The sequence below is a fragment of the Brevibacillus sp. IT-7CA2 genome (assembly GCF_949767855.1).
In the GTDB taxonomy this organism is placed as follows: Bacteria; Bacillota; Bacilli; order Brevibacillales; family Brevibacillaceae; genus Brevibacillus.
In genome coordinates this window covers 114,817-576,189 of sequence record NZ_CATKQT010000022.1, presented here as the reverse complement: position 1 = coordinate 576,189, position 461,373 = coordinate 114,817, and the positions used below count along the sequence as shown (strand labels likewise).

The following is a 461,373-nucleotide window of genomic DNA, read 5'->3' as shown; positions in this document are numbered from 1 at the left end:
TCAAGAAGTGGCCGCTGCCCGCTTCCCCAGCGTACAAATATCCGTTTTCGACGTTAATGTCGCGAATCATCGGCTCGATATGAGTGAATGCTTCCCGATCGCCACCAATCATCATACATGCTCCGTGGCGCGCTCCCTCCATGCCTCCGCTCGTACCTGCATCCATGAAGTGAATGCCCTTTTCCTTTAAGCGAGCATAGCGATCTAACGATTGCTTGTAATGAGAGTTGCCACCGTCAATGACGATATCTCCGGCAGCTAGCAAGGTAGAGAGTTGATCAACCAATTGATCCACAATCTCGCCTGCCGGTACCATCAGCCATATTACGCGAGGTGTCGGCAGCTTCGCCACAGCGTCTTCCACCGAAAATGCTGGAATCGCACCTTCATGACTCAACTCTTCTGCACGCGTAGAATCTACATCATAGGCTACGACCTCATGCTGATGCGAGAGCAAATTAAGCGTGAGATTGTACCCCATTTTTCCTAATCCGAGGATCGCAAGTTTCATATCGTGTACCTCACTCCTTTTTGGATCATATCTTGTTACCACGTATTATAAGACAAAAATTTTCATCTTTCATCAAAAATGAAGAAAATTTTTTCGAACCTATGAAAAGGAGTCTGATTTTCCTTATACTATCAGTACAGATTCACAATGGAACGTTAGGAGGTACCTATTGATGAACGCTTCCACCCCGCATGCTCCTCGAGTGCTCACACAATTACGCGCCATCTATACGCAACTAAGCGGGAAAGAACAACAGATCGCCGACTATATTTTGGAGCATGCCAGTGAAATTATTCACTACTCTATCACAGAGCTAGCCGACCAATGCCAGTGTGCAGATGCTACCGTATTTCGTCTGTGTCGCAGGCTTGGATTTCGTGGCTACCAAGCATTCAAGATCGCCTTGGCGAGTGAAGTCACGAATCCGAAGCAAACGATTCACCAAGAAATCAATCTCGACGACGATGACGTCAGTGCGATTGCTGAAAAAATTTTCACAGCGAATATCGAGACGATTCGGGACACACAGCAGATTATCAATAAAGATGAGTTAATGAAAATCGTCTCCTGTTTGGAAAATGCTAGCCGGATCGAGTTTTATGGCTCGGGAGGCTCAGCCGTCATCGCGCAGGATGCGTACCACAAATTTATGCGGACAGGTATCCCTTGTCTCTATCATTCTGATGCTCACTATCAAGTGATGTCCGCCTCTCTGCTTACTAAAGGCGCTGTCGTCGTAGGCATCTCCCACTCTGGCTCCAATAAAGATATTTTGGCAGCCCTACAGGTTGCCAAGGAAGCCGGAGCAAAAACAATCGGAATCACAAGCTATGGGAAATCTCCTCTCGTGCGTCTGGCAGACATGTGCTTATACACGACTTCACGTGAAACGGTATTTCGTACAGAAGCCCTGTCCTCCAGGCTTGCTCAGCTCAGCTTAATTGATCTGCTCTATGTAGCCGTATCCTTACGGCGGCAGGATGATACGATCGCCAATATCCAGCACATCCGCGAAGCCATCTCACTCAAACGCCTGTAAATCAGGCGTTTTTTCTTTTGCTTGCGTCCTCTTGCAACTTGCAGGAGAAAAATGCAAATCATACAAGCATCATGTGAAGTGTTCAATTGTAAAATATTTTTTTCTTAATGCTTAACAAATGAAAAAAATTTCGATATAATCGCGTTATCTCCATGACAACACGTTGAAAGCGCATTCAATTAGGGGTGACTACTATGACACAAACCTACTTTATCGGGCTTGATATCGGGACAACCAGTACCAAAGCAATCGTTTTCACTCCTTCCGGCGCCATCCGCGGTACGGGAAATATCGATTATCAGCTACTCGTTCCCCAGCCGTCTTGGGCTGAGCAAGAGCCGGAGACGATTTTTGCTGCTGTCATCCAGGCATTGAAACAAGCACTGGAGCATGCAGGCATTGCCAAAAGCGAGATCGGTGGTATTGGCTTCTCTACTGCCATGCACAGTCTGATCGCTGTCGACCCGAGTGGCAATCCCCTGACGAACAGCATCATCTGGGCTGACAATCGGAGCGTGGTACAAGCAGATCGACTAAAAGCAGACGGTGTCGGTCATCAGATTTACTTAGCGACAGGCACACCCATCCATCCCATGTCGCCACTGCCCAAAATCATGTGGTTACGGGAAAACTTGCCAGATACGTTTCGGCGGGCAGCCAAGTTTATTTCGATCAAGGAGTATGTCATTTATCGGCTTTTTGGTGAGTATATCGTCGATTACTCTATTGCTTCCGCTACGGGGCTGTTCAATCTGAGAAAGCTCGACTGGGATGAGGAGGCGCTGCAAGTCGCAGGCATTTCCAAGCAACATCTCAGTGAACCTGTACCGACTACTCATATCCTGCGAGGAATGAAGATTCGTTATGCGGAAGAGATCGGGATCGATCCAGATACGCCTTTCGTCGTCGGTGCCAGCGATGGCGTTTTGGCAAACCTCGGCATCGGAGCCATTGATCACGGACAAGTAGCCATCACGATTGGCACGAGTGGCGCTGTAAGAACAGTTGTTCCAGAGCCGATCACCGATCCAAAAGGACGGACTTTCTGCTATGTGCTAACGGAAGATCATTGGGTGATTGGCGGACCCTCGAACAACGGTGGGATCATGCTTCGCTGGTTCCGAGACGAATTCAGCTGGCCAGAAGTGGAAAAAGCCAAACAGCTCGGCGTTGATCCCTATGAAGTCATGATCCAAGCTGCTGAGCATGTTCGAGCTGGTGCAGACGGGTTGCTCTTTCTCCCCTTCCTATCCGGCGAACGAGCTCCGTACTGGAACGCCCAAGCAAGAGGCTCCTTCTTCGGTATCGGCCTCCATCATAAGCGCGAGCATTTTATTCGAGCGGTTCTCGAAGGAATCTTGTTTAGCGTCTACAGCATCGGTATCGCCTTGCGCGATCTGGCAGGTGGAGCCAAGGAAATCCGTGCATCGGGTGGATTCGCTCGCTCGCGGGAATGGCGCCAGATTATGTCCGACATGTTCGGGTATGAAGTGCTGATTCCGGAGAGTCATGAAAGCTCGAGCTTTGGTGCCGCTCTCTTGGCGATGCATGCATTGGGGGCGATGGATCATTTGCAAGATGTGAAAAAGATGATTCATATTTCGCATCGCCATGAGCCAGATTTGGAACGATCCAGTGTTTATTTGGAGCTTTTCTATATATACGAGCGTGTTTATTACAACCTGCTGGAAGAGTACAAGCTGATAGCCGAATTCCAAAAGCGGTTGAACAACTAGAGACAACAACTAGGGAGGGTTCATCATGCCACTCGTCATTACACTGCTGTCCATCGTCTTCCTGCTCGTTCTCATTACTCGCTTCAAACTGAACCCATTTATCGCACTGTTATTGGCCGCTGGATTTGTGGGAATCGCATCCGGCATGCCGCTTGTAAAAGTTGTGGATTCAATTAAGGATGGGATGGGTGGCACTCTCGGCTTTATCGCGATCGTGCTTGCCTTGGGAACCATGCTTGGCAAAATGATGGCAGAATCTGGCGGTGCCGAGCGCATTGCCCGTACTCTCATCAATCGCTTCGGTGAGAAGAACGTACACTGGGCCATGATGTTCGTCGCGTTTATCGTAGGGATTCCGGTATTTTTCCAGGTTGGTTTTGTTCTCTTGATTCCACTCGTGTTTACGATTGCCAGACAAACAGGTGTCTCCCTTGTCAAAATCGGTATTCCGCTCGTAGCCGGCCTTTCTATCGTTCACGGGATCGTGCCACCGCACCCTGCTGCTATGGCCGCTGTCGATCTGTTTCAGGCGGATGTTGGTAAAACGATTTTGCTCTCGATCATTGTCGCGCTGCCTTCCGCGATTATTGCTGGACCACTCTACGGCAGTTGGATTAGCAAACGAGTCAAGACCAGCATCTCTCCAGAGCTCACATCCCATTTGGCGGAGCCAAAATCCGAGCGTGATTTGCCTAGCTTTGGGATTACCGTCTTCACCGTCCTGCTCCCTGTGCTGTTGATGTTGTCTGCAACGGTTGCAGATGTGACTCTGACAAAAGAACATACGATTTGCCAATGGGCTGATTTTATCGGAAGCCCGATTACGTCTCTGTTGATTGCCGTGATTGTTTCCTTCTGGACGCTCGGATTCAATCGTGGTTTTACCAAAGACGATATTCTCAAATTCACAAATGATTGCTTGGCTCCAACCGCGACAATCTTGCTCGTCATCGGCGCAGGTGGCGCATTTAACAAAGTACTGCTGAACAGCGGTGTGGGTGACTATATTGCTGAGCTCGCTACTGCGTCTGCGATCTCCCCTATTTTCCTAGGCTGGCTGATCGCGGCCTTGATCCGTGTGGCAACGGGCTCTGCAACCGTCTCCATGATGACGGCAGCAGGTATCGTAGGTCCGATCGCGCTACAAATCCCTGGAACAAGCCCAGAGCTTTTGGTACTGGCAACAGGTTCTGGCTCCCTGATCCTGTCTCACGTAAATGATTCCGGATTTTGGCTGATCAAGGAATACTTCAATATGTCTGTGCAAGATACGCTTAAAACATGGACAGTGATGGAGACCATTCTTTCTGTTGTGGCAATCATTTTGATCATGGGACTGTCCTATATCGTGTAACACGAAATGAAAAACAGGTCTTTCCATCCACATCGCTGGAGGTAAGACCTGTTTTTTGGCTGGCTGGGTAACTCGCTACTTCATTCGTTTGGCAATCGGATGATCTTCATTCAGCTCTAGCAAATCCCACAGGTTGCCATATAAATCCTGAAAGACCGCCACCATACCATACGGCTGTTCTTTTGGCTCTCTCACAAATTGGATTCCTCTTGCTACCATCTCATGATAATCTCGCCAAAAGTCATCTGTGTTTAAAAAGAGAAAAACTCTCCCACCAGCCTGATTCCCGATAAATAGCTCTTGCTCAGGTTTGGATGCTTTTGCAAGCAAGATCGTAGTGCCAACAGAACCAGGTGGAGATACGACAACCCACCGCTTGTCCTGTTCTGGCTGATACGTATCTTCCACTAAAGTAAAATGAAGCTTCTTGGTATAAAACTCAATGGCTTCATCATAATCTTTGACCACTAGCGCGATATGGACGATAGATTGAATCATGCTCTCGGTTCCTCCAGCTTCAAGTTTTTTTGGAATGAAATGATAGGTTTGGGGCACCCTATGCTTTGGGGCTGCACGTTTGATATAGCAGAACTTCCCAACACTAATCGAGGGAGTGACAATCTTGGCTACTAACAACGAACGCAATCACAACGATGCTGTTGACAACGTTGACAACAACGAAGCGAACATGACAGGCAGTGGAGCTGGTGAAGCTGTAGGAACAGTTGGCGGTGCTGCAGTAGGTGCTGCTGTAGGTTCTATTTTAGGTCCGCTTGGTACCATTGCAGGTGCCGTTGCCGGGGGTGCACTTGGCAACAAAATGGGAGAAAATGTGGCGGCTGACGGCAATGACACGTGGGATGTTGCGAATAATAATGCCGATAGAGACCGAACAGAATAAAGCAAGCTTCTTCTATGTTTAACAAAACGGGGTGCAGGGGCGAAACTTGCACCTCGTTCCCATTACTTACCGCACATACCCATTGCTTTACTCCTCATTACTTCTTATTTAAATAATCTTCTACTGATTTTCGCAAAAACTTGCCTGTCGCTTCTTCGATCATCTTTTTATTTTCTTGTTGTTGTTCCTTATCATTTTTTCTTTTTTTGCGCTTATCTTCCCTAGCCTCCAGTGTTCTTTTCCCATTCCTATTCGTTTTGTTTTTACTATCTGATTTTTTGCCACCATTATAATATTCGATGTCAGAATCATACCCAGTTATCGATCGTAATACTTGTAAGCTACGCCATATTTTCTCTTTATATTGTGGATAGATCTCTTTTACTGTTTCCTTGTATAAATTCCTTCCTATTCGATGGTTTTTTATCCGTGTCAGAGTTAGGGTCTGTGCCTCTAGTATTTTGCTATACTGGGCCATTTTTTGCTGAATACTTTCAATCTCATCCTCTTTCTTATTATCTAATTCTTCCATACATGTAGCAAACTCATTTGCTATGCTATCGAAGTTCTCTTTTTCTTTCTCAAACCTTTCCTCTTCTTCTTGTTGTACATCAAAAAATGGGTAGTAATCCGCCTCTATTTTCTTAAGAGTCATGTATTCGTTTCGAATTTTGTTTTTATCTAATTGATAAATAAATACACATTTTTTATCGTCACGTTCATCTAACTGGGAAATCCCTTCTGGAATAAACCTCATTTTTTCTGGCTTTTCTACATCACCAATTTCTTCAATCTCATCGATAAGAATTTTGTTTCGTTTCAGTTTGGCTGGCATGATTTCAAAAGTATTGGTGGACGAAGCTTGCCCCTTTTTAACCTCACCAAAATGAGCAACTGCATTCGCTTCTTCTCCCGTCCATTCTACCGGTTTTTGATTTTTCAAAAAGTCTGTAGGTAAGGATTGATGCATGGAGTAGCGAATCCCTTTTACTTTCTTAGCATCGAAATTATCGGAATCAATGTCATAGAGCTCCTCATTTCCGTCCTTATCGGAAAATGCGAGATTGAATCTTGCTGTGTGGCTTTTTCTCGTAAAATCCAAATTACCTTCATCCATTGTTTGAGAAAACTGTTCGAAAGAAGATTCACCCTCTGTTGGACTGGCAAATTTCCATTTCTTTTCATCTGTCTTGGTCATATCCGCCTTTGCATCCCATTTAAACGGAATCCTGACTGGTAGCTGAATTTCCCATGGCTTCGTTGAATCGACCTGTTTCAAAGCACCCAGCTTTACCAATTGTTCTTGATCCACACTAAAGTTCCATTGATCGTATTTCACCTCAACAGAGTACGTATACTCCGTACCTTTTCCCGCTCCCCGTAGCATTTTTTCAATCGTATTATTATAAGAATGCTCGTTGTTTTTCACATCCTGCGGGGCTATATTCCACGCTTGGTTCGCTTCGATTCCTCGTACAATCTGATAACCGACCAAGTGCCCCCCATCGTATGCGGTTTTGGCTGCATCATTTTTTCCATCCCGTATCAATCGCTCTTCTGTACCCAAATTGCCGATCGCACTTACAACAGAATCGCCTTTACGATCCTTTCTCGATGTGCCTTTTTTTACGATAGCAGTAACGGAATGAGGACGATCACATGTATCTCCTAATGCATCTGTCTTGGAAAAAAAGTGTTTATTTACGTTGTTCTCACCATATGTATCTTTCAACACGCCAAAAAAGGTAGGGAGGTCTTTATCTGCTCGCACAGCTGTAAATTGACCTTCATTATCCGGATTGTTATCATACTCATTTGTTGTGTAATCGGTTGGTTCAATACCCTTGAATTTACCTTGTATGACTGGTTGGTTATTTCTTTGCTTTTGGAGTAAATGGGTCATGGCTTTGTTTCCGATTTTTTTGGCGAGCTGCAAGACATGTGGCGTTGAGTTTTTAGCGCTTGGGGAATTTGAAGAATTTTCAGGGGTTTGACGATAACTTGCTTGCGAATCCTGATTTTGGAAAAACATCACATCACCTACCAGTACGATCATTTATCAAATCTTTTCTTATCATATCAAATTCTGTCTTCTTTCCCAATCCGATTGAAAGAAAATGGAACTCTATGACGTCATGGACAAGTGATTGGTTACCAAAAGAAAAAGCCGATGACTCACAAAATAAGTCATCGGCTATCCTCCTTATTTGCCCACAGAGACAAAAGGTTGCTCGGGCGCTTTCTTTTTCGGTGCTTTGGCATCGCCTTTCTTCTGACTCAATTCAAAAGCGGCCAAAATTGCCTCTTGGCGCTTCATACCGGATTTCTCCAACTCCTCCATCGTGGAGACGATTTGCTTGTAATCTTTTGGAATGACTTTGACAAACTGTTGGACGGTACGTTCCCACTCATCGAGAAGAGCTTGTGCATGACGGCTGCCTGTGTGGCTTACGTGGTTTTCCAGCAAGCGTTTGACTCGAGCGATCTCCCGTTGATCTTCCAGTGTCTCCAGGAGTACCATCTCCTGATTGCACATCGCAGCAAACTTCTCTTTATCCTCAGCCAGAACGTACGCTGTACCGCCTGACATGCCTGCTGCAAAGTTTTTGCCGACGGGGCCAAGAACGACGACGCGGCCTCCAGTCATATACTCGCAGCCATGATCGCCTACTCCTTCAACGACTGCCGTCACTCCGCTGTTGCGAACGCAGAATCGCTCACCAGCCATCCCGTTGATATACGCCTCACCAGACGTAGCTCCGTAGAACGCAACGTTTCCGATAATCATGTTGTGCTCGGGAGCGAATTTGCTGTTTTTCGATGGTGCGACCGCAATTTTGCCTCCAGACAAACCTTTTCCTACGTAGTCGTTCGCATCTCCCTCGAGATGCAGCGTGATCCCTCGTGGAACAAATGCCCCAAAGCTTTGACCTGCCGAGCCAGTAAAATGCAGGCGGATTGTATCCTCCGGCAGACCGTGCTCGCCAAAGCGTTTGGTTACCTCGCTGCCCAGGATCGTCCCGACCACGCGATTCGTATTGGTGATGGCGAGCTTTGCCTCTACCTGCTGCTGTTTATTCAATGCTGGCTTGCACAGCTTGAGCAGTTTTTGTCGATCCAGCGTTTCTTCCAGCTTGTGATCTTGGCTGCGTTGATGATAGCGGCCCACTTCCTCGGAGACATCCGGTTGGAACAAGAGCGCGGACAAATCAACATGCTTGGCTTTCCAGTGTTCTTTTGCCTTGTCGCTCATCTTCAGCACATGGCTCTGACCGACCATCGACTCGATGGAGTGATAGCCCAACTCCGCCATGATCTCACGAACTTCACGGGCAACGAGACGCATGAAATTCACAGCGTGCTGCGGATCGCCCTTAAACCGTTTGCGCAGCTCGGGATTTTGTGTCGCCACACCCACTGGGCATGTATCGAGGTGGCATACGCGAGCCATGACACACCCTATGGAAACAAGTGGTGCCGTAGCGAAGCCGAATTCCTCCGCACCGAGTAGAGCTGCAATGACGACATCGCGTCCCGTCATCAGTTTGCCGTCCGTTTCCAGAACCACACGGTCACGCAATTGGTTCAACAACAGCGTCTGATGTGTCTCAGCAAGTCCGAGCTCCCATGGCAGTCCTGCGTGCTTGATGCTTGATTTTGGGGAAGCGCCTGTGCCGCCATCGTGTCCACTGACGACAATGACATCTGCAAGACCTTTCGCGACACCAGCCGCAATCGTTCCGACTCCAGCTTTGGATACGAGCTTCACGCTGATTCGTGCACGTGGATTCGCATTTTTTAAGTCAAAAATCAGCTGTGCCAAATCCTCGATCGAATAAATATCGTGATGAGGCGGCGGCGAAATGAGTCCAACTCCTGGTGTCGATCCGCGTACTTCGGCAATCCATGGGTAGACTTTGCTTCCTGGCAATTGACCGCCTTCGCCCGGCTTTGCTCCTTGTGCCATCTTAATTTGGATCTCAGAGGCATTGACCAAGTAATGACTGGATACTCCAAAGCGTCCTGATGCGACCTGCTTAATGGCACTGCGTCGCAAATCTCCGTTTTCATCCATGATGTAACGTGCCGAATCTTCGCCACCTTCCCCGCTGTTGCTTTTCGCACCCAAACGGTTCATAGCGATTGCTAGCGTCTCATGCGCTTCCTTGCTGAGAGAACCGTATGACATTGCCCCTGTTTTAAAACGATGAACAATGGAGTCAACAGATTCTACTTCGTTCAGCGGGATCGGCTGTCGATTGGACTTGAAATCGAGCAAATGCCGCAGGGCTACGAATTGCTGTGCTGTCGCTTGCTCTGCATAGATTTTGTACTGCTCATAGCTACCTTCCCGACAAGCTTTTTGTAGGGCATGAACCGTCTTCGGATTGAACAGGTGGAACTCACCGTCACGGCGGAACTGAAAATCACTACCCGCCTCCAGTGCTTCCTCGGAATGCTCTGGCAAAAATGCTTTCGCATGGCGAAGCAAAGTCTCTTGCGCAATCACATCCAGTCCGATCCCCGAAATCTGCGAAGGCGTACGGCTAAAATAGCGATCGATGACGGCAGAATGGATGCCCACCGCTTCAAAAATTTGTGCGCCGCGGTAGCTCTGAATGGTCGAAATGCCCATCTTGGACATGACTTTTACGACACCTTCTACGGCTGTTTGCAGGTACACTTCGACTGCTTCGTCGCTAGTGAGATCCTTCAGCTTAGCCGATACAACCAATTGGTTTACACTTGAGATGGCGACGTATGGGTTGATCGCGTCGGCACCGTAACCAATCAGCATAGCGAACTGGTGTACATCACGTGGTTCACCGGATTCGATGATGATGCTCGCTTTGGTACGTGTCCCTGCGCGGACGAGATGATGGTGAAGTCCACTTCCAGCTAGCAAGGCAGGGATCGCAGCCAAATCATGATTCATACCGCGATCTGATAAAATCAGCAAGGAGTAACCAGCAGCAATCGCTTCATCCGCCGCAGCGAATAATTGATCAAGTGCCAGCTCTAGCCCCTTTTCTCCCCCTTGCGCCGCGAAGAGTATCGACAATGTTTTCGCCTTGAACTCTTGGTATGGGTTCGCGCGAAGCTTCGCCAGCTCTTGATTGGAGAGCAAAGGATTGGTCAAACGAATTCTGCGGCAATTGCTCGCATCCGGTGCAAGCAGATTTCCTTCCGCGCCAAGCACAGTATGAGTCGATGTTACGCAGGCCTCCCGTAGCGCATCAATCGGAGGATTCGTGACTTGTGCGAAGGACTGTTTGAAATAGTGGTACAAGAGCTGAGCGCGATCAGACAATACCGCGAGTGGTGTGTCTACCCCCATCGAACCAATGGGGTCTTTCTGCTCAGCCACCATCGGGGCAAGTACTTTGTCGACTTCCTCCTGTGTATAGCCAAATGCTTTTTGGTGCGCAAGCAGGCTATCTCCTTGCAGCTCCTCCGTGCGACCTACTGTCGGCAAATCCTCGATGGCATGCAGGTTATTTTTCACCCACTCCCGATATGGCTGTTCGCTTGCGATTTTTTGCTTGATTTCTTCGTCTGATACAATTCTGCCTTCTTCGAGGTCGACCAGCAGCATCCGTCCAGGGCTAAGCCGTCCTTTCTGGACAATCGTTTCATCTGGTACTTCGAGAACTCCAACCTCCGATGAGAAAATGATGGTATCATCTGATGTCACATAGTATCTCGCTGGTCGCAATCCGTTTCGGTCGAGAATTGCGCCGATGTGTCTGCCATCCGTGAAAGAAATAGCTGTTGGACCATCCCACGGCTCCATGAGGCAGCTATGATACTCGTAAAAAGCTTTCTTATTTTCGTCGATTCGCTCATCCTGATCCCACGGTTCAGGAATCATCATCATCGCGACATGCGGCAAGGAGCGACCTGCCAGCGAGAAAAACTCCACGCAGTTATCCAAAATCGCAGAATCACTGCCGGCCATATCAATGACTGGCACCACTTTTGCCAAATCAGCACCAAACGCCTCAGACTGGAACATTTTTTCACGAGCCATCATCCAGTTAATGTTTCCTTGCAAGGTGTTGATTTCCCCGTTGTGAATCAAATAACGATTCGGGTGTGCCCTCTCCCATGTAGGGAATGTGTTCGTGCTGAAACGCGAGTGAACGACTGAGAAGACAGAAGTATAAGAATTATCTTGCAAATCAAGGTAAAAAGCATCCAGCTGTCCTGGTGTGAGCAATCCTTTATAGACAATCGTACGCGAAGACATAGAAGCGGCGTAAAAATCAGCACCTGCTGCCCGTTCCACCTGCTTGCGAATGACGTACAGCTTCCGTTCAAATGCCATTTGGTCCGGTATATTCGAGCTGGCTCCGATGAATACTTGTCGGACATAAGGCTGACTCGCTACAGCGGTTTTGCCGATTTTCGTCGAATCGACTGGAACTGTTCTCCAGCCGAGCAGCTTTTGTCCCTCAGCTGCGACAATCGCCTCCAGCTGATCTTCATACTTTTGCCGCTTCTCCTCATCCATCGGAAGAAACAGCATACCTACACCGTATTTGCCTGGCGCTGGCAGCGTGATATTCAGCTCTTTACAGGTCTTTTTGAAAAAGGCGTGTGGAATTTGCGTTAAGATCCCTGCACCGTCTCCCGTTTCCGGATCACTGCCTTGACCGCCGCGGTGTTCCAGCTGGCACAGAATTTTCAGACCCTTTCGGACCATATCATGCGTCGATTTCGATTTCAAATTTGCAATAAAACCAATTCCGCAAGCGTCATGTTCGAAAATCGGATCGTACAGACCTTGCTTAGCAGGCATTCCTTGTATCGTCATGTATCTCCACTCTCCTTGCTCTCTCTGGTATGTACATTTTAGATTGAGTGAAACGATACAAACAATATATAATTTATGCAAAATCTATCTCAAATCGAGATCAATGGGTAAGGTGGGGGTATTCATGGAGCTACGACAGATTCAATACTTCATCGAGGTTGCCAAACGAGAGCACTTCACCGAAGCCTCACATCATTTACACGTCGCCCAATCTGCCCTCAGTCGGCAAATTGCCAATCTGGAGGAAGAGCTCGGTGTGTCGCTGTTCCTCCGTGAAGGTCGCAATATCAAGCTGACGGCAGTTGGAAAAATCTTTTTGCAGCACGTCGAAATGGCGATGAACGAAATCGAGAAGGCAAAGGAGAAGATTGAGGAGTTCCTCGACCCGTCACGCGGTACGATTCGGGTAGGCTTTACGAGCAGTCTTGCCGCCAATCCCCTGCCGACCGTCATCTCCGGTTTTCGCGCGCGGTATCCGGACATCGGCTTTCAATTAAAGCAAGGCTCTTATCAGGGGCTGATCGACTCGGTCATCAACGGTGAAATCGACTTGGCTTTTCTTGGGCCTGTTCCCACTCAGGAAAAAAATGTGCGCAGCTACATCTTCTTCGCTGAAAACATCGTGGCACTGCTGCCCGCCAAGCACCCGCTGTCCAAGCAGCCGAGCTTGCGTCTCAGTCAATTGCAGGAAGATACTTTTGTGTTGTTTCCACCCGGTTTCGTCCTCCGCAATATCGCAGTCAATGCTTGCTCGCAAATGGGCTTTTCTCCTCAAGTTGCTTTTGAAGGGGAAGATATCGATGCGATTAAAGGATTGGTGGCGGCAGGCTTGGGCGTCACATTATTGCCAGAGCTTACGTTAACGGATAACGTTCCTCGTGAGACAGTGAAAATCCCGATAAGTGAGCCATTGGTGACGCGAACAGTGGGCATTATCATCCCTAACAACCGTGAGCTTCCCCCTTCTGAAAAGCTTTTTTATCATTTTCTGAAAGAGTTTTTTGATGTGCTGAGTAAGTACAGTTAAGGGGAAAGAATCTCAAACTACTGACAGACAGTTGTCAGTAGTGGGTCCTTATAATCGGAAGTACCATCCATTAGAAGGAGGGACTTCGATGATGAGTCACAACCAAACCTTGCGGGGCTTTGCTACGATTAGTTATTGGGCGGATGATGTGCAGGCGGCTAAAAAGTGGTACACGGAACTGCTGGGCATTGCGCCGTACTTCGAGCGGTCTGGACCGGATGGACAGCTCGCCTACGTCGAGTTTCGCATTGGAGACTACAAGCACGAACTAGGCCTTATTGACTGCCGTTTCGCACCTGCTGCGGCGCTACCTAGTCCGGGTGGCGCTGTGATGTACTGGCACGTCGACGATATCGAATCCGTACTGGATAAGTTGTTATCCATGGGAGCAAGAGAGTACGAACCCCTGATCCAGCGTGGTGACGGATTCATAACGGCTTCTGTCCTTGATCCGTTTGGGAATGTCCTCGGCATCATGTACAATGCTCACTACCTGGAGATTCTCGGTTCGTTCCAAAAAGAGTAAGCGAAAGAAAAAGTCCTGATGAACAGATGCATCAGGACTTTTGTGTATCTTCATTACAGTCGTAGCCAGTAGCTTTTCACAAGTGTCTCCCCGTTTGAAAAGCTTTTCCTATCCTTCCCTTTTATCCCAATCCTCTAGCGTCATCATTTTGAAGGCTTCCTCAAAATCAATTCGTAAGGGTGTGATGAATTCCAGTAAGTTGCCATCAGGATCTTCGAAGTAAATAGCAGCGTGAGCTTGGGGGTTATTCGGTAATACAAGCGGCTGTTTTTCTGGTGGGAAACCGAAGCTCGTTGTTACCTCTATCCCCTTCTGTTCCAACCACTTCTTCGCTTCATCCATATCTTTGCGATCAATTTGAAAGGCAACATGACGTAACGAAACGTGATAAGGAGTATCTACCCGGTCTGTTTCCCATAATCCTAACCAGCTGCGCCCTTTTTCAATCCAAAAGAAAGCAATTGTAGGAGTCTGGTGGGCGAGTTCCAAATCCAACTGTTTGTAAAACTCAATGGATCTCAAGAGATTTTTGACAGGTAAATGTGCTTCGTATAATCCTTTAATCATACTGGACATCCTCCCTTGTCTTTTTCAACATTATCGTATCATATGTATGATAATATTGGCAATTCTGCTCGCAAATATGGAATTCATGTTAAAAAATAGTTGGAACCATGCCCCCGTCCATACGGATTGGTGAACCTTTAAATGCGGTTGCATAAGGGCTAGATACGAATGCTACCAGCCTACCTATTTCAAAAGGCTTGATAAACCGCTGTAATTCGGATTGGGGCAGGTTTGCAGCCATAAATTGATTCTCTTTTTCCGAAAATGCCATATCATCAGGAAACAGACTATCAATGATTTGATATACATTTTCGGAAAGCGTTGGTCCTGGCATGATTGTATTGGATGTGACTTCTGTTCCTATCGTTAGCTTTGATAGACTTTTTGACAGTGATAATAGCATAGATTTCGTCATGCAATACTGAGGCATTTGCCCTGAAGGCATGATCGCTTCTTCACTTGCTATAAAGATGATTCGTCCATCATTGTTCTTTAACATGTTCGATAAGTAAAATTTAGATAATCCATTAGCGGCAAGGACGTTTGTTCGGAAGTATTTTTCCCATACTTCATCGTCAACGTGTTCATAGGACATGATCTCATAAATACCCATATTGTTAACGAGAATATCCACATGGGGATATTTCTCAAATAATGCTTCTCTTTGCTTCTTATCTACAATATCAGCCGTAGCATTCTGAGGAGAAGTATCCGGGAATTCCGACTTCAATTCATTTACGATTCGTTCTACCTCTTCATCATTCCGTCCATTTACGAGGACATGGACGCCTTCTCTGGCAAGCTCAATGGCAATTGCTTTCCCGATACCTTTCGTCGATCCAGTAACTAAAGCAGTTTTGTCCCTTAATCCCATATCCATAACCCTTGTCTCCTTTGTAGTCATTCATGGCGAGCTGACTAGAAGTTCATCTTGGAACATCCTTGTGCTCCGGATAGAGATTATCGTACTTTTTCTGGATCGTTCGGTAACTAGCGTACAACGCCAAATTTCTTGCTGAACCCGCCAAATATGGAAACCGGGAAAATGGTAGCCCTGCTTGGAACCGGTTAGCTTGGGAATTCTTTGACGGCGGGATTGACCCGAAAGTATTCGGAACGCCAATGGGAAGGTGTATCGCCTTCCCAAAGCCGAAAGGCCCGGTAGAATGAGTTCTGATCTTCATATCCAAGTAAGAAAGCCACTTCTTTTATATCGAGCTTGGGATCGGCTAAGTATTCGCGCGCCTGTTCATGTCGAGCCTGTGTTAACAGTTGCTTGAACGTTGTGCATTCATCCGTAAGACGACGCTGCAAGGTACGATCGCTCATGCCCAGCTCGCTCGCAACAGCTCGAATATCAAGGCGGCCTCCGGTAAGACTTCGCTTCAAGATCCACTTGACCATCTCAGCAATTGAATGACTGCACTCTTCATCCAATGATCGGTCCAATACAGGTGTCAATATCTCCAACAATTCTTTGTTATACGAAAGAAAGAGACGGTCCAGATCGCATCGATAGAGTGTTAATCGGTTAACGGTGGCACCAATCCGTATAGGACAACCGAAATAAACCTCAAGGGCAGTTACATCCCCCATCGAGTGAGAAAATTCCACGGACTGTGCAGTTAAACGTTTGCCCGTGCCCCGTCGCCCAAGTTCTAGAAGAAAGGCTAACGTGGTTCCAACCAGGACTGGTGGTCCGGGCTGCTCGCTGTGCATCCACTCCAATTCGATTGTACAGTGCTCGCCCTCCTCTGTTATGCGCAACCTTTCCGGAGGGCACAGTTGTTTGTAACGGGCCATTCGATTAAGCGCGTCGCGATAGTCACGAGCATGATAGGTCGCTAAAACAGTCGAAGGGTATTGTGCCGTTTCAAAGTTGGTTGAAAGCTTGATGATACCGATAGCAGTGTCACCAATTAGATCTGCGTACGCTTGCCAGATTCTGAAATATTGGGCAGTGGTGACTACAGCTGGTTCTGTAAGAACGGTGAGCGGCAGGCGCGCTTTGCGAACTAGATAGTGGGGGGCAATCCCTATTCGTTGTAATCCCGCCCAAAATCCTGCCGGGAACTTTATACGGTCTGATTTCATTACGTATGGATCTCCTTTAGTTGCTTACCGATTCGTTCCGCTTATACTTAAGTATACATGAAGGTGATCGTACGCGTTATTATTGCTTGCCTGGCAGCAACGGGTGCTGTGCTCCGTAATCGGTAAAATGTATAGTCGGATGCAACAACTTCCATATCATACCGGGGAAGAAACCGACGAACATACCCCTCACCCCTCTCTGGATAAGGGGCAAATTATAGCGGATTGAGGAAAATTTTACTATGATAATGGGAATAGTGGCTCATTTCAGCAAGAGAGGTGATGTTCTTATGCTAGATTTAGCAAGTCCTATATGGGGTAAGCTACAAGGTCCTTATGGTTTTTCCGATCGCGTCCCTGCGCTCATCCAGCATATTCAGCACGACTATTTTTCCGAAGAAAAAGAAGAGTTGTATTGGGAGCTTCTGTATCATCAAAATACGATTTATCCATGTACATATGCTGCAGTCCCCTATATAGTAGAGATCGCTTTAAAAACAGAGAACCCTGATATTCTGTTGGACATCTTCATAACCTGCGGCATTTTCGAAGCCAGTAGCGAAAATGTGCCTCATATGGATGTGCCATCGGAGTTTTTACGAGATCAGACACCATTATTGGATCAAGAGATCATCAGAGAGATCTATCGTGAATACCGACGTGCCATTCTATCACTGACAGAGCTGACAGAATCAATCCTTCACCTAGCACGGATGGGAGAGCATGATGCAGACAAGCGCTACATACTAGCTGCGGACGCTGCGTTTCGTGGGGACAAAGACATTGCCAACATGCTTCTCACCTTTTCGGAGGGAGACGAATATGTAACGGTGTGTCCGACGTGCGATCAGTCTATCTACTTATGGCCAGATGAGGAAAAGGAGATTTTGTTCGCTTACGAAGACGATCCCGTTTCTCACGGTACAGCGGAACAATTTTTAATTATCGCCAAAAGACCGGACATGACAAATGACAGCGGACTTCAAGGATTATACCAACGTGCGCTTGCGATTGGGGATGAAAAGCTGCTTACCCACCTTCCTTATCTTGCTGGTGAATTGAACTGCTGCTCATGCGACACCCCTATTCAAGTTTGGAAGGGACTTTTTCCCTAAACACCAAAAGGCCACAGCTAATGCCGTGGCCTTTTTGCTTTAGATTGCAGATACATCTGCCAAGGAGCCTTTCGTTGCTTGTAACAAGCCCTCTACTGCCATCTCGATCTGGACGCCAATGTTTCCGCCACTGACGATGATCGTCTCTAACGATTGTGCTCGTTTATCGATCACAGTAGGAAACAATTTCTTCATCCCGATTGGCGAACAGCCGCCGCGGATATAGCCGGATACTTTGGTGATCTCCTTCACGGGAATCATCTCGATCTTCTTCTCGCCGACTGCTTTCGCCGCTTTTTTGAGATCAAGCTCGGCTTCAACGGGAATGACAAACACATAATACGATTTGCTCGTCCCTTGCGAAACCAAGGTTTTATAGACAACGTTCTCTTCGCGACCGATCTTTTGGGCGACAGCGATTCCGTCGATTTTCCCATCATCCGTTGCATAAGTCAGCATGGTGTATGCGATTTTTTCTTTATCCAATATCCGCATCGCATTCGTTTTTCCTTGCTTCACGCCATTCCACCTCCGCTACACGCTGGTCAACAAAATATAATCTATCTTAGGGGATGGCGTTCTACTTTACAACCAAAAAACGCCACTGACATAATCAAGTCAGCAGCGTGCTATTCGTTACTCTTATTGAATCGCTACTTCGTCAATCTCGATATGGCCAGCAGGGCTAATCCATACACCCTGTACATTCTTTTGAATCGCCGCCAAGTTCTCGGAGAAGCGGAACGGAATAAGCGGAGATTCGTTCATTTCGATTTGTTGTGCTTTTTCATAGAGTTGCTTCCGTTTTTCTGCGTCTGTTTCTTTGCGTCCTTCGTCAATCAGCTTGTCTACTTCCGGATTGTTGTAGAAGGAATGATTACCAGGTGCGCCATGTGCTTTCGAATGATATAGGTTCGCTTGGTTGTAGTCGGCATCGCCCGTAGCATTTCCCCATCCGCTCATGAACAGGTCAGTCTCCCCTTTGGATGCTGCCTCAATATACGCACCGAATTCCATGACATCCAGTTGCAGGTCAATTCCGATTGGCTTCAGCTGTTGCTGCAAAACCTCTGCTACGCTAATCCGTGCTTTGTTATCATTCAACGCAATTTTTGCTTTGAAGCCGTTTGGATATCCAGCCTCGGCGAGCAATTGCTTCGCTTTCTCGACGTCATACGGTATGTCTTTTACATTCGGGCTGTACCCAACCATCGCTGGTGTAATCGAGGAGTGAGCTGGTGTTCCCACACTGTTGTAAACGCCTTCAATAATGGTTTTCTTGTCGATTGCGTGGGCAATGGCTTGGCGGACACGCACGTCATCAAAAGGCTTTTTCTTTGTATTCAATCCGATGTGATCGACAGAGAACCCAGGGTATCGCCCCAATTGCATCGATGGAGAATTCTGCACGCGATCGATGTCCGTCACAGGCAAGTTTTCTGCCACTTGAACTTCTCCTGTCTCAACCATGGCAAGGCGAGTCGTGTCTTCCGGTACGGTTTTGAAAACGACTTTATCCAAATTTGGTGTACCGCCATAGTAGCTATCGTTTCTCACGAGAACCACTTCTTGGCCCGGCGTCCATTTTTCGAATTTGTACGGGCCCGTACCGGTTGGATGCTTGCTCAAATCTTTTCCATATTGTTCAATGGCTTTCGGGCTGATGATGCTTCCTTCTGCACTCGCCAAAACAGACAAGAGCGGCGCGTACGGGTAATTCAGAAGAAACTGTACCGTGTACTCATCTACTACTTTCACTTCTTTGATTGCTTCAAACATATTAATCCGGCTGGAGCCAACGGCAGGGTCCTGAACGCGAGCGATCGTTGCCTTTACCGCTTCCGCATTGAAAGGTGCGCCATCATGGAACGTCACGCCTTGACGCAGCTTGAACTCCCACGTCAAATCATCGAGCTGCTTCCACTCACTTGCCAGGGATGGGACGTATTTGCTTTCTTTATCCATGCGGACAAGCCCTTCGTATACTTTGTGATGAACAATTGCTGCTGAAGGGATTTGGGACAGGAAATGCGGATCGAGGTTGTTCGCATCGGACAAACGAGCGATGACGAGCGTTCCTCCTGTTTTGCCTGCTTCCGCTGTACCCCCTGCTTGTCCAGCGCTAGTGGACGCGTCCTGCCCCGATGAACACCCAGCCAAAGCCGCAGATACCGCGATTGTCATGGCAATCAACGTGTGATAAAAGCTCTTCTTTTTCATCTGTGTTCCCCCAATTCTTGTTGCAAATGTTTTAGCATTCAAACATATTTTATTTTAGATAATATTCAGTCATTATATTTTCACTTTGTTTACCTTTATTTTCAGTTTCTTTACAACTTTGTATATAAACAAAAAACTCTCCCCTTTGTCAGCGAGAGAGTGATTCAAATATTATCTGACAAATTCACTTTTTAACAGCCCATATATGTATTCATCAAAATGTCACACCCTCTGCGATGATAGTCGCGGAAAATGGCCACTCCATTTTGAAAATTTCCATTCCGGGGATCGCAGTGATTCTAGTTATACGTACCGACCATAGAAAAAAGAGAGACTCTTCAAGAATCTCTCCCCCTTCGCTACACCTTATTACGATCATCGAGTCAAAGGCTTTTTCATCATATTGACGTACTGCACCACATACAAATACTGCTGCGTTAACAAATCCGCATCCGCTTTTACTTCCTGCAAATAGCGATTGCCCTCCACATGTAGGTCTTCTATCAATGAGCCGAGGAAGCTCATATCGTGTTCGGTCGCGAGCTCTTGCAGCTTTTTCAGCTCCTGCAAATCTTGCTTGTCAAGTTTATGGATTCCTTTGAGTAACAAGCGTTCCTGCCAATCAGTCAGCTTTTCGGTAAAGGAATATAACTCCTCCATGATTGTACGTCCACTCCCTCACCGTTATAGATCTAACTTAAAGCTCGTCAGCGATTTACCCTGCATGATGCTGATCGGATAAAGTCCATCTCCTATTTTTTGCACAAGCAAATACACATCGCGCAGCTCTAGTAGCCGCTTATTTTGTTCGAGATGACGTATATTGCGGGCGAATTCCCCCTGATAGGAGATGCTCAATTGGAGAGATTGACATTGCTCGTCTTCGATCGTAAGAATCAACTGCTGCGTCTTCTGATCGAAATCGACTTGGTTGAACTTGTTCGCTTTCAATAGAAAAACCGAGTCCAAGGCAGTCTCAAACATATCGCCTGCCGCGTCCTTCCAACCACTTGACCAGTCGCGAACGAACACCTTGCCGAGATCCAGCTCTTCGATATTGTCCCTGGGAACGATGGTTAGCCGTGTCTCTTCGCTGGATGACAAGCGTTGCTCCCGATTCGTCTTCGCCTGTGTCAGGATGACCTGTGAATGAGAGAGCTCCTCCATCGAGATCAACCCGCCCCAGGGTACCTTGCCTTTATAGCTGTCCTTAAAGGAAAAGGATATGCCTTCATAATACACAGGGCGCGCTTCTGTATACGTGTAGATGCGTTGATCAGAAAGCGAATAAAAGTAATACGTAATCCCCTTGTACCCCGACCGCGTCTCCCATGGATTTGCTCCCAAAGCATACAGACTTAACTCTGGAACCATATGGTACTTACTCTTAAAGCTGCCGAGTAGCTGCTTTTTCGCTTCGGTGTGATCGGTCTTCTCTAGAGCAAGCAAACTAAGATACACCCGGGAAAGTCGGTCGAGCAGCGCTTCCGTTGAAAACTTGACATGACGCTGAAAAAATAAGTTCAGCTCCCCATGAATGCCGCGAATGTCCTTTTCTACGCGGGGAAGATTGCCGTTATGCGCAGCAATAGCAAGCAGCTCCAGCCGTGTACAAATCGTCTGGGATAGCTTCGCCAAGCCGATGCCAAGAATCTCTGCGATCAGCGCTTTGGCTTCCGCTACGACATCGGTTTCGTAGCTGACATCGGTTACGGATGCTTGTAACTGCTCACGATCCTGTAGCTCATGCATGGCCCGATAGCGCAAAATGACCTCTAGCTTGTGCAAGCAATTGCCCTTCGCCTTGCAGGTGCACATACTCTTCCCGATCTCCGATTCACTGTCAAAAGATACGGATATATCTTGAGTACGCAATGTCATGGTTAAAAAGGATGTTTCAACGACCTCCAGCTCCTCGAAATAGTCGAGGCGAAACAGCACTTCTTCCAGCTGCGCTGGGGTAAAAGCCTTACTGATGTGAGACGGCTGCAATTGCAACAGCCAGCTAAAGTCAGGCTTGTAGGTCTCCAGCTCTTCCTCGTTCTCTGCTCCTGCTTGCAAATGGTTTTGAGCATAGTTGACGATGGCGATGATGACATGCTTGCATATCTTGTCAGATGGACATGAGCAGGAAAAGCGATTAATATCTGCATGAAGTCGGCATACGCTGTCATCTGACAGCGCACACTCGACGTAATCATTCCCGAACTCGTAGGAAACGGTCATTCCTTTTTCCATTTCCTTGATAGAACGATTGTAAATTCCTTTGTTCGCGTATTTGATCAGATACTCTTCGTTGCACAGCGCGATAAACCGATGAAATTCCGATGTGAAATCCGCCATCGTTATTTTCCTGCTGCACGCATGACATCGTAGACGGTTTCGCTGAAAATGCGTGTTGGAATATCGGTTAGCTTCAGCCGATCCACTGGTTTGAAGTAAAAATGCTTGTACTCGGCATCTTTATTCGGATAGAAAGCCAACGCTTCCAGCTTCACATCCTCCATGCCCTCCCAATACGAAATGCTCGCCCCGCTGATTTTCAGCTCAGCCACCATTCCGTCATACAGTTTGTAAAACTCATAATAATAACCGGCATCGAGCGGCGTTCCTTTGACCCAGCCGAATTTCTCCATCATTTTCGCAAAAGCGGTAGGTGAATACGATTCAACAGGCAGTCGGAGCAATTCATTGGCTTTCATTTCTTCTTCCGTTGGCAGGAACGCTTCACGATTCAACTGCTCGAATGGTTGGGTAATTTCGTAATCTTCTAGCTGAGTACGCCAGCCGTTCAACGATTCTTCGTCCAGCTCCAGTGGGTGAATCAAACCAATGAGCTGCTCATCTGCCAACTCATACTCATCCTCGTCCACGGTGTTAAATGTCCCATCGTCCATATAGCGGAACGTATCTACGAGCTTTCCGTCCTCGTATACACCCCAGATCAGTCCAATTGCGAATTTTTGCATCAACACGTTCTCCACAAAGAGACGTTTCCATGCTGCCGTTGACCAATAACGCGATTTGGACAGGGACTCCTCCAGACGAAGAGATTGTACTTTCACCATATTTTTCAGGTCTTTTTTCAATTGAGCAAAAGTCACTCGCGCTTGTTCTGCCTTCTCCTGATCGTCTTTCGCGGACGGTGCAGGCAGGTTTTTTACCGCTTTTCCTGTACTGTCGTTCGTGACTTCCAGCTCCAGCTCATTGCTGACTTTGACCGTGAAGGTGCGGTCGCCGTAGTCAAACACTTGCTTGCCTGACGCATCGAAGCCAAGCGTGGTGACCAGTCGGTCTTCCAGTTCCATCGCGGAAATGTTCTGATTCGCAGCCGCCATGGAGAGCGCCTCTTCTGCTGCTGATTTGACTTGCCTGTTTTTGATCGTACGCTTGATCTGGTCAATTAGGCGCAGCGCAGTCAAATCATTCGAGAACGACAGGGCACGCACGCCATCCGCAGCCAAAGCTCCGCGAGAGTGATCTGTCCACTCCTTAATCCAATGACCAATCGTATCGACTATACGTCGATCTCCAAAAGCGACGCAGAGCGGCATGACCCATTTTTCTTTGGCGACTGCCCCATTATCGAGCCATGAGCGCAAAACTTCTGCGGTAAAGTCAGCAACAGATGCCGCTTGCAGAGACGGTTTCAAGTCAAGTACCAACTGGTTTGGCGCTGTCGGAAAATCGATCGAAGCGGTGAGCATGTACTCCATTACTTCCTGCCCCAGCTCGTTGCCGTCTTGGTCGCGAAGGGTTGGCATGCGCTCCAGTGGCATCCATTTAATTCGTGTGAGCTTGCGCCTGTCGGTCAGGTTGCCCAAATGGGTCAGGCTCGCATCTGGCCCTTGCTCTTCGGCGTCGATAAATGTTTGCAGCAACGTTTTCAATTTGCTGTTCTTTTCTGTAGTCAGCAGCTCTTGGAAAATCTCCTTGTTATTGTCCAGGGAGCGAATCGCATCCAACGCCATTTCCTTGACCTTTGCTTTTTTCTCGGTTTGATAGACGTGCAAATAAAGCTCCTTGTCTTTGGCCTGAAGAAACGCTGCACCAGCGAGGCCGCTCACTTTCTTCGAGCTGTCAGCCAACCCGAACAGAATCGCTTGGTTGCGCAATTCATCTGACAGCGTCTCCTTTTCTGTTAATAGCGTTTGTATCACAAACACGCGAAGCGGCGTATCCAGGTTGTCAAATTGAGCCAGACTCATTTCCGGATTCGCTACGACCAACGAACGATACACCTCTTCATTGACGTCTGTGTAATAATAGTGCGTCTCCTTGATCGACAAAATCTGATAAAAAAGTGTCTGAATATCTACAGCTTCGTCATTCCGGTAATGATCGATGAAGGCGGTCAATTGATCCTGGAACGCATGAGCGAAGCACATATGGCCTACTCTGCGGTTTGACTTGTCTTTGTATTGGCACATGAACGGAATCAGACGCGCAATAAACGGATGGTCCACAGGCAAGAAGCTCAGCAGGATCATCTGCTGTCTTACGAGTTGTAAGTCCTCCAGATGCACATGCTCGAGCACATCCTCTAGGGCAGCTTTATCATCCAAATAGTTCGCCAGCTTTGTCGAGCCCTTCGCACGTCGCAGCGCGTCTTGAATAATCCCTTCCAAAGAAGGCTGGAAATCGGAGAGGTCCACGCCTTCTGCCGCCAACGTTTTGTGTAAAAATCCTTTGACCATCGGGATCGAAGCAATCTCAAGTGCTCGTCTCGATTTCGTTACGTCTTCCAGCGCTAGTTGCTTCACCTGCTCCCAATTTGTCGGCGGGGATAGCAAATGCTCGCGCATGCCCAACAGTAGATCGTAAGGCTCATCCATGTGCACGAGGTCAGCCAGTCTCTTATCTTCGGACAAGATATCAAGCGGGAACATGTCAAACAAGATTTGCAAGGTGTCGTGCAGCTCCCGATCCATCTCCTCTTCCTTCTTCAGGAATGCACTTATCCCGCCTTTGACGTGAATGCGGAAATACAGCAAGCTGATGACCAGCTCCATATATCGCTTCAAATGTTTCTGGTTCAAAAGGGAGCCTTCCTTGACCTGCTCTCCTGGATAATGCTTTTCTCGCAGCGCAGCCTTTTTCTCTTTGACGTATAAAGGGTACAACGACTCGTTGGTCAGTAAATTGTTGCTCGAAAACTGCATAGTCACGACTTCTTTTGCAATGGTATGCAGCTCTTTTATATATTCGCGTGTATCACCTGTAAGCAGGTAATAGTAGATCGGCATCAGCTTTTCTTTTGCTTCCTCCAAAATGCTCGGGGAAATCGTGTATGCATACGAAATGAAGAGCAAAAAATTGGCTCGATCAAATGTTGAGGAGTAATCACGGCTGATACTTACGCGATAATCCTCCGCGGCTTTTAACAAAAATTCGCCAAACAATGCAGGCCCAAAATGCTCGGCCGTTTTTCTCACGGCCTCCAATGCTTTCTGATCTCTTTCATGGATATCAGCATCACTGATTTCCTTCATACTTTGCAGTTCGATCTGATCCAGGAAGCACTCATCCATCACATTTTTCTTATCGTAAAAACGATTGCTTGCCTTATAGATCAGTACAGCTGCTCGATAGAAGGACTGCTCCTCGCCGCGTTTTTTCAGCTTGTCAAATTCGGATCGAACCGTATAGCTGTAAAACCGCGGGTCCTCTGCGATTGCCGGGCATTCGTCTGTGTCACCTGCAACGTAATCAGCGATTTGATCGTACAAATGCTTGTTTCGATCACTTGCACTGATAAACTCCTCCACAAATTTCTTCGTAACTGGATTCAGATCTGTCTTTCGTAAAACCATTCCTTACTCCTCCTTCTCTCTATTTGATAACCTTTCCAATCCATTGCGTGAGCTCATCAGGCGTGATCGCGGCGACATTTGCTCCCATATCGCTCAATACCCTTGCAGCATGCTGGTTGTATGTAGCGTTACCATTGAAATCCAAAGCCGTCAGCACTAAAAACTTGCAGCCCGCGTCGATAATTTCCTTGCTTTGGCGATACATTTCCTTGATCGGATAGCCCTCCTCCAAATCGCTGACGAGGATAAATATCGTCTTCGATGGATTTTCGAGCAGTGTTCTTCCGTATTTGAGCGCTTGGGCAATATGAGTCCCCCCACCAAGCTGCACACTCATCAGCACATCGACCGGATCATCCAGTCTATCGCTCAAATCAACGACCTTTGTATCAAAAATAACCAAATGCGTCTTCAAGGCAGCGAGCTTGTAAAAAATACTTGCCATAACGGAGCTGTAAATCACAGAGTCCATCATACTGCCGCTCTCGTCCACGACAATGACAATGTTCCATTTGTTGTGATGCTGGATATTGCTGTGGAAATACAGCTCATCGATGATAAAACGGCTTTTTTTGCGATCATAGTTTTTCAAATTTTTACGAATCGTTTTATGGACATCCAGATTTTTCATCGACTTCGTATAACCGCGTTTGTGGCGATTGCGTTTGCCGACAATGCTGGTCTGCACTTCATTTTCAAGCTGACGTCGCAGATCGTCTACGACCTTGCGTACAATTTCCTTTGCACTTTTCACGACCTCTCCTTTCATCCTGCCTTTAAATTGGAGGATGTTTTTCAAGAGGGTCATGTTGGGCTCCATGCTTTCCAACACTTTTTTGTCTGTCAACAACTCTGTCATGTTATAGCGGTCCAGAGCTTGCCGCTCAAGGACTTCTACCGTTTTTTTGGGGAACAGTTTGCGGATTTTGTTCAGCCAGACGGGAACCGTCAATGCCGAATCTCCTCGGCCACCCTCTTTTCGATAGCCTTGCTCTTCTCCGTATTCACGGTTGTATAAAAATTCAAGAATCGAGTCTAGTTCCTGATAGGAAAACTCGGATGATTGATAGCCCCCACTGCCTTCCAATGATTCCTCGGCATGAGAGCCCAATAACAACCGCCAGCGATTCAAGGCTTCGCGGCTCAAATCAGGTTCCATTTGGCAAACTCCTCCTTGATCGCTTGATCGAGCATGCGGGCATCACGCAAGGTACGCTCATCGATGACTGGATTCGTGACTTGTTCCACCGTCGTTTGGAAGAGAGCTGCCACTTTTTCCGAGAGCATACTAATTTCCATTGGGCTAAAATATGTAAACGCCAATCGCAGTTCAGGGACTACTTGTAAAAAATCATCGTAGGCCAAGGATGTAATCATCTGATGCAGATCGCGCAGGATTTCTTCTTGATGAAACAGGTAATCACGAGCCACGATAAAAACGCCATGTAAATACGCGGCGGTATGCAGCATTTGCTCAGGCGAGCCGAACATATAGGCACGTGCACGTCTGGAAATTTCTGCCCGTTCGATCACTTCGAGATTGCACAAGATCGCAACCACTACCCCCTCCAGTTTCGCGGGGAGCTTGTCGTTACGCAGCAATTCCAGCAGTTGATCACTGAAAATCTCTCGGGAATCATCCGCCTGTCTTTTCTCACTCAGCATGTAGAGGAATTTGAGCTGATCGGCCAACTCATCCAGTTCGTTGGGGTTCGGGTTTCCCTGCTCAACGATTTTGGTCACAGCCTGGTAATATACTTCTTCCACCAAGCTCTCCAGCCGTTCTGTCTCGATAAGACCGAACAACCGTTTTTGCTCCAAAAGAATCGTGAGTGTCTTCAACGTTTTGCAAAGAGAGAGAAAATGTCCATCCTGCCTAACGGACTCTTCTACAGATTCAAAGAGCCTTTCCGACAGCTCTTCCAATCCCATAACGACCGCCATCATCAGCCATTTTGCCAACTCATGGCTTTGATGCTGCGGCAGTTCTTTTACCATATCGGCTAGCTTTTGCGCAGCTGCCTCCTTCACCGTCCCACCGTAGACCGAGCTCTCGATCAGACGGGCTTCGACGAAGGAGGAATAGCTGTAGCGCCATGTTTCTCGGACAAGATTGACATTTCGGTTGTTCATCCAGTCTGGTCCGGCTTCTTTCGCGCAAAATTCTGTACCCAAGAACTGCATGCAGTGAAAAAACTGACTGGCTTCGCGATGCGACTTCTTGGCATACAGCTCTAGCACCTTCTGATTGCGCCCTGTTGTCGTAATCGCGAGCTTTAGCGATTTACATCTGTCTTTGCAATCGCGAACGATGGGCACATCCAGTGAATTTGGAGCAACCTCACCGATTCCGTCTCCTGTCAACAGCTCTCGCAATGTCTCGATTGGCTGTGAAGTTGCAATCGAGCGCTCGCCTTTTGTAAAAGCAGAGAGAACGGAATCGATCAACTCATAGGCACCGCCCTCGGCCTTTTCTCGCATGACTGCCAAGCCGTTCATGAGGCTGTACGCTTCGATCGCATCCGCAGTTGACGTCGTTTCTCCCTTGTCACGCAGCTTTTTGAGCAGTTGCGGGAGGTACACCAAGGCGCTTTTCGAGAAAGGAGCACGCTCCTTCTTCTCCAGTGCCTTCCACACACTCTCGTAGTAGTGAACGTACGGCATCCCGCTTGCGTATCCATTCAACTGATCTGCTTCCTGGTACGTGTACACCATCGGATATATTTTTTCTTCCTGCACCTTTTGTATCTTGTAGGAAGTCTTTCGTTCCTCGATGAGTCCGTATGTATGAAATCCCCCAGTCACCACGAGAATTCTCGCGTGCTTTTGCTTGGCCTCTGCAATTTTTTGACGCATGTGCGCCTCACGGATCAAATCGCCTTCCGCTTCCAAAGCCGCGTCATCATAGCATTTTCGAGACAGGTAGCAATAGGCAAAGACATCCTTGACGAAATCCTGCGTCTGTTTGCGGATACCATCAATCTCAAAAACCTTTTCCCACAGCTCATCGAAGTTCCGGCATTTCATCGTCTGGCACAATCGTTGAATAAACTGCGAGCCTGCCAGCATGCGCTCATCGTGATAGGACAGCTTTTCATTCTTCTTTTTCAAATCATGGCCGTCTTCCAAGCTTTCGAGGCGACTTCCGTAGCTTAGATCAATAAAAGCAGCAGGTATCTGCCGACGTTTTGCTTCGACCAGGGCTACATATTCCGGCGAATACAGAAGAAACGGAAAGTAACAGACGTATTTTTGCTCTCCTGAGGCGTACGCGTAATAAATGCTCACAGGAGGCTTCGTCCGTTCATCCGTCAAGATCGGAATGATATGATTGCTGTGGTCCGGGCCTTCAATCAGAATGATTTCCGGTTGATACTCTTCGATCGTTTTTTTCAAATGAAATGCGCAGGCAGGACTATGATGACGAACTGGGAAATAGACGACCTGTTTGCTGAGGTTGTAGACCTCTTCTTCGACGAAAGATTTTATGAAGCGGTCTTGACCGTTTATTTGATCCATTTCTTCTCGTTGTAATAAGTTCCCCATAGACCCTCTTCCTTTGCCCGTTCTTTGACCACTTTGGTAAAGTAGGTTTTCAGGATATTTGCGTCCTTTTGGTTTTCCTTGACGACCGCTCCCAGCATGTTCTGTACCAGTCGATCCATGGAAATTGGCCTGCCATCATAGTAATGGGACGTCATTGCACTTTGGACATAGACGGATACGGCTTCGGCTGTACTCATCACGGATTGAGGGGAATCGATTTTGAATCCTTCTTTAGTCTCGCCCATGCGCAACTCCATGAAGGTCGTCGCCAATATCTCAACCACATCCCGATCGATTTCGATGTTTACGCCACTTTGCTCCAGAATCACTTTTGCTTGGGATTCGATAATTTGCGCTTCCATTTTCACATGATTAATTGGCGCGATTGTCTCGAAGTTAAAACGTCGTTTGAGCGCGCTGCTCATTTCATTGACGCCCTTGTCCCGCAAGTTCGCTGTTGCAATGATATTAAAACCGGGCTTTGCAAACACGATTCCGTCTGACAGCTCGGGAATGTTCATCACCTTGTCGCTCAAAATACTAATCAACACGTCTTGAACCTCAAACGGACAACGGGTAATCTCTTCAAAACGGGTAATGATTCCCTTGCTCATCCCGGTGTATAACGGGGAAGGAACCAGCGCTTGCAGAGAAGGACCTTTGTCCAGCAGCATCGCGTAGTTCCAGGAGTATTTGATCATATCCTCTGTCGTTCCCGCGGTGCCTTGGATTGTATTCGTGCTCGTACCGGAGATAGCTGCAGACAGCAGCTCAGACAGCATCGTCTTTGCCGTTCCAGGTTCACCGACGAGCATCAAGCCACGATTGCCTGCCAATGTGACGATTGCACGCTCAATAAGCACATCGTCTCCATAGAACTTCTTCGTAATCGGTATACTTTCGCCCTCATAAGAGAGGGGGTCATCCGTTCCTAAAATAAAGTCGCGCACAGCTCTTGGCGACATCAGCCAATTGGGAGGTTTTGTCCCTGTATCATGGGATCGCAGTGCATTCAGCTGTTTAGCATATAACACTTCCATAGGTGGCTTCATTGTTTCCATCCAAATGCCCACTCCATTTCTGGTTGTACTTGAAAAATAAGGTATACTATAAAAAATGAAAACATATGTTTGTCAGGAAAAGAAGGGTATTTGTACCCAATATTAGGAAGGATATGTGAAAAGATGTGAAATGAGTACTACATGCTAAAAAGCGCCTTGGGTCCCCAAGACGCTTTTCTCGCTTTTTTTGAAGAGTTTTTTTACAACAGCGTCCGCAAGCTCCAAAGCTCCGGGAAAAAACGGTGATCGAGCGCTCTGCGTAAGTACATGACGCCTGATGACCCACCTGTTCCCGGCTTTTGTCCTATGATGCGTTCGACTGTCGTCATATGGTTAAAACGCCATTGTTGTTGCTGGCTGGCGATATCCACCAGCTTTTCTGCCAACTCGTACAGATCCCAATACTGGTTCACATTTCGATACACGGTCAGCCAGGCTTGCTCTACACTCTGATTTGGTTGATATGGCTGTGACCAATCGCGATTCAAACATTCCGGATCAATCGGCAAGCCACGAGTAGCCATCTCCCTGATCGCCGCATCGTAAATGCTGGGCTGCTGCAAGGCCGCACTCATTTGGGCGTGCAGCTCTGGTTGATGCGCATACACCGCTAGGACATGCTGGTTCTTATATCCTAGCGTAAATTCGATGAATCGGTTTTGATAGGATTGAAAACCGGACGAATGACCCAGCTTGTCACGGAACTGGAGGTAGTCAGCTGGCGTCAATGTAGAAAGGACATCCCAAGATTTAATCAATTGCTGCTGGATACGCGAGACTCGCGCGAACATTTTGAAAGCAGGCTCCAGATCGTGGTTACAGATGCACTCATTTGCTGCTGACAGTTCGTGCAAAATTTGTTTCATCCATAGCTCACTCACCTGATGAATGATAATAAACAGCATTTCATCATGATGGGTAGATTGACATTGTTGACTCGACAAGATTTGATCGAGCTGTAAGTAATCGCCGTAACTCATTTCTTTTTGGAAATCAGTATGAACCTGTGTCTCTAATGAAGTGTCGTTCGGTTGATTACTTCCTTGTTCATGTGGTCTCATCGCGGCATGACCTCCTTTCCCATCTAATTCCTTTCCACCCCTCGTTCCTCCTGCTGAACCTCCCTCCTTCTCACCCGATTTTATTTCGCTGCTTCTAAATATTTCAAATCGATTAAGCCATCGATTTTATTACTGGAAATATAACCGGCTTCCTGGCTGATATCTGCCATTTCCTGAATGACTTTTTCATTGACCTCCGTTGTTACTTCCAAACGGGAAAAGGCTGCCTGCACTTCTTTTTTGCTCAACTCTTTGCCAGTCAGATTTTTCAAATGCTTGATGATCAGATCTTGGCTTTCTTCGGGATTTTCCTGAATGAATTTGACGGCCTTTTTATGTGCTTGCAGGTAGGCGGTTGCCAATCCTTCTCGTTTCAAAAATTCATCGCTGGCTGCTACCACGGTATTGGTTGATTCTTTCCCCCAAGCGAATTGATCCCAGTCCAGAAGCAATTTTCCTTCTGCCTGATTCTCAAGTACATATCCCCACGGCTCCTGCGTTGCTGCACCATCAACGGATTTTTGCACGAATAATGCTGCCGTATCTGCTGGGGCCGCCGCATACAGTTCCACATCTCCACCATTCGTCGTCGGTTTGAGGCCAACCTCCTTCAGTGCTTTTCTGAGCATGACATCCTGTGTGCTGCCAATTACCGGAATCGCGATTTTTTTGCCTTTTAACTCTTTTAGTTCACTAATATTGGTTGAACCATTCACGACGAGCACAGCCCCGCCATTGACCGCACCTGAAATCAAACGATACCCGGGATGCTTGACATAAAAGTTCAAAAGAGGCCCTGGCCCCACCGTCCCTACGTCAATCGCCTTCGTTGCCATTGCCTCCATAAACAATCCGCCATTGGCGACCGTTTTTGTTTGAATCTTCATATCAGCACCGAAGGCTTCCTTAAAATAGCCTTTTTCCAGCGCGATGATCGTTGCGCTATGGGTCAGGTTTGGGAAATATCCAATCCTTACTTCCTTCTCAGAGGATTCTGCTCCGCCAGTAGAGCACCCGCTCACAATCCCCATCAATAATAGGGATGCAACAACGGTATTAAACACTTTTTTAAGCATGTGACGACACTCTCCTTAGCCATTTTTCTTTTATGAATGGACTCCCCACTTCATCTGAATGTTGCGTTCGATGCGTGAAAAGACAACGTTATCGACGATGGTACCGATGATCGCAATAATGATCATGACAGATATCACCAAATCCATTTGTCCAAGTGAACGTCCCATCTCGAGCAATTGACCGAGACCACCGCCACCCCCGAGTAATTCACCAGCCATGAGTGCCCGCCAGGAAAATGCCCATGCGATTCGAAGTCCGGAGATGATCTGCGGTACGGATGCAGGAAGAATGACTGTTCGTACAAAGTGAAAGCCAGTCGAACCGTAAGTCTTGGCTACCCGCTGATATAACGGTGGGACATTTTTAAAACCGCTGGTCGCGTTGACCGTCATCGTCCAGGTCGCCCCGATCGTCACGATGAACAAAATAGAGAAGTCATTTAAGCCAAACCAGATAATCGCTAGCGGGAACCAGACAATGCTCGGGATAGACTGAAGCGCTGTCACCACAAAGCCAAGCGTATCTTCTACGAGTTTGTACCTCCAAATGAAGTAACCCAATATCAGTCCGAGAATAATGGCAATGAGAAAGCCCAACAGGATTCGTCCCAAACTTTTTCCAATCGCGGCGGTAATTTGCCCGCTTATCAATCCATTTACGAGTGTTTCGAAAACCTGGGTCAAGCTGGGAAACATGAACGATGGCAACCCAGATAATCTAGATGTGACTTCCCATATCGCCGCTATCATAGCGATGAAGATGACCCGCCTTAAAGCTGTAGTCATTGCCCATTTCCTCCTTCAGCACCTTTTCTATCTCTTCTTGCAGGATCGACAGCACCTTCTGCTCCGTGTTTAATGTCACACTGTCCGGCATGACTCCATCGCGCATGGCAGGAACCGCAATGATCTCCTTGATTTTTCCGGGGCGTGTGGCAAAAACGACGATCCTCTCCGCAAGCAAAACGGCCTCCCGGATATTATGGGTGACGAAAAAAATCGTGACCTTGGTCGTTCGCCAAATCTCAAGCAACTCCTTATGAAGAACCATCCGCGTCTGTTCATCCAACGCCGAGAACGGTTCATCCATCAGCAAAATGTCGGGTTCCATGACAAGTGCCCGAGCTATGGCTACACGTTGCTTCATCCCACCTGAGAGCTGATGGGGATATGAATGAACATACTTACTTAAATGGACCATTTTGAGCACATCCAGCGCCTTCTCGTTGGCTTTCGCAGCAGACATTTTTTTCAACTTGAGCCCGTATGTAACATTTTCCAAAACCGTTAGCCATGGAAATAATCCCGCTTCTTGAAAAACCACGACTCTGTCGGGACCGGGCTTATTCACTTTGTTGCCAGCAACGTGTATGTCACCGCTGTCCGGTTGATCCAATCCGGCTATTAAGTAGAGCAGCGTCGACTTTCCACAGCCAGAGGGGCCGACAATGGAAACGAAGCTGCCCTTTTCCACTTCAAGATTGATATCATCCAGCACCTTTACTTTTTGTTTCTGCTCATTCACGAAATGTTTCGTAACATTATCAATAGTCAGATACATGACTGCACCTCTTTTTATTCCAACTTAGTCGATGGGGATTATGAATAAATAATGATTAATCCTATCGTTTTTGTCAACTATAATCCAATAAAAAAGGGAAGGCGGCGGGCACCTTCTCCTATTCAATGCGGTATCAAAGTTTTATGTGCAGCATTACACGTCGTCTTCTTTAACTACTTACCTACAACTTCGTCGGGTCAAATCTTCTCTCATCCAAATAAGCTCGTGCATGCCCCCAGAAATACTTGCTTGGCTGCATGTAGATTTCCAGACCTGCCCGCTCGATTGTGCGATTCGCCTCTTCATTGGCTTCTTTGAGGATTTGTTTTTCATCCACAGTCAAAACACGGCGCTCGTCCATAATCAGCTCACCGTCAACGATGACATGGTTCACATCTCCACCGACTGCCTGATAGACGACACGATGGACATGCATGTTCTCTGGATTCAAGTGGGCCTGATGCATATTTACAGTAATGACGTCCGCTTTTTTACCAGCCTCAAGCGAGCCCAGCTCGTCATCCCAGCCGACACAGCGTGCCGCATCAATCGTTACCATTTCCAGCAGCTTGCCCGGCGGGAGGTAATAATAATCGCGCAGCGCCGCTTGTTGCAGCAGCTGCATTCTGCGCATGGCCTGGAACATGTCAAAAGGAGTCATCGGCGAGGTGCCATCTGTCGTGATTGCAACAGTCGCTCCCATCTCCAGCAATTCTGTAATGGGGGTGCGTGCATTGATTTGACCAAAACCAGGAGAAGCACTCACATTCGTTCCTGTCTCGGCCAAAATTTTCGCCTCGTCAAAAGAAATTCCCCGACAATGCTGCAAGTGTACGTCAGGACCGAGCAGCGCGTACTCTTTGTCTTGAATCGCGAGGTGAATCATGCCTCCAAAAGCATCGGAATGGATGCGCGTGTCGTACTTTTTCGCAATCTCCCTGATTTTCCGCGCTTGGTAACGGTCGAAATCGGTTAAGCCAAACAATTGGTCGGCTGGTGTCGGATAAGACGGATTGACAGAGGTCACGATGACAAATGGAGTTATGTATGCTCTGGTTTTATCGTTATTCGCGTGATTCAGGGCTTCGATCACTGCTTCTGCCCCAGCGAGAACCTGTTCATAGGTGACTTCCTTCGTTACTTTTTGTCCATCGATCCAGCGGCTGAAGGGATGCGGCCACGGTGGATTGCATGGACCTGTCGCTACGATTTCGCGAACGCCAACCTCGTTGTACGCTTTGGCGTGATTCAAGGCAAAGATCGGATCATCTGAGCGCGGCATCGAGCCCAGGACGCTAACACCTGTTGTAATCCCAGCTTTAAGCCGCTCCAGTGCGGACAGCTTTCCCTCGTAGTACCAGAAATCGTCTGTCACGTAGTGCTTGTAAGTGTTGGTCATGATTGGCATCCAGTCGTTGATATTGTCAGTCGCAATCGTTTTGAACAACGAATGTCCGCCATGACCATGTGCGTCAACGAAGCCTGGCAGTATACAATGATGCGCGCAGTCAACTACCTTTTGCGCGGGATACTTGTCTTTTAGAAGTTGGGTGTCGCCTACCTCCAAAATTCTTCCTTTATCAATAGCGACTGCCCCGTCCTGTAATACCCGGCGGTCTTTGTCCATAGTAATGACTACACCGTTTACGAGTAACAAATCGATCAAGTTGCATCTCCCCCAGCTTCAAGAATAAGGGTGGTGCCCATGTCACCTACTCCCCCTCCCTACACCTTACCGCAATTTCGACACCTTGTATTTGCAAGAAAATTACAACTTTTTATAATATGTTTACCTGTTGGTTCCAAATGGAAAAACCACCTTCCCTTGAAGGAAAGATGGTTTGAAGGTTTTAGGCATCCGCTTTTCGTTTGCGGAGGAAAAAAATGAGAAACGCTATCCCCGCAAATGCGAGTACAGCATAAACGACATTGGAATAGAGATCGAAATAGTACAGAATGTCTTCCCACGATTCCCCCAATAAGTGACCAGCCATCACTAGGACGATGTTCCAAATAAGCGTACCGAGTGTTGTAAATAGCAAAAACAGCGGGAAATTCATTTTGGTCATACCAGCTGGAATGGAAATCAGGCTTCTGATTAATGGGATCATGCGGCAAAAAAAGATCGTCCAGTACCCGTAACGGTCGAACCATTCATTCGCTTTATAGATATCTGCCGTTTTAATGCGCAGAAGATGCCCCCATCTCTCTACGATCTTCTCTATTTTTTTGACGTCTAGGTAATAACCGATTCCATAGAGCATGATTGCCCCGATCACCGAACCGATTGTAGCTGACAAGATTACGCCAAAAACCGTTAAGGATGATTGCGTCGTCATAAATCCACCGAAGGTCAAGATCACCTCAGAAGGTATGGGTGGAAAGATGTTTTCCAGTGCCATCATCAGTAAGATACCGAAGTAACTATATTGTTCAATAATTTGGGTCATCCAGTTCTGCATGCTATCCCTCACAATTATCTACCAATGCTTATCTCTCCAGTATAGAGACACGCGTTGCATAGTTCAATGAAAAGCGATAATCTTTTCCTTTATTTCAATACGAAAGAAGGAAGTCTTGGGTTACCCTTCCTTTGAAAATTTTCATTTAGAATATTCCTGAACAAAAAATATTGCCTCCATGCACATTTTTCAAAAACGAATCGTGAGGAGGTGAACTGTGTGTTTCGCAAAATTGTCCATTCACTCGTATGTCTTTTACTGGTTATGACTGCTGGCGCCGTGAATGTAAACGCGGCCGAAGCAAAAGCAACCGGCATGTTTTTCATTGAGAAACTATTCAAGAAAGAAGGACTTCGCTTTCAAGTGACCGTTACCGAAATCGACAATCCAAAATACGACTCACCAGTGTACCACGTAAATACGATTGTCACCAATATTTCGCGGAAACCAATCACATACACAACTGGTCATTGCTATGGTGTAACAAATCGACTAGAAGCACATGCCTCTGGAGACTCTTGGGAGCTTCCTTACCCAGAAACCGAACCTGCATGTCCCCCTGTCATCCAGGAGAAAATCTTGAAGCCCGGGAGAACTATCGAGCAAGATGAATACTTCCGAACAGACGAACTGCCGGATGATCTTACGCCAGACTATTTTCAATTGAATTCTTCCGTACGCATCCTCGTTGGACTCGAAGATAAGGAACGTAAAGAGGAATTCGTAAAGATGCAGACGCAATTTCTCGCAGGGCTGGCTCTCCATCCAGATGAGATTGAGCTCCAGGCTGAATCAAGTGAGCTCCCTAAATCGTATTACGAACTCAAAGTGACAGGGAAAGCCTCCAATAACGATATCAAACGCGTAACGATTCAGGTCTTCAATACGGTCATTACGTTGCGACTCGACTCGAAGTCAGGAGAGTTTTCCACGAAGAAAAAAGTAAAAGCAAAAGGCCCGTCCCTTCAATCAGGTGTACTCGAGGTCACGTACAAAGATGGCACGAAACATATCTACAACATTCCCATAGGAAATTCCAGCAACTGATGTTCTCCATGAAAAAAAGGACGGCCATGTGTCCGTCCTTTTTTTCGTATTTCACTCTGTTTCTGTTCTGTCGTGCTATTCCCTACTGCTTAGACCAGTAAATCAGTGTGTCGTCCCTCTTCATTTCTGCAAAGCCCATTTTGACTAATATTTTCGCGGAATCTATGTTATCTAGCAAGCACTTCGCTGTAATCTTTTTCACATCTGGCTGCAACAACGCCCAATTCGCTAGGCCTTCTGCCGCCTCATTCGCGTAGCCTTTTTTTCGTTCGGCTTCAATAATACCATAGCCGATGTCCACTTCTCCCTCCGCATTCGGTACTCCCTTGAACCCTGCATCCCCGATGATCATCATGCCATCTTTTGTAATGATCATCCACGATTCAAATCCTGTCGGTTCCCCTGTGAGTTCGAGTGCTTTGATGATTTTCGGTATCGTTTCCATCGCATCCTCATCAGGCCAGCCTTTTCCTAATGTAAGCCCCATATCCAATAACTCTTCGTAATTTTCTTGCAAAACATTCGTCGCTATTCTATGTGTAAATGGAATCAATATGAGCCGTTGTGTGTGAATGCTTTTTTCATTCATGGACAGGTACCCCTTCCTTTTCCTTCATTGCCGGTGACGATATTTACGGTAAATTTACACTCCATATGTTTTTTCAGAAAGGGTCTATTCCTACACCTCAGCTACTTTTTCATTACTCCGATAGGAAGAATCACTCGGGCACTACCATTATAGCATGATTTTCCATCCCTTTTTTCTAAGAACGAATTGAAGATTGATTAATTGGAATCTTTTCCGAATAATGAGAGTTAACGAATGATGATGGACACCACGGAAATCCAGTTGGTAAGGAGTGAGAACATGTCCACAACGCTAAACACTGAGCTTGTCCGCATTCTGCCCTGGGCGGATCACGATCTTCCCTTGCTGCGTCTTTTGAATGCGCCTGCCATGATGGAGCATCTTGGAGGCCCGGAGACGGAGAAGCAGCTCCTCGCTCGGCACAAACGATACGTCAATAAGGACGGACAGCTAACGAGCAAGATGTTCAGCATCGTACTGCTTCCAGATCACACCCCTGTCGGAAGCATCGGCTATTGGGACCGCATCTGGCAAGGGGAAAACGTATACGAAGTAGGCTGGAGCGTCCTGCCCCCCTTTCAAGGGAAAGGAATTGCCTCTGTGGCTTTAGCCTCACTCATCACACGCATCAACCAAGAACGAAGGCACAAGTTTATTCATGCCTATCCCTCCGTGGACAACCCTGCCTCCAATGCCATTTGCCGTAAGCTCGGTTTCACTTTGCAATCAGAATGCGTCTTTGAATACCCTCCAGGAAATTTTATGCGCTCCAATGATTGGCGATTAGAAGTTGCATCAGGACATTTCCCCATTGAAAAAGTCCGGGAGCAATTCCCCGCGCTACAACGAACTTACAAAGGCAAGCCAGTTGTTTATCTGGATGGCCCAGGCGGCTCGCAAGTCGTAAAATCCTCCATGGACGCGATCTATCGCTATATGGCGGACGGTGGAGCGAATTTACATGGCTCCTTTCCAACGAGCAAGGAGACAGAAGCCATCCTTGCAGATGCCAAGCAAGCAGTAGCAGACCTCTTCCACGTGAAGCCGCTGGAGGTAGCCTTCGGTGCGAATATGACCACCCTGACCTTTGCGATTGCGCGTGCATTAGGTCGACATTGGAAAGAAGGGGATGAAATCATCGTCTCCGAGATGGATCACCGCGCCAATGTAGACCCGTGGCTGACTGTTGCCGCTGATCGCGGAATAACCGTTCGGTGGTTAAAAGTGAATAAAGAGACACTTACGTTACAACTAGATGAGCTCGATACCCTACTTACCTCCAGGACCAGACTTGTGGCAGTCGGGCTTGCTTCCAATGCTGTCGGAACGATCCATGATCTCGCTGCCATTTCCCAAAAAGCACGTGCTAAAGGAGTTATTGTTGCTGTCGACGCCGTGCATGCGGTACCTCACTTCTCTATCCATCGAGACGAGATTGGAGCCGATATCCTGCTCTGTTCCGCTTACAAGTTTTTTGGCCCTCATGTGGGAATCGCTATTATTCGCAAAGAAATTTTTGAAGCACTCGATGTTTACAAACTGGTTCCTGCCCCCTCTTCTTATCCAGATAAACTGGAGACCGGAACACAAAATCATGAAGGAATCGCTGGAATCAGACCCGCTATCGAATTTGTTGCGTCGCTTGGTTTCGGTGATACCTTCGCTGAAAAAATCCGGTCTGGTTACGAGGTGATCGAAGCCTATGAAAATCAGTTGGCTGAAAAGCTGCGAAAAGAACTAGGCGCAATGAATGGTGTCACCATCTATCAAGCGTGTGAAGATGTACCGAAAACACCAACGATCGCTTTTCGGATCGAAGGGTTTACTCCCCAAGAAATATGTGAGCGAATGTGTGAGGAGCATAGCATATTCCTTGCGGACGGGGACTTCTATGCGACAACACTCGCCAATTGTTTGGGAATCAGTGAAAGTGGCGGCTGGATACGAGCGGGGCTGGCACCGTACAATACCCACGAGGAAATAGACCGTTTCATTCAAGGGATGGAAGCCATTATAAGGGCATAAAACAAGACCCGGGTCAACGCGACTCGGGTCTTCCACGTTTTTATCCATGAAGCCCGCCCTGAAATCTGGCACGGGGGCGATAGTGCCCGACTGGAATTTGAATCAAGCAGGTTTTCTCTTCTGTCTCTAGGTTGTAAAGATCGTCGCAATTTTCCACGTCAAATCCGAGTAACGGATGACCGCCCATTCCACACGTGAACGCTGCCAAAAGCAAGTGATGCACGACGATTCCCGCCTCCAAATGCTGGATGCGATACCCTCTAAACCCTAGCTGATTGATCAAATGATCGCGTTTACCCGCCACATGAAAGCAGAGCGGCACTTGATACAAATTCACGTTGTCCAGCGTCATTCCGTCTTGAAGGCGTGCTCGTAAATCTCCATAGACAATCGGATAAAGAGCGTGTTCCAGTGGTTCGTAAGCGTATGCCCCATCTCGTATCCCTTCTACCTGATGAATGCTTACAAAGAGAGAAAGCCTACTCCACGCTACTTCTTGATTTTTTCCCAAATCATTGCCATACGATAGAGCACTCATCGTCATTTCCACGATACGCGCTACCTGATCCTGGTCTGTTTTCCTCCTGATAAAGTCCATTTCCGGCGAAAAACGCTCCCGGCAATATTGCGCCAGATCATAGTTTGGTTTCTGCAAACGCGGGAGAAGAATTCGCTCATCGGAACGACGAGGCCACTTGCTTTCCAACTGATCCGAATAACGTGTAATTGAATGGGTAGATTCCTGCATGGCAGCTTGATTCATTTGCAGGAGCGTAGGATATTTTCTCATTCTTTTTGAGCGCATCACCTGCACATGCTTTTGCTCAGGCAGTTCTCGGATTAACTCGCTTGCCGTCTCCTCTTCTCGCTCTGCCCAATGTGTGGTTGAGTGCGAATGCCTCTCCCCTTCTGTTTGAAGCGATAAGGGAACTACCGCGTATACACTCTCTTGATCGGCAGACAATCCTAGCAGTGTATTTATCGCTCTATCTAGGAACTGGTAATGTACCGCAGTCGTTACACCGAACTGGTTTGCCATTTCCTGCAATTGTCCAAGCAGTACTCCAGCATCGAGGCCCTGCAATCGATAGGAAAACTCATCATACTTAAAAAAGTTCTTCCAAAAATAGGTGGATACGAACGCAACTCCAAAGCAAGCATGTACCGGGCAACTGCCGCCAAGTGCTCGGCTTAGGAAGTGATCAAAATTCCCTTCGCGCAATTGTACGAGTCTGTGATGGGCCACATCGTAGTGGTATAGACCAGAAGGAATACTAGATAGCTTCAAATACACGTACAGCTCACTCGGATAGAGCGCCCCTCCAGACGGAACTGGTCTTCGATTCGTTACAAGTGGCACAAACGACTCAGATCCTACATCTGTCGGCGCTGTGGTTAACAACGATTGGCTGATTTGGATGAGGCCATAGCTATACCATAACCAAGCGCCCAATTGAGGAAGAGACATCACTTGTGAAACCGTATGATCTGCGAGCGATAGAGGGACGTCTTCTGGAAGCGGAATAACAGGTAGCCCCCTGTACAGCTTGTATGTCAGTGGCGCATCCCCCCAATCCACTTCGAGATCACTTGGCCTGGCGTTTTCCGTATCAAAATGAAGGCGGTACAAGAAATTTTCGAGACTCATCCGGCTCACTCCCAGATGCATGTTATGGAAACGGATGCGGAAAAGGATTCAACTCGTCTACACGCAGTGGTTGTTTCGTGTAACCCAGCTTCACAGGGACCTCCCATACTCTTTTCAATCCTGTTACTCGCGTGAGATGCTGGCCAAAAGTCATCGGGAGCATGCCAGGAATCAATACGCGTACGCAAGATAAGCCGTGGCGCGCTACCTCTGGTGTCGTTTGATCTACCACAATGACATCGAGATCTAACTTTTGGAACACACCGAGCAACTCCCGCAAATCGTCTGTTAGATCACGATGCTGGTTTCTTCTAGGAAATTGTTCAGCGAAAGAGACCATCGGGCGTGAATTATTCATAAGAAAGGCTAAGCGCTCCGCTGCTTCCGGCAAGCTGTAAAGCATCGCATGATCGTCCATCTTTTTCACTAGGGACGAATCATGGAGCATGCGCAAATATTTGTCTCGGTTCGCTTCGTACTTGTCTGTCAAAGTCATGAGCATGGCAGCCGTTTCGTAAATCGAGCTTTTTACAGCGCGGATGGGGTCTGGATGCGCTCCTGCTGCACAAACGAGGTGCAAGCCTTCTTCTCCGCGGTTTTTCGCAATCGTCCATACAGCGGGAATTCCATTTTCCATTGTCGCATCGAACAAGTACAAATCGTAATTGGTAACGGTCTGCATCCGATCAATTAGAAGAAGCAATTCCCGATCATTGACCGTAGCGGGATCGAGACGCGGTAATGGCAATTGGGCATACCAGGTCAACAGGAAAGCATCTCGCTCCACCACTTCGAGGATGCCGTAAAAGATCGCCTCCTCCAAACTACCGCCTAACGCACAGCCATTGGAGGTCTCAAATACAACTCCCTCCCCGAATCCCATACTGTAGTAGGCCATGAGCTCAGGCACAAGAATGGGTCGCTCTTCTTTAAAGGAATAACCCCATACCCAGTTCATCTCTCGCTTGGGATCAAACGGCTGAAAAGGAAAATCTGGCAGGGCATACTGCTCTTCTGAATGGGTCCCCGCCGTTGTCGGATCAAGGGCATGCGGCGCAAGGTTTGCATAGCAGTCACGCACCATCGTCTTCTTGCCACGCGGCATCAGCCCGCAATATCTTTCCATTCCTTCCAAAATCGCCGTTATCTCACTATCCGCGTATGAAACAGACCTGCCAGCCGTCCCCTCGTCATGTGAAAATAACGGCAAATTGACACTTACATCTGCGAACACAGAGACAAGATCACGCACTTTCCCATTCAAAAACCCGGTTCGGGAATCCAAATATTCGTTGGTGAGAGCTTGCTTCAAAGCGGCTATGGATTTTGTCCGGTAGCTGTCCGGACTTTGCTTTACGATAGGCTTCAAGCATATTCTTGCCTGCTCTTCAGAATCCTCGGGCAGCTGACTGCATACCGAACATAATGGATTGGGCAAAAAGAAGTGACGCGTGCTGGTCAATGTTTGCAAATCAATAAACTGGATATGCTCGGATAACTGGGCTTGCCTGCCCTCTACTATACGTTCAACCTCCGCACTGACATGGTATGCCACTTGTAACAACCCTGAGCGAGATGACCATGGATCACGGGGTATGCCGCCTTTCTCCCTCAGCATATGTTGTATCTTCCACATCTCTTTGCGATCGCGTCCCGCCATCAATCGCCGCATATCTGCACACTGGGAGCACCCTGTTTGATCTGGACGAACCAACGGACCTACGATTGCCTCCCCGAACGAAACGAAACCGCGCAACCATGGAATATTCGCTTTTCGGAAATGCTTTTCTGCCTGCAAATGCAAAGCAGGATCGTACGCATCGTGCAACAGGAGCGCCAAATCTGCTCCACTTGTCGCAGACTCCATGTTTTCACTGTGCCACACGCGATAGTCCTTGCTCAGATGTTCTGAAACCAGCTCCGCCAGTACTCCGTCTCCAACTACAAGAATGTCAACGCTCATTGAAGCACCTCCTGTGAGAGCAGCAAGGCGAATACACCGCCAAGGTCTTCTTCTAGGAAAGGCTCTATCGCGGCATTCATGACTCGAGGAGAAAGGTGTTGAAGCGCCAGTACCTCAACCGCTTGTTTCCAGACCTCTTTTTCCGATTCTTCCTGAACGCTACTGAGTGCAAGTTCGATGGCTTCACCCGTCAAGCCGACAGATTGCGCTGTCAGTACATACTTGGACACTTGATTTGTTGGCGTCTGAATCTGATGCAAGGCATACATCAGCGCTTTTCGCAATGCTACTCGCTCTAGCAAGCCAATACTCCCATACCATCCCGTGGGCGTTTCCACCCAAAACACCGGAAATCCGTACACCTCATGACCTTTTGCAATCGTCAGTTTCTCACCTAATGTAGCGAAAGACCGTACATAAAACCGGGACTGTTCATCCACAATCGAGTCAACATGCACAGGCCTAGCCGTTGGTTGTCGTCCTTGCATTTCTGATACATACGTGAGTGTCAAACAATGCTGTAATGCCCGACATAAACCTTCTGCTGCCGTTTCCCCTGCTCCAATTCCGATGTTGCGGTGGTTCACCATTCTTCCCACATACATCTCTGCCCCAAGCAATCCTGCTTCTCTACGCGCCTCGTCATGGGTATATCCTGCGCATACAACTGTTGGCAATAGCTCTGCGGGACCATCTGCCACAGGATCGACTGCTGTCACCCTACACTGTGTCAGTGGTAGCTGCGTAAGCTCTCCCTCATCCCAGCTGTGAAAAATTCCGTTATCAGGGGAGGTCCATGACGGAAACAAAGACAATAGACTTTCTTTCTGTTCTGCCTCTTTGGATATCCGCAATTCAAGCTCCCTCTCATCCAATACCTCCATGCTCATGTCTTCTTTTCGCATTGGGTGAGGCATGTATGACTGCCAGCTTCCTTCCAATGTCTCCAGATTTAACAAATAAATTTTGTTCGGGTCCTCTGCTTCATTGACACCTGAAACGTATTTGAACCATTCAAAAACAGCGATGTTCGCCAGCATGGCTGCTACGGTCATTGAATATGGATGTTGCTCGGGGTCCGCACACAAAGCCTGTCGATGTAAACGACGCCAAGCCGATTCAAAGCAAGCCTCTGACTGTGGATGAATCAGCGGCCCTACCATACCTTTTTGCTGGACAAATAACGCCGGAACAAACACCTTCTCCCGCTCTCTGCACGCGAGCTGGATCACACTTATTTCGCCCTCGTTTACGTTTGCTGACGTGTACAAAATACCAGCGAAAGGCTCGATCGTCGCTGACCAGTCGGCACCCTCCCACGACGTCGGCTTGAGTTCATCCAGCTTCACGTGTGGGTCTTTCCTACGCGAATGTTCTATAATCGCCTCTAGCCGCTCACGATTGGTCGAAGTCTCATTCGTGATGGCGTAATGGAATTGAACGCATCCCGATTCCAGCAATGCATGGATGACAGAAAGGAGAAAGGTACCTGCCCCGATCACCAATACTTTTTCCGTTCGATATTTTTGAAACCGATACCCTCCTGATCCACCTAACTGATCCAAATATTCAATCTGCGCTGCATACCTCGACATGACCTCTGGTGATAATTCATGTGGTTTCTCCCGGCTCACATCTTGAAGGAATCCATTTTCTAAAAGTGTACCGGCCACTTGGAAAATTTGTTGCTGGTATTCTTCCGGCAAATCGTCGGTCAATTGCTCCAACGTATGCACACCATTAAACATGGGAAATAACTGATCTACCCATCGATCGATCATGTCACCCTTCAAACGGAAAGTTCCGATGTTATTGCGAAAATACACACTTCCGTCTGAATCGGGTACATACACTGTATCCCGCTTCACTTTTATGCGCATCGAAGGATTCAGCTTATCCATTCTCCTCCCCCTGACGTTGTGAAATAAACCAATTTGCGACAAGACATGTCACAGCTATTTTATGTATCACTCTTTGTCTCACATTCCAGTTGGAAAAACAAAGCCCCTGCCAAAAACCAATTTGGGGCAGGAGCTTCATTTACGTGATTAGAAATCGTCAAACACGATAAAGCATGGGAAGAAGCAAGAGCAACTGCAAGTGCAGGAGCAGGAGCAGGAACAGCTACATGAGCAGGAGCAGGAGCAAGAGCAACGACTGCAACGACCACAACTACATCTGTGGCAACCACCGCATCTGCCACATCCACCACATCTACTTCGAACTAGCGTCGCTTCATTCATTTTTTCTTTGTCCCAACGCTGCACTCGATCCGCTTTTATTTCAGAAGACTTCAATTTTTTTAGCTCTTTTTTGAACTCATCCATTCATTTTCACCTCCGCCACTTCATGGAACTACTCTAGATTTATGTAGTAACGTTGGGTATTCGTGCACAGATCATGCGCCCATTTTTGGTGGAACATGAGAAAAACCCGCTATGTTGCAAGGTTCCCTGACAAAAAAAGAAGCCGCCCTCAAAGTGAAGGCAGCTTGGATGATCACTGTTACAGTTTGAAGATAATGCCCATGAGTGAGTAAATAATCACCGTCGAGAACAGCACCGTCATATGAATCAGCGAATAAATAAACATCGTTTTCGACCATTTCTGTGAATCCATTTTCCGGTATCCAAAAACACTCAGAACCAGCCATAAAATATTCAGGAGCAGGGCCATAAACGTAAGACCAGCGCTTAATGACCAAAATAGAAAACTGCTAGCAATTAATATAACCAAATAAACATTTGTTTGAATGTAGGTACGTCTTGCACCTTTGACCACGGGTAACATAGGAACCCCAGCCGCCTTGTACTCATCATGCTTGCGAATCGCAATCGCATAGAAGTGAGGCATTTGCCAAATGACCATGATGATAAAGAGACCAAGGATAGCAGGATGCGTGATATCTGGGTGAATAGCAGCCCAACCGATGAGCGGCGGCATTGCGCCAGAAATACTTCCTACCTCCGTATTGTAAACTGTTCTTCTTTTGGTCCACATCGTATAAGGCACGACATAAAAAAACAGTCCGAGAAAACCCATAATAGCAGCCAACGGTGATGCCAAGACGAGAGCCACCAAGCCAAAAATCGTCATCAGGGATGCTAGCCATAAAACTTTCTTCGTTGATATTTCTCCTGTCACCGTAGGTCTGTTCTTCGTCCTCTCCATGACAGAATCGATATCGCGATCATACACGTTATTAAAAGCACCCGCTGCGCCCATGATTAAAATAGAGCCGATTGTAGCAAATAAGATTTCTGGCAGCTTATCTAATAGACTGAAGTGATACGTATATAAAGCCAATGTTAATCCGGCAAACATCGGAATCAGATTCGATTTGATAATTCCCGTCTTAACCGTTTGCGCCAAAATATTGGACATAGGCCGATTCCGCGTTGCAACGCTTTCTTCCCTCTGCATTCGTACACTGTCCCCTCTTACTAGATGATCTATATCTATCGTACTCCAAAATAGCATGACATAGTAGACGGTTAAATCCTACAAAACTGCCATTTGTATCTTACATACCGATAAGGATTTAAATACTATATGGAATGTTAATTCTATATGGTATGATTGTCAAGAGAAGGAGGCGGACGAATGAACAGACGCAGATTAACCCAAGCAGAGCGTAAACAGGAAACACGGCAATTGCTCATTGACGCAGCCATTGAGACCTTTGCTCAGTTAGGCTTCCACGGGGCTTCCGTTGATAAAATCGCAGACCATGCTGGATTTACCAAAGGTGCTGTTTATGCTCATTTTCAGTCCAAAGAAGATCTCTTTCTCGCTATCTTGGAAAGTCAGATGCAATTACATGTGTCTAATATCCATCACGTAATTGATCGCCAGCCATCATTATCGCATTTTATAGAAGCCATGGACGCCTATTTTATGTCCGTTCAGCAACAAAATCGCACGTGGAACATGCTGAACCTGGAATTTTTGCTTTATGCCATGCGCGAAGAGTCTGTTCGAAAGCGATGGTCGAACATGATCATAGAGTCGGTACAGCATCTTTCCAAGGCCATACAGACCTTGATGCCAAAAGAAAGTGACTCTACTCTATCCGCTGATGAAATGGCATGGACGATTCTTGCTTTAGAGAATGGCATGAGCATCTTTTATTACATTAGTGGCGACCAGGTGCCCCAGTCTTTATACGGAAAAGCTTTGCAAAACATGATATTGTCAAAATAGCGATTGCCTTATACTAGATCGTTTCTGACTGGGCAGCCCGTTGCTTCATGATTCGATTGACTCTCTCCGAACCATATAGCATGAACGCAATGTAGAAGGCTGTAAAAAACGGTAAAATAGAAACGGTCGTCTGTGCAGCAAGCCACCCCAGCAACGGAGGCAAAAGTGTGGCACCAGTGTACGCAACCGCCATCTGATAGCCCATCAGCTTTTGTGTTTGCTCTTTCCCAAAGCGTTCAGGGGTATCATGCAGCATACAGGGATAGATCGGAGCGAAGCCTAACCCGAGCAACAGAAAACCGATTAGCGAACTGAAAGTCGGTAATGGCAACATCAACAGCGCTGCCCCAGCGAATGATACGAGAAGTCCACTGCGAATCAGGACGCGGTTGCTCACTTTGAAGGTAACAAAGCCCGTGATAAATCGCCCCACGGTAATGCCACCGTAATACATGGCTACCCACACCGCCGCTACAGCCGCAGGTAGCTCCTTCACATTTACCAAAAAACTGCTCCCCCATAATCCCACCGATGCTTCAGCTCCACAATAGAAGAGAAAGGTTAGCAAAGTCAGCTTGACGCCTTTTGTCCGTAACGGTTGTTCGCTCTGCCCACGAGACGGCTGAACCAGTGACTCTTTGACAGCATGACTCTGCATGTTCTCCATTCGTTTCCATAAAGGAAGTGTAAACGCTAGAAGTACGACTAATGCAAATTGAATGAGAGAAATGGTCAAGTATCCATTCCGCCATAAATCATGATCGCGCATAAAGCCAGACATAATAATGGGGCCAAGTGTAGCACCCACTCCCCAGAAGCAATGCAGCCAGCTCATATGATGGGCTTGATAATGCGTGGCGACATAATGATTCAGAGCAGCATCCACAGAGCCAGCTCCTAGTCCCAGCGGCAATGCCAAAACCATCAACCATATAATCGAAGGAGCAAAAGAAAATCCGAGCAAGGCCGCCGCCGTCATCAAACAGCTGATCAGCGTGATCTGTCCTGTCCCCAATCGTTTTATTAATGCACCACTCATCAAGCTAGATACGATCGTTCCAGACGCAATCACAATGTTGATCACACCTGCCATACCAAATGCCGCACCATACTCTGCTTGCATGACCGGCCAAGCTGCCCCCAGTAACGAATCAGGAAGGCCCAAACTGATAAACGACAAGTAAATCATGATCAAAAAGAATGTTGCCACTATCCCCCGCCCCCTGCTCGCTTTTACATTCTTACTGTGAGTCTATTCAGCAATTTCTCTCCCTCTGTTTTGAACCGCTTGTTCTTTTCGAGAAATTCGTCCACTTCATTTAATTGGGCTGGCCGGTAGCCTGGGCCACCACAACCACAGGAATGATAGGTAAACCCATGCTGATAGAGGATTTCAACCTTTTTCCACTGCTTCACATCCGTTTGTTTCGGAGCCTTGAAATCATGCCCCATATCCTTCATTCCCTCACTACATTGCGGACAGCTATGCTTGATCTTGTTCCATTCTTCCTCCGTCAACTCATATTTGGAGGTTTGCTTGAACACTTTTCGGCAAGGAAAACAGGCGTATATTTGTTTATACGGACCATACATCCCATATCGACACATGATGATCAACCCTCTCCGGTATTGCTATGTATCCCCTTTTTTGACGAGCGTACTACCGATGAAATCAAAGCTCAAAGGCGCCCCCTTTTTGTCAGGCTGCCACCCCAGCTTGATCGCCTCTTCAATGATAGCCGCGACGTCAGCTGGCTTTATCACTCTCATATCCAAATGCTGCACAAGTGGAAACTCCGCCCAAAAGTCATTCACATCTGATTTTACATACACGCGAATCAATTGCCCTAAACCTTCATTGTGCTGAATCGTCAACGCGAGCAGCCCCTTCGCTGCTGGGCTAATGACCCATCGATATCGCTGCTCTCCGACCGTTATCCCCCGTGTGCCTTTTTTGGGTAATGCCATAGCTACCTCCTCATTGCGAGTAAATGTTTATCAGTTCTGTCAAATATGTTTTTATGCCGTCCACTATTTCGGGTGAATGCTGCACAGTCACTTCTTTCCCCAAGCCAAGCAAGAACTTTGCAAAAAATAAGATGTCACTTCTCGCTACATTTCCTTCCAACCAACCACTTCCATCCTGCCGCACATGCAGCATGGATGCAAGCCAAAGTTCAGCCTCACAAGCCTGCACACCTTCAGTGGTCAGCTCTGCAAATAAGTAGACCGTCTCCTGATCCTCAACTGTTGTGATGTGTCGATTTTCCAAATGAATGTCTCGAAGATCCAACGGCTTCGATGCCGATTGTTCGATGGAATGGATACGGTCACAACGAAACACACGAATATCTTGATGTTGATAACAATAAGCCGGGCTGTACCATAAACCGTTTTTTGTATATATTCCAATCGGCTGCATCTCACGCTTGGATTGTTGTCCGCGCGTTTCATAAGTGATAAGGAGTACTTTTTGTTGGATGGCAGCATCCAGCAATATGGATAAATACGGAGAGCTGGCTTGCCGCTTCGGTGTCACGAAATCGACACGGCGCTTCATCTGATCAATGCGATCTCGAATATCCGGTGGCATGAACTGATAAAATTTGTTCAGCGCCGAAGAGGATTCTGTCTCAAATGGCAGTGAGGTATGGTGTCGAAGAGCATGGATCGCGAAAAAGATTGCGACCGCTTCCTCCTCTGAGAATGCAATAGGCGGCAAAATCCTTTCCTTCAAAACATGATATCCGCCATGCGGTCCCACCTCAGAGTACAAAGGTACCCCTAACTCACTCAGCTCTTGCAGGTCCCTTAGGATCGTTCGCCCTGAAACGCCAAATTCGTCTGCAAGCTCACTCACAGTAAACTTACGCTTCCGGTTGACAGTCATCATCATTTCTAGCAGTCTTTTTGATTTTGGCATGGCATAACTCTCCAAAAGTTTTTATTATGACAATTCCTGTCACTATTATCTGTTATTGTGAAGGTGAAGTCGAGTTAGACATGATGCTGATTATCAATAAGGAGGGATTGCTTTATGCTTCAGCCACAAGAAAAAGGGACAATAACGAGGAAATTTTTCCAATCAGGTAACGTAAAACTATCTTACCTCGATTTTGGCGGGGATAGTCAAAGAGTCTTACTCCTGCTGCATGGTCATATGAATGATGCACGAACATTTACAGCGTTTGCTTCCAGATTCACAGATTGGCGCGTGATTGGATTGGATCAACGAGGTCACGGCTGGAGTGAACATGCCCCAGATACGGATTACTCACGTGAAGGCTACCTCAACGACATTCTCGCCTTTGTTAAGACCGTTTTTGCTGTAGCTCCTGTTACGATCGTCGGGCATTCTTTAGGAGGCGTCAACGCTTATCAATTTGCCGCTCGTTATCCTGAGCTTGTGAACGCGGTCATTGTGGAAGATATCGGGGTAGAAATTAAGGCCGACTTATCCTTTGCAGAAAAACTCCCACATCGCTCCCCTTCTTTACACGATCTAAGGAAATCACTCGAAGAAGTCGGCGTTCGAGCGGTCGATTATTTTTCGGAAAGCGTGTTTGAGGATGAACAAGGCTGGGGATTCCGTTCTGATTTAAAAGGCATGCCGATTTCTCAACGACACATTACCGGGGAATGGTGGAACGATTGGTTAGCGTCTTCTTGCCCGATCTTGCTGATCCATGGCAAAAAAAGCTTTGTATTGGATGAAAATCAAGCGGAACGCATGGTGACCCAAAGACCAAACACAAAGCTTGCAAGTTTTGCTGAGTGTGGGCATGATATCCATTCTACGAACCCTGACGGATACTATCAGGCTGTAAGAAGCTTTCTTGACGAGTTGAAATAATAGCCAATGCACGCACAAAAGGGGGAAGAGATATTGGAAAGTCTCTGTTCCCCCTCTTTTTTTAAAGCATGTACTTGTTTAACCTTGATAACTAATTTTCCCTGTTTCCACTAACTCTTTTAGGCCCATGAACATGAGATTCCAGCCATGTTCCGAGCCATCATGGTATTCTCTCAACGCTTTTTCAATATCCGTCTGCGTCCAATTTTCTTCATGCGGAACGACGATGTTTTGCGTAAAAGTCATTTCACAGCCTTGCTGTGTATCTTTTAGCTCCACGATTAAGGTATCGGTAGAATCGCTAAACTGCGGCATCTGAAAAGTAAAGACGATTTTCTTTGGACGATTAATTTCAATGTACTCTCCTATCGCGCGATAATCTTTCCCGTCTCGGTGATCAACAATTTCCCATGTTCCCCCTACCTGTGGGTTATTTTGTGCCACTTTATTGGTTCGCTCCAATGTAAAAAACCATTTCTTTATCATCTCTTGATTCAGCCATGCATCAAACACTTTTTCAGGTGGGACATCAAAATTTCTGGTCATGTTTAGTGCAATCGTTGAATACTCACTCATTTACATAGCTCCTTTTTGCGGTTTTCCTCGTTTTATTATAATGAAAAACAAGCCACGATAACCCCGCAGCTTGTTCCGTCTATTCTTTCTTTACAATTCCAACGTATGTTTCTCCAAGAAGTTCGTAGCGAAATTCCCTGCCACAAAGTCAGGGTGCTCCAGCAGTTTCTCATGGAAGGGAACCGTCGTATGCACGCCCTCGATGACAAACTCACCTAGCGCCCGTTTCATACGAGCCAATGCTTCGTTGCGATCTGTTCCCCAAACGATCAGCTTGGCGACCATCGAGTCATAGAAAGGAGAGATTTCGTAGCCGGGATAAACCGCACTGTCCACGCGCACACCGTAACCGCCAGGCGGCAAGTAATTGATGACCTTGCCTGGTGATGGCATAAAGTTTTTCGCTGGATTCTCCGCGTTGATTCGGCACTCGATTGCCCATCCGTTGATTTTCACATCTTCTTGTGAAAAGGATAACGGATTGCCTGCTGCAACAGATATTTGTTCTTTGATCAAGTCGATCCCTGTGATCATCTCTGTCACGGGATGCTCTACCTGAATCCGTGTATTCATTTCCATGAAGTAAAATTGACCGTGCTTGTCTAGCAAAAATTCAACGGTACCCGCTCCGTGGTACGAAACCGCTTTGGCTGCCGCCACCGCAGCTTGCCCCATTTGCTCGCGCAGCGCTTGATCCAGCGCCGGAGATGGCGCTTCCTCTACCAGCTTTTGATGACGACGTTGGATGGAGCAATCCCGCTCTCCCAAGTACACAGCGCTGCCGTGCTTGTCGCCCATGATTTGAATCTCCACATGCCGTGGCTCTTCCACGTATTTTTCCAAGTACACGCCGGCGTTGCCGAATGCCGTCTCCGCTTCTTTCTGGGCTTGCCGAATCGCCTTGGACAACTCATCGGCGTCAGAAGCGACCCGCATTCCTCTGCCGCCGCCTCCAGCCGTTGCTTTTACGATGACGGGATAGCCGATTTTCTCCGCTACCTGCAATGCCTCATCGATGTCATCAATCAAGCCGTCTGTGCCCGGAACTAATGGAACATTCGCTTGACTCATCGTTGCTTTTGCTACGGATTTGTCACCCATTTTGGTGATCGCTTCGGGATCGGGGCCGATAAAGGTAATCGAGCAATCTTGGCAAAGCTGGGCGAACGAAGCATTTTCCGCCAAGAAACCATAGCCCGGATGGATAGCGTCTGCCTTTGTGTGAAGAGCGACCGTCATAATCCGTGCCATGTTCAAATAACTGTCCTTGGACGCCGTAGGTCCGATGCAATACGCTTCATCCGCCAATTCTACGTGCAATGCTTCCCGATCCGCTTCAGAAAAGACAGCGACTGTACCTATCCCTAGTTCCTGACAAGCTCGGATAATGCGGACAGCGATTTCGCCGCGATTGGCAATTAATACTTTCGTAAACATAGGCGCACTCCTTCCTACTGAGTTTTGACAACGAGCAATGCTTTTCCATAATCGACAAACTGACCATCCACGACGAGAATTTCCGTGACGATCCCGCTAACAGGGGATGTAATGTCGGCAGAAAGCTGAAGAGCATCCGTCGTGCATCGTCCAACTTTTTCGCCAGCTTTAACAGTCTGCCCTACTGTCACTTCCGCATAGAACAGTCCTACTCCTAAAGACATGACTTGCTGTGTCACTTCCTTGGGTACCTCAGCAACGACATCGACGGACTCAGCTGTGGCGGCTGCCTCCTGATAGCCATGCTCTACTTCGCCCACTTGTACAGGCGCATTGACAGCCACGACTTCGACTGGTGCGCTTTTTTTGATCACGATGCGGGTCTTGCCCTTCTCCCATTCCAGCTCCTCAATGGAAGACTGATTCACCAGCTTGATCAATTCACGCAGTTCATGCAGCTTCATAGTACGATCAGAGCTCCTTTTTTATAGTGGGATATTCCCGTGCTTTTTGTACGGACGATCTTCCTGTTTGTTTCTGAGCATTTCCAAGGCTTGCGCCACCTTTTGGCGGGTTTCACGCGGATCGATGACGTCATCCACCATCCCGAGACTTGCCGCGACATATGGATTGGCGAACTTTTCTCGATAGAGGGCAATTTTCTCTGCGCGAGTCGCAGCCGGGTCCTCACTTTGTTCAATTTCTTTTGCAAAAATGACGTTGGCTGCCCCCTCGGGACCCATGACGGCAATCTCTGCATTCGGCCATGCATATACGACATCTGCTCCAATGGACTTGGAGTTGAGCGCCACATAAGCCCCTCCGTATGCTTTGCGCAGAATCACGGTGATTTTGGGAACCGTTGCTTCTGAGTATGCATACAAGATTTTCGCCCCATGACGGATAATCCCTCCGTGCTCCTGATTGATTCCCGGGAAAAAGCCAGAGACATCTTCAAAGGTTAGCAGCGGAATGTTGAAGCAGTCGCAAAAACGGATGAACCGTGCCAGCTTATCCGATGAATGAATGTCCAGTCCGCCTGCCATGACCTTCGGCTGGTTGGCGATGATGCCGACACTGTGTCCATCGATACGCGCCAGACCGATAACGATATTGCGGGCAAAGTTCGGCTGTACTTCCATGAAATCACCGTGATCCACGATTTTTTCGATAACCTTGCGCACATCGTATACTTTGGTGCTTTCAGCAGGTACGAGCTCTAGAAGCTCCTCTTGCCATCCATTATTCTCCTCTGCTTTTATCACAGGTGCGCGATCGCGATTGTTTTGTGGTAGGAAGCTGAGTAGCCTGCGCACTCCTTCCAATACTTCCTGTTCGGTTTCTGCCGTAAAATGAGCATTGCCGCTCACCGTCGAATGGACTTTGGCTCCGCCTAGATCCTCCGCAGATATTTTTTCACCTGTAACGGTTTCGATCACTTTTGGACCTGTGATGAACATTTGACTCGTCTTCTCTACCATGAACACGAAATCCGTAATCGCTGGAGAGTAAACGGCTCCTCCCGCACACGGACCGAGGATGACAGAGATTTGCGGAATCACACCGGAGTAAATGGCATTGCGGTAAAAAATCGTGCCATAGCCATCCAGCGAGCTTACCCCTTCTTGAATGCGTGCGCCGCCAGAGTCGTTCAGACCGATAAAAGGAGCGCCGTTTTTCGCTGCCAGGTCCATCACCTTGGCGATTTTCATCGCGTGCATCTCACCCAGAGCACCGCCAAATACCGTGAAATCCTGCGCGAACAAATAGACGGGACGACCGTTGATTTTTCCGTAGCCTGTCACGACGCCTTCGCCCGGTGCCTCCATCTGGTCGAGACCAAAATGCGTAGCGCGATGCTCAACAAACGGGTTCAGCTCCATAAAGGTGTCTGGGTCAAGCAGAAGCTCGATCCGCTCGCGTGCAGTCAACTTGCCACGGTTATGCTGAGCATCGATACGAGCATCTCCGCCACCAAGCTGGATTTTATATTTACGTTCCATCAATTCATCAATTTTTTCGTACATATTGTTGCTCATAAGGGCCACCATCTCTCTATTCCTTTTTCATGATCGCATTCTCATAGATCGCCACTAATTGCTGTACGGCGCTCGTCGGTGAAATCTCGCCACTCGCAACGGCTCCCTCAATGGTGGGAAGCAGCTCGGCTACTTGCTGATTGCCGAAAAAGGTCGCGCGCAAGTAGTCCTGAGCCATACTGTGCATCCAATCGAGTAGCTGCGCTTTGCGCCTTGCCTCGAAGCTGCCTGATTGGACGGTGGTTTCACGAAATTGACCGATGACCTCCCAAATACCTTCAATGCCTTCCCCTGTCAGCGAAGAACACATGTATGCCTTCGTCTCCCAGCCAGTGGTTGCTGGCTGCAAGTAATGCAGAACACGATTGTATTCACCTTTGGCGATCAAGGCACGCGTGCGGTTTTCCCCATCGGCTTTGTTGATCAGAAGCGCATCCGCAATTTCCATGATGCCTTTTTTGATTCCTTGCAGTTCATCGCCCGCGCCTGTCAGCATCAGCAGTAAAAAGAAATCGACCATAGACCTGACTGTCGTCTCACTCTGTCCGACCCCGACTGTCTCGACCAAAATCACATCATAGCCTGCTGCCTCGCAGATCAGCATCGTTTCCCGCGTCTTCCGATTGACTCCGCCTAGCGTGCCGCCCGTGGCAGACGGTCGGATGAACGCCTGTGGATTGCGTGACAAGAGCTCCATCCGCGTCTTGTCGCCGAGAATGCTCCCGCGAGTAACCGTACTGCTCGGATCAACGGCCAAGACAGCGACACGATGACCTTTTTCGCAAAGCATACTCCCGAATGCTTCAATGAACGTGCTCTTGCCCGCACCTGGCACACCGGATATCCCTATGCGTATGGATTGACCTGTATGAGGAAGAAGCTGTTTGATCACCTCTTGGGCCATATCCATATGAGCGGGAGCGTTGCTCTCGACCAGCGTGATTGCCTGTGCCAAAACCGTTCGGCTGTTTTCCCGTACGCCTGTGACATATTGATCCACCGATAAGCGTGGGAGGCGCGCCTTGGAGGAAACGTTCAAGAAATTCTTGTCAGCCTTGCCCCCGGTCATTGTCCAGCAGCCTCCAGGCGATACACGATCTCTTGCAGAACGTGCTGGGCTGCTACAGGAATGACTGTTCCTGGCCCAAAGATAGCTGCGGCACCATGCTCTCGCAAAAAGGCGTAATCCTGCGCCGGTATAACACCACCTATGACGACGACAATATCCTCGCGTCCCAGCTTCTTGAGCTCTTCCACCAGTTGTGGCAGCAATGTTTTATGTCCTGCCGCAAGCGAGCTGAAGCCGATCACGTGCACGTCATTTTCTATCGCTTGCTTCGCAGTTTCCTCAGGTGTCTGGAACAACGGACCGATGTCGACGTCAAAGCCCAAATCGGCAAAAGCGGTGGCAATCACTTTCGCTCCCCTGTCATGTCCGTCTTGACCCATTTTCGCGATCATAATACGGGGACGTCTGCCTTCCCATTGCTCGAATTCGTCTGCCATCTTGCGCACAGCCGCTACTTCATCGGCATCTGCGTATTCGGAACTGTAGACGCCGCTAATAGAGCGAATGACCGCCTTGTGCCTACCCACAACCTTTTCATATGCATCCGATATTTCTCCCAAAGAAGCTCTTGCTCTCGCCGCTTCAATGGCCAGCTCCAACAGATTGCCTTCGCCCGTTTTTGCACATTCTGTAATGGCTTGAAGAGTTGCTTGCACTCTTGCCTCATCGCGGTTATTGCGCAGCTCCTGCAAACGTCTGATTTGCGCTTCCCGGACAGCTGTATTGTCGACTTCGAGAATTTCCAGTGGATCTTCTTTGTCCAGACGGTATTTGTTCACGCCAATAATGACTTCCTTCGCTGAATCGATATGTGCCTGACGGCGTGCAGCCGCTTCCTCGATCTTCATTTTCGGCAATCCCGTCTCAATTGCTTTTGCCATACCGCCAAGCGCTTCGATTTCTTCGATGTGCGCCCACGCTTTTTCCACGAGCTGCGCAGTTAAGGACTCTACGTAATAAGAACCTGCCCACGGATCGACGACCTTGGTTATCTCAGTTTCGTCCTGCAAAAACAACTGCGTATTTCGCGCGATTCTGGCAGAAAAATCTGTCGGCAACGCAATCGCTTCATCCAGTGCGTTCGTATGCAGAGATTGGGTATGCCCCAGAGCCGCGGCCATGGCCTCGATGCACGTCCGCACCACGTTGTTATATGGGTCCTGCTCCGTCAAGCTCCATCCGGACGTTTGCGAATGTGTCCGCAGTGCCATCGACTTTTCGTTTTTTGGATGGAACTGTTTGATCAGATTGGCCCAAATCAAACGGCCTGCACGCATTTTCGCCACTTCCATGAAGTAGTTCATGCCAATCGCCCAGAAAAATGACAGTCGTGGCGCAAACGCATCGATGTCGATGCCTGCTGCAAGACCAGTACGAACGTATTCCAAGCCATCTGCCAACGTGTAGGCCAATTCAATATCCGCGGTCGCACCCGCTTCTTGCAGGTGGTAGCCCGAAATACTGATGCTGTTGAATTTGGGCATGTGCTTGGAGGTGTAGGCAAAAATATCGGAAATGATCTTCATCGACGCTTCTGGCGGATAAATGTAAGTATTCCGAACCATGTATTCCTTCAAAATGTCATTTTGGATCGTTCCGGTAAGCTCCGCCTGCGATACTCCTTGCTCTTCTGCTGCCACGATATAGAACGCCATAATAGGCAAAACGGCTCCGTTCATCGTCATGGAGACGGACATTTGATCGAGGGGGATGCCGTCGAACAAGATTTTCATATCGAGAATGGAGTCAACTGCCACGCCTGCTTTCCCGACATCCCCAACTACCCGAGGATGATCAGAGTCATAGCCGCGATGTGTCGCAAGGTCGAAGGCAATCGACAGCCCTTTTTGTCCCGCAGCCAAATTCCGTCGGTAAAAAGCGTTACTCTCTTCCGCCGTAGAAAATCCGGCATATTGGCGAACCGTCCATGGCTGAGTCACGTACATCGTCGGATACGGTCCGCGCGTATACGGTGGCAAACCAGGCATGTAGCCGAGGTGATCCATGCCCTCCACATCTTCCATTGTGTAAAGAGGTTTTACAGGGATCTGCTCCAGTGTCTGCCACATTTGCTCCTTTCTTTGTGGGTTTGCACCCAGTTTGGGAAACAAATCAGACACATCTCGTTTGGACTGATAAGCCATATTTGAAAAATCAGGTCGCTTCATTATGAGCTCACTCCTATCCGCTCCTGGAGTTCTCGCAGCATCTCGTAGCAATTGGAACGCATGTGGATGCAATCATCTACTCCGGCAGCCTTATAAGTAGCCAACTGCTCCGCGTCAGGCAAGCCAGCCAACAGAACCGTCATCTGAGGTACACGTTGCTTGATTGCTTGTGCCAATGGCGGTACCTGCTCCGGATAACTCGCATCGTCCGAGCAAATGACCGTGATCATCGCACCCGATGCCACCGCAGCTTCTGCCGCCTCTACAGGGGTAGAGAATGCTTGCTTGCGCCATACGTCAAAGCCGCCAACCGCAAAAAACTCTGATGCGAAATCTGCCCGTGCCTTATGCTTTGCCACCGGACCCATCGTCGCCAAGAATACGGTCGGTCTTTTGCCTGTTGTTATCAAGAAATCATCTGCCTGTATCCGCAAGGCTTCAAAGCGCTCGGATGCCCGGTGAATGTGGAGTGGCTGGATGATAGTCTCCACTGAATCTTCACGTCTCATGGCTTTAGCGATATCTCCCAAAGTCGCTCCATGAAGGACTGCTTTTACTGCATGTGCCACGAGCTCGTCCGTATGTTTTGCCAACTCATCGAGCGCTGCGGGGACGAGAGTCGCGTCCTGTTTCAGCCGAAGGGATCGTGCTTCCGCTGCTCGCTCTTCGTGAATGCTCGGAAGACTCTCGGCCTTCAGTGGCTGCTCAGCCGTATTGGCATACATATTGGTTCCAACCAAACGCTTTTTACGCGTATCGATGCTCGTTGCTTTTTGATCCGCGATCTGGGCAATCAAGCCTTGTGGGAAGCCTGCTTCTAATGCGCTCAGCATGCCGCCGTGCTCTTCTACCTGCTGGAACAGCTCCCATGCTTTTTTCGCTAATGCATCTGTGAGCCATTCAACGTACCAAGAACCTCCCGCAGGATCGATCACTTTTGCCAAATGCGCTTCTTCTTGCAAAATAATTTGCGTATTTCTGGCAATTCTTCTTGAAAACTCATTGGCAGGGCGGATCGCTTCGTCAAATGCGGATACATGCAGACTGTCTGCACCACCAATAACGGCTGAGAACGCTTCTGTCGTGGAACGCAGCATGTTGACATACGGATCGTAAATCGTCTTCGTCCAGGCCGAAGTTCTGGCGTGAATCGTCATCTTTTGAGTTTCCGTTGATCCGCCGTAGGCCGCCACGATGTTTGACCAGAGCATTCTTGCAGCACGCAGCTTCGCGATTTCCATGAAGACGTCTGAACCGATCGAATACGAGAACTGCATACGTGGTGCGATATCCTCTATGGACAGCCCCCGCTCAAGCATCGCTTGCAAATAGTCGACCCCTGTGGCCAGTGAAAAAGCTAGTTCCGTTACTGCGTTTCCGCCGCCATCCTGATAAGGATTGCTTTGAACCAGAATCGTTTTCAGCGCTGGCGCATGATCTTTTGCCCATTTCGTCATGCTTGCCATGGTGTTATAAGCTGTCTGCAAGGAACAAGGGAGCTTGCCCTCTATGAGTAGAACCGCTACAGGGTCTTGCCCGATGCATCCGCGAAGCTCGGAGACTTGTTGGCCTGTCGATTCAACATGTGCCAAAAGGAGTGAAAGAATAGGCAAGCCAAGTGCTCCTGTGTTCACGTAAAGAGGGACCTCTGAAAGCTTCACCCCTTGAAATGCCTGCTCTACATCCTCTCGGCAAAAAACAGATACGCCTTTGTGACCAATCGTATCTGGCAATGCTTCGTCAGGATCAAGTCCAGCCAATGTCGCATGATCCACCATCAGATGCAGCATCGTTTGCCCGCGCCCTAAATCGTCTACGGCTGCCTGATTGAACGCACCGGCACTCGTTGCGATGATTTCCTGACAGACCTGCCATTTGTGTTCCTTTTGCTCGCCAGACTGCTGATTCCCTCTATGAAAAGGCGCCTCTCCTGGTAGCGCTTCCAGATGCGGCAATGTTTTGACATCTTCGTACCTATAGATTGGCTGGCGAACAATCCCCTCGTACGAATGCGTCAGTAGCTTGGCATCAAAAGATGCACCCTTTAGCGATTTTTCTGCCGCTTCCCGCCATTGCTCGTACGTGGGAACGGAAAATTCCTTGAACCATGTATGTTTGCTCACTCTTCCAGTCCTCCCCTTAAAAGCTGCTCCATTACGCTTGCTTCACCAGGAATAACGGCTGTCCATGCTCGACCAACTGACCGTTTTCCACCAAGATTTGGACAATCTCTCCTTTTACTTCTGCTTCAATCTCGTTAAACAGCTTCATGGCCTCGACAATACAGACAATCGTAGTTGGCTCTACCCGATCATTTACGGATACGTATGGTGCTGCGTCAACTGCAGGTGTTGCATAGAAGGTTCCGACCATGGGAGAAGTGATTTTGTACAAGTTTTCCGTCACTTCCTCCGATTTCTGAGGGGCTTCCACAGGGACTTTTTCGACTGGACGCTCAATCGCTTCTTTTTTAGGCAAAGAGACAACGGGTACCGCGGTCACGATTGGTGCACTTTTGATTTGTACGGGGGTTTGATGTACGGCTGTGACTTGATTCCCATTTCTTCGTTTGATACGCAAAGAAGAATCTTCATCGTTTACCTCAAAAGATTCTATGTCCGTCTGCTCCAATAGCTTCACAAGTTCTCGTAATTCGTAAATGGTAAGCACGACTATTCCTCCCCTATTCCCGAATCTGACTGGCACAATCTCACGAACCGACTAGTTGGACTGTTGCGATTACACAAGACCGACCAGTTGGTCTTTTCGATATTATAACAAATGTCAGAATACTAGTACAGACCAACTAGTTGGTCTGATTGAGTTATTTTATAAGGGACCATCAAGCGACTATGCCCCTGTCTCCTATCGAAAAGCTTGAGTGTAGCCGCATGATCCTTGTTAGCACCCCTACAATCGCTTGAAGGGATTTTCTTGTGATTGCAGGAAAAAACGTTGAAATGCCGGGTTTTCCATCGATTCTGATTTCAAAACGGAATGAAGAACCATATCAGCATAAATATCCGCGATTTGCTCGATCGAGTACGTCCCTGACTTTTGATACCATTTGTAAATCCAGTTCACCATGCCAAAGATAGCCATGGACACAATCGGCACAGGCAGCTCCGGGCGGAACTCACCCGATTCGATCCCGTCCGAAATGACGGTGAACATGATTTTTTTATAGCGATCCCTTTTCGTTTCAATATCCGTGTAGTACTCCGGAGCTAAAAACAAGCTTTCCTGATAAAAGATCGTAACCTGCGAGCGGTACAGATCAATCATCATAACGAAGGATTTTACGATGGCTTGCAGACGTTCTGTCGGGGTATCCCACTTCTCGTAAGCTTCCTCTGCTTTCTCCAACACATACGTAATAAATTGATCATGAATGATGTAGAGGAGTTCATCTTTTGATTTGAAGTTGTGATAAAATCCTCCCTTCGATGTGCCGCTTTCTTTCACAATTTGATCCACAGTCACTTTGTGGTAGCCATTTGCTTCAAACAAGCGCATGGATGTTTCAATAATACGTTCTCTGATTGATTTTTCGACCATTATCTTCACCCGTGAACATTATAGCATAACTACATAGCAAAAACGCCGATTCTCTTCGGTGAGAAATCGGCGTTTCTTCCTTAATTCGTTGGTGTAGAAACAGGTACGGCACCTGAATATTCTTCGAGCGTAATCCCTTTTTCTCCGATTTCTTGTGCGATCTCGGCCCCTACATAACGCAAATGCCACGGCTCATAAATATAGCCAGTAATCGAGTCTTTTCCCTCTGGGTAGCGAATGATAAACCCAAATTTCTCGACGTTTTCATCCAGCCACTTCGCTTCTTTGGTTCCGGCAAAGCAGCTCGTTGCTGCGCATTTGCCTTCCTTACCGGAGACGTCAATCGCTAGTCCCGTCTCATGCTCACTCGTCCCAGGAACGGCGCTGTAAGTCCGTGCCTTCTCTACGCCGTCTTTTTTTACATAGCGATTAAACAGCGCTTTCTGGTAGGCGTGGGAGCGATAGGCAGATACGCCAGCCAACTGGACACCGTCAGCCTGGGCTGCCGCAAATAACTGCTCAAGTGCACCAGCAGCTTCTTTGCGCATTTTGCGTTTCTCGCTCTTTTCCGGGAGCAAGTAAGGAACGTTTGGAAACACTAAATCATTTGGCTGATAGTTCTCTGGAAGCTTGCGTTGTTTGTTCACCAGTACAGCAACACTCTCAGGCTCACCCACGACCTCGATGTCCGGGAACGACAGCTCAGGTGGCTGACCCGCTGGTGGCTTTTCTGCCGGCTTCGTTTCCGTTGGTTTCGCTTTCTGGTGTTGCTCCGATTGTTCTTGCTTTGGTGTTTCAGCCGGTGGAGGCGTGGTCTCCTCCTTTGGCTTCGCTTCTTCTTTCTTTGGAGGAGTTGGCGTCTCCACGGATGATGGTGTCTGTGGTTCTTGTGGAGCAGCTGTACTGTTACATCCTGACAACACAAATGCCATTGCCGTTACGAGTACGAGCGGATGCAAAAGTCGGTGTCGAAAACTTCTCATTGTAACGTTCCTTTCGTTTTGGAGCTGATCCAATTATGTAGGTAATAAAAGTACGTACCTATTATGACATAATTGACCGGCGTTTCGTTACATGATTTATCGAGAAATCACGACCTGATCGATATTTAAGTAACCCGCTGGACTGATGGAGAAGCCCTGAATATGGTTGCTAATCACAGCCAAATTCTCCAGATTGCGAATCGGAACAACCAAAGCATCTTGCAGCTCCACTTCTTGTGCTTTTGCGTAGATGGCAAGTCTTTTGGCAGGATCTGTTTCGCTACGACCAGCCTCGATGAGATGATCCAGCTCGGGATTGCTGTATTGAAAACTGTTGCCAGCCCCGCCACCCGATGTATGAAACAAATTGTACTGATTGTAGTCGGCATCCCCGGTTGCATTTGCCCAGCCACTGACAAAAATCTCATGATCCTTCGTTTGCTCAATGGTTCGGACAAACTCATCGTAGCTAACAACTTTTAGCTCCGCGTCGATGCCGATCCCTTTTAATTGCGAGCGTATCACTTGGGCAACCAAGATTCGATCCCGTCTGTTGTAGGTAATCATATGAATAGGAAAACCATCTGGATAGCCCGCCTCTGCGAGCAACCGACGCGCTTGATTGATGTCGTACGGGTAGCTTTTCACAGTCGGACTGTAACCGAACACATGCGGTCCAATCGGTGAGTTCGCCTTTGTTCCCACATTGTTATACACCCCTTTAATGATCGCTCCCGTCTCGATCGCCATACTGATGGCTTTCCTCACACGGATATCATTCAGTGGTGGACGTGCTACATTAAACCCGATAAACTCCGTCCCGAGCGCATCACTACGGTACACACGCATCTGGTTGGAGGCTTGAATTCGATCTAGCTCCATGACAGGGATGGACTCTGCAATATGTGCTTCTCCATTCTCGACCATCGCAATGCGAGCCGCATCATCCGGAACAACCTTGAAGACGACTTGATCAAGCGTAGCAACCTCGCCCCAATAGGACTGGTTTTTGCTCAACGTAATTTGACTGCCAGGCTCCCATGATTGGAACTGATAAGGGCCAGTACCAACCGGGTGACGCGATAATTCCCGCCCGTATTTATCGATCGCAGTGGGGCTGATGATGCTCCCCTCGTGGCTGGCCAAAATAGAAAGCAAAGGCGCAAATGGCTTATGAAGAATGAATTGGACTCTGTACGGATCGATGACCCTTACCTGTTTTACTTTTTCGAACATGGCTGCCCGTGGAGAAGCCACCGCTGGATCTAATACACGATCAAATGTTTTCTTGACCGCCTGTGCAGTAAAGGGAGTCCCATCGTGAAAAACAACGCCTTGTCGGAGAGTAAACTCCCAAGTAAGATCGTCGATTTGTTCCCATGCCGTTGCCAACTGTGGCTGAATGTTCATGTTCCGATCTCGTTTGACGAGCCCTTCATACACTTTTCCTTGGACGACACTCGCCTCATTAATCGTCAAAATAAAATGGGGATCGAGATTTGCGGCATCCGACATACGCGCAATGATGAACGTCCCACCCTCAGCAACGTTTTGGGGTGTCGGTACGATTTGATTGTTATGAGGCGGCTCCTGACCGAAAGAACAGGCTGATATGGCGATGGTTGCTGCGAGTAACAGTCCAATTAGTCTGTGAATGGATGTCTGCGTGTACATTGGACCCTCCCTGCATGCTCTTCTGTTTACCTAGTTGTATGTTTAGCAAAAAGACCGCCCTTCTCCCATGTTTCCCGGAGAGTAGCGGTCCACACTCTATTCTTTTTCAAATAATCGTTTATACTCCCCGAAGCCTTCTTCCTCCAAACGATTCTTCGGAATGAAGCGCAATGCGGCTGAATTGATGCAGTAGCGCAATCCATTTTCTCCAGGACCGTCCTCGAAAACGTGGCCGAGATGAGAATCTGCATCTTTGCTGCGAACCTCTGTACGAATCATATTATGTGTCAAATCCACATGCTCAGTTACGGTTTCCTCTTGCAGTGGCTTGGTAAAGGATGGCCACCCGCAGCCGGAATCGAACTTGTCCAAGGAACTGAACAAAGGCTCGTTGGAGACGATGTCTACGTAGATGCCCTCTTCCTTGTGATCCCAGAATTCGTTCGTAAATGGACGTTCTGTCCCGTTATTTTGCGTCACCTCGTACTGGAGCGGAGTCAAGATTTTTTTCAATTCTTCTTGCTTCGCACGGTCGCGCCATGCTTCCTTGGTGAATTTCGCTCTGCCAGATGCCGCGCGGTAGTATTGGTAGCGAACCGGATTTTTCTTATAGTAGTCCTGATGGTATTCCTCTGCCGGATAGAATGGCTTGGCTGGCAAAATCAGCGTTGCAATGGGCCTTTGGAAACGACCGCTCGCATCCAGCTCTTGCTTGGATTTTTGCGCAAGCCTTTCTTGCTCTTCATTATGATAGAAGATCGCTGGCGCATACGATTGACCTCGATCACCGAATTGACCACCTGCGTCAGTCGGGTCGATTTGTCTCCAGAACATTTGCAGCAATTCCTCGTATGAGATGTTCGACGGATCATATGTGATTTGGATGGCTTCATAGTGTCCCGTCGTATCAGAGCATACCTGTTCATAGGTTGGGTTCTCGACATGACCGCCTGTATAGCCGGAGACGACTTTTTCAATGCCTGGCATCTTGTCAAACGGACTGACCATGCACCAGAAGCATCCGCCTGCAAAGGTTGCGATTTCGAATGGATGTGTATCGCTGTTCACGCATTTCGCCTCCTGTAAAAGTATGTACACTATCATTTACGATTGTACATGGTTTGTAAAAGCAAAGTCCACTCTGGAAGTACTGCGAGAGGGTTCCAAATAGGAAAGGAGACCTTTTTACACGAAAGGTCTCCTTTTCACTATCGGAATGCATGATCCTTCATTCGTATGTTGCTACTCTGACAGCGCTTTGGCAAATCCAGAGAGCATGACAACCATATGCGCAATTCCTTCTTCGAAGTCTTTCAAACGGATGGATTCGTTCGGCGCATGTACTTTGCAGCCAACCCAGCCTACCCCTGTACTGACAACAGGAAGCTTTAGCTGTTCACCGAAAATATACATCGGACCCGTGCCTGCCGCGTTTGGAGAAAGCACTGGTTCATGATCGTATATGAAGCGAGCCGTATCCAGTACGTGAGCAACAAATGGATGGTGGAAATCGGAGCGATACGCTTTTTGTCCGTTGATCATGGTGACGGTAATATCCGTAAAACCATGCTTCTCTAAATGATTCTCGATGCAATTCATGACGTGCTGTGGATCTTGTCCTGGGACAAGGCGGCAATCCAACTTGGCCTTCGCGCTTTTCGGCAGTACCGTTTTCGCGCCCTCTCCAGTATAGCCGCTATCCAGACCGCAAATGGTCATGGTCGGGTGAAAAACCATGGCTTCTCGTGGGTCCACATTATTTGCCGCGGTAATCAATGGGCGTTTCAAACCGTATAGCGCTGCTGTCGCCTCTTCACTGAACGGCAATTCGGAAACGACTTTCTTTTCATCCGTTGTCGGTTCCTCGATCCCATCGAAGAAGCCTTCGACCAAAATCTCGTTTTGCTGATTTTTCATCGTCGCCAATGCCTGTACCAAGCGCCACGCTGCATTGTCTACATACGCACCGACAGAGGAGTGCATGTCGATATCTGCCCCAACGCATGTCAGCTCTAGGTACGCCATTCCTTTGATCCCGGCAACCATGCTGATTCGCTCATTTTCGTCCTTTCCACCGAATTCCCAAATGCAGGCATCCGCTTGGAAAAGATCCTTGTACTCTCGAAGATATGGCTCCAGATTCGGGCTGCCGATCTCTTCTTCTCCTTCGATCAGGAACTTGATGTTGCAAGGCAAACCGCCTGCTTGCTGCTGCAAAATGTGAATCGCCGTCAGACGCGCAACGAGGTCACCTTTATTGTCGGCAGCACCACGCGCATACAGCTTTCCATCGATTATCGTCGGGTCAAACGGCTCCGTGTTCCACTCATGAAACGGCTCAGGTGGTTGAACATCGTAGTGATCGTAAAACAGGATCGTTTTGCTGGCGTCTCCTCCACTACCTGCTGCAAAAAACGCATACACGACTGGATTGCCGCCAAGATTGTCGAGTACCTTTGTCTCTCCACCAACCTCATGAATCATCTTGACCACGTATTCAACCGTCTCTGGGATGGCCTTATGCTGTGCGGATACGGTAGGAAAACGCAAATATTGCTTCAGCTTCTCGATTGCATGCGGCAAATTTTCTTGCACGATACCTATCACTTGTTCTTTGTTCACGATCGGGCACCTCCTTTTAGCATTTACCTGCTTATTCGACTTTCTCTTTTTGGTGTGCAACTAAATAGCTGTCAAACCAATCCGTTGTATATTGCAGTCTCAACACGCGTTGCTCAGGATCACCACTGCGGGATAGTTCATGACTGGCACCCGGGAAACGGACAAATGACACCGGGGCCTTGCCTTGATGCTTCAATGTTACATAAAGCTGCTCGGCCTGTTCGATCGGGCAACGGTAGTCATGTTCTCCATGCATGATCAGCAAAGGCGTCTCGATGTTCTCTACCAAGCGAATTGGTGAATGCTGCCACATTTTTTCCGGATTCGTGAATGGATTTGCCTGAATCTCTTCGGCAGTGAAGAAGTAACCGATATCACTCACACCGTAAAAGCTTACCCAGTTGCAAATACTCCGATCTGTTACACCCGCTTTGAATCGATTGGTTTTACCGACGATCCAGTTCGTCATGAAGCCACCGTAGCTGCCGCCTGCGACACCCAAGCGATCTTCATCGACAAAATCGAAATGATCGCATGCATATTGCACGGCCGTCATCAAATCGCTATAATCGTTCCCTCCATAGTCACCGCAGCAAGCCTGAACAAAACGCTCTCCGTAGCCAAAGCTCCCTCTCGGATTCGTATAGAGTACGGCGTAGCCTTTTGCAGAGAGCAGCTGGAACTCGTGGAAAAACGTATTTCCGTACATAGAGTGAGGCCCGCCATGAATTTGCAGAACCATCGGATATTTTTTTCCTTCTTCAAAACCGACAGGCTTGAGCATCCAACCGTGCAGCTTCCAGCCATCCTTCGCAACAAACTCCATTTCTTCTGGAACAGGGAGCTCAATGCCCGCAAATAGTTCTTCGTTCAGCGCTGTTAGACGTTTTTCTTCTCCGTCTTTCAGGCATACTTGATACAAGTCGCCCGGCGTAAACGGGTCACTGATGGCCGCAACCACCTTTTGTTCGTTTTCATGCAGCGAAAAGCCGTAAATATTCCGGTTGCCCGCTACAACATTCGTGACTTGTCCGTCTAGCGTTACGTGATAAATGCCGGAATTTCCTCGTTCGCTTGCGATAAAATACATGCCTTTTCCGTCCGCTGTCCATACAGCGCCTGGATTCGGGTGACCTGGCGATCGCATGTCTCCGATGGTGGAATCGCCAACCTGTACGTCCCAATCCGCTGTGATGCAAGTATAGTCGCCCTTTTCAAAATCATATACCCAGATGCGCTTCTGTGCTGCGTACAAATGCGTGTCCAATTCACTTCCGATATACGCTAGCTTTTTACCGTCGTGTGACCAGGTTGGATAGGCAAAAATCCCTTTGCTGTTGGTCAGCTTTTTCCATTCTCCCCCTTCAGAAGAGATGAGAAAAACGTCAACACTATGCTGAAAGTCAGGGTCTTCTGCTCGGTTCGCAGTAACAGCGATCCACTTTCCGTCCGGCGACCAGGACCCAATCGTATGATTGTACGGGCCATCGCTGAGTGGAGTAATCTCGCCAGTTTCTACATGAACAATGGCCAGCTGCTTGTTTTTCTCGTAAATGAACCCGAGATCATCGGATTTGTACTTCATTCTTCCGACATGAATGGCTTTGGCATTTTCTTTCTCCTCGGTTCCCTCGAGGTCTGCGAATGTTTCACCCTCATCCAAGATCGACGAGAAGACAATGTATTGGCCGTCAGGTGACCAAGTCGGATTGCTGACGCCGTTTTTGCAACGTGTGAGCTGCCTTGCTTCGCCTCCGTGTGCATCGATCAGCCAAATCTGTGGTTTTCCAGATCGATTCGAAACATAGCTAATCTTTGAACCATCCGGTGACCAGCGCGGAAAGGTGTCGCGGGAGCCAGACGTCAATGGCTGTGGATCATCCGCATCCAATCTGCGTAAAAATAAGTGATTTTGGTATGCGTGGGACTCATCGATTTGATTTTCCACATAGGCAAGCGTTTTTCCGTCTGGTGATAGCTGCGGATCGCTCGCGTACCGCATTTGATACAAATCTTCAGCCGTTATGCCTCTTTTTGCTTGCGTCATCCTAATCACTCCTCGATTTTATTGGTGGATGCAAGTTGCTCCAAAAAGAACTGGGAAATCTTTTGATTCAACGTGATGTGATTGTCCAGCTTTTCGGTAAAGTGACCTTCATCCTCAAAAATGTGCAAATCGACTTCTTGTCCCCTGCCTCGCATGTCCGCTACGAGCTGTTCTGCTTCGCTGACAGGAACACGCGTATCATTGCGCCCGTGGAATACGAGAAGCGGAGCCGTGATCTTATGGGAATGATTCAAAGGAGCAATTTCTTCAAAAAAGTCATCGTCTTCGCCGAGGAACCCATACTCCACCTCACGCAATCTCCGTCTCCATGCCCCAGTGTTCTCCAGAAAGGTTTTGAAGTGGGAAATCCCCACAATATCAACACCTGCGGTCCACAGGTCAGGGTACTGCGTAAGCGCAGCCAATGTCATGAATCCTCCGTAGCTGCGGCCCATGATACCGATCGCATTCGGGTCAACGCTTGGACGTTTGCCTAAATCTTTGACCAGCCAAGCCAAATCTGCTACAGAATCCATACGCTTGCGTCGATCATCGAGCTGGACATATTCCCGACCGTAACCCATGCTGCCGCGAACATTCGGTGCTACCACCGTAAAGCCTTCGTTCGCCAAAAATTGAAAAACAGGATGATACTCCGGTCGAATTTGGCTCTCTGGCCCGCCATGGACGTAAACGACGACTGGTTTTTTCTCGGCATTCTCGGATATATCTTTGGCATAGAGGAAATACGGCACTTCCAAGCCATCAAAAGAGTGAAAGGTGCACAATTTTGGCTCGATGAGTTTATCTTCCAGAGCATCGGATTGACCAATGTTCGTCACACGTCGGCTGGTTTGCTCCGAAATGGTATACGTCCAGATGTCTCCTGGAAGTGTAGGGCTTTTCAGCGTAAAAGCGAGCTGATCATCACTCACCCAGGCCAAGGAAGAGATCACTCCACGTGGTGCTTCCTCCACCCGCTCCCAGCGTTGCTCTGTCAAGGAATAGAGAGCAAGAACGGAGTAGCCTCCTTCATTGATCGTGAAGGCAAGAAGCGTCTCGTCGGGAGATAATTTGGCCTCCTCGATGTCCCATTTCGGGTCGTGCACCAGTTTGTCCAGCTCTCCTGTACGCAGTGAAAAGCGGCACAACGCTTTCGTGTTTTCATCGCGGTCGGTTACGAGATATCCCGTTTGGCCGTCTTTAGACAGTAGCAAGGAATGGTAGCGCGCATGTTTGCTGCAAATGGCGAGCTTTTGTGCTTCCTTCGTTTGCAGATTCAACAAATACAAGCAATTGTCAATGTTGGTCTCCTGCACGCTGAAAATGAGTCCTGTCCCGTCTGGCAGCCAGCCGATTGGATCGGTGCGCCCATCATAGCGGAAGACTTCTTCATACGCACCACTCTCGACATCCTGTATAAAAATATCAAAGCTGCGCGGATTGCGACGATTGCTGGACCACGCGATCTTTTGCCCACACGAAGACCAGCCTCCCAAATAGTGAAAATAATCAGGAGCATCTGTCAGCGGCTTCACAACTGCACCATTTTCCGTTAGCAAAAAGAACTGCTGCCGCTCGTCTCCCTTGTTGTCCATACCGACAATCGTTTTCGTTCCGCACGGGGAATGGTCAACTGCTACCACACGATCAGGCAAAAAGCTCACTTGCTCCGAGCGGTTGGACTCTTCATTCCAGCGCCACAACTGCGCGATACCTGTCAGCTTCGTTAAAAAGGTAATCTCTCTACGCTGCGGTACCACCTTCAATTGATACGCGGATTTCACTTGCAGATAGTCCAAAATCACGAGAAGTCATCCTTTCCTGTTTTGCTAGATGTTCCTTGGAGTATGTAAAGAGAAAAAAGAGGAGAAGCTCCTCTTTTTTTCTATTTTTTGGTTGACCAGCGAGCGCTTGGGAACGCGTTGACTGGGAAAGTGAGACCTTCCAGATTCGGTTTCACCAAATAGTTTTGCTGGTAGTGGTAGACTGGAATGAACGGCATTTCATCCATCAAAATGGCTTCTGCCTGGTGAAGCAGTTCCATACGCTTGTTCGGGTCTTGCTCAACTTTTGCCGCCATATTCAACTGATCATACTCTTTGTTCACCCAACCAGTACGGTTGTTCGGGCTTTCACCCAAATAGTAGTCCAGGTTAAATGCAGGGTCGTTGATTTGACCTACCCAGCCCATACGGCCCATTTGATAGTTCTTTTGTTTCGTTGTATCCAGATACACTTTCCACTCTTGGTTTGTCATTTTCACTTCTACGCCCAAGTTTTTCTTGAGCATTTCTTGGATCGCTTGTGCAATTTTCTTGTGGCTTTCATCGGTGTTGTACATGAGTGTAACGTCTGGCAGTGTGGACCAGCCTTCTTCTTGCATACCTTCAGCCAGCAACTTCTTCGCTGCTTCGTAATCTTCTTTGAAGTAGTCTCCGCCCTCTTCACGGAAGTCTTTTCCGTTTGGTTGTACCGCTCCGCGAGGTACCATGGAGTAGGCTGGCGTCTCTCCACCTTGGCTTACCATTTCGGACAGCGCTTTACGATCGAGCGACATTGCGAAAGCTTTACGGACTTTTTTATTCGTAAACGGTTCTTTCGTTACGTTAAACATGTACATGTACGTACCATAGTAAGGAACGGATTTGAAATCTGGGCTCGATTTTTCTTGCGCGAGGATGTCAGACGGCATCTCTTTGTTGAAGTCGAGCTCGCCACTCTTGTACATCTGATAGGCAGTCGTGGCGTCATTCACCATTTTCCAGGTGATCTTATCCATTTTTACGTCAGCTTTGTTCCAATAATGCTCGTTTTTTTTAATTACGAGCTCGGAGTCATGCTTCCAGGAAACGAGCTTGTAAGCGCCGTTGGAGATGTAGCTGTCCGCATCTGCTGCCCATTTTGGATTCGCTTCTGCCTGCTTCTTGTTGATTGGGTGCCAGTAACGGGTAGCCAGCATTTTGTCAAAGTACGAGGTAGGTGCGACCAGCTCGATTTCGAGCGTTTTTGCATCGACTGCCTTGATGCCTACATCTTCTGCTTTTCCAGTACCCTTATTGTACGCTTCTCCACCCTTGATGTAGTAGAGCAGATAAGCAGAGGTCGAAGCTGTTGCCGGATCGAGATGCTTCATATACGTGTAGGCAAAATCCTCGGCGGTAACCGGCTCACCATTGGTCCACTTCGCATCATCGCGCAAAATGAACGTATACTTCAGCTTGTCATCCGATAGCTTCACTTCCTTCGCTACTCCCAAGATTGGATTGCCATCCTTGTCCTTGGTGTACAGACCTTCCCCCAAGTGATCCATGATCCAGAAGGACGTCGTATCCGTTGACGTGAGTGGGTTCAAATCTGGTGGCTCGGACTTGGCATTGAACACAATTTCTTGTTTGGCAGCAGCGCCTGGGGTAGTGGTACCTCCAGTCGATGTTGACTCGCCACTACCGCCGCAACCAGCTAGAGCCGGAATGACGAGCGAGAGCGACAGGGCAAAGGCAGCTAATTTCTTCACGTTGTTTCCCCCTATATTTTAAGATAGAAAATCGAACTACTGATAGAGATGACAAGCGACCCAATGGTTCGGTGCGGCTTCCTGCCATTCAGGAATCTGTGCCGCGCATTGCTCCATGGCCTTTGGGCATCTTGTTCGGAAAACACAACCGCTTGGAGCGTTGGCAGGACTCGGCAAATCGCCCTGCAAAATGATGCGCTCTCGCTTGATTGTCGGATCAGGAATCGGAATTGAGGACAGTAACGCTTGTGTATATGGATGAAGTGGCTTTGCGTACAGCTCGAAGCTGTTTGCCATTTCTACCATTTTGCCGAGGTACATCACTCCGATTCGCGTGGAAATGTGCTTCACCATGGACAGATCGTGGGCGATAAACAAGTAAGTCAGCCCCCTGTCCTGCTGCAAGTCTTCCAATAGATTCACAACCTGCGCTTGAATCGACACATCAAGCGCTGAAATCGGTTCATCTGCGATGATAAATTCCGGTTCGACCGCAAGTGCTCGGGCAATCCCGATCCGCTGCCTTTGGCCTCCACTGAATTCATGAGGGAATCGGTTCGCATGTTCCTTAGACAAACCAACGAGCTCCAGCAATTCTTTGACCCGATCCGCTCTTGCACCACGAGACAAGCCGTGAATATCCAAGCCCTCCGCAATAATGTCCATGACGGTCATGCGCGGATTCAGACTTGCTTGCGGGTCTTGAAAAATCATTTGGACGTCGCGGTGGAACTGCTCTGCATCTTTCCCTTTTAAGCGGTGTGCATTTTTTCCCTTGAACAAAACTTCTCCATCTGTATTTTCATAGAGGCGAATCATCGTTCTGCCCAACGTCGACTTTCCGCAGCCGCTCTCGCCTACTAGTCCGAGCGTCTCGCCGCGATTAATCGTGAAGGTCACGCCATCGACTGCCTTTAGCGTAATCCCATTACCGATCTCAAAATGCTTTTTTAGATTTTTGACTTCAACCAACGCTTGGCTCATCTACGTCTGCCTCCCTGCTGCCACCAATTCTCCCAGCTTCGGTGCCCGTGGATCATGTAGCCAGCATGCCGCTTGGTGACCCTCGGTGAATGTGGAAGCGTCCGGCATTTGCTGCTCGCATATTTCCATCGCAAACTGACAACGCGGAGCGAACGGACAACCTTTTGGCGGGTGGAATAAATCTGGCGGCGTTCCCTCAATCGGTACCAGGCGTTCCTTTTCCACACCATCGATCCGCGGTAGAGAGCGCATCAAGCCCCATGTGTACGGATGCTTCGGATTTGCGAAAATATCCTCTACCTTGCCTGTTTCCACCACAATTCCTGCATACATAACCACGGCCCGGTGCGCGATTTCTGCTACGACACCCAAGTCATGTGTAATCATCACGATGGAGAGCTGCTGCTTTTCCTGTAATTCTCGGAGCAAGTCCAAGATTTGTGCTTGAATCGTTACGTCCAATGCTGTCGTCGGTTCATCCGCAATGACGAGCTTTGGATTATTGGCGAGTGCAATCGCGATGACGACACGTTGCCGCATTCCTCCGGAAAACTCATGCGGGTATTGATCGACCCGTTTTTCCGGATCGGGGATACCGACCAGTCGAAGCATCTCCATCGCTTTTTTACGCGCCTCTTCTTTGCTGACCTGATGGGTACGAACAAATCCCTCGACGATCTGGGCGCCGACCTTCATCGTCGGGTTCAGTGCCGTCATCGGGTCCTGGAAGACCATTCCGATCTCAGCTCCACGAACCGAAAGCAATTCCTTCTTGCTCATCCCCGTGATAACTTTTCCGTCAAAACGAATTTGACCATCCACGATTCTTCCCGGCGGATTCGGGATCAAGCCCATGATCGCTTGGGCGGTTACACTCTTCCCACAGCCGCTCTCGCCTACTACCGCAAGCGTCTCGCCACGATCAACATGAAAGGTAACTCCCCGTACAGCCTGTACCTCTCCACCGTATGTTTTGAAATGTACGCGGAGGTTTTCTACTTGTAGCAAATGATCCGCCATGTCTGATCCTCCTATCTTCGTGGCGAGGTTACTCGCGAATTCTTGGGTCCAATGCGTCCTGCAAGCCATCACCGAAGACGTTGAAGGCAAACATCGTCAAAGAAATCATCAAGGCCGGGAAGAAAAGTCTCCACCAATCCCCTGTCAAAATGACGCCGAGTGCATCGTTAGTCATCGTGCCCCAGCTAGCGATTGGCGCTTGCACACCCAGCCCCAAGAAACTAAGGAAAGATTCTGCAAATATCGCCGACGGAATGGTAAACGTCAAGTTCACGATGATGACTCCGATTGTGTTCGGAATCAGGTGGCGTAACAAAATGCGAGGGAATTTGGCACCCAGCACTTGCGCAGCCATGATGAACTCCTGGTTTTTCAATTGCAGGATTTGTCCCCGAACGAGGCGAGCCATCCCTACCCAACCGGTTGCGGACAACGCGATGATGATGGTAACAATTCCAGGCTCCATGACAACCATCAGCATGATCACCACGAGCAGGTACGGCAGTCCGTACAAGACCTCGATCAATCGCATGATGATGGTATCGATTCGGTCTCCCTTTTTGCCTCGACCGGCCATGTATCCGGCAATACCGCCGACGGTCACTCCGATGACCAAGTCAATCAACGCTGCCGATATTCCGATAATGAGTGAAATCCGCGCTCCGTACCATGTCCGTGAAAACATATCTCGACCCAGCTCATCTGTTCCGAACCAATGCACGCTCGAAATTTCCTGATTCGCATTCAAGAGACTCTGATCGGAATAGCTGTACGAAACGAGATGTGGACCAATTATCGCCATGGCCATCAGCAAAACAATCAGGGTCAAACCCACCATAGCCAGCTTGTTTCTGACGAGCTTTCTAGTTACTTGTTGAAAATGAGTCAGGCTCGGTCGCATCTGAGCGATCTGTCCATCTGCTTTTTGAGCTCGAGGTCGAAACAACTCATTTACTGATTGATCTACCGCCATTGGCTACCTCCCCCTGCTCGATAGTTTGATTCGTGGATCGATGAACATATAGGCCAGATCAATCAAGAAGATAATGAGCACCAAGATGGCACTGTAGAAAACTGTCGTTCCCAAAATAACGGGATAATCTCGATTGAAAATGCCATCAACGAAGTACTTGCCGATCCCTGGTACCGCAAAAATCTTTTCGACGACGAACGTTCCGGTTAACAACCCCGCGATAAGCGGTCCCATAAACGTGACGATCGGCAAAATAGCGTTACGGATTCCATGCTTGATCACTATCAGAAAAGTCGGAATTCCTTTTGCCTCAGCAGTCCGTATGTAATTCTGGTTCATCACGTCGATCATGCTCGTACGCATATAGCGTGTAATGATGGCTAATGGTCCAAAAGCAAGTGCGAGTGAAGGCAGAACCGAGTGTTTCCAGCTGGTAAGCGTCGCTACTGGGAATAACGGCAATTTGATTGCCAAGTAATTAATGAGCAATGGTGCCATGATGAAGCTGGGTACAGCAATTCCTAATACGGCCAGGACCATTGCCGCATAATCAATCCAGGTATTTCGGTTTAATGCCGCAATTGTTCCGAATAAAAGTCCGAAAAAAAGGGCAAACGCTATCGCTTGCAAACCGATCAGTGCAGATGCTCCGAAGCCATCTTTGATCATATCATTGACACCGCGTGTCTCCGACTTAATAGAAGGTCCTAAATCGAGCATGACCAAACTTTTTAGATAAAGTAAATACTGCATCGGCAGCGGTTCATCTAGATTGTATTTGGCACGCAGATTCAGCAAAATTTGCTCGGGCAACTGATCTGACTCTGACGCGAATGGATCACCAGGGATCATATGCATCAGGCTAAAGGTCAACGTTACAATGATCCACAAGGTGAGTACCATCATCAGAATTCTTTTAAGTAAATAACGTGACATCTTATAAGAGCCCCCTAGTCCAGACTTGCAAAAAGATTAAGAAAATTCAACGTACCCTCCTTTTAAGAAACCTTTAACGGAAATTGACCTAAAACATTCCTTAATTCAACAATATAGTGCCGTAATTATTTAATGTCAATTCTGATTTTTTTATTTTTTAAATCGATTCATAAAGGAATTTGCTGAAAGTTGTCAAATATACAACTATTAATACGGAAATTTTCCCTAAACCATCCCTATTTAAAACTTCGTGGTCGCTACAGCTCCCATGCCCAACTGATGGGTTATATTCTATCTATATAAGAAAGACTGGCATACTAGAATGCCGAAAAAGGATGGATCTCCTTCCTGACGAATTGTTTATCCCGTAGTTTAACTTTTTTGGAGGACATTTTGATGATAAAAGTTAGCATAGTCGGTCCAAAAGATTCAGTAGATGCAATGGTAGCTGTAGGACGTGAGTTTTCCGATCACATCCTGCTCACCTCCTTTATTTATCAAGGAGTGGAACAAGTACCTGTCTATGTAGCCGAAAATGATATGGAAACAGACATCTGGTTCTTCTCTGGAGTCGCCCCCTACTCGATGGCAAAAGCGCATATTGGCAAGAAAAAAGCCTTTTATCCGCAAGTCAATTCAAGTGTCCTGACCAAAGCATTACTCGAATTGGTATACCGCGATGGTTTTTCTTTAGATCGCGTGAGCTTCGATACCATTTCGGAAGCGCATTTTCGTGAGACTTTAGAGGAATTGGGCCTGCACTGTGAGAATCCATACCTAAAGCCGTATAAAGAATTCAGAAAGAGATCTGAATTGGTAGCCTATCACACCCGCCTTATCCAGGAAGGCAAGGTAGATGCTTGTGTCACGGGAACGCTTTTCGTCACCGAAGAATTAAAGCGACAAGGAATCAGAGTATACCGAATGGGCTTCACCCGCTTTATATTTCGAGAGATTTTCAAGCAAATTCTGCAAGAGGGTGAAACGCTCCACTTCAAACGCTCCCAAATTGCTGTTCAATTGATTGAGGTATCCGACATGGAAAAGCTCGTAAATGAACCTGCAAACGCGTACGAGCTACGGCGCCTCGACTTGAAGCTGCAAGAGCTCGTACTCGATTACACAGAGTCGATTTCCGGTAGCTTCGTCGCGGTAGGCAATTCCAAGTTCATTATTTTTTCCACCCGCGGATCGTATGAAGACAATCCAGAATTTCACCCCACGATCCTTTTGGAAAAAATCAAGCTGCTCACCCATTCGCATGCGAATATGGGAATCGGTTTTGGTGTCACAGCATTGTCTGCAGAGCGCAATGCACAGCTCGCTCTCGGTCACGCCAAAAACCATAAGGATGCCGTGATCCTCGTTGACCATGACGGTTCCATTGAAGGACCGCTGCGTCAGTCGAACAGTATCAGCTACGAATATTGGACACAGGACAAAGAAATTAGCGAAAATCTGAAAAAAGCCGGTGTCAGCATTACGACGTTTAACAAAATCCTCTCTGTCCAAAAAGCGCTGGGGCAAAAATATATCAGCGCTTCGATGATCGCAGAATGGATGGGCATGACCCCTCGCAATGCGCGAAGAATCTTAAGTGACTTGGCAGAGCACAACATTATCGAACTCATTGGGGAAGAGACGCCAACGAACCGGGGGCGCCCACGGAAGATTTATCGTATACTCCCCTCCCCACAAACTACTTAATTGTTTCTCCATGAGAAAGGTGTAAGCTTGTGATTTCCATACGAATAGGAGGTCATACACATGCCCGTTCATCCACAGATTCAACAAATATTAGACGTCTTCAACCGCTCACGCCATGATGTTGATTTCAACCAATTGACACCACAGATTATGCGAATGGCGACTGATCAAAATCGAGATTCAGGCGTGGTACGTGAACAGGTAAAAAAGGTAGAGGATTTATCGCTTCCCTTAGAAGGTCGTTCTATTCCGATTCGCATATACACACCAGAAGGACAGGCACCCTTCCCTGCACTCGTGTACTATCATGGAGGCGGATTCGTGATCGGCAATCTCGAAACGGTAGACTCGGTATGTCGCAACTTCGCAAATAACGCAAAATGCGTGGTCATTTCTGTCGATTATCGGCTCGCTCCTGAACATCCTTTTCCTGCAGGATTGGAAGATGCCTATGATTCTCTCCTATTTATTTCTGACCATGCTGATCAGTTTGGGATTGACCGATCGCGGATAGCGGTAGGCGGAGATAGCGCCGGAGGAAATTTTGCCACAGTCGTGAGTCTCATGGCTAAAGAGCGACAGGGCCCGCCTATCGTTTTTCAATTATTAATCTATCCAGCCGTAGGAATTGTAGATACCGCTCCTTATCCATCCATGCAGGAAAATGCGAGTGGCTATTTGATGGATGTGGAATTGCTGAATTGGTTCCTCTCTCATTATCTACCACCTGCCGATCTCCAAAATCCATATCTTGATCCGATCAACGGAGCCGATCTCACTGGTCTGCCTCCTGCCATGGTGATTACAGCCGAATACGACCCTTTGCGAGATGGCGGAAAAACGTATGCAGACAAGCTACGCGATAGCAGTGTCGATGTCCTCTATCGAAATGAACAAGGCTTGATCCATTCCTTTATCGGATTCCATACCTCTATCAAGCAAGCGCAAGAATCGTTGGATGAGATGTCGGCACAATTACGAAAAGCATTCAAAATGTAGGCCATCTTGGATAAACAAAGCGTAAGCCTGCGAACAGAGGATGTTCCTCTCCTTTCTCGACTGCTTGCGCTTCCTTTTTTCCAGAGCGCCATGTTCCAAGGAAAGAAGGGGATTTTCTTTGGAAAGGGGAAATTGTTAAACATCAACATGATGGGAAGGGTGAAATCATTGACTAGACATACAGACGACAAAGTGACCATTCGCTTCGTTCGTATCGAGGATGCGGCAGCCATTTTATCTTTGCAGCGTGATGTGGTTTATGAAGGTGAATATTTTATTGCTGTTTCCGAAGAATTCGACAAAACCATGGAGCAGCAGCTTGAGTGGATACAAAACATCATCGACAATGACAGGGGAACCATGTTCGTAGCGGAAATAAACGGTGAATTGGCTGGCATGGTCGTGTTCGTTTCTCCGGCTCGCCAACGTTTGACTCATACAAGTTCGATCACGATGATGATCCAGAAAGCTCACAGAAATAAGGGCATCGGCAAGGTTTTATTGAAGGAATTGTTAGCTTGGGCTGAGCAACATCCGCTCATTGAAAAAGTGAGCTTAGGGGTGTTCTCCAACAATCTGAGAGCGATTGCTTTATACAAAAGCCTTGGATTTGAGGAAGAAGGACGAAAAGTGAAAGAATTCAAGCTGGCTGAGAATGAATACGCAGATGATGTCCTGATGTACAAATTCGTATAGCGTCCATTCGTATTCCTTCCATGCAAAAAAGGACCTTCGCATCAGGTCCTTTTCTTATGAGCAAGTAAGCTCTATACCGATTTAGATGGCTGAACAGATTGTTTCTTTTGAACACTGGCAACAATCACACCCACGACGATCAACAAAGAGCCTCCGATTTGAATCGACGTCACCTGCGAACCAAGTAGTAAAAACCCGACCAGCATCGCTACAAAGGGCTGCAAGTTAAGAAAAATAGCTGCTTTGCCCGTCCCTACCACTTTTAATTGTTGATTCCATACGATTCCACATATTCCTTGCATAAGGATCGCGGTCAAAATGAGCATCGCCCATGCCCACACTTCGTGACTAATCTGCGCCCCTGGCTCGATCGTCAACAGTGCCGCAGGAGTCAAAAACAAAGTACCAACCGTCGTCGAGTACACGGTGGCAATAAACGGCTGCACGGTTTGCGTCAGTTTGCGAATGATGATCATGGAAGACGAGAATGTGACCATCGCAATCGCAATGAGAAAGACACCTTTGGAAATGGAGAGTCCTGCCCCAATACCGACTACGAAGAATGTTCCCAGGAGAGCCAAGCCAGACCCAATCTTCATACGCAAGGTAAACTGTTCCTTCAAAAACAAAGAGGCCAGCACTGCGGTGACGATCGGCGACAAGGAAAGAATCAACGATGCCGTTGTCGCGTCTGTCGTCAAGAGCCCGTTGAAATAGGCCGTTTGATTCGCCAGCGTCCCGATCAATCCGAGCAATACAAGAAGTCCTAGCTCACGAGCGGTGATTTTCACGAATTTTTTGGTCAGCCACGCGTAAATGATTAGAAACATAGATGTGAAAAGCAAGCGTACATCTGCCAAAAACAGCGGAGGAAACTCTTTGACCAACATGCTTCCAAAAACAAAATTACTGCCCCACAGCGTCACACAAAAAAGCAACAGCAAGTACGACCGAATCATGAATGTTCCTTCTTTCACCCGATGCATTATTCTTTCGTTAGCTATCGTACAGGAGAGTGCGAAAAAAGTCCATGAGCTAATCTGCTATAGTTTGATGGAAATTATGTTTGGTTGTACAGTCCGAACATAATAAAGACCAGCGAACGACTTGGTTCACTGGTCTTCCCTTGTTTTATTGTACCATTTCTTCCAAAGGGGTTTCCTCAGTTGCCTCCAGTGCCCCTTCCATCTGCCCTGCCTCTTCTACTGCCGTCTCTGCCGCTTTCTCTTCCTCTTTCACTTCCGGCTTCTTCTCTGGCTCCGTCGGAGCGATTACACTCGCCACGAGTGCCGCGTATTTTTGCGAGCCTTCCTTATTCGGGTGAACAGCGTCTTTGTAAAAGTAAGAACTTTGCCCTTCACTTGCCGCATACCAATCCACAAGAACGACATGTGGATGGGCTGCAGCCGTTTCCGCCAGCATCTTATTCACGACGCTTTCCCACGGTTTAGGTACGCGAGAGTTGACGAGAATGATTTGCTCGACGCCATCGAGTGATTGCAGCAGCTTATCGAGCTGCCCTTTACTAAAGGCGCCGTTCGAGCCCAATTCAATCACGACGCGGTTTCCCAATTGCCCTTTTGCCTTGAGCTGGGCAATCACCTCAGGAGCTTGCGCCATTTGCCTTCCGATTTTGGCATCCACAACGATTCCTGGCAAAAGCTTCTCCAGGTAAGGAGCCACATCGAGCATGACCGAGTCACCAATGACAGTGATTCCTTTACCAGAGCCAATCGCTTTGATCGGTTCCTGCTTTTGGTCAGGCTGTTTGGAAGCATTCGAATCTTTCTGCTTCTCCACAGGCTTCTGCTTTTGTCCGTTGTTATTTGTCTTCTGCTCGTTTTTCGGTTTTGTTGGTGGAGTAGCTGGTTTTTGAACCGTTTCCGGTTTCTTCTCTACGATTGGCACCTCAGGACCATGTGGCTTGTCGGGGACCTTAGTCTCGGTGACCGTCTGCGTTGGCTGCGGCTGCGTCACATTTCCAGCGGTCGCATCTGATGTGAGCGAAGCGATCCCATAATACGTGACACAAAGAGCAATCGCGCAACCAGTGGCCAATACACGGTTTACCCGTTTTGTTTTCTGTCCGGCCTTATTGGAACGATGCCAGATCCTGCCTAATGCACCGTAACGAATAGGCTCTTCGAGATATTTCCATGACAATGATGCCAGAAAAATACTTGCGAGGAGCTGCAAAACCGCTCCAGGTACCGCCATCCACTCCCTTTCCGCTAAAAACGGAGTCGTCCAAACGATAACAGGGTAGTGCCACAAATAAATCCCGTAAGATCGAACGCCGATCCAGCGCAATGGCTTGCAGCCCATCCATTTCGCCAAGCTGCTTGCAGGATGTGCGAGTACTGCGACCAGCACGGCACTGACTACAGACAAAAGGACTAGACCGCCCTCGTACAAATAATCATCGTATTGATTCGTGTTCCAAATGCTGTACAAAAGAATCCCTAAGCTCAAGAGACCGCTTAGATCAAGCGTAATTCGCGCTTTTTGTGAAATGTTCGTCGTAAGCAAGCGACTCGGCCACATCATGGCGAGTGCGGCACCGATCAATAACCCGAATACCCGTGTGTCCGTTCCGTAATAAACACGACTCGGATCAAGACCTGGCTCATACAAAACGGCCATAAAGATGGCGGATAGTGCAGCCAGCGCCAAAGTAATGATCATGATTGGCCCCCTGCGCTTCAGGAAGCCTAGTCCCAGAGCGAGTACCAGCGGCCAAATGACATAAAACTGTTCTTCTACTGCCAATGACCACAGATGGCCAAGTGGTGAAGGCGGACCGAATTTTTCAAAATAAGATACGTCATGAAAAACAAGCCACCAGTTACTCACGTACAGAACGGCTGCTCCAACATCTCCGCGGATGGTATCCAACTGGTCTGGCGAAAAGATAGCCACCCCTACCACCACCACAAACAGCATGAAGAAAAGCGCTGGGAGCAGTCTTCTGGCACGGCGCAACCAAAAGTCTTTCATGTCGAGTCTGCCATTGCGATTCCATTCTGCAATTAATAAGTCTGTAATTAAATATCCCGATAAAACGAAGAAAATACCGACACCCAGCAATCCCCCGGGTGCCCAGTCGTAATTCAAGTGATAAATAATGACTGCGAGTACCGCCAGCGCACGAAGCCCGTCGATCCCAGCCATGTATCGGCTGCTGGAGCCTTTGATCGGTTCAGGCATGCTGGTGGCCTCCTATCGTTGCATGTTGGCGAGTGATTAATTCGTTCTGATTATTGATTCTTTTCGTACCCATCGTCCTTTTTGTTTTTTTATGGTGATTCTTCGTGCTCGCCATGCAAAACATCTGCATTCTCCCCTTTTACTTCCGTTCTGTTTTCATCATTTGTTGTTGGGGGCAGTCATTACACATCGGGAATTGCGTGCTCTATGAATGCAAAAACCCCTGTTTTTTGGAATCGTGCGAAAACGGGGGTTGGTCTCGTTCATTATCTTTATGGAAAATGAATTCTTCCCATCATCGTTGCCCGTATTCAGGATGTGATGAACTACTCACTATCTCGTTGTTTTTGGTTATCTTACTCCCTTATATATGCACCACACCTTCCTTATAGTGGATGGTATCACAAGGAAATTACCCGGTCCTTGTCTTACGTTAGACTCTTGCTGAATAGTTGTTTGTAACCTGATTATATGACGGTTTCGGGGGATAACTCGTTACAAACTGTTTACATTCTGGCCATGTTTTTTCCCGGTAAAAACGCGGAACAAAAAAAGAAGCTGCTGGTATACGTTCCCCCATCAGCTTCACGATTGTAGATCATCGCAGACCACCACTGTCAGATGCAAAATGCAACGTGTTTACTTGTCACAAAAGATTTACGGATCAACAGCCTGCATCGGTTCGTAATTTTTTGCGAGTTGTATTGACATTCCTGATTGTCATTTGTTGATAAACCTTTGAGCCAATAAGTTTCTGCTTGATGCAATGCCAAATCCAAAAGCTTGTATGTAACGTCTCTTCCAATATGGGAGGAATGGTTGCTTTGGAATCGGTATCCCCCGAAGTAAAGCACATCAACCACGGTCATTCCCCTATCACTACCATTTTCGCCAATCGAAACGGGAAACACAAGACAAAAATAAAATCCCCATCGATTACCAGCACCGACGAGGATTTTCGCTTGATTATCCCAATTTAAATATGATGAGTAAACAAATAATTCAAGAAAAAACCACCGCTGACAACCGCAATCACCATGCATACGATGCCACTTTTTACCCGTTCGGAAAGCAATCGCATAAATCCAAGACAGAAAAAGACTCCTGTGACCAAAAAGTAAGCGACTCCAACCCAAAAAACATTCCAAGGCAAGCTCGCAAAATCTACATTACCCAAACGTGAACACCATCCCTGTCCGATTCTACTGATTACTTGTATGTACGATACTCCATTATAGCATTTGTTCACGCTTACTTTCCCATTTTGCACAATGCGTAACAGAAGTGTCATACATCCCGTCTTCATGTTTTCTACACAATCGTTTGGTACGCTTTCTCCAACAGCTCAAAGGAGGAAAAGTGCACATGAACAAACGGAAAATGCGCCCATGGGCTTATCCCTTGGTTCTAGGTGGCGTTTTGCTGTTATCCGCATGCTCCACTGCCACTGATAATACTACGATGGATCATAATGGACACGACATGAGTTCTTCACCACAAACAACAGCAGAAACGCAACCACAACAAATGTCTGCATCCAGCGACTCGTCGATAGAGGTGCTTACAGGCAATACGTTTACCCTCACAGCAAAAGAAAATATGCTCCACCTCGATGACAAGACCATGAAAAACGCATGGACGTACAATGGAACCGTTCCAGGTCCACAGCTTCGTGTCAAACAAGGGGAAACCATTAGTGTGACGTTGAAAAACGAATTGCCCGAGCCGGTCACCATTCATTGGCATGGCTTACCCGTCCCGAATAACATGGACGGAATCCCTGGCGTGACACAAAATGCCGTAAAACCAAACGAAAGCTTCACCTACAAATTCAAGGTGGATGTTGCCGGCACATACTGGTACCATTCGCACCAAAACAGCGCCAAGCAGGTAGACAAAGGCTTGTATGGTTCCCTTGTGGTAGAACCGGCTACACCAGAGCCATCTGATAAGGACTTTACCCTCGTTCTGGATGAATGGATGCAGGACGATAGCATGGCGGAAATGCACGGAAGTGGTATGAGCCACGGCATGAGTACCCCTTCTTCCGATAGCTCGTCCTCTGGTGGTCACAACATGGCCGGTATGGAAATGCCCATGAGTGACGCTGAGATGATGCCGTTGATGTATACGATCTTTTCAGTGAACGGAAAAACAGGCCCGGCAATCCAGCCGCTATCTGTTAAAGAAGGAGAGAAGGTCAGAATCCGCCTGATCAATGCCGGATACTTGAACCACAAGCTGAACCTGCAAGGTCATGAATTTAAAATCGTAGCAACAGACGGGCAACCTATCAATAATCCGCCCCTCGTAGGAGGCCAACTCCTCAATATCGGGCCAGGAGAACGATATGATCTCGAATTTGTCGCAAACAATCCTGGCAAATGGTTATTAGAGGAGCGCAGCACAAATCCAGGCGCCAAATCCCTTGTCGTACCCATCGTCTACGAAGGCTCGGAAACAAAAACAGCCAAATCAGAAGCTGGTGACATGCCAACGATAGACATTACCAAATACGGCGAGGCGGCAAAAAGCAGCTTTACACTAGATCAAAAGTATGACATCACGTATCAAATGGATTTGAACACGGAGACGGCAGATGGAAAAATGGCCTTTACCATCAATGGAAAAACGTTCCCGGATGTCCCTCCGCTCAACGTCAAAAAAGGAAATCTGGTCAAAGTCACGATGGTGAACAAATCACCAAAAGATATCCACCCGATGCATTTGCACGGACATTTCTTCCAAGTATTAAGCAAAAACGGACAGCCTATCACAGGCTCCCCTCTGGTCAAGGATACACTGAACATTTTGCCGGGTGAATCTTATGTAGTCGCCTTTGAAGCTGACAATCCAGGAGATTGGATGTTCCACTGCCACGATTTGGGCCATGCTGCGCAAGGAATGGTATCCGAAGTAAAATATGAAGGCTTCAAGCCAGATTTCGTCGTCGACCCTACTGTCGGCAACATGCCTGAATAACCATAGAAAAAAGCAGGAAGCCACCCGGGCTCCTGCTTTTTTATTACGCCAATACACCGTCCAAAGACGTTTTCCACTCTACGTCAGTCGGAAAAACATCCTGTACTTGCTGTCTCAGCTGGTCATTTTGGCTCAATTGCGGACTCAAGATTGATACCAGACCGCTATCCTCTCTTGAACGGATCAAACGCCCGATGCCTTGACGCAGTCTCAGCAGCATGTAAGGCATATCTACCTCGTCGAAAGGATTCGCTGCACTTTTTCGTTTTGCTGTAAATACTGGATCATTCGGTGGGAATGGCAGTGACCAAATGATCACATTGGACAGCGAAGGCCCCGGAACATCTAGCCCTTCCCACAGGCTCACCGCACAGAGGCTACTTTTCTCGTCGTTTTGGAACTGAGAGATCAGATGGCTGATTTCCGCATCTCCTTCAAATAAGAATCGCAGAACCGTACAGGAAGGCTCGTTTTTGATTGCCGCCTTGAATTGCTGTAATTCCTCCATGGAGGAAAACAACAGCAGTGCACTACCCGCTGATTTTTGTAGCAATTGGGTAGCCTGTCTCATTTTTTCCGCAAAGGAGTCGGTCGCAGAGAGTGTCGGTACGTAAACCTCCATTTGCTTGTCGTACTCGTACGGAGAAGCCACCGAGAAAGACAGGTATTGCTCAATGCCCAAGCTGTCCGCTACATACTTAAACGTTCCATCAACAGATAGAGTCGCTGACGAAAAGACTATCGGCATCTTTTGTGAGAATACACGCTCTTCCAGTACTTCCTGCACCTTTTTTGGCATGACGACCAAGGTTGGCCCTGTAATCTCTTCACTCATCCAGGAAATGACGTGATCGGGGTCTTGGAATAATCCCAGTGCTAGCTGCATCATTTCCAGATGCTCTTCGACAATTCGCAGCTGGAACTCGTCCAATGTATATAGACCACCCTCTAACGCCAGCTCTTCTTCAATCCAACTGACGAGATTTGTAAAACGGTGGATGGTTGCAATGAGTTCCGGATGAAAGTGGATTTCTTTACGGTTGGAGCCCATCACAGCCTTGCTCTCTTCGTTCAATAGGGAGAACATCTCCTCGCTCTGAGCAATGGCTTCTTCAATGGCAATGGCGAGCTCTTCCCTGATCTCACCCTTCAAGACACGCGTAATCGTTTCTTCGAACACGGAGTGATTCAGCTTGTACGTCAATGCTTTTTGGGCAGCAGGCTCCAGCAGATGACCCTCGTCAAAAATGACCGAGCTATGCGGTGGCAGCAATGGTAGCTGACCTCCGCGCTTGCGGATCTCATAAGTCCACACATGCTCCATATAAAAGTCATGGGAGCAAATGATCAAATCAGCTGATTGACGGTAATGATTTCTGGAAAGGGTCTGCCCACAGCGGTGCTGTCTGTCGCACACAAAACAATCCTGAAAAGTATCCCAGTTCATCTGCGCCCATTCTTGGTCATCCAGGTCAGGATATGTGCTGCGATCCCCGTATGGATAAAACGACTGCAAGGCCTCATGTGTATGAACAAACGAAGGCAGCTCTTGATAAATATGCTGGAAAGCTTCCCCTGTCTCAGGCTGGAATCTCGCCTCATCCAGCTTGCGCAAACAGACATATTGGTCCGGAGATTTTCCGAGTCTCGCGTCAATCGTCAGGTTGAGATGGCGAGCCAGTTTGGCAATATCGCCTTCCGGTTTTACGAGCTGCTCAATCAGCGACTCATTCGCACAGGCAATGATGGCGGGCTTTCTCGTATATCGTGCATAGCAGATGGCGTACAGCAAGTAAGCCAATGTTTTTCCCGTACCTACTCCCGCCTCTGCAAAAATCGTTTGCTTTTCTATAAAAGCCCGTTCAAGCTGAAAGGCCATGTAGATTTGCTCATCACGCACCTCGAATCCAGCCTCAGGCAATACTTCATAAAAAACGTCCGCTACCCAATCACTCACCTGAGAGATGAACGGCTGGGACGGATCGTAGGCAAAAGGATAACGTTCCAATTGTGACCGGCCTCCAATAATGAAAAGAATCGTCAAGCATAGATGCCAACATGTTATGATGACATGTCTTGACGATAAACACAATACAGATGAGAGAAAAAACCATTCCTTTTCGTGGTAAGATAAGGATGGTAGAAAAGTAGAATGAAACAGGAGTGAACAAGCCAATGGAAAAAGTAATGTTTATTGAAATAGGAATGGGTATCGACATGCATGGACAAAACGTCACCAAAGCCGCAGTCCGCGCTGTTCAAAATGCCATCCATCATAATTCGATGCCTGGACTGCGTTCTGTCCTGCCAGGAAACGATATCCATAACATGAAAGTAAATGTGAGACTGGCCGTTCCTGCTGACAAGGACAAGCTCGACTTGGAAACGGTTCGTAAAGCACTGCCTTACGGGGAAGTCTCCTTCGAAATCGTCGATGGCGGCATGCTGACGAGCAGTGGCGTCGTGATCGCTGAAAAAGAAGACAAGAACGACCTTGCCTATATCGTCATTGCTTCGGTAGAGGTAGGATACTAGAATACCGGCTCATCCACTACATGTGGGTGAAACTGATAACGCTCCATCTCTATTTCTCCTGCTGCTGACACGACTATCCCTTCGCTTTCCAACGCCATTTTTTGCAGCGTGGACGAATCCAAATCTTGCAATCCGATCTTTCCTTGGGCGTTGATGACCCGATGCCAAGGAAGCTTGTGCTTTTTGGACATGGAATGAAGGATGCGAACGATTTGTCTGGCAGCTCTCGGACTCCCGGCCAACGCAGCAATTTGCCCGTACGTCATGACATGGCCCGCTGGAATCCCGGCAATGATTTTTAGTGCGCGCTGCGTAAATTCGGTCATGATGACTACTCCTTCTTGCTTGATCAAATCAAAAGGCTTGTGATTCCTTGTAATCACAAGCCTTTTCTTCTTTTATCAGGTTAAAACAGTCTTTCCAGCTCGTCAACCAGACTGCCTACGTATGCGACAGCCTCGCGGATTGGCTGCGGATCTGACATATCCACGCCAGCTTTTTTCATTAGCTCCAGCGGCGTTAGTGTTCCCCCGGCTTTGAGCACCTCGATCCAACGATCAACGGCAGGCTGTCCCTCTTGTTTGATGCTCGCTGCCATTGCTGTAGAAGCGGTCAAACCAGCTGCGTAAGTGTACGGATACAGCCCCATGTAATAGTGCGGTTGGCGCATCCATGTAAGACTCGCGGCAGCGTCCAGATCAACGGCATCACCCCAGAAGTCTGCGAGCACTTGCCCTTTCCATTCGGAGAGCTGTTTGGCAGTCAATGGTACGTCTTTTTGCGCTGCTTCGTACACTTTTCGTTGCATTCTCGCTTCTAGCAGATGCGTGACAAAGTTGTGGTAGTACGTATTCATCAATTGCAAAATGACCCAACGCTTCAGACGAGGATCGTCGGATTGCTCGACGATGTTCTGCGCTAGCAAGAGCTCATTGAGTGTAGAAGGCGCTTCGATAAAGTACAGCGATGGACGAGAGTTCGTAAAGCTTTGCTCTCTTGTCGCCAGCATAAAATGTCCGCAATGCCCCAGCTCATGAGCCAGCGTGAAAGCACTGCGCATATTACCCGACCACGTGATGAGAATGTACGAGTGCTTGCTGTATGTCGTTGAGCAGAAAGCACCTGTCGATTTGCCCACGTTGTCTACGTAGTCGATCCAGCGTTCATTCAGTGCTTTTTCCATAATCGCTGTGTACTCTGGTCCCATCACTTGCAAGGATGCCAATATCTTTTGTCCAGCTTCTTCAATCGTAACAGGGGGGCTGAATTCTGGATCAAGCGGTGCCTTCAAATCACAAAAGGCAAGTTTTTCGAGGCCGAGCTCTTTTGCTTTGAGCTTCGCATAGCGTCGCATGTGCGGAGCAAGTTCATTCCCGATGATATCCAGGATGTTGTGGTACATATCCAGTGTAACTTGCTGTGGCTTAAGCAGCATGTCCGTTACGGTCTCATAGCCACGCAGACGAGACATGACGGTTTGTTTTTTCACCTCTGTCGCGTATACCGCAGCGAAGGAGTTTTGGTATGAAGCGAGTGTCTTCGAGAAAGATTCGTACGAAGCACGGCGCAGCGTTGTATCGGACGACATTTCATAATCTGTCTCAAATAGCGCGAAGGATACTGGACGTTCATTTCCCTCGCCATCATTGACGGGTGCAAATGACATGTCCGAAAGCTTTCCGCGTGCATATATGTTGTATGGTGCAGAGAAAACCTCGCCCATCGCCGCAAACGCTTCTTCGGTCTCGGCAGACAGTCGGTACGGCTTTGTTTCCAGCAAATCATTCAAGCTTTTGCGGAAAATTTCGAGTCCTGATTCTTCCTTCAAGAAGCTCTCGATTTTTCCTTCAGGCAAAGCCAAAATCTCGGAAGGTATAAAAGAAAGCGCAGCGTTCAGCTGGGACAATACATCCCCTACCCGTGCAGAGTTTGCTTGGTTTTGTGGATTCGTCCCGTCTTCAGACGACCGCAGTCTGGCATACGTTGCTGCGATATTCGCCCGAACATTGATCGCCTCGTTTGCCTCCAAGCATGCCAACAACGCCTCTCCACTCGTATGCAGCTGACCTTTGAATGCAGTGACGACAGGCAGATGCTGTACAATTTCTGCTAATTCTTGCTCCCACGCTTCCTGGTTCTCAAACAGATCGTTCAGGTTCCACGTATACTCGACAGCGACTTGATCACGTGTCTGTCTTGTCTTCACTCTGACTGCCTCCTTTAGTTCGGCCAATAAAATATTTTTTATGTAATAAAATTGCCTTTTCATTTGAATTTTCCTACAATTAACCAAAATAAACAAGTGGATAACTTGCTCGAATTAGGCCGTAATCTGTCTTTTTCTGCGCTTTCCTAGGAAATTCTTTCAAATCATAAGCAGGTGATTTCGGAGGGGAAGGTAAAATAGATAGAGTGCAAGTAAGCCTTTTGTTCTTAAAAGGAGGAAATAAGCCATGTCTTTTGAAATCTTGTTTGACCGTTACGCTGATCTGGCTGTGAAAGTCGGCGTGAACGTACAGCCTATGCAAACGTTAGTAGTAACAGCTCCGCTATCTACTGCTCCATTTGTGAGAAAGGTAGCCAAAAAAGCGTATGAAGCGGGTGCCAAGCACGTACATATTGAGTGGACCGACGATGAACTCACACGGATGAAATATGATTTGGCTCCTGATGAAGCGTTTCGTGAATACCCGCAATGGAAGGTACAGGGATTAGAGGAAATGGCGGAAAATGGCGCGGCGTTTCTCTACATTTCTGCAGCGAATCCCGATTTGCTGAAAGGGGTAAGTCTTGACCGCATTTCTACTGCCAACAAAACAGCTGGTCAAGCTCTCCATAAATTCCGCAGCTATACCATGTCCGATAAAGTGAGCTGGTGCGTGCTTGCAGTTCCATCACCTGCATGGGCCGCTATGGTTTTCCCTCATTTGCCACAAGAGGAACAGGAGCTTGCTCTGTGGGATGCGATCTTCCGCGCCACTCGCGCAGATATGGATGACCCTGTCCAAGCTTGGCATGACCATCATGCGACACTGAACAGCAAGGTAGATCAGCTAAATGCCAAACAGTACCGCTACCTTCATTACGAAGCTCCTGGTACCAACCTGACGATTGAGCTGCCTGCCAACCACATTTGGATTGGCGGCGGGAGCGTAAATAAAGATGGTGCCTCCTTCATGGCCAATATGCCGACAGAAGAAGTATTCACCGCGCCATTAAAAGAAGGCGTCAACGGAACCGTTCGCAGCACCAAGCCTTTGAGCTATCATGGGAATTTGATCGAGAACTTTACGCTGACTTTTGAAAAAGGAAGAATTGTCTCGGTAACTGCTGAAAAGGGAGAAGAATCCCTAAAGCAATTAATTGAAACAGATGAAGGCTCGCATTATTTGGGGGAAGTGGCCTTGGTTCCTCATCTGTCCCCTATCTCGCAATCAGATATCATTTTCTATAACACGCTCTTTGATGAGAATGCGTCCAACCACTTGGCGATCGGGAACGCCTACAGTGTGAATATTGAAGGTGGCGCTGACATGAGCAATGACGAACTGGCTAGCCGCGGTATCAATATCAGCCTCACTCACGTCGATTTCATGATCGGCTCCGCCGAGATGAACATTGATGGGGAAACAGCTGACGGCAAGCGTGAACCACTCTTCCGCAACGGAAATTGGGCTTGAATCTAACCTGAGAATGGCATAGCGAGAGGCTGGATTTGTGTCATCACCATGACAAATCCAGCCTCGTTCTTTTCTCGGTTACAACAGCTTTTCGCGTAGCTCTTTCAAGAAGGGGAAATAATCGGATACAAGTGTCCCTGCATGGCAAAGGACGCTTTCCCCGTTTCCTCGGAAACAACAATGATCAGTGCATCGCTTTTTTCACTCAACCCCAAAGCAGCACGATGTCTGGTTCCCAGCTTTTTTTCCCCTACCACAACCTGGGATAATGGCAACACATTGGCCGCTGAAATGATATGATTTTCCCGAATCAGGACGGCCCCATCATGCAAAGGGCTGCCCGGATAAAAGATTGACTCCAGCAAGGAATGGCTCATCGTTGCCCCAATCGGTATGCCTGCTTGCAGCAGCAGATCAAGCGGGTCCTCACGTTCAACGACAATCAATGCTCCTTGGCGCCTTTTGGCCAAGTGCTGCACGGCCTTAGATAAATCCAGATATTTTTCCGTATAGGGTGAGAGATAGCACTGTAAATAAAAGGAGGCTGCTACTGTTTCGAGTCGGCTAAACTTCGTCCGTATTTGATCAAACGTCCCGAGCACACATTCGTTTTCATTTTTTAACGCATGTATGCTCTCATCTAACGTAACGGATATTCCCCTCAGCTCTTGCAGCAATTCAGCCTTCAACGATGATGTATCACAGTTAACTTCCAGCATATGAACCCCTCAATTTCAATTTCTCTTCACGCTTCGTTCTTTGTTTGATTGTTCCCCTCCCCATAGGAAATCATTCTATTTCCTAGATGATAATTCCACTACAAACCGGACATAGTAAAACACAAATGATCAACAGCTTATGGAGCGAAACCGACATGATAACGAAATGGAATGAGTTTCTATCCATTGCACAAGAATCGAATGATTTTAAGCATTACCCCCTGCTGAACGAGGAAAGTCCTTTTTTTATTTCGTACTATCAAACCTTAATAAAAACAGAGCTACTGCAAAAAAATCTCTTGCGCCCCATTCAAGAGCGTATGGAAGCAAATGAATCGATCACGGACCTGCGCCACTTTTCCCGCTTTATCTATGTGGAGGATATTATTTATACAGACGACATACAGACAGTCGTCTCCAAAATCATGACAGGCTATGCTGCCATCCAATCGAAAGACAATCTACAGTTCTTCGCCCTCATCAATCTATCCAATCCGACTGAAGGCCTGCGAACTGACAACGACACGGAAAACGAGTTTAGTGTCGTTGGACCAAAGGTTGGCTTTGTTGAAAACATCGATATCAACCTGCATCTTATCCGTCAACAAATCAGCACACCCAAATTAATCATTCGAGAGTTAACCTTAGGGACGCTCTCTCATACGCGCATCGCCGTTGTCTATTTGTCTGGTATTACGAATCCTCAGCACATTGAAACCGTTGAACAAAGACTACAGACGATCGACTTCGATATTATTTTTGATTCATCACAGCTCGATCAAATCATGAGTGATAATTCGAATACTCCTTTCCCACTGTTTCTGTCTACAGAAAGGATTGACCGGGTCATTTATGCGTTAACTCTCGGGCAGATCGTGATTATTTCCGATGCATCTCCGTATGTCATTACCGGTCCAACCACGATTTTTGATTTCTTCATTTCTCCCGAGGATTATTATTTACCGTGGATCTTATCGTCCTTGTTTCGGTTGATTCGTATTTTTGGTGTGCTTTTTTCTATTTTGATGACTCCTGCCTATACGGCGGTTCTCACTTTTCATTTGGAAATGATTCCGCAAGACATGCTGGCTCCGATTATTTTATCGAGGAAGTACGTCCCGTTTCCCCCCGTTTTAGAGGTGCTCTTCTTGGAGCTGACGATCGAGTTCTTGCGAGAAGCAGGTGCAAGGCTCCCGACAAAGGTCGGACAGACTCTTGGAATCGTTGGTGGAATCGTCATTGGTCAAGCATCAGTAGAAGCTGCCTTGACCAGTAATATATTGCTGATCATCGTAGCCCTGTCGGCGCTTGCCTCTTTTACCACCCCCATCTACAAAATGTCAAATACGATCCGTTTCCTGCGCTTTCCGCTCATTATTTTGTCTGGAATTTGGGGAGGGCTTGGGATTGCCATCGGTCTCATGTTCATGCTGACTCATCTTCTTCAGCTTAAATCGTTAGGAACGCCTTACCTGGCTCCGCTTTACCCTTTTCGCAGACGCAGCTTCGCGGACAGCTTCATTCGCTCTTCCTACAGCAGAACAGCCAGAAGGTCTGCTGTTATGCGCGTCATCTCGCAGTGGAGATACGATCCTGACAAGGCCACTCAGAAAAGAGACATTGATGAATAGATGAAGGAGCCATCGAGGAAACCATGATTGCAAAGAGGAAATGGATACTAATGCTATTGATATGGATCATGGCTGGCTGCTCTTCAACTCGAATTGTCAGCGAAGTACAACTGATTCATTCACTGGGTCTCGATCTCGAAGACCAAAAAATAAAAGGGGCAGCCATCACTCACATATACGGAAAGGAAAAGACTCATGTAGAGCTGTTGGAAACAAAAAGCTCGAATTTATTTACGATCCTCCCTGATTTTAACGCCCTCACACCTTCTCAAGTGGAGCTAGGGCAATTGCGCTCCGTCGTTGTCGGGCGGAATTATGCCAGAAACGGAGTGGAAACGCTGGTACATACGCTTTGCCGCGATCCCGCTATCGGTTTTCGCCTTCAACTCGCTGTTGCGGAACCAAAAGCATTGACGATTTTGAAAGGCATGCGCCAAATGCAAGTTCCTTTTTTCATCTCCGATAGTGTCGCTCAAAATATCAAAACGCTGAATTTGCCCAAGACCAACCTGCATATTTTCTTGTTCAATTTATACGGCGAGGGCCGTGATCCTTACCTTCCCTATTTCGTGATGCATAATGACAGAGTGAAGCTGGATGGTCTCGCGCTTTTTCGAGATGACAAATTCGTGCATCGCATCAATTCGAAAGAGAGCTTTTTGTTAAAAATCATGGTCGAAAAAGCCAAGAGTGGTCAAATTCCATTTGAAGTGACGATAAACAATCGAAAAGAATCCGGACTGTTGAAAAATCTTCATTCCCATGCCGCATTCGCTATCAATACGGCAGAGCCTGTCCCCAGCATTATGGTAAAGCTCACGGTAAATGGGCAAATCAAAGATTATTCGAAGTGGCTGCAATTATCCAATCCACAAGTCCTACATGAAATGGAAAAAGAACTTTCCTCGTACCTGCAAAAGGAGGCGGCGAGCTTTGTGAAGCATTTACAGAAGCTTGGAGTTGATCCGGTTGGATTTGGTGATTTGGTTCGTAGTCGAAGCGCTTCGTGGAACTACTCGCACTTCAAAAAGATTTATCCAGAGATGAAAATCGCCGTGACGGCCTCAATCAAGCTGGAGCAGACGGGGGAGTAATGAATAACCAGGAGGGATCAGGTGAGTACTTCCATTCGGGAAAGCGCTATGGTTTCACCTTTTTTTGTATTCTTTCTCGTGCATGCCAATATCGTGGGGGTCGGGATATTAGGGTTTCAACGGACAATCGTAGCCCATGCTGGATACGATGCCTGGATCTCCCTTCTACTTGCAGGGGCAAGCATCCATCTCATTGTTTGGATGCTCTATTCCATGTTAAATGCGGGCAGCCATGATTTGTTCTCCCTTCACGAGCTCTGCTTTGGAAAATGGCTAGGCAAGTTGATGAGCTTAGTCGTATTGATCTACGTCTGGATGGCTGCTTTTCTCATCTTGCGTTCTTACGTCAGTATTGTGAAGCAATTTATTTTCCCTCTCATGCATACCTGGAGCACGACGCTGATTATCTTGCTCCTCATTCTGTACATTGTCGCTGGTGGTTTTCGCACGGTAACGGGCGTCTGCTTTTTCGGTGTTGTGATTCCGGCGATTTTGATGCTTCCTTTGTTTCTATTCCCATTCGAGTACGCTCACCCGAATAACTTGTTCCCGATGTTTTCGCATAACCTCCCCTCCTTATTCGCGTCTGCCAAAGACGCTGTCATCAATTATATGGGCTTTGAATTACTGTTCTTCTACTACCCATTTATCAAACGAGCAGCTCACTCGCAAAAATGGGCCCACGCTGGCGTTCTTTTCAGCACGCTCCTGTATGTAGCCGTCGCTATCGTAACATTCCTCATGTTTAGCCATGGTGAACTGGATAAGATTATTTGGCCGACCTTGACCATGCTCAAAATCGTCGAAATTCCGATATTGCAGCGATTGGAATTCATTGTGATATCTCTATGGCTCTTCGTGATTTTGCCAAACATTTGTCTCAATCTATGGGGGGTTACCCGCGGAATGAAACAGATATTTGGCATCAGTCAAATCCGAGCCCTTTTGCTTCTCCTAGTCTCTTTGGCAATGGGTTCCTATCTGCTCGAAGGTACGACTCCTTTGCTCTTGGCACTCGATTTTTACGGGAAAGTTAGCATCGTTTTCATTTATGGCTATATCCCGCTGTTGTTCTTGCTCTTCCTCCTCTGGGGAAAAAAGCGAAGTACCACAGGATACCAGACTCCCGGGGCGGAAACAGAAAAAGCCCGATAGATGTCTATCGAGCAAATCGTGCTGCGATTGTAATGCCTGCTCCTGCCAAAGCTTCTCGGATGCTCTGCGCGAATTCCAACGCATGGGCACCGTCGCCGTGAATACAAATGGAATCGGCCTGAATCGGGATATCCACGCCTTGCTGGGTCAGGACGAGTCCCTCCTTCACCATACGAATGACTTGTTGAAGGGATTGCTGTTGGTCCGTAATCATCGCATTCGGCTGACTGCGCGGTGTCAGTGTGCCATCCTGCTGATACGTACGGTCGGCAAACACTTCGTGCACTGTAGCAAGACCGATTTTTTCCCCTGCACGCGTCAACTCGCTTCCGGCCAAGCCATACAACACCAGTTCCGGGTTTACTTTGTAGATGGCCAACGCGATAGACTCGGCCAGAGCGGGTCTTGTGGCTGCCATATTGTACAAGGCTCCATGAGGCTTCACATGATGCATGAAGCCCCCTTCTGCCCGTACAAACGCTTGCAGGGCACCGATTTGGTACACGACTAAATCGTACGCCTCTTCAGGGGAAATCTCCATGTTGCGGCGACCGAAGCCGACCAGATCAGCAAAGCCCGGATGCGCACCGATTGCCACACCTGCCTCCAAAGCCATTCTTACTGTTTTTCTCATCGTCGCAGGATCACCAGCATGGAAACCACATGCCACATTTGCAGAGGTGATATAGGACAAAATTTCTTGATCGTTGCCCAACTGATAGGCGCCAAAGCTCTCTCCCATATCACAGTTTAGATCTACTATTTTCATCTTTTTACCTCCATCCCACGGTTACTTCTATACCAAGCTTGATCGCCTTCATCAATGACTCCCTCTCGATAAGCGCCTTTTGAGCATCACGCAGAGAAATTTCTTGAAAGTGAATCTTTTCGCCTGGCCGCAACTGGGCGACGATCGGCAAATCTATCGTTGGCACATAGCCTATCTTCGGATAACCGCCAATGGTTTGTCTGTCTGCCATCAGGATAATAGGTTGACCGTTTGGCGGAACCTGTATCGTACCAATGGTGACCGCAGCCGAGATCAGTTCCATTGACTGCGTAAGTTCGAGCGCCGGTCCTGTTAAACGATACCCCATCCTGTCTGATTGAGTAGACACTTGAAAGGTTTGTTCGAAAAAGCTTTGACGACTCTCTTCCGAAAAATCTGCGAATTGCTCGCCTTTTATCACCCGTACAACCGCTTCCCCATTTTTTACAAGCGTACTTGAAGGAATAAACCAATTCGCTTGGTAGAAGGGAGCTGCTCCTGCCTTTATTTCCAATTGGTTAGCGAGAAATTGGCTGAATGAACCTGGAGAGCTTTGAACTAGCCTATCTCCTGCCACAAGCATTCTACCCGCAAAGCCTCCGAAGCTTCCACGGAGATTCGTACTACGACTTCCCATCACAAGTGGCACATCCCATCCGCCTGCGACTGCGAGATAGGCGCGACAGCCTTCCTTGGCCAGGCCAAACTTCAAGATGCTTCCACTCCTGATCCAGACTGCTCGATTGGGCAAGACGGATCTATCATTGATCGTGACCTTGAAGTCACCACCACAAATGGCTATTAGCATGTCCTTATGAAACAATAAGCTTGGACCTCTCATCGTCAGCTCCAGAACCGCATCCGTTTGTTGATTGCCAACTAACATGTTCGCAGTCTGTACAGCTTGCTTGTCCATCACCCCACTGACACTGACCCCATACTGCTGAAAGCCAAATCTACCTGTATCTTGAACGGTCGTGCAAAGTCCTGGCGTAATCACCTCTATACTCACTTAGTACACCTTCTCCCCGGTTTCGTATTCCCGCTCGGAGATAGGACGGAAGCGAACTTTATCACCAGCGCACAAGAGACTTGGAGAACTTTCACCTGCCTGAAATAAGCTCAGTGGTGTTCTTCCGATAATTTGCCACCCACCTGGGCTCTCTATCGAATAAATACCTGTTTGCAATCCTCCGATTCCTACACTCCCCATCGGAATAGATAGTCGTGGCGAGGAACGTCGCGGCGTGGCCAGTCGCTCATCCATTCCACCGAGATACGGAAAGCCAGGAGCAAATCCGATCATGTACACCAGGTACTCTGTTGTTGAATGGATCGAAATCACTTCCTCTATACTAAGACCATTTTGTTTGGCAACTACTTCCATATCTGGCCCGAAGCTCCCACCATAACAAACTGGGATTTCTACAAGTCTGTACTCTTTAGAGTGAGTGTTGGAGATTTGCTGCGACATTCGCTCAAGAATAGCAACGGCACGATCGTATGGCAAAATATCATCAAGTGGATCGAAAAGAGTAATCGGATCGTAATAGACTGTAACAGTCGTAAAGCCAGGTACAGACTCGATCATCCCGGGGAAAGGATGCTCCTGTAGGTATTCAGAGAATAGGATGACCTTCTCATGGGTCTGTTGATCGATAACCTCTCCTAGTTTGACCATGACACCCGAGTCCCCAAGAGGAGAGAATTCATATCTAGGCAACGTTTTTCCCTCCATTTTCGAATATCGGCACTGCCACATGAATGGAAGGGAGGAGGGTTTCTCCTCCTGCTCAGCTAATTTGTCCGCCTTCCATGACAATATCCCGATCATTAGATATGGTCGTCTCGATTGCCAATCGCAAGCCTTTTACAATTGTTTCTAACGCCATGCTTGGCTGCCCTGCTTGCCTTACTGCCTGTTCAGGCAAATAAGGGATATGGATGAACCCTCCGCGTACGGAAGCTTTTTTCTCAGCAAGGTAATGCATCAATCCATAAAAAAGATGGTTGCACACATATGTACCCGCCGTCTGCGATATGGAAGCCGGAATTCCTTGTTTTTTTAACTCATGTACAATCGCTTTGATTGGCAATGTTGACCAGTAGCCAGTAGGACCGTTTTCCCTAATCGGTGTATCAATCGGCTGATTTCCTTCATTATCCGGGATTCGAGCATCATTGACGTTAATCGCTACACGCTCAACCGCAATATCTCCTCGTCCACCTGCTTGACCGATACATAACACGATGTCCGGATTCGTTTCTTCTATCGCTGCGTACAGATGTTCAATAGATTTTTCAAAAACTGTAGGAATTTGGCGTAGCTCTACTTTATACCAATCAGACTCGATTTTTCCCAGCTCTTTTACCGATTCCCAAGCAGGGTTAACCGTTTCTCCACCAAAAGGATCAAACCCTGTTACTAAAATGGTCTTCATGATTGTCTCCTCCGATCCGCATCGGTCTCATTCGTGAGAGTCGAATATGGGCTTGTCCATACTGTCGCGAAACACGCCGTGGGCTGGATGCCACACACTTCATGACAGCACGATTAAAAACCTTATGTGTTTCTATGCAATCTCGCAATGCTCCTCCCGCGACCGTCTCATCAGCCGCTTCCGTTATTAAATCAAGCGTCACCCATTCAGGAAAACGAGAGAGTAAGGAAGGAGAGGTTCTGTTCGGCTTTGTAGGCCAACGATAAAACAAGAAATCTTGATCAGTAGGCAATGGGAAAATGGCGGGCTCCCAGTTATGTCCATACCGAATGTAGCGCTCAATAAAGCGTTTATTTTTGTTCCACAGACGTGGATGATGTCTCAGCCCTTCCTCGGCTGCCTTTTGAATCGTATCAAGAGCGACAGCATGATGAGGATAGTCAGATCGCTCCATCTCGCGGCCAATTCCGTAAAAGAGTGAGATCGGCATCCAATAAGATACAGGGAATCTCGGCGGGCTATTATACCCGGCGAATGGTTGTGTCCATTCATGCGAAGGGATTCCATGATCATCAATGATCACATCCGGCAACCAGCGATAAAACAGTTGGGGAACTACCCGCGATTCGCCAAAAACACTCGGCTGAAAACGATGATTGGTATATTCTAATCCAACGGCATTATAACGGGCAGCATGATGCTTCCAAAATGGATTATCTTTGACGAGCTCTTGATGAAGTGCGACCCCATCCGGATTGGCAAATGGAATCACGACCAGATTGAAACGAGTAAGCCAATCCATTTTTTCGGTTATGAGCTCTGCCACCAGCTCACGTGCAGCAGGCATACTGGAAACCTCGTTTGGATGATGTCCGGTTTCGAGCAAAATGGTTGGTTTATACAGAGATAGCTTGTGAGTTGATACGTAAGTGGAAATCTGGGGTGCTGTTACCTCTACTGCAAAAATCGGCCGTCCTTCAAACGATTTCTCTACTTCCCAGATATGCACAGACGGATGTGTAGCCAGCTCTGCCCATTCGCCCATATCAGGATGATGGTTTTGGTGTAGATAAGGAAGCTTCCGTTCTTCGATGCTGCTACTCTTTTCGTTCGTTCTCAGGATGCGTGCTTTTACAGGAGCAGATTGCTCTGCCTCGAAGTATAAATGAGTCGTTTTGATAGAGAAAGCTTGTTCTTCTTTATATTCTTTTACGCGAATGGTTGCCACTGGAGAGCTTGCTGGTTTGACCTTTACAAATGGTCGTACCGCCCCAGGAGAACTCCACGCCACTCCCGTTTTTCTTTCACCCAAATACGCATAGTAGTCCAGCGTATAAAAATAAATATCTTCATGCAACGCTTCTAACGAGGATATTGTTTCTTCGTCTATGTCTAGCCGTTCTTCCTGTTCACTCATAGTGACGGTTACCTCTATCGAATGAAAGAGCGGAATGTTTCCTTGATACGGTTCATTTTGTCTACATAACAATTCTTCCGTCAACTCAGGTAAAAATTGCTGCGTATAGAATTGCCAAAACTTCTCTCGATCCGTAGGAACCAAGAATTGTTCTTTTGTTGTTCCATAGGAGAAGAAGAGTCCTGACGTAGTTGGATAAGCTCGACTTTGCTCGTCGGCATACGGCACTGTGGATACAGGTACATCCAAATACCATGTACCTAAGTGCGCAAGCCCGACTCCCCAAGCCTCGACTTGGTAAGTAGTCGGTAGGTTCTCATCCATCACGAATGATACTTGCGACAAGGACAAGCCCAATTCTTTTTCCAACAACTGATCAACCGGGTATAATTCCTGAAGCCATCGATGAGAAAGCTCCATCCCGCCTTCTCTTTCTTCTCGTTGGAAAGAGATCAACATTCGTTCTACTCGTTCCCCTGTACGTACAAGAGACGGCAAAATCGTTTCTTTTATCCAGCACAAACCTGGTTTAAAAGCAGAGTGAATATGTACCGTACTATCGTTATCCGGAAGCAGCTCCGTGATTGCGCTCTTCCAGCATCGCTCCAGCGCACGTCGAATCTCTTTTGGTTCTGACAAAAACGCGGTGACCGCAAGCGGAGAAGATAAGCACCCGGCCGTCTCCATTTGACTAACAATCGCGATCAACTGCTCATGAAACAACTGTTCTATCTCATTTCGTTCGCCCTGGTCTTTCCAAGTTTTCTCTATAAATAAGGGGAATTCCTTCTCTTTTGGCTCGTCTGATTCTTCCCATGCACCAAAAGTCCCCCCGAGTCGGTGCGAAGTGGCAGTCCCGAAATAATCAAGCGCCGCAACAATCGCTTGTCCTCCCCCTGAAAGCTGGATGACTCTTGTTGTCTTTTCTTTAGGGTCTGGGATTACCTCGACCACTCCACTTGCTAGAGGTGCTTCACAATTCATGTGTAAGGAAAAAGTGAGCTCCGCAATCCGATTTGCTTCTCCTGTGAGCGGGAAATGTATCCCGGTCGAGGCTAGACCAATCCGAGCTGCAAAGCGTGCGGCAGACATAACCGCCTCTGCAGTATGGATCCCTGTAAAAAATACATCTGTCCGACTCGTTAAATCCGTACGCCCCGCCTGATAGAACCCTGCCGTTGTCCAAAGCTCTGTCAGACTATCAAGTGGAGTTGGTCTCTCTACGATAGGACTTCCCTCATGCGAGCTCATCAGCGCATACTGGGGTATCGCAATTTGACAGACAGGTGAAGCATCCGCACAAACATATAGTTGAACTTCATGTAAAGAACAACGAATCCTTTCAATGTCGCCGAGTGAAGTCGTTGCCGGTGCTGCATCTGTCCAATATGCCGCCATCCAGCGCAGTAATCGGCTAAGACTCTCCTCGCTTCCACCAGCGAAAGCAATTCGATTGTTCCCTCGATCGAGAGTGCATGACGCATCATCCACGTCGCTGGATGGCTCGATACATACTGTGCAAAACCACTCACCGCTTTTCGTGCTGCTAGCTACCATCGGTGAATCTTCCATACGAATGAAAGGCAGATCCAGCTCACTTGTTTCAAGGCCTAATCGGGCACAAAAATCAATGAATCCTTCTACGACGATTCCCGTTTGAAAACAGAAGGCAACAGACAATGAATCAGCTACACCGTCATTGTTTCGGTCCGCAACTAACCCTTTCGTTGTAAAAATATCACCTAGCCCTCTCATTGGTTAGCCCCCTTACACGCGCAGATTTGGATCTAGCTCATCACGCAGCCAATCGCCCAGCAGGTTAATTCCAAACACCGTAATCATAATGGCGATGCCAGGGAAAGTAGCAACCCACCATGCCGTCTCCAGATAGTTGCGACCGTCTGCCAGCATGCCGCCCCATGTAGGAATCGAAGGGTCTACACCCAATCCAATAAACGTCAACGATGCTTCCAACAAAATGTTGGTGGCTACATTTAACGTTGCCAATACGATAATCGAAGAAGAAACGTTTGGCAGGACATGTTTTCTGATGATCCGCAAATTCGTAGCCCCGATTGCTTTGGCAGCCTGGACGTATTCCATTTCTTTTACACTCATGACCTGGCCTCGAACCAGTCGCGCAAAGCCTACCCAGTTACTGATCCCCAGAACAAGTATGAGCTTCCATAGACCTGCCCCAAAGACCGTCATGACGATAATCGCAAACAAAATGAAAGGGAATGCCAGCTGCACATCTGCCAAGCGCATTAACAGATCATCTACCCAGCGCCCGTAAAAGCCTGCTATGAGGCCCAGAATCACCCCGATAACTAAGGAAATCAGTACGGATACGACACCAACCAATAACGATATTCGCGCTCCGTAAATGATTCGGCTCAGTAAGTCACGTCCTACCTGATCCGTACCTAGCAAATACTCGGATTTCCCCGTATCGTCCATCCACGAGGGAGCAACCAACCGTGCACGCAAATCAGCTTTATCAGGAGTGGATGGCGCAATTACCGGTGCAAAAAGTGCGGATACGACGGTAAGCATAAGCAAGAACATCCCCGTCATTGCCCACGGATTTCGAACGAATCTTCTGCCCATCTTGCTCCATTTTCCACGTTTTTTGATTGGTGGATTGGTCTGATTGTTTGTAACTGTCGCTGTCGTCATTCGCTTTTTCCTCCTCCCTGCCTAATACGTGGATCAATAAAGCCATAACTGATATCAACCAACAGGTTCACGAAGATCATCAAAAAAGACAAGATAATCACAGAGCCTTGAATCACTGGAAAGTCACGTTGCGATATCGCATCAATCAGCATACGCCCGATACCTGGCCATGAAAAAACTTGCTCAATAATCACGGTACCGCCCAACAACGTTCCAAATTGCAATCCAATAAAGGTTACCGTTGGGATTAATGCGTTTCGTAAGCCATGCTTGATGATGACAAGCCATTCCTTGATTCCTTTGGAACGGGCCGTATTGATATATTGCTGATTCATTACCTCCAGCATGGAAGAGCGAACTAATCGAGCCAAAATTCCTGACAAGATGAGTCCGAGTGCAACGGAAGGCAGAACCAAATACTCCAGTCCTTCATAACCAGAAGCAGGAAACCAACCCAGCTTAACGGCAAATATGATGATTAACATAATCCCTAACCAAAAGTTAGGAAAAGAGATTCCTAGCAATGAAAAAATACGTCCGAAAAAGTCAGCTACGCTGCCTCTGTAAACAGCGGAAATGATACCTACTGGAATCGCAATCAACAGGGCGACAAACATTCCCCCGAAGGCAAGCAGCAAAGTTGCTCCCATCTTCTCCTTCATCATGTCGACCACGCTCTCACCCGTACGGAAAGAGGTGCCAAAGTTACCGGTAAACATATCTTTTAAATAAAGCCCGAACTGTACATAAACGGGCTCGTCCAGACCGAGATTTTTCCGAAGCTCAGTAATTGCCTCTTTGGTAGGCTCACCTGCTTGAAACATGATCGATACTGGGTCACCAGTCATTCGCACCAGGACAAAAATGACAAGAGTAATAGCAAGAACGACAAAAACACTATGTAGTAGACGTCTAATTAAAAAGGCTGCCATCCCGCTCCTCCTTTATCAAAAATGAAGGGAATAGAAGAGACATCTTCTACTCCCCTGTTCAAAACATACTTTATTCAACCGATGCTTCGCGCAAATCGATACGTTCATCTGTCGGAGGTTGGAAGCCTTTTACTCGCTTGTTTACAGCCCACAGGTTGATCGATTGATAGAGCGGTACATCTGGGACTAGCTCATACAGACGTTGATTCAGCTCTTTAAATGCTGTCAGACGCTTTTCTTGGTCAAACGTGGAGCGTTCTGCTTTCAGGAGCTCCTCTACTTTTTCGTCATAGAAATCAGGGTTCCAGAACTCGCCTTTGTGATACATCAGATAGGCAGTATTATCAAAGTCGAGCGTCCATCCACCCCAGCCATTCCGGTACATATGTCCTGCTTTTCCGTTCGGAATGAGGTCAGAAGTAAATGTGGAGGCGTCCACCAGATTCAGCTTCACCTTGAGACCGACTTGGCCTAATTGCATTTCGATCGCTTGCGCTACCTCTTTAAACGTAGCATCTGTACCAGGGAGGAAGAGATCAAGCTCAGTTCCTTCCTTCACACCTGCTTCTGCGAGCAGTTGTTTTGCTTTTTCTGGATCATAATTACGTAATGGCAGGTTAGGATCATAGCCGAAAGACATATCGCTTTGGAATGAATTGACACGCTTACCATATCCGCCGAGCAGCGTTTCGATAATCAAGTCTGCATCAATCGCGTAAGCAATCGCTTCACGGACTTTTACATTGTCGACTGGCTTCATCGATGTATTGAAACGAATCGAATAAACGGTTGGCGACCCGACTTGCATCAGTTCAAGATCAGACATGCCCTTGATGGATTCTGTTTGGCTAATCTCGACTTTTTTCATAATGTCGATGGCACCTGTTTGCATTTCAGCTAGACGTGTAGTCGCTTCTGGAATAAAACGGAACGTTACTTTTTCCAGCTTCGGTTGACCTTGCTTCCAATAGTTTTCATTTTTCACCAGGACAACCTTGTTATCTTTTTCATAGCTATCCATTTTAAAAGGACCCGTACCTACTGGATGCGTGTTAAAGTACTCGTCCCCTTTTTCCTTGTAATACTTAGGCGGAACGATCACAGCGCCATAACCTGCCAGCTTTGTAATGAGTACAGGATCTTTTTCCTTGAGAATCATGTTGATTGTAAACTCGTCTACCACTTCTACACGGTCAATCGAAGCATAGTTCGCTTGCTGTGGTCCTTTTTTCCCTTCTTCACCAAGCAGGCGATCAAATGTAAATTTCACTGCTTCCGCGTTGAATGGCTCGCCGTTGTGGAAGGTAACTCCATGACGAAGTTTAAATTGAAGTGTCTTGTCATCCTTGAACTCCCACGATTCAGCGAGTCCTGGCTGGATTTTCAAGTCAGTGGTACGCTCGACTAAGCCTTCAAATACAGATGTTGCTACAGTACTCCAATCAAGCAAAAACGTATCAATCGGATCCCAAGAGTGCGGGTCTCCATTCACACCAAGTGTAAGTTCATTTTTTGCAGGAGCTTTCGCTTCTGTCTTAGATTGCGGATTTGCCTGTGTGCTAGTGTCAGCCGGCTTACTCGAACATCCGCCCAAAGCAGCAGCTAGCACGAGTAATGCGGAGCAAGCGGTAATACCTACCTTCTTTTTCAAAACAAGTCCCCCTTTTCTTTTCGTTCTGGAATTCATGTTGAAAAAATATGATAGCCGTCATTTGTTCCTATTGGTTATACAAATGACAGGCAACATACCGGCCATCGCCCATCGATTGAAATTCGGGCTTGTCCGTTTTGCAAATTTCCATACAATCCGGACAACGCGTATGAAACGTGCAGCCACTCGGAGGATTCGCAGGACTCGGTACATCTCCAGTCAAGATGATGCGCTCACGCTTCGTTTTTGGCTTGGCAATCGGAACTGCGGACAGTAATGAGCGCGTATAAGGATGCAGCGGCTCTTCATATAGCGCATTTTTGGGTGCCAGCTCAACCATCCGTCCCAAATACATCACGCCGATCCTGTCGCAAAAATGCTTCACGACGCTCAAGTTGTGAGAGATGAATATGTAAGTGAGTCCGTATTGCTTTTGCAAATCTCTCATCAGGTTCAATACCTGGGATTGAATCGATACATCGAGCGCAGATACTGGCTCATCTGCCACAATCAGCTTGGGATTAAGCGCTAGCGCACGTGCAATGCCGATCCGCTGTCGCTGACCACCACTAAACTCATGAGGGAAACGTTCCGAATTTTCCGATTTCAGACCGACCACCCGCATCAATTCCGCTACTTTTTCCTTGCGTTCTTTTGACGTTTCATACAGTTCGAATATGATCATCGGCTCTTCAATGATCTCCCCAACTGTCATTCGCGGATTGAGGGATGCGAACGGGTCTTGGAAAATGATTTGCAAATCCTTTCGCTTCATCCTCATCTCATTTGGGGAAAGTGCCGCTAAATTCTCTCCTTGAAAAATCACTTCGCCACCCGTAGGCTCGAGCAATCGTAGAATGGCTCTGCCTGTGGTTGATTTCCCGCAACCGGATTCACCTACAATTCCGAGCGTCTCCCCCGTTGCAACGGTAAAAGAGAGATCGTCAACAGCTTTGACGTGATTCGTTACCTTTTTCAATAATCCACTGCGAATCGGAAAGTATTTTTTTAACCCTCTCACCTCAAGCAAGGGATTACATTCTGATTTTTCCAAAAGATTCACGTCCTTTCCGCTTACTCATACAGCCAGCATCTGCTTTTTGTACCATCATTCAGATCGAACAACGGTGGAGCTTGCTCGTAGCATTTGTCAATAGCCTTCTGGCATCGTTCAGCAAAACGGCATCCTGCGGGCATCTGACCTGGACTCGGAACGGTCCCGCCAATCGTAAACAAGTACTCCTGTTCTGTGTCCATATCCGGGATCGAGCCCAACAAACCAACCGTGTACGGATGCTTTGGAGTAGCAAATAGCTTCTCTACCTCGGCTTCCTCGACGACTTGCCCTGCATACATGACGACCACCCGATCACACATCTCTGCTACCACACCAAGATCGTGCGTGATCAGCATGATGGTCATCTCGCTCTTCTGCTGTAGCTCTCTCATCAGGTCAAGAATCTGCGCCTGAATGGTCACGTCTAGTGCGGTCGTAGGCTCATCTGCAACCAATAGAGATGGACTACAGGACATCGCCATCGCGATCATCACACGCTGCCTCATCCCGCCAGATAGCTGATGCGGATACTCATCAACGATTTCTTCCGCTCTCGGAATCCCGACCAGCTTCAGCATTTGGATCGCATGCTCTTTGGCTTGTTTTTTGTTCATACTTGTATGATTCAAGACGAGCTCCATGATCTGCGCCCCGATTGTATAAACCGGATTCAGTGAGGTCATCGGTTCTTGAAAAATCATCGCGATCTCTTTTCCTCGTACCTTCCTCATCTGATTTTTGGAAAAGGCAACCAGATTTTCACCGTTGTACAGGATCTCTCCTCCGGTAATTCGCGCGGTTCTCGGCAGAAGCCCCATGATGGATAGAGAGGTGACACTTTTCCCACACCCCGACTCCCCTACTACTCCAATCGTCTCACCTTTGTTGATTTGAAAACTAACTCCATCTAAAACGGTAATTTCTCCATTATCGGTTCGGAATCTCGTCTGAAGATTTTTGATTTCCAGCATCAAAGTCCCGCCTTTGCATCTGAATAGCCCAGCTTGCTCATGATTTCATTCGCTACTGCTTTTGTCTCCTGTACCAAATACCCCAATCGATCGAGCTGAAAGCGTGATGTAGCTCCAGCCAAGCTCAAGCCAGCAATTACTTGTCCCGTAAAATCTCGAATAGGTACAGCAATTGCTGCGGAATCTGGCTCCAATTCACCGTAGCTTACTGTATAGCCGTTTTCACGTGCATCGTGAATCCATTGCCATAGTAGATCTTTGTCTATATTTGTGTCTGGTGAGATTTTCTTCATGTCTACCCGGTTCAACAATTCTTCGATCTCATGATCCGGCAGAAATGAAAGTAAAATGCGCGGGCATGCCCCTGCGTACAACGGTGATTTTCTACCAACCTGCGTATATACACGAACATACTGACGGGTATCGACTTTTTCGATGTAAACCCCTACGTCTTGATCACGAATAATCAAGTTGACTGCCTCATCCACCGTATCCCGTAGCTGCTGCATATACGGGAGCGCAATTTTCCTGATCTCCAGCCGTTGGGCAACAATGTTCCCAAACTCCAGCAGCTTCAATCCCAATTGGTATTTAGGCGGATTATGAGTGGTCGTTTTGGAGACAAAGCCGCGCATTTCGAGCGTCTGAAGAATTCGAAACACCGTACTCTTCGGCATATCTGACAACTCGACAAGCTCAGCCAGGCTTAATTCACTGTTTTGGATAAAATATTCTAGAAACTCTAGCGTTTTTAACACACTTCGGTTTGCCGTTTTTTCTGTTTTGTCCATTTTCATCACCATTCAATTGTCCCAAAATACGGAACGTTATTTTGTATTTTGGCATGACACAATATTAAATGAATTCAGTTATTTTCGTCAATACATTTTTACCCCTTAGCAATTAGGTTGTTTTACCTACTGGCTCAGGGGTAATTTGTACATAAGGTTTTAGTGAATATTCTTTTTCTTAAACCGTCCACCAGAAACATTGTGAATATGACCGATTGCTAAAAATGCAGCGGAATCGATTTCCTCCACGATGGATTTTAGCTTCGCTTCTTCCAATCGGGTGATGACACAGAAGATGACTTTTTTGACATCTCCGGAGTAGCCACCTTCTCCATTCAAATAGGTTATTCCCCGCCCCAGTCTCGCGGTTAACGCATCGCCAATTTCGACTGGATAATCACTGATGATCCATACTGATCTGGATTGTTCGAGCCCGACCATGGTAATATCGATCATTTTATAAGCAATGTAGTAAGCAATTAACGAGTACATGGCCCGGTCCCACCCAAAAATGAAACCGGCACTGCCTAAAATAAAAATGTTAAAAAACATGACCATTTCGCCGACCGAAAACGGACTTTTCCTCGTCATCAGGATCGCAACAATTTCCGTTCCATCCAAGGAGCCGCCCGCGCGAATGACGAGTCCCACACCGATTCCGATGATAATCCCACCAAAAACAGCCGAGAGAAGCAAATCGTCCGTCAAGCTAGGGACATGATGAAGGTAGCTCGTTCCCAATGACATCACGACGACACCGAACAGCGTAGAGATGGCAAATGTCTTGCCAATTTGCTTGTAGCCAATAAGTAAAAAGGGCAGGTTCAGCAGGAATAAAAATAATCCGAGTGGGCCTCCTGTCAGCTTTGAGGCCATAATGGAAACACCGGTTACACCACCGTCAATGATGTTGTTTGGGACCAGAAAGATTTCCAGTCCGACTGCCACCAACAAAGCTCCAATGATGATTACGAGAGCTCTTATTGCGATCCTTCTTTTTTTCGTCCGCTTATGAGTGATCGGAGCAATTGCTTTTGCATCCATTTTGATCATCCTTAGCCGTTTTTTTCTTACCACTTCATCTTTCCCTGGTAGCAAAAAAAATAGCCAGCCAGGATTTCTCCCAACCGACTCTTTATCATCCTTTAGCCCCAAACGGCAATGGAAATAATGCCAATCGTGATCATCAAAGACATGGACAAACGCCAAACGCGTTGGCGCTCCTTTAGTAAAAAAACCCCAAGCAGCGTACCAAAAACCGTACTTACCTCACGAATGGGCGCAATAGCTGCCAGTGGTGCCAATGTCATGGCAAACAAAAACAACAAATACGAACCTGGTGAAAGGACTGCACCGAGTACAATCGTTCGCCAGTTTTTTTGCCACTCACTGCGGATGAGTCCCTTCTTCCAAACGAAGCCCCCAGCGACAATCAGACAGGCAAAGTTCGTTATTTCCAATAAAGCGAATGGAGATAATTGTTGTACGATTTGCTTGTCGGTTAACGTGTACCCTGTAATGCATAGTCCAACAGCAAAAGCGTATCGCAGGGCGAGCGGATTCACTGGTTGAGCCTGACGATCTGTGCCAATCACCCCACTAATGGCGAAGACTCCGATCACGATGCAAATGACCCCCAGCCATCCCGGTACAGATAAATACTCTTGAAAGAAAATGGCGCTAAAAAACGGAATGAGAAGTGTCCCCGTCCCCCTCATGATAGGGTAAACCTGTGAGATATCCCCGTATGTATACGCCTTTGAAACCAATAAGGTATAGCATCCTTGAAAGAAAAAGGACATAAACAGAAAAAGAACCAAAGACCATGTCAGTTGTACGTGCATTAATTCCCAAATGAGAATAGGCAAGAGGATCACGGTTGTTGGCAATGTAATCAACCAAAGAAACGCCATTTTGTTCTCACTTTTTTTCGTGAACAGGTTCCAGACTGCGTGCGCAAGACCTGACGATAATACGAGCAGAATCGAAATCGATAGCATGTGTGCCCCTTCTTTCTCTTGTTGTACAAAAACAACCAAAGGCAATAAAACACATTGCGTTTAGTTGCTTTTCATTCGACGTGTACAGTATACACCCAGTCCTCGCAAAAATTAAGCATTGTTTCTGCTTATGGCCCTGACCATTTTATTGATGCTGCGAACACACGCATCTTTTTCCATTCTCCGCATTTTGGGTTATAATGGAGGGATGACACTTCGTTCGGAGGATCTGACTACATGTTGCAAAGAGAGTTGACTCGGGAACAAGCGATACAGGTAGGCGAGCAAATCCTAATTGCCGTCGAAGGACACATCATTGAACGGGGCTATACGTACTTTTCTGATGGCGTCGTCTTCAATACACGCGTAGAACAAGGCCAATATTTAACGAGTGATGTTCAAGGTTCCGAGGTGTATCGTGTTCGCCTCGATATGGAAACGGTTCAAAATAGTACCTGTACCTGCCCTTATTCGCGCATTTGCAAGCATATTGCGGCTACTTTTTTTCAGATGTACAGTGTGTTCGAGAATCCTCGTACATTTTTGACCCGCTCCCAACAACCAAGACGAGCTACTTTTTCTCCTCATCTGCTGATTCCTGCTTATAAATACAGTCATACCGCTCCTGCTCAGCAGGATACAGCGTCTGTTTCCTCTCCGCTTACCGCGAACAGCTCCGTCAAAGAATGGTGGGCATTTTTTGAGAGCTGGACACGTAACCTGTTTGCGGCCATGGAATCGTATCGAGCTTCCTCTGAGTTATTATCGAGCTATCAAAATGTGCTAAGTGTTGCTGCCTCGTGGCCGAAGGATCGGGCACAACTCTTTGTCATTCATGCCAATCTGTTTCATCTCATGAAGCTTACACAATACGTCAAAACGTACCGACAATCATACTGGTTTCTGGATTTGGTTCAGACAGCCGAGCGGCTATTGGATCAATTAGAAGGGACGTTGTACTTCGCGGATATCCCAGCTCTCTTGACTGACCACCAGGATGCCATCGTAGATACACTTCAACTGACAAAGCAATTGAAAGAAAACGAAGCCACTTCCCTCTACTGGATTTTCGCCTATCAAATGTTATGGTGGATGCTATTGAAGAAGCCGGAGTGGATGCAAGAGGAGATCCATGTACTGGATCAGCTTATCAACGATGAAAACAGTTCTGCCGCCGAAAAGGAAAAAGGGCTACTGCTCCGTGCCCACTTTCATGTGATGGAAAAGGAGGACGAAGCTGCTCTACAAATCTGGAAAAGAATGAGCCGTTTGAACCTCTCCTTCTACTTGTCCTATATGAAATCATTCGCTCGCAATGGAGAATGGCAGCGATTTCTGGATTGGACTGCTTCGTTGACGTCCTTAATCGGTCAAGCCGAGACACAACAATACCGACTCGTTATCGCCATTTGGCAGGAAGCGATGGAGCAAGTGGGACGATCAGCCGAGTGCGGCGCCAAGCTAAAGCAGTTCTTACCGAGCAGTTATCACGAATATGCCGCCTATTTATATGAAGAACGACAGTTTCAGCAATGGATTGATTTGCAAATGTCGTTTCAAGTGCCCATGGTAGATATTTCGATCGTGCAGGTGAAAGAAATCGAGGAAGCCGAGCCAACTCTGCTCTTCCCTTTTTATTTGCGTGAGGTGAACAGACTTATTTCGGAACGTAATCGAACGGCCTACAAAGAAGCGATCAAGCTCATGAAAAAGGTAAGGACCATTTACAACAGAGCAAACCAAGATACGCGCTGGGAACGATACGTGGAACAATTATCTGTCAAACATAATCGATTACGTGCTTTTCAAGAAGAGCTAAGGAGAGGAAATTTCAACTTATGAATACCGTCACTACATTGGTTCTAGACGGAGAGCTTTTGGCAGACGGACAATTCTTGATTACTGGCAAAGACACGCAAGGAGCAGTGGTCGATCCAGAAGAATTGGCAGGAACACTGTTTGCGTGGGATGAGTCATCCTATTACGGAACCTTCCTGGACAAAAACGAGCAAGGCGTACTGCTCAGTCCTGCAAAGGCCCTCTCCTTTTTCGTCTCCCCCCAGTGGCTTTTGCATCGGACCTATTCATCCAGCACGCCATTTGAACAATTTACGCATGTAGCGAAAATGATCCGGAATACGCTCGCACAAGCCTCCATTGCCCCTGATTTTTCTTCCTGGAAAAAAGGACAAATAGGCTGGAGAGCCCTGCATACTCCTGGCGATTTTCCGGAGTACGGACACAAGTGGCTTTCGCTCGTCGTGGAGGAATCCTCGCAAGGCGCTGGTGAGATTGGACGAAAGTGGGAGCAGCTATTGACGCAATTCCCGGCTCTGTACGTCATGGGCGCCGATCTTTCTCCACACCTTCAGGAACAGGAATGGTTGCAATCGATAGGCTGGCTGCCAGATACGACACCGTTTCGCACATGCTTGCAAATCGTCGAGGCCGAGGAGCATCCCAATGACTGGCAACTCCAAGTGTATTTGCAGAATCGTGAAGAGCCAGATCAGATATTTCTCATTGAGCCACACCAGTTGACGGCTGAGGGAGCAGCCACCGCTCGCATCCCCGCTGACTGGCGTGAGCACTGGAATCGTTTTCTCACGGACCTTGCCAAATGCAAAGAGATTCTCCCGTGGCAAAAAGACACTCGGGAGAATCAAAGCCGTTTTCTCACCCGACTGACGAACGAGCAAGCATGGATCTTTTTAACGTCGAGCAGTTTGCAGTTGGTGCAAGCCGGTATTCACGTCTTTCTGCCAGCATGGTGGGAACAAGTACGCCGGGTAAAACCGAAGCTAAAAGCCAAGATTACAACCTCTGTCGGGGCTAGCAGACAGTCCTTCCTAGGTGTCTCCCAGCTCATGGATTTTGAATGGAAGCTCGCCTTGGGACCTGTGGAGCTCAGCGAAGAGGAATTTGAGGAACTCATTAAACAAAAGCAACGCCTGCTGAAAATTCGCGGGCATTGGGTACAATTGACGCCCGATCTATTCTTGCAGCTGCAGGAAGCGCTCAAGAAAAACCAAGCGAAAAACGGCTTGTCCCTACGTGACGTCATGAGAATGCACCTCGCCCCTACTGTGGAGCTTGAGGAGCTACCCGATGATGAGTTCGATTTCGACACTTCTCTAACGGTTGAAGTTCAGCTAAACCAGCATTTGCGAGAACTGTTGAATCAATTGCAAGAAACGAAGCGCATCCCGATTATGGAGCAGCCATCTACTTTTCACGGGACGTTGCGAAATTATCAGCTGGAGGGCAGTTCGTGGTTGTTCTTTTTACGCCGCTTTGGGTTGGGAGCTTGTCTGGCCGATGACATGGGATTGGGGAAAACGGTTCAATTTATTACGTACCTGCTTCATGTCAAACAACATGGCCCAGCCAGTACTCCTTCTCTCTTAATCTGTCCGACCTCCGTCATAGGCAACTGGCAAAAAGAGCTGAAGCGCTTCGCCCCCTCTCTTCAAGTAATGATTCACTATGGCAATGATCGTCAAAAGAAGGAGGCGTTCTTGCCAGCGATCAAGGGAGCGGATCTAGTCATTACCTCCTACGCCCTGTCCCATTTAGATGAGCAAGAGCTAGGAATGGTTACTTGGGATACGATTTGTCTCGACGAGGCGCAAAATATTAAAAACGCCTATACAAAGCAAGCATCTGCTGTGCGCGATTTGAAAGCATGGCACCGGATCGCTCTCACAGGCACTCCGATCGAAAATCGTCTGAGTGAGCTCTGGTCCATTTTTGATTTCTTGAATCCTGGCTACTTGGGAAGTCTCGGGGAATTTACCCAGCGTTTTGTCCACCCCATCGAACGCGACCAAGACCAACACCTCATCAATCAGGTGCAACGACTCATTCAGCCTTTCCTGCTCCGTCGTGTGAAAACCGATCCGAACATTCAGCTCGACTTGCCAGACAAGAATGAGAGTAAGGAATATGTACCGCTGACTACCGAGCAAGGCGCACTTTATGAGACAGCGATTCAAGATATGTTTGATCGTATGGAAAAAGCCTCTCCCATGGAGCGGCGCGGTCTGATTCTGACGACACTGACACGTCTCAAACAATTGTGTGACCACCCTGCCCTCATTTTGAATGAAATCTCAACAACAGATGAAGCCAGTCGCTCGCACAAATTGGAAAGACTGCTGGAATTGTTGGAGGATATTCGCCAAAAGAAAGAGCGTTGTCTGATTTTTACCCAATATATCGAAATGGGCAATTTGCTCCAACGGGTGCTGACGCGAGAAGGCTATGGACCTGTCTACTTCCTAAATGGGTCCACGAAGAAAGAAAAACGCGATGAGATGATCGCTCGTTTTCAAGACTCGACACTTCCGGACGATGAACGCGGGGCTGTCTTCATTCTTTCCTTGCGTGCGGGTGGAACCGGCTTGAACTTGACGGAAGCCAACCACGTCATTCACGTAGATCGCTGGTGGAATCCTGCGGTAGAAAATCAGGCCACTGACCGTGCTCATCGCATAGGACAGCAGCGCAATGTTCACGTCTATAAATTCATCTCGCTCGGGACAATTGAAGAACGAATTGATGAAATGATGGAGAGAAAGCTATCGTTGAGCCAGCAAATTGTCGGGGCGGGCGAAAGCTGGATCACGGAGCTATCAACGGAAGAGCTGCGGGACTTGTTCACCCTGCGCCATGATTGGCTAGACACGAAAGGATAGATGGAGAATGGAGCCAGTGCAACAAAACGACAGCAATTCCACTATGCGCCGCCCTACAGAAGAACCCAAGCTGCCCGAGGCATGGCTGCGTTTTTTGGAAGCTGTTCAAGAACAATTTTCCGATAACCAAACAAAGAAAGAGTAAGTATGAAAACCCAAGGCCTGATCACGTTATGGATCGAGCCTTGGGTTTGATTTTTCTAGTGGAAAGGAAACCTCCACTGTCGTACCTTTATGCGGGGTACTCGAAAAATGGATATACCCGTCGTGTGCTTGAATGATTTTATAACAAATCATGAGTCCTAGCCCGGTCCCTTTTTCCTTTGTGCTATAAAAAGGCTCCCCTAGTCGTTTCAGCCGTTCTTCCGCCATACCGCAGCCTTGATCAATGATTCTAATCATCACTTGCTCGTTTTCTTTACGCCAAGCCACGATCTGAATCGTCCCACCATCTGGCATCGAGTCAACGGCGTTTGACAGAAGATTCATAAAAAGCTGCTGAATTTGATTCTGATCGCACAAAATCGTGGTTCCTTCCACTTCCTTGACATCTAGCACCAGATGATGACGCTCTAGCTTTACTTGCATCAATCGTGTAACCTCTCGCAGCAAATTCACTAGATTTTTTGGTTCGTACGGTTCTGTGCATTCTCTTGATAAAAAGACGTATTCTCGCAGGACACTCTCTAATTGGTGAAATTCAGCCTGCATAATATCAAAGTATTCCCTCTTCCATTGGTCTCGACGGAGCAATTGGACGAAGCCTTTGATGGAAGTTACCGGGTTTCGTATTTCGTGTGCAACCCCGGCAGCCATTTGCCCAATGACGGATAGCTTGTCTATCTTTTGTAAAAACTCTTCTGTTTGCACGTGCTTCGTGTGATTTCGAATGATAAATATGACTTGGTTCGGCTCATGTTCTTCATGAATCACCGGGGTGCCTTTTGCCTCTAGCGTGATTTTTTTGCCATTCCGGTCCGGGCAAGTAAATGTAATGAGACGAGGCTGCTTCTCCACCGTGATCTGACGAATCGTTTGCATAACAAGCCTACCCGTTTCCAGTGGCAGTACAGCTAGCAGGTGGCGATTCACTACTTCATCAGGAGCGATCTCCAGAACGGATTGAACGGATGGTGAAATATACGTAATGATCCCCTGACTATTGATGATCACGATAATATCAGACAAGTTTTCTGCAATCAATCGATAGGGCGATTCGCTCACACGTTCTGCTTCTTGTGCTTTTTTTAGCTCAGTAATGTCGACACAAGAAGCAATGACTTCCTTCACACGACCATCGGAAAAGATCGGACGAAAAGCAGCCAGATAGCGAATCCCATTGACACTGCCTTCGTAATACACGTTTTGCTCCCCGCTCCACGCTCGCTCATACGATTCCATTTTGCGTGGAATCTCTTCAGCCGGGATCATATTCAGCAAATCTTGTCCAATCACTTGTTCCGGTGTCAACCCCATGCGAAAAAGCATCTCTCCTTCGCACAGCGTATGAACGAATGCATCTCCCTGTTTCCGAAAAGCAAATGTCATTCCTTGTTGCTTGCGAAGAACGTCTCCTCGCTCACTCTGATCCACTTCGTATGTATCAAAAGCTCGGTGCTGTCCACCATTGAGTAGTAGAAATGCACTGTTCCTAAACCTTTCCTCACGCTTCAAAACACGAGCCAAGTCTTCGGCAGGCATGGGCTCACTAAACCAAAATCCTTGAGCAGAATCACAACCAAGCTGCCAAAGAAAATCCAGTTGCTCTTGCGTCTCAACACCTTCTGCCGTTACTTGCACGCCCAGACTTCGTGCCATCGCCATGACGGTTTTGATAACGGTCGCCTGTGTGACATCGCTCATGCATTCACTTACACAGGATTGATCGATTTTTAGTTTGTTCATGGCAAAGCGGGATAGATGTTGAATGCTGCTATAGCCCTTCCCAAAATCATCCAAGCTGATTTTTACCCCGATCCTTTTTAATTCTGCTAAAATCTCGATGGTACGCTCCCCATCTCTGGCAGAATCCTCGGTAAATTCCAGCTCCAAATAGTGAGGCTGCATGTTCGTCTCGTCTAAGATCGCTTGAATCCTGCTACCCAACTGGTCCGATTCAAAGGTATAGGATGACAGATTCACACATGTCACAAGAGGTGGTAGTCCAGCGTCCTGCCAAGCTTTGTTCTGCTTGCAAGCCGTTCTGATCACCCATTCCTCTACCAAAAGAATCAAACCGCTTTTTTCCGCTAATAAAAATATCCAATCCGGGGGCAGTAGCCCTCTTTGATGATGGTTCCATCTTACCAGAGCTTCTGCTCCGATTATTTTGCCTGTTCTCAGGTCGTAGAGTGGTTGATAATAAAGGCTAAGCTGCTGATTGACAACCGCTTGATGAAAATCTCGAACGTAGCGATCCAGTTCCTTTTGGTTCATTGTCTGTATACGAACCACGCCTTCCTGGAAATCATTCTGATTTTTCCAACTTTACCCCTAACTCTACTTTATAGGAAGAGGCTAGCACATGTCCATACGTCTACGGTGTATAGAAAAAACCCTCCACAATGGGAGGGGTCAACTACGCGCGAATTCTCATCAGAGCGCGTTCTTCTTCTTTTATCCGCGGACAGGTATAGCAATACTTTTGCTCCCCCGTCTTATAGTACAAACAGCATTGATTCTTGATGCGAACTTTCGCTTGAGGATCACGCATATCTTCGATCCAGCGCACACCCACGCGAAATGGATTTTTTTGCAATCCAAAGCTCTCGCCTTCCAGCTGATTACAGAGGACATCGTAATCAGCCTTCACTTGTTGCTTGATTCTATCCTGTTCTACCAACGCTACAAAAGCATCCGTATAGTAATTGAACTTGGTCGGGAACTGTCCCCAGAGCATCGCTTCGGGGTTTCCCGTTACCTTTGCAAGAGTCGTGAGCAACGGGTGCAAGAAGTCTTGGAAATACGCACGATAGCATTCCTTCAGCCAGATTGCGCGCTCTGCATCGCTGGTAGGTGCTTCTACGATCTCATACACCGGGATCACAAAGACGAATTGCGGATAATCATCCTCGTAAAACAATTCAATCGTCATATTATCCAGAGTCATGGTAAGTGCACGGTTCCAAACAGAGATCATGTACAAAAGACCGAGTGAAGGGCTCGTGAGCCAACTGCTGATGTAAGTACCAGCAGCAGTCAGCTCATGTGCCTTGATTAGCGGAGCATAAATTTGTACGAGCTCATTCATATGTGTTGGGTCTACTAAATCTCTAGCCTTCATGGAAAATAAGGCATTGGGTCTCGGTTTTGAAGAAATATCAAACCGTTGTGCGATAAAATCGTCATCCCATTCTTGCATCACGATCTCACCTCTCTATTCAATATCAAGAAAAAACGCTGTTTGACTGGTCGAGGTACGTGCCGAACTGTGCTTTATACAATCTGCTATAGATGCCTTCACGAGCCAAGAGCTGATCATGACTGCCTTGCTCCGTAATGCCTTGTTCCGTTACAACGATGATTCGGTCTGCATTTTTAATGGTAGCCAATCTGTGGGCGATCACCAATGTCGTACGGCCTTTGGACAATTCCTGCAAGGACTGCTGGATCGCCGCCTCCGTTTCGGTATCGAGTGCAGAAGTAGCTTCATCCAAAATCAGGATCGGTGGGTTTTTCAAGAACATGCGCGCAATCGCCAGTCTTTGTTTTTGACCACCAGACAATTTGACTCCGCGTTCACCAATGACCGTCTCCAGACCAGCAGGCTGAGAACGGATAAACTCTTCTAGTTTAGCCAGACGCGCTGCCTCCCAGATCTCTTCCTCAGAAGCGTTTAGTTTTCCGTACACGATATTTTCGCGAATCGTCCCTGAAAAGAGGAACACATCTTGCTGAACGATCCCGATTTGGCTGCGCAATGACGCTAACGTGATTTCGCGAATATCCATTCCATCAATGGTGATGCTGCCCCCGTCGATCTCATAAAATCTCGGCAAGAGGCTGCACAACGTGGTTTTTCCTGCTCCAGAAGGGCCTACAAACGCAATTGTCTCGCCCGCCCGGATGTTCAAATCAATGTTTTGCAAAACAGAAGACTCTTGGTCGTAGCTAAACGAAACATTCTTGTACGAGATATCGCCCTTCAACGACTCTACCTGGATCGCATCTGGAGCATCCGCAATATCCGGTGCTGTGTCCATGATTTCGATGTAGCGCTTGAAGCCGGCAATCCCTTTTGGATAGCTCTCAATAATCGCATTAATTTTCTCCAATGGACGGAAAAATACATTCGTTAACAGCAAGAAAGCGACAAATTCACCGTAAGTCAGTGCACCTTGAATAACAAACCAGCTGCCGCAAATCAGGACAAACAAATTGACTAAACGCATTAGCACGTAACTGACGGAAATATTTTGGGCCATGATTTTGTAGGACAACAGCTTGGTAATCCGAAAACGCTGGTTGTTCTCTGCGAATCTTTTGTTTTCAAATTGCTCGTTGGAAAAAGCTTGTACGACACGCATTCCGCCTACGTTGTCCTCAACACGTGCGTTGAAATCCGCCATGTCGCCGTACAAACGATGGAACGCTCTCGTCATTTTACCGTTGAAGTGAACGACGAAGAATATCAAGAGCGGAATCACCAAAAACGTAAGTAGCGCCATTTCTTCATTAATATTGAACATCAGGAGAAAAGCACCGATCAGCGTCATCACGGCGATAAACAAATCTTCCGGACCGTGGTGAGCGACCTCCCCGATCTCCATCAAGTCATTCGTTAGGCGAGATAGCAGATGCCCCGTCTTGGTATTATCGAAAAAGCGGAAAGAGAGCTTTTGAATATGGTCGTACAGCTTCTTCCGCATATCCGTCTCGATATTAATTCCAAGCATATGTCCCCAGTACGTAACGACATAGTTCATCCCGGAGTTAAGACCATACAAAGCCAAAAGTCCAATGCACGCCCACACAATCATGTTCCAATCCTTGCTTGGAAGTAGTTGATCGACAACCATATTCACTGCAAGCGGAAATCCCAACTCCAACAAGGCAACGAATACTGCACACGCGAAGTCGAGGATGAATAATCCACGATAAGGCCGATAGTAAGAAAAAAATCTGCGAAGCATTGAAGCACCAACTCCTCTCTCTCAAGAACAACATCAATCAAGTGTTTGATTTTGAAAATCATTTTCATTATATATGGATTTGCCTTTTATATCGATGATTTATTGGAATTTTTTTCTTCACGGAGCACATTGCAGAAAAAAAACGGTTCGAACCTCCTTATCCATAAAGGAATGAGAGGCTCAAACCGGAATTTCACTCAGCGTAAATCTTGATAAGCAGGCACCCCACCCGCCCCTTTGGCAGAAAGGATCGCATTGATGACCGCTTCCGCCAGCACTTCTACACTTAGTGTCCCAACGAGATTGACTGAAGCATCCACGCCCCCTGTGGCGATGGCAAAAATCGTGTCTCCATCACTCATCGTGTGAACCGGATGAATCGTCTTTGCGAGTCCATTATGGGCCATTTGCGCGACTTTATTCGCCTGTACTTTATTCAAATTCGCGTTGCTCGCAACCACTGCGATGGTAGTGTTCGTCCCTGCTGGAACCGGGGGAGTTGCCGCATCGATCATCCAGGATAAGCTATCGCGGATATTGCCATCCTCTCCCCTCGCTCCTGCCAAAATTTCTCCTGTGGAGGGTAACCGCACTTCTCCTACGGCATTCACCGCTACGATTGCACCTACGACGAGACCATTTGGCAGGCGGCGAGAAGCTGTCCCAAGCCCACCTAAATCTTTGATGCTGAGATTGTGTGCTGTAAATAGATCAACATCTTTTACACAATTCATGATGTTTTGAACCCATTCTTTACAGTTGCTTACCTCTTCTTTTGCTTCATCTTGTTCAAATCGTTATAAGCACGCACCTTTGAATTGGACGTCAAACAAACGTTCCCCATTAAGCCGAACTATAAAATTACTCTCCATCACGCATGTATCACCTCGTTCTGTATTCATAATTTAACATCACCCAAGCAAATAATGGTTTTATCATTTTTTATATTATATTCTTATAAAATGACACTTTTATGAGAATCTTATCACCTCCTTTCTTTAGATGCAGTAGGGTATAAATTTTAAAGCTCTTTTACTTCTCCTGTTTGTGCATTGATTTGTAGAATAGTATCTGCTTTATGATCATAGTCGGTTGCTTTTATGAGCCAATGATCTTTCTGTCCACTTGCACTTTTAATAATGATTCCATCATTATGTGTGCTCTTTAAGTAATTGATTGCGTGTTGAATCGCACTTTTTTCATCCATTTGATTAATAGGATTTTTACTTTCTTCATTAATTACAAGTTTACTGAGTTCTGCGCCACTGGGATAAGACTGCGCTGATGGTGTTGTTGACCATGTAGATACTGTGTGACCAAGTTCGATTTCATCATACGAGATGCTATTCCCCTTGCTATCGAGGAATACGGCTTCTTCTTTTGGGAAATACCACTCTGCTGCATAGAAATTCTCATCGCTTGTCTTGGTTTCATCATTTTCTATAACTAAGAGACCTTTTTTCTCAAAATCTTTTTCAGTTACGTATCCTGTTAATGCTTGCTTTTCAACCTTCTCATGAGTAGTTGCACATCCAGTTATGAGTAATGCTGCAATGATTAATGTCAAAGCCTTTTTCAATGTGCTCATTTCCTTTCTTATTCCCCATTAGAAAACCATCTCTCATGGGGAACTTTATTTCAACTAGTTACCAGTAAAAATTGAATCAATGTTAAAATAATCTTCTATTTCGCTGATATGTGTGTAAACTCCAGTATCCGCGCTATGAACTCCTATTGCCGTTCCACCATAAAATATAGGCCCTCCGCTATCCCCTTGTACTTCTGAATAACTAGCTTGTCTCATGTTAGTAAAGTATTGTGTGTCTCCATTTGGGCTTTCTATATTCCCCCTCCAATTAGTTGATTTCAACGTTCCACACTTCACTTTTTTCATTTGACTTCCTGAAATGCAAACTGTATCTCCAATGGTTTCATCCCTTGTTCTCTGAACCTCTGTAATAGTATTGTATTCTGATTTATAATTTCCAAAAACATAGTAAGTAGCATCGTCAGATCCCTTTGTTAGTTCGATGAGTGCTACATCCACACTACCACCGAAATTAAAATCTGCGGTTTTACCAAACCTTGCTCCTCCTTGCTCAAATCTATCCCCAACATTTTCTGTGCAGTGTCCAGCAGTTAAAACATAAAAATCGTTATCCTTTTGCACTGAAAACGCAGAAGTGCAACTTCGGTCTTCTGTAGTATTTTTTATTCTTAAGCCAGCTTGAATTGGTCTAAATTTGTCACTTGGCTGAGCCTGAGCTTTGCGTGCTTCTTCTTCCTTTATATTGAAAATATCAACATTCAAGCCCATTTCAGCTAATACATTCTCTTCATCTACTTCTGCCAAAAGAAGCTTTGCTGCCGTTTTTGCAGATGATTTTTCTTTTACTCCAATGTTAATTTTTTGAGTTGGCAAGTCAACATTAACAGAAACTATATCTAACCCTTTTTCTATAAGGTTTGATCTATTTTGAAAGACATTATCAGCTATTTTGTTCAGCTCATCCTCTGAGTATTCTGTAAAGTAAATGTTTAACTTGTCTTCTTCGTACAACTCTCGCAATTCATCAAGATGTTTTTCTACATTAGTTTTAGCATTGACTTTAAATCCAATATTAACTACTCCGCCTGATTCTTGATCAATATATATCCCAGCAAACTCCTCTTTAAGATTTTTTTCAATAAATGCTTTTATTGATGGAATACTTTCTTTTTGCTGATTTATTCTTTCATCAAGGTCTTGTTCTTCTTCTATAGTTAAATAAGCTCCGAACTTAGAGAGTTTATATTCGTCATTCTCTAAGTCCTTTTTTGATAATTCATCTAGACCCATTTCCTTTCGGAATCTGTTAGTGTCATCAATTTCTACTGCGGTTTCATTTTCATATGCATTGATTGGACTTATGTTTGTTAACAACAAAGAAGTACCCAAAGCAGTTGCAGTAATAATAGTTCTAATTCTATTCACGTCTCCCTCTCCTTTTCAATATTATTTTACATATTATACAGTATTTGGATGATGGTCAAACTGGTTATATTTTTTAAAATGGATTCTTTTATTCAAATGGTATAACGATTTCTATCTCTTTTATTGAAAACGCCACATAACCTTCTGGCACTTAAGCCTGTTCTGTTAATATATGTGTAATATCTGTTTCGTCGCCCCATCTTTGACTACCGAGAGATAGGCACATTGACCATTTCTATTGATCTATTTTCGTTCGCTTCTAAAACAAAACAGCCTGTCATTAAGACAGACTGTCCGCTCCATATAATTGATGAATCATATCCATATTTACGAATTGTTTGATTGGAAACCAATTATACGTTTCATAACCATTATTATTAATTTTGTTAATTCTAAATTTTTTACAAATCTCAAAATACTGTTCCCTATCTTCAAATTTTCCATCTCGATAAAGGATTTGTTTTGCCATATAAACCATTCCACTGCATTGAATGTTTTTTACAGTAAAGTTTGGAATGTTTAAGGAGTCTTCATCACTAATTCCAGAAAGACGAGTATAAATTATATGTGTATTAACTTGCTCTACATGGACAACTTTAGTTTTTGCAGGTTTAATAACGTATCCAGTGCCTCATAATATTCGCCCATTCCCTTTTGTGCTTGGCACCGCCGATCGATAAATCAAAAATAACCGCAGCTGGAATGGGGAGGACGACGCCCACCCCGACATTGTAGCCTTGGCCCTGTTCTTCCATATAACGCATGACTCCACTTGCTGCATCCAATCCATAGGCACTGCCCCCTGTTAAAGCGATAGCATTGACCTCCTGGACAGAATTGATCGGATTCAACAAATCTGTTTCTCGTTTCCCAGGTCCCCTCTGCACTTTTGGTAGGAAAGTCGTGTATCTTTTTGCCTTTTTACCGTTTCCGTTAAAAAAGGATGGCGAGGATGACTCCTTTTTACTATAATGAAAAACTGTGAAAAACGGCCCCGACTTTTCTGAAAGGGGAAAGTCACGATACGAAACAGAAATGAGGAACATATTTGAACCTTCAACAACTAAAAATGGAATGGTTTTCCAACGTACGTGCTGACATGCTGGCAGGTATTACGGTTGCACTTGCCTTGATTCCGGAAGCCATCGCTTTTTCTATTATTGCCGGTGTCGATCCAATGGTTGGATTGTACGCTTCCTTTTGCATCGCAGTCATCATTGCGTTTGTCGGAGGAAGACCAGGCATGATTTCCGCAGCTACTGGTGCTATGGCGTTATTAATGATTACCCTGGTCAAGGAGCATGGCATCGAGTATTTATTTGCGGCGACTGTTCTGACCGGTATTTTGCAACTGGTACTGGGGGCCTGTAAAATCGGCAGGCTGATGACCTTTGTCCCTCATACCGTCGTGATTGGTTTCGTCAATGCGTTGGCTATTCTCATCTTTATGGCTCAGCTTCCCCATTTCATTGGGGCATCCTGGGTTATGTACGTCATGCTGGCTGGAACGCTCGCGATCATTTATTTGTTGCCGCGTCTCACCAAAGCAGTCCCTTCTGCTCTCGTAGCAATCATCGTCATGACTGTCATTTCCATCTGGGCAGGTCTTGATTTACGGACCGTTGGAGACATGGGTGAAATCACACGTCAATTACCGATGTTCCACCTTCCTAGTGTCCCGTTGAACTGGGAAACACTCATGATCATACTGCCTTACTCCTTTCCACTTGCATTGGTCGGGATTCTGGAATCATTGATGACTGCTGCCATTCTTGATGAAATGACAGATACACGAAGTAACAAAAACACGGAAGTGAAAGGCCAAGGGATCGCCAACATCATCACCGGATTCTTTGGCGGAATGGCTGGTTGTGCTATGATCGGACAGTCCGTCATCAATGTGAAATCAGGTGGGCGTGGTCGTCTGTCCACCTTGGTTGCAGGGATTTTTCTCTTGTTCCTGATACTGGTCCTTGGAGACGTCGTCAAACAAATCCCAATGGCTGCCCTCGTCGGTGTCATGGTCATGGTATCGATTGGGACGTTTAACTGGCAGTCCATACGGGATCTGCGGAAAATTCCTTTTGGGGATGCCGTTGTCATGATTACGACGGTGATCGTCGTCGTCGCTACTCACGATTTGGCAAAAGGGGTCATTTCTGGTGTGATCCTAAGTGCCGTCATTTTCGGCTGGAGAATGGCTCGCTTGCATGCCACCTCCTACGAGAGCGATACTGGCGAAAAAGTGTACGCCGTCACGGGTCAACTGTTCTTTGGTACGATGACACACTTCGTCGATCAGTTTTCCTTTCAGGATGATCCCGATCAGATTATCATTGACTTTTCTCGTTCCCACGTCTGGGATTTGTCAGCTGTAACGGCTATTTCGAAAGTCGTAGAGAAATACAGACAGCTGGACAAATTCGTCGTCATCACCGGACTTAATGATGAAAGCAAGCGACTGATTGATCGTGTGGGTATAAGTACTCCTGCCGGACATTAACCTGCCGTTTACATGGAAATCCCCTAACGGATACAAGATCTTCATCTCTTGTCGTTAGGGGATTTCCCTTTGTCCGAATGAAGTCAAGGTTTCCTCTTATTTCATTTTTGCAATAGTCCGATCATATTTCCGAATTGGTCAGCAGTAAAATGCAGTGCTAGAATGATCAGTAACAATATTCCTGCTTTTTAACTGCAAAGGTTGTGACAGAAAGATGGAATTTTCATGGAAACGTAATTTGATTGTGTTATGGATTGGAGTATTTTTCTGTAGCACCGCCTACTCCATCTCCATCCCTTTCCTGCCCATCTTCCTCCATACTTCACTGGGGGTCAATGAGCATCTGGAAGCCTGGTCCGGCATTTCGTTTGGCATCACGTTTTTAGCAAGTGCACTCATCTCGCCATTTTGGGGCTCTCTTGCGGACAAATATGGACGAAAGCCTATGTTGATTCGCTCTGGATTTAGCCTCGCTTTGTTGTACTTTTTGACTTATTTGATTACAGACCCTTATTTGTTTCTTGTGTTACGGATCTTCCAGGGCTTGCTAGCCGGCTACGTACCTGCCGCCATTGCGCTGGTAGCGACGAATACACCAGAAAAAAACGTCGGGTACGCACTGGGGATTATGGCGACCTCGGGTGCAACAGGAGGAATCATCGGTCCGTTGGTTGGCGGTGTCGTCAGTCATGTATGGGGAAACGCGGAAGCTTTCATTTTTTCAGGATTTGTCGTGCTTGTAGCAGCGCTGATCGCAACTTTCTTCGTAAAGGAAACGAATTTGAACCGCTCCGGCAGCCGCTCGAGTGTACGAGAAGATTTCCGCGCTGCGATAGCAAACCGCCCGTTGATGTCCATACTGGGTATGAGCCTGATGGTCACGATTTCCGTTATGCTTCTTGAACCTTTATTAACTGTGTATGTCATGCAATTGGGCGCTTCGCAGCAAGACGCTTCCCTCAGCTCCGGCATCATTTTTGCGGCAGTAGGAATCGCGACGGTCATTGCTGCTCCACAGTGGGGAAAGCTCGGTACAAAGGTCGGCTATTCAAAAATCTTGTTCATCGGCTTAATGGGTGGAGCGATCGGAAATTTACTGCAATTCTTCTTCACCAATCTGTATGGATTTGGCATTTTGCGATTCGCGTACGGACTGTTTTTTGCCGCTGTTTATCCGTCGATCAACGCCATGATTGTAAAAGTCACGGAACCAGAATTTCGCGGCAGAGCGTTTAGCTTGAACCAATCCTCGACGCAGCTCGCGACGATGATGGGGCCAATCATTGGCGGCTTTCTCGGAGGACTCATCCCGATTCGCTTCGTATTTATCATCAATGGCATTGCGCTGTTGATTACTGCCATCGTGATTCGATCCAAACGATCACAATTGTCCGGACAGCCGTTGAAGCAGCAGACAACGGACCGTCAGCTAGCGACGAAGTAACGAGTGTAGCACGATCACAAAGCAAAAACTCCCTCTCATGCGTACAGGTGAACACCTGGCGATGACAGATGGGAGTTTTTTCACGTTATCCCGCCTTTTCTTCCACGATTGTATTCGCTACAATAGTACGTATCCAAAGGATGAACAGAAGATTCTGACAACCACGAAGTCAAATTACATACGCCATGGAACGACCCGATAATTCGATTTGACGAGACCACTCATTTTGTTTGGGGAAAGGGGAACACGTACATGTCGGGGAAAACGGTGATCTTGCTTGTTCTGATCATTATTGGGCTGATCTGTGTCAATCTGTTTGTTTCCAACGGTTTCATTCGCCTGCTTGCTATCGTAGGAATCTTAGGGATTACCTTTGTTCTGCAGGGGGCCGTGATTCGCAAGAGGTGAAGCTGGCGGTTACCAGCGAAGGTGATTTACACCGTCACGCTGGCTTTTTCATGAAAACAGCAGCGGGCTCGATTGAAAAATCCAATCCTAGCCCGCCGATGTTACATTCGCGCAACTTACTCGTGCTATGTCTCCCCCTCATGAATGGACGAGCACAATCTTGCCACGCACTCTACCTGTTTGACTAAAGAGATGCGCATCTCGAACCCCTTCAATGGTCAATGGATATATCTCTGTCAAGAAAGGCTTTACGTGTTTGGCTTCCACTAGCTCACGGATATGATTCATGTTTGCCCCATCTGGACGCGTAAACACAAAAGTAACATCCAGCTCTCGTTCTTTCTCAACCGCATCAGCGAACGAAGGTTTTTTGGCATCACGCTCGCTGATAATGGCTGCCACTCTTCCTTGCTGTTTCATAAATTTTATAGCTTCTCCGTATGCTGCTCCACCCAGCGTGTCCAGCATGAATGTAAATTCTGTAGGGGTGTGAAGTGATCCCTGATCATATACGATGACTTCATCTGCTCCCAGCTCACGGACATAATCGCTGTTTTTGGAGTTGGTTGTCGTCGCCACATAGGCACCTAGCGCTTTTGCTAGCTGGATCGCCATAGAACCAATCCCGCCGCTTCCCCCCAACACCAGGACTTTTTCTCCCGCTTGTACCTTCCCTACCTCCACCAATGCTTGCCAAACCGTTAGTCCGACCAGCGGAAACGAAGCCGCTTCAGCATACGACAACCCACGTGGCATCGGGGCTACGATATTCGCCGGAACGACAATTTCATCTGCGTATGTCCCTTCTCTTTCCAGTTCTGGACGAAAGAAGACATCATCCCCGATTTGAAAATCCTGCACATTCGTACCGACAGCTGTTATCGTGCCCGCTGCATCCCACCCTAAAATAAGTGGCAGTTCAAAAGGAAAATCTGCTTGCAACAGTCCTTCCCGCACCTTCCAATCCACGGGATTTACCCCGCTCGCTTTTATCGATATGAGCAAATCGTCCGGCCCGATTGGTTTTGTTGGCAGTTCAATTTCTGTTAACTGTTGGATGCCACCGTATTGCTTAATGCCAATTCCTCTCATCGAACTTCCCCTTTTCATTCGACTATTTTTCGCAATTGGTTTTCGATGTGACTCTCTCCCCATTCACACATGACATCCAGGACCTTCGACAGTGTCTTGCCGTACTCAGTCAAGTCATACTCGACGCGTGGGGGAACCTGCTGATAAACATTGCGGGTGATGATGTTGTCCGCTTCCAATTCGCGCAGTTGCTGCGTTAACATTTTTTGCGTGATGGCAGGCATTGATCGTTTCAGTTCGCTTGTCCGCTTCGTCCCTTTTGCTAACAAGCAGAGGATCACCACTTTCCATTTCCCTCCAATGACCTCCAATGTTGCCTCTACAGGGATATTGTATTTTTCCATGTCCTCCCCTCCTCATATGAAGCTGTTGTCAAACTCGCTCCGGTGAATCGATATGGGCCGGAAAATAAGGCAATACTTCTTCTTGGAACATTCGCTGAAAACCATAATGACCGTCGAATTTGCTTATCGATGCTTTCTCCTCACGTGATGTATTTGGAAACCAACGGCGGACACACGCTTTCATCCATCCGCCGTCTTTGTACGATTAATGACGAGCTTTTTCCAGCTTGCTGCTGATCACCGTGAGTAATGCTGCACCTAACACCATCACTCCGCCGACCCATGGTGTATGAATCAGTCCAATGGTATCGACGATGATTCCTCCCACGAAGGCTCCAATCGCAATGCCGAGATTAAATGCCGCAATGTTAATGGCAGAAGCTACATCAACAGCACTTGGCACGTATTTTTCAGCCAACTGCACGACATATACCTGTAAGCCCGGTACGTTCATAAAAGCCAAGAGTCCCATCAGCATAATCGTGAGGGTTCCCACCCATTTGAAAGGAGCAGTAAATGTCAAGAGGATCAGAATGATCGCCTGAATGATAAACATCCAGCGCAGCGCTTTTAACGGATTCTTGTCAGCCGCTTTTCCTCCGACCGTATTTCCAATCGCTACCGCAATCCCATAGACGAGAAGAATCAGACTGACGGCACTTGCCTTATAACCTGTGATTTCTTCCAGAATCGGACCTAAGAACGTAAAGGTTACGAAGGTACCGCCGTAGCCAAGTGCCGTAATCGCAAAGACAAGCAACAGTGGCAAATTTGTGATTATTTTCACTTGGTCTTTAATGGAAGCAGGCTTGGCTTTTTTCAAATTGCTTGGTACCAGAATCGCTGTCGAAATAAGTGCAATCACTCCAAGAATGGCAACTCCCCAAAAAGTCGCTCTCCAACCAAACATTTGTCCAATAAACGTTCCCAAAGGTACGCCTGTAACGGTTGCAACAGTCAGGCCCGTAAACATAGTCGCAATCGCGCTGGCACGCTTGTTTTCTGGCACCAGATCGGCTGCAATCGTCGAACCGATGGAGAAAAATACCCCATGAGAAAACGCAGTAAAGAAACGGGCAATGATTAAAAGTGTAAAACTACTCGACAAGGCTGCCGCACTGTTTCCGACAACAAAGACAATCATCAAAAGCATGAGTAGCATTTTGCGAGGAATTCGACTTGTAAGTGCTGTAATGATCGGTGCTCCAATAGCTACCCCTAATGCATATCCAGAAATAAGAAGTCCTGCCAAGGTGATGGTTACTTTCAAATCCTGTGCGACTGTAGACAACAAACCGACGATAACAAATTCAGTAGTCCCGATACCAAATGCGCTGATTGCGAGAGCAAGTAAAGCAAGAGTGGAGTTTTTCGCACCAGTTGCTTGCTGCTTCACTTTGGATGTAATCGTGCTCATCTGAGTTGTATCCTCCCTTTATTTTTCTTGCCATTCACAAAGCAGGGCCCTTACTTATCATGATTGGCGAATATGTTGGTTCTGAATGCTATTATGTCTCATGCCTCACTTGATAGGAAGTACGTACTTTCAAGTATCATAGGCACTAAAAAGTACCTTACATCAGAAACCAAGCAATAAAAAAAGCCGGGAAGACTGTCTCCCCGACTCATTACCTTATCTCTCTTGCAGTGCTACTTTTAATCCTAATAAAATGTAAACAGAACCTACGATCTTGCCACTCCAGCGGCCCAGCCAGGAAATTCGTTTCACCAGATGCCCCAATGGTCTGATACTGATCGCAATCAACGCGGTGTAAAAGAACCCCAGAATGGCGAAAATCAGTCCTAAGACAAGGAATTGGAAGATGGCTCCCCCACGCTCCGGATGTACGAATTGCGGCAGAAACGCCAGAAAGAACAACGCCGTCTTCGGATTCAGAACTTCTGCGAGGATGGCTTGCCCATACGATTGCAGCGGTGGCAACGGTGTTACTTTTGGCAGCTCTGGGTCAACCGGTTTTTCAAGCATGGCCCGAACCCCTAAATAGACCAAGTAAGCGGCTCCCACAAATTTTACGAGATTGAATGCCCATGCAGATGTCATCAAAATCGCGGATAAGCCGACCGCAGCAAAAATCGTATGAATGAAGTCGCCTGTAGCAATGCCCAGCCCTGCCATAATCCCAGCTTTACGGCCTCCCTGTACGGTACGCGTCGCAGTTAACAGGACAGCGGGTCCCGGAATTAAAAAGAGGCCGATCACAACAGCCAAAAATGCTCCCATGGTAGTCCAATCAAACATGTGCTCTCCCTCTTTGTATCGAATATTCAAATTCTCTTAATATCATAAACGATGTGCAGCGAGAACGATATGGTTTAGGCTTTCTTTTCGCCTTCATGAGCTTGTGGCGGAAACAAAATCGTGATGGTCGTTCCCTCCCCTACTCTGCTATCCAACGAGATGATTCCCTTGTGTGCCTCCACAATCCCTTTTACAATCGTCAACCCTAATCCTGCTCCGCCACGTTCCCTTGCTCGCGAGCGATCTCCCCGATAAAAACGCTCAAAGACGTACGGGAGGTCCTTTTGATCGATGCCCGTGCCGCTGTCCTTCACTTGCAAACGGATCATCGTACTCGGTTTGTCTACCGTGACTACGACTTCTCCTCCGGCTGGTGTATGCTTGCAGGCATTCGTCAACAGATTGGCCACGATTTGCGCCAGTCTCTGCCTGTCCCCTATGATCCAGGCAGCGTGATCTCCTTTGAAGTGAAAATTCACTTGCGCACGGGCAAACGTAGCACTCATTGACTCTGTGACTTCTTTGACAACCTCACGCAGTTCCACCTCTTCACTGCGCATTTGCAAGGAACCCGACTCCACCTGAATCACCTGATCTAAATCGCGAACGAGACGACTCAAACGCAGTACCTCTGACCTTGTGCTTTCGAGATTTTTGGGAGTTGCTTCCCATATGCCGTCGATCATTCCCTCTACTTGCGCCAGCAAGGTGTTCAGCGGTGTCCGCAATTCATGGGCAATATCGGAGGTCAGTCGCTTGCGCAGCTCCTCCTGATGCTCAAGACCTTGGACCAGGTTGTTAAAAGCAGTGACCAATGACGTAACTTCATCCTTGCCACGAGGCTCCGGTACGCGTATGGACAGATTACCCCGTGCGACTCGTTGCGCTGCGGTGCTCACTTGTACGACTGGACGCACCATGGTCCGGGCGAGCGGTATGCTGATGATAATGACCAGGAAGAGCAGCACAGCCATCGTCCACAAGGTCGTGTTTTTATGCGCCCATTGGAAATGACTTTCCAAGGTCATATACGCACTCCGGTCATCGTGACTAATCACCAATTGCCCGATCATGACCCCCTTACTGACAAGGGGAATCTTGTCTACACTGTAATTGCTCGTATGGACTGGCCGCTTACCCCACTCGTTTTTCACTTGTTGCTGTTGATCGAGGAGTGTGATATGCAATCCCAAGACCTCGGAAACTGCTTCAAGCTTATGATCGGCTTCCGCTCCCCAGCCTTGATTGTCCTGATACGCCTGGAGTGCGACACGCGATATTTCTTGGTTATGCTGATTTCTCACTTCATTGGCATACATGGAAAAATGAACATCCATTTCCTTTACGGACAACAACGAGGAAAAAAGAACAGCGCATGCACCGACAGTCATGATCACAAAGGCGAGCTTTACCCAAATATGCTTCATCGTGGCCTCACTTCTTCATGGGATCGTCAAAGCGATAGCCCAATCCATACACCGTCTTGATATACTCCGGTTGCTTCGGGTCTGCCTCTATCTTTTGGCGAAGATTTTTGATATGCGTATCTATGGTTCGGTCGTATCCTTCGAAATCAAAGCCCATGACCTCACGCACGAGCTCCTCCCTGCCCCACGTTCTCCCCGGGTAACGGACAAGCGTTGTGAGCAAGCGATATTCATTTGGCGTAACCTCCAAAGCGACTCCATTTTTCGTGACTCTCTTCTCATTCATCGATATGGTCAAGTCTCCCACCTCGATGAAATCGGAGAGTGTTGAATAATCGCCCGCACGACGCATGACGGCTCGAACACGTGCTACGAGTTCTCTCGGGCTAAAGGGCTTGATCAAATAATCATCAGCGCCAATCGTGAGCCCACGAATCCGATCCGCCTCTCCACTTTTCGCCGTTAGCATCAAAATCGGGACACGAGACTCTTTGCGAATTTGGACGCAGACTTCTTCCCCGCTCAGATCAGGTAGCATCAGGTCCAAAATGATACAGGTCAATGAAATTGTCGTGGCCATTTCCACCGCTTCCTTGCCTGTTTGGGCGGTCAGAACATGATAGCCTTCCTTTTGCAGATAGGAGGACAATATTTCTAAGATTTGCGGCTCATCATCGACTAGCAAAATGGTAGACATGTGAATCCTCCCTACTCCTCTTGTGTTTGATCCTTTCCTTTTTTCCAGAAAAGTAAAAAGACGAGAGCACCTGCCAGCAAGGCAAAGAGCAAGCGAAACTTGTTTTCACTAAAAGTAATCAGATCATGACCGACGAATGTTTCAAAAACCATCGACGGCACTTTTCCAATCAAGGTCGCTACTAAAAATTGCACAAAGGTGATATTCGTCAAAGCCGCCCCTAAATTAATCACACCGGAAGGCATCATCGGATTCAACCGGAGTAAAACGATGGCAAGACATTTGCGAAAACTCGTCGTTCCATTGATGGCATGTACCCATTTGAACGATTTCAGCTTTTCGCGCCGATCTGCTTTATGGATCGTGTAGCGGTAAAGGAAGAAGGCAATGCAAGCACCAACCACCTCTCCCGTCAAAGAAATCAAGAACCCTCCGTACAAGCCAAACACGACCGCATTCGCACCCGATAAAAAAATGGACGGCAATACACCTGCCACACTGATTACGATGTTCAATAAAATACTACCGATAATCCCCAGCATTCCCAAAGAGCGAATCCACTCTGCCAGGGCTTCTATATTCGTTATCCAATCCATCCGTCTGTATGACTCCCCTCTGCCACTCTCTCTCTAGAGTAAACGAAACTTGTGAAGAAATCATGGAAAAAAGCAAAACAGCCGTAGCCTGATCGACTACGACTGCTTGTATGATTTGCTGCATCATTATTCTTCTGAAATCGCGATGTATAAATCCACTTGCGCGTTGTTGGGATCAGCGCAGCGCACTCCGTCATATCGCTCGAAATCTCCGGTAAAAGTCCGCTTGTTCCCCGGTTGATGGGACCACTCCCACACCTTCGCCCATGCTTCCATCACAACCTCTACCATCGGGCCTACGCGAGTCGTAAATACGGCATAGGTAGAAGCTGGCAGAGTCTTGACCGTGAGTTCAGCAGGAAGCTCACCGTTCTTTTCTACAACGGTTCCTACTAACAAGGAGTACTCGCCTGTCTCGTCACTGTCGTAATCGGAATACACACCCAGAACAACACCCGGCTCTTTTTGATGGGGAGTTTTGAAGGGACGCTCTTCTTGATAATAGCGCTGCCACAGTTCCCCAATTTTCGCATTCGGTCCGCATTCCGCCTCATTGGTTGTCCGAATTTGCAAGCCTGCTACACGCATTTCATCGAGTTTGACAATCGTTGGGTTCATCATTAACCACGCTCCTGTAAGAGTTTGTTTACATGACTTAGTATAACGACCATACCCTGACAACTATCTGTCAACGTTCCAACGTTTATTCATAAAGTTTCGCCATTCTTTTTACCGTATCCCCAATTCTCTGCCTCACATGCGCAGGCTCGTGTACACACAAGGCATCGCCAAAGCTAAGCAGCATACCAGTTAACCATTCATCGTTTGTCATCTTCGTTCGTACCAGTAACGAGCCATCCTGCATGGTCTCTATTGCTTCTGGCGCAAACATATCCCGTACCCTTACATGTACACGCGGCGCAAATTCGAGGACAAGAGAAATGCGCTCTGCTGTATCCCATTCTTCGAGCCATTCCAGTTTATCTACATGATACGGGCGAGGCGAAAATTCCTCTGTCAGCATAGACATGTCTGCAATCCGTGACAAGCGAAACAGACGATCCTCCTGGCGCTGTAAACAATAGCCATACACGTACCACACATAGCCTTTGATAATCAGTGTTACAGGCTCAATGGTGCGCTCTGTCGCATCGCCTTGTATTTTCGTATAGGTGATCCGCACACGAAGTCTTTTCTCGATGGCTTCCCGCAGCTTGTTTACTTTTTCGGCGATTGCCGGTGTACTGCCCCACGGATTAAAGTCGTAAACAACGGGATGTGCACTTCCTTGCAGAGAGGATGGTGCAGTAGTGAGCAACGCTTTTATTTTTTCCAGAAGCTGTCCGATTTGCTTATCGTCTGTGGAGGAATGAACCCCTTTTAGCGCAGCAATAACCGCTACCAGCTCGTCCAAGGATAAGTATTGCCGATCGATCGTAAAATTCTCCATGATCTCGTATCCGCCGCTTGCCCCAGGGTACGCTACGATCGGAATTCCGGCTGCGTTAATCGTTTCCAAATCCCGATAGACCGTACGCAAGGATACTTCGAAGTGGTCGGATAGTTCACGAGCGCTCACACGGCGCTTATTCAACAGCATGATAACAATAGCGAGTAGCCGTTCTACCTTCATGATCGCCCTCACTTTTCTTTTGAGTCAACATAGTGGTGGAGAAGAAAAAGCACAGTTCTCTTCGACTCTGACACGCCCGCAAGGGGGGATTGACTGTCCGTCTCCACTTCAAAAAGGGGACCGTCGAGCCAAAGCCACCCTATGGGCGGAAGTTTCTCAAGGAAGAAGTGTTCGACAAGCGGGTCCCCTTTTTGAAGTTACGACTGGGTAGGAGTTGTCAAGGTCTACGAGCCCTATGCTTTTTCTTCTCACCAGCTTTGTTGGTTTATCGATACATTTTAAAACTTAAGAGATCATCCGCATAAATGATCATACAAAAAAGGAATCTGCAGCCTAAACTTGCTGCACATTCCCTTTTTGCCTTGCTCATTCGAAACTATACGCCCATACGTCTGCGTTGATTGTTTGGTTTTTTGGTGAGCTGGCTTTTCATGCTCTGATTTTGCGCCTTTTGATTCAACGGATTATTGGCTTGCGCTTGCGCTTGTTTTTTCTCCGCCATTTTGCGCTTCATCGCCTCTTGCAGGCTGATCTTCCCAGGCTTTTGCTCAGTGGTTTCTTTTTCGTTTTGGTTTGGCTCCGTCATGCGTAGCAACTCCTCATAGAAATTGGTTATCTTCTATGTATTCTAGTGCAAGACAGGAGGAAGCGCCAGTGGGAATCTACCCGTTATTCGCCCGAAGCTGTGATAATTTTACACCGCTCGCCTGGAACTTCAAAATTTCCTCCAAAAGCTCTGCAAGGTACGCACCTGCCTCAATCGGTAGCGTGCCACCCTTATGAATATTAGAAATAACCGTACGATCTGATTCTACCGTATTCGCATCCGGTTTGTAAATCATGTAAGCACTGAGACTTTCTGCCGTTGCCAGCCCAGGTCTTTCCCCGATCAAGGAAATGACGACCTTGCATTTTACGATGGACGCGACCTGATCTTGAATCCAGACGCGACCTTTGTTAATGAACACTGGCTTTCCTACACTGATGTTTCTCATGGAAAGACCTTGGATTAACGCAGGCAGCAAGTCTGGAATCGTCGCCTCACACGCCGAGGTGCTGAGTCCGTCCGAGATGACGATTTGAACGTCTTTTCCTTTATCTCCATTCTGCTCCAGCCAACGGGCGGATTCATCCGATAACATCCGGCCCGAGTCGAGGTTCATTAAATACTCCTCCATGCTCGTCGCTCTTGAATGGAGAACAGGAAGCTGCAAGCTCTCGATCAGTTCCGGACTGATTGTTTTCATGACCGCATCGCGAGCCGCTGCCTGATCTATGCGAAATTGCAGATAGCTACCCGTCTTCATTCGGGTACCCGCCCGACCGATTCCGATACGAGCCGGCGTTCGCTTCATCGCTTGCTCCAATGCTTCTGGATTGTTGGGGTTCTTTACCCCGCATTGCTTTTGCTCAGGAAAATCAATCACGCCCTGCCCTATTTTGGACAGCTCATCCATTACGCGCTGGACCAAATCGTCCATATTGATCTGTTTCATCTTGCTTCCCTCCCCACTCGTTAGTCAAAAATGGTTAAATCGCCTGCACGCTCTGTCAAACGACCATTTTCCATAATGCCCATTTTTTCCAACCATTTCTCGAATTCCCGGAGAGGTCGCAGTCCCAAGAGCTCGCGGTAGCTGGCGTCATCGTGGTAGCTCGTGTCTTGGTAACTGAGCATGACGTCGTCCCCACCTGGTACGCCCATATAAAAATTCGCCCCTGCCAAAGTCGTCAACATCCCTGCAATTTCCTGGTCATTCTGATCCGCATACATGTGATTCGTATAAGTCGGAGCGATTCCCATCGGCAAACCATGCAGTTTGCCCATGAACAAGTCCTCCAGATCGGCACGAATCATCTGTCTGCCATCATAAAGGGTTTCTGGTCCGATAAACCCAGAGACGTTATTGACCATGAACGGCTTCCAGTGACGGCAAAAACCGTACGTACGCGCTTCCAGCGTCTGCATATCGACGCCTTCATGAGAGTCCAGCGACACTTCGGAGCCTTGCCCTGTCTCAAAATACATGACGTTTGGTCCCGACGCTGTGCCTTTTCGAAGCATCAAATCCATTGCCTCATCCAAAATCTCCTTGTTCACGCCAAACGCATCATTCGCTCGTTGTGAGCCTGCCAGACTTTGGAACATCAGGGAAATGGGCGCTCCGCCACGAAGAGCCTGCATTTGTGTCGTGATATGGGCCAGTACGCAGTTTTGCGTAGGGATTTCCCACTTTCGCATGAAATCATGTGTCATTTTCAAGAGCTTGGTAACGCTTTCAACGGAGTCGTTATTGGGGTTAATTCCAATGACAGCGTCGCCTGATCCATATGACAAGCCTTCCTTCATCGAAGCCAAAATACCATCGGGATCATCGATGGGGTGATTCGGCTGGCAACGGAACGCCAGTCTTCCCGGCTCGCCAATCAGTGTGTTGCAGTAGGCTTGATGCTTCATTTTTTGTGAAGCCATGACTAGGTCAATGCTGGACATCAGCTTGGCCGTAGCGGAAATCATCTCGCTGGTCAGCCCACGGCTAATTCGTGTCAACTCAGGCATTCCTGTGGAAAACGACAAGATGTACTCCCGTAGCTCCCCTACTGTCCAATTTTTAATCTCATCGTAAATGGAGAGATTGATATCATCATAAATGATCCGTGTCACTTCGTCTTTTTCGTACGGAATGACTGGATTTTCATATATATCACGAAGTTGCATTTCGCTTAATACGACTTTGGCCGCCATCCGCTCCAGTGCGGAATTGGCTGCTAGTTTACTCATGTAATCGCCAGACTTTTCTTCACTCGCTTTAGCCAATACATCACGTACGGAAGTAAACTGGTAATGCTGTTTACGTACAACGCAAGCCAATTTCATCTCTAGCTTCACTCACTTTCTTTTCAACTTTCCGTAAACTCTATCTCATGGAACGTAAAAAAGCGCTTCGAAACATAAGACGAAATGCTCGCCTTGGTCCAAGCGCCGTTGCTCTTCATACGATTCACTTTTTTGCGTTCATTGTTTGCCCGTAAGCACGAACTCCACTGCCGGTAGCAGTTCTTCTTCCATGACGGGTTTGACCAGATAGGCACATATCCCTTTCGCTTTGGCTTGCATGACCATGTCCTTTTGACTGTAAGCAGTCAAGAGAAGGATAGCCGCGTCCGAATGCTCTCGGATAATCCCAGTCGCTGTCAAACCGTCCATAATTGGCATTTTAACATCCATAATAATGAGATGCGGGTTCCACATTTGCGTCAATCGAACGGCCTCTTTGCCGTTTTTTCCTTCAGCTACGACATTATATCCCTGCTCTTGCAACATCTCGACCAGGTCCATACGCGTTATGGGGTCGTCGTCTATGATGATGACTCGATAATGCAGACGCAATACTCCACCTCCCGATCACCAGTGAACGGACGTGCCAACTACTTATCATTTCCATACGCAACCGACGCCGTTGTCGGTTTATCGCATATTTCTGAATACGTTTATTATATCTATATTTTCAGGCTAATTCCAGCTTAAATCCAGTCCAAGACCCTTACCTGTATTTTTATTAGGTGGATGTGACTTTTATCTCTCCTGTTTCATTCACTGCTACCGCTTGACACTTCCACGTACCGATCGCCTGACCAATAAATCCCATGATCATCATGCCATGAGCGATGACACCTCCGAAAAAAATCAATGTACGATTTTCGGCTGCAGCCATTTTTGGTGAGCGATAAAATGAAAACATAAAAATGGAGGGGGAAACGAATGATAACGGCCGAGATGAAGTCCGAGTATTATCAGGCGTTACTGGATAAAAATTCGGAATACGAAGGTGTCTTTTTTGTTGGAGTCAGGACAACCGGCGTATTCTGTCGCCCGACATGTCCAGCAAGAAAGCCTAAGTTTGTTAATTGTGAGTTTTTTGACCATGCCAAACAAGCACTTCTGGCCTCATTCCGGCCCTGCCAGCGCTGCCGTCCGCTTTCACATCCCAATCATGTTTCAGAACTTGTGCGTCTGCTAGTAAATGCTGTAGAAGAAAACCCGGAGCAGCGCTGGACGGAAAAAGACTTTCAAAGATTATCCGTGGACGCTGCAACAGCGCGACGCCAATTCAAAAAGCGTTTTGGCATGACGTTCGTCGAATATGCAAGGGCGCGACGGATGGGGATTGCGCTAAAAGAAATCAGAGAAGGAAAAGCAATCATCGATGCCCAACTATCCACCGGGTACGAGTCCAGCAGTGGTTTTCGAGACGCATTTTCACGAATTATGGGGGCAGCCCCTACTCTTCTTGGAGATCATCATGTCTTAAAGGCATCGTGGCTGGATACGCGACTCGGTCCCATGATAGCTATCGCAGATGAAGAAGCGCTATATCTACTTGAATTCATTGATCGCCGCGGCTTGGAACGAGAAGTTGAACGTCTTAGACAAAGAACGAAGTCAGCGATTATCCCTGGTTCCACAGCGCCAATCCGTTCAATTGAACGTGAGTTAGAGGAGTATTTTGACGGAAAGTTAACAGAATTTGCAACGCCTCTGTTTTTGTGCGGATCGCCTTTTCAAAGAATGGTCTGGGAGCATTTACAAACGATCCCCCCCGGTCAAACTTCATCCTATTCCGATGTTGCAGCAGCTATTGGGAAACCAAGCTCCTTTCGTGCTGTCGCTCAAGCAAATGGTGCGAATCAGTTAGCGATTGTCATTCCTTGTCACCGTGTCATCAACTCCAATGGTGATTTGGGTGGGTACGGAGGAGGACTTTCACGCAAACGCTGGCTGCTTCATCATGAAAAGGAAACACCCGCCCCATGACTCTGATTCGTGAAATATCTGGAAAATGGATGCGGGCACTCCTTCCTCGAAAAAATGCCCTCGCTTACGCAAGGGCATTTTTGTTCTTACTGCGCTTTTTCGGTTATTTTTTGGCGTAGGTTATCTACGAGCTCGGACATTTTCACTCCGCCCAGAATCTCCTCCATGGCATGCTGCGCACGAGTCAAAATCAACTCCAGCACAAACTGTATATTCGCTCCCACTGGACAATCGGGATTCGGTTGCTCATGGATGTGAAAAAGTTGCCCTTCTTCCACCACATCGACTGCACGGTAAATCTCTAGAAGCGTGATTTGATCCAGTTCCTTGGCGAGAGAAGCGCCGCCAGCTCCGGCACGTACCTTCACGAGCCCAGCCTTCTTCAACAGCCCCAGCACACGTCGGATCACAACCGGATTCGTATTCACACTACCTGCGATCCATTCGGAAGTGCAATGCGAATTAGAATCAATGGAGAGCAGTGATAAGATGTGGACCGCAATGGAGAAACGGCTGCTGATTTTCATACGTTGTCACCCTTTCGTTGTAATGATTATAGTTACACCTCATGCGAGAAGTCAAGTTAACCATACCGTCACATTTCGTCACGTCGAACTTTTATTCATTCTACTATAATGACTGTGTCAAGTGTTCCCGTAATCTGGAAGGAGTGTTGACAAAAATGATGCTTCCACAAATTGAAGTTACGCCTGCTACAGCCTTGATAGATGTTCCCGTCCATATTACTCTCAGCGGGTTTGTCCCGAATCAATTAATCACCCTTCATGCCACTCTAAAAAATGGGTTGCCTGGAGGAGATTTGACTGCATCATCACATGCCATCTTTCAAGCGGACGTAAATGGCTCAGTGGATTTGGTTTCTCAAGCCCCCTTGTTTGGTACTTATGAAGGAATTGATCCGATGGGGCTGTTCTGGTCTATGAATGTACAGACCATGCGTTTTTATCATGCTTATTCTCTGGACGACTTTCAGTTCACCCCACGCTCCACCGAGATAGAATTAACGGCAGAAGTCTACGATAAGCCCGTAGCGAAAGCAGTCGTGAAACGTATTTTTGTCTCCCGAGACGTATCGATACAGAAAGTGACAGACCAAGGTCTAGTCGGTCTGTATTTTTCAAAACCCCACACAGAGCAAAGACCCGCCATTGTCGTACTAGGTGGAAGCGAAGGCGGAATTGGTTCCTGCTCACAATTCGCTGCTTTGTTCGCCTCTCACGGCTATCCGGCTCTAGCACTCGCTTACTTCCAATGCAACGATCTTCCTGACGATATTCGCCAGATCCCGATCGAATATGTTCAACGCGCCATTCATTGGTTACAGCAGCAGCCCTCCGTACATCCTGATAAAATTACGTTATTCGGACGTTCCAAAGGAGCAGAATTGGCATTAGTCACAGCATCGATCGATCAACACGTTCATGCTGTCATTGCTTCGAGTCCCAGCTCTACTGTTACTATCGGGACGGATAAGGCATTTGCTGGTTCAGACACGTTCTCCCCGCAATCCTCTTGGTCGTTTCAAGGAGAGCCACTTCCTTTCGTGCCATGGACGGAGGAGCAGACAAAAGTCTCACAGGAGCGGCTCGACGCAGGTCAACGGATTGATCACATCCATGCCGAAGCCTGGGCTGCTTGTGAGTGGTTAGAAGATGCCGAAATACCGGTGGAAAATATCAATGGCCCGATCCTCTTCCTCTCCTCGGATGACGATCACTGGTGGCCAGCAGCAGAGCATTGCGAGCAAATGGTACAGCGGTTGAAGGATTATCAGTTTGCTCATTCAGTGGTACATTTGCGTTACGCGGATACAGGACATGGGATCCGTTTTCCATACATACCGACTACCCGCACACAGCTCAATGGTGGTACGCCCAAAAATAACGCCTACGCTTCCGAGCACTCTTGGCGTGAGGTTCTTCAGTTTTTGGAACAGACTTTTCCAGAGTAAAAAACAGGGAAAGCCTACTCGCATGACGAAGTAGGCTTTATCTATCATTTTAGAAAGGATGTATAGCCATGGACTGCCTATTTTGCAAAATTGTAAACGGAGACATTCCGTCTAAAAAAGTATATGAGGACGAGCATGTATTGGCTTTTCACGACATTAACCCTGTTGCCCCTGTACACGTCCTGATGATTCCAAAAAAGCATATTCAATCCGTTCTGGCTATCGAGCCTGAGGACAAGGAGCTGATCGGGCACCTTCATCTGTCACTGCAAAAAGTAGCAGAGACAATGGGCGTGAACGAGGATGGCTTCCGTATCGTGACCAACATTGGCAAACACGGACAACAAACCGTCTTCCATCTGCACTACCACCTCATCGGAGGCAGACAATTGGAGTGGCAGTTCTAATCACTAGCAGCTACTGCTCCCTTTGAGTGGCAATGTGGCGGGCGATACCTTCACCGTGAAACCTTCCATTTTCAATAAAAATGGCGTTTGCGTGATGGCCCGCCGCAATAACTCCTGCTATATAGAGACCTGGAATGTTCGTCGCCATCGTCTCAGGATGATGCGCAGGGATTCCCGTTTCCTCTTCAATCATAACCCCTAACGAATGAAGGAATGTACGATCCGGACGGTATCCAATCAAAGAAAACACATGGTCATTGGCAAGCGTAATGACCTCCTCCCCTGTATTCACCCTGATGGAACGCTCCTCAATGCTCTCGACTGTTGCACCGAAAAGCATGTGGATGCGTCCTTTTTTGATCAGGCTCTCAAAAACAGGCCTTGTCCATGCCTTGACCTTGTCAGATAGCTCTGTTCGGCGGCAAATCACCGTTACTTCTGCTCCAGCCCGCTCCAGTTCCATCGCCGCGTCTACGGCAGAGTTGTTTCCCCCTATTACCGCTACTTTTAGCCCTGTATAAGGATGTGCTTCCTTATAGAAGGATGAAACCTTCGGCAACTCCTCGCCCGGTACATGCAGTCGATTCGGATTATCAAAGTAACCTGTGGCAATCACCATGTTTTTCGCTTCGTACGTATGTTTATTGGCGAATCGGTCCGTTGTCATGACTTGAAAGCCAGTTGGCGTCTTCTTCGCTTCCGTCACCGTTTCATATACGTTCACGCGCAATTTTTCTCGCGCTGCTACCAGTCGATAGTAATTGAGTGCCTCCTGTCTGGTCGGCTTGTCGTTCGCCGTTGCAAAAGGGACGCCCCCGATCTCCAGTAAATCAGGTGTGCTATGAAAAATCATATAGGTCGGGTAGCGATAAATCGAATGGACAAGTGACCCTTTTTCAATAATGATGGGATCAAGTCCAGCTCGCTTGCAGGCAATTGCCGCTGCCAGTCCACAAGGCCCACCGCCTACAATCAGTACGTCTTCCATTTCTCTCCGCCTCGCTTCATTCTCTCTATTCTTATTCCTCCATCATATCATACCGCATTCCCAGAAAAAGAGTTCGGGCACGCCTGCAAGGTTTCTACCAATATCTGACCAATGAAAGAATGGTTCTCTCTCCTTATACTGGATGTATGATGAAAAAACAAAACATACATATCTGGTTAGTCTCCTTTGCTTTTTTGGTGTACGGTCTCTCTTTTGCCATAGGAGTCCCTGCATCTACAGCATCGACGAAAAATTTAAAAGATATCGCAAACAGCTATGCGAAAGAGCAAATCCGTTCGCTACAAGCGGCAGGTGTCATCGCTGGGGATGAAAACGGGTATTTTCACCCAACTCGCCCGGTGACGCGTGCTGAGTTTGTCGCGATGCTCACAAGAACGCTCGGTATTAAACCGGTGGTCAGCAACGTCGCAGCCTATTCGGATGTCCCGAAAAACTCTTGGGCATACGGGTACGTACAAGCTGCTGCTGGACTTAACATCGCGAATGGCATCGGTCCTACTACTTTTGCTCCGAAGCGGACGATCTCACGCGAAGAGGCCGCTGCGTTTCTCGTACGCGCACTGGAACAGAGCATTTCGTCTTCTTACCAGTTGCCCGTGAAGGATGCCAATGCGATTTCGAGCTGGGCACGTGCCTCCGTCAGCCACGCCATGCAGAAAAAATGGTTGGTTGGCTACAATGGCTACTTCCGCCCGACTCAAGCACTATCGAAAGAAGAAACGGCTGTTATTTTGCATCGAATTCAGGAGAATCTGAAGAAGCAAAACGTTACAGCAAAGCCTCTGGTCTCTCTCGGATGGCAATACCAATCCACGACAGAGGAGTTCATTGCACAAGTCAAGAAAAGTGGAGTCAACACGCTGTCGCCGCGCTGGTACTTCCTGCAAAAAGACGGAACGATCAGCGACTCTACGGATACTTCACTTGTCCATTGGGCACATGCGAATGGCAAGCAAGTGTGGCCGCTATTCGGGAATAAATTCGATCCCGATGCTACCCACACCATGCTGTCCGATCCCAATAAACGAAAAGCAGCCGTGCAAAAGCTTTCTTCGTTCATTGATAAGTACCAGCTAGATGGGATTAACATCGATTTTGAAGGGTTCTCCCCTGCGGATCGCAACAACTTCACCTTGTTTATACAGGAGCTCGCGACTGCTCTTCACGCAAAAGGTGCTGTCCTGTCAGTAGATATTCCGCCTGATGGTGATTCAGATTGGAGCGATCCTTTTGATTTTGCTAAATTAGCAAAGCATGCGGATTATTTGGTAGTAATGGCCTATGAAGAGCATTGGGTAGGCGGGTCAAAAGCAGGCTCCGTGGCATCTTTGCCATGGTTTACGAAAGTCATTACCGACCTGCTTGACGAGGTTCCGACCCAAAAGCTGATCGCCGGAATGCCTCTTTACACACGCGACTGGTACCAATCGAGTGGGTCATTGAAATCGACAGATATCAGCATCCCTCAGTCTTACCAGTTGCTCTCGCAATACAGAGCAAAAACAGTCTGGGACGATAAAGTTGGACAATACCGTTCGACGTATCAAAAGCAAGGCGTCACGCACACGATTTGGCTGGAAGAAAGCCGTTCGATTGGGCTGAAAGCTCAGGCTAGTCTGCAATGGCAAATAGGTGGACTGGCGTACTGGTACGTTGGCTCTGAATCAACTGATATGTGGACAGCCATTGCCAATTCGATAACCCTTAAACATGCACGTGAAAAACTGTAAGAATCATGAAAAGAAGCGCCCTCGTCCGGCTATAGCCGTGGCAGAGGCGCTTCTTTTTACGTTGTGTTAGGCAATTCTCAATAAGTCCCGGATGAGCCTGCGCCACCAGGATGTTTGGGCGCCAAGAGCAAAAAGTTCCGTATATTGAAACGCTACCCACCTATTCAACATGGCACAGTTGCTCGTTGAAAATAAAGTTCTAGACAGTCGTAGATCCGCAGCGTCCGTCGCAATAAATTGAGTTTCCGACATCGATTATTTGGAGCGGTATAGCTGACCGCATGCCGCGTTAATGTCCGATCCGAATTGAGTTCGAACCGTAATGCTGATACCCTTTGACTTCAAGATCCGAACAAACGCTTTAATCCGATTAGGATCAGATTGCTGATAGCTGTCTGGCGTAACTTCGGTCGAATTGAATGGAATCAGGTTAACGTGATAGAGATGTTCGCCAGGTCCCCTTCCCTTTAACAACTCGGCAACCGCTTCCGCATGCGCCGTCGAATCGTTGACTCCTCGAAGAAGAATATACGCAATATACACCTTTCTCCCGGTATGCCGGATATGACGATCCAATTCATTCAGCACGTCGCGGACTGGGAATCGGTCGTTGATCGGCATCAGCTCGCTTCTCTGATCATCAAACGGCGAATGCAGCGAGAAGGTTAGATTGACCTGTGGAAACTCCCGTGTCAGCTTGTCAATCCCCGGCAACAGGCCGATGGTGGAAATCGTAATTCGTCGATGTCCTAAACCAAAGAGATGCGGGTCGGTCAGAATCGTCATTGCATCAAATATATGCGGGTTGGCAAGCGCCTCCCCCATGCCCATGAATGAGACGCTGTCCAAGGCGTGGCCGTTCAAGCGAAAGTGCAGCAATTGGTCGGTAATTTCGTCGGCGGTCAGATTTCGTTTCAAGCCAATGGTACCGGTGGCGCAAAACCTGCACCCGAATCCGCAGCCGCACTGTGTGGAAATACAATACGATTTCCACCCCCGCTCATAAGTAAGTCGTACGGCCTCCACGCGTTCGTCGCCCGCAATGGCAAACAGCACCTTGCTGACCTGTTTCGACGTGAATTCCTTTACCGGAACGATGCTGCAAACGTTCGGTCCAAGTATCCGGGTCAACTCATCGCGCAAAAATTTGGGCAGTATGGTCATCCGTCCGTATTCGCCGATGTTTTGCTTGAAAATCGCGTCCATAATCTGAGCATACCGATACTCGGGCTGCTTGAAGTCGGACAATATTCGCCGAATCGTTTCATATTTCGAGGATAGTCTCATGTCTTCTCCTTACCGCCGGAGAAAACGTAAAAAAGCAACCGTCAGTTGGTACTTTGACACGTCGTTAACCAACTATACAGAAAAAGCGCATACGTTTGCAGACGGGTCGCTACGTGCACCTATCGATAGATTGGTAAACCTCCGGCAACCGATTTGTTTTTTTGTGAACCGCTTCACCTAACAGGAATCGGTTCACACAATCATCTACAACCTCAATCTCCATCGCTTTCATCCTCCTAGAAATGGTTTATCTCTTTTTAGTTCCACAATCTTTGTCGCGAAATTGGCTCCCTCTTCGAAACGGGCCACAATAAGAAATTTCCTCGCCGTAAATCAGTTTGAGCAAGCTGGATTTGCCTGAACCGTTCAGACCGGAGTGCGCAATGCGGTCCCCTTGCTCCACAGTAAAGCCGACGTCGCAGCAGCCTTCTTCTCGCTGTAATGAATCGAAACGTGAGAAACGCTCGGATTTGAAAGCTTACATTCTCAAAGATGTTGTCGTAACTGCCGTCATAGGCAAACGTTAGGTTCGTTACCTTGATCAATGACATGTTGGTAATCTCCTTTGTCAAAATAAAAAAGAGCTACAAGAAAGTTACCTTCCTTGTAGCTCAAAAAAATACGGCAAATCCACCCCGGTTCAGGGAATGAAACGGTATATTTTTTGAGTGAAAAGAATAAGGTAACTTTCTTGCCAATGAAGAACAAAACAAACTTTGCTTTATTCTTCAAAAAGTGGCAAAAAACATTACATTATCCTCTTCAACTCCAATCGTTTTAAGTGTCAGAACGATCTTAACATACCCCCTTATACATTGCAACATACTAAAATGACACCCCAATAAATCTAACTGCCTAGCCAATAACTGAACAGGTTTGCGGGAGAATAGGGCGTTATAACCCATTCATGCAATTAAAAATCGTAACATAATTGCTCATAATTGCCCGTTATCGTAATGAACCTGCGAGTCTAAAACATTATTTTCTCGGAACGGAGGAAAGGAGCTTGCGGGAAAGTATTCATTCATTACGACTTGATCGGAAATCGGGATGTGTTCATCAACACCACCGTAATTTTCGATGACCCAAAACTTCATGACCCTACTCTGCATCCGCTAGTCTACGCAGTGGTAGATGAGACCGTTAATCGTTTGGTGGGCTATGCAAATACGTTGCTTTTGGTACATGCAGGCTTCAATTCGTACTCAGCTGAATACGTGAGTTAGCACCACTTTGCAAAATGTCCGACCCATCCTTTTATAAAAATAAATCGTTGACAGATCAAGGACTCGCCATTACACACGAACAAGTCAGCGACAATTCATGGAAGGTAAAAACGACGGAAAAATCGATAGAAATGCTGGGCACAAGAATATCGAAATACCACGCACTGGCTACGAAAACATGTTTTAAAGCCCGGTTGATATCTCCGGCTAATCTTTCTCCATTTATACCCAGAATATCCATTGATTCTATACAAACACTATCAAAGGTTGACAGTAACCCAATTCGATTACAGGAGGCCATTATGCAACGATTTGCTGCCCATGAATTTTTGGAAACACAAGAAGCACTCCGCTCCAAACACGCCGCAATAGAAATGCATGGATTACTTGCCGAGATGGCGCAAGACCCTCAATTAACAAGCATCATTAACCGGCATCAGCAAATGATCATGACTGCATACCAGCAAGGGATTAGCCTATTGCAAGGAAAAGGATTCAACATAGCGCCAGCCCCTATTCAATTGCGGGTAGCCCAACCGACTGCAGTTGGTCTAAATAACCCACAGATGGCTGCGCCCAACCCGAATCCAACCCGCTTGTCTGATATGACGATCGCTACCTTGATGTTGAACTGGCATAAAGCGGGCTCCGCTATCGGAATGCTGTGGGCTGCAGAGTGTGTGGACCCAGGTATCCGACAATATCATGTAAATGGCGCGAATGCATGCCAGCAAATGGCGTATGAAACTTGGCAATACTTGAATGCAAGAGGCTACTACCAAGCTCCGCAGCTCGCCGATCACACCATGAACACGATGATTAACGCCTATCAGCCTCAACAACAAATGCTCCTGTAAGCCACAAAAACCGTCCTTGTTTGGACGGTTTTCAATTTGTGCGAAGCATATAGCAACCGGGAACGAGAAAAACCTCCCCGATTCTGGAAGGTTTTTTTGTTACCATGTGTCAGCGATCTCGAACGGTCTCTGTATTATTTGACCAGCCCCAGCTTTCTATTGGTCGTTCCTCATTACTACTGCCTTTAGTGTCTTGTATATTTGGGATGACTTGTCCTTCTTCGTCGTGCTTCGAATGGTTGTCCTGCAAGTTTTTTGGTAAATCCATGGTTTTCCCCCTCTCTTTTCGTAATGTGCCCATAGAACGGGAAAGGCATTCAAAAGTCTTGCACAGTGCATGTGATTGGACAAACAAAAAAACTGCCATCTCTCTCGTATCACGTACAAGAAGAAATGGCAGTTTTCTTTTTTCACTCTTCGTTTATCCGACTTGCTGGAGCAACTTCCCCCGCAGTTTTGCGAGCATGTCCTCAGTCATTTTGTCCAGGTCATACTCTGCTTTGAAGCCCCACTCTTGCAGGGCAGCCGTAGCATCAATAGAGTTCGGCCAGCTGTCGGCAATCGCCTGACGCACAGGGTCGACTTCATAAGAGAGCGTAAACTCAGGAATATGTTTACGGATCGCTGCTGCTACATCTTCTGGCTCAAAACTCATCGCAGTCACGTTGAACGCATTGCGGTGAATGAGCTTGGAAGCATCTGCTTCCATCAGGGAAACAATCGCATTCAGCGCATCAGGCATATACATCATATCCATGTACGTGCCTTTGCCGATGTAGGACGTATACGCTCCATGCTGGATCGCCTTGTAGTAAATGTCTACTGCGTAGTCAGTCGTACCACCACCTGGAGGCGCTACATACGAGATCAGACCTGGGAAGCGTACGCCACGCGTATCTACCCCAAATTTTTGATAATAGTAGTCGCAGAGCAACTCACCAGATACTTTATTTACACCATACATGGTCGTAGGGCGTTGAATCGTGTCCTGCGGCGTGTTGTCCTTCGGTGTAGTTGGACCAAAAGCACCAATCGAGCTCGGTGTGAAGAACTGGCAGTTCAACTCACGTGCTGCTTCCAGAGCGTTTACCAGCCCGCCCATGTTCAGGTTCCATGCCAAGAGAGGCTTTGCTTCAGCTGTTGCAGACAACAGGGCAGCCAAATGCATAATGGTATCCACGCCATGTTTCTTCGCCAGCTCAAACATCCGGTTCCCGTCAGTGACATCAAGAACTTCGAATGGACCCGATTGCACGACAGGATCGTCTTCGTTTTTCCGGATATCTGTGGCGATGACTTGATCCGCTCCGTAAATATCGCGTAATTTCATGATGAGTTCGGAACCAATTTGTCCTAACGCCCCGGTTACCAGAATTTTTTTCATTTCAGGATCCCCATTTCTTTCCCAACTTTTTCGTAGATGCTAAGGGCACGATCCAACATTTCTTTGCTATGTGCCGCTGTTGGCATATTCCGTACACGGCCGGTTCCTTTTGGTACAGTCGGGAACACGATCGCTTTCGCGTACACGCCCTCTTCATACAGTCGCTTGCTGAACTCTTGAGTCTGCTGCTCGTCTCCGATAATGCAAGGAGTGATAGGCGTTTCGCTCTCCCCGATATTGAAGCCGAGTTCTTTCAAGCCTTTTTTGAGGTAATGTCCGTTATCCCACAGCTTGTCGTGCAGCTCGGTGCTGTTCATCAAAATATCGATAGCCGCAATGGAAGCAGCCACATCCGCTGGAGTCAGCGAAGTCGAGAACAGGAACGGTCTACTGCGTACTTTGAGCCAGTCGATCAGATCCTGGCGTCCCGCTACATAACCGCCGACTACCCCAATTGCTTTGGAAAGTGTTCCGATTTGGAAGTCGATTTTATCAGACAGGCCAAAATGCTTAACCGTTCCTGCCCCTTTACCGAGAACACCAGAGCCGTGGGCATCGTCTACATACGTAATCAAGTCATATTGTTCGGCTACCTCTACGATTTCCGGCAGCTTGGCAACATCGCCATCCATCGAAAATACGCCGTCAGTAATGACCATCAGCTTTTTATATTTGCCAGATTCTTTCGCTTCCTTCGCTTTTGCACGCAAGTCATCGATATCGGAGTGATTCACACGGATAATTTGTGCACGAGACAGGCGGCATCCATCAATAATGGAGGCGTGGTTCAACTCGTCAGAAAGAATCGCATCGTCCTTGTCCATGACAGCGGAGATCGCAGCCATGTTGCAATTAAAACCAGATTGGTAAGCAATAGCGGCTTCCGTGTGCTTGAAGGCAGCGAGCTTTTCTTCCAGCTTCACATGCAAGTCCAAGGTACCATTAATTGTACGAACAGCCCCTGCCCCTACGCCGTATTTGCTTGCTGCTGCAATCGCAGCGTCCACAAGGCGTTGATCAGTAGCCAAGCCCAGATAGTTATTGGAGGAGAGGTTGATCAGTTCTTTTCCTGCAATCGTAATAACAGGACCGTTCGCGCTTTGCAATGGGTCAATGACGTTGTACAGTCCCTTGCTCTTCAAATCTGCCAGATTTTCATGTAAAAAATGTTCAAGTGTTTTGCTCGCCAACGAGAATCCCTCCATTATTCAGCCATCGATTAGTAAGTTCCACAAAAACAATTGTTCACGCTGTATGGACACATCAATTTGATAAAATTCGCATAAAATCAACTTAATCTACAGACATTTTACCACCATTTACTTAAAACGTCCACATCACAAAGACATATTGTTAACGCTTTCAATCATTTTCCTTTCGATAATGTCATCTCTCCTACTTTCTCCTTTTGTTTTAATTCGTAGACTCCCGAAAATGAAAAAACCACTCTCTTGCTTCATGTGAGCAGATCGTGGCATTTTCCTCATTTTTTTGCCTTTTGTGATTTTAAGATACCAGGCTTGGTGTCTATCGTACGCACAAAACCGTTCGTTTCGAAGCGATGCGTCATCAAGGCCTCTACTGGTCTGCCGTTTTGAAAATGCTCTTCCACCAACAGCTGTGCATCTTCTGGCGTCACGTTTTCATACCAGATTCCCTCGGGGTACACGATCATCACGCATGCGTCCTCACATCGCCCGTTGCAACGCGTGCGGGTTGTATGTACATAGTCATCCAAACCTGCGTTGGTAATCGCTTCACGTATCGCTACCGTAACCTCTTCGCCACCCTTGCGCATACAGCTTCCACCATTACAGATCAGCACATGATGCTTTGTCTGAGATAAGTCCCATGTTGCCACTACAAATCCTCTCCGTTCTTGTCCAACATCCATCCACTCTCCCCATCATGACGGTTTCTTGTTCAATTTGCAATTCCCAGAACGTTTGGTTTTTGATAGAATATATGTTCGTATACGATTTACAAAAAGAGTTGGTGGTGAAAGCATGTCCGTTACCAAACAGCGCGATGCCTTGCAGCTTTTGCAAACAGTGGGCTCCTACCCATGGTATGTCGAAAAGTTTATTGAGCATAAAAAAGCAAAAAAGAATTCACCCTCTACCTTGCTTGGATACCTCCGCGATTTCTCTTTTTTCTTTCGCTGGATGATGACAGAAGGATTGAGTACCGCGACGGATATGAAGGACATTCCGTTAAGCGATTTGAATGACTTGAAGAAGGAAACGGTAGAAAGCTATATTTTATACTTGCAGGAGTCGCATCTATATGAGCGATCCGTTTTGCTCTCGAACCCTACCAAAAGCGCGAAGAAAGAGTATAGCGACCGCACCATCAGCAGAAAAATATCGAGTCTGAAATCGCTTTTTCATTACTTGTCTGCCCTCGCTGAGGATGAGAATGGGGAATCGTATTTGACGCGGAATGTACTCGCCAAAATCGAGCTGGAGATCACGGAGCTGACTCCCCTCGCACGCGCCCACGCCATTCGGGCAAAAATCCTGATTGACGACGAAATCTATCAGTTCGTCGATTTTGTCTACAACGGATATCTGGCCCATTGTGATACGGAAAAAAAGAAGCAGTATCACATGCAAAACCGCGACCGGGATACGGCCTTGATCGCGATGATTCTCTCCGGTGGCTTCCGTGTGTCAGAGATCGTTAGTCTCGATCTATCCGACATTATTATGGAAAAAAACCAGTTGAAATTGATCCGCAAAGGAAAGAAAGAGGACGCTCCTTTTTTCAGTGACTGGGGCAAGGAGTACTTAGCCAAATACTTGCAGCTACGTGACAAATACAATCCCGAACCGCAAGAGGACGCTGTTTTTCTCGCAGTTTCCCCTACCAATCCGAATGGGCATCGCATTGAAGTGCGGTCTGTCCAAAAGCTGGTCAAAAAGTACGCCAAAGCATTTGGCATCCCCGATTTGTCTGTCCATAAGCTTCGTCACAGCTTTGCTACACAGTTTCTCCGCTTGAATCCTGACCCCCATCAGCTACAAGCACAACTGGGGCACTCCAAAATTGAAACGACCATGCAGTATGCCCATGTACTAGAAGATGCTTTGGGCAAGGCTGTGAACCGAACTACTTAAGCAATACGTCAACAAAAACAAGTGACCAAATCTGCAAGCACACATGTGCCACTGCCGACTGGTCACTTTTTTACGATCATTTTCCCCTTCACTCTACATCCCCGCTGACCTTTGCAAGCGTTCCGCTATTTTCATAAAGTCTTCCCGCGATACACCTGGCGCAAATTCTTCTGGCAGTTCATCTAAGTCCGGAACAGGGCCGCCATCCGGGACGCCTTGAATGACTTCCGCTGTTCCACCATCAGGCAACGGGCCGCGCCAAATCATGGCAATATCCTGATAGTCCTGATAGCTGAACGTAAACAGCTTGCGATTCAATCCCATCGCGATATACGGATGAGTCGCATCAAATTGTGCGTTATCCAGATTGGGAACAGGCAGCATTTTCGTCATATCCACACCCGTAGCGATCTCCAAGGCTTTGGCGTACGCTACGATATGGACGCCCCCTCTAACGAGCAAGTAACCGATCATGGCCCGAGCTGTGGGATGGTCCGTCATTTCGTACACCCTCATTTTGTGAGTACGTGCGCCACATTCCAGAAAAAAGTTGTGCAAAAGATCAAGCACCAGATTCCCGCTCGAAAATACGTAATCACCTGTCCATGATTTTCCCATGGAGTCTCCTGGTATCGCGGTTTGTGCGGTCGCAATAAAATGGTACGTATTGCGCTTATTCAATCCGTTATTCAGTGGAGTTGTATCAGGGTCCCCCGGACGCGTAATGCCTTTCATGCACAAATTGATTGCATTGGAGACCAGCTCCACATGCCCGACTTCTTCCGCCGTAATGCTGGCGACTAAGTCATAAAACGGCTTCAGTTTGCTCTTGCCGCGAAAGTTGAAGGATTGGAACAAATAATTGTTTAGCGTTGACATCTCACCAAAACGACCGCCCAATAGCTCCTGGACGGCCGCAGCGGCGTTGGCATCTCCGTAAGCCGGTTCTGGCAGCTCAATTGCCAACCTGTTGATACGAGTAAACACCCTGCTTCCCTCCCCCGTTTTGCACCTACCTGTACTGTTTTATGTGGGCGAAGGGTTGTTTCATACCAGTTTAAAACGGCATGACCCAGACGATCTGTTGTATGCGTACAAAAAACGTAGAACCACCCGTCTGCAGTACCACATGATCAGGTAGCACATCGACAACGTTTCCACGGACATTTCCTTGGGTTGTTTGAATGGCAACTTCACGCCGTATGACACTCTGCAACGTCTGGTACAAATAAGGGTCAATGAAGGAATTCATAGAGGGGGTACTCGATGCTGGTTGTGCTTGTGTCTGAAAAGGATACGAACTCATGACGTTTTTGGACTCCTTCCTGTAGTTCCTCCCTGTATTTTATGCCCAAGGGTTGGGATGGGTGAGTGCACAGGAAGTTCCTTACCATTCTGCATGCTTGATCTGTTCCATAGCAAAAATCCCCTGCCATCCAGACAGGGGATTCTACCACATTCGATTAGTTAGCTGCGCGTTTGGCAGTAGGAACAACGGATATCTGCTCGTTCTTTGCCAATGTACTTTCGCTTTGATCGATCACTTCCAATTCGTTCATCCGATTCAGCACAACCGCTTGCCGTTCTTTGGCTCGGTCCCAGTTCTTTACCGGTGAGTAACGCTCTGGTCCTTTCGGTAAAGAAGCCAGCATTGCCGCTTCTCCCAGTGTTACCGCTCGATCCCCTGTTTCTGTTGCTTTTTTTCCGAAGTAAAAGGGAACAGCCTCGCCAATCCCGTATTTTCCGTGCCCGAAATAAATGACGTTGAGGTACATTTCGAGCAGTTCTTTTTTGCTGTATCGCTGTTCCAATTGCAAAGCGATCGCGATTTCCTTCACTTTTCTGGTCATCGTTTTGTCGTTCGTCAGAAACAGGTTCCGCGCCAACTGCATGGTGATTGTACTTCCGCCTTGCACGTAGGCACCTTCCTTGATATCCACCCAGATCGCTCGGCTCAATCCAATCGGATCCACTCCTGGATGCTGCATAAACCGATGATCTTCTATCGCAACGAACGCCTTCCACACATGATCAGGCATTTCGTCCAGCTTTGCATAGCTGCTGGATTGCTGTACAGCAGCCAGTTTCTTTTCATCTATCCATATATTCCCCGTCCACGCAAGCACGATCGGCGCCAGAATGGCTGCCATCATGATCACGAGAAAACTGATACGCAGTCGTTTTTTCCAACGAACACCGAGTTTTTTGATGCTTTTAGGCATGCTCGCCGCTTCATACAAGTCGGTGTTTCTTCCTAATGGGATTGGAAGGTGGTTCATGCTGCATTCCCCCTTGCCTTGCTTCTACTCACATTGTAGGGGATGCGCGCATTTCGTCCCATCGAATCCACTTACAGCAATCTTACAATTTCGTAAGACAAACAATTACCTACGAATGCTGATTTTGCTGTGCCTCCTGCTGCCGCAGCTCGATCCTTCTGATTTTACCGGAGGTCGTCTTCGGCAGCTCCTGTACAAATTCAATTTTGCGCGGGTATTTATACGGAGCGGTTAATTGCTTGACATGATTTTGCAATTCCACGATCAACTCTTCGGATGGCTCATTCCCTTTTTTCAGGATGACAAAGGCTTTTACTACATTCCCACGCTCTGGATCAGGACTGGCAACCGCTGCACATTCCGCTACTGCCGCGTGCTTCACCAACGCATCCTCGACCTCAAACGGACCAATCGTATATCCACCCGAGATGATAATGTCGTCCGAACGTCCTTCGAACCAAATGTAGCCATCTTCGTCCATGCGACCTTGGTCACCCGTCACGTACCAGTCGCCGCGAAACGCTCTGGCAGTGCGCTCGGGATCATCCAGATAGCCTTTGAACAGCGCTACCATATGGCGATCAATGGCAATATCGCCCACTTTGCCTACTGGCAGCTCCGCTCCTTCTTCGTCAATAATGGCGATCCTCACAACTGGCGATGGCTTGCCCATTGAACCTGGCCTTGGCTCCATGCCTACAAAGGTACCCACCAGCAAAGTGTTCTCTGTCTGTCCGTATCCATCTCGCACGGTCAACTGGAATACGCGGCGGAATGTGTCGATCACTTCCCGATTGAGTGGTTCACCGGCGGAACATGCGGAGCGCAAGGCGGACAGCTTGTATTGTTCCAAATCCGTTACTTTTGCCATGATTCTGTACTCGGTTGGCGTTGCACACAAGACAGAAACCGGATAATTTTGCAGAATCGTCAAATAATTATCCGCAGAAAACTTTCCTTTATAAACAAACGCGGTCGCTCCCAGCCCTAACGTAGAGACAAACGGGCTCCAGATCCACTTGGCCCAACCAGGCCCAGCCGTTGCCCAAACCACGTCACCTTCGCGAACGTCCAGCCACTGCGTAGCGGCCACAGCCAAATGCGCAAACGGCCAACCATGAACGTGCATAACCCCTTTTGGTCCCCCAGTCGTACCTGATGTATAAGACAGGAAGGCCAGCTCATCCGACTTCGTGTTTACTACTTCAAATTCAGTGTCCTGCCCATGGAGCAAGCCCTCAAGCGAAATCCACCCTTCTTTCTCTTCGCCCGTCGTGATGTAGTGTTGCAGGGTAGTACAGTTGCCTCTCGTCAGGTCAACCTCACTCATTGCTCCCCCGAAACTGATCACAGCCTTGACTTTTGCATGATTGATCCGGTACTCGATATCTTTGGAACGCAGCATCTCAGACCCTGGCAATATCACTGCCCCCAGCTTCAGCAGTGCCAAATAGAGACCATAAGCCAATGTTCCTCGGGAAACCAGGACGAGTACCCGATCCCCATGCTCGATTCCGATGGACCCTAAACCATTCGCAATTTTGTTTGAATATTGGCGCAAATCCTCGTACGTAAGGATATGTTCCTGACTTTGTTCATCTAACTCCCAAACCGCTCGTCTCTCCGGATGTTTTTTCGCCCATTCGTCCACCTGGGCAGCGAAGTTATAGTTCACTGGCATGTTTAGTTCCATAGGCACATCTCCACCTTTTCTAAGATTGATGAATAATAATTCGACATCACTATAATTCTCACCTTTTTCTTTCGACAAAAATGGGACAAAAAAAGGCCAACCTTTTGCATGGGTTGACCTCCCTTCTTTCGTTCCTATCACTCTACTTGATCCGTGATCGTTGCAGCCTGAACGGAACGCTGTTTTCTTTTTTCCCTCCACTCTTGAAAGCTACCGACAATTCCGCTCGGAAAGCAGAGCACGACCAAAATATAGAGCAAACCGAGGAAGATGACCCATCTCTCGAATATGGGGTGAAGCTTCGCCAACTCAGTCAGCCCGTGATGCGCCAGCTCCACGATTCCCGACCCCAAAATGGAGCCAAATAACGTTCCCAGCCCACCTATCATGCTCATCAAGAGTGCATCTAGCGTCGTCTCAATCGAAAACACTTGGGTGTTCACGAATCGCAACATGACCGCGTACAAGCCTCCACTAATCGCAGCAACTACTCCAGCGACAATGCTGACGATTACCTTATAATGAAGAATTTGATAGCCTAACGCTTCCGCACGTTGTTCATTTTGACCGATGGCTTTCAGTACCTTGCCGAGTGGAGAGTGCGTAAACGCCCGCAAGATGACGAACAGCATGACCAATAGGATCAGGCATACATAGTAAAAGGACAAACGATCACGAAATAGCTCAGGCACAGGGAAAGTGAAGCCATCCCCACCCATCGTCAACGATCGCCATTTTTCTGCCAATACGAATAGCAGCTGGGAAATCGCCAAGGTCAGCATCGCATAAAAATGACTTTTCAATCGCAAGGACAGCATCCCGATCAAATAGCTGAGAATACCGGAGAGCACGATGGCAACGAGTACGCCAAGCAAGAAATAACTGATCGTCGCGTCAAAGTTTTTCAGGAATAAAGACACGGAGTACGCACCTATTCCGAAAAACATACAGTGCCCGAACGAGACGATCCCCGTATAGCCAAGCAACAAATCAAAGCTCATCGCAAAAATCGCAAAGATAAAAATTTGGGTGAACAAGATGTACATGCTTCGCGAGTCTGAAAGAAACGGCAAAACTGCCAAGGATAGAAAGACAAACACAATAAATCGATGGTTCAACAATCCAGATGTAGTCAACGCATGATCACCCCTTCGCTCCAAACAGGCCGGATGGTTTGATAAGCAGCACTGCCAGCATCAGCAGCATGTTCACTGCCAGTGAAAGCTCTGGAACGAAGTAAGCCATGAACGAGCCAAGCACCCCTACTAAAACCGCCGCAATCATAGAGCCTTGAACGCTTCCCATCCCACCGACAATGACGACGATGAATGCCAGAATCGCATACTGCATACCCATTTCCGCAAAAATAACCCCAGAATACGGTGCCAGCAGACTTCCTCCGAGCGCAGCCATGCCTGCCCCCAGCAAAAAGACGAAGGTAAACACTTGTTTAATATTGATGCCGAGTGCCTGCACCATTTCCTTATCGATCACACCCGCTCGGACGATCAAGCCTAGTCTGGTTCTGGTTAACAACAGGTGCAACCCGACGTATACAACTATTCCCACTACGATGACAAACAAGCGATATGTGATCAGTATGATGTCGCCAAGCTCGATGCTCCCTTGCAAATAATCCGGTAATACTGCCCGAATGGGATTGGGGCTCCAAAATACCTTGAGCAATTCACTTATCACGAGCATCCCGCCCAATGTCACGAGCAGTTGCTGAATATGATCACCGTACACGGGGCGGATCAGCACGCGCTCTAACACGAAACCGAGCAGCATCCCGATGACGACAGCACCTACGATGGCCAGAAAAAAGCTATCCGTTAATCCGAAAAGCCATACACCAGCAAAGGCTCCCCAGGCAAACAATCCACCATGGGCAAAGTTCAACACACTCATTAAGCCAAAGATCAACGTGAGCCCGGAAGCGAGCAAGAAAATGAGTATGCCTGTCGCCAGTCCATTTACAAGCAAATTAATCGCGACATCCATTTCATCCTCCCCCTCCCTGTTATACGCTCAGGCAATGCCCAAATATTTTTGTCGCGTATCTGCATCATCCTTCAACTCCTGCATCGCGCCACCGCGGACAATTTTCCCTTCATCCATCAAGTAGTACTGCTCGCCGATCATGCTCGCCATCATAAAGTTTTGCTCGACTAAAAGCACGGTCGTTTTCTGCTTCATCGATTCGATGTGGAACATGAGCTTTTCAACCATGATCGGCGCCAGTCCCTTGCTCGGCTCGTCAATTAACAAGAGTCCGTTGCTGTTCACATAAGCTCGAGCAATGGCCAGCATTTGCTTTTGACCTCCGCTTAAGTGCCCACTTTTCTTTTTCCAGTAGTGACGTAGGTCAGGGAATAGATCCAGCATCCACGCGAGCTTTTCTTTTTGTTCGTCGTCATTTTTTTGCATGGCGAGCCGGAACGTCTCTTCTACCGTAAAATCATGAAAAATCCCTTGATTCTCGGGGACATAGCCAATCCCCTTACGCGCGATGGAATAGGTCGGCAGATGTCCGATTTCTTCTCCTAGATAGCGAATTTGGCCATGACGGATCGGGGCAAGCCCCATGATGGAACGAAGCGTCGTAGTTTTGCCAGCGCCGTTTCGTCCAAACAACACGGTAATACTGCCGGCTTGCACGGATAGCGAGACACCCTGCAAGATGTGAAACTGGTCGAGGTATGTTTCAATCAGATCAAGTTGCAACATCATGCTTATACAACCCTCCCAAGTAGGCAGATTGCACCTGTTCATTTCGCATCATGTCAGTCGGTGTCCCCTCAGCCAATAGCTCTCCATGAAACAGAACGACCATGTGATCGGAGAGTGATTTGACCATGTCCATCTTGTGTTCGATGAGGATGATCGTGCACGAATTGCTTTCCTTAATCGATTCGATCACCTTCAATACAGCTGGGACTTCCTCCAACGATATCCCCGCCGTCGGTTCGTCGAGTAAAAGAACATCTGGACGCAGTCCAAGGAGCATCGCTAGCTCCAGCTTTCGTTTCTCCCCGTGCGCCAGTAGGCTCGCTAACACATTCGCCTTTTTCTCGAGCAATACCAGATGCAGCAATCGCTCAACTTCCTCTGCCTGTCGCATCTGATCTGCCTGGGAAATCCATAAACGAAACCGAACTCCCTGTGCCGCTTGCACGGCCAATCGAATATTTTCCCGCACCGTTAGCTTGGGAAATAAGTTTGTCAATTGAAACGATCGACCAATACCCAATCTCGTTCGTGCTGCTGGGGGTAAGTGTGTAATCTCTTGCCCCTTGTACTTGATCGTTCCTTGCGATGGAGTAAGCTGCCCGCTCAACAAGTTAAACAGCGTCGTCTTTCCGGCTCCATTCGGTCCAATGATCGAAGTAAATCGCTGCTTCGGTATGCGTAGCGATACCTTGTTTATAACTGTTTGCTTCCCGAATGCTACGCTGAGGTCAACCGTTTCCAACAAGTAACTCATCACACACCTCCTCTACTTCTAGTTCCTGACAGGTGGTGCTGTCTCTTCCATCGTCATCTCCCGGACGAGTACAGGCACAGGATGATCGACTCCGACTTTTTTCTCCAGCTTGATCGCGTACAACGTTTGCAGTGCCTGATGGTCCTCCGCCCGGAACTGCATCTGACCCTTCGGCGTATCAAAGGTCATGCCTTCCATCGCAGCAATCAACTTCTCCGAATCTGTATCGGCATTCGTCTTTTTCAATGCTTCCACAATCGCTACGGCTGCCGTCATCCCGCCTGCCGTAAATAAATCTGGAATCTCGCCATTAAAACGCTTCTTGTGCTCATCGATGAGCCAGTCGTTCATTTTCGTTTTCGGGAGCGAATGGTAATACACCGAGAAACCTTCCATTCCGATCATTGCCTCCATCGTTTTCAAGGCAGCGATATCAGGTGCTCCCGTGGATACTTTGATGCCTTTTTGCTGAACCTGCATATCTTGAAGCTGTTTCCACGGGGAGTTTGAGCCTGCCCACGTGATGAACACATATTCGGGTTTGGCGCTAATAATTTTTTGGATGTTGGCTGTAAAATCAGTCGTGTTCGTGTCCACGTATTGTTCTTCGATAATGACTGCCCCTAATTTTTCAGCCGCGGTCTTAAAGGCTTCGATCCCTTCTCGACCGTATGCGCTGTCTTGAGCCATCGTCGCGATCTTCGTTCCTTTGGAAGCAATCGCCGCTGCGCCAGCAACTGCATCCTGCGAAGAATTACGACCCGTGCGGAAAATGTACTTGTTCCAGTTTTTTCCGGTGATACTATCTGCTACAGCAGGTTCTACGACCATGATTTTTTTGTACTCTTCTGCCAAGGGAAGGACAGCCAGCGTATCGCCTGAACTCGAAGAGCCTACGAGAAAATCTACCTTGTCGGTCTCCAGGAGCTTCGTCGCTTTTTGGACGGCAACATCCGGCTTCGTCTCCGTATCCTCCACGACGAACTCGATCTTTTTTCCAGCGATCTCTCGCTTGCCCTCTGTTGCATAATCGAGTCCGAGCTCAAAACCTCGCGCCGTCTGCTTTCCGTAGCTCTCCAATGGCCCCGTGAGCGAGGCGAGTACGCCGACCTTAATCGTATTACCACCACCAGATGAAGCGCTTTCATTTTGGCTGCAACCAACAACAAGCACGACAGACATCGCTAGCGGGAGCAACATTTTCCATCCTCTTTTTTTCACACCCGTTCCTCCTCAAGAGTCAAAATGTTCATTGCGATTCGGCTAACCATTCCAGTACAGTTGCAGCCCACGTATATCCTGTTCCAGCACTGACAGCTACGACAATATCCCCTGGGGCAAGACGTCCCTCTTGCTGTGCGACATGAAGTCCAATACACGGATCGAGTGCAGACAAATGCCCGTAATGATCGAGATAGACGGCCTGCTCCTCGCTAAGTTGCAATCGTTCCAACAACTCCAAGAACATTGAACGCTTTGTGTGCAAAGGTAGCAGCAGCTTCAAATCCCGCAAGGAACGATTGCTTTTTGTTAATGCCTGCTCTACCACATGGACAAAGTTCGGTATCGAGATGGGATCAAGTCGTTCTTTCATATCGCTCGGATTCGGCACATCGATGTAGTGGAGTCTGTTTTCCACCGTTTCATGACTAGGTTGTTGCTTAGAGCCGCCTGCGGGAACCCTTATATCATCGTGAAAAGAACCATCGGTAATAACACAGCTGTGGAGAATTCTACTCTTTGTAGCACCACGCTTTACGAGAGCCGCTGTGCCCCCATCTGCAAAATTAAACATGAAGCGCGAGCGAGGATTGTCGTAATCGACGATTTGTGATTCTTTACAGCCAGCAACCAGCAAGATGTTTTCAATGGATGCATCTGCCGTCAGCATATCTTTGGCAACCTTCAAGGCGATTGGAAAGCACGAGCTGACGTTCATCATCTCGAAACCATATGCGTTTGTCGCTTTTAGTTCGTATGTAATCTTCGGTGCGCTGGACCATACATAGTAATCTTTGTGCGGACTGCCGAAGTAAATAATCACGTCAATTTCAGATGGATCGATCACCGAGTCGGTCAGCTGTTGGGCAGCGAGCACAGCGAGGTCTGATGCATGAAGGGTGTCATCTGCGACATGCTTTTGATATAGACCGAATTTTTCGATAATGACTCGCGTGGGGATTCCGGTCTTTTCAGCCAATCGCTCAGCTGTTTCTACTCCCTCCGGAAAAAATACGGACGTCGCTTCCACTCCGATGGTCTGCTCGTGGATCGTATTCGCTTCAAGATGATTCATACTTTCGCTCCTTCCCTCGGTACGAGCATCGTCGCTGTTCCAGTTAGAACTACTTTTCCATGCTGATTCGTGCATTCCGTAAGCAATCGGATGATGCCCCGCTCTTCCTGATATTCCAGCACAGTGGCGGTCGCAGTGATCGTATCTCCGATCAATACCGGAGCCGTAAACTGAATGGTCTGGTCTTTATAAATGGAACCGATGCCAGGCAGCTGCATCCCGAGCAATCTGGACAACATGCTCGCCGTCAACAGTCCATGTGAGATACGCTGGCCGAATCGCGTGTCTTTTGCGTATTGTTGGTCGATGTGCACCGGATTGTAATCCCCACTCATTCCCGCAAATAGAACGATATCTGTTTCCGTAATCGTTCTGCTAAAAGATGCTTGCTCCCCAATTGCAAATCTCGCCATGCGAATCACCTCATTGCGTAATAGAATTGCTCTTCAATCTGGTCAATGCTTGTTTGATGATTTTCCCTGTTGCATTGCGTGGCAGTTCGGTTAAAAACACGAATGACTTTGGGATTTTATACTTCGCCAGTCTTTGCTCACAGTGCGATTTGATGTGTGCTTCTGTGATGACGACACCTGATTTGGGCACGATAAACGCCTTCGCGACCTCTCCCCATTTTTCATCGGGTACACCGACGACTGCGGCTTCCTGAACGCCATCCAGCTCGCCGATGACCTGTTCCAGCTCCAGCGGATAAATGTTCTCCCCGCCTGAGATAATCATGTCTTTGCGCCTGCCTACGATATAGGCGAACCCTTCTTCATCAAAACGTGCCAAATCCCCTGTGTATAGCCACCCATCCCGGATGGTCTTGGCTGTTTCTTCTGGTCTGTTCCAGTATTCCTTCATCACATTCGGACCTTTGACGAGCAGTTCTCCGATTTCGCCCTGATCCACGTCTTTTCCGTCATCCGAGATCAAGCGGACTTCACAAAACATAACGGGCTTGCCAATTGAGCCAGCTTTTCTTTTTGCATCTTCCTTCGCAATCATAAACACGGTGGGGGATGTTTCTGTCAGGCCGTATCCTTGTCCAAAAGGGAGGCCTCGCTCCTGAAAATGCTGGATGAGTTCCATGGGGCATGGAGCGCCGCCGTTGTAAAACCAACGGACGGAATCGAATGATGTGGTAGCAAATAAGGGACTTTGACGAATGGCTTCATGGATGGCGGGCACACCCATCACGATGGTGACGCGGTGTGTTTCAAATAATTGAATCGCTTTATCAGGGTCGAACTTCCCGGCGACAACGACGCGTCCGCCAGCAAGCCAAGTAGGGAAGGCAAACAGTCCGATTCCCCCGATATGAAAGAGTGGCAATAAGACAATCGAGCAGTCTTCTGAGGTGAGATCAAGCGCGGCTACATTGTGTACGGCGTTCCAAAACATATTTTCTTGGGTGAGCACTGCTCCCTTAGGCTTTCCTGTCGTTCCTGATGTATAACAAATGATGTATGGATCATCTCCACTGCCGTCATCTGCCTCGGGCCTACTGTGCTGGGATGACTCGCTCGGGCCATCCTGGCTCCAGGGGAGTTCTCCCGGTTCCAGCCATATCATGTGCGCAACACTGACTTTTGCCTTGATCAGCTCAATGGTGGCAGCGAACTGGGGCTGAGCACATAACACGCGGATACCACTATCCTCAAACTGATAGTCTAATTCGGCAGGGGTCAAGCGGATATTAAAGGGGACAGCAATCGCACCGAGTTTGGCGATGGCAAACAGCAGAAGCACATACTCCAAACTATTTTGGGACAAAATGCCGATCCTGTCCCCCTTTATGACCTGTAGCTCATGTCGTAAATAGTTGGCAAGACGTTGGATCTGCTCATTCATTTGCTGATACGTAAGTGCTTGATCGTTGGCAATCACTGCGATCCGCGTCGGAGTGATTCGGGCTCGCTTTTCAATCCAATAAGCAATTCCGTGCATGAACTCTACTCCTTTGCCTATAAAATGGATCGGTTACGGCTTGGCAGCAATCCCTTTCATAATCATCGACATGGCTGTTTCTAACACCTCTTCCGGTACGTCTTCATTTTCCCAGTAAACCCAACGCATCCCGATGAATTGTCCGATCGACATGAGACAATAAGCCAGCGTCTCATGATCCATCTCTCGAAACGCACCTTCGTTCATGGCGTTCTTCAGACTTCGTACGTACCCCGCTGCCAGTTTGGCGTAATACCAGCGATACAGCTCCTGGTCGACGAGCGCAGCCTGTTGAATAATGCTGTACATGTTGCGATGATGTTTGATCCAACGAAAAAAGGCCAGAAATCCCAGGCGCAAATTCTCTTCTTGCGTGGTTGCTCCCATGATCGCTTCTTTGATCGTCGAACGAAGCTCCCTGCTCAGCTGCCTGATCAATTCATCATAGATCGCTTTCTTCGACTCGAAATAATTGTAAAACGTTCCTTGAGATACCTGTGCATGCTGTGTGATTAAGACGATAGACGCATCATAATAGCCCAGCTCGCCAAACACATGCTCTGCGGCATCCAGTATTTTTTTGCGGGTTTCCTGTCCTTTCTTGGTCAAAACAGGGGTAGGTAGACTATTTTCTGACACCTGAATCACCTCTCAGTTTTTATTATATGTATAATTCTAAATATTACAACACATTTATCGTTGTTCATTTTCAGCAAACGGAAAACGGTATGATTCCCTTTGCCCTATTGGCAGAAATTGACGCGAAACGATCTGTGAGAACAAGCGTCATATATAGTACAAAAGCTCCCATGCGAATGCACGAGAGCTGAAATGGATTTGATGCTTAAATGACGCGCTTGATTTTAACTGTGCGCTTTTCCCAGTTCGTTCCATCGTACTTGGAATAAGTCACACCAGGACTACCGTACGTGTGCAGAATTTTCCCATCCCCTGCATAAATAGCTACGTGTGTAATCCGATCAGAAGAACTGGTTACCGATGCCTTCATGAAGATCAGATCACCTTTTTGCAGATTGCTCTTGGAAACAGATTTCCCCACAGCAGATTGCTGGCGGGAATCGCGCGGCAATGTAATGCCCGCTTCTTTAAACACGCGCTGTGTAAAGGAAGAGCAGTCGAATGTATTGGTCGTACTGCTGCTTGAGCCGTATTTGTATTTTGTGCCCATATACTTTTCACCATTTTTAATCACTTGGTCGGCAATATTAGTTGCCGGCTTTTCTGGCTTGCTAGGCGTATTCTCTGAGGAATCAATAACACGACGAGCCCCTACAAATTTGTCACTGTACTCCGAATATTTTTTTACAACTACCTCGTCTTCCCCTTTCGAAGAATAAACGAATTGATCACTGCCTATGTATATTCCCATAAAAGTTGGGCTGCCGCTTCCGCTAGAGGCGAAGAACACCAAATCTCCTGGCGCCACGCTTTTTTCGGATACTTTAGTCCCAGTCTTGTACAGGCTAGAGATTGTGCTCCCGATGGAAATCCCTACTTGTTTGTACGCATACGTAGCCAGCTCCGCTGATCCGAATTGCTTCGGTCCCTTTGCTTTGTACTCGTAATCCTTCCCGATCAAAGAAGTAGCAATATTTGCAACCTCTGACTGTTTTGAATCTGGTGTCTTAGCGGCCACTACTCCAACTTGACCACCCATTAACAGGGACGTACTCAGCATGACTGCTACTGTTGACTTCATTACCCAATCTCGTTTCGTCACTTTCTTTTCCTCCTTGTCATGTTGTGGCACCCGTCTTGGGTACATGGACAGAATAGCGCAGGAGGAAACAGGAGGATAAGACCGTAAAATTTTCCAATGATGGAATTGGTAGCATGGGACTAGTCTGAAAACAAGGTGTAACGTAGGCAGTTGCTACCTCTTAGTTCCATGGAACCATAAAAGTTACAAAACGGTATCAAAGGTGATTTTCGTCGCATAAAACGGCTATTTTGCTGGCCCGAACCCCAAACAAAAACCATCTTCTGCATGTTTCTGTCAGAAGATGGTTCTCCATTCGTACCTATTTCATTTTCGCCGTAAACTGCCCCCAGGTCTCTTCTCCCCACTTGAGAGTGAGGACATCTCCATCCGTAACAGGTCCTACCCCCGCTGGCGTACCCGTGTAAATAATATCCCCTTGATCCAGGCCTAGATGTTCGGAAATATAGGCAATAATGGTTTCCAAATCAAAAATCACATCACGGAGATTGCCGCGTTGCACTTGCTCTCCATTTTTCAGCAAGGAGAAATCGGTTTGGTGCAGCTCATGGATACCAGGAAAAGGATGAAAAGACGTCAAAATGGCTGAATTTTTAAACCCTTTTGCCAACAACCATGGATGCCCTGCTTTCTTCAGCTCGCTCTGAACATCCCGCAAAGTAAAGTCGATCCCGAGTGCTATTTTGTCAATCATATCGTCAAGTATAGCTCCAGCCTCATACGGTCTCGCGATGTGAATCACAAGCTCCGTCTCATAATGGAGCTCTCCACGAGATGCCGGAAGCTCAATGGCCTCGCCATTTGCTATTGCAAGCGCATGTGTTGGCTTATCAAAGATCATTGGCCTGGTTGGCACGTCGTTCCCCAACTCCGCAGCATGCAATCGATAATTGCGACCGATACAGTAAATATTTTTGACTGACTCCATTTTGTCCTCTCCTTTGGTAGCTGTCTCTTTTTTCACTATATCATGGCTGCACGGCGTATTACAGCTTGTCTTGTTCGCCCTCTTCCATGCAGTTACGATAGCCAGGCCAAAGACGGGCATTCCCTCTTGCTTCTACTTCAATCATGGTATCACAAATGGATTCCAACGCACTCTCCAGGTCCATCTCTTGCTCAGAGCTCCAGGAAAATTCGTAATGGAAAATCACTCGCTGCTCTGTCGCTTCGGAGAGGACAAACGCAAACTGCTGTTGTTGTTCCACGACATGCTTTCTGGCTTCAACCGTCGCTTCTACCGAGAACAAACCATCCCATTCAGCAACCATATATGTAGAAGTAACATCAATCCACAGGGAGGGAGTATCATTCGTCCGCCGAAAAATAACAGAGTCCTCCCGATAAAACCCGTAGCCAGAGGGCAGCGCACCTGAGAGCTTGAATGGGATTCCTACCGGCAAATCATGTGGCTTCAATGCGTGGACAAGTCTCCCAGGCAAAAGATAGTAACCATCCTCCTGGCGATCTAACCGTTCTCCCATGACGAGAACCTCTTGATTGTGTGAATCACCTGTCACCTGAACGAACATCACGGCACCTCCCTCTAAAAACAGTATGGTCAGGAATGCATGACTCAAAACTAAATGACCATCCATTTTTTTCCTGACGAAATACCGAAAAAAACAGGGTTCATCCATAGGATGCCCCCTTTATTCCTTCTAAGCTACGCACGTATAATCGCAATCACAACATGTTCGTCATCGTATGATTTTGCTTTGATTTTCACAGGGAAATCATACAGGTTGGTAAATTTAAAATCCTTATAGCCATACGCCACTGTAGCATCTTGACCCACTGGCACGTATCCCACTGATTTGCTGTGGTTATGCCGTTCCACCATGATCATCCCCGCTTCAGCAGCTGCATTGAAAAGCGTGCTGGAAACCTGACAAATCCCGCCTCCATAGTCATCGACGAGCTGGCCGTTCTGAATAACCCCGGCCTTTTGCCAACCATCCTCCGACAAATTCGAATTTCCCACTATTTCATTGAAAGAAAACACCTGTTGCGGCTTGATTTTTTCATTATGAAGCTTGCTCAATGCTTGCTTGATGTTATGTTTACGCGCATCTGTGCTGTCTTTCATCGATGAGTAATAAAAGCCGAGAACCTCCTCTTCCTTGAGGTCCATCTTCTCCACATACTTTTCCTGTAACTCAATAGCAGGAGATAACGGATCCACTTGTAACGCCATTGCACGCTCAGGCGCGTAGTTCATACCGAGCGAGAACACGAGGACCACTGTCGCCATACTGATCGGCCAATGCCGAACTTTTTTCATTTCTACTTCCTCTCCCACATTTGTTGATCGGTTTACTGACGCGAAGTTCCCTATTTATATAGACTGTCATTGTTATTACACCTTGCCTCTACCAATGTAACGTATGGGAAAAGCGACAATCAACCTGCAAATGTTGGGCTTTTTGTCCTACTTCAGGTTCTACTCGTCATCCTCATCGATAACCCCGAGTGCTTTGTTCTTTTCTTTAAAGCGCTGGTTATGGGAAGAAACATAGGCCATCCGATCTGCTACCGGGTCTATGTGTAATTTGGCACTGTTTACGGCCACAGCAGCATCGGTGAATGCTCCCGCGATCAGCGTAATCTTGCTATCAAAGCTCGCAAAATCTCCTGCCGCAAAAATGCCTGGTAGATTCGTTGCCAGACGAGGACTGACAAACACGTTCCACTCATCCATATCCAAGCCCCACTCTTTAATCCCTGTGAAATCGGCCTTCAATCCGTGATTGACGATGACGGCCTCTACATCGATTTGCTCCGTCTCGTCCGTCTCCAGATGACGTATCGTCACTTTATCGATCGTTTCTTTGTCTGAGCTTTGCAATTGTGTGACCGCATACGGGGTGCGAACGATCGCAGATGACTCTTTCATCCGCTTCACATTCCGCTCATGTCCACCAAATACATCACGGCGATGCACGACAGTTACAGACGCTGCGATTTGCACCAGTTCGTTTGCCCAATCGACCGCGGAGTCCCCGCCCCCTGAGATGAGGACGTGCTTACCACGGAATGGCTCCAGTTCCTGCACCGTATAATGAAGATTTGTCACCTCGTAGCGCTCGGCTCCTTCGATCTCCAGCTTCGCCATTTTCAAAATACCTCGGCCCAAAGCCAATATGATCGTGCGGGTCCAATGCCGTCTCCCCGATTTTGCAACGAGTATGTACGTGCCGTCATTTTGTGGCTCCAGTCCAATGATCGCCTCGCCCAGCACGATGGTGGGATCAAATGTCTTCGCTTGCTCCACCAGATTGGCAACCAACTTTTCACATAGTTGTGGTGGTACACCGCCTACATCCCAGATCATTTTTTCTGGATAGATCAACATTCGTCCACCGAGCTCTTCTTTCGCTTCAATGAGTTTCGTCTTCATATCGCGCATTCCGCTATAAAAGGCAGCGTACATCCCCGCAGGGCCACCGCCAATAATGGTTACATCAAACAGCTCCAACTGTTCTTCCACAACTACCCCTCCACTATCTTTCTTGTTTGTTTATGAATCATCAAAAGCAATAATGAAAATGAGATTCATTATCACAATGTGATTGTAATGGAAAATGGAGGAGGATTCAACATTCCAGAAAAAATAAAAAGGCTCGTAATTAGCTTCATCAGCCAATTTACGAACCTGTTGTTTGTCATATGGTGCGGTCGAGAGGACTTGAACCTCCACGGTGTTGCCACCACTAGAACCTGAATCTAGCGCGTCTGCCAATTCCGCCACGACCGCATAAAAATGGTGCCGGCAATAGGACTTGAACCCACAACCCCCTGATTACAAGTCAGGTGCTCTACCAATTGAGCTATACCGGCACATTACGAGAAACTATGTAATTCGCACATTCTAAAGATAGAATGGCGGAGCTGACGGGACTCGAACCCGCGACCTCCGGTGTGACAGACCGGCGTGAACTCCAACTTCACCACAGCTCCATTTGGTTTTCGTCTCCATCTTGCGGCGACTTTTGTAATATAGCACGATTCTATCTCCTAAAGCAATAGTTTTTAAAAAATAGTGAAAGATTATTTTTTTCATAGATTTACCAACGAAAATCCGATAGAATTTTAGATAGATATGCAGATTTTAGTAGATTGGTGGAGACGATGACATGAAAAAGACTTCGAGGCTACTCACCTTCCTCGCCCTCTTCACTCTGCTGCCTACTGCTGCCCATGCATCCTCATCGGCATATGTGGTATCAGCAGGTGATACGCTGAGCAAGATCGCTCGCGAGCATCAAGTATCGGTGGATCAAATCATTCAATGGAACCAACTGAATGATGATAGATTGTCAATTGGACAAACTTTGTCTATTCATGGTGCAAACACTTCTGGCTCCATTGCGACTGACATTCCTTCCGATGTAGCTGTCAATCAGAATGATAACGCTACCACTGAGTCTAAAGAACTAACCGCCGGTGAAAAGGCCCGCGTCACTGGTGACGTGCTGAATGTGCGTAAAAAGCCTTCGACTGACGCAAAAGTGTTAGGCAAGCTAAGAGTCGGTTCCATTGTAGAAGTCGTAGAAACGGGTAGTGAATGGACGAAAATCGAATTCGAAGATCGTGAAGCATATGTTGCTACAGAGTTCCTAAGTCCAAATCTCACTTCTACCGTTTCGCTGCCTGCCGAGGTAAATGCAGAAGATCTGGGTCGTATGAAGGAAATTTTTGAGCCATTGCTCAATACACCATACGTCTTAGGCGGAACTACTCCGAATGGCTTTGATTGTAGTGGCTTTACTTCATACGTTTTTGAGCAGCTTGGGGTTACACTTCCGCGCACTTCTGAAGATCAATTCAGTGGCGGCCAAGAAGTATCACTGGATCAAGCACAGCCTGGTGACCTCTTGTTCTACGATGCGCTTGGAAAAGGACGCGTGTCCCACGTAGCGATTTATCTGGGTAATGGGGCAATCGTTCATGCGAATGGCGAAGATGTTCGCTATGGCAAAGTCGAATACATGCATAAGCTCTACCCGTTTTACGGAGTGAAGCGTTACGCTAATTTCCAGTAGGCTTTCCTACACATAAAAGCAAACAAACAGCCCTATCTGCCTTTGCAGCAGTTCGAGGGCTGTTTGTTTTTCTGTGTTTAGTGTATTTCGGTATTATGGACCTGCTGTTGTTGTTGTTGCCCTCCGATTTCGATTTTGCCCAACGCTTGCTTCATTTTGTCGAGCTGAAGCTGATAATCACGAACGACTACGGTAAGAACACTGACAGACTCCTTGAAATCCGGCTCGCTGCTTACTCTGTCGATGGCTCTATGTAAATGCAGCATCTTGTTCTCCGTTTCCCGCAATAGGTCGAGTAACTGCAATCCGTTTACCACGTAATCACCTCATCTGTTTTTTCTTACTTTCTCCTTCCCTTCTCTTCCCTATGCGCACAAAAACGCTTTGCATTATGAATAAAAAACGTCCGCTAATGACATAGCGGACGTTCTTCCTATTTAGTTCAGACGTGCAGATGCGAGCTCAACGAATTTGTCGATATCTTTTGCAACCAAAGAGAGTGAATTCCGCCAGAAATCGACTGAGCGTACATCAACATCCATGATGGCTGCTACATCTGCAACGCTCATTTTGCCCGTTACAGATAAGAGCTTGTCGTACTGCTCAACAAAAGCTTCCCCGCGCTTGAGATACTCTGCGTACAAGCCTTTCGCGAACAGGAGCCCAAAAGCATACGGGAAGTTGTAGAAATTGTAATCCGCGCTATAATAGTGCGGTTTGCATACCCACATGTACGGGTGTAGGGCTGCCGGATCCAAACCATCTCCGTAAGCGTCCTTTTGCGCTTGCAGCATCAGTTCGTTTAGAGTGGAAACAGACAAGGCACCTTCTGTTCTGCGCTCAAATACAGCAGTCTCGAACAAGTAACGGCTATAAATATCGACGATCACCTGACTTGCTCCGCTAATATCATTTTCCAAAATCGCAAATGCTTCCTCGGAGGTCGCTTGTTCAAGCGCTGCATTGGCAATGATGGTTTCACACAAAATGGACGCGGTTTCGGCGATTGGCATTGGATATTCGCTATTCAAGAAGGCTTCGTTTACGAGACATTCTCCGTGATAGCCATGTCCCAATTCATGTGCCATTGTGCTCACATCGCTGTAGCTGCCTGTGTAGTTGGACATAATTCTGCTCTCCCCTACGATGTGCAGGTTGTAGCAGAATGCCCCTCCACGCTTGCCTTCACGAATCTCAGCATCAATCCACTGATCGTCATAAGCTCGTGCTGCATAGTTGGCGAGTTTTTCGCTAAAGCTACCAAAATGCTTCACGATGAAGTCGCGGGATTCCTCATACGAGAACCGCATGTCTGCCTCACCCACTGGCGCAAACAAATCATAAAACGGCAATTGAGCGCTCTCATGACCGAGTAGCTTCGCCTTTGTACGGAAGTATTGATGGAAGGATGGCAGGCTCTCACGCATCGCCTGAAGCATCGCTTCGAGCGTCTCGCGGTCCATGCGGGAGTCTTGCAACGTCTTATCCAGCGGCGATTCATAGCCTCTGAGCTTCGCTACGGTAATAACCTCGCCCTTAATTCCATTCAAGCTGGCAGCAGCAGCTTGATCGATTTTTTTGTAAGCGGCAAGTTCTGCCTCGTATGCCGTTTTGCGAAGCTGCGGATCTTTTTCATTCGCCATGTTCCGCACCACAGGCAATGGAAGCTGTTTGTGCTCCCCATCGACTGTAATGTCTACCAGCAAGGTGGAAGTCAGCATTTCATGGAGCTTTGTCCATGCATTTGACCCTGTATTTTTCATTTTTGCCAGGACGATTTCTTCTTTTTCGCTCAGCATGTATTTGCTCTTGTCTGACATTTCTGTCAACATAAAGCGATGTGTCTCTAACAGATCCGATTGGCTAATCAACTCGTCTAGATTGCTCAGCGTTCCTAGCCACTTTTGGAACTGCACGCCTGGTTCAACCAACTCAACTGCCTGATTCTGTACTTTTTCAATCGCGAGCAATGCTGCTTCATTCTTGGCATCGACGCTTGCAGTCAGCTCTCCGTAGGCGTACAAACGGAACTGCGTTTGCAGAACGGAGGTCATCATCGTTATGTATGTCTCCATCTTCGCTACTGCATCTTCTGAAGATTGCAAGTTTTGAACTGCCCAGCCTTTGATCTCTTCCATTTCACCTACTAACTTCTCCCAATCTTGTTTCCATTCGGGCGCGTCAAACGAGGAATACAAGACGTTCAAGTTCCAGCGCATATTCATGGGCACGTGCCTCCTTTTCGCTTATGTAACAAACCTATTGTAAAAAATTTTAGATGGATTCTGCAAGTTTTTACTAAGAAAACTTCTTTTGTGAGAAGAAAAAGACTCTGCCGCTAGCGTAAGCAGAGTTCTTTTGTAGGTGATCAAGCTCGTACAGGCTGCGTCAAAAACGTCAATGCAGATAAGGCAAAAAGCTGGGTGGATTCCACCAATTGGTCAATCGCTACGTACTCATCTGCATGATGAGGGATGTGGCGATCGCCTGCGCCTGTCGTCAAAATCGGAATGCCGGCTTTGTGCAGGAAGGTTCCATCTGTCGCACCTGGAACACCATTATATACGGGTTCTTTTTTCGTGATTTCCCGATAGGCGCTCGCGACAGAAGTCACGACTTCTTCCTTCATGCCAGTCAACGTCCAAGGACGCTCTTCGATGAGTTCCAAGGTGGCTTTGAACTTGTCATCCTCTTTGCTTAATCCTTCTAATATGGCACTGATTTCTTTGTACAGCTCTTGGTGGTCCTGCCCGGGTACCGTGCGAATATCAAGTGTAGTCATGCATTGATCGGGTACGACATTGATTTGGGCATCTCCTTTGACCGGCGCCTGCAAAATCGTCGGAGTGATACTCGGCCACCCCAACATCGGATGCTCGCCCAGACGAGCCATTTCCTTGCGTTCCAGCTCCTCTAACGCCACGATGGCGCGTGCCATCCTTGTGTTCGGATTGATTCCCGTCAGTGGCATGGCACCATGCGCCATCTTGCCAAATGTACGAAGAATGGCTCGCATGGCTCCTTTTTGCGTGATGCAGAGCTGATTTTCTTCTGGTTCGCAGATGATCGCCGCATCGACGTTGTTGGCCCAACCGCGACGGATGAAATCTTTGATCCCGATCATCATGCTCTCCTCATCGCAAGGGATGCACAGGAGGATTTTGCCTGTAAAAGACTGTTTGGATCGTTGGATAGCTTTGACGGCGCATATCGCGGCAGCCAGATTTCCTTTTGTGTCACAGGAGCCACGCCCGTAGATACGTCCACCAGATATTGTCCCGCCAAAAGGGTCGTAGCTCCAAGCATCCCGATCCCCTTCTGTTACGACATCCGTATGGGCTTCGAACAATAGCGTTTTGCCAGGCCTGCCCGAATCGTAAAAAGCGATGACATTCGGTCTGCCTGGAACAACCTCTTCATAGAAGACCTGCAAACCCATATTGCGAAGATAATCGGCGACAAATAGCGCGACCCGCTCTTCATTCGCTCCTGCCTGATCTGGGCGAAACACACTCGGAATTCTAACTAGCTCCTGCGTTAGGCGCACAACTTCCTGCTCGTCAACAAAGGATATCACCTGATTCATCCGCCAATCCTCTCCTCTGCATCCAATTATGTTACACCTATTCCTGGAAGTAACTGCGATAAGATGGCAGTCCCCCTGCTTCCTCTGCGTGCTTAACCGCTTGGATGACGGCTTCTGCCAGCACATCTGCGGACAACGCGCCCACCAAGTCTACACTTGTCTCTACTTCGCCTGTTGCTACTGCAAAGATCGTATCGCCATCGTACATGGTGTGAATCGGCCGAATCGTACGGGCAAGTCCGTCGTGAGCCATTTGCGCTACTTTGTTTGCTTCGGCTTTGGACAAGCGGGCATTGCTCGCGACTACGGCAATCGTCGTGTTCGTACCTGGAGGGATCGGAGCAAAAGCTTGCTGGCGCATTATCTCCATGCTATCCCGAATGGTTCCCTGTTCATCTCTCGGTCCGGCTATGATCGTCCCTGACTGCGGATCTACGACATGACCGACCGCATTTACAGCGACGATTGCGCCTATGACGAGTCCATTGGGTAAAATCACAGAAGCTGTGCCCAACCCGCTCTTCATCGCGTTCCCAAATCCATTCAGCTTTCCTACTGAAGCACCTGTACCAGCACCGACGTTTCCTTGTTCTACTGTCTCACGGCTTGCAGCCTGTGCTGCCTCATAGCCCATTTGACGATCCGGTCGAACCCGATAGTCGCCTACAGCCAGGTCGAACAAGACTGCTGCTGGAACGATCGGAACGACGCCATAGCCAACATCCAGTCCGATGCCTTGTTCCTCCAAATACTGCATGACACCTGTTGCAGCATCCAAACCGTATGCACTGCCACCCGAAAGGCAAATTGCATGGACGACACTCACCAGATTGACAGGGTCCAAGAGGTCCGTCTCGCGGGTGCCCGGGGCAGAACCCCGGACATCCACGCCGCAAACAGATGGCTTTTCCAGCATAATCACACTGCATCCCGTTAATGTTTCTTTGTTTTGTGCATGCCCGACGAGAACGCCGGGTACATCAACAATCGTTCCGGTCATTATAAGTCTCCTGAAATTTTTGATTTTTGCCTGCCCGCTGAGCCCAATTTCTTCCAAGCTGCAACGACAGCCAATGTAACAATGACCGAAACAATTGCTTCTGGCAAGCCGTTCGTGATTGCGACTGTGGTCGCTACGCCGAGGGTCATGTATCCTCGAACAACGGCCATGCCCAGTACCAGGATCGTATTTGTCATCGCCCCAATAAAGCCAGCGGCACCAATCGCCAAGTACTGATTGACGTTTTTCAAACCAACGTAGGTCAAGTAAGCAGTCACACCGATGAACAGACGCGGCAGGATGGCTATAAGAGGGTCTTTAAAAAGCGGAACGGTGGCATTTAAGAAAGAAGAGACTCCAAATATAAGGCCAATGATCATACCAACGCCCCAGCCCTCCATTATGCCTCCGATAACAGCCGGGATGTGCATAATAGTGGCATTGCCCGCTGCTGTCGGAACCGGAATGTAGCCAAGACGTGTCACCCCGAGCAAAATCGCTATCGCGCCCAGAACGCCTGCAATGACAATCTTACGAACGGTCAAGCCTTTTTCCATGCATACTCCTCCTTTTACGAGTTTTATGTGGAATGCCCTTACTCGGGCGAGTTCCCCTAGTCTCCCTTACCAAGGTATGGCGAGCATGACGGCAGAAATGACTATGCTCACGATTAGCGCGATGTAATCTTTGCCTACCGCCCTGTATTGGGTGTATCTGGTCCGTGCGGCACCTGGTGTGTAGCATCTGGCTTCCATTGCTAATATCAAATCTTCTGCTCTGGCGAGCGCCACATTAAACAACGGGATGATGATGGGAAACATATCTTTTGTTCTCTGGATGATCCGCCACCATTCTCCTGTACCGAAATCTGCACCACGGGATGCTTGTGCTTTCATCATTTTTTCCATTTCCATCGCGAAGGTAGGTACAAAGCGCACAGCAATCGTGATGATCAATGCAAACGCATGAACCGGAAACTTTACTTTTTCCAAAGGCCCCAGCAGTCGCTCCATTCCGTGTGTGAGTTCCGTCGTTGAAGTGCTGAGCGTGAGGACACTTGATAAGAAGATCACTTCTACAAAGCGCATGGCAGACACAATGACGAGGCGTACACTCTCACTCGTGATCGTGATAAAGCCGTATTTCAAATAAACGGTTCCGCCATTGACAACCTCCCCGTAAAAAAGCAACTGCATGATCGCCAAAATAATGATAAAGGGGATAGCGGGCTTGATCCCGGATATGCCGTAATGAAGCGGGATTTTCGAGATTTGAAACATCCAGATACAAATGGCTAAAGCAAACAGGTTACCCACGTATGTATCGCAGATGGCAATCGCTAAGATGAGGATGACGAAAGCACCTAGCTTGAAACGAGGATCGAGACGATGAACGACCGAAGCAGTGGGTAAATATTGACCGATGGTAATATTGCGCGTCAATTCAAATTCCGCTGACATGTGGACCCCCTCCTTAGCGGTTCATCAGTTTCAAAATTTCCATCGCTGTCTCTTCGGGTAAAAAAGCGCTAGGATCAATGCTGTAGCCCTGTTCACGGAGTCTGTATAAAATATCAACCGATTCCGGTGTGCCGATATGATGCTGCCGCAACAATTCCTGATTGCCAAAAATTTGTCGTGGTGTCCCATCGCAGACTGATTTGCCGTTTGCCATAACGTAGACACGATCAGCAAGCTTGGCGACCTCTTCCATATTGTGTGACACGAAAATAACCGTTAGCTTTTCTTCCCGATTGAGACGGCGGATGCGCTCCAATAGCTCATGACGAGAGCGCGGGTCCAGCCCTGCTGTTGGCTCGTCAAGCACGAGAACCTTGGGTTGCAAGGAAAGGACACCAGCCAATGCCACCTTGCGCTTCTGTCCGCCACTTAAGGCAAAAGTCGGACGGTCTTTCATCTCCTGAAACGAGAGGCCGACCAAGTCCATCGCCCATTGAACGCGTCGCCGCACTTCCTCTAAAGGCAGCCCCATCCGAAAAGGGCCGTAGGCTACATCATCACCGACCAGTTTTTCGAACAGCTGATCCTCCGGGTTCTGAAAAACGAGCCCTACTTGTCTGCGCAACGTACGAATATCAATCTTGGGTGAAGATACGTCCATTCCATTGATGATGACTGTACCGGATTGCGGGCGAATCAGGCCGTTAAAATGCTGGATTAACGTCGATTTTCCCGATCCTGTATGACCGATAATGGCCAAGCATTCGCCCTCTTCCACCTGTATGGTTACCTGGTCGAGAGCCCGATGTTCGAGAGGCGTTCCTTGCATGTAGACATGAGATAGATTTTCCACGTTTACGATCGGTTGCGTCATGAACCACTCGCCTCCGCTTGTCTGACGTATAGACGATTAACCTCCGCGACAACTTCCTCATTGTGGATGAGATCTCGTGTAAATTCGCTATATTCGGAGTGAACGAGATGAGCAATTCGACTCGCGTCTGGAACATCCAGATGCAACTCGCGAAGTCTTTCCTGATGGGAAAATACTTCACGCGGAGTACCCTCCAATACGATCTTGCCGCTCTCCATCACGATGACGCGATCTGCTTCTGCTACCTCTGACATGTGATGGGTCACTGTGACAATCGTCATTCCTTCGCGATGCAGCTTGCGAACGACTGCCAGTATATCCTGTCTACCGTAGCTGTCCAGCATACTCGTCGCTTCATCCATGACGAGGCATTGTGGCCTCATTGCCAATATCCCCGCAATGGCGATCCGTTGCTTTTGTCCGCCAGACAAATGATGAGGCGGTCGATGGCGAAAGGCACTCATTCCTACTGCCTCTAGGGCAAAATCCACTCGTGTTTTCATCTCTTCTGCAGATGTCCCTATGTTCTCCAATCCAAAAGCCACATCGTCCTCTACAATCGTCGCGACAATCTGATTGTCCGGATGCTGAAAAACCATCCCGACACGGCTCCTCACTTCATGAATTCGCTGTTTTTCACGCGTGTTGATTCCGTTAACGATGACATCGCCATCGTTTGGAGTCAAAATTCCATTGAGATGCTTAGACAGCGTTGACTTACCGGACCCATTATGACCGATGATGGCGACATACTCTCCTGGAAACACTTCTAGGGAGACATTTTGCAGGACAGGAATTTGTTGATCTTGGTTAACCTGATAGGCAAACGAGACATTTTCTACACGAATAATCGGTTGTGGTGTCATGCTCTCCCCTCGCCTCTTCGTAAAAGTCGTATGTGCTGTGTCCTCCATAAATAAGCAACTACCATGCCAAATGAATATGTTTTAAATTTTCTGCAAATTAAACAATTAAAGGAGCCACCCTGTTGCAAACATGCATCGCTGATGTTGCAGTTGCATCAATTTCTACAACCTTTCGTAGCGCTTCATTTTTCTCCACAGCGTGGATCGATCCATTCCCAAAATTTTCGCCGCCTCTCCCTTGTTTCCCTTCGTTTCCGCCAAAACCTTTCGGATGACTTCTGCTTCTCTCTCTTCTTGATCACGGGAAGATTGTCGCTGATACAGCTTCTTCGCAAAAAAAGCAGTGTCCTCCTTGCCTAGCGCGTCATTCTTACAGAGCAAGACCATTCTTTCCACCACATTACGCAGCTCTCGTACATTTCCTGGCCAGTCGTATTGCTTGAAAACGTGGAAAACGGCCTCTTCGACTTTCAGATGCCTTTTGTTTTCCCGTTCCTTGATTTCTCCAATGATCGATGCCACCAATAGCGGGATATCTTCAATTCGCTCTCGCAAAGCAGGCAGCTCAAGCGTCAACACATTCAAGCGGAAGTACAGGTCTGAGCGAAACTGCTTTTCCTCTACCAGTTGTTCCAAATCCCGATTCGTTGCCGCGATAATTCTCACATCGACAGGTACGATGCGCTCCCCGCTGATTCTGCGCACTTTTTTCTCCTGCAAGATACGCAAGAGCAACGCTTGGATCGGGATCGACATCTCTCCGATTTCATCGAGAAATAGAGTGCCTCCGTGGGCCAATTCAAATAGCCCTGGCTTTCCGCCTTTTCGCGCGCCAGTAAAAGCGCCCTCCTCGTATCCAAACAATTCGCTCTCCAATAAATTGCCGGGGAGAGCCGCACAGTTAACCGGGATGAACGGCCCGGTTGCACGCTGGCTGCTCAAATGAATCCCTTGGGCAAACAACTCCTTGCCGGTCCCACTCTCCCCCTGGATGAGAACCGTCGCATCTGTCCTTGCAAAAGTTTCCGCCCATTCCTTCGCTTCACGGATCGCAGACGATTCTCCAACGATATCCTCCAGGCGGAATTTGGCTTCCAAGCCGCTCTCCATGCTCTGCTTGCGAATGCGCATCTCCATTTTTTGAATGTCGGTGATCTCTTTAAAAGTGGAAACCGCACCCACGATTTCACCCGCTACGACAATCGGCAAACGGTTGATGATAATTTGTCGGTTCAGGACCGTCGCGATGTCCCCTATCTCTTTTTTTCCCGTTGCCAAAATTCTCAACATATCTGAATTGGGAATATATCGGGTAATTTTTTGTCCAACAATATTGCCTGGCAGACCGAGTATTTCCATCGCGTTTTTATTGACCCCGATAATAATGGAATCCCGATCGACCGCAATGATCCCGTCGTGAGAAGCGTCCAGAATCGCCTGCATGTGGATGTCGTGAATCATTTGCCTGGCTCCCCTTCCTCGGCATGCTCAAGCATGACTGCTACTTCCGGTGCAGGCCTTCTTGCCCGACGCTTTTTTCGTTTCTTTTTCCGTAATATGAAAATGGCCAGGAGCATTAGCGCGAGGATGGCGAGTTCGATTAGTTGTGCCAGCTTTGCAGAAGTCCAGCCACTCATGCCCAGCAAGTGAAAGATGACGGCTATGTAAAGGAAGATCGATGCTAGATTTTGAGCTTTCACCTGTTTCACCTCTGTTTTTTCTGGTTAGAGAAAGAATGCGGCAATCACTTTATCGTTGATCCCACTCTTGGAGTAATAATGAATCGGCTTTCCTTGTTCTTTTGCATACGCAATTTCCTTGCCTGTACTGTTTCCGATATAGCCCTCTACATCGATGACAAAAATCTCGTCGGACAAATCGATTTTTCGAAAGTGAATGTCTGTGAGTAGATCAGCTTGCTCTTGTGATATCTCAAAGCCCTCGCTCTGTTCGAAAAAGGCTACACTCATCACGAGGTTTCCTTGGAGCGTCAAATACGTATTCGCCTGCTCAAATTCCTTTTTGAATTTTGTAGACCCGCATAGGGTGATGATTTTCATTTTGAATCCCTCTTCATATGGCTTATATTTTTCGTAATAATCTGACTATCCTACTACGAAAAACTCCCATGGAGCCGTGAACATAGCTCCACAGGAGAGTTGGTTCTTGTTGTCTTGCGATTAGATAGGAAGCAGCTCCACCGTTTCTTTGCTCTCCAAGGCTTTCACCATGTCAAGCCATGCCTGCGGCTTTTGTGGAAGCACAGCGTAATAACGCTTCAAGAACGTGACGATCAGATCCGCTTCGAGCGTCTTTTGCTCTTCGTTTGTTGGCATGAAGCCCAGATCGAGCCCGGATACTGCTTCGCCGTCATTTTGCCAGGACGGATGTACGTACGTAAAGTTTGTACGTTTGTAGCCCAAATGAGAGAGCACTTCACGGCGTACAAATGGGTCCATTGGCTTGATTCCGCCAAAGTTGTGTTCTTCCACACGGTACGGGTCGTAGATTTCTGCAAACATCCCGTATAGCTCCTTGCCGTTTTCAGCAGCCAGAGCGAGTAGGTCCTTTTGACGCTCTCTGGCGAGGAATCGTCCCACTCCGAGTCCTTCTCTACCAATAATCGTGAAGTCTGTCATGGCTACGTTCATGTCCGTGTAATAACGGTATTCGGTAGCGCCCACAACTTCTCCTTCGTGTACAGCTACAAATACACGAATGCCCGGATCTTCTAGCGGTTCTTTCCACAGATCGTACTCCAATACTTCCTCAGGCGGGAAAACTTCTTGCATCAAACGGTGCATCTTCGCAAACAGCGGATTGTCAATATGTTGAATACGTACGAATTCCATCAGTCAAATCCCCTCTCGATCGATTATGTCGAATAAATGCCCTACCGATGCTGCTGAAATGGATTTTTCCATTCCATGAGTGTCGCGTAGTTGCGAGATTCCTCATCTACCAAATAATTCGCCACGACCTGAACAGGCGTGCGACCACATCGCATGAGAAATGTAATCACTGGGTCTCTTACTTCCCCTGTCAGAACACGCTCCAAATACTGCTCAGGTGTCCATTGGTCTGCATAACGCCCATATCCTGGCATGCGACCTCCGCCGAGCAATCTGCGCAGTCCTTTTTGTACCACCAGCTCATACATCGCTTGCATCATCTGTTGACCCAATCCCAGCTTGCGGAAGCTCGGACGAATGCATATGTCTACGATGTACAGCGTGTCCCCCTCAGGATCATGATTACGGATATAACCGCTATCCGTGACATCCTCCCACTTATGCTCAGGGTGAGCCGGATCAAACTTCACGAGCAGTCCTGTCATCGAACCTGCCAAAACGCCGTCCACTTCTACACAAATGGCCCCTTCCGGGAACAGCGTAATATGGTTCGTCAACTGCTCCTGGTTCCACCATAGCTCAGACGGAAACGGCGGGGGAAAGCTCTCCGCCTGTATTTGGATCAATTCGAAGAAGTCTGATCGATTGTAGTTGCGTATGACGGCTTTGCGTGGCTTGTTCCCTTCAAATACATACAGCTCTTTTCTGTACATATTCATCCTCCTGCTGTCCAGATCACGATGGATTGCTTACTTCCAGTCTGTATATAAATCGGTGCGACGGTCGCGCCACGTTGTGACGGAGCCTTTTTCCCGCACGTCGTATAGCAATTGGATATCGAGGTCAGCGGTTACCATCATGTCGTGGTTGATTTCCCCTTCAGCAAGAATGCCTCGTGGAGGGAACGGAACATCGTTTGGTGTCAAGATCGCCGCTTGTCCAAAGTTCGCTCGCATGAAATCAACTGTCGGTAGCGAACCAACTGTTCCAGTCAGCACGACATACACCTGGTTTTCAATCGTCCGGGCATGACTGGTATAACGTACTCGATGGAACGCGTGGCGATCATCCGTGCAGGAAGGGCAGAAAATGACGTCTGCGCCCCTTGCTTTGGCGATGCGCACCCACTCAGGGAACTCGATGTCGTAGCAAATAATCATCGCGACCTTCCCTTTGTCGGTCTCAAAGATTTGCAACGAGTCGCCAGCCCCCATGTTCCAGCCTTTTACTTCCCATGGCGTGATATGGATTTTTTTCTGCTGGCCTACACGTCCATCCGGGTAAAACAGAAAAGCCGTATTGTAAAGCTTGCCGTTTTCCTCTATGATGTGCGTTCCACCAATCAGATACATCTCATATTTGGCAGCGAGAGAACGAAATAGCTCGACATATCGGTCCGTGAATGACGGCAATGCCGTAATCGGCAGCGCATTTCCCTGCTCGTCTCCGATCGACATGAGTTGAGTCGTAAACAGCTCCGGGAAAAGGAGAAATTCTGTGTCGTACTCTTGCGCGTTTTTCACGTAGTGCTCAACTTGATTGGCGTAGTCTTCAAAGCTATGTATGGTATGCAGATGATACTGCACAGCGGAAACACGCATTTTCATGCCATTCTTCCTTCCTCAAACGTGATAAGAACCTCTCAGACTAAAATATATCAAAAACAGTCTGTAAAGTCTCGTCATTGACTGTATGAAAAAAGTCGCCTATCCACTTAGACGGGCGACTCTCTCTCTTATTGGTTGGTACTCATCCGCAATACAGTTTTGTAGAGCAGCTCTGTTCCCAGTGCCACGTCTTCATAGGCTGCGTATTCTTGCGGATTATGGCTGATACCGTCCTTACAGCGGACAAAAATCATCCCGTAATCACAAACGTAGGAGAGCGCCAAAGCGTCATGGAAAGGACCACTCATCAGCTCGCGCACAGTGGCACCGAGCTTGCTGCTCTCTTCATGCATAATTGCCTTAATCCAGTCGGCACAGTAACGCGGGTCACTATTTGTATCTTCCGTAATGGTATATTGCAATCCACCTTCTACAGCGGCTAGCTCAATCGCCTCGCGCAACGCTTGTTCTCGCTCATCGCGACGCCTCAAATCGATATCCCGCAAATCAATCGAAAAACGCACACGCTCGGGAATGATGTTGCGCGAATCTGGGAAAACCTCCAAGTGACCGACTGTACCGACTGTTGGCGCTTTTGGATCTAGCTTTGCCAGCTCGTTCACTGCCAAAATTACTTTTGCCGCTCCCACTAGTGCATCCTTTCTCATCGGCATCGGTACGGAACCAGCGTGTCCGGCAAAGCCAGTCAGCTCGACCGTCCACCACAAAGGCCCTGATATCGCCGACACGATTCCAATCGCTTCTCTCGCATCATCGAGAATCGGCCCCTGCTCAATATGCAGCTCCAGATAAGCACCGATGCTGCCTTTTGGATAAATAGACGCTTGTAGGCGATCAGGGTCGCATCCAAAATCAACGAGTGCCTGCCTGCGTGTGATCCCGTTTTTGTCCGTCCGCTCCAAGTCCGTCGGGTCTAGCATGCCGAGAATACCTTTGGAACCAAACAGTCCTTTTTGAAACCGGCATCCTTCTTCATCACAAAACGCAATGACTTCAATCGACTGTGCAGGCATGAACCCTTGTTCATTCAACGTCTGGACGACTTCTAGTCCCCCCAATACCCCGATCACACCATCGTACTGACCACCGTATGGCTGCGAATCGATATGCGAGCCAATCATCAAGATCTGGGCTTGCTCATCCTTCCCCGCCATCCGACCAATCAAATTGCCGAAGTCATCGATCCGCGTCTGAAGACCGGCTTCTTCCATCCAGCTACGCACCAGCTCTACGCCTGCCCGGTCTTCAGCAGACAAAGCGAGTCGACATACACCCGTTTCGCCTATTTTCCCGATTTGCGCTAATTGCTCGATTCGTTTTTGCAGTCGTTCTTCATTGATCGCAAGCTTTCTCGCTTTTACGTTCATCTTGTAGAACCTCCTCATCTTGGCGTTGATAGACGAACTCTCCATCGATCATCGTTTTGTCTACGCGCAGTTCTTTCATACGATCTGCCCGCGTTGCCAAAATATCGCCGTCCAGCACAACGAGATCCGCCAGCTTCCCGACTTCAATACTCCCTTTGATCCCCTCCTCAAAACTGGCGTACGCTCCGTTCCAAGTAAACATGCGAATCGCCTCCATGATGCTGACCCTTTGATTGATCCCCACATCCTGACCTGTTTTACTCAACCGATTAACAGCAGCATGAATCCCAATCAGCGGGTTGAAATCAGTCACGGGACTATCCGACGCTCCTGCCATAATGATCCCCGCGTCGAACTGATCCCTCGCCGGAAACATATGCCCGACACGCTCTCCGATGTTGTTCACATATGAATCGCCGTAATCGTAGATAAAAGCTGGATTCGGGATGGGTACGACGCCTAACCGAGCCATTCTGTCCAACAGATCAGGCGCAGATACACCCGCATGTTCAATCCGATGTCGGTGATTCTCACGCGGATGTGCTTCTAGTGCCGTTTCAAAGCATGTCAGCAGCATGTCAATCGCTCGATCTCCCTGGGCATGAGCGGTAATTTGAAAACCTCTTGCATGTGCCTCTCCCAAAATGGTATTCAACTCGTCCTGTTCATAGTAGAGAATTCCGTAATCATCTGGTCGGCTGGTGAATGGTTCACGCATGGCCATTGTGGGCGCAATGCTTGCTCCATCGGTAAAAACTTTCGCGGGTCCGATACGGAAGCGAGCATTCCCCGTACCCGTTACCATCCCGGCATCGATCATCTTTCGAACAAAATCATCGGATTGATTCAGCGCACAAACCATTGCGTAGATGCGAACTTTCACGTCACCTTCCTGTACCGCTTTTTGCATCGCCCGATAGTTCTCTGGACCGTATCCTCCCGCATCGTGGACACTCGTAATACCCGCAGCAACAAAGTCTTCCGAAGCCAATCGCAGGCCTTCGATGTACTCGGGTTCGGTAAAAGCAGCTTTTTCAAACATGTTCATATGTGCCGTTTCGATGAGGAATCCGGTTAGCTCGCCAGCTTCATCACGATCAATCCGTCCACCTTGGGGATCGGCTGTGTCTCTATCGTAACCCGCTATGGCAAGCGCTCTGCTGTTTACGACAGAGTGGTGAGCGCACGTCCTCATGACAAAAACAGGATGCGCTGTCGTTACTTCATCCAGCTCGGCGAGTGTCGGATAGCGCTGCTCGATCATGAGATTTTCATCGAAACCACATGCCCTCACCCATTCCCCTGCTGGTGTTTTTTCTGCTTGTTCTTTCAGTGCAGTGAGCAGCTCATCAATCGACCTGATCCCTCTCGCTTTGCAATCGACCCCCAGCTTGTTCGTACCGTAAATCGTAATATGCAGGTGGGCATCGATGAAGCCAGGCAATAGGCTCTTCCCTTGCAAATCAATGACGTTTGTATGTGATTGAATCAACTGCTTCACATCTTCACTAGACCCAACAGCAAGAACGCGATTCCCTCTGACTGCCACTGCCTCTGCCACCCGATTCTCATGATCTACCGTGATCACCTGTCCATTGAGAAAAACAGTATCCGCCATATAACTGCCTCCTTTAGGAAATTAGTATTAAAGAGTTGGTGTCCCTTCCGTATTTGCTGCATGACGATTGAGAGCAAAAAGATTCTTCGTCACAAGCGTCACAGTAAACATCACGACGAGATTGACTAGCAACGCCACGACACCAATGTTCAAGTCTTTGACAACGGCTGGCCAATTCGGAAACATGGTCGCAATCGTCACTTGGAAAATCGTCACATACGCAACAGTTGACACCCCACATAAAATCCCGGCAAACGCGCCGTATTTATTTACCCACGGCTTGGTAGGGAGACTGAAAAGCAATGCCGGGAATAACTGTGTGACCAAGCTGTAGCCCATTAATAACAGGGTAACGAGCGTATCTCCCCCACTCAGTGAAAAATACAGCGAGATCAATGAGATGACAGGCACCAACCATTTGGCAATCCGGGCGATTTGTGCATCAGATGTGTTCGGAGCCATGACTTTGTACACGTTTTTCGCCAAGAGCGTCGCCCCTGTCATCAATAGCATCGAGCCTGGTACGAGCGCAGTTAGCAAGCCTGCTGCTCCAATGATCCCGACTACCCACGGATCGAATGTTTGCAACGACAGACGGAGCAAGGACAAATCACCGTCCGCCCCTTTTAAACCGGGTACTTGCAGAATTGCCGTAAAGCCGACAAAGAACACAAACAAAAGCATCAAGGTATAGAGAGGCAGCATGATCGTATTTTTGCGGAACACATTTGCATTTTTCGCTGAAAACACAGAGCCGAACGTATGCGGCCACATATAAAATCCGAACACCGTGACCAGCACCGTTGAAATGTACCAGGAAATGCTTAATCCCTCCTCAGGGAACGTCAAGAAACCAGGATTGGAGGCTTGTACGGCTTCAAACATTGGCTGGATGCCCCCGTAGTAATGAAACGGAAGGTAAAACCCGAGGAAAACGACGACAAAGAAAATCATGATGTCCTTGATCGCAGCCGTCCAAGCCGAACCGTGAATTCCTGAGATCATGACATAAATGGTCACAGCAATGACCCCGATCCATATCGCAGCAGCAGGCGAAATCGAGCCATAGGATGCTTCCGATACGATGATCCCCAAGCCTTTGAATTGGAGGACGAGATACGGAATAATCGCAATGACTCCGACCGTAGCAACCAAAATGCCGAGTATCGGACTCTTGTATTTGCTCACAAAAAAATCGGATTGGGAGACGAGCTTGTGCTCTTTGGCATACCGCCAAATTGGCGGCAAGAGCCAGTAGGAAATGACATAGGCCAGCGAAATGTAAGAGAGAACGTAATAAGAAGGTGCCCCTTTGGAGTACGCCCAACCACTGCCCCCCAAAAAGGTGAATGTCGTATAAATCTCGCCTGCTACCAGCAAGAAAATAAAGATCGAACCAAATCCTCTGCCGCCAACGGTCCATTGTTCCATATTCATGTCTTTCCCTCGCTGTGCACGAATACCGGAGTAGAAGGACAGCAATAAAAAGGCAAAAATAATGATCAAGGCAATATTCATTGGCCGTCCTCCTTCGTAGCAGGGTCGATTTTGTTGAGGAATGCCATGATGACGGAGGTTAAGACAACCCAGAGAACGATCCAAAACAGGACAAACGGCATGCCTAATACGTAAGGCTCAACCCGATTCACAAACGGAATTCCTCCCAGCATCCCTATGAACGGCAGTACCCCTAGCCAATCTCTCGCTTTCATACGACTCCCCCCAGTTTCCTCGATTTGTCCCATTGCCTGTACACATCCTGGACATGTACATTAGTATTATCGAAAAATTCAAATATCTCCTTTGTTCACATGGCTAGAAAACCGAACAGGCTTTTGTGCGAGTAGCTAAAAGATGAAGAAGGCATGGTGAGCGTAATGATTACTGTCCGTGAGCTCATACAAGTTGGTGGCTTTGATGAATCGTCAGTGCTTGCAGGCGCGGACTCTTTAGAAAATGAACTGTTGAATGTTACTTCCTTTGATTCTCCCGATGGCCACAGGTGGCTGCGTGCTGGTGAATTCGTTCTGACGACAGGCTTTCCATTTCTCTCTCAGCAAAAAACATGTACGAAACGGCTGATTACGCTCATCGATGAGCTAGTCGCCATCGGCACCCCCGGGCTTGCCATCAAATTAGGCCGATACATCGAGGACCTTCCTGAAGCCGTTCTCTCCCACGCTACGAATAAGGCATTTCCCATCCTGTCCTTTCCGATGAATAAAGCTTGGTCGGATGTCATCGTGCCAGTCGTTCAATACATCAATGACAAACAGCGCATCGAGCTGGACAGAACCCATGCCATTTATGAACGGTTTCATCACTATTTGACGGGAGGAGCTCCGATTTTTACATTGACAGATTTACTGTCCGATATCCTTGATGCTCCTGTCTCCATCCATGTCCCCCAGCATAAATGGAAATGGGATTCCTCGCTTCGTCCGTTCCCCCTCGATGATTCATTGGACAAGCTATATGGTCAACGCGCCCCGATCCGACTAACGCAAGAGCCTCTTAGCAGACAAAAAGAGGGCATCCATGTCCGGTGGCTTCTCCACGACCAAATCGTGCAAGGAACCATCATCATTGGACAGCGGGAGCGTGATCTATACGCGTGGGAAAAAGTCGCCATCGAGCAAAGTGCTGCCCTCTTGTCACTTGAAATGCAGCGACAACGAGCCATCCAGGAAACATTCCAGCGTTTTCGCAATGATTTCTTGCAACAACTCATCAGTGGCCAGATCGTCTCACATGAAATGCTCATACGAAAGGCGGATGAAGTCGGCTGGGAGTTGTCCGATCACTATATCGCGACGCTCCTAAGCACCTCCCCCCATGACAAAACCGGCATGGAACTTTGGAAAGAAAACCATCATCTTCTGAACGCGTTACACAGCTTTCTTTCCACAAATGAATCGATTCTGTATGGTTTGGATCAGGAAAATCGTGTCCTCTTGCTCGTGCCTATGTCTATTCATGCCCCCACTGAATCGCTCTCGCAATGGCTGCAGGAACAGTGCTTGAGGACGATCACCAAGCAACTGGATCAGCCCGTCTTTGCAGGAATTGGGCGATATCATCCTGTGCGAGAAGGCATCGCTCGTAGTTATCGGGAAGCGCTGATCAGCTTGCGAACCGCTCTACATTCTGCAAGCCCAGCCAACGTCGCTTCTCTTCGCGTCAAAAGCTACCATGACTTAGGACTCGAGCGAATCATGTACGCAGACGATCCAGCGACAGAAGCCCAAGCGTTTGCAGAAGAATGTCTGGGCAAAATCCAAACCTATGATCGAGAAAAGAACGGACAGCTCTTGCAAACCTTGCAAGTGTTTTTGCAAGTGGATGGTAATTATGCAGAAGCCGCGCGTCGTTTGTATGTCCATAAAAACACAATCAAATACCGCATCCAGCTCATACGTGAGTGGACCGGATTGAATGCGGAAAACGGGCACGATCAAATGCTGCTGCGCATCGCCATAACTGCACATGTCATTGGGCATCGTCATTAATCTTGGTATAATGAATGGGAAAGCCAGGTAGGAGGAACAACAGATGAACGAATGGTTGAATAAACCCGTGAAGACGATACAGAGACCAAAGAAACGAGGCACGGTAGAATACATAGATGACCAGTACATCGTGGTGTTCTTTACTTCCCCGCGAAAAGAGCGCGTTATTTTCTCGAGCAAGGAAGCGTTCCTTAACAAAATCGAGTTCGTGGAAGACCCCGTAACATGAGAAAAAGCCCCTGACTTCAGCACGATTTGTGCGAAGCCAAGGGCTTTTTATATGTGCGTAGGCAGCTTACGCGTAATGCTCGTCACGCAGGCGTTTGATTTCATCGCTCTCCAGGTATTCGTCATACGTGATCATTTTATCAATAACACCCTTCGGCGTGAACTCAATGACCCGGTTCGCAATGGTTTGAACGAACTGGTGGTCATGAGATACGAACAGAAGTGTACCGTCGAACTCAATCAAGCCGTTGTTCAATGCAGTAATGGATTCCAAATCCAAGTGGTTCGTCGGTTCGTCCATGATTAATACGTTGGCACTCGCCAGCATCATCTTGGACAGCATGCAACGAACTTTTTCTCCCCCGGACAATACGTTTGACTTTTTCAGCGCTTCATCTCCAGAGAACAGCATGCGACCGAGGAATCCACGAATGAATGTCTCGTCTTGATCTTTGGAGTATTGGCGCAGCCAGTCAACCAGGCTCAAATCGGAGCTAAAGTACTCCGCATTGTCTTTTGGGAAGTACGCTTGGGAAGTCGTAACGCCCCATTCGAAAGAACCGCTATCAGGCTGAACTTCACCCATCAAAATTTGGAAGAAGGTTGTTTTCGCCAGCTCATTCGGTCCGACAAACGCAACTTTGTCCCCTTTGTTGATGGTGAGGTGAAGGTTTTCAAACAGTTTTTCGCCTTCAATCGTCTTGCTCAAGCCTTCGATGGCTACGAGGTTTTTACCCGCTTCACGCTCTGGCTTGAAGTTGATGAACGGATACTTACGGCTGGAAGGACGAATGTCATCCAACGTAATTTTCTCCAACAGCTTTTTACGCGAAGTCGCCTGCTTGGACTTGGAAGCATTCGCAGAGAAACGCGCAATAAACTCTTGCAGTTCCTTCATTTTTTCTTCTTTCTTCTTATTCTGATCACGAACCATTTTCAGTGCCAATTGGCTAGATTCGTACCAGAAGTCGTAGTTACCCACGTACATTTGGATTTTGCCAAAGTCAATATCCGCAATGTGCGTACACACCTTGTTCAGGAAGTGACGGTCATGGGATACAACGATGACGGTGTTTTCATAATCCGCCAGGAAGTTTTCCAACCAACGAATCGACTCGATGTCCAAGTGGTTCGTCGGCTCATCCAAGAGCAGGATGTGTGGATTACCGAACAGGGCTTGCGCCAACAGAACACGTACCTTCTCCGTACTAGAGAGGTCCTTCATCTGCTTGTCGTGCAAGTCTGTCGGGATACCGAGGCCGATCAGCAAGCTAGCTGCATCTGCTTCGGCCATCCAGCCGTTCAGCTCTTCGAATTCTCCCTCCAATTGGGACGCGCGATTGCCGTCTTCCTCAGAGAAATCTTCTTTCATGTAAAGAGCGGTCTTCTCTTCCATGATCTCGAACAGGCGCTTGTGGCCCATAATTACCGTTTTTAACACTTCGTACTCGTCGAATTCAAAGTGGTTCTGCTTTAATACAGCGATACGCTCGCCCGGTGTCACCGAAACGTGACCGCTCGTCGGATCGATCTCTCCGGAGAGGATCTTCACGAAGGTAGACTTCCCTGCACCGTTCGCACCGATGAGGCCGTAACAGTTACCTGGGGTAAACTTAATGGATACATCTTCAAACAGTGCGCGCTTACCGTAGCGCAGCGTCACGTTCTGAGTGCTTATCATCGTCGCAATACCTGCCTTTTTTGAATCGTTCAAACACTTATCTTACCAGAGATGACCTCATTTTGCAAAAGGTAAACGATTTCGCGCACAGCAAAAAACACTTGATTCATGAAATTCATTTTCACAGGGAAAACTACCATGGCAATTCCAATGGGAAGGAGGCAGAGAAATGTCCAAGCACAATGGTGTCAAAAATGAGATGGGAAAGAAAGAAAACCCTTCGCAAACCCGTAGATCGAACACAATTAGCAAAGAACAGACACGCTCCAAGCAACGTGGCGAGTAGAGAGTGCCTCCATTAAAAACCGGCCTGCGGCAAATGCAGACCGGTTTATTTACAATCAATTGGATCAAACACTTGCCTGCAACGGTACGAGGGCAGGGCGATGCGTCTGTAAAGGCTGTGAATCCACATAGATCGATACATTGTGCAACGTCACATACACAACGCTCTGCTCTTCTACGTTCAACTCCATAAAACGTTGCCTGCTCATCTCTGCCTCAAACACCTCATCCGTGTCCAAACGCTTCAGATCAAGGCGAACGATCGGACCCAAGAGCGAAATATGGTTAATCTCGGCCTGAACAGATCTGGCAGACTTCCCCTCAGGTGGACGCAACGAAATCTCTACATCATGTGGCCGCATGTATCCGACAGCGGGAGCCTCCACCGCTTTATCCTTCCAATCTGTCTCGAACTCTGCCTCACCCAGCTTGATTTTGCCATTTTGGATTCGTCCGTGAAACAGATTGACCCGCCCCAGAAAGCTGTACACGAACGGATTCGCCGGATGATGATAAATTTCTTCGGGCGATCCTACCTGTTCCACTCGCCCCTCATTCATCACAACTACCTGATCCGCCAATTCCATCGCTTCCTCCTGATCGTGCGTGACGAACAGAATCGTCAGCCCGAGCTTTCCGTGCAGATGACGGAGCCAGCGACGCAGCTCCTGTCTCACTTTCGTATCCAAAGCGCCAAACGGTTCATCCAGCAGTAAAAATTTTGGTTCCACTGCCAACGCCCTCGCCAATGCGACACGCTGGCGTTGTCCGCCCGATAACTGCGATGGATAGCGATGCGCGAGACCTTCTAGCTGAACGAGCTTTAACAGTGAATGAACCTTTTCACTGATTTCTTCCTTGCTCGGTCGTGTTTTGCGGGAGCGCACTGACAATCCAAACGCAATGTTGTCAAAGATGTTCATATGCCGAAACAAGGCGTAATGCTGAAAAACAAACCCAACCTGCCGCTCGCGCACGTCGCGGTTCGTATTATCCTCTCCGTGGAAGAGGATGCTCCCCTCCTGCGGTTGCTCCAGTCCAGCGATGAGACGCAAAAGGGTCGTCTTTCCCGATCCGGAGGGCCCGAGAAGCGCTACGAGTTCGCCTTCCGGGATATGCAGATTCACATTTTTCAGCGCCGTAAAGCTTTTATATGACTTCGTAATGTTCACTACCTCGATACTCATCCGGCTCTCTCTCCTGTCACGTCGTAGTGTTGTTCCTCATCCAGCTTTGCCTGCCGCTCGGTTTTCCACTCGATCAAGCTTTTCAGAATAAGCGTCACCAGGGCTAAGGCAGCAAGCAAGGTGGCTACCGCAAAGGCAGCAGCGAATTGATATTCGTTGTAGAGAATCTCCACATGCAACGGGAGCGTATTGGTCATGCCGCGGATATGACCGGAAACGACGGATACTGCCCCGAATTCACCCATGGCGCGGGCATTGCACAAAATGACCCCGTACAGGAGTCCCCATTTTACATTTGGCAGCGTGACGCGTAAAAATGTTTTCCAGCCGCTTGCTCCGAGTGAGACTGCTGCTTCCTCTTCGTCTCTTCCCTGTGCTTCCATGACCGGAATCAGTTCACGAGCGACGAACGGGAAGGTAACAAAGGTCGTCGCGAGCGCGATACCTGGTACCGCGAAAATGATTTTGAAGTCCCACGCCGCAAGCAAGGGCGCCGCCACACCTTGACTCCCAAACAGGAGGACAAAGATAAGGCCCGCAATGACTGGAGACACGGCAAATGGCAAGTCTATCAACGTAAGCAACACATTTTTACCCGGGAACGAAAACTTGGCTATTGCCCATGCAGCAGCGATTCCGAACGTCACATTCAGCGGTACGCTAATGGCTGCGACAAGCAAGGTAAGCTTGACAGCGGATAACGTTTCCTCCTCTGTAATGGACGCCACGAATACCTCCGCTCCTTGCCGAAACGCTTCTGTAAAAACGGCTACTAGCGGCAGGATCAAAAACAAGCTGAGAAAGAGCAAGGCCACGATAATCAGTGTCCATCGGATATAGGCTGGCTCCGTCAAATGCTTCATACGTGATACCTCCTAACGGGCCGCATCGAATTTATTGATTTTCCATTGCAAGTAGTTGATGATCAAAAGCATGATAAAGGAAATCACTAGCATGACCGTTGCAATTGCCGTAGCGCCTGCATAGTCAAACTGTTCCAGCTTGGTCATAATCAAGAGAGGCACAATCTCTGTTTTCAATGGCATGTTCCCGGAGATGAACACGACGGAGCCATACTCACCCAGTGCTCTGGCAAAGGCGAGCGCAAATCCCGTAATGATCGCCGGTAACAGATGCGGCAAAACCACCCGCCAAAATGTATTCCATCGAGTAGCGCCCAACGTAGCCGCCGCTTCCTCCATTTGCAAATCCCAATCCTGTAACACAGGCTGGACGGTTCTGACGACAAAAGGAAGACCGATGAATGTTAGTGCAACCCAAATACCGATGGGGGTGTACGCTACCTTGATCCCCCACTCCGCCAGGTACTGCCCGATCCAGCCATTTTCAGCGTAAATAGAAGTCAAGGCAATCCCGCCTACAGCGGTAGGTAAAGCAAATGGCAGATCAACTATGCCGTCAATGATCCGCTTCCCCGCAAACTGATAGCGTACCAACACCCATGCCACCAAGACACCGAACACTGCATTGAGACAAGCCGCGAAAAAAGAAGTCATAATACTCACACGAATGGAGGCAAGGACCCTCGTATCCATAATCGTCCCTATGAATTGCTCCCAACTCATCGCCGAAGCTTTTAAAAACAAGACAGACAGAGGGATCAGCACCAGAAGACTCAGGTAGATAATGGTATAGCCCATGGTCATGCCAAAGCCTGGCAAAAACCCTCTGTTGCGGAATGATTTTCTCATGAAGGTAACTCCTCTGAGGAAAGTGTAAGTCTATGGTTTATAAAGCTGATCGAAGACACCTTGATCTGCAAAATGAGTCTTTTGTGCTTTCGTCCAGCCACCAAACCACTCATCGATGGTAAACAATTGGATGTCAGGAAATGCGGGTTTATGTGCTTTGAGTACTTCCTGTGAACGAGGACGGTAATAGTGCTTGGCTGCGAGTTCTTGGCCTTTTTTGGAATACAGGAACTGGAGGTATGCTTCTGCTACTTCTTTTGTCTTGTGCTTGTCAGCGTATTTGTCAACGATGGTGACAGGTGGTTCAGCCAAAATGCTCACGGACGGATTCACAATCTCAAACTTGTCTTTCCCTAGTTCATTGACCGCGAGATACGCTTCGTTTTCCCATGCAATCAGCACATCCCCAATGCCACGCTCGACAAAAGTAGTGGTCGAACCACGCGCCCCAGAGTCGAGGACGGGTACATTTTTAAACAATTGTGCCACGAATTCTTGTGCCTTCACTTCATCTCCTCCATTTGTCTTCAAGGCATAACCCCAAGCAGCCAAGTAATTCCATCTGGCTCCCCCAGACGTTTTCGGGTTCGGTGTGATCACGGAAATACCAGGCTTGATCAAATCATCCCAATCTTTGATTTGCTTCGGATTGCCTTTTCGCACGAGAAACACAATCGTGGAGGTGTAAGGCGAGCTGTTGTCCGAGAGCTTCTTTTGCCAATCGGCAGGAATCAGACCGCGTTCGGCAATCGCGTCAATATCATAGGCGAGGGCTAGGGTGACTACATCTGCTTCCAAACCATCAATGACGGAGCGGGATTGCTTGCCTGACCCGCCATGTGATTGCTTAATCGTCACTGTTTGACCTGTCTTTTGTTGCCACTCTGAGGCAAACTCCTTGTTGATATCTTGGTAAAACTCTCGCGTCGGATCGTAGGAAACATTGAGCAGCTCTACCGTAGAGTTGCTGCCCGCCGCTCCATTACCTGTTTCTGATGGTGCGGCAGCCGAGCAGCCTGCCATAGCAGCCGCCATAGCAACGATTCCTACGCGTTGCAGGATCGTCTGGACCTTGCCTTTCGTGGTTTTCATACAGCTCACCTTCACTCCTCTTTTAATCTATAGTATTTTACTCGGAATACTCTGTTATTGAAGATTATACCTGCCTTTTCATTCCTGTCAACGATATTTCCATCTACCCTATGCTAGGCAGGTAGGCCACGTTCAAATGATACTTGCCCATCCAGCAAATTTGGGCCCGCCCGTTTTGACATTTTCAAAAAAATAAGCCTTCCCGTTGAATGGGAAAGCTTTTTCGATCAGACTGTGACACTGGCATATTTCATCCGGTCAAAAGCAAAAAGATCGGCGTCCGAATGACTTCCTTTTGTAATCAGATCACTGATGATTTGCGCGCCGATGGTCGAATAGACGGTTCCGTTCCCACCGTAACCTAGCGTGAACAAGCAGTGCGGATAGCCCTCCTGCTCCCCAAACAGCGGGAGTCCGTCATGGGTTTCGACAAAAGTCGCTCCCCAATAATATTCGGCTCGCATTGGAATCTGTGGAAATAACTCTTGAATCTTTGCGAGCAATTTATCCCGCTTCTTAAGGCTAGAAGCATCCCTCTTTTGCAAGTCGTTCAAAGGCTCATCAAGTCCTCCGACAATGATTCTCCCTTCTGGACAAGTACGGATATACAAATAGGGGCGGGCTGTTTCCCAGATTAAACATGCATGCGGCCAACCCGTAAGCGCTTCGACTTGATTGGTCACGATAGAAAACGAGCTGGCAATCACAGCGTTGGCATTACGCTTCATGGTTTGTGCTTCGTAGCCAGTGGCAAACACGGCACGCCTGCACTTGATTGTGTGACCACTTTTGGTATAAACCAAAAGCCCTCCGTCCTGCACTTTTTGATGCACGACTTCCGTGTTTTCGTATACGCGCATCCCTTTTTTCACAGAGTGGGCGATTACACCGTTGGCAAATTTGTATGGATTGAACTCCGCATCTCCCTTGGAATAAATTGCCCCTGCCTTCGAAAAGGAGAATCGCTTCTCTATATCCGGTCGATCGAAATACGTGACTGGAAAGCCGTACTTCTTCAATAATTGGTACTCTGTCCGCAAGCTCTCCGCATCGGCTGGTTCACTGGCATAGTACAGGCTGTCACGCCTTATGTAATCTGGAGATTGGTCTAGCTGCCCAGAGATTTTTTCCAATTCATCAACAGCCTGCCGCGTCAGTTCGTAAAAACGAACTCCTTTTTGCTCACCGAAAGAATGGATACAGGCTGTCAACGTTTTATCGTTGCATATTTGCAGCAAACCCGTGTTAGCGCTGCTGCTGCCTTCACTCACCCGCCGTTTATCCACGAGGATAACATCCACATCATGCTGCTTCAAATAATAGGAAACGAGTGCTCCTGCCTCTCCGCCACCAATGATCAGGACATCACACTTCACATCCTCGGTCAGAGCGGGATATAGAGGTGGTGCTGGCAATGTTTCTGGCCAATACAGTTTTCCGGTCACGAATATCATCAGCATGTCCCCTCAGGCTGAAAGTATCAATACGGACGTTACTTCAATTCTCAACCATTAGGATAACCAACACGCCAACAGGCATCCGCTCCCCTATCGCACAATTCATTGGTGATACGTTATGATGGATGTCAGAAGGAGTGATTGTGCTTGACTACGGTATACGTAAAGCTTCCCCATGAAAATGCAGTTGTTCGAGAAATCGCTGGGACGGATGAACTACAGGAGCTGGTGGATGGTGACTATGAGGTAGTGGAAGATGACCATCTGGAGGGAATCTCCCTCGTTGTGAATGAAGATGCTCGCGGGGTACAAGCGAACAATTTCCCCATCACATCAGACGGTTTTTTAGACTGGGTCTATGGACCTTGCGTATTCGTCAAAGCAGATGGACGTTCGCTGACGGCTGACGATCTTTCGAGAATTGACCAGTTTTTATCCGCCAAAGGATGAGGATTTGATCAAAACAATGACCCCTGACGTATCAGCTCAAGTCCATTTACACGGCCGATGATCAGGGGTCTTGTATTTTTAACTCGATTGAATTAGCTCTTGATTCCGCTGCTGCCGAAGCCGCCCGCTCCTCTTTCTGTCTCATCCAGCTCATCGACTACTTCGAACTGCGCGACTGGAACGATTGCAATGACTCCCTGTGCAATCCTGTCCCCTTTTTTGATCAAGTAGCTATGTGCATCTACTTCTTGTTCAACGGTTACTTCGTTTTCGCTAGCGCCCAGACATACCTGGCCACTTTTTCCGGATGCGATTCGAATGTTATCCATCAGGACGCATACTTCACCGCGATAGCCTGCATCAACAGTCCCAGGTGCATTGGACAAGCGCAGCTTTGTTTTTGCACTGATCCCGGAGCGAGGGCGCACTTGCAATTCAAATCCTTCTGGAAGCGCGAACGCTAAGCCAGTTGGAACCTTTGCAGATTGGCCAGGGGCAATCAATGTATCCTCTACCGCGACCAGATCAAAGCCCGCGTCCATTGCTCTCGCGTACGCTGGGATCACGGCGTCTTGGTGAAGCTTTTTAATTTTCACCTGTGTAACCAGGCGCTCATTTGTCATGTTCATGTAATGTCTCTCCTCTATAGCCTGTCAGCTGAATACCATTCATAGTGTACAGGATGCGTCCACTTCCAGCAAGAAGCACCGTTTTTCATAAAAACCTCACAAATCCCTTTCTTTTTCAGCGCTTTTAACAATGGAATGTGATATAATCACCGTTGCATCTAAAATCACAATTGAAAAAAGAAAGGTGGAATTGTACCTTGCAAGTACAAAAACCATATCGCATTTTGTTGTATTACAAGTATACTCCTATTGAAAATTATGAGGAGTACGCAGCCGAGCACTTGCAATTTTGTAAGGATAACGGGCTGAAAGGGCGGATTATCGTAGCTCCGGAAGGAATTAATGGAACCGTATCCGGAACGATTGAGCAAACCGACGCCTACATGGAATATGTGCGAAAAGATCCACGTTTTAGTGATATGTGGTTTAAAATAGATGAGTCGGAAGAACATGCGTTCAAAAAAATGTTTGTGCGTCCGAAACAAGAGCTTGTAACCTGGCGTTTGGAGGAAGATGTTGATCCGAATAAACTAGTCGGCACCTATCTGAATCCAAAAGAATGGCACGAAATGATGCAGGAAGAAGACGTCGTGATCCTTGACGGTCGCAACTACTACGAATACGATTTGGGACATTTCCGTGGTGCGATTCGCCCTGAAGTGGATTCATCCCGTGAGTTCCCTGAGTGGATTCGTGAAAACATGAGCCAGTTCAAGGATAAAAAAGTCCTCACCTACTGCACAGGAGGTATTCGTTGCGAAAAACTGACAGGTGTATTGCTGCAACAAGGTTTTGAAAATGTTTACCATCTTGAGGGCGGAATTGTCACGTATGGAAAAGATCCAGAAGTCCAAGGGCGCCTGTGGGATGGAAAATGCTACGTGTTTGACGAGCGCATCTCCATACCGATCAACCATACAGAAGAAGACGTTGTAATTGGCCGTTGCCATTACTGCGGTACTGTGGAAGACCGCTATCTCAACTGCGCCAACCCATTCTGCAACAAACAGCACTTCTGCTGCACAAAATGTGAGACAAAATTCAAGCGTTCTTGCTCCGATGAATGCCGCGAGCACCCTCGCAACCGTTATGTAGAAGCGGAAGAAAAAGCGAAGCTGCAAGCTGCTGGATCAAACGCATAATTTTATCCAAACACAAACAAGCTGATTCTCTTGTAGAGTCAGCTTGTTTTTTTATAGACAAAAGGCTCACACTCCCCTCTCTTTCCCTTTACCTGAATTTGGTACTATAATAAAAATCAAATCATTCATAAAAGGGGATACATTATGTCAGTGATTCATGAAACGAGCATTCTCGAATGGCAAGCTGCAATGACAGCTGGAACCACGACTTCCCGGGAATTGACTCTCGCCTTTTTACAGCGGATTGCCACCTACAACAAACAAGGCATCCAAATCAATGCCATTTGTGAGCTAAATCCAGATGCACTGGCGATCGCAGAGTCACTGGATCGGGAACGAGCGGTGTCAGGCAGTCGCGGGCCGCTTCACGGAATCCCTGTATTGATCAAGGATAACATTGCGACATCTGACAAGATGCACACGACGGCTGGAGCGCTAGCTTTAGCTGATTCGTTTGCCTCTGCGGATGCATTCGTCGTAACCAAGCTCCGAGAAGCGGGCGCTGTTATTTTAGGGAAAACCAATCTGACGGAATGGGCTAACTTTATCTCCTATGACATGCCAGATGGCTACAGCTCGCGCGGTGGACAAGTGTTGAACCCATACGGTCCAGGTGTACTCGATGTCGGCGGGTCTAGCTCGGGGTCGGCTGCTGGGATTGCCGCAGGTTTTGCCGTTGTGGCAGTCGGTACGGAGACTTCCGGATCGATTCTCCATCCAGCAGAACAAAATTCGCTCGTGGGAATCAAACCTACTGTTGGCTTAATCAGCCGTTCGGGTATCATCCCGATTTCCCATAGCCAAGACACAGCCGGACCGTTGGCGAGAACCGTGACAGATGCAGCTATTTTGCTAGGCGCGCTTACTGGCGTAGATGAAAATGATCCGGTGACTGGAAAAAGCGAGGGTCTCGCGCAGACCGATTACCTCCCCTTCCTCGATGCAGATGGGTTGCGGGGTGCACGCATCGGCATTGTACGCTCCAGATTTTTGGCTGAGTGTGAAGCCGAAGAAATCGCCTTGTATGAAGCAGCAATTGAAAAGCTCAAAGAGGCTGGCGCAACTATCATAGATGCGGTCACCATTCCGACAGAAAATGCCGAATGGGATATACATGTTCTCGTGCATGAATTCAAGGTTGGTGTAAATGCGTACTTAAAAACGTTACCAGCCTCCTACCCGATCCGCTCCTTACAGGATGTCATTGCTTTTAATCGGGCGCATGAGGAACAAGCCCTGCTTTATGGGCAAGAGTTGTTGGAGGAATCCGAGCAAACCAGTGGCACACTGACTGAGCCGGAGTATCTGGCAAATCGCCTGTTCGATTTGGAAATGTCACAAAAACAAGGCCTTGATGCTGTCATGAAGGAGCACGAACTCGATGCCCTCTTGTACCCCGGCAGTACGGGTTATGCTATCCCAGCCAAAGCTGGATACCCTTCGATTACGGTTCCAGCTGGCTATACTTCTGCAGGCAAGCCATTTGGTATCACGCTGACTGGATTGGCATTCCAGGAACCTACTCTTCTTCGCCTGGCCTACGCTTATGAGCAAGCAACTCAACTGCGTGTAGCTCCGAATATGACGAAAGCGTAAAGGAAGCACAGAATGAACCGATATTACGGACTTTTTCTTGGTACAGCAATCCCTTTCAAGCATCTAAAGAAAATCATTCGCAAATTCAACTATGATTACTATGACAAAGCCAGTCCTGAACAACAGCAGGACTTTATCGAAATTATTCCAGAATTTCACATCAATCATTCTCATGATCCACACCATTGGCTAGAGTGTATCATGGTGGAACCGGCGTTTTTGAACAGATTTTTGGAAATCATAAACAACCTAAATTTCACTTTCATCCTTTGCCACTATACTCACGGTCATTTTCAAACGACGATGAATGGAATCGAGTATAGCGTTACGAACTTTCGCTCCTTGGAAGATGTCGTATATCTGCTATTGGAAGATGAAGATGATATCGAGGGGAGATTCTCTAAAAAACTACGCACGCTCCCACTCGAAAAACAAGTTGCCTCAGCCCCCGGAATCAAAACGAGCGAAGAATATCAGCATCTGCTAGATACATGGGTAAAGGAAGTACTCGCCTATCCAGCAAAAAACGCATGAGACCTTTTTGGCCCCATGCGTTTTTCCCTTTCTACATCGTCTTGCTTTCTTGCTCCGCTTTACCTAGTCGATCCTGGAACAGCTTGCTCAATTGACCGATATTTACTTCCCATTCCTCATCCTTGTAATAAACAGTCGCTTTGGATTCGCCTTTTTTGCCTACGATACGAATATTCGTTGTCTTCACTTCATAGGTTCCGTCTTCCTTGAAGGAAATATCGGCATCCTTTAGCTCTTTGTCCAAGACTGGTGTAATCGTCTTATCGACGACTTCCTGTGTAGCTACGGCTGCTTGACGTCCCATTTGGATCACTTCTTCAGGACTGAATTGGAAAAACAACACGAGCACAACACCAATAATAGCAGCAAGCGAAATAATTCGAATGATACTTCGTACCACCCATTGGGCAGCCATGATAATGATTATGACAGCTAGCGCAATCGGCCAGTAATCTTTGATCAGTTGAAGTATTTGGTCCATGTTTATCCCTCCTTCGATTTCAGTCTCGCCAAAAAATACCGAAACCAAATCTTCTAACAGAAAAAAACCGTCACAGCAAAGCGGACGGAATCGCAAAAATGGGTTGTCTTTCACTTATTCTCGTAAAAAAAGCAAACTCCTGCTCTCATTTTCAATCGTTTTAAACGAATAATTGACACCATGATCATCTTTTATCCATAATAGGAATCCGAGAAAAAATGGAAACGGGTGATATGGGATGAAACAAAATCTGTATGATCAACTGGATTTTTATCAGGACTATCAAAAGCTCCGTCTGTCGGGTGAATCGGAGAATGATATTATCGAACAGCCTGCTTTTCGCGGTTGTCTCCCCTCCCTAAAAGGATTGCGTGTACTCGACCTCGGTTGTGGTGGCGGACAGTTTGCCATGTACTGTGTGGAGCAAGGAGCAAGTGAAGTAATCGGTGTTGATCTCTCTCACAACATGCTGGAGTTTGCCCGGAAGAATAACAGTCATGAAAACATTCAATATCTACATGGCTCCCTGGAGGACATTGAGCTTGCCAATCATGACTACGATCTCATTACGAGCTCTCTCGTCATGGACTATGTTCGTGACTATGAGCACGTGATCAACAAAGTAAGCCACGCCTTGCGCAACGGAGGCCATTTCGTTTACTCTACACTCCATCCGCATATTACCGCTCGCAAAAAGGTCGAGGGCTGGGTACGCGACGAAGAAGGCCATAAGAATTTCTGGCCCTTGGACAACTACTTGGAAGATGGAGAACGAGAAATGCACATGATGAACGGCAGAAAGGCCCTTTTTTACCACCGCTCCATGTCTACTGCCATCAATACGTTAATCCAAGCGGGGCTTACCCTCCAAGAGATCATCGAGCCAACCTGCACGCCAGAAGGACTCCTCTTGCAGCCGCATCAGATTTCAGAAGTAAGAAGACCGACGTTTATTATTTTCAAGACACAGAAGACTTCGAAATGAATGAACAAAAGCCCGGAGGAGTGATCCGGGCTTTCCTTCAAGGACTTTTTGTCTTCGAACTCAAATTGTTTACATAACAATTATTATGTATCTGTATCGATTTTGGCTTTCAGACCCTTCGCATAGTACTCGTCCTGGATTTTCTCCGGCACCATACTCCCACCTGTCGCCCATACGATATGGGTCGCCTTTTTCATTTTTTCCGTTAGACCTTGCTTCGCCAAATAGTGACGCCCTGTCTCTTGTTGAAACAATCTAGCAGGTCCTGGCATGCCAGCCAATGCAGACGGCTCCAATCGAATGGATTCGTGATCGCGCAAGGCACGCAACAAAGCGTATAGCTCTTCGTCGTCCACTGTAAACACGCCACTCAGCAAGTCCTCCATCATTTTTCCTACAAATCGGGAAGGCCGACCAACTGCCAGACCATCCGCCTCTGTCTTGTTGTCTATCCCAAAATCTTGAACGGAGACTTTGTCATGGAGGCCTGTCATTAAACCAAGCAGCATGCAGGGAGAATGAGTTGGTTCCGCAAAAAAGCAATGAACATTGTCCCCATAAATAAGCTTTAACCCGTACGCTACACCACCAGGTCCCCCACCAACCCCACACGGAAGATAGACGAACAGCGGGTGATCACAATCTACTTTTATTTGTTGTTCCTCTAGCTGCCTTTTCAGTCGTTTTGCTGCTACTGCATAGCCGAGGAATAATCGCTTGGAGTTCTCATCATCGATGAAATAGCAGTTCGGATCGGCTTCTGCCTGTTTCCTGCCCTCTTCCACCGCTTTTCCGTAATCCGATGCGTACTCCACAACCTGGACCCCTTTTGCCCGCAGCAATTCTTTTTTCCATGCTTTGGCGTCCGCTGACATGTGTACAGTGACTTGAAAACCGAGCTTCGCGCTAATGATCCCGATGCTCAAACCGAGATTTCCTGTCGAGCCTACCGCAATGGAATAACGGGAAAACAGTTCCCGGAACGCATCCGAAGCCAAAATAGCATAGTCCTTGTCCGGTTGCAGCATCTGATGCTTTTTGGCCAATTCTTCTGCATGTGCCAGCACCTCGTAGATGCCGCCACGGGCCTTGATGGAACCGGCAATAGGCAAATGGCTGTCGCATTTTAACCAGAGATTCCCCTGTATATCCGACGCAAAGCGAGACTCTAGGTGCTTTTGCATCTCTTTTATCGGAACGAGTGGGGACTCGATCAGTCCACCAGCTTCTCTTGTCTCGGGAAAAGCCACTTGAATGAACGAGCCAAAACGCCGCAAGCGTTCTTCTGCATCCTGGACTTCCTCTGGCGTAACGGAGAGAGTTGCTTTTGCGATCTCAACATAGCTAGGGTTCGTCCAGAAAACTTCATCCGTCTCCATCATGTTAGGAAGAAGCGGATATTTCGTTTTCCACTCCTCCATTGTTAGCCCTTCCACCTTTTCATTGTTTCCCATCTTGAACGAGCCCCCTATTCTTCCTTCCATCTTCTTTGTTATTATAACGAAATATTACGAAACTTCTTTCGAAAAACCAAATAAAAATTACAGATGAATCCACTCATTTGATACAATGGTCGTGTTAACGAAGTCGACTGTAACAAAAAGGAAAGTGATAACATGTATCGCTATACCATATGCTTTCTCAAGCATAGAAATGGAATACTCATGCTGAATCGCAACAAATCACCGTTGATGGGGCTATGGAATGGCGTAGGCGGTAAGCTAGAGCACGGAGAGACTCCACTGGAGAGTGTTCTTCGCGAGGTTCGGGAAGAGACAGGCATTTTGCTAGAAACCGCTTGCTACAAAGGAATTGTCTCTTGGCTAGTCGATGGAATAGAAACGGGCGGTATGTATGCATTTCTCGCTCATCTTCCAGAAGACTACGAGCGCTCTCAAACCCCACAGGTAGTGGAAGAAGGCATACTTGACTGGAAAGAGCTAGCGTGGATCTTGGACCCTGACAATGCTGGCGTCCCAGAAAACCTTCCCAAGTTTTTACCATACATGTTGGAAGAGACTGATCCATGTCAGCATTTCTTTACGTACGAAAATAACCAGGTTGTCAACTATGAAACAGCTCCATTGCCAAAGCCGGTTACAACTTGAATCGGAGGAGAAACACAGATGGAAATTCGCAAGCTTGCAGCACAAGAACAACCACCAATGGATTTACTCTTATTGGCTGACCCCTCTGTCAGATTGGTACAAGATTATTTACAAAGAGGTCAATGCTATGTCGCTGTTCTGGAAGATAGCATCGTAGGCGTCTACGTCTTGATTCCAACCAGACCGGATACGATTGAACTCGTGAATGTTGCCGTCGATGAAGCCCATCAAGGGAAGGGCATTGGCAAAAAGCTCGTTCTTCATTCGATTGAAGTAGCCAAATCGCTCAGTTATAAGACGATCGAGGTCGGCACAGGGAATTCTAGCGTGGGTCAGCTCGCCCTTTATCAAAAGTGTGGATTTCGGATGAATTGGATCGATCGGGACTTTTTCTTGCGGCATTATGAGGAAGAGATTTACGAAAACGGGATTCAGGTGGTAGATATGGTTCGCCTCTCTCAAGATATTTGAGAAGATTGTCTAGAAACAGTGTGAACCAAATGAGTATACATAATTTATATTATGTTATCTTTTTATAGGAAAAGGTGATGCCAGGTGATCACGCATTTTTCTAAGTTAACCTTACAAACTGTTTCCATCCAAGGGGTACACCAGGTTTACGCAGACCGTCTCGGCTTTCCGATTTCATCTCAAACAGACAAACAGATTACGTTTCAAGTCACACCCGATTTTCGTTTAACCTTTGAAGAAGTGTATAATCCGATTTCCCCCGCCCATATTGCTTTTCAAGTGCCTTATTCCCTGTTTCATGAATCAGCGAAAAAGATCAAAGAATCTGGTCTTTTGCTTGTTCGATGGGAGGATGGACATGACATTGATCTGGAAAAAGGGCGGATGAACCTGTATTTCCGCGATGGAGACGGGAATCTTCTTGAGATTATTGCCCACGAGTATGTGTCAGAAGAGGTCGTCGAGCCATCCACTCCCCTGCACATTCTGTATTTACGAGAAGTGGGCTGTCCCGTGGAAAGTGTGCCTGTTTTTACGCAATGGCTAAAATCGAATATTAGCATGAAAACATACGAGGATGGCGAAATTTTTAACTTCGTCATCGGGGGAACGGCACATATTGTAGCCACATGGAAAAACAGGCCTTGGATTCCCATTGCGATGAAAGCGTTACCACCAAAAATGCACGTCACTTTTGGAACACCTGACCAAACGTTCCTGCAAAAAGTGCGGAGACGCTTTGAAAAAAGTAATGTCCTCTTCCATTCGGATGCCCATGAGCTTACGTTCGTCCGGGAAGGATACTCTTTTTCTGTTATCCATACACCCGATTACGCCCCTGACATCCCGAGCAAATTGCAATTACCACTTTCTATCTCCACCTAGCAAATACAGCGGCAGACGAGGACTTCAGACGTGTCCCTGACTGCCGCTGTTCTGCTTTCACGCTATCCTCTGGCGACCTTTCTCTTCAAAAGTGGCTCGCGACCTTCGCGTCCTTGTGTTTTTGCAAGGTAGATGGCGTATTCAAGCGGTCGAGTAATGGCATTCTTGTACTGCCCCGTTGCCCCCATCTCCCGGAAAATTTCCCGAGCTGGTTTGGGATTCACTTCGATCAGCCAAGCGCGACCATCTACATCGATGCCAATATCCAGTCCAAATTCAACCATCCGTCCAAAATGATCCTCGAGTGTTTCCGCTGTTTGAAAAGCGAGCTGTTCGCAATCACGCACGATCTGCGCAGTGCGCTCCTCCCCAAACCTCGGTCGGAGAAATACCGAAACTGGGATAGCTTCTCCACCTCCATGCAGATTAGAGGTGGCACTGCGTTCTGGACCCACGCGAATTCCATGACCTGTAATGCTCCATTCACCCTGCCCATTCTTTTGAATCAAGAGGCGCATGTCTACTGCACGCGAAGGAACCAGCTGCAAACGAAGACCTTGTTGAACGATGTATTTCTCCTGTCTCGTCCAACGATCTACCCATCTCTGGGCAGCAGCTTTGTCTCTTACTACTGTGGATACTTTCGCCCTTTGCTTATTTCGGCCGAGCAGTCGAAGTTCGTCGCCACGCTTTTCAATGGACAAGATGTTTCTTCCCCCTGTTCCATTGAGTGGCTTTACGTAGAGTAATGGATGCTTCCCTAGCATGTTGACCAGGCTTTGGCGGTTATAGAGGTGGGTCTCCGGAAGCCAGCGATGCATTCTGGGGTCCCGATGCAGCACCTCATGTACACGCCATTTGTTTGCCAAGCGATTGTTTGCATACAAAAAATTACTCGTCCGCCGAAAGGCCACATAGTTCTTAAACGCTTGTGTCGGTGTATAGCGGTATCGGTCAAATACAGCGTCTGGACGGTCAAATATCCTTGCTTGCCAGCCACCATTGCTCCCCTGGACATACCCTCTCACCTGCCTGCCAGCTCCAAGAACATCATTTGGTGAAAACAAGAAAACGGTACAGCCTAGTTCTTGTCCAGCCTTTAGTAGTCGCCGAAAATAGGTTGGCTCTGCAAAGCGTTTGCCTTCCCGCCAAGTCAAGATGCCGATTATGGGTCGTTTCAAAAGACCACCCTCTCTCGTTTCCTCCTTGGCAGTTTATTCAGTCCGTAGTCAAATGGCGATTATCTCAGCTTCTTTTCCAAGTGAAACAGATCGAGTGGCAACGGAGCCGTGACTTCGATGACTTCTCCCCCGAATGGATGCACAAATTTGAGAACTGCTGCGTGCAGCGCTTGTCGCTTAATGAGTTCACGCTTGCCACCATACAGTTCATCCCCTAAAAGCGGGTGCCCAATATGACTGAAGTGAACGCGAATTTGATGGGTTCTCCCCGTCTCCAATTGACATTCTACTTTCGTAGCTGTTTGAAAACGTTCTATGACCAGGTAATGGGTAATCGCTGAATCGCCGTTAGGTGTGACCCTTCTGCGCGTCCCATGATTCCGATCTTTTCCAATGGGCTCATTGATTTTCCCGCGCTCTTTGGGCATTTGTCCCGAAACATACGCGACATATGTACGTTTGATTGTGCGCTCACGCAGCATTTCATCTAACAGTGCAGAAGCCCACGCATGCTTCGCGTACAGAACGACGCCTGACGTATCCTGATCCAGCCGATGGACATGGCGGACTTTTGCTTCCAAACCTGTACGGAAAAAGTGCCCCGACACGAGATGATCCAACGTCACATGATGATATCGTTCGGTCGGATGTAACAGAAGACCAACCGGCTTATTCACGATGAGCAAATGATCATCCTCGTACAAGATCTCTGGAGCTTCACTAGCCGGATCAAGCCCCAATGGCTCAGGCTTGCACATCCGCAGGCGAACTTCCTGCCCTACTTTTCCAACAACATGCTGAGCAACAGGTGCGCCATCCAGTAGTACTTCTTTGTGTTGGAATAAAAGATGGACCTGCTTGCGAGGCAGCTTCCACTCTTCGCGCAGCAGGTTCCCAATCGGAATGGCATCATCTTCGTCTCGTAAGTGAGCAACGAGCCATTCTCCTTCTTTTTTCATGAATAACATTTCTGTCTATCTCCCTGTTCTATGTTCATGCAATTACGCTTGCTCGAGTCCTTTACTGACTTGAATCGCACGGTCCAGGAAATGCTCGATCTCCTCACGATTCTTTCCGAGCTTGCTAACAAAGCGAACCAGTTCTTTTCCTTTATGGAACGCAATAAAGCTCGGAATCCCGAAGACATCGTACTTTTGGGACAAGTCCGGGAGAGTATCACGGTTGACTTCAATCATGTCCAGCTGTTCTTTGTATTTTTCTTCCACGGCAGGCATGAATGGATCAATACGATGGCAATCTGGGCACCAATCCGTGAAGAATTTGACAATGACTGGCTTGGTTGCTGCGATTACTTGCTCGAACTCAGCTTCTGTCTTAATTTCTCTCATGTTATCTTCCTCCCAGAATGATTTGGAAATAGTGTACCACAGCCGCGAGCTGTTTGGGACGTTTAGGAGAAACAATTGCCATCACTAACAAAACAACAATCGGAAATCCTATTGGTTGTAAGCCAATAATTCTGAAGGTAGGTGCTCCTCATGAAGAAATTCGCTGCTTTGTTGATGGTTGCATGCTTGGTAACTACTGCAATTCCTGTATCTGCTGCGACACATGACGGTCACAAAAAACACCACAAGGTACAAACAAAAGCGCATCATATGAAGACCAAAGCTCACCATATGAAAACCAAAGCACACAAAGGCAAAGTGCATATCAAGGCTATGCCGAAAACTGGTATGGGTGGGGCAAGCAATTAAAGGGGGCTCTTCCCCCTTTTCTTTGCGATCTATGAAAAAACTGCTGGGTTTCCTTCTATTCATTAGTTTGGTTACAATTGGTTGCGGTCATACAGCTAAACAACCGGTCGAAGCGCCAAAAATCACGAATACCATGCCAAAACCAGCAGGGCCCATCCTTATCAAACGAACGGTTACCGTTTATGGTCCTTCGCTGCCACCTCAACCGACGTTTTTTCCTGCCCCTCCTCTTCCAGACGGAATCATGCCATCACTTCTACATATTCCAAAACTGAACCTGCAAGCTCGTGTAGAACCGGTCGGCGTTTTACCGAATGGGCAAATGGACGTCCCAAAGGATTTTGATCGCGTGGGTATTTTGGCGCCATGGACGAAGCCCGGGATGAAGGGGAATGCAGTGATCGCCGGTCATTTCGATCATTATACGGGTCCAGCTGTTTTTTACCATCTGAAAAAACTAAAGTCCGGTGACAAAATCACGGTACGTGAAGCAAAAGGAAGAACGCTTACCTTCCAGGTTCGCAGAGTAGAAAGCTTCCAGACTGCCGAAGCCCCCATCGATCAGATTTTTGGGAATGCAGAGCGCTCCCAGCTGAATTTGATTACCTGCTCCGGCAAATTTAACAAGAAAACACAGGAGCATGCTCGAAGGCTAGTCGTCTTTTCCGAACTTGTTCAAGATACAGAGTCGCAAGATAAAAAACCCAGTGTGCGCAAATGATTGCGGCGACTGGGTTTCTTGTTTGCCTTTATATTTTTCCACCCTGCTCGATGAGACACTGCACAAACGCTTCAGCCGGGCGTGACAGCGGTTTGTCCTTTCGATACGCCACAACGAGTGTGCGAGAAGGTTTTGTTTTTATCCGCACATAAATTGGCGGCTCGATCGTTCCGGGTGCGAGCGTAATCATTTTCGGCGCAAACGACAACCCCATGCCTGCTGCAACAAGTGACTGAGCCGTCTGGATGTTCGAGCTCTCAAACACGATTCGCGGTCGGAATCCCGCCTGCTCACAGAGCCGGAGCGAAATCGTACGGAAGCCTTGTCCTTCTTTTAACAGGATAAAAGGCTGATCGGCTACCTCTGCGAGATCGACTTCTTTCCGTTTCGCGAGCGGATGATTGGCTGGTACGGCCAAAAAGATTTCTTCATTGATCGCGGGGATGATTTCCAGAGACGGATCACTGATGGGCATGGTTAGCAGGCTTACATCAATTTTACCCCGCACGAGTAGCTGCTCCAAATGACTCGACGTTTCCTCCATCAATTGCAGCTCGACACCGGGAAATTGCTTTGTAAACGTAGGCAACACCCTTGGCAGCACGTACGCCCCTGTGATCGGTAAGCTTCCTACTAGCAATTTGCCGCTTTCTCCTATGGCATAAGCTCGCATTTCCCTCTCTAGCCCCTCCGACATGTCGACGAGCGTTTGCGCCACTTGTATGAAGCGCTGTCCCGCATCAGTCAGTTCTACGTGCTGCGGCAAGCGATGGAACAAGCTGACACCGAGTATTTTTTCCAGCTTCGCAATTTGTTGGCTCAACGACGGTTGGGCCAAATGTAATCGATTGGCTGCCCGAGAGAAACTGCGTTCTTCCGCAACAGCAAGTACATAACGAATTTGTCGTAACTCCATATAGACCTCCCGATAGGCAAAAACTATCCTTCTTATAATTATTATATCTTTGAACTATTCTCTTTGCCATGTTACAACCTTGTTAAGAGTTTTTGAACGAAGGAGGAAACATAATGACAGCCCGTACGATGTTTGAAAAGATTTGGGACAATCACATTATTCACGAAGAGGCAGGCAAACCGAGCCTTTTGTATATCGACCTGCACCTGGTTCACGAGGTGACTTCGCCGCAAGCTTTCGAAGGACTCCGCTTGGCTGGCCGCCAAGTACGCCGTCCAGAGCTTACCTTCGCAACCATGGACCACAACGTACCGACAGCTGACCGTTTTAATGTCAAAGATCCGATTTCTCGTCAACAAATGGAAACCTTGACGGCGAACTGTGAGGAATTCGGGATAACACTCGCGGATCTGAACAGCCCAGATCAAGGGATCGTCCACGTCATTGGTCCTGAGCTCGGGCTCACACATCCAGGCAAAACAATCGTCTGCGGTGACAGCCACACCTCCACTCATGGAGCATTCGGTGCCCTCGCCTTCGGTATTGGTACCAGCGAAGTGGAGCATGTACTCGCAACGCAATGCTTGCAGCAATCCAAACCAAAAACGATGGAAGTACGCGTAAACGGCGACCTGCCATTCGGTGTCAGTGCAAAAGATTTAATTCTGGCGATTATCGCAAAATACGGAACTGATTTTGCAACTGGCTACGTCGTAGAATACACAGGCGCTGCGATCCGCAACCTGACCATGGAAGAGCGCATGACTGTGTGCAACATGACAATTGAAGGTGGCGCTCGTGCCGGCCTAATCGCTCCTGACCAGACTACTTTTGACTACTTGAAAGGCAAGCGCTTCGTTCCGCAAGGGGAAGATTTCCTAGTAGCTGTCGAGGCTTGGAAAGAGCTGTGCACAGACGAAGGCGCTGCGTTTGATTCCTGTGTAGAAATCGAGGCAGCCGAGATCGCACCGCAAGTTACGTGGGGAACGAGCCCTGGTATGGGTACGAACATTACGAGCACAGTTCCAAACCCTGAATCATTCGAGACAACCGCACAGCGCAAAGCGGCACAAGATGCTCTGGCATACATGGACCTTGCACCTGGCACCCCTATGAGCGATATCAAAATCGATCGCGTGTTTATCGGCTCCTGTACGAACGGTCGGATCGAGGACTTGCGTAAAGCAGCCGAAGTAGCAAAAGGACGCAAGGTCTCCCCTTCCGTACACGCGATGGTCGTTCCTGGCTCTCAAGCAGTTAAGCAGCTCGCTGAGCAAGAGGGCTTGCACCTTATTTTCCAAGAAGCTGGCTTTGACTGGCGCGAATCTGGTTGCTCCATGTGTCTGGCGATGAACCCGGATATCCTGTCCGAGGGTGAGCGTTGTGCTTCTACCTCCAACCGGAACTTCGAAGGACGTCAAGGACGCGGCGGAAGGACGCATCTGGTTAGCCCGGAAATGGCAGCAGCAGCAGCTATCGCAGGTCACTTCGTCGATGTACGTGAATGGAAAAGCGAGAACGCTAGCAAGGAGGTATTCCAATGAATCCATTTGTCATCCACACCGGAGTGGTAGCCCCACTCGATCGTGTAAACGTAGATACGGACGCTATTATTCCTAAGCAGTTCTTGAAGCGCATTGAGCGCAGCGGTTTTGGTCAATTCCTGTTCTACGAATGGCGCTTTACTGTCGATGGTGCGCCAATCGATACGTTCATTCTGAATACACCTGGGTACAAGGACTCTACTGTCCTTCTTGCCCGCAACAATTTTGGCTGCGGCTCCTCTCGTGAGCATGCGCCATGGGCTCTCCTTGATTATGGCTTCCGCTGTGTGATTGCTCCATCCTTTGCGGACATTTTTTACAACAACTGCTTCAAAAACGGCATCCTGCCGATCAAATTGAGTGAAGAGCAAGTCGATGAGCTGTTCAATCGTACCCAAAACAAGCCGAACTACCAGCTGACCATCGATCTGCAAGAACAAGTCATTCGTGACAGTGAAGGTCTCTCCTACCCGTTCGAGGTAGACTCCTATCGTCGTTATTGCCTACTGAATGGTCTCGACGATATTGGAATTACGTTGCAGTATGAAGATAAGATCACTGCATACGAAGCAAGTCGTTAATTTTCCATTCATAGCGTCGCGCATAGAAAAAGCGAAGGCATCCACTATTGAGTGCCTTCGCTTTTTTCATGTTTGTCCTATAGAAGAATATACATGTGGCTCTCATCAAAGTATTGATCGCCGATTTTCAGTGCACGCTTCTCTAAAGCGTATGGAATAAAGCCCATTTTTTCATAAAGACGAATGGCAGCCGGATTGGTTGTGACGACAGCGAGCTGTATCGTATCGATATCTCCTCGCTCCTTTAAGTAGGCTAGCTCTGCCTGCATGAGCGCTTGTGCGACACCCGTCCCGCGATACGCTTCACGCACGTACATGGAGACGATAGAAGCTTTATGTCTTGCTTTCATCCCTCGGTGGCGGAAAAAACCGATGATGCCAGCCAGATTTCCTTCCACAAAAGCTCCAAAATAGCCGCTATCCCCCGCCTCTCCTTGCGAAAGTCTTCTCAGCCACTCTTCCCTCGGCATTTGGATTTCCTCTTCATATGTAGAGCCGAATGCATCTGGATCTGTTTGCAGCCCTTCTAGTCTAATTTTGATAAGCTCATCTGCATCGTCTGGTCCCAAAAAGCGAACTTCCATTCTAAGCTGCACCTCTCCCATTTTTAATTTCCACTTATCTTAGTCAAGAGTTGCTTGAAAGTAAAGAACTATCTAAAAAAACGCCAGGAGCATATCCCTGGCGCATTTCCTCTTCCTATGCAGTTCCCGTCTGATTGGGGTTGCTTTGCCCAAACAGCGCAAGCGCTTTCTCCCGCAGCTTGAACTTTTGAATTTTGCCGGAAGCGGTCATCGGATATTCATCTACAAACTGTATGTAGCGAGGGATTTTGTAATGAGCTATCTTCCCTTCGCAATAGTCCCGTACCTCATCTTCCGACAACGTTTCGTGAGGCTTTACCCGAATGCACGCTAATACCTGCTCGCCGTATTTAGCATCAGGTATACCTACAATCTGGACGTCCAACACTTTTGGATGCGTATAGAGGAATTCTTCCACTTCACGTGGATAAATATTTTCCCCTCCGCGGATGATCATATCTTTAAGCCTGCCAGTAATCCGATAGTAGCCTTCCTCATCGACGGTTGCCAAGTCTCCGGTATGTAGCCAGCCTTCATGATCAATCGCCTTCACTGTCTCCTCTGGCATGTTGTAATAGCCTTTCATGACCAAATATCCTCGGGTGCACAGCTCGCCTTGTACACCTGGCGGCAAAATGTCACCTGTCGCCGGATCGATGATTTTTGCTTCTACCTCTGCATGCAGACGACCGACAGTGGATACTTTTCGCTCGAGGAAATCCTCTGGTACGGTCTGTGTAATGACGGGAGAAGCTTCGGTTTGTCCGTACGCAATCGTAATGTCACGGATTCCCATTTGATCGACGACCTTCTTCATAACCTCAATCGGGCATAAAGAACCAGCCATGATGCCTGTTCGCAGCGAGCTCAGGTTACGCTTGGCAAACGTCGGATGGTTCAGCTCGGCAATAAACATGGTGGGTACACCGTACAGTGCTGTGCAGCGTTCGGCCTCCACAACTGCAAGTACAACGCCAGGATCAAAGGCGATGACAGGAACCATCGTCGCACCTGTCGCCACACATGCCAAGGTCCCCATCACACAACCAAAGCAGTGGAAAAACGGAACCGGAATACACACCTTATCCTCTAACCCGAGCCGCTGACATTCCGCTACCTTGATGGCATTGTTGACGATATTGACATGTGACAGCATGACTCCCTTTGGAAAACCAGTCGTCCCGGATGTGTACTGCATATTGATGACATCATCAGGTGAGAGCGTCGCCTGACGCGCGCTCCGCTCTTCTTCCGTGACCCATGCAGCTCGTTCGAGCAAATCACTCCACAGAAACATTCCGGGTTGTCGCTCATTCCCTAAATAGATCACATTTTTTAAATGCGGAAGCCTTTTGGATTGTAGCGCTCCAGGTTCACATGTCTGTAACTCCGGGCAAATCTCTTGAATCATCGCAAAATAATTCGCATCGCGATAGGAATCAATTAAAAGAAGCGTCGTCGACTCTGATTGACGCAGCAAATATTCTAGTTCATGTACCCGGTAGCTCGTATTGACCGTTACCAGTACACCGCCCATTTTCGCTGTGGCAAATTGCGAAATTACCCATTCTGGCACATTCGTTGCCCAAATCGCGATATTTTCCCCTTTTTGAATGCCAAGCGACATAAATCCCCGCGCTGCCTGATTGCATATCGCTTGAAATTCCCCAAACGTATAGCGAAGCCCTTGTTCGTGATAAACCAACGCTTCCTTTTCCTGATACTTACTGGCCGTGTCGTCTAACATGTTGCCGATTGTGGTCATATGAATCATACAAGCACCCCCAAAACATTCAGACTATTCTGTAGGATTCTTCTTTTACGCCACAATCCCTTCTTTTTCCGTTATCGTCCTATATCCATTCGTTCTTATGTTCCTTGATAAATGCGATGTCTTCTTGATAGTGAAGAATATGACCTTCTTCGATCATCTTTTGAAAAGCAGTATCGCCTTCACTAGCTTTTCTGGCAATGGTTTTGCATAGTCCTTCTAACCGAAGCAAGACCATTTCTAGCGTACCTTCGTTCATTTCCATCCCGTACGATTCAAAAAACAAGGCCACTCGCTGTTTTCGCTGTTTGGCATGCAGCAGTGGTTGGTAATGAATTTTTTCTCCGGATTCAGTTAAAGAAAATCTACTCAAAGGCACGCAGGTATAGAGCGTATAAGCGATGTCCCAAAGTCTTGGACCCGGAGCCGCTAAATCAAAATCGATAATGCCAATGGGTAATTGTCGATGGAAAATGATATTGTACATGGCAAAATCGTTATGACAGATGACTTCACGCGGGCCAGGAGTGTGATCCAACGACTGCCACTGGTCATCGAATGGAAAATCACTCACAGAATCATGATAAAGCCGAAACATTTTCGCAATTTCTTGTAACGCTTCGTCTGCATGCATATATTCCTTCCAAGGATAATGACCAGCCTCTCCTTCAATAAAGGACAGGATTTCTCTCCCCTTTTCATCCATACCTAAAAATTTCGGCGCGTACGGATAGCCTGTTCTTTCCAAGTGCTTCAATAATTCATGGATGTTCTTGCTTCCTGGCTTTACTTCCCTTCTGACTGTATTGCCAGAACGGTAAACGTTCGTTACGTTTCCGCCCGCTAACAATTCTTCGCTCGACGATGACGATTTTGACATATCAGGAACGCCCCTTTCTTTTGACGAAAAAAGAAAGCGTCCCTGTTGTGGAACGCCATCTACTTTACTGCACGACGATTTTTTTCGTAGCCTCTACCTTGTATGGCAGGTGGTTGCTGTAGTTGAGCTCTACGCGAATTTCATGCTCTCCCTTGGGCAACTTTTTCAGTAAAAACTCTGGCTGATAAATCATTCCTTTTGGTTCGCCATTCAGGTATAAATGTGCGTGTCCTTCTCCAAAGACTGGGGCCTCGGCCAATTCGCCATTTTCCTGAACAAACGTGAAGTTCTCTGTAAGCAAGGCTACTTCTGCCGTCGTCCCATCCATCTTGACCTCCATATTCAGCGCCGGCTTTTCTGACCCTGCTGGCTGGTTCATGGGTGCCGTCGCTGTAACAGAAGTAGTTGGATCTGACGGACGATAAGAGTCAGAGACGCTCAGAGGGTCTTTGACCAGAAGTACGATGCCCGCCACAAGTACTACAAGAAAAACAATTCCGCCCAAAATGAGATTGCGCATACTGATAATAAAGACCTTCATGTCTCTACTCTCCCTTTCGCAAGTGCTTGTCACTTATTTGTACATGCATATGCGAGAGTGAAGAGAGTTAGAAGCAAAAACTTTTCTAGTAATTAGCGGTAGTTAATAAATTGTACTTCCAACGGCAGATCAGCCTTGCGAATCGCGTTGATGATTTGCTGTAATTCATCTTTGCTTTTTCCCGTCACGCGAATTTGATCGTCTTGATTCTGTGTTTTCACTTTGAGTCCTGTATCTTTGATGATGCTGTTGATCTTTTTCGCATTGTCTTTGTCGATCCCCTGCACCAGCTTGACACGCTGACGAACAGTACCTCCCGCTGCTGGTTCAATCTTTCCGTAGTCGAGGTTTTTTATTGGGACATCCCGTTTGACGAGCTTGCCAAGCAAAATATCTTTTACCTGACTGAGCTTGAAGTCGTCATCGGAGACGAGGACGAGCTCTTCTTTATCCAAGGAGATGCTGCTCTTGCTCCCTTTGAAGTCAAAGCGATTTTCTATTTCTTTTAATGCGGTCTGAATCGCATTGTTCACTTCGGACAACTCTACTTTGGACACGATATCAAATGAGCTCTCTTTACTCAAAGGAATTCCCCTCTCTTTATTAGATCGCTCGGATCAAGCCACCATCGACGAGGAAGGATTGACCTGTCACGTAGCTGTTTGCTGGCGAAGCCAAGAACGTCACCATGCGAGCAAACTCGTCAGGCTGACCGTATCTGCCCAATGGGATTTGCTTCTCCCAATTTTCCCTTACTTCCTCTGTACTGATGCTCTTCGCCTCTGCGGTAAGCCCATCCAGTTGTGCCACCCGATCTGTCGCTATTCTGCCAGGCCCGATGGTGTTAATCAGAATCCCATCTGGTCCTAGTTCTGAAGAAAGCGTCTTGGAGAGGCCCAATACCCCAGTACGAAACGTATTGGACAGAAGCAAATTCTCAATTGGCTGCTTAAAGGACGAGGAAGCGAAATTGATGATTCTTCCAAATTGGTTCGCTCGCATATGAGGCAAAACAGCACGAATAGCACGTACATAGCTGAGCAAATTTAGCTGGAAGGCTTGCATCCACTGTTCGTCGGTGAGCTGATCGAATCTGCCTATCGCAGGCCCACCTGAATTGTTGATTAAAATATCGACGCTGCCAAAATACTTGACCGTTTCTTCGACAACTCGCTTTATGTCTTCTTCCTTCGTGACATCCACTGTTACGGCAAGAGGTGACTTTCCAGTAGCCTGTTCGATCTCAGCACGAACGATTTCCAGAGCAGCTTCATCTCTACCGCATATCGTAACATTCGCTCCTTCTTGGGCGAGGCACTGCGCTGTTGCCTTCCCCAATCCTTTTGATGAGGCGAGTACTAGAGCCGTTTTTCCTTGCAAAAATAGATCCATGTGCATGCTCCTTTCATGGTTCACTCATGTATGTATCTTGATCTCTTTATTCTACAGAACTTTCAGACGAAGGAAAAGCAAAAGAGAAGGGGTTCAGCACATACTCCCCTTCTCTTGCAAATCACTATACCTCTGTCGGAGGTACGTTCTTATCTTTGTTTTGTTTTGCTTCTCGTTTCGCCTGGCGAGCCGCTTTACGCGCCAGTCTTCTTTCCTTCGCCCCCTCAAACAGGGAGTACAGGACTGGTACAAGCACCAGTGTCACGATCGTGTGGAAAATCAAGCCGGAGATAACGGCTGTTGCGAGTGGCGCTTCCAAATCTGAGCCTTCTGCCATTGCAAGACCCATCGGTAGCATCCCGAGAATCGCCGTCAGCTTCGTCATGATAACGGGACGAATACGTTCCTTCGTTCCTTGGATAATCGCCTCTGCGGTTTCCATTCCACGTTTGCGCAGCAGGTTGATCCTGTCGATCAAGAGGATCGCATTGGATACGACGATGCCGACAAGCATGATAATCCCGATCATCGCCATTTCACCGAATGTCCGCTGCGTAAGGACGAATCCAAGTACAACACCGACCAAGGCCATTGGAATCGTCAGCATGATGATAAACGGTTGGGACATCCGCCCGAACTGGGCAACCATGATGACGTAAATCAGAGCCAGAACCCCCAGGAATACGAAGATCCCCTGGCTCATATTCGTGCTTTGCTCTTTTAGCTTACCGGCGATTTCTACTTTATATCCTGCTGGTACAGGTACGGTTGGTAATTTCTCATCTAGCTCACGGCCTACTGCCCCTAATTCACTTCCCAGCATCTCGGCAGAAACCGTAACGATGCGTTCGCCTTCTTTACGCTCAATCGTGATCGGAGACTTACTGTACTCGATATCTACCAGATCTGCCAAAGGCACTGCTGCTCCGTCTTTCGATGTCACCATAATCGTTTTGAGCTGATCCGGGTGCTTCAGCCAGTTATCCGGCATCTTGGCAACGACGTCTACTTCGATTCCATCTTGTGTGATGGACGTAATTGGTTGGCTGCCAATTAACACGCTCAGTTGTTGCAAAAGGGAACGGTGATCTACATTCAGTCTGGTAAGCGCTTCTTGTTTTGGCAGCAACGTAACTTTTTCTTTTCCTTCTTTAAAATCGTTGCGAATGTTGGTGAGCCCGTTGATCGTGCCAAGCATCGCTTCCAGATCGGTTGCGACCTTCTGCATGACTTCCATGTCATCCCCGTAAACTTCCAGTTGGATCGGGCCGCTTCCGCCTTGTTGTCCGAAAGACATGGAGACCGATTCGATTCCTGGGGTCGCATTCAGGCGCTTGTTAATATCCTCGTTCAAAGCGTCCTTTTCACGTGTTCTGTCCGTTTTCGGAATTAAGGAAATGAACAATGTTGCTTCTTCCTTGGAAGTAAAGAAGAATACATCCTTGATTTCCGGGATCTCCCGCATAGATGTTTCTGCGGTGACGGCTGCTTTTTGAGCTGTTTCCAACGTAGTACCGATTGGCATTTTCATAGTAACAAAGACGATATTTTCATTGGGGTTAATTCCTTGACCCATTTTCATAAAAGGTGTGAGGAAAGCGGAACCAACCAGCAATGCTATTGCGAGTAAAACCGTTTTTATCCGATGTCTAATCGCTACATGTAAAATGCCGCTGAATACGCGAATGATAAAGTGTTCCTTGCCTTCTCCTTCTAGCGAAACGTGCTTATCCTTCTGCAAGAAGCGATTGGAAAACACGGGAACGAAGAAGTAAGCAGCGATTGTAGATGCAATAATGGCAGCGGATACCGTAAAGGCGATTGTAGCCAAAACCGGTTTCAGCCAATCTTCGAAATCAGCAAAGACAAGTGGCAAAAAGACGATGATGATCGTGAGCTGCGAGGTGAACACAGGTGTCAAAACTTCTCTCGTTCCTTTAATAATAGCCTGCTTCAGCTCTTCGCCCTTTTCCCGGTAGTGATAGATACTTTCTAATACGACGATGGCGGCATCGACGATCAAGCCGACTGACAAGCTAAGCGACAGCAAGCTGATCATATCAATGTTGTAGCCTGCGAGTTTCATCGCGATGAACGTCATGAACGCAGAGAGTGGCAACGTCGTAGCAATGACGAGTGTGACCCTCCAGTTGCGAAGGAAGACGAACAAGATGATGATCGCAAGCGCCCCACCAATCATGACATCCCGGCTGAGGTTGCTCACGGCATGCTCAACAAAGGAAGCTCCTTCGAACATGACTTTGATGTTGTATTTGCCGTTTGCTTCTGTGTTAATTTTGCGAACGACTTCTTCTACTTTCTTTTGTGTCGTGATCAAGTCATAGCCGTCTGCCCTCGTCACGCTGAGTTGAATAAACACGGAACCGTTTGTCAGGGCGACGAAGTCTTTTACTTTTCCACGCAAATCTTCAATTTGTGCCAGTTGATTCAGAGAAACGGTTCCTCTCGGTGTATCAATTGGCAGTGCCTCTATTTCCTGCGGGGTCTGATAAGTATTGTCAATCATGACAACCGTATCAAATCCCGTGTTCTCCAGTGTACCAATCCCTTGCTTCCAGTTTGTATCCTGAAGTTGTGAAATGATAGCCGCTGGCGTTGTTTGATAGGCATTCAATCGCTGTGGCAAAAAGGATATGGTAATTTTATTCTCGAAGCTCTTCTCTTCTACGATTACTTCCTTGACGCCCTCGACTTCTTCAATGCGGTCCTTGATTGAAGTTTTTGCCAAACTCAGCATGGTCTTCGGCTCTGCTCCCACGACGGCAAAATCAATCATTTGATCGCTACCCATATTGCTCTGGAAGATATCTACAGAGTCAACGGCTTTCGGAAAACCGTTTCGGAGACGGTTAACGGCATTTTGTACATCTTGCTTAACCTGCTCGCCTTTGCCTTCATTTGCAGAAACATTGATTCTGACAGAACCTGCACTTGTTGAAGAAGAGTATTTTTTAATATCATTAATCGATTTTAGTTCTTGCTCTACTTTCTTCGTTACTTTTTCTTCCATCTCTTCTGGTGGCAGTGCACCACCGGAAATTCTTACGTATATATCAGGGAAGTTCGTCTTTGGAACGAGTTCGATATTAAAGCTGAATAAGGACCCCAAACCTGCAATGACGAGCAAAAATGTAAACAAGTAGACAATTAGCTGTCTTTTCAGCAAAAAGAGAATCATCTTGTTCATGCAACTATTCTCCCTTCGCCTCTACTTTTTGCCCTTCGACGTAGAATGTAATTCCACTGCGCAGGAGTTGGTCGCCTTCTTTCACTCCAGATACGATTTCGATGGAGTCTCCGACCAATTGACCGGTCTTCACTGGTTTTCTTACAGTCAGTCCATTCTCTACTGCCATCACGTAATGGTCTGTTTGACTCACGCCGACACTTTCCAGTGGCACGAGGAAGCCATTCACTTGGCGCGGCACCTCAATCGTCGCGGCCATTCCTCCACGCCAGTAACCATCTGCATTCGGAATCGTGATCTCAACGCGATATTTACCTGTATCCTTGTTCACAACTGGAGAAATAAAGGCAATGGTTCCTTCACTTTTCTTTCCATCGTCAGATAACGCCTGCACCTTCGTTTTTTCATGGAACTGACTGATCAAATCATTGGAAACATCCAAGGTTACCTTCACTTCGGACAGGTCGACGAGGCGAATGATTTCCTGGCCGGGAGACACCTGCTCACCAATTTGCAAGTTCACATCGACGACTGTTCCTGCGAATGGCGCCTGAATTTTCGCATCATCCAAGCTCTTCTTCGCACGGTCTACACCGCCGGCAGCAGCTTTAATCGATGCGTTGGCGACCATGACATCTTCTGGTTCCGCTCCTTTTTGCAGCTCATTCAGAGACAGCTGAGCGTCACGCAGTGTAATCTCTGCTTGCGTAACGGCCCGTTTACCCGCATTTATTTCGTTTTGCGAAATGGCTCCCCCAGCAAATAGCTTCTCACTTGTTGCGAGATCCTGCTTTACTTTATCCAGACTGTCCTGCGCGCTTTTTACTTGCAGGCGCTTCTGCTCAATTGCTTCTGCTGTCGCTCCCTTTAACGTCTTGATTTTCCGCGCTGCTGCTTCCTCCACCTGTCCCTGTGCCGCTGCAATTTCTCTTTGATGGTAACGGGTATCCAATGTGGCCAATAACTGACCTTGCGCGATTTTTGCACCCTTGGTCGCGGAGATCGCTGAGATCGATCCACCTGTACCAAACGACAACACCGCGTCCCGCTTGGCTTCCACCATCCCTGTGACTGCGAGCATCACTGGCTTTGTTGCTTTTTGTACCTTTACTACCTCTACTACCTTCGCCTTTGCCTCTGTCTGCTGCGGTGCCTCTGGTGCTGGGGCTGAACAACCTGCTGCGACCAACATTACCGAAGCCAGAATAATCGATGCCCGTTTTTTCACAAGAATTCCTCCAAATTTTCACAATCATTCCTCATGGCGTAATTGTGCCAGTTTTTACCTCTGCTGCAAAACAGTCAGCGGGTGGAAATTCATATCCGCCCCGAGACGGATAACAGTACCTAACAGAGCATAAATAGATACGCAAGAAAAGTGGGAAAGTTACCTTTTATTGGACGATCTTGAAGAAAAATTCACAAAAAAAGCAGCCAAGTCATAGACTTGAACTGCCTTTTGGATTTGATCCATGTTATTGTTCGATCAGTTGTTCCAGTTCTTCGAGCAATTCCTTGAAGACACTCAATGCTTCTGCAATCGGTGTTGGCGACGTCATGTCTACGCCTGCGCCCTTAAGCAGATTGAGCGGATAATCTGAACTGCCGCCCTTGAGGAACTGCAAATAACGATCCACGGCTGGCTGGCCTTCCTCCAATATCTGCTTGGAAAGTGACGTCGCGGCCGAGAAGCCAGTCGCGTACTTATACACATAGAAGCCGCGATAGAAATGAGGAATTCGTGTCCATTCCAAATCTACCTCGCTGTCTACGACCATGTCCGGTCCGTGATAGGCAACATTGAGCTCACGGTAAATAGTACTGAGAGATTCGGCTGTCAGCGGCTCCCCCTGCTCTTCTTTTGCGTGCACAATTTTCTCAAACTCAGCAAACATGGTTTGGCGGAATACCGTTCCACGGAACTGCTCCAGGTAATGATTAATCAAGTACATACGCTGTTTCTTGTCAGTCGTCGTCTCGAGCAAATGATTCATCAGTAGTGCTTCGTTCAGTGTAGAAGCCACTTCTGCAACGAAAATCTTGTAATCGGCATACGTGTAAGGCTGTGCGTGATTGGAATAATAGCTATGCAAAGCATGCCCCATCTCATGCGCCAGCGTAAACATGTTGTTGACATTGTCCTGATAGTTCATGAGTACAAACGGATGTGACGTAAAGGCGCCCCATGAATAGGCTCCACTTGTCTTCCCTTCGTTTTCATGCACATCGATCCAACCGTTGGAAAAGCCTTCTTCCAAAATGCGACCGTACTCCTCACCCAGTGGATGAAGTGCTTCTTTAATCGTTGAAACAGCCTGATCATACGGGATTTTCATGTCCGTCTCGGGTACGATCGGCACGTACAAATCGTACATGTGCAATTCATCTACGCCCAATAATTTTTTGCGCAAGGCAATGTATCGGTGCATGAGCGGAAGATGCTCATGGATCGTTGCAATCAGGTTATCGTAAACAGGGAGCTCCACATTATCGGCAAACAAGGCTGCGTACAGGGCAGACGGATATTTTCTCGTCCGCGCGTAGAAAACATCCCCTTTGATGGCAGATGTCAGCGAGGCTGCGATCGTATTGCGGAACTTGCCATACGTACTGTACAACGCCTCGAATGCTTCTTTGCGCACGCGTCGGTCTTTGCTTTCCATGAACTGCGTATAGCGTCCCTTGGTCAGCTCGACTTCTTCGCCGTTTTCATCCGTAATCATCGGAAATTTCATGTCAGCGTTGTTGAGCATCCCAAAAATTTTGGAAGGAGAAGACGCAAGCTCACTCATATTTGCCAGCAATGCTTCTTCCTCAGCGGATAGCGTATGTGGCTTGAAGCGAGTGATCTCTTCTAATAAAATGCGGTAGTGCTCAAGACCTTCTACTTCTTTGATCCACGTATGCAAGTCTTCCGTGGGAATCGCCAAAATCTCTGGCTGTATGTACGAAATGGAACCGTATACTTGCGTGCTGAGGCTGGTCGCCCTGTCAGTCAGCCCTTGATACTTGCTGTTCGCATTGTCTTCGTCTCGACGCATACGTGCATAGACGTACACTTGATCAAGTGTCTTCAATAATTCGTCTTGCAGAGTCAACACGGCCAGCAACTGTTTACCGGAAGTAGCCAGAGAGCCTTTCATTGCTGCGATTTTTTCTGTGAGCTGTTTTACTTTTTGTACGTCCGCTTCCCAATCATTATCAGTGGGATACATGTCCTCAAGACGCCATTTGTATTCAGCGGGGACGTCACTGCGTTTCGGCAGTGTTTTGCTTTTATTCACCGTGATCACTCCCTCGTTATTTATGTAAGATGAAATGGTCAAATCATCCATATGTGTATCCTATCGTATTATGCCTAGAGGTTCAAATCAATCAGGCGCTTTCACGATTTTCCACAGAAAAAAAGCCGAGCTTTCCCGAAATGGAAAGTCAGCTTCTCCCTACTCCGATATAGTGAAAGCCTGCTTCCTTTACCTCCTGATTCGGCCAGGCATTTCGTCCGTCTACCAAGAGCGGTTGCACCATGCTTTGATGAACCTGTTTCCAATCGAGTTGGACACACTGTTCCCATTCTGTGACCAATAAGGCGGCGTATGCTCCCTCACATGCTTCTGCCGCGGATTGCGTGTACGTGATCTGTGGAAACTGCTTGCTGACACCAGGTGCTCCAATCGGATCGAACGCCTTCACGGAAGCTCCTTTTTGCAGGAGTGCTTCTATCAATTTGAGCGATGGCGCTTCGCGGATGTCATCCGTATCCGGTTTAAACGTCAACCCCAGAACGGCAATTTGTTTGCCTTTCAGATCAGGGAGCTGCAAGCACAACTGCTCCAAAAACCAGACAGGCTGCGTAGCATTCACCTCTCGCACTTTATCCAAAATACTTAAGTGAATATTGTGCTCTGCTGCGAGCTGTAATAACGCAATCGTATCCTTCGGAAAACAGGAGCCGCCATAGCCTACTCCTGCCCGTAAAAATTGCGGACCGATTCGGCTGTCCAGTCCCATTCCTCGCGAAATCGTCACGATATCCGTCCCGAGTGCGGTACTTAACCGTGCTAGCTCATTCATGAAAGAGATTCGGGTTGCCAAAAATGCATTCGAAGCGTATTTGATCAGCTCCGCGTTTGCTCTGGTGGTGATTACTCGCGGTGCCTTCACGCCATTGTACAGCTCCTCCATGCGAGCCGCTGCCTGAGGATTATCTACGCCAATGACGATTCGCGAAGGCTCCAATGCGTCCAATAATGCGCTCCCTTCCCGTAAAAACTCCGGGTTGGATGCAACAGATACTCCTTGGCAGCCAGCCAGCATCCCCGCTACTTTTTCGCCAGTTCCGACTGGTACGGTACTCTTGATTACCACGATGCGTTCTTGCGGTGCGAGCGAATGGACCTTTTCCATGTCAGAAACAGCCCCGAGTACATACGTTAAATCGGCTGTGCCGTCTGCTGCTTCAGGTGTCCCCACACAAATGAAAAAAATCTCTGCGTCCTTCGCCTCTGTCAGATCCGTATAAAAGGCTAGCGCGCCATCACTCAATACTTTTTTCAATGCCTCTTCTAAGCCCGGCTCGTAAATCGGCGAGATCCCTTGGCGCAATTTTTCTACTTTGGACGCAACGAGGTCAATTCCGATCACCTGATGACCGTTCATGGCAAGGGAGACAGCAGTCGTCAAACCTACGTAGCCGGTCCCAATAACGGCAACTTTCATTCCTTCACCTCATCATTTTTTCGACACACGCAAATAGAGCTCTTCTAGCCTCATCCGTTGCTTATGGATATCGTGGTTTTTTTCTACTTTCAGTCGAGCCTCCGTCGTGATCTGTGCCCACTCGTGACTATCTGTTAGTACACGGTTTATCATTTTCCCGAGTGCAGTCGGTGATTTCTCCGGAACCAGATATCCGGTCACTTTGTTTTCGACCAGCTCCGGAATCCCCGCGTGATAGGTGGAAATGACAGGGCGTCCGCTAGCCATCGCTTCCATGATGACATTGGGTATCCCCTCTTGGTTGCCATTTCTCGCTGTCTTGCATGCGATGATGAACAAATGGCACTTGGCCAGTTCACGTTGGACTTCACGATGTGGCAGAGCTCCTTTGAGCACGACTTGTGTGCCTAACCTGTTTTTCTTGATCAGTCGTTTGAGCTTCTTTTTTTCTTCTCCATCGCCGACGATGATTAGCTTCGCCTTGGGATGTTTTTTATGGACGTGGGTAAACGCCTTGATTAACGTATCCATACCCTTTTTCTCAGTCAGTCTCCCTACGCTTAGCAATCGGTACTCCCCATTTTCCACGGGCTGTGGCGGCAGCATGGGAAATTTGCGCAAATCAATTCCTGAGCGGATAAGGGTAATTTTGGATGGGGGGCAGCCCAGATGAATCAATCGCTTTCTCATGTGATTGCTCACGACTGTAAACGCATGGCCCTTTCGAAAGAGACGCGTAAGGGACCGTCTGTACAATGGATTTTCTTTAACACGCTTGGTGGCATCAAAGCCGTGAAAGGAAGTGATCAGGGGGAGCTTGCTTTTTTGTGCATAAGGGAGCAATTCTAATCCAGCAGGACCAAAACGGGCATGCAGGCATTTAATTTTTTTTCGTCGCAGCCAAGTGGAGAGGCCGGCCATATGCTTGCGCACATAGACCGGCGAGTAAGGAAATTGTTTTCGGTTAAAGGCTCGCTGTCGGGTCAACACCACGGGTTTGACCACTTGATGTCCAAGCAATTGCTCGTAAATAAATGTTTCACTCTTGGGAAGAAACTTTCTGCGATAAACGAGGACCCGATGCATGCAACTGGCCTCCTTGATGACGGGTGTTACCCCTTCGATTGCGAACGAATCTCTGCTAATTGATGGCGAAGGCCCTCTTCTAGCGTCACTTTTGGTTTGTATCCCAAGCGTTGTTGGGCAAATTGGATATCCGCACAGGTTCGTAAGGAGTCACCTGCCGGCCCATTTTGATACGCAATGCGCGGGGTCAGATTCATTAACGTGCCCATGATGGATAGCACATCGATGAGCTTGATTTCCCGATCTCCACCCACATTAAAAATGTCACCGGGAACAGCATGCTGTGCAGCGAGCAGATTTGCCTCTACCGCGTCTGTCACATACGTAAAGTCTCGTGATTGCTGGCCATCACCATAGATGATGACCTGCTCGCCTTTCAACATTTGACGAAAGAACCGATGAAAAGCCATATCGGGACGCTGTCTGGGGCCGTAAACCGTAAAGTAGCGAAGCATGCTAACCGGGAGTCCATATGCTTTCACATAAACCGAGCAGATTTGCTCCATCGCTTCCTTGGTCACACCATAAGGGGAAACTGGGCGAAGAGGCGCATTTTCATTGGTAACTGTCCCTTGCATCGTTCCGTAAACCGAGGAAGAGGACGAGACCACGATGACAGGTGGCTTCGATCTTTGCAAGCAAGCCTCCAGCAATTCTTGTGTAACCAAAATATTATGGCTAACATAATCGGCAAAGGACTTTCCCCAGCTGTTTCTCACGCCCGGCAAGGCAGCGAGATGGAAAACAGCGTCGACGTTCTCGAGCCAAATGTCCCAACGCCCAGTCTGAAGCGTGGCAGAGTGGAAGGTGAAGGCAGGATGTTTTCCTATTTCGGCCAGATTACGCAGTTTCGCAGCAACATCGTAGTTATCGATGAACCCGTCTATCCCGATGACTGTCACGCCATCGTTCAACAAGCGCTGTGTCAAATGAGACCCAATAAAACCTGCACAGCCGGTGACAAGAGCTTTCTTCATCGTCTCCGACGCCTCACTTTCTTCAGCCTTTTAATGACTAAATAACCGTTGTTGTAACCATAGATGGCCTTGTACTTCTTGCCCCACCTTTTCAGATAAAATTTGAATGTTTTTTTTCGCAAATAATTACGGCGGAACTTCATCTTGCTGTCCGTGAGCTGACCTTTATGCTTCGTCCGGTTGTAAAGAATTTGATTGATGTATCTCACCCGATACTTTTCAATTAATCGCAAAATGATTCGCCGATCCTCCATGATCCTTCCCTCGTATCGATCCGAGGTATCCCAACCACCCACTTTATGCAGAGCTTCTACACGATAGCAACGTGGAGAAACCATCCAGCGATTGTACTTTAGAAACTGGTATTTGTTATGAAATGTCTTGTGCTTCACCTTAATCGACTTGGTATACTTTCCGCGCTTAACTTTCCAAATGTTCATGTTGCCATAGAAGAGAGCTGTGCTTTTCTTGCTTTTGTGAATGTACTTTTTGATCACTGCCAGCGTTCGTTTCGGTAACCAGTCATCGGAGTCGAGTTGTACGAGATAAGGGGTATCCACCATGGACAATGCCTGATTCATGACTTTGCCGATTCCAGAATTTTGTTCCATTCGATGATACATAATGTTTGGGTGGTACATATATTTTTCAATTTTACCTCTGGTGTGATCGGTGGACGCATCGTCAATGATCAACAGCTTCCAGTCTTTTGAGGTTTGATTCAAGACGCTTTTGATGGCTCTCCGAATAAACTTGGCGCGATTGTATGTCGGAATGACTACAGTAAAGGTCGGATTCATACGTCCTCCCTCTTGACAGCCGGAATGCAAATGGACGATTTGTCGCTTACAATGAAGACTCCCGTACTGTTAGAAGATTGACCCGTCATCATCGATGAGCGGCCGAAAACGCTGTTTGTTATTTTCCATGCAATGTCATGCAGTGAGCAGTTTTCCAGCAAGATACTATTTTCGATATACGAGCAATTTTTCAAGCTTACGCCATTTTGGATCGAGACGTACGGTCCTATTTGGCAATTTTCAATCACACAATCATCACCGATTAGTACAGGCCCCGTAATCTTCGCATTTTTCACAATGGTTCCTTTGCCAATTTGATGTTGATTGCCTAGCTCCCTCGTAAGCATCCACTGGTTGGCCTCCAGCCAGCGATCGATGGTTCCCACATCCGAATACTTTCCGTTGGTGACGGAGTGAGACAATTTGAATCCGCGATTAATCATTGATTGAATCGCATCCGTTATTTCAAGTTCGCCTCGGGGAGATGGCTGCAGGGTAGCAATCGACTCAAAAATAGGTGGCGTAAACAGGTATGCGCCAATAACCGCCAGATTGCTCTTTGGCTGACGTGGCTTCTCCTCTACAGAGATCAGTCGTCCTTTTTGTACTTCTGCGATCCCATAATCCTGTGGTCTCTCCACTTTACTTAGCATCACGACACCGTCAGATTTTCTCTTCGTAAACGCTTTTGTAAGACCGTGAAGCGAATCCATCAATAAATTATCACCTAGTAGCAAGATAAACGGTTCGTCTTGCAAAAACGGTTGCGCTAGCTGGACAGCATGGGCAATTCCCAGTGGTACCTCCTGCCTGATAAACGTAATGGTAGCCCCGAATTGACTACCATCGCCCACCATGGGAGGAATCTGTACTTGAGAAGGATGTATCACGATGCCAATATCCTGAATGCCCACTTCACGCAGTTTGCGAATGCAATAGTGTAGGACCGGGTGATTGGCCACAGGGAGGAGGGTTTTCGGTTGCGAATAGGAAAAGGGGTGCAGTCGCGTCCCACGTCCAGCACACAAGATTAACCCTTTCACAAGTATCACTCCCCAGTTGTGCTCTGCGATACTTATAAGGTATGCGTATCTGAATAGCTGGACAGGGCAGACGTCCACATTGGCGCAAGAAAAGGCAGCCACCTACATCCTTTCCGTTCGAATTAACCTGTTTTTAAAAGCGGTTGTTTCTCTTCACTTCGCTTGGGAACTACTGTTTCAAACACGTTCAGATAGCCTTGCGCTGTCGCGTACCAAGAAAAAAACTTAGCTCGTTGCAGGGCCTGTTTACCCATTTCATTCCGGACAGCAGGTGAACTCCACAACAGTTCCCAGACAGCAGGCAATCCTTTTTTCCAATCTTTTGGCGGAATGATAAAGCCACTTTTCTCGTGGGCAACGACTTCACGAATACCGCCTCGTGGAGTGGAAATGACGGGCTTTCCGGAAGCCATTGCCTCTAAATTGACACGGCAAAACGCTTCTTTCCAAACGGATGGTGTCGCGACGACATCCCCAATTTGATAGTAAAGGGGCATTTTTGCAGATGGTACGAAATTGACGAAACGCACCTTTTCACCCAAAGGCTTCGCAAGTCGCTTGAGTTCTCGAACATACGGATTCAGGCGATTACTGCCGTATCCCGTACCGCCCACAATGACGAGTTTGGCTTTCGGGTCTTGTTTGCTCACCTGGCGAAAGGCTTTGATTAGTACATGCACCCCTTTACCGCGCATGAGTCTGCCGGCATAAAACAAGACGCGATCATCTGGCTTCAATCCGAGTTCTTGACGCATTTTTTTGACCGCGATCTTTGCAACCTGATAAGGAGTAACATCGACCCCGAGGTGAACCGCATGAATTTTATTTGCAGGAATCTTGCACGTCCGAATAAAATGTTGACGTAAAAATTCACTGTTCGTAATAAAACCTGTTGCCAGTCGAACGGCGCGCCGCATATTTTCTTTGCTGATGATCGGCTGTGATCCATACACGTGAGAGTGCATATTCACAAAGACCGGGATCTTGGGAAAATGGCGTTTTAATGTGAGGACATAGATCGGTCTGTTTTCTACGAGAATGACATCTGGCTTGTTCTTCTTGATATGGTTAATAATCCGGCGCAAATAAGGCTTTGGCCCTTTATACGGGACGCGAATGAACTGCCGGTTTTCCTCCACGGACGAGGTTGGATAGGTCGCACATTGACGAGTGTAGATCGTCACGTTATGCATGGGCTCGATCATCTTTGTGACCTCGTCAATATCGTGTTCGACCGAGCTTCCTTTGACCGGTGGTACAGAAAAGGGACCCGGACTAATAATTGCGATGTTCATTTCGCTCGATCTCCCACTCCTTTTTCAGTGAAAGAACTACTTGATACAAGTACTGCAATTGTTTTGTATGGTTCTCTTCAAGCTTCTCCCATCTCTCTTCCCACGAAACCAGCGCCTCTTTCAGTTCCAACACTTCTTGCTCAAGCTTGTGAACCTGTTCCACGACTGCCTCATCGGTCTCTCTCATAATAATTTCGAAGGTTGGCTCCAAGACCAGTTCCTTCGGCTGCTCAACTGTTGTATTTACGACCAACTCCTGGACGTTTTCCGTTACTTCCTCTTCCTGTTTTTCATTGGCTTTTACGATTGAAATACGTTGAACTGCCTCATCTACGACATAACTTCCTGAAAACACACCTGGTGTTACCCAATGAGACAGATCCCATTTTTTCCGTTTTTCCACAAGTCATCGCCTCCTGAAGCTTGCATCTACGTAATATGTTATGACAGACAAGGAAAATGGGTACGTGTACGGTGACATAGAAAAAACCGCTTGATTTGGATGAAATCAAAGCGGTTGCCCGTGGTCTCTCATATTTGCTTGTCTACGGAAGTTCAAGCTGTAAAGACGCGCTTGTTCTACGGTTGTAATCTGTTGCTTTTGCCATTCGAGCAAGATCCTGTCGATATAGCGGATGTGGAGCTTACCTACTGTTGCAGCCTCACGCAAAGCGGTCAAAATCAATTCTTCCTGATAGCCGTCCTGTTCGGTCCACATGTGGATGTTCTCCAATTCAAATGGCGCTAACGGGCGACCAAATGCCTGCTCAAAACGAGCGTAAATGGCAACAGGCTCGGCATCCAGAGAAACGGCCACTTCCATAAAGGGCTCCATGCTTCTCGGGTCTGCTTGCTGCTCCCGCCAGGTCTGGTACAGCTTTTTGTACAAGGGGGTCAAATTGTATTGCTCATGACGCATGCCAGTCTGTGGATCGATAAACTCATCTATCGTAATCCAATCTTCTTTTAATAGCTTTTGTAGAGATTGAATCAATCTCCGGCTCGTCAAGGACATGCGTTCCTCCAGCTCTGTTAAGGTCGGGAATCGATTCCCTTCCTGCTGAAAGGATAATAGATGAATCAATAGCATCATCTCGTCATCAGTCAATGACATACGCTTATACATTTTCAAAAGAAGGTTGGAGACGGATGTTGCTCCTTCTTGCAACAATTGCAATATATGGGAGTCCATAACGCATATTCACCTCTGGGTTGGAATAACAAGGGAGTGCGTAAAACGCGCTGTCAAACAATAGGAACACCCTGCTGCCCTCGCGCAACAGGGTGTAGATCGTTCATTGATAAAGGAACTCTCTATGGGTAGAGACGATTCAGCATACGTGGGAATGGAATGGTTTCACGCACGTGATCCAGACCGCAAATCCATGCAATCGTACGCTCCAGACCCAAACCGAAGCCGGAGTGAGGAACTGTACCGTATTTGCGCAGATCCAAATACCAGCGATATGCCTCTTCCGAAAGCTCATGCTCAGCAAAACGTTTCTCCAAGAGTTCTGGATCATCAATCCGCTGGCTACCTCCGATGATTTCACCGTAGCCTTCTGGTGCGATCATATCCGCGCACAGAACCACTTCCGGACGTTCAGGGTGTGGCTTCATGTAGAAAGCCTTGATTTCGGTAGGATAATGAGTGATGAAAACAGGCTTGTCGAAGTGGTCCGCAATCATCGTCTCATCCGGTGCCCCGAAGTCGTCTCCCCATTTGATCTCGCTACCTTTTTCCTGCAACAGTTTGATCGCATCATCGTAAGAGATCCGTGGGAACGACCCCGTTACATTTTGCAGTTTTGTTGTATCGCGCTCCAACGTTTTGAGTTCGCGCTCACAGTTTTTCAATACGGATTGTACCACATGAGAAACAAACGCTTCCTGAATACGCAGATTTTCTTCATGATCCACAAAAGCCATCTCCGGCTCGATCATCCAGAACTCGATCAAGTGACGACGTGTCTTGGATTTCTCGGCACGGAAAGTTGGACCGAAAGAGTAAACGCGACCTAACGCCATCGCGACTGCTTCCATATAAAGCTGGCCGGACTGCGAGAGATACGCATCCTCCTCAAAATATTTGGTATGGAACAGATTGGTGGTACCTTCCGCAGAGGTCGGTGTCAAAATCGGTGGATCTACTTTTACGAAACCGTTCTCGTGGAAGAACTCATACATAGCGCGAATCACTTCGGAACGCACAGCCATGACTGCACGCTGACGTGGAGAACGCAGCCACAGGTGGCGATGGTCCATGAGGAAGTCAACACCGTGTTCCTTCAAGGAAATCGGATATTCCTGGGCGATCTGAATAATTTCCACACCTGTTACTGTCAGTTCGTAACCGCTTGGTGCGCGGTCATCCGCACGAACTACACCGGTTATGTAAAGTGAGCTTTCTTGTGTGAGCTGTGATGCATTCTCCCACACTTCTTCCGCTACTTCCGCTTTTACTACTACACCTTGGATGAAGCCGGAGCCGTCGCGGAGCTGCAAAAATTGAATCTTGCCGCTGCTGCGTTTGTTGTATAACCAGCAACCCAGGCGTACTTCTTGTCCAACATGCTGCCCGATTCGGGCAATCGTCGTCAACATTGAATGATTCCCTCCATTTACCATGCCACGCAAATACAGACTAAGTATACCTACCAATTATACTATTGGGGGCCTGCAAATTCAATGAAAGTCTCCCTGCATAATGTTAACCATAAATTTATTATGTAAACTAATTGTACATTTGGGAGACCTGATCTCAACATCGGCCTCCCTGCTTCTGAATCATCCACTCGCCCCATTGTTGTTTCCTACCGAATTATTTATCATACTCGATATCGCTATCGTATTCTTCACTACTTTCATAATCTTGTTCGAGATCACTTTCATCCGTGTCTTCTTCATCTTCATATTCATCCATGTCGTGATCCTCCGTGTCATCCTCGTCCGTGTACTCATCTTCCATGTCTTCATCGTCCGTATCTTCATAATCCGTGTCTTCATCATCCGAGTCTTCATCATCGGTATATTGATCATCGGTGTCTTCATCATCTGTGTCTTCATCATCCATGTCTTCATCATCCATGTCTTCATCATCCATGTCTTGATCTTCCTCGATCTGATCTTCGTCGATTTCTTCTGCCTCCAGTTGCTCCCTCTCCGTTGACCATTCCAATATTTCGTGTGGGACACCTACTCCTTTTTCTCCAATCGCGATCCAGTGAATCACACCAGTCGCTTCTTGACCCTCTTGATTGCGAAACACGGTGATGATCGCTGAAGTCCTCTTGGTGTATTTGAGCGACGTATAAATCCCCGGTTGATTTGTCATCGCCACCATACAATAATGTGTATCCGCATAAGGCTGTGGCAAACGAACGGTCACATCTGTGGACTTGCTCGTGGCAGAAAGTCTGAATGGGACGAAACCGTATTGTTGAAAGGTTATTCCTACGTGATTATGCGTTTCAATGACCGGAAAGCTCAGCTTCTCAGCCGTAATCGACTCATTCTCAATGTGAAGCGTAGAGACAGCTTTGGGCGCAATTTTGGAACCGGTCACGGAGTCCTCTGCCAGTTTTTCCTGCGTAATGATCCGGTTTTGCAGATGCTGTTCTGTTATGCTTCTGGTGACCAGATGATTTCCTTTGAGCGTCCCCTCCATAATATGAGTTCCATCCAAGCTACCTTTTATGACATGCGCACCATGAATCGAATGGCTATCCAGCTTGCTCGCATCAATGCTCTGGTCAGCTATTTTCTCTCGAGTGACACTGCCTTCCTGTAATTTATCCTTGGAAATGGAGTTACCCTGGAGATGTTCATTTTGAATGATATGACTGTTGAGATGTGTAGACGATATTGCTTTTTCGGCGATCTTTTCCCCTGTGACGGCTGCTCTGCCCAGATGGCGTGTCTTGATCGCATCTTTCGCTATTTTTGGGGCTGTGATGACGGCATCTCCAATTTTGCTTGTCGTAATGCTTAGGTCTGAAATTTTGTCTGTGGAAACAGATTCCGGCGCCAATTTTGAGGTGGTCACCAAGTGGTCATGCAGATGTTGCGTGTGGATGATGTATTCGCGTAGATGATTGCCCCCAATGAGTCTGTCAGCCAAATGATGTTCTTCTACAGATCTTCTTGCCAACTTTTCTGAACGAATGGACCCGTCAATCAGATGTCGTGAACTCACACTCTCGTCGAGTAAGTGTTTCTCTCCTACACTCCTGTTCGCCAATTTGTCGATAGTGACAGCCTTGTCGGCTATTTTGCCAGTGGTAATCTGCTGATCCCCAATTTTTTTGGACGTCAGCATCCCGTCTTGCAAGTGACTCGATAGGACACTACCAGCTTGTAAATGTGTACTACCGATTGATTCTTTGGCGAGTTTTTCTGTCGTGACACTGTTGTTGTCTAAATGCTCAGTCAAAATCGCATTTGGCCCCACTTTATCACTGGTCACCGCTTCTGGCTGTAAATGCTGGCTGTAAATGGCCTGAAATGCGATGTGATGATTCGTGATGCTGCCAGCGCTAATATTACTGCCATCTATTAGCTCTTCAGTGAGGTGATGACGGTAAATGGAACCTTCACGGATATGTTGAGACTCAATTGCATCCTCGTCTATCTTCGTCGAAGTGACTGCTCCATCGCGTAATTTATCTCCTGTGACTGCTCCATCCTCAAGCTTCACTGTGTTGATCACATAATTGGCTAGGTTACTTGTTTGAATGGATCCCATTTTTATTTTTTCCGTGGTAATCGATTGATCCTGGATCAACTCATTCGTAATGGCTTGATCCTGAATATGCTTACTCTGAATCGAGTGGTCGGCAAATTTCATGGAGTCGATCGTTTTATCAGCTAACTTCTCCGACGTAATGCTATGATTGATCAATTTTTGCGCGGATATCGAATAATCCTGCAAATGCTCACCGTCTACAATTCCCCGCCCCAGATGATCCCTCAGTATCGCATGGGGTGCGAGTTTGGTGGAGGTTACGCTCATGTCCGCGAGTTTGCTGCTGTCCACGGCATAATCCTTCAAAATCGAATTATCCACGGCGCCTTGCTTAATCTTGGACGCGTCAATGGCACGGTTCGCAATTTTTTCTGTTGTCACCGATTGATCTGTCAAGTCGTCTGTATAGACAAATGATTGGACACGATCATCATTTCGGTCTTTGATGACCTTTGAATAAAAGTTCGGATTGGCAGTTGAGCTTTGTTTGGAGGATACGTTTTGCTTGGGAGATACGTTTTGTTTGGAAGATGTATCCTGTTTGGAAGTTGTATCCTGTTTGGAAGTTGTATCCTGTTTGGAAATTGAATCCTGTCTGGAAGTTGAATCCTTTCTGGAAAACGAGTCCTGTTTGGAAGTTAAATCCTTTCTGGAAAACGAGTCCTGCTTGGAGGATAGGTCCTGCTTGGGTACTTTGGGAATCGGTTGTTGCTCTTTCGGTGTGGCAGCAGAGAGGGGAGGTATTCTCTGATCGCTCTCCAAATTACTTTCAAGCAGATTTAATTCGAGGTCTTCCATCCACTCCCGATCGGGTGATGATGTATATGAGAGCGGTAACTCGTGCATGGTCTGCCTAAAGGTTTTGCTCAGACTTTTGTTTGCTTTTCGCCGGTTCACATTGGCCATAGGGTCTCCTTGCCTCCTGATTTCATTCCCGTATCACTTTTGTAGGATATTCATCCATTTCCCTATTTGGCACCGTGTCTACAAAATTGTTTCATCCTTATTGGCCTAAGTTTCCAGCAAACACAAAAAACCTGCTTCGCCAACTCTTCCATTGGCAAGCAGGTTCTTTATCTTCACTTATACAGCAACTTCTTCTTTCGTTTGTGACAAAAGTGTCCTGAACTCATCGCCTTGCAGAACTTCCGCTTCCAACAATGTGTACAAGCCTGTTTGGAATACGGAGTCAAACTGTCTCAAAAGATTGCGAGTTTCTCCGAGCAATCCTTCAAGCAGACGCTCAACCTCGTCATGAATACGACTCTTCTCCACGTATTGCAAATGTACAATACCCAGATCCGACATACCGCTTTGTACAATTTCCTGTGCCATTCCCAGCGCTTGCTCAAAGTCATTCTTCGATCCAGTACTGCGCCCACCGTAGTAGATTTCCTCCGCTACGGCTCCGCCAAGGCTAACCATGATTTGCTTTTCCATCGCTTCCTTGGTATACAGATAGCGGTCTTCCATTGGATTTTGTCGAACGTATCCTAGTGCTTTGCCACGTGGACTCAGCGTGACCTGTGAGACAGAGCCTGGTCGCACGATCTCACTAACAATGGCATGGCCTATTTCATGGAGAGCAACACGTTTCTTCTCTTCCTCTGACGCTTGACGGTCTACCTTCTCTCCGAGCATGACTTTGTCCACGGCATAACCAAAATGCTTCGCAGTGATCTTGTCCTGACGGTCACGCATGGCGTAAATGGCCGCTTCATTGGCTACACTTTCCAGCTGAGCTCCAGAAAAACCGAATGTCTCCTGTGCCACTTTTTCCAGTGTGACGTCCTCGCCTAGCGGTTTATTCGCCGTATGAATCGTCAAAATCTGCTCGCGTGCTGGCTTGTCAGGAAGATCAACGCTAATATGACGGTCAAAACGACCAGGACGCAACAGCGCTGCGTCGAGCATATCTTTCCGGTTCGTAGCTGCCATGACTAAAATCCGCGGCTTGTCAGTCGTTGCTACACCATCCATCTCCGTTAACAGTTGATTCAAGGTTTGATCATATTCACGCTGCTGTTGACCGTCCCTTTTCCCACCGACGACATCGATCTCATCGATAAAAATAATCGCGCTGTCTTGCCCATTTTTCTCTGCTAATGCCTTCGCTTCTTGAAATAATTCACGGACGCGTTGTGCACCGACACCCACGTACATCTCTACAAACTGCGAACCTGATGCCGCCACAAAAGCAGAATTTGTATAATTCGCTGCCGCTTTCGCCATCAGTGTCTTACCCGTACCAGGAGGACCTGTCAAAAGAACACCTTTGATCGGGCGAATCCCGTACTGCTCAATTTTGTCCTTGTACACGAGAAAATCAAGCGATTCCTTCAGTTCTTTTTTAGCGCGTTCCTGTCCACCGATATCGGCAAACTGCACGTCCGATTTCGGAAGCTCATGCTTGTTTGCTTTTCTTTTCCCACCGAGGGCGACATTTCCGCCTTGTCCATTTTGCTGACGGATGACCAGAAAGTAAATCGCCCCCAGTACGGCTCCGAACACCAAGAATGGCGTAATATTTACACCTAGAAAAACAAGAAAAATCAACAGTGCAGGTACGACGCCGATCAGTACTTCCTTACGCACGTGCCGTCACCTCTTTTTCAATGGAACGGGGTATGATCGTGTAAAAATCCTCCGTTCCTTTTTTCAAGTAAACATAAATGTTCTCGTCATCCATCAATGCAGATGCTTCGTCCAGCTGATTCCCCTTTTTCCATTGTTCCACGAGGGCTGGAATGCGGCTATATTCATGCAACTCCACTGCTTCTGTAAACACAAATTGACCGCTCTGCCATATATCGTTCATCGCTTTCGACTGGTTGTCTATGTCAATGACCACTTCTTTTTCCCCTGCGACCTTTTGTGTTTCCGTCAGCAGATTGCGATATTCTGCTGGAAATGCGTCTGGTTTTGTAACAGTTACATCTATTTGAATTTTATCTTTGCTGATCTCCAAGTTGCCCAATGTTGCGGACTGCATTTGTCCAATTTCTGCACGGATTGGCTCCTCAATCTCCATCTTTTGATACAAGAACCATCCTCCGAACAGGAGTGCCAAGGTTGCCACCAAAGATAATCCAATTGCGCTTTTTTTCAACTGCACGGCTACTCCCCCCATAAATATCGTTCTCGTTTTCTCTCTCTGCAACGTCCCCAGTATATCACATGAGTATATCAATTTCTTATACAGATGTTGGATGGAATGCCAAACAGGCCTTCTCCCCATAAGGAAAAGGCCTGTCGTCAAGCAAGCGTATTAGGTTGGCGCGAGCACGTATGAGGTTAACAGAGCACCAGTGAATAGATCATAGTGAATATAGTGAAAACGACCGTCTTTGTCTTTGACAGTGACTTCCCAAAATTTCTTATCGTTTTCGAGACCAGGAACCAAATGAGTGATCTCCGATTGTGGGAATGACTTGTAAACCGCCTCTTCTACATTCTTTTTTGGAACAGCTAGATCCATTCGATCGAAGCTAACTTTCTGATCTGTCATCCAGGCTACAACCTGTGTACCTGCCTTATTTTTCCCAATGACGACAGCGTAGCTCTCCTTGCCTCGATATTCATCAATGGATTCAATCTCCGTGATTGTCGTGCGATCCTGGACCCACTGACGAACGGTTTCCTCAAATTGATTGCGCTCTCCTGCTACAGTTGCCGTCAGGTGATAGGCGAACCCAGCTCCCGTAAGTAAAATGACGGCTACGATTGATAGGATAATTCGTACTAACACAGCAAAGTAACTCCTTTACGTGGCTGACATTACAATCGGAATCGAAGCTGGTCTCTCTTCACTCCAACTGCCGTTTGTATTTGCAAATCCAGCTCCAGTTGGCGAAGCTGCCCCGTAGTTGATTCGTACCATAGTTGGTAATTGACTTTCATTCCGTTCGTTACGTTCGAAGTCAAATCCTGAATAGGGAAGGATGGACCTAACCACATCGATAATAACGAAGAGACTTCCTCAGGTGGTACCGCTATCCGATATCCACTCCATCCTTGCCCTGCAGTATCTTCAAGGCGTTCAGGACTAACCGTTTGCAAAACTCCCTTGAGCAATACTGCGTGCTCATACGGGGTGAACATCGCATACGGCAGCGCGGCATGATCCTGTATCTGGCCATCAATTCGTACCGATACTGGCTGCCTATCTTTTCTGGCTATTTCAAGCTGGTGGCCACCGATTTCTCCTGTGAGCTGAAATTGCTCATTTTGATATCGCCCATGCAAGGTCTGATCTTGCATGTATACCAGAAATGAACGTTCCTCGTCCTTCGTGATCTGCTCCAAAAGCTCCGCTACCGTCTTCGCTGTCTGCTCCGTTCCTGCTGTTTGTCTGACCGCAGAAGCAGTATCTGTGCTGTCTGTATTGGCTGATCGACTTACTGTCCCCAATACAATCCCAAGCAGAAATAGACCGAGTAGGATAGGAATCAGCCACCACAGCATTTTGGGCCGGATGTACATGTCGTCCCCCCTGTCCCATTTTTGTCTTTAGCCTATGCTATACGGGAAGGTTTTAGAACGACACGGAAAAGTTGCTAATCATAGCTTAAGGTCGGGCGGTCATACTACATATACACCCCGAGGAGGTGAGCGCGTGACATCTTCGCAACAACCCACATCTCCTGACATACTTGGGTTTCTGTTACAGGAATACCGCGTCTCCTGGGCAGGATTGTCGTCTCCCTTGCGTCAATGGTCGCACACACCCACTCTTCATTTTCGCCATCATCTCCTGACAAAAGCTGTGGCGAAAAATAACAACGGAACGTCGTAGTATCCAATTCCCCTACCTACACCTGCACTGCCTTACTCCTGTCCCCCACCTGACAGGAGCCTTTTACCGTTTTAACGTTTGGAATACGCGGTTTGCTTCGTAAATCGCGCGCTCCTCATCGATAGTCAACAGCTTATGATTACGCATCAAGAATTTACCCGCTACAATCGTATCTTTCACATCGCGTCCATTTGCTGCGTACACCACGTGTGAAATCGGTTGGTGCGCTGGGTGGAAATGGGCTTGGTGGCTATCCAGCACGATCAAGTCAGCTTGCTTGCCTACTTCAATGCTTCCGAGCGTTTCCTCTTGAAATACCCCTTCTGCGCCATAACGAGTAGCCATGCGAAGTGCTTCTTCTGCTGGTACGGCTACTGGATCGTTGTTCACACCTTTGTGCAGGATCGCAGCGAGTTTCAATTCCTCAAACAAATTCAAATTGTTGTTGCTTGCCGAGCTGTCGGTACCCAGTGACACGCTTACACCTTTTGCCAACATTTTCGGAACAGGAGCAACACCGCTTGCCAGCTTCAGGTTGCTCACTACGTTATGAGAAACTCTCACGTTGTATTTTGCCAAAATGTCTATTTCTTCATCCGTTAGGTGAACAGCGTGTGCGACGAGTGTTGGGCGATTGAACATTCCCAGCTTTTCCAAATGAGCAACTGGACGCAGCCCGTAGTCCTTCTCGTTTTGACCGACTTCCCAAGCAGTTTCAGACATATGGATATGAAGCGGCAAGGAAAGCTCATCGGCTTTTTCGATAATTTGGGTAATAAATTCTGGTGAGCAGGTGTACGGCGCATGTGGTGCCATCATGACGGTAATACGCCCGTCTGCCTGATTATGCCATTCTTTTGCAAAAAGAGTCGCGTCTTTCAGCTTTGTTTGACGTTCTTCTTCGGAGCACAGACCGATCATACCACGGCAAAGGCGGGCACGCATTCCAGCTGCATCGACTTCCTTCGCCACGACGTCCATATGATCATACATATCCACAAACGTGGTGGTTCCGGTACGAATCATCTCGATAAGCGACAATTGGGTACCCCATTTTACTGTGTCGCCCGTGAATTGCGCCTCCAATGGCCACATTTTGTCTTCAAGCCATTGTTGCAGCGGCAAATCATCTGCATAACCGCGTAGGAGAGACATACCAGCATGTCCATGCGTGTTGATTAAGCCTGGCAATATGTAATCACCTTTTTGATCGATGACTTCATCGTATCCCGCTTCCGACAGGTCTTCAGGAGTTGGGCCCACATACGTAATCTTGTTGCCTTCGAATGCTACGGCACCATCGTAAATGACTTCATTCGTATCGTTAACGGTAATGACTGTTGCGTGAATGAGGATCGTCTTTTTCATAGTATACACTCCATTCTTACGTCAAATAGTAGGCCAAGCTTTGCAGGTTGGACGTCACATCCGCATAGTGGATGCGAACATCTTTTCCTGCGCGAATCGTCGTAGGGGCAAAATTCAAGATCCCCCTGATACCCGCTTGAGTCAACTGATCACATACGGATTGCGCTGCAGGTGCCGGTACCGTAATAATCGCTAGCTTGATTTGCTTGTTTACGATCGTTTCTTCCAGCTCTGCTAAAGGCTGGATCGGTATACCTGCGACTTTTTTGCCCTGCTTCTCTGGATTACTGTCAAAGATGGCCGCAATCCGCATGTTATCTTTCAAATAAGCGTTGTAGTTACTAATGGCATGGCCCAAATGCCCAGCTCCGACCAAAGCGACACGGATTTCATCCGTTAGCTTCAGAATTTCACGTATTTTTTCCACCAGATAATCGACATCATAGCCGATTCCCTTTTTTCCAAAATCACCAAAAGCTGCAAGATCTTTTCTGATTTGGGCAGGATTTACATCAAGATTCTTGCCCATCTGTTGGGAGGAAACGGTGGTCACCTCAACTTGCTGCAAATAACTGAGGTAACGCAGATAAATCGGCAAACGACGGACGACCGCTTCTGAAATCTTTTCGTGTTTTGCCACGTTCGGTCTTCCCCCCTAATTCTTTTGCTTCAAAATCCGATATTCTTTTCCATTCGATAAAATGGTAATGGAACCGTCGTGGCTGGTAACGTATGTCTCGGCCCATGACTCACCCAGGCGCTCCATGACTTCCGTCTGACCATCTTTCATTTGATCCCGCGATCGACCTGTCTGAATAATGGCGACCTGAGGATCGACTTGCGTCAGAAACGGTTGCGAAGAGCCTTGATTGCTCCCCTGACCGGCTACCTTTAGCACTTCCGCTTTCAGTCTGTCATTTTGCCGTTCCAACAGTCGCTCTTCTGCTTTTTCATTCACGGCGCTCATAAATAAAAAACGCAATTGACCGTGCGTCAATCGAAAAACGAGAGAATTGTTCTGGGGCGATAAAAATAACGGTTCATCCGGGAGCACAACGTCCATCGAGATTTCTTGGTCAAGAGTGAGTACTTGTCCTTGCTCTGCTTCCATCTGTTTTTGGTTGGAGCGAAGCAGCACGACATGGCGAATCGATGGTGCGATCAGCCTGGGCAAAATAACGGCATCTACAAGCACTTGCTGGCTCAATGAAGCGTAGCCTCCCATATGCTCAGGCTGGTCGTTCGTCAACACTACATAGTCGAGCCGTGTGATCTTGAGCTCTGCCAAGCGCGCCGAGAGAACGGGCCAATCATCTGCCGTACCCGTATCAATCAGCATCGTTTTGCCGCCTGGCATTCTCAAAAGCGTACTCTCACCATGTGGAAGTGCCAAGTAGGTGATAATGAGACCCGAAAATTCCTGTTCTGTCTCTGTTTCAAACGGGTCATCTATCTTCACTGCTGCTTCTTGCAAATACAAATGGCTATCAATCGAGCATGCGCAAAGGAAAATCGCACTAAGAACTACAATCCACCAACGCCACTCTTTTTTCCATAACATTTATTTTATCACCTTAATCCCTATGAGACTATTGCTTCATTTTATGAATCTGACAGGGATTGCATACTAAGGAATGGCTTTATACGCTCTCGCAGCGTTGGCCATGGACCGCTTTCGATCTGAAATGGCGGCAAAGATTGAAGGAAAGAGCGTCCATATCTCGACTCAACCACACGCGTGTCTAGAACGATCACGACCCCGCGATCCAAGTGGTGGCGAATTAATCGACCCACCCCTTGTTTAAATTGCAGAACAGCTTGTGGAAGAGACAAGTACATAAAAGCGTTTTTTCCTTCTGCCTTCAAAAGCTCTGCCCTTCCTTGATAGACCGGATGATTCGGTGGAGCAAATGGGAGGCGAACAATGACTAAACTGCTCAGCCATTCCCCCTGGATATCGACACCTTCCCAGAAGCTGCTCGTCCCAAGTAAGACACTTCTCTCCATGCTTCGGAACAAACGCACCAGCTTGCTCCGATTGTTGCTATCAATCCCGTGACCGAATAACGTATAAGGTTCTGGGGCCTCCGCAAGGCGTTCCTTCATTGCTTGGTAAACAAGTCGAAGCATCGAGTGGGAGGTGAACAGGATCAGCGTCCTTCCTTTCGAAGCCAGTACGACATCCATGCACCCTTGAATGACCGCCTCCAAATACGTATGGTCACTCTCTTTGCCTGGTGCAGGGAAATCAGATGGAATCAACAGTAATCCCTGCTCTTCATATTGAAACGGCGATGGCAGTGACAAGGTACGCACACGTTCCTCGGGCAGTTGGTCGAGACCAAACTGGCTTTTGATGTAGGAGAAGCTGTTTTTGACCGTCAGAGTGGCTGATGTCAAGATCAGACTCCGCTTCTGCGCAAAAAGCGGTTCTGCTAGTGAGTCCGCAACCTTTAAGAGTGCTGCTGACAAGTGAACCTGCTTGCGAGCTGTACGGGACTCTACTTCCATCCAATATACATACTCGGCATCCTGCTCAAGCAAAAAGAAGTGAAGCAGCTCCACTGCGTTTTGCCAGTCTTTGATGAGACCGAATAAATCTGTCAGTAAACTGCGTACGGCAAAAGGAGGCTTTTCCTCTTGCGGAGTCGTTCGCAATAGCTGCTCGATGTCCGCTGCGTATACAGTCATCCCTTCAATCAGCTTTTTGGTTACTTTGCGTATTTTCTCGTGTTTGCCTACAAACGATTCGATCCGATAACGTACCGTCTCACGTCCAGCGTCCGCCGTCTCCTCCGCACGATCTGATGCCCATGCATACAAGAGCTGTGTCCATTGCTGCGCTTTCTCACGTAAGGCAGCGGACTGTTTTCTCAGCTCCAGAAGCTTTGTGGCGACATCTTCTTGAACCGCAGGCATCCAGCTTTGCAGCTCTTCTGCGAAGCGGGCAATTGGTCCACTCTCTTCAACCGATGCACGATCTAACAAGAAAAGAAGCTGCGTGGTTGAAAACTGCTTGCCTAAATGCTGTGTCGCGGCATCCTCCAAATGATGGGCCTCATCGACGATGGCAACTTCATACGGAGGGAGGATTCTGTTTTCCGCTTGCAAGTCGCTGATGAAAAGGGCGTGATTGACGATGAGTACATCGACATCGCGAGCCCGTTCCTTTGCCTGAAAATAGTAACAGCGACTAAACCAGGGACAAGCCCGATTCAAACAAGAGCTCGTATCACTTTTTACTTGTTGCCAAAGCAGTTGGCCACTCGGAGGCATGCTCAGCTCTTCCACGTCACCGGTTACGGTTTGCGTGAGCCACGTCAGCATCTGTCCTTTGACCAAGCGCATTTCTTGGCTGCTTCCTTCTACAGGCTCGTCCACGGCTTGTTCAAATTTACGCAAGCACAAGTAGTTTCCTCTGCCTTTTAGCGTCGAAGCTGTAAAGGAAAACGGCAGAGACTCCTGCAAGGTAGCGATTTCCTTATGGAATAGCTGTTCCTGCAATTGAATGGTGTTGGTACTGACCACCAGCTGCTGCTGATTGTGATGAGCCCAAATGATCCCCGGCAAGAGATAGGCTAATGATTTTCCCGTACCTGTCCCTGCCTCTACCAATAAATGGGCACCATCCTCCATTGCCTCATAGACCGCATGCATCATCGCTTCCTGAGCATCCCGGCGTTGATACCCCGACATTTTCGCCTGCATGTGCCCATTTTCGCCCAAAACATCCTCGAGCTGGTCAGCAAACGCTTTGGTCACTGTCGTATCGACATTAGGACGTTTTAGCGAGGCTGTTAATTTTTCTTCTCGGTTCCGAAGAGCCAGCTGGCGATAAACATCCCACATGTCAGAGGAATCCGTTTTGGTTGGCGTTCCATCCAGCTCTGGCAGCTCTATGAGCTTTTCCATCTCGATCTGACGTAAAAGAACCTCGATATCAGAGCGAAACGAAGAAACGAGCATCTGCAGGCGCTGGATCGTCACGAGAGGCAGTCTCTTTAAAATATCCAGCAAGTGGAGAAACAGCTGCGCCGTTGCAAGGGCATCGCTATCTGCTTGATGGGGATTATCGTGCTCGATTTCCAGCTCAGACGCCAGTTCTCCGAGTCTGTAGCTATTTTGCATCGGCAAAAGAACACGGGATAGCTCCACGGTATCAAGTACGTAGCCGTCAAACGCATAATAGCCCTGGCTCAGCAGGGCTTCTTGTAAAAATTGGAGATCAAAGCTTGCATTATGTGCAACAAAAGCTCGTCCGTCCAATAAACGCAAGAAATCTGGAAACACTTCTTCCAAGGAAGGAGCATCTGCAACCATCTCATTGGTAATCCCTGTTAATTGGGTAATAAACGGTGGAATATCCTGGCCTGGATGAATCAGGGTGGAAAAACTCTCGGTAATCTGCCCATCATCGATTGCGACGGCACCAATCTGAATGATGCTGTCACCTTGGCGTGGATGGCTTCCCGTCGTCTCAAAATCTACAACTAGTAATCGATTCAAATGTTGTCACCTCGTAACCTGGGCGGAAACATTCAATCCGCACCCATTCACATTCGGCAACGATGGGAAATATTCCTGCTCTCCTGTACATTTAAGGCTGTACGAGCTCGGTTTGCATTTCTGATTGACCGCGCTTACTTGCACACAATTGCAGATAGATGGGGATTTCCCATAACTGTTCTGCGAATGGCAATGCCCGTTGAAAATATTGTTCAGCTAGGCGCCAATTTTCTTCCACAACCGCGATTCTTCCCAGATGAAAATACCCTAACGAACGTACATATGGCTCAGCGTCTTCCAGGAAATACTTTGCCAACCGTTTTGCCTCTTGTGTATCCCCTAGCTTTTCGTATGCGGAAATCATTCCGGATTGGCCGAGGCGATTGTCTCGGTTTTTCTCCAGCATGATCCGGAACGCTTTAATTGCTTCTTCTACCCTTCCGTCAAACAACAACATCCATCCATAACTAAAAAGAAAGTCGTCATTTTCGGGTGCAAGACTGATCGCTTTTTTGACGAGCGTCAATGCGCGCTTCGTACCCGAAATGAGCCACGTATTCCAGGCCAAGCCATGCCACGTCCACCCATCTTTTGGGGAACGCTCCGTCAAAAAGTGATAGCAAATTTGTGCCCGGTGGTAATTGCCCACTGTTTCGTATAAAGAGGCCATTTCCTGAAGAGTATCGCTGTCCAAATCGCGTGTCGGCAGTTGCAAGCCTTTCGGCGGGCTCCATTCCACCGTCTGGTCCATCGTATGCAGTAATTTTGCAGCACGCAGCCATAGCATCTGCGCTTCCCAATCGTGCTCGTTTTTTTCTAGATACGGTTCCAATTCGTCCAAAGCTTCCTGTGCATCGCCATCTCTTAAGTAGCATAGCGCGAGGTTGTATTTGGCTTCTTCCTGTTCTGGCTTGATCTCGAGAGACGTCTTAAAAGCTTGCGCCGCCTCTAGCCATTGCTCCTCTTCTGCCAGTATGCACCCGATGGCATTAAAGCTGATGGCCACAATGGTAGGTGAGCTTGCTGTCCTGCCGAGAAGACGGAATTCCCGAAAGGCTAATTCATCGTCCTCACACAAAAGGAGACTGTAAGCGTAGTATAGGCGTCCACTTTCCCAGTCTGGCGATTTTTGGACTAATTCTGCAAAACACTTTTTCGCGTCTTGGAACATGCGCAAATGATAAAAGCCTTCCCCTCGACGAAAAATCGGCTCGTATGGATTCGATTCAACGGCCTTTGGTGATTCTGCACTTACCTTCGACTGATGCGTCTTTTTCTCTTCCGCCGGAAGCTGTCCTTCCATTTCCTTGATACTACGAATCGCATTCGATAATTTTTCTTCGAATTGCAGCCACAGGTCTACGACTGTATCACTTACTTGGCGCAATTGAAACAATTGTTCCGCGAGCTGAAGACGTTCTTGTTCTGAAGCCCCCTGCCACTTCTCTTCAATCGACTGCGCTTTTTTACGAAGCGTATGAAACCAGTCTTCGATTTTCACAAGAAAAGCCACCCCCTATGAGGCATGAGTACTTTCATTGTCTCACAAGGCAGGTGGCTCTATGCAGGAACAGACAGATCGCCTACAGAATCGTCGCGTGTACTTCTTCTGCGATCAATTCTTTGATCTGATTTTTTTCATCCATGATGGCGACACGTGGCTTGTAGGTTCTTGCCTCTTCATCCGTCATCATCGCATAGGCAATAATAATAACGATATCGCCCTCTTGTACGAGACGTGCAGCTGCTCCGTTCAAGCAAATGACGCCACTGCCTGGAGCACCTTCGATGACGTATGTTTCCAGACGCGCTCCGTTGTTGTTATTGACGATTTGTACTTTTTCATTTGGCAAAATATCCAGTGCATCCAACAAATTTTTGTCGATGGTAATACTGCCAACATAGTTCAAGTTCGCTTCAGTTACCGTTGCGCGATGGATTTTTGCTTTCATCATGGTGCGGAACACTAAGAATTCCTCCTTTATCTCTACTTAATTGATGTTATCGTATTGTCGATCAGACGTGTTTTGCCAAAACGAACAGCTAGCGCGATGAGGATCGTCTGACCTGCCGTTTCCTGCTCAACTGGTGTAAGTGCTGGATAGCTCAAAATTTCCACATAATCAATATCAGCCAGCGGCTTCTCGGAAATCATTTGCGTGATTCGATCCTTGATCGCAGTAAGAGCCATGCCCTCACCCAGCCATTTTTCTGCTTGTTTCAAACTCTGTGATAGCACGAGTGCCTGTGCTCGCTCATCCGCTGACAAGTATACATTCCGAGAGCTCATGGCAAGACCATCCGCTTCGCGGACAATCGGGCATGGAACGATTTGTACTGGCATCGACAAGTCGTGGACCATTTGCGTCACAACAGCTACCTGCTGGGCATCCTTTTGTCCAAAAAAGGCGTAATCGGGCTGGACAATTTGAAACAATTTATTGACGACAGTCGATACGCCATCAAAATGACCCGGACGAGAAGCTCCACACAATGGAGTCGTCACATTTGCCACTGAAATATTGGTCAGCATCGGTTTCGGATACATCTCGCTGACTTCCGGGATAAACAGGAGGTCCACTCCCGCTTCTTCCGCCATTTGGCTATCCCGTTCAATATCACGCGGATAGCGTTCAAAGTCTTCATTCGGTCCGAATTGCAGCGGGTTTACGAAAATGCTCATTACAACCAAATCGCATACTTCACGGGCAGCTTTCACCAAGCTGAGATGTCCTTCATGCAGAAAGCCCATGGTCGGTACCATCCCGATCGTTTTGCCTTGCCGATGTGCTTCTTTTATATGAACGCGCATCTCTGCGATTGTGGAGACTTGCTGCATCATTGTTTGCATCATGACTGCTTCACTCCTTCCCCGTACAATTCCTTGATGGTTTCTTCAGAGGCATGGAAGACATGCTCTGGCCCTGGGAAGCTTCTTGCTTCAACTTCTTTGTTATAAGTCTCCACAGCTTCACGGATTGTTTCACCGATGTTTGCGTAACGCTTCACGAATTTCGGTGTGATATCCGATGCGTAGCCGACCATATCATGGAACACCAGCACTTGCCCATCACAAGTCGCACCCGCTCCGATTCCGATCACAGCGATGTCCAGCTTGTCTGCAATCATGCCTGCGACCTCTTCCGGAACACATTCCAGCACAATGGCGAATGCACCCGCTTCTTGAATCGCAAGGGCCTCGTCCAACAATTTTTTGGCTGCCTCCAGATCTCTTCCTTGTACTTTGTAACCGCCTAATTGATGTACCGATTGCGGAGTAAGTCCAATATGTCCAACGACAGGGATGCCTGCTTGTACACAGCGTGTAATGATTGGGGCAAGTTCACGGCCCCCTTCCATTTTGACCGCCTTGGCCAGCCCTTCTTGCATTAGTCTGCCCGCGTTTTTCACTGCTTCCTCAACTGTTCCGTGATAGCTGAGAAAAGGCAGGTCCGTCACGACAAATGCACGCTTAGCCCCTCTCGTTACTGCTTTCGTATGGTGTAGCATGTCCTCCATCGTTACAGGGATGGTGGAGTCATAACCGAGTACGACCATTCCCAATGAATCACCGACCAGAATCATATCAGCGCCAGCTTCATCCACTAATTTGGCTGACGGATAGTCATAGGCGGTCACCATGGTAATCGGATTTCGCGTTTCTTTTTTCTTGCGGATACTCGAAGTCGTAATAGGTCTGTCGTTTTGTGCCATTTTTCATTGCTCCTCTTTCGCATCAAGCCCGTGGATCGTGTGAGGAATAAAAAAACCTTCTCGCGTCAATCGGGAGAAGGTTGTCCATGTCAAAAAGACATTTTGCGTTAGCGGATTCCTTCTGTCTCGGTCCACACAGGCTCTGAGCAGATTTTTGTCCTTGCACATATTGATTTAAGATTACACGATAGATACAAAAATACTCCGGAAGTACCGTTCACGAGGTGATACAGCCTCCAAATTGGAGTATAGCAAATGATTTAATCATTTGCACGATAATTGACATCAGCCGAATAAACTTTGTGAATCTGTCCCGTCTGATCCTCGACCTTGAGTACGCCTTCCTCATCCAAGCCAACGGCACGACCTTCAAGCTGTTGTGAAATCGTCTGGAGGGTCACCCATTTGCCAATGGTGTACGAATGATTCTCCCACTCTTGTTTTACACGCTCAAAGCCAGCCTGCAAATAATGGTCGTACTCTTCTTCAAAAATTCGGCAGAGTCGTTGGATAAGCGAAACACGCTTGAGTGGCTCGCCAGATTCAATTCGAAGCGAAGTCACAATCTGTGCCAGTTCAGATGGGAAATCAGACTCAACACTGTTGGCATTGAGCCCTATTCCGATTACTAAATAATTGACCCGGTCAGATTCAGCATTGAGTTCTGTCAAAATCCCACATACTTTTTTGTCTCCGATAAAAATATCGTTCGGCCATTTGATTTTGACAGGCAACCCAGTCTCTTCTCGGATCGTTTTCGCTACAGCAACCGCCGTTAGCAACGTCATCTGAGGTGTCTTCGGTAACGGAATCGCAGGTCGGATGATCAAGCTCATCCATATCCCCGTTCCTTTCGGAGAATGCCATGGGCGGCCGAGTCTACCTTTCCCACCTGTTTGCAGCTCTGCCAGCACAAGCGTACCTTCTACTGCCCCTTTTGCCGCAGCCTCGTGTGCGAGTGGCTGTGTAGATACCACCTCATCGTAAGCGATGACATTTTGACCGATCCGATTCGTTTCCAATCCAGCCATGATTTCTGCTGCTGACAAGCGATCAGGGGCAACCAGCAGGCGATACCCCGATTTTCGCACCGCCTCCACCTCGTAACCATCTCGGCGCAGCTCTTCGATATGTTTCCAAACCGCCGTCCTAGAGCAACCGCATGTTTGGCTTAGTTCTTCACCAGAGATGAAACTGCCTGGCTGATCACGGAATGCTTGAAGGATGACTTGCTTAATGTTCATCTTGTGCAACCTCTTTCTTTGCAACTTCGACGAGTGCTTCTGGTGTATTTGGTAAACCGTGCAGAGCCGTTTGTCTAAGCAACGATTCCAAGACGCGAACAATCCACTCGCCTGGCTTTTTTTGAACGGCTACTTGCAGGTCAAGCCCCGTGATTGCCAAATCCTTGATGGTTTTGACAGGCATGTTTTCGTATTGATCGAGTAGTGCTTGCATCGAGAACGATTGCCTCTCCTTCCACCAGCACGCTTGCAATAAAAGGTAGAACTCGTTGCACGTGTCCCAACCGACTTCAAGCAGCAGTGGCCCCCACCCAATCGCATGAGGGATATCCCATTGCGGCTGCAATCGCGTCAGAAGTTCAACCAAACAACAAATTGCTTCTGTTTCGCGTTTGGACATTTTGAGGAATTGGCATACTTCACGCGATTGCACAGGTGAATAATTCGCAGCAAACAGTAGCAACGACCATTTTTGCGTCACAGTTTGCAAATGATGCAGCCGCCAGACATGCTCATTCGAGAGGTCAAACAGTTTTTCTACCTCAGGGGCATAAGCCATGAGCCTCGTTTCATTCAACAACTGACAACCTACCTCTGGAGCTCTGCTGTCGAGCGTTTTATTCAGCTCTTCCCTTATGCGCTCCACAGCAATATGAGCTAACAAAGGTGCAGTCTGTTTCATAGCAAACATGGTCTGGTCTTCTATAGCAAAACCTAACTGGGAAGCAAAACGCACTCCTCGTAAAAGCCGAAGGGCATCCTCCTGAAATCTCTCTAGCGGAATGCCTACAGCCCGAACCAGCTGATGCTCCATATCCTCACGTCCACCGAACGGGTCGTGCAATACTTGATGACGATCCATCGCCATTGCGTTCATCGTAAAATCTCGTCGCTCCAGATCGAGTCGAAGTTCTGAAACGAATTGAACCTCAGCGGGTCGACGGTAATCTTCATATTTTCCTTCCGTCCGAAACGTGGTTACTTCGAACATCTGCCCCTCGACTTTTACAGACACAGTACCGTGTTTCAGACCAGTCGGGACATGATCGGGAAACAATCGGATGACGTCGCCGGGATGGGCATTCGTACATATATCTATATCATGAACAGGTCGTTGTAAAAGCCAATCGCGGACGCAACCACCCACATAGTAAGCTTCGAAGCCGTGTTCCTCCAATCTGTCGAGAACACGCTTTGCCAATTCTATCGCCAATCCAATTCCCCCCTTTCTGGTTTGCTCCGCCTGATCTACACAAGGAGGCGTTTTTCATGAGAGTTTTGTATGGATTGTTCATTTTTATATCCAAGGTACATCAACTAGCCAAAAGCTCGATCTTACGTTCAAAAGCTTAGGTTTTCTTCGGATTTGCTTGCCAGCAAGTTGGCGTAAAGTGCTTCATACTGAGAGGCAATCGTTTCGTGACAAAACGTTTTGCAGGATCGCTCGATGCTATTCGCGGAGAATTCGCGGTATAGCTCTTCGTTTTGCAAGAGACGAATCGTTTCTTTCGCCATGCCTTCCACGTCCCCAATTGGGCGTAAGAAGCCGTTCACACCATCCAGGACAACTTCGGGCAAGCCTCCTGCCACTGTAGCGACGACAGGCACACCGCAAGCCATTGCTTCCAATGCGACGAGTCCGAAGCTTTCCTTTTCTGATGGAAGCAGCATGATGTCTGCCATCGACAATACCTCGGCGACGTCTTCCTGCTTGCCGAGGAAACAAACATCGTCGTTCAGACCGAGCTCAGCGATCATCTTACGGACCAGACCCATTTCGGGACCTTCACCAATGAGGATCAGTCTGGAAGGCATTTCTTCTCGTACTCGCGAGAATATTTCAATCACATCCGGCACTCGTTTGACCGGACGGAAATTAGAAATGTGCATAAGAATTTTTTCACCATTCGGTGCAAATACCTTTTTCAGCTTCGTAACCTCTTTTGGGTAATAACGCCGCTTGTCTACGAAGTTGTACACAGGGACAATTTCTTTTTCAGTATGCAGCAGCTCTTTCGTTTGCCTGATCAAATCATTGGACACCGCTGTCACCAAATCACTTCGCTCAATACCGAAGCGGATCATATCACTCAAATTCGAGTCATAACCCAGAACAGTAATATCAGTCCCGTGCAAGGTGGTCACAATTTTCAAATGATCACCTACCATTTGCTTGGCGAGGAACGCACACAACGCATGTGGCACAGCATAATGCACATGTAATAAGTCCAGGTTTTCATTTTTCGCCACTTGCGCCATTCGGTTCGCCAAGGTCAAATCATAGGGTGGGTATTTAAAAACATCGTAGTTGTTCACTTCTACTTCATGATAAAAAATGTTCGGGTGAAACGCACCTAATCGAAATGGCATTCCACCTGTAATGAAATGGACTTGATGCCCTCGCTCGGCTAATAGCTTGCCCAGCTCTGTGGCTACTACCCCCGATCCGCCCAATGACGGATAGCAAGTAATCCCGATCTTCATACAGTGTCACTCCTTCTCACAAGCTCTTTAATACATACGGAGCTGCACTGACAAATCCTTCTGCGTAGGCCACACCAGCCTGCTGACCAAACAGTCGCTCTCGGTACTCGACAGACTCCAGATACCCGTTGGTAAGCGGTGTTTGAACGCTGCCTTCTTCGAGTTCAAACTGACTGCGGTAACAACGCAGCGCCTCCATTTTTTGTGGATAAACAGCGGTGATATCCACGACAACCTGAGGCGTGACAGTAGAATTAATAAAATAGTAAAGGAATTGCGAAGGTCGATAGGCAGGCAAAGAAGGCTCCGGCAAATACTTGCGGATGCCTGCATTAAACACCGCCTCGCGAACGATCCGACTAACGCTTTCGTGATCTGGATGACGATCCGCGTAATAAGGCGCAAGCACAATGGCTGGGCGAGTTTCGCGAATGAGCTTTACGACACGTTCAATCGCACTTTCCCTGACTGCTTCCAAGCCACGATCAGGCAGGCCAAAATTATAGCGAGCAGCCACTCCCATCACTTGGTCAGCTGCAGTCGCTTCTTGCTGCCTTCTTTCAACCGTTCCATTCGAAGACAATTCGGCATAGGTCAAGTCGAGAATCCCCACGCGCTTTCCCTGTTTAGCTGCCAAAATCAGACTGCCTGCCGCGCCGATCTCGACATCGTCAGGATGAGCGCCGATTGCCAAAATATCGAGTGAACTCATGCTTCATTCTCCTCATGCACCACTTCACGCCAATCCAGTTGTCCCAGCTCCAAAGCCTTCAGCATGATTTCTGCCGAACCGAGATTGGTGGCAAACGGTATCTTGTGCACATCACACAGTCGAAGCAGTGCGATAATATCAGGTTCATGTGGTTGAGAGGTAAGCGGATCACGCAAAAAGATAATCAAATCCATCTCATTGCGGGCGATCATCGCACCGATTTGTTGATCGCCTCCTAATGGCCCTGAAAGAAAACGGGTTAGGGACAGCGACGTAGCTTCCATTATTCGCGACCCAGTTGTTCCTGTGGCATACAGGTCATGTTTTGCCAAAATGGATTCATAGGCCATCGCTAGTTGCACAATCTGTTCTTTCATTCGATCATGGGCAATCAATGCAATTTTCAAGAAAACCTCTCCCTTTATGGCTGGGTATCGTGTGTATGTTAATCAATCGTTTAATCAATCAGATGTTCCAATCCGTAAATCAATCCGTTCATATTCATTACGGCTTTAATCGCCATATTTACCCCTGGCATGAATGATTCCCGGTTAATCGAATCGTGGCGAATGGACAGCGTTTGGCCTGTTGCACCAAACAAAACCTCCTGATGAGCAACCATACCTGGCAGACGGACACTGTGAATCCGGAAGCCTTCGTAATCTGCTCCGCGAGCGCCTGGAATCGTTTCTACCTCTTCAGGATGCCCCTGCTTGAGCTCTTCCCGAACGGCTGCAATCATCTCTGCGGTCTTCAAAGCAGTTCCACTCGGCGCATCCAGCTTGCGGTCATGATGCAGCTCGATAATTTCCACATGCGGCATATATTTTGCTGCCATTGCGGAAAACTTCATACATAGAATCGCGCCGATTGCAAAGTTCGGGGCAATGATGGCACCCAGTCCCGCTTCTTTATAGCGCTCAGTTATCTCTTGCAGCTGCTCAGTTGTCAGCCCCGTTGTTCCGACGACTGGTCTCACACCACGAGCCAGACAAAGCTCCATATGACGATATACCGTATGTGGTGTCGTAAAGTCTACCAGAACATCCGGCTTCATTTCGTCCAGTTGTTGATTGATTTCCTCTTCGCTCACACGTGTGTCCAGATTGCCTGTAAAAACGAGTGCGGAATCCTGCGCCAGCATTTTCACTACTTCTTGCCCCATCCGACCATTTGCGCCTGCAACTGCTACACGAATTTGTTTAGTCATGCTGCTCGTTCTCCTCTATTCTCGTCCAGCGATCTTTATCGCGAGTATTAAACTTGTGCATAATACGATCAAAGGCTTCCTGTAAATCGATTCCGAGTGAGTTTGCGAAACAAATCACGATGAAGAGTACGTCACCCAGCTCTTCCTCTACTGTTTTTTCGCCTTCGTCCTTTTTCTTCGGTTTTTCTCCATAAAAATGGTTAATCTCTCTGGCTAATTCGCCTACTTCTTCTGTCATTCTAGCCAGCATCGAAAGCGGTGAAAAATATCCTTCTTTAAACTGCGATATGTATTGATCAACTTCTTGCTGCAACTCTTGCATAGTCTTTTGCCGTTCCATCCGCCCACTCCTTTTTCACATACTTCTCTCTTTCACCTATCGTACTAAAAAAGGCTTCGTTTGCCAAATCACAATACTTCGTCTTTCCAGCATATGGACAATCAAACGAGCGTTCATTTATAATGGCTTTCGGATAGCCCTCAGGTAACACAAGTATTACCTGCACATCACGTCCGGGGGGAAGCCTGTTTCCTGATCCGGCGAACAGGAGGATATATGAAAATTCGTCTTGACAGTATCATTGCCATTATCATCGGTTCTGCCATTATGGGATTTGGTATTAACGCGTTCAACATTCCCAACCATCTAGCTGAGGGCGGTATTACTGGTATCAGTATTTTGATCAAGCTGTTAGTTCCTGCTGTGGATCAGGGAATCGTCTTCTTTGTCCTGAACATACCGTTATTTTTCTTGGGCTGGAAAATTCTTGGACGAACTTCTTTTTTCTACACGATTTTGGGAACGGTTTCTCTCTCAGTCTTTTTATCCTTATTTGATGGTGTGCTTCCGTTGCCGATGAAAGATCGCTTGCTCGCTTCCCTGTATGCCGGGGTAGCGGTTGGTGTCGGTTTAGGGATTATTTTCCGTTACGGTGGGACAACCGGCGGTGTGGACATCATTGCCAGACTGCTCCAGAAATACATGGGTATCAGTATGGGGAGGACGTTGTTTTTCGGAGACATCTTGGTCATTGGCGCGTCCCTCGTCTATTTGAATCTGGAAAGCGCTATGTATACCCTCGTCGTTGTCTTTATCGCAGCACGTGTCATTGACTTTTTCCAAGATGGCGCTTATGCAGGAAAAGCATTGACGATCATTTCCAACGAAGCAGATAGCATCGCCAAGCAAATTCTCGATGTAGGTCGTGGTGTGACTCTCTTAGCTGGTAAAGGTGCCTACTCTGGCGATGAAAAGAAAGTCATCTATGTCGTTGTCAGCCGAAACGAAGTCATGCGTTTTAAAACCATTGTGCAAGAAATTGATCCGCATGCTTTTGTCATCGTCAACGATGTGCATGAAGTTCTCGGAGAAGGCTTCACCCTTGATGAAAACAAGAAACCGCTTCACGACTAGCACGAAGCAGCACAGCAAAAACCCTTGCCTTTTCGTACAGGCAAGGGTTTTTTACTCTATTACGTCGAACGGATTTCCCCGTCATATTTCTTCCACGCCACATAAGACAAGGCCATGATCAAAGCAATCGAAATCGATGCAAGAATAACAATAGGTGAATCTGGCCGCATCATTAAACGAGCAAACGTACTCTTCTCTTCTCCCACAAAAGCCACTTGAAAAGAGCCGTTCAATTCTCGCAACGCCTCTCGTACCAGTTGCCAATCTACTTGGCTGTTTCGCATCTCTTTGGATATGATATCGTACGCAACCGTAATCGAGGACATTTGGCCCTCTGGAAGCTGAATACTCATCCCCGGCTTAATGGCCAAAAATAATCGGTAATTTTCATCGAACTGTTCGCGAAACTGACTGAAATTCCGCTCAACAGCCGATAGTTGCAGGTTTTGGACCTGTGTGACGAGAGAAGGATAGTAGCTCCGCCACATCGGCTGGTGATCATGCGTTAGTGCGTCTATGGCGATACGGACCCGCGTGGCATGCCACAGCAATTGCTGTTCACTTGCGTTTGCGGAAGCAAAGCTTTGCTTGGCTGCTAGTATGGACTGTGTCACTGCATTCAGACTCTCAATTCGTATCGGATTGGGCAAATGCTGGTTCGGGAATCGTTCTGCCAGCTGTACAATCCGTTGCTCTGCCCCTTCAAGATCTCCCTTTTTTGCATACGTCAGTAACTCATGCGCAATTTGATCTAATGCTGCCAACTGCTTTTCTTCTATCGGTTGATTCAGCTTCGAGTACAAATTATGAATGGGCCACGACAAGAACAACCCGATCATGAGAAAGAATAATAAAAACCGGATGTTTTTCTTCAACGCAAATAACCTCCTTCCCTAGTACAGCCTATGGAAAGGAGGACAAGATTAGACCTTATTTGTCGTATACTTCATATTCATCCACCAGATCACCGAGATCGAGATCAGACTGAGAAGAACCGTAAACAATCCAACGAAGCCTTCATACGGATCTAGTACACTCGGTAGCCACGGATGGATGTCCATGACGTAATCGAGAAAATCATTATTCAGTGTCCACAGCGCAGCGATTCCCACCGGCAGAAGACTTAGCTTGTAAAAACGCGCATACAAAACAGATTCCACAGCCATGCCGGTGTGGGAAAGGATCAGCATCACGTCTGTCCAACGCACTTCATTGCCCATCAACCAACCAGCCACGATAATGCAGACGGCCCAGACACCATACTTAAAATTGGTGATGCCAGCCAAAGCTTCCAGTACAGGAATGTGGCGACCCAACAAATAGGTAAGGAGTACAAGCGAAAAAAGTCCGCTACCTGTCGGGCTGTCCGGGACAAAAGGAATCAAATATGCTGGTGTCTCAGCCAATTGGTTACCATACCAGATGAATCCATATATGGTTCCCAAAAAGTTGACGAAGAACAGCGTCCAAAGAAACCACCTTTTGCCCAAAGATTGCCTAAACCACTCCCATATCCAGATCATGTATAATCGTCTCCCGCTGTGTACGCCGCTAACGAAAAAGCTGACCGCATTACCAGCCAGCTTTTCCCCTATTAGCTTATTTCAAGCCAGCCATGTATTCAGCTAGCTTTGCGATTTCTGCATCATCTTTGAGCAAACCGGCTGGCATTCCGCCTTTACCGTTCTTGATGACGTCAGTAATCTTGGCTGCATCCAAAGTTGCACCGATTTTTTGGAGGTTTGGACCCATGCCACCCTCCATGTTTTTACCATGGCATCCCATACAGCTTGTTTGCGCTTTCCAAAGCGCATCTGCTGTAAAGCTGGTGTCAGCCGGAGCAGGTGCAGTTGCACTAGATCCCTGTTTACCACCAGTTCCTTTACCTTTATCTGGGTGAGCCAGATGATATTCATGGTTTGCCGCCCAAGTCAGGTAGAAAATACCAACGAGTGCCGTCAGCATCAAGCCTGTAGCAACTGGACGTTTGCTAGGACGACGCTCTTTGCTGGTATCCAGCCAAGGCGCCAGCATCAGTGCACCAAATGCGATACCTGGAATAACAACGATTCCAAGAACGACCCAATCCCCTGCAGCCCATGGATATTTCAGCAATTGATACAGGAACAAGAAGTACCAGTCTGGCAACGGAATGAATGATGTATCATTCGGGTTTGCTTTGTCAGTCAACGGCGACGGATGAGAAACCGTCAACACGAGGAAGCCAACTAAGCAAACGGCTGCCACCATCCACTCTTTCAACAGGAAGTTTGGCCAAAACGGCTCGTTTTTACCTGGAAAGTCGGAGTAGGATGGAGAAATGTTTGGAATACGCTTCGCCGATACTCGGGAATCTCCGACGAAGGTAGCATCTTTATCTTGTTTTGCCATGCTATTTCCTCCTTTTTTCGAAGACCGATTATAGTGGACCCGAGATACCTTGCGAACGGATCATAACAAAGTGAGCTCCCAACAGACCAAGCAACGCGCCTGGGAGGAAGAACACGTGAATCGCGAAGAAACGAGTAAGGGTTTGCGCCCCTAGAATGTCTCCGCCTGTGAGCAATGTTTTCACATATGGACCGATGAAAGGTACAGAGTCAGCGATCTGCACACCTACTTTGGTCGCAAAGTATGCGGTGTTATCCCAAGGCAAGAGGTAACCTGTGAAACCAAGGCCCAGCATAACGAAGAAAATCAGTACGCCGACTACCCAGTTCAATTCACGAGGCTTTTTGTATGAACCTGTAAAGAATACACGCAGAGTATGTAGGAACATCATCACGATTACCAAGCTGGCACCCCAGTGATGCATACCGCGTACGATTACCCCGAACGCTACTTCGTTCTGGAGGTACTTAACGGATTCGTAAGCATTGATAACGTCTGGTACATAGTACATCGTCAAGAACATACCAGACAAAATTTGAATAACGGTAATAAAGAACGTAAGTCCACCAAAGCAGTAAACAAAAGCTGAAAAATGATGTGCCGGGTTCACGTGCTCAGGTACTTCGTGGTCAGCCAAGTCACGCCACATCGGAGTGATGTTTAAGCGCTCGTCGACCCAATCATACATTTTTTGCATCATTTTAGCCGTTCACCCCCGGACGAGGATTTGCTTTTACTTTACCTAAATACAATTTTCCATCTTTGACTTCTGTCTCATACTCATCAAGAGAAGCCGTCGGTGGCGTTCCCAAAATGTGCTCGCCATTGATCGAATAACGACCCATGTGGCAAGGACAGAAGTACTCATTTGGTTGTCCTGGGCCAGTTCCCCAGTCAACCGTACATCCTAAGTGCTTACAGATCGGGGACAGAGCAAGAATCTCACCCTTGTCGTTCTTGGTAACCCATGCAGTAAGTGTAGATTCTGATTCATACCAACCGTCCTTGGTATGGACCTTGAATTCTACGCGTTTTGGCACGGCACTAAACTCATCCGGACTGCCGACAGCTACTTTATCTCCACCTGCATGTCCTTGCAGAAGGGGGTCTACCGCAAAGCGAATCATTGGGGTGATCATTCCCGCAGCAAGGAATCCGCCAGTTCCCATCAGGGCGTAGTTCAAAAATGTACGCCTGGAAATTTCGCGTTTGTCTCCCATATCTTTTTTCCCTCCTTATCCTGTAAAATAGCGCTACGATGGCATTTTCATACATATACACTAGGTCAATCCCAATCATAGCTAACGCCTATAAAGATGTCAAGAATGTCCAGTGGACATGTCTTTACCCAAACGATGTGTGACAGGATATTGTTGCCAGATTGTCAAATTTAAGACCTTGCCCCACCCATTTTTCTGTAGTATTACCGGAAAACGCTTTCTCTATTGCGTCTCTTTTTTAAGTCAAAACGATTAGCCCCGCACGATTTGCCACAACTTGATGACCTCTTTGTACAGCACATCCACGGTCACTTCGAAACGCAAAGAAGATTCCAGGTCTTCATCCCCTACCAATAAGGTCAATACACCTTCTTCTGCTCGTTCCTTTAATTGAATCTGTTCTCCGCGAAAATGAAGCAGTACTTTATAGGGGAATTCCGCCGGTGTTCGTTGTTCCAGCTGCTCTTCTCCGATTTGATAGCTTAACGGAAATAGCAGTACGCGTCCCTTTAGTCGCTGCTCTATCCCGGCCGCTACATTTAATAAGTAGTTCATGCGTACAACATGCTCTTCTACTTTTCTGTCCGCGTTGTACAAATAAAGAGGGAGCAGCGCGGTATCCACAAAGGACCGCAACTCCTCCCAGTTTTCAAAATCGTTCAAGTTCCACTGCATAGAGCCGTCTCCTCATTTCCTTGTTCATTTCTGGAAACAAGCGTACCATGAATGGTCGGAGACTCGCAATAACGCATACGATTATGTATTTAGGCTTGCTCGTAAGCCATGATTTCTTTTAATTCGTCTGTTAAGCGCAAAAACAGCTCTTTGTTTTTCGATGCAAGTGCCTCATCAATCTCCTGGATTAGCGTGCGCTTGCGATATTGACGCATCTGCTCGTCGATCACCATTTCAGATAGCAAACCGGAAACCATTTGATTGTTCGTTCCGTACGCGTTGGAATAGAAATTCGGCCACTCCATACCCATCCCTCACTTCAATAAAATAGTCGTTTCGGTAAAACCATTGTATTTTCGAAGCCAAGTCTGGCTCGCATACGTTGCGGTGTATAACCACTGTCCCTGTTCGTCTTGGCCGACGCGCAACAATCCTAGATGCACCATCATTTTGCATACCCGATTCACCAAGATATCCGTAGGCGAATCGTAGTAAAACTCTTTCATCCAATGGAGCAGCGTGTCCATCAACGATTGCTGACTTACCCAACCACCCGACGCGATCAACGGAATGAGCTGAACCAGCATCGGCAAGTTCGGGACAGCCCGCTTGTACAGCCTCATCCAGAAGCGAATGACATCATGGTACAATTGATCGTTATACGGTTGCTCCAGTCGCTCCCTTCCTGCTTCCGTTACTGCTACCTTGCCGTCCACTTCTTCTATCCATCGGTGATAGTAGCAGAAATCGTAGAGCAAGGAAAAACGGTCAGGGTATAAATCAAAGTGCAGACCGTACCCAAAACGCCATTTTTGCGGCAATAGCGGCTCTTCTTTTACGTACAAAAATTGAAAAAGCTGCTGCTGATGACGCTTGTACATGCCACCTTCTGCGGTTAGTGGTACTGGCTCCTGCTGGAGAAATTGTAAAAATTGCATGATATCATCGCATAGTGCTGTCCCTTCATCCCTGTAAGCTTGCGGACCGGGATGAAGGAATACGTTTGACTCACGCCACTTTGTCAGCCACGCTTGCAAGTACGGCTCACGGATGTCCAGCGGAATTTGATACTGCCCTACGGTTTTACTTTTCGCCGGAAAAATCCATCCTCGCTTCATTGCAGCTGCGACAAACCTTCGCCCTTCCTCCTGCTTTTTTTCCTTTTCACACTCCAGTGCCGCCCCGGCTTTCGCCAACAAATCCTCAAGCGACATGACCGTACGCTTGTCCAGGAACAATTGGAGCAAAAAATGGGTTTCTGCACTGCTCAGCTGCTCAACTTCTTGAGAGATTGTCAACCTGTGCCTCAAGCTAGACAACAGCGACGTAATCAATTCGTTTTTGGAATGAGGGTTGCATTCGCATCCGTAATGGTTGGCAATCTGATGGAGCTGCCGGATATCGGTGTACACCAAGATCTCAGCCAAGTTCATCTGTGCATCCCTTCTTTACGATGGCTTACTTGTCTCTCATTCTTGCCAAAATGCGGAAAAATAAACAGGAAGCCACCGAAGTGACTTCCTGTTTGTCATTTTTTATTGCTCCTCTTCAGATTCATGGTCCCACTGGTCGTGAAGTTGTTGGTATTCTTTCGCTTCCTCATAGCGCCCGGCTTGAGTCAATAGAGCAATCAGCCTGCGGATTTGATCCAAATCGAATCCTGACAACGATACATATTGCTTCAGTGCCTCAATAGCTGCTTCAGTTTTCCCCATCGATAGATTCACATCTGCAGCTAATGGATAAGCAGCCACATACTCCTCGTCAACTGCTTGCAAACTGCTGACCAATTCTGCTGCTTCATCCAGTCGTCCTACGTGGAATGCCATCAATGCACATCCGTAGAGTACTTCTGGCGAACGATCCATGACCAGCGCCTGACGGAATACTTGGTAAGCCTGTTCAAATTGACCGCTTTGTGCGTACGAGCGCCCCTTCGTCAAAAGCATGGACAGACTTTCATCGCCAGCTTGTTCCAGGAGCTTCATTGCTTTCTCGTCTTCTCCTATGCGGAAATACAAGTTACCCAGTGCTGCCATAATATCTTGGTTGTCTGGCTCCTTTAGTCTTGCTTGTTCCAAATACTTGACCGCTACTTCATCTAAATCTTGGAGTGAATACAGATCCGCTAACAACAAGTCAAGCTGGATGCTTTCAAAGCCAGATTCTTTGCATTCATAGAGAAGGTGTTGCGCCGTCTCAAAATCGCTGGAATCCAAAGCAATCTCCGCTAACAGCAGCTGGCATTCTCTGCGCAAAGAGGACTCCATTTGCGGATTTTTGGCCATGACATCTGTCAGCAATTGACTCGCCTCTTCCATATGACCGAGTCGATACCAAACCTCTGCCAAATACATCATGACATCCGGCAAATCTTTTCCATGCTCCTGAACCTTTTGCAAAGCGGTCAAGCCCAACTCCAATTCATCGTTTTCGATCCGCTTGATCGCTTCGTCTATGACATACAGCCACTTTTTCGGCATTTCTTTCACCTCATATGTATTTTGCGTGGCCTTGTTGCTCTACGCGCTTGCTGAACAACCACTCTAATAAAATAGCCACAAAAGACCGTCCGAAGACGGTCTTTTCTTTTACTCTTGATCATATACCATTATGCTCGCGTTAGCCAGCTCATTGTAAGAACAGTAATAAGGATTCCAAAAATACTAAGTACAATGCTGTAATTCGGCTTGGCTAAATCAGGAGAAGTCGGCTTCCCATCGAGCGGTACGATCGAAGCAGTAGCATGTTCCAGAGAATCTCCTTGCGACGTATATGGCTGGGCTTCAACCACGTATGTACCGTCGTCTGTTTGCATGGAAGAAGAAATGACTTGCGCTTTTGGCGTATTAATCTCCATAACTTCTCCGTTAATAACGAGTGAATTCGCATGCTCTGTGGTACTTGTATTCACATATAAAGTGAACGAAAAAACCATTAGCAGCAAAACAGCTACACTCGCACCCATGCGTCTCATTCTCGCTGTCACGCTGAAAATTTTTCTGCCAATCGGGATCGCCCACTGCTCTTCCGATAAGATACGGGCCATCACCGCGTCTACAATGGAACGTGATGGAGTTACTGAATGGTATTCTTCTTTATCCATTTCCATCCACTCACCACTGTCCGACCAAATCTCATAGTCGGAACGACAGGCATAGCATGCAGCCATATGGTGATCAACCCGGCGTTGGGTCACCTCAGGCAACAGATTTTCGGCGTATTCAGGCAGTATTTCCTGAACTTCTTCACATCTCATCATCGATTCATCCCTTCAGCTTCATCCAAATGAGGGTCCAGGATGTAGTTTTCCAACTGTCCACGAATACTTTGCCGCGCTCGAAACAGTAGAGACTTCACAGAGCTCACTGTTAAATCCAGAATCGTAGCGATTTCTGTGTAATCCATTTGTTCGTACTCGCGTAATATCAGTGCTGAGCGTTGCTTCTCTGGCAAACTGTTAATTGCCAGTCTTACCATGCTCTCCCGTTCATTCCGGAGCAAAACTTGCTCAGGCAGTGTCTTGGGAGATGCCATAGGCACTTGCAACGTATCATCCAGATACACGTCAGAATTGCGACTCTTGCGCAATTCACTGAGTACGGAGTTGCGTGCAATCGTATAGAGCCAGGTGGAGAATGTAGCTTCTACATCTCGGAAAGAATGAATGCTCTTATACGCCTTGTAAAACGTCTCCTGACATATATCCTCCGCTATATGCTCTAAATGTGCCTGACGCAAAAGATGAGTGACAAATGAGAGGATCTTTTTTTCATATCGACGAATCAGTTCAGCATAGCATTCCAGATTACCTTCTTTAATCTCTCGGATAAGCTGGGAATCGGTCATGATCAGGATTACCTCCTTGCGATTCCGATCCCTCAGCGGCCTTTTGCATAATTAGACTGCTGGGGATGTAAAAAGTTGCGCGACCTTACGATTCTTTTTCTCGTCTGTCTGCTGGAAACCATTCACGAAAAAACCCCCAAACTGGGGTTATATGACATAAGCGTAGGGCTTCGTGTCAATTAAACACTTACCCATACCAATCAAAGGGATAAATCGCATATTTCGATATATCCATTTACCGTTCGACATAACAGATGTTGGAAGATGCATTTCACTAAAATTGAGAATAGTGGAAAGATCATTCTTTGTCAACCAGTTTTCCTTTTTCAGGAAAACGATATCAGCGTCTGCGCCAGTTGTCAAGCTTCCTTTTCGCGGATACAGTCCAATTGCTTTTGCAACATTTGTCGAAGTGAGCCTGACTAGCAAGCAAAGCAATTCTTCAGACGTACACCAGCTCTTTCGTGTATCAATCCGCACATCGTGAATTGGAGACGCTACTTGCCAGCTCCCAAACCATTGACGATGTAATTGACGAAGACCTTGATCTGTCACTTCAGCAGGCAAACGAAAGATATGCAGGTACGGGTCATTTTCTTCAAAATGAAAGGCCGCTTGAGAATCCGTAATGACTGTGCGTAACCGCCAATAACGAGTAGCCTCCATCCAAATCTGTCGAATGAGTTCCCGTTGTTCTTTTTTCAAAAACGGATCATTTTGCACCTGCATGTGCAAGATCGTATGTTTAGACGTATGAAGTTGCAAAAGCGTTTCCCATTTTATTGTGGAAATTTCTTCTGGATTTCGAATCGTGACATGAAATGAAGAATAGCCATGGTTCATCCACTCCGCTAAGCGGTCACCGTGAAGATCGGCGACATCGATTTCCACGTGCCAAACATAATCTAACAAACTGTTGAAGTGCTGGGTTTGTTGATAGTGAATTTGCGGTCTGCTCATCCAACGCTCTGGCCGGAAAACGTCCACCAGGCTTGTACATCCCGAGCTGATGAGATTTCGCATAGCTTCTATATAAACATCTACATCTTTGATTTTATACAACGAATGTGTCGGGAGTGCGACGAAACCGGGCAAAAGATACATATCCGTAGCATCTATTTCTTCAAATAAATCGTTGAAGGGGTTTTTCGTCAAGGTATCTTTAGCAATTCGTACAATTTTCCCATGACGGATCCAAATATCTGCTTCTTTCATTCCTCTTGCTGTGACAATCGTTCCCCCGCGTATGACCATCCCTTGCTCCAGCATAGCTCGTCCCCCTCCCACTTCTCATGCACACACTACCCTTGTACGAGCATATGCACAGAAAGGGGAAAAAGTACTAATTAGGGCCAAACCGTTTTTTAGACAAAAAAAGACCGCCGTTGATGTAAGCGCATTCAAACGACGGTAGCACACACGTGCTTTCTTATATTGGATAGGAGTGGAGAGAAACCATACTGTAGTTTTATAATAAACGGAATGTAAGCGCTTGTCAAATCATTTTTGCTAAAATTCGGAACGCTTTGTCTTTGCACCAAAAAAAGAAGCCTGCTACCCTTTAAAGGCACAGACTTCTCTATCATTCTTTATGATTGACTGATTTTCACAAGCAAGTCATGGAAGCCAGGGAACGATACATCAATCGCATCATCATTTTCGATCGTCGTCTCACCCTCGGCAACGAGACCTGCGATCGCCATCGCCATGCCAATTCGGTGATCCCCCATGCTATCGATGACAGCCCCTGTCAATCCTGTCTTTCCTTCGATGATCATTCCGTCATCGGTAGGTGTCAACCTAGCACCGAATTTGGACAGTTGACTAACTACCGTGGCAATACGGTCTGTCTCCTTTACTTTCAGCTCTTCGGCATCACGGATAACGGTTTGTCCTTTGGCCTGCGTTGCCATGACCGCAATCACCGGAATTTCGTCAATCAGGCGCGGAATGATATCTCCGGCAATTTCAATACCGTGCAGCTCCGAATGCGTCACGAGGAGGTCTGCAACCGGTTCTTCATTTACGATTCGCTCATTCAAAAGCTCCAAGCTTCCCCCCATCGCCTTGACAACATCAATGATGCCCGTGCGGCTTGGGTTGATTCCGACATTTTCAATCAGAAGAGAACTGCCTGGTACGACCATTACGGCGGCAATCAAAAAGGCAGCGGAAGAAATGTCACCAGGAACAGAAATCGCACGGCCCTTCAGCTTTTGTCCGCCTTCTACTGAAACGGTCAAGCCATCACGCACGACTTGTACACCAAATGCTTGCAGCATACGCTCTGTATGATCGCGGGATAAATGCGGCTCTGTTACACTAGTCACGCCTTTTGCCTGCAACCCTGCCAACATAATCGCTGACTTCACTTGTGCACTTGCAACTGGGGATTGATACGCCATCCCTTGAAGATCCCCACCTCGAATCGATAACGGTGTGTATTCGCCATCTTTTCTTCCATCGATTTTGGCGCCCATTTGACGGAGCGGTCCGATCACCCGACGCATCGGTCTTTTGGCAATGGACTCATCGCCTTCCATCACCACATGGAAAGGCTGTGTTGCCATGATCCCTGCCATTAAGCGAATGGTCGTACCGGAGTTCCCTACATCCAAATGTTGAGACGGTTCCTGCAAGCCATACCAGCCTTTGCCTTGTACGGTTACGACGTCTCCTTGTTGTTCAATTTCGATCCCCATCCGACGAAAGCAGCTAATCGTGCTCAAGCAATCGGCACCCGGCAAAAAGCCTTCAATGGTTGTGGTTCCTTCTGCTAGAGCTCCAAACATGACGGCACGATGGGAAATAGACTTATCTCCTGGCACGCGAACGGTACCTTTGATTTGTTTGGCTTGTTGTACGCGAATCATTACTTCCACTCCTTTTCTCTCTCACGCTCTCCCAGATCACCAGTCGCACTGTGAAGCGTCTTCGTTGTAAAGTGTGTTTGCATAAAAAAACTTATGTGCGCTTGTATACATTGTAATCGAAAAAGCGAAGAACTTCCTCTCCCTTTTCCAACTCTTGTTGCGAATGGAACGTAATGCGTAGCACCCCATAAACGTCTTCTCGTGTCTCTCTGATTTGGAGATTCGTGATGTTGATATGTCTTACTCCCAAGAGTGTCGTAATTCGTCCGATTTCACCCGGGTTGTCTGGGATATCGATATACAAATCGTTCAAAGGAGGCAATGCACCCGTTTTGCGCTCGGGCAAGCTATCGCGGAATTCTCGTGCCGTTTTGAAGAAATGCTCGATCCCTTCTGGATCTCCCTGTTCTACAAGGTGAACGACATCTTCCAATGCGTTTGCCCAATCTTTTGCGATTTTCAGGATCGGATCACGGTTTTGCAGCAAGATGTCACGCCACATCTGAGGGTTGCTCGATGCAATGCGCGTAATGTCACGGAAGCCACCAGCAGCAAGGGTTGCATGCCAAGCATTTTCCTCGTCGTACTCTGCCACCAGATTGACCAAAGCAGACGCGAGAATGTGCGGGAAATGGCTGACTGCACCCACGACCTGATCATGCGAAGCCGCGTCCATTTGCACGACTTTTGCGCGAGTCAGTGTGAGTAGTTCAGACAATTGCTTTACTTTTTCTTCAGGTGTTCTCGGCGCTGGTGTCAAAACATAATAGGCGTTTTCCATCAGACGGTCAGAAGCAGCTTCCACGCCGGATTTATGCGAGCCAGCCATCGGATGTCCACCAATAAACGTAACATGATCGGGAATAACATCCACCGCTTGTCTGACAATACCTGCTTTTGTACTGCCAACATCCGTAATGATCACACCAGGCTGCAGCTCCAATTCCACTAAAGAACGAATGGTTGCAACGATTTGCTCTACAGGTGATGCGAGGAAAATAACATTTGCTTCTCGAACTGCGGTCTGCAAATCCGTTGTGCCAGCATGAATGACACCAAGAGTCAGTGCTTTATCCAAACAATCCTGACGTAAATCGTAGCCGACTACCCGAATATTTGGATCGCGTCGCATTGACAGCGCAATTGAACCGCCGATCAACCCGACGCCGATTACAGTAATGGTGGTTTTTTTCATCTCCACTCTCTATCCTTCCTTCATCTCTCTTTAGACAAAGATGCCGAGGCATGCCCGGCATCTTGAGTCCTTTATTTCAATGCTCCAGTCACGATTTCTTTTAAGACAGAAAGAATCTTATCATTTTGCTCTGTGGTCCCGATGGTAATACGTTGAAAACCTGGGAAGCCTAGCGCATTACCAGAGCGAACGATGATGCCTTGAGAGAGCAGCTTTTTGAAAACCTCATCGGAATCCCTTTTCAAATCAACCAAGATAAAGTTGGTCTGAGATGGATAGTAGGAAAGCCCCCACTCGTCAAAGGAATCCGTAAACTGCTTCATGCCTTCACGGTTACGATCTCGGCATGTTTTCACAAATTCCTGGTCTTTTAACGCCGCACGTGCTGCTACTTGGCCAAGTGTGCCTGTATTGAACGGCTCACGCACATGTTCCAGAGAGGAAATGAGCTCTTCTGACGCGATCCCGTAGCCGATACGAAGGGCAGCCAGGCCGTAAATTTTGGAGAACGTACGCAAAATAATCAGGTTCGGATACTCAGCGAGCATCGGTACTGTTTGTGGATATTCTGGATCAACCACATACTCGTAGTAAGCCTCATCCAAAACAACCAGTACATCTTTTGGAGCCTTTTTCAGAAAAGCTTCCAATTCGGATGTTGTTACAATCGTACCAGACGGATTGTTCGGATTACATACCCATACGACCTTCGTCTGTTCGTTGATGGCAGCCGCCATCGCTTCGAGATCGTGAACGCCATCTTTCAACGGCACCTCAATTAAGTCTGCACCTTCAATAATCCCATTTGAGCGATATTGCGAGAACGTTTGCGTCGCCATGACTGCATTTGTTCCTTCGCCCAAAAAAGCACGAGAGATCATCAACAAAATTTCATCAGACCCGTTGCCGAAAAATAATTGGCCTGGTTTGACCCCGAGGAAGTCAGCAAGATCCCAGCGTAGACTGAGGCTTGCACCGTCTGGATAAAGGGCCAAATTGTCCAACTGTTCCGCAATGGCAGCTTTTGCCTTCGGTGAGGAACCAAAAGGATTTTCGTTGGACGCCAGTTTGATGACTTCGGTCAAACCATATTCACGTTTCACGTCATCAATGGGCTTGCCAGGTTGATATACCGGGGCATTGAGTATGCGTTGTTTCGGTTGCATCCACGTTCACTCCAGTCACATTTTTCCCACTATTGTAGCGCACTGGCTAACTGATGTACAAAGGTTTTTATTTTTTCTACAGCTTCTGGCATCTGTTTTGGGTCTTTCAGCTGCTCAGCATGCTCCTCGATTTGCTGTACAATGGCACTTCCCACAATGACACCATTTGTATGGGGTGCTACTGCTCGTACCTGATCCGGTGTGGATATTCCGAAGCCTACCGCAGTAGCAATCGTTGTGCTGGCCTTTACTCGTTCCAGAAAATCTGCCAAATCCTCTCGCAGGTCCGTGCGGGCACCCGTTACACCGAGCGACGATACACAATAAAGAAATCCGGTTGCTTGCGCGCCGATCGTATTGATTCTGGAACTGGAAGTTGGTGCCACGAGCGAAATGACATGAATGCCACTCTGTTTTGCTGCGCTTACTGCTGGACCGTTTTCCTCAATCGGCAAATCAGGAATAACAACACCGTCAGCACCATACGCAGCGAGATCGGCAAAAAAGCGCTCGATACCATATTGCAAAACCGGATTGAAGTAGGTGAACAGGACGATGGAAGCCTCCATACCTGATTCGCGAAGCCTTTTGACCAAATGCAAAGCATCCCCGATCGTCACGCCATTTTTCAGCGCGCGTTCTGAAGCTCGTTGTATCGTTGGTCCGTCTGCCAACGGATCGGAGTAAGGGACGCCGAGCTCGATGAGATCAGCTCCTGCTTCGACCATCGCTTTTACGAGATGAAAGGTTGCTTCAATCGAAGGATCGCCTACCGTTAGAAACGGGATGAATCGTTTGCGATCACGATCCGCAAATAATTGATCGATTCTGTTAACAGCTGTCGTCATGGTTACTCTCCCCCTTCTGCTGTCAGCGCTTCTTGAATAGTAAGCACGTCCTTGTCGCCTCGACCAGATAAACAGATAACCAGTATTTTGTCTGAAGACATCTCTTTCGCACGTTTTATCGCTTCAGCTATTGCATGTGCGCTCTCCAGCGCTGGAATGATGCCTTCCGTTTGGCAAAGCACTTGTACTGCCTCGAGTGCTTCCGCATCCGTTACGGATGTATAGGTCACTCTTCCACTGTCTTTGAGATAGGCATGCTCAGGCCCTACTCCTGGATAATCCAAGCCAGCCGAAATCGAATGCGCTTCTTGCACCTGTCCGCAATCATTCTGCAACAAGTAGGTCAAGGAACCGTGGATGACTCCGGGGCGTCCAAGTGTTAGTGTTGCCGCATGTTTTTCGGTATCGATTCCTTTTCCTGCCGCTTCTACCCCTCTGAGCGCGACAGACTCATCCTGAATGAAAGGATAAAACATGCCAATCGCATTACTGCCGCCACCGACGCAAGCAACGACCTCGTCTGGAAGCCTTCTGAGCATTTGCAGGACTTGACTGCGCGTCTCTTCTCCGATAATTTTTTGAAATTCGCGAACCATGTACGGGTATGGATGTGGGCCAACAACAGATCCGATGACATAAAACGTTTCATCAACATGGGAAACCCAATGGCGAATCGCTTCGTTTGTCGCATCCTTAAGTGTACGTGAGCCGGATACAGCAGGGATGACTTCAGCACCAAGCAGCTTCATCCGAAAAACATTCAACGACTGGCGACGAATATCTTCTTCCCCCATGAACACTTTGCAAGAGAGTCCGAGCTTTGCCGCAACGGTTGCACTTGCCACTCCGTGCTGACCAGCGCCGGTTTCGGCAATAATTGATTGTTTGCCCATCCGCTTGGCAAGCAATGCTTGACCCAAAGCATTGTTCAATTTATGTGCACCCGTATGGTTGAGATCTTCTCTTTTCAAATAGATTTGAGCGCCGCCGACCGCTTTCGTCAAACGCTCTGCATAGGTGAGCGGGGTTGGGCGTCCAGCATACTCGCTGAGCAATCCATTCAATTCTTGAACAAATACCGGGTCACGACGTGCTTCTTCAAAAGCGATCTCGAGCTCTGTCACCGCATTCATCAAGGTTTCCGGAATAAACTTGCCTCCGAAGGCACCAAATCGTCCGTTTTCGTCAGGCACGACTCGCGTAGTTGTTTGAATGTTGTTCATGCGCCTTCACCCTTTCCACTAATGTTTTTATTTTTTCGGCGTCTTTTTCGCCATCCGTCTCTACTCCACTGGATACATCGACAATCCCTGCTTGATACGGTCCCATTAATTCTCCGACATTCTCCGCATGAATCCCTCCTGCGATGATGCAGTTTGCTTCCTCGCATGCAGCTTGCAATGTAGGGATTTGCTCCCACGAAAACTTTTTCCCTGTGCCACCTGCTTGACTAGGGTCATACGTATCAAATAAAAAGGCACTGACAATGCCTTGATAGGATTGGATTGCTTGAGCAGGATCCGCTTCCCCGCCCACTGCCAACGCCTTCCACACCGGAATAGCGAACCGCTCCCGAACTTGCTGGCAAAAGTGCGGCGTCTCCTGTCCATGCAACTGGATCACGGATAACGGTGCCTCGTTTAGCACTTCCTCCAGCTCTTCCATCGTCGGATTAACGAACACCCCAACAGCAGGAGGATGGCCCGGAACAGTTGCAAGCAATTGTCCAGCCGTCTGGGCATCAACTTGTCGCTTACTTGGGGCAAAAACAAGGCCTATATAATCGACTTCCAGCTCTTTTAACAGCACAAGTGTTTCCGCTCGCTTAATCCCACATATTTTTAAACGAGTCATACACTCACCCCCGGTGCTGCTTCTCCCACGAGATCAATGACTGCGCGCTCTACGTCTGTTTGGCGCATGAAATGCTCTCCAACCAGCACAGCCCGGGCACCTGCACTTCGTACATTCTCAATATCCGCTGGTGTCGAAATTCCACTTTCGCTCACGATCGTCAATGACGCAGGCAGTTCTGCAATCAACTCATGCGTAACGGCCAGGTCAGTTTGAAACGTATTTAAGTTTCGATTGTTGATCCCGAGCAATTTAGGTTCCATTGCTTGAAAAACAAGCTCGCATTCACGTTTGTCATGCACCTCAACCAGTACGTCCATGCCCAGCTCCTCGGCAGTTTGGTTCAGATGGCGAAGTGTTTCCCGATCGAGAATGGCAGCAATGAGCAACACACAATCAGCGCCTGCTGCTCTTGCTTCCACGACTGTAATTTCATCAAGTAGAAAGTCTTTTCTGAGTAATGGACGATCTATTGCCTCGTGAATTTGTCGTAGATAGCTCAGGCTCCCTTGAAAAAAGGACTCATCTGTCAAAACAGACAAGCATTCTGCGCGAGCGGCCTGATAAGCCTTCGCTATGGTCACTGCCTCGAAATCAGGTCGGATTAACCCTTTGGATGGCGAGGCTTTTTTTACTTCGGCAATCACGCTTACAGGCCGTACACTCGTCTCCAATGCTTGACGAAATCCGCGTGGACGTTGGACTTCCTTCGTTGCAAAAAGCAATGCTGAAACCGTTGTATCTGTATATAGACGTGCGATCTCTTCGCGTTTCTTTTCTACGATTTTACGAAGCATGAATCATACCTCCTGCGATGTGACGAACGTGCTCGAGCTTGCGCATTACTAGTCCGCCGTCGATCAGTTCCGCTGCACGTATAACCCCTGTTTCAATCGAGCTAACTCGATCTGCGAGGTAGAGGATCGCGCCCGCATTAAGCAAAACGATGTCGCGTGCTGCACCACGTGCACCAGAAAACACGTCGTGAATGATCTTGGCATTCTCATTGGCATCACCGCCACGCAAAGCATCCTTTTCATGTCGGCGAAGACCGAACTGCTCTGGCTCGATTTCATATGTCAAAATACGACCATCCCGCAATTCGGCAATATGGCTCGTTCCCGTGACCGTCAATTCATCCAGACCATCCGAACCTGCTACTACGAGCGCTCTGTTCACATCCAGCTCGTGTAAGACTGCGGCTACATTTGGGAGCAGCTTGGCATCATACACGCCCATCAGCTGATGGCTGGCTCCTGCTGGATTCGTCAATGGTCCCAGTAAATTAAACACCGTACGAATGGCCAATTCTTTTCGCGGTCCAGCCGCATGCTTCATCGCTTGGTGGTACAGAGGAGCGAACAGGAAGCAGAGATTGGTCGCACGCAGGCAATCTGCGGCGTCCTTTGGAGATAAATTGACGGGCACTCCCATCGCTTCCAACACATCAGCACTGCCGCTTTTGCTGGAAACAGCACGATTCCCGTGCTTGGCGATGCGTACCCCGTCTGCTGCTGCAACAATTGCACTCGCCGTCGAAATGTTAAAGGTATGACTTCCGTCGCCGCCTGTTCCGCAAGTGTCTACCAGACCTGGCAGATCGATGGGAAAACTCATCGCCCGTGCTCTCATGGCTTTGGCAAAACCGATAATCTCTTCCACTTGCTCGCCTTTCAAGCGAAGACTCGCTAAAAATGCACCAATCTGAGCCGGAGTTGCCTTTCCATCCATAATCTCGCCCATGGCCTCTTCTGCAACCGTCCGTGTTAAGTGCTTCCCAAGCAGAATTTGTTCCAGCGCGTATGTTAGCATGACAACTCCACCTTTCTGACAAACATCTGTTCAGCTTTTTCTAACGCAGAAAGCATCGCTGCTGCTTTATTCACCGTCTCTTGATATTCACTCGCAGGGACCGAGTCCGCTACGATGCCTGCACCTGCCTGTACATGTGCGTAGCCATCCTGAAAGAACAACGTTCGAATCGTGATGCAGCTATCGAGTGAACCATCGAATGAAATGTAGCCAATTGCTCCTGCATACAGATGGCGTGCGTCAGGCTCGAGCTCTGCAATAATTTCCATCGCCCGCAGCTTGGGGGAACCAGATACTGTACCAGCCGGAAAAGCACTCAGCAATGCATCGAAAGCATGCAGTCCCTCACGAAGTTTGCCGGTCACATGCGAAACCATATGCATCACATGGGAGTAGTTTTCAATAACCAATGCTTCTTCCACTTTCACGCTTCCGTAAGCAGAGACCTTTCCTACATCGTTGCGCCCTAGATCCAGCAGCATGTAGTGCTCGGCTCTCTCCTTTTTATCTGCCAAAAGATCAGCCGCCAACGCAGCATCTTCTTGTGGGGTCGCCCCTCTTTTTCGCGTTCCTGCAATCGGCCGCATCTCTACTTTTTCATCTTCTACACGCACGAGCAGTTCTGGTGAAGTCCCGACGACTGTCTCGCCCTCGTATTCGAGATAGTACATATACGGGGAAGGATTCAACGTACGCAGCAATCGATACACCGCAAAAGGATCGACATCTGTCTTTACGGAAAAACGTTGCGACAACACGACTTGAAAAATGTCGCCGGCTGCGATGTATTCTTTCGCCTGCACGACTAGCTGCTCGTATTGCTCACGCGTCATATTTGGCTCTACTGTTAATGGCGTTGGTGTATCTGCCGCTACTTGAATGCGTTGATCCATTTCAAGCGGAGCGGAAACCTTGGTAACCAGCTCCTCGATTCGTTCGCAGACTTGTTTGTATTTTTCGCCAATAGTGTCTTCGGTGTCTCCTGGCTCCACATGGAGGTTCACAACCAATTGAATTTCCTGCTTCAAATGATCAAATGCGATCATCTCATCCACGAACAGAAAGCGCATATCCGGCACTCGTACAGCTTCCTTGCGATGTGCTGGCAAATTTTCAAAATAGCGCAGCGTATTGTAGCCGAAAAAGCCTACCGCACCACCACTGAGACGAGGCAGCCCGGGTAGCTTCGGGCTTTTGTAGCGATCGGTTTCTTCACGCAAAAAGGAGACGGGATTTCCAGTGTGGACAAGCTTTTCACCAGTGCGATAGGAAACGGTGATTTCTTCTCCTTTTGCTTCCACGATTTGAAAAGGATTCATGCCAATGAACGAAAAACGCGCCCAACGTGCACCACCTTCTACGCTCTCCAGCAAAAAGGAATCACTCGTGCGAATCTTCTGATACAAGCGAATCGGTGTCTCCTGATCCGCCAACAGTTTCATGCTTACAGGGATAAGGGAATACGACGCCGAGAGGGTCTTAACCTCGGCAATGGAAGGGAAATACATGGACTCTCATCTCCTCAATTAGTGGGAGAGAAAAGGCAATGAGGCATCCACCTTTTCTACACCCGCTTCCTAGAGCGAGAGGTAGGGGGAGAAATTTTTTGTATACAAAAAAATCCAGACAAAGAGACCTGGATTGGGTGTCAATATGTACCCAGCCTTCTCTTCTCTCCTCGACCTAACTCATCTCAACTCTGCTCTACTCAATCTCTGCTCTCAGCCGGCTTTTGCTTATTACCGGAAAAAACGAGGCGCTCTCGTTTCACTTATGGTAAAAGAGAGCGCCCTAATTGTCAACCGCGATTTGTCAAATCCGGGCGCAGCTTGACTGCATCACGCAAAAAGACGTGTTGAATGTCTTTTGCTGTCTTGTCCGTATTCACATGCATCATGACACGAATACAAAGCGGCAAGCCACCCGGCACCGGGATTTCTCTTGCGCACATAAGTGGGACATATTGCCAAGCTTCTCCTTCAAGCAAGCGGGCCGCTTGAGCAGGGAAAGTCGCACAGAGGTCCTCTGTCGTCGTGATAATGATGCTGCCAATGTCTTCGGGGTTTACTTCATTGCGGCTTACTATTTCCTCCAACAACCATTTTGTAGAGGAGACAATCTCTTCGCGCGTATCGGCTTCCACCGTAACCGCGCCTCTGATTCCTCTCATGCCCATCCTTATCCCTCCACTTCTTCTCTCATGATTCCCAGTATGAGTTCTTCTTCTATATTTTTGACGACTTCAACATGCCCGATTGCCCTAGGCAACACCAAGGCCAGCTTTCCGCCTACCGTCTTTTTGTCTCGTTTCATGGCTTCCAGCACAGCTTCTGGCGAGAGATTGCCCGGCCAAGCCGTTGGCAGGTGGAACAATTCCAGCATCCGTTTCGTGCGATTGTATACGCCTGTCTCGGCAAAACCAATCCGTTCCGCTACCTTGGCAGCCAAACACATCCCAATTGAGATAGCTTCCCCATGATTCAGGGTGGAGTAAGCAGACAGTGCTTCAAACGCATGACCAAACGTGTGACCCAAATTAAGCAATGCGCGCTGCCCTTGCTCTGTCTCGTCTTGAGAAACAATAGCCGCTTTGACTGCGCAACCTTTTTCAATGGCTTTCCCTAATAATTCAGAATCGAGCTGCCATAGCTTATCCGCGTTGTCTTCCAGCCAATCGACAAAGCCAGCGTCGGCGATAAGTCCATGCTTCACAACCTCTGCAAAACCTGCTGCAACCTCACGCTTCGGTAAGCTATGCAATGCTTTCGTGTCGTAAATGACAACTTTAGGCTGATGGAAAGCACCAATGAGATTTTTTCCGAGTGGATGATTGATCGCTACTTTTCCACCAACTGAGCTATCATGTGCGAGCAAGGTAGTTGGCATTTGAACGAAATCAATGCCGCGCATGTACGTAGCAGCCACAAATCCAGCCAAGTCTCCGACGACTCCACCACCGAGAGCCACTACAGCAGACTTCCTGTCCAGTCCTGCATCAATTGCTTCTGTCATCAATCGTTCGTAGACAGCCAGGCTCTTCGATTGTTCTCCAGCAGCGATGACAGCTGAGTGGGCCTGATACCCATGCTGCCGCAAAACATCGAGCAAAGGCTCTAAGTACTGAACGGCTACATTCTCATCTGTGACAATCATCAGCTTGCTAGTAGAAGCAATTCCTGCCTCTACTAGCAACGCTGCTGCATTGTGCAAAAGACCGTCGCCTATCACAATCTCGTAGGAACGCTCGCCCAGCTCAACAGTCAGCTTCTCTACACTCATTAGAACTTCTCCGTGTACGCACGGTATTGACTTACGTTTTCTGCCATGTCGTCAAGAGAATCAGAAGGGAATTTTTCGCACATTGCACTTGCGATCTCCCATGCTACCACTGCCTCTGCGACCACACTTGCCGCTGGAACAGCACAACTGTCAGAACGCTCAATGCTCGCTGAGAATGGCTCTCTCGAGTCAATATCCACACTCATCAACGGTTTGTACAAGGTAGGGATCGGCTTCATGACACCACGAACAACTACAGGCATTCCTGTCGTCATTCCGCCTTCGAGTCCACCTGCACGATTCGTTTTACGGCTGTAGCCGGTTTCTTCGTTCCAAAGAATCTCATCATGAACTTGCGAGCCTTTCAGACCGGATGCCTCGAATCCGATACCGATTTCGACACCTTTGAAAGCCTGAATACTCATAATCGCTTGTGCAAGTCGTCCATCCAGCTTCCGGTCCCATTGCACATGGCTACCCAAACCAATCGGCACGCCTTCAACGATAACTTCTACGGTACCACCGAGGGAATCCCCGTCTTCTTTTGCTTTGTCAATCGCCGCCATCATCAGTGGCTCTGCTTCTTTATCCAAGCAGCGTACTGGTGATTCTTCGGTGCGCGCAATCAGCTCGTCCAGACTTACTTCTTCACGCTTCGCCACGATCTCATTGATCTGGAGTACCTGTCCGCCAATACGGATACCAAATTGAGCCAGCAATTGGCGAGCTACTGCACCGACAGCTACGCGGACTGTAGTCTCACGAGCGCTGGAGCGTTCCAGAATATTGCGCATATCGCGTTGATGATACTTAATAGCCCCGTTTAAATCAGCATGTCCAGGGCGTGGACGGGAAACACGACGCTTTTCTTCAGCGCCTTCCTCTACAGGCTCAGCACTCATGATTCCTTGCCAATGCGTCCAATCATTATTTTCAACGACCAGTGTGATAGGAGCTCCGGTTGTATATCCATGACGGACACCAGAAAGAATTTTCACCTGATCCTTTTCAATCTGCATTCTTCTGCCGCGGCCATGGCCTTTCTGACGACGTGCCAACTGCTCATTAATTTCCTCAATGGAAATCGGCAGGTTGCTCGGTACGCCCTCGATGATAGCTGTTAATTGCGGCCCGTGGGATTCCCCTGCTGTCAAGTAACGCATCTCTATCCTTCCTCCATCCTCCAGGCAGCCTGTATCCCCTTAAGGTTCTCTTTTCGGGGTGCTGTCCTTTATCACTTTTAAGCGCTATAATATCATACCTAGTACGCCGTGGAAATACAAAAGTGGCAAACGTCTGCGAAAAACCTTTTCTTCTTACAGGAAAACGCCCCTCCGTATAAGGAGAAGCGCTCTCTTTACGCTATCGCGAATGAATCAGGATTGACATACCTACACGTTAAGGAAACCTCTATCGTTGATAGCTCACGGAGGAGCGACCGCGTTTTAGAGGAAAGTTTCCATGCGTTCCGGAATATATAAACGAAGCGTTTATATATTCCTACACGTTGAAAAAAGGATTGGGGCTCAGCGGTTTGCGAGTGTGATCCACGCGTATCAAATCATCTAGTTGTGTCCTCTCCGCCCCTAAAATCTGACCACATTCCTGCAGCGTGATCAGCCCTCGCCGGTATGCTTCGATGACCTTGTGTTTATCCATCTGCTGCCTCCTCTTGCAAAGTAGGTATTCCTAGTCTTGGGAAAAAACAGCAGAGATATACCAAGGCCAACATGAATCAACCCATTTTTCGATAGAAGAACGTATCCTCTGTCTCCAGTTGGTATTGTTGCGGCTGAAAAATTTGTTCTGTACTGCCTACAAAGAGTACCCCGCCAGGTTTCAGGGCCCGGCTAAACTTATGATACAACTCATGCTTTGCTTCCTCGGTAAAGTAAATCATCACGTTCCGGCAAATAATCAAATCAAATTGAGAATCAAATGAGTCCGCCAGTAAATTATGTTTTTTGAACGTCACTTTTCTCTTCACTTCGTCCGTGATGCGATAGCTGAGTGTATCTTTTTCAAAATACTTCGCAACGAGGTCTTTCGGGCAATCTTGCAAGGACCGGTCCGTGTATACCCCTTGCTTAGCTTTTGCTAGTGCACCCTCATCAATATCGGAAGCGAGCACGGTCGCATCCATCTTCTGGCGCAACAAAATCAGTGAGAGAGTGTACGGCTCCTCCCCTGTCGAGCATGCCGCACTCCAGCATTTCACCCGCGGCGATTGCTTCGCCAAGCGTGGCAAAATTTTATTCTCGAGAACTTCCCACCTGCCTGGGTTGCGGAAAAATTCCGATACGTTGATGGTCATCCTATCGAGGAACTCATAGAAAAGCTCCTTGTCTTTAGCGATGGCATCGAAATACTGGGCAAATGTGTTGTACCCCCGCTTTTGTCTCAACGAGGTTAGACGGCGCTTCATCTGTGCTTCCTTGTAGAGGGCAAGATCAATTCCAGTCATTTTCTTCACACTAGCTATAAATTGGAGAAAGTCCTTATCTTCCATGCTGAATCGTACCCCCTTTGCAAACTCCCTATCTTCATTCGCTATATTTCGTCATTATCCTATCTGTTTTGACAAAGATTTTGACAAAAAAAAGAAAACCCCAATAAATGGGGTCTTCTCGATCAGTCTTAGATCCAGCGTTGGATTGTTTTCTCGAAGGAGAGAACTTCTTCAGCGGAGAACCACAGGCCGATTTCACGCTCAGCACTCTCAGGAGAGTCAGAACCGTGGATGATGTTCATGCCAACGGAAGTAGCGAAGTCGCCACGGATCGTACCGGAAGCAGCGTCTACGGGGTTTGTTTTGCCCATCATAGCGCGAGCAGTTGTGATTACGTTGTTACCTTGCCATACCATAGCGAATACTGGTCCGGAAGTGATGAAGTCTACCAGTTCACCGAAGAAAGGGCGCTCTTTGTGCTCTGCATAGTGTTCCTCAGCCAGTTCGCGGCTTACTGTCATCAGCTTAGCACCTACGAGTTGGTAGCCTTTTTTCTCAAAACGGGATACGATTTCCCCGATCAGGTTGCGTTGTACGCCATCTGGTTTTACCATAAGGAATGTTTTTTCCATTGTAAGTATGCCTCCATTAGAGCTATGTATTGGTGCATAAGACACCATTGAAAATTTTATCAAAACTAGAGTGGTCAAGCAACAGGAAGACGGTCAAAATATCATTAAAATTTGCGATCGATAATATAATTGGCGATACCTGTCAAAGATGTTTTAGCTTGGTTATTAGGCAAATCTGCAAGAATAGCATGCGCACGGGAGATATAGCGTTCAGCGAGGCGCTGCGAAAAAGCTATGCCCTCATCTTCTCGCACCATACGAACCGCTTCATCCGTATGATCCCAGAACGTATTTTGCGCGATCCATTCCTGGAATTGAGCACGTGCTTTTCCATGATGAGCCGAATAAAGCGCAGGCAACGTAATGTTTCCATGCACCAAGTCACTTCCAGCAGGCTTCCCTAACTGCTTCTCAGTCCCTGTAAAGTCCAAAATGTCGTCAGTAATTTGAAAAGCCATCCCCACATTGTAGCCGTACCAGTACATTTTGCGAATCATATCAGCTGACGCTCCGCTTGCCACTGCTCCTAATTGACAGCTAATGGCAATTAAAAGCGCAGTTTTTCGTTTGATTCTGCGCAAATACGTACGGAAGTTTTGGTCCCAGTTATTCAAATCCTTTACTTGCTCGATCTCTCCCTTGCAAACCTCGACGATTGCATTCGAGAGAATTTGGTGCAATTGCGGGATCGGGAGCTGGGAGGCAATGGCCAATGCCCGTGCAAAAATATAGTCGCCGGCGTACATGGCTACTTTGTTATCCCACTTCATCCGAACCGTATCTTTTCCGCGACGCTTATCCGCATCATCAATCACATCATCATGCACCAGGGAAGCCATGTGGATCAGCTCGAGAGGAACGGCCACATGCTTTAGCTTTTTGACATCGTAATTGCCCCACTTACCGCCAAGCAAAACAAAAACGGGACGAATCCTCTTTCCTCCTGCCTTGAGCAAGTGAGTCGAAGATAGATACAGCTCTCGAACCGGCGTATCAATTGCTTTTTCCAGTTCATCTTCTATGTATTGGACATCTTTTTTCATCTTGAAGTATATATCGACTAGATTCATCCGTTCCACCTATCTCGTCAACGTAGTATTGGTCTGTCGGCCGCCAGCTTGCCACAGATCGACGGTTGCAGGTGCCGATAGAAGTCCCAGCTCCGCTGCGCATCGGTAATAGTACTCCAGTCCAATCCGCTGAACGTCACCGAAATCGTGCTGTAATCCTTGGAAATAGTGGATCCATTGCTCTTTTTCTCCACCGAAATGTGTGTGAACGTAGTCAATCAATGGGGCTGTATTCGCTCTTGTTTTCCTTTTGCTCTCTAAAAAAGAGGCATGGACGTCCGCGATCAAATCATGATGATCGGCAATAACTGCTCGACGAAGAGCCCAAATGGCAAACGTCATGGAATAGCCCGTAAATTGATGCCACAGCTCTCCTAAGTCATAGACATGCAGGTCTTTGGCCGTTCGCTCAGCCGAAATGGCGTCATCCCCGATCAAGAGCGCTGCGTCAGCATCCTCCAGCATTTCTTGCAAAATGGGTTCCTGTGTAACGTAGGAAATCTCATAATCGTAAAACTTATGGAGAATGATCTTTAAGAGGTTCACTGTGGTAGCCGATGTGTTGGTCAAGGCTATTTTGGCACCGTTTAATTGTTCAATCGGCTTTTTGCTGAACAAGAAGAGGGAGCCTACTCTCCCTTTGGCACTGACAGACAGATCTGCCAATGCCACGTATTCGGAGGCATGCTCTGCATAGCTAAACGAAGAAATCGGACCCAAGTCAATCTCGCCATTCGCCATTGCAGTGTTTAACTGGGCAGGAACTTGGCGGATGAATTCAATTCGGTCTTCGAATTTCGCCTGATCAAAATAGAAGTAAACCGGCAATACATTGGTATACAAAATTTGTCCAACACGCAAAGACTTTTGCATGCGTTTATTCCCCCCAACGCCGGAACAGCGAATGTGGTACATCAATTGCATCCAAAGTTTTCCCTACCACAAAATTGATCAGATCATCCATGGTTTGCGGTTTCTGATAGTAGCCTGGCATAGCAGGCAGAATCTTTACTCCCAGACGGCTTAATTTGAGCATGTTCTCGAGCTGAATCGCATTGAGCGGCGTCTCTCTCGGAACGATGACCAAGCGCCGACCTTCTTTGATCATGACATCAGCAACGCGCTCCAGCAAATTACCTGATGCGCCATGCGCGATGCCAGAAACAGTCCCCATCGAGCACGGTACTACGATCATACCGTCACAGCGATAGGAACCACTGGCTGCGGGACAATTGAAATCTCGCAGTCCCCAATAATGTAGCTCACCCGAAAAGTCTAGTTGCAGCTTCTCCTGCAATAGAGCTTCTCTGTCATCTGTGTGCCAATCCAGTTCATCACGAAATACTTGCCAGCCTGCTTCTGTAATCATCAAGTGAACGATATGTCCAGCACGTAAAAGCTCCTGGACGACTCGAACACCATAGATAGCACCACTTGCACCCGTTATCCCGACAGCCCACTTTTGCTTGTTCATGCAATCACCAAATCAATCATCGTAAAGGTAAACATCACGACACTCAAGATGCCGTTCATATTGAAGAATGCCATATCCAGCTTGGAGAGGTCTGTAGGCTTCACTAGCGTGTGTTCATAGATCAAAATCGCACCAGAAATGAGCACACCTACCAAGAACCAAATAGACAAGTCTGCGACTACATACAACGACATCAGACCAACGAAAGTAAGAACGTGGCATACGCGGGCAATCAGAAGTGCATTGGCAATTCCGAAGCGGCTTGGCATGGAATAAAGTCCTTCTTTCCGGTCAAAATCGGCGTCCTGGCACGCATAAATGATATCAAATCCTGCTGTCCAGAACATAACGGATGCAAACAATAGAAGGCCGATGCCATCTACTTGACCCGTTGTCGCTACCCAGCCACCCAACGGCCCAAACCCGATGGCAACCCCGAGAACAAAGTGGCAAAGCCAGGTAAAGCGTTTTGTATAGGAATAAAGCACAAGAACAAACACAGCGAGCGGCAACAATTTCACAGCCAAATCATTTAACTGGTACGCAGCAATGAATAACACAGCAAAGGACACCACGATAAACAAAATGACTTCCACAATCGAAATGAGGCCAGCAGGAATCGCTCGTGTGACCGTACGAGGATTTCTCGCATCAATCACCCGGTCGATGACACGGTTTAAGGACATCGCTGCACTGCGAGCGCCCACCATCGCTACCGTCACCCAAAAAATTTCCGACCAGGTAGGCCATGCATTCTCTACTACAATACTTCCCAAAACAGCTCCCATAAAAGCAAAAGGCAAGGCAAAAAGGGAGTGCTCGAATTTAATCATTTCCAAGATGACTTTCAATTTACGTAGACCCATCTATGACACTTCCTATCTAGTGAAGAAATACCGTTTTACTCCCCATATACGTGTTTGGCGCCAGCGCATATGTCAACCTATGGCTTTGTGCCCATATGCAAGGCTGATACGCCACCCATAAACAATTTGACCTGAACCGGGTCCAAGCCTGCTTTCTGAAACATGCTTGCCAGCTCGCGACTGTCAGGGAAATTGGTCAGGGATTGTGGCAGCCATGCATACTCTTCGTACTTGTTGACTGTCAACTTCGCGATAAATGGCAAAATTTTGTAGAAATATAAGTAAAATAGCTTCCGGTACGGAATGAATGGGGGCTTGGACACTTCCAGAGAAACGACTTTACCGCCCGGCTTCACAACACGCGCCATTTCATTCAAGACCTGCTGAACATCCGGTACATTGCGCAAGGCAAACCCGATTGTCACGAAGTCGAATGTATTATCCTCATAAGGCAGATTCATTGCATCTGCGTTCACTAGCTTTACGTTGTTGCCAACACCTGCATTTGCCACTTTATATGCCCCTACATCCAGCATATTCTGACTGAAATCAAGGCCAACAACACTGCCTTCTTTTCCAACTGCCTTGGCCAATGCAATCGTCCAGTCTGCTGTACCACAGGCAACATCCAACGCCGTATGTCCTGGCTGGATATTCATCTGCTTCATCGTGTAATTACGCCAAGCAATATGACTGCCAAAGCTGATTACATTATTCATTTTGTCGTAATCGTTTGCAATGCTCTCGAAAACGGAGTGAACGTACTCTGCTTTCTCATTCATTTGTGTCTGGTTCACTTGGCTACATCTCCTCAATTACCTTCTTCAAGCGACTGATCCGATGGGAGTAGCGTGCCGTAATAGATGCAAGCATGTTCCGCGTCTCTGCAGGATGTAGCGTACGCACCATTTGCTCACATAAACCGATTAATTCGATGGCTTTCCCCTCAACGCCCGACAAAACTTGCGCGAGTGTAGCCCCAGGTTTTTGCAGCAAAAAACGGGCAAAACCAAAAGGGACTTGTTCTTGCCATTTGAGCTGCTCCCACTCTCCGATCACACTCTCTACCTTGGCTGTTTCCTTCATCAGATCGCTCCAGAAACGACGGCGATCAGCTGAATCGGCATATTCTTCTACAACAGCCACGTATAAGCCCGTATCAATCGTATTTCGCAGTTCCCAGTACTCTTCATCTGATAAAATCTTGCTATCTCGCCCAGCGATGTAGAGTCTCATTTTCGCTTCGTTCACTCGCTGAATGGCTGCCGACAACACTTGAATGGCTTGGATTTCACCCGTTGAAGCCAGAAGGTGATAATAACGACTGCTGTAATAATCACCCGCAAGTACGGTCAGCTGTCGGTTTCGCTCCGCGCTCTGTGAGGAGTCGTACTCATTTTTCACGAGCTCATGCGTGTCCAGTCCCAATTGGACAAGTCCTGTTGCTGTACATAAAACCGAAGCCTTTTCCTTCGGCATACCTTGTTCCAGCAAAAAAAGGTACAACAGCTCTAGACGATTTTCCGCCATGGAAGGAACGTCAACATAATGTTCTACATAGGAATGGGTGATTCTCTTGTAGATTTGTTCGATAATGGACCGAACCTCTTCTACATTCGGGGAAAGTTCTTTGCTCATGCGTCCTCCTCCACAAGCTGCACAACCTAAAGATGTCTGCCTGTTCCGTACTGTTCCTTACTCTTCGGTCTTCCTCTGCCGTCCGGTCAAAAGGCCGTCTCTACTATCATACCATACTTCTTCCATCAGGGACTAATTCGCTCATAAAAATACGGCTCGATTCGAATGGGAAATGTACTGCTTACAAAAGACTGGATATCCGAAGGGTCGGTCAAAGGTTTGTCATGTCCTGCGAGATTTCCAGTTGTCGATTGTATGGCAATCAATAATCTCGATTCTTTCGGTGGATCCGTCTCCTCCAACAAGCGAAAGTACACGGGCCCGACATTGTCTGCATAGGTACGCAAGTCGTATGTCAAACGGTAAAAATCTTGATAGACGGTGTTTAACTCTACTTTTTCGGCAGGCTTCACCACAAAATCGACATAAATCGATGGGTTTTCCCATTTTATACGCTTAATTTTATAATGTGTCGACATCCTTGTAAACAAATCAAGCGCATTTTGCTCGCTTAAGTGAATGGCACGTGCCGACTGAAATGTCGGTATATCCGCTTGCATCCACTGATTTGTGGGAACGAGCGATAGCATTAGAGCCAAGAAAGTGGAAACAGCAATCGCCATCAACAATTGGCGCGGCATAGACATCCCTCCTCTCCTCCATTGTACAAACAAAAAAAGCAGGCTATGCCTGCTTCTTAGCAAAACGACTTGCTCTTTATTCGGTCGTATCCACGACGCCATGCTGCGAGTAAATCACTGCTTTTCCTCGCACCTTAATCGCAGAGGTGTGCTCCGTAAATTGAAAAATCATGACTTCGCCTTTATCGAGCTTCTCTGTATGATGAAAACGCGTATCAGTGCCTCTTGTTAAACCGATTACATGAACGCCATTTTCCTTCGCTTTGACTACGAAATAATCCTGATTAAATCCCGATGGTTGTGCCAATGTGTTTCCTCCTGACCAATACGGTATGCGAGTACGTCTAGTATGATGCCCCTTCTGACCCCAGTCGGCTCATGATCTTGTCTACATAGCGCTGTGTCTCTTGCGGCAATTGGTCAAACTTCGCTTCTAGCTCGTCATCACTGCTGATTCCCAGACGACTCATCCGACCTGGACCAGCATTGTAAGCAGCAAGTGCTACTTTCACATCTCCATCATAACGATCCAAAAGCGACTTCAAATATTTTGTTCCACCTTCAAGGTTTTCATCAGGGTCGTATACATTGCGGACTTGCATGGCTTTTGCCGTATTGTCCATCAGCTGCATCAAGCCCTTCGCCCCTGCGTGAGATTCTACATTCGGATTGAAATTGGATTCGGCCCTGACGACCTCTCTCACCAGATCAGCGTCCACTCCGATCGCTTTCGCTGTCTCATCAATCTTGTCCAAGATTTCCGGGGTAGGAACAGATGGCCCTTTTGCAAAAGACAGGAACTGCTCATTTTGAATATGGGTAGGAATCTTCCAGTTCCTAGAACCATCTAACTTGGCCAAAATCTCCTGCGAACTGATAACCCGCTGGCCGGTTGTTGCTAACTGGGACTGCAGGATGTCCGAGAAGAGCCCCTCGTCTCCATACGAAAGCGAAGAGGCGTCATAGGTTTGCGGCAATGTTTGCAAATATGGTTGAAGTGATACAGGCACCTTCATAGCTTTGAACAACCCTTCCCTAGCTTGTCTACCTATCATTATAAAAAAGAAAGATCAGGAAGCCAATAGCAAAATGGCACTACTTGGGAGAGTAGCAATTTTACATAAAAAAGAAGCCTTTACTCAAGGCTTCTGATCGTTATATGCAGATGGTCGGAATGCAGGGATTCGAACCCTGGACCTCACCCACCCCAAGGGTGCGCGCTACCGGGCTGCGCCACATCCCGACTGTACATCCGTACTATACAATATTTTACCTATAGAGTCAATATAATTTCCTTATTCTTGCATTTTTATCAACGAATCAAGCTAAATACTTCGGCACGGGCTGCCGCATCTTTCTCAAACATCCCACGAACAGCAGAAGTGATCGTTTTCGAGCCTGGCTTTTTCACACCACGCATCGTCATGCACATATGCTCTGCTTCTACAACCACGACCACGCCATGTGGATCGAGCTTGCGCATAATCGCGTCAGCTACTGTTGCGGTAATTCGTTCTTGCAACTGCGGACGTTTTGCTACGGTATCAACCGCACGCGCCAGCTTGCTCAGTCCTACTACGCGGCCTCCACGTGGTACGTAAGCGACATGCGCTTTTCCGAAGAAGGGAACCAAGTGATGCTCACACATGGAATAAAACGGAATGTCCTTCACTAGAACCATTTCCTCATGATCTTCGCTAAAGACAGTCTCGAAATACTGCTCTTCGTCTATATGCATGCCCTCAAATACTTCGGCATACATTTTCGCAACTCGCTTAGGGGTATCCAGCACTCCTTCACGATTAGGATCATCCCCGACTGCCTCTAGGATCATGCGAACAGCTTGCTGTATTTTATCTAAGTCGACGTTCATCATTGTACCTCCTACGTAACGGCATACGCCTTGTTTCTCATCACTAAGGTCTGCCTGCTCCAAATCAGTGCCAGACTTAGTACCTGCTCGCGATCAAAGCCAATCTTACCATATCGTTTAAAAAAAGACAAAAAGATATACCAGAATTTTCATAGGCAAACTGTATGTACACAGAAAAAAACCCACATTTTATCAATGTGGATTTTTTTATGTAAGTGCTTCGTTCTCAAAAGAAACAACTACTTGATGGAGTCTTTGAGTTGTTTACCTGGTTTAAACGCAGGTACTTTGCTGGAAGCGATTTCGATCTCTTCACCAGTTTGTGGGTTACGACCTTTACGAGCCGCACGTTCACGAACTTCGAAGTTACCAAAGCCGATCAGTTGGACTTTATCACCAGTTTTCAATGCATCTGCAATTGCGTCAAGAACTGCATCAACTGCTTTTGTTGCATCTTTCTTGGTGAGTTCTGTGGTTTCAGCCACTTTTGCAATCAGTTCTGTTTTGTTCATTTTATTCACCTCCCCTCAAAGAACACCAAGTCCTAGCTATTATTTTTCTTAACCGAAACGAAGCGTTTTATACACGAATGGTTGTTTTTACCGATCTGACAAGCTTATAGTAATACACCGATTTCTTAAATTCAAGCCCCTCCTGTCGAAATTGAACGAAATACAAGAAAAAAAGGCATCTCGTCATGTCAGATGCCTTCCTTACATTTGTTATTTATAGGCCTTTGGAACTATTTGTTAGAGTATGATCGCTATCAGGCCACCCGATCCCTCGTTGATGATTCGACCCAATGTTTCCTGTAATTTGTATCTGGCGTTGTCTGGCATCATGGTAATTTTTGCCTGAATACCCTCTCTTACGATGGAATGGAGCGAGCGTCCAAAAATATCGGAGTTCCAGATGGAAAGCGGGTCTTTGTCAAAATCTTGCATCAGATAGCGGACAAGTTCCTCACTCTGCTTCTCTGTTCCGATAATCGGAGCGAATTCAGACTCGACGTCCACCCGAATCATGTGAATAGACGGTGCTGTTGCTTTGAGTCTGACTCCAAAGCGCGGTCCCTGGCGGATTAGTTCAGGTTCGTCCAAGGTCATTTCATGCAACGACGGGGCTGCTATACCGTAGCCCGTACTTCGGACCATGTGCAATGCTTCCGCTACCTGATCAAACTCGCGCTTGGCATGTGCGAATTCCTGCATGATTTTCAGCAAATGATCCTTACCATTTATCTCTACACCGACAATTTCCATCAAGATGCGGTCATACAGTTCATCTGGCGCGTAGAGGTCAATCTCTGCGATCCCTTGCCCCATGTGCATACCAGCAAGGGAGGCTTTCTCTACGAAGTCATAGTCATTGAAGAAGCCGACGACACGGTCCACATCGCGTAACCGGCGGATGTCCTGCACGGTCTCACGTACAGCTTCCTCGTAGTTCTGACGTAGCCAGTGCCCGTTTTCCAGCACCATTACCCAGCTCGGCAGATTGACATTTACTTCATGAACTGGGAATTCAAACAGGACTTCTCTCATGAGGAGCAAGATTTCCTGCTCTGTCATATGATCAACCGACAAGGCCACGACTGGTACATCGTATTTTTCCTGGAGCTGTACACGAAGGTTTTGTGCTTCGTCGGAGCGCGGACGCGTCGAGTTCACAACGATCACGAACGGTTTTCCGACTTCCTTCAGCTCGTTTACAACCCGCTCCTCTGCATCGATGTATCCTACACGCGGTATTTCCGCGATGCTGCCATCCGTTGTCACAACGATCCCGATGGTTGAGTGTTCCTGGATAACCTTGCGTGTCCCGACTTCAGCCGCTTCCTCAAATGGTACAGGCTCTTCATACCAAGGTGTATTTACCATTCTTGGGCCATTGTCGTCTTCAAAGCCCTTTGCCCCTTGCACCGTATAGCCAACGCAGTCAACGAGGCGGACATTGATGCTGAGTCCTTCTGTCACATGTACGTTAACAGCCTGATTCGGAACAAACTTGGGTTCGGTTGTCATGATTGTTCGTCCTGAAGCACTCTGCGGCAACTCGTCTGTCGCTCGTATCCGCTCCGCTTCTGAGTTGATATTCGGGATGACAACTTGCTCCATAAACCGCTTGATAAAGGTCGACTTTCCCGTACGAACAGGGCCCACCACTCCGAGGTAGATGTCTCCGCCCGTCCGTTCGGCAATGTCTTTAAAGATGTCGACTCGTTCCACCATCGATGACCTCCTTCTATTTGTCTATTTTTACACTATGACCGATTTTCCGAATTATCCCTGACCGCCAGTATTTTCGTAGGGAATCTCGTACTAGTTTTGTGGACAGTACAAATATATGTATTTTTGCGTTAACTAGAACCAAAAAAAACGACCCTGATCAGAGTCGTTTTTCGTAAAGTTAATTTAGTTTGAGAAGCTTCGGTTCACCATCGACCATTTCATATGGAAACGATTTCGCGGGCACGAACATGGAATTGCGCGCCAGCACGTATCTCGGGTCTGTTTTTTCCGGCACGGTTACTTTTGTATCCCGAAGCAATTGCGCGATATCCGTAGCATAATCAATCCCGACTTGTCCTTCCGCATTCATGACCAGTGGCAATAAGTAACTCCCCATCGTGGACGGCACCTGCCACGCTTTTAAGCCGAGCCGCTCATGATCGATGGAATAGTATCCATTCCCCAGATCAGCGAGTACAGGCAGCTTTTCGAAATGTCCCTTGTAACGGTCTACTTCGCTCTGTACATCCGCTACTGTACTGACAGCGGTCAAATGAATGAGCTTCACTGCCGGCTTTGTATCCACGTCAATCAGCACGTACTTGTATACGCCGCCTTTTTCAAATGCGTTCCCAGGCACATCCGGCATGTATTTAGGGATCATCTTGCGGAAATCAATCTCGTATTTTTCAAAAATAGGAGTATCGAGGGGTTTCGTTACGATTGGCAACACTGCTGTGTCTTTTTGGAATTGCTCAATCGCTTTTTGTGTTGCTTCTACAAAAAAGGTACTAGGAATTTGATTCTCTGCTCTGCGCTCATCCGGATACAAGCATCCAGATAAAAGGGAAGACAGAATCGTCAAACTGATCACAAGCTTGAACGATTTTCGCCACGATTGCCACATCTTATGTATACACCTCTTACATTCCATCTTCATTTTCATTGCGTTGTCGCTCGAGTGCAGCCGCTACCACTGATTTCAGCTTGCTTTCTGGAATCTTGACCGTACAATCCTTTTCCGTCGTTTTTGCCTGACAGGCCAAACGAATCCCATTCGCCAGATCCTTTTCAGGCAGCTTGCGCTTTTCCAGCGCCGTTGGCGGGCATAGCAGGCCATTCTCAACGACCACGCGGCACATCAGACAAGATGCGTGTCCACCGCATCTCTGCGGGATTACGACGCGAGCTGACGAAGCTACACTGACCAAGGTTTGCCCTGTCCGCGCCTTCACACTCTTCTTGCTCGGGAGAAAGGTTACTTTCCCCATATTGTCACTTCCTTTACTAGTACGGCCGATGAGCTACCTTGACTGTTCCTGATGAAACAATCTTCGTCTGGCAGCCTAATCTGTAGCCTTCTGCGCGTTCAGCCTTGCGCAATCGCAGTTTTTCTTCTGGTGTCACTTCGTTTAAGTGCTCTGCCCCTTCCACAACATGTGTACGGCATTGTGCACATACCCCTCTTTGGCATGCATGGCCCCACACGATGTTGTTCTTTTTCGCAAGAGCAACAATGGATTGATCCAACTCGATCGAGACTTCATGACTGCCTGCACGAGTAAGTAGTGTGATCGTTGACATCGATAATCCTCCCTAGACAAAAATCACAATCAAAATCATGACAAGCACGACGAGTAATAGTAAGAATGCGAAGGTCTTCACAAGGAACCGCAAAAACCCATTGGTTATTTTTCTGGCAAAGATCATAACTAAATTGCAGACGAACATGAGTCCAATGGCGATTAAGGAAATGTTCATCTTTGTCATAGGATCAATATACATCGGGACTGCAGCATCCTTTGCATTTTTTGCTTTATTATACCATAAATCCCCCTCTTCGTCTGACGCTTGCGAACCTAATACTAGACATTCGCATAGACTATCGTGATGAATTCGCCCATTGGAGGGATGAAACGTTGAGTAATAAAGTAAATAATCGAAAATGGCGGAATCCATACGCGCCTATACCCAGCAAAAAATTAAGCGACCAAGTCGAAAATGTCTCCCTTTCCATTTCACCGAAAAGAATCCTGCCCGCAGTTGATTTGCGCACCTCTGTTACGAAAATGCGCCATAACATCAAAGGGATCGGCAGCACGATTCGGCAGGTAGAAGACACGATGGATTCGTTATACGGGGCGATGGAGATGATGGAGAACCTCGGAAAACGCACACCTGAGCCTGAGGTCGTTGCCGAAAAGCCTGCTGCTGCTGGCAAACGCAAAGCTGCTCCAGAGCCACAAAAGGCAGCAGAAACACCACCGCAGGAATCAGGCTTAGGCTTAGGCTTAGGCAACCTTTTGGCCAATATAGATATCGGGCAATTACTGGGTCTCCTGCAATCCCCTTTGGTCCAGAACTTGATTACACAGGTAAGCAGCAGCTCCAAGGAACGAAAAAAAGAGGGATAAGATCCCTCTTTTTTTCTTGCAATCTGTAGGTCAGCCATGTCCCTGTAGAGCCATGATTGTTCCTAGTCTTACTGTATGACGGTTTTTGTTGCAGGTAACGGGCATAATCGCCCATTTCTCTCATTTGAGCAGCTTGGTCAAGGTGGACATGTCACCCAGATTGATTTCCTGATTGCGAAACATCTCAATGACCTTATCCTCCTTTTCAGGAGTTAGTTGCTTGCCACTAAGGGTAGCGAGTGTGCGAATGATTTGACGCAGCTTGGTCTCGTCTTCAAAGTCACTGCGCTTGACCTGACCAGCTAGAGAGCGAAGCTTTTCTTCATCGACATTTTCCGTTGCTTTCCCTTGCAAACGCTCAAAAAGTCGTTTCGACATATTATTCATGTGAAATCTCCTCCTGCACATGGGCTTTCACCCTATCGTATGTGCAGAAGCCTAAATCGGTGATACTTCATTCATGACTTATTCCGCATCGGGATTGAGGTACGCCATTTCAAAGGTCTTTCCGCGCCCCATCAGTTCTTCCACGCCTTGACGAGCTTCTTTTCCTTCAAACAGCATGCCATACAGAACAGAAGTGATTGGCATTTCAACTTGCTCGCGTTGCGATAAGGAAAAGGCTGCATTCGTCGTACGAACGCCTTCGACGACCATACCCATCTGTGCCAGGACGTCATCGAGTTTTTTTCCTTGTCCGAGCATATAACCTGCACGCCAGTTTCGGCTGTGTTTACTTGTACATGTGGCAATCAAATCACCAACACCAGCCAGACCTGAAAACGTAAGCGGCTTAGCACCAAGCTTAATGCCCATACGGCTAATTTCCGCCAAGCCACGTGTCAACAAGGCCGCTTTTGCATTGTCTCCGTACCCTAAGCCATCAGACATCCCTGCACCAAGTGCAATGATGTTCTTCAACGCTCCGGCAATCTCAGCGCCAATCAAATCCGGGTTGGTATACACACGAAAATTCGTATTCATCAGCAAATCCTGAGAGCGGAGCATGCTTTCTTCCGATTCAGACGCCATCACAATTGTCGTTGGTTGCCGTTTGACTACTTCCTCGGCATGGCTCGGTCCTGACAACACAGCTAATCTGGACGCAATCTCACCTGGCACCTCTTCCGCAATGACTTCTGACATTCGCTTTAGACTTTCCAGTTCAAAGCCCTTGGTCGCGTGGATCAAAAGTACATCCGGTTCTAAGTACGGAGCCACTTGCTGACAAATTTGGCGCATGGCATGGGAAGGAACAACAAGAAGAACAATACGTTTGCCAATTACCGCCTCTTGAATGTTGGTTGTCGCCACAATGTTTGCTGAAAGCGTTTCTCCCGGTAGGTACTTTTCATTCACATGCTTGCTGTTTATTTCTTCTGCCAGCTTGGTATCCCGTACCCAAAGCGTAACCTGATGCCCGTTGTCCGCCAAGACTGTAGCAAGTGCCGTTCCCCAGCTTCCGGCCCCAATCACCGTAACATTTTGAATCAATACGTCCCCCTCCACTTTTCTCATGTCCGTTCGTACATTATCCCAGCTTCCGGTTGGACTTATCTCCTAGTCTCCGTTCGTTTCCTGAAAGAAGATTGCGGATATTATTATAATGACGAATGTAAGCAAAGATTGCGATCGCCAAGCTCGCCCAAATAAAGGAAACAGGTTTGTCCAACAAGTAAAGGGTAAATGGAATAACCGTTACGATAACCAATGATCCTAATGAAACAAAGCGAGTGATCGCAATGACTAAGACAGCCAACACGGCAGCGATCAAAAATGCCAAGGGAGAAAAACCTAACACGACACCTAGCGTGGTCGCAATGCCTTTCCCTCCGCGGAATCCAAAAAAGATCGGCCAATTGTGACCAGCGATAACAAACAAGCCTGCCACTGCATACGCTGCCGGGTCCCCTGTCAACAGGTGAGTCAGTCCCATCGCAGCTATTCCTTTTACTGCATCAAGAAGGAGAACGGCAATGCCGGGGCCTTTTCCTAACACCCGGAGGGTATTAGTTGCACCGGCATTTCCGCTGCCATGAGAACGTATGTCAATTCCTGCGACTTTTTTGGCGATAAGATAGCTAAAGCTAATAGAACCGATTAAATAGCTAAGCACCCAGGATAATAACACCATGGCGTTTTTCTCTCCCTACGTTTTTTTCCGCGTCCAGATTCGTACTGGCGTGCCTTCAAACACAAATGCTTCGCGGATTTTGTTCTCTATGTAACGTTCATAGGAGAAGTGCATCAGTTCTGGATCGTTAACAAACAGAATGAACGTCGGTGGTTTCACCGTCGCTTGAGTCGTATAGTTGATTTTCAAGCGCTTTCCACGATCAGACGGTGGTGGGGTACGAATTGTCGCATCCGTTACCAAATCATTAAGGACAGAGGTAGGAACTCGCATCGCATGTGCTTGAGAAACCTCATTGACCTTTGGAAGAATCGTGTGAACACGTTGTTTTGATTTCGCAGAAACATACAGGATCGGTGCGTAATGCAGATATTTGAACTCTTCGCGGATCAACTCAGTGAAGCGTTGCATCGTTTTGTCATCTTTTTCGACAGCATCCCATTTGTTGACGATAATGATTACACCACGACCAGCCTCATGTGCATAACCTGCGATCTTCTTGTCCTGCTCGATTATGCCCTCTTCACCGTCAATGACAACAAGAACAACATCCGAATCTTCAATGGAACGCATCGCGCGCATTACACTATATTTTTCCGTTGTTTCATACACCTTACCGCGCTTGCGCATACCTGCCGTATCCACGAGAATGTAGCTTTGGTTGTCGCGTTCAAACGGCGTATCGATCGCATCACGGGTCGTTCCGGCAACATCACTCACAATGACTCGCTCTTCACCGAGAAGCGCATTCGTCAAGGAAGACTTCCCGACGTTTGGACGACCGATGATGGATACACGAATGACATCGTCTCTTTTCTCTTCGTCATCCTCAGCAGGGAAATGCTGAACCACGTCTTCCAGCATATCGCCCAAGCCTAGACCATGGCTACCCGAGACAGGGAATGGCTCGCCCAAGCCCAAGGAATAAAAGTCGTAAATATCCGCACGCATTTCCGGATTGTCCGCTTTGTTCACCGCGAGAACAACAGGTTTTCCTGTCCGATTCAGCATCCGTGACAGTTCAACGTCCGCATCTGTCACACCTGTGCGGCTATCTGCAATCATAATAATGACATCTGCTTCATCAATCGCGAGCTCTGCCTGGTAACGCATCTGTGTAAGAATCTCGTCGGTCTCGCCAAACTCAATTCCACCGGTATCAATCACATGGAAAGTATGGGTTAGCCATTCACCTTTCCCGTACAGGCGGTCACGGGTTACTCCCGGCATATCCTCCACGATCGCAACTCGTTGGCCAATCAATCTGTTAAAAATCGTGGACTTCCCCACGTTGGGTCTCCCCACAATGGCTACCACTGGTAATCCCATAATCAACAACACTCTCTCTCATTTTACGTTTTGACTAGCTAATCATACCATACACTACTTATGCCGAACAATGATAAGGGTATCGTCGCTCACTTCATGCACCATCGCGTCCAGTATCTTTTCCAAAGTAAAAGCGGTTTTCTGCATCTTCTCCGTAGTAGACTCGATAAAAATCGGGACACCACCCGCAATCCTGTCTCTGTTCGTCGTAATCACCGCCAAGATTAATCCTGTCATGACCTACAGCTCCTTTTTCACGATTCTAGTCTTCGTTGGCATTCGGAAGACGCTTTCGAGAATCGGGACTGCACGAATGACGGACGTTGCGCGTTCCACATCTTTTTCTTGCGGCAATAAAAATACACCCAGTCTCCCTGACTGTATATCACGTTTTACCAACGGTGTTAGCGATGGCTCTCCCGTATCTGTATATACACCGAGCTGCGTCGCGACATCGTGCAGAATCGCTTGCCGTTGTCCTGGGTGGGCAATCGTGACCTTGGCATTGGCATCCCTCGGTGTCAGAATATAACCCACACCTTGCTCACGTATAATCTCTTGGGCATCTGCCAGCCCGACGTTCATGATGTAAATGTCGTTCACATACAAGTCTCTTCCTTCCATTCTCACTTCGCCCGGCTCGATCTCTGCAATCAGCGACAGTGTTTTTCCAGAACGCAGCTTGCGAGAGATCATCAAGGCAATTACACCTGCAATGACACCCCCCCACCAATGAAAAAGGATGGTAGCCGTCGTTGTCACCAAAGAGGTAAACATGACCATGTAATTGCGTCCTTCAAACACCATTGCGATTCCTTCGATATAGGGTCCACCACGGGGCACCAGCTCTTGCTTATCGATCTCCGTGAGCGTAGTGCGTTCCATGTTTCTGACATCGCGGAATTGCTGAGCAGCCACCGTCAAAAATGTGACTGCCGTGTAATTCTCCTTGAGCAGGGCGGGAATCGCTAACGCTCCGAGCGCGGATGCGATCACCCCAAGTGAAACGTGAATAATTTTTCCGTGGGGATAGGTTGGATATTGTCGATAATCTGTTCGCAAAAGATGAATCCGGCACATAATCCCGAATAGGAAGCCCAGAACTAAAGGAAAAACATATTCATAAGCTAGCAATTCCTTGAACACCCTAGCGTCACCTGCCCGTATCGGAATGGGAAGACTCTGTTTCTGTTCTACCAAGGATACGACGAATCGCAGACCAGACTATGCTGACGAGAGCCCATAGTGATATGCCACTCCACAGCAGATCTTGCGCATACTCCGATCCCCAATGACAGGAACCCGACAATTTCCAAAAATATAGCGAATGTATTGCATCTGCGAGTGGCATGGCGAGCGTAAGCTGAAACAGCTGTCCTAGATTCGTTCTGCTCATCAAAAAAATCGTACTAACTCCAACAGCGGGTACGATGATCCTCTCATCCCAAAACAGCAAGATCGGATCGGTAAAAAACAGCCAGCGCAGCCAAAATAGCAAAAGGGCCGTTGCCAGCGCACTCAGCAAGTACAATCTGCGTATTTTGGACATGAGCTTGGTGTAAAGGACAATGCTTGCGATCAGTGGCAATATCGTTCCACTTAGACTAACTTGAATGGGGGCAAAATAGATTTCCCAGTTAACAAACGTACAAATTAAAAACGCACTGATCACTGCGAGCACTCGTCTGCGTTCCATCTTCATGTTTCGCAGCTGCAAGTCAAAGCTTCCCATCCAGACCAGACACAGCAAAGACCACTGGATGAGGATCGCAACGGTTCCCTCGTTCATGTTCATCTCCTCAAAATGATGGTTGTCTCCCCAAAAGTATGCCTCAACCAAGGAAATTTCATGAATCGAATGCTCGTCCACTAACTAACGTTGTGCCAGTCTCTCCAATTGCATGTGACGAAGCCTAGCTCTCTCCGCTGTTTCTCCCGTGATCATAACAGGAGTACAAACCGCGTCTGCCAGACCTTTCATTCCTAGTGCCGTCATCGCCACTCGAATTTGATGATGCCATCTGTCGACGGTAGACAAGCATTCTTCCAGAGATTCGCGTTGAACCAGACGCAGCATTGCCCCCGCCATCCCGACAGCGGACGCGCCTAAAGAAGCGGCTTTGACTACATCGAGTCCATGACGAACACCGCCTGTTGCTATGTACGACATTCCCGGATGACCGACAGCATTCGCTTCCAGCAAGCTCTCCACCGTCGTGAATCCCCAATCCTCAAACATGGCGTGAGGATGTTCACTTCGCATATTTTCGACTTGAGCAAAATTTGTTCCGCCTCTTCCACCCACATCGATTGATCTGATCCCGATTTCTATGAGCTTCTCGATTGATTCCTTCGCCACGCCAAAACCGACTTCTTTGACAATAACCGGCACATCCAGACTCTCGCTGATCGCTTGAATCCGCTCGAGATAGCCGCGAAAATCACGATCTCCCTCAGGCATCAACAGTTCTTGCATAACATTCAGATGGATTTGCAGTCCGTTCGCTTCTATCATCTCCACTGCTGCTGTTGCCTGCTCCACTGTCGCCTCTGCCCCAACATTTGCAAACAAGATCCCCTGTGGATGTTCCCTTCTGACAATCCGATAGCTATCCGTAACATCTGGATCACGCAGAGCGGCCATTTGTGAGCCAACAGCCATAGCCAGATTGCGTTCCCTCGCAATGATCGCCAGTTTTTGATTGATCTGCGTAGTCCCACCAGCTCCACCCGTCATCGCATTAATCATAATCGGCGAGGAGAGTCGCAAGGATGCGATCTCGGTGTCCAGTGAGGTTTCAGCAAACGCTGTATTCGGCAAGCTGTTCGGAACAAAGCTAACATCATCAAAGCTATTCGCACCGTCTTCCCCAGTGACAAGAGCATTTCGAATATGGTCCAGTTTTCTAATCGAACGACGATCCATTGTACCCCTCCTAGACTTTCACTCCCAGAAAAAAGGGATACGCCAGAGCGTATCCCCATGAATCCTACTTTTTATCTTACTTGAACTTGTCTTTCAGATCACCGAACAACTCGCCCAATGTCACGCCCATTGGTTGGTTGTTTTCTTGCGTGAATTGTTGCTGTTCACGTTTGCTCGCACGTTCTGCCTGCTCCACACGGTCTTCTTCTACTGCACGGATACTGAGGCTAATGCGCTGTTCTTGTGGAACAACATCCAAAACTTTCACCTGTACTTCTTGGCCCTCTTTCAACACCTCACTCGGTGTATTCACACGGCGATTTGCAATTTGGGAGATGTGTACGAGGCCTTCGATTCCAGGAGCCAGCTCAATAAATGCCCCGAAGGATACCAAACGTTTTACCGTTCCATTCAAAATAGAGCCCGCTTTGAAATCTTCTGCAACGTTCGCCCATGGACCTGCTTGCGTATCCTTAATGCTAAGGCCAATGCGCTCGTTTTCACGGTCAATTTTGAGGACCTTCACTTGTACCTTGTCGCCTTCCTTCACGACATCGGACGGCTTATCTACACGGTTCCAAGCAAGTTCAGATACGTGAACCAATCCATCAACACCACCGATATCCACGAAAACACCGAAATCAGTCATGCGCTGAACCGTTCCTTCCAATACTTGACCCACTTGGATTTTATCCATAATGGATTGCTTTTGCACTTTTACTTCGTCTTCCAATACCGCTTTGTGGGACAGGATAACTTTATTCTTTTCCTTATCCATTTCTACTACTTTCAAAGCCAATGTTTTGCCTTTGTAATCGGAGAAATCTTCAACGAAATGACGCTCAACCATGGAAGCCGGAATGAAGCCGCGAACGCCTACATCAACAACGAGTCCGCCCTTCACTACTTCTTTCACAGTCGCTTCGATGATTTCACCCGCTTGCATTTTTTGCTCAAGATCTGACCAAGAGGATTCCATCGCTACGGCTTTCTTGGAAACAACGAGTTCTTCTTTCTCGTCGTTTAGCTTGATGACTTTCACTTCGAAAGTATCACCAACCGCTACTACATCAGATACCTTTTCAACATGCAGTGGAGACAGTTCGCTGATAGGAATCAGACCATCGTACTTGTAGCCTAGATCTACAAGCGCTTGTTTGTCCTCAACTTTTGTTACGGTTGCTTTTACGACATCTCCTACGGAAATGGTTGTTGCATCCGTCAAGCTTACGTTCGTTTCTTCCATCATTCAAAAGACCTCCTTAATACCATCCAGTCCCAAACGTCTATGTACAGGTTGTTTACAACCTCACTACATGAAGCGGGAGCATGTATATTTTTAACTGTCGCCTGATGGCTGGCAGTTAGTACTGATGAAGCCAGTAAGTTCCAGCAGATTTAGTATTCGTCCCTTTAGCAATTCTATACGGTTTGCTAAGAGAGATGCTGGTTCCGTAATTGCTTGATGTGCTCCATAATCAGATCGCTCGTTTCCTTCAACGTGTCAGCGCTTGATTTGGCCTCGCGCAGACGAGTCAGATCGATCGGTTTACCGTAAACGATCTTAATGGAACGAAACGGTCGATATGGCCCGATAATGGCTACCGGAATGACCGCGGCTTCTGACTTGAGAGCGAACATCGCCACACCCGGCATCGCCTCCCCTGGTTCCCCTGTTTTGCTGCGGGTTCCCTCAGGAAAGATTCCAAAGATTTTTCCATCTTCCAGCAATTTGAGAGTCGTACGAATGGCCGCACGATCTCCTGCACCCCGTTTGACCGGAAATGCACCGAATTTGGTAATGAGAAAGGATAAGACCGGAATTTTGAAAAGCTCTTCTTTGGCCATGAAATGAACCTGACGCTCGATGCCACTCCCGAGAAGGGGTGGGTCCCACAAAGAAATGTGGTTGGCACAAAGGATCACTGGGCCTTCCTTAGGTATATGTTCACGCCCGATCACTTGCCAACGATAGACAAGCGAAAAAATTATGCGAAAAAAACCTCTGAATAAACGATAGTAACTCAATGGGTTGACTCTCCCGTTCGCTCGCAGATTTGCAAGATGCGATCGACTACCTGATCAATGGTCATTCCTGTTGTGTCTACCAAAACGGCATCTTCCGCCTGGCGCAACGGTGCGACTTCTCTCTGCATGTCCCGTCGATCTCGCTCTTCGATTTCTTTTTCCAGCTCAGCCAAGTCTGTCTGGGTACCTTTTGCGAGTAGTTCCTTCCAGCGGCGTTCTGCACGCTCTTGGATGGAGGCCGTCAGAAATATCTTTACATCTGCATCAGGCAAAACATGAGTACCGATATCTCTGCCATCCATGACGACATTGCCTTGAGTCGCCAATCGTCGCTGGAGCACAAGCATTTGTTCACGTACGGAACCGTAGCTCGCTACAATGGAGGCGTACTGGCTCACTTCTGTGGAACGTATCCAGCTTGTGACATCGATTTCATTCCAGTATACATGTTGCTGTCCGTTTTCCCGAACCAGTTGAATCTTGTTTTTTTGCAAAAGTTCGGAAACTGCAGACTCATCGTTGATAGGGAGCTGATGATGGTGGACTGCCCAAGCAAGGGCACGATACATGGCACCCGTGTCAATGTACACGTATTCCAGTTGTCCCGCTACTTTTTGGGCGACAGTGCTTTTGCCTGCTCCCGCTGGTCCATCAATGGCAATGTTCATTACTTCTCACCTGCTATGTACGTTAGTTCGGATGGGAATAAAACAAGAAAAGCTTCTGTCGAAGCCCTTTCCCATTCTTTGTGTGATGAAAAACGATATTGCGTTTTTCGAATTTGGCTGTGACCACTAGCGGTCTACAAAAAACGATCCAAGACCGTTTTCTATGTTATCTATAATAGTACCATAGTATGGAAGCATGCGCAAACCTTTAGGGCTCTCTGGACACGCCTTCCAAGCGCTCTGTTTCGATTAATACTAGTCTTGCGGGTACGTACTGAATGAGGACTTCGCCTATAGTCAGTACAATCGCACATACGACAATTCCAATCATGATGCCTTTTTCTACCCGTTTGGAAAAGCTGCAAAAACGATCGTTGTACTGGCTGGTCAATAGGGTCACTTCCTCTGATGAAGCGTCAATCCACAACGCCTTTTTTGCGAAGCTCTAGCTGTCTCTCGTAACACGCTCTAACCACTTTTGCCCGATCTTGCTCACTGATTTGGGTGAACTTACCCGAAATCCATTGGTGCAAACCTTTTTCTTCCGCCGGTTTTTGTCTGACGATTTCCATCTCCACAAAAGCATGTTGAACCTGTCCATTTTTGTTTGGAAGAGAAATCCAGACGTGCAAGTTGTCTTTTTCTTTCAAATGATAGCTTTCCTCACAGCTAAAAGACAGCCCACCACCGCTGATATCCAGCGTTCGTGCCAGAAAATGATAGCGTCGAATCGGATCATCCAGTTTGACTGCGATGTCTACCGTGGTGTCAATTCTCAAGTAGTTTCGTCGCTGTGTGCGCACAATTTCCTCTTTGGCCGGCAGTTGCAAAAGCAGAACAGGAATGTGATTGTTTTGCCTGCCGACAATTGCAGAGCGGAATTCATAGCGTGAGCCATCCTCGCCAACATACCAAACCAAGCATTCTGTCCCTGGTTGAAATATCCCCGTCCGTCCAGTGTTTTCGCTGGTTGGCAACTCGATGGAAGCTACATCATCCTTCAAATCAGCCACACGGCTTTTGAAAGTTTGCAGCTCCGTTTCTTCTGAGGAACTCGTGAAGTTTAGTCTTATTGTTTGTCCTATTCGTGGAAGCATCATACAGTAAATGTTCCTCTCCTTCCCTATCACCCTTTCCATTATATACACTATTGTTTCGAATCAGCAAATAGGGAAAGCCGCTAAAAAACTAGCTTTCCCCATGTTTTTTTAAACACTATTGTCCTTCGTTCTGTCCTGATCCCGTTTCCATTTTCACAACTTCTTCTTCTTCTCCATTCATGGCGTTGATGTAGACCATGTACGAATTTCCTTCAAAGCTGCCTGTCATTTCCCACGTTAGTACTTCTTTTCCATCGTTTTTCCCTTCGATGAGGGCAAGGCGCTGATCCGTCACTTTTACGCTCGGATTGACTTTTTTCCTTGCTTCTTCTTTCGAGAGACGGGGCTCGGAGAGAATTCTCTTTTTGTGATTAAACAGATACTCCGTTGAGTTATAAGCAGTAACCTCTCCGTTGTCCAACGCAATCTCGACGACCACCCCGTCCGGATAAATTCTGACGCCATCCTGAACTGGCACAAACGTAAAGAGTGCGTTGCGATCGTAGCTGTCAATCTCGGAGACCTGCATATTGTCAAATCCATGGTTGCGCAAGAACACTCGTCCTTTTTCTTCCGCCTGCTTCATGTCCAGCTTTTCCTCGCCAACCCCACGCTCGTTCATCATCCAAACCACTTTACCGCCGCGTTTGGTGACATCGAGGTTAATGCCTGTCTTGTGTCCATTTGGCGTGACACGTACGCTATAAGCCGAGTATTCCTGCCCCTTGCCGTTCTCGTTTACTTCTACTTTCGCATCTCCTGGCTTCAACCCGAGAAACGCCAGTGCATTCTTCTCTGCTTCCTCTTTGGTGGATGCTTTGCCATCAATCCCTTTGATTCGCTGCTGCTTTTTCTTATCGAGACTCTGTATACCGACGCCCCAGTCTAAATCAGGGTATTCCTGCACTTTTTTCTCAATGGTTTGGAATCCATCGATGATGCTATTGTCCTCTTTGTTTTTATTGGTGGCCAATGCCGTCTCGACATCCATCCACCTCAATTGTTTGTCCATCGCGAGGGTTTGTACCTTGCGCAGATCATCCTGGATATCCTTTGCTTGGGTGTGCAGGCTCTTCAATGTCTTGTATTCACTCTGACTCAATGGCTGCTTGTCCAAGTCACGCACAGCGACACGATAGGAAAAATCTGCGACCCTCGACAGCATTTCTTCGGTTTTGCTAAACGCCATCATGGTCAGTGGGAGTTGTCCGACATCCGCTTGTGCCGCATAGGAAAGCCGCCAAACATTCGTCAAAATTGGTGTCATTTGTCTGCGCGAGTTGACCACCAGCGATTTGCCAAGCTCATCGTGCAGCTTGTCCACATGATAAGTGAGATCGTGAAAAGCTCGTTGGTATGAGTTTTCTGCTTTGATCAGGACCGAGTTCTTTTCATTGTGCTCCTGATATCCCCACACGCCAGCGCCGATTAAGGCAACTAGGGCAATGGGAAATAACACGCGTGCTGTTGCTCCATATACCATCCCTTGCCACTCCTCCTTTGGTTACGCATCCATCATCTGCAGAAGATGTGTTTCCCGATCTTTTTGACCTGCGGCCTGGTCCAAATCCAACCGGATGTTGCTGTATCCGGATTAAAATAGTACGTACATCCTCCCGACGGGTCCCAGCCATTTAGTGCATTCTTTACTGCTTTCGTTGCGCTTTCATTCGGTGTAAGCCATATTTGACCATCAGCAACTGCTGTAAAAGCGCGTGGTTCGAATATCACAGCAGAGGGCGTATCAGGAAACGAAGGGCTCTTGACGCGGTTCAAAATAACGGCTGCGACAGCTACTTGCCCTTCAAACGGCTCCCCTCTTGACTCCCCGTAAACAGCATTCGCCATGATTTTCAAATCATTGTCAGAGACCCGTGAAGGATGAAAGCTGGCTTTGGTTTTGGCCGTTTGTTTCTTTTCAGCAGGTGCAGCCATCTGCTCTTCTTGTACGGCAGCTACATTCTTTTCCTTCCAGACAACCTTGTATCCACTCAAGCCCGCTGCTACCAACATCACCAACACACCTGCGATCCAGATTGTACGCACGGCTGAATCCTCCTTGGCATGTATTGAAATCTTTGCATAGTGTTGGTGGAGGAAGAATGGATTATGCATGTAAATCTGGATATAGAAAAAGACCGACGCTATTTGCATCGGCCCACCTAGATTTGTCACGCTTTTTCAGTTGGGAAAGGAAAAGATCAGGACTCGTCAATCCGAAAATGCTTATCGTTGTCACACAGGCATTGCTTGAACCCTGTTTCTATTTGCCCTCCAGGTTCTCGATGACCACGCAGTGTAAACTTTTCTCCACATACATTGCATAGAATTGTCACTTTTGCTCGTTCGGTTTTTAGCACGCACGTCTCCTCCTTACCGTCTATTGTGGACGTGAAGAGAGATTTTTAGAACCGAAATCGTGTGCTCTTTGTACCTTTTTTAAGCCCTGCCACCACAATACGAGCATGAATGGCACAATCACTACCAACCAGTTTTGCACTGCCAAAAAGATCACGTTGTACAGGGCATGCAAGCCGATCGGCAAGGTAATCGACATCCATAAAAAAAGCCGCTCATGTTTGGCGTCCTTGGAAAACTTGGCCCGTCCGAGATAATAGCCCATCCACACCGCAAACAACGCATGGCTGGATACCGGTAGAAAGGCACGCCAGATGGCGATATTCATTCCGTTGATAACAAGGTAGAACAAATTCTCCAACGTAGCAAAACCAAGTGACACCGCAACTGCATAAACAATTCCATCGTATGGCTCATCAAATTCCAAATGTTTATAAACCGTAAAATAGATGACCATCCATTTAAAAAATTCTTCTACGACAGCGGATTGGAAAACTTCCGCGACAATGCCATCCCGCCAGTTCCATTCATTCTGCATGATGTACTGGAGCACCATAATCGGTACGACCAGCAGCATACCAAAGATAAACGACCGGATCACCATCGAAATCGGTTCCGGTTCGAGACTGTCACGCAGGTAAAAGTAACTTAAGATGGCGATACCGGGGGCAACTGCCGCGCCGATCAAAGCAATCATCTTTTATTACTCCTTTACACAAGACTATTGTTCATCGTACCATGAATACTGGTTGATGAAAACCCGCTACAGGAGAGAGATCATGTCAAAAAAAATTTTGGTAGTGAATACAGGCGGTACGATTGCCATGTCTGTCGATGACTCAGAAGGCGTAAAGCCATTGGATGATCAAGCAGTCAACAAAATCCTTCCTTTTTTAGAAAAACACGCGGATGTCACCATGAAAAATGTACTCAATCTACCTAGCCCTCATATGACTCCTGCGATCATGAATCAGCTACGACTCGATATTGAGGAAGCCTTTCAACATGATCACTATGATGGCATTGTTATTACCCATGGGACTGATACGTTGGAAGAGACCGCATACTTCCTGGATCTGACTTTGTCGGTCAACGTCCCGATTGTCGTGACCGGAGCCATGCGCAGCAGTAATGAGCTCGGTGCTGACGGTCCCGTCAATCTCATTTCTTCCGTTCGTGCAGCCGCAGACCCCTACAGTTTGAACAAAGGCGTCATCGTTGTTTTTAATGACGAAATTCACGCGGCACGTCACGTAACGAAAACACACACGAGCAATGTCGCTACCTTCCAGTCGCCACAATACGGACCGATTGGAACCATTGCGAAAAAAAGCGTTCAATACCACCATGCCCCATTGGATCGAGAGCATTATGCCATTACCCATGCTGATGCAAATGTGCCGCTGATCAAAGCAGTTGCTGGCATGGAGCCCGCTTGGTTGCAGTTTTTATTGGAGCAGCACATTGATGGACTCGTCGTAGAGGCGTTTGGATTAGGAAATCTTCCACCTGCTATAATCCCTACCCTGCAGCAACTACTGGACAAAGGCGTACCGATCGTTCTCGTCTCCCGCTGCTACAATGGCCAGGTGCAGGATATCTATGACTATGAAGGTGGAGGCCGCAAACTAAAAGAGATGGGGATCATCTTCTCCAATGGCTTAAATGGGCAAAAGGCTCGTCTCAAGTTAATTGTAACGCTGCAAAAAACACGGACTTTCAAAGAGCTACAGCTGTTGTTCGACCAGTAATCAAATGACTTAAACCTCCTGGTTCTTCAGGAGGTTTTTTTCTTAAAAGCATAACTTGAACGGTGCTGTTGTGGTGGGGAGGAAACAGGAGAAAACGCTCAGATTCTAGGGCCAACCCCCTGCGGGATTGACTGCACGACTCCATGCAAAAAGCGAAACCGCGGCCAAAGTAGCCCTCTCAGGATGTTTATCAGAGGTGGCCGCTTAAGGGCGTGTTTCGCTTTTTGCATTACGTCTCGGTCGGTGTCCCTAAGATCTTCGCTTATTTCTCCTGTTTCCTCGACGAGCTTCCTCTGGCTTTTAGATGCCCTAAAAGATTGAAGAATGTGATTAGTTACGACAGAGAAGAGTATTTCCAGGCGTAGCGACATGTGGAGTCCTACCGAGCGGAGAAGGGATTCGCGGGCAAAAGAAACGCAACCGTGCTCCTACTTCGAAGCGGCTACCACTTTTGCGTTTCCCCGCGAATCCCTTCGGAGCGGACAGTCTCATCCCTCAGCAGGACGGAGCCTGGAGCCTAGACTGGAAATATTCTTCTCTCCACTACAGCCACACACCCCAATAAAAAAGGCCCCGCCAAAACGGCGGAGCCATGTTTTCTCAATATATGGAGGGTTGTTTGGAAAATTATACCCAACCGCGGAAGCGAGAAGCCTCAGCCATCTTGCGGGCACCAACCATGTAAGCAGACAGACGCATGTCAATGCGACGGGTTTGAGACATGGAGTATACATTTTCAAACGAACGAACCATTACTTTTTCCAACTTCTCTTCTACTTCTTCTTCAGACCAGTAGTAGCCTTGGTTGTTTTGTACCCACTCGAAGTAGGAAACAGTCACACCACCGGCACTAGCCAGTACGTCTGGAACCAGAAGAATTCCACGCTCAGTCAAAATCTTGGTCGCTTCCAGTGTAGTTGGGCCGTTTGCCGCTTCCACTACGATTGACGCCTTGATGTTGTGAGCATTTGCAGCTGTGATTTGGTTTTCGATCGCTGCCGGAACCAAAATGTCGCATTCCAGTTCAAGAAGCTCTTTGTTGGTGATCGTGTTGTTGAACAGTTTTGTAACTGTACCAAAGGAATCACGACGATCTAACAAGTAGTCAATATCCAAACCGTTTGGATCATGCAGCGCACCGTATGCATCAGAGATACCTACGACTTTAGCGCCTGCATCATGCATGAATTTTGCCAAGTAGCTACCAGCGTTACCAAAGCCTTGTACAACTACGCGAGCACCTTTTACGTCGATGTTGCGACGCTTCGCTGCTTCACGGATGCAAATGGTTACACCTTTTGCAGTAGCTGTTTCGCGGCCATGGGAACCACCCAGCGCAATTGGTTTACCCGTAATGAAACCAGGCGAGTCAAATTCACGGATACGGCTATATTCGTCCATCATCCACGCCATGATCTGTGAGTTCGTAAAGACGTCCGGAGCTGGAATATCTTTAGTAGGACCCACAAGCTGGCTGATTGCGCGAACGTAACCGCGGCTCAGTCTTTCCAATTCGCGGAAGGACATTTCACGCGGGTCGCAAATGATACCGCCTTTACCACCGCCATATGGCAGATCGACGATACCTGCTTTGAGGCTCATCCAGATAGAAAGTGCTTTAACTTCATCCTCAGTAACTTCCGGGTGGAAACGAATGCCCCCCTTGGTCGGACCTACTGCATCGTTGTGCTGTGCACGATAGCCCGTAAATACCTTTACTTCGCCATTATCCATGCGAACCGGAATACGTACAGTCAAAACGCGTAGCGGTTCCTTCAAGAGTTCAAACATCGATTCTTGGTAACCTAGTTTCTCCAGTGCTTCCTTGATCACCGTTTGAGTTGAATGGAGCAAGTTCAATGATTCTTGCTTTTCTTTCCCTTCGGTGCTTTCGGTTACCACGTCTTGATTACCCATTACTTACCACCTCAAAAATGTTTTCGGTCAATGCCGCCTTTAGTATACACGCTTGTATCATTTATGAGAAGCTTAAAAATGTTTTTTTCCCATTTCGAAAACGTTTTCGTTCCTTGTTTTGCATAATCATTCAATTATTTACCAATCATTTCTGAAACCGCTTTTACGGGCTACATTTTTTACAACAGCTTCAAAAGCGCGTCCCATCATGCTTGTATTGTCCCCAAACTTGTTTCTTTCATTACGGAAATAGTGGATTTATGCCATAATAGAAAAAGTAAAGGTGGAAGTTTATTCATGGAGGTGTTTTTATGAAAAAAAAGTCTATTTTGTTTGTTTTTGCTCATCCCGATGACGAAACGTTTGCTTGTGGGATTTCCATTTCCAAATATAGTAAAACACAAAAGGCCAGCACCCATTTATTGTGTGCAACAAAAGGGCAAGCAGGGAAAGCTGGTGAACCACCTTTATGCACACCGGAAGAACTCCCACGTTTTCGCGAGCAAGAGCTTCGCGACGCTTGCGCCATACTTGGGTTCGATCAGGTAGACGTCTGGGAATATCAAGATAAGTTCCTAAACACAGTGCCTGTAGATGAGCTCGTTACTCGTATCCACCAGGCTATTCACCAGATCCAACCGGAAATCGTCGTCACGTTTGCACCGCATGGCATTTCCGGACATCCTGACCATTTGGCGATTAGTCATGCTACCACTCAGGCTGTCCTTTCTTTAGGCCCAGATACGAGTGTGCGAAAGCTTTATTATGCGACTCGCTCATCCGAGGAAGGATTTGGTACGATGAAGCCTCCCTTTACGGATCCAATCGAGAGCATTACGACGATCATTCACGCCCCCGAATACATGCAAAAAGTAGCAGATGCCTTGCGGGCGCACAGAACACAGCACCTATCAGTAGAGCGCGTTTTCCCAGGTGTAACAAAAGGCGAGCACCATTCTGTTCCGCCAAACAATCATTACATCTTGGCTTGGCACTGCCTTCCGAACTATACCATTCAAGGTAAAGAAGCTGATTTTTTTGAAGGCCTAGCATAATCTGTACAGACAGCAACAGCACCTAGTTGGTTGACTAGGTGCTGTTTTATATTCCCAGACATTTCTTTTTCGATTACGTGAAATGCCTGCATATTTCTTTTACAGCATCGTCGGCAACGATAACTTTTCCATATTCTTCCAACACATAAATCGTTATCGGCGTCGCTTCTCCGTACTCAGAGAGGATCGCAATTAGCTTGTGATAACGCTCCTGATCCAAGTCGACTTCCTCCAGCACCAGATGATATTTTCCCTGGTAGAAGTAGGAAGCTCCGCCATTGGTTAAAAGGGCGTTAATGCGATGGGCGGCTTCAACCATATGCTCAAAGTCCCGGAAGGCATACATGATCAAATCGCTTTCTTCCAATGTGACCTCTAGCTCGTATACATCCTCGTCTTCGAATTCTTCCTCTTTGCCGTCCTTTGAGCCAGTCTTGCCACGCGTTACGATTACGACCATTCCCTGAGCTGGCAAGGCGAACACTTCAACTGCAACAGGCCCTGATACCTCAAACCCTAATTCGTGATAAGCCTGTTCCATCATGTCGTTGAACAGTTCATGTACTTTAGGAATGTCACGCCACATGTCTTCTTTTTCTATCCCGCGCTCTGAGAGGTCGTCAAAAGTTAAAAAGATTCGTATTTTATCTTGACCAAGGCGTTCAACACGCATGACTGTCCCTCCTCGCCATCCAGTCGTACTACAAAATATGATGGTAAGCCTGTAAGAGTTCTCCACATTCTCCGGCGAATACCTGTTGGCATTCATCCATTTTTTGATGGACTGGAAAATACGGGGTAGTCCTATCATATCACATTTAGTTACTGGAACAAAGCTACCATGACACCTACGCAGCATTCGCCTATCGATGTCGAATCAACTCACGAAAAAAAGAAACTTTGTTGTTGCCTGTCATTTCCTGCGCTTTCCCAGGAAAAGTTGCCCTCATTGTTGTTCTTATGTATTTATATTTGGCTCTGCTAGTTCGGGTTCCTTCTCATTCATAAAGGTTTGTACATGAAAAAACGCCCAGAATCAGGCGTTTTTCTACGTCTCATATTCACGCAGCCGCTTTTGAATCCAAATGGCCGCCTGTGTTCCATCCCCCATGGCAATCGACACTTGTTGCGAATGCTCATTAATATCGCCAACAGCCCATATGTTGGGATGATCCGTTTCTTTTGTTCGTGGATTCGTATGAATGTGGCCCTTTTCATGAATATGCACGGAAAAACCACGCAACAGCTCTGTTAAAGCATGAGCACCAGGAAAGGCAAGAAATGCTCTTTCTGCAGACAAACGTTCACCTGAAGAGAGCTCGATTTCTTGCAGTTGTCCCCCCGTATGATGAAGGGTACATACTTTTTCCTCTCGATACATAATCCCTCGCTGGCTCAGTCCAGAGACAGCCGGCGTATCCACCTGCACTTGTGCATGATTAATGACTGTTAACCTGTTTGTATAGTAAATAAGTTCGTCTGCCATCGAAACAGCTTGTGGGCCCGCTCCAATGATTACTGTGTCTTTCTCAACTGTTTCATAGCCGTCACAGTCAGGACACAAGAAAATCGATATCCCTACACAATCGGAAAAGCCAGGGATCGTTGGAAACGGATCGCGAATGCCGGTTGCCAATACCAGCGTGCGGGAAGTAAGCGTATGTATGCCGCTTTTCGTACTTATCGAAAATAAGCCGCTTGAGTCAGTAGCAAGCTTTGTTACCTCATCTGTTATCAAGATTGCGCCGTATTTTTGTGCTTGCTTTCTGCCTACTTGACGCAAAAAATCGCCACTAACCCCCTCCGAAAATCCGAGAATGTTTCGGTAGGCTTTGGCGACTGTTGATCGACCACCTGGCATGTCAATGACTGCAACGCGTCGAAGGCATCTTGCTAGTTGGATTGCGGTTTGAAGCCCTGCAATCCCGCCGCCGACAATGACCGTATCATACTCCACTTACATCCACCTGCTTATCTTTTTCCCGATAGCATTGCCAGTGGAGCACGATCTCATTACTGAACGAGGGGAACCATTACAATTTTTCCTTCAACGAGCCCTGCTTCTAAATGAAGTCCGTTATATCTTGCGATTCGTCCTACGTTCGAATTATTTCCATAGTACTTTCGTGACAGCATAAACAACGTTTCACCCTTCTTCACCACATGCTTGACGACCTTCGATTTTGTTGTAGGTGGTGTTGAAGCATGTTTTCCCGGTGTAGCTACTTTGCTAGTAGAAGTACTCGCAATCTGGGCTGCCTTGTTTACAGGTGTACCAGTCGAAGCTTGGACTGGTACCGGGCTTACAGCAGGTGTCTGTACGCTTGTGGTCGCCTTCACTGCAGGCTCAACTGGTTTTGATTCGGTCGTTTTTGCCTTGGTAGGTGGGTTGGTCACGCTTTCATTCGGATCAGGCGTAGCAGAAAGAACAACGGATACAGGCTCCTTTTCTCCTGCCTTGCTTTTTTGTGAAGTGGAACTTGCTTTGCTAACTTCTTTCACTTCAACACTACCAGAAGCTACAGACCCGTGTGGGACATTGGCCCTGTACAACTCAAGACCAATCAACCCGAAAAAAACGAATCCAAACAAGTACAATCCCGGTTGAATCCACTTTTTAAACGAGAACGACGCTTTAGGGCGAGTATGACGGGAGCGTCGGGGTGGTAATGGATTATGCTCGAGATTCACTCTTCCTCCCCCTTTTTCTTGATCGTTTTTTGTAAATAAAAGGCTAACATGACGTCAATAAGGAAATGAGCCACAATCGAGGGCCAAAGGGACTGATAGTGGGAAAACAAGAGTCCCAAGATCCAGCTTGTACCAAATACGCTTATGACCATGAGCGTTTTTTTCAAATAACGTATGTGGATCAGTGTAAAAATAAGACTGCTCCAAAAATTCCCGGTAAGCGATTGAATGACTCCACGGAATAGCCATTCCTCTCCCACCCCTACTACCATACAGACGAGAATCGTAGTCGATGGTAACATGGCCCCAAAAACTTTCTCATTGATACTGCCATCATCTTGCCATCGCTTAGGCACGTACCGATCCATTGCAATACTCGTGATAATAATACCTGCGGCTACAAACACGGCCCACAGCATAGCATTCCAGCCTGGCAAAGTAAACAAGGACAGAGTAGCATCCCAGCCCAGCACCAATAAGCTACCGACAGCAGCCACTCCCATCACGATTCCTTGTGTCAACCATAGATTCAGCCGAAGAGTGGCTTCATCCACCTCTAGCCGATCTTCCCTCACTCGATGTTTCTCTCCTTTATTTGTTCGGCAAAAGAGTGTCTAACGCCTGCCGCAAATTCCATTTGATTTGTTCATTCTTTGCGATTGCATTGTCATTCGTTTGGAAATACGCATTCGTAGTTAGTCCGCATTTCTTACAGCAGTACAGTTCATATTGATGATCATTTTCTTTAAAATACGTATTGATGCTCGCACGCAAACAGTTTTCTCCTCTTACGTAAGACACCATTTCTGCCAGCTTTTTTTGCTTAAAGCTTTTTCTTTTTTCCGTTTCCTGCCAAATAATTTGAGCCTTCGGATACGATTCTCCTGCAGCTTCGCATGAGGCTAGCACTCTTTCCACATAAAAGGCAAGAAGTGCCCCCATTTCTTCTGATATGTCCATCATCGCCAATGCCTCGTTCGTCAAGGGTACTCCGGTATTGCACAACTGCTCGTATTTTTGAACTTGCGCTTGTGTCGGGTACTCCTTTTCCAGCATGTGCTGATGAATCTGCCAATCGTCCCACGAAAATAAAAGCAGCGCATACCCAGGCTTGCCGTCACGGCCGATCCGCCCGATTTCTTGTGCGTATGCCTCCAAACTGGCTGGCATTTGATAATGGATGACGTAGCGAATATCTGGCTTGTCGATTCCCATACCAAACGCATTGGTTGCAATAATAACATCCAGCTCTCCCGCGAGAAATTGGGACTGAATCAGCATTCTCTCCATGCTGTTCATGCCCCCGTGGTAACCATGCACACGTTTTTTCCCATCGAGTTGATAAGAGGCTGCCAACACATCTACCGCTTGTCGCGTGCTGCAGTAAACGATCCCAGGGCCCTGCAAACGATCCATCTGATCAAATACATACGAACGCCTGTCACTTTCCTCCGCAACTTCAACCAGATCATAGGCGATATTCGCCCGATTTAGGGACTGCAACACGACGTCTTCTTTTTCAATGGAAAATAAGCTACAAATTTCTTCGCGAACAGTCGCCGTAGCGGTTGCCGTCACAGCCAGAACAGGAGGTGCTCCCAATTGTTTCACGACTTCCGGCAATCGCAAGTAATCTGTGCGAAAGTCATGTCCCCATTGCGAGATGCAATGCGCTTCATCAATGGCGATCAGAGACACCCTCGCCCGCTTTAACACTTGTTGGACATAGGGCTGTTGAAGTTTTTCTGGAGAAATATACAACAGCTTGAACGCACCTTCTGAGAGCCCTTTTAAGATTTCACGGGACTCCGTCGGATCCTGCATGCTGTTCAAATAGGTAGCTGGAATTTTTTTTCGTGCTCGAAGCTGTTGCACCTGATCGACCATCAAGGAGATCAACGGGGAAACCACGACGGTCAGACCCGGCAAAAGCATTGCTGGCAGCTGATACGTCACTGACTTCCCGCCACCTGTTGCTAATAACCCGAGAACACTTCGTCCATGCAATAGACGTTCAATAATGGACTCCTGACCAGGGCGGAATGAGTCGTATCCAAAATGCAGCTTTAATCTGTCGCGCATGAGCTGTTTATTCATTTTGCCCCCCTTGTCGCTCGTGCCAGTGCCAATCGGATCTGCAAATACGTTACTGTTGCTTCCAATTGATCCTTGATGAGCCGGAGTCTGCTTGTATCGAGGCGCTCACTCGTACCCACGATCTCTTTTGCCAGCTCATCCGGCAAATACATTGTCATATCCCATTCAGGACAACGCAAGGAAATCTCTACCAAATGATCTTCTATTGTACTTTCTTTCATTTGTCGTTTCTTCGCTATTTCTTTTTTGTCACAGCCAGTCTGAAGCAGTGCGTACGTTCGAGCAGCACTTTCAGTTAGACGTGGATCAAGCTTGTGTGATTCTGTGACAAGTTTTGATAAAAGTGGATAATGATTGCTCTCTGCAAGCAGCGTCTGAATCGACGCGGCAAGCCCGTATCGAAATTGCAGCATAAGATAGCTACGACTCGTTTGGCGAATCTCTGCTACTTGTCCCATGGTCTTGCCTACTTGTCCTACTCCTGACAGTTGACAAAACAAAAGCTCTTGCACAGCTTCATCCAAAGGCTCCCACAGTCGATATAGCTCGTCGGACAATTGCTGTTTCCAAGCATTTCGCATTGCCCTATCAGCCAATTGTTTTTTTACCCAACGCTGTGCCGTCTTGTCCGAAACGACCGGAATAAAACCAAGATCACCATGATGCATTTGCGAGATCGTCTGCACCATAAGATGAAGCCTGCTCCAAAATGGTTCGATTCGCTCTGCCAAATCGGATTGAGTAAAAGGTGCGAACCATATATCAAAACGATATTTTTGGTACGTATGTTTGGCATGCTGTAATCCTGTATCAGAAAAGGTAAATGTCGGCTTCGAGCTCGTTCCACCTGTATCAACAGGTAAAATCCAGCCCGCCTGAAATAATGTTGAAACTATTTTCTCCCAATCCTCTCTTGGAAAACGAGAAAACATCCGATAATACGGATAAAGGGTATACAAATGCACATCTTGCAGTGTCTGATTGGCTTTCCTGCCACGCAGTATGTAGTAGGCTGATTGCAGCGTTCGTTCATTGGCCAGAGGTAACATGGCATTCAAGGCGACCGCACATAAAAGGTCCTGCTCCTCTGCCGCACTGTTCCGACTGTTCATTGGTACTCCTTACATCATTCTATATTTTTCAAAGCTTAGAGTAAGCGAAGTAAACTGCATCATTGGATTTGGAGGATAGTATGACAAAACGATTGAAAAGAACTGAATTTATGATGGCGTACATGATCATCATAACACTTGCATGCACTGTTGGTGGATTTTTTTTCGGGGCCCATTATATGAAGACACAATTGGAGTCGGAACAAGCCGCCGTACTCGAAGCAGAGAAAAAGGAAGCCGAAAAAGAAAAACTGCTGCGTGAGCAAAAGCTGTACAACGAACAGGACTTTATCCGATTTTACTATGCCGTTTATGCACCGTTGCTTGATCTGAAGCAAGCACATTTTGATACGATGGATAAATGGAATCAAATGAACGAAAGTGAACGGACGGATGGATTGAAGCAACTCAGCAAATTAGCTGACCAGACAAGGAAAGAGCTGGAGAAAAACGTCCCCTTGCCGACGTCACCCATGCTGAGACAAGCTCACGCCACTTTTACGAACAGTGTACGGGCGTATTTGGATAGTATGGAGCAGATTCGTTCCGATCAAAATAATGCTACGCCTGCTTCTATTGGAGCTAGCCTGACGCTTTTCCAAAATAACTGGCTAACCGCACAGGAAATGGTCTATCACTCCATCGCGTCTTGGGAATCGGCTTATGTGGTGAAGCAAGCCATGCCGAAGCAATTACCTGGAGCCGTTAACACCGCGCAGTGGAAGCAGTATCCGTTCCATTACCGTACCTATCTCGCAGCTGTGGCCATGTCGGCAAGCAATCAATGGAGTAGCTATAATCCTGAGGACCTAACTGCAAGACTTGATTTGCTCATCGCTTCTAATGAAGTTCAAACATTAGGAATCAAGGATTTAGCCGCTGCCGTGAAGATTTTGAACGCGACAGATGCAGTATCTGCGGGAGATTTTAAACGCTTGAATACACAGCTCTACTCCGTGCTGAAGGCACCGGAAATCCCTCTTTATAAGTAGTCGTACATTTTTAGACTGATTCAATCTTGAAATCTTGTCAACAAGAGCATACAATGATCTATGATAGTGGACGTACCACTTCGGTATGGGAGGTGAAACCACGATGACTACATGGGTAGATAAAGATACTTGTATTGCTTGCGGTGCTTGTGGCGCCACGGCTCCTGACGTCTTTGATTACGACGATGAGGGCCTTGCGTTCAACAAGTTGGATGACAATGCTAACAGCGTTGAAATCCCGGATATCCTGCATGACGATGTTCGTGATGCTGCTGAAGGATGCCCGACCGACTCTATTAAAGTGGAATAGTATTCCATCTACTAATGGAAGAGACCTCTTACGTACTCCGGTATGTAAGAGGTTTTTCATTATGTCCCCCTCTCCTCCGCTGAACGAATGATCGACAACTTTCCGTTCTTTCTTTTGTGATTTTTCGGTAAGATAAAAGAAACAGCAAAAACCGAACATTAAAATGAGTTTTTTCCATTTTTTGTGATGTCAATATCTTAATGTTCGTGTTTTAGTCATTTTTATGATGTTTCCGGTATGAAATAGAGTATTATTCACGAACGATAACTCATATTAAATAATTAATGTTCATTTTTTCTCGTTTTTCTTCTTGACGGTGTTATTTTGACGTGATATCGTAAGTACAAATCTTACGAAACACCTTATAAAACAACGGCGTTGACGAAGAAACGCTGTGATCGAGAAATCCCCAGAGAGCCGATGGTTGCTGCGAATCGGCGGTTTCTCCCACGGTTAAGCACTTCTGAGCTGCTGCGTTGAAAATGGATTCACCATCCCAGTAGACGCAAACGGTAGATCCGTTATCTCTTTTAGGTCATGTACCTACCAAGGCTCTTTTTTGAGAAAAAAAGAGCGAATGAGGGTGGCACCGCGAAGCAAAGCCTCTCGTCCCTCACTGTTCTGTAATAGGAGCAGTGTGAGAACGGGAGGTTTTTTTGATATGCACATATATAGGAGGAGAAAACCATGTTTGCAGACAAAATGATCTTGAGAATCCCTGGCCCTACCCCCATTCCACCACGTGTTCAAACAGCGATGAGCCAACCGATGATTGGACATCGCAGCGGCAAATTTTCCGCCCTTTTCGCCCGTACTGCTGAAAGATTGAAGCCTTACTTTGGCACAAAGCAGGACGTATACATCTTGGCAGGTAGCGGAACAAGCGCACTGGAGATGGGCGTCGTAAACACGCTTCAACCTGGCGATGAAGCTGCCGTACTCGTCAGCGGTGCATTTGGTGAACGCTTTGCAAAAATTTGCGAGCGTTACGGTATCATCGCCCATCGCGTGGAAGTGCCTTGGGGCAAAGCTGTTACACCTGAGCTGGTTGAAACATTCCTGCAAAAAAAGCCACAAGTAAAAGCCGTATTCGCTACCTACTGTGAAACATCCACTGGAGTAGAAAATCCGATTGCTGACTTGGCGAAAACAATCCGCACACATTCGGACGCCCTCTTCATTGTGGATGCGGTAAGCAACCTCGGTGCGGTTCCATGCGAGATGGACGCTTGGGGTGTCGATATCGTGGTAACCGGCTCGCAAAAAGCTTTCATGCTGCCAACCGGCCTTGCCTTCCTCGCTGCGAGTGAACGCGCATGGCAAGTGATTGAGCAAAACAAATCGCTCGCCTTCTATTTGGACCTGAAAGCATACCGCAAGAGCTTGGCAGAGCAAACAACACCGTATACGCCTGCTGTATCCCTCATTTTCGGTCTCGCCGAGGTATTGGATATGTTGGAGGAAGAAGGCTTACCAGCTATCGTAAAGCGCCATGAACTGATGAGAGACATGACTCGCGCAGCGATGAAAGCATTAAACATAAAACTGATAGCGGAAGATCAGTACGCATCGACGACCGTTACTTCTTGCGATCCTGAGGGTGTCTTTCATGCAGAAGCTCTCCGCAAAATGTTAACGCAGCAATTCAACATCACGATTGCTGGCGGCCAGCAACACCTGAAAGGCAAGATCTTCCGCATCGGGCACATGGGTTATTGCGAGCCATTGGATGTCCTGCAAGTCATTTCTGCCATCGAATTGTCGCTTCACCAAATCGGTGCTCCAGTTGAGCTGGGTGCTGGTGTAAAAGCTGCTCAGGAGGTGCTCATTGCACATGTATAAAGTACTCATTTCTGATCCACTTAGCGAATTTGGAATTCAACAGCTCTTGGACGCTTCTGATGTAGAAGTTGTTCGTCAAACAAACCTCTCCCCTGCCGAACTGATCGAAGTGATTGGCGATTACGATGCACTCCTCGTACGCAGCCAAACCCAAGTAACAGCAGAAGTACTCGCTGCTGGCAAAAAGCTGAAGGCAGTCGGTCGCGCAGGTGTTGGGGTCGATAACATTGATATCAACGCTGCCACTCAAGCAGGTATTCCAGTCATCAACGCTCCAGACGGCAACACCATCTCTACTGCAGAGCATTCGTTTGCCATGCTAATGGCTGTCGCTCGTAACATCCCTCAAGCTCACAAGAAGCTGGTAGACGGTACATGGGATCGCAAAAGCTTCCAAGGGGTTGAGTTGAACAACAAAGTACTGGGTGTCATCGGTATGGGCCGTATCGGTTCAGAGGTTGCGAAACGTGCGAAAGCATTTGGCATGACCGTCATGGGCTACGATCCTTTCATGACCGAGGAGCGTGCAGAAAAGATGGGTGTAACCAACGCAACTGTCGACGAAATTTGCCGCAAAGCTGATTTCATTACCGTCCATACTCCGCTGACAAAAGAAACCCGCCATATCATCAGCACACGTGAATTCGCGAAAATGAAAGATGGCGTTCGCTTGATCAACTGCGCTCGTGGGGGAATCATTGACGAGAAGGCTCTCTACGAGGCAATTACCGCAGGAAAAGTCGCGGGGGCAGCTCTGGACGTTTTCGAAGAAGAACCACCTGTAGACAACCCTCTCGTCGGTCTGCCACAAGTAGTAACGACTCCGCATCTGGGAGCTTCGACCATTGAAGCGCAGGAAAACGTGGCCGTAGACGTATCGGAAGAAATCCTGAAGGTTCTTCGTGACGAACCATTCAAAAACGCTGTGAATTTGCCTTCGATCCCTGCGCACGTTATGGAAAAAGTCCAACCGTACTTTACGTTGGGTGAAAAGCTGGGCCATTTCCTTGCTCAAGTGACAGTAGGTTCCATTTCGGAGATTTCGATTAAATATAGCGGTGAGTTGACGGATGTAGACACATCCCCTCTGACTCGCACAGTCCTCAAAGGTGTGCTGTCCTTCCGTCTGGGCGAGGAAGTCAACTATGTGAACGCCCCGATTCTCGCAAAAGTGCGTGACATCACCGTAACGGAGCAAAAGGCAGCACAAAACAAAGGATTTACGAACTTACTTACCGTTAGCTTAAAAACGACGCAAGAGACACGCACAGTGGCTGGAACGCGACTCAATGGTTACGGTGCGCGTATTGTGAAAATTGACGACTTTGCGATTGACGTAGCGCCTGAGGGCTACCTCCTCTACATTCACCATAATGACCGTCCAGGTGTGATCGGTCGTGTCGGCTCCATCTTGGGTGAAAATAGCGTGAACATCGCAACCATGCAGGTAGGACGCCGAGATATCGGTGGAGACGCGATCATGATGCTCTCTGTCGACAAACCATTGACGCCAGAGCTTCTCGATACGATGGGCGAGTTGGCGGAAGTGAAGAGCGTTACACAAATCGAGCTGTAGGTTCTCCCTTCTACACGAGAATAGACCTGGCCACATGCCGGGTCTTTTTCTTTACCCTTATTTTGGTTAGAGCTATAATGGGACAAGATAATTCTACACACCATGGAAGGAGCTTCTTATGACGAACCAGGCATTATTCGCTATTGCTATCTTTTTAGTTACCTATGCATTTATTATTAGCGAAAAGTTACATCGAACCATCGTCGCCATGTCTGGCGGAATTCTCATGGTCTTGTTCGGGATCGTTACACAGGAACAAGCAATTCACCATATCGACTTTAACACGCTCGGCCTACTTATTGGGATGATGATCTTGGTTGCTATTACGGCGCAGACCGGCGTATTCAAGTATGTGGCCATCCGTGCGGCAAAGGTCGCAAAGGGCAAACCTATTCGCATCCTTGTTTACCTGAGTTTGATCACGGCCATTGCCTCCGCCTTTTTGGACAACGTTACCACTGTACTTCTTATCGTACCTGTGACGTTTAGCATCGCCCGCCAGCTCGAGCTGAATCCGATTCCTTTTTTAATCAGTGAAATTATCGCCTCTAATGCCGGAGGAACAGCTACGTTGATCGGTGACCCACCGAATATCATGATTGGCAGTTCTGTACCAGAGCTTGATTTTATGAAGTTTCTCGTGAATTTGAGCCCAATTATCATCGTGATTATGGCTGTAACGGTTGTTTGCTTGGTCTTGATTTACCGCAAGCAGTTACTAACGTCACCTGAGTTGAGCGCAAAAATCATGCAGTTAAATGAGCGCGATGAAATTACCGACAGCCGTTTATTGAAAAAGTCTTTGACGGTGATGGGGTTGACCATCATTGGTTTCATGCTCCATGGGGCCCTTCATTTGGAATCGGCAACAATCGCTTTAACTGGAGCTTTTCTTTTGCTCCTCCTTACTGGAGAGCATTATTTAGAAGACGCGATCAGCAAAGTCGAGTGGAATACGATTTTCTTCTTCATCGGCCTGTTTGTTCTCGTCTCTGGTTTAGTGGAAACAGGCGTGATCAAAAAGCTCGCAACTGAAGCGATGAATCTGACGGGTGGAGATTCAATGAAGACCTCCCTGTTGATCCTCTGGTTGAGCGCAATCGCCTCTGCCTTTGTTGACAACATCCCGTTCGTTGCCACCATGATTCCGATGATCAAGGAAATGGGAGCCCTCGGAATCACCAACCTGGAGCCTCTTTGGTGGAGCCTTGCACTTGGAGCGTGTTTAGGAGGTAACGGTACTTTGATTGGGGCTAGTGCCAATGTGATTGTTGCTGGCTTGGCTGCAAAGGAAGGACATCATATCGGCTTTTTCAGCTTTATGAAGGTCGCCTTCCCGTTAATGATCCTATCTATCTTGATTGCTCATGTCTACGTTTACCTGCGCTATTTTATTTGGTGAGGAGGAATCCCTATTGTTCCATTACACTTTTAATGAAGAAGAAATTGAGATCAAGGAACAAATTTCACAGCAAGATGCTACCTACCACATTGTCGTTAAATCCGAGTCCATGCGAGCACGTGTCAAAGAGGTACGTCGTTATTTTGAGGGGAACAAAGACTACACGGATGTCCTGTTTTTTTCACGAGAGGATGGTTCTTTCGAAGTAATCGTACGTCTCAACATGATAGAATCCTTTTTGATTCACGCCTTTCGCTTCAAATGCTTGCACTCGATTTGTTGGGAATAAAAAAACTCCGCCGTCTGTAGAAACGGCGGAGTTTTTTTATCTACAGAATGGAAAGGATATCGCGAACATCATCGAGAATAAAATCTGCTTTTTCTTCTTCAAACTTGCTGCGCGCGTCTTGACCAGACAGTCCAGTCAATGTCGCTGCAAACTTGCAACCGATAGAGCGAGCCGCTAGAAAATCTGCGAGTGAATCGCCTACGATCAGCACCTCTTCTCCATTTTCGATTGGTAGTGAAAAATGGACAGCATCGCTAATCGGTGCATCGAGTCCGAGTAACCCTTTTACATAGGAATAAGGATGTGGCTTGGACATCGGGGCAAAGCTAGGAAACGCTTCTTCCGCATCGAGTACGTGAGAGGCAGTTACGACACGGTTTGGGTCGAACCATTCCAGTATATTCAACTCACTGAGGGGAACATGCGTCTCGATGGTAGGGCGCCCTGTTCCAATCCCCAGTGTATATCCTTTTTCTTTTAACGTGCGGAACAACTCGACCATTTCTGCAGGTGGTACAATCGGAATCTCGTCTGACAAGAAGCCCTTCTTGCCTGGCTGCATGGTTTCACGGCCAATCGATGCCGCCACGCGCTCATCACCGAGATACCATTCTTGAAACGTCTTTTGAATCAACTGCCATAGATCACTATTGCGAGAGAACATTTCTGTTGAAATACCGCAACGCTCTTTTGCAATTTGATTCAAGTAGAGCAGCATTTCTGCTTTTTGTGCAGAACCTTTGGCAAAATCAGTGGTGAACGCTGCGTAGTCTACTTGGAAATCAGGAGCATAAGTAGCTGCCCACTCTTTCACTTTTGCCAGTTGCGGTCGATCAATTTGTTCGACAAGAAGGCTCGTTGCTTCTGGAACTTGCGTTTTAACGGCTTCAATCAAACGAATCAACTGATAGGAAAACGCGAGGAAAACCATGTCCCAGTTGGAGTTGATTCCACGTGACTTGATGAAATTCAGCACTTCATCATGAGCGAAAACTTGCTCGCGCACTCGTCTGATTTGCGCTTCTTCTGGAGCAGGTGTGAATTCCTCGCCTGCAAGCCCCACATACTGCGGGCTGTACAAAAATTCCCACACTGTCAATGCAGAAGCATCAAAGTAACGCTCTTCACTCAACATAACCCCGTCAACATCAAATAAGATCGTTTTGATCATTTCTCTCTACACTCCTATTTGTTTTTATGCAGCATCAAGGCGATTGTAAAAGTCGTTCCCTCACCCAGTTTACTTTGCACACTGATGGTGCCCCCGTGTGCCTCGACAAGGTTTTTCGCGATGGCTAGTCCAAGACCAGTTCCACCTAGTCGTCCACGTGTGCGAGCCTTGTCTGCTTTATAGAATCGCTCAAAAACAAACGGCAAATCTTCTTGCGGAATGCCACTGCCTGTATCGCTTATCTCAACCAGCAACGTTTTATCCCCGCGAGCCCGAATGGTGACGCTTCCCCCACTTGGCGTATGCCGCAGCGCATTATCGATCAAGTTCGTTAGCACTTGCTCCATGCGATCAGGATCCATGAGCACATGCGTGTGTGTCGTCGATATTTCGAGGAAGAGATGGATTTCTCGTTCTCTCGCCAAATTGGTGAATTTACGTTGAATGCGCTCCAAATACGGACGCAGTTCCATCGTCTCCTGGAACAATTCAACATGCCCCGCTTCCATCCGTGCCAAGCTGAGCAATTCATTCACCAGCTTGGTCATACGCGCTGACTCGTCATAGATGATCTGCGCCAATTCTTTATGCTCTTCCGGTGTAGCCACGATATCATCCACAATCGCTTCACTGTACCCTTGCAACATGGATAGAGGTGTTCGTAGCTCATGGGATACGTTAGCTACAAAATCATTACGCATTTTATCTAGCTTACGTTCCTGCGTGATGTCCCGAAGAACTGCGACAGCTCCACGAATTTGATCCCGATCATTCAAAGGTACCATGACAACGGACCATATCCGCCCTTGAACAGGGATATCCTCTGTCACTTCCTGTCCCGTTTGCAAAACCTGCTGATAGAACGAAAACAGCGGCACTGGCTCATCCAAATGCTCGAAATCCCAATCTCGCAAAAATCGTTCTGCTGGCGGATTCGTTACGGCCAGCTTGCCGTTCGCATCTATCATCACAACACCATCTACCATGCTCCTGAGGACACTCGCCAGCTGCTCCTTCTCTTTGGACAGTGCATCGACTAACTGATTGAGTTTGCTTGCCATCGTGTTAAACGAAGCCGCCAGTTCACCAGTCTCGTCTTGGGTCCTGATCGGGATTTCAGCATGAAAGTCCCCTTCCGCAATGCGATGCGCCGTTTCTTTCATCTGACGTAATGGAATTGTAAGACGCGATGAGAGGAAAAAGGCGAATACTGTGGTAGAGACAAATCCGATGACACCAACCACAAAGATTAAAAATCTGACTTCACTAACCGTATCATCAAAATCTTCAATCGCCTGATACATGACCACTGCGCCCGTTTTCCCTGCTGCAATTTCTAAAGGCACAGCGACCGCAAGCAGTTCATGCTTGTTGTTCGTGTGATCAGTAGAATTCTTCACATCAATATAAATCGTTTTGGGAGCAGGATGCTTACCTGCCAGCGCATCAGGCAAACTCAATGCAGGATTTTGGAGCAATTGCTCTACTGGAATACGAGGGAGCCCAGCCCCTTCGCTCATACCGACTTGTTTGCCTTTTTCATCTAGAATGACCATGCCCGTATGATGGACCAAGCCAAACCTGGAAGCCATCTCCATAGCTGCTGTCATATCCGGACTCTGCGCCAAACCGATTGCGATGCCATCTGCCAGATCGTGCAAATTCTTGGACTGCCGATTGCTATAAAAGCTATCAAAGGATTGAACGAGCAACAAACTAAAGATGGTCAAGACGAGAGCAAATAAGGCAATAATGGTCATCCATAGCTTTCCGACTACACTGCGAAAAATAACGTCCACTTTACTTAGGCACCTCTAGCTTGTATCCGACGCCCCAAACCGTGGCGATCATATTGGCAGCTTGTGGAGAAACACGGTTCAATTTTTCGCGGAGACGCTTGATATGCGTGTCCACCGTGCGCAAATCACCAAAGAACTCGTAGTGCCACACATCTTTTAACAATTCTTCACGCGTAAACACTTTATCCGGCGACAATGCCAGGTAGTGCAACAACTCATACTCTTTTGGAGTCAGGCTCACCTCTTGGCCACTTGCGATGACTTTGTGTGCATCGTGATCAATCGTCAATTCCGGGAAAACAAGAACAGAATGGCTGTTGAACGTCTCTGTCTTCAAATAAGCTGTCGCGGAAGAACGACGCAGAATCGCTTTTACCCGGTACATGACCTCACGCGGGCTGAACGGTTTCACGACATAATCGTCTACCCCTGCCTCAAACCCGTGAACGCGGTTCGTTTCTTCCCCTTTTGCTGTCAGCATAATAATTGGGGTTGCCTTGAATTCACGAACACGCTGGCATACCTCGATCCCGTCCATTCCTGGCAGCATCAGGTCGAGCAAAATGATATCATAGTCACTTCCCACAGCCATTTCGACTGCTTGCTCTCCATTATCTGCTTCATCAATCAGAAAGTTTTCTCTTTCCAAGTACATTTTCAGAAGTCTGCGAATGCGCTCTTCATCGTCCACTACGAGAATACGTGCTATTTTTTCCATCTGGAACACCTCTTGTTCTCATAATATCGTAAAACCGTTTGAAGATAGTCCAAAAAGCTGGTGGTAAAACCAGCTTTTCGAGGATATTCTACACCCCAGCGTAGGAGTGCAAACCAGCAATGACCAAGTTGACCACGACCAGTGTAATCAAAATAATGACGAACCCGATGACGGACATCCATGCTGATTTTGCACCGATCCATCCTCTGGATAGACGCAAGTGCAAGTAGGCACTGTAAAATAGCCAGACAACTAATGCCCATACTTCCTTCGGGTCCCAGCCCCAGAATCGTCCCCATGCCTCTTCTGCCCAAATCATCGCAAAGATAAGAGCCCCGAGGGTAAACACCGGATAACCGATGCTGATTGCTCGATAACTGATCTCGTCCAGAAGCTCAGGATCGACACTCTCAACGGAAGGCTTGATTGCAGCCCCTAATCGTTTTCGGAAAATCAAACGCATTCCGCCATACAGAATTCCCCCTGTAAGGACTGACCACAGCATCGTGTTCAATTTGCGTGCGGCGTCTTTTCCTTCCATCCAGGTAGGTGCCTCAAAGAGTGGAGACATTGGACCTTCCTTGATGATGGTTGAATCAGCAGGTGCAACAATTGCAGGCAGGATGTACTCCACTTTCGGTTTTACCATCTGTCCTGCTGCATTCATTTCTTCCTTCTTCATCTCAAATACCGTCTTTTGATCCATACGAGCAAACGTAGAATCCATCAAAATGAATCCAACGAGCATCAGGACCACAGCCAGCACGATCTCCAGCCATTTCGTACTTTTCGTGGAAATATGCTGCGGTACGGTTCGGATCAAATACATCAGACCCGCCGCAAATCCAACCGCCAAAATCCCTTCACCCAGTGCAGCAGTAGTCACGTGAATATGCAGCCAGTAGCTCTGCAAAGACGGAATCAATGGGGTAATTTCCTTTGGGAACACGTACGAGTACGCGAGCATGATAACCCCAAGCGGAAGAACAAACGCCCCAATCGAGGTCAACTTGTAGATCCGGTAAATAATTAAGTAGGCCAGGATAATACAGTAATCCAAGAATGCCATAAACTCAAACATGTTGCTCGTCGGGCTATGACCGCCTGCAATCCAGCGAGCAATCACATACCCTGTTTGCGCCACAAAACCGATAACGGCTAACCAATACGCAATCCGTCCATAGCGCTCTTCATGTTGTTTGGGATCACGCCCTGCCCAGTTTTTACCCGTCACGGCTACAGCGAAGACGATAGACGAGATAACGTAGAGCAGGAACGCGATATCCAGTAACCAGTCACTCAGTTGAATGAGCTGCACGTTGTTAGTACCCCCTTTGAAGCTTTAGGCCTTGGCCTTCGTTTTATCTTCTATCGTGACAGGGAGCTCCGCTTGTTTAACCAGCCCATCTACTTCTCTACGAAGACCGAACCAGTTTTTATTCGTGTGAGCTGCTACCAAGATACTTCCCTCTTGCGTCTGTACCCAAACCCGACGATGTTGCCAGAACATACCGATCACAACGCCCGCAAGGAAAATGAATGAACCTAAATAAATCAGTGGCAATGCTTTGTCCACCCGTACATTCAGCCCTGCAATATCGATTAAATCAGGCATTTTGATCTCGAGTCCGTAACGCGGATCATTTTTCTGTGTAAGAATGGTTCCTTCTAGATAAACCAGTTTTTCGTTATAATTGCCATTCTCTCCAATGAGTTCCAATGCCACCATCGGATTTTTAGGCAAATTGGTTTTCGTCGCCGGCTTCCCGTCTTTTCCCATTATAAAATCGGGGAAGTAATCCAAAATCCGTACCGTGAACCCATCCGCAATGGTTTGCTCTGGCTGTGGATTGTACAGATCCATTTTGATAAGACCGATCTCTTTTTTATTGTTTTTCAAATCGACCACTGTAAAATTAAGCGCTCCAAGCTGCATCTCTTGCACGCCACTCTGATAAATGTAGAGGCTATCCTGCTGCATCGGATGATTCACGACGATCGGACCCTTCTGTACTTCTACCAAATCCGGCTTTTTCCCTGGAACGTCAGCGCTTTTATTTTCATACAAAATGGCCTCTGTCTGGTAGCTCTTCACAATGGCTCCGCCCTTAAGCTCCAGTTGCTCCGGCATTTCTTCTTCCGACCAATACTCTGTCGTGTAGTTCTCGTTTTTTATGTAGTAAGGGGTATTCGGAATCGCCATTGTTTGTCCCTCACGCACCCAGACGTACTCGTCCAAGTAAAAGCCAGGCAGGCTTCGCATCAGGGTACCGACCAAAAACAAGATCAGTCCAATGTGATTAATGTAAGGACCCCAACGGCTAAAACGGCCTTTTTCAGCCATAATCGCCCGTTCCGTGCGGAAAATGCGGTATCCTTTTTCTTTCAATGCCAGAGCGGAGGCGTCCAGTATCGCTTCCTGATTGGCTTCTGGAGCAAGCTCACCCTCTGCAAACAGCTTTTGCCCTTTCAAAAAGGACTTGTGCTGGTTCAATCGTGGCTTCTTTAACGCTTTATAAAGCGGTACTACGCGGTCCAGACTACAGATAACCAAAGACGTACCGAGCATAACCAGAAGCGTCACAAACCACCAGGACGAGTACATATTGTGAAATCCAAGTCCGTAGAAAATCGTTCCCAGCGTTCCATATGATTCCGTATAAAAACGGGCAACATCTGCTTCAGTCGGTACGGGAACCGGTATGTACATTTGTTGTGGAAAGATGGTTCCGACTGCGGACGCCACCAAAATGACAATAATGATACCGATTGCAATTTTGACCGAAGAAAAAAAGTTCCAGACTCGATCGATTACCTTCGTCTTATTCGTTTGAGAACGTCTTGCCATTCCTTCATAACGCATGTCAGGAAACGATGTCTGCTCGTGGACTTCCACATTCAAAGGCTTCCCGCAAGACTCACAGAGCAGCGTCCCAACCGGGTTGGTATGACCGCATTCGCATTTTCTCTGATCCATCATTGCTCCTCACTTACGGCAAGATTTTTGTTATTTTCGACTCAATCATCGCTTCATCTAACTGCCCGATAAAAATGTCCTGCACTTCTCCATCAGGGTCGATGAAAAAAGTCGTCGGAATCGGACCGATTCGATACAGCTTTGTAATTTGCGATTGGCGATCGAGCAAAATAGGGAAGTCAATCCCGAACTGCTTCACGAATGGTTCTACGGCAACTGGCGATTCTCCGATATTGACACCGACTACAACCAATCCCTTGTCTTTAAACTTCGTGTACTGCTCTTGCAATGCCGGCATTTCTTCCTTACAGGGTTCACACCACGTGCCCCAGAAATTAAGGATAACGCCCTTTCCTTTCAAACTTTCCAGAGTCAGCTCTGGTCCATTCAGCTGCTCCAAACTAAAATTCGGAGCATCGCTTCCTACTTTCACAGCACCGGGGTCCTTCACAAAGCTGGAATAGAGTGCAAAGACCAGCGCTACAAGCAAAACACCCAATACCGCGATCCTGACATATGTACGATTGCTTTTGTTCATGAGGCCATACTCCCATCTACTGCTAATAAATTGCATCCTTTTCCCATTCTATTATAGCGTTCCTAGTTTTTCCGACAGCGCACAACTTATGAACAGATTTTGAACGAATCAATGTTTCTACCGAGGGCTGCGTTTCTTTTGAACCAATCCCCGCTTCAAGCTCTCCACTTCCTCATGAGTAAGCTTGCGAAATTCGCCCGGCTTTAGTCCAATTAATGTGAGAAATCCTAAACGGATTCGCTCCAATGTCAACACCGGATGACCGATCGCTTCACACATTCTGCGCACTTGGCGGTTTCGTCCTTCATGTATAGTCAGTTCTACCAATGCCTTTTGGCTGCTAGACTCTGTCTTCAACAATTTGGACTGACCGGGAGAAGTCATGCCGTCTTCCAAACGAATGCCGGTTGCTAGCTTGCGCACTTTTTCCTGACTAGGGATTCCCTTTACCCATGCCCGATACACTTTATCGATTTCATAGCTTGGATGTGCCAGCCTATTGGCCAGCTCCCCGTCGTTCGTCAAGAGCAACAAGCCGGAAGTATCGTAATCCAAGCGACCTACTGGATATACCCTTTCTTTAATTCCCTTCAACAGATCGATCACTACCCGTCTGCCGCGCGGGTCTGTGACGCTCGTAATGACACCAGTAGGCTTGTACAGCAAGAGATAGACATGTTGCTCCAGCTTAACCTGCTGTCCATTCACCACAATTTTGTCCTTGAGCGGATCGACTTTTATTCCCTGCTCTCGTACGACTTGGCCATTTACCTGCACCTTGCCTTGCGCAATCAATTCTTCACAATGGCGACGAGAGGCGACTCCAGCATGCGCCAATACTTTCTGTAAACGTTCCATCGTTGGTTCACCTCTACAACATCATACCCATTCTTACTAGTGTGGACAAGAAAAAGGGAAAAACTTCCCCATATCCATGAGGAAGTTTTCACTGTCTACACTTTTTGAACTCTATTAAGCGAAAATGTAGGAGACAATGAGCAGCGAGAATATGACACCAGCTAGGTCTGACCACAAGCCTACCTTTAGCGCATAAGCAGAATTGCGAATGCCAACTGCGCCAAAATAAACGGTTAGGACATACAGTGTCGTATCTGTGCTCCCTTGCATGGTAGCTGCCAGTCTGCCCAAAAAAGAATCGGGACCGTACTGCGCGATCAGGTCTGTTGCAATCGCAAGTGAGCCTGTTCCCGTCAACGGACGAAGCAACGCCAACGGGACCAGTTCTTCAGGAAAATGCAGCAGGTCAAGAAGCGGTTTGAGCGCGCGAAGCAATAGATCCAATGCTCCTGACTCCCGAAACATACTCACCGCGACCATCATGGCAATCAGATGCGGGAGTATGCGAATCGTAGTGGTTAAGCCACCTTTTGCTCCATCTACAAACGTCTCGTAGACGGGGACTTGTTTCCTCCACCCATACAACAAGACAAAGGCAATCGTAACGGGAATGGCCCAAAGAGAGAGCAGGGATACCCATTGGTACATAAGGACTCCCCCTATCTGTGTCTTCGTATATGCCGATAACGATACATGCGATCAATCAACAGGGCGACAATGGTGGCAGCAAAGGAAGATAACAGCGTAGTACCTACGATTTCTACCGGATTCACGGAGCCATACTGCATGCGGATCGCGATCATCGTCGTAGGAATAATCGTAATGCTCGCCGTATTGATCGCCAGCAGCGTACACATGGCAGCCGAAGCGTTTTGCTTGTCTGGATTTAGCTTTTGGAGCTCTTCCATGGCTTTCAGCCCCATTGGAGTTGCTGCATTACCCAGCCCAAGCAGGTTTGCGCTCATATTTGAGAGGATATATCCCATAGCAGGGTGCCCTTTTGGTACATCGGGAAACAGGATTTGAATGATCGGTGACAATACCCGCGCCAATAGCTCAAGAAGTCCTGACTTTTCTGCAATCCGCATCATTCCCATCCAAAAAGCGAGAACACTGAGAAGACCGAGACAAACGGTTACTCCCGTCTTAGCTCCCTCAAACGCTGCTGCGTTAATCGCTTCCATCCGCCCCGTCATGGCCGCAACGACAATGCTAATGACAATGAGACCGAGCCAGATGACATTAAGCACTCCACAGCCCCCCTGACACTATGTCCCAAAATGGCTGCCACATGGAGCGTGAAGCTTGCGGAGCTGCTAAAGTCGGCACATCCACACTAACTAGCAACGGAACCTGACCAATCAGCTTCTCCTTTAAATAGAGTTGAAGAAACCCTGCCAGTTGACCTTTCATCTTCGCTGTAACCGTTGATTCTCCCATAACGACGCGTTTGTGAATCCCCTCTGCCTCTGCCGTTTGCAATGGATATTGAAAAGCGTTTGTTGTGACAAGATGAATTCCTGCTTCGAGTGTGACTGGCGTGTCAGGCTTTACCTCCTGCCCTTTCTTGACCAGCTCTTGTAGCGGATAATTCGCAAAGCCCCAGTCCATCAGCTTGGCGGAGTCGTTCCAGTCATCAGAAGCATTTAGAGTGATCGTTGCCAGCTGTCTTCCATCCCGTGTGGCAGAGGAAGCCAGGCAGCGCTTCGCGAGTTTGGTGTATCCCGTTTTCACACCGTCAGCACCGTTGTATAGGTGAAGCATCTTGTTTTTGTTCAATAGACGCCGGTCCCACTGCTCGCCTTCCCATGAAATATCCTTGACTTTCGTTGAGACGATTTGACGAAACACGGGATTATGTAAGGCGTAGGCGGACAGCTTTGCCATATCTTCTGCGGTGGAGTAATGCTGGTTACTGTCATCTAAACCATGCGGATTGGTGAAATTCGTATGCTCCATTCCAATCATCGCAGCCTTTTCATTCATTAAATAAGTGAATCCAGGCACTGACCCTCCGATGTGTGTTGCGATGGTGACGGCTGCGTCATTGCCAGATCGCAGCATCAAGCCGTACAGCAGTTCTTCAAGCGTGAGCTTCTCCCCATTTTTCAAGTAGATCGATGAGCCTTCTACACCAACCGCTTGTGGTGGTACTGTTACCTGTGCATCCAATTTGCCCATTTCGATCGCTACGATTGCTGTCATCGTTTTTGTCAGACTCGCGATCCTCATTTTTTTCGTACCGTTTTTGGAATAAAGAATCCGCCCACTCTCTACATCGATTAATGCTGCACCTTCAGCTGACAAGCTAGGTGGAGAAGCAGCAGCTTTTACCATCACTGCCGGCGTAAGAGCCATCTGTATAAAAAGAAAAACGACGAGTACGCCGGACAGATATTTTCGTATGCTCATAAATGTCCTCCCCATTTGAAAACTTGGGCTCATCCTTGCTTATTGGGCAAGAGAAAAGCCGTCGTTATACCACGATACACAGGTTTGTACCATAGTATATGGGGACGAGTCGTATGATAGTACGAAAAACTGTCCGGACTGTAACTAGTCGTTTGTCGGTTCTTCTGCTTTTCCGAATAGCGCTAATGCTTCCAATCGCGCTTCTTCGATATCAAGATTGACTGGCGGTTCTGGCAAATCCCCCAGTTCCCGTAATCCAAAATGCTCCAAAAATTCTTTGGTGGTCGCGTACAAAATGGGACGTCCGATCCCCTCTGCTCTCCCCGCTTCGCGAATGAGGTGTTTGGATAAGAGGGTGTTCAGTGCTTTTTCGCATTTAACGCCACGGATTTCTTCAATCTCCGAACGGGTCAGGGGCTGCTTGTACGCAACAATGGCAAGAGTCTCCAAAGCTGCTTGGGATAGTGTTGACTGACCTGGCGATGTTGCTAGCCGTTCAAAATAGGGCACATGCTCGGGCAGAGTGGTCAGCTGATACGCTTTTGCCACTTCCACGATTTGAATACCGCGTCCTGCCCGGCGGAAGTCAGCTTTCATGTCTTCGATCAAATCGATGACCTCTTCTTCCGACACCTCAGTGATTTCACTGATTTCTTTGGCATCGATTCCTTCATCACCCGAGATGAACAGCAAGCCCTCGATTACGCCTTTCAGCTCGTCATAGTCCATCAGTGTGGGCTCCTTCCGTTCCGTTTTCACATATGATGATGTCTTGAAACAATTGATTTTGTACACACGTAATGTGCTTAGCCTTCATGAGCTCAAGCAAAGCGAGAAAGGTCGTCACAATCTCTGTACGCGTCGCCCCTTGGGTAAACAACTCAGAAAACCGAACCGTCCCACCACCACGTACCACTTGGCGTATCTCCGTCATTCGATCCTTGATGGAGATTTCGTCGCGCGACACCTTGGTCATCGGTTCTTTTTCTTTCGTTTTCTTTACCAGCTTTTCCAGCGCGTTGATCAAATCGTAGAGGGTCACATTCGTTACGGTATGATCTTCTTCACGCGCATAAGGAGATAAATTTTCTGCGGGACGCGTAAAAACTTGATTACGACCGATTTCCATTTCTCGCAAGTTCTCAGCAAGCATTTTATAGCGTTTGTACTCCAACAGACGCGCAATCAGTTCTTCACGCGGGTCTATCTCGTCTACATCCATATCGAGGAACTGCTGAAAGACATGCTCCTCCTTTTTGGGTAACAGCATCTTGCTTTTAATAGAGAGGAGCGTAGCCGCCATGACTACGAACTCACTGGCCACATCCAGTTGGAGCTCTTGCATCTTGTCAATCGTCGCGAGGTATTGCTCCGTAATTTCCGCTATCGGTATGTCGTAGATGTCTACCTCAGCCTTGTCGATCAGATGGAGCAACAGATCGAGTGGTCCCTCAAAGGAATCAAGTTTGATGCTGTAAGCCAAAAGTCGTCCCTCGTTTCCGTTAGATGAACACGCTTAATATGTTCACTGCAATCTGTTGAATCCAGGTGCTTACAATAGCAAGTGGAATCCCGAAAATGGTAGAGCTGACACCTGGAATGAAAATCAGCAAGAGCAAGATCCACGGTCCGTAAACCTCATAATGATAGTATTTCGCATCCCAACTGCGCGGAGACAAGAAGCGCAATATTTTGTAGCCATCCAATGGTGGGATCGGCAAAAGGTTAAAGACGAAGAGTGCCGCATTGATGATAATACTAAATTCAAGCGTTGTCTCAATGGCAAAGACTGCTTTTTCATTCATCCCTGCCAAGACTCCCGAATATTGAACCAGTATGTACCCGATATAAAACAAGATCGACAAAATAAAGTTAATGATCGGTCCTGCTACCGATACATACACAATTCCTAAACGCTTGTTCCCGCGAAAATGAAGAGGATTGATCGGCACTGGTTTCGCCCACCCAAATGGACCAAACAGAATGAGAATCAAACCAAACGGATCAATATGCGGGATTGGATTTAAAGTTAAGCGGCCCTCCGATTTCGCCGTATTGTCACCCAGCTTCCAAGCGACAAAGGCATGCGCCCATTCATGCAAAGTGAAAGCGATAACGAACGCGATCAAGCGAAACGGTACCGTTTTCCAATCAAAATGAAAAAGATCCATTGCTTCCTCCAATCATACGCGTTCAAAAAGTCATCTTTTTGAACAACCCCTGATAAAAATCGTCTATCTTCTAGCATACCAGCAGATAGATAGGCTTACAACCCCATTCCAGCTTGACCCAGCATGCATCCTGACGAAAAAACACCGACAAGGTTTCCCTCATCGGTGTTCGTAAAACTTTTATTAGCCTACTTTTACTGTACCCATTTTATCGCCTTGCTTGATTGCATCAATGTGTTCCAGACCGGAAGTGACGCGACCAAATACTGTATGTACGCCATCGAGGTGAGGGAAAGCATCATACAAGATGAAGAATTGGCTTCCGCCTGTGTCTTTTCCTGCGTGTGCCATGGACAGGTAACCGCGCAGATGCTTGTGTGGGTTTCCTTTTGTTTCACATTTGATTGTGTAACCAGGGCCGCCTGTACCTGTTCCGTAAGGGCATCCGCCTTGTGCTACGAAGCCAGGGATAACACGGTGGAAGGACAGACCGTTGTAGAAGCCTTCGTTAGCCAATTTCTCAAAGTTTGCTACTGTGCCCGGAGCTTCTTGATCAAACAGCTCCAGCTCGATTTGGTTACCATTTTCCATGGTGATGTGCGCTTTTTTCATATGTAGAACCTCCATACCTTGTAAAGTTAACGTACCCATTCTACCATGGAGAACGATTGACGTCCAATTTATCCCTCGACGCGGATCTGCTCTTCGCCAGGCAACTCACAGTCGGTAATAAAAACAGTTCCCACCTTCGCCTTTGCCACCATTTTCACGTACGCTGCCTTCTCTGCAACTTGTTCCGCACTGGTGTACTTCCCTGCATATAAGACGACACCTGCCATCGACATCGAGAGCTCCTGACCGTCCCCCATTCTGCGCTTCTCATAAATGTCCGAAAAGTACGGCGTAAAAGCATCCATGATAAACAAGACCACATCATTCGCACATTGTGCTGTCGTAATCAGGATAAAATCATCTCCGCCAATATGCCCAATGAAGTCCGACCCGCTTCCGTACCATTTCGAGGCTTCCCGCAACAAGTTCGCCGTTCGAACGATAATCTGATCACCCACTTCAAACCCGTAGCGGTCGTTAAACCATTTGAAACGGTCGAGATCACAGTAGATGACCACCTGATGATCAATGCGTTTCAGCCGTTGATTCAATTCCCTTTCAATCTGCACATTCCCCGGCAATCCTGTCAGCGGATTGGCAGAGCTCGCCATCTCGAGTTTAATGGAGGCCATTTTGTCCAACAGCTTCTGCACGGTAACGATACCGATGTACTCGCCATTCTCATCAATAATAATGACCACATCATACAAATGATAAGCATCTCTGGCCATCGCCCGCTTCGCTACCTCATCCAACTTGTCATCTTTGGTAGCTTTGAGCGGGTTGGTATTCATGATTTGAGAAACGGGCCTTTCATAATACAGCGCGATTCCGTATTGACCACCGAGAATTTGATACAGAGAAAACCGCATGACAAGTCCAACTGGTATGCTGTTCTCCAGCACTACCACGCTTTCAATCCGCTGATTTTGTTCGAAAATCTCATGGATGCGTCTTACTTTCACGTGCTTTTCAACACTGATTGTCTTCGCCAAAATTTCCGTCATAGCCGGAGTAGGCAGCATTGGCTCTGCTTCTTGCTCACTCCGCCTTTCCATTGTAAATCGCAGAAAGTTCATAGCCGTTCCACTTAGCTGCGCCATCCCTTTATCCGGCTTGCCTAAATAGTAACCCTGTCCATAGATGACACCGACGTCCATGAGCGTTTCCAGCTCACGCTCCGTCTCGATCCCTTCTGCAATGATTTTACAGTTCACCTTGTCAGCAAAGGACACAAACGTCTCTAACAACGCCTGCTTAATCGGATCGACATCGATATTGCGGATCAATGACATATCGAGCTTAATAAAATCTGGATAGATTTCTGTAATCGATTCCAAGCTGGAATACCCTGCTCCCGCATCATCTACAGCAATCATATAGCCCTGCTTGCGGTACTCCTCAATGATTTTTCGAAAGGCAGCGTAATTCGTAATCGCGTGGCGCTCTGTAATTTCAAAAACAATGTTTTGTGGCGTCAGCTCATATTCTGCCAATAGCATCTGCACTTTGCCACGCAACAGAAACGGATCGTCAATCGCACGTGGGTCCAAATTGATAAATAGTTTTTCATGAGGCTTCAGATAGCGGATATGCTCCAATGCCCGTTTGCGACATATATGCTCCAATCGAAACACGGTATCCGTCTCTTGTGCATAATTGAACAAGGCAACAGGAGTTGCAAAGAGACTGTTGACCGGTCCTCGCGCCAATGCCTCCCATCCCAAAGCTTCGCCATTTGGCAAATGAATGATCGGCATGAAATGCATCTGGACGTTTTCTTCTGCAAGCAGCTTGTGAAATTGTCTGATGTGGGTATGTTTTTCGGAAGTAATCCCATATTTGGCCATATGTACAGCATGTTTGACAGAGGTATACATCTCTTTCACGATATCTTCTCCGATGATTTCCGCATAGCCGATATGGACGCGAAGCTCCTCGCGATTGACGAAGCTCACTTGTCGATTTAACTGTCGTTCAGCCAGCTCCTGAAAATGAATCGATAGCATTTGACAGTCTTCCTCACTCATCGTTTTCGAAAAGGAAGTGTAGATCGCAAAATCATCTCCCCACAGCTTTTGAATCGCGATGATTCTCCCTTTGATTTCGAATGCTTGACGAGCTACAGCTGGCAAAATGCTTTCAAATATATGAAGAACTCTCTTGGCACTCGTATCGCCATAGCGATGCTCTACCTCTGTCAGCTTGACGATATCTATATAAAACATGACGACTTTCTTCTCTCTCTCCACTTCTTGCCGAATCATCGCCTTCATCCATTGGCGTTTGTCCAATGAAATGTAGGGTATTCGTCGAAACCGCTTCATAAGAGTCGACAACATGATGAATCGCTCCCCCTCACCCTTTCATTATGCCGAGAAAACATTAAGCAATCATGAATGGGAGATGAAGGAAATACAAAACCTTCCCAAACGATCGGGAAGGTTTGTTCATTTTTTATGAAGTTTAGCGCATTAGCTGCGCGCGTTTTGGCAAAACATCGTGACCGACTACTTCTGCGTACGTTTCGCGTCGTACGACCACTTCTGCTTCTCCGTCCTTGACAAATACAACAGCAGGACGAGCGATCCGATTGTAGTTGTTCGCCATCGAATATCCATAGGCACCCGTGCTTGGAACTGCAAGAATATCGCCCGCCTGTGCTTCTGGCAGCTTCACATCCCAGATGAGCATATCACCTGACTCACAGCACTTCCCTGCAATGGAAACAACTTCTGTGACAGGTGCATTCATTTTGTTCGCAATCGCTGCTTCATATTCTGCATCGTACAAAGCTGGTCGCAGATTGTCTGTCATGCCACCATCGACCGCAATATATTTCCGGACATTTGGAATGTTCTTTTGCGATCCAATTCGGTACAAGGTTGTCCCTGCATCCCCTACAATGCTCCGACCTGGCTCGATCCAAATCTCAGGTAGAGGAATCTCCAGCGCTGTGAGCTCTTGGCGAACGATATCGGTAATGGCTTTGATATACGTTTCCGCTGGCTGCGGTGTATCGCCTTCTACATACCGAATACCGAAGCCGCCTCCTACATTCAGTACTTCTGGCAGGAATCCAAGCTTTCCTTTTGCTTCGCCCAACAGTTCTGTCAATCGTTTGACAGCGACGAGGAAGCCTTCTGTTTCAAATATTTGTGAACCAATATGGCTATGAACTCCCAATAAATGGAGATGATTGCTTTCGTGAGAGAATTGAATCGCCTCAAGAGCCTGGCCGTTTTGCACGTCAAAGCCAAACTTGGAGTCGATCTGCCCTGTAGAAATGTATTCATGCGTATGAGCTTCTACACCCGGTGTGACACGCAATAGAACGGAGACCTTTTCGTTCCGCTCTTCGGCCAATTGCGCCAAGATGTGCAGCTCATAAAAGTTGTCCACAACGAAACAGCCAATTTTGGCATCCAGCGCCATGATTAACTCATCATGAGATTTGTTGTTGCCATGGAAATGGATACGTTCAACGGGAAATCCAGCTTGCAGAGCCGTATACAATTCGCCGCCAGATACTACATCGAGTGACAAGCCTTCCTCTTCAATCAACTTGCACATCGCCATCGTGCAAAAAGCTTTGCTTGCGTAAGCAACCTGGAAAGAAAAACCCGTATTGTGAAACGCATTGACAAATTCCCGGCATTTGGTGCGAATTTGTTGTTCGTCATACACATATAAAGGTGTTCCGTAAGTAGTAGCTAGATGTGTCGTATCACAGCCTCCGATTTCCAAGTTTCCTTGTTCATTCACTCGACTTGTCCCGTGTAAGTACATGTTTCGTTTCCTCCCCAATTCATTCGCACCGATGATGTATATAGACAATCTTTTATAAAGAAAGGCAACCAACGAGGAGCGTCAGTTGCCATACAGAAACTTTTGTTCGTAAGGCTTCCCTACAATTTACTACAAGGTTGTGCGTTTGACAATGGGTGAAGTCATCCGTTTTCAGAATATTATTGCCGAGAGGAATTTTGCGAGCGAACGATACTCGGCCTGTTGTTTTTGCTTGGCACAGCCAGCCGTACCACAATATCCTTCATCCCTTTGTAGTTGAATGGAATGAACGGCCATAAGTAAGGCGTATTCAGCGAACGGGTGGAAGCCAAGAAAATCAGGATAAGCGTAAGTCCGATCATCAGTCCCGGTGTGGAGAAAAAGCCCACCATGAGAATCAGAAACAAGCGAATCAGTCGATTGGCCAAGCTCAACTCATAACTGGGAGTCGCATACATCCCGATTGCCGCCACTGCCAAATACAAGATAACCTCTGGTGCAAGGAGTCCTACCTTGATGGCCACATCTCCGACCAGAATCGCGGCCAATAAACCTACGGCAATCGAGAGCGGCGCTGGCGTATGAATGGCGGCCATCCGCATCAAGTCCAGACCGACCTCAGCGATCACGAATTGTGCCAAAATAGGAATGCTCCCCATCTTTTTGATCCCTAGGAAATGAAGCGGCTCCGGTATCATGGAAGGGTGCATGACCAAGAGCAACCAGATCGGCAAAACAAAAACCGAAGCAAAGATTCCCAAAAAACGAACCCAGCGCAGATAAGCACCGATTACCGGTGTTTGTCGATACTCCTCCGCATGCTGTACATGATGAAAATAAGTGGCGGGTGTGATCATGACACTCGGCGAAGTATCCACATAAATCAGTACGTGACCTTCCAATAGATGCACAGCAGCCACATCGGGTCGCTCTGTATATCGCACCAGAGGGAAGGGATTCAACGTTTTTCCAATGATAAATTCTTCGACGGTTTTTTCCGCCATCGGTATCCCGTCAATCTGGATGTTTTGTAGCCGCTCTTTTAACGTTTGGACCAGCTCTTCATTCGCTACATCATGCAAGTAGGCAACCGCAACGTCTGTCTTGGTGCGTTCCCCAATCTGCATGATTTCAAATCGGAGCCGTTCATCACGTATTCTTCGGCGGGTAAGAACCGTATTGGTTACGAGTACTTCTGTAAAGCCGTCATGCGCTCCGCGAACGATTCTCTCCGTATCTGGCTCCTGCGGTGTGCGATTCGGCAGGATTTTGGCATCGAGGATAATGGCGTGAGGAGATCGGTCAATGATCAGTCCTACTTGACCGACGAGCAATTTATCCATAAACTCGTCAGTCGTTTCTACCTTGCTCAGTTGGTAGAAAGGGATGAATTTGTGAAACAAATGGTCGAAAGCGTTGTCAGCCATATCCCGCTCACGTACATCGTTCAGTTCACGCATGATCTGCGAAATCAGTATACTTTCCGCGAAGCCGTTTATGTAATACAACAACATCCGTGTATGACCCACATAAAAATCATGGACCCCAATATCAAAGCTCTTACCAACACCGAGTCTGTCGTTCAAATACTTCTGATTCTCTTCAAGATAAGTCGAGATGGGATGCCGTTTTTCCGTGACCTGTGCCATGAGCGCCGCTCCTTTCCATTATCCATTGCACCGCTCTAGTTGTGATGGGACAACCGTTTTGCAAACTATCCCTGCCTTCCATTTTGCCTATATCTCCAATGCCGATAACATTTGGTACATGCAGGGAATTCAAGATGTCTACGGTATCTCCATAAATATGATGCTGAAGTTGCTCGTCTGCGTACCCGTCCTTGTCCACCGCTTCGTCTACAATTTGTCCTTGGTTGTTTACGGAATAAGCGACCGTCGCACCCTTGACCCATTGTGTATTTGAGGCTACTGCAATCGCACCGATTACTTCGATATCAGGATGCTTCACCACGTATTCGAGTGCTCGTTCCCCTCTACCCTTGCCGTAATCTCCGTTGTCATCGAACATGACGATGACAGGATCATATGGTGTCATTTTAATGAGTTCGACCATCTGATTGCCTCGTAATGGAGTCGGATTCCCGGCAGACAGTGATATACATCGACCACCAAATTGCTTAGCGACATTCTCGATAACTTTTTGGGCAATATGATCTCCGTCTGTCACCAAGATGACTTTCCGACGTACTGTGTCCATGCTGGGTCACCGCCTTTTACTGCCTGTACTTACCCTTTGGGTTTAAAGATGAGTGAGGCAAAAAATCCGAATGCAATCGCAGCCGATATACCCGCACTCGTGACCTCAAAAATCCCCGTTGCCACACCGATCAACCCATGTTGCTCAGCCTCGCCGATAGCTCCGTGGTACAAAGAATGACCGAAGCTCGTAATCGGTACAGTGGCTCCTGCGCCTGCGAAATCAATAAACTTGTCATACACGCCTATAAAATCGAGAAAAACTCCTGCCACGACCAGCGTACTCATGACATGAGCAGGCGTTAGCTTGCCAACATCCAGAAGGAGCTGACCTACTACACAAACTAATCCCCCTACGACAAAAGCAATCAGGTACTCCATCATTTTCCTCCTTCCAGTGCAACCGCATGGGCGATGCACGGTATCGAATTGCCCTGCTGATAGCTTACCGGGCTTAAAAGGGCTCCCGTGGCACAGACCAACACGTTTTTCAGTAACCCACGGTTGAGTTGATCCAAAATGTAGCTATACGTGACCACTGCACTGCTGGCACAACCGCTCCCGCCTGCAAATACATCCTGATCGGGGGAGTAAATCATTAACCCGCAATCATTGTAGACGTGATCCATATCGTATCCTTCTGTCAACATGAGCTCTTTTAGAATCGGAAATCCGACAGCTGCCAGGTCACCAGTCACGATCAAATCATAGGCTTGTGGGGAGCGCCCCGTATCTTGAAAATGCGTCTGGATCGTCGAAGCTGCTGCTGGAGCCATAGCCGTCCCCATGTCAAACGGGTCTTTAATCCCCATATCCACTACTTTTCCCATCGTCGCATACGTAATGCGCGGACCATTTCCCCCTATCCCGACCAATCCAGCGCCGGCTCCTGTCACTGTCCACTGGGCGCTTGGCGGCTTCTGGCCTCCATATTCCGTGGGATAACGATACTGCCTTTCCGCTGTGGCATTGTGGCTACTGCAAGCAGCAATCGCTCTGTTCGCATAGCCTGCGTTTACCAAAGCCGCCGCATTTGCCAGAGTCAGCATCGAGGTAGAACATGCTCCGTACATGCCCAAAAGCGGAATCGCCACTTTTTCTGCTGCAAAATTGGTGGTGATGTTCTGATTCAACAGGTCACCGGCGAGAATGATATCCACATCTTTGCCAGTGATCCCCGCCTTTTGCAGCAAGGTGTTGACTGCATCCTCCATCAACTGGCGTTCGGCGTCTTCCCACGTCTGTTGGCCTGCATACATATCATCGTGGATCTTATCAAACAAGTGTGCCAGCGGCCCTTCTCCTTCTTTTGGTCCCACAGCTACTGCCGAGCTTTGCAAGCGAACATTTTGATCGAAGTGCCAGGTTTGCCGATTGACTCGTTTCACTGGTTGATTATTTGACACCGCCAGCCCTCCCTTAGAAAAACATGTTGATCAAGCTCTTTAAAATTCCAGCAATGAAAGCAGCAACAACCCCAAATACAATGACCGAACCAGCCAGCTTAAACATATTTCCCCCAACGCCGAGCACATACCCTTCGCTCCGATGTTCGATGGCAGCAGAAGCGATTGAGTTGGCAAAGCCTGTAACAGGCACAGCTGATCCTGCTCCGGCATACTGCCCGATATTGTCATACACACCTAACCCTGTCAGCAAAACGGATAGAAAGATGAGCGTCGCAACGGTCGGATTGCTTGCCGTTTTCTCCGTAAATCCGAAAAAGGTAATATACATATTTTGAATGGCTTGACCCAATAAACATATGGTCCCTCCTACCCAGAAAGCACGAAACGAGTTCAGCAGAACATTTCGTTTGGGCTGGAACTTGGATGCCTGCTGTTGATACAGTTGTTTGGTCATCTGCATCGATCTGGGATTTTTGGATTTTGTTTTGGTTGCCATGCCCTTTCACTCCTTTATAAGCTTTCTTCCTATATCCTTCCTTTTTCTAAAGATGCCTATGAATAGTGGTATTTACCATTTCACAGATGGAGCAGCCATTGTAGTAAGGAACCTGTCACTTTTCCCAAAACCACTGCCATCAACAGAAAGAGAAGACTGCCATCCATGTGGATTCGCTTCGCTAATATCGGGAAGACATTCAGTACCTCAGTTAAGCCTGCGGCGAGTGTCCCCACAAATATTCCTGCAAATATCCCGTAAATCGAAGAAACGATATCGGGCAAATGAGCACCCCATTGAAAAAAATCAATGAACGTAAAAAAAAGCGCCCCTGTTACCAAAGCCCATTCCAGCGAGCGGATATATCGATGAGCATTCGTTAATTGTGTCAACCTCGGAATGATGTCCAGAACGGTAATAAACGCGACCAGCCCGCTCCCAACTGCAAGACCTCCACCTAACCCGATCAACATAAGCAACAAGCATTTGATGACGCTCATTTCTTCGTCCGTTGGTTTTCCTTGTTTTCATTTTGTATGTAGTATTGATCCAGGTTTTGCTGATACATAAACAATTCCACTTCTAGCGGACTAGGTTCTTCGTTGATTTTTTTCTGGAAGATATGATTGAAAAACAGAATCATCCCCAAGCCGATTCCGATGGAGTAAGGGATTTGCAACCACAAAGGCTGATGGCTTTTTTCACCTGTAATCAAATAGTAGATTCGTTCGTGAACCTGCATCATGCTGACATCAGTATGGAAATTCATGATCGCCAAGCCTGAGCCAATGAACAACAGAATCCACACCATCGCCACCAAAATCGGGTTCGATTTCTTTCGTGGATTGAGTACTTCCACTATGATTTGGGGAGCACCCTGGACGTCCAATTCCACGTCAGGATAGACAGAGCGCAGCCTTTTAATCACCTGCATAATATCGATAATGATCAAATTGCCATCTGTTGGCTTTGTCTGGTAAATGGGCATCCGCTTTAACGCTTCCTCGCGCTCTCCATCCCAGTAAAGCTGGCAAATGTCCCCAAGCATAATCATGGCTTGTGGCTGTACGGCCAATCGCTTTCTCAGGCGCAGAAACAACGCGTCTTTCATGCTACCTTCCCCCTTCCATCACATCCTGATTATTCGCTAGTATGTGCCGAGCCACAAAACCCATGCAAAAAAACACTCCAGCCACGTAGTGACCGGAGTGTTTGCATCTGTTAATGCTCAATTTGGTCTTTGATTGTTTGTAAAATGCGCTTCTCGAGGCGCGATACCTGCACTTGCGAGATTCCCAGCCTCTCCGCTACTTCCGACTGCGTCTGATCCTTGTAGTAGCGCAGGTAGACAATGAGTTGTTCCCGCTCAGTCAATCGACTGATCGCATCCTTGAGTGCAATTTTTTCAAACCATTTGTTGACCCCTTCATCCGCAATCTGATCAATCAAAGTAATGGGGTCCCCGTCATTTTCAAAAACCGTTTCATGGATGGAAGAAGGTGCCCGATTCGCTTCTTGCGCAAACACGACTTCTTCTGGCGTAATCCCCACCGCGTCCGCAACCTCAGCAATCGTGGGTGCGCGACCGAATTGCTTGTACAGCTCATCCTTTGTTCGTCGTACCTTATTGGCTGTTTCTTTGAGTGATCGACTTACCTTGACTGTACCGTCATCGCGTAAGAAACGTTGAATTTCTCCGATAATCATCGGCACAGCATAGGTTGAGAATCGAACATCATAGGAGAGATCAAACTTGTCTACGGCTTTCAAAAGGCCAATACAACCGATCTGAAACAAATCATCCGCTTCGTATCCACGGTTGATAAAGCGCTGGACGACGGACCAGACCAGTCGAATATTACTGTTGACTAAAAGCTCTCGTGCCTCAGTGTCTCCAGCTTGGCTTTTGGCGATTAGCTCTTTCACTTGGTCATTGGTCAGAAATGGTTGACTCGCGTTTTTGATATCGGCACCCATAGGCACTACCCCTAATTTTGCAAGGCTTTGGCAAACGCAAGGCGTTTGGTGAGGCGCACAGTTGTTCCTTTACCCACAACTGTTGCCACTTCCAAAGAATCCATGAAATTCTCCATAATAGTAAAGCCCATTCCAGAGCGCTCAAGCTCCGGTTTCGTCGTATAGAGTGGCTGCATGGCCTGCTCCACATCCTCAATTCCTCGTCCATTGTCTTCCACAATCAGATCAATGCTGTCCTCTTGAATTCGCACAGAGATCTGTACCACACCCTCTGGATTTTCGTCATAACCATGAATAATGGCATTGGTAACAGCCTCGGATATAACGGTTTTGATTTCTTCCAGTTCGTCCATCGTAATATCGAGTTGGGATATGAAGGCTGCAACTGCTACACGTGCGAATGCTTCATTTTGGCTCAATGCTGCAAACGACACTGACATAAAGTTACGCTGTACCATCATTACGCCACCCCCAGAACATGCAAAGCATCCGCTTCGTTTTCGCGAAACTTGATCACCTTGAATAACCCGGACATCTCGAATATTCGATAAATCGTAGGATTGATCGAGCAGACGTACATTTCTCCAGATCGGGCAGAAATCTGCTTGTATCTTCCCAAAATAACCCCGATACCAGAGCTGTCCATAAACGTCAAATCAGCCAGACTCAGGACAATATGGCGTATAGTAGAGGTACGCAAAAGATCATCCGCCTTCTTGCGCAACTCCTCTGCCGTATGATGATCCAGCTCACCCTGCAAACGGATCACCAGCACGTCCTGCCGTGTTTCCATCGCAACTCGTAAACTCATAGCTGACACACTCCTTCTCCCTTGATAGAAACTCTCTTTCTTCCTCGATGAAACCAATTCCTGCCAGCCGACAAAAGAACAAAAAAATCGAGCAGCCGCGCCATTCCATTCGGGGCAACTCGATTCTTTTCGCGCTCATGCTGTCTGTCAGTAGCTAATCAAAACGCTCTTGGTGGTTCGCTTGAGAATCTCCCACATGTTGGCTTTATCTATCTGATCTTCTGGGAGCAGATCGATACGGTTTACTTCCTTGCCATCTTTCGTGCGGATGAAAATGTGTCCAATTACTTGGTCCTTTGCTACAGGTGCACTGATCGCCTGGTTGATGACAATTTCCTTCTGGAAGGTATCCGCCGATTCTCCTTTTTTCATCAACAAGCTAACCGCATGAGGTGTCACCGCATTGATCTTCGCTTTCTGACCTTTATCCACAACAAGTGCTCGCACAGCTTCTCCCTTTTTGTACATCGGCGTCACCTGAAAGTGCGTGAATGCGTAATTGAACATGGTCGAAACCTCATTGTTGCGCGTTTTTACATCAGGCTCACCCATGACGACTGCAATGACACGCATGTTGTTGCGTTTGGCAGTCGCTGTTAAACAGTATTTCGCTTCGCCTGTGTACCCTGTTTTCAAACCGTCCACCCCTTCATAAAAACGCACCAACTTGTTCGTATTCACAAGCCAAAAGGGGCTTTCTGTATCTTTTCGCAAATAGTCTTGGTACGTACCGGTGAACTTCGTGATGCCTTCGTGCTTTAAGAGCTCGCGTGACATGATCGCAATATCTGCTGCCGAAGAGTAGTGATTCGCGGCAGGAAGCCCATTGGAGTTTACAAAATGCGTATTTTTCATGCCGAGCTGCTGTGCGCGTTCATTCATTCGCGCGACAAAACTCTCTTCTGTCCCAGCCAAGTGCTCAGCCATCGCTACAGAGGCATCATTCCCAGAAGCAATCGCAATCCCTTTCAGCATGTCCTCTACCGTCATTTCTTCACCGGGCTGTAAAAAAATTTGCGACCCGCCCATCGATGCTGCTCTTTCACTTGTTCGAACCTTATCGGTAAGCTTAAGCTCTCCCCGCTCCACCGCTTCCATGATCAAAAGCATGGTCATTACTTTGGTGATACTGGCGGGTGGCATTTTTTCATTGGCGTTCTTTTCATACAAGACTGTTCCCGTATCCGCTTCAATCATCACTGCGGATGAAGCTTGTGGGGCAAAATGATTGTCACCCTTTTGCTGTCCAGCCTTTTCTTTGGCGATAGCCATCGGAGAAAAGATGGTAAAGCACATAACGAAGCATAGAGCGAGGTATCCATTCCGTTTCATAGCAGTCTCTTCCCTCCATTCATGGTTTTATTCTCACCATCATGAAAGGAAAATATTCACACAAAAAGGGCAAGATTATCTTCTCGAAAGACATCTGGTTACACAAAAAAATCCCTTCCGCAACTAGCAGAAGGGACACTTTCTTAAATGACGAATCGGCTCACATTTTGCGTTAGCTCGTCCGCCATTTTTTTCAATTGTTCTACGTTTTCATTAATGCGTGCAATCGAATTCAATTGTTCATCCACTGTCTCTACCACACCTGAGATGGAATCACTAATTTCATCCGACATGGTGGCAAGACGCTGCATAGAGTTTGTCACAACCTGATTACCTGCCGCCATCTCTTCCGAGGTCGCCGTCATCGATTCGCTCTGCTCTGCAGCCGATTGAATCTCTGCCACGATATTTTGGAAAGCAGTACCCACAGACTCTACAGACTGCAAGCCTCCACTCACCATGGTAACGATCTCGTCCATATGCTTGCTCATATCCATTGCCTCATCATTGATCGAATGGGCGATGGCAGCGATACGCTCAGAGAAGGAGCTGCTTTCCTCTGCGAGCTTGCGAACCTCGCTGGCTACAACCGAGAAGCCTCGTCCAGCATCTCCAGCACGGGCAGCCTCAATGGCTGCATTCAGCGCCAACAAATTCGTTTGCGAAGCAATACTCGTAATCATTTCGACAATGCTCGTAATTTCACGAGCCCGCTCACGAAGATTGTGCATTTGCCCAGCAGTACGTTCTACCTCACCAGTGGCACGTCTAACCGTATTGATTACGTTCTCCACTAACTCCATTCCGCCTTGCGCTCTCTCAAACGTACGGGTCGTGGCAACCGATGTAGATTCGGCAGCTACAGCCACCTGTTCAACGCCTTCCGATATTTCCGAGACGGTATTGGCTGTTGCTTGCACTTCATTCGTCTGCGTAGAGACGCGTTGGGCAATCGTTGAAATATTATCCGTAATGACGTTAATAGCTCCTTTATTTTCTTGCGCAAATAGAGTCAGCTCATCTGTCGCTACGTTCAGTTGTGTAGCTTGTCCCTGTACAAGGGCAATCAGCTTGCGGAGTTCAGCCGCCATGTCATTCATTTTGCGACCAACCATCGCCAGCTCGTCATTGCCGTTTACTTTTACGTTGATATCAAAATGTCCAGCGCCGATTTGATCCATATCCCGCGCTATCGCGAACAGAGACATTCGAATCCGCTTCGCAAACCACCAGATCGCCCAAACCGAGAGTCCGATGATCGGCAAGCTGAAGAGCACGAAGTACAGCCACATTCCGTCTACTTCACCATATACCTCGTCAGTTCCCGTGGACAAAACGACATTCCATTTCAACAATGGAATCGGTGCAAAAGCTGCAAATGAATCAATTCCATGATCCGAGTACAATAAGCTGTTGCTTGTCTCATGCTGCATCAGCGCAAGCATCTCTTCATAATCTTTGTCACCGGCCAGCACGAGCTTGTTGTTGTTATTCGGATTTTGATGGGCCACAACCAGACCATCTTGTCGAACAACAAATGCGTAGCCATTCTCCATGAAAGAGATCTCAGGAATCTTTTGAATCATTTGGTCAATCGTAAAGCCAACAACGAACAACCGGCTCGTATCATCGGCCTTTTCCCCTATGGGTGTCGCAATATAAAGAAAACTCTTGTTGCTGCCTTCAACGATTTCTTCATCAGAAACGACCAAGGATTTCGTGGTAAGCGCTCTTTGGAAGTATTGCTTTTGCTTGAAGTCAATCTCATTTGTCCCGGTCAAGGAATACAGGGATTTCCCGGTAGCCGTGTCGATCAAATAGATTCTGGATACTTCTTTATGCGCCTGGCGTAATAAAGTAAACTGTTCCATGATTAGTGGCTGCAACTCTGTCATCATCACACGTTTGGTTGCCGCCGATTTGGTGGAGTTCACAATCGCTTTTATGTCATCTTCCATGCTATTCGCATGCTGGTCAGCCAGCATTTTTGCCTGATTAGAGGTAATGCTAAACAATGTTGATTTCGAGAAGGAAAGGGCTATGTATTGCAAAGAACCGATAATAATAAGTACAAGAATTAGACCAAACACAATCATCTTTGTAGCAAGAGAGCCTTTAAGCTTTTCCGTTGCTACTTGGCTAGTCAGGTTTACTTTTTTTATGAGATTCGATATTCCCTCCTTCTTTTTCCATCGTGGCGACAAAAATTTACTCATGCTACTTGCCCCCTTTATCACTGCTACAATTTTCCAGTGCAAGAACTCCGAAAAAATACCCCTGAAAAAACTGCCTCTGGGTACAATACCCATTTTTTTCAGAGGTAAAACCTCCCTTATGAAGGGAAACGAGTTCCGGGCTGCACGAGTAGCCTCGGAACTCGCTATTTGTAATTGATTTAGTTATACAAATGACAGGCTGCGAAATGTCCTGGCTCTACTTCTTTCCACACAGGTACGGATGCAGCGCATTCCGGCATTGCTTTCGGGCAACGGGTACGGAAATGGCAACCGCTCGGTGGGTTCATTGGGCTAGGTACATCGCCTTGCAATACAATGCGCTCACGGTTACGCTCAATTTCTGGGTCTGGAATCGGAATCGCAGACAACAGCGCTTGCGTATACGGATGGAGCGGCTTTTCATACAAAGCATCACTTTCTGCCAGCTCAACCATTTTACCCAGGTACATAACCGCTACACGATCGGAAATGTATTTTACCATGGACAAGTCATGGGCAATGAACATGTAGGTCAAGCCCATTTTTTCTTGCAGCTGTTCGAGCAAGTTTACAACCTGTGCTTGTACGGATACGTCCAAAGCAGAGATCGGCTCGTCACACACGATGAATTTTGGCTCTACTGCCAATGCACGGGCAATTCCGATACGTTGGCGCTGACCACCTGAAAACTCGTGTGGGAAGCGGTTCATATGCTCAGGATTCAAGCTCACCAAGGAAAGGAGCTCCTGGATGCGCTCTTTGCGCTTCTGACCAGTCGCCAGGCCATGAATATCCAGCGCCTCGCCAATGATATCCCCGACTGTCATACGCGGATTCAAGGATGCGTAAGGGTCTTGGAAAATCATTTGCATGTTGCGGCGCATCGCCTTCATTTCCTGCTGGTTCAAATTCATGATGCTCTTGCCTTCAAACAGGACGTCCCCTTCAGTCGCATCATACAGTCTCAAGATGGTACGACCGGCAGTGGACTTTCCACAGCCTGACTCTCCTACTACGCCCAATGTTTCTCCACGTTTGATCTCAAACGAGATATCATTCACAGCTTTCAGAGTATTATCGCCAATCGAAAAGAACTTTTTCAGATTACGTACTTCAATCAAATTTTCACGTTTATCCACTGATATCCCTCCTTCTACGCACGGTTCTGAGCAAGCGGATGCTGAAGCCAACAAGCTGCTCGCTGAGTCGTACTGATGTCGTTCAGCTCAGGATCGATCTCTTGGCACACACGCATCGCTGATTCGCAACGCGCGGTGAATCCACAGCCAACTGGTGGACGAAGAAGGTCTGGCGGCGTACCAAAAATCGGTGTCAGTGGCTCGTCACGGTTCAAGTCAAGACGTGGTACCGAGCGAAGCAAGCCTTTGGTGTAAGGGTGTTGCGGATTGTAGAAAATATCGTCAACTGTTCCTGTCTCGATCACTTTTCCTGCGTACATAACAATTACGCGGTCACACATCTCAGCAACAACACCAAGGTCATGCGTGATCAAGATAATGGAAGTGCCTGTTTTCTTTTGCAAATCTTTCATCAGGTCCAAAATTTGCGCCTGAATCGTTACGTCCAAAGCTGTCGTCGGTTCATCCGCGATCAACAGCTTCGGCGAACAGGCGAGGGCGATCGCGATCATCGCACGTTGACGCATACCGCCAGAGAACTCGTGTGGATATTGCTCCACACGCTTCTCAGGTTGCGGAATACCAACAATGGTCAACAGCTCAATGGCACGATCACGTGCTGCAGATTTCGACATGTTTTGGTGTTTGATCAAGCCCTCAGTAATTTGGCTACCGATGGTCATTGTTGGGTTCAAGGAAGTCATCGGATCTTGGAAGATCATCCCGATATCTTTACCGCGGATCGATTCCATTTGTTTTTTCGACTTCTTGACGATATCCTCGCCATTGAAGAGAATTTGACCTTGTTTAATTTCACCTGGAGGCATAGGAATCAGCTTCATGAGGGTTTGAGCGGTTACGGATTTACCGCAACCGGACTCCCCTACAATCGCTACTGCCTCTCCGCGGTTGACGTGAAAATTCACACCGCGGACTGCTTTTACTTCACCTGCATACGTATGGAAGGATACATGCAGGTCTTTTACATCAAGAATGCGTTCCATAACGACTATCCCTCCTATTTACGCAGGCGTGGGTCTACTGCATCGCGCAGACCGTCACCGAACAAGTTAAATGCCAAGATGGTCACGGAAATAAAGATTGCCGGGAATGTCAAACGCCATGGATAGTACTTCATGGCCGGCAAGCCCTCATTGGACATCGTTCCCCACGATGCAATCGGTGCCGAAACCCCTAACCCGATAAAGGACAAGAAGGATTCTGCGAAAATCGCGGAAGGTACAGTCAAGCTCAACGTTACGATGATTGGACCCAAAGCATTAGGAATCAAGTGTTTGAAGATCAGGCGGTTAGCATCAGCACCAAGGGAGCGCGCTGCCAGTACAAACTCTTGGTTTTTCAATTGAAGGATCTGACCACGCACAATCCGGGCCATACCGATCCATCCCGTTATCGTCAAGGCAAGAATAATCGTTCCAACACCAGGCTCTAAAACAACCATCAACAAAATAACAACCAGCAGGTAAGGAATCGCAAACAAGATATCTGCGAAACGCATCATCATTTCATCTACTCTACCGCCATAAAAACCAGCGATACCACCCCAGATCACACCAATGATCAGGTCAATGAACGCTGCGGCAAGACCTACTTGCAGAGAGATACGTGCACCGTACCAAATACGCTCAAATACGTCACGACCTAGGTCATCTGTGCCAAACCAGTGTTCAGCAGACGGCTTTTTGTTCTTGCCAGCCAGATCCGTCGTAAAATAATCTTGTGGAGTTAGCCATGGGACCACAATGGCACATACGATCAACACAGCAATGAAGATCATAGAAATCATTGCTACTTTATTCATTTTCAAACGACGCCAAACGTCAGACCAAAAAGAGAGACTTGGGCGCTTAATTGCTTCAGCTTGACGAAGGTCAACGGAAATTGGCTCGAAATGTTCTTTAGTCAAGTTTTGCACGTGTCATTACTCCTTTCCTGCGTCCGAAAGTTTGATCCGTGGGTCTACCAAGGTGTATGCGATGTCAACAATCAGAATCATCACAACCAGGATAATGGAGTAGAACACGGTCGTACCCATGATTACCGTATAGTCGCGGTTTGTAATAGACAAAACGAATTCGCGACCAAGACCAGGAACACCGAAAATACGTTCAATAACGAATGCCCCTGTCAAAATACCAGCAATCAGTGGACCCAGGTAAGTAACAACTGGCAAAAGCGCATTACGGATTGCGTGTTTTACTGTAATGGTAAAAGTGTGTAGCCCTTTTGCTTTTGCTGTTTTGATGTAATCTTGACCCATAACTTCAATCATATTGGAACGCGTCAAACGCGCGATAAATGCCATCGGTGATGCGGCGAGTGCCAATGATGGAAGGATGGTGTATTCGAATCCTTCCCATTTCGCGATTGGAAACCACCCCAAATTAATAGCGAAAATGTATTGGTAAAAGGACGCCAAAATAAAGCTTGGTACCGATAATCCCAAAACGGCGATGACCATCGCGGAATAGTCTTGCCATTTATTATGGTTTAGCGCTGCGATAACCCCTAGCGTAATCCCACCAAAGATAGCGAGCAATAAAGCTTGTGCTCCCAAGTGAGCAGAAACTGGGAAACCACGATTAATCATGTCGTTAACAGTTGAAGATTTCTCCGTAAACGATGGGCCGAGCTCCCATGTTGCTACACCCTTCAAATATTCAAAATATTGTTCGTGCAACGGCAGGTTCAGCTTGTACTTTGCCTCTAGTGCTGCCTTAATTTCCGGCGGGACCTGCTTCTCGGATGTAAATGGACCACCTGGTACTGCTTTCATGATGAAGAAGGTGGCCGTTACAATTAAGAAGAGCGAGATGAGCATAAAAATGATGCGCTTACCGAGATAACGGATCAACTAACTTACCCCCTTGGTAGATTTTTGATTGCTTTCACGTCCCATGTTTACACTGCGGAACGCTGCCGACACAGTGTAAAAATCGGCTGTGTAAATAACCCTTAGATCTCTTGCAGAAAAGCTTCTCTCTCTATTTTCTCTTTGCTGGCAATCATGCCAGCTGGTATTTATGGGAAGGGCTTGCATGGCAGAGAGTATATGGGCAACCATATACCCTCTGCCGCAAATCCCGTTTCCTTCGTTATGAAATTACTCGATGTATGCGCCTTTCCAATCCACGTCACCCAGGCCAGTTTGGTGAACGCCTTTCACTTCTGGCTTCTGTACCCAAGATTGCGTATAGAAGTAAATTGGCATGATTGGCATTTCATCCATCAGGATTTGTTCTGCATCTGCCAAAATTTTCTTACGTTTCTCGAGGTCTGACTCCTGAGCGGATTGGTTCAACAACTCTTTATATTTTGCATTTTCCCAACGTGTATCGTTGTTTCCACCCATTTTATCCTTGTAGAGCTCCAGGAAGTTGATTGGGTCATTGAAGTCACCCAGCCAGCCCATCCGTCCAATCTGGAAGTTACCCTCATGCATATCTTCCAGGTATACCTTCCATTCTTTGTTCTCGAGTTTCACATCTACGCCGAGATTTTTCTTCCATTGGTCTTGGATGGCTTCAGCAATCTTCTTGTGAGCCTCAGATGTATTGTAGGACAAGGTAATCGGTGGCAACTTGCTCAAACCAACCTCTTTCAGCCCCTCTTCCAAAAGCTTTTTCGCATTTTCAAGATCTTTGTCTTTGAAATAGCCATTTGGATTCAGCACCATGGATGGAGGAACAGCACCTGTTGCCGGGATTTGACCCGTTTGGAGAATGTTGTCGATCAAGCCTTGGCGATCAATCGAGTAAGCAAATGCTTTTCTCACTTTAATGTTATTAAATGGCGGCTTTTCGGTATTGAACTTGTACCAGTACGTACCAGCAATTGGATTCGTTTGAATCTTGCCTTGCTCTTTCAATGCTGGAATCGCATCTGTTGGCAAAGCACTCATAGGTGCGCCAGCCCAGTCGATTTCGCCATTTTCGAACATGGAGAGCTCTGTATTTTCGTCTTCTACCATGGAGAATTCGATTTTGTCGAGCTTTACATTGTCTTTATCCCAGTAATTTTCGTTCTTCACGAGCACCATCTTGCTCTTGTGCTCCCAAGATTCGATTTTGAAAGGTCCGTTACCGACGTGCGAACTTGCTTCGCCTGCCCACTTCGGATTTGCATCAATTACTTTTTTGTTAACTGGGAAGTAAGTACGGAATGCGAGCAATTCCAGGAAGTATGGAGTCGGATTCTCGAGCTTAACTTCCAGCGTCTTATCGTCTAGTGCCTTCACGCCTACTTCATCAAGCTTTGCTTCGCCCTTGTTTGCTTTTTCACCATTCTTCACGTAGTACAGCTGATATGCGTAGTTGGAAGCTGTTTTTGGATCGAGAGCACGCTTCCAAGCATATTCAAAGTCATGTGCTGTTACAGGATCACCATTGCTCCATTTCCCTTCTCTGATTTTAAATGTGTAAGTTAGCTTATCATCAGAGACGGTATAGCTCTCAGCAGCTGCTTCATGCGGCTTATCGTCGGTGCCAATGCGGGTCAAGCCATCAAAGGTTGCCAAGATAATCGCGCCTGAAGTCGTGTCCTCTGCGAGGCCTGGATCAGTTGTAGGTGGCTCGGAGTGCAGGTTCATCTTTAAAACTTGTGGCTTCTTCTCAGCAGCTGGAGTTGCAGGCTGTGAAGGTGCTGTTGTTGCAGGTGTTTCTCCCGCCGGTGGAGCGGCAGTTGGTTGACCTCCTCCGCACCCTGCCAGGGCGGTTCCTAATACAGCAATCGAGCTCACAAGTGCAAACACATTCTTTTTCAACGCAATAACCCCCAGTACGTTTTTCTTTTTTGTCTTTTTTCTGAAAATAAAGGACGAAAAAAAATGAAAACTACGCGAAGCTGCTTGACTTCGGCTGGAAGGCATCAACCCCTTTCATTGCAGGGTCACCTCGTCGTCTTGAACGAAAGAGAAGGTGTCTTTGTACTGCTTCAGTTCCAGTGAAACGTCCGCAGCCGCAATTCCTTCAATTTGAGAGAGTCGTTCATTAACAAAGGTGATCAGCTCATCATTACTATGGAAACACGCTTGGATAATCAAGTCGTGCTTACCGCTATAAGCGCCTACAAAACGTACTGCAGAAAATTTGCTTAATTTTTCTGCCACTTCTTTCTGCAAACCTAGCTTTGTGGTTAACCCGATGATAACCTGCACATGTAATCCTAATTTCTCTGGATCGGGTTGAATTACGAATTGGAAGACTCCGTCTTGCAAAAGACGAGTGATGCGCGATCGAATTGTTCCTTCGCTCACGCCTAGTTGATGGGCGATTTCTGTATATGGGATACGCCCATCTTCATGGAGGATTTGCAGAATCTGTCTGTCGACATGGTCCAGCTTTTTCATAAATACGATTTTCTGGGAACCTCCATCATTTTTTTACGAATTTCGCAATAATCTTTTACAAACAGTCTAATACAATAAAAGTAATCGGAAATGATAGCGGTGTCAACGAAATTTGACAAGTAGAATTATAAAACTTTATAAAGTCAATCCGAACAGTAAAATATTTTTTATATAATAAAAAATGACTTATATCTTACTATTGAATATGAAAAACTAGATTTAATCAACAATATTTTTTCGAGAAATTGTATTTTCACTCATAAAACAAGGCGTGCGCATGTGCTGTGCACGCCTTGTTTTATTTGATTGATCAACTAATAACTTGACGTTCTATACCTCGATAATTTTATAAATCAACGGTTGTTCTTCGTCGATTGCCGTCGAAATTTGGAAGGCACCTTCCATTTCTTTCAACGCATTTTGCAGAAGATGGTCTTCGTTGGCATGGATCGTGACCAAAACTTCTCCAGCCTTCACCTGATCCCCGCGTTTTTTGTGCAGAACAAGGCCTACTGCCAAGTCAATTGGCATTTCTTTTGTCAATCTGCCAGCTCCCAAGACAACAGAAGCATGACCGATCGCTTCCGCATCAATCGCGCTTACAAAGCCGTCCTGTTCGGCTGTAACGGTATGAATGATCTTTGCTTGCGGCAGACGAGCCAAATCATAGACGTCCTGCTTATTGCCGCCTTGAGCTTCTACCATTTCCGCCAGTTTATCCACTGCTTTTCCGGAAGCCATCAGGTCTTCTAGCTTCTTACGACCTTCTTCCACATCAGTAACAAGCCCACCCATAACAAGCATGCGGGAGCCAATAGCCAATACCAGCTCGGTCAAATCGCGAGGACCCTTACCTGCAAGTGTCTCCACTGCTTCTTTCACTTCCAGTGCATTGCCCACAGCAAAGCCAAGCGGCTGGTTCATATCGCTGATAACCGCCACCGTTTTACGTCCTACTTGGCTGCCGATTGCAACCATCGCATTTGCTAATGTTTCTGCCTCTTCAATGCTTTTCATAAAAGCGCCCTTCCCTACTTTTACGTCAAGCAGGATGGCATCTGCCCCAGCGGCAATCTTTTTGGACATGATGGAGCTTGCAATCAACGGCACAGCCTCTACAGTAGCTGTCACGTCACGCAGAGCATACAGCTTTTTGTCTGCAGGTGTCAGGTTGCCAGACTGCCCAATTACGGACACGCCAATATCACGCACCTGCTGCAAAAATTGCTCGCGTGTGCGTTCTACTTCGAATCCCGCGAAGGACTCCAGCTTGTCGATGGTGCCTCCTGAGTATCCAAGGCCTCTTCCAGACATTTTTGCCACAGGAATACCTGCTGCCGCTACCAATGGCGCAACAACAAGAGTAGTCTTGTCCCCTATTCCACCTGTACTGTGCTTGTCTACCTTAATTCCTTGCAGGGAAGACAGGTCAAGCTGTTCGCCTGACCCTGCCATTGCCAAGGTTAGATCTCCTGTCTCTCTCGCAGTCATGCCACGGAAAAAGACTGCCATTGCCCATGCGGACATTTGGTAGTCAGGAATACTTCCATCTGTATAGCCTGTCACCAGAAATTGAATCTCTTCTGTTGTCAGTTCTCCGCCATCACGTTTTTTGGCGATCATATCGACCATACGCATTGTTAATCCCTCCGAATCCGTTACTTACATCTTGGCTACGATACCGTTTACCAGAGCCAGGAATTGAGATTTTACCTTTTCTGTTGTTTCCATTACTTCATCATGGGACAGAGGCTGTTCCAAAATACCTGCTGCCATGTTACTAATGCACGAAATACCAAGCACCTTAACACCCATGTGTCGTGCCACGATTACTTCTGGTACAGTGGACATCCCTACAGCATCCCCACCCAACAGACGAAGCATACGGATTTCAGCTGGAGTTTCATAGGTAGGACCTAGCAGACCTGCGTATACACCTTCACGGAGCTGGATTCCTTGCTCGGACGCAACTTCATGAGCCAGCTTGCGGAGCTGTTTGGAATAAGCCTCAGACATATCTGGGAAACGCGCTCCCAATTGTTCATCGTTTGCACCGATCAATGGATTGCGGAACGTCATGTTGATGTGATCGGAAATCAGCATGAGGTCGCCTGGATTGTAGCCTTCGTTAATTCCGCCAGCAGCATTGGTCACAATAATGGTTTCTACGCCGAGCAGCTTCATGACACGGATTGGGAAAACAACGGCATCCAGACCATGCCCCTCATAAAAGTGGAAACGACCTTGCATCGCAACGACTTGCTTGCCTTGCAGCTTGCCAATCACGAGTTGTCCTTTGTGGCCGACAACGGTGGACACAGTGAAGCCAGGAATTTCATGATAAGGAATGATCACCGGATTTTCGATCTCATCCGCCAAAACACCCAGCCCTGATCCCAGTACGAGACCAATGGTTGGTTTTTCTGTTAGTTTCGGTTCGATATATGCTACTGCCTCATGGAAATTTGCCATTTCAACTCTCTCCTTTTTTGTGTTTCTTCTATTATATAAATGTTTATTTTTACTTAACCTTTATAAATGATTGAGGAAGCTTTTCCCAATCAATGGAGCAGTTACCCCAAAATTGTCTGCGATGGTCGCACCCAAGTCTGCAAATGTTTCACGGATGCCCAAATGTTCTCCAGCTTGAATACCCTTGTGATAGACAAGCAACGGAACGTATTCTCTCGTATGATCACTGCCATGGTGTACAGGATCGTTTCCATGGTCTGCCGTGATTACCAGCAAATCATTTTCTTGTAGCGCTTCCAAAAGCTCTGGAATACGAGCGTCGAACTCCATCAATGCCTGACCATACCCTTCTGGATCACGGCGATGACCGAACTTCGCATCGAAGTCCACCAGGTTGACAAAAGAAAGACCCGTAAACGATTGTTTCATGGTGCCCAGAATTTGATCTACACCGTCCATGTTATCTTTGGTTCGGATAGATTGGGTAACGCCCTCTTCTGCGTAAATGTCGCTGATTTTGCCAATGGCAATAGAAGCAAGGTCAGCATCTTGCAGACGATTCATGACTGTCGGAGCAAATGGCTTCACGGAATAATCGTGACGATTTGCTGTACGGCTAAAATTACCTGGCTGTCCAACAAATGGACGCGCAATGACACGAGTAACAGCGAACTCATCACGAAGCGTCAACTCACGAGCTACCTCGCAAATATGGTACAGCTCTTCAAGCGGAACAACCTCTTCGTGTGCTGCCACCTGGAATACACTGTCCGCAGATGTATAGACAATGACTGCACCCGTATTCATATGCTCTTCACCAAGCTCGTCGAGAATGTCCGTCCCAGAAGCGACCTTGTTCCCGAGCACCTTGCGGCCAATACGTTGCTCAAATTCTGAGATCAGCTCTTGTGGAAATCCGTCTGGATACGTGTTAAACGGAGTAGACACATGCAGACCCATGATTTCCCAATGACCAGTCGTCGTATCTTTCCCCATGGAGATTTCCTGCATTTTCCCATAATGGGCCATAGGAATTGCTACTGGCTCAACGTTTTGGAGAGGTGCTATATTTCCCAAACCTAATTTTTGCAAGTTGGGCAATGAAAATCCTGCAACTCGTTCCGCAATATGACCTAAGGTGTTCGCTCCTGTATCATTGAACTTAGGCGCATCAGGTTGTTCGCCAATCCCTACGCTGTCCATGACGATCAAAAAAACTCGTGAATACTGCATCTTAACGCCTCCTGTTTACCAGTCATTCGAATTCTATAATCAAGTCGTCAGACGTCTGACCTGATTCAGAAAATTTTTCTCCGCCCGACAATCAGGCGGAGTCGATCGTTTTTTCATACTCATGCTCGCGGATGCGTCTTGGCATAGATGTCCTTAATCCGCGTTCTGGTCACATGTGTGTAAATCTGGGTGGTTGAAATATCAGCATGCCCAAGCATCTCTTGAACAGAGCGCAAATCGGCTCCATTTTCCAGTAAGTGAGTGGCAAAAGAGTGGCGTAGTGTATGGGGTGTAATCTCTGCACGGATGTTTGATTTTTGGGCATATCGTTTAATAATTTTCCAAAAACCTTGCCGTGTAATTTGTTTGCCCAAGTGATTCAGAAATAATGCATTATCGCCAGTTCCTTTTACCAGCTTGGGGCGCCCTGCCTGCAAATAGTGGCGTACCATTTGAATGGCAACCGAGCCTAACGGAATGATTCGCTCTTTTGATCCTTTTCCCAAGCATTTGACAAAACCCATATCCAGATTCACATCAGCACAATCCAGATTGACTAACTCCGAGACACGAATGCCTGTCGCATATAGAAGCTCAAGCAACGCCTTGTCCCGCAGCCCGGCAGGATGATTGACAGGAGGACTTTCCAAAAGACGTTCCACTTCCTCAACAGAGAGCACTTTCGGCAAGCGTTTCTCGATCTTCGGTGTTTCTAGATGAATGGATGGATCTTTGTCTATGTATTTATCCCGAATGAGAAACTGATAAAACGCTCGTATCGATGCCATATTGCGAGAAAGCGTTGCTGTAGCACGTCCTTTTTCCCGTAAAACAAGCAAGTAACCAATGATGTGCGTCCGAGTAGAATCCTCTATTCGAGCAACACCTTGCTCCTGTAAGTACGAGGTAAAGGCCACCATATCCCGTTGATAGGATTCCAGGGTATTTCTCGATAACCCTTTCTCCACAGTCAGGAAATGAATAAACTGATCAATCAGACTGTCCATGAAGCTGTCCCCTTCAGCTGATAAGTATCTTGTATTGCTTTCCACAAAGAAAAAGAAACTCCTGCTTCTCCAGATAAAAAACTCAAACTTGCATTACTCTCCTGTTAAAAAAAAGAGCTGTAGTCGTGCGACATATCCGTCAAAATCCTGTGCCTGAGAGGTATTGATGACTTTTACTACCTTCACCGCATTCCCATGTGGTTCATGATAAGGGTTTGCCGGAAGAAATTTGTCCGCCAGCAAGGTAATGATGCCGTAGGAGAGCAACGTGCAGGTAATGAAAAGAAGCAAAAAACGAAGACCCTCCATCAAGCGGCGATAAGAGACCTTCATCCGTGAGCCTCCTTACAGACTTTCTTTCATTTATATGCACTTGTCCCTTGCTCCATTCGGATCGATCCTCTCTTAGGATTCCACAGGAATAGGTCTGCCATTACAAAAGCTCCCAAGGAAAAAAGAAAAACTTCTCCGTTCCCAGAGAAGTCGACTTTATTTGAAGTCCTCCACGTTCACTTTATCTACACAACGATTGCAGATCCCGTAGAAGGTCAATCGGTGGTCGGTAATATAAAAGTTGTAAACATTCTTGACTTTCTCTTCTGCTGTGACAAGCAGATCTTCAAAAATTTCATCCACCGTACCACAATTGAGGCAAATGAGGTGATGATGGTGATAGGCAGCATTATCATCACGAAGATCGTAACGAGCTACGCCATCGCCAAAATTCATTTTATGAAGGATCTTCAGTTCGCTCAACAGCTCTAATGTCCTGTATACGGTAGCAAGCCCGATTTCCGGTGCTTTATCCTTCACCAACAAGTAAACATCTTCCGCACTCAAGTGATCTTCTTCATTCTCCAACAACACGCGAACAGTGGCTTCACGCTGTGGTGTCAGCTTGTAGTTCTGTGAATGCAACTGCTGCTTAATTTTCTCTAATTTTTCTTCCAACATTAATGCCCCTCCCCGCTCGCATGAAACCTGTTCCTATTATAGTAGAGGGGCATTGAATAAGTCAAATGCATAAGTTCTTACCTGAGAATTATTCTTAATTAAGTACAAGCTGCATCAGCCTAGGGGAAATGAAGGTTTCAAACAAGGCTGCAATCGTCAAAATCGCCAGCATGCTAAGAACAAGAACGGTATAGCCCATAAAATGCGGCATGATGACATCCCTTTTGCTTAGCACTCTCGTTCGTATGAGTCGAAGAGAAAACGAAATTCCGCTGACACCTACAATAAAAAGGGCAGGGACGACTAATAAATTTTGTGGAAGAACACCCACCATGGCAAATGTTACGCCTTGCCATTGGAGTTGACTCACCAAAAAACCGACGGTGAAACCAACCACGACTCCTTTTAAAAAGAGCATCAACAAAATCATAGGCAACCCAATAATGGATAATCCTAGCACCCACATGATCGCTATGGTTTTGGCATAATGACCAAACGCCTGCTGAAAATGGGCACTGGTCTCAGGGATTCCATCACTGCCAAGACTGTTGAAAAAATATTGCAGAAAACCGTACAGCTCCTGCTTCTGTGACAATGGCAGTGAATTGACGAGGACGGCTCCGAAAATAATGCCCATCGTAAACAGGACGATCGTGAACCAGTAGAGTGACTGATGTTCTCTCGCATAGGATTGGATAGTTTGTCCGACTCGTGAACGCACGCTTCGTCGCCTCCCGCTTGGCTGATTACTGTACAGCTTATGCGGACGAGTTCTCCCCTATGACAACCTACATCGGGACGATCTTCCCGTAGGTACCGGCGCCCCCTTTTTGGACTGATAGCTTTCCCTCTCGTGCTCGTACGATAAGCAAAGCGATTTTCTCTCCGACAACATGGGTGAGCTCTTCTTCGTTCACACGATGCAATACGTTCATCTGTGTACCAAACGACCGATACAGCTTATCCAACAATTTCGGACCGATTCCCGGAATGAATTCCAACGGGATTTGCTCGATATAAGTAGGACGGAACGCCGGATGCTGGCCGGCCTCTACATCCGCCAGCTGATCAATGCGCGCTGCAACCCCTCGCACAATTCGTTGGAAGCCGCATTCCGGACATTTGCCTGAGGCATCCGTCGCTAGTAAAGACTGACACCCTTGGCATGCCGTCTGATGATACTTGCCTAGCTCGGGATGCAGACCGTAGTTCACATGAACCCCTCTTCCACCGATGCGCTTAATTGCTTTCACCCACTCTGCGAAGGAGCGCTCTAGCATATACAGCGCTTGATATTCCCGGCCTATCTTCGCCAGAGAATGGGCATCTGAGTTGGTGAGAAAGGTTTTGTCATGCAGCTCGGATATGCGGTCCGCCATCATGGTATTCGCACTCAATCCCAGCTCAACCGCATAGATGAGCGAAAGATCGAGCACTTCCGCCATCGAATCCGTACAGCTCCCATACAACCCTTTATGCGGCGTAAAAATATGTGCGGGGATCAAGAGGCCCTGTAATTGATCGACACAGGCTTGCAATTCCCTAAGTGATGTGTAGATACGCTGAGAACTTAATTGCACATTTTTGCAGCGCTCTGACAGCCACGCAGTAAATTGCTTCATTTCTTGCAGCTTCGGCAGATAAACGAGAAAATGAGCTGCACCACGCCCCGGCTCCTTGATTTCTACTTCGCACCCCAAGATTAGCAAGGTATCTTTGTAGGAAATTCCTCCATCCACCAGTTCAGTGGCTAATCCCTTTTCCAACAGATCTACCAGCTCATCCTGAACCTCCGGTGAATGGGCATCAATAATCCCGATGACATCCATCCCTTTTTTATCTGAGGCTTCCTCCAAAATTTTCGTGAGTGTCATTTGGCGAGAAGCCGTTATTTTCACAGGTTTACCCGTCCACGTACCACCGATGTGAATATGCATATCGCAAAAATACGAAGTAAGCATGGTACTAGCCACGTTCACGCAGCATTTTGTTTTCCCACGCAAACAATGCTACGACTGTCTTGGCATCACGAATTTCTCCACTCTGATGCAAGGCATGCGCTTCTTCCAGTGTTACTTCCAGCACATCAACGAACTCATCCTCGTCCGGCTTGCTTTCTCCTTTTTTCAAACCAGTGGCCACAAAAACATGTAAAATTTCATCCGCGAAGCCTGGCGATGTGTAAAAAGAGCTGAGCGGTGTGTACTGACTCGCAACGTAACCGGTCTCTTCCTCCAGCTCGCGCATTGCACATGCAAGCGGCTCTTCCCCTGGCTCCAGCTTTCCTGCTGGGATTTCTACGATCGTACGCTCCAATGGCTTGCGGAACTGTCGAACCACAACCATTTTGTTATCATCTGTGATCGGCAATATGGCAACCGCTCCTTGATGATTCACAATTTCTCGCTTGGCTGTATTGCCATTGGGCAGAAGCACCTCATCCACCTTGACCTTAATAATTCTTCCGTCATAAATCGGTTGACTGGAAATGGTTTTTTCATATAAGTGATCATATTTATTCACTTCGTCATCATCCTTTTTTCATGAATTCGTTCTAAATCGTCGATTCCCTCCATAAGTTGGGAGCATAGAGCTTGTCCACCTTATTGTATCGGAGGAGATCATGAATGAAAACATATGTTAGCGAAAAGCAATTGCGTATGGTCGGGAAAGCTTGGGAGATCAAGGCTGCACTTCGTTCCTGGTCAAATAAAGACCTAACGCTTCAAGATTACTTGATGAAGCGGGCGAATGCAGGGCGCCGTTAACGGTTTGGACGATGTAGTCCAGACTATTTGCCACAAAATCGGCAGCCATCCATGCCGTTTGAAAAGGTGCAGGGTCCTCTTGCCAATTTCTACCCATCGTAGCAAAGGACAAGCCATACCCCTTTTCCAGTGCTGCCAGTTCTGACAGGTCCGGGACTTTTCCCTTTATGAAAATATGCTTCCCCGGAACTTCTATTGTTTTCATTTGCCGTGAAAGGACTTCATCTCTTTCATCCCCGAAAATCGGGATTGTAACCAGGGCAGGACTAAGAGCAAATCTGTTTACTATTGATACAGTATGATGACTGACACCGAAATGCCTGGTACGTGGGTCTCCAAAACTGATTCTGGGAATAAAAAAGGGTGTTCCTCCGAGAGTGGATACGGCATGAATGACCTCGGCTAACTGAATTCCTGAGAAGCCATAAGGTGTACCCGTACCTGCTACCCCAGGTCCCAGCATACAAACAATGATATCGGCATGCTCTACATGGCGTGCTGCCAGCAAGCCACTATGAATCGTCAACGACTCGCGATCTCCGCCCCACGCATGACCTGTCGTCACTGTCGCAGCCAAGCTCCCAGTTGCTTTTAATTGATGGACGTGCTGGCTCAAGGCAATCGGCAAGGATGCGCCGTCTGGCATGACATATACGATACGGGCATTTGGATTTTTTTTATGCAAAGCAAGGACAGCAACAGGTAGAAGACTGTGCAGCTCGCCAATTAAAACAGGGGTACCTTCCAGGGATAAATCTTCTTGCACAAACAAAGGGTGGTACGGGCTGGTCTGTTCTTCTACCGAATCAACCGCGAGCTGCCATGGTGAATAGCGCATTTTCATGACATGCCCCCACTCATTCGGAAGGACATCGGTTTCCTCCGGTTGAGTAACCTTTCCTACGACAAAATGATACCCGCCTGTCCCCAATTCAAGTCGAACAGCGGTTGTATTGATTAAAAGTAAATCGCCACTTTTATAATCCTCCTGCAAAAAAGACAACACTCTCTCTATTTTGTATCCAGCAACCGATTCTGTCCGGACTTCGAGTATCTGCATCCCTGGTTGCTTTTCCAGAACTTTTTGGACCGTCCCCACCGCCAAACGGAGCACTCAGCTTCCCCCTTTCATTCCTGCCTCGTCCCCGAGCTTTCTATTCAGTCTATGATAAACAGTGGTTGTCTCAATCATGCAAACGAGTAAGCGAACGAACAAAAAGGCCGGAACCCCTCGCAAGGAGATTCCGACCTTCTTTTGGTTACTCTTGTACTTCTGCAATAACAGCAAGCACCAGCTCAGCCGCTTTGTTCAGTTCAGCGATTGGCATACGCTCGCTTTTTGTATGGATTTCTTCATAGCCGATGGCAAAGTTTACGCTTGGCACGTTGTAGCCGTTAAATACGTTACCGTCGCTTCCGCCGCCGCTTGCAACCAGCTCAGGATTGCGGTCAACACGTTTAACTGCTGCAATCGCTTTTTGTACAACAGGCGTTTCTTCGTTGAATTTGTAGCCGTGGTACATAAAGATAACGTCATTTTCGCAAGTAGCACCCATCTCGGCTGCCACTTCTTCAAATGCTGTCGTCATTTTCTTCACTTGAGCTTCCAGCTTGTCCATAACCAAGCTGCGAGCTTCGGACCAAATTTCCACATAATCCGTTACGATATTGTACGCTTTTCCGCCTTCAAAGCGACCGATGTTTGCAGTTGTGTCCGCATCGATACGGCCCAGTGGCATACGGGAAATTGCTTTACTAGCGACTGATATAGCACTGATGCCATCCTCTGGATTCACACCTGCATGCGCTGCTTTGCCGTGGATTTTGGTTACGATGCGATATTGACCAGCACCAGCTACTGTGATTTTTCCAACCGGACCTTCCGAATCGAGGATGAAGCCCATTTCTGCTTTCAGCAGGCTGGAATCCATTGCGCGCGAGCCTACAAGTCCTGACTCTTCTCCCACCGTCAATACGACTTGGATCGTTGGATGTGGCAAGTTTTGCTCTTTCATGCTGCGAATGCCTTCAAAGATCGCCGCGATTCCTGCTTTGTCATCCGCACCGAGGATCGTCGTTCCATCGGAATAAATGTAGCCATCGCGAATTTGTGGCTTGATTCCGTTTCCTGGTACAACCGTATCCATATGACTGCTAAACAGGATGACTGGACCTTTTCCAGTACCCTCCAAGGTTGCAATCAGATTGTTGGCACCATGTCCGGTTTTCGCTGCTGCGTCATCCTCTTCTACGGTAAAGCCCATCGCAATCAGTTTTTCTTTGAGCACCTTGTTGATCTCTGCTTCGTTCTTCGTTTCACTGTCAATTTGGACGAGCTCTAAAAATTCATTTAACAAACGCTCTTGGTTGATCGTACTCACACTCGTTACCTCCTGATCGTACTGCCCGATTTTGGTACATATTCACAAGTTCCAGTATACCGCAAAAAAATTTTTTCTACTACGTAAACGCCTATGATTCTTTCGGATATTGGCATAGCTCATACAAAACGCCATTCGCTGCCTTCGGATGCAAAAATCCAATCAACGCATCGTGCGCACCCGCTTTGGGGACTTCGTGAATTAGCGGTACACCTTGCTCTTTTAATGTGGCTAGACGACCCGAAACGTCATCTACATCAAAAGCAATGTGGTGAATGCCTTCTCCGCGTTTTTCCATAAATTTTGCTATCGGACTCTCATCACTCAACGGCTCTAGTAATTCAATATGACTTTCCCCGATCTTCAAAAATGCCACTCGTACTTGTTCGCTCTCTACGATTTCGGTTCCAACCAACTCCAATCCCAATTGCTCGGTATAAAAGGGAAGCGTCTTTTCCAAGCTTTTTACCGCAATGCCGATATGGGCAATTTTTTTCGGTGCGCTCACGAATCATCATCCTTTTGTAAGTGGTTGTCTCATTGGCTACATTTCGGTACAATTTCAGCATGGGAGAAAAAATGAAAGCCAATGATATCCTTTTCTTCATTCTAGCACAGCCACTTACAGAATCACCTGATAATTTCCTCTACCTTGAAAGGAGGTTTGATTAGAATGAGACACCAATCGCTCTTTGCAAAAATCCTGATCGGCATTCTAATACTCTCACTCATCGTTCCCACGTTTTTTTACTTTCAATAAACGAGTGATGATAAACAATTAAAACCCCTTTCCGACCGAAAAGCGGAAAGGGGTTTTTCGTTTGTCCCAGCTAATTTTTATTTATAAACGTATACGCTGGAAGTTTTCGCATCCCAGCCGACTTTGTAACCAAGATTATCCGTAACGGTACGGATCGGAATCATTGGCATGCCGTTTTTGAGGACAACAGGTGTTGGCAGTTGGATTTCCGTTTTACCTACTTTTGCTGTTTTCGACCCAACTGTAAACTTCACGACTTTGGTTCCACTGATAACAGCAACACTTGTATTGTTCCATTGCGTAGTCAGTGCCAGTGCTTCTTTAAAGAATTGAGCTGGAACCATGGTCGTATTTCCATCTGCAATGTAAGGAGCTACAGAGAGAGGATACGTTTTGCCATGCAGGCTGAAGTTTGCTGTATTTACTTTAAAGGAAGCCGAGTTCGCTGGTATAGTTGTCGATGGTTGTTGCGGCTGTTGTGGTGTTGACGTTACAGGCTTTTGTTGAGGCGGGGATGCCATACCTACACCAACAGCACGAGCAAACAGCAAACCTCTTTCTTCGGAAGTAAATACGCTGATGCTATATGTGTTTTTCACAGCAGGGTTTACGATGTTCGCTGCTGGATTGATCACGATATTAGCGTTCGTTGCCGCAGGAATATCCTGAGACGGATAAATCAGAACGTTTTGTCCACGAACTGCAACAAAATTCGCACCTGCACCATTCACAGAGATGTTAGCTGGCGCGATGTAAGCCGGTACCTTGTAGCCTACCGGGAATACGATCTCGATGAAATCGCGTTGCTTTTGCAGACCAACTCCCAATCCCTTGATTGCCACGTTCAGCCCCGTCTGCTTGCCAATTGCATTTTGTGTCAATGCGATAGTTGCAGTGCTGTTGTTAGTAGCTGTATTTGGTACAGGTACTGAAGTTGTTGGGTTGGTTGGATTCGTTGGCGTCGGGTTCACCGAAGAGCCACCGACGCTGAAGGATTTGGATTCCAAGGTTCTTCCGGAAACAGTAGCCTTCAACGTATAGCTGCCAGCCGTTTTAGGATTGGAAATCCATGCTCCGTAAGTAACTTCAACCTTCACTCTGCTATTGGCACTGAAGCCAGTTGGCGCTACCAACGCGATTCTATTTCCAACTGCAGTTGCTTTTTTCGCAGGTTTCCCATTGAGTAAAAAGTCTGATGCAGTCAAAATACCCGGTACCATGTCAGATGACGGGAATTCGAGAACCAGTTCCCCATCTGCTTTCAATTCTTTGCTACCGAAGTCAGTGTCAAAGGTGTAGCTGGTACGAGCTCCTGCGCCCGGATCGGACAGGTTCACTGTAAAGCTGTCGGAAGCGCTACTAGGGCTGGAACCGTTCTTCGTAATTTCAACATCTTCTGATTCATATGTAGTTCCATCATATTTCACTTTGAAAACGTGCTTGCCTCCGGAATCAGGGTTCTCAATTCCAGCATCCTTGTCAAATTCCAAGGTGATGTAATCATCTGCGTCTGCACCACTCGGAATTTTGACATCAACCGTACTGCCACTAACACTAACAGATTTCGCTGTATATCCGTTTACTTTTACATCCTCTTCATCGATGCTTGATGGCAGCATGTTTTTCTCTGGGAAAGTGATAGTAATCGTGGAGTTTGTCTCCAGCTCATCACTTCCTTTGAGAGAAATTTTGCCAAGCTTGAGGCTGACTTTTTCTCCAGCTGCTTTGCTGCTCAACGATACAGCGTAATCTTTGCTGGACTTGCTACTGTTGCTTGAGCCGCTTTTTTTGATATCTACATCATCCGATTCCGAATCCTCGTCACCCGCTTCTACACTTACGCTGTATGAACCTTTGTCATCGGGATTCGTGATACCACTCGTAATTTTAATTTTAATTTTATCGCCTTTATCTAATTCTTCATCTGTCTTGATTGTAATTTCTTCTCCATCAACACTTACTTTCTTCACATCGAAGCTAGCATCAATATCGTCCGTATCAATGTCATCGATATCAAAATCAGAATCGAATTCGATGGTAATGGATTCTCCACTATCCAGGTCTTCTTCTAGCTTGAATTCAATGGTGTAGTCACTTTCTTTACCTGCACCATCGTTTTCAGCCGTTACCGACAATTTTTCAATAGCATGTGCTTGCTGCGGTACTGACACAAATGGCGTAGCGGCCAGCGCTGATGCCAGCACTATTGGTAGTGCTTTTTTACTTTTTTCCATGTTTTTCCTCCCGTATTTACCCTTTATCTGGAAATTCTCTCTAGCAGGACGCTACCAGTCTACCACAAATGCTATCTGGTGGGAATCTCTTCTAGTTCATTTTAGAGACACACTGACTCCATTTGCTAAGACGAGGATGCTTATAAAAAAGTTACATACGTAATGATCGATTTGGAAATTTTTTTTGAAATTCTTTTATCAAAAAAACCAGGTCTTTACTTGACCTGGTTTTTCCACACCCTAGTACAGCTTGGTATCCGGTCCTACATTCTCAAGCTTTTGCTTCACACTCTGCAGGAATCGTCCACATATCAGGCCATCCAGCACGCGATGATCCAAGGACATGCACAGATTGACCATAGAACGCACTGCGATCATGTCGTTAATGACGACAGGACGTTTCACAATGGACTCGACACTAAGAATCGCAGCTTGCGGAGCATTGATAATCGGCTGGGACAAAACGGAGCCAAAGGAGCCTGTGTTGTTAACCGTAAAGGTCCCGCCTGTCATGTCATCCATCGTCAATTTCCCTGCACGGGTACGTGCTGCCAGATCATCGACTGCCTTAGCAATGCCAAGAATTGATTTTTGGTCAGCATGCTTGATGACAGGAACATAGAGAGCATCTTCCGTAGCTACTGCGATGGAGATGTTGATGTCCTTTTTCACAATGATTTTGTCATGTGCCCATGTGGAATTGATCATCGGGTACTCTTTCAACGCTTCGACGACCGCTTTGATAAAGAACGGCAGGAACGTGAGGTTGAGCCCTTCTTTTTTCGCAAATTCGCCTTTTGCCTGATTACGGAAGTTAACGAGATTAGTCACGTCTACTTCGACCATCGTCCAAGCATGTGGAGCTTCATGCTTGCTCTGTACCATCCGGTTTGCAATCGTACGACGAATAGACGTAACAGGTACAACTTGATCACCGCTTGCAACCGGAATATCTACAGAAACAGCAGGAGTTGTAGCTGATGCTGCCGGTGCAGGTGTTGAAACGACAGTAGTTTGCTCGAGTGCTGCCACAGGAGCCTGCGCGATTGTTTCTTTCACTGTCTCAGCTGGCTTTTGGCCGCCCGCGTCGATAATCGCTTGGACATCTTTGCGCGTAATACGACCGCCTGCTCCAGTCCCTACAACGCGGGATAAATCAATGCCATGTTGCTGTGAGAGCATGACTACAGCAGGTGAATAACGTTGTTTTGGTCCATCGACGACTGGTGCTTGCTGAATAGATACAGCCGGCGTAGCTGCCTTTGGCTGCTCGGTTACAGGTGCTTGTGTAGCCGTAGTTTCCGTTAAGCTAGCAGGCGCTGCAGCTCCACCTTCCGCACCACTTTCTTCTATATATAGGATCAATGTGCCGACAGCGACTGTCTCACCTTCTGGCACGACGATCTCAGTAACGCGTCCTGAAACGGTAGAAGGAACCTCTGCATTTACTTTATCCGTCGTCACTTCAGCCAACGAGTCGTATTTCTTGACCGTGTCGCCTACATTGACCAACCATTTGCTAATCGTGCCCTCGGTCACGCTCTCTCCGAGCTGGGGCATAAGTACTTTCGTTGCCATGATTCTTGGTCCTCCTCGCCTTAAAAGTTGGCCAGCTCGCGCATTGCTTCCAATACTTTTTCCGGGTTCAGCATAAAGTATTTTTCCATTGGCGGGCTGTATGGCATAGCCGGTACATCTGGACCGCATAGACGTTTAATCGGTGCATCCAAATCGAACAGGCAATGCTCCGCTACAATGGCAGCTACCTCACCGCCAACGCCACCTTCTTTGTTGTCCTCGTGTACGATCAATACTTTGCCTGTCTTCGAAGCCGCTTCTACAATCGCTTCTTTGTCCAACGGATACAGTGTGCGCAAATCGAGAACATGCGCGCTGATGCCTTCTTGTGCGAGCTTTTCCGCAGCTTGCAGTGCGAAGTGCAGAGTCAAACCGTAGGAGATGACCGTGATGTCTGTACCCTCTCGCTTGACGTCCGCTTTGCCAATCGGCAGCACATAGTCGTCCTCAGGCACTTCGCCTTTGATTAAACGATAGCAGCGCTTGTGCTCGAAAAAGAGCACCGGATCTTCATCGCGAATGGCTGCTTTCAGTAGACCTTTTGCATCATAAGGTGTCGAAGGTGCCACTACTTTCAAACCAGGAGTGTTCGTGAACATCGCTTCCACAGATTGCGAGTGGTACAGTGCACCATGAACCCCGCCACCGAATGGAGCACGAATCGTGATCGGGCAGTGCCAATCGTTGTTCGAACGATAGCGCATTTTCGCCGCCTCACTGACAATTTGGTTCACAGCTGGCATGATGAAATCCGCAAACTGGATCTCCGCGATTGGACGCATACCATAAGCTGCCGCACCAATCCCTACACCGACAATAGCGGATTCAGCCAATGGGGTATCAATCACGCGCTCCTCGCCAAACTCTTCAATCAATCCGTTTGTCGCACGGAAAACCCCACCGCGTACGCCAACGTCTTCTCCGAGGATAAACACATTGGAATCGCGACGCATTTCTTCACGCATCGCCATTGTAATTGCATCAATAAAAGAAATGACTGCCATAAAAGATCCCCCCTTATTCCCCGTATACGTATGTCATTGTCGATTCTGGTGTTGGATATGGCGCGTTTTCTGCATATTCAGTGGCTTCATCCACTTCCAGCTGTACGCGAGCTAGCATATCCGCTTCCTTATGTTCGTCCAAGAGTCCTATCTCTCTCAAATAGGCAGCAAAAACAATCAACGGGTCCTTTTTCTTCGCTTCTTCCACTTCTTCTCTCGTCCGATACACACGATCGTCATCGTCACTAGAGTGCGGAACAAGGCGATACATAACGGCTTCGATCAGCGTTGGCCCTTGACCACTGCGAGCACGTTCAACCGCTTCTTTCATGACACGATATACTTCAATCGGATCGTTTCCGTCAACACTGACTCCAGGGAAGCCGTACCCGATCGCACGGTCTGCTACACTTTCACAAGCCAACTGCTTTTTCAGTGGTACAGAGATCGCGTATTTGTTGTTTTCACAGAAAAAGATAACCGGGAGCTTGTGAACACCCGCAAAGTTCGCACCTTCGTGGAAGTCACCCTGGTTGCTGGAGCCTTCTCCGAACGATGCATACACAACAAAATCTTTTTGCTTCATTCTACCCGCCAAAGCCATACCGACTGCGTGCGGCACTTGGGTAGTAACAGGGCTTGAGCCCGTCAAAATATTGTACTTCTTTCCACCGAAGTGACCTGGCATCTGTCTTCCACCGCTATTCGGATCTTCTGCCTTCGCAAAAGCCGACAGCATGCAATCACGGGCTGTTTGGCCAAAGACCAGCACCAAACCAAGATCGCGATAGTAAGGGCACAAGAAATCTCTGTCTTTTTCCATCGCAAAAGCTGCTCCCACCTGAGCTGCTTCCTGACCCTGGCAGGAAATCACGAACGGTACTTTGCCCGCACGATTCAACAGCCATTGGCGCTCGTCAATTTTTCTGGCCAATAGCATGTAATAATACATGTCAAGGACTTGCGCATCGGTCAATCCCACTTGCTCATGTCGCTTGGTTGTCATCGTTACATACCCCCTTACTAATTGTGTATCGCTTTTCCGTCGACAGCCTGAGCTGCCTCCATGATTGCTTCGGATAAGGATGGATGCGGGTGAATCGTCTGACCGATCTCCCACGGAGTCGCATCCAGTACACGAGCCAAGCCCGCTTCGGAAATCATATCTGTCACATGTGTACCGATCATGTGAACCCCTAACAAATCATTGGTCTTGGCATCAACGACCAACTTCACAAAGCCGTCATTCTCACCGTGGATCAGTGCTTTGCCTAATGGCTTAAAGCTGAACTTGCCGATTTTCACATCGTAGCCTTGTTCTTTTGCTTCTTTTTCAGTGAGTCCGACATTTGCGACTTCAGGTCGACTATACGTACATTTCGGAACCTTGGTGTAATCCATCGGGTGCGGGTTTAGTCCAGCCATGTGCTCTACCGCAAGTATTCCTTCATGCGAAGCAACATGCGCCAATTGCAGACCGCCAATAACGTCACCAATCGCATAAATATGAGACTCTGCGGTCTGGAAAAATTCATTAACCACGACTACGCCACGCTCGACTTTGATTTCTGTTGCTTCCAAACCGATGTTTTCTACATTCGCTTGGCGTCCTACTGATACGAGTACCTTTTCGGCTTCGAAGGTTTGGACCCCATCTTTGACTTCCGCCTGAATAGATACTTTGCCTTCCCCTTTTTCCAACGATTCAGGCAGCACCTTTGCTCCCGTCACGATGTTGACTTTCCGCTTTTTCAAAAGACGAGCCAATTCCTTGCTCACTTCTTCATCCTCAAACGGCAAAATACGGTCGGCGTACTCCACAACAGTTACTTCCACACCGAAATCATTGAGCATGGATGCCCACTCAATCCCGATGACACCGCCACCAACGATGACCACTGAAGCAGGCAATTGCTCCCACTGCAACGCTTCATCGCTTGTTACCACATAGGATCCGTCGATGACCAAACCTGGAAGTGTGCGTGGACGAGAACCTGTTGCCAGCAAAAGGAATCGTGGAACGATCATTTCTTGATCCCCGTTTTCCTTTTCAATGCGCACAGCACCTGCCTGCGGAGAAAAAATGGAAGGCCCCATGACTCTTCCAAAGCCTTCAAAGACAGTAATGCTGCCTTTTTTCATCAAGTATTGAATCCCTTTGTGAAGTTGGTCGATAATGCCTTGCTTTCGCTCTTGAATTTTCGTAAAGTCATAGCCTACAGTACCTGCCGAGACTCCGTATTTGTCAGCTTCCTTCAGGGTGGAGAATACTTCTGCACTGCGCAATAACGCTTTAGATGGGATGCAACCACGGTGCAAGCAAGTACCACCGAGCTTTTCTTTTTCCACGATTGCTACCTTCATTCCCAACTGGGAAGCGCGGATTGCCGCTACATAACCGCCGGTACCTCCCCCGAGGACGACTAGATCAAACTCTTGAGACACCACGATCTCTCCTTTCATTCGGAAAGCTAACCTGCGTATTTACGAGAATATGAATATTCAAAGAAAACCGTTTATGTATTCCTGACCGCCCCTCCATAGAAGAGCGGACAGGAGTATGAACTTTATAGAAGAAACGAGATTAGCGCTTGTAAACAGTCTTGCCGTTTTGCAGGAAAGTATTGCGTGATCTTGCAACGCTTGCAATGCGCTCTTCCGCCATGCGGTCAGCAGCTTTGTAGGAAGCCATGCCATCACGTTCAGCGATTTCGTAAATTTTCAGGATGCTGTCATAGATTGTTTCTACTTTTTTCAGTGCACGCTCGCGGTTGTAGCCTTGCAGCTCATCTGCCACATTGATTACACCACCAGCATTGATCACGTAGTCAGGTGCGTAGATCAGACCCATTTCGTGAATTTGGTCGCCGTGTTTCTCTTCTTTTAGCTGGTTGTTAGCTGCCCCTGCAATCACTTTTGCTTTGAAGAGTGGAATGGTGTCATCGTTGATGATTGCACCCAATGCGCAAGGAGAGAAGATATCGCACTCTACGCCAAAGATCTCGTTAACGCCTACGGCTTTCGCACCGAAATCGTTCACTGCGCGATCTACGTTTTCTTGATTGATGTCTGTTACGATCAAATGCGCGCCTTCTTCATGCAGATGGCGGCACAGATTGTATGCTACGTTTCCTACACCTTGTACAGCAATCACTCGTCCGGAGAGAGAGTCGGAACCAAACGCCAATTTTGCAGCAGCTTTCATTCCGCGGTAAACACCGTAAGCTGTAACAGGAGATGGGTTACCACTGGAACCGAATGCCGGAGAAACACCTGTGACGAAATCTGTTTCTAGGTGGATCATATCCATGTCTGCAACTGTTGTTCCTACATCCTCAGCTGTGATGTAACGGCCATTCAGCCCTTGAATATAGCGGCCGAAAGCACGGAACAGCTCTTCGCTCTTATGCTCGCGTGGATCACCGATGATGACTGCTTTACCACCACCGATGTTCAGTCCAGCTGCAGCGTTTTTGTAAGTCATCCCACGACCAAGACGCAGTACGTCTACAATCGCCTCTTCTTCTGTTTTATAAGGCCACATGCGCGTTCCGCCGAGTGCTGGTCCTAATGTCGTATCATGAATGCAAATGATTGCTTTCAAACCGGAATTTTCGTCTTGGCAAAATACCAATTGCTCGTAATCGTACTTTTGCATGTAGTCAAAGATGTTCACTGAAGAAACCTCCCTAGTATCTTTCGTTTTCCGCTTAAGTAAGCTGGCGTAACAGTGGGCTCCATTTGGAGAATTTCCCGTCAAGAGGTATATGCAAAAGTCATGCCAATAAAATCAAACTCATGAAAGCGCTTTATTTACAAGAACGTGGAATGAGTATCCCGACGTCAAGTCTGCATTTTTTTGCATATACACGCAAAGATTTGCGTGCAATATTTTGCACGGTTACTTCGTTACTCTTCCTGCACATCCATGATGCCCAATTTTTCCATCTTGTAGTACAAACTGCGAATCGCGATTCCGAGGCGTTTTGCTGCAAGGGTGCGATTGCCTTTGGCTGCTGCAAGTTCCCGCAATATGTGCTGACGTTCTGCCTTTTCTACTGCTTCTTTTAATGTGGTACCAGTGGAACCCCCATGCTGGGCCTCTTCCTTTTTGGTCGAAACGATTCTTCTTTCCAGTGGGGGTAAATGCTCCGGCATAATGATTCGCTCGTTAATCCGCATATGAATCATCGCCCTGCCCAGTACATTTTCTAGCTCGCGTACATTTCCTGGCCAGTGATAGGACAGAAGCATCTGCAATGTTTCTTCATGCAGCTCTTCTACATTTCTACCGTACTCCAGATTGGCTTTTCGTAGCAGGTGCATAGCAATCGGCTTAATATCTTCCAAGCGCTGTCTGAGTGGCGGGATATGAATCGGCACAACGTGGAGACGATAGTACAGGTCTTCACGAAAACGTCCCGCTCCGATCGCAGCCTCCAGATTCACATGAGTAGCCGCAATGACGCGAACATCGATGTTGATCGGCTTCGTTCCACCGACTCGTACGACCTCTCGCTCCTGCAGGACGCGCAAAAGCATGACCTGCATGCTCATGGACAGTTCGCCAATCTCGTCCAAAAAGATTGTTCCACCGCTGGCCTCCTCAAACAGCCCCCGCTTTCCTCCTCGACGCGCACCTGTAAACGCACCCTCTTCGTAACCGAAAAGCTCACTCTCCAGCAGGCTCTCTGAGATCGCTGCACAATTGACCCGGATAAATTGGTTATATTTTCGTTCACTTGCATTATGTATGGCGTGGGCAAACAGTTCTTTCCCCGTTCCCGATTCCCCACGAAGAAGCACCGTTGCTGGTGTTGACGCCGCTTTTTTGGCTTGCTCGATCGCTTGCTGCATGGACTCGCTATAGCCGATAATGTCTGCAAAGCTATATTTTGCCTCCAGATTGCGGATGATACGACGAGCTTTCTCCAGCTCTTCTGACAGGCGCTTGAATTCGGAGACATCGTGTATGACGCCAACGCTGCCTTTCAGCTCCCCATCGACCAGAACAGGTGCAACATTGACCACGACGTCCTTGCGCTTTGGTCCCAATTTCATGGGGGCGCCTCTCACTGCCTTCTTCGTTTTCAAGACTTGCATGTGCATGCTATCGCCTTCGGAAATATCTACCGTCGCTGGTTTTCCGATAATGTCGTCTTGCGAAAAACCCGTAAGCCTCGTGTAGGCCGGGTTGATCAAAAGTCCATTCCCGTATTGGTCAACGACCGATATCGCTTCGTCCGACGATTGAATAATCGCTTGGAGCATGCTCTGCAAATCTTTCAAGTTCGTCACTTCTTCTGCCAACGCCATGATTTCTGTAATATCACGGAAAATGGCAACAGCTCCGACAACTTCTCCTCGATCATTGCGAACGGGCACACGGTTTGTAATAATCCGCGTCTGATTCGGCAAAACCTGCTCCTGATTCAATTCGGGAGAGCCTGTCTTTAATACAATATGTAACCGAGTGTTCGGTATACGCTCCGAAACTTTTGTATCCAGAACTTCACTCGCCTCGATGCCCATCAATCGCTCTGCGGCTTTGTTGAACAACGTAATAACTCCTTGGCGATTGACCCCGATAATCGCGTCATGCGTGGAGTTCAACATCGTTTCCCGCTCCCGCTGATTTTGCATCAAGACCGCAATCAGCTTATCGCGTTCCCGAATCAATTTCATGACGATTCTCGTAAACGTTCCTGGGATGAGCACTGTCTTATCTTTCTTTAATTGCCTGAGATGCTCATACTCCCCCAGGTCCCCTGTAGCTTCTAAAATGACATCCAGATCCTCATCCAAATAAGGCCGATAATCTTGATCGACGGGAATCCCCAATGATTGGGCCAGCAGTATGCCTGGGGCGTTCGGCCGTTGATCGACAACAGCAACGACTTGTAATCGGTCCATCTGGTTTAGCATCCGCAGGAGTGCTGTTCCACCACGTCCCGCACCAACGATGAGCAGCTTGTGCATGCGAGAGACCCCTCACTTTTTGAACAACCTCTTTACGATCTTACTCGTTACCATTGTACTCCAACAAACCGTTGATGGACAGGCGATCTTCCCTAACGTGCGCTCGTTCATGTGCAACAGGTACGGTGGACAAGGCTGTTCGCATCCGATATGATAAAATGACCATACTGTAGTTGTTGTAGTCGTTTACGCATTCAAGAAAGGGGTGAAAAACCCTTGGTATTTCAGAAAATCATTGCACTCTTAATTATGGTAATCCCGGCGGCAATCGCCATGTACGGAATCAAGTTAATCCGTGACGCATTCTTCTATTCTGCCTCTCCGGATGTTGGATTTTTATGGGGAAAACTCATTCTAGGTATACTGGCTTTCGCCATCCCTGTATGGTTTATTGCCGGATTTATTCTCCATCACGAACGCAAAAAAAATCGCGTACAGCCCCGTTTCATGGTTCCTGAACCTGATGACGAGGACTAGACCAAACCGGACGAGCCAGTCTGGTTTTTTTTATTTTCAGCTTCTGTAACTCTCCCCCATTGATCGAGTCGTCTGAGCCAAGCGACCTGTTCAATAGCACGGGAAAACGAGCAAAATTCTGCCGCAACCTGAAGACACAGGAAAAGCACGAGCATACTCGCCTGTACATAAATCGATGTCCCGCTGACAAAGGAAAAGCCTACTGCAAAACCCAAGGCATTCGACCCTGTATCTCCGAGCATGGTTTTGCCGCCAGCGTCATGGGGAAACATAAGCATGCTTGCCATGAAAACAGGAATCAAAAAAATCCAGTTTGCCATCGCCGCACTGGCTCCTAATGTCCATATACCAAAAGCCCCTGCCAGTACAGTCAGGCACCAAAACACTTTGATCGCCCGTGCTGGCCGCAAATCAAACAAGTTAACGATATTGGGCGAGAGTGCAAGTAGACCAAAGGAAACAATACCGGCCCCTAACGAGTTCGAAAGAGTGAAGGAAAGACAAAAAGCCGTGCTTGTCCCGCCTATCAGCTTCCACATGCCACTGGTCATTCGCCTCTCTCGCCAAAACACACCGAAATGTCCACGAAACCCTTTTGCATCCCGATCTGATGCACGATCATCACGCCATCCCCAAAAGGCCATTGTGATCATACCTGTTAGAAATAATAAGCCGTTCAGGAGAAGCTCGCTTTTGGCCCCTCTGAGCAAAAGTAGTCCGATCAGCACTATCCCGGTTATTGCGCTCGTACATACGAGGATGAGCCCCCCCGCTGTCAGTACTGGCTCTCCATCGTAATTGAATCGATTCATCCCCAGGGCTTTGAGCTTTTGGATGCCGATTTTATACAGCGGACGGTCAAGCACCAGCGGAAAAACGACCGCGATGAGCATCATGATCTTCGTTTCCACTCTTGGCCCTCCCACCATTTCCAGCATAGCGTTCGGCTAATCGCGACAAACTCTTTCCCGCGATGACTGAAGCCTGCCCAATCGTTTTTCGTTTCACGATGCGAAAAAAAGACAGGAACCTCTGCTACACGATACCCTGCCCGCAAAGCATCGACAGTGAGACCCACCTCTATACCAAATCCCTTATCCTGACTCCCCAATCGGTCAAGAAGCTCGCGACGTATTGCCCGTTGTCCCGATAAAGGGGCTTTTGCTTCAAAACCTGTCAACACCCGGATGCCATGATGGGCCAAGCCTTTTGCTAATCCGAAACCTGCTTTCACTTGCGGAGGTGGAAGAACAGCTACCGCCATATCACAGACATCTTGTAGTACCGGCGTAAGCAAATGTGCGGCTTCTGCTGCGCTCTCTCGCAAGTCACCGTCGAGAAGCATGACCACTTCCCCACTGGCGCACTTCCAGCCGAGTTGAACAGCTGCACCTTTCCCTTGATTGCGCGGCGCTCGAATCACCATATCCGCCCACTTGCTTGCGATGTGTGCCGTCTCATCTTTACTGCCATCATCAACGACGATTAGTTCATCACAAAAAAAGCGTTCACGGATGGCACGGAGTGTATCACCGATGGAAGCCTGTTCGTTGAACGCTGGGATGACGACGCTAACTTTTTTCACGCGAGCCCTTCCTCTCAGCCAATCTATTTTGCACTTGCTCCAAAAGTGCCCATTGTTTCGCAGGAGAGTCAGGCACTTCTACGACCTGTATCCAGGAATTCACTCGTTTTTCCTGTAGCCAAAGCGGGGCTTGTCTTGCTACCACCAAAAGCATCCCATCTTCCCAACTGTTTCCCTCGCGATATGAAACCACTTCCATGCCTACTGAATGCATCAGTTGCTTAATCTGTTCAGCAACGTTGCCATCCTCCTGCCAAACATACAGCTTGCTTCCTGTAAGTTCATCCACATAGCGTGCGCTCATGAGTTGGACGACTTCTTGGTTGCTCCGAGCAACTTCCTTGAGCAATCGATTCATTTGCTGTCTTAATTCATGGTTGCTTTTGAGAGCGCGATCGTACTTTGCTTCCATATTGGAAAGAATGCCTTTTGTTCCTTGCGTTATCCATGAATGGCCTGCCGTCCCTCCTAACAAGATACCTACCCCAAGTGCGACAAATATGGCAGCCAGTGAAATCAAATGATAGCGGAAGGGTATCATGTCTACCTCCATGAAAGTGCGTTGTTCATAAAGTCCAAGTTCGCCACTGGGTCCAAATCATCTGTACAGCATGACGGGTGATCGGATTAATGACGAGCGCGGCTGAAACAGGGAGAAGCATAGCGACTATACACCAACCCCACAGCTTCCATGACTCGCTCGGCCGATAGAGATGACTGACTCCTTTGGCATCAATTAGCTTTGTCCCAATCTTCGTGCGGACCAATAACGTGCTCGCCATACCTTTGCGGCCTTTTTCCAGAAAATCAATCATACTTGTATGGGCACCGATCGTGACGATCAGTTCAGCCTTCTTTTCGTACGCTAACAGCATCGACACATCTTCGCTCGTACCAGGCGCTGGCAAGACATGATAAGGCAATCCGAGTGTTTTTACACGAGTCGTTCCAGGTGCTGTCCCATCCACAAAAGCATGTACGACGATCTCCGCTCCGCTTTGGAGCGCTCTGTCCGAGACGCTGTCCATATCTCCCACAATCAGGTCTGGACGATACCCTGCTTCCATGAGGGCATCTGCACCGCCATCGACACCGATCAAAACAGGTCGATATTCCCGAATGTAGGAAGATAGCGTCAGTAAGTCCTCTCTGTAATGTTTCCCGCGAACGACGACAACGACATGTCGCTGTTCCATTTTTGTATGTAATCGCACATGGCAAAGTGGTTTTAAAAATAGGTCCTTTTCCTTGCTTGCGTACAAAAGTGTATTGTCGATAAACGAAGAGAGTGTGTCATCCAACTTATCCTGCGCTTCATGCCATCGGTTCAAAATAGAAGGAACCGTCACCTGCTGCAGTCTACATACATGGACCCACTTCTCTTCCAATAGGATGTACAGATTTTCTTCGCGTATCGTTGCATACTTGCCTTCGATCCATTCCACGAACGAATCCGACACATCTACATCCAGTACCTCATAGAGTGTGACACCGTTTGTTAAAAGTTGGCGAGCTCCTTCAGCCGGGTATTGCCCCGTCATGAATGGCGAAAGGTTGAGGACGACTTTTACCCCTCTTTCCACCAAGGACTGTGCTGCTATCTCATCAACGTCCGGATGATCAATGATGGCGATATGATGGGAGTGGAGACGTTTGCACAACTGCTTCGTCTTCAGATCAGCTGCTACGACAGCCGTGTATGAATGTGCTGCAGAACCTCTTTGTTTGCCCACGTTTCCACCTCCGCTTTTAGTATGCTAAATATTTCCTTCCTACATGCAAAAAAACGGTCAGACCGTTTTTTGCAGACCGCCAGCGGTCCCATCATGTTTAATGAAAAACATCGAGATGTTTTTCACAAAAAAAAGAGGCTGTGCATCAAATGCACAACCTCTTTTAAGCGAAGCGTTTTCAGTTTAATCTACGCACCTTTGACCAGGTAGTAAATGATTAAACCATCTGCGAACAGGAAAACCATCAAAGATACAAAACCAAATAAGATTGCAAATGTGTTTTTCGCTTTGATGGAACTCAAACAGCCCCAAGCAATAAAGAATGTGAAGATAAACATCAGGATGTCAAATAAAACTAGTTTCATAAACGACAACTCCTTCACCATGATGACGCAAACCGGAATACAATGGCAATTCCATTATATAGCTTCACGTATTATGAGACAAGCATATCCAAATTTGTGAACAAAAAGTTTCACAATTATTTCCCTTTTATTGTGCCACATGTTGCGCTGCCTATCCATATACTCCAGCAATCTTGCTCAATCAATTTTTCTTGCCCAGCTACCTGATCATGGATGGTGTGAACAAGGTCCTTCAGTTCCGCATCAGTCAATTCATGCAGAATGGAGCGGCCTTTTCTTGAAAGCAAGTCAGATTCCATTTCAGACCAGCTATCGTATTCACGTCTTGTCTCCCATAGCGTTGTCTTGTTCACCTGGTCAAACCCCGCGAGCTTCATGGTGTTCTGCACCATTGTATCATCCGGTCTACGCGTCTGTTCTATCGTTAGCAAGCGCGGGTATCGGGTAAAGAAATAACCGCGAAAATGAGTCGGCGAGGCTGGCATTTTGACATCGTCCATCGTCCGATCTTGGATCAGACAAATTCCCCCCGGTGCCAATAGCCTGATCACTTCTTTAAAAAACTTCTGCAAGTCTTGCTCCGGGAAATGATGGATCAAGGCGCGAGCGAATACAATATCCGCACACTGACTCGGCAAGCCTGTTACGCGGGCATCCCCCTGTTCAAACGAAATCTTCGGATCGTCAGCGCATTGCTCTCTCGCCGCTTCGACCATCACGTGGGAAAAGTCAATGCCCGTGACAGAAGCAGCGCCTAGCCCAGCCCAAGCCTTACTGTAAATTCCACCGCCACAACCGATGTCCACGACATTTTTTCCCACAGGATTAACGAGTGAGAGGATCGCCTGTCTCCACGAGTCGTCAGCGGTTCTCCCTGTATAGCTCAACTGGTTTTTCTCAGCGTGAAAATCAATTGTCATTCCTGTTTCGCCTCCATGAACTCCAGTCGGTTTCCAAATGGGTCCTCTGTGAAAAAGCGGATAAGGTGAGGAATTTCTTCGTCAATCCGAAACGATACCCCATTTGCTTGCAAATGCTCCATCAGCGAACCAATGTTTTGCACAAGGAACGCCGGATGTGCTTTTTTCGCAGGAATGAATCCTTCCTCTACGCCAATATGAATCATTTGGGCGCCACATTGGAACCATACACCACCTCGAACAAGCAGCTTCTCTGGCTTGGGAACCTCCGGCATTCCTAAAAGCTCACCGAAAAACTTGCGCGCTACGTCCTCCGTTCCTGCTGGTGCTGCTAATTGTACATGGTCGAGCCCAATCCATTCATGCTTTGTTGTCATCGCCTTCATTTCCTCCTCTTTTTTTACAAAGAACCATCCATTCGTCAATCTGATGGGTCATTACTCTGCCTTCGTTTGTGGTAAGCCCTAGATATTCCTTTTGTTCGTCTGTAGCGTTCAGCAGCATTTTTTCAACGGCCGCTTCCTGCTCAGATGATTCGGAAGTGCGCTGAACCCATGGTAAAAATTCAAACCTTTTTTTGCGTTCCTGCTGCTTTTGTGTAATCAAGCCATACACTTCAAACAAAGCGCGCCATTCACTTACGGAAAGACAGCGAACATGACTGGGATCGCGTGTTTTCTCTACTTCATTTATGAACGCCGAGAGTGACGACTCCTCAGGTGAAACGTTGTCGATGAAGAGAAACAACCCACCAGGAGTCAACACGCGACTCACCTCACGAACAAAAGCTGCCGGATCCGGAAAATGATGAGCTGCGATTCGACATGTGACCATCTCAAATGATTCATCGAGAAACGGGAGAGATTCTGCATCAGCCTGGACATACATCACATTATGGACAAGTGCTGTATCATTGGCCGCAGACGCCGCCATGAGCATCGGGCGAGTCAAATCCGTGGCGACGACCAAGCTCACATGTGGAGCCAATGTCCTCGCTACGTGCCCACCTCCTGTGGCGATATCCAGTGCCCGCCACTTCTCTGCTGGCTGCATCCACTCCACCATCAATTCCAGGTCGCTGCCTTTTGCATGCGTTTTGCTTTGCACGTATTGCTCTGCATTTTTTCCAAATTGCGCTTGAAAGCTTGTTTGATCTTCTCATTCTTCATCGGGAACACCTCCTGCCTACATCATATTCCAATGTTTGTCATCCTTGTTATAGAATACAGATAACTAGTTATCGAGAATTTGAATAGGAGGCAGCTCACAATGGATCGAGAAAGTCTTGAGGTGTTTTTGACGATTGCTCGTCATGGATCAATTAATCGCGCTGCACAGGCATTATTTTTGGCGCAATCAACATTGACGCATCGATTGAAGCAGTTAGAGCGCCAGGTTGGGAGTGCGCTTTTTGTTCGCACCGCTTCAGGAGTGAGTCTTACAGGCGAAGGACGTCGGTTACTACCGGTTGCGACGAATATTGTAGAGCAAATGCGTTCCTTTATCCAAGAGAAAGAACAGCGCCAATCGATGAACATCGTCGCAGGAAAAGCTTTTGTCGCCTATGAGCTGCCACGACTGATTGGAGAGTACCGGATTGCTCATCCGGGCTTCACCTGCTACGTCCGCTCTACGCTGTACGAGGAGTCCCTCAGCGCTCTGCTAACGGGAACGGCTGATATTGCCTTTCTCGGGAGTGAAATGTATCATCCGCACATCCATCAAGAATTCCTTCCCAGCGATCGGCTCCTGCTCGTCACGGCGCCCAGCCATCCTTGGGCAAGCGGGTTTCCAGGTTTTCAGGCATGGGGAACCGAAGAAATGATTGTGTTCGGGAATCACACCGCTCCTTATCGCCAACGGATTGACCGCTATCTGGCGCAGCAGGGAGTTTTTCCGAATATTATTATGGAATTGGACAGCTTCAATGCTGTTAAAAAAATGGTCGAACGCCAGCTAGGGATTACGATCCTGCCGGAAAGAACCATACAACAAGAGCTAGCGACCGGAAGATTGGTCGCCTACGATATCGCAAACGGCGAATTAGTGCGCCCCACACTCATCGCCTACCTGCATCCAAAAAAAGAGGACGATGCTTTCCAGCAATTCGTCCAATGGATCAAGGAACATTATTAACAAAAGTTCAATGTAGTGTTAGTACCGTAAGCTCCGGGCGGCAAAATAAACGAACAGGCAAGATCGTCGTACCCAACCCTCTGGTGGTGTACACAGCCATGCCACCTACCTGATACAGTCCTTTTACATATTTACGCCCGTATTGTGGCGCCAAAAGATGACCAATGAAGGGCAAGCGCACTTGTCCGCCATGGCTGTGGCCGGACAGTTGGAGATGCACAGGATGCTCTGACGCAATATCAGCAAAATCAGGCTCATGCACCAACAAGATAACACTGCCCTCCGGCGGGATATTTTCTAGCGCCCTTGGAAGATCAGGTACACCATAGAAAAGGTCATCCACTCCCGCCATGTATAACTGCTGGCCATCTTTGTGTACGACCACATGCCGATTATCCAACACTTCGAATCCAGATGCGACTAATCCATCCCGAACTTTTTGTTGTTCACCAGCTCGATAATCGTGGTTGCCCAAAACGGCGAATTTGCCTAATGGAGCTATGAGCTGATTGAAAAGGGGAACAGCGGCGAATAGAGGTCGCGTTACTTCATCTACGATATCCCCTGTGAAGCAAATCAAATCCGGTTTTTCACTCTGGATCAAGGCAATAACCGACTCCAACTCTTTCGGTTCAAAATAATGACCGAGATGGACATCACTAAAATGAATGAGCTTTGTCCCCTTAAAGCTTTCTGGCAATCCCGGTATCGTGATGGACAACCGCACGATATCAAGCGCTTTTCGTTCCCATACATGACCGTACACGCCAGTCGCTATACCGAGACCAATCAATCCCCCTACCCATTTCGTGACTTTGTGGAGAAATGTTTTCCTTGAAATGGGGGCAAGGTTAGGATCATTCACTGTCTTTCTTTCGCTCATACCCATTCACGACAACGTCCAATCTTCCCGTCACCGGGTCAATGAGTAAGCCATGTACCTCCACATTCGGTGGGAGGAGCGGGTGGTTTTTAATCGTTTCTACGCTATTTTTCACACTTTCTTCTACACGATCGAATCCGTGCAGCCATTTATGTAAGTTAATCCCTGCATGTTGAAGCGTGGAAAACGTTTGAGCCGAGACTCCTCGCTCCTGCATCTTCTCCATCGTGCGTTTGCTGTCAATCGCACTCATCCCGCAGTCATAATGTCCGACGACCATCACTTCTTCGGCATTCAATTCGTAGATCGCAATAAGAATACTACGCATGATACTCCCAAAAGGATGGGACACGATTGCCCCGGCGCTTTTTACGTGCTTGATATCCCCATTGCGCATGTTCATGGCTTTCGGCAGCAGTTCAACCAAACGGGTATCCATACAAGACAACACGACCAATCGTTTATCAGGAAACTTGGTGGTTTGGTACTTTTCATATTCTTGGTTCGCCACAAAATCACGGTTAAATGCGAGAATTTCATCCAAATTGCGCACTTTCACAGCACCTGCCTCGCTCTTAGTAGTATGTATTTGTATCGTATGCTTTTCTATTTTACATAGGAGGATCAAAATCTCGCAAGGGACTGTGGCAGTTTCTTATCAATTAGTTCATTTTGTCAGGATGTAATGTTTCTCGTCTGTGTTTCATTTATCATAACGAATATTTCCAGACACATTGGTTCAGTTCCTCCGGAAAGAGCACTTTTTTAGTTATAGTATAAATTCCCTATCTTTGGTAAAATCACGGACCTTAGCGAAAGACAAGAAAGTGGAAGTTAACTCCATTTCCGTGTCAATTATCAAACCAGATGGAATGATTCCTCCCACTGTTACGGCATTTGGTAGAATTGCCTTGACGAGTAGAGGCATGGAACAAACCGGATTGAGTAGTACCTCCGAAATAGAATTTGAATATAAAAAGGCTCCCGCAACAAGCCACAAGTAACCAGCTACAGAAACATCTAAGTGACCTCTGTGATTCTATTCAGTAAATTTATGTAATGAAAATCAATGGCCAGGGTTAATATACCTTGGCTTACTTCTTGCCCAGAGACACATCTAAGTTCATTAGTCAATTCATCAGGTTAAAACTTGGAAAAGTTTTTCTAATTGTTCCTTATTAGCGAATGACTCTTCAATCGATAAAAAGGATAATAGGGTAATTGCTTTTTGGGCTTTATCTGCCGCAAACATTTTGTGATGACCGTCCAATAAAAAATGACTATAAACCCATACCTCATCATAATGATTTAACGGATATTTTATATCTAGGAAAGAAATGCTCTACGCTGTTGGTGTTTCTTTTACATTCACCCTGTCTTTGTAACCATTAATTGCTATAGGATATAATGATTCGCTGGGTTGGATGGGTACTATATATTCTTCAATTTTCTTCAGACTGCTTATATTCCTTAGCCCAGCCTTGTAATACTCAGTCCCATATGCCTCTCTTTTAACCCTAGGATACTCCTTCAGCAAAGTTGCAATGTAATGACCATTGGGGATGAGACAGGATAAATCAGACATGAAATCTTGGTCCAGTGTATTTATCCCTTGATTTAACTTGTTGGATATTTTTGTTGAGTTTTTCATATCCATTCCTGAAACGTCGGCATAAAAAAGGCAGGTTTCACAATCTATACCTGTATTGGCTACCTCTTTTCCCTCAATGGCTAGATAGCGCTGACGATAACCAGCCTGCTTAAACTCAATAGGTGATGTAGAAGAGCTAAATCTACTTTCTTTATAGGATAGTAGTTTGCTCATTTAATTTAATCTCCGAAGTATTAACCTTTAAATTTTGATGGGTTTTCAACATAACTTTCGATCACATAGCCACAATTTGTACAGATTCTATGAATGATCGCAGAACTAAGAGGAACAAACTTGCCGAAGGGAAACACTCCCGCATCCCCAGCTTGCCTCCCTTTTCCAATCTCTTTACACCCACATTTTGGACACTGCACTTTTTGATTTTCCATTTTGCACCTCGCTTTTACTCTGTTTCGAATACTATTATAGATTACACAAACCATTTTTTGTTAATTCATTCTAAGGAAAGGAAGCTATAGAAAATTAGGAGTCAAACTCTACTAAGTCCTACCAATACAAAAAGACACTAGCAAGCAAGTGCTAATGTCCTTTTGTATTGGTTAAGGATCGTCTAAATGATTATCTACATCTTAGCTAATCTTCGCCTCAATACGCAGCTTGTCCGCCACCATGGCAATAAACTCACTGTTGGTCGGCTTCGCCTTGGTGTTGGAAATTGTATAACCAAACAAACTGGAGATGGAGTCCAAATTACCACGGGACCACGCTACTTCAATCGCATGACGGATGGCACGTTCTACACGACTTGCGGTTGTATTGAATTTCTTGGCAATGTCCGGGTACAGGACTTTTGTAATCGAACCGAGCAGCTCGACATCGTTGTATACCATTGTAATCGCTTCCCGCAAATACAAATAGCCTTTGATATGAGCAGGAACTCCAATCTCATGAATGATGCTGGTGATGCTCGCGTCCAAATTGCGTCCGCGGATTTGCAAGGTAGCTTGCGGTTTTACAGAAGAAACAAAAGAAGAGGCAGGTTTGGTTGTAATGATTTGACGGATGCGCTGAGCCAGCACCTCCATATCAAACGGTTTCAAAATGTAGTATGCTGCTCCCAGCTCTACTGCTTTCTTCGTAATCTCTTCCTGCCCGAAAGCAGTCAACATAATAATTTTAGGTTGAGGACTTAAGCGCATGGCCTGAATTTGCTCCAAAACAGCCAAGCCATCCAGATGTGGCATGATGATATCCAAAATTAATACATCGGGTACACGTTCCTGCAGCAGTCGAACTACCTCATTGCCGTTGTAAGCAACACCCACAACATTCATGTCATACTGGCTACTGATGTACTCTTCCAACAGATTTACAAATTCACGGTTATCATCTGCCAACAACACTTCAATCTTGCTCAAGGTCGTTCCTCCTAACAATGGACGGTCTTTTGGAAAGAAGGTGGCGTTCTAGAGGTTAACAAATCTAATAGGATTAGTCCATACCATCTTTTCTCTACAAAAATTATTCGACAAAGCAAATTCCATTCCTGCCAATGACGAAAGATTGAATGATTTAACTGATATTTCGACAAAGAATCCTTCCATTTCTAATCGATTCGTCAAAGGACTGCAAAAATCGAAAAAGCCGCCTCGCTTCGTTCGCGTGACGGCACTTCATTCAGGCAGCTTTGGTTGTATTGGTTCGAGATTCGGCAGTACCTCGCACATTCACACCAGCATCCTGAAGCATCCATTCAATATAGCAGCCGTATCCCGAAGTAGGATCATTGACAAACACATGCGTGACGGCTCCCACGATCTTACCTTTTTGAATGATGGGGCTGCCGCTCATCCCCTGTACGATACCACCTGTCTTTTCCAAAAGGCGTTTGTCCGTGACTTTAATGATCATCCCTTTGGTTGCAGGAAAATGCTGCTTGACCACGTTTGCGATCTCAATATCGAACTCTTCTACCTTCTGACCTTCCACGACAGTAAGAATTTTGGCTGGCCCTTCCTCTACCTGCTCAGCAAGAGCGATTGGTAACGGCTCCTGGTAATAGCTGCGTTTGGGCTCGTCCTTCATTTTGCCGAAAATGCCAAAAGGGGTGTTTTTGGTTATATTTCCGAGAACTTCACTTTCATTGTAGAAACGTGCAAATTTCTCCCCTGGGTTGCCACTTTGTCCTTTTTCAATCGATGTGACACTTGCTTGCACGATCTGGCCATCTCCTACGACAATGGCTTGACCAGTATCAACGTCGGAAATAACGTGCCCTAATGCCCCGTACGCTTTGGAATTCGGATCAAAAAAGGTCAGTGTCCCTACTCCTGCCGCTGAATCCCGAATATAGAGACCCATACGGTATTCACTGTCTTTTTTGTCTTTTGCCGGATGCAAAGTGAGCGAAAGCTTTTCCTTGCCACGAACGACAAGCAATTGAACGGAATGATTCTTTTTCCCCGTTTCGTTAATTAATTTCTTTACGTCGTTCATGTCATTGATGTACATGTCGTTCATTTTGATAATCATGTCACCGACGTGTATACCTGCCTGTTCACCTGGAGAAAACTTGTTTTTACCATCGTCAACTAAATGATGACCGACAACCAAAACACCCGCTGTTTGCAGCTTCACCCCGATTGACTGTCCACCAGGGTACAACCGCAGATCTGGCAATACATTTACTTTTACAGCAGTCAGCGGAATGTTATGCCACTTCACCTGCAATTGGGCTTCCCCAGCCCTACGCGGTTCTACAGACATAGGCCTGCTCAAATCAACGGATACTTCACGCGCCTCTGTCCCGTTAACGTGCAAAATATCAGGATTGCTATTGATTAGCGTGCCCATTACCGGCACAGAGACCCGTAGTTGCTCGAGGGACCCTTCCATCAAACGCAATTCACGGGGAAAGGAGGACAGATCGCGGAACGGGGTGGAACTCACGACAAGCGCCGTGATGAGGAGAAGGAGACTTCCCATCCATTTTCTTTTGTTTTGTCGGATCACCAGTAATCACTCCTACCGTTCCCTACCTACACCTACAAAACAAAACGGTCAGGTCCGTTTTGATTGACCGCAAGCGGTCATGAGGGACACCTCCACCTTGTGTACCTTTAATGTTGCCACCAGCCAAGCGGATTATGTCAGGAAAATAACCCACTCTGAACATTAGAAAACCAGGCATCACCAAGCCCTTGACGAGTCCATTGCTGCACTTTTATAAACGAAAAAAAGACTGCCAACTTAAATTAGCTGACAGTCTTTCGTTCACGGCCGAGAAGGATCATCTCGCGCGCATGTTCTTCTGTTTTTGCTGTTACCTCTGCCCCGCTTAGCATGCGAGCCAGTTCCGTTACCCGTTCATCATCAGACAAACGATTCACCCGCGTCTCTGTTTCATTCTCGCTCATTTCCTTTTTGATCAGAAAATGCGCGTCTGCCATGGATGCGACCTGTGGCAAGTGCGTAATGCACAGGACCTGGCGCTGCCCAGCGACTCGGGCGAGCTTTTCTGCTATCGCTTGAGCCGCTCTTCCGCTTACACCCGTGTCGACTTCATCAAAAATAAGAGTCTCCACTTGATCAGTGCCCGCCAAAATCGTTTTAATGGCCAGCATGACGCGAGACAACTCCCCGCCGGAAGCAATTTTCGCTAAAGGACGCAATGGCTCACCCGGGTTAGGTGAGATTAAAAACTCGATCTGATCCATTCCGTTCGCATCTACGAATCGCTGGATTCCGTCAATTTCTACCCCGTCATCATCCGGCGTCTGTCTGACATCAATGGCAAAACGAGCACGCTCCATGTGCAATTCTTTTAGCTGCTGCTCGATTTCTTGTGCGAGTTTTCCTGCGCATTCGGAACGAATGACCGACAACTCTAATGCCTCCACTGCCAAATCGGCGGCAAACTCCTGCAATTGCTTTTCCACCTGCTGGAGGCGGTCTTCGTAGTGATGCATGTCATCCAATTCATCCTGAATCGTGGCAGCGTACTCCAAAATGTCGTCTACACTTTTGCCATACTTGCGTTTTAACGACTGAATCTGATCAAGACGGCGTTCTACTTCTGCCAACTGCTCCGGTTCAAAATCCATTTGATACGACAATTGACGAAGGTTATGTACCACATCTTCTATCTGATAATATGCCGATTGGACCATCTCCAAAATCGGAACGAGCTGTTCTTCGTAGTTCACACCACGCTCGAGTTCTCCCATCGCATGCCCTAACCAATCCATGCCTTTTTGGTCGCCATGCAATGCGCGGTATGCATCTTGAATCGTTGAATAAACTTTTTCAATGTTCATCCACTTTTTCCGCTGCTGCAAGAGCTTCTCGTCTTCGCCAGGCGTGAGGGTTGCCGCCTCAATTTCATCGAGCTGATATTGCAATAGATCGATGCGCTGTACCAGCTCCCGATCATTACGTGCCATACGCTCCAGGTCTTGCTTTGTTTTGCGGTAAGCAGCATACAGGGTACCGTACTCTTGCTTCGCAGATCCCAATGCACTTTCCCCATATGCATCGAGCCAATTGATATGCTTGTCTGACTGCATCAGCATATGCGTATCGTGTTGTCCATGCACCGTAACCAGCCATGGCCCTAACTCACGCAGCATAGCGAGAGTCACGAGCTGGCCATTGATTCGAATAATGCTCTTCCCTTGATTCGATATATCTCGGCGTACCACGAGCATACCGTCTTGTTCAATCTGGACACCGACATTCTTACAAACGTCAAGACCAGGATGACCAGGCGGCAATTCAAACAGCCCTTCCACTTCTGCACGAGGCTCACCGTAACGGACAAAATCAGCCGAAGCCCGGCCTCCTAATAGCAGTCCAAGCGCATCGATAATGATGGATTTACCAGCACCAGTCTCCCCTGTCAGGATGTTTAAGCCTTTTTGGAAAGAGACCGTCACTGATTTGATGATGGCAAAATTTCGGATCGAGAGTTCCACTAGCATCGCAAGCGACCACCTTCTACAACATTTCCATTAAGCGTTTCGTCACTTCATTGGTATTTTCTTTGGAACGGCAAATAATCAGGATGGTGTTATCGCCACTGATTGTCCCCATGATTTCTTCCCATGGAAGATTGTCAATCAGTTCAGCTACCGCATTCGCATGTCCCGAAAGTGTCTTCAGTACAATAAAATGATCAGCTTGGTCAATGCTAATAAAGGAATCCACAAGCATGCGTTTTAGCTTTTGGAGTGGATTGAATTTTTGTTCAGCAGGCATTGAGTACTTATATCGTCCATCAGGGAGCGGCACTTTTACCAAGTGTAGTTCCTTGATGTCTCGGGATACAGTCGCTTGCGTCACGTTAAAGCCAGCAGTCCGCAAGCGGTCCACCAGCTCATCCTGTGTTTCCACCTCTTGATTGCTGATGATATCCCGAATACGAATATGTCGTTGCCCTTTGTTCATATGGATTACTCCCATTCCCCTTGTAATTTCGTTCGTATTGCTTCGAAAAAGCCACCTTTTTTCCACTTAATCAGCGGGGTAACACACGGTGACTTTTTAATATAAATCTGATCGCCGCCCTCAAGTCGATAACCAAACTGCCCGTCAATGGACAGTCCCATCTCTTGATGTATGGCATCCACTTCGACCCGAATCGTTTGATTCCCTGACAGTACCAATGGCCGGGCCGTCAAGGAATGAGGAGCCACTGGCGTCAGTAATAGCATGTCCACATTGGGCGCCACTATTGGACCGCCTGCAGAAAGTGAGTATGCCGTTGATCCTGTTGGCGTAGAGACAATAACTCCATCTCCGCTAAACGTCGCCACGTACTCATCATCCAGAAAGACTGCACATTGAATGATCCGGCAAAATGACCCTTTTGCAATCCCAATATCATTCATGGCCGTGTATGTCCCCAGTGTGGTTCCTTTTCGCACCAAACAAGCTTCCAGCATCGCTCTCTTTTCGATGTCGTACTTTCCAGAAAGGAGATTGTCTACAGCCTGAGGCAGATGCTCCGGTTCCGCTTCTGACAAAAAGCCCAGCGTGCCTAAATTAATTCCAAAGATTGGGATAGAGTGACCGGCAAGCTGGCGAGCAATTCTGAGTAGCGTGCCATCGCCCCCTAATACACAAACCAAATCCGCCTGCTTCCCCATCTCTTTTACAGATGCGCCCAGTTCTGGATGCCCTACATCTGATGCGACATGTTCATCCAGGAATACCTGCGCCCCTCTGTCCTCAAGTAAATACAGCAGTTCCCGTGCAACGATTCGTGCTTCGGGTTTTCCTTTGTTCGCTATGATTCCAATTTTCTTCACGTGGTCCACCCCAAAACTGGTTGGTTGGAAATCCTTCTTGAACAACCTCATATACAAGTATACAACTTCACATGCATAAATAAAAAGCCTCGATTGTGACAAAACTCCCGAGGCTTTGGTTTTTTATCCTATTTCAAATTCGTATGAGCAGACGCAACAACCTCTGATACGCGTTGCAACCAAGCTTCCGAATCCATGCCGCCCTCACTTTTCTGGGCATGCATAACAAATTCAATGTTTCCTTCTCCCCCTGTAATTGGAGAGTAATCCAAGCCTTTTAGCGCGAAACCCAATCCGCTGGCAAATTGACCGATGTCAGTCAGTACGCTCTCGTGTACTTCTGGATCACGGACAATTCCATTCTTTCCGACTCTATCCTTGCCTGCTTCAAATTGAGGCTTGACCAGCGCAACGACGTCACCGCCCTCGAGCAGAAAACGGTACAGCACCGGCAAGATCAATCGCAGCGAAATAAACGATACGTCAATCGATGCCGCGTTTGGGCGTTCATGTTCAAAAGCTTCCGTGTCCATATGACGGAAATTCGTCCGTTCCATGACGACCACTCGTTCATCCTGTCGCAAGATCCACGCGAGCTGTCCGTACCCGACATCAATGGCGTATACAAGTCGCGCACCGTTTTGTAGCGCACAGTCGGTAAATCCGCCAGTGGAGGCACCGATGTCCATCATGACACGATCCTTCATGTCGATTTCAAAGACACGCAATGCCTTTTCCAACTTAAGTCCACCCCGACTCACATACGGGTGTACCTCGCCCTTCACCGTAATCGCAACATCCTCGGCAAATTTGGTTCCCGGCTTGTCACAGCGCTCGCCAGCTACTTGCACTAGGCCTGCCATTACGGCTGCTTTTGCTTTTTCTCTGGTCTCATAATGGCCTCTTTCGACCAAGAGAACATCAACCCGTTCTTTTCTTACACTCATGCTTCCACTACGCCCTTCGAAATTGGCATCAAGGATCGAACGCGAGCAGCGATATTATCAGCTGTGAGCCCTACCTCTTGCCGCTGTTCTTTCACACTTCCATGCTCAACAAAATAATCAGGTACCGCGACAACCTGTACATTCATGCCGTGATAGCCTGCACGATTGTAGCATTCAATAACAGCGCTGCCGAATCCGCCCATTTCACTGCCTTCTTCGACCGTAACGATATCGTAGCCTTCCTTTGCCAGACGGAACAAAAGCTCTTCGTCCAAAGGCTTGCAAAAACGTGCATTGACCAGCATCGGCTTGATTCCTTCTTCTTGAAGCTGATTGATAGCCGCCTCAGCAATTTCGAATACATGACCGAACGAGAGGATCGCCACGTGTTTGCCTTCGCGTACAATCTCCGCTTTTCCGATTGGCAGCACTTGCAGATTGTCATCCATTTTGACGCCACGAATCGGCAATCGCGGATAACGATAAGAGATCGGACCGTCTTTATATTCTACTGCTGTCTTCATCATGTGACGCAGCTCATTTTCATCCTTCGGTGCCATAATGACCATATTTGGAATGAGGCGCATGAATGCCACATCGTACATACCTTGGTGTGTCTCCCCGTCTGCTCCGACGAGCCCAGCACGATCAACGGCGAAAATTACATTGAGCTTTTGGCGTGCGACATCGTGGATTAGCTGATCATAGGCTCTTTGCAAAAAGGTCGAATAAATCGCAAAGACCGGCTTCAAGCCTTGTGTTGCTAATCCTGCCGCAAATGTACATGCGTGCTGCTCTGCAATCCCAACGTCAAACAATCTGTCAGGGTACTTCTGTCCAAAGGGGATCAAACCTGAGCCCGCTGGCATCGCAGGGGTAACAGCCACGATCGAATTGTCTTCATCTGCGAGCTTCATCATCGTATCTGCAAAAACAGACGTATACGTTGGTGCAGATTTCGGTGTATCACCTGACTCGATTTTATACGTACCGATACCATGCCACTTGACTGAGTCAGCTTCAGCTGGCGCATAGCCTAGTCCTTTTTTCGTGATGGCATGAATCAAAACCGGGCCTTTTGTATGCTTGGCTGTCTTCAATGTATCGAGCAATAGCTCCATGTTATGTCCATCGATTGGGCCAATATATGTAAAGCCGAGCTCCTCGAAGAGAACGCCAGATACGAGCAAATACTTCATGCTGTCTTTGAAGCGTTCAGCCATATGAGCCAATTTGCCCCCTACAGCCGGAATGGATTTCAACAATCCCTCGACTTCATCCTTCGCCCATTGATAGTTCTCCGTCGAGCGAATTTTCCCCAAGTAGTTGTGCAAGGCCCCAACGTTTGGCGCGATGGACATTTCGTTATCATTTAACACAACGATGACATTCTTACGCTCATGACCAATGTGGTTCAAGGCCTCCAGAGCCATACCGCCTGTCAGCGCACCGTCTCCGATCACAGCAATGACATGGTTCTTTTCTTTTTTCAAATCCCGTGCAGTCGCCATCCCCATTGCGGCAGACAACGACGTACTGCTATGCCCGGTTTCCCAGACGTCATGCGGGCTTTCCACCATTTTAGGGAACCCACACAGCCCTTTGTACTGACGCAAGGTCGGAAACATCTCCCGGCGTCCTGTCAGCATTTTATGTACGTATGCTTGATGCCCGACATCCCAGATCAGCTTGTCCTTGGGACTGTCAAAAACATAGTGCAGTGCTAGCGTCAGCTCGACGACTCCCAGATTCGGCGCGAGATGACCACCTGTTTTCGACAGCGTTTCGATTAGAAACTGACGGATCTCGGATGCCAAGGTATGTAGCTGCGGTTGCGTGCACTTTTTCAAGTCTTGAGGATCATTTATAGTAGTAAGCAGCATTGGTATTCCTCACTTTCCACTGTTCGTTCTCCGGCGATTGTGCATGCTGCATATCAATCAAGCCACTAGAAAACCCGGCTTTCCTTATTGCTATAGCCGATTCCGCTTATTTTCAGCTTGATTCATTATAACGGTTTCTTAATAAAAACACCACTTTTCATCAACATATGCGAATATGAAGGCGATATCTTGCATTTTCTGGTAAGATGATTTTGAATACATACTCCGAACAAAAGAGGTGGACGTCCGTGAAGTTCTCACAAATTCAGTATGAGCGCATGGATATGGACAAAGTTGAAGGACAATTCACGCAATTATTGGAAGCGTTTCAACATGCTGCAAGCTTCTCCGAGCAAGATACAATCATGGCTCAATTGAACAAACTGCGACAAGAAGTGGAATCCGCGCGGAATGTCGCACAAATCCGCCACACGATCAATACAGAAGATCCCTTCTACAAAGCAGAGCAGGACTATTGGGATGAAGCAACTCCTTTGTATACTGGAATCGTTTCCCGTTACTATCAGGCGATTGTCGATTCTTCCTTCCGTGCTGACTTGGAAGAAAAATGGGGTGCACAGCTGTTTCGCATCGCTGAGAGCACACTCCGTACATTTTCGCCAGAAGTCATTTCTGATTTGCAGGAAGAAAACCGTTTGGCCAGTCAATATGTCGCACTGAAAGCTTCTGCCAAAATCATGTTTGAAGGAGAAGAGCGAAACCTTTCAGAGATGATTCCTTTTACTATCGCGAAAGATAGAGACATGCGCAAACGTGCTAATGAAGCGAAGTATGAGTATATGCGGAAACATACGGACGAATTTGATCGCATTTACGATCAGCTCGTCAAGGTACGCACACGCATCGCAAAAAAACTCGGCTTCAATAGCTTTGTGGAGCTAGCCTATGCACGTATGAACCGTACCGATTACAACGCAGAAATGGTAGCCAATTTCCGCAAGCAAGTGCTTGAGCACATCGTTCCAGTATCTTCAAAGCTCGTCGAACGTCAGCGCCAACGCATTGGTGTCGATACACTTGAGTATTACGATCTTTCCTTTGATTTCGCTACAGGGAACCCAAGCCCGAAAGGCACGCCGGAATGGATTGTTGAAAACGGGAAAAAGATGTATGCCGAGTTGTCACCTGAAACGGACGAATTTTACAACTTCATGCTGGACAATGACTGTCTAGATCTATTGAGCAAAAAAGGAAAGGCTACAGGCGGCTACTGTGAATACATCAGCCAATACAGGCTTCCCTTTATATTCGCCAATTTTAACGGTACATCTGGTGATATCGACGTACTTACACACGAGGCAGGACATGCGTTTCAGGTGTATGTAAGTAGAGATTTTGAGGTCCCTGAATATCATTTCCCAACCTATGAGGCGTGTGAAATACATTCGATGAGCATGGAGTTTTTGACGTGGCCATGGATGGAGCATTTTTTCAAGGAAGATACCGACAAATACAAATTCTCTCATCTTAGTAGCGGACTCCAGTTCATTCCGTACGGCGTGTCTGTTGATGAGTTCCAGCATGTTGTCTACGAGAACCCAGATATGACCCCGTCAGAGCGTAAACGTGCTTGGCGTGAAATTGAGCGTAAGTACCTCCCGGATCGCAATTACGCACAGAATGAGTATCTTGAGGAGGGCGGTTTCTGGCAGCAACAAACGCATATTTTTCAAAGCCCCTTCTATTACATCGACTACACACTTGCCCAGATTTGCGCGTTCCAATTTTGGAAACGGGCTCAATCTGAGCCGAAGCAAGCTTGGGAAGATTATTTGACGCTTTGCCGCGAAGGCGGAAGCAAATCGTTCCTCGAGCTGGTACAAGTGGCGAAGCTGTATTCTCCATTTGAGGACGACTGTATACCATCGGTAATTGGCGAGATTGAACAATTTTTAAATAGCATTGACGATAAAAGCTTGTAATAGGTAGGTACGAAAAAAAGCTGGCATTTCCCATATGGGTTGCCAGCTTTCACTTATTTATTGCGATCACGCACGTAGTCAGCCAAAGGGCTGAGTGCAGAATTCTCGATTCCCGCATCGGCAAGAGCTGCTTTTGCCTCCGCAATCAATTCGTCAAGACGAGCCTTCGATTCGGCTAGACCAAGCAGCGATGGGTACGTCGCCTTTTCCCGATCTGCATCACTGCCAACTGCTTTCCCCAGCTCTTGGGCATCCCCTTCCACATTCAAGATGTCATCCTGAATTTGAAAAGCAAGACCAATGCAAACACCATAGCGTGTCAATGCTTCCATTTGACCTTCGGATGCTTCTGCGAGGTAGCCTCCCCCGCGCAAGGCTGCGATCAAGAGATCACCCGTTTTGTGACGATGGATAAATTCGAGCTGATCTAAGTTAAGGCGTTTGCTCTCCCCTTCGATATCAGCCATCTGTCCGCCGACCATGCCAGTTGCTCCTGCACGTTTTCCCAACTCCGCAATCAGTTTCACGGTAGTAGCCGCTGAAACATCTGCGCGATCTATGTAAGCTTCTGCAATGTATGCGAACGCTCTAGTCAGCAAGGCATCTCCTGCGAGAATGGCTGTTGCTTCACCGAATACTTTGTGATTGGTCGGTTTTCCGCGGCGAAGATCATCGTCGTCCATCGCAGGGAGGTCATCGTGGATCAAGGAGTACGTATGTATCATTTCCAAGGCAGCCGCAAAAGCTACACCCCGTTCAATCGGCTTGTCCAGTGCTTCGAGGACCGCCAACACCAGCATGGGACGCAACCTTTTTCCGCCTGCCATGAGCGAATACTTCATGGATTCGTACAAGTTTTCCGGAACTCCTTGCTGCTCAAGGGCTGGCAGGAGTCTTTGTTCTATATAGGCAGTCTTTTCCACCAAATAGCTCTCGAATGTATGCACGCCGATCATTATTCTCCTTCCACGCGAAAAGCCTTCTGCTTTACCTGTCCGTCTTCTTCTACCAACTGGGTAATCTTCGCTTCGATTGCATCCAGCTTTTGACCACAAATTCTGGAAAGAGTCACTCCTTCCTGATATAGCGTAATCGCTTCTTCGAGGGGAATATCTCCTTCCTCGAGTCGATTGACGACTTCTTCCAGACGCTTCATCGCGTCCTCGAACTGCATATCAGTCTCTTGTTCTGTCTTCTTGCGAGCCACTCTTCTTCTCCTCCTCCCGATTCACTTTTTCCACACGCGCAGTCGCACTGCCATCACTTAATCGTACCATGATCTCGTCGCCAGGGGCAAACTGTTCCACTGATTTTACGAGTCTGTCATTGGTGTATACGAGTGAGAATCCACGCTGCATGACCTTCAGTGGACTCAGCGCTTCCAATGTAGCTACACGAGCTGCGAATGCCATTCTTTTTTGATTGAGACGACCCAGCATCCGTTCGTCCAAGGTGGCGCGGAGCTTAGACAGATTTTTTCTTTTATCCCCAATTTGATCAGCAAGGCGATAGCGCTTGATCTGTTCGTCTAATCGCGTATAGCGTTCGCGTCTTCTGTCCAGCAAATGCTTCATCGATTGACGCATCCGCAAATGTGCCCGATCCAATCGTTCTGCGGCTTCCTCCAGCCTCCGCTCCGGTTGGCGCATCGCATACGAATTGCTTAAGCGTGTCAAACGGTTTCTCTGCTCCGTCATGGTACCACGCACTGCTCGATGCATCCGTATTTCGAGCTGCCGCACTCTCTCGACCCATTCCAAATAATGCGGCACAGCCAATTCAGCTGCTGCTGTCGGCGTAGCTGCCCGGACATCTGCTACGAAATCGGCGATCGTCACATCCGTCTCGTGCCCAACAGCGGAGATGACAGGGATGAGTGATGCAGCTATAGCCCTCGCAACGTTTTCATCATTAAACGCCCACAGCTCCTCAATGGAACCACCACCGCGCCCTACGATGAGAACATCAATGTCAGGCTGATTGTTCAGAATCCGAATAGCGGAGACAATCGATGCAGGTGCATCCACACCTTGGACAACGGCTGGTGAAAGTACGATCTCTGCTTGCGGATACCGTCTGCGAATCGTCGTGCAAATATCTCGGATGGCTGCTCCTGTCGGAGAAGTGACGACACCGACACGTTTCGGAAAACGCGGGAGCATTCGCTTCCTCTCTGCTGCAAACAACCCTTCTTGAGCCAATTTTTCTTTCAGCTGCTCAAATGCTAAATAAAGCGAGCCGAGACCATCTGGCTGCATCTCTTTGACGTAAAACTGATACGCGCCGTCCCGTTCGTATGCAGAAATGGACCCTCGTACAATCGCTTTTGCTCCATCTTTGGGCAAGAAACGCAGGAAGCGGTTATAACTCGCAAACATGACGACTTTGATGCGTGACTGCTTATCCTTTAGCGTGAAATACATATGACCACTGGAATGGTGGGTAAAATTGGAGATTTCCCCTCTCACCCATATATCTTGCAGGTGGGGTTCCTTTTCCAGCACCAGCTTAATATAACGATTGAGATCACTGACGGATAAGATATCTTGTAATGCCATGCGGCCCCTCCTTTACAAAAACTTGGCTTTGCCGTGCATGTAACAAGGACTATGCAAAAGAATGGATAAAGCTTATGCCTTATCCATTCTATAATAAGTTGCCAATTTTCTTCTATTGTTTTGCTTGCTTTTTCGCTGCCGCAACGGTATTTTTCAGCAGCATGGTAATCGTCATCGGGCCAACACCGCCTGGAACTGGGGTTAAAAAGCTAGCCACTTCTTTGACCTCGTCGAACTTGACATCTCCAACCAGCTTACCCGTTTCGATGCGGTTCACACCAACGTCAATGACGACAGCGCCCGGTTTGACATGCTCCTTGCCGATCATATGAGCCCTTCCGGTTGCAACGACGAGGATGTCTGCCTTTTGAGTGTATTCCTCGAGATTTTGCGTGCGAGAATGACACATGGTTACCGTAGCATTTTCCTGTTGCAATAGCAATGAGACCGGCTTACCAACGATGTTGCTGCGTCCGATCACCACTGCATGTTTGCCTGCCATTGGGGCTCCTGTGCGCTTGATCAATTCAATAACCCCGTGCGGCGTGCAAGGAAGCATCGTCTCATTTCCCAATACCATGTTTCCTACGCTAATCGGATGGAAACCATCCACATCCTTTTCAGGAGCAATGGCTTCAATTACCGCATGCTCTGAAATATGAGCAGGAAGAGGAAGCTGAACCAAAATCCCATTAACGTTCGGATTTTCGTTCAACTGTTGAATGATCACCAACAACTCTTCCTCTGTGATGTCAGCGTCCTTCATGATGATCTCGGATGAAATACCGACTTCCTCGCAGCCTTTTGCTTTACCACGCACATAGGAGTGAGAAGCCGGGTCGTCTCCCACAATGACAACGGTCAATCCCGGTACGATCCCTTGCTTTTTCAATTCAGCTACTTCGTTCGCCAATTCGGCCCGAATACTCTGTGCTACTTCTTTTCCCTGGAGAATGGTTGCAGCCATGGAGAAAATGCCTCCTTTATCAACGTCGATACGTTAAGTGTACCGATTTCCCCCTTAACTGTAAAGCCGAATTATAAAAAGTTCATATTTATTTAATGTTCGTCTTTTGCTTCATCCACCCCAACATAGCGACTCCATAGGCATTATCACCGGAGTAAACGGGGTCACAGAAGTACAGCTTTGCCTTCACGGCAGGGTGTTCCAGGCGTTTGATTAGCCTCTCACGTATGTAATAATTAGCAGCTACTCCTCCAACAATCAAGATGTCCTTCGGGTAACCTTGCTCTACTGCATGACGTAAGGACTTCTCTAGTGTATTGGCAATACATTGCTCTGTCGCCCGCGCAATCTCAGCAGGGCTCGTACTTCCTCTCTCCACTTCACGCAAAAGCGAAGCTTCTGGACCAGAAAAACTAAAGGAAAGCCCGTCAACCGCCGAAGAAATCCGAAACGCACCTGTTGCGTCCTTGGCTAATTGCTCCAACGCAGGACCTGCTGGAAAGGACATACCAAGTGCTACACCAATCCGATCGACTAGTTGCCCAGCGTGCAGATCGATTGTCCCACCGATTTTCTCAATGACGTAACCGGCTGCATGACGCTCGCACAACAACAACTCGCTGGTGCCTCCAGACAAATGCACAGCCAAAAAACGATCCTCTGTCGGACGCACCTCAGCGGTATATTCCCCCGCCGATATATGTCCCTCTTGATGAGTCGTCAAGTGAAGGGGAACCCGCAAATAAGTCGCCAACGATTTTGCCAAGCCCTCTCCTACCTTAAATACAGGCATATACGATCCGTCTTGCGGACGAGGCTTCTCGCTCACGCAAATCGCTGCAATCTCGTAATCCTTCCACTTCATTTCTTCACTTAATTCCGGCAGGTTCATCACATGCTGAAAGACGGCTTCGGATTGCTGCAGTCCGCGCTTGCCCTCCTTTACTTTCAGAAGGCGTTTTGCTTCTGCGACAATTCGGCCGTCTTCCTCAGCCAAGCACAGTGATGTCCGGTAATTGCTCGTGTCGATTCCCAACATTACCTTACTCATGCTTGTATCTCCTACCTATTACGCCTGCTTAGTTTCACGCGATTGCAAGAAGCTCGACAACACACCGTTAATGTATCGGTGGGACGTCTCGTCGCTAAAGAGCTTCGCGATCTCAATCGCTTCGTTCATCACGACTTTGTCAGGAGTGTCTTGCTCAAACATGATCTCGTAAAAAGCCAGACGAAGAATAGCGCGATCTACATTGGCGATTCGTTCCAATTGCCATCCACGCAGATACTTCTTGATTTCCGAATCAATCTCAGTCAAGTTATTCAATACACCATCGAGGAGATAACGCAAATACTGTGCATTTTCCTCGGATTCTTCCATGACGAGGGCAACCGCATCCGTTAGCGGAACCTCAGCCATATCAATTTGGAAAAGACATTGGACTGCTTTTTCTCGTGCTGTTCTTCGTTTCATACCATTCATTCACCTACTAATTAAAATGAGCTCGGACTTTTCTTATGTCACCGAAACTTGCCTGGCAAAATCTTGTCGAGTATCTCACGCAAGTCTTCTTTATGATCGAGCTTGCGACCAATATAATAACCGGTCCCGACAAACACAACAAAAACCAGTGTATCCCAAAATCCCACGAGAAGGTAGATGATGCCTAAAAAAAGTCCGGCAAAAACCCCCATTAGCTTCCCCTTGTGTTCCCACATTAACTCCCGCACCATTTACTTCACCTTCTATTCCACCCGTTTACGAGCCGAGTAGTTTTCCTGCTGAGCTACTTCCGTCACGACAATGGTCACCTCAGAAATGACAACACCAGCAATCCCCTCAACTTGCTCCTTCACGTCAGCCTGTAGCTTCTGTGTCAGTTCAGGCAATGGCGTTTCTCCATCTACCGAAACACGCAGGGTGATAATATTGCCGCTCTCGAGTGCCTTGACTGTCGTTTTCATATCGCGCACTCCTTTAACTCGGCGGGCGGCACGCTCTGCAATGGTCTGGATCGTTTGAATCGTAATGTTGACCTCACCCAAATCACTGCGCTGACGGATTCCCCGTTCTACTTTAGGCTTGTTAGAGCGGAAAGAACTGAAAAAGAAGCGAAGGCTGACTACGAGGAAAATGATCGCGACAATGAGATAGGTGATGTTCGTACCCGCCAACATCTGATCCACGTATGGACGGAAAAAATCTTGCGAGATCAATCCGCTGGTCGCTGCTATCGCGATGCAGGACAAAACAATGAGCGCAAAGCTATAAATCGTCAAGATAAAGCGGTCAAACAAGTTCACAAGCACCTCTCCTTTCAGCCATGTTTGAAAAAGGAGACAAACACGGCACGCTCCGGAAAACTCCATGAATTTACGCTGAAAGCCTAAACAAAATCACGTTTTCAAATGAGGAAAATGCCCCCTGTTCGTAGGGGGCATCCATCCGCTGCTTGTTAGCGCACGCGCTGGTGTTCTTCAACCGGTACAGGTGCCGGTACTTTTTCTTCAGCTTTCAACTCAACATCAACGATATGTACGTTTACTTCAACTACCGAAAGACCTGTCATGCTCTCAATCGTATTGCGTACACTATCTTGAATATTTCGAGCGACTTCCGGGATGCGATGTCCGTATTTGACGATGATCGAAACATCCACCGCTGCTTCGCGGGAGCCAACCTCTACACGCACACCACGTGCTATATTTTTACGGCCTAAACGTTCAGCTATTTCTCCTACGAAACCGCCGCTCATTTGCGCCACACCTTCTACTTCGGACGCAGCCATGCCGGCGATCACTTCCAACACTTCGGGAGCGATCTGGACCTTACCAAGCTCTGTTCTATCTAAATCTGGAGTAAACTCTTCCATGCTTCGCACCTCCCTCTAATTTGTAATTCATTATACCAAGCACACCGTATTTTTACAAATCAGCGCTACTTACTCTTCATCCAGGTTCAAGTCGTAGGTTTCCAAGAATTTCGTATCGAAATTCCCGCCGACAAATACTTCGTGCTCCAATACCTTCAAATGGAATGGAATCGTTGTCGTAATTCCCTCGACGACGAATTCGCTCAAGGCACGTTTCATACGGTCAATCGCTTCGTTACGATCCTTGCCCCACACAATTAGTTTGGCGATCATAGAGTCGTAGTATGGCGGAATGGAATATCCCGCATACGCTGCACTGTCTACGCGCACACCAAAGCCGCCTGGCGCCAAATATTCCGTGATACGACCTGGCGAAGGCATGAAGTTTTTCGCAGGGTTCTCAGCATTAATGCGGCATTCAATAGCCCAGCCATCCATTTGGATATCCTCTTGCGTAAAGGACAAAGGTTGGCCTGCCGCTACGGTCAGCTGCTCCTTGATCAGATCAAAACCAGTCACCAGCTCGGTTACCGGATGCTCAACCTGAATACGTGTATTCATTTCCATGAAGTAGAACTGTCCGTGTTTGTCCAGCAAAAACTCGACAGTGCCCGCACCGTGATAGGAAACGGATTTTGCCGCCGCAACAGCAGCTTCACCCATTTGTCGGCGCAGCTCTTCACTCAATGCTGGAGATGGGGCTTCCTCGATCAGCTTTTGGTGACGACGTTGGATGGAGCAGTCGCGCTCACCCAGGTATACGGCATTGCCATGCTTGTCTGCCATGATTTGAATTTCCACATGTCGTGGGCCTTCTACGAACTTCTCCAAGTAAACCCCTGGATTGCCAAAAGCCGTTTTCGCCTCGTTTTGAGCCTGACGGATCGCTTTTTCCAAATCTTCGTCATCAACGGCTACGCGCATACCGCGTCCGCCGCCACCGGCTGTCGCTTTGACCATGACAGGATAGCCAATCTCGTTTGCGGTGACTACAGCGTCAGCCACATCTTCGATCAGTCCTTCCGTACCTGGTACAGTAGGTACACCTGCCGTTTTCATCGTATCCTTAGCTGTGGACTTGTCACCCATCTTCACAATTGCTTCTGGGTCTGGACCGATAAAGGTAATGTTGCAGGCGGTACAGATCTCGGCAAAGTCGGCGTTTTCCGCCAAGAAGCCATAACCAGGATGGATGGCATCTGCCCCTACCTTGGTCGCTACACTCATGATGTTAGCTATATTCAAATAGCTTTCCTTGGATGCCTTTGGACCAATACAGTAAGCTTCGTCGGCCAGCTTCACATGAAGCGCTTCACGATCCGCTTCGGAGTAGACGGCGACCGTACGAATGCCCAGCTCGCGGCATGCCCGGATAATACGCACGGCAATCTCCCCGCGATTGGCAATCAATACTTTTTGAAACATTCCGCTCTCCCCCACCTTATTCTGGCTTCACCAAAAACAATGCTTGGCCATACTCAACCAATTGACCGTCTTCTACGAGCACTTTCACGATCTCGCCGCTTACTTCTGCTTCGATTTCGTTAAAGAGTTTCATAGCTTCTACGATGCAAACAACTTTGCTCGCAGTCACTTTGTCACCAGCTTGTACGTAAGGCGGCTTGCCTGGTTCTGGTGCGCTATAGAAAGTCCCTACCATTGGAGATACAATCTTGTGGAGATTTGCATCATCCGATGCTTGTACAGCTGCTTTCGGAGCTTCTACTGCGACTGGCGCTGCCGCAACAACTGGCTGTGCCGGGATATGTGCAACTGGTGCTGCAACAGGAGCTTGAACCGCTGGTTGCGTTACGACAATCGTTTCCGTACCATTGGATTTTTTCAGAGACACCTTGGCACCTTCTGTTTCCAAGTTAAATTCTTGAATGGATGATTGATCAATTAACTTAATGATTTCGCGGATTTCATGCATTTTCATTACGAACAAGCACTCCTTCTTTTCTTTCAATAGAGGTTCGTGGAGTCCATTATGTATCCTTTTGGCAAACCATAAATCCATGGTAGCCTGTTGCCTATACCACGTCAAGAAAGGATTTCCCCGCTTCTTTTCTAACAGAAGCGAGAAAATCCTTACCATCATGCCCGTTTCTCCTATCCCTTATAACGAGAAAGTACCGCAGCTTTTATTAGGATGACTTGTATTGTACGTTAATGTTTGTCGCCGGGATATTCAAGTGCTGCTTCACGTTTGCAATGATTTCCACGACCTCGTTTGCGCTCAATTTATCTTTTTGTACAATGACTGTCGCCTTGTCATTTTGGACAGTAACGACCGCATCCTGATAGCCACTCGCCTTGAGCATTTCTTCTGCAGTCATCGTAGCGCTTTCCATGTTGGACAGTTCTTCAAACTTGGCCATCGCTTCTGCTACTGCCTGTGGAGAGGAATCCGTGCTGTTTACAATTGCGAGCTGTTCGTCTTTTTGTTGCTGCAACATGGCTTCGCGTTTCATTTTGTAGCCTTGGAAGATTTCACTCGCTGTTTCTGCTACTGGAACGACCGTGTTCGTTGCTGCTGGCTTCGCTTCTGGTGCAGCAGGAGTTTTGACTTCCTTTGTGCCAGTTTTTTCGTCTACCGGAGCTGTCTTTGGAGCTTGATCGACAGGAGTTGCTTGTGGGGCGTGATCTACTTGCTTGGATTCAACAACCACGCCAGAAATTTGCTCTTGCTTCTGGACGGCTTGCTCTTGTCCTGATGTTGGGACCTGTTCTTGCGGCCCCTTCACCAAGTAATAGCCGGAGAGCACAACCATGACAGCAAGCATTGTCAACAACCATACCGTTTGCTTTCGCAGAATCATTCGCCATTACCTCCTACCCTTTTTTGGGCAAAATGGATATTTTATAAGCGGGAACATCCAAAACCTTTTGAACGGCTTCAGTGATCCACGCTTTAACCTGGATGTTATCGGCCCCTTTAGCCACTACCAGGACCCCGCGGACTTTCGGCTTCAGCGTCTTCACAATAACAGGGGCATCTTGCTTGCCGCCTTGCACGATGACGACCTGCTCATCTCGTGACTGGTCATTTTGATTGCGGGTTGCCTTTTCTTTGTCCATTTCCTGATTGGTTGAGGAACGAATGTTGCGATTTTTTTCCACAACCAGCTCTGGTGTTGATTCCAGATTGACCATGACCTCTACTTCGCCGACGCCGACAACAGAAGCGAGGATATCGCGCAGCTGTGTCTCGTAAATGTTTTCATATTCGGCAATAATGTCGGTAGTCGGTGATCCCCCTAGCACCTGGGAAGTTGAATCGCCTCCAGGAGGACCTGGCGCCTCACTCCCTATATCTCCAAATCCGAGTGGCTGATCTTTTTCCACTCTGAGGAAATCCGTCAAAATCATAATGGCTACGCCTATTCCCAATATGACGATGAAATAATGCAGCGGCTTCAGTTTTTGGTTTTTGCCCTTGCTCCCCACTACGATTTTCTTTTCTTCCTGCATCGTCTCGCCTTGTTGCTTCATAAACAGACTTTTCAGCTTTTCCCACAATTGGTTCATTGTTTTCACCTCGCTTCACTGACTGTATCCGCTACTGTTTCTCTCTTTCTCTCGATTCGTCTTTGATAATGACCTGACTCTTCGAAAGCCCCCACTCTTTGGCGACATCGTTTGTAATTTGCACGTAAAGTGGGTTGTCATGATGAGCTGTTGCTGCAATATCTAATTTGGGATCAGGTTGTATTTCAATGGGTTCGCCAATCGTAATCTCAACAGGCTGGACAGGTTTAATCGGTTCAATCGTGCTCTGCCCTTTTTGCTCTTCCTTGTTCGCGTCACCGACTACCAGCTCGATTCGCTCAAGGGTTGGTTGTTCTGGATTTTGCTGATTAACAGTAATCGTGACATCTTCGACAGTTACGCCGTACTGCTCTTTGACACTGGCTTTTACTGAGGACGCTACCTGTGACTGGACGTAAGCGGTCATCTGTTGGTTTTGTTGACCGAGCAGCTTGTCAGTAATGCGTTTCCACTCTGCCGAAGCAGGCTTGTTCAGCTCTTGTTGGTAGCGATCCAGACGAAAGGCTAAATCTTCCTGCGAGAGGCTAAACAGACTAAACACGGGAGAAATGATCGTCAGCAAGAGAATCAAGCCCATCACCATTTTTACGTAGCGTTGCAGTGTCGTATTGGGCAGGATCAGATCGAGGAAGGCAGCCAAAAGGACGAGCAGGATAATTTTTTTCAACCACAGTGTTAACCAAGTCATTTCATCACCTACCGAACCATCATGGAGATGTTGCCCGCCGCAATAATGATCGTAATCGCCAGAAAGAACATCAAGCCGACTGTCGCCAAAGCAGCGAAGACGAACAAAAGACTTTTCCCAATCGTACCTAACGCACTGATGATTGGGCTGTTTCCAAGCGGTTGGAGTACGGCAGATGACAGATTGTAGATCAGAGCCAGTACCAGTATCTTCAAAGCCGGAAACGCGCATAGCATGATCAGGATCAAGACTCCTGCCAAGCCGACGGCATTTTTGACCAGTAGCGAGGCATTGAGTACGGTATCTGCCGCATCGGAGAACACACGACCTACTATCGGGATGAAATTGCCCGTGATGTATTTCGCTGTTCGGAGCGTGACCCCGTCCGCAACGGCTGAAGTCGCTCCCTGTATGGAAATGATGGCGAGAAAAATCGTCAGAAATGAGCCAAGGACACCCATTGCAATATTGCGAAGCAAGGTCGCTAACTGTGTGACTTTGTACCTCTCTGAAAACAGGCTGACGATAGAGAGCATCGCTGAGAGAAACAGTAGCGGAAACACGACGTAAGAGATCATCATGCCACTGGTGTTGATCATGAAGATAATCAGCGGGTGAAACATAGTGGCGGATGCCAGATTTCCTACCGAAGCAAGCAGCGCGATGACGAGTGGGATCATGGCTAGCATGAAATCAGACATGTTCGCGATTGCATCTTTGGCATAGGTAATGGCGACATGAAAGCTGTTGATCGCAAGGACCATCAAGACGAGATAAGTAATCGAGTACGCCACTGTCGATACCGCATTGCGTTCAAAGGCGTTCTGCATCGTTTCGAGAATCATCGCGAAGACCGTAATGATAATGATGGAGCTAAGCAGCTTGCCATTCATCAAAATCTCATGAAAGATGAATTTGCCCATTCCTTGCAGGACTCCTGAAATACTGAAGTCACCTTGCTGCATGAGGATTTGGATAAAGCCTTCCGATTTCAAGTCAGGTAAGTACCCTTTATAGTCGCGCTGCAACTGATGCCAATACTTTTCGACTCGGTCTAGCTGCAAGTGATCGACCTGTTGTTGCACGATTTGATTGATCGGACCGGCTGCGGGTGCAACAGCGGGTGTCATAGCAGCAGACACGGCAACTGGAAACAAGGCAAGAAGCAGGAACAAGAACAGGATCAGCTTGCAAGTGTGTGCCATGGACATCCCACCTCCCTTATGCCGGCAACAAGTCGATCACTGTTTCGATAATGATTTGGATGATCGGTACAGCCATAACTAGTATGAGGACTTTTCCAGCGAGCTCGATTTTCGACGCAATCGCACCTTGTCCAGCATCTCGGGTCATCTGTGCACCGAATTCAGCAATGTAGGCAATTCCGATGATTTTCAGAATCGTTTCCAGAAACACAAGGTTCAAATCTGCTTGAACCGCCAATCTTTCCAAAACCCGAATGACATCAGCTATTTTTCCGACGAGAAAGTAAAAGATGATGACTCCGCTCGCGATCGCCAGCAAAAAGGCGAACATCGGCTTCTGTTCCTTAATGACTAGCGCGAGAATCGTAGCCACCAGTCCTAGTCCGACAATTTGTACAATCTCCATCTGGAGCCCCTCCTCAGTTGAACAGGAAGACGCGTTTTACCTCGGAGAACAGATCGCCGATGTAATGGGACACCATGTACAGGACAATGATGAATCCGACCAGAGTTGCCCAATGCGCAATATCTTCCTTGCCCGCCTGCTTCAGGACTGTATGCAGGATGGCTGTTATGAACCCTACTGCTCCTATCTGGAAAACAGGTGTCAAATCAAAATCCACTGTGAACACCTCGCCTTTAGAACATCAGGATGACGACCAAGAGTCCACCTAAAAAGCCCAAACTCTTGTACATTTTTTCGTACTTTTCCTGTTCTGCACGAGCCTCCTCTTCCAGCCCTCGCAGGTGGGTGACAGCTAGGCGCAAATGCTTTTGCTGGTCTTCCCGATCGGATGATCCGAGTACCTGACCTAGACTCTCAAGCACCTCTCGCTCTTGTCTGCGCAAGGCGGTTTGAGTCCAGAGTCTATTCATAGCTTGTTGCAAGGCTTCCTCAGCCGAATGTGCCTTTTCTGTTTGCAGGAATTCAGCTGCCAGAAGAAATACTTTCCCTACCTCTTCGGAGACGCGATGACCGACCTTCACAAACGCCCGCTGCAATGGGGTCATCCCGAACACGATTTCCGTTTCGAGCATTTGCAGAGCAACGAGCAGAGCCCGAAGTTGAACGGGACGATTCGCGTAATACTTGCCTATTTGCCAACCAACCATCGACGCTGAAAACAGGATGAGTACGGCTCCCATCAGCTTGACCATGCAACCTTCTCCCTTTCAACCAGGTTCATGCTTTGATCGTAGATGGCCTGGATCGTTCCAACGCCTTTTTCGCGGCTGAGTACGATATAGCGGGAAAAGGCTCCATATCGAATCAGCTTGCCCAGCATGGGGCGTTCTGCTACTTCCTTGACGCTCGCTCCATGCGCCGAGCAAATGACGGCTACACCTGCATGAATCGCTTCCCAGACTGCGTCGCCATCCTCCGCTCTTCCCACCTCGTCCACAATCAGAACATCAGGAGACATGGAGCGAATCATCATCATCATCCCTGCAGCTTTTGGGCAAGCGTCCAGCACATCCGTTCGCGGACCGACGTCTCGTTGAGGAACTCCTTGTAAGCATCCCGCCAACTCAGAACGCTCGTCCACAATTCCTACCTTACGACTAGAGGACCACTCGCTTCCGTAGCTGATGGTTCGCGCCATATCACGCAACAAGGTTGTCTTCCCGCACTGGGGTGGGGAGATGAGCAGCGTGTTCAGCAATTTGCCATCCTCAAACAAATACGGCATGACCTTCCTGGCCGCGCCTTTTTTCTCGCGGGCAATCCGGATGTTGAAGCTGGTCACATCTCTGATTCCCTTCACTTCACCTTTGTCCAGCACCACTTTCCCCGCAATGCCAATGCGATGACCGCCAACCACCGTGATGTAACCCCTTTTCAACTCTTCTTCCAAGGCATAGAGAGAATGCTGGCTGACCTGGTTTAAGAGCTTTGCAGCCTCTTCTGCTGAAAACAACCATCCTTGCGCAGGGATCGAGGTGATTTGCCCCGACGGTGTCACATAGCTAGATTGTTGGCCAAACCGGACTTCTAGCGGCTGGTTTTGCCGAAGCCGAATCTCTTCTAGATTCTCTCTTACCGCGATAGGAAGGGCCGTCAAAATCGTGCGTAAAGTTGCTGGCAATATCGTCAAGATTTCATTCATCAGGTACCCTCCGTTTGCAGCATTCTGCCTTTGTCCACTTTGACTTACCTCCATCCTATGCAGAGGTGGACGAGATTTATGCAAAAAAAATAGCTTGCTCTCGTGCTAGAACGCGAGTGCAAGCTTTTCCTATAGGGATCAGCGATTATCCGTTTTCTTGTTATCCACCGGCTCTATTACATAGTGTCGGTAGCCTTCCTCATCTTTGCCCTCGTGCAGATAGATTTCTTTCTGGCAGCTAGGGCATGCGAACTCGTAGGTCGTATCAAGATGGGGATCTACTTGTCCTTCATACAGTTGTGCGTCTTCATCATCATCTAAATCGTAGAAAGCCGCGTACTCGTCGTCATCATCCTCACAATCGACAACGGTTTCGTACAAGTCATCATCATCCTCAAAAAGGTAGAGCTCAATGTCCTCTAAGTCTTCATCCAAGGCCTCCACATAATCCTCTGTCTCTTCCACTCGCGCGTGAAGCTCTCGTAGCTGACCCTGTACCTCACCTAGAATCTCAATCATCTCTACCATAATTTTTCCTTCGGGGCTCTTCTCCCCCACTTCCAAGCCATCTGCCAACCCTTGCAAGTATGCGATTCGATTCGCCAATGCTTCTGGCATCCACATTCCCTCCCATCCAATCTCTCCCACCTATCGTTCCCCATCTTGATTGCATTTACCAATGGAAGGAAATGGGTAACTACTTGCGGACCCCAATCAAGATGCAGGAGATCCCCACCAGAATCCAGGCAATTTTGGCAAAGCTAACCCGATCCGACATGCCTAATAAACCGATTGTTGTAGTGGTGATTAAGATGATTGGCCCGACAATCGCAAGACCCGAATTAATGAGCAGAGCTTTTTCGACCTGGTTCACTTTCAAAATGAGCAAAGCTGCAATGATCTCGATACTGCCTGAGAAGACCCTGAGCGCCGCCATACCCATAATTGCTTTTTCCAACATACCGTCTCGTCCTCCCCTCCTTTCACTCTATGCCTGTACCACATCATTTCAGCACTTTTTGCATGACCTTTATAGGCTTTTGCCCTCACTCCTCCCCTCCACTGGGCATACACTGAACCATACGCCTAGAAGAAATGAGGAACTTGCCGATGGTAGAGTGTGATCAATCGTTTTTGCCTGACAGCTGGGCAAACCCGTCCGGGCAAATCCGAGAGAAGCCCCGTGCGAAGGGCTTAACCATGGTCATTGACAAAGGCCTTGGACTTACCGCTTATTCTGACTTGTTAGCGCTGGCTGCTCCTTATATCGATCTATACAAACTCGGTTTTGGCACCATCGCGCTGTATCCCCTCGAAATACTCAACCAAAAATTGTCCCTCGCAAAACAAAATGGCGTACACATCATGCCAGGAGGAACTTTTTTTGAAATTGCCATCCGTCATAATACGATTGCAGATTATATGAAGCTGATTCGCTCTCTCGGTTTTACGGCGGTCGAAATATCCGATGGAACGTTCCCTTTATCCTTCGCACAACGTCAGGAAGCCATCAATTACGCGTTAGACAATGATCTGGTGGTCTTCACGGAAGTCGGGAAAAAAGCTGCCGATTATCGCACTTGTCGAGAGGAATTGCTGGAGACGCTTAGCTTCGACCTGCACAATGGTGCCAGTCACGTTATTGTGGAAGCGAGAGAGAGTGGGACCGTCGGCGTTTGTGACGGGGACGGCAATATAGACGATTCCTTCGTTTTAGACATTGTCGCGGCGGCCAAAGAAAAAGCCTCCCGCCTGATCTGGGAAGCCCCACAAAAAGATCAACAGGTCTGCTTCATCAAAGCCATTGGCAGCGACGTTAATCTCGGAAACATTGCCTATACGGATGTATTCTCTGTGGAGACGCTACGGCGAGGATTGCGCGGCGATACAGCCCTACTCATGGATAGAGGGAGGTTTTATCCGTGCGAATAGAAGTGGTACCGACCGTGGAAGAAATTCGTTTTGAACAGATCAGCAATCATGTTGTCATCGTCATCGATGTGCTTCGTGCCTCCAGTACGATTGTCACCGCATTAGGCAATGGATTTCGTAGCGTCATCCCGGTCGAAACCATTGGGCAAGCGAACTCCCTCCGAGCCAACGACTGTGTTTTGGCTGGTGAACGCCACTGTAAGAAAATACCGGAATTCGACTGCAACAACTCACCAACCGAAATCGCAGCTCTGGGGAAAACGGGGAGCCAGCTTATTCTCACCACGACAAACGGGACTCGCGCGATCCAAAAAGCAGAACGTGCCTCCGCCCTCTTAATCGGCTGCTTCTTGAATGCCAGTGCATGCGTGCGGCACGCTATTTCGTATCATCTCGATATTACGCTGTACTGTGCAGGTACCCGGTCGGAATTCGCTCTGGAAGACGGTCTGGCTGCTGGCTTGATGATTGCCCAGACACAACAATCGTTGCCGAGCATCCAAATTTGTGATCTGGGTGAAGTTCTAAAAGCGAGCTACCTTTACTACGCAGGAAAACTGAGCGAGCTGTTACCCCACACAACAACAGGAAAAAGGCTCGTCCAGCATCATCACGCAAACGATATACGGTACTGTGCTCAAGTGGATCAGTATCAAATCGTTCCTTATATCAAGGAGAAACGCATACTCCCCCACCTTGTCTCATAATGTGAAAGGAGAACAGGGACAGGGGTTATGATGCCAATGATGTCTGGAGAAGTGATGCTCGTCATCCTGATCGTTATCGGTCTTATTGGGCGCTCACCGATTATTGCTACTGCGGCGAGTATATTGTTGGTGTTGAAGCTAACGGCCCTGGAGCGTTTTTTCCCAACGGTAGAGCGTCGCGGATTGGAGCTCGGCCTGCTCTTTTTGACCATTTCCGTACTGGTTCCATTCGCCAGCGAAAAAATATCGTGGAAAGACGTCACACCACTCTTCACTACGGTTGTCGGCTTAACCGCACTGGCTGGCGGGGCCATTGCCACCTGGATGAATGGAAAAGGACTCGATTTGCTGCGGTCGGAGCCCCATATGATTGTCGGTCTAGTGATTGGCTCGATTATCGGCATTGTGTTTTTTCGGGGCATTCCCGTCGGACCTTTGATGGCTGCGGGCATTACTGCTTTTGTGTTGAAGCTGTGGGAATGGTTTGGAAGCAGATAAAAACGAAAATCCCCCTCTTTTCCATGCAGGAGGGGGATTTGTCTATGTTGTTTTAGCGTTTGGCGTTATTGGACGTGTCAAACGGAACTTCCCAGTTGAGGTCTTGGTATTGGCGTTGTTGAATAGCGTGAGACAGCTTTAACTCTTTTGGCTGTTTTTCAAGGTCGCGGATGAAGAATGTTCCTGTAACATGTATTCTTCCATCCTTGCCTCTTGTATATGTTGTTCCTTGAAGCTTTACATTGTATGTTTGTTTGGACTCATCCTGTGCCGACCATTCAGTCGTGTAGACGATCCCTTCTGGCAATATAGCCGAGAACGAAATCAGTGCACCTTTCCCAAAATAGGTCTCATCCCCGATTTTTTCTTCGTCCTCCGTTGTTTTTAAGGTAAAGCCCGTTAAGGTATAGGTACTGTCACTGTTCGTCACGGCCACCTTATCCTTTAACAAGGTATCTACCGGAATAGTTGCCTGAAATTTCGCTGGCTCATACAGGTACAGGGAGTGCATTTTTAATTTGTACGTTTGATCCTTTGCTAGTGGAGTTATCCCATTCCATTTCGTAACTCCTTTCCCGTCATTATGCACTTTTCCCCGGTACGAATGCTTTACGTTGTTCTTTCTAATTTGGTTAAGCTCTTCATGCATAGCATCGTCCCATCCTGCTACTACGCTCCCTTTTTCATCGAATATTTGGAACGCTACTCCCATGTCGATGAAATACCTCTCCATCCTCTCTGCTTCTGTGAACACAGCTTTTTTTGGTTCTTTTACAATCCAGCCATTTTGCTCTTTCCATTTTTGGATTTGTTCTTCTCTTTCTTTTGTCCAGACTGTTTCCAACTCTAGCAAACTTGCACTTGGAACCGTCATTATGTTTTGTAATATGATTTTTATTCCTTGCGGTGTCGTGTACTTTTGTCCGATCTCTGTATGGTTTGCCACTTCCCTTGTTTTTTTCATATCAATTGGAAACTCGACCTTCCAGCTTCCTTCTTTCCCACCCAGTATTGTTGCTTCGACACCGACGATGATCTCATCCGGCAATGTCTTGCTATCTTTCAGGAATTGGAAAACATCATGGCTGACGACAAGATACTCTCCTTCTTCACCGTAGGTATAGCCCCCTCCCCCAGGATTCAGGTCTTCACCTGACTTGGTTTTGTAAGTAAGGGACAATCCGTCTTTTTCCACATCAAACGGGATACGCTTGCCATTTTGATCCACGATATTTGCAATGATCGCCATCCGCACTGGATCCGCAACTACTTCTTTTACAACCAGTGTAATTCCTTGATCCGTCACCTTTTTATTGATTTCCTGGACATAACCCTTCTCTGCTGCCTGCTTCATTCCTTCGTCGATGCCTTGTATGGATTGTATGACACTGTTTACGTAACTCGCAAAAGTCGGAGACACCATGGACCCAAACGTAATGATTGCCGTGACACTCGCTACGGCTAACGCAGTTTTCTTCAAAATGTTTACGCTCCTTTTTTTCCAATCTGGTTTTGGCTTTGGCAATTTCACTTGCTCTAACGCCGTCATCACCTGGGAAGTAAAATCTGTGGGTAACGCGCTTGGAACGTGCAGGCTCGGGAACTCCTCGCTGCTATCCTCTTCCTCCATTATCAGCCTCTGACAGAGCAGGCACTCTTCGACATGTCGTTCCAGCAGTCTAGCTTCATCTGCAGATAGCTCACCAGTCAAATACTTGCGCAACTCTTCAGTTTTGGAGCAATTCATAGATAGCAGCACCTCCTGACATTTCTTGCGCGATACTAGCCCGGAGCTTTTTCTTGGCGTGATGGATACGCATTTGTACAGTTGTAACCGGAACATGCAAAATTTCGCTAATCTCTTTGTAGCTCATCTGTTCCAAGTATTTCAGCATAAACACAACGCGGTATTCTTCACCCAACGCCATGATTTGCTGCTGCAAGGTATCTTGCTTTTCTTTTTCCAAATAAGCTTTTTCGGGTGTATCTGATTCAATCAATCTTGTCTCTTCCAAAGGTGTTTTGGCGTAGTGCTTGTTCTTGCGCCACGCGTCAATACACAAGTTGGACGCAATCCGATACAGCCAGGCCAAAAAAGCATCTGTCGGCTTGTATTTATCCAGTTGACAGTAAGCTTTGATGAAAGCCTCTTGTGTCAGGTCTTGGGCATCCTGCTGCTGCCCCGTCATTCGATAAAGATAGCTGTATAATCGTTCTTTGTACTTGTCGACCAGGTGCGCGTAGGCATCCCGATTCCCTTTTTGTACCTGTTGTATGAGCAACCAATCATCCTGCAAAGGAAATCCTCCCATTTCAAAAAAGTTCGCTGCGCAGCGTTCGTTTTGGCAGGCTCATATGGATTAACGGATCTTTTTGTATTTTCTTTCCAGAAATGATTACATTTTTTAAAAAAGTTTGAGTCAACTTGGTGGAGGAGAAGAAAAAGCACAGTTCTCTTCGACTCTGACACGCCAGCATGGGGGATTCACTGGCCGTCTCCACTTAAAAAAGGGGACCGTCGAACCAAAGCCACCCTACGGGCGGAAGTTTCTCAAGGAAGAAGTGTTCGACAAGCGTGGTCCCCTTTTTTAAGTTCCGACTGGGTAGGCGTTGTCAAGGTCTACGAGCCCTGTGCTTTTTCTTCTCGCCAGCTTTGTTGGTCGTGTGATCGACAACATAAGAAAACCGCCCTTGAATAAGGCGGTTGAGTTCCATCGATCACTTCCACGAATGGTAGATATTTTCCGCGTACTTGGTAATGGCTTCATCGTAATCTGGATACGGATATTCGAGACTATCTGCCACCGCTTTGGAGTACTTTCGAAATAGCTCGTAGCAAGTGAATAACGATTCCCACATGTCTACGTAGCCATTTTGGCGATAAGTGGATAGTAGATCTTCCCAATCTTTTTTTGGAAGATAGTGATCGATAAATTTGTAGTTTTTCCCGACACTAAAGGTAAATCCTTTCTCACATCCGATTTGCCAAGCCATCATGCGGAGCAAATTTGGTCGGGCAATTTCGTTGAGATGGTCAATCGCAAACAGGATTTCTTTTCTCGCAAGTCCTTTAACAACGTAAGTAGAGACCATCCAAAATTCGTTGCAGCAGTCATCAAACTCTCTAGCAGTTGGCTTCTTGAGCCAATATTGATAATCGGAAGGTAGCACCTCGTGTTTGATAAGCTCGTCCTTATCCAGCAAAACCTCAACCAGGCCGTCGCAATCTGCAAAATACTGCTCTTTCTCATCTATCGGAATCAGCGTCAGATCCACTTTATTTCCATCGTCAAATAGAATGAGATAGGAAAACCAATTCCCTAGCTCGGACGGAAAAAGCTCCATATCCTCCGGTTTTTGCATCATGATCCGATTCCCAAAAACATCGAGCCATTGATCATTTTCCTTAAAAGAATCCATCTCTGTCACAAAATACGAAATATCATAATCTTGGAATGGATCAGCGGGTATATGTTTGTTCGTACGTGACCCTTCCAAGGTTACCAAGCGGATTCGATCATCCTTCCTGGCGAAATCGATCAGCATGCTCATCATTTCTTGTTCCGTTCTCAAAGCCATACCCCTCCACCCTACTATTACTCCGTACTACTTAATTTAGTGCAATTACATAATTTTTACAATACTACATCAATAGGAGAAACAAATAAAAAAGCTGCACCCATATATGGGCACAGCTTTTTCTTGCAATCCGTACTTTTACGCGCGGGAAACGTATGCTTCCGTACGAGTATCGATGATCAGACGCTCTCCTTCTTCTACGAAGAGAGGAACGTTTACTACGAAGCCAGTTTCCAAGGTCGCTTTCTTTGTTACGTTAGAAGCAGTGTCACCTTTTACACCTGGCTCACATTCTGTTACAACGAGTTCAACCGTATTCGGCAATTGAATACCGATTGTTTCTCCGTTGTACTGCATGATTTGCACGTTCATGTTTTCCTTGAGGAAACGCAGTTCACGCTCGATTTGCTTTTGAGTGAACGTCATTTGCTCGTATGTTTCAGTATTCATGAAAGTGTATTCATCGCCACTAGCATACAGGTATTGCATCGTGCTGGATTCAATCCGGGCAGGGTTTACTTTTTCGCCACCGCGGAAGGTCATTTCTGTCGTGTTGCCGCTACGCAGATTGCGCAGTTTGGAGCGAACGAATGCCGCACCTTTACCTGGTTTTACGTGTTGGAATTCTAGCACGGTAAAAATATTGCCATCCACTTCGATTGTCAAACCGGTACGAAAATCGTTTACAGAGATCATGGTAGTCCTCCCAAATCAATCAATAACAGAATAAGTATAAATTACACTGGCAAAATGAGCAACTCTTTCGTGGACTTGTTCAGGTTCTCATGACCATCAGCTGTAATCCACACATCGTCTTCGATCCGAACGCCACCAAGACCTGTTACGTAAATGCCTGGCTCCATCGTTACGAGCATACCTGGCTCCAATACGAAGGTACTTACAGTCGACAGCCCTGGCAGCTCGTGAACTTCCAATCCGAGACCGTGACCTGCGCTATGTCCATAGGCATCGCCATAGCCTGCTGCTGTGATGATATCTCTCGTTGCTGCGTCAGCGTCTTTTGCGGATACACCTGGCTTCAGTGCATCTAAACCTGCCAGCTGAGCACGCAAAACAATTTCGTAGATTTCACGCATTTTCGGGTCTGGCTCTCCCACAGACAACGTGCGTGTGATATCGGAATTGTAGCCCTGATAAGCAGCTCCGAAGTCGAGCGTAACCATTTCCCCTGCCTGAATCACTTTCTCGGAAGCTCGTCCATGTGGCAGAGCACCGCGTACACCTGACGCTACGATCATATCAAAGGCAGAGCCTGTAGCTCCTTGTTTACGCATGAAGAATTCCAGTTCCAAAGCAACATCGGATTCACGCACACCTGGCTTGATGTAGCCTTGAATATGCGTAAATGCTGCTTCCGCGATACGAACCGCTTCACGAATAATAACCATCTCGGATTCGTCTTTAAACATGCGGATTTTTTCAAGCAGACCGCTTGTTGACACCAGCTCTACTCCGTCAAATCCTTTGTTCCATTCCTGATAGGTGCTAAAGGACACGCTGCTCTCGAATGCCAAGCGCTTAATCCCTTTTTCTTGCAGGAGCTTGGCCATCGCTTCAACAGCTTTTCTCTCGTTATTTACCACTGTAAAATCTGGTGCTTGTTCTTGCGCTTGTTCCACATAGCGGAAGTCAGTGACGAGAAACGCCTCTGTTTCGGTGACAATTACCCACCCCGTTGATCCGGTGAAACCACTCAAGTAGAAGCGATTCTCTGTTTTTTCGGTAATAAACGCCTCTGCTCCAACTTGTGTCAGTGCCTCGCGCAATTTATGCAGACGTTGTTTCATGGCAGCCTTTTCCCCTTTTGAAAGCTTTTATTTTTTTTCGATTTTACGGACGAGCGCTCTTAGTGCCCACTCATATCCATCGATCCCCAATCCGACAACTTGTCCAATCGCGATAGGAGCGATGACTGAGTGATGGCGAAATGGTTCCCGTGCATGAATATTGGAAATATGTACTTCAATCGTTGGCAGAGCCACACTGGCCAGTGCGTCTCGGATCGCATAGCTGTAATGTGTGAATGCCCCTGGGTTGATCAAGATACCGTCATGGACACCTCTCGCCTGATGAATCGCGTCGATGAGGACACCTTCGTGATTCGATTGGAGATGCTCAAGCTTTCCGCCCAACTCATCCATGACACCCGTCAGGATTGTCACCACATCCTCCAGCGTTTCCCTTCCGTAAACATCCGGCTCCCTTGTCCCCAATAAATTCAGGTTGGGCCCATTCAATAACAAGACGGAAGTCATCGACCATCCCTCTCCCTATAAAAGTTTTTTTATTAATGAAACATTTTACCACAAGCCGTTCTGATTCCAAAGTAGACAAATCGCCCAAGCAACATTTCGAACATTGTTACATCCATTTTGACAAGGAACGGAGAAATCCTCCTACCTTGTGGACTCATTCCATGTATGATTCTCGTCTGATTGCTCGAGTATGATTGTCATCCCAATGAACAAGCCAAACGTCAAATACCAAGCGCCTTCCGTACTTAAAGTGGCAACCTCCCAATTTCCGATATGAAAGAAGAAACCCGCTATCCCTAACATGACCGCCCCGTAGACGAGTCCCAGCCACCACGCACGGATCCGGCTAAAAAGCAAGCTGAACACAAATGAAGCAACGGCTGTTTCAACGAACAATACGATACCACCAAGGCACACGCTCGCAAACGTATTTTCGTCCTCGATGCTGATAAAGGGACGTGCAAAGGCTCCGATTCCGTACGGGGTCATGTTCAAAAAGTGAGCCATCAAACGAACGAGCCCCCAAATGATAGTTCCCCAGAATGCGACCTCCAAAATCTTCGAAGTGGAGATTCTTTTACTCCCTTGCCTACCTTCTTCTGTATGGGATACGCGCGCTTGCTTATGCTTCCGTCCTGTTTTGCTTATTTCCATTTCCATCACCTCTGATCTCTAGTATGCTCTTCCTCTAATCTTTTCACTTTCGCTTTACATTTGTTGGAAAAGTGCGAACTCCTTGTAGCTTCAAGTCGCCATTTCCGTTAATATAGTGGTAAGGATGGTGATTGTATTGGCGCAACAAAACGTACCTAGCTACGGCGGTCAGGCCGTCATCGAAGGAGTTATGTTCGGTGGCAAAACCATGACTGTTACGGCTGTTCGCAAAAAAAATCATGAAATTGAGTATTTTGAATCCCCCCGATCGGAATATAAATGGATTACTACGCTAAAAAAGATTCCGTTTGTGCGTGGGATTGTTGGTTTGGTCGAAGCCAGCGCCAATGGGGCCAAACATCTCAACTTCGCCTCTGAACAATACAGTATGGAGTCTGGAGAAGAAGTATCTGAAAGTCCATCGAAGCTCACCATGATTTTAGGTGTTGCTGTCGTCGGGGTACTTTCCTTCCTGTTCGGGAAATTCGTATTTACACTCGTTCCCGTTTTCCTGGCCGACTTTTTACTCGGAAAATGGGTACCGGATGGCGTTCCTCAAACGTTGGCTGAAGGCGGATTTAAAATCTTGCTCCTCCTCGGTTACATTACAGCGATTGCACAAGCTCCGTTGATTAAAAGGCTTTTTCAATACCACGGAGCCGAGCATAAAGTGATTAACGCATTCGAATCCGGGGTAGAATTAACAGTAGCCAATGTACAAAAATTTTCCGCTCTGCATTATCGTTGCGGGAGCAGTTTTCTCATTTTCTCAGTGTTCGTCGGTGTAGTGATTTACTCACTGTTCAGTTATGACTCCCTGACGGAGAGGGTCGTACAACGCATTGTTCTTTTGCCACTGGTAATCGGCGTCTCTTATGAGGTTTTGCAGTGGACAAACAAGCTCCGAGATGTACCCGTCCTACGTTACCTTGGTTATCCAGGATTGTGGTTGCAAAAGATCACAACTCGTGAACCAGATGACAGCCAAGTCGAGGTAGCCATCGCTTCCTTCCAAAAGATGCGGGAGCTTGATCAGAAGCACGTGCAGGAAAGAATGGTTACGACCGGATAACGTGAGGCATTTTTATTCCCATAGAGGTGAAGCCCTATGTTACGCCGTATTCCACCAGTGATTCTGATAGTGATCGTGTTAGCGATTTACGGATTTTTGATAACACTCATCAATGATCCTGTCAGTACGATTATCATCTCGGGATTATCCGTTGTACTTTTCTTGGTCGTGCGCAACTATTTACAAACCGGCTCCTTCTTTTCACAAGGCGCAAGCAAACCTAGACAGCCAAAGGTCAAGGTGAAACCAAAACCATCCATTGCTCGGCAAGCAGTGAAAAAGCAGTCGACTACCCCGAGAAAAGATCATCCGTTTCGTGTGATCGAAGGCAGCAAAGGGAAGCAAAAAGAGAAACAAGACGAAAAATCGCAAAATAATATCTCCCACTAAAAACAAGAACAGGTTGCCTGAATCGGCGACCTGTTTTTTTATTAGACCAGTATTTTCGGAGAGCTATTGCGAAACACTTTGACGTAATCTTCAAAATCCCATTGCGCCAAAAATTTGTGAGCCGCTGCCTCCCCTGACTCAAACAATTGTTGCCGCATTTCTTTTGACAGCTGAAATTGGGTAGTCCTCACCCCTAATGTATGAATGAAAATCGTCCGAACGGCTTTTGCCTTTTCCACAAACAGACGGTCATGGGCATCGAGCATGGTCGCAAGCAATCCCCGAGAGAAGGAAAAAAGACCGTTGATGCTAGTCGCTTCTCTCCTGTCTTGATCATCACTCAGGCGAAAACCAATCGTCGGCCACCGGGGAGTCCCCGGTACATCAAATAACCACACGGGGTAGTTGCTCAATAATGCGCCATCGACGATGTAGTGCACATGTCCAGCACTTGTCAGCTTTGCAGGCTGAAAAAAGAACGGAATCGAGGAAGACATACGAACGGCTCGTGCCACAGGAAAATGATCGGGTTCTACACCATACCGTGCCAAATCGTCGGGTAATATAAGCATTTTTCCGTCAGTGACATCAGATGCGACAACTTTCAGCTTACCAGGCGGAAGATCTCCGAATGTTCGTACTCCTTTTCGTAGTAACAACTCCTCTATGAACAACTCGATTCGATCTGCTCGATAAATCCCTTCCCGCACGACTAGTTCATAGATTGGTCCGATGAGAGGGAGCCTGCCCAGCCCTGAGCGCTTGAGAAAGTGAAGGTAATCCAGCTCTTCAAAGATCGGTTTCAACTCATGGCTGGAATAGCCTGCGCCGAGCAAAGCTGCAACAATGGAGCCTGCCGAGGTACCAGCGAGCCTTTCCCAGGTGTATCCATTCTCCTCCATGACTCGCAAGGCACCAATAAAAGCGATTCCTTTTACGCCACCACCTTCAAAGACCGCATCCGCTTTCACCTTGTTTCCCCTCCCTAAAATTCCTCCCCATTTTCCATGTATAAGACGACAGCTTTTCCGTTACCACAAAGAAAAACGCAAGCCTGATCGGCTTGCGCTATAATACGATAACGATATAGACTATTCCTCTTTTTGCTCATCTAACAAACGAATGTTACGAAGCTCTTCTATACGTTTTGGATCTGCCTCGAAGTACTGAACCAGATACTCCAGGCATGTAATCGATTCCCAGCTCAGGTGGTGCTCGATTCCTTCCACATCCTGATAAATATGCTCTTCATCCAAGCCAATGATCCGCATAAATTCTTCCAAAAGACTGTGACGGTCCACTAGGCGTTTTCCGATTTTCTTCCCTTTTGGCGTCAAGACAAGCCCACGGTATTTTTCATAAACGAGATACTTGTCTTTGTCTAGCTTCTGAACCATTTTCGTGACCGAAGAGGGATGTACTTCCAACGCTTCAGCAATATCGGAGACACGAGCATAGCCCTTTTCTTCAATTAAGTTGTAAATGCGTTCCAAATAGTCTTCCATACTCGGCGTCGGCGGCATTGTGAACCCCTCATTTCCAAACCGTTATTTCATCTAGCCAAAAAAGGCACGTAGAAATATGATACCGCGTAATGAGAAGCATTTGCAAGAGAAAAGTACCTATCGCAGCTGTTTTTCTGGTGTTGGATTCATCATTTGGACATATTGTACGAGTTGTTGACCCAACTGCTCCATGCGCGCCTGTAGACGCTCATCCTTCAGCTTGCCTTCTGGTGTAAAGGCATTGTAAGCACTTGGGATGGAAGGGCTAGATGGCAACGGCCATGCATGCAGATTGCGCATGATTAACTGCAAAGTGTTGACCGTATTCGTTGCACCCATGCTCCCCCCAGCGACGCCAATAATGGCAACCTGCTTGTCACGCAAAATGCGCCCTTCCAGGAAGTCAATGGCGTTTTTCAAAGCACCTGTCATTGTGCCATGGTATTCAGGCGAACCGATCACAAGTCCATCCGCTTCAGAAACCGCTTTGACAAATTGATGGACAATTTCAGGGTACGTACTAGTATCATCACGATCATCATACAGCGGCAGCTTCCAATCCGCGAGATGAATCATTTCAACATCGGCACCAGCATCCTTCGCTGCTTCGAGTACAATATGAATCGCTTGTTTTGTCGTAGAATTGGCATTCATGCTTCCGGCTATTCCTACAATTTTCATGGTTTCACCCCATCGATAATCTAAATACTGGTATGATCATCATTATATTCCATTAAGTATAATTTGTAAACATTTATGTTTATTTAATATCATCTGTTCTGAACAGACCTGTTTGTCTCATACACTTGTACCAAGTTGCAAGTGAGGATGATGCCTATGGACAAAGTCGCTTGGCATATCGCCGTGCTTTTTGCAGGGTCTGCGTTAGGTGGATTCTACTTGGGTGGATATGAGTGGTTACGCTTTTTTACTTATTTCGGTTCCTGGGGGACAATAGGCATTGCACTTGCGGCTCTTGGCCTCGGATGGTTCGGCGTCCAGCTGTTGACCTTTTGCCATCGCAAGCAAATTCGCTCCCTGTACGAGCTGTACTACGTATTGTGTGGCGAAGCATTCGCTTCTAGCCTATCTGTCATCACCCACATTCTTCTATTGGGCTATACAGGAGTCATGCTTGGCCAACAGGCAGATTTCCTCTTGGAGGAGTTCTCTCCTCTATGGTTCATCCTTCTGACCATTGCAGTCATCTTCTTTATCATAAATCGTTGGAGATGGATTGTCACTGCAATAGCCATATCTCTATCCATCGGTTTATTATTATTCGGATTGATTTTCAGCGCACAAACCCATGTGCCAATACCGAGCTTGGGTTATCAAATGAATGTGAACTGGCTGATTCACGCCGTATTTTTCCTTGCCTTGCATTTTCTTATCAGCTTGGCCACGACTCTACCTCTGGCAGTACGTGCGTCCCATGAGCGATCTGTTCGGATGGGGGCAATCATCGGAGCTGGAATCTTCCTTCTGTTCACAATGTTAGGTCAAGCTATCCTTCTTGCCCACTGGCATGATGCCCACGCCTCTGTACTGCCTATCAAACAAATTTTGGTTCAAATGATGACGGGTGGCGATTGGCTTCTCGCTATCCTCTCACTTGTACATGGTGGAGTCATTGTCGCAGCCCTACTCTACTCGCTGACACATCCCATTGCGACACGTCAACATCTACAAATGCTGCCACTGATTGTCGTCATGCTGCTTACCGTATTTGTATTCGCTCTCCTCACACTCATTGTTCCGTGGAGTATGTCTGCAATCGCCAGTGCAGCGACCTATTGCGGCATGTTCGTAATGGGCTGGTACGTTTGGAAGCATCAGAATTGACCTGATTGTTTACTCGTAGCTCCTGTGGTCAAGACAAAATCTTGGCCACTTTTTTCGCATTATAGGAGCCAATTCAATATTCCGATCACGACCAAGAGAACAAGGATAAACACCAAAATATTCAACGGACTCGTCATCACGTAAGCCTCCTCAATACATGGTTACTCTCTCTCATTTTATCACATATGAAAAACGTCCCCCGAAGGAGACGTTTACTGCAAAGCCTCACTCTCCGCTCTTAGCTGTCCCCCATTTGGAGAACCTATCGGATAAGCTGGCGTTGTTTGTTCCGTAATTTTGTGAATCGCTGAAAGGACCGCCTTTGTCGCCGTTGCGATTTGTTCCCAATCCATTTGCGCCAAGGAGTCATCTGTTGCTTGTCCGGTCTCTGCACTCGTCACAAGTGCCGTAGGAATACCTGCGGCGGCTAAAGAGCCTGCTGCACCGTTTCGTTCACGCGTCCCATCCTTGTTGGAAGGAGACACCCCCGCTGCTCTCAGGAGTTGGATTGGCAGATTTTCGTTGCCCAGCGAATTCGTTGCTACGAGCTCTGCCTTTTGACTGCCCACCCCCTCGACATAGAAGGCTGCTATCATGGCTTGTCGCTCTTTGGCTGATAAGGCATTCGCATAAGCAATCGGGCCTCTGCTTCCCGATGTAACCGCGCCAAAGCTTACGAACCTCACTTCCGTATCAATCGGCTTGTCAGCCATACTACGCGCTATCTCCAGCAAGGCCGCTACACCGGAGCCATTGTGATTTGCCCCAACCGATAACCCAGCGGAATCATGGTGAGCAGATACCATCACGACCTGCCCGGTGTCGTTTTGATTGGGCTTTCGGCTTGCCACGATATTATACGAGGTTTGCTTGGTGGTTGCGGCTCCTTCTACCTTGACGGTTCCCTTTACGGGCCGCTTGTCCATGATGCGTTTTTGGAGCATCGTGCCATCCGCCTTGGACAAAGCTATAACAGGAACAGCGATATCCAAGGGTTCACCCAGTGAAGCATTCCATCCTCCCTCTCGATCATTCCAGATGATAAGAGCAACGGCTCCGGCAGCGGCTGCTTGACGTACTTTTTCTCCGAACGGAATCTCGCCTCGCTTGACCAAAGCAATCTTTCCCCGTGATGCCTCATTCGCAAAATCAACCGCTCTTCCCAGGCCTGCATCCACCACGTCTGCTGTCGCGTTTCCATTGATTCCAAAAGCAAATCCACTTACTGTCCATTTTTGACCCTGCCATTCTTCTATCGTCAGCGATAGAGTAGTAGGCTTTCGGTACGTATAATAAGAAAAGGGATCGAGCTTGGTCTTGTACCCATAAGATCGAAGTGTATTTTCCACATAGACAGCTGCCGCAAATTCCGTTTCAGTAGCAGGTGGACGGGCTGTTCTTGCCAATTGCTCGACATGGCTGTACAAGCGTTCACTATCGATCCAATCTTGCGTTTCCTCTGCATGAGCACGATGTGAAAGGAAAGGTATCGGCAATATCGTTCCACAAACAAGCAAGGCACATAGCGCATAATGACGGACAGATCGCATGGCATTCTCCCTTTCCTTCGCTCTTTGCATTTATTATGGGCGGTTACGACAAACCGAGTCTAGTCAGAATAGTTAGTCAAATAACTTCATCCTGCGCCATCCCTGGACAGCTTTCGCTTTCTTCTGCCCAAAACGTCGATTTTTCGAGTGACTTCCCACCATATAAATTCTTAATAGAAAGGTGCTTTACTCCGTAAAATTATTGATAAAGAAAAGGCGACTTTCAAATTGACCTATGTCCTTCCCTTTTGCTAAGGTGGAATCAACAAAAAACCGTTTGAAAGAAACGGATTGGAATCCTGAGGGGGAAGTACCATGCTGTATGTAGATGGCAAATGGGTAGAAGAAGGGCAAGTCGCAGTTCATCCAGAAGACCGCGGATATAACTTTGGGGATGGCATCTATGAGGTAGTACGTATTTATAAGGGGCGCATGTATCAATGGGATGGACATGTTACCCGCCTGTTTCGAAGTGCCAAAGAAATAAAAATGGAGCTCCCTTGGAGCGCAGAAGAGCTAACAGACTTAGCGAATCAGCTAATCGCCAAGAACAACATCACGGAGAATGACGACGCCAGCCTTTACCTGCAAGTATCTCGTGGCGCCTCTCCGCGTGTTCACGATATTCCGTCTGGTATCAAGCCTGTGATCATGGGCTTTGTCCGTCGCAAGGACCGCCCTGTCGCCGATATGAAAAAAGGTTGGTCCGCTCAGCTCATCGAAGATATCCGCTGGCTGCGTTGCGATATCAAAACACTCAATCTGCTAGGGGCTGTTCTGGTCAAACAATACGCAAAGGATGCAGGTGCCCAAGAATCGATTTTGCACCGTAACGGCGTCATCACAGAGTGTAGCTCTTCCAATTTGTTCGTCGTGAAAAATGGCGAGCTGTATACGCATCAGGCTGACAATCTGATCTTGCACGGAATTACCCGCCAAGTGGTCATTGATTTGGCTCGGGACAATGGTATCTCTGTACATGAAAAAGCATTCGACGTTGCTTTCTTGAAGCAAGCTGATGAAGTATTCCTCACCAGCACCACCGCGGAAATCATGCCGCTCATCTCGGTAGATGGCGTCGCTGTCGGCAACGGACAGCCAGGGCCTGTCGTTCTTTCGCTACAAGACTTGTTCGAACAGCATATCAACACAAGTGTACTCGTGTAATGAAAAAAAGCTCTCCCGGTATGCATATACATCCGAGAGAGCTTTTCTTTATTGTTTAACGACGCAGATTCCATTCGTCAGTGGCATAGCGCGTCTTAACGAGTTCTTCTGCCAAAGCAAGTTCTTCGTCCGTAAGCGTTGAAGGGATCAGCTCCACTTCCAATCCAGATGCAAAGCCTTTCGAGAACGCCTCGATAGATTCTTGGAGACTGATTGGACGTGGGCTTACTTCGTTGATCGTCACTGCTTTTTGTCGGAAACTATCGATCATCCGTTGTTTTACCCGTTCTGACGGGAAATGCAAGAGCGAGAATAGCAGATCTACGTCCATATCAAGCAGAATAGAGCCGTGCTGAAGAATAACTCCCTTTTGTCGAGTCTGAGCGCTTCCTGCTACTTTTTTCCCCTCTACCACGAGCTCATACCAAGAGGGAGAATCGAAGCAGGCGGATGACCCTGGAGAATTGTACTTTTCCTTCTCCTCTTCACTCGCCAAGGAAACCATTTCCGCCGAGAGTCCAAGGTTTTGGAATCCGTGCAGCAGTCCCAAGCTGATGATTTTGTAAGCTTCTGTCACACTCGAAGGCATTTTCGGATGCTCTTCGGATACGATGACACTGTATGTCAGCTCCTGATCGTGGAGAACAGCACGCCCTCCCGTCGCTCTGCGAACAAAGCCCAGTCCTCTATTTTGAACTTCCTCCAGGTTGATTTCCTTGATGGCCTTCTGGAAATAACCAATTGACAGTGTCGCCGGGTCCCACGTGTAAAAACGAACGGTCGGGGGAACCTTGCCCTCACTGTGTAACTGCAAAATTGCTTCATCTACTGCCATATTCATCGCGGGTGACATTGCTTCCGTCACGATATAACGCCACTGTTCCATCTATGTACCTCCTCATTCACAACGCCTTCATTGTACGCTTCTGGCATGAAGGACGGCAAGCCTCTGATGCGCTAATTTGCGCGAGCTGTTTCCTGCAAAATGGCCATAACCTGCGCCAATGCATCTGTATTTTTCTCATTCTCTTCGCGCATTCGCTGCAAGATGGACTCCCTGTTCTTTTGCAAGTCATTCACCGCTTGAAAAAAGCGATCATTCGTTAGCTCTTCTTCCCTCATGATAGCACCAATCCGAAAGAAAAGCCGCCCGTAACAACAGGCGACTTTTCTTTGAATCTAGAATTATGCTTGCGGTTGATAACGCAGAATTGGCTTTCTTGCCGCTGTCGCTTCATCCAAACGTTTGACCACAGTGGTATGAGGGGCTTCCTGAACGATTTCTGGTGTTTCCTCGCACTCGCGAGCAATTTGGAGCATGACGTCGATGAACTCATCGAGCGTTTCTTTTGTCTCGGTTTCGGTCGGTTCGATCATGAGGCACTCGTCCACGATCAATGGGAAGTAGATCGTTGGCGGGTGATAGCCGAAGTCGAGCAAGCGTTTTGCGATATCGAGCGTGCGTACGCCCAGCTTCTTCTGGATTACACCAGACAGGACAAACTCATGCTTGCAAACGCGATCAAATGGCAGATGATAAGCTGTTGCCAGACGACGCATCATGTAGTTGGCCGAGAGCACCGCGTTTTGAGAAACTTGCAGCAAGCCTTCTGGACCCATGGTACGGATGTAGCTGTATGCACGAACAAGAATACCGAAGTTTCCGTTGTAGCCTTTTACGCGACCGATAGAAGCCGGACGATAGCTGTCCCAGTAGAAGCTGCCGTCTTCCTTTTTCGCTACGATTGGTGTAGGCAGGAATGGCTCGAGAATTTTTTTCACGCCGACCGGACCTGCACCTGGACCACCACCGCCGTGAGGCCCTGTAAACGTTTTGTGCAAGTTCAGATGCACCACGTCGAAGCCCATGTCTCCCGGACGGGCAATTCCCAAAATCGCGTTTGCATTGGCACCATCGTAGTACAAGAGGCCGCCAGCTTCATGGACGATTTTCGCCATTTCCACGATATCTTCTTCAAATAATCCGAGTGTGTTCGGGTTCGTCAACATCAAAGCAGCCGTGTCAGGTCCTACTGCATCACGCAGCGCTTGAATGTCAACCAATCCACGCTCGTCAGATGCAATGGTTACGGTATCCAAACCAGCTACAGCAGCAGATGCCGGGTTCGTACCGTGTGCGGAGTTCGGCACGATTACTTTTGTACGATGCGCTTCCCCACGGCTCTCGTGATAAGCGCGGATCATCATCAGACCTGTCCACTCACCTGCAGCACCAGCAGCTGGTTGCAGGGTAACTGCGTCCATGCCTGTAATTTCACCCAGTTCTTCTTGCAGATTGTACAACAGCTCCAAAGCGCCCTGTACGGTTTCTTCTGGTTGGTACGGATGTGTCTGCGCGAAGCCTGCGTAACGGGCAACATCTTCGTTGATTTTCGGGTTGTATTTCATCGTGCAAGAACCAAGCGGATAGAAGCCATTGTCTACCCCGTGGTTGCGACGAGACAGTTCGGTATAGTGACGAACCAATTGCAGCTCAGATACTTCTGGCAGCTCAGCCGGCGTTTCGCGAATGAGGTGCTTTGGCAAAAGACTTGCTACTTCTACTTCTGGAACATCCAACGCCGGCAAATTGTAGCCCACACGGCCTGGTTTGCTCATTTCAAAGATCAGTGCTTTCTCCTGGTCGTTACGCACGTGTGATCGCCTCCAATTCAGCAGCCAATGTGTCGATTTCTTCTTTGGTACGTAGCTCGGTTACTGCAAGCAAGGTATGATTCGCAAACTCTGGATAGTCGAGACCGAGATCATAGCCCCCGATCATTCCAGCAGCCAGCAGCCCTTTGTTCACTTCTGCAACTGGTTTGTTCAGCTTCACCACAAACTCGTTGAAGAACGGTGAAGTGAATACGATCTCCAAGCCTTTTGCTTGCAGGGCATTCTTGGCGTAATGAGCTTTTTGCAGGTTCATCATCGCCATTTCTTGTACACCCTGCTTGCCGAGTGCTGTCATGGCAATGGAAGCAGCCAATGCGAGCAGCGCTTGGTTCGAGCAGATATTGGAAGTCGCTTTTTCACGACGAATATGTTGTTCACGCGCTTGCAGCGTCAATACGAAGCCGCGTTTGCCATTCTCGTCCTTCGTTTGACCGACAATACGACCTGGCATTTTGCGCATCAGTTTGGATGTTGTAGCAAAATATCCACAATGTGGTCCGCCAAAGGATGCTGGGATACCGAATGGCTGCATGTCGCCCACTACGATATCTGCACCCAATTTGCCCGGCGCCTCCAGTACACCCAGAGCAAGCGGATTGGAGGATGTGATCAACAGTGCGCCTTTTCCGTGCGCAATTGGTTCAATCGCTCCCAAGTCCTCTACATTTCCGAAGAAGTTCGGATACTGCACGATGATCGCTGCTGTGTTTTCATCAACAAGCGCTTCCAGAGCCGCTGTATCCGTAACACCGTCGCTGTTGATACCTACTTCAACCAGCTCAACGTTTTGTCCATACGCATATGTCTTCAAAACACCACGCGCTTCCGGATGTACAGCGCGAGAAACGATTACGCGCTTTTTGCCAGTGTGACCCGCAGCCATCATCGCTGCCTCTGCCAAAGAAGTCGCGCCGTCATACATCGAGGAGTTAGCTACCTCCATGCCAGTCAGCTCACATACCATCGTTTGGAATTCAAAAATAGCTTGCAGCTCACCTTGGCTGATTTCTGGCTGATAAGGTGTATAAGCGGTAAAGAATTCACCGCGGAGCAACATGTGATTGACTGTGCTCGGCGTGTAATGTTGATAAACACCCGCACCTAGAAAGTTAACATGCGTGCTGAAGTTTACGTTTTTATTTGCGAGGTTTGTAAAATACTTCACCAAATCTGGCTCGGAAAGTGCTTCTGGAATATTCAAAGCACCTTTGAAGCGCACTTCTTCCGGAATATCAGCAAATAGTTCTTCTACACTCGAAATGCCGAGGGTTTCCAGCATTTCGCGCTTGTCCTGATCAGTTTGGGGCAGATAGCGGTATTTCACGGACGTTGTCCTCCTCTAAAAGGATGTATGTGGTGTATCGCTTAGTTTTTTGGGCGTTTATAAAATGGAGCGGCAACGACTTCTGCTTTCAGACGTTTTCCGCGAATTTCTACTTCTACTTGTGTACCTAACGCAGCATGCTCGGTTTTTACGAGAGCGAGACCGACGTTCTTCTTCAAGGTTGGAGATTGTGTTCCCGTCGTCACTTCGCCAATGAGCTCTTCTCCCACATAGACAGGGTAATGCGTGCGCGGAATCCCACGGTCGATCATTTCAATCCCTACCAGCTTGCGTGGGGCACCGTTTTCTTTTTGTGCCTTCAGCACTTCTTGACCGATGAACGGCACATCTTTGTCTACCTTGACAGCAAAGCCAATGCCCGCTTCGATCGGAGTGATGTCTTTGCTAAGCTCTTGTCCGTACAGTGGCAGCTTGGATTCAAAACGAAGCGTATCGCGCGCACCGAGACCGCACGGCAAAAGACCTTCTTCTTTTCCGGCATCCAGCAAAATGTCCCACAGCTCCGCTGCACGATCGGCATCCAAATAAATCTCGAAGCCATCTTCGCCAGTATAGCCAGTGCGGGAGACCAATGCCGGAATACCGCTGACTTGCACATCACGCTCAAAACGGAAAAAGCCGATTTGAGACAAGTCTGTAGTCGTCAGCTTTTGAAGAATGGATTCTGCCAAAGGACCTTGAATCGCGATTTGTGCTGTTTGTGGCGAAATATTCTCAATCGTTACGCCTGGAATCAGATGTTCTTCTAGCCACGCATAGTCTTTGTCGATATTCCCCGCGTTGATGACGAGCAGGTAATGATCATCTGCATATTTGTAAACAAGCAGATCGTCTACCGTACCCCCATCTGGGTAGCAAAGTACACTGTACTGCGCCTGTCCGACTGCCAGCTTGGACACGTCATTCGTAGTCACACGCTGGAGATAAGAAAGAGCGTTTTCCCCTTTTACGTCCACTTCTCCCATATGGGAAACATCAAATAGACCAGCTTTTGTCCGAACAGCTTCATGCTCTTGACCAATGCTTGTAAACTGCACCGGCAGATCCCAACCACCGAAGTCGATGGTTTTCGCGCCATACTTTGCATAAGAATCAAATAGTGGCGTACGTTTCAAATTGGACATGTGGCACCTCCTGTGAACAATAAGATCCAAAACAAAACAGAGGAAGAAAAACGGGTACACCAAAATAATGGTGCCCATTTCTCCTCCTCTGTCCTTGGTACCTGAGAGTTACCTTGCAAATCACATGGGGATTACTTCTTCCCCACTTGCAAGTTTCCCCTTTGGTGGCTCGTGTGAGCTCTCTCCAGAGTTGCGTCCAGTAGAGGTACTTTTGCCTGAGAGATTCACCGTTACCGGCTTGCTCCTTCGGCGCTGCAAAAAACTCAAGCAGTCTCTCCCTACTACCTTCATTCGCGGTTGTTTCATGGTCATACATAAGTTTTTGCTATCATTTCCATACTAATGGATGTACTACCTCCTTATCCTACCATGAGAGTCCAAAGTTGAAAATATACAAATTAACAGTCAGATTCAGAAAAACTTAACAAAACACATTGACAATAGATAAATGTTCAGTTTTTAGACATTAACCATGAAAGTTATGGCAGAGCTATGTAAAGGAGTATCTTTTATGCCGAATGTTCCTATTTCATTTGATACGAGTTGGATCAATCCGCTTACAGAACGCATGCAAGAAGATGGCCCCTGGGATAAGTGGGAGCTGTTCAAGCTCTCATTGGAAGCCGAGGAAGCGATGGCTGTTCACGAATTTGATCAGCTGCAATGTCTGAAATACCTTCCACTCTTGTCGCCATTTCCACACCAGTTGGAAACGGCGAAACGTGTCCTGCTAGAAATGCGCGGACGAGCCATTCTCGCAGATGAGGTCGGTCTGGGAAAGACCATCGAAGCAGGTTTGATCATGAAGGAGTATATGGTCCGCGGCTTGGCTAAAAAAATTCTCGTCCTAGTACCAGCCTCTCTCGTCATTCAATGGACAAAAGAGCTTCATCAAAAATTCGGCATTGCAGCAGTCGCGCAAAAAAAAGAATATATGTGGCGGCAGCACGAAGTCGTTGTCGCATCAATAGACACAGCAAAACGAGATCCTCACAGGCGTCACGTCCTCGACATCGATTACGACATGCTCATCATCGACGAGGCCCATAAACTCAAAAATAAACGGACACGAAACTATCAGTTCGTCAAAGAAATCCGCAAAAAATATTGCCTGCTCCTTACCGCAACGCCTATTCAAAACGAGATGGACGAGCTGTACAACCTCATCAATTTGTTAAAGCCAGGTCACCTCGGCCATACTTCCACCTTCTCTACCAATTACGTAGAGGGCAAACGCCAATCCAAAAATAGCGAGAAATTGCGGGAAGAAATTGAAAAGGTCATGATTCGCAACAAACGAAGTGATGGTGGTATTCAATTCACCAGTCGCCGCGTTCAGTCGATTCCGATTGACCTTACCCCTGAGGAATTGACCTTGTACGAAGGTGTGACCCGCTTTGTCCGCGAGCAATACCAAACAGGATTTGGGGTTGGCGGCTTCAACTCTCTCGCTCTGATTACCTTGCAGCGCGAGGTCTGCTCCAGTAAGGAAGCTGCGTTCATGACGCTGTATAACATGCACCAGCGCACCGGCGAGGACTCTCCCCTGCGCGCACAAATTCTTGAGCTAGTCGAGATGATCAAACAAATTGAGACGCATTCCAAGGCTGCCAAAACGGTTGAGCTTATTCAACAAATCAACGACAAAGTGATCATTTTTACAGAGTACCGAGCAACACAAAACTATCTACAAAAGTATTTGCACGACCACGGCATTACTTCTGTCCCCTTCCGCGGCGGCTTTAAACGCAGCAAAAAGGACTGGATGACGGATCTTTTCCAAAATCGTGCACAAGTCCTAATCGCGACAGAAGCAGGCGGCGAAGGCATCAATTTGCAGTTCTGCAATCAGGTGATCAATTACGACATGCCTTGGAATCCCATGCGAGTGGAGCAACGAATCGGTCGCGTACATCGTCTCGGACAAAAAAGGGATGTGCACATTTACAATTTATCGACAACAGGAACGATCGAGGAGCATATTCTCAAGCTGCTCTATGAAAAAATCGACCTGTTTGAAATGGTCATCGGTGAACTCGATGACATTGTGGAACGCCTGAATTTAAATCATTCCTTGGAAGATAATCTGATTCAAATCATTATGGATTCCCACTCCTCCAAAGAAATGGCGCTGAAGCTCGATAACATTGGACACGCGATTCGGGCAAGCAAAATAACAAAAGAAGCCGTCCCGCTTTCTGAGGCAGCTGACCAATAACTCTTGTTGGAAACGAAAAAGAAATGAGGTCTCCTGATGCAGCAACAACAGGTCAGACAATTTGTCGAGCGCTATTTGGCGACTTTTTCTGCCCATATCGTTGAGTCTCACCCGGATTATTTCACAGTCAAACTCCCTGTCGAGGTGGACAAAGATATCGGCAATCGCCCTTTCTACTGGAGCTGGGTGGATAAAATGAACTTGGCTTATCAGCCATTGGTGCTCACCTTTGCTTTTCATCCAGATTGCACGCCTGAAGGATTGCGATCCGAGCATCTGCATTTAGGGGCTACCCGTATGCAACAAATTTTCGCTTCAACCAAAAAGCATGGCAGCTTTGTCTGTATGTACGAGCAACAAGGGGGGCTTTTAGGCAATGCTGGCAAGCGTCGGTCAACCCCTCTCGTTCCTTGGCTCGGGATGAACTTGAAGGTTTCTCTGCTCTGTGACAAGCGACGTGACATTTTATTGTACCTGGGGATTAATTTGCATCAGCCGCGGTTGGTGACGGATTTCACTTCGTTTTTATTTTCACTTTCCTTGACCCCTGCGATCCCTGACTACTATTACACGTTGGATCGAAAGGTAACCATACAGGAAGCCCTCCAAATGGCACAACAGGAAGTCGAACATACATTGGAACAAGAAGATCAGCATTGGGCAGAGGAAGCGCGCACACGTTTGAGCGAAGAAATGGCCATCTTGGAAGCGTACTATGAAGAGCTGGCACGGCGCGAACCAGAAAATGAGCAAACAAACGCAGACGAAAGTGGAGAAGAAGCAGAGCAACTGGAAGCTCAGTCGTCACTCGAGCAAGAAGCCCTCCACTCCGAACCTGATCTAGCTGGACCAACTCCTGTCGAACAGCCAATATCTTTTGACGAATACCGGGCTTCTGGTGGACGAATCCTCGACTTTTTACGTGCAAATGGAATCCAAACCACTTCACGCGAAGAGATTAATCAGGCAGAGTGGAAAAAGAGCACGCCAGATGAGGAAAGACAACGCCGAAAAGACGAGCTGGCATGGCAATACGAGCCGCGGATCGAGGTTTCTTTCATTAATGGCGGCTTGTTCTATTTATCTTCCGTTCCTCCGCTCATGCGGTCATCGAAAGCAAAAAGCATGCGACATCTCCCCGCATCAGGGCGAATCATGTAAAAGATCAACGAGAAAATGTGAAACAGAAAAGACACGTTGCAACAAATCTTTTTGTCATAGCTGGTTACAATAGGAATAGGTTAAGCCTTTACAAAAGGTGGTGCATAGTTGTGACCAGACGATTTCTTCCTTTTATCGCTGCTCTTTTGTCTCTGATGCTGCTCTCCTTACCTGCTTTTGCGCAAGACGAAGCAAGCTGGGACCAGCAATTCCAAGCACAAATTCGAGAATGGATGGATGCGATCGCAAGCCGAGACCCTCAATTCAAGCAATGGCAGGACGCAAAAACGGACGTGCAAACACTAGGTGCAGGGCAGCATCAATGGCTGGTAAGTATAAAAAAAGCGGACAAGCAAGTAGGATATTTGGTGATAGGAGAAGCACCTGATTCCAATTCCCATGAGAAATTTGTTCTGCTGGAATACGGTGTCGGGGAGTACATCTTGTTCGATGACGCTTTTGCTCCGAAAGAAATCGCGGCAGAGCCAGTTTATGACGGGTTCTCTTCCTACTGGCTGATCACCCAGAAGTCAGATACACAAATGGTCAATGCAAAAACGGGAGAAATGTATCCCACTTCCTTTCAAATTAGTGAGCCCGCTGTCGATGCTTTTGCAGGCGAGCAGCTCATACAAAATGGACAACGCTTGACTCAAATGAGAATTTTAAGCGCGGCCGAGGCTGATCCTTTTGATCATATCGGGTGGGTCAGCCAAATGAGTACAACCGACACAGACGTGTCCTGGAACCAATTGTGGCAGCAAGATTATACCTCACCGGTAACATTAGCCGTCCCGATTCATCAATCACAGGTTTTGGCCCCCTTTGTCGTGGGGTCCCTGCATATATGGAATGACCAAAATGCTTATGTCGGCGTTTGGGATGAGGGCCTGCGCTTTGTCCCGTATTCGTATGCACATCGTGTCGGACGATTTTTCGTAAACGAAACAAGCTCTCCTGCCGAATAACCGGTTGGAGAGCTTGTTTTTTACGTTTTCTATTCACCGATGTTCCGTAGGAGAGAGACGTTCATGAACGGCATGAAAAATTTCATTGACCGTCATTCCCTCTGCATTAATGACGGGAGCTCCTGTAATCGTTTTGTTTTGATCACCCAGTACGTTGATATCCTGGCCTGTAATGACAATCGCGTCTACCACCTGCTGCCAGTTGCCTAAATCAACAACTTCGTAACCATTTTGACGCAGCATCTTAGACACTTCAGACAGGGAATTTTCTACCGCTACTCTCGCCATATGCACCCTCCGTCTTCGTTCATGATAGGTTTACGAATTTTATTTGCGCCACAACAGTCGAATGGACATGGGAATGGCACCAAACCAGCGTGACGACCAGGACTCGCGTGGAGTCTTACGCAAACGGCGTTCATCTTTTGGAGTATCCATGTACTGAACAAACAGTTTCGTCAGGTACTTTAAATATTCCTGAAAGGACATCGCACTTGACCTCCTTCTTACTCGCGGATTCACACCACGGCGCAAGCGCTGTCCCCTCTATTGTTCCCCGTCCTGCGTTCTTTCAACCACTTGGCTCGTAATTTCCATCACAATATCGGAAAGGCTCTTTCCTGTTGTATCCACCTGAATCGGCGCGAAATCGTAAACACCTGCGCGCTCCGCCATTAAGGTTTTTACCCTTGTCGCTACTCCTCCTGCCAACAAGGGCCGGCCTGTATCCTTTTCCAAACGCTTGATGAGTTCCTCTTCCGTGGCATGCAGCGCGATTACGATGCCATGCTCCATCATCATCTCTACGTTTTGCTTCCGTAATACAGCTCCTCCCCCAGTTGTTAGTACCTGAGGCCCTGCTGCCAGTAATTGTGCAAGACGTTGCGTCTCGACGTCTCGGAAATACGCTTCTCCTTGATCCGTGAAGATTTCTGGAATGCTGCGACCTTCACTTTCCACAATCGCATCATCCAAGTCCGTATGCTTCATTCCCAAAGAGGCAGCGAGTGCGGCGCCAACCGTGGTTTTTCCTGTTCCCATAAATCCGACCAACACCAGGTTCATCATTTTGTTTCTGCCGCCTTTCCAAATCGTCAGTATGTATTGATCTTCACCGTTTTTTGTTGTTGATTGTACGCTGTCTCATATCCTAATGCTTTTTCAAAAAATGACAGTGGAACCATCGTACGTTCTTTAATTTCGATTAACGGGCTGCCTAAATCCATTCGTTTCCCATCTACGTCAGCAAAGCGCTCCCGTTCCTTTATAAATACTTCGCGCCCATTTCCTTTTACGCGGATCATTTGTTTCTTGTCGTCCCAGCTAATCGCTAATCCCATTTTCTCACCGAGCTCACGCAACGGAATATACACCGTATTTTGGGTAACCCGAGCCGGAATCGATGGATAAAAGCTCATGTTATTGATGATCGTGGTGATATAGGGCTCCAATTGCACTGCACCAAAGCCATTCTTATTTGCGCTGTTGGTATACAGAGTGAAATATTTCGCTTCCCCTTGCAAGGTTTGCCCAAGCGCCTGATCGAGATGCTCTGCACCAATGACACTACCATGATAATTTTGCTGGACGCGCTGCAAGAATCGCTTATAGGCATCGTCACCAATTTTGCGCCGCAGGTTGTCAAACAGGAGTGCCCCTCGGGAATACCAGGTTAGCTTAAACTCTTCTTCGGTGGCAAACTTCTGCAATGGCTTGTCCAGCTTTCCATTTGGATAACGCTCTTGCAAACGTTTGACATCCCGGTTGTACTCATCTAACAAAGTCGTAGCTGATTGGGCATCATAACGTTTCTGCAAGTAATGAGACACGCCGAGCTCCACCAGCCCCTCATCAAGCCACCCATGCGAGGATTCCAATGTAGCCACACTGTTATACCACCAAAGATGCCCTACCTCATGCGGCAGCCAATGATCGATCAGATTGTTGTAATGCATGTCTCTTTTAAATACGGCCAGATTCGCGTACTCCATGGCGTACGTCGTTCCTGTACTTGTTTCCGCAATCGCCACGTGCGGATACGGCAACGGACCGTACATATCGATAAAAGTAGGAAATACCGATTGGGCAATGTTCTTGATTCTTTCTATGTTTCCTTTATCAACGGAAGCAATGTCAACCGTTAAATTCGGAGCAAATTGAATCGTTTCGATGTGATAAAGCGGACTTCCCACCAGTCCAAAGTTCAACAGATTTTTTGCTTGATAATGGACTTGTTGCTTACTGCCACCGATTGACTTCGTTTGTCCTCTGCCCCATGAACTGACCCATTTGTAGCCTTGTGGTGAGGTAAACGACACATCGTAATCTCCATAGTGGTAAACGAATGGATCACCAAAATCAACGCGTTGCGGCGGGTCATACCAAACACCTTTTTGATTTTGTGCCCCGAGCATCGGGTACCATGTCGTCAACGTCCATATATCGTCTTTGACCCCAAAACGTGTGCCCCTACGTGGAACCGGGTTCTCGAATTCAATGGTTAGGGCCCCTCGAAGCTCCTTACCAAGAGGATTTGCCATCTTCACCAGCGATTGACCACGTTCAAAAGAAAGTGGCTTGTCCTTGTAGCGAATCGACTTCACCGTCATTTTGTTCCAAAGGTAGTCGTAAATATACAGGCGTACATCTGGAGTTTTCGGGTTGTCGAACTCCAAGGTCATGTTTCCGGTTATTTTCGCTTCGGACGTATGTAATTCAGCTTGAATCTTATATACAGGGTTCAAATCCTTTACATAAGACGGCAGAGGCGGATCATATGAAAATGGATCGACGAACTTTTGCTCCTCCTCAGGTGATTGATTCATGGCAATGATTTGAGAAATGGCTGGCCAATACGCGACGACCCCAACTGAGCCAAAAAAAACGAGGATCGTCACACATACTAGCAAGCTTGTTTTATGTAGTGATTTCATGACAGCCCCCATATAATAAACCGCCCGGCGGCAGGCGCTAAATGTTTTTGTTTCATTGTAGCAAATATATGTCAAACTGAGTAGAAATTCAGGAGATTCTGTAGAGAAAACGCCTTATTTGACAATGGTCTTTCCTAGGTGAAATAAAAAAGCCGCCACTCATTGTATCGTAATGATTGGCAGCTTTCTTTAGCGTTTACCAGGTTTCGTACATAATTTTTCCGGTCTGGCTAAGATCATAGCCCCCGACCGCTTCCAATTCCTTTTGAAACGGACGCGATCCGAGAACATCAAGAACAGCCTGAATGAGCTGTTCATTGTCCTTATTTTTCAACAAAACGAGGTCATATCGCTCACGCACAGTTGGGACAAACTCTACGCCGACGAGTGAAGCTGCCTTTTCAATGCCCACCCCTACGTCTGCTTCGCGCCGTGCTACTACCCCTGCGACTGCCAGGTGATTGGACTCTTCCCGTTCATAGCCAATCACGTCACTCCCCGCTATTTTTGCCAGTCGAAACTGCTCTTCAATCAGCGTGCGTGCACCGGACCCTTTTTCCCGATTGACCATGCGAATGCCTGGCTTCGTAAAATCGCTCCATGCTTTAATCTGTTTCGGATTGCCTGCCTGAACGTAGAATCCGGCCCAACGTGACAACATATTGATGACAACAAATCGATGCCCACACAAAATGCGACGAATATACGGGACATTGTATTCATTGGTATCCCCATCGTACAAGTGCGTGCTGACGATATCAGCCTTACCCGTATACATCGCTACGAGGCTGTTCAGAGAGCCCACGTATGAGCGAAGCGGTCGGTATGCCTCATCCTTTTTCTCCAAATGCCCCGCCAATAGGTCCAAGCTCACATCCTGCCCGCTGATAATGATATTGCGACCTGTACCAGCCTGCTCATGTCGTGTCAATTGCTGAGCTTGTCCTGTCTGAGGGATGCTAACGGCTGAGGCTTGTCTGTACTCTCCCTTTGCCTTCGCCTTGTACGCTTCCAGATCGCTTTCGTCTACGCGCATTTGCCGACCGACGCGATAAGCGGGCAGCTCTCCTTTTTTAATCAGATCGTAGACCGTCAGCTTAGAAATACGTAGAATTTTTGCTATTTCTTCGGTGGTATAAGAATTTTGTTGACTCATGTTCCGCCTCCGTTATCTCCTTTGCTCTATTGTCAAACAAGTGTCGTAAAATCGCAATTGATTATTCATTACGAATCCATATAATCTAGTTATGTCCAGTTATAATTAATTATAACTAAATATAATTATGGAGGTCTTTTTTTATGAAGAAGCACTGGTTAGCCTTGTTGACGGCAGTTTGCTTGATGCTCACTGCTTGCTCAACAACGCAAACAGCACCACAAGCGAGTGAGCCAGCCAAAACCGAAACAGCAAAAGTAGAACTGATGATTTCTGCTGCTGCTAGCTTGACGGATGCCTTGAATGAGTTGAAACCCCAATACGAAACGGAAAACCCAGGAACGACCCTCACCTTTAACTTCGGAGGCTCGGGCAAACTCGCCACACAAATTACGCAAGGCGCTCCGTCTGATGTATTTTTGTCGGCTAGTAAAAAAGACATGGACGGTCTAGAGGAACAGCAACTGATCGCCAAAGACACACGTCAAGACTTCACGAAAAACTCGCTTGTTCTCATTGCAGGTAACACAAGTGCTGTCGCAATCTCTTCTTTTGAAGAGCTGAGCAACGCAGCGATCAAGCATATTGCCGTCGGTGAGCCTGAGACAGTCCCTGCTGGACGATATGCGAAAGAAACATTGGATACGCTGAAAATGTGGGATTCTCTTTCGGCACAAATGGTATTTGGCAGCGATGTTCGCCAAGTTTTGACCTTCGTAGAATCCGGTAACGCGGAAGTCGGTATTGTCTACTCCAGTGATGCCGCAGCTTCGAAAAATGTAAAGGTATTGGCGACAGCCAAGCCTGAATGGCACAAGCCGATCGTTTATCCAGGTGCGGTTGTCAGCGCATCGAAGAACCCAGATGCAGCAAAAGCTTTTCTTGCCTACTTGACAAGCGACAAAGGAAAAGCGATCTTACAGAAGTATGGGTTTCAATAATCCAACCTAATCGAATTGGAGGTGGCAAGCGTGATCGAAACCAATCTTACTCCTTTGATGCTCTCCCTTAAAGTAGCTGCGCTCTCCACCTCCTTTGTATTTGTCCTTGGGATGATTTCTGCACGGTGGATGACACAAAAGGATTTTTGGGGGAAGAATGTGCTGGAGTCCTTCTTTTTGCTTCCGCTTGTTCTCCCTCCCACTGTTGTTGGCTTCGGCTTGTTGATGCTTTTCGGAAAAAACGGCTTTCTTGGCCAGCTTCTGCATGAATGGTTCAATATTACCGTCGTCTTTACTTTAACAGGAGCCGTTATTGCCTCGATTGTCGTTTCCTTTCCGTTGATGTATCAGAGTGCAGTCGCTGCCTTCACAGGGGTCGATCTTCGTTTGGAGAATGCGGCACGCACGATGGGCGCTTCCGAATGGCGATTATTCTGGACCGTTACCTTTCCGTTGGCTTGGCCTGGCCTGTTGGCTGGGTTTGTTCTTTCTTTTGCCCGTGGTTTAGGGGAGTTTGGTGCTACGCTGATGCTCGCAGGCTACATCCCTGGGAAAACCGATACGATTCCCGTCGCCATTTATTTTGCTGTTGAGGCTGGTCAAATGGATAAGGCATTGTTTTGGGTCATCATTATTGTTTCCTTGGGTATGGGTACGACTCTCTGGCTGAATTGGTGGAGTCGTCGTAACGTGCGCAGGTACGCCAATCAAAAGTAAGGCAGGTGAATGGTAAATGCTCTTTGTCCACATACAGAAGCGTTTGCCTGATTTTATTTTGGATGTGTCCTTTTCCGTGCAGGAGGAAATTGTCGTGCTGTTCGGACCATCCGGCTCTGGCAAAACAACGATATTGAACAGTATTGCTGGTCTGGTTCATCCTGATACCGGCGTGATCCAATTAAACGAGAACGTTTTTTATCGCGAAGGACAGAAGCCGCTTCCCGTACAAAAACGCAACATCGGGTATTTATTTCAAGATTATGCGTTGTTCCCTCACATGACGGTCGAGCAAAATGTTCGATACGGATTGAAAAAAGGACATGAGCTGAATTTAGCTCCTTTGTTGTCCACGGTGGGAATCGATCATCTGCTGCAAAAATATCCTCACCAGTTATCCGGAGGACAAAAACAACGGGTGGCACTCGTACGTGCACTTGCTACTGAACCAGACATCCTGCTCCTTGATGAGCCTTTATCGGCGCTGGACGCAGATACGCGTAAACAATGCCAGGATGAATTGCTTCGCCTTCACGCCATGTGGAACATCCCGTTTCTGCTGGTCACCCATGATCGTGAAGAGGCCGAAAAGCTCGCAGATGTCATTTTCCTGATCGATAACGGCACAATCAAAGAACGAAAAAATGAAAAAAGCCATTCAGCAACGTCCATTTCCCGATAATGGGATGGCATTGCTGGATGGCTTTTTACTTATCGAGCTGTGATTGGTTCAATTTTCACATCGTTTTGCTTTGCCCATTTATGTACTTCGCCAAGGAATTGCAGTACGTCATGGCTCTCGTGATGAACACAAAGGGTATCGGCCGCCAAGTCAATGTGCTCGCCATTGACGGTCATTACTCTTTGTTTTAAAACGAGCTGACGTGTCTGCTCCATGCGTTCTTCCTTGCTGATCAGCACGCTTCCTTCCAACTCACGCGGGGCCAATCGACCATTCGGCAAATAAGCCCGCTCTGCAAATACTTCCTCTGCCACCTGAAGCCCGTGTTCCAAGCCTGCCTCTACAAGCTTGCTGCCAGACAGGGCATAGAGGACCAGTTCTTCATCAATATCCGCAATGGCTTGGACAACCGCTTCGGCGAGCTCTGGGCGTTCAGCCGCTTCGTTATACAGCGCGCCATGCAATTTCACATGGTGCAGCTCCCCGCCGAGTGCTTTTGTGGTCCCAGCCAAGGCAGCAATTTGATACAGTACCAGCTCATACACCTCATTAACAGACAAGTTCATCGAGCGACGTCCGAAGCCTTGAATATCTGCATAACCGGGATGTGCCCCGATTTTCACATCATGCTTGAGTGCAGCTTCGATTGTTCTGCAAATAATATGGGGATCCCCTGCATGCAATCCGCAAGCAATATTAACGGAGGTGATCCATTTCATAATCCCCAAATCCTCTGATTGTCGGCCTCTGCTGAAGCCCTCTGCCATATCGCAGTTAATATCCAGATGAATCATGTATGCTCACCCTTCTTTCACTAATCTATCTCTTGAAAACGCATTCATGCGCGTGGCTTCTCGTTTTCTTCCACTTTAGCATACCATGTACGCCAGTTTAACAAAAGCAAAAAAGCTGCCGAAAAATGGCAGCTTCTGAACAACTTATGTCGAACCAACGGTTGCTTGACTGCTTTCTTCTGTCTGTAAGGTCTCTGCTAGTGCCATTACCTGGTTCTTCTCTTGTTTATAATCGTATTCCTTTGCCTTATCCGGTCTGGCATTGTTGTACTCTACCGGGATCTCATGGCGATGGGAACGTTCAATTTTCGTTACGAAGTGCAGCTTTTCCATAATGCGAATCGTTTCATCCAACAAATTGGCATCCACATACATCGAAACGTAATTTAAGCGTTTGGAGATGTAATGAATGGTGCCAAATTTGCGTAAATTTTTGGCGGCACGCGTGTTTTTCACCCACACGGCGACCCCCAGACGTCGCTCTCTCATGTTTTGCCGTCGGTCTCCTTCCCAATCGTGGTATACTTATTGGTGAAAGCTTATTATAGAAAGGAATCGTGGTCTATGCTGGCTACGTTTTATCATCAATTCGAGGAAGCGCTTCACCACGAAAAAATCGTGACCCATAGCAGTTGGCGAACATATGCAGGCCAGCTCTTTTTCTATGTATGCAGTACGCTCTCTGCTCCTATGCTGACAAAGCAGCTCATGGAAACAGGAGAGCGCCTGACCACTGATACCAAATTAAAGCCAGAATGCATTTACGTGCGTTCTGATGACATGCAGCATGTGTATCGCTTCCGCTTTCGCGTACCTGACGAAAAGCAATTTTGCTGTGGCAATCTTTGTGAAGACTGCTTTCTGCTGCGCCAAAATGAATCGGGAACAGCGTAAATTACGATGGCTTTTTCACACTGCAGCCGCAGCTTCCGCCTGTCCCGCAACCACTACCCTGCGCCTCTAAGAATGGATTGTTGCTCGGCACCTTGATCGTTTCCGATACGGAATGAGCAATGGTTCTACTCACCTGATACAAGAGCTCATCCAGAGCATCCTCTGCTCGTTTGAATGCCTGTACGGAATCCCTCAGTTCAATAGTGCGCTTCAGTTCCCGTACTTCTTTGGATATATGATTGTAATCCGGGTGATACTTCCCGAACCGTTGCACATCTTCGTACTGTTCCTTCTTAGCCTCGAACACGACGAGCAGACGTTGCACTTCCTCATCTGCTTCCATTTGGCGTTTGGCCTCCAGATACCCCGAGACCTCGCGCGATTGGTTGATCATCGTGGACAGCTCATGAGACTCCATGATCAACTGTGACATATCCACAGCTTCCAATGTTTCCATAAAGCGAGACCTCCTTTCGCCGTAAAGCTTGAAAACTTTACGTCATTCCTGATTGTATCATGATGCACACCCTTAGTACAGATATTCAGGCACTACAATGCGCACTCGCTCAATGTTGTCGAGACGGTAACACTGTTTGTTGCTCTGTCCTGCAATCGTAACCATCCAATACCCCATTTCCAGGCGTACTTCTGTCGGTAGCCCTCGTAGCTTTTCTTTTCCGCTTTGCTGGATCTCGACTTCCAGCTTCAGTTCTATTGCACGCTTAAACAAATCCCGCATGGACTGTGGATGATACGATTGAAAATGCTTCGTCCACATTTTGGGTAGTGCTGCGATTTGCTCATTTTGCTCAGGGAACGTGTTTTCTATAGCATAACCATCCCAAGGCCGTTCGATGAGAAACAAGCCTTTATTCCCGTCTTGACTGTTTTGGTGCGGCTGGAGCTCTTTGCTTGCACTAGCAACATGTAACAGCACTTGCGGCTCATAACCGAAGTGACGAAGTAAACGGATCAGTTCTTTTTCCTGCGAGTATGGAATCAAAAACGTGGTCGGCGATATCACTTGGGTAAGAAATGGGTCAAAGTCAGGAATTTCGCGCCATTCCTCCAGAAATCCAGCATGTGCTGTCCGAACGAGGAAATACGGCTCCATTTGAATCTGCCTTGCTGTTCTGGCCCATTGGCTCACAACCTCAATCAAGCCCTCAGGCAACGGATGAACACAGGAGGCACGGAGCTTTTCTATGACTTGTTCCTCCGTCCCTCCTTGAGACAAATACGTTTGCAACAGCCTTGCTTGCAATTCACCCCGAATCAATTGCCCATCAAATTGGAGCTGGCAAAACCGGCTGATCTCCCATACATCCAGCAATGGGACAAGCGGAGGAATTGTAATGGCACCTGTGGGGTCCACAAACCAGCCTTCCTCCGACGATAATCGCGGCAAGCTGCTCCAACGCCAAAAAATCCCTCGCTCCTCGTCCATCCCGAGCTGAATCCATCCCAAGCCTAACAGCAAATGCAGCCATTGCTCCACAATGAGCTCATCTGCATTGTCTGGCAAAGGGAATCCTGCTTCTTTTAGCATGCGCAATTGCTCATGGATGGAACACCACTGCTCGACAGGAACCTGTCTCATCAATTGAATGAAAAATTCCCACCAGTCACCATGCGGCAAAAATTGTTCCATCACGAGTTGGTACATCTCTTCCCAACGTACGAGCGGCGGTTGATGCAGCCATTGCTTCGTTCGATTGAGATCGAGTACGAGTTCTCGCTCTTCCCTACGCACCAAGCTTAGTCTGAGCGCAATATCAAGGACAACGGTCAAGGATAAGCCCTCTCTTTGTTCCTGATCGAGCGGTGGAATCACGATTCCTTTTACATGCTCGTCTGTAAACGAGAGCAGCGGCAGCATTTTTTGCGACATCCTGCGATGAATGCTTCCTTTTTGCGTAATGGGAATTTGGTTGTCTCGAATAAACAGCAGAAGCCCAAAAAGATCCAGCTGTATCCCTCTGCCTACTGATATATAATAAGGGAGCGTTTTTGAAAGAGAAACAAAAGCCTGAGAGGCTTCCGGCAGCATTTGATTCGTCAACTGCTCTCGAACCTCTTGTGGCATCAAATAGCCGATCTCACTCCACATTTTCCGTACAGTCAAGATCAGTCCAAGCCGTCGCAATTTCGTCAAGCCGACTGACAGATGTCTGTGCTCTTTTGCCGTTTCACGTTCCCAGGTTCGTTTGCTAAAAAAGCCTCTCGTCGCTTTGGTTACGAAAAGCCGGATAACTGCTCGTTCCAGCTCATCTGCCTGTTCCCATACTTGCCCAATAAAAACGGGGTCCAATAATCTAGCTGTTAAATCTTGCTCTTCGGCAATCTGATATCGTTTGGTCTGTTCATGTAGAATCGCTTGTCGCGTTGATTCGGACAGGTATTCCAGCGAATCCTTCACACGCACGCCTGTCACCTCAGTCTATATGATGTTCGATTCATTACTTTTACCTATTGGAGGGATCTTGATGTTGCATGTATTTCCTAGCTTACTCTTAACAGCAACCTTGGCAGTAACGGGTACACAAGTCTTGTCACCTCAACATCCTACCGTATCTGAGCCTGTCGCGAAAGAGGCTGTACAAGCAGATGCTGCTTACGAGGCCGTTGCTGCTCCCTATCCGCCAGCCGTTCAAGAAGCTTTGAAGAAAGTTCGAAAAAATGGCGGACACACCATTGTTCGTGCCAATGGAAAATCCTATGTAGTCGTGGGTGCAGGACAGCGCCCTACAGGAGGATATCGTTTAGTGGCGGACCAAGTCAAGCGGACAGGCCCTCATGGCTTTGCCGTACACGTTCGGGTACAAGCACCAGCACCTGGTTCGATGAAAACGCAAGTCATCAGCTATCCGACGTTGGTGATTGCCCTGCCAGATCAGCAAGCAAAAGTCAGTGTGCATATGCGCTAGTCTATCCATGAAAAAAGCCGACAGTTCGAAAGCCACAAGGCGTATCGAAGTCGGCTTTTTTCCTTTTCCCAACAGTTACCCTTGCTTATCAGGGCTTTACCTCAATGGAAAAGCTCTCTGCAACACCATACGACTCGTGGTTATTATGGGCCAATTCTACCTTGACCTCATGCTTCCCAGCCGGGATATCCTTCATGACATAGCTAGGCTCAAATACTTTGGCGATCTTTTTGCCGTCGAGGTACAGATGAACATGACCTTCCCCGTGCTTGTTTTCTTTCCCCATGTTTTCGAGGGAAAAAGAGAAGTTCGTAACGGCCAATTTGAGCTGCAAATCATCTTTCTCAAGGGTATGCGTCACAGCGAGTGTCGGCGCTGCATGATGAGCGTGCGACTCGTCTGCTACCACTTCGGTTTGCCCTTGTTGGTTCGCGTACACAAACCATTCCACACCAGCCGCAATGGCAATCAATAGAAACAAGCGGAAAAGAAATCGTTTGGTTTTCACCGGAGCTGCTCCCTTCCAAAATGAGTCTTACCCCAGTGTGCCCGACTCCTGATTGGTTCATTCATCCATTTTTGCCTGATGATCTAACCAGCTATCCATACATACTCAGCTTTCCAATAGGTAAGAGTAACCACAAGATGCTTTGGGGAGGTCAGTGACTGCGTATGAATGCATGGAATGAAACTCTTTCAATTTTTGCTTTAGGAGGAGTATATGAAATCGGCAAAAACATGTACGGGATTCAATGCGGGGATGAAATTGTCCTCATCGATTGTGGCGCGAAGTTCCCGGATGAGAGTTATTTAGGAATCGATCTGATCATACCGGACATTAGTTATCTGCTGGAAAATCAGGAAAAAGTCCGAGCCTTGATTGTCACGCATGGGCATGAGGATCACATCGGGGGCATTCCCTATTTTTTAAGACAATTAAACGTCCCTGTTTACGGTACCCGTTTAACGTTAGGTCTTATCGAATTAAAGCTGAAGGAGCATGATTTGCTTCATCAGTCCACCCTCATCTCCATCGATCGTCACTCTACTATTTCATTAGGCTCGCTCACGATCAGCTTTTTTCAAACGAACCATAGTATTCCTGATTGCTTGGGTGTCGTGTTTGAGACAAAAGCAGGCTCCATTGTGCATACGGGCGATTTTAAATTTGATTTAACACCGGTGCATAAGCAATCCCCCGATTTGCACAGAATGGCTGAAATCGGGCAGAAAGGTGTATTGGCCTTGTTGTCGGAGAGTACCAATGCGGAGCGTCCAGGCTTTACTCCATCAGAAAAGAACGTGGGCGATCGTCTGTTAGAAGCATTCAGTAAGGCACAGCAGAAAATATTTGTCTCGACGTTTGCTTCCAATGTATACCGCCTGCAACAAGTCATTGATGCCGTAGAAGCGACGAATCGAAAGCTAGCTTTGCTGGGCCGAAGTATGGTCAATGTGGTCAAAATCGCATCGGAACAAGGCTATTTACGTATCCCAGAAGACATACTGGTTGAAATCGAGGAAGTGAGCGAGCTCGATCCAGCCCGTGTCGCTGTTCTATGCACGGGAAGCCAAGGCGAACCGATGGCAGCCTTATCTCGGTTGTCGACCTCCGGGTATCGGCACGTGAAAGTAGAACGCGGCGATACCGTCATCCTCTCTTCTTCCCCTATCCCAGGGAACGAACGGAATGTGGCGCGAATCGTCGACAACTTGTTTATTATGGGTGCCAACGTTATATATGGCTCTGGGACTGGCTTGCATGTGTCCGGTCATGGCTTCCAAGAAGAATTGAAGCTCATGCTCACTCTCATGAAGCCACAATATTTTATCCCCATTCACGGGGAGTATCGGATGCTCCATCAGCATCGTCTGTTGGCTGAATCCGTCGGCGTTGATTTCGAGTCCACTTTCATTGTAAATAACGGAGATGTCGTGGATATTCAGGATGGTGTAGCTGTGCAGGAAAGAAAAATCCCTGCCGGAAATACCTTGGTGGATGGTTTAGGAATCGGTGATGTAGGGAATGGAATATTACGGGATCGCAAACATCTTTCGGAAGATGGCATTCTCGTGATCGTTGTGACGCGCAGTAAAACCGACGGCAAGATCTTGTCGGGTCCCGACCTTATTTCTCGCGGATTCATTCATGCCCCCGAATCTGAGGGCCTGTTGGAAGAAGCGACTCGCATTGCATCCGAGGTGATCACCAATTTGCAGGAAGCGAATGTGAGTCAGTGGAACCGCTTGAAGCAAGGAATGCGGGAATCGATTGGGAAATTCGTATATGCCAAAACAAAGCGCAGACCCATGATCCTGCCGATTATTATGGATGTATGAGGAAAAGGCCTTCTTTTTGGAGGGCTTTTCTAGCATGATATTTTCAATCTTGGGGTGATTTGAAATGGGGAAAATGGTTAGACTTTTTACGTGCCTTCTTGCAATCTTTTTTATTTTCTTTGCTCCGGTTCCAGTGTCCTATGCATCATTTGAGAAGAATCCTTTGCAGTTTGAGTTTACGGAATTAACTCTCGAAACAAACCATAATGGAAGTCTCTACGCGTCAGGTTATGTGCGTTGGGGAAATGTCAGTCCCTATAAATTATTAGATCTTCATGGAAAACTTGATCTGTATAATAGCAAAGGGGAAAAAATAAACATAGATTCTGAAATAGATTACTTTTACAGCACGTTCATGGATCCAGGTGATAACGAGTTAGGTGCTACAGAGCTTGTTATCTTTAATCTTGTTCCTTCTGTCACAAAGGCATCAGATATAGCTGGTGCTTACATTAAGCCAACGTATACATTTACATTAGGAAAAAAAGCTGAACTTAGCGCAAACCTCATTACGGAGACACTAACTTATGGGATGTCAGAGGACAAACTTGTCGCTCATGCCCTCATTCTTAATCAGGGAGAGGCTACAGCCACAAATTTTAAATATGCTGGCCTTTCATTCACAGACACAAACGGAATGATTCACATCTATCCCGAAACTAGCCACGCTACTATCAATTCGTCTTTACGGTTAGAACCGGGCAAATTTGTGAGACTATCCTTTGAAGTACCGATAGATTTTATAGATTCTAAATTCAAAAACTATAATGATATTAAAAAAATTGGCATATCCTATACACACGATAATTCTGCCCCGTATAAAGACGACTCAACAGTGAGTGTAACCGTAAATAATAAAAAGCTTGTGCAACAAACCTTTGTTGAAAATGATGTCACTTATGTTTCCCTTCGCGAGTTAGCCGACGTTCTAGGTGCTACTATCCAGTGGAATGATCTAACCCAAACGGCAACGCTCATACAGAGAGACAAAATCATGGAATATGATAGGCAAATAGTCATTCCGGTTGGAAGTGATCGCTTCATTAATGATGGTTTCGAGACTACTGTGTCGGGAAAAGCGAAGCTGTACAATAACACCATTCTGGTCGTTCCGGTACGAGATGTTGCGAATATGCTGGATTGCAATGTTGTTTTTGAACATAAATGGGGGCAGAAAACCATCATCGTCATTCCGTATAATCTTATAGATGAGTAGAGAAAAGCCTTCTTTCCTGAAGGCTTTTCTAACATGATATTTTCAATCTTGGGGTGATTTGAAATGGTGAAAATCGTGAGACTTTTTACGTGCCTTCTTGCAATCTTTTTTATTTTCTTTGCTTCGGTTCCAGTGTCCTTGGCATCATTTGAGAAGAATCCTTTGCAGTTTGAATTGACGGAATTAAAGTTCGCAACAAGCCAAGATGGAAGTCACTACGCAACAGGTTACATGCGGTGGGGAAATGTCAGTCCCTATGAACTATTGGACCTTTCCGGAAAACTTGATCTATATAATAACAAAGGGGAGAAAATAAATATTGACTCCGATGTTGATTACTTTTCCTACCCAGTCATGCACCCAGGAGACAACGAGTTAGGTATTACAGAGCTCTTAACCTTTGATCTTGTTCCTTCTGTTACAAAGGCATCAGATTTAATCGATGCTTACTTAAAGCCAACGTATACGTATACACTTGGCAAAAAAGTAGAACCCCGTCCATACATATACACAAAAATGACTGCTTATGAATTTACAGACACCCATTATATCGCGCATATGATCCTCGTAAATCGGGGAGAGGCAACAGCCGAGAAATTTATCTACTCCGGAGTCGAAGCAATAGACTATAGACAAAATGGATTATTCTATCCAGAGAATAGCCACCCTGTTATCAATGAGTCATTCAGGTTAGAGCCAGGACAATTCGTAAGAACATCGTTTAAGATACCTATCAACTATTTAAAAACTAAGTATACTGACTTGTATCAAGTAAGAGCTGATATTCGATTTAAATATAAGGCCACTGCTCCTTATCAAGAATCTGCCTTGAACGTGACCGCAAATAATCAAAAACTGGTGGATCAAACCTTTGCTGAAAACGATATCACCTATGTATCCCTTCGTGAACTAGTAGAAGCTCTCGATGGCACTATTCAATGGGACGATCCAACTCAGACAGCAACAATAATACGAGGCCCCTCCAACATAACTATCCCCGTTGGTAGCAATAAATTTTTGCGTGATGGTATCGAATTCACTGCATCTGCAAATGCAAAACTTTACAATAATACGATTCTGGTTGTACCGTTGCGGGATGTCGCGGAATTGCTGAATTGCGATGTTTACTTCGATCATAAATGGGGACAAAAGTCCATTATCGTCATACCAGTACCATTACTAACTTGAACCCCACAGCTAAATTAGAAAAAAGAGAGCCTTCCAGCTCTCTTTTTCCCCCTCAAAATATCTTCTTCGCATCCCGCTCTTCCTTCAAAATCTCTACAGCCTCGCGAAAGCGCATAGAGTGAACGACTTCCCGCTCCCGCAAAAACTTCAAGCTGTCCTGCAAATCAACATCATCGGTCATGTCAATCAGCCATTGATACGTCGCACGGGCTTTTTCTTCGGCCGCGATATCCTCATACAAATCCGCGATTGGATCGCCCTTGGCAGCAATATAGGCTGCCGTCCATGGCACACCGCTGGCATTGTTGTAAAAGAGCGCCCGATCATGATTGGCGTAATGGTCTCCCAGTCCCGCTTCCTTCAACTCTTCGACAGTCGCGTCTTTGGTCAGCTTATACACCATCGTGGCAATCATTTCGAGATGCGCAAACTCTTCGGTAGCGATATCTGTTAATAACCCTACGACTTTATTCGGGATCGTATACCGCTGGTTCATATAGCGCAGAGCGGCTGCCAGCTCTCCATCCGCCCCTCCATATTGCTCAATCAAGTACTTCGCCATTCTCACATCGCACTTACTGACACGAACCGGATACTGCAGTTTTTTCTCATAGATCCACATCGGTTTCGTTATCCCTCTCTTCTAAACTTGCCAAGGCCATGGATCATCATTCCACTGCCACGGATAGCCTGAATAGCTGCGTCCAAGATTTTGCAGAGGCCCGTACAACTTCTCATATTCGTTTGCCAAAACCCAGCGTTGTTCCGTTAAATCATTAAACTGGTGAAGAGCATTCTGATCGGTTGGATGCGTATCTAAATAAAGACTGAGCTCTACCAGTACAAAGTCGATCGCTTGCAGCTGTTCAAGCAATGCGTAGTACTGTTCATCGCCAAATCTA

At 47.5% G+C, this 461,373-nt stretch carries 450 protein-coding genes, 4 tRNA genes, 6 pseudogenes, 1 riboswitch and 1 other annotated feature (2 of these 462 cut by a window edge); of the genes and pseudogenes, 83 read left to right on the top strand and 377 right to left on the bottom strand.

Translation table 11 applies throughout. The features are described from left to right. Window positions 1-511, bottom strand: partial view of a phosphogluconate dehydrogenase (NAD(+)-dependent, decarboxylating) gene (gnd, locus tag ACM6JA_RS15755; RefSeq protein ID WP_069845130.1) — the 5' portion only. The gene continues 386 nt to the left of window position 1, outside the view; 511 of the gene's 897 nt are visible here — the first part of the coding sequence; its start codon is at window positions 509-511; its stop codon lies beyond the left edge, outside the window. A 172-nt stretch (window positions 512-683) separates the two neighbouring features. Between gnd and ACM6JA_RS15750 the strand changes: the two genes are divergently transcribed. The 3 genes from ACM6JA_RS15750 to ACM6JA_RS15740 all read left to right on the top strand — a co-directional run bounded on the left by ACM6JA_RS15750 (window position 684) and on the right by ACM6JA_RS15740 (window position 4,640). Then, window positions 684-1,550 (top strand): MurR/RpiR family transcriptional regulator, encoded by an 867-nt coding sequence (locus ACM6JA_RS15750; protein ID WP_414853026.1) that lies wholly within the window; start codon window positions 684-686, stop codon window positions 1,548-1,550. A gap of 194 nt (window positions 1,551-1,744) precedes the next feature. Further along, on the top strand, window positions 1,745-3,286 hold the full coding sequence (gntK, locus tag ACM6JA_RS15745; RefSeq protein ID WP_414853025.1) for a gluconokinase: 1,542 nt from the start codon (window positions 1,745-1,747) through the stop codon (window positions 3,284-3,286). Window positions 3,287-3,311: 25 nt separating this feature from the next. Further along, window positions 3,312-4,640, top strand: coding sequence for a GntP family permease (locus ACM6JA_RS15740; protein ID WP_414853024.1), 1,329 nt, complete (start codon window positions 3,312-3,314; stop codon window positions 4,638-4,640). A gap of 75 nt (window positions 4,641-4,715) precedes the next feature. On the opposite strand, the gene ACM6JA_RS15735 is transcribed toward ACM6JA_RS15740, so the two are convergent. Beyond that, a complete protein-coding gene (locus ACM6JA_RS15735) occupies window positions 4,716-5,138 on the bottom strand; it encodes a VOC family protein (RefSeq protein WP_414853023.1) in 423 nt (140 codons plus the stop codon). A 190-nt stretch (window positions 5,139-5,328) separates the two neighbouring features. On the opposite strand from ACM6JA_RS15735, the gene ACM6JA_RS15730 reads away from it, so the two are divergent. Beyond that, on the top strand, window positions 5,329-5,541 hold the full coding sequence (locus ACM6JA_RS15730; protein WP_414853140.1) for a hypothetical protein: 213 nt from the start codon (window positions 5,329-5,331) through the stop codon (window positions 5,539-5,541). Between the two features lie 97 nt (window positions 5,542-5,638). Here the strand turns inward: ACM6JA_RS15730 and ACM6JA_RS15725 are convergent, their stop codons facing one another. Both ACM6JA_RS15725 and gltB read right to left on the bottom strand, forming a co-directional pair. Continuing rightward, window positions 5,639-7,597: a hypothetical protein gene (locus ACM6JA_RS15725; protein WP_414853022.1), complete on the bottom strand. Its 1,959-nt coding sequence runs from the start codon at window positions 7,595-7,597 to the stop codon at window positions 5,639-5,641. Between the two features lie 147 nt (window positions 7,598-7,744). Then, entirely contained in the window at window positions 7,745-12,358 is a 4,614-nt protein-coding gene (gene gltB, locus ACM6JA_RS15720) for a glutamate synthase large subunit (protein WP_414853021.1), read from the bottom strand. 124 nt (window positions 12,359-12,482) lie between these two features. Between gltB and ACM6JA_RS15715 the strand changes: the two genes are divergently transcribed. Continuing rightward, window positions 12,483-13,385, top strand: a complete 903-nt coding sequence (locus tag ACM6JA_RS15715) for a LysR family transcriptional regulator (RefSeq protein ID WP_409178860.1) — start codon at window positions 12,483-12,485, stop codon at window positions 13,383-13,385. A 91-nt stretch (window positions 13,386-13,476) separates the two neighbouring features. Beyond that, window positions 13,477-13,911: a VOC family protein gene (locus tag ACM6JA_RS15710; RefSeq protein WP_414853139.1), complete on the top strand. Its 435-nt coding sequence runs from the start codon at window positions 13,477-13,479 to the stop codon at window positions 13,909-13,911. Window positions 13,912-14,019: 108 nt separating this feature from the next. On the opposite strand, the gene ACM6JA_RS15705 is transcribed toward ACM6JA_RS15710, so the two are convergent. The 3 genes from ACM6JA_RS15705 to ACM6JA_RS15695 all read right to left on the bottom strand — a co-directional run bounded on the left by ACM6JA_RS15705 (window position 14,020) and on the right by ACM6JA_RS15695 (window position 16,572). Further along, a complete protein-coding gene (locus ACM6JA_RS15705) occupies window positions 14,020-14,478 on the bottom strand; it encodes a VOC family protein (RefSeq protein ID WP_414853020.1) in 459 nt (152 codons plus the stop codon). A gap of 88 nt (window positions 14,479-14,566) precedes the next feature. Beyond that, on the bottom strand, window positions 14,567-15,358 hold the full coding sequence (locus tag ACM6JA_RS15700; RefSeq protein WP_414853019.1) for an SDR family NAD(P)-dependent oxidoreductase: 792 nt from the start codon (window positions 15,356-15,358) through the stop codon (window positions 14,567-14,569). A 188-nt stretch (window positions 15,359-15,546) separates the two neighbouring features. Further along, window positions 15,547-16,572 (bottom strand): AraC family transcriptional regulator ligand-binding domain-containing protein, encoded by a 1,026-nt coding sequence (locus tag ACM6JA_RS15695; RefSeq protein ID WP_414853018.1) that lies wholly within the window; start codon window positions 16,570-16,572, stop codon window positions 15,547-15,549. Window positions 16,573-16,862: 290 nt separating this feature from the next. On the opposite strand from ACM6JA_RS15695, the gene ACM6JA_RS15690 reads away from it, so the two are divergent. After that, window positions 16,863-17,687, top strand: coding sequence for a hypothetical protein (locus ACM6JA_RS15690; RefSeq protein WP_414853017.1), 825 nt, complete (start codon window positions 16,863-16,865; stop codon window positions 17,685-17,687). A 39-nt stretch (window positions 17,688-17,726) separates the two neighbouring features. Here ACM6JA_RS15690 and ybaK read toward each other — a convergent pair whose 3' ends face one another. The 14 genes from ybaK to ACM6JA_RS15620 form a co-directional block, all read right to left on the bottom strand. Then, window positions 17,727-18,206, bottom strand: a complete 480-nt coding sequence (ybaK, locus tag ACM6JA_RS15685) for a Cys-tRNA(Pro) deacylase (RefSeq protein WP_414853016.1) — start codon at window positions 18,204-18,206, stop codon at window positions 17,727-17,729. A 123-nt stretch (window positions 18,207-18,329) separates the two neighbouring features. Then, complete coding sequence (locus ACM6JA_RS15680) at window positions 18,330-19,907, bottom strand: ABC transporter substrate-binding protein (RefSeq protein ID WP_414853015.1); 1,578 nt, start codon at window positions 19,905-19,907, stop codon at window positions 18,330-18,332. Between the two features lie 375 nt (window positions 19,908-20,282). After that, window positions 20,283-20,567 carry a hypothetical protein gene (locus tag ACM6JA_RS15675; protein WP_414853014.1) on the bottom strand — a complete coding sequence of 95 codons (285 nt, stop codon included), beginning with the start codon at window positions 20,565-20,567 and terminating at the stop codon, window positions 20,283-20,285. 24 nt (window positions 20,568-20,591) lie between these two features. Continuing rightward, window positions 20,592-22,250 carry a hypothetical protein gene (locus ACM6JA_RS15670; RefSeq protein WP_414853013.1) on the bottom strand — a complete coding sequence of 553 codons (1,659 nt, stop codon included), beginning with the start codon at window positions 22,248-22,250 and terminating at the stop codon, window positions 20,592-20,594. Between the two features lie 2 nt (window positions 22,251-22,252). Next, window positions 22,253-25,720, bottom strand: a complete 3,468-nt coding sequence (locus ACM6JA_RS15665; protein ID WP_414853012.1) for a DUF4132 domain-containing protein — start codon at window positions 25,718-25,720, stop codon at window positions 22,253-22,255. A 19-nt stretch (window positions 25,721-25,739) separates the two neighbouring features. Next, window positions 25,740-26,879, bottom strand: a complete 1,140-nt coding sequence (locus ACM6JA_RS15660; protein WP_414853011.1) for a VWA domain-containing protein — start codon at window positions 26,877-26,879, stop codon at window positions 25,740-25,742. Beyond that, on the bottom strand, window positions 26,864-29,266 hold the full coding sequence (locus ACM6JA_RS15655; RefSeq protein WP_414853010.1) for a DUF5682 family protein: 2,403 nt from the start codon (window positions 29,264-29,266) through the stop codon (window positions 26,864-26,866). Before ACM6JA_RS15655 ends, ACM6JA_RS15660 begins: the two co-directional genes overlap by 16 nt. After that, window positions 29,227-30,327, bottom strand: a complete 1,101-nt coding sequence (locus ACM6JA_RS15650) for an ATP-binding protein (RefSeq protein WP_414853009.1) — start codon at window positions 30,325-30,327, stop codon at window positions 29,227-29,229. The genes ACM6JA_RS15655 and ACM6JA_RS15650 overlap by 40 nt, the downstream gene beginning before the upstream one ends. A gap of 200 nt (window positions 30,328-30,527) precedes the next feature. After that, window positions 30,528-31,388 (bottom strand): tryptophan 2,3-dioxygenase, encoded by an 861-nt coding sequence (kynA, locus tag ACM6JA_RS15645; RefSeq protein WP_414853008.1) that lies wholly within the window; start codon window positions 31,386-31,388, stop codon window positions 30,528-30,530. An 80-nt stretch (window positions 31,389-31,468) separates the two neighbouring features. Continuing rightward, window positions 31,469-32,464: an aliphatic sulfonate ABC transporter substrate-binding protein gene (locus ACM6JA_RS15640; RefSeq protein ID WP_414853007.1), complete on the bottom strand. Its 996-nt coding sequence runs from the start codon at window positions 32,462-32,464 to the stop codon at window positions 31,469-31,471. 30 nt (window positions 32,465-32,494) lie between these two features. Beyond that, window positions 32,495-33,250, bottom strand: coding sequence for an ABC transporter permease (locus ACM6JA_RS15635; RefSeq protein ID WP_414853006.1), 756 nt, complete (start codon window positions 33,248-33,250; stop codon window positions 32,495-32,497). Beyond that, a complete protein-coding gene (locus ACM6JA_RS15630; protein WP_414853005.1) occupies window positions 33,183-34,025 on the bottom strand; it encodes an ABC transporter ATP-binding protein in 843 nt (280 codons plus the stop codon). The genes ACM6JA_RS15635 and ACM6JA_RS15630 overlap by 68 nt, the downstream gene beginning before the upstream one ends. A 181-nt stretch (window positions 34,026-34,206) precedes the next feature. Beyond that, complete coding sequence (locus ACM6JA_RS15625; protein WP_414853004.1) at window positions 34,207-35,691, bottom strand: amidohydrolase family protein; 1,485 nt, start codon at window positions 35,689-35,691, stop codon at window positions 34,207-34,209. Window positions 35,692-35,875: 184 nt separating this feature from the next. Continuing rightward, a complete protein-coding gene (locus ACM6JA_RS15620; RefSeq protein WP_414853003.1) occupies window positions 35,876-36,487 on the bottom strand; it encodes a DedA family protein in 612 nt (203 codons plus the stop codon). A 219-nt stretch (window positions 36,488-36,706) separates the two neighbouring features. Between ACM6JA_RS15620 and ACM6JA_RS15615 the strand changes: the two genes are divergently transcribed. After that, complete coding sequence (locus ACM6JA_RS15615) at window positions 36,707-37,534, top strand: hypothetical protein (protein ID WP_414853002.1); 828 nt, start codon at window positions 36,707-36,709, stop codon at window positions 37,532-37,534. A gap of 82 nt (window positions 37,535-37,616) precedes the next feature. Here the strand turns inward: ACM6JA_RS15615 and ACM6JA_RS15610 are convergent, their stop codons facing one another. Continuing rightward, entirely contained in the window at window positions 37,617-38,123 is a 507-nt protein-coding gene (locus ACM6JA_RS15610; RefSeq protein ID WP_414853001.1) for a GNAT family N-acetyltransferase, read from the bottom strand. Window positions 38,124-38,402: 279 nt separating this feature from the next. Here ACM6JA_RS15610 and ACM6JA_RS15605 point away from each other — a divergent pair, with 279 nt between their 5' ends. Further along, on the top strand, window positions 38,403-40,148 hold the full coding sequence (locus ACM6JA_RS15605) for a cysteine desulfurase-like protein (RefSeq protein WP_414853000.1): 1,746 nt from the start codon (window positions 38,403-38,405) through the stop codon (window positions 40,146-40,148). 40 nt (window positions 40,149-40,188) lie between these two features. On the opposite strand, the gene ACM6JA_RS15600 is transcribed toward ACM6JA_RS15605, so the two are convergent. The 5 genes from ACM6JA_RS15600 to cyoE form a co-directional block, all read right to left on the bottom strand. Further along, window positions 40,189-41,796: a SagB family peptide dehydrogenase gene (locus ACM6JA_RS15600; RefSeq protein ID WP_414852999.1), complete on the bottom strand. Its 1,608-nt coding sequence runs from the start codon at window positions 41,794-41,796 to the stop codon at window positions 40,189-40,191. Window positions 41,797-41,818: 22 nt separating this feature from the next. Further along, window positions 41,819-43,759 carry a TOMM precursor leader peptide-binding protein gene (locus ACM6JA_RS15595; RefSeq protein WP_414852998.1) on the bottom strand — a complete coding sequence of 647 codons (1,941 nt, stop codon included), beginning with the start codon at window positions 43,757-43,759 and terminating at the stop codon, window positions 41,819-41,821. Further along, window positions 43,756-45,660, bottom strand: a complete 1,905-nt coding sequence (locus ACM6JA_RS15590) for a putative thiazole-containing bacteriocin maturation protein (protein ID WP_414852997.1) — start codon at window positions 45,658-45,660, stop codon at window positions 43,756-43,758. The genes ACM6JA_RS15595 and ACM6JA_RS15590 overlap by 4 nt, the downstream gene beginning before the upstream one ends. A 147-nt stretch (window positions 45,661-45,807) precedes the next feature. Then, window positions 45,808-46,086 (bottom strand): heterocycloanthracin/sonorensin family bacteriocin, encoded by a 279-nt coding sequence (locus ACM6JA_RS15585; RefSeq protein ID WP_414852996.1) that lies wholly within the window; start codon window positions 46,084-46,086, stop codon window positions 45,808-45,810. Between the two features lie 178 nt (window positions 46,087-46,264). Beyond that, window positions 46,265-47,182: a heme o synthase gene (gene cyoE / locus ACM6JA_RS15580; protein WP_414852995.1), complete on the bottom strand. Its 918-nt coding sequence runs from the start codon at window positions 47,180-47,182 to the stop codon at window positions 46,265-46,267. Between the two features lie 180 nt (window positions 47,183-47,362). On the opposite strand from cyoE, the gene ACM6JA_RS15575 reads away from it, so the two are divergent. Further along, a complete protein-coding gene (locus tag ACM6JA_RS15575) occupies window positions 47,363-47,962 on the top strand; it encodes a TetR/AcrR family transcriptional regulator (protein ID WP_414852994.1) in 600 nt (199 codons plus the stop codon). A 13-nt stretch (window positions 47,963-47,975) separates the two neighbouring features. Here ACM6JA_RS15575 and ACM6JA_RS15570 read toward each other — a convergent pair whose 3' ends face one another. Genes ACM6JA_RS15570 through ACM6JA_RS15555 form a run of 4 tightly spaced genes read right to left on the bottom strand, consistent with a single transcriptional unit; the run spans window position 47,976 to window position 50,885 of the window. Continuing rightward, window positions 47,976-49,172, bottom strand: a complete 1,197-nt coding sequence (locus tag ACM6JA_RS15570) for an MFS transporter (protein ID WP_414852993.1) — start codon at window positions 49,170-49,172, stop codon at window positions 47,976-47,978. A 23-nt stretch (window positions 49,173-49,195) separates the two neighbouring features. Then, window positions 49,196-49,570, bottom strand: a complete 375-nt coding sequence (locus tag ACM6JA_RS15565) for a hypothetical protein (RefSeq protein WP_414852992.1) — start codon at window positions 49,568-49,570, stop codon at window positions 49,196-49,198. 24 nt (window positions 49,571-49,594) lie between these two features. Further along, a complete protein-coding gene (locus ACM6JA_RS15560; protein ID WP_414852991.1) occupies window positions 49,595-49,930 on the bottom strand; it encodes a hypothetical protein in 336 nt (111 codons plus the stop codon). A 10-nt stretch (window positions 49,931-49,940) separates the two neighbouring features. After that, a complete protein-coding gene (locus ACM6JA_RS15555) occupies window positions 49,941-50,885 on the bottom strand; it encodes a helix-turn-helix transcriptional regulator (RefSeq protein WP_414852990.1) in 945 nt (314 codons plus the stop codon). A 114-nt stretch (window positions 50,886-50,999) separates the two neighbouring features. Here ACM6JA_RS15555 and ACM6JA_RS15550 point away from each other — a divergent pair, with 114 nt between their 5' ends. Then, a complete protein-coding gene (locus ACM6JA_RS15550) occupies window positions 51,000-51,815 on the top strand; it encodes an alpha/beta fold hydrolase (RefSeq protein WP_414852989.1) in 816 nt (271 codons plus the stop codon). 78 nt (window positions 51,816-51,893) lie between these two features. Here ACM6JA_RS15550 and ACM6JA_RS15545 read toward each other — a convergent pair whose 3' ends face one another. The 20 genes from ACM6JA_RS15545 to ACM6JA_RS15450 form a co-directional block, all read right to left on the bottom strand. After that, on the bottom strand, window positions 51,894-52,391 hold the full coding sequence (locus ACM6JA_RS15545; protein WP_007717926.1) for an SRPBCC family protein: 498 nt from the start codon (window positions 52,389-52,391) through the stop codon (window positions 51,894-51,896). Between the two features lie 90 nt (window positions 52,392-52,481). After that, a complete protein-coding gene (accC, locus tag ACM6JA_RS15540) occupies window positions 52,482-53,828 on the bottom strand; it encodes an acetyl-CoA carboxylase biotin carboxylase subunit (RefSeq protein ID WP_414852988.1) in 1,347 nt (448 codons plus the stop codon). A gap of 14 nt (window positions 53,829-53,842) precedes the next feature. After that, on the bottom strand, window positions 53,843-54,292 hold the full coding sequence (locus ACM6JA_RS15535) for an acetyl-CoA carboxylase biotin carboxyl carrier protein (protein WP_414852987.1): 450 nt from the start codon (window positions 54,290-54,292) through the stop codon (window positions 53,843-53,845). A 21-nt stretch (window positions 54,293-54,313) separates the two neighbouring features. Continuing rightward, the gene (locus ACM6JA_RS15530; RefSeq protein ID WP_048032820.1) at window positions 54,314-55,879 is read right to left on the bottom strand and encodes an acyl-CoA carboxylase subunit beta; all 1,566 of its coding nucleotides are present in this window, start codon (window positions 55,877-55,879) and stop codon (window positions 54,314-54,316) included. Window positions 55,880-55,883: 4 nt separating this feature from the next. Beyond that, the gene (meaB, locus tag ACM6JA_RS15525) at window positions 55,884-56,936 is read right to left on the bottom strand and encodes a methylmalonyl Co-A mutase-associated GTPase MeaB (RefSeq protein WP_414852986.1); all 1,053 of its coding nucleotides are present in this window, start codon (window positions 56,934-56,936) and stop codon (window positions 55,884-55,886) included. Continuing rightward, window positions 56,933-59,104: a methylmalonyl-CoA mutase gene (scpA, locus tag ACM6JA_RS15520; protein WP_414852985.1), complete on the bottom strand. Its 2,172-nt coding sequence runs from the start codon at window positions 59,102-59,104 to the stop codon at window positions 56,933-56,935. The genes meaB and scpA overlap by 4 nt, the downstream gene beginning before the upstream one ends. Further along, window positions 59,104-61,227 carry a methylmalonyl-CoA mutase family protein gene (locus ACM6JA_RS15515; protein ID WP_414852984.1) on the bottom strand — a complete coding sequence of 708 codons (2,124 nt, stop codon included), beginning with the start codon at window positions 61,225-61,227 and terminating at the stop codon, window positions 59,104-59,106. Before ACM6JA_RS15515 ends, scpA begins: the two co-directional genes overlap by 1 nt. A 31-nt stretch (window positions 61,228-61,258) precedes the next feature. Continuing rightward, window positions 61,259-61,774 (bottom strand): acetyl-CoA carboxylase biotin carboxyl carrier protein, encoded by a 516-nt coding sequence (gene accB, locus ACM6JA_RS15510; protein ID WP_414852983.1) that lies wholly within the window; start codon window positions 61,772-61,774, stop codon window positions 61,259-61,261. Window positions 61,775-62,014: 240 nt separating this feature from the next. Next, a complete protein-coding gene (locus ACM6JA_RS15505; protein WP_414852982.1) occupies window positions 62,015-62,662 on the bottom strand; it encodes a TetR/AcrR family transcriptional regulator in 648 nt (215 codons plus the stop codon). An 80-nt stretch (window positions 62,663-62,742) separates the two neighbouring features. Then, window positions 62,743-63,645: a D-alanyl-D-alanine carboxypeptidase family protein gene (locus ACM6JA_RS15500; RefSeq protein WP_414852981.1), complete on the bottom strand. Its 903-nt coding sequence runs from the start codon at window positions 63,643-63,645 to the stop codon at window positions 62,743-62,745. Between the two features lie 96 nt (window positions 63,646-63,741). Beyond that, window positions 63,742-65,319 carry a glutathione ABC transporter substrate-binding protein gene (locus ACM6JA_RS15495; protein WP_414852980.1) on the bottom strand — a complete coding sequence of 526 codons (1,578 nt, stop codon included), beginning with the start codon at window positions 65,317-65,319 and terminating at the stop codon, window positions 63,742-63,744. A gap of 96 nt (window positions 65,320-65,415) precedes the next feature. Next, window positions 65,416-66,387: a peptide-methionine (S)-S-oxide reductase MsrA gene (gene msrA / locus ACM6JA_RS15490; RefSeq protein ID WP_414852979.1), complete on the bottom strand. Its 972-nt coding sequence runs from the start codon at window positions 66,385-66,387 to the stop codon at window positions 65,416-65,418. Window positions 66,388-66,561: 174 nt separating this feature from the next. Then, window positions 66,562-67,941, bottom strand: coding sequence for a M20/M25/M40 family metallo-hydrolase (locus ACM6JA_RS15485; protein WP_414852978.1), 1,380 nt, complete (start codon window positions 67,939-67,941; stop codon window positions 66,562-66,564). A 31-nt stretch (window positions 67,942-67,972) separates the two neighbouring features. Further along, window positions 67,973-69,988: a S9 family peptidase gene (locus ACM6JA_RS15480; RefSeq protein ID WP_414852977.1), complete on the bottom strand. Its 2,016-nt coding sequence runs from the start codon at window positions 69,986-69,988 to the stop codon at window positions 67,973-67,975. A gap of 5 nt (window positions 69,989-69,993) precedes the next feature. Continuing rightward, window positions 69,994-71,796, bottom strand: coding sequence for an alpha/beta fold hydrolase (locus ACM6JA_RS15475; RefSeq protein WP_414852976.1), 1,803 nt, complete (start codon window positions 71,794-71,796; stop codon window positions 69,994-69,996). A gap of 80 nt (window positions 71,797-71,876) precedes the next feature. Beyond that, a complete protein-coding gene (locus tag ACM6JA_RS15470) occupies window positions 71,877-73,505 on the bottom strand; it encodes a peptide ABC transporter substrate-binding protein (protein ID WP_414852975.1) in 1,629 nt (542 codons plus the stop codon). A gap of 36 nt (window positions 73,506-73,541) precedes the next feature. After that, complete coding sequence (locus ACM6JA_RS15465) at window positions 73,542-74,489, bottom strand: ABC transporter ATP-binding protein (RefSeq protein WP_144615848.1); 948 nt, start codon at window positions 74,487-74,489, stop codon at window positions 73,542-73,544. Then, window positions 74,490-75,509, bottom strand: coding sequence for an ABC transporter ATP-binding protein (locus ACM6JA_RS15460; RefSeq protein ID WP_414852974.1), 1,020 nt, complete (start codon window positions 75,507-75,509; stop codon window positions 74,490-74,492). A 28-nt stretch (window positions 75,510-75,537) separates the two neighbouring features. Next, the gene (locus ACM6JA_RS15455) at window positions 75,538-76,482 is read right to left on the bottom strand and encodes an ABC transporter permease (protein ID WP_414852973.1); all 945 of its coding nucleotides are present in this window, start codon (window positions 76,480-76,482) and stop codon (window positions 75,538-75,540) included. 3 nt (window positions 76,483-76,485) lie between these two features. Then, complete coding sequence (locus ACM6JA_RS15450) at window positions 76,486-77,418, bottom strand: ABC transporter permease (protein WP_007726455.1); 933 nt, start codon at window positions 77,416-77,418, stop codon at window positions 76,486-76,488. Window positions 77,419-77,814: 396 nt separating this feature from the next. Between ACM6JA_RS15450 and ACM6JA_RS15445 the strand changes: the two genes are divergently transcribed. From ACM6JA_RS15445 to ACM6JA_RS15435, 3 genes are all read left to right on the top strand, one after another. Next, on the top strand, window positions 77,815-79,125 hold the full coding sequence (locus tag ACM6JA_RS15445; protein ID WP_414852972.1) for a hypothetical protein: 1,311 nt from the start codon (window positions 77,815-77,817) through the stop codon (window positions 79,123-79,125). 60 nt (window positions 79,126-79,185) lie between these two features. Further along, the gene (locus ACM6JA_RS15440; RefSeq protein ID WP_414852971.1) at window positions 79,186-80,124 is read left to right on the top strand and encodes an alpha/beta hydrolase; all 939 of its coding nucleotides are present in this window, start codon (window positions 79,186-79,188) and stop codon (window positions 80,122-80,124) included. A gap of 168 nt (window positions 80,125-80,292) precedes the next feature. Beyond that, window positions 80,293-80,820: a GNAT family N-acetyltransferase gene (locus tag ACM6JA_RS15435; RefSeq protein ID WP_414853138.1), complete on the top strand. Its 528-nt coding sequence runs from the start codon at window positions 80,293-80,295 to the stop codon at window positions 80,818-80,820. Between the two features lie 71 nt (window positions 80,821-80,891). Here the strand turns inward: ACM6JA_RS15435 and ACM6JA_RS15430 are convergent, their stop codons facing one another. From ACM6JA_RS15430 to ACM6JA_RS15420, 3 genes are all read right to left on the bottom strand, one after another. Beyond that, on the bottom strand, window positions 80,892-81,779 hold the full coding sequence (locus ACM6JA_RS15430) for a DMT family transporter (protein ID WP_414852970.1): 888 nt from the start codon (window positions 81,777-81,779) through the stop codon (window positions 80,892-80,894). Between the two features lie 172 nt (window positions 81,780-81,951). Beyond that, the gene (locus ACM6JA_RS15425; RefSeq protein ID WP_414852969.1) at window positions 81,952-84,027 is read right to left on the bottom strand and encodes an acyltransferase family protein; all 2,076 of its coding nucleotides are present in this window, start codon (window positions 84,025-84,027) and stop codon (window positions 81,952-81,954) included. A 976-nt stretch (window positions 84,028-85,003) separates the two neighbouring features. Continuing rightward, on the bottom strand, window positions 85,004-85,318 hold the full coding sequence (locus ACM6JA_RS15420) for a hypothetical protein (RefSeq protein WP_414852968.1): 315 nt from the start codon (window positions 85,316-85,318) through the stop codon (window positions 85,004-85,006). Between the two features lie 74 nt (window positions 85,319-85,392). Between ACM6JA_RS15420 and ACM6JA_RS15415 the strand changes: the two genes are divergently transcribed. Beyond that, a complete protein-coding gene (locus ACM6JA_RS15415) occupies window positions 85,393-87,009 on the top strand; it encodes a multicopper oxidase family protein (RefSeq protein ID WP_414852967.1) in 1,617 nt (538 codons plus the stop codon). A gap of 43 nt (window positions 87,010-87,052) precedes the next feature. On the opposite strand, the gene ACM6JA_RS15410 is transcribed toward ACM6JA_RS15415, so the two are convergent. After that, window positions 87,053-89,017, bottom strand: a complete 1,965-nt coding sequence (locus ACM6JA_RS15410) for an ATP-dependent DNA helicase (RefSeq protein ID WP_414852966.1) — start codon at window positions 89,015-89,017, stop codon at window positions 87,053-87,055. Between the two features lie 167 nt (window positions 89,018-89,184). On the opposite strand from ACM6JA_RS15410, the gene ACM6JA_RS15405 reads away from it, so the two are divergent. Next, complete coding sequence (locus ACM6JA_RS15405; RefSeq protein WP_048032795.1) at window positions 89,185-89,544, top strand: Lin0512 family protein; 360 nt, start codon at window positions 89,185-89,187, stop codon at window positions 89,542-89,544. Here the strand turns inward: ACM6JA_RS15405 and ACM6JA_RS15400 are convergent. Beyond that, window positions 89,541-89,870 carry an MGMT family protein gene (locus ACM6JA_RS15400; protein ID WP_414853137.1) on the bottom strand — a complete coding sequence of 110 codons (330 nt, stop codon included), beginning with the start codon at window positions 89,868-89,870 and terminating at the stop codon, window positions 89,541-89,543. The two genes, ACM6JA_RS15405 and ACM6JA_RS15400, sit on opposite strands and share 4 nt — an antisense overlap. 80 nt (window positions 89,871-89,950) lie before the next feature. Then, window positions 89,951-91,750: an oligoendopeptidase F gene (pepF, locus tag ACM6JA_RS15395; RefSeq protein WP_414852965.1), complete on the bottom strand. Its 1,800-nt coding sequence runs from the start codon at window positions 91,748-91,750 to the stop codon at window positions 89,951-89,953. 247 nt (window positions 91,751-91,997) lie between these two features. Between pepF (ACM6JA_RS15395) and ACM6JA_RS15390 the strand changes: the two genes are divergently transcribed. Continuing rightward, window positions 91,998-93,224: an aminopeptidase gene (locus ACM6JA_RS15390; protein ID WP_414852964.1), complete on the top strand. Its 1,227-nt coding sequence runs from the start codon at window positions 91,998-92,000 to the stop codon at window positions 93,222-93,224. A gap of 104 nt (window positions 93,225-93,328) precedes the next feature. On the opposite strand, the gene cdaS is transcribed toward ACM6JA_RS15390, so the two are convergent. Further along, on the bottom strand, window positions 93,329-93,943 hold the full coding sequence (gene cdaS / locus ACM6JA_RS15385; protein ID WP_414852963.1) for a sporulation-specific diadenylate cyclase CdaS: 615 nt from the start codon (window positions 93,941-93,943) through the stop codon (window positions 93,329-93,331). Window positions 93,944-94,098: 155 nt separating this feature from the next. On the opposite strand from cdaS, the gene ACM6JA_RS15380 reads away from it, so the two are divergent. Genes ACM6JA_RS15380 through ACM6JA_RS15370 form a run of 3 tightly spaced genes read left to right on the top strand, consistent with a single transcriptional unit; the run spans window position 94,099 to window position 97,823 of the window. After that, complete coding sequence (locus tag ACM6JA_RS15380) at window positions 94,099-95,574, top strand: spore germination protein (protein ID WP_414852962.1); 1,476 nt, start codon at window positions 94,099-94,101, stop codon at window positions 95,572-95,574. A gap of 50 nt (window positions 95,575-95,624) precedes the next feature. Then, window positions 95,625-96,668, top strand: coding sequence for a Ger(x)C family spore germination protein (locus ACM6JA_RS15375; protein WP_414852961.1), 1,044 nt, complete (start codon window positions 95,625-95,627; stop codon window positions 96,666-96,668). A 21-nt stretch (window positions 96,669-96,689) separates the two neighbouring features. Then, the gene (locus tag ACM6JA_RS15370; protein WP_414852960.1) at window positions 96,690-97,823 is read left to right on the top strand and encodes a GerAB/ArcD/ProY family transporter; all 1,134 of its coding nucleotides are present in this window, start codon (window positions 96,690-96,692) and stop codon (window positions 97,821-97,823) included. Between the two features lie 4 nt (window positions 97,824-97,827). Here the strand turns inward: ACM6JA_RS15370 and ACM6JA_RS15365 are convergent, their stop codons facing one another. The 13 genes from ACM6JA_RS15365 to ACM6JA_RS15305 form a co-directional block, all read right to left on the bottom strand. Next, entirely contained in the window at window positions 97,828-98,592 is a 765-nt protein-coding gene (locus ACM6JA_RS15365; protein ID WP_414852959.1) for a LamB/YcsF family protein, read from the bottom strand. A 4-nt stretch (window positions 98,593-98,596) separates the two neighbouring features. Then, window positions 98,597-99,604 (bottom strand): biotin-dependent carboxyltransferase family protein, encoded by a 1,008-nt coding sequence (locus tag ACM6JA_RS15360; protein ID WP_414852958.1) that lies wholly within the window; start codon window positions 99,602-99,604, stop codon window positions 98,597-98,599. After that, window positions 99,605-100,354 (bottom strand): 5-oxoprolinase subunit PxpB, encoded by a 750-nt coding sequence (gene pxpB, locus ACM6JA_RS15355; RefSeq protein ID WP_414852957.1) that lies wholly within the window; start codon window positions 100,352-100,354, stop codon window positions 99,605-99,607. Between the two features lie 31 nt (window positions 100,355-100,385). Beyond that, window positions 100,386-101,033, bottom strand: a complete 648-nt coding sequence (pcp, locus tag ACM6JA_RS15350; protein WP_414852956.1) for a pyroglutamyl-peptidase I — start codon at window positions 101,031-101,033, stop codon at window positions 100,386-100,388. After that, window positions 101,005-104,205, bottom strand: coding sequence for a M14 family metallopeptidase (locus ACM6JA_RS15345; protein WP_414852955.1), 3,201 nt, complete (start codon window positions 104,203-104,205; stop codon window positions 101,005-101,007). Before ACM6JA_RS15345 ends, pcp begins: the two co-directional genes overlap by 29 nt. A gap of 12 nt (window positions 104,206-104,217) precedes the next feature. Further along, on the bottom strand, window positions 104,218-105,129 hold the full coding sequence (locus ACM6JA_RS15340; RefSeq protein WP_007721002.1) for an ABC transporter permease: 912 nt from the start codon (window positions 105,127-105,129) through the stop codon (window positions 104,218-104,220). Next, window positions 105,126-106,061 carry a nickel ABC transporter permease gene (gene nikB, locus ACM6JA_RS15335; RefSeq protein WP_414852954.1) on the bottom strand — a complete coding sequence of 312 codons (936 nt, stop codon included), beginning with the start codon at window positions 106,059-106,061 and terminating at the stop codon, window positions 105,126-105,128. The genes ACM6JA_RS15340 and nikB overlap by 4 nt, the downstream gene beginning before the upstream one ends. Window positions 106,062-106,131: 70 nt before the next feature. Next, window positions 106,132-107,712, bottom strand: a complete 1,581-nt coding sequence (locus tag ACM6JA_RS15330) for an ABC transporter substrate-binding protein (RefSeq protein ID WP_414852953.1) — start codon at window positions 107,710-107,712, stop codon at window positions 106,132-106,134. A gap of 67 nt (window positions 107,713-107,779) precedes the next feature. After that, on the bottom strand, window positions 107,780-108,775 hold the full coding sequence (locus ACM6JA_RS15325; protein ID WP_414852952.1) for an ABC transporter ATP-binding protein: 996 nt from the start codon (window positions 108,773-108,775) through the stop codon (window positions 107,780-107,782). An 11-nt stretch (window positions 108,776-108,786) separates the two neighbouring features. Further along, window positions 108,787-109,740: an ABC transporter ATP-binding protein gene (locus ACM6JA_RS15320; RefSeq protein ID WP_414852951.1), complete on the bottom strand. Its 954-nt coding sequence runs from the start codon at window positions 109,738-109,740 to the stop codon at window positions 108,787-108,789. Continuing rightward, window positions 109,740-110,531 (bottom strand): IclR family transcriptional regulator, encoded by a 792-nt coding sequence (locus ACM6JA_RS15315; RefSeq protein ID WP_414852950.1) that lies wholly within the window; start codon window positions 110,529-110,531, stop codon window positions 109,740-109,742. The genes ACM6JA_RS15320 and ACM6JA_RS15315 overlap by 1 nt, the downstream gene beginning before the upstream one ends. Before the next feature lie 159 nt (window positions 110,532-110,690). After that, window positions 110,691-111,575 carry a YitT family protein gene (locus ACM6JA_RS15310; RefSeq protein WP_414853136.1) on the bottom strand — a complete coding sequence of 295 codons (885 nt, stop codon included), beginning with the start codon at window positions 111,573-111,575 and terminating at the stop codon, window positions 110,691-110,693. Window positions 111,576-111,676: 101 nt separating this feature from the next. Next, the gene (locus ACM6JA_RS15305) at window positions 111,677-112,531 is read right to left on the bottom strand and encodes a DMT family transporter (RefSeq protein WP_414852949.1); all 855 of its coding nucleotides are present in this window, start codon (window positions 112,529-112,531) and stop codon (window positions 111,677-111,679) included. 237 nt (window positions 112,532-112,768) lie between these two features. Between ACM6JA_RS15305 and ACM6JA_RS15300 the strand changes: the two genes are divergently transcribed. Genes ACM6JA_RS15300 through ACM6JA_RS15290 form a run of 3 tightly spaced genes read left to right on the top strand, consistent with a single transcriptional unit; the run spans window position 112,769 to window position 117,373 of the window. After that, complete coding sequence (locus ACM6JA_RS15300) at window positions 112,769-114,373, top strand: SWIM zinc finger family protein (RefSeq protein ID WP_414852948.1); 1,605 nt, start codon at window positions 112,769-112,771, stop codon at window positions 114,371-114,373. Beyond that, entirely contained in the window at window positions 114,370-117,228 is a 2,859-nt protein-coding gene (locus tag ACM6JA_RS15295) for a DEAD/DEAH box helicase (RefSeq protein WP_414852947.1), read from the top strand. Before ACM6JA_RS15300 ends, ACM6JA_RS15295 begins: the two co-directional genes overlap by 4 nt. Before the next feature lie 7 nt (window positions 117,229-117,235). Then, the gene (locus ACM6JA_RS15290) at window positions 117,236-117,373 is read left to right on the top strand and encodes a hypothetical protein (protein WP_414852946.1); all 138 of its coding nucleotides are present in this window, start codon (window positions 117,236-117,238) and stop codon (window positions 117,371-117,373) included. A gap of 26 nt (window positions 117,374-117,399) precedes the next feature. Here the strand turns inward: ACM6JA_RS15290 and ACM6JA_RS15285 are convergent, their stop codons facing one another. The 7 genes and pseudogenes from ACM6JA_RS15285 to ACM6JA_RS15255 all read right to left on the bottom strand — a co-directional run. Then, window positions 117,400-119,682: an EAL domain-containing protein gene (locus ACM6JA_RS15285; RefSeq protein ID WP_414852945.1), complete on the bottom strand. Its 2,283-nt coding sequence runs from the start codon at window positions 119,680-119,682 to the stop codon at window positions 117,400-117,402. Window positions 119,683-119,806: 124 nt separating this feature from the next. Beyond that, window positions 119,807-120,589, bottom strand: coding sequence for a Fe-S oxidoreductase (locus ACM6JA_RS15280; protein ID WP_414853135.1), 783 nt, complete (start codon window positions 120,587-120,589; stop codon window positions 119,807-119,809). A gap of 25 nt (window positions 120,590-120,614) precedes the next feature. Beyond that, window positions 120,615-122,360 carry an ABC transporter ATP-binding protein gene (locus ACM6JA_RS15275; protein ID WP_414852944.1) on the bottom strand — a complete coding sequence of 582 codons (1,746 nt, stop codon included), beginning with the start codon at window positions 122,358-122,360 and terminating at the stop codon, window positions 120,615-120,617. A gap of 197 nt (window positions 122,361-122,557) precedes the next feature. After that, window positions 122,558-123,034, bottom strand: a pseudogene (locus ACM6JA_RS15270) (P1 family peptidase); the annotation flags it as partial. Between the two features lie 347 nt (window positions 123,035-123,381). Then, the gene (locus tag ACM6JA_RS15265) at window positions 123,382-123,948 is read right to left on the bottom strand and encodes a hypothetical protein (protein WP_414852943.1); all 567 of its coding nucleotides are present in this window, start codon (window positions 123,946-123,948) and stop codon (window positions 123,382-123,384) included. 54 nt (window positions 123,949-124,002) lie between these two features. After that, a complete protein-coding gene (locus ACM6JA_RS15260) occupies window positions 124,003-125,334 on the bottom strand; it encodes a S1 family peptidase (RefSeq protein WP_414852942.1) in 1,332 nt (443 codons plus the stop codon). A gap of 659 nt (window positions 125,335-125,993) precedes the next feature. Then, window positions 125,994-126,209: pseudogene (locus tag ACM6JA_RS15255) on the bottom strand (P1 family peptidase); the annotation flags it as partial. A gap of 194 nt (window positions 126,210-126,403) precedes the next feature. On the opposite strand from ACM6JA_RS15255, the gene ACM6JA_RS15250 reads away from it, so the two are divergent. The 3 genes from ACM6JA_RS15250 to ACM6JA_RS15240 all read left to right on the top strand — a co-directional run bounded on the left by ACM6JA_RS15250 (window position 126,404) and on the right by ACM6JA_RS15240 (window position 129,689). Continuing rightward, the gene (locus tag ACM6JA_RS15250) at window positions 126,404-127,837 is read left to right on the top strand and encodes a SulP family inorganic anion transporter (RefSeq protein WP_414852940.1); all 1,434 of its coding nucleotides are present in this window, start codon (window positions 126,404-126,406) and stop codon (window positions 127,835-127,837) included. A gap of 214 nt (window positions 127,838-128,051) precedes the next feature. Further along, window positions 128,052-129,281 (top strand): MFS transporter, encoded by a 1,230-nt coding sequence (locus ACM6JA_RS15245; protein WP_414852939.1) that lies wholly within the window; start codon window positions 128,052-128,054, stop codon window positions 129,279-129,281. Window positions 129,282-129,533: 252 nt separating this feature from the next. Continuing rightward, window positions 129,534-129,689, top strand: coding sequence for a hypothetical protein (locus ACM6JA_RS15240; RefSeq protein ID WP_173617804.1), 156 nt, complete (start codon window positions 129,534-129,536; stop codon window positions 129,687-129,689). Window positions 129,690-129,827: 138 nt separating this feature from the next. Here ACM6JA_RS15240 and ACM6JA_RS15235 read toward each other — a convergent pair whose 3' ends face one another. The 13 genes from ACM6JA_RS15235 to ACM6JA_RS15175 form a co-directional block, all read right to left on the bottom strand. Then, window positions 129,828-130,781 carry an NADP-dependent oxidoreductase gene (locus ACM6JA_RS15235; RefSeq protein WP_414852938.1) on the bottom strand — a complete coding sequence of 318 codons (954 nt, stop codon included), beginning with the start codon at window positions 130,779-130,781 and terminating at the stop codon, window positions 129,828-129,830. Between the two features lie 14 nt (window positions 130,782-130,795). Beyond that, on the bottom strand, window positions 130,796-131,125 hold the full coding sequence (locus tag ACM6JA_RS15230; protein WP_414852937.1) for a winged helix-turn-helix transcriptional regulator: 330 nt from the start codon (window positions 131,123-131,125) through the stop codon (window positions 130,796-130,798). 205 nt (window positions 131,126-131,330) lie between these two features. Then, the gene (locus tag ACM6JA_RS15225; protein WP_414852936.1) at window positions 131,331-132,542 is read right to left on the bottom strand and encodes an MFS transporter; all 1,212 of its coding nucleotides are present in this window, start codon (window positions 132,540-132,542) and stop codon (window positions 131,331-131,333) included. Window positions 132,543-132,758: 216 nt separating this feature from the next. Further along, window positions 132,759-133,385, bottom strand: coding sequence for a LysE family translocator (locus ACM6JA_RS15220; protein ID WP_111914513.1), 627 nt, complete (start codon window positions 133,383-133,385; stop codon window positions 132,759-132,761). A gap of 74 nt (window positions 133,386-133,459) precedes the next feature. After that, on the bottom strand, window positions 133,460-134,812 hold the full coding sequence (locus tag ACM6JA_RS15215; protein ID WP_414852935.1) for a sensor histidine kinase: 1,353 nt from the start codon (window positions 134,810-134,812) through the stop codon (window positions 133,460-133,462). A 7-nt stretch (window positions 134,813-134,819) separates the two neighbouring features. Next, complete coding sequence (locus ACM6JA_RS15210) at window positions 134,820-135,509, bottom strand: response regulator transcription factor (protein WP_048032763.1); 690 nt, start codon at window positions 135,507-135,509, stop codon at window positions 134,820-134,822. Window positions 135,510-135,520: 11 nt separating this feature from the next. After that, window positions 135,521-136,105 (bottom strand): TVP38/TMEM64 family protein, encoded by a 585-nt coding sequence (locus tag ACM6JA_RS15205; RefSeq protein ID WP_414852934.1) that lies wholly within the window; start codon window positions 136,103-136,105, stop codon window positions 135,521-135,523. 126 nt (window positions 136,106-136,231) lie between these two features. Then, window positions 136,232-136,723, bottom strand: a complete 492-nt coding sequence (locus ACM6JA_RS15200) for a GyrI-like domain-containing protein (RefSeq protein ID WP_414852933.1) — start codon at window positions 136,721-136,723, stop codon at window positions 136,232-136,234. An 85-nt stretch (window positions 136,724-136,808) separates the two neighbouring features. After that, entirely contained in the window at window positions 136,809-137,738 is a 930-nt protein-coding gene (locus ACM6JA_RS15195; protein ID WP_414852932.1) for a helix-turn-helix transcriptional regulator, read from the bottom strand. Between the two features lie 376 nt (window positions 137,739-138,114). Continuing rightward, window positions 138,115-138,324 carry a hypothetical protein gene (locus ACM6JA_RS15190; protein WP_007727355.1) on the bottom strand — a complete coding sequence of 70 codons (210 nt, stop codon included), beginning with the start codon at window positions 138,322-138,324 and terminating at the stop codon, window positions 138,115-138,117. A 76-nt stretch (window positions 138,325-138,400) separates the two neighbouring features. Then, on the bottom strand, window positions 138,401-139,234 hold the full coding sequence (eutC, locus tag ACM6JA_RS15185) for an ethanolamine ammonia-lyase subunit EutC (protein WP_414852931.1): 834 nt from the start codon (window positions 139,232-139,234) through the stop codon (window positions 138,401-138,403). Between the two features lie 20 nt (window positions 139,235-139,254). After that, entirely contained in the window at window positions 139,255-140,616 is a 1,362-nt protein-coding gene (locus tag ACM6JA_RS15180) for an ethanolamine ammonia-lyase subunit EutB (RefSeq protein WP_414853134.1), read from the bottom strand. Between the two features lie 138 nt (window positions 140,617-140,754). Next, the gene (locus ACM6JA_RS15175) at window positions 140,755-141,129 is read right to left on the bottom strand and encodes a response regulator (protein WP_414852930.1); all 375 of its coding nucleotides are present in this window, start codon (window positions 141,127-141,129) and stop codon (window positions 140,755-140,757) included. Between the two features lie 372 nt (window positions 141,130-141,501). On the opposite strand from ACM6JA_RS15175, the gene ACM6JA_RS15170 reads away from it, so the two are divergent. Further along, window positions 141,502-142,554, top strand: coding sequence for a bifunctional transcriptional activator/DNA repair enzyme AdaA (locus tag ACM6JA_RS15170; RefSeq protein WP_414852929.1), 1,053 nt, complete (start codon window positions 141,502-141,504; stop codon window positions 142,552-142,554). Between the two features lie 86 nt (window positions 142,555-142,640). Here the strand turns inward: ACM6JA_RS15170 and ACM6JA_RS15165 are convergent, their stop codons facing one another. Further along, window positions 142,641-143,081, bottom strand: coding sequence for an Rrf2 family transcriptional regulator (locus ACM6JA_RS15165; protein ID WP_414852928.1), 441 nt, complete (start codon window positions 143,079-143,081; stop codon window positions 142,641-142,643). A gap of 155 nt (window positions 143,082-143,236) precedes the next feature. Here ACM6JA_RS15165 and ACM6JA_RS15160 point away from each other — a divergent pair, with 155 nt between their 5' ends. Together ACM6JA_RS15160 and ACM6JA_RS15155 are read left to right on the top strand one after the other, a co-directional pair. Beyond that, window positions 143,237-144,526, top strand: coding sequence for an acyl-CoA thioesterase/bile acid-CoA:amino acid N-acyltransferase family protein (locus ACM6JA_RS15160; RefSeq protein WP_414852927.1), 1,290 nt, complete (start codon window positions 143,237-143,239; stop codon window positions 144,524-144,526). A 68-nt stretch (window positions 144,527-144,594) separates the two neighbouring features. Continuing rightward, on the top strand, window positions 144,595-144,933 hold the full coding sequence (locus tag ACM6JA_RS15155; RefSeq protein WP_007727375.1) for a histidine triad nucleotide-binding protein: 339 nt from the start codon (window positions 144,595-144,597) through the stop codon (window positions 144,931-144,933). A gap of 10 nt (window positions 144,934-144,943) precedes the next feature. Here ACM6JA_RS15155 and ACM6JA_RS15150 read toward each other — a convergent pair whose 3' ends face one another. Beyond that, entirely contained in the window at window positions 144,944-145,921 is a 978-nt protein-coding gene (locus ACM6JA_RS15150; RefSeq protein ID WP_414852926.1) for a YpdA family putative bacillithiol disulfide reductase, read from the bottom strand. 149 nt (window positions 145,922-146,070) lie between these two features. Here ACM6JA_RS15150 and ACM6JA_RS15145 point away from each other — a divergent pair, with 149 nt between their 5' ends. Beyond that, entirely contained in the window at window positions 146,071-147,672 is a 1,602-nt protein-coding gene (locus ACM6JA_RS15145; protein ID WP_414852925.1) for a glycosyl hydrolase family 18 protein, read from the top strand. 255 nt (window positions 147,673-147,927) lie between these two features. Here ACM6JA_RS15145 and ACM6JA_RS15140 read toward each other — a convergent pair whose 3' ends face one another. Then, on the bottom strand, window positions 147,928-148,959 hold the full coding sequence (locus tag ACM6JA_RS15140) for a Cfr family 23S rRNA (adenine(2503)-C(8))-methyltransferase (protein WP_414852924.1): 1,032 nt from the start codon (window positions 148,957-148,959) through the stop codon (window positions 147,928-147,930). A gap of 247 nt (window positions 148,960-149,206) precedes the next feature. Then, entirely contained in the window at window positions 149,207-149,362 is a 156-nt protein-coding gene (locus ACM6JA_RS15135; protein ID WP_414852923.1) for an ATP-binding cassette domain-containing protein, read from the bottom strand. A 595-nt stretch (window positions 149,363-149,957) separates the two neighbouring features. Here ACM6JA_RS15135 and ACM6JA_RS15130 point away from each other — a divergent pair. From ACM6JA_RS15130 to ACM6JA_RS15120, 3 genes and pseudogenes are all read left to right on the top strand, one after another. Then, window positions 149,958-150,185, top strand: a pseudogene (locus ACM6JA_RS15130) (hypothetical protein); the annotation flags it as partial. Between the two features lie 14 nt (window positions 150,186-150,199). After that, window positions 150,200-150,244: pseudogene (locus ACM6JA_RS15125) on the top strand (hypothetical protein); the annotation flags it as partial. Between the two features lie 243 nt (window positions 150,245-150,487). Further along, window positions 150,488-151,042, top strand: coding sequence for a spore coat protein (locus ACM6JA_RS15120; RefSeq protein WP_414853133.1), 555 nt, complete (start codon window positions 150,488-150,490; stop codon window positions 151,040-151,042). Between the two features lie 109 nt (window positions 151,043-151,151). Here the strand turns inward: ACM6JA_RS15120 and ACM6JA_RS15115 are convergent, their stop codons facing one another. The 4 genes from ACM6JA_RS15115 to ACM6JA_RS15100 form a co-directional block, all read right to left on the bottom strand. Beyond that, on the bottom strand, window positions 151,152-151,310 hold the full coding sequence (locus ACM6JA_RS15115) for a hypothetical protein (RefSeq protein WP_414852922.1): 159 nt from the start codon (window positions 151,308-151,310) through the stop codon (window positions 151,152-151,154). Between the two features lie 153 nt (window positions 151,311-151,463). Continuing rightward, window positions 151,464-152,426, bottom strand: a complete 963-nt coding sequence (locus ACM6JA_RS15110; protein ID WP_414852921.1) for an L-threonine 3-dehydrogenase — start codon at window positions 152,424-152,426, stop codon at window positions 151,464-151,466. Further along, window positions 152,423-153,616, bottom strand: coding sequence for a glycine C-acetyltransferase (locus tag ACM6JA_RS15105; RefSeq protein WP_173617823.1), 1,194 nt, complete (start codon window positions 153,614-153,616; stop codon window positions 152,423-152,425). The genes ACM6JA_RS15110 and ACM6JA_RS15105 overlap by 4 nt, the downstream gene beginning before the upstream one ends. A gap of 293 nt (window positions 153,617-153,909) precedes the next feature. Continuing rightward, a complete protein-coding gene (locus ACM6JA_RS15100; protein ID WP_026043057.1) occupies window positions 153,910-154,287 on the bottom strand; it encodes a (2Fe-2S) ferredoxin domain-containing protein in 378 nt (125 codons plus the stop codon). A 145-nt stretch (window positions 154,288-154,432) separates the two neighbouring features. Between ACM6JA_RS15100 and xerS the strand changes: the two genes are divergently transcribed. Continuing rightward, entirely contained in the window at window positions 154,433-155,545 is a 1,113-nt protein-coding gene (gene xerS, locus ACM6JA_RS15095) for a tyrosine recombinase XerS (RefSeq protein ID WP_007724823.1), read from the top strand. 93 nt (window positions 155,546-155,638) lie between these two features. On the opposite strand, the gene ACM6JA_RS15090 is transcribed toward xerS, so the two are convergent. The 21 genes from ACM6JA_RS15090 to ACM6JA_RS14990 form a co-directional block, all read right to left on the bottom strand. Beyond that, on the bottom strand, window positions 155,639-156,532 hold the full coding sequence (locus ACM6JA_RS15090) for a manganese catalase family protein (RefSeq protein ID WP_414852920.1): 894 nt from the start codon (window positions 156,530-156,532) through the stop codon (window positions 155,639-155,641). 70 nt (window positions 156,533-156,602) lie between these two features. Continuing rightward, window positions 156,603-156,851: a YuzF family protein gene (locus tag ACM6JA_RS15085; RefSeq protein ID WP_414852919.1), complete on the bottom strand. Its 249-nt coding sequence runs from the start codon at window positions 156,849-156,851 to the stop codon at window positions 156,603-156,605. Between the two features lie 157 nt (window positions 156,852-157,008). Then, window positions 157,009-157,824 carry a transglycosylase domain-containing protein gene (locus ACM6JA_RS15080; RefSeq protein WP_414852918.1) on the bottom strand — a complete coding sequence of 272 codons (816 nt, stop codon included), beginning with the start codon at window positions 157,822-157,824 and terminating at the stop codon, window positions 157,009-157,011. A 109-nt stretch (window positions 157,825-157,933) separates the two neighbouring features. Next, the gene (locus ACM6JA_RS15075; protein WP_414852917.1) at window positions 157,934-159,517 is read right to left on the bottom strand and encodes an AMP-binding protein; all 1,584 of its coding nucleotides are present in this window, start codon (window positions 159,515-159,517) and stop codon (window positions 157,934-157,936) included. 137 nt (window positions 159,518-159,654) lie between these two features. Then, entirely contained in the window at window positions 159,655-160,653 is a 999-nt protein-coding gene (locus ACM6JA_RS15070; protein ID WP_414852916.1) for a branched-chain amino acid ABC transporter permease, read from the bottom strand. A gap of 7 nt (window positions 160,654-160,660) precedes the next feature. Continuing rightward, window positions 160,661-161,521 carry a branched-chain amino acid ABC transporter permease gene (locus tag ACM6JA_RS15065; protein WP_414852915.1) on the bottom strand — a complete coding sequence of 287 codons (861 nt, stop codon included), beginning with the start codon at window positions 161,519-161,521 and terminating at the stop codon, window positions 160,661-160,663. Between the two features lie 27 nt (window positions 161,522-161,548). Further along, window positions 161,549-162,250, bottom strand: a complete 702-nt coding sequence (locus ACM6JA_RS15060; RefSeq protein WP_414852914.1) for an ABC transporter ATP-binding protein — start codon at window positions 162,248-162,250, stop codon at window positions 161,549-161,551. Next, entirely contained in the window at window positions 162,234-163,004 is a 771-nt protein-coding gene (locus tag ACM6JA_RS15055; RefSeq protein WP_414852913.1) for an ABC transporter ATP-binding protein, read from the bottom strand. The genes ACM6JA_RS15060 and ACM6JA_RS15055 overlap by 17 nt, the downstream gene beginning before the upstream one ends. 18 nt (window positions 163,005-163,022) lie before the next feature. Further along, window positions 163,023-164,186, bottom strand: a complete 1,164-nt coding sequence (locus ACM6JA_RS15050) for a substrate-binding domain-containing protein (RefSeq protein WP_414853132.1) — start codon at window positions 164,184-164,186, stop codon at window positions 163,023-163,025. 67 nt (window positions 164,187-164,253) lie between these two features. Next, window positions 164,254-165,300 carry a 3-oxoacyl-ACP synthase gene (locus ACM6JA_RS15045; protein ID WP_414852912.1) on the bottom strand — a complete coding sequence of 349 codons (1,047 nt, stop codon included), beginning with the start codon at window positions 165,298-165,300 and terminating at the stop codon, window positions 164,254-164,256. After that, on the bottom strand, window positions 165,297-165,713 hold the full coding sequence (locus ACM6JA_RS15040) for a MaoC family dehydratase (RefSeq protein ID WP_007728980.1): 417 nt from the start codon (window positions 165,711-165,713) through the stop codon (window positions 165,297-165,299). The genes ACM6JA_RS15045 and ACM6JA_RS15040 overlap by 4 nt, the downstream gene beginning before the upstream one ends. 10 nt (window positions 165,714-165,723) lie before the next feature. Further along, window positions 165,724-167,250: an o-succinylbenzoate--CoA ligase gene (locus tag ACM6JA_RS15035; RefSeq protein WP_414852911.1), complete on the bottom strand. Its 1,527-nt coding sequence runs from the start codon at window positions 167,248-167,250 to the stop codon at window positions 165,724-165,726. Between the two features lie 33 nt (window positions 167,251-167,283). Continuing rightward, entirely contained in the window at window positions 167,284-167,889 is a 606-nt protein-coding gene (locus tag ACM6JA_RS15030) for a TetR/AcrR family transcriptional regulator (RefSeq protein WP_017248223.1), read from the bottom strand. Window positions 167,890-168,094: 205 nt separating this feature from the next. After that, window positions 168,095-168,991, bottom strand: a complete 897-nt coding sequence (locus tag ACM6JA_RS15025; protein WP_414852909.1) for a C40 family peptidase — start codon at window positions 168,989-168,991, stop codon at window positions 168,095-168,097. A 301-nt stretch (window positions 168,992-169,292) separates the two neighbouring features. Then, window positions 169,293-169,919, bottom strand: a complete 627-nt coding sequence (locus ACM6JA_RS15020) for a fumarylacetoacetate hydrolase family protein (protein ID WP_414852908.1) — start codon at window positions 169,917-169,919, stop codon at window positions 169,293-169,295. A 58-nt stretch (window positions 169,920-169,977) separates the two neighbouring features. Beyond that, window positions 169,978-170,523: a hypothetical protein gene (locus ACM6JA_RS15015; RefSeq protein ID WP_414852907.1), complete on the bottom strand. Its 546-nt coding sequence runs from the start codon at window positions 170,521-170,523 to the stop codon at window positions 169,978-169,980. 134 nt (window positions 170,524-170,657) lie between these two features. Continuing rightward, on the bottom strand, window positions 170,658-171,275 hold the full coding sequence (locus ACM6JA_RS15010; RefSeq protein WP_414852906.1) for a VanW family protein: 618 nt from the start codon (window positions 171,273-171,275) through the stop codon (window positions 170,658-170,660). A 159-nt stretch (window positions 171,276-171,434) separates the two neighbouring features. Then, window positions 171,435-172,481, bottom strand: coding sequence for an NAD(P)/FAD-dependent oxidoreductase (locus tag ACM6JA_RS15005; RefSeq protein ID WP_414852905.1), 1,047 nt, complete (start codon window positions 172,479-172,481; stop codon window positions 171,435-171,437). 180 nt (window positions 172,482-172,661) lie between these two features. Further along, window positions 172,662-172,748 (bottom strand) — tRNA-Leu (locus ACM6JA_RS15000). A 7-nt stretch (window positions 172,749-172,755) separates the two neighbouring features. Next, window positions 172,756-172,831, bottom strand: a tRNA-Thr gene (locus tag ACM6JA_RS14995). Window positions 172,832-172,874: 43 nt separating this feature from the next. Further along, window positions 172,875-172,951, bottom strand: a tRNA-Asp gene (locus ACM6JA_RS14990). A gap of 176 nt (window positions 172,952-173,127) precedes the next feature. Between ACM6JA_RS14990 and ACM6JA_RS14985 the strand changes: the two genes are divergently transcribed. Further along, window positions 173,128-174,036, top strand: coding sequence for an NlpC/P60 family protein (locus ACM6JA_RS14985; RefSeq protein WP_414852904.1), 909 nt, complete (start codon window positions 173,128-173,130; stop codon window positions 174,034-174,036). A gap of 77 nt (window positions 174,037-174,113) precedes the next feature. On the opposite strand, the gene ACM6JA_RS14980 is transcribed toward ACM6JA_RS14985, so the two are convergent. The 18 genes from ACM6JA_RS14980 to ACM6JA_RS14895 all read right to left on the bottom strand — a co-directional run bounded on the left by ACM6JA_RS14980 (window position 174,114) and on the right by ACM6JA_RS14895 (window position 190,999). After that, the gene (locus ACM6JA_RS14980) at window positions 174,114-174,353 is read right to left on the bottom strand and encodes a hypothetical protein (protein ID WP_414852903.1); all 240 of its coding nucleotides are present in this window, start codon (window positions 174,351-174,353) and stop codon (window positions 174,114-174,116) included. Window positions 174,354-174,473: 120 nt separating this feature from the next. Further along, a complete protein-coding gene (locus ACM6JA_RS14975) occupies window positions 174,474-176,261 on the bottom strand; it encodes a M3 family oligoendopeptidase (protein WP_414852902.1) in 1,788 nt (595 codons plus the stop codon). A gap of 143 nt (window positions 176,262-176,404) precedes the next feature. Next, window positions 176,405-177,622, bottom strand: coding sequence for a M20 family metallopeptidase (locus tag ACM6JA_RS14970; RefSeq protein WP_414852901.1), 1,218 nt, complete (start codon window positions 177,620-177,622; stop codon window positions 176,405-176,407). A gap of 37 nt (window positions 177,623-177,659) precedes the next feature. After that, window positions 177,660-178,622, bottom strand: a complete 963-nt coding sequence (locus tag ACM6JA_RS14965; RefSeq protein ID WP_414852900.1) for a P1 family peptidase — start codon at window positions 178,620-178,622, stop codon at window positions 177,660-177,662. Then, the gene (locus ACM6JA_RS14960) at window positions 178,622-179,179 is read right to left on the bottom strand and encodes an ECF transporter S component (protein ID WP_414852899.1); all 558 of its coding nucleotides are present in this window, start codon (window positions 179,177-179,179) and stop codon (window positions 178,622-178,624) included. The genes ACM6JA_RS14965 and ACM6JA_RS14960 overlap by 1 nt, the downstream gene beginning before the upstream one ends. A gap of 66 nt (window positions 179,180-179,245) precedes the next feature. Further along, window positions 179,246-180,082, bottom strand: a complete 837-nt coding sequence (locus ACM6JA_RS14955) for an energy-coupling factor transporter transmembrane component T family protein (protein ID WP_414852898.1) — start codon at window positions 180,080-180,082, stop codon at window positions 179,246-179,248. Between the two features lie 13 nt (window positions 180,083-180,095). Next, window positions 180,096-180,956 (bottom strand): energy-coupling factor transporter ATPase, encoded by an 861-nt coding sequence (locus tag ACM6JA_RS14950; protein ID WP_414852897.1) that lies wholly within the window; start codon window positions 180,954-180,956, stop codon window positions 180,096-180,098. After that, complete coding sequence (locus ACM6JA_RS14945; protein WP_414852896.1) at window positions 180,953-181,822, bottom strand: energy-coupling factor transporter ATPase; 870 nt, start codon at window positions 181,820-181,822, stop codon at window positions 180,953-180,955. The genes ACM6JA_RS14950 and ACM6JA_RS14945 overlap by 4 nt, the downstream gene beginning before the upstream one ends. Window positions 181,823-181,984: 162 nt before the next feature. Beyond that, window positions 181,985-183,283 carry a sigma-54 interaction domain-containing protein gene (locus ACM6JA_RS14940; protein WP_414852895.1) on the bottom strand — a complete coding sequence of 433 codons (1,299 nt, stop codon included), beginning with the start codon at window positions 183,281-183,283 and terminating at the stop codon, window positions 181,985-181,987. Next, window positions 183,280-183,522 (bottom strand): hypothetical protein, encoded by a 243-nt coding sequence (locus tag ACM6JA_RS14935; RefSeq protein ID WP_414852894.1) that lies wholly within the window; start codon window positions 183,520-183,522, stop codon window positions 183,280-183,282. The genes ACM6JA_RS14940 and ACM6JA_RS14935 overlap by 4 nt, the downstream gene beginning before the upstream one ends. 24 nt (window positions 183,523-183,546) lie before the next feature. Beyond that, on the bottom strand, window positions 183,547-183,882 hold the full coding sequence (locus tag ACM6JA_RS14930) for a hypothetical protein (protein ID WP_414852893.1): 336 nt from the start codon (window positions 183,880-183,882) through the stop codon (window positions 183,547-183,549). A 120-nt stretch (window positions 183,883-184,002) separates the two neighbouring features. Next, entirely contained in the window at window positions 184,003-184,674 is a 672-nt protein-coding gene (locus tag ACM6JA_RS14925) for a GNAT family N-acetyltransferase (RefSeq protein ID WP_414852892.1), read from the bottom strand. A 41-nt stretch (window positions 184,675-184,715) separates the two neighbouring features. Continuing rightward, window positions 184,716-185,387 carry a GNAT family N-acetyltransferase gene (locus tag ACM6JA_RS14920; protein WP_414852891.1) on the bottom strand — a complete coding sequence of 224 codons (672 nt, stop codon included), beginning with the start codon at window positions 185,385-185,387 and terminating at the stop codon, window positions 184,716-184,718. A gap of 36 nt (window positions 185,388-185,423) precedes the next feature. Then, window positions 185,424-186,281 (bottom strand): carbon-nitrogen hydrolase family protein, encoded by an 858-nt coding sequence (locus tag ACM6JA_RS14915; RefSeq protein WP_414852890.1) that lies wholly within the window; start codon window positions 186,279-186,281, stop codon window positions 185,424-185,426. Between the two features lie 128 nt (window positions 186,282-186,409). Beyond that, window positions 186,410-187,669, bottom strand: coding sequence for a M20 family metallo-hydrolase (locus tag ACM6JA_RS14910; RefSeq protein WP_414852889.1), 1,260 nt, complete (start codon window positions 187,667-187,669; stop codon window positions 186,410-186,412). Further along, window positions 187,635-189,287, bottom strand: a complete 1,653-nt coding sequence (locus tag ACM6JA_RS14905; protein ID WP_414852888.1) for an amidohydrolase — start codon at window positions 189,285-189,287, stop codon at window positions 187,635-187,637. The genes ACM6JA_RS14910 and ACM6JA_RS14905 overlap by 35 nt, the downstream gene beginning before the upstream one ends. A gap of 27 nt (window positions 189,288-189,314) precedes the next feature. Next, on the bottom strand, window positions 189,315-190,805 hold the full coding sequence (locus ACM6JA_RS14900; protein ID WP_414852887.1) for a sodium:solute symporter family protein: 1,491 nt from the start codon (window positions 190,803-190,805) through the stop codon (window positions 189,315-189,317). Continuing rightward, complete coding sequence (locus ACM6JA_RS14895) at window positions 190,802-190,999, bottom strand: DUF3311 domain-containing protein (protein WP_026043050.1); 198 nt, start codon at window positions 190,997-190,999, stop codon at window positions 190,802-190,804. Before ACM6JA_RS14895 ends, ACM6JA_RS14900 begins: the two co-directional genes overlap by 4 nt. 153 nt (window positions 191,000-191,152) lie before the next feature. Here ACM6JA_RS14895 and ACM6JA_RS14890 point away from each other — a divergent pair, with 153 nt between their 5' ends. Beyond that, on the top strand, window positions 191,153-192,796 hold the full coding sequence (locus ACM6JA_RS14890; protein ID WP_414852886.1) for a PucR family transcriptional regulator: 1,644 nt from the start codon (window positions 191,153-191,155) through the stop codon (window positions 192,794-192,796). A gap of 43 nt (window positions 192,797-192,839) precedes the next feature. Continuing rightward, complete coding sequence (locus ACM6JA_RS14885) at window positions 192,840-193,025, top strand: hypothetical protein (protein WP_048032716.1); 186 nt, start codon at window positions 192,840-192,842, stop codon at window positions 193,023-193,025. A 66-nt stretch (window positions 193,026-193,091) separates the two neighbouring features. Here ACM6JA_RS14885 and ACM6JA_RS14880 read toward each other — a convergent pair whose 3' ends face one another. From ACM6JA_RS14880 to ACM6JA_RS14855, 6 genes are all read right to left on the bottom strand, one after another. Then, window positions 193,092-194,705: an ABC-F family ATP-binding cassette domain-containing protein gene (locus ACM6JA_RS14880; protein ID WP_414853131.1), complete on the bottom strand. Its 1,614-nt coding sequence runs from the start codon at window positions 194,703-194,705 to the stop codon at window positions 193,092-193,094. 350 nt (window positions 194,706-195,055) lie between these two features. Beyond that, the gene (locus ACM6JA_RS14875; RefSeq protein WP_414852885.1) at window positions 195,056-196,177 is read right to left on the bottom strand and encodes a sulfate/molybdate ABC transporter ATP-binding protein; all 1,122 of its coding nucleotides are present in this window, start codon (window positions 196,175-196,177) and stop codon (window positions 195,056-195,058) included. Beyond that, window positions 196,174-197,040 carry a sulfate ABC transporter permease subunit CysW gene (gene cysW / locus ACM6JA_RS14870; protein WP_414852884.1) on the bottom strand — a complete coding sequence of 289 codons (867 nt, stop codon included), beginning with the start codon at window positions 197,038-197,040 and terminating at the stop codon, window positions 196,174-196,176. Before cysW ends, ACM6JA_RS14875 begins: the two co-directional genes overlap by 4 nt. A gap of 12 nt (window positions 197,041-197,052) precedes the next feature. After that, window positions 197,053-197,889: a sulfate ABC transporter permease subunit CysT gene (cysT, locus tag ACM6JA_RS14865; protein WP_414852883.1), complete on the bottom strand. Its 837-nt coding sequence runs from the start codon at window positions 197,887-197,889 to the stop codon at window positions 197,053-197,055. Window positions 197,890-197,919: 30 nt separating this feature from the next. Continuing rightward, on the bottom strand, window positions 197,920-198,912 hold the full coding sequence (locus ACM6JA_RS14860; RefSeq protein WP_414853130.1) for a sulfate ABC transporter substrate-binding protein: 993 nt from the start codon (window positions 198,910-198,912) through the stop codon (window positions 197,920-197,922). Window positions 198,913-199,208: 296 nt separating this feature from the next. Then, window positions 199,209-200,435, bottom strand: a complete 1,227-nt coding sequence (locus ACM6JA_RS14855) for an NAD(P)/FAD-dependent oxidoreductase (protein WP_414852882.1) — start codon at window positions 200,433-200,435, stop codon at window positions 199,209-199,211. Window positions 200,436-200,585: 150 nt separating this feature from the next. Between ACM6JA_RS14855 and ACM6JA_RS14850 the strand changes: the two genes are divergently transcribed. Then, a complete protein-coding gene (locus ACM6JA_RS14850; protein ID WP_414852881.1) occupies window positions 200,586-200,888 on the top strand; it encodes a hypothetical protein in 303 nt (100 codons plus the stop codon). Window positions 200,889-200,980: 92 nt separating this feature from the next. On the opposite strand, the gene dut is transcribed toward ACM6JA_RS14850, so the two are convergent. After that, window positions 200,981-201,517 (bottom strand): dUTP diphosphatase, encoded by a 537-nt coding sequence (gene dut / locus ACM6JA_RS14845; protein ID WP_007723047.1) that lies wholly within the window; start codon window positions 201,515-201,517, stop codon window positions 200,981-200,983. Between the two features lie 197 nt (window positions 201,518-201,714). Here dut and ACM6JA_RS14840 point away from each other — a divergent pair, with 197 nt between their 5' ends. From ACM6JA_RS14840 to ACM6JA_RS14830, 3 genes are all read left to right on the top strand, one after another. Then, the gene (locus tag ACM6JA_RS14840) at window positions 201,715-202,659 is read left to right on the top strand and encodes a rhodanese-related sulfurtransferase (RefSeq protein WP_414852880.1); all 945 of its coding nucleotides are present in this window, start codon (window positions 201,715-201,717) and stop codon (window positions 202,657-202,659) included. Between the two features lie 144 nt (window positions 202,660-202,803). Then, a complete protein-coding gene (locus ACM6JA_RS14835) occupies window positions 202,804-204,255 on the top strand; it encodes an amidase family protein (RefSeq protein ID WP_414852879.1) in 1,452 nt (483 codons plus the stop codon). A 12-nt stretch (window positions 204,256-204,267) separates the two neighbouring features. Then, window positions 204,268-204,789, top strand: a complete 522-nt coding sequence (locus ACM6JA_RS14830) for a hypothetical protein (RefSeq protein WP_414852878.1) — start codon at window positions 204,268-204,270, stop codon at window positions 204,787-204,789. A 31-nt stretch (window positions 204,790-204,820) separates the two neighbouring features. Here the strand turns inward: ACM6JA_RS14830 and ACM6JA_RS14825 are convergent, their stop codons facing one another. Further along, complete coding sequence (locus tag ACM6JA_RS14825) at window positions 204,821-205,270, bottom strand: hypothetical protein (protein ID WP_414852877.1); 450 nt, start codon at window positions 205,268-205,270, stop codon at window positions 204,821-204,823. Between the two features lie 238 nt (window positions 205,271-205,508). Here ACM6JA_RS14825 and ACM6JA_RS14820 point away from each other — a divergent pair, with 238 nt between their 5' ends. After that, complete coding sequence (locus ACM6JA_RS14820; protein WP_414852876.1) at window positions 205,509-206,255, top strand: class I SAM-dependent methyltransferase; 747 nt, start codon at window positions 205,509-205,511, stop codon at window positions 206,253-206,255. An 83-nt stretch (window positions 206,256-206,338) separates the two neighbouring features. On the opposite strand, the gene ACM6JA_RS14815 is transcribed toward ACM6JA_RS14820, so the two are convergent. After that, window positions 206,339-207,709, bottom strand: a complete 1,371-nt coding sequence (locus tag ACM6JA_RS14815) for a D-serine ammonia-lyase (RefSeq protein WP_414852875.1) — start codon at window positions 207,707-207,709, stop codon at window positions 206,339-206,341. Window positions 207,710-207,871: 162 nt separating this feature from the next. Here ACM6JA_RS14815 and ACM6JA_RS14810 point away from each other — a divergent pair, with 162 nt between their 5' ends. From ACM6JA_RS14810 to ACM6JA_RS14800, 3 genes are all read left to right on the top strand, one after another. Then, entirely contained in the window at window positions 207,872-208,363 is a 492-nt protein-coding gene (locus ACM6JA_RS14810) for an NUDIX hydrolase (RefSeq protein WP_414852874.1), read from the top strand. An 18-nt stretch (window positions 208,364-208,381) separates the two neighbouring features. Then, window positions 208,382-208,834: a GNAT family N-acetyltransferase gene (locus ACM6JA_RS14805; protein WP_414852873.1), complete on the top strand. Its 453-nt coding sequence runs from the start codon at window positions 208,382-208,384 to the stop codon at window positions 208,832-208,834. A gap of 84 nt (window positions 208,835-208,918) precedes the next feature. After that, the gene (locus tag ACM6JA_RS14800) at window positions 208,919-209,719 is read left to right on the top strand and encodes a VOC family protein (RefSeq protein ID WP_414852872.1); all 801 of its coding nucleotides are present in this window, start codon (window positions 208,919-208,921) and stop codon (window positions 209,717-209,719) included. Between the two features lie 62 nt (window positions 209,720-209,781). Here the strand turns inward: ACM6JA_RS14800 and ACM6JA_RS14795 are convergent, their stop codons facing one another. Genes ACM6JA_RS14795 through ACM6JA_RS14785 form a run of 3 tightly spaced genes read right to left on the bottom strand, consistent with a single transcriptional unit; the run spans window position 209,782 to window position 212,249 of the window. Further along, complete coding sequence (locus ACM6JA_RS14795) at window positions 209,782-210,900, bottom strand: YheC/YheD family protein (RefSeq protein ID WP_414852871.1); 1,119 nt, start codon at window positions 210,898-210,900, stop codon at window positions 209,782-209,784. 59 nt (window positions 210,901-210,959) lie between these two features. Further along, window positions 210,960-211,868: an RluA family pseudouridine synthase gene (locus ACM6JA_RS14790; RefSeq protein ID WP_414852870.1), complete on the bottom strand. Its 909-nt coding sequence runs from the start codon at window positions 211,866-211,868 to the stop codon at window positions 210,960-210,962. Window positions 211,869-211,901: 33 nt separating this feature from the next. Continuing rightward, the gene (locus ACM6JA_RS14785; RefSeq protein ID WP_414852869.1) at window positions 211,902-212,249 is read right to left on the bottom strand and encodes a thioredoxin family protein; all 348 of its coding nucleotides are present in this window, start codon (window positions 212,247-212,249) and stop codon (window positions 211,902-211,904) included. Between the two features lie 150 nt (window positions 212,250-212,399). Between ACM6JA_RS14785 and ACM6JA_RS14780 the strand changes: the two genes are divergently transcribed. Continuing rightward, window positions 212,400-212,618 (top strand): hypothetical protein, encoded by a 219-nt coding sequence (locus ACM6JA_RS14780; RefSeq protein ID WP_007723065.1) that lies wholly within the window; start codon window positions 212,400-212,402, stop codon window positions 212,616-212,618. A 31-nt stretch (window positions 212,619-212,649) separates the two neighbouring features. Beyond that, window positions 212,650-213,339, top strand: a complete 690-nt coding sequence (locus ACM6JA_RS14775) for a class F sortase (RefSeq protein ID WP_414852868.1) — start codon at window positions 212,650-212,652, stop codon at window positions 213,337-213,339. Window positions 213,340-213,367: 28 nt separating this feature from the next. Here ACM6JA_RS14775 and ACM6JA_RS14770 read toward each other — a convergent pair whose 3' ends face one another. Beyond that, window positions 213,368-214,255 (bottom strand): LysR family transcriptional regulator, encoded by an 888-nt coding sequence (locus ACM6JA_RS14770; protein ID WP_414852867.1) that lies wholly within the window; start codon window positions 214,253-214,255, stop codon window positions 213,368-213,370. Window positions 214,256-214,368: 113 nt separating this feature from the next. On the opposite strand from ACM6JA_RS14770, the gene leuC reads away from it, so the two are divergent. Beyond that, window positions 214,369-215,799 (top strand): 3-isopropylmalate dehydratase large subunit, encoded by a 1,431-nt coding sequence (gene leuC / locus ACM6JA_RS14765; protein WP_414852866.1) that lies wholly within the window; start codon window positions 214,369-214,371, stop codon window positions 215,797-215,799. Further along, window positions 215,796-216,380 (top strand): 3-isopropylmalate dehydratase small subunit, encoded by a 585-nt coding sequence (gene leuD, locus ACM6JA_RS14760; RefSeq protein WP_414852865.1) that lies wholly within the window; start codon window positions 215,796-215,798, stop codon window positions 216,378-216,380. The genes leuC and leuD overlap by 4 nt, the downstream gene beginning before the upstream one ends. Before the next feature lie 77 nt (window positions 216,381-216,457). Here leuD and ACM6JA_RS14755 read toward each other — a convergent pair whose 3' ends face one another. From ACM6JA_RS14755 to ACM6JA_RS14645, 23 genes are all read right to left on the bottom strand, one after another. Beyond that, window positions 216,458-216,964 carry a GNAT family N-acetyltransferase gene (locus ACM6JA_RS14755; protein ID WP_414852864.1) on the bottom strand — a complete coding sequence of 169 codons (507 nt, stop codon included), beginning with the start codon at window positions 216,962-216,964 and terminating at the stop codon, window positions 216,458-216,460. A 115-nt stretch (window positions 216,965-217,079) separates the two neighbouring features. Continuing rightward, window positions 217,080-218,738: an AMP-binding protein gene (locus tag ACM6JA_RS14750; RefSeq protein ID WP_414852863.1), complete on the bottom strand. Its 1,659-nt coding sequence runs from the start codon at window positions 218,736-218,738 to the stop codon at window positions 217,080-217,082. A gap of 79 nt (window positions 218,739-218,817) precedes the next feature. Further along, window positions 218,818-219,615 (bottom strand): phosphotransferase, encoded by a 798-nt coding sequence (locus tag ACM6JA_RS14745; protein WP_414852862.1) that lies wholly within the window; start codon window positions 219,613-219,615, stop codon window positions 218,818-218,820. A 64-nt stretch (window positions 219,616-219,679) separates the two neighbouring features. Then, on the bottom strand, window positions 219,680-220,156 hold the full coding sequence (locus ACM6JA_RS14740; RefSeq protein WP_007723074.1) for a hypothetical protein: 477 nt from the start codon (window positions 220,154-220,156) through the stop codon (window positions 219,680-219,682). Between the two features lie 92 nt (window positions 220,157-220,248). Continuing rightward, complete coding sequence (locus tag ACM6JA_RS14735; protein ID WP_414852861.1) at window positions 220,249-220,740, bottom strand: YajQ family cyclic di-GMP-binding protein; 492 nt, start codon at window positions 220,738-220,740, stop codon at window positions 220,249-220,251. A 19-nt stretch (window positions 220,741-220,759) separates the two neighbouring features. Next, window positions 220,760-221,548, bottom strand: coding sequence for an SDR family oxidoreductase (locus ACM6JA_RS14730; RefSeq protein WP_414852860.1), 789 nt, complete (start codon window positions 221,546-221,548; stop codon window positions 220,760-220,762). A 124-nt stretch (window positions 221,549-221,672) separates the two neighbouring features. Further along, on the bottom strand, window positions 221,673-224,756 hold the full coding sequence (locus ACM6JA_RS14725) for an efflux RND transporter permease subunit (protein ID WP_414852859.1): 3,084 nt from the start codon (window positions 224,754-224,756) through the stop codon (window positions 221,673-221,675). A 4-nt stretch (window positions 224,757-224,760) separates the two neighbouring features. Beyond that, on the bottom strand, window positions 224,761-225,984 hold the full coding sequence (locus ACM6JA_RS14720; protein WP_414852858.1) for an efflux RND transporter periplasmic adaptor subunit: 1,224 nt from the start codon (window positions 225,982-225,984) through the stop codon (window positions 224,761-224,763). Between the two features lie 247 nt (window positions 225,985-226,231). Then, the gene (pepF, locus tag ACM6JA_RS14715) at window positions 226,232-228,091 is read right to left on the bottom strand and encodes an oligoendopeptidase F (RefSeq protein ID WP_414852857.1); all 1,860 of its coding nucleotides are present in this window, start codon (window positions 228,089-228,091) and stop codon (window positions 226,232-226,234) included. A 97-nt stretch (window positions 228,092-228,188) separates the two neighbouring features. Beyond that, window positions 228,189-229,475 (bottom strand): UDP-glucose dehydrogenase family protein, encoded by a 1,287-nt coding sequence (locus ACM6JA_RS14710; protein ID WP_414852856.1) that lies wholly within the window; start codon window positions 229,473-229,475, stop codon window positions 228,189-228,191. Between the two features lie 12 nt (window positions 229,476-229,487). Further along, the gene (locus tag ACM6JA_RS14705) at window positions 229,488-230,561 is read right to left on the bottom strand and encodes a glycosyltransferase (RefSeq protein ID WP_414852855.1); all 1,074 of its coding nucleotides are present in this window, start codon (window positions 230,559-230,561) and stop codon (window positions 229,488-229,490) included. Window positions 230,562-230,587: 26 nt separating this feature from the next. Then, on the bottom strand, window positions 230,588-231,538 hold the full coding sequence (locus tag ACM6JA_RS14700) for an NAD-dependent epimerase/dehydratase family protein (protein WP_414852854.1): 951 nt from the start codon (window positions 231,536-231,538) through the stop codon (window positions 230,588-230,590). Continuing rightward, window positions 231,535-232,338, bottom strand: a complete 804-nt coding sequence (locus ACM6JA_RS14695) for a glycosyltransferase family 2 protein (RefSeq protein WP_414852853.1) — start codon at window positions 232,336-232,338, stop codon at window positions 231,535-231,537. Before ACM6JA_RS14695 ends, ACM6JA_RS14700 begins: the two co-directional genes overlap by 4 nt. Beyond that, a complete protein-coding gene (locus ACM6JA_RS14690) occupies window positions 232,335-233,381 on the bottom strand; it encodes a glucose-1-phosphate thymidylyltransferase (protein WP_414852852.1) in 1,047 nt (348 codons plus the stop codon). Before ACM6JA_RS14690 ends, ACM6JA_RS14695 begins: the two co-directional genes overlap by 4 nt. Before the next feature lie 122 nt (window positions 233,382-233,503). Further along, the gene (locus tag ACM6JA_RS14685; protein WP_414852851.1) at window positions 233,504-234,676 is read right to left on the bottom strand and encodes a glycosyltransferase family 4 protein; all 1,173 of its coding nucleotides are present in this window, start codon (window positions 234,674-234,676) and stop codon (window positions 233,504-233,506) included. Then, on the bottom strand, window positions 234,657-235,079 hold the full coding sequence (locus ACM6JA_RS14680) for a hypothetical protein (protein ID WP_007723119.1): 423 nt from the start codon (window positions 235,077-235,079) through the stop codon (window positions 234,657-234,659). The genes ACM6JA_RS14685 and ACM6JA_RS14680 overlap by 20 nt, the downstream gene beginning before the upstream one ends. A 105-nt stretch (window positions 235,080-235,184) precedes the next feature. After that, a complete protein-coding gene (locus ACM6JA_RS14675) occupies window positions 235,185-235,868 on the bottom strand; it encodes a DnaD domain-containing protein (RefSeq protein WP_414852850.1) in 684 nt (227 codons plus the stop codon). A 122-nt stretch (window positions 235,869-235,990) separates the two neighbouring features. Then, window positions 235,991-237,280: an asparagine--tRNA ligase gene (gene asnS / locus ACM6JA_RS14670; RefSeq protein ID WP_007723123.1), complete on the bottom strand. Its 1,290-nt coding sequence runs from the start codon at window positions 237,278-237,280 to the stop codon at window positions 235,991-235,993. 217 nt (window positions 237,281-237,497) lie between these two features. After that, the gene (locus ACM6JA_RS14665; RefSeq protein ID WP_414852849.1) at window positions 237,498-240,326 is read right to left on the bottom strand and encodes a WIAG-tail domain; all 2,829 of its coding nucleotides are present in this window, start codon (window positions 240,324-240,326) and stop codon (window positions 237,498-237,500) included. Window positions 240,327-240,503: 177 nt separating this feature from the next. Then, on the bottom strand, window positions 240,504-242,015 hold the full coding sequence (locus tag ACM6JA_RS14660; protein WP_414852848.1) for an AAA family ATPase: 1,512 nt from the start codon (window positions 242,013-242,015) through the stop codon (window positions 240,504-240,506). Continuing rightward, window positions 242,008-242,535, bottom strand: a complete 528-nt coding sequence (locus ACM6JA_RS14655; protein WP_414852847.1) for a hypothetical protein — start codon at window positions 242,533-242,535, stop codon at window positions 242,008-242,010. The genes ACM6JA_RS14660 and ACM6JA_RS14655 overlap by 8 nt, the downstream gene beginning before the upstream one ends. A 153-nt stretch (window positions 242,536-242,688) precedes the next feature. Next, complete coding sequence (locus ACM6JA_RS14650) at window positions 242,689-243,168, bottom strand: DUF5590 domain-containing protein (RefSeq protein ID WP_414852846.1); 480 nt, start codon at window positions 243,166-243,168, stop codon at window positions 242,689-242,691. 29 nt (window positions 243,169-243,197) lie between these two features. Continuing rightward, window positions 243,198-243,902: a hypothetical protein gene (locus ACM6JA_RS14645; RefSeq protein WP_414852845.1), complete on the bottom strand. Its 705-nt coding sequence runs from the start codon at window positions 243,900-243,902 to the stop codon at window positions 243,198-243,200. Window positions 243,903-244,035: 133 nt separating this feature from the next. Between ACM6JA_RS14645 and ACM6JA_RS14640 the strand changes: the two genes are divergently transcribed. Beyond that, on the top strand, window positions 244,036-244,215 hold the full coding sequence (locus ACM6JA_RS14640) for a hypothetical protein (protein ID WP_414852844.1): 180 nt from the start codon (window positions 244,036-244,038) through the stop codon (window positions 244,213-244,215). A 63-nt stretch (window positions 244,216-244,278) separates the two neighbouring features. Here the strand turns inward: ACM6JA_RS14640 and ACM6JA_RS14635 are convergent, their stop codons facing one another. From ACM6JA_RS14635 to ACM6JA_RS14565, 15 genes are all read right to left on the bottom strand, one after another. Beyond that, window positions 244,279-245,583 carry an amidohydrolase gene (locus tag ACM6JA_RS14635; protein ID WP_007723137.1) on the bottom strand — a complete coding sequence of 435 codons (1,305 nt, stop codon included), beginning with the start codon at window positions 245,581-245,583 and terminating at the stop codon, window positions 244,279-244,281. Between the two features lie 16 nt (window positions 245,584-245,599). Further along, complete coding sequence (locus ACM6JA_RS14630; protein WP_007723139.1) at window positions 245,600-246,223, bottom strand: redox-sensing transcriptional repressor Rex; 624 nt, start codon at window positions 246,221-246,223, stop codon at window positions 245,600-245,602. Between the two features lie 15 nt (window positions 246,224-246,238). Next, the gene (locus ACM6JA_RS14625; protein ID WP_414852843.1) at window positions 246,239-247,144 is read right to left on the bottom strand and encodes a ComEC/Rec2 family competence protein; all 906 of its coding nucleotides are present in this window, start codon (window positions 247,142-247,144) and stop codon (window positions 246,239-246,241) included. Window positions 247,145-247,185: 41 nt separating this feature from the next. Next, entirely contained in the window at window positions 247,186-250,089 is a 2,904-nt protein-coding gene (gene dinG, locus ACM6JA_RS14620; protein ID WP_414852842.1) for an ATP-dependent DNA helicase DinG, read from the bottom strand. 91 nt (window positions 250,090-250,180) lie between these two features. Beyond that, complete coding sequence (locus ACM6JA_RS14615; protein WP_414852841.1) at window positions 250,181-251,590, bottom strand: tetratricopeptide repeat protein; 1,410 nt, start codon at window positions 251,588-251,590, stop codon at window positions 250,181-250,183. 82 nt (window positions 251,591-251,672) lie between these two features. Next, window positions 251,673-252,056 (bottom strand): aspartate 1-decarboxylase, encoded by a 384-nt coding sequence (gene panD / locus ACM6JA_RS14610; protein ID WP_007723146.1) that lies wholly within the window; start codon window positions 252,054-252,056, stop codon window positions 251,673-251,675. A 20-nt stretch (window positions 252,057-252,076) separates the two neighbouring features. Beyond that, window positions 252,077-252,943, bottom strand: coding sequence for a pantoate--beta-alanine ligase (gene panC / locus ACM6JA_RS14605; protein WP_414852840.1), 867 nt, complete (start codon window positions 252,941-252,943; stop codon window positions 252,077-252,079). Next, window positions 252,940-253,803: a 3-methyl-2-oxobutanoate hydroxymethyltransferase gene (gene panB / locus ACM6JA_RS14600; protein ID WP_414852839.1), complete on the bottom strand. Its 864-nt coding sequence runs from the start codon at window positions 253,801-253,803 to the stop codon at window positions 252,940-252,942. Before panB ends, panC begins: the two co-directional genes overlap by 4 nt. Window positions 253,804-254,063: 260 nt before the next feature. Next, window positions 254,064-255,047, bottom strand: coding sequence for a biotin--[acetyl-CoA-carboxylase] ligase (locus tag ACM6JA_RS14595; RefSeq protein WP_414852838.1), 984 nt, complete (start codon window positions 255,045-255,047; stop codon window positions 254,064-254,066). Then, entirely contained in the window at window positions 255,037-256,260 is a 1,224-nt protein-coding gene (locus tag ACM6JA_RS14590) for a CCA tRNA nucleotidyltransferase (protein WP_414852837.1), read from the bottom strand. The genes ACM6JA_RS14595 and ACM6JA_RS14590 overlap by 11 nt, the downstream gene beginning before the upstream one ends. A gap of 128 nt (window positions 256,261-256,388) precedes the next feature. After that, entirely contained in the window at window positions 256,389-257,531 is a 1,143-nt protein-coding gene (gene bshA / locus ACM6JA_RS14585) for an N-acetyl-alpha-D-glucosaminyl L-malate synthase BshA (RefSeq protein WP_409178657.1), read from the bottom strand. A 16-nt stretch (window positions 257,532-257,547) separates the two neighbouring features. After that, window positions 257,548-258,243 (bottom strand): bacillithiol biosynthesis deacetylase BshB1, encoded by a 696-nt coding sequence (gene bshB1, locus ACM6JA_RS14580; RefSeq protein ID WP_414852836.1) that lies wholly within the window; start codon window positions 258,241-258,243, stop codon window positions 257,548-257,550. After that, window positions 258,240-258,650, bottom strand: a complete 411-nt coding sequence (locus tag ACM6JA_RS14575; RefSeq protein WP_056492842.1) for a methylglyoxal synthase — start codon at window positions 258,648-258,650, stop codon at window positions 258,240-258,242. Before ACM6JA_RS14575 ends, bshB1 begins: the two co-directional genes overlap by 4 nt. Window positions 258,651-258,700: 50 nt before the next feature. Continuing rightward, window positions 258,701-259,453, bottom strand: coding sequence for a 4-hydroxy-tetrahydrodipicolinate reductase (gene dapB / locus ACM6JA_RS14570; RefSeq protein WP_414852835.1), 753 nt, complete (start codon window positions 259,451-259,453; stop codon window positions 258,701-258,703). Next, on the bottom strand, window positions 259,446-259,793 hold the full coding sequence (locus ACM6JA_RS14565; protein ID WP_414852834.1) for a nucleotide pyrophosphohydrolase: 348 nt from the start codon (window positions 259,791-259,793) through the stop codon (window positions 259,446-259,448). Before ACM6JA_RS14565 ends, dapB begins: the two co-directional genes overlap by 8 nt. 216 nt (window positions 259,794-260,009) lie before the next feature. Here ACM6JA_RS14565 and ACM6JA_RS14560 point away from each other — a divergent pair, with 216 nt between their 5' ends. Then, the gene (locus ACM6JA_RS14560; protein WP_414852833.1) at window positions 260,010-260,867 is read left to right on the top strand and encodes a YitT family protein; all 858 of its coding nucleotides are present in this window, start codon (window positions 260,010-260,012) and stop codon (window positions 260,865-260,867) included. A 59-nt stretch (window positions 260,868-260,926) separates the two neighbouring features. On the opposite strand, the gene ACM6JA_RS14555 is transcribed toward ACM6JA_RS14560, so the two are convergent. The 44 genes from ACM6JA_RS14555 to ACM6JA_RS14340 form a co-directional block, all read right to left on the bottom strand. Next, a complete protein-coding gene (locus ACM6JA_RS14555) occupies window positions 260,927-261,742 on the bottom strand; it encodes a sporulation protein YpjB (protein ID WP_007726858.1) in 816 nt (271 codons plus the stop codon). Window positions 261,743-261,790: 48 nt separating this feature from the next. Beyond that, a complete protein-coding gene (locus tag ACM6JA_RS14550; RefSeq protein ID WP_414852832.1) occupies window positions 261,791-262,390 on the bottom strand; it encodes a DUF1405 domain-containing protein in 600 nt (199 codons plus the stop codon). Between the two features lie 76 nt (window positions 262,391-262,466). Then, on the bottom strand, window positions 262,467-263,258 hold the full coding sequence (locus ACM6JA_RS14545; RefSeq protein ID WP_173617913.1) for a menaquinol-cytochrome c reductase cytochrome b/c subunit: 792 nt from the start codon (window positions 263,256-263,258) through the stop codon (window positions 262,467-262,469). Window positions 263,259-263,286: 28 nt separating this feature from the next. Then, window positions 263,287-263,958: a menaquinol-cytochrome c reductase cytochrome b subunit gene (gene qcrB / locus ACM6JA_RS14540; RefSeq protein WP_106653045.1), complete on the bottom strand. Its 672-nt coding sequence runs from the start codon at window positions 263,956-263,958 to the stop codon at window positions 263,287-263,289. A gap of 1 nt (window position 263,959) precedes the next feature. Continuing rightward, window positions 263,960-264,478 carry a ubiquinol-cytochrome c reductase iron-sulfur subunit gene (locus tag ACM6JA_RS14535; RefSeq protein WP_007716590.1) on the bottom strand — a complete coding sequence of 173 codons (519 nt, stop codon included), beginning with the start codon at window positions 264,476-264,478 and terminating at the stop codon, window positions 263,960-263,962. Window positions 264,479-264,730: 252 nt separating this feature from the next. Then, entirely contained in the window at window positions 264,731-265,153 is a 423-nt protein-coding gene (locus tag ACM6JA_RS14530; RefSeq protein ID WP_414852831.1) for a DUF2487 family protein, read from the bottom strand. A gap of 89 nt (window positions 265,154-265,242) precedes the next feature. Continuing rightward, window positions 265,243-265,458 carry an IDEAL domain-containing protein gene (locus ACM6JA_RS14525; protein WP_007716588.1) on the bottom strand — a complete coding sequence of 72 codons (216 nt, stop codon included), beginning with the start codon at window positions 265,456-265,458 and terminating at the stop codon, window positions 265,243-265,245. 9 nt (window positions 265,459-265,467) lie between these two features. Further along, window positions 265,468-266,586 (bottom strand): hypothetical protein, encoded by a 1,119-nt coding sequence (locus ACM6JA_RS14520; RefSeq protein ID WP_414852830.1) that lies wholly within the window; start codon window positions 266,584-266,586, stop codon window positions 265,468-265,470. A 102-nt stretch (window positions 266,587-266,688) separates the two neighbouring features. Further along, window positions 266,689-267,636: a tetratricopeptide repeat protein gene (locus ACM6JA_RS14515; protein WP_414852829.1), complete on the bottom strand. Its 948-nt coding sequence runs from the start codon at window positions 267,634-267,636 to the stop codon at window positions 266,689-266,691. 128 nt (window positions 267,637-267,764) lie between these two features. Beyond that, the gene (locus tag ACM6JA_RS14510; protein WP_007716584.1) at window positions 267,765-268,415 is read right to left on the bottom strand and encodes a zf-HC2 domain-containing protein; all 651 of its coding nucleotides are present in this window, start codon (window positions 268,413-268,415) and stop codon (window positions 267,765-267,767) included. After that, window positions 268,412-269,002 carry an RNA polymerase sigma factor gene (locus tag ACM6JA_RS14505; protein ID WP_007716581.1) on the bottom strand — a complete coding sequence of 197 codons (591 nt, stop codon included), beginning with the start codon at window positions 269,000-269,002 and terminating at the stop codon, window positions 268,412-268,414. Before ACM6JA_RS14505 ends, ACM6JA_RS14510 begins: the two co-directional genes overlap by 4 nt. Window positions 269,003-269,149: 147 nt before the next feature. Next, a complete protein-coding gene (locus ACM6JA_RS14500) occupies window positions 269,150-270,271 on the bottom strand; it encodes an amidohydrolase family protein (protein WP_414852828.1) in 1,122 nt (373 codons plus the stop codon). A 320-nt stretch (window positions 270,272-270,591) separates the two neighbouring features. Further along, entirely contained in the window at window positions 270,592-271,875 is a 1,284-nt protein-coding gene (gene aroA, locus ACM6JA_RS14495) for a 3-phosphoshikimate 1-carboxyvinyltransferase (protein WP_414852827.1), read from the bottom strand. A gap of 91 nt (window positions 271,876-271,966) precedes the next feature. Next, window positions 271,967-273,070, bottom strand: coding sequence for a prephenate dehydrogenase (locus tag ACM6JA_RS14490; RefSeq protein WP_414852826.1), 1,104 nt, complete (start codon window positions 273,068-273,070; stop codon window positions 271,967-271,969). A gap of 71 nt (window positions 273,071-273,141) precedes the next feature. After that, window positions 273,142-274,236, bottom strand: a complete 1,095-nt coding sequence (gene hisC, locus ACM6JA_RS14485) for a histidinol-phosphate transaminase (RefSeq protein WP_414852825.1) — start codon at window positions 274,234-274,236, stop codon at window positions 273,142-273,144. 29 nt (window positions 274,237-274,265) lie between these two features. Further along, window positions 274,266-275,084, bottom strand: coding sequence for a tryptophan synthase subunit alpha (gene trpA / locus ACM6JA_RS14480; protein WP_414852824.1), 819 nt, complete (start codon window positions 275,082-275,084; stop codon window positions 274,266-274,268). A 2-nt stretch (window positions 275,085-275,086) separates the two neighbouring features. Further along, on the bottom strand, window positions 275,087-276,307 hold the full coding sequence (gene trpB / locus ACM6JA_RS14475; RefSeq protein ID WP_414852823.1) for a tryptophan synthase subunit beta: 1,221 nt from the start codon (window positions 276,305-276,307) through the stop codon (window positions 275,087-275,089). Continuing rightward, entirely contained in the window at window positions 276,270-276,938 is a 669-nt protein-coding gene (locus tag ACM6JA_RS14470; RefSeq protein WP_414852822.1) for a phosphoribosylanthranilate isomerase, read from the bottom strand. Before ACM6JA_RS14470 ends, trpB begins: the two co-directional genes overlap by 38 nt. Then, window positions 276,935-277,735, bottom strand: coding sequence for an indole-3-glycerol phosphate synthase TrpC (gene trpC, locus ACM6JA_RS14465; protein ID WP_414852821.1), 801 nt, complete (start codon window positions 277,733-277,735; stop codon window positions 276,935-276,937). The genes ACM6JA_RS14470 and trpC overlap by 4 nt, the downstream gene beginning before the upstream one ends. After that, window positions 277,725-278,750, bottom strand: coding sequence for an anthranilate phosphoribosyltransferase (gene trpD / locus ACM6JA_RS14460; protein WP_414852820.1), 1,026 nt, complete (start codon window positions 278,748-278,750; stop codon window positions 277,725-277,727). The genes trpC and trpD overlap by 11 nt, the downstream gene beginning before the upstream one ends. Further along, on the bottom strand, window positions 278,744-280,258 hold the full coding sequence (gene trpE, locus ACM6JA_RS14455) for an anthranilate synthase component I (RefSeq protein WP_414852819.1): 1,515 nt from the start codon (window positions 280,256-280,258) through the stop codon (window positions 278,744-278,746). Before trpE ends, trpD begins: the two co-directional genes overlap by 7 nt. A 290-nt stretch (window positions 280,259-280,548) precedes the next feature. Next, complete coding sequence (aroH, locus tag ACM6JA_RS14450; RefSeq protein ID WP_414852818.1) at window positions 280,549-280,926, bottom strand: chorismate mutase; 378 nt, start codon at window positions 280,924-280,926, stop codon at window positions 280,549-280,551. 2 nt (window positions 280,927-280,928) lie between these two features. Next, entirely contained in the window at window positions 280,929-282,029 is a 1,101-nt protein-coding gene (gene aroB / locus ACM6JA_RS14445; protein ID WP_414852817.1) for a 3-dehydroquinate synthase, read from the bottom strand. Beyond that, window positions 282,029-283,192, bottom strand: coding sequence for a chorismate synthase (aroC, locus tag ACM6JA_RS14440; protein ID WP_414852816.1), 1,164 nt, complete (start codon window positions 283,190-283,192; stop codon window positions 282,029-282,031). The genes aroB and aroC overlap by 1 nt, the downstream gene beginning before the upstream one ends. A 337-nt stretch (window positions 283,193-283,529) precedes the next feature. After that, window positions 283,530-283,688, bottom strand: a complete 159-nt coding sequence (locus ACM6JA_RS14435) for a hypothetical protein (RefSeq protein WP_007716564.1) — start codon at window positions 283,686-283,688, stop codon at window positions 283,530-283,532. Between the two features lie 76 nt (window positions 283,689-283,764). Then, on the bottom strand, window positions 283,765-284,538 hold the full coding sequence (locus ACM6JA_RS14430; RefSeq protein ID WP_047068987.1) for a CheR family methyltransferase: 774 nt from the start codon (window positions 284,536-284,538) through the stop codon (window positions 283,765-283,767). A 128-nt stretch (window positions 284,539-284,666) separates the two neighbouring features. Beyond that, on the bottom strand, window positions 284,667-285,110 hold the full coding sequence (gene ndk / locus ACM6JA_RS14425) for a nucleoside-diphosphate kinase (protein ID WP_007716560.1): 444 nt from the start codon (window positions 285,108-285,110) through the stop codon (window positions 284,667-284,669). A gap of 104 nt (window positions 285,111-285,214) precedes the next feature. Beyond that, the gene (locus ACM6JA_RS14420; protein ID WP_048032638.1) at window positions 285,215-286,180 is read right to left on the bottom strand and encodes a polyprenyl synthetase family protein; all 966 of its coding nucleotides are present in this window, start codon (window positions 286,178-286,180) and stop codon (window positions 285,215-285,217) included. 9 nt (window positions 286,181-286,189) lie between these two features. After that, on the bottom strand, window positions 286,190-287,053 hold the full coding sequence (locus tag ACM6JA_RS14415; protein WP_390230372.1) for a menaquinone biosynthesis protein: 864 nt from the start codon (window positions 287,051-287,053) through the stop codon (window positions 286,190-286,192). A gap of 4 nt (window positions 287,054-287,057) precedes the next feature. Further along, window positions 287,058-287,654, bottom strand: coding sequence for a UbiX family flavin prenyltransferase (locus ACM6JA_RS14410; RefSeq protein ID WP_007716550.1), 597 nt, complete (start codon window positions 287,652-287,654; stop codon window positions 287,058-287,060). Beyond that, the gene (locus ACM6JA_RS14405; protein ID WP_390230368.1) at window positions 287,651-288,520 is read right to left on the bottom strand and encodes a UbiA-like polyprenyltransferase; all 870 of its coding nucleotides are present in this window, start codon (window positions 288,518-288,520) and stop codon (window positions 287,651-287,653) included. Before ACM6JA_RS14405 ends, ACM6JA_RS14410 begins: the two co-directional genes overlap by 4 nt. Window positions 288,521-288,597: 77 nt before the next feature. Continuing rightward, window positions 288,598-289,317 carry a demethylmenaquinone methyltransferase gene (locus ACM6JA_RS14400; protein ID WP_048032635.1) on the bottom strand — a complete coding sequence of 240 codons (720 nt, stop codon included), beginning with the start codon at window positions 289,315-289,317 and terminating at the stop codon, window positions 288,598-288,600. A 4-nt stretch (window positions 289,318-289,321) separates the two neighbouring features. Further along, window positions 289,322-290,158 (bottom strand): heptaprenyl diphosphate synthase component 1, encoded by an 837-nt coding sequence (locus ACM6JA_RS14395; protein ID WP_414852815.1) that lies wholly within the window; start codon window positions 290,156-290,158, stop codon window positions 289,322-289,324. A gap of 125 nt (window positions 290,159-290,283) precedes the next feature. Next, window positions 290,284-290,799: a hypothetical protein gene (locus ACM6JA_RS14390; protein ID WP_414852814.1), complete on the bottom strand. Its 516-nt coding sequence runs from the start codon at window positions 290,797-290,799 to the stop codon at window positions 290,284-290,286. Between the two features lie 76 nt (window positions 290,800-290,875). Further along, a complete protein-coding gene (mtrB, locus tag ACM6JA_RS14385; protein ID WP_007716531.1) occupies window positions 290,876-291,106 on the bottom strand; it encodes a trp RNA-binding attenuation protein MtrB in 231 nt (76 codons plus the stop codon). A 37-nt stretch (window positions 291,107-291,143) separates the two neighbouring features. Then, entirely contained in the window at window positions 291,144-291,854 is a 711-nt protein-coding gene (locus ACM6JA_RS14380) for a lytic transglycosylase domain-containing protein (protein WP_414852813.1), read from the bottom strand. 111 nt (window positions 291,855-291,965) lie between these two features. Further along, a tRNA-Pro gene (locus ACM6JA_RS14375) sits at window positions 291,966-292,042 on the bottom strand. Window positions 292,043-292,111: 69 nt separating this feature from the next. Continuing rightward, window positions 292,112-292,675, bottom strand: a complete 564-nt coding sequence (gene folE / locus ACM6JA_RS14370) for a GTP cyclohydrolase I FolE (protein WP_173629482.1) — start codon at window positions 292,673-292,675, stop codon at window positions 292,112-292,114. A 236-nt stretch (window positions 292,676-292,911) separates the two neighbouring features. Beyond that, window positions 292,912-293,184 (bottom strand): HU family DNA-binding protein, encoded by a 273-nt coding sequence (locus tag ACM6JA_RS14365; protein WP_005831316.1) that lies wholly within the window; start codon window positions 293,182-293,184, stop codon window positions 292,912-292,914. A gap of 237 nt (window positions 293,185-293,421) precedes the next feature. Next, window positions 293,422-294,900, bottom strand: a complete 1,479-nt coding sequence (spoIVA, locus tag ACM6JA_RS14360) for a stage IV sporulation protein A (protein ID WP_039960052.1) — start codon at window positions 294,898-294,900, stop codon at window positions 293,422-293,424. Window positions 294,901-295,081: 181 nt separating this feature from the next. Continuing rightward, window positions 295,082-295,810, bottom strand: coding sequence for a hypothetical protein (locus tag ACM6JA_RS14355; protein ID WP_414852812.1), 729 nt, complete (start codon window positions 295,808-295,810; stop codon window positions 295,082-295,084). Window positions 295,811-295,826: 16 nt separating this feature from the next. Then, window positions 295,827-296,174: a 2Fe-2S iron-sulfur cluster-binding protein gene (locus ACM6JA_RS14350; RefSeq protein ID WP_007716509.1), complete on the bottom strand. Its 348-nt coding sequence runs from the start codon at window positions 296,172-296,174 to the stop codon at window positions 295,827-295,829. 16 nt (window positions 296,175-296,190) lie between these two features. After that, window positions 296,191-296,487, bottom strand: coding sequence for a 2Fe-2S iron-sulfur cluster-binding protein (locus tag ACM6JA_RS14345; RefSeq protein ID WP_007716508.1), 297 nt, complete (start codon window positions 296,485-296,487; stop codon window positions 296,191-296,193). A gap of 12 nt (window positions 296,488-296,499) precedes the next feature. Then, a complete protein-coding gene (locus ACM6JA_RS14340) occupies window positions 296,500-296,673 on the bottom strand; it encodes a DUF2768 family protein (protein ID WP_414852811.1) in 174 nt (57 codons plus the stop codon). Between the two features lie 149 nt (window positions 296,674-296,822). On the opposite strand from ACM6JA_RS14340, the gene ACM6JA_RS14335 reads away from it, so the two are divergent. Further along, complete coding sequence (locus tag ACM6JA_RS14335) at window positions 296,823-297,317, top strand: hypothetical protein (RefSeq protein ID WP_414852810.1); 495 nt, start codon at window positions 296,823-296,825, stop codon at window positions 297,315-297,317. Between the two features lie 120 nt (window positions 297,318-297,437). Here ACM6JA_RS14335 and ACM6JA_RS14330 read toward each other — a convergent pair whose 3' ends face one another. The 17 genes from ACM6JA_RS14330 to prsW all read right to left on the bottom strand — a co-directional run bounded on the left by ACM6JA_RS14330 (window position 297,438) and on the right by prsW (window position 310,557). Beyond that, window positions 297,438-297,704, bottom strand: coding sequence for a stage VI sporulation protein F (locus tag ACM6JA_RS14330; protein ID WP_007716506.1), 267 nt, complete (start codon window positions 297,702-297,704; stop codon window positions 297,438-297,440). Window positions 297,705-297,782: 78 nt separating this feature from the next. Beyond that, window positions 297,783-298,835, bottom strand: a complete 1,053-nt coding sequence (locus tag ACM6JA_RS14325) for an NAD(P)H-dependent glycerol-3-phosphate dehydrogenase (RefSeq protein ID WP_087348356.1) — start codon at window positions 298,833-298,835, stop codon at window positions 297,783-297,785. A gap of 13 nt (window positions 298,836-298,848) precedes the next feature. Then, a complete protein-coding gene (gene plsY, locus ACM6JA_RS14320; RefSeq protein WP_087348358.1) occupies window positions 298,849-299,451 on the bottom strand; it encodes a glycerol-3-phosphate 1-O-acyltransferase PlsY in 603 nt (200 codons plus the stop codon). A 15-nt stretch (window positions 299,452-299,466) separates the two neighbouring features. Then, window positions 299,467-300,780 carry a ribosome biogenesis GTPase Der gene (gene der, locus ACM6JA_RS14315; protein ID WP_414853129.1) on the bottom strand — a complete coding sequence of 438 codons (1,314 nt, stop codon included), beginning with the start codon at window positions 300,778-300,780 and terminating at the stop codon, window positions 299,467-299,469. Window positions 300,781-300,834: 54 nt separating this feature from the next. Continuing rightward, complete coding sequence (locus ACM6JA_RS14310) at window positions 300,835-301,017, bottom strand: capping complex subunit for YIEGIA (RefSeq protein ID WP_414852809.1); 183 nt, start codon at window positions 301,015-301,017, stop codon at window positions 300,835-300,837. 3 nt (window positions 301,018-301,020) lie between these two features. Continuing rightward, complete coding sequence (locus ACM6JA_RS14305) at window positions 301,021-301,926, bottom strand: YIEGIA family protein (protein ID WP_414852808.1); 906 nt, start codon at window positions 301,924-301,926, stop codon at window positions 301,021-301,023. A gap of 7 nt (window positions 301,927-301,933) precedes the next feature. Then, window positions 301,934-302,569, bottom strand: coding sequence for a hypothetical protein (locus ACM6JA_RS14300; RefSeq protein ID WP_392429478.1), 636 nt, complete (start codon window positions 302,567-302,569; stop codon window positions 301,934-301,936). A gap of 84 nt (window positions 302,570-302,653) precedes the next feature. Continuing rightward, a complete protein-coding gene (fni, locus tag ACM6JA_RS14295) occupies window positions 302,654-303,706 on the bottom strand; it encodes a type 2 isopentenyl-diphosphate Delta-isomerase (protein ID WP_414852806.1) in 1,053 nt (350 codons plus the stop codon). 76 nt (window positions 303,707-303,782) lie between these two features. Next, complete coding sequence (rpsA, locus tag ACM6JA_RS14290; protein ID WP_007716490.1) at window positions 303,783-304,955, bottom strand: 30S ribosomal protein S1; 1,173 nt, start codon at window positions 304,953-304,955, stop codon at window positions 303,783-303,785. A gap of 185 nt (window positions 304,956-305,140) precedes the next feature. Continuing rightward, on the bottom strand, window positions 305,141-305,734 hold the full coding sequence (locus tag ACM6JA_RS14285; RefSeq protein WP_414852805.1) for a lysophospholipid acyltransferase family protein: 594 nt from the start codon (window positions 305,732-305,734) through the stop codon (window positions 305,141-305,143). Next, window positions 305,731-306,402 carry a (d)CMP kinase gene (gene cmk, locus ACM6JA_RS14280; protein ID WP_007716486.1) on the bottom strand — a complete coding sequence of 224 codons (672 nt, stop codon included), beginning with the start codon at window positions 306,400-306,402 and terminating at the stop codon, window positions 305,731-305,733. The genes ACM6JA_RS14285 and cmk overlap by 4 nt, the downstream gene beginning before the upstream one ends. A 208-nt stretch (window positions 306,403-306,610) precedes the next feature. Next, complete coding sequence (locus ACM6JA_RS14275) at window positions 306,611-306,802, bottom strand: hypothetical protein (protein ID WP_390230320.1); 192 nt, start codon at window positions 306,800-306,802, stop codon at window positions 306,611-306,613. Between the two features lie 16 nt (window positions 306,803-306,818). Next, window positions 306,819-307,499: a flagellar brake protein gene (locus tag ACM6JA_RS14270; RefSeq protein ID WP_414852804.1), complete on the bottom strand. Its 681-nt coding sequence runs from the start codon at window positions 307,497-307,499 to the stop codon at window positions 306,819-306,821. Window positions 307,500-307,617: 118 nt separating this feature from the next. Then, window positions 307,618-308,985 carry a germination protein YpeB gene (ypeB, locus tag ACM6JA_RS14265; RefSeq protein ID WP_414852803.1) on the bottom strand — a complete coding sequence of 456 codons (1,368 nt, stop codon included), beginning with the start codon at window positions 308,983-308,985 and terminating at the stop codon, window positions 307,618-307,620. Between the two features lie 32 nt (window positions 308,986-309,017). Continuing rightward, window positions 309,018-309,677: a cell wall hydrolase gene (locus tag ACM6JA_RS14260; RefSeq protein ID WP_414852802.1), complete on the bottom strand. Its 660-nt coding sequence runs from the start codon at window positions 309,675-309,677 to the stop codon at window positions 309,018-309,020. A gap of 26 nt (window positions 309,678-309,703) precedes the next feature. Further along, window positions 309,704-309,862: a hypothetical protein gene (locus ACM6JA_RS14255; protein ID WP_414852801.1), complete on the bottom strand. Its 159-nt coding sequence runs from the start codon at window positions 309,860-309,862 to the stop codon at window positions 309,704-309,706. A gap of 20 nt (window positions 309,863-309,882) precedes the next feature. After that, the gene (prsW, locus tag ACM6JA_RS14250; RefSeq protein WP_414852800.1) at window positions 309,883-310,557 is read right to left on the bottom strand and encodes a glutamic-type intramembrane protease PrsW; all 675 of its coding nucleotides are present in this window, start codon (window positions 310,555-310,557) and stop codon (window positions 309,883-309,885) included. A gap of 82 nt (window positions 310,558-310,639) precedes the next feature. Between prsW and ACM6JA_RS14245 the strand changes: the two genes are divergently transcribed. Further along, window positions 310,640-311,611: an asparaginase gene (locus ACM6JA_RS14245; RefSeq protein WP_414852799.1), complete on the top strand. Its 972-nt coding sequence runs from the start codon at window positions 310,640-310,642 to the stop codon at window positions 311,609-311,611. Between the two features lie 627 nt (window positions 311,612-312,238). On the opposite strand, the gene ACM6JA_RS14240 is transcribed toward ACM6JA_RS14245, so the two are convergent. Beyond that, a complete protein-coding gene (locus tag ACM6JA_RS14240; RefSeq protein WP_007723992.1) occupies window positions 312,239-313,528 on the bottom strand; it encodes a Glu/Leu/Phe/Val family dehydrogenase in 1,290 nt (429 codons plus the stop codon). 311 nt (window positions 313,529-313,839) lie between these two features. Between ACM6JA_RS14240 and ACM6JA_RS14235 the strand changes: the two genes are divergently transcribed. After that, window positions 313,840-314,583, top strand: coding sequence for a PIG-L deacetylase family protein (locus ACM6JA_RS14235; protein ID WP_414852798.1), 744 nt, complete (start codon window positions 313,840-313,842; stop codon window positions 314,581-314,583). 73 nt (window positions 314,584-314,656) lie between these two features. On the opposite strand, the gene ACM6JA_RS14230 is transcribed toward ACM6JA_RS14235, so the two are convergent. The 6 genes from ACM6JA_RS14230 to ACM6JA_RS14205 all read right to left on the bottom strand — a co-directional run bounded on the left by ACM6JA_RS14230 (window position 314,657) and on the right by ACM6JA_RS14205 (window position 320,483). Continuing rightward, window positions 314,657-315,256: a genetic competence negative regulator gene (locus ACM6JA_RS14230; RefSeq protein WP_414852797.1), complete on the bottom strand. Its 600-nt coding sequence runs from the start codon at window positions 315,254-315,256 to the stop codon at window positions 314,657-314,659. Window positions 315,257-315,631: 375 nt separating this feature from the next. Beyond that, window positions 315,632-316,540 (bottom strand): NAD(P)/FAD-dependent oxidoreductase, encoded by a 909-nt coding sequence (locus ACM6JA_RS14225; protein WP_414852796.1) that lies wholly within the window; start codon window positions 316,538-316,540, stop codon window positions 315,632-315,634. Between the two features lie 56 nt (window positions 316,541-316,596). Beyond that, window positions 316,597-317,274: a LysM peptidoglycan-binding domain-containing protein gene (locus tag ACM6JA_RS14220; RefSeq protein ID WP_414852795.1), complete on the bottom strand. Its 678-nt coding sequence runs from the start codon at window positions 317,272-317,274 to the stop codon at window positions 316,597-316,599. Then, window positions 317,271-317,849, bottom strand: coding sequence for a lysostaphin resistance A-like protein (locus tag ACM6JA_RS14215; protein ID WP_414852794.1), 579 nt, complete (start codon window positions 317,847-317,849; stop codon window positions 317,271-317,273). The genes ACM6JA_RS14220 and ACM6JA_RS14215 overlap by 4 nt, the downstream gene beginning before the upstream one ends. A 16-nt stretch (window positions 317,850-317,865) precedes the next feature. Then, window positions 317,866-319,371 (bottom strand): RecQ family ATP-dependent DNA helicase, encoded by a 1,506-nt coding sequence (locus tag ACM6JA_RS14210; protein ID WP_414852793.1) that lies wholly within the window; start codon window positions 319,369-319,371, stop codon window positions 317,866-317,868. Continuing rightward, window positions 319,368-320,483, bottom strand: coding sequence for a helix-turn-helix domain-containing protein (locus ACM6JA_RS14205; protein ID WP_414852792.1), 1,116 nt, complete (start codon window positions 320,481-320,483; stop codon window positions 319,368-319,370). Before ACM6JA_RS14205 ends, ACM6JA_RS14210 begins: the two co-directional genes overlap by 4 nt. 80 nt (window positions 320,484-320,563) lie before the next feature. On the opposite strand from ACM6JA_RS14205, the gene ACM6JA_RS14200 reads away from it, so the two are divergent. From ACM6JA_RS14200 to ACM6JA_RS14175, 6 genes are all read left to right on the top strand, one after another. Then, entirely contained in the window at window positions 320,564-321,475 is a 912-nt protein-coding gene (locus ACM6JA_RS14200; RefSeq protein ID WP_414852791.1) for a hypothetical protein, read from the top strand. A 103-nt stretch (window positions 321,476-321,578) separates the two neighbouring features. Beyond that, a complete protein-coding gene (locus tag ACM6JA_RS14195; protein WP_007724004.1) occupies window positions 321,579-321,785 on the top strand; it encodes a ferredoxin in 207 nt (68 codons plus the stop codon). Between the two features lie 369 nt (window positions 321,786-322,154). After that, window positions 322,155-322,402 (top strand) — a binding site (T-box leader). A gap of 70 nt (window positions 322,403-322,472) precedes the next feature. Next, on the top strand, window positions 322,473-323,627 hold the full coding sequence (locus ACM6JA_RS14190; protein ID WP_414852790.1) for a pyridoxal-phosphate-dependent aminotransferase family protein: 1,155 nt from the start codon (window positions 322,473-322,475) through the stop codon (window positions 323,625-323,627). Next, window positions 323,620-325,203, top strand: coding sequence for a phosphoglycerate dehydrogenase (serA, locus tag ACM6JA_RS14185; RefSeq protein ID WP_414852789.1), 1,584 nt, complete (start codon window positions 323,620-323,622; stop codon window positions 325,201-325,203). The genes ACM6JA_RS14190 and serA overlap by 8 nt, the downstream gene beginning before the upstream one ends. A 118-nt stretch (window positions 325,204-325,321) precedes the next feature. After that, entirely contained in the window at window positions 325,322-326,605 is a 1,284-nt protein-coding gene (locus tag ACM6JA_RS14180) for an SLC13 family permease (RefSeq protein WP_414852788.1), read from the top strand. Window positions 326,606-326,618: 13 nt separating this feature from the next. Then, window positions 326,619-326,894 carry a hypothetical protein gene (locus ACM6JA_RS14175; protein WP_414852787.1) on the top strand — a complete coding sequence of 92 codons (276 nt, stop codon included), beginning with the start codon at window positions 326,619-326,621 and terminating at the stop codon, window positions 326,892-326,894. 40 nt (window positions 326,895-326,934) lie between these two features. Here ACM6JA_RS14175 and ACM6JA_RS14170 read toward each other — a convergent pair whose 3' ends face one another. The 43 genes from ACM6JA_RS14170 to ACM6JA_RS13960 form a co-directional block, all read right to left on the bottom strand. Further along, window positions 326,935-328,065, bottom strand: a complete 1,131-nt coding sequence (locus ACM6JA_RS14170; RefSeq protein ID WP_414852786.1) for an HAD family hydrolase — start codon at window positions 328,063-328,065, stop codon at window positions 326,935-326,937. Between the two features lie 14 nt (window positions 328,066-328,079). Further along, entirely contained in the window at window positions 328,080-329,864 is a 1,785-nt protein-coding gene (locus tag ACM6JA_RS14165; protein ID WP_414852785.1) for an ATP-binding protein, read from the bottom strand. Between the two features lies 1 nt (window position 329,865). Further along, window positions 329,866-330,582, bottom strand: coding sequence for a response regulator transcription factor (locus ACM6JA_RS14160; RefSeq protein ID WP_007724035.1), 717 nt, complete (start codon window positions 330,580-330,582; stop codon window positions 329,866-329,868). 88 nt (window positions 330,583-330,670) lie between these two features. Further along, a complete protein-coding gene (ccsB, locus tag ACM6JA_RS14155) occupies window positions 330,671-331,900 on the bottom strand; it encodes a c-type cytochrome biogenesis protein CcsB (RefSeq protein WP_414852784.1) in 1,230 nt (409 codons plus the stop codon). Window positions 331,901-331,924: 24 nt separating this feature from the next. Then, the gene (locus ACM6JA_RS14150) at window positions 331,925-333,559 is read right to left on the bottom strand and encodes a cytochrome c biogenesis protein ResB (protein ID WP_414852783.1); all 1,635 of its coding nucleotides are present in this window, start codon (window positions 333,557-333,559) and stop codon (window positions 331,925-331,927) included. Between the two features lie 13 nt (window positions 333,560-333,572). Beyond that, window positions 333,573-334,097, bottom strand: coding sequence for a thiol-disulfide oxidoreductase ResA (gene resA, locus ACM6JA_RS14145; protein ID WP_007724043.1), 525 nt, complete (start codon window positions 334,095-334,097; stop codon window positions 333,573-333,575). Between the two features lie 117 nt (window positions 334,098-334,214). Then, the gene (locus ACM6JA_RS14140; protein ID WP_414852782.1) at window positions 334,215-334,955 is read right to left on the bottom strand and encodes a pseudouridine synthase; all 741 of its coding nucleotides are present in this window, start codon (window positions 334,953-334,955) and stop codon (window positions 334,215-334,217) included. 114 nt (window positions 334,956-335,069) lie between these two features. Then, entirely contained in the window at window positions 335,070-335,603 is a 534-nt protein-coding gene (locus tag ACM6JA_RS14135) for a spore maturation protein (protein ID WP_007724050.1), read from the bottom strand. An 11-nt stretch (window positions 335,604-335,614) separates the two neighbouring features. Further along, window positions 335,615-336,205 (bottom strand): nucleoside recognition domain-containing protein, encoded by a 591-nt coding sequence (locus ACM6JA_RS14130; RefSeq protein WP_007724061.1) that lies wholly within the window; start codon window positions 336,203-336,205, stop codon window positions 335,615-335,617. After that, on the bottom strand, window positions 336,198-337,367 hold the full coding sequence (locus ACM6JA_RS14125; RefSeq protein ID WP_414852781.1) for a D-alanyl-D-alanine carboxypeptidase family protein: 1,170 nt from the start codon (window positions 337,365-337,367) through the stop codon (window positions 336,198-336,200). Before ACM6JA_RS14125 ends, ACM6JA_RS14130 begins: the two co-directional genes overlap by 8 nt. 144 nt (window positions 337,368-337,511) lie before the next feature. Then, complete coding sequence (gene scpB, locus ACM6JA_RS14120) at window positions 337,512-338,096, bottom strand: SMC-Scp complex subunit ScpB (RefSeq protein WP_414852780.1); 585 nt, start codon at window positions 338,094-338,096, stop codon at window positions 337,512-337,514. After that, window positions 338,086-338,850 carry a segregation/condensation protein A gene (locus tag ACM6JA_RS14115; protein ID WP_414852779.1) on the bottom strand — a complete coding sequence of 255 codons (765 nt, stop codon included), beginning with the start codon at window positions 338,848-338,850 and terminating at the stop codon, window positions 338,086-338,088. The genes scpB and ACM6JA_RS14115 overlap by 11 nt, the downstream gene beginning before the upstream one ends. Before the next feature lie 19 nt (window positions 338,851-338,869). After that, window positions 338,870-339,538 carry a site-2 protease family protein gene (locus ACM6JA_RS14110; protein ID WP_414852778.1) on the bottom strand — a complete coding sequence of 223 codons (669 nt, stop codon included), beginning with the start codon at window positions 339,536-339,538 and terminating at the stop codon, window positions 338,870-338,872. Between the two features lie 183 nt (window positions 339,539-339,721). Beyond that, entirely contained in the window at window positions 339,722-340,150 is a 429-nt protein-coding gene (locus ACM6JA_RS14105) for a peptidylprolyl isomerase (protein WP_414852777.1), read from the bottom strand. A gap of 68 nt (window positions 340,151-340,218) precedes the next feature. Beyond that, on the bottom strand, window positions 340,219-342,492 hold the full coding sequence (locus ACM6JA_RS14100) for a GGDEF domain-containing protein (protein ID WP_414852776.1): 2,274 nt from the start codon (window positions 342,490-342,492) through the stop codon (window positions 340,219-340,221). A gap of 124 nt (window positions 342,493-342,616) precedes the next feature. Then, complete coding sequence (lysA, locus tag ACM6JA_RS14095) at window positions 342,617-343,939, bottom strand: diaminopimelate decarboxylase (RefSeq protein WP_414852775.1); 1,323 nt, start codon at window positions 343,937-343,939, stop codon at window positions 342,617-342,619. 179 nt (window positions 343,940-344,118) lie between these two features. Further along, entirely contained in the window at window positions 344,119-345,588 is a 1,470-nt protein-coding gene (locus tag ACM6JA_RS14090; RefSeq protein WP_414852774.1) for a spore germination protein, read from the bottom strand. Next, window positions 345,542-346,156 (bottom strand): stage V sporulation protein AE, encoded by a 615-nt coding sequence (locus ACM6JA_RS14085; RefSeq protein WP_414852773.1) that lies wholly within the window; start codon window positions 346,154-346,156, stop codon window positions 345,542-345,544. Before ACM6JA_RS14085 ends, ACM6JA_RS14090 begins: the two co-directional genes overlap by 47 nt. 29 nt (window positions 346,157-346,185) lie before the next feature. Next, complete coding sequence (gene spoVAE, locus ACM6JA_RS14080; RefSeq protein ID WP_137029388.1) at window positions 346,186-346,536, bottom strand: stage V sporulation protein AE; 351 nt, start codon at window positions 346,534-346,536, stop codon at window positions 346,186-346,188. After that, entirely contained in the window at window positions 346,536-347,561 is a 1,026-nt protein-coding gene (spoVAD, locus tag ACM6JA_RS14075; RefSeq protein WP_414852772.1) for a stage V sporulation protein AD, read from the bottom strand. Before spoVAD ends, spoVAE begins: the two co-directional genes overlap by 1 nt. Before the next feature lie 13 nt (window positions 347,562-347,574). Next, complete coding sequence (gene spoVAC / locus ACM6JA_RS14070) at window positions 347,575-348,060, bottom strand: stage V sporulation protein AC (RefSeq protein WP_414852771.1); 486 nt, start codon at window positions 348,058-348,060, stop codon at window positions 347,575-347,577. Between the two features lie 80 nt (window positions 348,061-348,140). Then, complete coding sequence (locus ACM6JA_RS14065) at window positions 348,141-348,560, bottom strand: stage V sporulation protein AB (protein ID WP_414852770.1); 420 nt, start codon at window positions 348,558-348,560, stop codon at window positions 348,141-348,143. Beyond that, a complete protein-coding gene (locus ACM6JA_RS14060; RefSeq protein ID WP_414852769.1) occupies window positions 348,557-349,171 on the bottom strand; it encodes a stage V sporulation protein AA in 615 nt (204 codons plus the stop codon). Before ACM6JA_RS14060 ends, ACM6JA_RS14065 begins: the two co-directional genes overlap by 4 nt. A 110-nt stretch (window positions 349,172-349,281) precedes the next feature. After that, a complete protein-coding gene (gene sigF / locus ACM6JA_RS14055) occupies window positions 349,282-350,037 on the bottom strand; it encodes an RNA polymerase sporulation sigma factor SigF (protein WP_173609564.1) in 756 nt (251 codons plus the stop codon). 11 nt (window positions 350,038-350,048) lie between these two features. Continuing rightward, window positions 350,049-350,498: an anti-sigma F factor gene (spoIIAB, locus tag ACM6JA_RS14050; RefSeq protein ID WP_007724107.1), complete on the bottom strand. Its 450-nt coding sequence runs from the start codon at window positions 350,496-350,498 to the stop codon at window positions 350,049-350,051. Next, window positions 350,498-350,848 carry an anti-sigma F factor antagonist gene (gene spoIIAA, locus ACM6JA_RS14045; protein ID WP_007724108.1) on the bottom strand — a complete coding sequence of 117 codons (351 nt, stop codon included), beginning with the start codon at window positions 350,846-350,848 and terminating at the stop codon, window positions 350,498-350,500. The genes spoIIAB and spoIIAA overlap by 1 nt, the downstream gene beginning before the upstream one ends. A gap of 147 nt (window positions 350,849-350,995) precedes the next feature. Further along, window positions 350,996-352,180 carry a D-alanyl-D-alanine carboxypeptidase family protein gene (locus ACM6JA_RS14040; protein WP_414852768.1) on the bottom strand — a complete coding sequence of 395 codons (1,185 nt, stop codon included), beginning with the start codon at window positions 352,178-352,180 and terminating at the stop codon, window positions 350,996-350,998. 143 nt (window positions 352,181-352,323) lie between these two features. Then, window positions 352,324-354,396 (bottom strand): methyl-accepting chemotaxis protein, encoded by a 2,073-nt coding sequence (locus ACM6JA_RS14035; RefSeq protein WP_414852767.1) that lies wholly within the window; start codon window positions 354,394-354,396, stop codon window positions 352,324-352,326. Between the two features lie 179 nt (window positions 354,397-354,575). Beyond that, a complete protein-coding gene (locus ACM6JA_RS14030; RefSeq protein ID WP_007720691.1) occupies window positions 354,576-355,535 on the bottom strand; it encodes an ABC transporter ATP-binding protein in 960 nt (319 codons plus the stop codon). A gap of 14 nt (window positions 355,536-355,549) precedes the next feature. Next, window positions 355,550-356,539: an ABC transporter ATP-binding protein gene (locus ACM6JA_RS14025; protein WP_007720695.1), complete on the bottom strand. Its 990-nt coding sequence runs from the start codon at window positions 356,537-356,539 to the stop codon at window positions 355,550-355,552. A gap of 14 nt (window positions 356,540-356,553) precedes the next feature. Then, window positions 356,554-357,471: an ABC transporter permease gene (locus ACM6JA_RS14020; RefSeq protein ID WP_414852766.1), complete on the bottom strand. Its 918-nt coding sequence runs from the start codon at window positions 357,469-357,471 to the stop codon at window positions 356,554-356,556. 6 nt (window positions 357,472-357,477) lie between these two features. After that, window positions 357,478-358,410 (bottom strand): ABC transporter permease, encoded by a 933-nt coding sequence (locus ACM6JA_RS14015; protein WP_048032574.1) that lies wholly within the window; start codon window positions 358,408-358,410, stop codon window positions 357,478-357,480. A gap of 249 nt (window positions 358,411-358,659) precedes the next feature. Next, window positions 358,660-360,318, bottom strand: coding sequence for a peptide ABC transporter substrate-binding protein (locus ACM6JA_RS14010; protein WP_414852765.1), 1,659 nt, complete (start codon window positions 360,316-360,318; stop codon window positions 358,660-358,662). Window positions 360,319-360,432: 114 nt separating this feature from the next. Continuing rightward, entirely contained in the window at window positions 360,433-360,903 is a 471-nt protein-coding gene (locus ACM6JA_RS14005; RefSeq protein WP_007720718.1) for an Lrp/AsnC family transcriptional regulator, read from the bottom strand. A gap of 330 nt (window positions 360,904-361,233) precedes the next feature. Continuing rightward, window positions 361,234-362,541 (bottom strand): pyrimidine-nucleoside phosphorylase, encoded by a 1,308-nt coding sequence (locus tag ACM6JA_RS14000; RefSeq protein ID WP_414852764.1) that lies wholly within the window; start codon window positions 362,539-362,541, stop codon window positions 361,234-361,236. Window positions 362,542-362,565: 24 nt separating this feature from the next. Further along, complete coding sequence (locus tag ACM6JA_RS13995) at window positions 362,566-363,375, bottom strand: purine-nucleoside phosphorylase (protein ID WP_414852763.1); 810 nt, start codon at window positions 363,373-363,375, stop codon at window positions 362,566-362,568. A 60-nt stretch (window positions 363,376-363,435) separates the two neighbouring features. Then, window positions 363,436-364,608, bottom strand: a complete 1,173-nt coding sequence (gene deoB / locus ACM6JA_RS13990; protein WP_414852762.1) for a phosphopentomutase — start codon at window positions 364,606-364,608, stop codon at window positions 363,436-363,438. 119 nt (window positions 364,609-364,727) lie between these two features. Then, window positions 364,728-365,615, bottom strand: a complete 888-nt coding sequence (gene xerD, locus ACM6JA_RS13985; protein WP_414852761.1) for a site-specific tyrosine recombinase XerD — start codon at window positions 365,613-365,615, stop codon at window positions 364,728-364,730. A 93-nt stretch (window positions 365,616-365,708) separates the two neighbouring features. Next, complete coding sequence (locus tag ACM6JA_RS13980; protein ID WP_007720735.1) at window positions 365,709-365,948, bottom strand: YqzK family protein; 240 nt, start codon at window positions 365,946-365,948, stop codon at window positions 365,709-365,711. A 156-nt stretch (window positions 365,949-366,104) separates the two neighbouring features. After that, window positions 366,105-366,569, bottom strand: coding sequence for a Fur family transcriptional regulator (locus ACM6JA_RS13975; RefSeq protein WP_007720739.1), 465 nt, complete (start codon window positions 366,567-366,569; stop codon window positions 366,105-366,107). 94 nt (window positions 366,570-366,663) lie between these two features. Then, window positions 366,664-367,290, bottom strand: coding sequence for a stage II sporulation protein M (gene spoIIM / locus ACM6JA_RS13970; RefSeq protein ID WP_144616136.1), 627 nt, complete (start codon window positions 367,288-367,290; stop codon window positions 366,664-366,666). A gap of 67 nt (window positions 367,291-367,357) precedes the next feature. After that, window positions 367,358-368,530 carry an endonuclease Q family protein gene (locus tag ACM6JA_RS13965; RefSeq protein WP_414852760.1) on the bottom strand — a complete coding sequence of 391 codons (1,173 nt, stop codon included), beginning with the start codon at window positions 368,528-368,530 and terminating at the stop codon, window positions 367,358-367,360. Window positions 368,531-368,534: 4 nt separating this feature from the next. Next, on the bottom strand, window positions 368,535-369,092 hold the full coding sequence (locus tag ACM6JA_RS13960) for an NUDIX domain-containing protein (RefSeq protein WP_414852759.1): 558 nt from the start codon (window positions 369,090-369,092) through the stop codon (window positions 368,535-368,537). A gap of 104 nt (window positions 369,093-369,196) precedes the next feature. Between ACM6JA_RS13960 and mciZ the strand changes: the two are divergent. After that, a pseudogene (gene mciZ / locus ACM6JA_RS13955) lies at window positions 369,197-369,253 on the top strand (Z-ring formation inhibitor MciZ); the annotation flags it as partial. Here the strand turns inward: mciZ and ACM6JA_RS13950 are convergent. From ACM6JA_RS13950 to ACM6JA_RS13905, 10 genes are all read right to left on the bottom strand, one after another. Then, window positions 369,252-370,451 (bottom strand): DUF3866 family protein, encoded by a 1,200-nt coding sequence (locus ACM6JA_RS13950; RefSeq protein WP_414852758.1) that lies wholly within the window; start codon window positions 370,449-370,451, stop codon window positions 369,252-369,254. The pseudogene mciZ and the gene ACM6JA_RS13950 overlap by 2 nt on opposite strands. Window positions 370,452-370,596: 145 nt before the next feature. Next, on the bottom strand, window positions 370,597-371,718 hold the full coding sequence (locus ACM6JA_RS13945) for a M20/M25/M40 family metallo-hydrolase (protein WP_007720755.1): 1,122 nt from the start codon (window positions 371,716-371,718) through the stop codon (window positions 370,597-370,599). Between the two features lie 91 nt (window positions 371,719-371,809). Beyond that, window positions 371,810-372,226, bottom strand: coding sequence for a methylmalonyl-CoA epimerase (gene mce, locus ACM6JA_RS13940; protein WP_414852757.1), 417 nt, complete (start codon window positions 372,224-372,226; stop codon window positions 371,810-371,812). Window positions 372,227-372,555: 329 nt separating this feature from the next. Next, window positions 372,556-374,712 carry a copper amine oxidase N-terminal domain-containing protein gene (locus tag ACM6JA_RS13935; protein WP_414852756.1) on the bottom strand — a complete coding sequence of 719 codons (2,157 nt, stop codon included), beginning with the start codon at window positions 374,710-374,712 and terminating at the stop codon, window positions 372,556-372,558. A gap of 240 nt (window positions 374,713-374,952) precedes the next feature. Further along, a complete protein-coding gene (locus ACM6JA_RS13930; protein WP_414852755.1) occupies window positions 374,953-376,290 on the bottom strand; it encodes a dihydrolipoamide acetyltransferase family protein in 1,338 nt (445 codons plus the stop codon). A 20-nt stretch (window positions 376,291-376,310) separates the two neighbouring features. Then, a complete protein-coding gene (locus tag ACM6JA_RS13925) occupies window positions 376,311-377,294 on the bottom strand; it encodes an alpha-ketoacid dehydrogenase subunit beta (RefSeq protein ID WP_007720847.1) in 984 nt (327 codons plus the stop codon). 13 nt (window positions 377,295-377,307) lie between these two features. Further along, window positions 377,308-378,300 (bottom strand): thiamine pyrophosphate-dependent dehydrogenase E1 component subunit alpha, encoded by a 993-nt coding sequence (locus tag ACM6JA_RS13920; RefSeq protein ID WP_414852754.1) that lies wholly within the window; start codon window positions 378,298-378,300, stop codon window positions 377,308-377,310. A gap of 17 nt (window positions 378,301-378,317) precedes the next feature. Further along, a complete protein-coding gene (gene lpdA, locus ACM6JA_RS13915; protein ID WP_414852753.1) occupies window positions 378,318-379,739 on the bottom strand; it encodes a dihydrolipoyl dehydrogenase in 1,422 nt (473 codons plus the stop codon). Window positions 379,740-379,878: 139 nt separating this feature from the next. Beyond that, the gene (locus tag ACM6JA_RS13910; protein ID WP_007720838.1) at window positions 379,879-380,970 is read right to left on the bottom strand and encodes a Glu/Leu/Phe/Val dehydrogenase dimerization domain-containing protein; all 1,092 of its coding nucleotides are present in this window, start codon (window positions 380,968-380,970) and stop codon (window positions 379,879-379,881) included. 233 nt (window positions 380,971-381,203) lie between these two features. After that, on the bottom strand, window positions 381,204-383,273 hold the full coding sequence (locus ACM6JA_RS13905) for a sigma 54-interacting transcriptional regulator (protein ID WP_414852752.1): 2,070 nt from the start codon (window positions 383,271-383,273) through the stop codon (window positions 381,204-381,206). Between the two features lie 216 nt (window positions 383,274-383,489). Here ACM6JA_RS13905 and ACM6JA_RS13900 point away from each other — a divergent pair, with 216 nt between their 5' ends. Next, entirely contained in the window at window positions 383,490-383,750 is a 261-nt protein-coding gene (locus ACM6JA_RS13900) for a DUF2627 domain-containing protein (protein ID WP_007720834.1), read from the top strand. On the opposite strand, the gene ACM6JA_RS13895 is transcribed toward ACM6JA_RS13900, so the two are convergent. The 8 genes and pseudogenes from ACM6JA_RS13895 to ACM6JA_RS13860 all read right to left on the bottom strand — a co-directional run bounded on the left by ACM6JA_RS13895 (window position 383,747) and on the right by ACM6JA_RS13860 (window position 389,522). After that, window positions 383,747-384,661 (bottom strand): UDP-N-acetylmuramyl pentapeptide phosphotransferase, encoded by a 915-nt coding sequence (locus tag ACM6JA_RS13895; RefSeq protein WP_414852751.1) that lies wholly within the window; start codon window positions 384,659-384,661, stop codon window positions 383,747-383,749. The genes ACM6JA_RS13900 and ACM6JA_RS13895 overlap by 4 nt on opposite strands. Further along, window positions 384,643-385,335, bottom strand: a complete 693-nt coding sequence (locus ACM6JA_RS13890; RefSeq protein ID WP_414852750.1) for a glycosyltransferase family 2 protein — start codon at window positions 385,333-385,335, stop codon at window positions 384,643-384,645. The genes ACM6JA_RS13895 and ACM6JA_RS13890 overlap by 19 nt, the downstream gene beginning before the upstream one ends. Continuing rightward, entirely contained in the window at window positions 385,322-385,876 is a 555-nt protein-coding gene (locus tag ACM6JA_RS13885; RefSeq protein ID WP_414852748.1) for a copper transporter, read from the bottom strand. Before ACM6JA_RS13885 ends, ACM6JA_RS13890 begins: the two co-directional genes overlap by 14 nt. A gap of 25 nt (window positions 385,877-385,901) precedes the next feature. Next, window positions 385,902-387,068 (bottom strand): putative cytokinetic ring protein SteA, encoded by a 1,167-nt coding sequence (gene steA, locus ACM6JA_RS13880; protein WP_414852747.1) that lies wholly within the window; start codon window positions 387,066-387,068, stop codon window positions 385,902-385,904. Window positions 387,069-387,256: 188 nt separating this feature from the next. Next, entirely contained in the window at window positions 387,257-387,433 is a 177-nt protein-coding gene (locus tag ACM6JA_RS13875) for a DUF2759 family protein (protein WP_017248028.1), read from the bottom strand. A 116-nt stretch (window positions 387,434-387,549) separates the two neighbouring features. Further along, entirely contained in the window at window positions 387,550-388,353 is an 804-nt protein-coding gene (locus ACM6JA_RS13870) for a class I SAM-dependent methyltransferase (protein ID WP_414852746.1), read from the bottom strand. Then, window positions 388,350-388,730 (bottom strand): VOC family protein, encoded by a 381-nt coding sequence (locus ACM6JA_RS13865; RefSeq protein ID WP_414852745.1) that lies wholly within the window; start codon window positions 388,728-388,730, stop codon window positions 388,350-388,352. The genes ACM6JA_RS13870 and ACM6JA_RS13865 overlap by 4 nt, the downstream gene beginning before the upstream one ends. Then, window positions 388,714-389,522: pseudogene (locus ACM6JA_RS13860) on the bottom strand (class I SAM-dependent methyltransferase). The gene ACM6JA_RS13865 and the pseudogene ACM6JA_RS13860 overlap by 17 nt, the downstream one beginning before the upstream one ends. Before the next feature lie 100 nt (window positions 389,523-389,622). Between ACM6JA_RS13860 and ACM6JA_RS13855 the strand changes: the two are divergent. Beyond that, entirely contained in the window at window positions 389,623-390,489 is an 867-nt protein-coding gene (locus ACM6JA_RS13855) for a LysR family transcriptional regulator (protein WP_414852744.1), read from the top strand. Between the two features lie 7 nt (window positions 390,490-390,496). Here ACM6JA_RS13855 and ACM6JA_RS13850 read toward each other — a convergent pair whose 3' ends face one another. Next, entirely contained in the window at window positions 390,497-391,372 is an 876-nt protein-coding gene (locus ACM6JA_RS13850) for a metallophosphoesterase (protein ID WP_414852743.1), read from the bottom strand. Beyond that, window positions 391,347-391,925: a beta-class carbonic anhydrase gene (locus ACM6JA_RS13845; protein ID WP_414853128.1), complete on the bottom strand. Its 579-nt coding sequence runs from the start codon at window positions 391,923-391,925 to the stop codon at window positions 391,347-391,349. The genes ACM6JA_RS13850 and ACM6JA_RS13845 overlap by 26 nt, the downstream gene beginning before the upstream one ends. A 295-nt stretch (window positions 391,926-392,220) precedes the next feature. Between ACM6JA_RS13845 and ACM6JA_RS13840 the strand changes: the two genes are divergently transcribed. Continuing rightward, a complete protein-coding gene (locus tag ACM6JA_RS13840) occupies window positions 392,221-392,376 on the top strand; it encodes a hypothetical protein (protein ID WP_414852742.1) in 156 nt (51 codons plus the stop codon). Window positions 392,377-392,714: 338 nt separating this feature from the next. Here ACM6JA_RS13840 and ACM6JA_RS13835 read toward each other — a convergent pair whose 3' ends face one another. The 8 genes from ACM6JA_RS13835 to dxs all read right to left on the bottom strand — a co-directional run bounded on the left by ACM6JA_RS13835 (window position 392,715) and on the right by dxs (window position 402,122). After that, the gene (locus tag ACM6JA_RS13835; protein WP_414852741.1) at window positions 392,715-393,197 is read right to left on the bottom strand and encodes a hypothetical protein; all 483 of its coding nucleotides are present in this window, start codon (window positions 393,195-393,197) and stop codon (window positions 392,715-392,717) included. 416 nt (window positions 393,198-393,613) lie between these two features. Beyond that, complete coding sequence (gene spo0A, locus ACM6JA_RS13830) at window positions 393,614-394,402, bottom strand: sporulation transcription factor Spo0A (RefSeq protein WP_007720793.1); 789 nt, start codon at window positions 394,400-394,402, stop codon at window positions 393,614-393,616. Between the two features lie 259 nt (window positions 394,403-394,661). Further along, complete coding sequence (gene spoIVB, locus ACM6JA_RS13825; RefSeq protein WP_007720791.1) at window positions 394,662-395,996, bottom strand: SpoIVB peptidase; 1,335 nt, start codon at window positions 395,994-395,996, stop codon at window positions 394,662-394,664. A gap of 242 nt (window positions 395,997-396,238) precedes the next feature. Further along, the gene (gene recN / locus ACM6JA_RS13820) at window positions 396,239-397,963 is read right to left on the bottom strand and encodes a DNA repair protein RecN (RefSeq protein ID WP_414852740.1); all 1,725 of its coding nucleotides are present in this window, start codon (window positions 397,961-397,963) and stop codon (window positions 396,239-396,241) included. A gap of 16 nt (window positions 397,964-397,979) precedes the next feature. Next, window positions 397,980-398,429 (bottom strand): transcriptional regulator AhrC/ArgR, encoded by a 450-nt coding sequence (gene ahrC, locus ACM6JA_RS13815; RefSeq protein ID WP_007720787.1) that lies wholly within the window; start codon window positions 398,427-398,429, stop codon window positions 397,980-397,982. Between the two features lie 5 nt (window positions 398,430-398,434). Next, a complete protein-coding gene (locus tag ACM6JA_RS13810; protein ID WP_414852739.1) occupies window positions 398,435-399,292 on the bottom strand; it encodes an NAD(+)/NADH kinase in 858 nt (285 codons plus the stop codon). 128 nt (window positions 399,293-399,420) lie between these two features. Beyond that, window positions 399,421-400,239: a TlyA family RNA methyltransferase gene (locus ACM6JA_RS13805; RefSeq protein ID WP_414852738.1), complete on the bottom strand. Its 819-nt coding sequence runs from the start codon at window positions 400,237-400,239 to the stop codon at window positions 399,421-399,423. Beyond that, window positions 400,236-402,122, bottom strand: a complete 1,887-nt coding sequence (gene dxs / locus ACM6JA_RS13800; protein WP_414852737.1) for a 1-deoxy-D-xylulose-5-phosphate synthase — start codon at window positions 402,120-402,122, stop codon at window positions 400,236-400,238. Before dxs ends, ACM6JA_RS13805 begins: the two co-directional genes overlap by 4 nt. Window positions 402,123-402,370: 248 nt before the next feature. Here dxs and ACM6JA_RS13795 point away from each other — a divergent pair, with 248 nt between their 5' ends. Next, window positions 402,371-404,065: a M3 family oligoendopeptidase gene (locus ACM6JA_RS13795; protein ID WP_414852736.1), complete on the top strand. Its 1,695-nt coding sequence runs from the start codon at window positions 402,371-402,373 to the stop codon at window positions 404,063-404,065. Window positions 404,066-404,118: 53 nt separating this feature from the next. Here ACM6JA_RS13795 and ACM6JA_RS13790 read toward each other — a convergent pair whose 3' ends face one another. From ACM6JA_RS13790 to ACM6JA_RS13690, 21 genes are all read right to left on the bottom strand, one after another. Beyond that, window positions 404,119-405,021, bottom strand: coding sequence for a polyprenyl synthetase family protein (locus tag ACM6JA_RS13790; RefSeq protein ID WP_414852735.1), 903 nt, complete (start codon window positions 405,019-405,021; stop codon window positions 404,119-404,121). After that, the gene (gene xseB, locus ACM6JA_RS13785; RefSeq protein ID WP_007725705.1) at window positions 405,021-405,272 is read right to left on the bottom strand and encodes an exodeoxyribonuclease VII small subunit; all 252 of its coding nucleotides are present in this window, start codon (window positions 405,270-405,272) and stop codon (window positions 405,021-405,023) included. The genes ACM6JA_RS13790 and xseB overlap by 1 nt, the downstream gene beginning before the upstream one ends. Further along, window positions 405,241-406,623 carry an exodeoxyribonuclease VII large subunit gene (gene xseA, locus ACM6JA_RS13780; RefSeq protein ID WP_414852734.1) on the bottom strand — a complete coding sequence of 461 codons (1,383 nt, stop codon included), beginning with the start codon at window positions 406,621-406,623 and terminating at the stop codon, window positions 405,241-405,243. The genes xseB and xseA overlap by 32 nt, the downstream gene beginning before the upstream one ends. A 112-nt stretch (window positions 406,624-406,735) precedes the next feature. Further along, entirely contained in the window at window positions 406,736-407,590 is an 855-nt protein-coding gene (folD, locus tag ACM6JA_RS13775; RefSeq protein WP_414852733.1) for a bifunctional methylenetetrahydrofolate dehydrogenase/methenyltetrahydrofolate cyclohydrolase FolD, read from the bottom strand. A gap of 88 nt (window positions 407,591-407,678) precedes the next feature. Beyond that, window positions 407,679-408,641: an O-sialoglycoprotein endopeptidase gene (locus tag ACM6JA_RS13770; RefSeq protein WP_414852732.1), complete on the bottom strand. Its 963-nt coding sequence runs from the start codon at window positions 408,639-408,641 to the stop codon at window positions 407,679-407,681. 18 nt (window positions 408,642-408,659) lie between these two features. Continuing rightward, complete coding sequence (nusB, locus tag ACM6JA_RS13765) at window positions 408,660-409,064, bottom strand: transcription antitermination factor NusB (protein WP_007725709.1); 405 nt, start codon at window positions 409,062-409,064, stop codon at window positions 408,660-408,662. Between the two features lie 47 nt (window positions 409,065-409,111). Next, the gene (locus ACM6JA_RS13760; protein ID WP_007725710.1) at window positions 409,112-409,324 is read right to left on the bottom strand and encodes a DUF2273 domain-containing protein; all 213 of its coding nucleotides are present in this window, start codon (window positions 409,322-409,324) and stop codon (window positions 409,112-409,114) included. A 12-nt stretch (window positions 409,325-409,336) separates the two neighbouring features. Next, window positions 409,337-409,894, bottom strand: a complete 558-nt coding sequence (gene amaP / locus ACM6JA_RS13755; RefSeq protein ID WP_414852730.1) for an alkaline shock response membrane anchor protein AmaP — start codon at window positions 409,892-409,894, stop codon at window positions 409,337-409,339. Window positions 409,895-410,046: 152 nt separating this feature from the next. Next, a complete protein-coding gene (locus tag ACM6JA_RS13750; protein ID WP_414852729.1) occupies window positions 410,047-410,463 on the bottom strand; it encodes an Asp23/Gls24 family envelope stress response protein in 417 nt (138 codons plus the stop codon). A gap of 69 nt (window positions 410,464-410,532) precedes the next feature. Then, window positions 410,533-411,888, bottom strand: a complete 1,356-nt coding sequence (gene accC / locus ACM6JA_RS13745) for an acetyl-CoA carboxylase biotin carboxylase subunit (RefSeq protein WP_414852728.1) — start codon at window positions 411,886-411,888, stop codon at window positions 410,533-410,535. Between the two features lie 16 nt (window positions 411,889-411,904). After that, window positions 411,905-412,402 carry an acetyl-CoA carboxylase biotin carboxyl carrier protein gene (gene accB / locus ACM6JA_RS13740; protein ID WP_414852727.1) on the bottom strand — a complete coding sequence of 166 codons (498 nt, stop codon included), beginning with the start codon at window positions 412,400-412,402 and terminating at the stop codon, window positions 411,905-411,907. A gap of 208 nt (window positions 412,403-412,610) precedes the next feature. Next, window positions 412,611-413,285, bottom strand: coding sequence for a SpoIIIAH-like family protein (locus ACM6JA_RS13735; protein ID WP_414852726.1), 675 nt, complete (start codon window positions 413,283-413,285; stop codon window positions 412,611-412,613). 13 nt (window positions 413,286-413,298) lie between these two features. Beyond that, window positions 413,299-413,994, bottom strand: a complete 696-nt coding sequence (gene spoIIIAG, locus ACM6JA_RS13730) for a stage III sporulation protein AG (RefSeq protein ID WP_007725719.1) — start codon at window positions 413,992-413,994, stop codon at window positions 413,299-413,301. A 31-nt stretch (window positions 413,995-414,025) separates the two neighbouring features. Then, window positions 414,026-414,703 carry a stage III sporulation protein AF gene (gene spoIIIAF, locus ACM6JA_RS13725; RefSeq protein WP_414852725.1) on the bottom strand — a complete coding sequence of 226 codons (678 nt, stop codon included), beginning with the start codon at window positions 414,701-414,703 and terminating at the stop codon, window positions 414,026-414,028. Between the two features lie 8 nt (window positions 414,704-414,711). Next, complete coding sequence (gene spoIIIAE, locus ACM6JA_RS13720; RefSeq protein WP_173620215.1) at window positions 414,712-415,908, bottom strand: stage III sporulation protein AE; 1,197 nt, start codon at window positions 415,906-415,908, stop codon at window positions 414,712-414,714. Window positions 415,909-415,924: 16 nt separating this feature from the next. Further along, window positions 415,925-416,314, bottom strand: coding sequence for a stage III sporulation protein AD (spoIIIAD, locus tag ACM6JA_RS13715; protein ID WP_007725724.1), 390 nt, complete (start codon window positions 416,312-416,314; stop codon window positions 415,925-415,927). A 13-nt stretch (window positions 416,315-416,327) separates the two neighbouring features. After that, entirely contained in the window at window positions 416,328-416,531 is a 204-nt protein-coding gene (gene spoIIIAC, locus ACM6JA_RS13710; RefSeq protein ID WP_007725726.1) for a stage III sporulation protein AC, read from the bottom strand. Window positions 416,532-416,547: 16 nt separating this feature from the next. Then, on the bottom strand, window positions 416,548-417,066 hold the full coding sequence (gene spoIIIAB / locus ACM6JA_RS13705) for a stage III sporulation protein SpoIIIAB (RefSeq protein WP_012686020.1): 519 nt from the start codon (window positions 417,064-417,066) through the stop codon (window positions 416,548-416,550). Continuing rightward, window positions 417,054-418,016 carry a stage III sporulation protein AA gene (gene spoIIIAA, locus ACM6JA_RS13700; RefSeq protein ID WP_414852724.1) on the bottom strand — a complete coding sequence of 321 codons (963 nt, stop codon included), beginning with the start codon at window positions 418,014-418,016 and terminating at the stop codon, window positions 417,054-417,056. Before spoIIIAA ends, spoIIIAB begins: the two co-directional genes overlap by 13 nt. Window positions 418,017-418,154: 138 nt before the next feature. Beyond that, window positions 418,155-418,634 carry a CD1247 N-terminal domain-containing protein gene (locus tag ACM6JA_RS13695; protein WP_414852723.1) on the bottom strand — a complete coding sequence of 160 codons (480 nt, stop codon included), beginning with the start codon at window positions 418,632-418,634 and terminating at the stop codon, window positions 418,155-418,157. Window positions 418,635-418,713: 79 nt separating this feature from the next. Further along, window positions 418,714-418,977, bottom strand: coding sequence for a YqhV family protein (locus tag ACM6JA_RS13690; protein ID WP_007725730.1), 264 nt, complete (start codon window positions 418,975-418,977; stop codon window positions 418,714-418,716). 149 nt (window positions 418,978-419,126) lie between these two features. Between ACM6JA_RS13690 and ACM6JA_RS13685 the strand changes: the two genes are divergently transcribed. The 3 genes from ACM6JA_RS13685 to ACM6JA_RS13675 are packed head-to-tail and all read left to right on the top strand — an operon-like array spanning window position 419,127 to window position 421,153. Beyond that, window positions 419,127-419,948, top strand: a complete 822-nt coding sequence (locus ACM6JA_RS13685) for a phosphosulfolactate synthase (RefSeq protein ID WP_414852722.1) — start codon at window positions 419,127-419,129, stop codon at window positions 419,946-419,948. Beyond that, on the top strand, window positions 419,939-420,655 hold the full coding sequence (locus tag ACM6JA_RS13680) for a 2-phosphosulfolactate phosphatase (protein ID WP_414852721.1): 717 nt from the start codon (window positions 419,939-419,941) through the stop codon (window positions 420,653-420,655). The genes ACM6JA_RS13685 and ACM6JA_RS13680 overlap by 10 nt, the downstream gene beginning before the upstream one ends. A gap of 36 nt (window positions 420,656-420,691) precedes the next feature. After that, entirely contained in the window at window positions 420,692-421,153 is a 462-nt protein-coding gene (locus tag ACM6JA_RS13675) for a DUF441 domain-containing protein (protein ID WP_012686015.1), read from the top strand. A gap of 52 nt (window positions 421,154-421,205) precedes the next feature. Here the strand turns inward: ACM6JA_RS13675 and ACM6JA_RS13670 are convergent, their stop codons facing one another. The 7 genes from ACM6JA_RS13670 to ACM6JA_RS13640 all read right to left on the bottom strand — a co-directional run bounded on the left by ACM6JA_RS13670 (window position 421,206) and on the right by ACM6JA_RS13640 (window position 427,662). Continuing rightward, window positions 421,206-422,900, bottom strand: a complete 1,695-nt coding sequence (locus tag ACM6JA_RS13670; protein WP_414852720.1) for a DUF4179 domain-containing protein — start codon at window positions 422,898-422,900, stop codon at window positions 421,206-421,208. Continuing rightward, entirely contained in the window at window positions 422,881-423,465 is a 585-nt protein-coding gene (locus ACM6JA_RS13665; RefSeq protein WP_414852719.1) for an RNA polymerase sigma factor, read from the bottom strand. Before ACM6JA_RS13665 ends, ACM6JA_RS13670 begins: the two co-directional genes overlap by 20 nt. 406 nt (window positions 423,466-423,871) lie before the next feature. Next, complete coding sequence (gene ant(6) / locus ACM6JA_RS13660; RefSeq protein ID WP_414853127.1) at window positions 423,872-424,726, bottom strand: aminoglycoside 6-adenylyltransferase; 855 nt, start codon at window positions 424,724-424,726, stop codon at window positions 423,872-423,874. A 144-nt stretch (window positions 424,727-424,870) separates the two neighbouring features. Next, window positions 424,871-425,428 (bottom strand): elongation factor P, encoded by a 558-nt coding sequence (efp, locus tag ACM6JA_RS13655; RefSeq protein ID WP_007725738.1) that lies wholly within the window; start codon window positions 425,426-425,428, stop codon window positions 424,871-424,873. A gap of 41 nt (window positions 425,429-425,469) precedes the next feature. Next, window positions 425,470-426,540 carry a M24 family metallopeptidase gene (locus ACM6JA_RS13650; RefSeq protein ID WP_414852718.1) on the bottom strand — a complete coding sequence of 357 codons (1,071 nt, stop codon included), beginning with the start codon at window positions 426,538-426,540 and terminating at the stop codon, window positions 425,470-425,472. A gap of 27 nt (window positions 426,541-426,567) precedes the next feature. Beyond that, a complete protein-coding gene (gene aroQ, locus ACM6JA_RS13645; protein WP_007725740.1) occupies window positions 426,568-427,008 on the bottom strand; it encodes a type II 3-dehydroquinate dehydratase in 441 nt (146 codons plus the stop codon). Between the two features lie 141 nt (window positions 427,009-427,149). After that, the gene (locus ACM6JA_RS13640; protein ID WP_414852717.1) at window positions 427,150-427,662 is read right to left on the bottom strand and encodes a YqhR family membrane protein; all 513 of its coding nucleotides are present in this window, start codon (window positions 427,660-427,662) and stop codon (window positions 427,150-427,152) included. A gap of 124 nt (window positions 427,663-427,786) precedes the next feature. On the opposite strand from ACM6JA_RS13640, the gene ACM6JA_RS13635 reads away from it, so the two are divergent. Beyond that, window positions 427,787-428,734, top strand: a complete 948-nt coding sequence (locus tag ACM6JA_RS13635) for a DUF1385 domain-containing protein (RefSeq protein ID WP_017247982.1) — start codon at window positions 427,787-427,789, stop codon at window positions 428,732-428,734. A 36-nt stretch (window positions 428,735-428,770) separates the two neighbouring features. Next, on the top strand, window positions 428,771-429,124 hold the full coding sequence (locus ACM6JA_RS13630) for a hypothetical protein (protein ID WP_414852716.1): 354 nt from the start codon (window positions 428,771-428,773) through the stop codon (window positions 429,122-429,124). A 41-nt stretch (window positions 429,125-429,165) separates the two neighbouring features. Here ACM6JA_RS13630 and ACM6JA_RS13625 read toward each other — a convergent pair whose 3' ends face one another. The 3 genes from ACM6JA_RS13625 to ACM6JA_RS13615 form a co-directional block, all read right to left on the bottom strand. Continuing rightward, window positions 429,166-430,095, bottom strand: coding sequence for a patatin-like phospholipase family protein (locus tag ACM6JA_RS13625; protein ID WP_414852715.1), 930 nt, complete (start codon window positions 430,093-430,095; stop codon window positions 429,166-429,168). Between the two features lie 120 nt (window positions 430,096-430,215). Beyond that, on the bottom strand, window positions 430,216-430,647 hold the full coding sequence (gene mntR, locus ACM6JA_RS13620) for a transcriptional regulator MntR (protein ID WP_017247979.1): 432 nt from the start codon (window positions 430,645-430,647) through the stop codon (window positions 430,216-430,218). A gap of 99 nt (window positions 430,648-430,746) precedes the next feature. Next, window positions 430,747-431,310, bottom strand: a complete 564-nt coding sequence (locus ACM6JA_RS13615; protein WP_414852714.1) for an NADPH-dependent FMN reductase — start codon at window positions 431,308-431,310, stop codon at window positions 430,747-430,749. A 156-nt stretch (window positions 431,311-431,466) separates the two neighbouring features. Between ACM6JA_RS13615 and ACM6JA_RS13610 the strand changes: the two genes are divergently transcribed. Beyond that, on the top strand, window positions 431,467-432,474 hold the full coding sequence (locus ACM6JA_RS13610; RefSeq protein ID WP_414852713.1) for a hypothetical protein: 1,008 nt from the start codon (window positions 431,467-431,469) through the stop codon (window positions 432,472-432,474). A 212-nt stretch (window positions 432,475-432,686) separates the two neighbouring features. Here ACM6JA_RS13610 and ACM6JA_RS13605 read toward each other — a convergent pair whose 3' ends face one another. Next, on the bottom strand, window positions 432,687-434,024 hold the full coding sequence (locus ACM6JA_RS13605) for a M28 family peptidase (RefSeq protein ID WP_414852712.1): 1,338 nt from the start codon (window positions 434,022-434,024) through the stop codon (window positions 432,687-432,689). A 315-nt stretch (window positions 434,025-434,339) separates the two neighbouring features. Between ACM6JA_RS13605 and dat the strand changes: the two genes are divergently transcribed. Further along, the gene (dat, locus tag ACM6JA_RS13600) at window positions 434,340-435,191 is read left to right on the top strand and encodes a D-amino-acid transaminase (RefSeq protein WP_414852711.1); all 852 of its coding nucleotides are present in this window, start codon (window positions 434,340-434,342) and stop codon (window positions 435,189-435,191) included. Window positions 435,192-435,246: 55 nt separating this feature from the next. Here the strand turns inward: dat and ACM6JA_RS13595 are convergent, their stop codons facing one another. The 5 genes from ACM6JA_RS13595 to gcvT form a co-directional block, all read right to left on the bottom strand. Continuing rightward, the gene (locus tag ACM6JA_RS13595; RefSeq protein ID WP_414852710.1) at window positions 435,247-436,077 is read right to left on the bottom strand and encodes a biotin/lipoate A/B protein ligase family protein; all 831 of its coding nucleotides are present in this window, start codon (window positions 436,075-436,077) and stop codon (window positions 435,247-435,249) included. Between the two features lie 71 nt (window positions 436,078-436,148). Further along, window positions 436,149-436,313, bottom strand: coding sequence for a hypothetical protein (locus ACM6JA_RS13590; RefSeq protein WP_414852709.1), 165 nt, complete (start codon window positions 436,311-436,313; stop codon window positions 436,149-436,151). 63 nt (window positions 436,314-436,376) lie between these two features. Further along, on the bottom strand, window positions 436,377-437,846 hold the full coding sequence (gene gcvPB / locus ACM6JA_RS13585; RefSeq protein ID WP_414852708.1) for an aminomethyl-transferring glycine dehydrogenase subunit GcvPB: 1,470 nt from the start codon (window positions 437,844-437,846) through the stop codon (window positions 436,377-436,379). After that, window positions 437,839-439,191 (bottom strand): aminomethyl-transferring glycine dehydrogenase subunit GcvPA, encoded by a 1,353-nt coding sequence (gcvPA, locus tag ACM6JA_RS13580; protein ID WP_414852707.1) that lies wholly within the window; start codon window positions 439,189-439,191, stop codon window positions 437,839-437,841. Before gcvPA ends, gcvPB begins: the two co-directional genes overlap by 8 nt. Window positions 439,192-439,232: 41 nt before the next feature. After that, window positions 439,233-440,336 (bottom strand): glycine cleavage system aminomethyltransferase GcvT, encoded by a 1,104-nt coding sequence (gcvT, locus tag ACM6JA_RS13575; RefSeq protein WP_414852706.1) that lies wholly within the window; start codon window positions 440,334-440,336, stop codon window positions 439,233-439,235. Between the two features lie 194 nt (window positions 440,337-440,530). Then, window positions 440,531-440,626: riboswitch (glycine riboswitch) on the bottom strand. A 221-nt stretch (window positions 440,627-440,847) separates the two neighbouring features. Between gcvT and ACM6JA_RS13570 the strand changes: the two genes are divergently transcribed. The 3 genes from ACM6JA_RS13570 to ACM6JA_RS13560 all read left to right on the top strand — a co-directional run bounded on the left by ACM6JA_RS13570 (window position 440,848) and on the right by ACM6JA_RS13560 (window position 444,683). After that, window positions 440,848-442,554, top strand: a complete 1,707-nt coding sequence (locus tag ACM6JA_RS13570) for a DEAD/DEAH box helicase (RefSeq protein WP_414852705.1) — start codon at window positions 440,848-440,850, stop codon at window positions 442,552-442,554. 36 nt (window positions 442,555-442,590) lie between these two features. Then, window positions 442,591-443,715 (top strand): YqhG family protein, encoded by a 1,125-nt coding sequence (locus ACM6JA_RS13565; RefSeq protein ID WP_414852704.1) that lies wholly within the window; start codon window positions 442,591-442,593, stop codon window positions 443,713-443,715. A gap of 110 nt (window positions 443,716-443,825) precedes the next feature. Further along, window positions 443,826-444,683, top strand: a complete 858-nt coding sequence (locus tag ACM6JA_RS13560; protein ID WP_414852703.1) for a hypothetical protein — start codon at window positions 443,826-443,828, stop codon at window positions 444,681-444,683. A gap of 33 nt (window positions 444,684-444,716) precedes the next feature. On the opposite strand, the gene ACM6JA_RS13555 is transcribed toward ACM6JA_RS13560, so the two are convergent. The 5 genes from ACM6JA_RS13555 to ACM6JA_RS13535 form a co-directional block, all read right to left on the bottom strand. Then, window positions 444,717-444,971, bottom strand: coding sequence for a YkuS family protein (locus ACM6JA_RS13555; protein ID WP_414852702.1), 255 nt, complete (start codon window positions 444,969-444,971; stop codon window positions 444,717-444,719). A 39-nt stretch (window positions 444,972-445,010) separates the two neighbouring features. Continuing rightward, window positions 445,011-445,172, bottom strand: a complete 162-nt coding sequence (locus tag ACM6JA_RS13550; RefSeq protein WP_007725773.1) for a YqzE family protein — start codon at window positions 445,170-445,172, stop codon at window positions 445,011-445,013. A gap of 57 nt (window positions 445,173-445,229) precedes the next feature. Then, window positions 445,230-445,751 carry a shikimate kinase gene (locus tag ACM6JA_RS13545; protein WP_414852701.1) on the bottom strand — a complete coding sequence of 174 codons (522 nt, stop codon included), beginning with the start codon at window positions 445,749-445,751 and terminating at the stop codon, window positions 445,230-445,232. Between the two features lie 26 nt (window positions 445,752-445,777). Continuing rightward, window positions 445,778-447,616: a stalk domain-containing protein gene (locus ACM6JA_RS13540; RefSeq protein WP_414852700.1), complete on the bottom strand. Its 1,839-nt coding sequence runs from the start codon at window positions 447,614-447,616 to the stop codon at window positions 445,778-445,780. 196 nt (window positions 447,617-447,812) lie between these two features. Next, on the bottom strand, window positions 447,813-448,772 hold the full coding sequence (locus tag ACM6JA_RS13535) for a substrate-binding domain-containing protein (RefSeq protein WP_414852699.1): 960 nt from the start codon (window positions 448,770-448,772) through the stop codon (window positions 447,813-447,815). 143 nt (window positions 448,773-448,915) lie between these two features. Between ACM6JA_RS13535 and modA the strand changes: the two genes are divergently transcribed. The 3 genes from modA to ACM6JA_RS13520 are packed head-to-tail and all read left to right on the top strand — an operon-like array spanning window position 448,916 to window position 451,112. Beyond that, a complete protein-coding gene (modA, locus tag ACM6JA_RS13530; RefSeq protein WP_414852698.1) occupies window positions 448,916-449,713 on the top strand; it encodes a molybdate ABC transporter substrate-binding protein in 798 nt (265 codons plus the stop codon). A gap of 30 nt (window positions 449,714-449,743) precedes the next feature. Beyond that, window positions 449,744-450,430 (top strand): molybdate ABC transporter permease subunit, encoded by a 687-nt coding sequence (gene modB / locus ACM6JA_RS13525; protein WP_007725779.1) that lies wholly within the window; start codon window positions 449,744-449,746, stop codon window positions 450,428-450,430. Between the two features lie 16 nt (window positions 450,431-450,446). After that, complete coding sequence (locus ACM6JA_RS13520; RefSeq protein WP_414852697.1) at window positions 450,447-451,112, top strand: ABC transporter ATP-binding protein; 666 nt, start codon at window positions 450,447-450,449, stop codon at window positions 451,110-451,112. Window positions 451,113-451,141: 29 nt separating this feature from the next. Here the strand turns inward: ACM6JA_RS13520 and ACM6JA_RS13515 are convergent, their stop codons facing one another. Continuing rightward, on the bottom strand, window positions 451,142-451,906 hold the full coding sequence (locus ACM6JA_RS13515; RefSeq protein ID WP_414852696.1) for a LamB/YcsF family protein: 765 nt from the start codon (window positions 451,904-451,906) through the stop codon (window positions 451,142-451,144). A 144-nt stretch (window positions 451,907-452,050) separates the two neighbouring features. Then, window positions 452,051-452,395, bottom strand: coding sequence for a YlbG family protein (locus tag ACM6JA_RS13510; RefSeq protein WP_007725782.1), 345 nt, complete (start codon window positions 452,393-452,395; stop codon window positions 452,051-452,053). A gap of 75 nt (window positions 452,396-452,470) precedes the next feature. On the opposite strand from ACM6JA_RS13510, the gene ACM6JA_RS13505 reads away from it, so the two are divergent. Then, entirely contained in the window at window positions 452,471-452,800 is a 330-nt protein-coding gene (locus ACM6JA_RS13505) for a hypothetical protein (RefSeq protein WP_414852695.1), read from the top strand. A 1-nt stretch (window position 452,801) separates the two neighbouring features. Here ACM6JA_RS13505 and ACM6JA_RS13500 read toward each other — a convergent pair whose 3' ends face one another. Both ACM6JA_RS13500 and ACM6JA_RS13495 read right to left on the bottom strand, forming a co-directional pair. Further along, on the bottom strand, window positions 452,802-453,257 hold the full coding sequence (locus tag ACM6JA_RS13500) for a YlbF family regulator (RefSeq protein ID WP_007725784.1): 456 nt from the start codon (window positions 453,255-453,257) through the stop codon (window positions 452,802-452,804). 72 nt (window positions 453,258-453,329) lie between these two features. Beyond that, a complete protein-coding gene (locus tag ACM6JA_RS13495) occupies window positions 453,330-455,225 on the bottom strand; it encodes a hypothetical protein (RefSeq protein ID WP_414853126.1) in 1,896 nt (631 codons plus the stop codon). 61 nt (window positions 455,226-455,286) lie between these two features. On the opposite strand from ACM6JA_RS13495, the gene ACM6JA_RS13490 reads away from it, so the two are divergent. Further along, complete coding sequence (locus ACM6JA_RS13490) at window positions 455,287-455,727, top strand: protease complex subunit PrcB family protein (RefSeq protein ID WP_007725788.1); 441 nt, start codon at window positions 455,287-455,289, stop codon at window positions 455,725-455,727. Between the two features lie 88 nt (window positions 455,728-455,815). Here ACM6JA_RS13490 and ACM6JA_RS13485 read toward each other — a convergent pair whose 3' ends face one another. Next, window positions 455,816-456,235 (bottom strand): hypothetical protein, encoded by a 420-nt coding sequence (locus tag ACM6JA_RS13485; protein WP_414852694.1) that lies wholly within the window; start codon window positions 456,233-456,235, stop codon window positions 455,816-455,818. A gap of 164 nt (window positions 456,236-456,399) precedes the next feature. Between ACM6JA_RS13485 and ACM6JA_RS13480 the strand changes: the two genes are divergently transcribed. The 3 genes from ACM6JA_RS13480 (at window position 456,400) to ACM6JA_RS13470 (ending at window position 460,471) form a co-directional block, all read left to right on the top strand. After that, window positions 456,400-458,067 carry a ribonuclease J gene (locus tag ACM6JA_RS13480; protein ID WP_007725792.1) on the top strand — a complete coding sequence of 556 codons (1,668 nt, stop codon included), beginning with the start codon at window positions 456,400-456,402 and terminating at the stop codon, window positions 458,065-458,067. 64 nt (window positions 458,068-458,131) lie between these two features. Beyond that, on the top strand, window positions 458,132-459,283 hold the full coding sequence (locus tag ACM6JA_RS13475; protein ID WP_414852693.1) for a copper amine oxidase N-terminal domain-containing protein: 1,152 nt from the start codon (window positions 458,132-458,134) through the stop codon (window positions 459,281-459,283). 63 nt (window positions 459,284-459,346) lie between these two features. Beyond that, on the top strand, window positions 459,347-460,471 hold the full coding sequence (locus ACM6JA_RS13470) for a copper amine oxidase N-terminal domain-containing protein (protein WP_414852692.1): 1,125 nt from the start codon (window positions 459,347-459,349) through the stop codon (window positions 460,469-460,471). A gap of 52 nt (window positions 460,472-460,523) precedes the next feature. Here the strand turns inward: ACM6JA_RS13470 and ACM6JA_RS13465 are convergent, their stop codons facing one another. Both ACM6JA_RS13465 and ACM6JA_RS13460 read right to left on the bottom strand, forming a co-directional pair. Then, window positions 460,524-461,093: a manganese catalase family protein gene (locus ACM6JA_RS13465; protein ID WP_007725798.1), complete on the bottom strand. Its 570-nt coding sequence runs from the start codon at window positions 461,091-461,093 to the stop codon at window positions 460,524-460,526. 21 nt (window positions 461,094-461,114) lie between these two features. Next, window positions 461,115-461,373 carry the 3' portion of a spore coat protein CotJB gene (locus tag ACM6JA_RS13460; protein WP_414852691.1) on the bottom strand. The gene runs 14 nt beyond the window's last position, so only the last 259 of its 273 coding nucleotides appear in the window; its start codon lies off the right edge, out of view — the gene reads right to left on this strand; it ends in the stop codon at window positions 461,115-461,117.

What these genes read in the sequence shown, in the direction of transcription:
- ACM6JA_RS15680 (WP_414853015.1), bottom strand. Translation starts at nt 19,907, where the DNA reads ATGAAAAAGAAGAGCTTTTATCACACGTTGATTGCCATGACAATCGCG.
- ACM6JA_RS13885 (WP_414852748.1), bottom strand. Translation starts at nt 385,876, where the DNA reads ATGATACCCTTCCGCTATCATTTGATTTCACTGGCTGCCATATTTGTC.
- ACM6JA_RS14910 (WP_414852889.1), bottom strand. Translation starts at nt 187,669, where the DNA reads ATGAACGTAAAAGCGAGAAAGCTTGCGATCAATGAAGAACGACTGCAA.
- ACM6JA_RS15700 (WP_414853019.1), bottom strand. Translation starts at nt 15,358, where the DNA reads ATGGATATGGGATTAAGGGACAAAACTGCTTTAGTTACTGGATCGACG.
- ACM6JA_RS15635 (WP_414853006.1), bottom strand. Translation starts at nt 33,250, where the DNA reads ATGACTACAGCTTTAAGGCGGGTCATCTTCATCGCTATGATAGCGGCG.
- ACM6JA_RS14940 (WP_414852895.1), bottom strand. Translation starts at nt 183,283, where the DNA reads ATGATTCACGACATCCACATGCAGGCGATTCTGGACGCTTCTCACGAC.
- ACM6JA_RS13675 (WP_012686015.1), top strand. Translation starts at nt 420,692, where the DNA reads ATGATGTCTGGAGAAGTGATGCTCGTCATCCTGATCGTTATCGGTCTT.
- ACM6JA_RS14895 (WP_026043050.1), bottom strand. Translation starts at nt 190,999, where the DNA reads ATGAAAGCGAGAGATTGGCTAGGGGTACTGCCGTTCATAGGGATGCTG.
- ACM6JA_RS14740 (WP_007723074.1), bottom strand. Translation starts at nt 220,156, where the DNA reads ATGAAGGTCTTTATTATCAGTATGCGCAATCTCATTTTGGGCGGAATT.
- ACM6JA_RS15230 (WP_414852937.1), bottom strand. Translation starts at nt 131,125, where the DNA reads ATGGAAAAATACAATATCCCTGTAGAGGCAACATTGGAGGTCATTGGA.
- ACM6JA_RS14510 (WP_007716584.1), bottom strand. Translation starts at nt 268,415, where the DNA reads ATGATGAGATGTGAAGAAGTTCAGGAAATACTGCCTGAATACGCCGAA.
- ACM6JA_RS13545 (WP_414852701.1), bottom strand. Translation starts at nt 445,751, where the DNA reads ATGATGAACCTGGTGTTGGTCGGATTTATGGGAACAGGAAAAACCACG.
- ACM6JA_RS15605 (WP_414853000.1), top strand. Translation starts at nt 38,403, where the DNA reads ATGTCCACAACGCTAAACACTGAGCTTGTCCGCATTCTGCCCTGGGCG.
- ACM6JA_RS15415 (WP_414852967.1), top strand. Translation starts at nt 85,393, where the DNA reads ATGAACAAACGGAAAATGCGCCCATGGGCTTATCCCTTGGTTCTAGGT.
- ACM6JA_RS14395 (WP_414852815.1), bottom strand. Translation starts at nt 290,158, where the DNA reads ATGAGCAAAGAACTTTCCCCGAATGTAGAAGAGGTTCGGTCCATTATC.
- ACM6JA_RS15405 (WP_048032795.1), top strand. Translation starts at nt 89,185, where the DNA reads ATGGAAAAAGTAATGTTTATTGAAATAGGAATGGGTATCGACATGCAT.
- ACM6JA_RS14310 (WP_414852809.1), bottom strand. Translation starts at nt 301,017, where the DNA reads ATGACAGGATTAATCTTGGCGGTGATTACGACGAACAGAGACAGGATT.
- ACM6JA_RS15110 (WP_414852921.1), bottom strand. Translation starts at nt 152,426, where the DNA reads ATGAAAAAAATTCTGGTAACCGGGGCGTTAGGACAAATTGGTTCCGAA.
- ACM6JA_RS13735 (WP_414852726.1), bottom strand. Translation starts at nt 413,285, where the DNA reads ATGATTCTGCGAAAGCAAACGGTATGGTTGTTGACAATGCTTGCTGTC.
- panB (WP_414852839.1), bottom strand. Translation starts at nt 253,803, where the DNA reads ATGGCACAAAACGACAGACCTATTACGACTTCGAGTATCCGCAAGAAA.
- ACM6JA_RS14190 (WP_414852790.1), top strand. Translation starts at nt 322,473, where the DNA reads ATGTTTGCAGACAAAATGATCTTGAGAATCCCTGGCCCTACCCCCATT.
- ACM6JA_RS14705 (WP_414852855.1), bottom strand. Translation starts at nt 230,561, where the DNA reads ATGCATCGGGTCCTCGTTTATCGCAGAAAGTTTCTTCCCAAGAGTGAA.
- ACM6JA_RS15345 (WP_414852955.1), bottom strand. Translation starts at nt 104,205, where the DNA reads ATGAGAGGGCTAGGTGATATTTTTACAACGAAAGGGTTAGTTGCGGAC.
- ACM6JA_RS14000 (WP_414852764.1), bottom strand. Translation starts at nt 362,541, where the DNA reads ATGCGTATGGTCGATATGATCGCCAAAAAACGTGATGGCGGAGAACTG.
- ACM6JA_RS15320 (WP_414852951.1), bottom strand. Translation starts at nt 109,740, where the DNA reads ATGCTGGAAATCAAAAATCTTCAGACGAGATTCCGAACCGATAATGGA.
- ACM6JA_RS14560 (WP_414852833.1), top strand. Translation starts at nt 260,010, where the DNA reads ATGAAAATTCGTCTTGACAGTATCATTGCCATTATCATCGGTTCTGCC.
- ACM6JA_RS14685 (WP_414852851.1), bottom strand. Translation starts at nt 234,676, where the DNA reads ATGAACATCGCAATTATTAGTCCGGGTCCCTTTTCTGTACCACCGGTC.
- dxs (WP_414852737.1), bottom strand. Translation starts at nt 402,122, where the DNA reads ATGCTGCTTACTACTATAAATGATCCTCAAGACTTGAAAAAGTGCACG.
- ACM6JA_RS15010 (WP_414852906.1), bottom strand. Translation starts at nt 171,275, where the DNA reads ATGAAAAAAGTTCGGCATTGGCCGATCAGTATGGCGACAGTGGTCCTC.
- ACM6JA_RS14525 (WP_007716588.1), bottom strand. Translation starts at nt 265,458, where the DNA reads ATGGAGTGGCCGAATTTCTATTCCAACGCGTACGGAACGAACAATCAA.
- ACM6JA_RS14695 (WP_414852853.1), bottom strand. Translation starts at nt 232,338, where the DNA reads ATGAATCCGACCTTTACTGTAGTCATTCCGACATACAATCGCGCCAAG.
- ACM6JA_RS14005 (WP_007720718.1), bottom strand. Translation starts at nt 360,903, where the DNA reads ATGAAAAAGCTGGACCATGTCGACAGACAGATTCTGCAAATCCTCCAT.
- ACM6JA_RS13510 (WP_007725782.1), bottom strand. Translation starts at nt 452,395, where the DNA reads ATGAGAGAGCGACGTCTGGGGGTCGCCGTGTGGGTGAAAAACACGCGT.
- ACM6JA_RS14205 (WP_414852792.1), bottom strand. Translation starts at nt 320,483, where the DNA reads ATGAACAGTCGGAACAGTGCGGCAGAGGAGCAGGACCTTTTATGTGCG.
- ACM6JA_RS14900 (WP_414852887.1), bottom strand. Translation starts at nt 190,805, where the DNA reads ATGAATATTGCCTTGATCATTATTTTTGCCTTTTTATTGCTGTCCTTC.
- ACM6JA_RS15085 (WP_414852919.1), bottom strand. Translation starts at nt 156,851, where the DNA reads ATGAGTTCGTATCCTTTTCAGACACAAGCACAACCAGCATCGAGTACC.
- aroQ (WP_007725740.1), bottom strand. Translation starts at nt 427,008, where the DNA reads ATGACTTCCGTCTTGTTATTGAATGGGCCCAACCTGAATTTATTGGGG.
- ahrC (WP_007720787.1), bottom strand. Translation starts at nt 398,429, where the DNA reads ATGAACAAAGGGCAACGACATATTCGTATTCGGGATATCATCAGCAAT.
- ACM6JA_RS15140 (WP_414852924.1), bottom strand. Translation starts at nt 148,959, where the DNA reads ATGAGACTATCCTCGAAATATGAAACGATTCGGCGAATATTGTCCGAC.
- ACM6JA_RS15045 (WP_414852912.1), bottom strand. Translation starts at nt 165,300, where the DNA reads ATGAATCATCTTGAAGCGAATACGATCCACGAGCAGACCATCGGAGTG.
- ACM6JA_RS15585 (WP_414852996.1), bottom strand. Translation starts at nt 46,086, where the DNA reads ATGGATGAGTTCAAAAAAGAGCTAAAAAAATTGAAGTCTTCTGAAATA.
- ypeB (WP_414852803.1), bottom strand. Translation starts at nt 308,985, where the DNA reads ATGGTATATGGAGCAACAGCACGCGTGTTATTTCCCATTGCCCTAGTT.
- ACM6JA_RS14710 (WP_414852856.1), bottom strand. Translation starts at nt 229,475, where the DNA reads ATGAAAGTTGCCGTTATTGGGACCGGCTACGTAGGTTTGACGACTGCT.
- ACM6JA_RS15275 (WP_414852944.1), bottom strand. Translation starts at nt 122,360, where the DNA reads ATGCTTCGCAGATTTTTTTCTTACTATCGGCCTTATCGTGGATTATTC.
- ACM6JA_RS15190 (WP_007727355.1), bottom strand. Translation starts at nt 138,324, where the DNA reads ATGACGGAGCCAAACCAAAACGAAAAAGAAACCACTGAGCAAAAGCCT.
- ACM6JA_RS13605 (WP_414852712.1), bottom strand. Translation starts at nt 434,024, where the DNA reads ATGCGATCTGTCCGTCATTATGCGCTATGTGCCTTGCTTGTTTGTGGA.
- ACM6JA_RS13475 (WP_414852693.1), top strand. Translation starts at nt 458,132, where the DNA reads ATGGGGAAAATGGTTAGACTTTTTACGTGCCTTCTTGCAATCTTTTTT.
- dut (WP_007723047.1), bottom strand. Translation starts at nt 201,517, where the DNA reads ATGAACATGACAAATGAGCGCCTGGTTACACAGGTGAAAATTAAAAAG.
- ACM6JA_RS13770 (WP_414852732.1), bottom strand. Translation starts at nt 408,641, where the DNA reads ATGAGTAAGGTAATGTTGGGAATCGACACGAGCAATTACCGGACATCA.
- ACM6JA_RS14270 (WP_414852804.1), bottom strand. Translation starts at nt 307,499, where the DNA reads ATGCTTCCACGAATAGGACAAACAATAAGACTAAACTTCACGAGTTCC.
- ACM6JA_RS15245 (WP_414852939.1), top strand. Translation starts at nt 128,052, where the DNA reads ATGGAATTTTCATGGAAACGTAATTTGATTGTGTTATGGATTGGAGTA.
- ACM6JA_RS14855 (WP_414852882.1), bottom strand. Translation starts at nt 200,435, where the DNA reads ATGATATTCGTGACCGGAAAACTGTATTGGCCAGAAACATTGCCAGCA.
- ACM6JA_RS15145 (WP_414852925.1), top strand. Translation starts at nt 146,071, where the DNA reads ATGAAAAAACAAAACATACATATCTGGTTAGTCTCCTTTGCTTTTTTG.
- ACM6JA_RS13595 (WP_414852710.1), bottom strand. Translation starts at nt 436,077, where the DNA reads ATGGAACAGTGGCGTTATATCGTGACGGAAGCAATGTCACCCGCGATG.
- ACM6JA_RS13635 (WP_017247982.1), top strand. Translation starts at nt 427,787, where the DNA reads ATGGTGATTGTATTGGCGCAACAAAACGTACCTAGCTACGGCGGTCAG.
- ACM6JA_RS13875 (WP_017248028.1), bottom strand. Translation starts at nt 387,433, where the DNA reads ATGAAACTAGTTTTATTTGACATCCTGATGTTTATCTTCACATTCTTT.
- ACM6JA_RS15380 (WP_414852962.1), top strand. Translation starts at nt 94,099, where the DNA reads ATGATAACGAAATGGAATGAGTTTCTATCCATTGCACAAGAATCGAAT.
- ACM6JA_RS15620 (WP_414853003.1), bottom strand. Translation starts at nt 36,487, where the DNA reads ATGCAGAACTGGATGACCCAAATTATTGAACAATATAGTTACTTCGGT.
- ACM6JA_RS14550 (WP_414852832.1), bottom strand. Translation starts at nt 262,390, where the DNA reads ATGATCTGGATATGGGAGTGGTTTAGGCAATCTTTGGGCAAAAGGTGG.
- ACM6JA_RS15160 (WP_414852927.1), top strand. Translation starts at nt 143,237, where the DNA reads ATGATGCTTCCACAAATTGAAGTTACGCCTGCTACAGCCTTGATAGAT.
- ACM6JA_RS14085 (WP_414852773.1), bottom strand. Translation starts at nt 346,156, where the DNA reads ATGGACACAGTACGTCGGAAAGTCATCTTGGTGACAGACGGAGATCAT.
- ACM6JA_RS14815 (WP_414852875.1), bottom strand. Translation starts at nt 207,709, where the DNA reads ATGGGAAACAATGAAAAGGTGGAAGGGCTAACAATGGAGGAGTGGAAA.
- prsW (WP_414852800.1), bottom strand. Translation starts at nt 310,557, where the DNA reads ATGATTGCTTTGATCGGCGCGGCAGTTGCCCCCGGTATCGCCATCTTA.
- ACM6JA_RS13520 (WP_414852697.1), top strand. Translation starts at nt 450,447, where the DNA reads ATGCTCTTTGTCCACATACAGAAGCGTTTGCCTGATTTTATTTTGGAT.
- ACM6JA_RS15250 (WP_414852940.1), top strand. Translation starts at nt 126,404, where the DNA reads ATGGAATGGTTTTCCAACGTACGTGCTGACATGCTGGCAGGTATTACG.
- ACM6JA_RS13535 (WP_414852699.1), bottom strand. Translation starts at nt 448,772, where the DNA reads ATGAGTCAACAAAATTCTTATACCACCGAAGAAATAGCAAAAATTCTA.
- gltB (WP_414853021.1), bottom strand. Translation starts at nt 12,358, where the DNA reads ATGACGATACAAGGAATGCCTGCTAAGCAAGGTCTGTACGATCCGATT.
- ACM6JA_RS14875 (WP_414852885.1), bottom strand. Translation starts at nt 196,177, where the DNA reads ATGAGTATCGAGGTAGTGAACATTACGAAGTCATATAAAAGCTTTACG.
- dapB (WP_414852835.1), bottom strand. Translation starts at nt 259,453, where the DNA reads ATGACTAAACAAATTCGTGTAGCAGTTGCAGGCGCAAATGGTCGGATG.
- ACM6JA_RS15715 (WP_409178860.1), top strand. Translation starts at nt 12,483, where the DNA reads ATGGAGCTACGACAGATTCAATACTTCATCGAGGTTGCCAAACGAGAG.
- ACM6JA_RS14520 (WP_414852830.1), bottom strand. Translation starts at nt 266,586, where the DNA reads ATGAACTTGGCTGAGATCTTGGTGTACACCGATATCCGGCAGCTCCAT.
- trpC (WP_414852821.1), bottom strand. Translation starts at nt 277,735, where the DNA reads ATGCTTCGTAAAATCGTAGAAAAGAAACGCGAAGAGATCGCACGTCTA.
- ACM6JA_RS14730 (WP_414852860.1), bottom strand. Translation starts at nt 221,548, where the DNA reads ATGGATCTATTTTTGCAAGGAAAAACGGCTCTAGTACTCGCCTCATCA.
- ACM6JA_RS15375 (WP_414852961.1), top strand. Translation starts at nt 95,625, where the DNA reads ATGCTATTGATATGGATCATGGCTGGCTGCTCTTCAACTCGAATTGTC.
- ACM6JA_RS13925 (WP_007720847.1), bottom strand. Translation starts at nt 377,294, where the DNA reads ATGGCAGTCATTTCTTTTATTGATGCAATTACAATGGCGATGCGTGAA.
- ACM6JA_RS14625 (WP_414852843.1), bottom strand. Translation starts at nt 247,144, where the DNA reads ATGTTATGGAAAAAAGAGTGGCGTTGGTGGATTGTAGTTCTTAGTGCG.
- ACM6JA_RS13865 (WP_414852745.1), bottom strand. Translation starts at nt 388,730, where the DNA reads ATGACAACAAAGCATGAATGGATTGGGCTCGACCATGTACAATTAGCA.
- bshA (WP_409178657.1), bottom strand. Translation starts at nt 257,531, where the DNA reads ATGAAGATCGGGATTACTTGCTATCCGTCATTGGGCGGATCGGGGGTA.
- ACM6JA_RS14905 (WP_414852888.1), bottom strand. Translation starts at nt 189,287, where the DNA reads ATGGCGGATACTGTTTTTCTCAATGGACAGGTGATCACGGTAGATCAT.
- cyoE (WP_414852995.1), bottom strand. Translation starts at nt 47,182, where the DNA reads ATGCAGAGGGAAGAAAGCGTTGCAACGCGGAATCGGCCTATGTCCAAT.
- ACM6JA_RS14350 (WP_007716509.1), bottom strand. Translation starts at nt 296,174, where the DNA reads ATGGGGAAAGTAACCTTTCTCCCGAGCAAGAAGAGTGTGAAGGCGCGG.
- ndk (WP_007716560.1), bottom strand. Translation starts at nt 285,110, where the DNA reads ATGGAAAAAACATTCCTTATGGTAAAACCAGATGGCGTACAACGCAAC.
- ACM6JA_RS13640 (WP_414852717.1), bottom strand. Translation starts at nt 427,662, where the DNA reads ATGGAAATAAGCAAAACAGGACGGAAGCATAAGCAAGCGCGCGTATCC.
- ACM6JA_RS15210 (WP_048032763.1), bottom strand. Translation starts at nt 135,509, where the DNA reads ATGTCTACCATTTTGCTAGTCGATGATGAGCCGCAAATCTTAGAAATA.
- ACM6JA_RS15675 (WP_414853014.1), bottom strand. Translation starts at nt 20,567, where the DNA reads ATGGAGGAGTTATATTCCTTTACCGAAAAGCTGACTGATTGGCAGGAA.
- ACM6JA_RS14950 (WP_414852897.1), bottom strand. Translation starts at nt 180,956, where the DNA reads ATGACGCAACCGATCGTAAACGTGGAAAATCTATCTCATGTCTACATG.
- ACM6JA_RS13470 (WP_414852692.1), top strand. Translation starts at nt 459,347, where the DNA reads ATGGTGAAAATCGTGAGACTTTTTACGTGCCTTCTTGCAATCTTTTTT.
- ACM6JA_RS14725 (WP_414852859.1), bottom strand. Translation starts at nt 224,756, where the DNA reads ATGAACAAGATGATTCTCTTTTTGCTGAAAAGACAGCTAATTGTCTAC.
- ACM6JA_RS14830 (WP_414852878.1), top strand. Translation starts at nt 204,268, where the DNA reads ATGAACCGATATTACGGACTTTTTCTTGGTACAGCAATCCCTTTCAAG.
- serA (WP_414852789.1), top strand. Translation starts at nt 323,620, where the DNA reads ATGTATAAAGTACTCATTTCTGATCCACTTAGCGAATTTGGAATTCAA.
- asnS (WP_007723123.1), bottom strand. Translation starts at nt 237,280, where the DNA reads ATGTTGACGACGATTGCCCGAATCGGGCAGCATGTTGGACAAGAAGTA.
- ACM6JA_RS14700 (WP_414852854.1), bottom strand. Translation starts at nt 231,538, where the DNA reads ATGAAGAAAGCTCTTGTCACCGGCTGTGCAGGTTTTATTGGGTCTCAT.
- ACM6JA_RS15225 (WP_414852936.1), bottom strand. Translation starts at nt 132,542, where the DNA reads ATGAGCACGATTACATCCAAAGTGAAGCAGCAAGCAACTGGTGCGAAA.
- ACM6JA_RS15735 (WP_414853023.1), bottom strand. Translation starts at nt 5,138, where the DNA reads ATGATTCAATCTATCGTCCATATCGCGCTAGTGGTCAAAGATTATGAT.
- ACM6JA_RS15050 (WP_414853132.1), bottom strand. Translation starts at nt 164,186, where the DNA reads ATGTCTGTCGTGCTTGTTGTTGGTTGCAGCCAAAATGAAAGCGCTTCA.
- ACM6JA_RS14820 (WP_414852876.1), top strand. Translation starts at nt 205,509, where the DNA reads ATGAAACAAAATCTGTATGATCAACTGGATTTTTATCAGGACTATCAA.
- ACM6JA_RS13980 (WP_007720735.1), bottom strand. Translation starts at nt 365,948, where the DNA reads ATGAAGGTCTCTTATCGCCGCTTGATGGAGGGTCTTCGTTTTTTGCTT.
- ACM6JA_RS15165 (WP_414852928.1), bottom strand. Translation starts at nt 143,081, where the DNA reads ATGAAAATCAGCAGCCGTTTCTCCATTGCGGTCCACATCTTATCACTG.
- ACM6JA_RS14645 (WP_414852845.1), bottom strand. Translation starts at nt 243,902, where the DNA reads ATGTACATCCGGCCCAAAATGCTGTGGTGGCTGATTCCTATCCTACTC.
- spoVAE (WP_137029388.1), bottom strand. Translation starts at nt 346,536, where the DNA reads ATGGAGTACCTGATTGCTTTTGTCGTAGGGGGATTAGTTTGTGTAGTA.
- ACM6JA_RS15440 (WP_414852971.1), top strand. Translation starts at nt 79,186, where the DNA reads ATGCCCGTTCATCCACAGATTCAACAAATATTAGACGTCTTCAACCGC.
- panC (WP_414852840.1), bottom strand. Translation starts at nt 252,943, where the DNA reads ATGATGCAAACAATGATGCAGCAAGTCTCCACAATCGCAGAGATGCGC.
- ACM6JA_RS14090 (WP_414852774.1), bottom strand. Translation starts at nt 345,588, where the DNA reads ATGGCACAGGTCACGGAAAAACGGCATCCCATCTCGACTTATCTTGAA.
- ACM6JA_RS14380 (WP_414852813.1), bottom strand. Translation starts at nt 291,854, where the DNA reads ATGATAGGTAGACAAGCTAGGGAAGGGTTGTTCAAAGCTATGAAGGTG.
- pxpB (WP_414852957.1), bottom strand. Translation starts at nt 100,354, where the DNA reads ATGTGGCAGTGCCGATATTCGAAAATGGAGGGAAAAACGTTGCCTAGA.
- ACM6JA_RS15495 (WP_414852980.1), bottom strand. Translation starts at nt 65,319, where the DNA reads ATGTACACGCAGACATCCATTCACAGACTAATTGGACTGTTACTCGCA.
- ACM6JA_RS14780 (WP_007723065.1), top strand. Translation starts at nt 212,400, where the DNA reads ATGAAGAAATTCGCTGCTTTGTTGATGGTTGCATGCTTGGTAACTACT.
- ACM6JA_RS13935 (WP_414852756.1), bottom strand. Translation starts at nt 374,712, where the DNA reads ATGGAAAAAAGTAAAAAAGCACTACCAATAGTGCTGGCATCAGCGCTG.
- ACM6JA_RS15035 (WP_414852911.1), bottom strand. Translation starts at nt 167,250, where the DNA reads ATGCACGGAATTGCTTATTGGATTGAAAAGCGAGCCCGAATCACTCCG.
- ACM6JA_RS15595 (WP_414852998.1), bottom strand. Translation starts at nt 43,759, where the DNA reads ATGAGCGTTGACATTCTTGTAGTTGGAGACGGAGTACTGGCGGAGCTG.
- ACM6JA_RS14665 (WP_414852849.1), bottom strand. Translation starts at nt 240,326, where the DNA reads ATGGCCAATGTGAACCGGCGAAAAGCAAACAAAAGTCTGAGCAAAACC.
- ACM6JA_RS14675 (WP_414852850.1), bottom strand. Translation starts at nt 235,868, where the DNA reads ATGGACTCCCATATATTGCAATTGTTGCAAGAAGGAGCAACATCCGTC.
- ACM6JA_RS14355 (WP_414852812.1), bottom strand. Translation starts at nt 295,810, where the DNA reads ATGTGGCAATCGTGGCGAAAATCGTTCAAGCTTGTGATCAGTTTGACG.
- ACM6JA_RS15465 (WP_144615848.1), bottom strand. Translation starts at nt 74,489, where the DNA reads ATGAGCCAAGCGTTGGTTGAAGTCAAAAATCTAAAAAAGCATTTTGAG.
- scpB (WP_414852780.1), bottom strand. Translation starts at nt 338,096, where the DNA reads ATGGACTATGACGAGCTGAAAGGCGTAATCGAGGGCTTGCTGTTCATC.
- ACM6JA_RS14035 (WP_414852767.1), bottom strand. Translation starts at nt 354,396, where the DNA reads ATGAGTAAATTTTTGTCGCCACGATGGAAAAAGAAGGAGGGAATATCG.
- gcvT (WP_414852706.1), bottom strand. Translation starts at nt 440,336, where the DNA reads ATGTCCAATTTGAAACGTACGCCACTATTTGATTCTTATGCAAAGTAT.
- ACM6JA_RS14170 (WP_414852786.1), bottom strand. Translation starts at nt 328,065, where the DNA reads ATGATCAAAACGATCTTATTTGATGTTGACGGGGTTATGTTGAGTGAA.
- ACM6JA_RS15650 (WP_414853009.1), bottom strand. Translation starts at nt 30,327, where the DNA reads ATGGAAACAATGAAGCCACCTATGGAAGTGTTATATGCTAAACAGCTG.
- ACM6JA_RS15315 (WP_414852950.1), bottom strand. Translation starts at nt 110,531, where the DNA reads ATGGACAAAACAGAAAAAACGGCAAACCGAAGTGTGTTAAAAACGCTA.
- spoIIIAB (WP_012686020.1), bottom strand. Translation starts at nt 417,066, where the DNA reads ATGGTCAAGCTGATGGGAGCCGTACTCATCCTGTTTTCAGCGTCGATG.
- ACM6JA_RS14230 (WP_414852797.1), bottom strand. Translation starts at nt 315,256, where the DNA reads ATGCGTGTTGAACGCCTTGGTCAAGATAAAATACGAATCTTTTTAACT.
- ACM6JA_RS15235 (WP_414852938.1), bottom strand. Translation starts at nt 130,781, where the DNA reads ATGAGAGGAATTGGCATTAAGCAATACGGTGGCATCCAACAGTTAACA.
- ACM6JA_RS14595 (WP_414852838.1), bottom strand. Translation starts at nt 255,047, where the DNA reads ATGAACATTAAGCAAGTCATCCTTCAAGCATTCCGTGATCAGCCAGGC.
- ACM6JA_RS13650 (WP_414852718.1), bottom strand. Translation starts at nt 426,540, where the DNA reads ATGAAACAACGTCTGCATAAATTGCGCGAGGCACTGACACAAGTTGGA.
- ACM6JA_RS15340 (WP_007721002.1), bottom strand. Translation starts at nt 105,129, where the DNA reads ATGACGACAGCGACAGTTACAAACAATCAGACCAATCCACCAATCAAA.
- ACM6JA_RS14390 (WP_414852814.1), bottom strand. Translation starts at nt 290,799, where the DNA reads ATGCCGCGCCAATTGTTGATGGCGATTGCTGTTTCCACTTTCTTGGCT.
- scpA (WP_414852985.1), bottom strand. Translation starts at nt 59,104, where the DNA reads ATGAAGCGACCTGATTTTTCAAATATGGCTTATCAGTCCAAACGAGAT.
- ACM6JA_RS14415 (WP_390230372.1), bottom strand. Translation starts at nt 287,053, where the DNA reads ATGCAAAAGTCTTTGCGTGTTGGACAAATTTTGTATACCAATGTATTG.
- ACM6JA_RS14195 (WP_007724004.1), top strand. Translation starts at nt 321,579, where the DNA reads ATGACTACATGGGTAGATAAAGATACTTGTATTGCTTGCGGTGCTTGT.
- ACM6JA_RS15610 (WP_414853001.1), bottom strand. Translation starts at nt 38,123, where the DNA reads ATGAATGAAAAAAGCATTCACACACAACGGCTCATATTGATTCCATTT.
- ACM6JA_RS14785 (WP_414852869.1), bottom strand. Translation starts at nt 212,249, where the DNA reads ATGAGAGAAATTAAGACAGAAGCTGAGTTCGAGCAAGTAATCGCAGCA.
- ACM6JA_RS15215 (WP_414852935.1), bottom strand. Translation starts at nt 134,812, where the DNA reads ATGAAGCATATTTGGGTAAAGCTCGCCTTTGTGATCATGACTGTCGGT.
- ACM6JA_RS14135 (WP_007724050.1), bottom strand. Translation starts at nt 335,603, where the DNA reads ATGTACCAATGGGTATCCCTGCTCTCTCTTTGGGCCATTCCCGTTACG.
- ACM6JA_RS14150 (WP_414852783.1), bottom strand. Translation starts at nt 333,559, where the DNA reads ATGGATCAGAGAAAATGCGAATGCGGTCATACCAACCCGGTTGGGACG.
- ACM6JA_RS15670 (WP_414853013.1), bottom strand. Translation starts at nt 22,250, where the DNA reads ATGGCGGATTTCACATCGGAATTTCATCGGTTTATCGCGCTGTGCAAC.
- ACM6JA_RS13480 (WP_007725792.1), top strand. Translation starts at nt 456,400, where the DNA reads ATGAATGCATGGAATGAAACTCTTTCAATTTTTGCTTTAGGAGGAGTA.
- ACM6JA_RS14790 (WP_414852870.1), bottom strand. Translation starts at nt 211,868, where the DNA reads ATGTTATTCATGAAAAAAGAAGGAGAATGGCTCGTTGCTCACTTACGA.
- ACM6JA_RS14750 (WP_414852863.1), bottom strand. Translation starts at nt 218,738, where the DNA reads ATGATTCATATGACCACAATCGGCAACATGTTAGACGACACGGCCAGT.
- ACM6JA_RS15170 (WP_414852929.1), top strand. Translation starts at nt 141,502, where the DNA reads ATGATAACGGCCGAGATGAAGTCCGAGTATTATCAGGCGTTACTGGAT.
- ACM6JA_RS14880 (WP_414853131.1), bottom strand. Translation starts at nt 194,705, where the DNA reads ATGATAAGCACTCAGAACGTGACGCTGCGCTACGGTAAGCGCGCACTG.
- ACM6JA_RS14810 (WP_414852874.1), top strand. Translation starts at nt 207,872, where the DNA reads ATGTATCGCTATACCATATGCTTTCTCAAGCATAGAAATGGAATACTC.
- accB (WP_414852727.1), bottom strand. Translation starts at nt 412,402, where the DNA reads ATGAAAATGCATGAAATCCGCGAAATCATTAAGTTAATTGATCAATCA.
- ACM6JA_RS14330 (WP_007716506.1), bottom strand. Translation starts at nt 297,704, where the DNA reads ATGAATAATATGTCGAAACGACTTTTTGAGCGTTTGCAAGGGAAAGCA.
- cmk (WP_007716486.1), bottom strand. Translation starts at nt 306,402, where the DNA reads ATGAACATTGCCATTGATGGACCAGCGGGAGCAGGCAAAAGCACTGTC.
- ACM6JA_RS14825 (WP_414852877.1), bottom strand. Translation starts at nt 205,270, where the DNA reads ATGGACCAAATACTTCAACTGATCAAAGATTACTGGCCGATTGCGCTA.
- trpD (WP_414852820.1), bottom strand. Translation starts at nt 278,750, where the DNA reads ATGCTAACATACGCGCTGGAACAAATTCTGCTTGGGAAGCACTTAACA.
- spoIIAA (WP_007724108.1), bottom strand. Translation starts at nt 350,848, where the DNA reads ATGAGTTTACGAGTTGCGATGGAAACACGGCAGGACGTGCTGGTGATC.
- ACM6JA_RS14210 (WP_414852793.1), bottom strand. Translation starts at nt 319,371, where the DNA reads ATGAATAAACAGCTCATGCGCGACAGATTAAAGCTGCATTTTGGATAC.
- meaB (WP_414852986.1), bottom strand. Translation starts at nt 56,936, where the DNA reads ATGACCGGGGGCAAGGCTGACAAGAATTTCTTGAACGTTTCCTCCAAG.
- ACM6JA_RS15120 (WP_414853133.1), top strand. Translation starts at nt 150,488, where the DNA reads ATGCAACGATTTGCTGCCCATGAATTTTTGGAAACACAAGAAGCACTC.
- ACM6JA_RS13965 (WP_414852760.1), bottom strand. Translation starts at nt 368,530, where the DNA reads ATGCTTACTTCGTATTTTTGCGATATGCATATTCACATCGGTGGTACG.
- ACM6JA_RS13540 (WP_414852700.1), bottom strand. Translation starts at nt 447,616, where the DNA reads ATGAAATCACTACATAAAACAAGCTTGCTAGTATGTGTGACGATCCTC.
- ACM6JA_RS13665 (WP_414852719.1), bottom strand. Translation starts at nt 423,465, where the DNA reads ATGGGAGGATTTCCTTTGCAGGATGATTGGTTGCTCATACAACAGGTA.
- ACM6JA_RS13805 (WP_414852738.1), bottom strand. Translation starts at nt 400,239, where the DNA reads ATGAGTGTAAGAAAAGAACGGGTTGATGTTCTCTTGGTCGAAAGAGGC.
- ACM6JA_RS14060 (WP_414852769.1), bottom strand. Translation starts at nt 349,171, where the DNA reads ATGAAAGACGCGTTGTTTCTGCGCCTGAGAAAGCGATTGGCCGTACAG.
- ACM6JA_RS14635 (WP_007723137.1), bottom strand. Translation starts at nt 245,583, where the DNA reads ATGAAAAAGACGATCCTCATTCACGCAACAGTCATTACCGTTAACGAT.
- ACM6JA_RS13835 (WP_414852741.1), bottom strand. Translation starts at nt 393,197, where the DNA reads ATGAGCAAACTACTATCCTATAAAGAAAGTAGATTTAGCTCTTCTACA.
- xseA (WP_414852734.1), bottom strand. Translation starts at nt 406,623, where the DNA reads ATGGCATTACAAGATATCTTATCCGTCAGTGATCTCAATCGTTATATT.
- ACM6JA_RS14025 (WP_007720695.1), bottom strand. Translation starts at nt 356,539, where the DNA reads ATGGAACGCATTCTTGATGTAAAAGACCTGCATGTATCCTTCCATACG.
- ACM6JA_RS14100 (WP_414852776.1), bottom strand. Translation starts at nt 342,492, where the DNA reads ATGTTGTCGACTCTTATGAAGCGGTTTCGACGAATACCCTACATTTCA.
- ACM6JA_RS14985 (WP_414852904.1), top strand. Translation starts at nt 173,128, where the DNA reads ATGAAAAAGACTTCGAGGCTACTCACCTTCCTCGCCCTCTTCACTCTG.
- ACM6JA_RS15655 (WP_414853010.1), bottom strand. Translation starts at nt 29,266, where the DNA reads ATGGGGAACTTATTACAACGAGAAGAAATGGATCAAATAAACGGTCAA.
- ACM6JA_RS14365 (WP_005831316.1), bottom strand. Translation starts at nt 293,184, where the DNA reads ATGAACAAAACAGAACTGATTGCAAAAGTGGCTGAAACCACAGAACTC.
- leuD (WP_414852865.1), top strand. Translation starts at nt 215,796, where the DNA reads ATGAATCCATTTGTCATCCACACCGGAGTGGTAGCCCCACTCGATCGT.
- folD (WP_414852733.1), bottom strand. Translation starts at nt 407,590, where the DNA reads ATGGCTGCAACCATTCTCCAGGGAAAAGAAGTAGCACAGAGTATTCGG.
- ACM6JA_RS15115 (WP_414852922.1), bottom strand. Translation starts at nt 151,310, where the DNA reads ATGGATTTACCAAAAAACTTGCAGGACAACCATTCGAAGCACGACGAA.
- ACM6JA_RS14505 (WP_007716581.1), bottom strand. Translation starts at nt 269,002, where the DNA reads ATGACCGATTCCCAGCTTATCCGAGAGATTAAAGAAGGTAATCTGGAA.
- ACM6JA_RS15480 (WP_414852977.1), bottom strand. Translation starts at nt 69,988, where the DNA reads ATGACGCAAGCAAAAAGAGGCATAACGGCTGAAGATTTGTATCAAATG.
- ACM6JA_RS15060 (WP_414852914.1), bottom strand. Translation starts at nt 162,250, where the DNA reads ATGATGTTGCAACTTGATCTGATTGAAACATACCTCGACCAGTTTCAC.
- mntR (WP_017247979.1), bottom strand. Translation starts at nt 430,647, where the DNA reads ATGCCGCCGACGCCGAGTATGGAAGACTATTTGGAACGCATTTACAAC.
- spoIIIAD (WP_007725724.1), bottom strand. Translation starts at nt 416,314, where the DNA reads ATGGAGATTGTACAAATTGTCGGACTAGGACTGGTGGCTACGATTCTC.
- ACM6JA_RS14110 (WP_414852778.1), bottom strand. Translation starts at nt 339,538, where the DNA reads ATGGATCTTTTTCATTTTGATTGGAAAACGGTACCGTTTCGCTTGATC.
- ACM6JA_RS15310 (WP_414853136.1), bottom strand. Translation starts at nt 111,575, where the DNA reads ATGGATGCAAAAGCAATTGCTCCGATCACTCATAAGCGGACGAAAAAA.
- ACM6JA_RS14545 (WP_173617913.1), bottom strand. Translation starts at nt 263,258, where the DNA reads ATGGCAAAACAAGATAAAGATGCTACCTTCGTCGGAGATTCCCGAGTA.
- ACM6JA_RS15240 (WP_173617804.1), top strand. Translation starts at nt 129,534, where the DNA reads ATGTCGGGGAAAACGGTGATCTTGCTTGTTCTGATCATTATTGGGCTG.
- ACM6JA_RS15575 (WP_414852994.1), top strand. Translation starts at nt 47,363, where the DNA reads ATGAACAGACGCAGATTAACCCAAGCAGAGCGTAAACAGGAAACACGG.
- ACM6JA_RS15725 (WP_414853022.1), bottom strand. Translation starts at nt 7,597, where the DNA reads ATGATCGTACTGGTAGGTGATGTGATGTTTTTCCAAAATCAGGATTCG.
- ACM6JA_RS15730 (WP_414853140.1), top strand. Translation starts at nt 5,329, where the DNA reads ATGACAGGCAGTGGAGCTGGTGAAGCTGTAGGAACAGTTGGCGGTGCT.
- spoIIAB (WP_007724107.1), bottom strand. Translation starts at nt 350,498, where the DNA reads ATGATGGTACAGCGTAACTTTATGTCAGTGTCGTTTGCAGCATTGAGC.
- ACM6JA_RS14430 (WP_047068987.1), bottom strand. Translation starts at nt 284,538, where the DNA reads ATGGAAGATAAGGACTTTCTCCAATTTATAGCTAGTGTGAAGAAAATG.
- ACM6JA_RS13920 (WP_414852754.1), bottom strand. Translation starts at nt 378,300, where the DNA reads ATGACAACCAAGCGACATGAGCAAGTGGGATTGACCGATGCGCAAGTC.
- ACM6JA_RS13515 (WP_414852696.1), bottom strand. Translation starts at nt 451,906, where the DNA reads ATGATTCATCTGGATATTAACTGCGATATGGCAGAGGGCTTCAGCAGA.
- ACM6JA_RS14345 (WP_007716508.1), bottom strand. Translation starts at nt 296,487, where the DNA reads ATGTCAACGATCACACTACTTACTCGTGCAGGCAGTCATGAAGTCTCG.
- xerD (WP_414852761.1), bottom strand. Translation starts at nt 365,615, where the DNA reads ATGGACAGTCTGATTGATCAGTTTATTCATTTCCTGACTGTGGAGAAA.
- cdaS (WP_414852963.1), bottom strand. Translation starts at nt 93,943, where the DNA reads ATGCTGGAAGTTAACTGTGATACATCATCGTTGAAGGCTGAATTGCTG.
- ACM6JA_RS14405 (WP_390230368.1), bottom strand. Translation starts at nt 288,520, where the DNA reads ATGGGTCTACGTAAATTGAAAGTCATCTTGGAAATGATTAAATTCGAG.
- ACM6JA_RS15750 (WP_414853026.1), top strand. Translation starts at nt 684, where the DNA reads ATGAACGCTTCCACCCCGCATGCTCCTCGAGTGCTCACACAATTACGC.
- ACM6JA_RS14960 (WP_414852899.1), bottom strand. Translation starts at nt 179,179, where the DNA reads ATGGAAAAAGGCTTGACCGTTCGTAAGATTGTCATTGCAGGCGTTCTG.
- hisC (WP_414852825.1), bottom strand. Translation starts at nt 274,236, where the DNA reads ATGCAACCGAAACAACGCATACTCAATGCCCCGGTATATCAACCTGGC.
- kynA (WP_414853008.1), bottom strand. Translation starts at nt 31,388, where the DNA reads ATGAGACCACATGAACAAGGAAGTAATCAACCGAACGACACTTCATTA.
- ACM6JA_RS15660 (WP_414853011.1), bottom strand. Translation starts at nt 26,879, where the DNA reads ATGGAACCTGATTTGAGCCGCGAAGCCTTGAATCGCTGGCGGTTGTTA.
- ACM6JA_RS13930 (WP_414852755.1), bottom strand. Translation starts at nt 376,290, where the DNA reads ATGGCAACGAAAGTACTTATGCCCCAGCTCGGAGAGAGCGTGACCGAG.
- gntK (WP_414853025.1), top strand. Translation starts at nt 1,745, where the DNA reads ATGACACAAACCTACTTTATCGGGCTTGATATCGGGACAACCAGTACC.
- ACM6JA_RS15205 (WP_414852934.1), bottom strand. Translation starts at nt 136,105, where the DNA reads ATGGATTGGATAACGAATATAGAAGCCCTGGCAGAGTGGATTCGCTCT.
- spoVAC (WP_414852771.1), bottom strand. Translation starts at nt 348,060, where the DNA reads ATGGCAACCAAAACAAAATCCAAAAATCCCAGATCGATGCAGATGACC.
- ACM6JA_RS15450 (WP_007726455.1), bottom strand. Translation starts at nt 77,418, where the DNA reads ATGTCACGTTATTTACTTAAAAGAATTCTGATGATGGTACTCACCTTG.
- ACM6JA_RS14125 (WP_414852781.1), bottom strand. Translation starts at nt 337,367, where the DNA reads ATGAGCATACGAAAATATCTGTCCGGCGTACTCGTCGTTTTTCTTTTT.
- spoIIIAE (WP_173620215.1), bottom strand. Translation starts at nt 415,908, where the DNA reads ATGGCACACACTTGCAAGCTGATCCTGTTCTTGTTCCTGCTTCTTGCC.
- ACM6JA_RS14240 (WP_007723992.1), bottom strand. Translation starts at nt 313,528, where the DNA reads ATGGGTAATCAAGACGTGGTAACCGAAAGCACCGAAGGGAAAGAAAAG.
- ACM6JA_RS15305 (WP_414852949.1), bottom strand. Translation starts at nt 112,531, where the DNA reads ATGCTATCGATTTCGATTCTGCTCGTATTATCGTCAGGTCTTGCGCAC.
- ACM6JA_RS13555 (WP_414852702.1), bottom strand. Translation starts at nt 444,971, where the DNA reads ATGGCGAGAGTAGCGGTAGAAAATTCCCTGTCTGAAGTGTCTAAGATG.
- ACM6JA_RS15420 (WP_414852968.1), bottom strand. Translation starts at nt 85,318, where the DNA reads ATGACACTTCTGTTACGCATTGTGCAAAATGGGAAAGTAAGCGTGAAC.
- ACM6JA_RS14860 (WP_414853130.1), bottom strand. Translation starts at nt 198,912, where the DNA reads ATGGCAGGCTGCTCGGCTGCCGCACCATCAGAAACAGGTAATGGAGCG.
- efp (WP_007725738.1), bottom strand. Translation starts at nt 425,428, where the DNA reads ATGATCTCTGTAAACGATTTTCGTACCGGTTTGACAATCGAAGTGGAT.
- ACM6JA_RS15015 (WP_414852907.1), bottom strand. Translation starts at nt 170,523, where the DNA reads ATGTTCGTTCAGGTGACAGGTGATTCACACAATCAAGAGGTTCTCGTC.
- nikB (WP_414852954.1), bottom strand. Translation starts at nt 106,061, where the DNA reads ATGGCAGCCTTTTTAATTAGACGTCTACTACATAGTGTTTTTGTCGTT.
- nusB (WP_007725709.1), bottom strand. Translation starts at nt 409,064, where the DNA reads ATGAAACGAAGAACAGCACGAGAAAAAGCAGTCCAATGTCTTTTCCAA.
- ACM6JA_RS14805 (WP_414852873.1), top strand. Translation starts at nt 208,382, where the DNA reads ATGGAAATTCGCAAGCTTGCAGCACAAGAACAACCACCAATGGATTTA.
- ACM6JA_RS14040 (WP_414852768.1), bottom strand. Translation starts at nt 352,180, where the DNA reads ATGAAACGGAATGGATACCTCGCTCTATGCTTCGTTATGTGCTTTACC.
- ACM6JA_RS13550 (WP_007725773.1), bottom strand. Translation starts at nt 445,172, where the DNA reads ATGTCCTTTCAGGAATATTTAAAGTACCTGACGAAACTGTTTGTTCAG.
- ACM6JA_RS15530 (WP_048032820.1), bottom strand. Translation starts at nt 55,879, where the DNA reads ATGGTGGCCCTTATGAGCAACAATATGTACGAAAAAATTGATGAATTG.
- ACM6JA_RS14245 (WP_414852799.1), top strand. Translation starts at nt 310,640, where the DNA reads ATGTCAAAAAAAATTTTGGTAGTGAATACAGGCGGTACGATTGCCATG.
- ACM6JA_RS14565 (WP_414852834.1), bottom strand. Translation starts at nt 259,793, where the DNA reads ATGGAACGGCAAAAGACTATGCAAGAGTTGCAGCAAGAAGTTGATCAA.
- modA (WP_414852698.1), top strand. Translation starts at nt 448,916, where the DNA reads ATGAAGAAGCACTGGTTAGCCTTGTTGACGGCAGTTTGCTTGATGCTC.
- cysW (WP_414852884.1), bottom strand. Translation starts at nt 197,040, where the DNA reads ATGAAGCATTTGACGGAGCCAGCCTATATCCGATGGACACTGATTATC.
- xerS (WP_007724823.1), top strand. Translation starts at nt 154,433, where the DNA reads ATGTCCGTTACCAAACAGCGCGATGCCTTGCAGCTTTTGCAAACAGTG.
- ACM6JA_RS14775 (WP_414852868.1), top strand. Translation starts at nt 212,650, where the DNA reads ATGAAAAAACTGCTGGGTTTCCTTCTATTCATTAGTTTGGTTACAATT.
- ACM6JA_RS13750 (WP_414852729.1), bottom strand. Translation starts at nt 410,463, where the DNA reads ATGGAAGAGTTTACTCCAGATTTAGATAGAACAGAGCTTGGTAAGGTC.
- ACM6JA_RS15630 (WP_414853005.1), bottom strand. Translation starts at nt 34,025, where the DNA reads ATGTATCTGACTATTGATAATGTTACGAAACATTTCGTGAATGAGCAG.
- ACM6JA_RS15505 (WP_414852982.1), bottom strand. Translation starts at nt 62,662, where the DNA reads ATGGTCGAAAAATCAATCAGAGAACGTATTATTGAAACATCCATGCGC.
- ACM6JA_RS14955 (WP_414852898.1), bottom strand. Translation starts at nt 180,082, where the DNA reads ATGTCAGCGGAATTTGAATTGACGCGCAATATTACCATCGGTCAATAT.
- ACM6JA_RS13630 (WP_414852716.1), top strand. Translation starts at nt 428,771, where the DNA reads ATGTTACGCCGTATTCCACCAGTGATTCTGATAGTGATCGTGTTAGCG.
- ACM6JA_RS15075 (WP_414852917.1), bottom strand. Translation starts at nt 159,517, where the DNA reads ATGGAACTAAACATGCCAGTGAACTATAACTTCGCTGCCCAGGTGGAC.
- cysT (WP_414852883.1), bottom strand. Translation starts at nt 197,889, where the DNA reads ATGAGAAAATCATTCCGCAACAGAGGGTTTTTGCCAGGCTTTGGCATG.
- ACM6JA_RS14745 (WP_414852862.1), bottom strand. Translation starts at nt 219,615, where the DNA reads ATGTCAAAATCGTCATCGTCGAGCGAAGAATTGTTAGCGGGCGGAAAC.
- aroH (WP_414852818.1), bottom strand. Translation starts at nt 280,926, where the DNA reads ATGGGCATGAGAGGAATCAGAGGCGCGGTTACGGTGGAAGCCGATACG.
- ACM6JA_RS15665 (WP_414853012.1), bottom strand. Translation starts at nt 25,720, where the DNA reads ATGGTTTTACGAAAGACAGATCTGAATCCAGTTACGAAGAAATTTGTG.
- ACM6JA_RS14925 (WP_414852892.1), bottom strand. Translation starts at nt 184,674, where the DNA reads ATGGAATTCGTACGTATTCAACATATTGACAATCCGCTGTTTGCGAAG.
- ACM6JA_RS14965 (WP_414852900.1), bottom strand. Translation starts at nt 178,622, where the DNA reads ATGACCGGAACGATTGTTGATGTACCCGGCGTTCTCGTCGGGCATGCA.
- trpA (WP_414852824.1), bottom strand. Translation starts at nt 275,084, where the DNA reads ATGACGACAGCTGTTAACAGAATCGATCAATTATTTGCGGATCGTGAT.
- ACM6JA_RS15695 (WP_414853018.1), bottom strand. Translation starts at nt 16,572, where the DNA reads ATGAAATCAGACCGTATAAAGTTCCCGGCAGGATTTTGGGCGGGATTA.
- ACM6JA_RS14160 (WP_007724035.1), bottom strand. Translation starts at nt 330,582, where the DNA reads ATGGAAAAAATAGCACGTATTCTCGTAGTGGACGATGAAGAGCGCATT.
- ACM6JA_RS14235 (WP_414852798.1), top strand. Translation starts at nt 313,840, where the DNA reads ATGAAAAAAAAGTCTATTTTGTTTGTTTTTGCTCATCCCGATGACGAA.
- pepF (WP_414852857.1), bottom strand. Translation starts at nt 228,091, where the DNA reads ATGGATGATTTGACCATTTCATCTTACATAAATAACGAGGGAGTGATC.
- ACM6JA_RS15150 (WP_414852926.1), bottom strand. Translation starts at nt 145,921, where the DNA reads ATGGAAGACGTACTGATTGTAGGCGGTGGGCCTTGTGGACTGGCAGCG.
- der (WP_414853129.1), bottom strand. Translation starts at nt 300,780, where the DNA reads ATGGGATTACCAGTGGTAGCCATTGTGGGGAGACCCAACGTGGGGAAG.
- ACM6JA_RS14930 (WP_414852893.1), bottom strand. Translation starts at nt 183,882, where the DNA reads ATGAAAATCATCACCCTATGCGGGTCTACAAAATTCAAAAAGGAATTT.
- rpsA (WP_007716490.1), bottom strand. Translation starts at nt 304,955, where the DNA reads ATGATGGAAGAAACGAACGTAAGCTTGACGGATGCAACAACCATTTCC.
- ACM6JA_RS14470 (WP_414852822.1), bottom strand. Translation starts at nt 276,938, where the DNA reads ATGACTCGTTTAAAAATATGTGGGATTAAGCGAGCGGAAACACTTGTG.
- ACM6JA_RS15550 (WP_414852989.1), top strand. Translation starts at nt 51,000, where the DNA reads ATGCTTCAGCCACAAGAAAAAGGGACAATAACGAGGAAATTTTTCCAA.
- ACM6JA_RS15200 (WP_414852933.1), bottom strand. Translation starts at nt 136,723, where the DNA reads ATGAACCCAACGATTGTCAAACTCGATGAAATGCGTGTAGCAGGCTTG.
- ACM6JA_RS14945 (WP_414852896.1), bottom strand. Translation starts at nt 181,822, where the DNA reads ATGACACCACAACCGATTATTCGTGTAGAAAATGTCTCGTTTGCCTAT.
- ACM6JA_RS13995 (WP_414852763.1), bottom strand. Translation starts at nt 363,375, where the DNA reads ATGGCAAATTTCCATGAGGCAGTAGCATATATCGAACCGAAACTAACA.
- ACM6JA_RS14890 (WP_414852886.1), top strand. Translation starts at nt 191,153, where the DNA reads ATGGTGAGCGTAATGATTACTGTCCGTGAGCTCATACAAGTTGGTGGC.
- ACM6JA_RS13695 (WP_414852723.1), bottom strand. Translation starts at nt 418,634, where the DNA reads ATGCCAGAAGCATTGGCGAATCGAATCGCATACTTGCAAGGGTTGGCA.
- sigF (WP_173609564.1), bottom strand. Translation starts at nt 350,037, where the DNA reads ATGGGTGCCGATATCAAAAACGCGAGTCAACCATTTCTGACCAATGAC.
- accC (WP_414852988.1), bottom strand. Translation starts at nt 53,828, where the DNA reads ATGTTTACGAAAGTATTAATTGCCAATCGCGGCGAAATCGCTGTCCGC.
- leuC (WP_414852866.1), top strand. Translation starts at nt 214,369, where the DNA reads ATGACAGCCCGTACGATGTTTGAAAAGATTTGGGACAATCACATTATT.
- ACM6JA_RS13690 (WP_007725730.1), bottom strand. Translation starts at nt 418,977, where the DNA reads ATGTTGGAAAAAGCAATTATGGGTATGGCGGCGCTCAGGGTCTTCTCA.
- ACM6JA_RS15560 (WP_414852991.1), bottom strand. Translation starts at nt 49,930, where the DNA reads ATGGCATTACCCAAAAAAGGCACACGGGGGATAACGGTCGGAGAGCAG.
- ACM6JA_RS15545 (WP_007717926.1), bottom strand. Translation starts at nt 52,391, where the DNA reads ATGAGTGAGTATTCAACGATTGCACTAAACATGACCAGAAATTTTGAT.
- ACM6JA_RS14200 (WP_414852791.1), top strand. Translation starts at nt 320,564, where the DNA reads ATGACAAAACGATTGAAAAGAACTGAATTTATGATGGCGTACATGATC.
- ACM6JA_RS14755 (WP_414852864.1), bottom strand. Translation starts at nt 216,964, where the DNA reads ATGGAAGTTCGCTTTTTGGGACCAGACGATGCAGATGAGCTTATCAAA.
- ACM6JA_RS15640 (WP_414853007.1), bottom strand. Translation starts at nt 32,464, where the DNA reads ATGCTTAAAAAAGTGTTTAATACCGTTGTTGCATCCCTATTATTGATG.
- ACM6JA_RS15740 (WP_414853024.1), top strand. Translation starts at nt 3,312, where the DNA reads ATGCCACTCGTCATTACACTGCTGTCCATCGTCTTCCTGCTCGTTCTC.
- ACM6JA_RS14420 (WP_048032638.1), bottom strand. Translation starts at nt 286,180, where the DNA reads ATGAATCTAGTCGATATATACTTCAAGATGAAAAAAGATGTCCAATAC.
- ACM6JA_RS15195 (WP_414852932.1), bottom strand. Translation starts at nt 137,738, where the DNA reads ATGAAGGTAGAACGGCTACTCGCTATTGTTATCATGCTGTTGAATAAG.
- ACM6JA_RS14770 (WP_414852867.1), bottom strand. Translation starts at nt 214,255, where the DNA reads ATGGAGTTACGACAAATTCGTTATGTACTTGCTGTTGCGGAAGAACGC.
- qcrB (WP_106653045.1), bottom strand. Translation starts at nt 263,958, where the DNA reads ATGATGCAAAAAATGTATGATTGGGTCGACGAGCGCTTAAACATCACT.
- ACM6JA_RS14500 (WP_414852828.1), bottom strand. Translation starts at nt 270,271, where the DNA reads ATGCTGGAGCAAGGGATGGTCATACGCGGGGGAACGATTGTCACAGCA.
- ACM6JA_RS15500 (WP_414852981.1), bottom strand. Translation starts at nt 63,645, where the DNA reads ATGAGAAGTTTTCGACACCGACTTTTGCATCCGCTCGTACTCGTAACG.
- ACM6JA_RS13760 (WP_007725710.1), bottom strand. Translation starts at nt 409,324, where the DNA reads ATGGTGCGGGAGTTAATGTGGGAACACAAGGGGAAGCTAATGGGGGTT.
- ACM6JA_RS13685 (WP_414852722.1), top strand. Translation starts at nt 419,127, where the DNA reads ATGGTAGAGTGTGATCAATCGTTTTTGCCTGACAGCTGGGCAAACCCG.
- ACM6JA_RS13870 (WP_414852746.1), bottom strand. Translation starts at nt 388,353, where the DNA reads ATGACAATTGATTTTCACGCTGAGAAAAACCAGTTGAGCTATACAGGG.
- ACM6JA_RS13590 (WP_414852709.1), bottom strand. Translation starts at nt 436,313, where the DNA reads ATGAGGGAAGAAGAGCTAACGAATGATCGCTTTTTTCAAGCGGTGAAT.
- trpE (WP_414852819.1), bottom strand. Translation starts at nt 280,258, where the DNA reads ATGTATTTCCCTTCCATTGCCGAGGTTAAGACCCTCTCGGCGTCGTAT.
- ACM6JA_RS14140 (WP_414852782.1), bottom strand. Translation starts at nt 334,955, where the DNA reads ATGGAACGTTTACAGAAAGTATTGGCGCATGCTGGAGTCGCCTCTCGT.
- trpB (WP_414852823.1), bottom strand. Translation starts at nt 276,307, where the DNA reads ATGAACAACATTCAAACAACTACGCGAGTCGTGCCTGACGAAAACGGA.
- ACM6JA_RS15565 (WP_414852992.1), bottom strand. Translation starts at nt 49,570, where the DNA reads ATGTGTCGATATGGGATGTATGGTCCGTATAAACAAATATACGCCTGT.
- spoIIIAF (WP_414852725.1), bottom strand. Translation starts at nt 414,703, where the DNA reads ATGACTTGGTTAACACTGTGGTTGAAAAAAATTATCCTGCTCGTCCTT.
- aroB (WP_414852817.1), bottom strand. Translation starts at nt 282,029, where the DNA reads ATGAGTGTAGAGAAGCTGACTGTTGAGCTGGGCGAGCGTTCCTACGAG.
- ACM6JA_RS15020 (WP_414852908.1), bottom strand. Translation starts at nt 169,919, where the DNA reads ATGGAGTCAGTCAAAAATATTTACTGTATCGGTCGCAATTATCGATTG.
- eutC (WP_414852931.1), bottom strand. Translation starts at nt 139,234, where the DNA reads ATGAAACAGATCAATATGGACGATTTGGTCCAGCGCGTAATGGATGAG.
- ACM6JA_RS14300 (WP_392429478.1), bottom strand. Translation starts at nt 302,569, where the DNA reads ATGAACGAGGGAACCGTTGCGATCCTCATCCAGTGGTCTTTGCTGTGT.
- plsY (WP_087348358.1), bottom strand. Translation starts at nt 299,451, where the DNA reads ATGGTGTTATTATCCTGGGTGCTTAGCTATTTAATCGGTTCTATTAGC.
- ACM6JA_RS15690 (WP_414853017.1), top strand. Translation starts at nt 16,863, where the DNA reads ATGCTAGATTTAGCAAGTCCTATATGGGGTAAGCTACAAGGTCCTTAT.
- pcp (WP_414852956.1), bottom strand. Translation starts at nt 101,033, where the DNA reads ATGAAGACCATTTTAGTAACAGGGTTTGATCCTTTTGGTGGAGAAACG.
- ACM6JA_RS13610 (WP_414852713.1), top strand. Translation starts at nt 431,467, where the DNA reads ATGGACAAAGTCGCTTGGCATATCGCCGTGCTTTTTGCAGGGTCTGCG.
- ACM6JA_RS15705 (WP_414853020.1), bottom strand. Translation starts at nt 14,478, where the DNA reads ATGATTAAAGGATTATACGAAGCACATTTACCTGTCAAAAATCTCTTG.
- ACM6JA_RS15600 (WP_414852999.1), bottom strand. Translation starts at nt 41,796, where the DNA reads ATGAGTCTCGAAAATTTCTTGTACCGCCTTCATTTTGATACGGAAAAC.
- aroC (WP_414852816.1), bottom strand. Translation starts at nt 283,192, where the DNA reads ATGCGTTACTTGACAGCAGGGGAATCCCACGGGCCGCAATTAACAGCT.
- ACM6JA_RS15080 (WP_414852918.1), bottom strand. Translation starts at nt 157,824, where the DNA reads ATGAACCACCTTCCAATCCCATTAGGAAGAAACACCGACTTGTATGAA.
- ACM6JA_RS13505 (WP_414852695.1), top strand. Translation starts at nt 452,471, where the DNA reads ATGCTGGCTACGTTTTATCATCAATTCGAGGAAGCGCTTCACCACGAA.
- ACM6JA_RS15295 (WP_414852947.1), top strand. Translation starts at nt 114,370, where the DNA reads ATGAATACCGTCACTACATTGGTTCTAGACGGAGAGCTTTTGGCAGAC.
- ACM6JA_RS15365 (WP_414852959.1), bottom strand. Translation starts at nt 98,592, where the DNA reads ATGAAAATAGTAGATCTAAACTGTGATATGGGAGAGAGCTTTGGCGCC.
- ACM6JA_RS15180 (WP_414853134.1), bottom strand. Translation starts at nt 140,616, where the DNA reads ATGAAATTGGCTTGCGTTGTACGTAAACAGCATTACCAGTTTACTTCC.
- dat (WP_414852711.1), top strand. Translation starts at nt 434,340, where the DNA reads ATGCTGTATGTAGATGGCAAATGGGTAGAAGAAGGGCAAGTCGCAGTT.
- ACM6JA_RS13490 (WP_007725788.1), top strand. Translation starts at nt 455,287, where the DNA reads ATGTTGCATGTATTTCCTAGCTTACTCTTAACAGCAACCTTGGCAGTA.
- bshB1 (WP_414852836.1), bottom strand. Translation starts at nt 258,243, where the DNA reads ATGAGTTCACTCGATATTTTGGCAATCGGCGCTCATCCTGACGATGTC.
- ACM6JA_RS13905 (WP_414852752.1), bottom strand. Translation starts at nt 383,273, where the DNA reads ATGCACAAGCTGCTCATCGTTGGTGCGGGACGTGGTGGAACAGCACTC.
- ACM6JA_RS14105 (WP_414852777.1), bottom strand. Translation starts at nt 340,150, where the DNA reads ATGAAAAAAGCGCACATCACCATGGAAAATGGTAACCAAATCGAGCTG.
- ACM6JA_RS14530 (WP_414852831.1), bottom strand. Translation starts at nt 265,153, where the DNA reads ATGCAGTGGAACTTGAACGATTTTGAAAACTGGGAGGAGTTGCGGTCC.
- ACM6JA_RS15455 (WP_414852973.1), bottom strand. Translation starts at nt 76,482, where the DNA reads ATGGCGGTAGATCAATCAGTAAATGAGTTGTTTCGACCTCGAGCTCAA.
- ACM6JA_RS14535 (WP_007716590.1), bottom strand. Translation starts at nt 264,478, where the DNA reads ATGGGAGACAAACGCGAAATTTCCAGGCGTACATTTTTGAACTACGCC.
- ACM6JA_RS15445 (WP_414852972.1), top strand. Translation starts at nt 77,815, where the DNA reads ATGATAAAAGTTAGCATAGTCGGTCCAAAAGATTCAGTAGATGCAATG.
- ACM6JA_RS15065 (WP_414852915.1), bottom strand. Translation starts at nt 161,521, where the DNA reads ATGGATGTCGCGATTAATTTGCTTGTAAATGGACTGGCGACAGGCATA.
- ACM6JA_RS14410 (WP_007716550.1), bottom strand. Translation starts at nt 287,654, where the DNA reads ATGAACAAGCAAAAGTGGGCTGTCGGGATAACGGGTGCAAGTGGTGCT.
- ACM6JA_RS15400 (WP_414853137.1), bottom strand. Translation starts at nt 89,870, where the DNA reads ATGACCGAATTTACGCAGCGCGCACTAAAAATCATTGCCGGGATTCCA.
- ACM6JA_RS15555 (WP_414852990.1), bottom strand. Translation starts at nt 50,885, where the DNA reads ATGCCAAAATCAAAAAGACTGCTAGAAATGATGATGACTGTCAACCGG.
- ACM6JA_RS15590 (WP_414852997.1), bottom strand. Translation starts at nt 45,660, where the DNA reads ATGGATAAGCTGAATCCTTCGATGCGCATAAAAGTGAAGCGGGATACA.
- ACM6JA_RS13465 (WP_007725798.1), bottom strand. Translation starts at nt 461,093, where the DNA reads ATGTGGATCTATGAGAAAAAACTGCAGTATCCGGTTCGTGTCAGTAAG.
- ACM6JA_RS14885 (WP_048032716.1), top strand. Translation starts at nt 192,840, where the DNA reads ATGAACGAATGGTTGAATAAACCCGTGAAGACGATACAGAGACCAAAG.
- ACM6JA_RS15425 (WP_414852969.1), bottom strand. Translation starts at nt 84,027, where the DNA reads ATGCCTGAACCGATCAAAGGCTCCAGCAGCCGATACATGGCTGGGATC.
- ACM6JA_RS15300 (WP_414852948.1), top strand. Translation starts at nt 112,769, where the DNA reads ATGTTGCAAAGAGAGTTGACTCGGGAACAAGCGATACAGGTAGGCGAG.
- ACM6JA_RS15220 (WP_111914513.1), bottom strand. Translation starts at nt 133,385, where the DNA reads ATGTTTGATTGGACTACCATGGGAGCATTTTTGGCTGTTGTGATCGGC.
- ACM6JA_RS13565 (WP_414852704.1), top strand. Translation starts at nt 442,591, where the DNA reads ATGCAGCAACAACAGGTCAGACAATTTGTCGAGCGCTATTTGGCGACT.
- ACM6JA_RS15290 (WP_414852946.1), top strand. Translation starts at nt 117,236, where the DNA reads ATGGAGCCAGTGCAACAAAACGACAGCAATTCCACTATGCGCCGCCCT.
- accC (WP_414852728.1), bottom strand. Translation starts at nt 411,888, where the DNA reads ATGTTTCAAAAAGTATTGATTGCCAATCGCGGGGAGATTGCCGTGCGT.
- spoIIIAG (WP_007725719.1), bottom strand. Translation starts at nt 413,994, where the DNA reads ATGAACCAATTGTGGGAAAAGCTGAAAAGTCTGTTTATGAAGCAACAA.
- ACM6JA_RS14920 (WP_414852891.1), bottom strand. Translation starts at nt 185,387, where the DNA reads ATGTACAGAAAAGAGCTGTATGTATTTGAAGGGAACAAGCCACGCAAA.
- lysA (WP_414852775.1), bottom strand. Translation starts at nt 343,939, where the DNA reads ATGTACTTACACGGGACAAGTCGAGTGAATGAACAAGGAAACTTGGAA.
- ACM6JA_RS14340 (WP_414852811.1), bottom strand. Translation starts at nt 296,673, where the DNA reads ATGACAAAGATGAACATTTCCTTAATCGCCATTGGACTCATGTTCGTC.
- ACM6JA_RS15710 (WP_414853139.1), top strand. Translation starts at nt 13,477, where the DNA reads ATGAGTCACAACCAAACCTTGCGGGGCTTTGCTACGATTAGTTATTGG.
- ACM6JA_RS13500 (WP_007725784.1), bottom strand. Translation starts at nt 453,257, where the DNA reads ATGGAAACATTGGAAGCTGTGGATATGTCACAGTTGATCATGGAGTCT.
- ACM6JA_RS13855 (WP_414852744.1), top strand. Translation starts at nt 389,623, where the DNA reads ATGGATCGAGAAAGTCTTGAGGTGTTTTTGACGATTGCTCGTCATGGA.
- ACM6JA_RS15460 (WP_414852974.1), bottom strand. Translation starts at nt 75,509, where the DNA reads ATGGCGGATCATTTGCTACAAGTAGAAAACCTCCGCGTACATTTCAAA.
- ACM6JA_RS15430 (WP_414852970.1), bottom strand. Translation starts at nt 81,779, where the DNA reads ATGATTCGGTCGTACTTGCTGTTGCTTTTTTGTGTGACGCTGTGGGGC.
- ACM6JA_RS15280 (WP_414853135.1), bottom strand. Translation starts at nt 120,589, where the DNA reads ATGCAAGAATGGGATGACGATTTTATCGCACAACGGTTTGATATTTCT.
- ACM6JA_RS13790 (WP_414852735.1), bottom strand. Translation starts at nt 405,021, where the DNA reads ATGATCGGCGTGCATACATTCGAGAGCTATTTGGTGGAAAAGACTGCC.
- folE (WP_173629482.1), bottom strand. Translation starts at nt 292,675, where the DNA reads ATGATGAACGTCGACTTAGATAAAATACAGCAAGCTGTTCGCATGATC.
- ACM6JA_RS14970 (WP_414852901.1), bottom strand. Translation starts at nt 177,622, where the DNA reads ATGAATCAGGTGATATCCTTTGTTGACGAGCAGGAAGTTGTGCGCCTA.
- ACM6JA_RS14325 (WP_087348356.1), bottom strand. Translation starts at nt 298,835, where the DNA reads ATGAGAAAAGTGGAGGGGGACGTATTGATTCAAAATGTTACGGTGATT.
- resA (WP_007724043.1), bottom strand. Translation starts at nt 334,097, where the DNA reads ATGAACAAAAGCAATCGTACATATGTCAGGATCGCGGTATTGGGTGTT.
- ACM6JA_RS14065 (WP_414852770.1), bottom strand. Translation starts at nt 348,560, where the DNA reads ATGAGCGTCATCAAATGCTTGTTGCTTATGTTGATCGGGTTAGGTGGA.
- ACM6JA_RS13570 (WP_414852705.1), top strand. Translation starts at nt 440,848, where the DNA reads ATGCCGAATGTTCCTATTTCATTTGATACGAGTTGGATCAATCCGCTT.
- ACM6JA_RS15155 (WP_007727375.1), top strand. Translation starts at nt 144,595, where the DNA reads ATGGACTGCCTATTTTGCAAAATTGTAAACGGAGACATTCCGTCTAAA.
- deoB (WP_414852762.1), bottom strand. Translation starts at nt 364,608, where the DNA reads ATGCAGTATTCACGAGTTTTTTTGATCGTCATGGACAGCGTAGGGATT.
- ACM6JA_RS14490 (WP_414852826.1), bottom strand. Translation starts at nt 273,070, where the DNA reads ATGAAAAAAACCACCATTACTGTAATCGGCGTCGGGTTGATCGGCGGT.
- ACM6JA_RS13850 (WP_414852743.1), bottom strand. Translation starts at nt 391,372, where the DNA reads ATGAGCGAAAGAAAGACAGTGAATGATCCTAACCTTGCCCCCATTTCA.
- ACM6JA_RS13615 (WP_414852714.1), bottom strand. Translation starts at nt 431,310, where the DNA reads ATGAAAATTGTAGGAATAGCCGGAAGCATGAATGCCAATTCTACGACA.
- aroA (WP_414852827.1), bottom strand. Translation starts at nt 271,875, where the DNA reads ATGATTCGCGTACAACAAGCCAAACAAATCAAAGGTACCGTTCGCGTG.
- spoIIIAA (WP_414852724.1), bottom strand. Translation starts at nt 418,016, where the DNA reads ATGAATGAAATCTTGACGATATTGCCAGCAACTTTACGCACGATTTTG.
- ACM6JA_RS14835 (WP_414852879.1), top strand. Translation starts at nt 202,804, where the DNA reads ATGTCAGTGATTCATGAAACGAGCATTCTCGAATGGCAAGCTGCAATG.
- fni (WP_414852806.1), bottom strand. Translation starts at nt 303,706, where the DNA reads ATGGATCGTCGTTCGATTAGAAAACTGGACCATATTCGAAATGCTCTT.
- ACM6JA_RS14435 (WP_007716564.1), bottom strand. Translation starts at nt 283,688, where the DNA reads ATGGATAAACACAAGGTCATCGAAGCATACCGGCGAGGGCTGATCACG.
- ACM6JA_RS14515 (WP_414852829.1), bottom strand. Translation starts at nt 267,636, where the DNA reads ATGCCGAAAAAGTGGCTGTATGTCATAGACGAAGCGATCAAGCGGATC.
- ACM6JA_RS15265 (WP_414852943.1), bottom strand. Translation starts at nt 123,948, where the DNA reads ATGAGCACATTGAAAAAGGCTTTGACATTAATCATTGCAGCATTACTC.
- ACM6JA_RS15040 (WP_007728980.1), bottom strand. Translation starts at nt 165,713, where the DNA reads ATGGCGAGATTTGCAATTGGGGAGCAAGCATCTTTTAGCAGAACGATT.
- ACM6JA_RS15390 (WP_414852964.1), top strand. Translation starts at nt 91,998, where the DNA reads ATGTCTTTTGAAATCTTGTTTGACCGTTACGCTGATCTGGCTGTGAAA.
- recN (WP_414852740.1), bottom strand. Translation starts at nt 397,963, where the DNA reads ATGCTAGTGGAACTCTCGATCCGAAATTTTGCCATCATCAAATCAGTG.
- ACM6JA_RS13975 (WP_007720739.1), bottom strand. Translation starts at nt 366,569, where the DNA reads ATGTTGGAAGAAAAATTAGAGAAAATTAAGCAGCAGTTGCATTCACAG.
- ACM6JA_RS14975 (WP_414852902.1), bottom strand. Translation starts at nt 176,261, where the DNA reads ATGAATATGCGCTGGAACTTGAACGTCTTGTATTCCTCGTTTGACGCG.
- ACM6JA_RS15535 (WP_414852987.1), bottom strand. Translation starts at nt 54,292, where the DNA reads ATGAAGCTGCATGAACTGCGTGAATTGATCAAGCTGGTGAATCAGTCT.
- ACM6JA_RS14180 (WP_414852788.1), top strand. Translation starts at nt 325,322, where the DNA reads ATGACGAACCAGGCATTATTCGCTATTGCTATCTTTTTAGTTACCTAT.
- ACM6JA_RS15055 (WP_414852913.1), bottom strand. Translation starts at nt 163,004, where the DNA reads ATGAGTTACTTGTTGGAAACGGTTGACCTCAGCGTAGCATTCGGGAAG.
- ACM6JA_RS13670 (WP_414852720.1), bottom strand. Translation starts at nt 422,900, where the DNA reads ATGAATTGCTCCAAAACTGAAGAGTTGCGCAAGTATTTGACTGGTGAG.
- ACM6JA_RS14915 (WP_414852890.1), bottom strand. Translation starts at nt 186,281, where the DNA reads ATGAAAATGCGTGTTTCCGCTGTGCAGTATCATCTGCATACCATACAT.